Origin of the sequence: Clostridium sp. TW13 (assembly GCF_024345225.1) — a bacterium.
Classification (GTDB): Bacteria; Bacillota; Clostridia; order Clostridiales; family Clostridiaceae; genus Inconstantimicrobium; species Inconstantimicrobium mannanitabidum.
This window is the reverse complement of the sequence record NZ_BROD01000001.1, coordinates 1,557,128-2,018,500: the sequence shown is the minus strand read 5'-3', so window position 1 is coordinate 2,018,500 and position 461,373 is coordinate 1,557,128. Positions and strand designations below refer to the sequence as shown.

General features: G+C 30.0%; 469 protein-coding genes, 5 pseudogenes, 1 riboswitch and 3 other annotated features (2 of these 478 only partly in view). Of the genes and pseudogenes, 321 read left to right on the top strand and 153 right to left on the bottom strand.

Going from position 1 to position 461,373, the window contains the following annotated elements:
• Together OCU47_RS09950 and OCU47_RS09945 are read left to right on the top strand one after the other, a co-directional pair.
• A protein-coding gene (locus OCU47_RS09950; RefSeq protein ID WP_261828448.1) for an ABC transporter permease crosses the window boundary here: on the top strand, positions 1-174 show its 3' portion. 1,065 nt of this gene lie to the left of the window's left edge; 174 of the gene's 1,239 nt are visible here — the last part of the coding sequence; its start codon lies beyond the left edge, outside the window; it ends in the stop codon at positions 172-174.
• A gap of 23 nt (positions 175-197) precedes the next feature.
• Positions 198-1,400, top strand: coding sequence for an ABC transporter permease (locus OCU47_RS09945; RefSeq protein WP_261828447.1), 1,203 nt, complete (start codon positions 198-200; stop codon positions 1,398-1,400).
• Between the two features lie 149 nt (positions 1,401-1,549).
• On the opposite strand, the gene OCU47_RS09940 is transcribed toward OCU47_RS09945, so the two are convergent.
• On the bottom strand, positions 1,550-2,863 hold the full coding sequence (locus OCU47_RS09940) for an alpha-amylase family glycosyl hydrolase (protein WP_261828446.1): 1,314 nt from the start codon (positions 2,861-2,863) through the stop codon (positions 1,550-1,552).
• Between the two features lie 430 nt (positions 2,864-3,293).
• Between OCU47_RS09940 and OCU47_RS09935 the strand changes: the two genes are divergently transcribed.
• The 10 genes from OCU47_RS09935 (at position 3,294) to OCU47_RS09890 (ending at position 15,739) form a co-directional block, all read left to right on the top strand.
• Positions 3,294-7,043: a phosphoribosylformylglycinamidine synthase gene (locus OCU47_RS09935; protein WP_261828445.1), complete on the top strand. Its 3,750-nt coding sequence runs from the start codon at positions 3,294-3,296 to the stop codon at positions 7,041-7,043.
• A 91-nt stretch (positions 7,044-7,134) separates the two neighbouring features.
• Complete coding sequence (purE, locus tag OCU47_RS09930) at positions 7,135-7,614, top strand: 5-(carboxyamino)imidazole ribonucleotide mutase (RefSeq protein WP_261828444.1); 480 nt, start codon at positions 7,135-7,137, stop codon at positions 7,612-7,614.
• Entirely contained in the window at positions 7,614-8,324 is a 711-nt protein-coding gene (gene purC, locus OCU47_RS09925; RefSeq protein WP_261828443.1) for a phosphoribosylaminoimidazolesuccinocarboxamide synthase, read from the top strand. The genes purE and purC overlap by 1 nt, the downstream gene beginning before the upstream one ends.
• Before the next feature lie 16 nt (positions 8,325-8,340).
• Positions 8,341-9,750 carry an amidophosphoribosyltransferase gene (gene purF / locus OCU47_RS09920; protein ID WP_261828442.1) on the top strand — a complete coding sequence of 470 codons (1,410 nt, stop codon included), beginning with the start codon at positions 8,341-8,343 and terminating at the stop codon, positions 9,748-9,750.
• A 9-nt stretch (positions 9,751-9,759) separates the two neighbouring features.
• On the top strand, positions 9,760-10,764 hold the full coding sequence (purM, locus tag OCU47_RS09915; protein ID WP_261828441.1) for a phosphoribosylformylglycinamidine cyclo-ligase: 1,005 nt from the start codon (positions 9,760-9,762) through the stop codon (positions 10,762-10,764).
• Positions 10,752-11,363 carry a phosphoribosylglycinamide formyltransferase gene (gene purN / locus OCU47_RS09910; protein ID WP_261828440.1) on the top strand — a complete coding sequence of 204 codons (612 nt, stop codon included), beginning with the start codon at positions 10,752-10,754 and terminating at the stop codon, positions 11,361-11,363. Before purM ends, purN begins: the two co-directional genes overlap by 13 nt.
• A gap of 144 nt (positions 11,364-11,507) precedes the next feature.
• Positions 11,508-13,016: a bifunctional phosphoribosylaminoimidazolecarboxamide formyltransferase/IMP cyclohydrolase gene (gene purH / locus OCU47_RS09905; RefSeq protein ID WP_261828439.1), complete on the top strand. Its 1,509-nt coding sequence runs from the start codon at positions 11,508-11,510 to the stop codon at positions 13,014-13,016.
• A 15-nt stretch (positions 13,017-13,031) separates the two neighbouring features.
• Positions 13,032-14,282 carry a phosphoribosylamine--glycine ligase gene (gene purD / locus OCU47_RS09900; RefSeq protein ID WP_261828438.1) on the top strand — a complete coding sequence of 417 codons (1,251 nt, stop codon included), beginning with the start codon at positions 13,032-13,034 and terminating at the stop codon, positions 14,280-14,282.
• Between the two features lie 309 nt (positions 14,283-14,591).
• The gene (locus OCU47_RS09895) at positions 14,592-15,245 is read left to right on the top strand and encodes a hypothetical protein (protein ID WP_261828437.1); all 654 of its coding nucleotides are present in this window, start codon (positions 14,592-14,594) and stop codon (positions 15,243-15,245) included.
• Between the two features lie 98 nt (positions 15,246-15,343).
• Positions 15,344-15,739, top strand: a complete 396-nt coding sequence (locus tag OCU47_RS09890; RefSeq protein WP_261828436.1) for a hypothetical protein — start codon at positions 15,344-15,346, stop codon at positions 15,737-15,739.
• Between the two features lie 68 nt (positions 15,740-15,807).
• Here the strand turns inward: OCU47_RS09890 and OCU47_RS09885 are convergent, their stop codons facing one another.
• Positions 15,808-16,818: a polysaccharide deacetylase family protein gene (locus OCU47_RS09885; protein ID WP_261828435.1), complete on the bottom strand. Its 1,011-nt coding sequence runs from the start codon at positions 16,816-16,818 to the stop codon at positions 15,808-15,810.
• A 176-nt stretch (positions 16,819-16,994) separates the two neighbouring features.
• Here OCU47_RS09885 and OCU47_RS09880 point away from each other — a divergent pair, with 176 nt between their 5' ends.
• The 8 genes from OCU47_RS09880 to OCU47_RS09845 all read left to right on the top strand — a co-directional run bounded on the left by OCU47_RS09880 (position 16,995) and on the right by OCU47_RS09845 (position 24,425).
• Positions 16,995-18,266: a replication-associated recombination protein A gene (locus OCU47_RS09880; protein ID WP_261828434.1), complete on the top strand. Its 1,272-nt coding sequence runs from the start codon at positions 16,995-16,997 to the stop codon at positions 18,264-18,266.
• A 147-nt stretch (positions 18,267-18,413) separates the two neighbouring features.
• Positions 18,414-18,854 (top strand): RrF2 family transcriptional regulator, encoded by a 441-nt coding sequence (locus tag OCU47_RS09875; RefSeq protein ID WP_261828433.1) that lies wholly within the window; start codon positions 18,414-18,416, stop codon positions 18,852-18,854.
• Between the two features lie 13 nt (positions 18,855-18,867).
• Entirely contained in the window at positions 18,868-20,058 is a 1,191-nt protein-coding gene (nifS, locus tag OCU47_RS09870) for a cysteine desulfurase NifS (RefSeq protein WP_261828432.1), read from the top strand.
• On the top strand, positions 20,055-20,486 hold the full coding sequence (gene nifU / locus OCU47_RS09865; protein ID WP_261828431.1) for a Fe-S cluster assembly scaffold protein NifU: 432 nt from the start codon (positions 20,055-20,057) through the stop codon (positions 20,484-20,486). Before nifS ends, nifU begins: the two co-directional genes overlap by 4 nt.
• 7 nt (positions 20,487-20,493) lie before the next feature.
• On the top strand, positions 20,494-21,570 hold the full coding sequence (mnmA, locus tag OCU47_RS09860) for a tRNA 2-thiouridine(34) synthase MnmA (protein WP_261830611.1): 1,077 nt from the start codon (positions 20,494-20,496) through the stop codon (positions 21,568-21,570).
• Positions 21,571-21,965: 395 nt separating this feature from the next.
• Positions 21,966-22,877 (top strand): ATP-binding protein, encoded by a 912-nt coding sequence (locus tag OCU47_RS09855; RefSeq protein ID WP_261828430.1) that lies wholly within the window; start codon positions 21,966-21,968, stop codon positions 22,875-22,877.
• Complete coding sequence (locus OCU47_RS09850) at positions 22,865-24,130, top strand: hypothetical protein (RefSeq protein ID WP_261828429.1); 1,266 nt, start codon at positions 22,865-22,867, stop codon at positions 24,128-24,130. Before OCU47_RS09855 ends, OCU47_RS09850 begins: the two co-directional genes overlap by 13 nt.
• A complete protein-coding gene (locus OCU47_RS09845; RefSeq protein WP_261828428.1) occupies positions 24,114-24,425 on the top strand; it encodes an STAS-like domain-containing protein in 312 nt (103 codons plus the stop codon). The genes OCU47_RS09850 and OCU47_RS09845 overlap by 17 nt, the downstream gene beginning before the upstream one ends.
• A 70-nt stretch (positions 24,426-24,495) precedes the next feature.
• Here OCU47_RS09845 and OCU47_RS09840 read toward each other — a convergent pair whose 3' ends face one another.
• Both OCU47_RS09840 and OCU47_RS09835 read right to left on the bottom strand, forming a co-directional pair.
• Positions 24,496-24,999, bottom strand: a complete 504-nt coding sequence (locus tag OCU47_RS09840; protein WP_261828427.1) for an amidase domain-containing protein — start codon at positions 24,997-24,999, stop codon at positions 24,496-24,498.
• 138 nt (positions 25,000-25,137) lie between these two features.
• Positions 25,138-26,052, bottom strand: coding sequence for a phosphatase domain-containing putative toxin (locus OCU47_RS09835; RefSeq protein ID WP_261828426.1), 915 nt, complete (start codon positions 26,050-26,052; stop codon positions 25,138-25,140).
• 181 nt (positions 26,053-26,233) lie between these two features.
• On the opposite strand from OCU47_RS09835, the gene OCU47_RS09830 reads away from it, so the two are divergent.
• From OCU47_RS09830 to OCU47_RS09795, 8 genes are all read left to right on the top strand, one after another.
• Complete coding sequence (locus OCU47_RS09830; RefSeq protein WP_261828425.1) at positions 26,234-26,953, top strand: CBM21 domain-containing protein; 720 nt, start codon at positions 26,234-26,236, stop codon at positions 26,951-26,953.
• 335 nt (positions 26,954-27,288) lie between these two features.
• A complete protein-coding gene (locus OCU47_RS09825; RefSeq protein WP_261828424.1) occupies positions 27,289-28,212 on the top strand; it encodes a polysaccharide deacetylase family protein in 924 nt (307 codons plus the stop codon).
• 118 nt (positions 28,213-28,330) lie between these two features.
• Positions 28,331-29,113 (top strand): N-acetylmuramoyl-L-alanine amidase family protein, encoded by a 783-nt coding sequence (locus OCU47_RS09820; protein ID WP_261828423.1) that lies wholly within the window; start codon positions 28,331-28,333, stop codon positions 29,111-29,113.
• A gap of 219 nt (positions 29,114-29,332) precedes the next feature.
• The gene (locus OCU47_RS09815; RefSeq protein ID WP_261828422.1) at positions 29,333-29,818 is read left to right on the top strand and encodes a QueT transporter family protein; all 486 of its coding nucleotides are present in this window, start codon (positions 29,333-29,335) and stop codon (positions 29,816-29,818) included.
• Between the two features lie 2 nt (positions 29,819-29,820).
• Positions 29,821-30,303 (top strand): preQ(1) synthase, encoded by a 483-nt coding sequence (gene queF / locus OCU47_RS09810; protein ID WP_261828421.1) that lies wholly within the window; start codon positions 29,821-29,823, stop codon positions 30,301-30,303.
• A complete protein-coding gene (gene queC, locus OCU47_RS09805) occupies positions 30,300-30,974 on the top strand; it encodes a 7-cyano-7-deazaguanine synthase QueC (RefSeq protein ID WP_376778058.1) in 675 nt (224 codons plus the stop codon). Before queF ends, queC begins: the two co-directional genes overlap by 4 nt.
• Before the next feature lie 530 nt (positions 30,975-31,504).
• The gene (abc-f, locus tag OCU47_RS09800; protein WP_261828419.1) at positions 31,505-33,154 is read left to right on the top strand and encodes a ribosomal protection-like ABC-F family protein; all 1,650 of its coding nucleotides are present in this window, start codon (positions 31,505-31,507) and stop codon (positions 33,152-33,154) included.
• Positions 33,155-33,278: 124 nt separating this feature from the next.
• Positions 33,279-33,818 (top strand): hypothetical protein, encoded by a 540-nt coding sequence (locus OCU47_RS09795; RefSeq protein WP_261828418.1) that lies wholly within the window; start codon positions 33,279-33,281, stop codon positions 33,816-33,818.
• An 84-nt stretch (positions 33,819-33,902) separates the two neighbouring features.
• Here OCU47_RS09795 and OCU47_RS09790 read toward each other — a convergent pair whose 3' ends face one another.
• Positions 33,903-34,058, bottom strand: a complete 156-nt coding sequence (locus OCU47_RS09790) for a hypothetical protein (protein ID WP_261828417.1) — start codon at positions 34,056-34,058, stop codon at positions 33,903-33,905.
• A 248-nt stretch (positions 34,059-34,306) separates the two neighbouring features.
• Here OCU47_RS09790 and OCU47_RS09785 point away from each other — a divergent pair, with 248 nt between their 5' ends.
• The 5 genes from OCU47_RS09785 (at position 34,307) to OCU47_RS09765 (ending at position 38,609) form a co-directional block, all read left to right on the top strand.
• Entirely contained in the window at positions 34,307-35,200 is an 894-nt protein-coding gene (locus tag OCU47_RS09785) for an AraC family transcriptional regulator (protein WP_261828416.1), read from the top strand.
• Positions 35,201-35,429: 229 nt separating this feature from the next.
• Positions 35,430-35,648 (top strand): hypothetical protein, encoded by a 219-nt coding sequence (locus OCU47_RS09780; RefSeq protein WP_261828415.1) that lies wholly within the window; start codon positions 35,430-35,432, stop codon positions 35,646-35,648.
• A gap of 36 nt (positions 35,649-35,684) precedes the next feature.
• The gene (locus OCU47_RS09775; RefSeq protein WP_261828414.1) at positions 35,685-36,410 is read left to right on the top strand and encodes a hypothetical protein; all 726 of its coding nucleotides are present in this window, start codon (positions 35,685-35,687) and stop codon (positions 36,408-36,410) included.
• 57 nt (positions 36,411-36,467) lie between these two features.
• Positions 36,468-37,298, top strand: coding sequence for an AraC family transcriptional regulator (locus OCU47_RS09770; RefSeq protein ID WP_261828413.1), 831 nt, complete (start codon positions 36,468-36,470; stop codon positions 37,296-37,298).
• Between the two features lie 102 nt (positions 37,299-37,400).
• On the top strand, positions 37,401-38,609 hold the full coding sequence (locus OCU47_RS09765; protein ID WP_261828412.1) for a multidrug efflux MFS transporter: 1,209 nt from the start codon (positions 37,401-37,403) through the stop codon (positions 38,607-38,609).
• 75 nt (positions 38,610-38,684) lie between these two features.
• On the opposite strand, the gene OCU47_RS09760 is transcribed toward OCU47_RS09765, so the two are convergent.
• On the bottom strand, positions 38,685-39,251 hold the full coding sequence (locus OCU47_RS09760; RefSeq protein WP_261828411.1) for a DUF6143 family protein: 567 nt from the start codon (positions 39,249-39,251) through the stop codon (positions 38,685-38,687).
• Between the two features lie 303 nt (positions 39,252-39,554).
• Between OCU47_RS09760 and OCU47_RS09755 the strand changes: the two genes are divergently transcribed.
• The 5 genes from OCU47_RS09755 to OCU47_RS09735 all read left to right on the top strand — a co-directional run bounded on the left by OCU47_RS09755 (position 39,555) and on the right by OCU47_RS09735 (position 44,960).
• Positions 39,555-40,625 (top strand): HD-GYP domain-containing protein, encoded by a 1,071-nt coding sequence (locus tag OCU47_RS09755; protein ID WP_261828410.1) that lies wholly within the window; start codon positions 39,555-39,557, stop codon positions 40,623-40,625.
• A 16-nt stretch (positions 40,626-40,641) separates the two neighbouring features.
• Positions 40,642-43,491, top strand: a complete 2,850-nt coding sequence (locus OCU47_RS09750) for a response regulator (protein ID WP_261828409.1) — start codon at positions 40,642-40,644, stop codon at positions 43,489-43,491.
• Between the two features lie 54 nt (positions 43,492-43,545).
• Positions 43,546-43,908 carry a response regulator gene (locus tag OCU47_RS09745; RefSeq protein ID WP_261828408.1) on the top strand — a complete coding sequence of 121 codons (363 nt, stop codon included), beginning with the start codon at positions 43,546-43,548 and terminating at the stop codon, positions 43,906-43,908.
• 178 nt (positions 43,909-44,086) lie between these two features.
• Complete coding sequence (locus OCU47_RS09740) at positions 44,087-44,509, top strand: GNAT family N-acetyltransferase (protein ID WP_261828407.1); 423 nt, start codon at positions 44,087-44,089, stop codon at positions 44,507-44,509.
• Between the two features lie 19 nt (positions 44,510-44,528).
• A complete protein-coding gene (locus OCU47_RS09735; protein ID WP_261828406.1) occupies positions 44,529-44,960 on the top strand; it encodes a DUF1664 domain-containing protein in 432 nt (143 codons plus the stop codon).
• A gap of 108 nt (positions 44,961-45,068) precedes the next feature.
• On the opposite strand, the gene OCU47_RS09730 is transcribed toward OCU47_RS09735, so the two are convergent.
• The gene (locus OCU47_RS09730) at positions 45,069-45,785 is read right to left on the bottom strand and encodes an MBL fold metallo-hydrolase (protein WP_261828405.1); all 717 of its coding nucleotides are present in this window, start codon (positions 45,783-45,785) and stop codon (positions 45,069-45,071) included.
• 299 nt (positions 45,786-46,084) lie between these two features.
• On the opposite strand from OCU47_RS09730, the gene OCU47_RS09725 reads away from it, so the two are divergent.
• Entirely contained in the window at positions 46,085-47,425 is a 1,341-nt protein-coding gene (locus OCU47_RS09725; protein WP_261828404.1) for an MATE family efflux transporter, read from the top strand.
• Between the two features lie 184 nt (positions 47,426-47,609).
• Here the strand turns inward: OCU47_RS09725 and OCU47_RS09720 are convergent, their stop codons facing one another.
• On the bottom strand, positions 47,610-48,311 hold the full coding sequence (locus OCU47_RS09720) for an HAD family hydrolase (protein ID WP_261828403.1): 702 nt from the start codon (positions 48,309-48,311) through the stop codon (positions 47,610-47,612).
• Positions 48,312-48,587: 276 nt separating this feature from the next.
• Here OCU47_RS09720 and OCU47_RS09715 point away from each other — a divergent pair, with 276 nt between their 5' ends.
• The gene (locus OCU47_RS09715; protein ID WP_261828402.1) at positions 48,588-49,799 is read left to right on the top strand and encodes a hypothetical protein; all 1,212 of its coding nucleotides are present in this window, start codon (positions 48,588-48,590) and stop codon (positions 49,797-49,799) included.
• Positions 49,800-49,960: 161 nt separating this feature from the next.
• On the opposite strand, the gene OCU47_RS09710 is transcribed toward OCU47_RS09715, so the two are convergent.
• From OCU47_RS09710 to OCU47_RS09700, 3 genes are read right to left on the bottom strand one after another with little or no spacing between them, the layout of a single operon-like run.
• Positions 49,961-50,680 (bottom strand): ABC transporter permease, encoded by a 720-nt coding sequence (locus OCU47_RS09710; protein ID WP_261828401.1) that lies wholly within the window; start codon positions 50,678-50,680, stop codon positions 49,961-49,963.
• A complete protein-coding gene (locus OCU47_RS09705; protein WP_261828400.1) occupies positions 50,680-51,543 on the bottom strand; it encodes an ABC transporter ATP-binding protein in 864 nt (287 codons plus the stop codon). Before OCU47_RS09705 ends, OCU47_RS09710 begins: the two co-directional genes overlap by 1 nt.
• A gap of 1 nt (position 51,544) precedes the next feature.
• Entirely contained in the window at positions 51,545-52,339 is a 795-nt protein-coding gene (locus OCU47_RS09700; protein WP_261828399.1) for a MerR family transcriptional regulator, read from the bottom strand.
• A gap of 163 nt (positions 52,340-52,502) precedes the next feature.
• On the opposite strand from OCU47_RS09700, the gene OCU47_RS09695 reads away from it, so the two are divergent.
• The 3 genes from OCU47_RS09695 to OCU47_RS09685 all read left to right on the top strand — a co-directional run bounded on the left by OCU47_RS09695 (position 52,503) and on the right by OCU47_RS09685 (position 54,702).
• Positions 52,503-53,048 carry a GNAT family N-acetyltransferase gene (locus OCU47_RS09695; protein WP_261828398.1) on the top strand — a complete coding sequence of 182 codons (546 nt, stop codon included), beginning with the start codon at positions 52,503-52,505 and terminating at the stop codon, positions 53,046-53,048.
• Positions 53,049-53,165: 117 nt separating this feature from the next.
• Entirely contained in the window at positions 53,166-53,588 is a 423-nt protein-coding gene (locus tag OCU47_RS09690; protein ID WP_261828397.1) for a MarR family winged helix-turn-helix transcriptional regulator, read from the top strand.
• A gap of 280 nt (positions 53,589-53,868) precedes the next feature.
• Positions 53,869-54,702, top strand: a complete 834-nt coding sequence (locus OCU47_RS09685; protein WP_261828396.1) for an alpha/beta fold hydrolase — start codon at positions 53,869-53,871, stop codon at positions 54,700-54,702.
• Positions 54,703-54,731: 29 nt separating this feature from the next.
• Here the strand turns inward: OCU47_RS09685 and OCU47_RS09680 are convergent, their stop codons facing one another.
• Both OCU47_RS09680 and OCU47_RS09675 read right to left on the bottom strand, forming a co-directional pair.
• Entirely contained in the window at positions 54,732-55,991 is a 1,260-nt protein-coding gene (locus OCU47_RS09680) for an MFS transporter (protein WP_261828395.1), read from the bottom strand.
• A gap of 139 nt (positions 55,992-56,130) precedes the next feature.
• A complete protein-coding gene (locus tag OCU47_RS09675) occupies positions 56,131-57,348 on the bottom strand; it encodes a MerR family transcriptional regulator (protein ID WP_261828394.1) in 1,218 nt (405 codons plus the stop codon).
• A 242-nt stretch (positions 57,349-57,590) separates the two neighbouring features.
• Positions 57,591-57,873, top strand: a binding site (T-box leader).
• Positions 57,874-57,919: 46 nt separating this feature from the next.
• Between OCU47_RS09675 and pheS the strand changes: the two genes are divergently transcribed.
• From pheS to OCU47_RS09600, 15 genes are all read left to right on the top strand, one after another.
• Complete coding sequence (gene pheS, locus OCU47_RS09670; RefSeq protein WP_261828393.1) at positions 57,920-58,927, top strand: phenylalanine--tRNA ligase subunit alpha; 1,008 nt, start codon at positions 57,920-57,922, stop codon at positions 58,925-58,927.
• Positions 58,928-58,945: 18 nt separating this feature from the next.
• Positions 58,946-60,970, top strand: coding sequence for a phenylalanine--tRNA ligase subunit beta (gene pheT, locus OCU47_RS09665; RefSeq protein WP_261828392.1), 2,025 nt, complete (start codon positions 58,946-58,948; stop codon positions 60,968-60,970).
• A 140-nt stretch (positions 60,971-61,110) separates the two neighbouring features.
• Positions 61,111-62,289, top strand: a complete 1,179-nt coding sequence (locus OCU47_RS09660) for a nuclear transport factor 2 family protein (protein WP_261828391.1) — start codon at positions 61,111-61,113, stop codon at positions 62,287-62,289.
• Between the two features lie 279 nt (positions 62,290-62,568).
• Complete coding sequence (locus OCU47_RS09655; RefSeq protein WP_261828390.1) at positions 62,569-63,681, top strand: C45 family autoproteolytic acyltransferase/hydrolase; 1,113 nt, start codon at positions 62,569-62,571, stop codon at positions 63,679-63,681.
• Between the two features lie 106 nt (positions 63,682-63,787).
• Positions 63,788-64,651, top strand: coding sequence for an AraC family transcriptional regulator (locus OCU47_RS09650; RefSeq protein WP_261828389.1), 864 nt, complete (start codon positions 63,788-63,790; stop codon positions 64,649-64,651).
• Positions 64,652-64,868: 217 nt separating this feature from the next.
• Positions 64,869-65,498, top strand: a complete 630-nt coding sequence (locus OCU47_RS09645; RefSeq protein WP_376778057.1) for a L,D-transpeptidase family protein — start codon at positions 64,869-64,871, stop codon at positions 65,496-65,498.
• A 174-nt stretch (positions 65,499-65,672) separates the two neighbouring features.
• On the top strand, positions 65,673-66,152 hold the full coding sequence (locus OCU47_RS09640) for a flavodoxin family protein (protein ID WP_261828387.1): 480 nt from the start codon (positions 65,673-65,675) through the stop codon (positions 66,150-66,152).
• A 169-nt stretch (positions 66,153-66,321) separates the two neighbouring features.
• Positions 66,322-66,771, top strand: a complete 450-nt coding sequence (locus OCU47_RS09635) for a PIN domain-containing protein (RefSeq protein ID WP_261828386.1) — start codon at positions 66,322-66,324, stop codon at positions 66,769-66,771.
• 209 nt (positions 66,772-66,980) lie between these two features.
• Positions 66,981-68,378, top strand: a complete 1,398-nt coding sequence (locus tag OCU47_RS09630) for an amino acid permease (protein ID WP_261828385.1) — start codon at positions 66,981-66,983, stop codon at positions 68,376-68,378.
• Between the two features lie 187 nt (positions 68,379-68,565).
• Positions 68,566-69,498, top strand: a complete 933-nt coding sequence (locus OCU47_RS09625) for a phosphotransferase family protein (RefSeq protein WP_261828384.1) — start codon at positions 68,566-68,568, stop codon at positions 69,496-69,498.
• A gap of 181 nt (positions 69,499-69,679) precedes the next feature.
• Positions 69,680-72,544 carry a DEAD/DEAH box helicase gene (locus tag OCU47_RS09620; RefSeq protein WP_261828383.1) on the top strand — a complete coding sequence of 955 codons (2,865 nt, stop codon included), beginning with the start codon at positions 69,680-69,682 and terminating at the stop codon, positions 72,542-72,544.
• 152 nt (positions 72,545-72,696) lie between these two features.
• Complete coding sequence (locus tag OCU47_RS09615; protein ID WP_261828382.1) at positions 72,697-73,542, top strand: flagellin N-terminal helical domain-containing protein; 846 nt, start codon at positions 72,697-72,699, stop codon at positions 73,540-73,542.
• A gap of 37 nt (positions 73,543-73,579) precedes the next feature.
• Positions 73,580-73,924: a phenylpyruvate tautomerase MIF-related protein gene (locus OCU47_RS09610; protein WP_261828381.1), complete on the top strand. Its 345-nt coding sequence runs from the start codon at positions 73,580-73,582 to the stop codon at positions 73,922-73,924.
• A 121-nt stretch (positions 73,925-74,045) separates the two neighbouring features.
• Entirely contained in the window at positions 74,046-74,573 is a 528-nt protein-coding gene (locus OCU47_RS09605) for a DUF5662 family protein (RefSeq protein WP_261828380.1), read from the top strand.
• Between the two features lie 162 nt (positions 74,574-74,735).
• Positions 74,736-75,788, top strand: a complete 1,053-nt coding sequence (locus tag OCU47_RS09600; protein WP_261828379.1) for a galactose ABC transporter substrate-binding protein — start codon at positions 74,736-74,738, stop codon at positions 75,786-75,788.
• Between the two features lie 221 nt (positions 75,789-76,009).
• Here the strand turns inward: OCU47_RS09600 and OCU47_RS09595 are convergent, their stop codons facing one another.
• Both OCU47_RS09595 and OCU47_RS09590 read right to left on the bottom strand, forming a co-directional pair.
• Positions 76,010-77,248, bottom strand: coding sequence for an IS256 family transposase (locus OCU47_RS09595; RefSeq protein WP_261828378.1), 1,239 nt, complete (start codon positions 77,246-77,248; stop codon positions 76,010-76,012).
• A gap of 127 nt (positions 77,249-77,375) precedes the next feature.
• Entirely contained in the window at positions 77,376-77,918 is a 543-nt protein-coding gene (locus OCU47_RS09590) for a GNAT family N-acetyltransferase (protein WP_261828377.1), read from the bottom strand.
• 120 nt (positions 77,919-78,038) lie between these two features.
• On the opposite strand from OCU47_RS09590, the gene OCU47_RS09585 reads away from it, so the two are divergent.
• The 4 genes from OCU47_RS09585 (at position 78,039) to OCU47_RS09570 (ending at position 82,631) form a co-directional block, all read left to right on the top strand.
• Positions 78,039-79,256: an alpha/beta hydrolase gene (locus OCU47_RS09585; protein ID WP_261828376.1), complete on the top strand. Its 1,218-nt coding sequence runs from the start codon at positions 78,039-78,041 to the stop codon at positions 79,254-79,256.
• 81 nt (positions 79,257-79,337) lie between these two features.
• Complete coding sequence (locus OCU47_RS09580) at positions 79,338-79,961, top strand: ATP-binding cassette domain-containing protein (RefSeq protein WP_261828375.1); 624 nt, start codon at positions 79,338-79,340, stop codon at positions 79,959-79,961.
• Between the two features lie 13 nt (positions 79,962-79,974).
• A complete protein-coding gene (locus tag OCU47_RS09575) occupies positions 79,975-82,122 on the top strand; it encodes a hypothetical protein (protein ID WP_261828374.1) in 2,148 nt (715 codons plus the stop codon).
• A gap of 17 nt (positions 82,123-82,139) precedes the next feature.
• Positions 82,140-82,631 carry a hypothetical protein gene (locus tag OCU47_RS09570; protein ID WP_261828373.1) on the top strand — a complete coding sequence of 164 codons (492 nt, stop codon included), beginning with the start codon at positions 82,140-82,142 and terminating at the stop codon, positions 82,629-82,631.
• A gap of 296 nt (positions 82,632-82,927) precedes the next feature.
• Here the strand turns inward: OCU47_RS09570 and gloA2 are convergent, their stop codons facing one another.
• Positions 82,928-83,308: an SMU1112c/YaeR family gloxylase I-like metalloprotein gene (gloA2, locus tag OCU47_RS09565; protein WP_261828372.1), complete on the bottom strand. Its 381-nt coding sequence runs from the start codon at positions 83,306-83,308 to the stop codon at positions 82,928-82,930.
• 396 nt (positions 83,309-83,704) lie between these two features.
• On the opposite strand from gloA2, the pseudogene OCU47_RS09560 reads away from it, so the two are divergent.
• From OCU47_RS09560 to spoIVA, 43 genes and pseudogenes are all read left to right on the top strand, one after another.
• Positions 83,705-83,989: pseudogene (locus OCU47_RS09560) on the top strand (Gfo/Idh/MocA family oxidoreductase); the annotation flags it as partial.
• Between the two features lie 84 nt (positions 83,990-84,073).
• A complete protein-coding gene (locus OCU47_RS09555; RefSeq protein ID WP_261828371.1) occupies positions 84,074-84,595 on the top strand; it encodes a DUF2520 domain-containing protein in 522 nt (173 codons plus the stop codon).
• A complete protein-coding gene (gene panB / locus OCU47_RS09550) occupies positions 84,595-85,422 on the top strand; it encodes a 3-methyl-2-oxobutanoate hydroxymethyltransferase (protein ID WP_261828370.1) in 828 nt (275 codons plus the stop codon). Before OCU47_RS09555 ends, panB begins: the two co-directional genes overlap by 1 nt.
• A 22-nt stretch (positions 85,423-85,444) precedes the next feature.
• Positions 85,445-86,287: a pantoate--beta-alanine ligase gene (gene panC / locus OCU47_RS09545; protein ID WP_261828369.1), complete on the top strand. Its 843-nt coding sequence runs from the start codon at positions 85,445-85,447 to the stop codon at positions 86,285-86,287.
• 46 nt (positions 86,288-86,333) lie between these two features.
• Positions 86,334-86,708, top strand: a complete 375-nt coding sequence (panD, locus tag OCU47_RS09540; protein ID WP_261828368.1) for an aspartate 1-decarboxylase — start codon at positions 86,334-86,336, stop codon at positions 86,706-86,708.
• Between the two features lie 392 nt (positions 86,709-87,100).
• Positions 87,101-88,513, top strand: a complete 1,413-nt coding sequence (cysS, locus tag OCU47_RS09535; RefSeq protein ID WP_261828367.1) for a cysteine--tRNA ligase — start codon at positions 87,101-87,103, stop codon at positions 88,511-88,513.
• Between the two features lie 171 nt (positions 88,514-88,684).
• Entirely contained in the window at positions 88,685-89,266 is a 582-nt protein-coding gene (locus tag OCU47_RS09530) for a hypothetical protein (protein ID WP_261828366.1), read from the top strand.
• Between the two features lie 178 nt (positions 89,267-89,444).
• Positions 89,445-89,939, top strand: a complete 495-nt coding sequence (locus tag OCU47_RS09525; protein ID WP_261828365.1) for a PRC-barrel domain-containing protein — start codon at positions 89,445-89,447, stop codon at positions 89,937-89,939.
• On the top strand, positions 89,929-90,954 hold the full coding sequence (locus OCU47_RS09520; protein ID WP_261828364.1) for an AI-2E family transporter: 1,026 nt from the start codon (positions 89,929-89,931) through the stop codon (positions 90,952-90,954). The genes OCU47_RS09525 and OCU47_RS09520 overlap by 11 nt, the downstream gene beginning before the upstream one ends.
• Positions 90,955-91,011: 57 nt before the next feature.
• Positions 91,012-91,187, top strand: a binding site (T-box leader).
• A gap of 56 nt (positions 91,188-91,243) precedes the next feature.
• Entirely contained in the window at positions 91,244-93,883 is a 2,640-nt protein-coding gene (alaS, locus tag OCU47_RS09515) for an alanine--tRNA ligase (RefSeq protein ID WP_261828363.1), read from the top strand.
• Between the two features lie 128 nt (positions 93,884-94,011).
• A complete protein-coding gene (locus OCU47_RS09510) occupies positions 94,012-94,272 on the top strand; it encodes an IreB family regulatory phosphoprotein (protein ID WP_261828362.1) in 261 nt (86 codons plus the stop codon).
• Positions 94,273-94,315: 43 nt separating this feature from the next.
• A complete protein-coding gene (ruvX, locus tag OCU47_RS09505) occupies positions 94,316-94,732 on the top strand; it encodes a Holliday junction resolvase RuvX (protein ID WP_261828361.1) in 417 nt (138 codons plus the stop codon).
• A 31-nt stretch (positions 94,733-94,763) separates the two neighbouring features.
• A complete protein-coding gene (locus tag OCU47_RS09500) occupies positions 94,764-95,027 on the top strand; it encodes a DUF1292 domain-containing protein (protein WP_261828360.1) in 264 nt (87 codons plus the stop codon).
• Between the two features lie 12 nt (positions 95,028-95,039).
• On the top strand, positions 95,040-95,498 hold the full coding sequence (locus OCU47_RS09495) for a Fur family transcriptional regulator (protein WP_261828359.1): 459 nt from the start codon (positions 95,040-95,042) through the stop codon (positions 95,496-95,498).
• Positions 95,491-97,395: a ribonuclease J gene (locus OCU47_RS09490; protein WP_261828358.1), complete on the top strand. Its 1,905-nt coding sequence runs from the start codon at positions 95,491-95,493 to the stop codon at positions 97,393-97,395. Before OCU47_RS09495 ends, OCU47_RS09490 begins: the two co-directional genes overlap by 8 nt.
• 184 nt (positions 97,396-97,579) lie before the next feature.
• Positions 97,580-99,397 carry a translational GTPase TypA gene (gene typA, locus OCU47_RS09485; RefSeq protein ID WP_261828357.1) on the top strand — a complete coding sequence of 606 codons (1,818 nt, stop codon included), beginning with the start codon at positions 97,580-97,582 and terminating at the stop codon, positions 99,395-99,397.
• An 82-nt stretch (positions 99,398-99,479) separates the two neighbouring features.
• Positions 99,480-100,496 (top strand): endolytic transglycosylase MltG, encoded by a 1,017-nt coding sequence (mltG, locus tag OCU47_RS09480; protein ID WP_261828356.1) that lies wholly within the window; start codon positions 99,480-99,482, stop codon positions 100,494-100,496.
• A gap of 19 nt (positions 100,497-100,515) precedes the next feature.
• A complete protein-coding gene (locus tag OCU47_RS09475; RefSeq protein ID WP_261828355.1) occupies positions 100,516-101,160 on the top strand; it encodes an O-methyltransferase in 645 nt (214 codons plus the stop codon).
• An 8-nt stretch (positions 101,161-101,168) separates the two neighbouring features.
• A complete protein-coding gene (locus tag OCU47_RS09470) occupies positions 101,169-102,392 on the top strand; it encodes a peptidase U32 family protein (RefSeq protein WP_261828354.1) in 1,224 nt (407 codons plus the stop codon).
• On the top strand, positions 102,392-103,012 hold the full coding sequence (gene udk / locus OCU47_RS09465; RefSeq protein WP_261828353.1) for a uridine kinase: 621 nt from the start codon (positions 102,392-102,394) through the stop codon (positions 103,010-103,012). The genes OCU47_RS09470 and udk overlap by 1 nt, the downstream gene beginning before the upstream one ends.
• A gap of 52 nt (positions 103,013-103,064) precedes the next feature.
• Positions 103,065-104,690 (top strand): penicillin-binding transpeptidase domain-containing protein, encoded by a 1,626-nt coding sequence (locus OCU47_RS09460; protein WP_261828352.1) that lies wholly within the window; start codon positions 103,065-103,067, stop codon positions 104,688-104,690.
• Positions 104,691-104,777: 87 nt separating this feature from the next.
• A complete protein-coding gene (gene sigK, locus OCU47_RS09455; RefSeq protein ID WP_261828351.1) occupies positions 104,778-105,476 on the top strand; it encodes an RNA polymerase sporulation sigma factor SigK in 699 nt (232 codons plus the stop codon).
• A 104-nt stretch (positions 105,477-105,580) separates the two neighbouring features.
• On the top strand, positions 105,581-106,633 hold the full coding sequence (locus tag OCU47_RS09450; protein ID WP_261828350.1) for a type IV pilus twitching motility protein PilT: 1,053 nt from the start codon (positions 105,581-105,583) through the stop codon (positions 106,631-106,633).
• A gap of 292 nt (positions 106,634-106,925) precedes the next feature.
• The gene (locus OCU47_RS09445; protein WP_261828349.1) at positions 106,926-108,200 is read left to right on the top strand and encodes a glycosyltransferase family 2 protein; all 1,275 of its coding nucleotides are present in this window, start codon (positions 106,926-106,928) and stop codon (positions 108,198-108,200) included.
• Positions 108,201-108,380: 180 nt separating this feature from the next.
• On the top strand, positions 108,381-109,610 hold the full coding sequence (locus OCU47_RS09440) for a cell division FtsA domain-containing protein (RefSeq protein ID WP_261828348.1): 1,230 nt from the start codon (positions 108,381-108,383) through the stop codon (positions 109,608-109,610).
• Positions 109,611-109,623: 13 nt separating this feature from the next.
• Positions 109,624-110,727, top strand: a complete 1,104-nt coding sequence (ftsZ, locus tag OCU47_RS09435; protein ID WP_261828347.1) for a cell division protein FtsZ — start codon at positions 109,624-109,626, stop codon at positions 110,725-110,727.
• A gap of 297 nt (positions 110,728-111,024) precedes the next feature.
• Positions 111,025-111,825, top strand: coding sequence for a sigma-E processing peptidase SpoIIGA (locus OCU47_RS09430; protein ID WP_261828346.1), 801 nt, complete (start codon positions 111,025-111,027; stop codon positions 111,823-111,825).
• A 16-nt stretch (positions 111,826-111,841) separates the two neighbouring features.
• On the top strand, positions 111,842-112,549 hold the full coding sequence (gene sigE, locus OCU47_RS09425) for an RNA polymerase sporulation sigma factor SigE (RefSeq protein ID WP_261828345.1): 708 nt from the start codon (positions 111,842-111,844) through the stop codon (positions 112,547-112,549).
• A 76-nt stretch (positions 112,550-112,625) separates the two neighbouring features.
• Positions 112,626-113,399 carry an RNA polymerase sporulation sigma factor SigG gene (gene sigG, locus OCU47_RS09420; protein ID WP_261828344.1) on the top strand — a complete coding sequence of 258 codons (774 nt, stop codon included), beginning with the start codon at positions 112,626-112,628 and terminating at the stop codon, positions 113,397-113,399.
• A gap of 163 nt (positions 113,400-113,562) precedes the next feature.
• On the top strand, positions 113,563-113,829 hold the full coding sequence (locus OCU47_RS09415) for a YlmC/YmxH family sporulation protein (protein WP_261828343.1): 267 nt from the start codon (positions 113,563-113,565) through the stop codon (positions 113,827-113,829).
• Positions 113,830-113,889: 60 nt separating this feature from the next.
• Positions 113,890-114,342 (top strand): transcriptional regulator NrdR, encoded by a 453-nt coding sequence (gene nrdR / locus OCU47_RS09410; RefSeq protein ID WP_261828342.1) that lies wholly within the window; start codon positions 113,890-113,892, stop codon positions 114,340-114,342.
• 139 nt (positions 114,343-114,481) lie between these two features.
• Entirely contained in the window at positions 114,482-115,207 is a 726-nt protein-coding gene (pgeF, locus tag OCU47_RS09405) for a peptidoglycan editing factor PgeF (protein WP_261828341.1), read from the top strand.
• A gap of 12 nt (positions 115,208-115,219) precedes the next feature.
• Positions 115,220-115,918 (top strand): response regulator transcription factor, encoded by a 699-nt coding sequence (locus tag OCU47_RS09400; RefSeq protein ID WP_261828340.1) that lies wholly within the window; start codon positions 115,220-115,222, stop codon positions 115,916-115,918.
• A 2-nt stretch (positions 115,919-115,920) separates the two neighbouring features.
• Positions 115,921-117,618 carry an ATP-binding protein gene (locus OCU47_RS09395; protein WP_261828339.1) on the top strand — a complete coding sequence of 566 codons (1,698 nt, stop codon included), beginning with the start codon at positions 115,921-115,923 and terminating at the stop codon, positions 117,616-117,618.
• A 275-nt stretch (positions 117,619-117,893) separates the two neighbouring features.
• A complete protein-coding gene (locus OCU47_RS09390; RefSeq protein WP_261828338.1) occupies positions 117,894-118,790 on the top strand; it encodes a phosphate ABC transporter substrate-binding protein in 897 nt (298 codons plus the stop codon).
• A 59-nt stretch (positions 118,791-118,849) separates the two neighbouring features.
• Positions 118,850-119,740 carry a phosphate ABC transporter permease subunit PstC gene (gene pstC / locus OCU47_RS09385; RefSeq protein WP_261828337.1) on the top strand — a complete coding sequence of 297 codons (891 nt, stop codon included), beginning with the start codon at positions 118,850-118,852 and terminating at the stop codon, positions 119,738-119,740.
• The gene (pstA, locus tag OCU47_RS09380) at positions 119,740-120,612 is read left to right on the top strand and encodes a phosphate ABC transporter permease PstA (protein WP_261828336.1); all 873 of its coding nucleotides are present in this window, start codon (positions 119,740-119,742) and stop codon (positions 120,610-120,612) included. Before pstC ends, pstA begins: the two co-directional genes overlap by 1 nt.
• A 14-nt stretch (positions 120,613-120,626) precedes the next feature.
• Positions 120,627-121,376 (top strand): phosphate ABC transporter ATP-binding protein PstB, encoded by a 750-nt coding sequence (pstB, locus tag OCU47_RS09375; RefSeq protein WP_261828335.1) that lies wholly within the window; start codon positions 120,627-120,629, stop codon positions 121,374-121,376.
• A gap of 17 nt (positions 121,377-121,393) precedes the next feature.
• Positions 121,394-122,047 (top strand): phosphate signaling complex protein PhoU, encoded by a 654-nt coding sequence (gene phoU, locus OCU47_RS09370; RefSeq protein WP_261828334.1) that lies wholly within the window; start codon positions 121,394-121,396, stop codon positions 122,045-122,047.
• Positions 122,048-122,186: 139 nt separating this feature from the next.
• A complete protein-coding gene (locus tag OCU47_RS09365) occupies positions 122,187-123,536 on the top strand; it encodes a DUF512 domain-containing protein (RefSeq protein ID WP_376778056.1) in 1,350 nt (449 codons plus the stop codon).
• A gap of 3 nt (positions 123,537-123,539) precedes the next feature.
• Positions 123,540-124,856: a ribosome biogenesis GTPase Der gene (der, locus tag OCU47_RS09360; protein WP_261828332.1), complete on the top strand. Its 1,317-nt coding sequence runs from the start codon at positions 123,540-123,542 to the stop codon at positions 124,854-124,856.
• A 2-nt stretch (positions 124,857-124,858) separates the two neighbouring features.
• Positions 124,859-125,854, top strand: a complete 996-nt coding sequence (locus OCU47_RS09355; protein ID WP_261828331.1) for an NAD(P)H-dependent glycerol-3-phosphate dehydrogenase — start codon at positions 124,859-124,861, stop codon at positions 125,852-125,854.
• Positions 125,855-126,034: 180 nt separating this feature from the next.
• A complete protein-coding gene (spoIVA, locus tag OCU47_RS09350; RefSeq protein WP_261828330.1) occupies positions 126,035-127,513 on the top strand; it encodes a stage IV sporulation protein A in 1,479 nt (492 codons plus the stop codon).
• Positions 127,514-127,610: 97 nt separating this feature from the next.
• Here spoIVA and OCU47_RS09345 read toward each other — a convergent pair whose 3' ends face one another.
• Positions 127,611-128,738 carry an AI-2E family transporter gene (locus OCU47_RS09345; protein WP_261828329.1) on the bottom strand — a complete coding sequence of 376 codons (1,128 nt, stop codon included), beginning with the start codon at positions 128,736-128,738 and terminating at the stop codon, positions 127,611-127,613.
• Positions 128,739-129,038: 300 nt separating this feature from the next.
• On the opposite strand from OCU47_RS09345, the gene OCU47_RS09340 reads away from it, so the two are divergent.
• Complete coding sequence (locus tag OCU47_RS09340) at positions 129,039-129,302, top strand: ATP cone domain-containing protein (RefSeq protein ID WP_261828328.1); 264 nt, start codon at positions 129,039-129,041, stop codon at positions 129,300-129,302.
• Between the two features lie 86 nt (positions 129,303-129,388).
• Here OCU47_RS09340 and nadC read toward each other — a convergent pair whose 3' ends face one another.
• From nadC to nadA, 3 genes are read right to left on the bottom strand one after another with little or no spacing between them, the layout of a single operon-like run.
• Positions 129,389-130,225 carry a carboxylating nicotinate-nucleotide diphosphorylase gene (nadC, locus tag OCU47_RS09335; RefSeq protein ID WP_261830610.1) on the bottom strand — a complete coding sequence of 279 codons (837 nt, stop codon included), beginning with the start codon at positions 130,223-130,225 and terminating at the stop codon, positions 129,389-129,391.
• Positions 130,206-131,507, bottom strand: a complete 1,302-nt coding sequence (locus tag OCU47_RS09330; protein ID WP_261828327.1) for an L-aspartate oxidase — start codon at positions 131,505-131,507, stop codon at positions 130,206-130,208. Before OCU47_RS09330 ends, nadC begins: the two co-directional genes overlap by 20 nt.
• A 22-nt stretch (positions 131,508-131,529) precedes the next feature.
• Positions 131,530-132,435 (bottom strand): quinolinate synthase NadA, encoded by a 906-nt coding sequence (gene nadA / locus OCU47_RS09325; RefSeq protein ID WP_261828326.1) that lies wholly within the window; start codon positions 132,433-132,435, stop codon positions 131,530-131,532.
• A gap of 245 nt (positions 132,436-132,680) precedes the next feature.
• Between nadA and OCU47_RS09320 the strand changes: the two genes are divergently transcribed.
• The 7 genes from OCU47_RS09320 (at position 132,681) to OCU47_RS09290 (ending at position 138,501) form a co-directional block, all read left to right on the top strand.
• Entirely contained in the window at positions 132,681-132,857 is a 177-nt protein-coding gene (locus OCU47_RS09320; RefSeq protein ID WP_261828325.1) for a hypothetical protein, read from the top strand.
• A gap of 182 nt (positions 132,858-133,039) precedes the next feature.
• Entirely contained in the window at positions 133,040-133,753 is a 714-nt protein-coding gene (locus tag OCU47_RS09315) for a pseudouridine synthase (protein ID WP_261828324.1), read from the top strand.
• A gap of 108 nt (positions 133,754-133,861) precedes the next feature.
• Positions 133,862-134,749: a MurR/RpiR family transcriptional regulator gene (locus OCU47_RS09310; RefSeq protein WP_261828323.1), complete on the top strand. Its 888-nt coding sequence runs from the start codon at positions 133,862-133,864 to the stop codon at positions 134,747-134,749.
• Between the two features lie 87 nt (positions 134,750-134,836).
• Positions 134,837-136,063: a BaiN/RdsA family NAD(P)/FAD-dependent oxidoreductase gene (locus OCU47_RS09305; RefSeq protein ID WP_261828322.1), complete on the top strand. Its 1,227-nt coding sequence runs from the start codon at positions 134,837-134,839 to the stop codon at positions 136,061-136,063.
• Positions 136,064-136,095: 32 nt separating this feature from the next.
• On the top strand, positions 136,096-136,743 hold the full coding sequence (cmk, locus tag OCU47_RS09300; RefSeq protein WP_261828321.1) for a (d)CMP kinase: 648 nt from the start codon (positions 136,096-136,098) through the stop codon (positions 136,741-136,743).
• 9 nt (positions 136,744-136,752) lie between these two features.
• Positions 136,753-137,598, top strand: a complete 846-nt coding sequence (locus tag OCU47_RS09295) for a 4-hydroxy-3-methylbut-2-enyl diphosphate reductase (RefSeq protein WP_261828320.1) — start codon at positions 136,753-136,755, stop codon at positions 137,596-137,598.
• Between the two features lie 45 nt (positions 137,599-137,643).
• A complete protein-coding gene (locus OCU47_RS09290; RefSeq protein WP_261828319.1) occupies positions 137,644-138,501 on the top strand; it encodes a GNAT family N-acetyltransferase in 858 nt (285 codons plus the stop codon).
• A gap of 54 nt (positions 138,502-138,555) precedes the next feature.
• On the opposite strand, the gene OCU47_RS09285 is transcribed toward OCU47_RS09290, so the two are convergent.
• On the bottom strand, positions 138,556-138,717 hold the full coding sequence (locus OCU47_RS09285; protein WP_261828318.1) for a hypothetical protein: 162 nt from the start codon (positions 138,715-138,717) through the stop codon (positions 138,556-138,558).
• A 284-nt stretch (positions 138,718-139,001) separates the two neighbouring features.
• On the opposite strand from OCU47_RS09285, the gene OCU47_RS09280 reads away from it, so the two are divergent.
• The 13 genes from OCU47_RS09280 to OCU47_RS09220 all read left to right on the top strand — a co-directional run bounded on the left by OCU47_RS09280 (position 139,002) and on the right by OCU47_RS09220 (position 151,152).
• On the top strand, positions 139,002-139,406 hold the full coding sequence (locus OCU47_RS09280; RefSeq protein WP_261828317.1) for a VOC family protein: 405 nt from the start codon (positions 139,002-139,004) through the stop codon (positions 139,404-139,406).
• 267 nt (positions 139,407-139,673) lie between these two features.
• Entirely contained in the window at positions 139,674-140,954 is a 1,281-nt protein-coding gene (locus OCU47_RS09275; RefSeq protein ID WP_261828316.1) for an MFS transporter, read from the top strand.
• 113 nt (positions 140,955-141,067) lie between these two features.
• Positions 141,068-141,457: a cytidine deaminase family protein gene (locus tag OCU47_RS09270; protein ID WP_261828315.1), complete on the top strand. Its 390-nt coding sequence runs from the start codon at positions 141,068-141,070 to the stop codon at positions 141,455-141,457.
• 8 nt (positions 141,458-141,465) lie between these two features.
• On the top strand, positions 141,466-141,996 hold the full coding sequence (locus OCU47_RS09265; RefSeq protein WP_261828314.1) for a GNAT family N-acetyltransferase: 531 nt from the start codon (positions 141,466-141,468) through the stop codon (positions 141,994-141,996).
• Positions 141,997-142,027: 31 nt separating this feature from the next.
• Complete coding sequence (locus tag OCU47_RS09260) at positions 142,028-142,654, top strand: histidine phosphatase family protein (protein ID WP_261828313.1); 627 nt, start codon at positions 142,028-142,030, stop codon at positions 142,652-142,654.
• A gap of 220 nt (positions 142,655-142,874) precedes the next feature.
• A complete protein-coding gene (locus OCU47_RS09255) occupies positions 142,875-144,242 on the top strand; it encodes a glycosyltransferase family 39 protein (protein WP_261828312.1) in 1,368 nt (455 codons plus the stop codon).
• A gap of 168 nt (positions 144,243-144,410) precedes the next feature.
• Entirely contained in the window at positions 144,411-145,343 is a 933-nt protein-coding gene (locus OCU47_RS09250) for an aminoglycoside phosphotransferase family protein (RefSeq protein WP_261828311.1), read from the top strand.
• A gap of 111 nt (positions 145,344-145,454) precedes the next feature.
• Positions 145,455-146,168 carry a histidine phosphatase family protein gene (locus tag OCU47_RS09245; RefSeq protein ID WP_261830609.1) on the top strand — a complete coding sequence of 238 codons (714 nt, stop codon included), beginning with the start codon at positions 145,455-145,457 and terminating at the stop codon, positions 146,166-146,168.
• Between the two features lie 35 nt (positions 146,169-146,203).
• Complete coding sequence (locus OCU47_RS09240) at positions 146,204-146,980, top strand: alpha/beta fold hydrolase (protein WP_261828310.1); 777 nt, start codon at positions 146,204-146,206, stop codon at positions 146,978-146,980.
• On the top strand, positions 146,970-147,113 hold the full coding sequence (locus tag OCU47_RS09235) for a hypothetical protein (protein ID WP_261828309.1): 144 nt from the start codon (positions 146,970-146,972) through the stop codon (positions 147,111-147,113). Before OCU47_RS09240 ends, OCU47_RS09235 begins: the two co-directional genes overlap by 11 nt.
• Positions 147,114-147,183: 70 nt before the next feature.
• Positions 147,184-147,678 carry a hypothetical protein gene (locus tag OCU47_RS09230; RefSeq protein WP_261828308.1) on the top strand — a complete coding sequence of 165 codons (495 nt, stop codon included), beginning with the start codon at positions 147,184-147,186 and terminating at the stop codon, positions 147,676-147,678.
• Positions 147,679-147,829: 151 nt separating this feature from the next.
• A complete protein-coding gene (locus OCU47_RS09225) occupies positions 147,830-150,196 on the top strand; it encodes an excinuclease ABC subunit UvrA (RefSeq protein ID WP_261828307.1) in 2,367 nt (788 codons plus the stop codon).
• Positions 150,193-151,152 carry a serine hydrolase domain-containing protein gene (locus OCU47_RS09220; RefSeq protein ID WP_261828306.1) on the top strand — a complete coding sequence of 320 codons (960 nt, stop codon included), beginning with the start codon at positions 150,193-150,195 and terminating at the stop codon, positions 151,150-151,152. The genes OCU47_RS09225 and OCU47_RS09220 overlap by 4 nt, the downstream gene beginning before the upstream one ends.
• An 80-nt stretch (positions 151,153-151,232) precedes the next feature.
• Here OCU47_RS09220 and OCU47_RS09215 read toward each other — a convergent pair whose 3' ends face one another.
• Complete coding sequence (locus OCU47_RS09215) at positions 151,233-152,123, bottom strand: AraC family transcriptional regulator (protein ID WP_261828305.1); 891 nt, start codon at positions 152,121-152,123, stop codon at positions 151,233-151,235.
• Between the two features lie 139 nt (positions 152,124-152,262).
• Between OCU47_RS09215 and OCU47_RS09210 the strand changes: the two genes are divergently transcribed.
• From OCU47_RS09210 to OCU47_RS09200, 3 genes are read left to right on the top strand one after another with little or no spacing between them, the layout of a single operon-like run.
• Positions 152,263-153,195 carry a glycoside hydrolase family 113 gene (locus tag OCU47_RS09210; protein ID WP_261828304.1) on the top strand — a complete coding sequence of 311 codons (933 nt, stop codon included), beginning with the start codon at positions 152,263-152,265 and terminating at the stop codon, positions 153,193-153,195.
• Positions 153,196-153,197: 2 nt separating this feature from the next.
• A complete protein-coding gene (locus OCU47_RS09205) occupies positions 153,198-154,997 on the top strand; it encodes an ABC transporter ATP-binding protein (RefSeq protein ID WP_261828303.1) in 1,800 nt (599 codons plus the stop codon).
• 19 nt (positions 154,998-155,016) lie between these two features.
• Positions 155,017-156,144 carry an SGNH/GDSL hydrolase family protein gene (locus tag OCU47_RS09200; protein ID WP_261828302.1) on the top strand — a complete coding sequence of 376 codons (1,128 nt, stop codon included), beginning with the start codon at positions 155,017-155,019 and terminating at the stop codon, positions 156,142-156,144.
• A gap of 28 nt (positions 156,145-156,172) precedes the next feature.
• Here OCU47_RS09200 and OCU47_RS09195 read toward each other — a convergent pair whose 3' ends face one another.
• Positions 156,173-157,729, bottom strand: coding sequence for an ABC-F family ATP-binding cassette domain-containing protein (locus tag OCU47_RS09195; protein ID WP_261828301.1), 1,557 nt, complete (start codon positions 157,727-157,729; stop codon positions 156,173-156,175).
• 363 nt (positions 157,730-158,092) lie between these two features.
• Between OCU47_RS09195 and OCU47_RS21855 the strand changes: the two are divergent.
• From OCU47_RS21855 to OCU47_RS09125, 13 genes and pseudogenes are all read left to right on the top strand, one after another.
• Positions 158,093-159,298 (top strand): annotated as a pseudogene (locus OCU47_RS21855) (IS701 family transposase).
• A 121-nt stretch (positions 159,299-159,419) separates the two neighbouring features.
• Complete coding sequence (locus OCU47_RS09180; RefSeq protein ID WP_261828298.1) at positions 159,420-159,635, top strand: hypothetical protein; 216 nt, start codon at positions 159,420-159,422, stop codon at positions 159,633-159,635.
• Positions 159,636-159,804: 169 nt separating this feature from the next.
• Positions 159,805-160,260, top strand: a complete 456-nt coding sequence (locus tag OCU47_RS09175) for an NUDIX hydrolase (RefSeq protein ID WP_261828297.1) — start codon at positions 159,805-159,807, stop codon at positions 160,258-160,260.
• Positions 160,261-160,380: 120 nt separating this feature from the next.
• Positions 160,381-160,530 (top strand): annotated as a pseudogene (locus OCU47_RS09170) (IS701 family transposase); the annotation flags it as partial.
• Between the two features lie 83 nt (positions 160,531-160,613).
• Positions 160,614-161,342 carry a response regulator transcription factor gene (locus OCU47_RS09165; protein ID WP_261828295.1) on the top strand — a complete coding sequence of 243 codons (729 nt, stop codon included), beginning with the start codon at positions 160,614-160,616 and terminating at the stop codon, positions 161,340-161,342.
• Between the two features lies 1 nt (position 161,343).
• Entirely contained in the window at positions 161,344-162,741 is a 1,398-nt protein-coding gene (locus OCU47_RS09160) for a sensor histidine kinase (protein ID WP_261828294.1), read from the top strand.
• A gap of 122 nt (positions 162,742-162,863) precedes the next feature.
• The gene (locus tag OCU47_RS09155; RefSeq protein WP_261828293.1) at positions 162,864-163,631 is read left to right on the top strand and encodes an ABC transporter ATP-binding protein; all 768 of its coding nucleotides are present in this window, start codon (positions 162,864-162,866) and stop codon (positions 163,629-163,631) included.
• Entirely contained in the window at positions 163,618-165,588 is a 1,971-nt protein-coding gene (locus OCU47_RS09150) for an FtsX-like permease family protein (protein WP_261828292.1), read from the top strand. The genes OCU47_RS09155 and OCU47_RS09150 overlap by 14 nt, the downstream gene beginning before the upstream one ends.
• Before the next feature lie 310 nt (positions 165,589-165,898).
• Positions 165,899-169,213 carry a starch-binding protein gene (locus tag OCU47_RS09145; RefSeq protein ID WP_261828291.1) on the top strand — a complete coding sequence of 1,105 codons (3,315 nt, stop codon included), beginning with the start codon at positions 165,899-165,901 and terminating at the stop codon, positions 169,211-169,213.
• Positions 169,214-169,507: 294 nt separating this feature from the next.
• Entirely contained in the window at positions 169,508-170,521 is a 1,014-nt protein-coding gene (locus OCU47_RS09140; RefSeq protein ID WP_261828290.1) for a glycosyltransferase family 2 protein, read from the top strand.
• A 344-nt stretch (positions 170,522-170,865) separates the two neighbouring features.
• Positions 170,866-171,537 carry a hydrogenase nickel incorporation protein HypB gene (gene hypB / locus OCU47_RS09135; protein ID WP_261828289.1) on the top strand — a complete coding sequence of 224 codons (672 nt, stop codon included), beginning with the start codon at positions 170,866-170,868 and terminating at the stop codon, positions 171,535-171,537.
• Between the two features lie 35 nt (positions 171,538-171,572).
• Positions 171,573-174,242 (top strand): FAD-dependent oxidoreductase, encoded by a 2,670-nt coding sequence (locus OCU47_RS09130; protein ID WP_261828288.1) that lies wholly within the window; start codon positions 171,573-171,575, stop codon positions 174,240-174,242.
• A gap of 93 nt (positions 174,243-174,335) precedes the next feature.
• Positions 174,336-174,677, top strand: coding sequence for a hydrogenase maturation nickel metallochaperone HypA/HybF (locus OCU47_RS09125; RefSeq protein ID WP_261828287.1), 342 nt, complete (start codon positions 174,336-174,338; stop codon positions 174,675-174,677).
• Between the two features lie 77 nt (positions 174,678-174,754).
• Here the strand turns inward: OCU47_RS09125 and OCU47_RS09120 are convergent.
• Positions 174,755-175,138, bottom strand: a pseudogene (locus OCU47_RS09120) (NUDIX domain-containing protein); the annotation flags it as partial.
• A gap of 367 nt (positions 175,139-175,505) precedes the next feature.
• Between OCU47_RS09120 and OCU47_RS09115 the strand changes: the two are divergent.
• The 5 genes from OCU47_RS09115 to OCU47_RS09095 all read left to right on the top strand — a co-directional run bounded on the left by OCU47_RS09115 (position 175,506) and on the right by OCU47_RS09095 (position 181,072).
• Positions 175,506-176,444 carry a hypothetical protein gene (locus OCU47_RS09115; RefSeq protein WP_261828286.1) on the top strand — a complete coding sequence of 313 codons (939 nt, stop codon included), beginning with the start codon at positions 175,506-175,508 and terminating at the stop codon, positions 176,442-176,444.
• Positions 176,445-176,506: 62 nt separating this feature from the next.
• On the top strand, positions 176,507-177,436 hold the full coding sequence (locus tag OCU47_RS09110; protein WP_261828285.1) for an AraC family transcriptional regulator: 930 nt from the start codon (positions 176,507-176,509) through the stop codon (positions 177,434-177,436).
• A 30-nt stretch (positions 177,437-177,466) separates the two neighbouring features.
• Complete coding sequence (locus OCU47_RS09105) at positions 177,467-179,752, top strand: excinuclease ABC subunit UvrA (RefSeq protein WP_261828284.1); 2,286 nt, start codon at positions 177,467-177,469, stop codon at positions 179,750-179,752.
• A gap of 8 nt (positions 179,753-179,760) precedes the next feature.
• Entirely contained in the window at positions 179,761-180,741 is a 981-nt protein-coding gene (locus OCU47_RS09100; protein WP_261830608.1) for a serine hydrolase domain-containing protein, read from the top strand.
• A gap of 46 nt (positions 180,742-180,787) precedes the next feature.
• Positions 180,788-181,072: a hypothetical protein gene (locus OCU47_RS09095; RefSeq protein WP_261828283.1), complete on the top strand. Its 285-nt coding sequence runs from the start codon at positions 180,788-180,790 to the stop codon at positions 181,070-181,072.
• Here OCU47_RS09095 and OCU47_RS09090 read toward each other — a convergent pair.
• A complete protein-coding gene (locus OCU47_RS09090; RefSeq protein ID WP_261828282.1) occupies positions 181,047-181,565 on the bottom strand; it encodes a GNAT family N-acetyltransferase in 519 nt (172 codons plus the stop codon). The two genes, OCU47_RS09095 and OCU47_RS09090, sit on opposite strands and share 26 nt — an antisense overlap.
• A gap of 304 nt (positions 181,566-181,869) precedes the next feature.
• Positions 181,870-182,091: a binding site (T-box leader), on the top strand.
• Between the two features lie 57 nt (positions 182,092-182,148).
• Here OCU47_RS09090 and proS point away from each other — a divergent pair.
• The 3 genes from proS to OCU47_RS21825 all read left to right on the top strand — a co-directional run bounded on the left by proS (position 182,149) and on the right by OCU47_RS21825 (position 186,938).
• Positions 182,149-183,588, top strand: coding sequence for a proline--tRNA ligase (gene proS, locus OCU47_RS09085; RefSeq protein WP_261828281.1), 1,440 nt, complete (start codon positions 182,149-182,151; stop codon positions 183,586-183,588).
• 894 nt (positions 183,589-184,482) lie between these two features.
• On the top strand, positions 184,483-185,898 hold the full coding sequence (locus OCU47_RS09080) for an alpha/beta hydrolase family protein (protein WP_261828280.1): 1,416 nt from the start codon (positions 184,483-184,485) through the stop codon (positions 185,896-185,898).
• Between the two features lie 779 nt (positions 185,899-186,677).
• Positions 186,678-186,938 carry a hypothetical protein gene (locus OCU47_RS21825; RefSeq protein ID WP_376778033.1) on the top strand — a complete coding sequence of 87 codons (261 nt, stop codon included), beginning with the start codon at positions 186,678-186,680 and terminating at the stop codon, positions 186,936-186,938.
• Between the two features lie 271 nt (positions 186,939-187,209).
• Here OCU47_RS21825 and OCU47_RS09070 read toward each other — a convergent pair whose 3' ends face one another.
• Genes OCU47_RS09070 through OCU47_RS09060 form a run of 3 tightly spaced genes read right to left on the bottom strand, consistent with a single transcriptional unit; the run spans position 187,210 to position 189,282 of the window.
• Entirely contained in the window at positions 187,210-188,163 is a 954-nt protein-coding gene (locus OCU47_RS09070; protein WP_261828279.1) for a poly(ethylene terephthalate) hydrolase family protein, read from the bottom strand.
• Between the two features lie 13 nt (positions 188,164-188,176).
• Positions 188,177-189,151 carry an alpha/beta hydrolase gene (locus OCU47_RS09065; protein ID WP_261828278.1) on the bottom strand — a complete coding sequence of 325 codons (975 nt, stop codon included), beginning with the start codon at positions 189,149-189,151 and terminating at the stop codon, positions 188,177-188,179.
• Positions 189,148-189,282 (bottom strand): hypothetical protein, encoded by a 135-nt coding sequence (locus OCU47_RS09060; protein WP_261828277.1) that lies wholly within the window; start codon positions 189,280-189,282, stop codon positions 189,148-189,150. The genes OCU47_RS09065 and OCU47_RS09060 overlap by 4 nt, the downstream gene beginning before the upstream one ends.
• Positions 189,283-189,439: 157 nt before the next feature.
• On the opposite strand from OCU47_RS09060, the gene OCU47_RS09055 reads away from it, so the two are divergent.
• A complete protein-coding gene (locus OCU47_RS09055; protein ID WP_261828276.1) occupies positions 189,440-189,943 on the top strand; it encodes a TetR/AcrR family transcriptional regulator in 504 nt (167 codons plus the stop codon).
• A 581-nt stretch (positions 189,944-190,524) separates the two neighbouring features.
• On the opposite strand, the gene OCU47_RS09050 is transcribed toward OCU47_RS09055, so the two are convergent.
• On the bottom strand, positions 190,525-191,415 hold the full coding sequence (locus OCU47_RS09050) for a LysR family transcriptional regulator (protein ID WP_261828275.1): 891 nt from the start codon (positions 191,413-191,415) through the stop codon (positions 190,525-190,527).
• A gap of 236 nt (positions 191,416-191,651) precedes the next feature.
• Here OCU47_RS09050 and OCU47_RS09045 point away from each other — a divergent pair, with 236 nt between their 5' ends.
• The 6 genes from OCU47_RS09045 to OCU47_RS09020 all read left to right on the top strand — a co-directional run bounded on the left by OCU47_RS09045 (position 191,652) and on the right by OCU47_RS09020 (position 196,979).
• Entirely contained in the window at positions 191,652-192,830 is a 1,179-nt protein-coding gene (locus tag OCU47_RS09045) for an acetyl-CoA C-acetyltransferase (protein ID WP_261828274.1), read from the top strand.
• A 37-nt stretch (positions 192,831-192,867) separates the two neighbouring features.
• Positions 192,868-193,899 (top strand): epoxyqueuosine reductase, encoded by a 1,032-nt coding sequence (locus OCU47_RS09040; RefSeq protein ID WP_261828273.1) that lies wholly within the window; start codon positions 192,868-192,870, stop codon positions 193,897-193,899.
• 275 nt (positions 193,900-194,174) lie between these two features.
• Positions 194,175-194,495 carry a PadR family transcriptional regulator gene (locus tag OCU47_RS09035; RefSeq protein WP_261828272.1) on the top strand — a complete coding sequence of 107 codons (321 nt, stop codon included), beginning with the start codon at positions 194,175-194,177 and terminating at the stop codon, positions 194,493-194,495.
• Positions 194,496-194,514: 19 nt separating this feature from the next.
• Positions 194,515-195,240 carry a DUF2812 domain-containing protein gene (locus OCU47_RS09030; RefSeq protein ID WP_261828271.1) on the top strand — a complete coding sequence of 242 codons (726 nt, stop codon included), beginning with the start codon at positions 194,515-194,517 and terminating at the stop codon, positions 195,238-195,240.
• 130 nt (positions 195,241-195,370) lie between these two features.
• A complete protein-coding gene (locus tag OCU47_RS09025) occupies positions 195,371-195,781 on the top strand; it encodes a peptide deformylase (protein ID WP_261828270.1) in 411 nt (136 codons plus the stop codon).
• Positions 195,782-196,052: 271 nt separating this feature from the next.
• On the top strand, positions 196,053-196,979 hold the full coding sequence (locus OCU47_RS09020) for a GNAT family N-acetyltransferase (RefSeq protein ID WP_261828269.1): 927 nt from the start codon (positions 196,053-196,055) through the stop codon (positions 196,977-196,979).
• 123 nt (positions 196,980-197,102) lie between these two features.
• On the opposite strand, the gene OCU47_RS09015 is transcribed toward OCU47_RS09020, so the two are convergent.
• Together OCU47_RS09015 and OCU47_RS09010 are read right to left on the bottom strand one after the other, a co-directional pair.
• On the bottom strand, positions 197,103-197,570 hold the full coding sequence (locus tag OCU47_RS09015) for a hypothetical protein (RefSeq protein ID WP_261828268.1): 468 nt from the start codon (positions 197,568-197,570) through the stop codon (positions 197,103-197,105).
• 291 nt (positions 197,571-197,861) lie between these two features.
• Complete coding sequence (locus OCU47_RS09010) at positions 197,862-198,605, bottom strand: DUF975 family protein (RefSeq protein ID WP_261828267.1); 744 nt, start codon at positions 198,603-198,605, stop codon at positions 197,862-197,864.
• Between the two features lie 716 nt (positions 198,606-199,321).
• On the opposite strand from OCU47_RS09010, the gene OCU47_RS09005 reads away from it, so the two are divergent.
• The 8 genes from OCU47_RS09005 (at position 199,322) to OCU47_RS08970 (ending at position 206,254) form a co-directional block, all read left to right on the top strand.
• A complete protein-coding gene (locus OCU47_RS09005; RefSeq protein ID WP_261828266.1) occupies positions 199,322-200,047 on the top strand; it encodes an MBL fold metallo-hydrolase in 726 nt (241 codons plus the stop codon).
• Between the two features lie 32 nt (positions 200,048-200,079).
• Positions 200,080-200,700: an HD domain-containing protein gene (locus OCU47_RS09000; protein ID WP_261828265.1), complete on the top strand. Its 621-nt coding sequence runs from the start codon at positions 200,080-200,082 to the stop codon at positions 200,698-200,700.
• Positions 200,701-200,817: 117 nt separating this feature from the next.
• The gene (locus tag OCU47_RS08995) at positions 200,818-201,675 is read left to right on the top strand and encodes a hypothetical protein (protein ID WP_261828264.1); all 858 of its coding nucleotides are present in this window, start codon (positions 200,818-200,820) and stop codon (positions 201,673-201,675) included.
• 70 nt (positions 201,676-201,745) lie between these two features.
• Positions 201,746-202,336, top strand: coding sequence for a peptidase E (locus OCU47_RS08990; protein WP_261828263.1), 591 nt, complete (start codon positions 201,746-201,748; stop codon positions 202,334-202,336).
• 281 nt (positions 202,337-202,617) lie between these two features.
• A complete protein-coding gene (locus OCU47_RS08985; protein ID WP_376778054.1) occupies positions 202,618-204,192 on the top strand; it encodes a family 20 glycosylhydrolase in 1,575 nt (524 codons plus the stop codon).
• Positions 204,193-204,404: 212 nt separating this feature from the next.
• A complete protein-coding gene (locus OCU47_RS08980; protein WP_261828261.1) occupies positions 204,405-205,259 on the top strand; it encodes a PHP domain-containing protein in 855 nt (284 codons plus the stop codon).
• A gap of 54 nt (positions 205,260-205,313) precedes the next feature.
• A complete protein-coding gene (locus tag OCU47_RS08975; RefSeq protein ID WP_261828260.1) occupies positions 205,314-205,664 on the top strand; it encodes a hypothetical protein in 351 nt (116 codons plus the stop codon).
• A complete protein-coding gene (locus tag OCU47_RS08970) occupies positions 205,661-206,254 on the top strand; it encodes a DedA family protein (RefSeq protein ID WP_261828259.1) in 594 nt (197 codons plus the stop codon). The genes OCU47_RS08975 and OCU47_RS08970 overlap by 4 nt, the downstream gene beginning before the upstream one ends.
• A 422-nt stretch (positions 206,255-206,676) precedes the next feature.
• On the opposite strand, the gene OCU47_RS08965 is transcribed toward OCU47_RS08970, so the two are convergent.
• Both OCU47_RS08965 and OCU47_RS08960 read right to left on the bottom strand, forming a co-directional pair.
• Positions 206,677-207,597: a 4Fe-4S double cluster binding domain-containing protein gene (locus OCU47_RS08965; RefSeq protein ID WP_261828258.1), complete on the bottom strand. Its 921-nt coding sequence runs from the start codon at positions 207,595-207,597 to the stop codon at positions 206,677-206,679.
• Between the two features lie 163 nt (positions 207,598-207,760).
• Positions 207,761-208,579 carry a DUF4111 domain-containing protein gene (locus OCU47_RS08960; RefSeq protein WP_261828257.1) on the bottom strand — a complete coding sequence of 273 codons (819 nt, stop codon included), beginning with the start codon at positions 208,577-208,579 and terminating at the stop codon, positions 207,761-207,763.
• Positions 208,580-209,114: 535 nt separating this feature from the next.
• Here OCU47_RS08960 and OCU47_RS08955 point away from each other — a divergent pair.
• The gene (locus OCU47_RS08955) at positions 209,115-210,167 is read left to right on the top strand and encodes a S8 family peptidase (protein WP_261828256.1); all 1,053 of its coding nucleotides are present in this window, start codon (positions 209,115-209,117) and stop codon (positions 210,165-210,167) included.
• A gap of 117 nt (positions 210,168-210,284) precedes the next feature.
• Here OCU47_RS08955 and OCU47_RS08950 read toward each other — a convergent pair whose 3' ends face one another.
• The 3 genes from OCU47_RS08950 to OCU47_RS08940 are packed head-to-tail and all read right to left on the bottom strand — an operon-like array spanning position 210,285 to position 212,227.
• Entirely contained in the window at positions 210,285-211,064 is a 780-nt protein-coding gene (locus tag OCU47_RS08950) for a hypothetical protein (protein ID WP_261828255.1), read from the bottom strand.
• 52 nt (positions 211,065-211,116) lie between these two features.
• Complete coding sequence (locus tag OCU47_RS08945; protein ID WP_261828254.1) at positions 211,117-211,530, bottom strand: hypothetical protein; 414 nt, start codon at positions 211,528-211,530, stop codon at positions 211,117-211,119.
• Positions 211,531-211,579: 49 nt separating this feature from the next.
• Positions 211,580-212,227 carry a CatA-like O-acetyltransferase gene (locus tag OCU47_RS08940; protein ID WP_261828253.1) on the bottom strand — a complete coding sequence of 216 codons (648 nt, stop codon included), beginning with the start codon at positions 212,225-212,227 and terminating at the stop codon, positions 211,580-211,582.
• A gap of 325 nt (positions 212,228-212,552) precedes the next feature.
• Here OCU47_RS08940 and OCU47_RS08935 point away from each other — a divergent pair.
• The 13 genes and pseudogenes from OCU47_RS08935 (at position 212,553) to fliB (ending at position 225,287) form a co-directional block, all read left to right on the top strand.
• A pseudogene (locus OCU47_RS08935) lies at positions 212,553-213,155 on the top strand (GNAT family N-acetyltransferase).
• Positions 213,156-213,351: 196 nt separating this feature from the next.
• Positions 213,352-214,227 (top strand): AraC family transcriptional regulator, encoded by an 876-nt coding sequence (locus tag OCU47_RS08930; RefSeq protein ID WP_261828252.1) that lies wholly within the window; start codon positions 213,352-213,354, stop codon positions 214,225-214,227.
• A gap of 14 nt (positions 214,228-214,241) precedes the next feature.
• Positions 214,242-215,069, top strand: coding sequence for a GNAT family N-acetyltransferase (locus OCU47_RS08925; protein ID WP_261828251.1), 828 nt, complete (start codon positions 214,242-214,244; stop codon positions 215,067-215,069).
• Positions 215,070-215,398: 329 nt separating this feature from the next.
• Positions 215,399-215,938: a GNAT family N-acetyltransferase gene (locus OCU47_RS08920; protein WP_309297467.1), complete on the top strand. Its 540-nt coding sequence runs from the start codon at positions 215,399-215,401 to the stop codon at positions 215,936-215,938.
• A gap of 129 nt (positions 215,939-216,067) precedes the next feature.
• Positions 216,068-216,991 carry a helix-turn-helix transcriptional regulator gene (locus OCU47_RS08915; protein ID WP_261828249.1) on the top strand — a complete coding sequence of 308 codons (924 nt, stop codon included), beginning with the start codon at positions 216,068-216,070 and terminating at the stop codon, positions 216,989-216,991.
• Positions 216,992-217,057: 66 nt separating this feature from the next.
• The gene (locus OCU47_RS08910; protein ID WP_261828248.1) at positions 217,058-217,624 is read left to right on the top strand and encodes a DJ-1/PfpI family protein; all 567 of its coding nucleotides are present in this window, start codon (positions 217,058-217,060) and stop codon (positions 217,622-217,624) included.
• A 123-nt stretch (positions 217,625-217,747) separates the two neighbouring features.
• Positions 217,748-219,424 carry a M3 family oligoendopeptidase gene (locus tag OCU47_RS08905; RefSeq protein WP_261828247.1) on the top strand — a complete coding sequence of 559 codons (1,677 nt, stop codon included), beginning with the start codon at positions 217,748-217,750 and terminating at the stop codon, positions 219,422-219,424.
• A gap of 103 nt (positions 219,425-219,527) precedes the next feature.
• The gene (locus tag OCU47_RS08900) at positions 219,528-220,346 is read left to right on the top strand and encodes a DUF5700 domain-containing putative Zn-dependent protease (RefSeq protein WP_261828246.1); all 819 of its coding nucleotides are present in this window, start codon (positions 219,528-219,530) and stop codon (positions 220,344-220,346) included.
• Positions 220,347-220,438: 92 nt separating this feature from the next.
• A complete protein-coding gene (locus tag OCU47_RS08895) occupies positions 220,439-221,332 on the top strand; it encodes a GNAT family N-acetyltransferase (protein WP_261828245.1) in 894 nt (297 codons plus the stop codon).
• A gap of 52 nt (positions 221,333-221,384) precedes the next feature.
• Positions 221,385-222,218: a sugar nucleotide-binding protein gene (locus tag OCU47_RS08890; protein ID WP_261828244.1), complete on the top strand. Its 834-nt coding sequence runs from the start codon at positions 221,385-221,387 to the stop codon at positions 222,216-222,218.
• Positions 222,219-222,241: 23 nt separating this feature from the next.
• A complete protein-coding gene (locus OCU47_RS08885) occupies positions 222,242-222,655 on the top strand; it encodes an NUDIX hydrolase (protein ID WP_261828243.1) in 414 nt (137 codons plus the stop codon).
• Positions 222,656-222,931: 276 nt separating this feature from the next.
• Positions 222,932-223,738 carry a class I SAM-dependent methyltransferase gene (locus tag OCU47_RS08880; RefSeq protein ID WP_261828242.1) on the top strand — a complete coding sequence of 269 codons (807 nt, stop codon included), beginning with the start codon at positions 222,932-222,934 and terminating at the stop codon, positions 223,736-223,738.
• Between the two features lie 328 nt (positions 223,739-224,066).
• The gene (fliB, locus tag OCU47_RS08875) at positions 224,067-225,287 is read left to right on the top strand and encodes a flagellin lysine-N-methylase (RefSeq protein ID WP_261828241.1); all 1,221 of its coding nucleotides are present in this window, start codon (positions 224,067-224,069) and stop codon (positions 225,285-225,287) included.
• Positions 225,288-225,345: 58 nt separating this feature from the next.
• On the opposite strand, the gene OCU47_RS08870 is transcribed toward fliB, so the two are convergent.
• From OCU47_RS08870 to OCU47_RS08860, 3 genes are all read right to left on the bottom strand, one after another.
• Complete coding sequence (locus OCU47_RS08870) at positions 225,346-226,185, bottom strand: hypothetical protein (RefSeq protein WP_261828240.1); 840 nt, start codon at positions 226,183-226,185, stop codon at positions 225,346-225,348.
• A gap of 140 nt (positions 226,186-226,325) precedes the next feature.
• Complete coding sequence (locus tag OCU47_RS08865) at positions 226,326-227,153, bottom strand: hypothetical protein (RefSeq protein ID WP_261828239.1); 828 nt, start codon at positions 227,151-227,153, stop codon at positions 226,326-226,328.
• A 22-nt stretch (positions 227,154-227,175) separates the two neighbouring features.
• Complete coding sequence (locus OCU47_RS08860; RefSeq protein ID WP_261828238.1) at positions 227,176-227,688, bottom strand: NUDIX domain-containing protein; 513 nt, start codon at positions 227,686-227,688, stop codon at positions 227,176-227,178.
• A gap of 197 nt (positions 227,689-227,885) precedes the next feature.
• Here OCU47_RS08860 and OCU47_RS08855 point away from each other — a divergent pair, with 197 nt between their 5' ends.
• The 3 genes from OCU47_RS08855 to OCU47_RS08845 all read left to right on the top strand — a co-directional run bounded on the left by OCU47_RS08855 (position 227,886) and on the right by OCU47_RS08845 (position 230,344).
• Complete coding sequence (locus OCU47_RS08855) at positions 227,886-228,614, top strand: TerC family protein (RefSeq protein ID WP_261828237.1); 729 nt, start codon at positions 227,886-227,888, stop codon at positions 228,612-228,614.
• A 90-nt stretch (positions 228,615-228,704) separates the two neighbouring features.
• Entirely contained in the window at positions 228,705-229,259 is a 555-nt protein-coding gene (locus OCU47_RS08850; RefSeq protein ID WP_309297466.1) for a Type 1 glutamine amidotransferase-like domain-containing protein, read from the top strand.
• Positions 229,260-229,294: 35 nt separating this feature from the next.
• The gene (locus tag OCU47_RS08845; protein ID WP_261828236.1) at positions 229,295-230,344 is read left to right on the top strand and encodes an NUDIX hydrolase; all 1,050 of its coding nucleotides are present in this window, start codon (positions 229,295-229,297) and stop codon (positions 230,342-230,344) included.
• A gap of 98 nt (positions 230,345-230,442) precedes the next feature.
• On the opposite strand, the gene OCU47_RS08840 is transcribed toward OCU47_RS08845, so the two are convergent.
• Positions 230,443-231,015, bottom strand: coding sequence for a GNAT family N-acetyltransferase (locus tag OCU47_RS08840; protein ID WP_261828235.1), 573 nt, complete (start codon positions 231,013-231,015; stop codon positions 230,443-230,445).
• A 240-nt stretch (positions 231,016-231,255) separates the two neighbouring features.
• On the bottom strand, positions 231,256-231,426 hold the full coding sequence (locus tag OCU47_RS08835) for a hypothetical protein (RefSeq protein ID WP_261828234.1): 171 nt from the start codon (positions 231,424-231,426) through the stop codon (positions 231,256-231,258).
• A gap of 222 nt (positions 231,427-231,648) precedes the next feature.
• On the opposite strand from OCU47_RS08835, the gene OCU47_RS08830 reads away from it, so the two are divergent.
• From OCU47_RS08830 to OCU47_RS08815, 4 genes are all read left to right on the top strand, one after another.
• The gene (locus tag OCU47_RS08830; RefSeq protein WP_261828233.1) at positions 231,649-232,293 is read left to right on the top strand and encodes a hypothetical protein; all 645 of its coding nucleotides are present in this window, start codon (positions 231,649-231,651) and stop codon (positions 232,291-232,293) included.
• A gap of 73 nt (positions 232,294-232,366) precedes the next feature.
• Positions 232,367-232,936 carry a GNAT family N-acetyltransferase gene (locus tag OCU47_RS08825; protein WP_261828232.1) on the top strand — a complete coding sequence of 190 codons (570 nt, stop codon included), beginning with the start codon at positions 232,367-232,369 and terminating at the stop codon, positions 232,934-232,936.
• Between the two features lie 57 nt (positions 232,937-232,993).
• Positions 232,994-233,611, top strand: coding sequence for a bis(5'-nucleosyl)-tetraphosphatase (symmetrical) YqeK (gene yqeK / locus OCU47_RS08820; RefSeq protein ID WP_261828231.1), 618 nt, complete (start codon positions 232,994-232,996; stop codon positions 233,609-233,611).
• Between the two features lie 295 nt (positions 233,612-233,906).
• Entirely contained in the window at positions 233,907-234,935 is a 1,029-nt protein-coding gene (locus OCU47_RS08815) for a threonine aldolase family protein (protein WP_261828230.1), read from the top strand.
• An 83-nt stretch (positions 234,936-235,018) separates the two neighbouring features.
• On the opposite strand, the gene OCU47_RS08810 is transcribed toward OCU47_RS08815, so the two are convergent.
• Positions 235,019-238,555 carry a leucine-rich repeat domain-containing protein gene (locus OCU47_RS08810; RefSeq protein WP_261828229.1) on the bottom strand — a complete coding sequence of 1,179 codons (3,537 nt, stop codon included), beginning with the start codon at positions 238,553-238,555 and terminating at the stop codon, positions 235,019-235,021.
• A gap of 305 nt (positions 238,556-238,860) precedes the next feature.
• On the opposite strand from OCU47_RS08810, the gene OCU47_RS08805 reads away from it, so the two are divergent.
• The 8 genes from OCU47_RS08805 (at position 238,861) to abc-f (OCU47_RS08770) (ending at position 246,299) form a co-directional block, all read left to right on the top strand.
• Positions 238,861-239,790: a phosphotriesterase family protein gene (locus tag OCU47_RS08805; protein ID WP_261828228.1), complete on the top strand. Its 930-nt coding sequence runs from the start codon at positions 238,861-238,863 to the stop codon at positions 239,788-239,790.
• Positions 239,791-239,842: 52 nt separating this feature from the next.
• The gene (locus tag OCU47_RS08800) at positions 239,843-240,712 is read left to right on the top strand and encodes a serine hydrolase domain-containing protein (protein WP_261828227.1); all 870 of its coding nucleotides are present in this window, start codon (positions 239,843-239,845) and stop codon (positions 240,710-240,712) included.
• A 47-nt stretch (positions 240,713-240,759) separates the two neighbouring features.
• Positions 240,760-241,335 carry a flavin reductase family protein gene (locus tag OCU47_RS08795; RefSeq protein WP_261828226.1) on the top strand — a complete coding sequence of 192 codons (576 nt, stop codon included), beginning with the start codon at positions 240,760-240,762 and terminating at the stop codon, positions 241,333-241,335.
• Positions 241,336-241,487: 152 nt separating this feature from the next.
• A complete protein-coding gene (locus OCU47_RS08790) occupies positions 241,488-242,084 on the top strand; it encodes a GNAT family N-acetyltransferase (RefSeq protein WP_261828225.1) in 597 nt (198 codons plus the stop codon).
• 189 nt (positions 242,085-242,273) lie between these two features.
• A complete protein-coding gene (locus OCU47_RS08785; RefSeq protein WP_261828224.1) occupies positions 242,274-242,801 on the top strand; it encodes a GNAT family N-acetyltransferase in 528 nt (175 codons plus the stop codon).
• A gap of 139 nt (positions 242,802-242,940) precedes the next feature.
• Positions 242,941-243,408 carry a MarR family transcriptional regulator gene (locus tag OCU47_RS08780; protein ID WP_261830606.1) on the top strand — a complete coding sequence of 156 codons (468 nt, stop codon included), beginning with the start codon at positions 242,941-242,943 and terminating at the stop codon, positions 243,406-243,408.
• On the top strand, positions 243,392-244,246 hold the full coding sequence (locus tag OCU47_RS08775) for a DUF6544 family protein (RefSeq protein WP_261828223.1): 855 nt from the start codon (positions 243,392-243,394) through the stop codon (positions 244,244-244,246). Before OCU47_RS08780 ends, OCU47_RS08775 begins: the two co-directional genes overlap by 17 nt.
• A 313-nt stretch (positions 244,247-244,559) precedes the next feature.
• Complete coding sequence (abc-f, locus tag OCU47_RS08770; RefSeq protein WP_261828222.1) at positions 244,560-246,299, top strand: ribosomal protection-like ABC-F family protein; 1,740 nt, start codon at positions 244,560-244,562, stop codon at positions 246,297-246,299.
• Between the two features lie 135 nt (positions 246,300-246,434).
• On the opposite strand, the gene OCU47_RS08765 is transcribed toward abc-f (OCU47_RS08770), so the two are convergent.
• Positions 246,435-247,151: a 4Fe-4S dicluster domain-containing protein gene (locus OCU47_RS08765; RefSeq protein ID WP_261828221.1), complete on the bottom strand. Its 717-nt coding sequence runs from the start codon at positions 247,149-247,151 to the stop codon at positions 246,435-246,437.
• 206 nt (positions 247,152-247,357) lie between these two features.
• Here OCU47_RS08765 and OCU47_RS08760 point away from each other — a divergent pair, with 206 nt between their 5' ends.
• The 12 genes from OCU47_RS08760 to OCU47_RS08705 all read left to right on the top strand — a co-directional run bounded on the left by OCU47_RS08760 (position 247,358) and on the right by OCU47_RS08705 (position 259,873).
• Positions 247,358-247,942 carry a TetR/AcrR family transcriptional regulator gene (locus tag OCU47_RS08760; RefSeq protein WP_261828220.1) on the top strand — a complete coding sequence of 195 codons (585 nt, stop codon included), beginning with the start codon at positions 247,358-247,360 and terminating at the stop codon, positions 247,940-247,942.
• 195 nt (positions 247,943-248,137) lie between these two features.
• On the top strand, positions 248,138-250,942 hold the full coding sequence (locus OCU47_RS08755; protein ID WP_261828219.1) for a glycoside hydrolase family 2 protein: 2,805 nt from the start codon (positions 248,138-248,140) through the stop codon (positions 250,940-250,942).
• Between the two features lie 245 nt (positions 250,943-251,187).
• Positions 251,188-252,717, top strand: coding sequence for a hypothetical protein (locus tag OCU47_RS08750; RefSeq protein ID WP_261828218.1), 1,530 nt, complete (start codon positions 251,188-251,190; stop codon positions 252,715-252,717).
• A 92-nt stretch (positions 252,718-252,809) separates the two neighbouring features.
• Positions 252,810-253,313 carry a GNAT family N-acetyltransferase gene (locus tag OCU47_RS08745; RefSeq protein ID WP_261828217.1) on the top strand — a complete coding sequence of 168 codons (504 nt, stop codon included), beginning with the start codon at positions 252,810-252,812 and terminating at the stop codon, positions 253,311-253,313.
• Positions 253,297-254,070, top strand: a complete 774-nt coding sequence (locus tag OCU47_RS08740; protein WP_261828216.1) for an aminoglycoside adenylyltransferase domain-containing protein — start codon at positions 253,297-253,299, stop codon at positions 254,068-254,070. Before OCU47_RS08745 ends, OCU47_RS08740 begins: the two co-directional genes overlap by 17 nt.
• Before the next feature lie 122 nt (positions 254,071-254,192).
• The gene (locus tag OCU47_RS08735) at positions 254,193-254,984 is read left to right on the top strand and encodes a helix-turn-helix domain-containing protein (protein WP_261828215.1); all 792 of its coding nucleotides are present in this window, start codon (positions 254,193-254,195) and stop codon (positions 254,982-254,984) included.
• Positions 254,985-255,071: 87 nt separating this feature from the next.
• Positions 255,072-255,224, top strand: a complete 153-nt coding sequence (locus tag OCU47_RS08730; RefSeq protein WP_261828214.1) for a hypothetical protein — start codon at positions 255,072-255,074, stop codon at positions 255,222-255,224.
• A 180-nt stretch (positions 255,225-255,404) separates the two neighbouring features.
• On the top strand, positions 255,405-255,848 hold the full coding sequence (locus OCU47_RS08725; RefSeq protein WP_261828213.1) for a MarR family winged helix-turn-helix transcriptional regulator: 444 nt from the start codon (positions 255,405-255,407) through the stop codon (positions 255,846-255,848).
• A 66-nt stretch (positions 255,849-255,914) separates the two neighbouring features.
• The gene (locus OCU47_RS08720; RefSeq protein ID WP_261828212.1) at positions 255,915-257,789 is read left to right on the top strand and encodes a carboxylesterase/lipase family protein; all 1,875 of its coding nucleotides are present in this window, start codon (positions 255,915-255,917) and stop codon (positions 257,787-257,789) included.
• A 335-nt stretch (positions 257,790-258,124) separates the two neighbouring features.
• On the top strand, positions 258,125-258,622 hold the full coding sequence (locus tag OCU47_RS08715) for a prolyl-tRNA synthetase associated domain-containing protein (RefSeq protein WP_261828211.1): 498 nt from the start codon (positions 258,125-258,127) through the stop codon (positions 258,620-258,622).
• 469 nt (positions 258,623-259,091) lie between these two features.
• Complete coding sequence (locus tag OCU47_RS08710; protein ID WP_261828210.1) at positions 259,092-259,358, top strand: hypothetical protein; 267 nt, start codon at positions 259,092-259,094, stop codon at positions 259,356-259,358.
• A gap of 50 nt (positions 259,359-259,408) precedes the next feature.
• Complete coding sequence (locus OCU47_RS08705; protein ID WP_261828209.1) at positions 259,409-259,873, top strand: pyridoxamine 5'-phosphate oxidase family protein; 465 nt, start codon at positions 259,409-259,411, stop codon at positions 259,871-259,873.
• A 9-nt stretch (positions 259,874-259,882) separates the two neighbouring features.
• On the opposite strand, the gene OCU47_RS08700 is transcribed toward OCU47_RS08705, so the two are convergent.
• The 4 genes from OCU47_RS08700 to OCU47_RS08685 form a co-directional block, all read right to left on the bottom strand.
• Positions 259,883-260,263: an SdpI family protein gene (locus OCU47_RS08700; protein WP_261828208.1), complete on the bottom strand. Its 381-nt coding sequence runs from the start codon at positions 260,261-260,263 to the stop codon at positions 259,883-259,885.
• Between the two features lie 236 nt (positions 260,264-260,499).
• Positions 260,500-260,919 (bottom strand): pyridoxamine 5'-phosphate oxidase family protein, encoded by a 420-nt coding sequence (locus OCU47_RS08695; RefSeq protein ID WP_261828207.1) that lies wholly within the window; start codon positions 260,917-260,919, stop codon positions 260,500-260,502.
• 51 nt (positions 260,920-260,970) lie between these two features.
• Positions 260,971-261,660, bottom strand: coding sequence for a DUF2461 domain-containing protein (locus OCU47_RS08690; RefSeq protein ID WP_261828206.1), 690 nt, complete (start codon positions 261,658-261,660; stop codon positions 260,971-260,973).
• 4 nt (positions 261,661-261,664) lie between these two features.
• Positions 261,665-262,120, bottom strand: coding sequence for a MarR family winged helix-turn-helix transcriptional regulator (locus OCU47_RS08685; protein ID WP_261828205.1), 456 nt, complete (start codon positions 262,118-262,120; stop codon positions 261,665-261,667).
• 181 nt (positions 262,121-262,301) lie between these two features.
• Between OCU47_RS08685 and OCU47_RS08680 the strand changes: the two genes are divergently transcribed.
• From OCU47_RS08680 to OCU47_RS08670, 3 genes are all read left to right on the top strand, one after another.
• Positions 262,302-263,099, top strand: coding sequence for a hypothetical protein (locus OCU47_RS08680; RefSeq protein WP_261828204.1), 798 nt, complete (start codon positions 262,302-262,304; stop codon positions 263,097-263,099).
• A 78-nt stretch (positions 263,100-263,177) separates the two neighbouring features.
• Entirely contained in the window at positions 263,178-263,861 is a 684-nt protein-coding gene (locus tag OCU47_RS08675; protein ID WP_261828203.1) for a YjjG family noncanonical pyrimidine nucleotidase, read from the top strand.
• Positions 263,862-264,099: 238 nt separating this feature from the next.
• Positions 264,100-264,546 carry a YhfM domain-containing protein gene (locus OCU47_RS08670; RefSeq protein ID WP_261828202.1) on the top strand — a complete coding sequence of 149 codons (447 nt, stop codon included), beginning with the start codon at positions 264,100-264,102 and terminating at the stop codon, positions 264,544-264,546.
• A 103-nt stretch (positions 264,547-264,649) separates the two neighbouring features.
• On the opposite strand, the gene OCU47_RS08665 is transcribed toward OCU47_RS08670, so the two are convergent.
• The gene (locus OCU47_RS08665; protein ID WP_261830605.1) at positions 264,650-265,546 is read right to left on the bottom strand and encodes a DMT family transporter; all 897 of its coding nucleotides are present in this window, start codon (positions 265,544-265,546) and stop codon (positions 264,650-264,652) included.
• Positions 265,547-265,768: 222 nt separating this feature from the next.
• Here OCU47_RS08665 and OCU47_RS08660 point away from each other — a divergent pair, with 222 nt between their 5' ends.
• From OCU47_RS08660 to OCU47_RS08630, 7 genes are all read left to right on the top strand, one after another.
• Positions 265,769-267,829: a histidine kinase N-terminal 7TM domain-containing protein gene (locus OCU47_RS08660; protein WP_309297446.1), complete on the top strand. Its 2,061-nt coding sequence runs from the start codon at positions 265,769-265,771 to the stop codon at positions 267,827-267,829.
• Positions 267,830-268,417: 588 nt separating this feature from the next.
• The gene (locus OCU47_RS08655; RefSeq protein WP_261828200.1) at positions 268,418-269,812 is read left to right on the top strand and encodes a L,D-transpeptidase family protein; all 1,395 of its coding nucleotides are present in this window, start codon (positions 268,418-268,420) and stop codon (positions 269,810-269,812) included.
• A gap of 322 nt (positions 269,813-270,134) precedes the next feature.
• Positions 270,135-270,788: a class I SAM-dependent methyltransferase gene (locus tag OCU47_RS08650; RefSeq protein WP_261828199.1), complete on the top strand. Its 654-nt coding sequence runs from the start codon at positions 270,135-270,137 to the stop codon at positions 270,786-270,788.
• Between the two features lie 77 nt (positions 270,789-270,865).
• Complete coding sequence (locus OCU47_RS08645) at positions 270,866-271,246, top strand: sigma-70 family RNA polymerase sigma factor (RefSeq protein WP_261828198.1); 381 nt, start codon at positions 270,866-270,868, stop codon at positions 271,244-271,246.
• The gene (locus tag OCU47_RS08640) at positions 271,239-271,886 is read left to right on the top strand and encodes a hypothetical protein (RefSeq protein ID WP_261828197.1); all 648 of its coding nucleotides are present in this window, start codon (positions 271,239-271,241) and stop codon (positions 271,884-271,886) included. The genes OCU47_RS08645 and OCU47_RS08640 overlap by 8 nt, the downstream gene beginning before the upstream one ends.
• A gap of 148 nt (positions 271,887-272,034) precedes the next feature.
• Positions 272,035-272,484, top strand: coding sequence for an NUDIX hydrolase (locus OCU47_RS08635; RefSeq protein WP_261828196.1), 450 nt, complete (start codon positions 272,035-272,037; stop codon positions 272,482-272,484).
• A gap of 125 nt (positions 272,485-272,609) precedes the next feature.
• Complete coding sequence (locus OCU47_RS08630) at positions 272,610-273,422, top strand: acyltransferase domain-containing protein (RefSeq protein WP_261828195.1); 813 nt, start codon at positions 272,610-272,612, stop codon at positions 273,420-273,422.
• Between the two features lie 239 nt (positions 273,423-273,661).
• Here OCU47_RS08630 and OCU47_RS08625 read toward each other — a convergent pair whose 3' ends face one another.
• Both OCU47_RS08625 and OCU47_RS08620 read right to left on the bottom strand, forming a co-directional pair.
• A complete protein-coding gene (locus OCU47_RS08625) occupies positions 273,662-273,952 on the bottom strand; it encodes a hypothetical protein (protein ID WP_261828194.1) in 291 nt (96 codons plus the stop codon).
• A 9-nt stretch (positions 273,953-273,961) separates the two neighbouring features.
• Positions 273,962-274,150 (bottom strand): hypothetical protein, encoded by a 189-nt coding sequence (locus tag OCU47_RS08620; protein WP_261828193.1) that lies wholly within the window; start codon positions 274,148-274,150, stop codon positions 273,962-273,964.
• A 217-nt stretch (positions 274,151-274,367) separates the two neighbouring features.
• Here OCU47_RS08620 and OCU47_RS08615 point away from each other — a divergent pair, with 217 nt between their 5' ends.
• The 18 genes from OCU47_RS08615 (at position 274,368) to OCU47_RS08530 (ending at position 285,264) form a co-directional block, all read left to right on the top strand.
• Positions 274,368-274,625: a TfoX/Sxy family protein gene (locus tag OCU47_RS08615; protein WP_261828192.1), complete on the top strand. Its 258-nt coding sequence runs from the start codon at positions 274,368-274,370 to the stop codon at positions 274,623-274,625.
• A 68-nt stretch (positions 274,626-274,693) separates the two neighbouring features.
• On the top strand, positions 274,694-275,086 hold the full coding sequence (locus tag OCU47_RS08610; protein ID WP_261828191.1) for a cytidine deaminase family protein: 393 nt from the start codon (positions 274,694-274,696) through the stop codon (positions 275,084-275,086).
• Positions 275,087-275,141: 55 nt separating this feature from the next.
• Entirely contained in the window at positions 275,142-275,612 is a 471-nt protein-coding gene (locus tag OCU47_RS08605) for an NUDIX hydrolase (protein ID WP_261828190.1), read from the top strand.
• A gap of 28 nt (positions 275,613-275,640) precedes the next feature.
• Positions 275,641-276,447 carry a GNAT family N-acetyltransferase gene (locus OCU47_RS08600; protein WP_261828189.1) on the top strand — a complete coding sequence of 269 codons (807 nt, stop codon included), beginning with the start codon at positions 275,641-275,643 and terminating at the stop codon, positions 276,445-276,447.
• A 44-nt stretch (positions 276,448-276,491) separates the two neighbouring features.
• Positions 276,492-277,391, top strand: a complete 900-nt coding sequence (locus tag OCU47_RS08595; RefSeq protein WP_261828188.1) for an aminoglycoside phosphotransferase family protein — start codon at positions 276,492-276,494, stop codon at positions 277,389-277,391.
• A 19-nt stretch (positions 277,392-277,410) separates the two neighbouring features.
• Positions 277,411-277,683, top strand: coding sequence for a hypothetical protein (locus tag OCU47_RS08590; RefSeq protein WP_261828187.1), 273 nt, complete (start codon positions 277,411-277,413; stop codon positions 277,681-277,683).
• 103 nt (positions 277,684-277,786) lie between these two features.
• Positions 277,787-278,353, top strand: coding sequence for a P-loop nucleotide/nucleoside kinase family protein (locus OCU47_RS08585; RefSeq protein WP_261828186.1), 567 nt, complete (start codon positions 277,787-277,789; stop codon positions 278,351-278,353).
• 80 nt (positions 278,354-278,433) lie between these two features.
• Positions 278,434-278,733, top strand: coding sequence for a hypothetical protein (locus OCU47_RS08580; protein WP_261828185.1), 300 nt, complete (start codon positions 278,434-278,436; stop codon positions 278,731-278,733).
• Positions 278,734-279,054: 321 nt separating this feature from the next.
• Entirely contained in the window at positions 279,055-279,825 is a 771-nt protein-coding gene (locus OCU47_RS08575) for a GNAT family N-acetyltransferase (RefSeq protein ID WP_261828184.1), read from the top strand.
• An 84-nt stretch (positions 279,826-279,909) separates the two neighbouring features.
• Positions 279,910-280,401 carry a GNAT family N-acetyltransferase gene (locus tag OCU47_RS08570; protein ID WP_261828183.1) on the top strand — a complete coding sequence of 164 codons (492 nt, stop codon included), beginning with the start codon at positions 279,910-279,912 and terminating at the stop codon, positions 280,399-280,401.
• A gap of 256 nt (positions 280,402-280,657) precedes the next feature.
• Positions 280,658-281,173, top strand: a complete 516-nt coding sequence (locus OCU47_RS08565) for a GNAT family N-acetyltransferase (RefSeq protein WP_261830604.1) — start codon at positions 280,658-280,660, stop codon at positions 281,171-281,173.
• A 127-nt stretch (positions 281,174-281,300) separates the two neighbouring features.
• Entirely contained in the window at positions 281,301-281,753 is a 453-nt protein-coding gene (locus OCU47_RS08560) for a GNAT family N-acetyltransferase (protein ID WP_261828182.1), read from the top strand.
• A 42-nt stretch (positions 281,754-281,795) separates the two neighbouring features.
• Positions 281,796-282,374: a GNAT family N-acetyltransferase gene (locus OCU47_RS08555; RefSeq protein WP_261828181.1), complete on the top strand. Its 579-nt coding sequence runs from the start codon at positions 281,796-281,798 to the stop codon at positions 282,372-282,374.
• 74 nt (positions 282,375-282,448) lie between these two features.
• Complete coding sequence (locus tag OCU47_RS08550; protein ID WP_261828180.1) at positions 282,449-283,105, top strand: hypothetical protein; 657 nt, start codon at positions 282,449-282,451, stop codon at positions 283,103-283,105.
• Between the two features lie 28 nt (positions 283,106-283,133).
• A complete protein-coding gene (locus tag OCU47_RS08545) occupies positions 283,134-283,649 on the top strand; it encodes a kinase (protein ID WP_261828179.1) in 516 nt (171 codons plus the stop codon).
• Entirely contained in the window at positions 283,633-283,866 is a 234-nt protein-coding gene (locus tag OCU47_RS08540; RefSeq protein WP_261828178.1) for a hypothetical protein, read from the top strand. The genes OCU47_RS08545 and OCU47_RS08540 overlap by 17 nt, the downstream gene beginning before the upstream one ends.
• Positions 283,867-284,027: 161 nt before the next feature.
• Positions 284,028-284,768, top strand: coding sequence for a class I SAM-dependent methyltransferase (locus OCU47_RS08535; RefSeq protein WP_261828177.1), 741 nt, complete (start codon positions 284,028-284,030; stop codon positions 284,766-284,768).
• Between the two features lie 25 nt (positions 284,769-284,793).
• The gene (locus OCU47_RS08530) at positions 284,794-285,264 is read left to right on the top strand and encodes a DUF1648 domain-containing protein (protein ID WP_261828176.1); all 471 of its coding nucleotides are present in this window, start codon (positions 284,794-284,796) and stop codon (positions 285,262-285,264) included.
• A gap of 151 nt (positions 285,265-285,415) precedes the next feature.
• On the opposite strand, the gene OCU47_RS08525 is transcribed toward OCU47_RS08530, so the two are convergent.
• Complete coding sequence (locus OCU47_RS08525) at positions 285,416-286,288, bottom strand: ABC transporter substrate-binding protein (RefSeq protein ID WP_261828175.1); 873 nt, start codon at positions 286,286-286,288, stop codon at positions 285,416-285,418.
• A 297-nt stretch (positions 286,289-286,585) separates the two neighbouring features.
• Here OCU47_RS08525 and OCU47_RS08520 point away from each other — a divergent pair, with 297 nt between their 5' ends.
• From OCU47_RS08520 to OCU47_RS08435, 18 genes are all read left to right on the top strand, one after another.
• Positions 286,586-287,110 carry a cysteine hydrolase family protein gene (locus OCU47_RS08520; RefSeq protein WP_261828174.1) on the top strand — a complete coding sequence of 175 codons (525 nt, stop codon included), beginning with the start codon at positions 286,586-286,588 and terminating at the stop codon, positions 287,108-287,110.
• A gap of 177 nt (positions 287,111-287,287) precedes the next feature.
• Positions 287,288-288,028: an MBL fold metallo-hydrolase gene (locus tag OCU47_RS08515; protein WP_261828173.1), complete on the top strand. Its 741-nt coding sequence runs from the start codon at positions 287,288-287,290 to the stop codon at positions 288,026-288,028.
• Between the two features lie 128 nt (positions 288,029-288,156).
• Entirely contained in the window at positions 288,157-289,047 is an 891-nt protein-coding gene (locus OCU47_RS08510; protein WP_261828172.1) for a damage-control phosphatase ARMT1 family protein, read from the top strand.
• Between the two features lie 24 nt (positions 289,048-289,071).
• On the top strand, positions 289,072-289,497 hold the full coding sequence (locus OCU47_RS08505) for a hypothetical protein (RefSeq protein ID WP_261828171.1): 426 nt from the start codon (positions 289,072-289,074) through the stop codon (positions 289,495-289,497).
• Between the two features lie 53 nt (positions 289,498-289,550).
• Positions 289,551-290,051 carry a GNAT family N-acetyltransferase gene (locus OCU47_RS08500; protein WP_261828170.1) on the top strand — a complete coding sequence of 167 codons (501 nt, stop codon included), beginning with the start codon at positions 289,551-289,553 and terminating at the stop codon, positions 290,049-290,051.
• Positions 290,052-290,119: 68 nt separating this feature from the next.
• Complete coding sequence (locus tag OCU47_RS08495; RefSeq protein ID WP_261828169.1) at positions 290,120-290,476, top strand: hypothetical protein; 357 nt, start codon at positions 290,120-290,122, stop codon at positions 290,474-290,476.
• Between the two features lie 30 nt (positions 290,477-290,506).
• On the top strand, positions 290,507-291,046 hold the full coding sequence (locus tag OCU47_RS08490; protein ID WP_261828168.1) for a hypothetical protein: 540 nt from the start codon (positions 290,507-290,509) through the stop codon (positions 291,044-291,046).
• Positions 291,047-291,668: 622 nt separating this feature from the next.
• Positions 291,669-292,088, top strand: a complete 420-nt coding sequence (locus OCU47_RS08485; RefSeq protein ID WP_261828167.1) for a GNAT family N-acetyltransferase — start codon at positions 291,669-291,671, stop codon at positions 292,086-292,088.
• A gap of 31 nt (positions 292,089-292,119) precedes the next feature.
• Positions 292,120-292,974: a metallophosphoesterase family protein gene (locus OCU47_RS08480; protein WP_261828166.1), complete on the top strand. Its 855-nt coding sequence runs from the start codon at positions 292,120-292,122 to the stop codon at positions 292,972-292,974.
• 364 nt (positions 292,975-293,338) lie between these two features.
• Positions 293,339-293,839 (top strand): SF0329 family protein, encoded by a 501-nt coding sequence (locus tag OCU47_RS08475; RefSeq protein WP_261828165.1) that lies wholly within the window; start codon positions 293,339-293,341, stop codon positions 293,837-293,839.
• Between the two features lie 259 nt (positions 293,840-294,098).
• Positions 294,099-294,776, top strand: a complete 678-nt coding sequence (locus tag OCU47_RS08470; RefSeq protein WP_261828164.1) for an SGNH/GDSL hydrolase family protein — start codon at positions 294,099-294,101, stop codon at positions 294,774-294,776.
• A 147-nt stretch (positions 294,777-294,923) separates the two neighbouring features.
• Entirely contained in the window at positions 294,924-295,280 is a 357-nt protein-coding gene (locus OCU47_RS08465) for a hypothetical protein (protein ID WP_261828163.1), read from the top strand.
• 54 nt (positions 295,281-295,334) lie between these two features.
• A complete protein-coding gene (locus OCU47_RS08460; protein WP_261828162.1) occupies positions 295,335-295,781 on the top strand; it encodes a hypothetical protein in 447 nt (148 codons plus the stop codon).
• A 25-nt stretch (positions 295,782-295,806) separates the two neighbouring features.
• Positions 295,807-296,079 carry an HAD family hydrolase gene (locus OCU47_RS08455; protein ID WP_261828161.1) on the top strand — a complete coding sequence of 91 codons (273 nt, stop codon included), beginning with the start codon at positions 295,807-295,809 and terminating at the stop codon, positions 296,077-296,079.
• A 91-nt stretch (positions 296,080-296,170) separates the two neighbouring features.
• Positions 296,171-296,665 (top strand): NUDIX hydrolase, encoded by a 495-nt coding sequence (locus OCU47_RS08450; RefSeq protein ID WP_261828160.1) that lies wholly within the window; start codon positions 296,171-296,173, stop codon positions 296,663-296,665.
• Between the two features lie 50 nt (positions 296,666-296,715).
• Positions 296,716-297,177 (top strand): NUDIX hydrolase, encoded by a 462-nt coding sequence (locus OCU47_RS08445; RefSeq protein WP_261828159.1) that lies wholly within the window; start codon positions 296,716-296,718, stop codon positions 297,175-297,177.
• 137 nt (positions 297,178-297,314) lie between these two features.
• Positions 297,315-297,806 (top strand): HAD domain-containing protein, encoded by a 492-nt coding sequence (locus tag OCU47_RS08440; protein WP_261828158.1) that lies wholly within the window; start codon positions 297,315-297,317, stop codon positions 297,804-297,806.
• Positions 297,807-297,861: 55 nt separating this feature from the next.
• On the top strand, positions 297,862-298,209 hold the full coding sequence (locus OCU47_RS08435) for a VOC family protein (protein WP_261828157.1): 348 nt from the start codon (positions 297,862-297,864) through the stop codon (positions 298,207-298,209).
• A 120-nt stretch (positions 298,210-298,329) separates the two neighbouring features.
• Here OCU47_RS08435 and OCU47_RS08430 read toward each other — a convergent pair whose 3' ends face one another.
• The gene (locus OCU47_RS08430; protein ID WP_261828156.1) at positions 298,330-299,142 is read right to left on the bottom strand and encodes a GNAT family N-acetyltransferase; all 813 of its coding nucleotides are present in this window, start codon (positions 299,140-299,142) and stop codon (positions 298,330-298,332) included.
• Positions 299,143-299,657: 515 nt separating this feature from the next.
• Complete coding sequence (locus tag OCU47_RS08425) at positions 299,658-300,833, bottom strand: MerR family transcriptional regulator (protein ID WP_261828155.1); 1,176 nt, start codon at positions 300,831-300,833, stop codon at positions 299,658-299,660.
• A gap of 365 nt (positions 300,834-301,198) precedes the next feature.
• Between OCU47_RS08425 and OCU47_RS08420 the strand changes: the two genes are divergently transcribed.
• The 3 genes from OCU47_RS08420 to OCU47_RS08410 all read left to right on the top strand — a co-directional run bounded on the left by OCU47_RS08420 (position 301,199) and on the right by OCU47_RS08410 (position 303,565).
• Positions 301,199-301,813 carry a class I SAM-dependent methyltransferase gene (locus tag OCU47_RS08420; RefSeq protein WP_261828154.1) on the top strand — a complete coding sequence of 205 codons (615 nt, stop codon included), beginning with the start codon at positions 301,199-301,201 and terminating at the stop codon, positions 301,811-301,813.
• A gap of 206 nt (positions 301,814-302,019) precedes the next feature.
• Complete coding sequence (locus OCU47_RS08415) at positions 302,020-302,523, top strand: cupin domain-containing protein (RefSeq protein WP_261828153.1); 504 nt, start codon at positions 302,020-302,022, stop codon at positions 302,521-302,523.
• Between the two features lie 436 nt (positions 302,524-302,959).
• Complete coding sequence (locus tag OCU47_RS08410) at positions 302,960-303,565, top strand: sugar O-acetyltransferase (RefSeq protein WP_261828152.1); 606 nt, start codon at positions 302,960-302,962, stop codon at positions 303,563-303,565.
• 93 nt (positions 303,566-303,658) lie between these two features.
• On the opposite strand, the gene OCU47_RS08405 is transcribed toward OCU47_RS08410, so the two are convergent.
• Positions 303,659-304,189: a dihydrofolate reductase family protein gene (locus OCU47_RS08405; RefSeq protein ID WP_261828151.1), complete on the bottom strand. Its 531-nt coding sequence runs from the start codon at positions 304,187-304,189 to the stop codon at positions 303,659-303,661.
• Between the two features lie 221 nt (positions 304,190-304,410).
• Between OCU47_RS08405 and OCU47_RS08400 the strand changes: the two genes are divergently transcribed.
• The 22 genes from OCU47_RS08400 to OCU47_RS08295 all read left to right on the top strand — a co-directional run bounded on the left by OCU47_RS08400 (position 304,411) and on the right by OCU47_RS08295 (position 321,896).
• Positions 304,411-304,920: a GNAT family N-acetyltransferase gene (locus tag OCU47_RS08400; RefSeq protein ID WP_261828150.1), complete on the top strand. Its 510-nt coding sequence runs from the start codon at positions 304,411-304,413 to the stop codon at positions 304,918-304,920.
• 37 nt (positions 304,921-304,957) lie between these two features.
• On the top strand, positions 304,958-305,407 hold the full coding sequence (locus OCU47_RS08395; protein ID WP_261828149.1) for a GNAT family N-acetyltransferase: 450 nt from the start codon (positions 304,958-304,960) through the stop codon (positions 305,405-305,407).
• 48 nt (positions 305,408-305,455) lie between these two features.
• Positions 305,456-305,734, top strand: a complete 279-nt coding sequence (locus tag OCU47_RS08390) for a hypothetical protein (RefSeq protein WP_261828148.1) — start codon at positions 305,456-305,458, stop codon at positions 305,732-305,734.
• 36 nt (positions 305,735-305,770) lie between these two features.
• On the top strand, positions 305,771-305,932 hold the full coding sequence (locus OCU47_RS08385) for a hypothetical protein (RefSeq protein WP_261828147.1): 162 nt from the start codon (positions 305,771-305,773) through the stop codon (positions 305,930-305,932).
• Positions 305,933-306,347: 415 nt separating this feature from the next.
• Positions 306,348-307,280 carry an aminoglycoside phosphotransferase family protein gene (locus OCU47_RS08380; RefSeq protein ID WP_261828146.1) on the top strand — a complete coding sequence of 311 codons (933 nt, stop codon included), beginning with the start codon at positions 306,348-306,350 and terminating at the stop codon, positions 307,278-307,280.
• Between the two features lie 55 nt (positions 307,281-307,335).
• Complete coding sequence (locus OCU47_RS08375; RefSeq protein WP_261828145.1) at positions 307,336-307,740, top strand: NUDIX domain-containing protein; 405 nt, start codon at positions 307,336-307,338, stop codon at positions 307,738-307,740.
• A 28-nt stretch (positions 307,741-307,768) separates the two neighbouring features.
• A complete protein-coding gene (locus tag OCU47_RS08370; RefSeq protein ID WP_261828144.1) occupies positions 307,769-308,263 on the top strand; it encodes an NUDIX domain-containing protein in 495 nt (164 codons plus the stop codon).
• A 36-nt stretch (positions 308,264-308,299) separates the two neighbouring features.
• Positions 308,300-308,761 carry an NUDIX hydrolase gene (locus tag OCU47_RS08365; RefSeq protein WP_261828143.1) on the top strand — a complete coding sequence of 154 codons (462 nt, stop codon included), beginning with the start codon at positions 308,300-308,302 and terminating at the stop codon, positions 308,759-308,761.
• Positions 308,762-308,802: 41 nt separating this feature from the next.
• A complete protein-coding gene (locus OCU47_RS08360; protein WP_261828142.1) occupies positions 308,803-309,351 on the top strand; it encodes an AAA family ATPase in 549 nt (182 codons plus the stop codon).
• 36 nt (positions 309,352-309,387) lie between these two features.
• On the top strand, positions 309,388-310,140 hold the full coding sequence (locus tag OCU47_RS08355; protein WP_261828141.1) for a methyltransferase domain-containing protein: 753 nt from the start codon (positions 309,388-309,390) through the stop codon (positions 310,138-310,140).
• Between the two features lie 260 nt (positions 310,141-310,400).
• On the top strand, positions 310,401-311,381 hold the full coding sequence (locus tag OCU47_RS08350; protein WP_261828140.1) for a helix-turn-helix domain-containing protein: 981 nt from the start codon (positions 310,401-310,403) through the stop codon (positions 311,379-311,381).
• A 32-nt stretch (positions 311,382-311,413) separates the two neighbouring features.
• Positions 311,414-312,028, top strand: coding sequence for a DUF6273 domain-containing protein (locus OCU47_RS08345; RefSeq protein ID WP_261828139.1), 615 nt, complete (start codon positions 311,414-311,416; stop codon positions 312,026-312,028).
• Positions 312,029-312,101: 73 nt separating this feature from the next.
• Entirely contained in the window at positions 312,102-312,578 is a 477-nt protein-coding gene (locus OCU47_RS08340; protein WP_261828138.1) for a pyridoxamine 5'-phosphate oxidase family protein, read from the top strand.
• A 481-nt stretch (positions 312,579-313,059) separates the two neighbouring features.
• On the top strand, positions 313,060-314,271 hold the full coding sequence (locus tag OCU47_RS08335) for a DNA glycosylase AlkZ-like family protein (RefSeq protein WP_261828137.1): 1,212 nt from the start codon (positions 313,060-313,062) through the stop codon (positions 314,269-314,271).
• A gap of 53 nt (positions 314,272-314,324) precedes the next feature.
• Positions 314,325-314,600 (top strand): YbhB/YbcL family Raf kinase inhibitor-like protein, encoded by a 276-nt coding sequence (locus tag OCU47_RS08330; RefSeq protein ID WP_376778032.1) that lies wholly within the window; start codon positions 314,325-314,327, stop codon positions 314,598-314,600.
• Positions 314,601-314,717: 117 nt separating this feature from the next.
• Positions 314,718-315,947 (top strand): cytoplasmic protein, encoded by a 1,230-nt coding sequence (locus tag OCU47_RS08325; RefSeq protein ID WP_261828136.1) that lies wholly within the window; start codon positions 314,718-314,720, stop codon positions 315,945-315,947.
• Positions 315,948-316,319: 372 nt separating this feature from the next.
• A complete protein-coding gene (locus OCU47_RS08320; RefSeq protein ID WP_261828135.1) occupies positions 316,320-317,330 on the top strand; it encodes a GNAT family N-acetyltransferase family protein in 1,011 nt (336 codons plus the stop codon).
• A 436-nt stretch (positions 317,331-317,766) separates the two neighbouring features.
• The gene (locus tag OCU47_RS08315; protein ID WP_261828134.1) at positions 317,767-318,654 is read left to right on the top strand and encodes an alpha/beta fold hydrolase; all 888 of its coding nucleotides are present in this window, start codon (positions 317,767-317,769) and stop codon (positions 318,652-318,654) included.
• 113 nt (positions 318,655-318,767) lie between these two features.
• Positions 318,768-319,589: a hypothetical protein gene (locus OCU47_RS08310; RefSeq protein ID WP_261828133.1), complete on the top strand. Its 822-nt coding sequence runs from the start codon at positions 318,768-318,770 to the stop codon at positions 319,587-319,589.
• Between the two features lie 31 nt (positions 319,590-319,620).
• Entirely contained in the window at positions 319,621-320,067 is a 447-nt protein-coding gene (locus OCU47_RS08305) for an HIT family protein (RefSeq protein WP_261828132.1), read from the top strand.
• An 83-nt stretch (positions 320,068-320,150) separates the two neighbouring features.
• Positions 320,151-320,873: a zinc dependent phospholipase C family protein gene (locus OCU47_RS08300; protein ID WP_261828131.1), complete on the top strand. Its 723-nt coding sequence runs from the start codon at positions 320,151-320,153 to the stop codon at positions 320,871-320,873.
• Between the two features lie 162 nt (positions 320,874-321,035).
• The gene (locus tag OCU47_RS08295; protein WP_261828130.1) at positions 321,036-321,896 is read left to right on the top strand and encodes a GNAT family N-acetyltransferase; all 861 of its coding nucleotides are present in this window, start codon (positions 321,036-321,038) and stop codon (positions 321,894-321,896) included.
• A gap of 126 nt (positions 321,897-322,022) precedes the next feature.
• On the opposite strand, the gene OCU47_RS08290 is transcribed toward OCU47_RS08295, so the two are convergent.
• Together OCU47_RS08290 and OCU47_RS08285 are read right to left on the bottom strand one after the other, a co-directional pair.
• Positions 322,023-322,340: a hypothetical protein gene (locus OCU47_RS08290; RefSeq protein ID WP_261828129.1), complete on the bottom strand. Its 318-nt coding sequence runs from the start codon at positions 322,338-322,340 to the stop codon at positions 322,023-322,025.
• Between the two features lie 43 nt (positions 322,341-322,383).
• The gene (locus tag OCU47_RS08285) at positions 322,384-322,695 is read right to left on the bottom strand and encodes a hypothetical protein (RefSeq protein ID WP_261828128.1); all 312 of its coding nucleotides are present in this window, start codon (positions 322,693-322,695) and stop codon (positions 322,384-322,386) included.
• Between the two features lie 389 nt (positions 322,696-323,084).
• Between OCU47_RS08285 and OCU47_RS08280 the strand changes: the two genes are divergently transcribed.
• The 7 genes from OCU47_RS08280 (at position 323,085) to OCU47_RS08250 (ending at position 328,377) form a co-directional block, all read left to right on the top strand.
• Positions 323,085-323,342: a zinc ribbon domain-containing protein gene (locus OCU47_RS08280; RefSeq protein ID WP_261828127.1), complete on the top strand. Its 258-nt coding sequence runs from the start codon at positions 323,085-323,087 to the stop codon at positions 323,340-323,342.
• A 474-nt stretch (positions 323,343-323,816) separates the two neighbouring features.
• Complete coding sequence (locus OCU47_RS08275; RefSeq protein ID WP_376778031.1) at positions 323,817-324,083, top strand: DUF3781 domain-containing protein; 267 nt, start codon at positions 323,817-323,819, stop codon at positions 324,081-324,083.
• Positions 324,084-324,140: 57 nt separating this feature from the next.
• Complete coding sequence (locus OCU47_RS08270) at positions 324,141-324,383, top strand: flavodoxin family protein (protein WP_261828126.1); 243 nt, start codon at positions 324,141-324,143, stop codon at positions 324,381-324,383.
• Positions 324,384-324,501: 118 nt separating this feature from the next.
• On the top strand, positions 324,502-325,170 hold the full coding sequence (locus tag OCU47_RS08265) for a nucleotidyltransferase domain-containing protein (protein ID WP_261828125.1): 669 nt from the start codon (positions 324,502-324,504) through the stop codon (positions 325,168-325,170).
• 291 nt (positions 325,171-325,461) lie between these two features.
• Positions 325,462-326,517, top strand: a complete 1,056-nt coding sequence (locus OCU47_RS08260) for a hypothetical protein (protein ID WP_261828124.1) — start codon at positions 325,462-325,464, stop codon at positions 326,515-326,517.
• 529 nt (positions 326,518-327,046) lie between these two features.
• A complete protein-coding gene (locus OCU47_RS08255) occupies positions 327,047-327,772 on the top strand; it encodes a nucleotidyltransferase domain-containing protein (RefSeq protein WP_261828123.1) in 726 nt (241 codons plus the stop codon).
• A 119-nt stretch (positions 327,773-327,891) separates the two neighbouring features.
• Positions 327,892-328,377: a GNAT family N-acetyltransferase gene (locus OCU47_RS08250; protein ID WP_261828122.1), complete on the top strand. Its 486-nt coding sequence runs from the start codon at positions 327,892-327,894 to the stop codon at positions 328,375-328,377.
• Positions 328,378-328,558: 181 nt separating this feature from the next.
• On the opposite strand, the gene OCU47_RS08245 is transcribed toward OCU47_RS08250, so the two are convergent.
• Positions 328,559-329,479 carry a hypothetical protein gene (locus tag OCU47_RS08245; protein ID WP_261828121.1) on the bottom strand — a complete coding sequence of 307 codons (921 nt, stop codon included), beginning with the start codon at positions 329,477-329,479 and terminating at the stop codon, positions 328,559-328,561.
• A gap of 390 nt (positions 329,480-329,869) precedes the next feature.
• Here OCU47_RS08245 and OCU47_RS08240 point away from each other — a divergent pair, with 390 nt between their 5' ends.
• From OCU47_RS08240 to OCU47_RS08200, 9 genes are all read left to right on the top strand, one after another.
• Positions 329,870-330,766: an EamA family transporter gene (locus OCU47_RS08240; protein ID WP_261828120.1), complete on the top strand. Its 897-nt coding sequence runs from the start codon at positions 329,870-329,872 to the stop codon at positions 330,764-330,766.
• Positions 330,767-331,325: 559 nt separating this feature from the next.
• Positions 331,326-331,799: a GyrI-like domain-containing protein gene (locus OCU47_RS08235; RefSeq protein ID WP_261828119.1), complete on the top strand. Its 474-nt coding sequence runs from the start codon at positions 331,326-331,328 to the stop codon at positions 331,797-331,799.
• Between the two features lie 174 nt (positions 331,800-331,973).
• On the top strand, positions 331,974-332,414 hold the full coding sequence (locus OCU47_RS08230) for a GNAT family N-acetyltransferase (RefSeq protein WP_261828118.1): 441 nt from the start codon (positions 331,974-331,976) through the stop codon (positions 332,412-332,414).
• A gap of 247 nt (positions 332,415-332,661) precedes the next feature.
• Complete coding sequence (locus tag OCU47_RS08225; protein ID WP_261828117.1) at positions 332,662-333,444, top strand: creatininase family protein; 783 nt, start codon at positions 332,662-332,664, stop codon at positions 333,442-333,444.
• Between the two features lie 320 nt (positions 333,445-333,764).
• On the top strand, positions 333,765-334,517 hold the full coding sequence (locus OCU47_RS08220) for a class I SAM-dependent methyltransferase (RefSeq protein ID WP_261828116.1): 753 nt from the start codon (positions 333,765-333,767) through the stop codon (positions 334,515-334,517).
• Between the two features lie 961 nt (positions 334,518-335,478).
• Positions 335,479-336,288, top strand: coding sequence for a GNAT family N-acetyltransferase (locus tag OCU47_RS08215; protein ID WP_261828115.1), 810 nt, complete (start codon positions 335,479-335,481; stop codon positions 336,286-336,288).
• Positions 336,289-336,399: 111 nt separating this feature from the next.
• On the top strand, positions 336,400-336,999 hold the full coding sequence (locus tag OCU47_RS08210) for an NUDIX hydrolase (RefSeq protein WP_261828114.1): 600 nt from the start codon (positions 336,400-336,402) through the stop codon (positions 336,997-336,999).
• Between the two features lie 361 nt (positions 337,000-337,360).
• Positions 337,361-337,666, top strand: coding sequence for an Rpn family recombination-promoting nuclease/putative transposase (locus OCU47_RS08205; RefSeq protein ID WP_261828113.1), 306 nt, complete (start codon positions 337,361-337,363; stop codon positions 337,664-337,666).
• Positions 337,667-337,696: 30 nt separating this feature from the next.
• Positions 337,697-338,026: a hypothetical protein gene (locus OCU47_RS08200; RefSeq protein ID WP_261828112.1), complete on the top strand. Its 330-nt coding sequence runs from the start codon at positions 337,697-337,699 to the stop codon at positions 338,024-338,026.
• A gap of 191 nt (positions 338,027-338,217) precedes the next feature.
• On the opposite strand, the gene OCU47_RS08195 is transcribed toward OCU47_RS08200, so the two are convergent.
• On the bottom strand, positions 338,218-339,042 hold the full coding sequence (locus tag OCU47_RS08195; protein ID WP_261828111.1) for a class I SAM-dependent methyltransferase: 825 nt from the start codon (positions 339,040-339,042) through the stop codon (positions 338,218-338,220).
• A gap of 228 nt (positions 339,043-339,270) precedes the next feature.
• Here OCU47_RS08195 and OCU47_RS08190 point away from each other — a divergent pair, with 228 nt between their 5' ends.
• From OCU47_RS08190 to OCU47_RS08100, 19 genes are all read left to right on the top strand, one after another.
• Positions 339,271-339,930, top strand: coding sequence for an acyltransferase (locus OCU47_RS08190; protein ID WP_261828110.1), 660 nt, complete (start codon positions 339,271-339,273; stop codon positions 339,928-339,930).
• Between the two features lie 55 nt (positions 339,931-339,985).
• Positions 339,986-340,186: a hypothetical protein gene (locus tag OCU47_RS08185; protein ID WP_261828109.1), complete on the top strand. Its 201-nt coding sequence runs from the start codon at positions 339,986-339,988 to the stop codon at positions 340,184-340,186.
• Between the two features lie 190 nt (positions 340,187-340,376).
• Positions 340,377-340,916 (top strand): DUF1697 domain-containing protein, encoded by a 540-nt coding sequence (locus OCU47_RS08180; protein WP_261828108.1) that lies wholly within the window; start codon positions 340,377-340,379, stop codon positions 340,914-340,916.
• A gap of 256 nt (positions 340,917-341,172) precedes the next feature.
• Complete coding sequence (locus tag OCU47_RS08175) at positions 341,173-342,054, top strand: Rpn family recombination-promoting nuclease/putative transposase (protein ID WP_261828107.1); 882 nt, start codon at positions 341,173-341,175, stop codon at positions 342,052-342,054.
• A gap of 45 nt (positions 342,055-342,099) precedes the next feature.
• Positions 342,100-342,369 carry a hypothetical protein gene (locus OCU47_RS08170; protein WP_261828106.1) on the top strand — a complete coding sequence of 90 codons (270 nt, stop codon included), beginning with the start codon at positions 342,100-342,102 and terminating at the stop codon, positions 342,367-342,369.
• A 279-nt stretch (positions 342,370-342,648) separates the two neighbouring features.
• Positions 342,649-342,942, top strand: coding sequence for a DUF7674 family protein (locus OCU47_RS08165; protein ID WP_425179422.1), 294 nt, complete (start codon positions 342,649-342,651; stop codon positions 342,940-342,942).
• A gap of 30 nt (positions 342,943-342,972) precedes the next feature.
• Positions 342,973-343,476 carry an SUKH-3 domain-containing protein gene (locus OCU47_RS08160; protein WP_261828104.1) on the top strand — a complete coding sequence of 168 codons (504 nt, stop codon included), beginning with the start codon at positions 342,973-342,975 and terminating at the stop codon, positions 343,474-343,476.
• A 526-nt stretch (positions 343,477-344,002) separates the two neighbouring features.
• A complete protein-coding gene (locus OCU47_RS08155; protein WP_261828103.1) occupies positions 344,003-345,163 on the top strand; it encodes a DUF262 domain-containing protein in 1,161 nt (386 codons plus the stop codon).
• Positions 345,164-345,805: 642 nt separating this feature from the next.
• Positions 345,806-346,339, top strand: coding sequence for an HD domain-containing protein (locus OCU47_RS08150; protein ID WP_261828102.1), 534 nt, complete (start codon positions 345,806-345,808; stop codon positions 346,337-346,339).
• A 198-nt stretch (positions 346,340-346,537) separates the two neighbouring features.
• On the top strand, positions 346,538-347,239 hold the full coding sequence (locus tag OCU47_RS08145) for an MBL fold metallo-hydrolase (protein ID WP_261828101.1): 702 nt from the start codon (positions 346,538-346,540) through the stop codon (positions 347,237-347,239).
• An 88-nt stretch (positions 347,240-347,327) separates the two neighbouring features.
• Complete coding sequence (locus tag OCU47_RS08140; protein ID WP_261828100.1) at positions 347,328-347,675, top strand: hypothetical protein; 348 nt, start codon at positions 347,328-347,330, stop codon at positions 347,673-347,675.
• Between the two features lie 139 nt (positions 347,676-347,814).
• The gene (miaB, locus tag OCU47_RS08135) at positions 347,815-349,161 is read left to right on the top strand and encodes a tRNA (N6-isopentenyl adenosine(37)-C2)-methylthiotransferase MiaB (RefSeq protein ID WP_376778030.1); all 1,347 of its coding nucleotides are present in this window, start codon (positions 347,815-347,817) and stop codon (positions 349,159-349,161) included.
• 46 nt (positions 349,162-349,207) lie between these two features.
• The gene (mutS, locus tag OCU47_RS08130) at positions 349,208-351,916 is read left to right on the top strand and encodes a DNA mismatch repair protein MutS (RefSeq protein WP_261828099.1); all 2,709 of its coding nucleotides are present in this window, start codon (positions 349,208-349,210) and stop codon (positions 351,914-351,916) included.
• An 18-nt stretch (positions 351,917-351,934) separates the two neighbouring features.
• Positions 351,935-354,109, top strand: coding sequence for a DNA mismatch repair endonuclease MutL (gene mutL / locus OCU47_RS08125; RefSeq protein WP_261828098.1), 2,175 nt, complete (start codon positions 351,935-351,937; stop codon positions 354,107-354,109).
• Positions 354,110-354,123: 14 nt separating this feature from the next.
• The gene (miaA, locus tag OCU47_RS08120; protein WP_261828097.1) at positions 354,124-355,056 is read left to right on the top strand and encodes a tRNA (adenosine(37)-N6)-dimethylallyltransferase MiaA; all 933 of its coding nucleotides are present in this window, start codon (positions 354,124-354,126) and stop codon (positions 355,054-355,056) included.
• Between the two features lie 41 nt (positions 355,057-355,097).
• Complete coding sequence (gene hfq, locus OCU47_RS08115) at positions 355,098-355,340, top strand: RNA chaperone Hfq (RefSeq protein WP_261828096.1); 243 nt, start codon at positions 355,098-355,100, stop codon at positions 355,338-355,340.
• A gap of 140 nt (positions 355,341-355,480) precedes the next feature.
• The gene (locus OCU47_RS08110) at positions 355,481-356,770 is read left to right on the top strand and encodes a methionine gamma-lyase family protein (protein WP_261828095.1); all 1,290 of its coding nucleotides are present in this window, start codon (positions 355,481-355,483) and stop codon (positions 356,768-356,770) included.
• Between the two features lie 289 nt (positions 356,771-357,059).
• Entirely contained in the window at positions 357,060-357,404 is a 345-nt protein-coding gene (locus OCU47_RS08105; RefSeq protein WP_261828094.1) for a VOC family protein, read from the top strand.
• A gap of 54 nt (positions 357,405-357,458) precedes the next feature.
• On the top strand, positions 357,459-358,031 hold the full coding sequence (locus tag OCU47_RS08100; RefSeq protein ID WP_261828093.1) for a GNAT family N-acetyltransferase: 573 nt from the start codon (positions 357,459-357,461) through the stop codon (positions 358,029-358,031).
• An 86-nt stretch (positions 358,032-358,117) separates the two neighbouring features.
• On the opposite strand, the gene lexA is transcribed toward OCU47_RS08100, so the two are convergent.
• Positions 358,118-358,723 carry a transcriptional repressor LexA gene (gene lexA / locus OCU47_RS08095; protein ID WP_261828092.1) on the bottom strand — a complete coding sequence of 202 codons (606 nt, stop codon included), beginning with the start codon at positions 358,721-358,723 and terminating at the stop codon, positions 358,118-358,120.
• 214 nt (positions 358,724-358,937) lie between these two features.
• Here lexA and OCU47_RS08090 point away from each other — a divergent pair, with 214 nt between their 5' ends.
• Complete coding sequence (locus tag OCU47_RS08090) at positions 358,938-359,321, top strand: hypothetical protein (RefSeq protein WP_261828091.1); 384 nt, start codon at positions 358,938-358,940, stop codon at positions 359,319-359,321.
• A 44-nt stretch (positions 359,322-359,365) separates the two neighbouring features.
• On the opposite strand, the gene OCU47_RS08085 is transcribed toward OCU47_RS08090, so the two are convergent.
• The 38 genes from OCU47_RS08085 to OCU47_RS07900 all read right to left on the bottom strand — a co-directional run bounded on the left by OCU47_RS08085 (position 359,366) and on the right by OCU47_RS07900 (position 400,225).
• A complete protein-coding gene (locus tag OCU47_RS08085) occupies positions 359,366-360,358 on the bottom strand; it encodes a tyrosine recombinase XerC (protein ID WP_261828090.1) in 993 nt (330 codons plus the stop codon).
• Between the two features lie 567 nt (positions 360,359-360,925).
• Positions 360,926-362,356 (bottom strand): adenylosuccinate lyase, encoded by a 1,431-nt coding sequence (purB, locus tag OCU47_RS08080; protein WP_261828089.1) that lies wholly within the window; start codon positions 362,354-362,356, stop codon positions 360,926-360,928.
• Between the two features lie 162 nt (positions 362,357-362,518).
• A complete protein-coding gene (locus OCU47_RS08075; RefSeq protein WP_261828088.1) occupies positions 362,519-362,779 on the bottom strand; it encodes an HPr family phosphocarrier protein in 261 nt (86 codons plus the stop codon).
• A 91-nt stretch (positions 362,780-362,870) separates the two neighbouring features.
• Positions 362,871-364,064 carry a pyridoxal phosphate-dependent aminotransferase gene (locus OCU47_RS08070; protein ID WP_261828087.1) on the bottom strand — a complete coding sequence of 398 codons (1,194 nt, stop codon included), beginning with the start codon at positions 364,062-364,064 and terminating at the stop codon, positions 362,871-362,873.
• Between the two features lie 133 nt (positions 364,065-364,197).
• Complete coding sequence (locus OCU47_RS08065; protein ID WP_261828086.1) at positions 364,198-364,458, bottom strand: stage V sporulation protein S; 261 nt, start codon at positions 364,456-364,458, stop codon at positions 364,198-364,200.
• 177 nt (positions 364,459-364,635) lie between these two features.
• Positions 364,636-366,177 carry a ribonuclease Y gene (gene rny / locus OCU47_RS08060; RefSeq protein WP_261828085.1) on the bottom strand — a complete coding sequence of 514 codons (1,542 nt, stop codon included), beginning with the start codon at positions 366,175-366,177 and terminating at the stop codon, positions 364,636-364,638.
• A gap of 233 nt (positions 366,178-366,410) precedes the next feature.
• Complete coding sequence (recA, locus tag OCU47_RS08055; protein WP_261828084.1) at positions 366,411-367,484, bottom strand: recombinase RecA; 1,074 nt, start codon at positions 367,482-367,484, stop codon at positions 366,411-366,413.
• A gap of 151 nt (positions 367,485-367,635) precedes the next feature.
• Entirely contained in the window at positions 367,636-368,226 is a 591-nt protein-coding gene (gene pgsA / locus OCU47_RS08050; RefSeq protein ID WP_261828083.1) for a CDP-diacylglycerol--glycerol-3-phosphate 3-phosphatidyltransferase, read from the bottom strand.
• Positions 368,213-369,547, bottom strand: coding sequence for a 30S ribosomal protein S12 methylthiotransferase RimO (rimO, locus tag OCU47_RS08045; RefSeq protein ID WP_261828082.1), 1,335 nt, complete (start codon positions 369,545-369,547; stop codon positions 368,213-368,215). Before rimO ends, pgsA begins: the two co-directional genes overlap by 14 nt.
• 100 nt (positions 369,548-369,647) lie before the next feature.
• Positions 369,648-371,867 carry a DNA translocase FtsK gene (locus OCU47_RS08040; RefSeq protein WP_261830601.1) on the bottom strand — a complete coding sequence of 740 codons (2,220 nt, stop codon included), beginning with the start codon at positions 371,865-371,867 and terminating at the stop codon, positions 369,648-369,650.
• Positions 371,868-372,043: 176 nt separating this feature from the next.
• Positions 372,044-372,754, bottom strand: a complete 711-nt coding sequence (locus OCU47_RS08035) for a ClpP family protease (RefSeq protein ID WP_261828081.1) — start codon at positions 372,752-372,754, stop codon at positions 372,044-372,046.
• Positions 372,755-372,806: 52 nt separating this feature from the next.
• Positions 372,807-373,997 (bottom strand): aspartate kinase, encoded by a 1,191-nt coding sequence (gene dapG / locus OCU47_RS08030; protein ID WP_261830600.1) that lies wholly within the window; start codon positions 373,995-373,997, stop codon positions 372,807-372,809.
• Positions 373,998-374,013: 16 nt separating this feature from the next.
• Positions 374,014-374,289, bottom strand: coding sequence for a YlmC/YmxH family sporulation protein (locus tag OCU47_RS08025; RefSeq protein ID WP_261828080.1), 276 nt, complete (start codon positions 374,287-374,289; stop codon positions 374,014-374,016).
• Between the two features lie 52 nt (positions 374,290-374,341).
• Complete coding sequence (locus OCU47_RS08020; protein ID WP_261828079.1) at positions 374,342-375,637, bottom strand: M16 family metallopeptidase; 1,296 nt, start codon at positions 375,635-375,637, stop codon at positions 374,342-374,344.
• A gap of 58 nt (positions 375,638-375,695) precedes the next feature.
• Positions 375,696-377,801, bottom strand: a complete 2,106-nt coding sequence (locus tag OCU47_RS08015; RefSeq protein WP_261828078.1) for a polyribonucleotide nucleotidyltransferase — start codon at positions 377,799-377,801, stop codon at positions 375,696-375,698.
• A 77-nt stretch (positions 377,802-377,878) separates the two neighbouring features.
• On the bottom strand, positions 377,879-378,142 hold the full coding sequence (gene rpsO, locus OCU47_RS08010; RefSeq protein WP_261830599.1) for a 30S ribosomal protein S15: 264 nt from the start codon (positions 378,140-378,142) through the stop codon (positions 377,879-377,881).
• Positions 378,143-378,264: 122 nt separating this feature from the next.
• Positions 378,265-379,182 (bottom strand): bifunctional riboflavin kinase/FAD synthetase, encoded by a 918-nt coding sequence (locus OCU47_RS08005; RefSeq protein ID WP_261828077.1) that lies wholly within the window; start codon positions 379,180-379,182, stop codon positions 378,265-378,267.
• Positions 379,183-379,192: 10 nt separating this feature from the next.
• Positions 379,193-380,071 (bottom strand): tRNA pseudouridine(55) synthase TruB, encoded by an 879-nt coding sequence (truB, locus tag OCU47_RS08000; RefSeq protein ID WP_261828076.1) that lies wholly within the window; start codon positions 380,069-380,071, stop codon positions 379,193-379,195.
• The gene (locus tag OCU47_RS07995) at positions 380,068-381,036 is read right to left on the bottom strand and encodes a DHH family phosphoesterase (protein ID WP_261828075.1); all 969 of its coding nucleotides are present in this window, start codon (positions 381,034-381,036) and stop codon (positions 380,068-380,070) included. Before OCU47_RS07995 ends, truB begins: the two co-directional genes overlap by 4 nt.
• Before the next feature lie 4 nt (positions 381,037-381,040).
• The gene (rbfA, locus tag OCU47_RS07990; RefSeq protein WP_261828074.1) at positions 381,041-381,388 is read right to left on the bottom strand and encodes a 30S ribosome-binding factor RbfA; all 348 of its coding nucleotides are present in this window, start codon (positions 381,386-381,388) and stop codon (positions 381,041-381,043) included.
• Between the two features lie 19 nt (positions 381,389-381,407).
• Positions 381,408-383,471, bottom strand: a complete 2,064-nt coding sequence (gene infB, locus OCU47_RS07985; protein WP_261828073.1) for a translation initiation factor IF-2 — start codon at positions 383,469-383,471, stop codon at positions 381,408-381,410.
• Between the two features lies 1 nt (position 383,472).
• A complete protein-coding gene (locus OCU47_RS07980; RefSeq protein ID WP_261828072.1) occupies positions 383,473-383,805 on the bottom strand; it encodes a ribosomal L7Ae/L30e/S12e/Gadd45 family protein in 333 nt (110 codons plus the stop codon).
• Positions 383,795-384,064 carry an RNase P modulator RnpM gene (gene rnpM / locus OCU47_RS07975; RefSeq protein ID WP_261828071.1) on the bottom strand — a complete coding sequence of 90 codons (270 nt, stop codon included), beginning with the start codon at positions 384,062-384,064 and terminating at the stop codon, positions 383,795-383,797. The genes OCU47_RS07980 and rnpM overlap by 11 nt, the downstream gene beginning before the upstream one ends.
• Positions 384,065-384,088: 24 nt before the next feature.
• Positions 384,089-385,135: a transcription termination factor NusA gene (nusA, locus tag OCU47_RS07970; RefSeq protein ID WP_261828070.1), complete on the bottom strand. Its 1,047-nt coding sequence runs from the start codon at positions 385,133-385,135 to the stop codon at positions 384,089-384,091.
• 19 nt (positions 385,136-385,154) lie between these two features.
• On the bottom strand, positions 385,155-385,616 hold the full coding sequence (gene rimP, locus OCU47_RS07965) for a ribosome maturation factor RimP (protein WP_261828069.1): 462 nt from the start codon (positions 385,614-385,616) through the stop codon (positions 385,155-385,157).
• Positions 385,617-386,162: 546 nt separating this feature from the next.
• Entirely contained in the window at positions 386,163-387,212 is a 1,050-nt protein-coding gene (ispG, locus tag OCU47_RS07960) for a flavodoxin-dependent (E)-4-hydroxy-3-methylbut-2-enyl-diphosphate synthase (RefSeq protein ID WP_261828068.1), read from the bottom strand.
• Between the two features lie 11 nt (positions 387,213-387,223).
• The gene (gene rseP, locus OCU47_RS07955; RefSeq protein WP_261828067.1) at positions 387,224-388,240 is read right to left on the bottom strand and encodes an RIP metalloprotease RseP; all 1,017 of its coding nucleotides are present in this window, start codon (positions 388,238-388,240) and stop codon (positions 387,224-387,226) included.
• A gap of 11 nt (positions 388,241-388,251) precedes the next feature.
• Positions 388,252-389,409 (bottom strand): 1-deoxy-D-xylulose-5-phosphate reductoisomerase, encoded by a 1,158-nt coding sequence (dxr, locus tag OCU47_RS07950; protein WP_261828066.1) that lies wholly within the window; start codon positions 389,407-389,409, stop codon positions 388,252-388,254.
• A gap of 174 nt (positions 389,410-389,583) precedes the next feature.
• Positions 389,584-390,396 (bottom strand): phosphatidate cytidylyltransferase, encoded by an 813-nt coding sequence (locus OCU47_RS07945; protein WP_261828065.1) that lies wholly within the window; start codon positions 390,394-390,396, stop codon positions 389,584-389,586.
• 21 nt (positions 390,397-390,417) lie between these two features.
• Positions 390,418-391,185: an isoprenyl transferase gene (locus OCU47_RS07940; protein WP_261828064.1), complete on the bottom strand. Its 768-nt coding sequence runs from the start codon at positions 391,183-391,185 to the stop codon at positions 390,418-390,420.
• Between the two features lie 78 nt (positions 391,186-391,263).
• On the bottom strand, positions 391,264-391,821 hold the full coding sequence (gene frr, locus OCU47_RS07935) for a ribosome recycling factor (protein WP_261828063.1): 558 nt from the start codon (positions 391,819-391,821) through the stop codon (positions 391,264-391,266).
• A gap of 22 nt (positions 391,822-391,843) precedes the next feature.
• A complete protein-coding gene (gene pyrH / locus OCU47_RS07930) occupies positions 391,844-392,557 on the bottom strand; it encodes a UMP kinase (RefSeq protein ID WP_261828062.1) in 714 nt (237 codons plus the stop codon).
• A 76-nt stretch (positions 392,558-392,633) separates the two neighbouring features.
• Positions 392,634-393,548 carry a translation elongation factor Ts gene (tsf, locus tag OCU47_RS07925; RefSeq protein ID WP_261828061.1) on the bottom strand — a complete coding sequence of 305 codons (915 nt, stop codon included), beginning with the start codon at positions 393,546-393,548 and terminating at the stop codon, positions 392,634-392,636.
• Positions 393,549-393,622: 74 nt separating this feature from the next.
• Entirely contained in the window at positions 393,623-394,324 is a 702-nt protein-coding gene (gene rpsB, locus OCU47_RS07920; RefSeq protein WP_261828060.1) for a 30S ribosomal protein S2, read from the bottom strand.
• Between the two features lie 252 nt (positions 394,325-394,576).
• Positions 394,577-395,353 carry a GTP-sensing pleiotropic transcriptional regulator CodY gene (gene codY / locus OCU47_RS07915; protein WP_261828059.1) on the bottom strand — a complete coding sequence of 259 codons (777 nt, stop codon included), beginning with the start codon at positions 395,351-395,353 and terminating at the stop codon, positions 394,577-394,579.
• Positions 395,354-395,471: 118 nt separating this feature from the next.
• Positions 395,472-397,565: a type I DNA topoisomerase gene (gene topA, locus OCU47_RS07910; RefSeq protein ID WP_261828058.1), complete on the bottom strand. Its 2,094-nt coding sequence runs from the start codon at positions 397,563-397,565 to the stop codon at positions 395,472-395,474.
• 54 nt (positions 397,566-397,619) lie between these two features.
• Positions 397,620-398,684: a DNA-processing protein DprA gene (gene dprA, locus OCU47_RS07905; protein WP_261828057.1), complete on the bottom strand. Its 1,065-nt coding sequence runs from the start codon at positions 398,682-398,684 to the stop codon at positions 397,620-397,622.
• 2 nt (positions 398,685-398,686) lie between these two features.
• Complete coding sequence (locus OCU47_RS07900) at positions 398,687-400,225, bottom strand: YifB family Mg chelatase-like AAA ATPase (RefSeq protein ID WP_261828056.1); 1,539 nt, start codon at positions 400,223-400,225, stop codon at positions 398,687-398,689.
• A 94-nt stretch (positions 400,226-400,319) separates the two neighbouring features.
• Between OCU47_RS07900 and OCU47_RS07895 the strand changes: the two genes are divergently transcribed.
• On the top strand, positions 400,320-400,688 hold the full coding sequence (locus OCU47_RS07895; RefSeq protein WP_261828055.1) for a YraN family protein: 369 nt from the start codon (positions 400,320-400,322) through the stop codon (positions 400,686-400,688).
• 95 nt (positions 400,689-400,783) lie between these two features.
• Here OCU47_RS07895 and OCU47_RS07890 read toward each other — a convergent pair whose 3' ends face one another.
• The 19 genes from OCU47_RS07890 to pta form a co-directional block, all read right to left on the bottom strand.
• On the bottom strand, positions 400,784-401,605 hold the full coding sequence (locus OCU47_RS07890) for a ribonuclease HII (RefSeq protein WP_261828054.1): 822 nt from the start codon (positions 401,603-401,605) through the stop codon (positions 400,784-400,786).
• Positions 401,606-401,616: 11 nt separating this feature from the next.
• Positions 401,617-402,459 (bottom strand): ribosome biogenesis GTPase YlqF, encoded by an 843-nt coding sequence (gene ylqF / locus OCU47_RS07885; RefSeq protein WP_261828053.1) that lies wholly within the window; start codon positions 402,457-402,459, stop codon positions 401,617-401,619.
• A gap of 104 nt (positions 402,460-402,563) precedes the next feature.
• Positions 402,564-402,914 carry a 50S ribosomal protein L19 gene (rplS, locus tag OCU47_RS07880; protein ID WP_261828052.1) on the bottom strand — a complete coding sequence of 117 codons (351 nt, stop codon included), beginning with the start codon at positions 402,912-402,914 and terminating at the stop codon, positions 402,564-402,566.
• Between the two features lie 128 nt (positions 402,915-403,042).
• Positions 403,043-403,759: a tRNA (guanosine(37)-N1)-methyltransferase TrmD gene (trmD, locus tag OCU47_RS07875; protein WP_261828051.1), complete on the bottom strand. Its 717-nt coding sequence runs from the start codon at positions 403,757-403,759 to the stop codon at positions 403,043-403,045.
• Positions 403,749-404,249 carry a ribosome maturation factor RimM gene (rimM, locus tag OCU47_RS07870; protein WP_261828050.1) on the bottom strand — a complete coding sequence of 167 codons (501 nt, stop codon included), beginning with the start codon at positions 404,247-404,249 and terminating at the stop codon, positions 403,749-403,751. Before rimM ends, trmD begins: the two co-directional genes overlap by 11 nt.
• A 57-nt stretch (positions 404,250-404,306) precedes the next feature.
• Positions 404,307-404,534: a KH domain-containing protein gene (locus OCU47_RS07865; RefSeq protein WP_261828049.1), complete on the bottom strand. Its 228-nt coding sequence runs from the start codon at positions 404,532-404,534 to the stop codon at positions 404,307-404,309.
• 50 nt (positions 404,535-404,584) lie between these two features.
• Positions 404,585-404,833 (bottom strand): 30S ribosomal protein S16, encoded by a 249-nt coding sequence (rpsP, locus tag OCU47_RS07860; RefSeq protein WP_261828048.1) that lies wholly within the window; start codon positions 404,831-404,833, stop codon positions 404,585-404,587.
• Between the two features lie 46 nt (positions 404,834-404,879).
• On the bottom strand, positions 404,880-406,235 hold the full coding sequence (gene ffh, locus OCU47_RS07855) for a signal recognition particle protein (RefSeq protein WP_261828047.1): 1,356 nt from the start codon (positions 406,233-406,235) through the stop codon (positions 404,880-404,882).
• Positions 406,236-406,245: 10 nt separating this feature from the next.
• The gene (locus tag OCU47_RS07850; RefSeq protein ID WP_261828046.1) at positions 406,246-406,584 is read right to left on the bottom strand and encodes a putative DNA-binding protein; all 339 of its coding nucleotides are present in this window, start codon (positions 406,582-406,584) and stop codon (positions 406,246-406,248) included.
• Between the two features lie 80 nt (positions 406,585-406,664).
• Positions 406,665-407,573, bottom strand: coding sequence for a signal recognition particle-docking protein FtsY (ftsY, locus tag OCU47_RS07845; RefSeq protein WP_261828045.1), 909 nt, complete (start codon positions 407,571-407,573; stop codon positions 406,665-406,667).
• 11 nt (positions 407,574-407,584) lie between these two features.
• Positions 407,585-411,142, bottom strand: a complete 3,558-nt coding sequence (gene smc, locus OCU47_RS07840; protein WP_261828044.1) for a chromosome segregation protein SMC — start codon at positions 411,140-411,142, stop codon at positions 407,585-407,587.
• Positions 411,143-411,403: 261 nt separating this feature from the next.
• Positions 411,404-412,444, bottom strand: coding sequence for an elongator complex protein 3 (locus OCU47_RS07835; RefSeq protein ID WP_261828043.1), 1,041 nt, complete (start codon positions 412,442-412,444; stop codon positions 411,404-411,406).
• Positions 412,437-413,135: a ribonuclease III gene (gene rnc, locus OCU47_RS07830; RefSeq protein ID WP_261828042.1), complete on the bottom strand. Its 699-nt coding sequence runs from the start codon at positions 413,133-413,135 to the stop codon at positions 412,437-412,439. The genes OCU47_RS07835 and rnc overlap by 8 nt, the downstream gene beginning before the upstream one ends.
• A gap of 96 nt (positions 413,136-413,231) precedes the next feature.
• Positions 413,232-413,462 carry an acyl carrier protein gene (acpP, locus tag OCU47_RS07825; RefSeq protein WP_261828041.1) on the bottom strand — a complete coding sequence of 77 codons (231 nt, stop codon included), beginning with the start codon at positions 413,460-413,462 and terminating at the stop codon, positions 413,232-413,234.
• Between the two features lie 98 nt (positions 413,463-413,560).
• The gene (plsX, locus tag OCU47_RS07820; RefSeq protein ID WP_261828040.1) at positions 413,561-414,559 is read right to left on the bottom strand and encodes a phosphate acyltransferase PlsX; all 999 of its coding nucleotides are present in this window, start codon (positions 414,557-414,559) and stop codon (positions 413,561-413,563) included.
• Between the two features lie 54 nt (positions 414,560-414,613).
• Complete coding sequence (gene rpmF, locus OCU47_RS07815; protein WP_261828039.1) at positions 414,614-414,796, bottom strand: 50S ribosomal protein L32; 183 nt, start codon at positions 414,794-414,796, stop codon at positions 414,614-414,616.
• A 2-nt stretch (positions 414,797-414,798) separates the two neighbouring features.
• Complete coding sequence (locus tag OCU47_RS07810; protein WP_261828038.1) at positions 414,799-415,314, bottom strand: YceD family protein; 516 nt, start codon at positions 415,312-415,314, stop codon at positions 414,799-414,801.
• Between the two features lie 109 nt (positions 415,315-415,423).
• Entirely contained in the window at positions 415,424-416,623 is a 1,200-nt protein-coding gene (locus tag OCU47_RS07805; RefSeq protein WP_261828037.1) for an acetate/propionate family kinase, read from the bottom strand.
• A 12-nt stretch (positions 416,624-416,635) separates the two neighbouring features.
• On the bottom strand, positions 416,636-417,646 hold the full coding sequence (pta, locus tag OCU47_RS07800) for a phosphate acetyltransferase (protein WP_261828036.1): 1,011 nt from the start codon (positions 417,644-417,646) through the stop codon (positions 416,636-416,638).
• 338 nt (positions 417,647-417,984) lie between these two features.
• Between pta and OCU47_RS07795 the strand changes: the two genes are divergently transcribed.
• Positions 417,985-419,184 (top strand): nucleotidyltransferase, encoded by a 1,200-nt coding sequence (locus OCU47_RS07795; protein ID WP_261828035.1) that lies wholly within the window; start codon positions 417,985-417,987, stop codon positions 419,182-419,184.
• 59 nt (positions 419,185-419,243) lie between these two features.
• Positions 419,244-420,395, top strand: a complete 1,152-nt coding sequence (gene ylbJ / locus OCU47_RS07790; RefSeq protein WP_261828034.1) for a sporulation integral membrane protein YlbJ — start codon at positions 419,244-419,246, stop codon at positions 420,393-420,395.
• Here ylbJ and OCU47_RS07785 read toward each other — a convergent pair.
• Genes OCU47_RS07785 through OCU47_RS07760 form a run of 6 tightly spaced genes read right to left on the bottom strand, consistent with a single transcriptional unit; the run spans position 420,378 to position 426,155 of the window.
• Positions 420,378-420,920 (bottom strand): ATPase, encoded by a 543-nt coding sequence (locus OCU47_RS07785; protein ID WP_261828033.1) that lies wholly within the window; start codon positions 420,918-420,920, stop codon positions 420,378-420,380. The two genes, ylbJ and OCU47_RS07785, sit on opposite strands and share 18 nt — an antisense overlap.
• 34 nt (positions 420,921-420,954) lie before the next feature.
• Positions 420,955-421,434, bottom strand: a complete 480-nt coding sequence (gene coaD, locus OCU47_RS07780; protein ID WP_261828032.1) for a pantetheine-phosphate adenylyltransferase — start codon at positions 421,432-421,434, stop codon at positions 420,955-420,957.
• A 1-nt stretch (position 421,435) separates the two neighbouring features.
• On the bottom strand, positions 421,436-421,993 hold the full coding sequence (gene rsmD, locus OCU47_RS07775) for a 16S rRNA (guanine(966)-N(2))-methyltransferase RsmD (RefSeq protein ID WP_261828031.1): 558 nt from the start codon (positions 421,991-421,993) through the stop codon (positions 421,436-421,438).
• A gap of 44 nt (positions 421,994-422,037) precedes the next feature.
• Positions 422,038-424,071 (bottom strand): ATP-dependent DNA helicase RecG, encoded by a 2,034-nt coding sequence (gene recG, locus OCU47_RS07770; protein WP_261828030.1) that lies wholly within the window; start codon positions 424,069-424,071, stop codon positions 422,038-422,040.
• Positions 424,072-424,125: 54 nt separating this feature from the next.
• Positions 424,126-425,796 (bottom strand): DAK2 domain-containing protein, encoded by a 1,671-nt coding sequence (locus tag OCU47_RS07765; protein ID WP_261828029.1) that lies wholly within the window; start codon positions 425,794-425,796, stop codon positions 424,126-424,128.
• A gap of 11 nt (positions 425,797-425,807) precedes the next feature.
• Complete coding sequence (locus OCU47_RS07760; protein WP_261828028.1) at positions 425,808-426,155, bottom strand: Asp23/Gls24 family envelope stress response protein; 348 nt, start codon at positions 426,153-426,155, stop codon at positions 425,808-425,810.
• Between the two features lie 340 nt (positions 426,156-426,495).
• On the opposite strand from OCU47_RS07760, the gene rpmB reads away from it, so the two are divergent.
• A complete protein-coding gene (gene rpmB / locus OCU47_RS07755) occupies positions 426,496-426,687 on the top strand; it encodes a 50S ribosomal protein L28 (protein ID WP_261828027.1) in 192 nt (63 codons plus the stop codon).
• A 99-nt stretch (positions 426,688-426,786) separates the two neighbouring features.
• Here rpmB and spoVM read toward each other — a convergent pair whose 3' ends face one another.
• The 23 genes from spoVM to OCU47_RS07645 all read right to left on the bottom strand — a co-directional run bounded on the left by spoVM (position 426,787) and on the right by OCU47_RS07645 (position 449,698).
• Positions 426,787-426,861 carry a stage V sporulation protein SpoVM gene (spoVM, locus tag OCU47_RS21820; RefSeq protein WP_376778053.1) on the bottom strand — a complete coding sequence of 25 codons (75 nt, stop codon included), beginning with the start codon at positions 426,859-426,861 and terminating at the stop codon, positions 426,787-426,789.
• 179 nt (positions 426,862-427,040) lie between these two features.
• Complete coding sequence (locus OCU47_RS07750) at positions 427,041-427,670, bottom strand: thiamine diphosphokinase (RefSeq protein ID WP_261828026.1); 630 nt, start codon at positions 427,668-427,670, stop codon at positions 427,041-427,043.
• Between the two features lie 3 nt (positions 427,671-427,673).
• Complete coding sequence (rpe, locus tag OCU47_RS07745) at positions 427,674-428,324, bottom strand: ribulose-phosphate 3-epimerase (RefSeq protein WP_261828025.1); 651 nt, start codon at positions 428,322-428,324, stop codon at positions 427,674-427,676.
• Positions 428,318-429,190, bottom strand: a complete 873-nt coding sequence (rsgA, locus tag OCU47_RS07740) for a ribosome small subunit-dependent GTPase A (RefSeq protein ID WP_261828024.1) — start codon at positions 429,188-429,190, stop codon at positions 428,318-428,320. The genes rpe and rsgA overlap by 7 nt, the downstream gene beginning before the upstream one ends.
• Before the next feature lie 176 nt (positions 429,191-429,366).
• Positions 429,367-431,187 carry a Stk1 family PASTA domain-containing Ser/Thr kinase gene (gene pknB, locus OCU47_RS07735; protein WP_261828023.1) on the bottom strand — a complete coding sequence of 607 codons (1,821 nt, stop codon included), beginning with the start codon at positions 431,185-431,187 and terminating at the stop codon, positions 429,367-429,369.
• 1 nt (position 431,188) lies between these two features.
• The gene (locus OCU47_RS07730) at positions 431,189-431,908 is read right to left on the bottom strand and encodes a Stp1/IreP family PP2C-type Ser/Thr phosphatase (RefSeq protein ID WP_261828022.1); all 720 of its coding nucleotides are present in this window, start codon (positions 431,906-431,908) and stop codon (positions 431,189-431,191) included.
• A gap of 15 nt (positions 431,909-431,923) precedes the next feature.
• Positions 431,924-432,952 carry a dual-specificity RNA methyltransferase RlmN gene (rlmN, locus tag OCU47_RS07725; RefSeq protein WP_261828021.1) on the bottom strand — a complete coding sequence of 343 codons (1,029 nt, stop codon included), beginning with the start codon at positions 432,950-432,952 and terminating at the stop codon, positions 431,924-431,926.
• 4 nt (positions 432,953-432,956) lie between these two features.
• The gene (gene rsmB, locus OCU47_RS07720) at positions 432,957-434,282 is read right to left on the bottom strand and encodes a 16S rRNA (cytosine(967)-C(5))-methyltransferase RsmB (RefSeq protein ID WP_261828020.1); all 1,326 of its coding nucleotides are present in this window, start codon (positions 434,280-434,282) and stop codon (positions 432,957-432,959) included.
• A gap of 47 nt (positions 434,283-434,329) precedes the next feature.
• On the bottom strand, positions 434,330-435,259 hold the full coding sequence (fmt, locus tag OCU47_RS07715; protein WP_261828019.1) for a methionyl-tRNA formyltransferase: 930 nt from the start codon (positions 435,257-435,259) through the stop codon (positions 434,330-434,332).
• A gap of 77 nt (positions 435,260-435,336) precedes the next feature.
• A complete protein-coding gene (def, locus tag OCU47_RS07710) occupies positions 435,337-435,780 on the bottom strand; it encodes a peptide deformylase (RefSeq protein ID WP_261828018.1) in 444 nt (147 codons plus the stop codon).
• A gap of 12 nt (positions 435,781-435,792) precedes the next feature.
• On the bottom strand, positions 435,793-438,000 hold the full coding sequence (gene priA / locus OCU47_RS07705; protein WP_261828017.1) for a primosomal protein N': 2,208 nt from the start codon (positions 437,998-438,000) through the stop codon (positions 435,793-435,795).
• A 38-nt stretch (positions 438,001-438,038) separates the two neighbouring features.
• A complete protein-coding gene (coaBC, locus tag OCU47_RS07700; protein ID WP_261828016.1) occupies positions 438,039-439,223 on the bottom strand; it encodes a bifunctional phosphopantothenoylcysteine decarboxylase/phosphopantothenate--cysteine ligase CoaBC in 1,185 nt (394 codons plus the stop codon).
• A gap of 2 nt (positions 439,224-439,225) precedes the next feature.
• The gene (rpoZ, locus tag OCU47_RS07695) at positions 439,226-439,444 is read right to left on the bottom strand and encodes a DNA-directed RNA polymerase subunit omega (RefSeq protein WP_261828015.1); all 219 of its coding nucleotides are present in this window, start codon (positions 439,442-439,444) and stop codon (positions 439,226-439,228) included.
• On the bottom strand, positions 439,425-440,063 hold the full coding sequence (gene gmk, locus OCU47_RS07690; RefSeq protein WP_261828014.1) for a guanylate kinase: 639 nt from the start codon (positions 440,061-440,063) through the stop codon (positions 439,425-439,427). The genes rpoZ and gmk overlap by 20 nt, the downstream gene beginning before the upstream one ends.
• Positions 440,063-440,332 (bottom strand): extracellular matrix/biofilm regulator RemA, encoded by a 270-nt coding sequence (remA, locus tag OCU47_RS07685; RefSeq protein WP_261828013.1) that lies wholly within the window; start codon positions 440,330-440,332, stop codon positions 440,063-440,065. The genes gmk and remA overlap by 1 nt, the downstream gene beginning before the upstream one ends.
• A 14-nt stretch (positions 440,333-440,346) precedes the next feature.
• Complete coding sequence (locus tag OCU47_RS07680; RefSeq protein ID WP_261828012.1) at positions 440,347-441,228, bottom strand: YicC/YloC family endoribonuclease; 882 nt, start codon at positions 441,226-441,228, stop codon at positions 440,347-440,349.
• 160 nt (positions 441,229-441,388) lie between these two features.
• Positions 441,389-442,777, bottom strand: coding sequence for an NCS2 family permease (locus OCU47_RS07675; RefSeq protein ID WP_261828011.1), 1,389 nt, complete (start codon positions 442,775-442,777; stop codon positions 441,389-441,391).
• Positions 442,778-442,839: 62 nt separating this feature from the next.
• A riboswitch (purine riboswitch) is annotated at positions 442,840-442,939 on the bottom strand.
• A 78-nt stretch (positions 442,940-443,017) separates the two neighbouring features.
• Positions 443,018-444,442: an MDR family MFS transporter gene (locus OCU47_RS07670; RefSeq protein WP_261828010.1), complete on the bottom strand. Its 1,425-nt coding sequence runs from the start codon at positions 444,440-444,442 to the stop codon at positions 443,018-443,020.
• Positions 444,443-444,525: 83 nt separating this feature from the next.
• Complete coding sequence (locus OCU47_RS07665; RefSeq protein WP_261828009.1) at positions 444,526-445,095, bottom strand: TetR/AcrR family transcriptional regulator; 570 nt, start codon at positions 445,093-445,095, stop codon at positions 444,526-444,528.
• Between the two features lie 78 nt (positions 445,096-445,173).
• Positions 445,174-446,163, bottom strand: a complete 990-nt coding sequence (locus tag OCU47_RS07660) for an asparaginase (protein WP_261828008.1) — start codon at positions 446,161-446,163, stop codon at positions 445,174-445,176.
• Positions 446,164-446,370: 207 nt separating this feature from the next.
• Positions 446,371-448,011, bottom strand: coding sequence for a hydroxylamine reductase (hcp, locus tag OCU47_RS07655; RefSeq protein WP_261828007.1), 1,641 nt, complete (start codon positions 448,009-448,011; stop codon positions 446,371-446,373).
• Between the two features lie 290 nt (positions 448,012-448,301).
• Complete coding sequence (gene trmB / locus OCU47_RS07650; RefSeq protein WP_261828006.1) at positions 448,302-448,961, bottom strand: tRNA (guanosine(46)-N7)-methyltransferase TrmB; 660 nt, start codon at positions 448,959-448,961, stop codon at positions 448,302-448,304.
• Between the two features lie 161 nt (positions 448,962-449,122).
• Positions 449,123-449,698, bottom strand: a complete 576-nt coding sequence (locus OCU47_RS07645; RefSeq protein WP_261828005.1) for a PadR family transcriptional regulator — start codon at positions 449,696-449,698, stop codon at positions 449,123-449,125.
• A gap of 131 nt (positions 449,699-449,829) precedes the next feature.
• On the opposite strand from OCU47_RS07645, the gene OCU47_RS07640 reads away from it, so the two are divergent.
• Positions 449,830-451,281, top strand: a complete 1,452-nt coding sequence (locus tag OCU47_RS07640; RefSeq protein ID WP_261828004.1) for a DHA2 family efflux MFS transporter permease subunit — start codon at positions 449,830-449,832, stop codon at positions 451,279-451,281.
• A gap of 105 nt (positions 451,282-451,386) precedes the next feature.
• Here the strand turns inward: OCU47_RS07640 and OCU47_RS07635 are convergent, their stop codons facing one another.
• Positions 451,387-451,893: a GNAT family N-acetyltransferase gene (locus OCU47_RS07635; protein ID WP_261828003.1), complete on the bottom strand. Its 507-nt coding sequence runs from the start codon at positions 451,891-451,893 to the stop codon at positions 451,387-451,389.
• 255 nt (positions 451,894-452,148) lie between these two features.
• On the opposite strand from OCU47_RS07635, the gene OCU47_RS07630 reads away from it, so the two are divergent.
• Genes OCU47_RS07630 through OCU47_RS07620 form a run of 3 tightly spaced genes read left to right on the top strand, consistent with a single transcriptional unit; the run spans position 452,149 to position 453,861 of the window.
• On the top strand, positions 452,149-452,640 hold the full coding sequence (locus OCU47_RS07630; protein WP_261828002.1) for a MarR family winged helix-turn-helix transcriptional regulator: 492 nt from the start codon (positions 452,149-452,151) through the stop codon (positions 452,638-452,640).
• 38 nt (positions 452,641-452,678) lie between these two features.
• Positions 452,679-453,308: a class I SAM-dependent methyltransferase gene (locus OCU47_RS07625; protein ID WP_261828001.1), complete on the top strand. Its 630-nt coding sequence runs from the start codon at positions 452,679-452,681 to the stop codon at positions 453,306-453,308.
• A gap of 52 nt (positions 453,309-453,360) precedes the next feature.
• Positions 453,361-453,861 carry a GNAT family N-acetyltransferase gene (locus tag OCU47_RS07620; RefSeq protein WP_261828000.1) on the top strand — a complete coding sequence of 167 codons (501 nt, stop codon included), beginning with the start codon at positions 453,361-453,363 and terminating at the stop codon, positions 453,859-453,861.
• Between the two features lie 81 nt (positions 453,862-453,942).
• On the opposite strand, the gene arsB is transcribed toward OCU47_RS07620, so the two are convergent.
• The 7 genes from arsB to OCU47_RS07585 form a co-directional block, all read right to left on the bottom strand.
• Positions 453,943-455,004, bottom strand: coding sequence for an ACR3 family arsenite efflux transporter (gene arsB / locus OCU47_RS07615; RefSeq protein WP_261827999.1), 1,062 nt, complete (start codon positions 455,002-455,004; stop codon positions 453,943-453,945).
• Positions 455,005-455,026: 22 nt separating this feature from the next.
• The gene (locus OCU47_RS07610; protein WP_261827998.1) at positions 455,027-455,443 is read right to left on the bottom strand and encodes an arsenate reductase ArsC; all 417 of its coding nucleotides are present in this window, start codon (positions 455,441-455,443) and stop codon (positions 455,027-455,029) included.
• Positions 455,444-455,833: 390 nt separating this feature from the next.
• A complete protein-coding gene (gene arsA, locus OCU47_RS07605) occupies positions 455,834-457,582 on the bottom strand; it encodes an arsenical pump-driving ATPase (protein WP_261827997.1) in 1,749 nt (582 codons plus the stop codon).
• Positions 457,583-457,605: 23 nt separating this feature from the next.
• Entirely contained in the window at positions 457,606-457,992 is a 387-nt protein-coding gene (gene arsD, locus OCU47_RS07600) for an arsenite efflux transporter metallochaperone ArsD (protein ID WP_261827996.1), read from the bottom strand.
• A 35-nt stretch (positions 457,993-458,027) separates the two neighbouring features.
• Entirely contained in the window at positions 458,028-458,357 is a 330-nt protein-coding gene (locus OCU47_RS07595; protein WP_261827995.1) for an ArsR/SmtB family transcription factor, read from the bottom strand.
• A gap of 300 nt (positions 458,358-458,657) precedes the next feature.
• Entirely contained in the window at positions 458,658-460,859 is a 2,202-nt protein-coding gene (locus tag OCU47_RS07590; protein WP_261827994.1) for a DNA topoisomerase III, read from the bottom strand.
• A 117-nt stretch (positions 460,860-460,976) separates the two neighbouring features.
• Positions 460,977-461,373, bottom strand: the end of a protein-coding gene (locus OCU47_RS07585; protein ID WP_261827993.1) for an MATE family efflux transporter. Its footprint extends 971 nt past the window's final position; 397 of the gene's 1,368 nt are visible here — the last part of the coding sequence; the start codon falls outside the window, past its right edge — the gene reads right to left on this strand; its stop codon occupies positions 460,977-460,979.

Here is a 461,373-nt window from a genome sequence, read left to right as displayed (position 1 = left end):
TATGTTTCAAGACGTATTAAAGACCAAAATCCAACTGATAATATGCATGTTTCAGCTAATTTAATAGCTGTCTTAATTGCTTTAGTTCTTTCTGTTATAGTACCAGTTATAGCTTGCATTTCCTCTAGTATAAGAACTATGAAGATACAGCCCTCTTATGCTATGAAAGAATAAATAAGATTGGATGGATAATTATTATGTTTAGATTATTAATGATTGCAGTAAAAGATATCTATAGGCAAGCTTTTAAAACTATAGTATTTTCAGTGATAATAGCCACATGTATAAGCGCTTTAATAATTGCATTAAGTTTGAACAAATCAATAAGTGATGCTATTGAAAGTAACATAATAAATTCTATAACTAGCAGACAAGTACTTGTGGGTGCAAATAATACAGGGGATAAGTCTTTTGAGGAGTATCTAAAATATTTAAGGAGTGTAAAGCATGTAGAAGATGCCTATAGATATGTAAATCCAATAATGGCAGAAGTCAGTCAAGATAGTGTTTTATCAAAAGGATCATATGTATTGAGCTCTGGTAATGAAAAGTATTTTCCTAAGGTTATAGATGGAAATGATATAGATAAGAATGAAAAAAATGTGGCAATTATACCACAAAGACTGTATATCCAAAATACTAATGGAAAGTTAAACGAAGTTGTAGAGGGAAAATCCTTTATTGGAAAAAATATAAACTTAGCATATAAGAACGAAGGAAAAGCAACTAGATACACTTATAGATGTAGGGTGGTAGGAACTTATAAAAATGAATTAAGTGAGAACAGCAATAAAATATATATTCCGTTAAATGATATGTATGGGATATGTAATGATTCGGGACAATATGAATCAAGGTCAAACTTTTTATTCACCGTTATAGTAGATAAGAAGGACTATGTAAATGATGTAATTAAAGAACTATCTTCAAAAAATAATTTTAAAGCTGAGCTATCTAAGCCAAAAGAGGGTAGCGAAGTTGGGAGTTATAAAGTGGTATCAAAAGTGAGCGGATATATGGTGTCTTCAATATTTATTTTTTTACTAATAATGTTATATATTTGTGTAACTAATATAGCTATAAATAGTAAGCAAAACCTGTGCATATATAAGGCTTTGGGGTATAACAACAGGCATATATTCAAGATAGTTTTTCTCGAAGCTGTGATTATTTCTATTATAGGTTATATAGAGGCTATACTAATATCAATATTAGCCAATAGTTTTCTTATAAATCCAGTTATTAATTCTAGGGCTACTATTCAATTATCGGTTTCAATATCAATTATTTCTGTGATTATGCCATTGGCTATACTCATACCAATAGATTTCATAGTAAGTTTATTTGCTTATGTTAAGTTTAAAAATATATATCCAGCTATACTGATGCGAGAAGATTAATAATAAATTTATATTAATAAGATTATCTTTTCAAAGAAATAACTAATAAGAGGCTAAGCAGAATGATTGATAAAAAATCACTCTGCAATAGCCTCTTTCATATTTTCAACAAAATAAACATTTTGAATTTATATACCTTAAACTAAGGATTACATTTTGAATATATAGATGCTGTAAGGTTCAAGGATAAAGCTACCGTCAAATACATATTCCTTTTTTGTTAACAAATCAATAGCTTTTTCTTTAGGAAATTTATAATTTAGAACATAAGGCTTTTTTTCAATGTTTATTGCAATTATTATTTTTTCATCTTCTAGTTCACGAGAAAAAACATACTGATGATTTGTTAAATGTTCTTTTTTATAGTTTCCAAAAGCCAATGCTTTTGAATCTTTTCTTATTGCAACAAGTGATGATATAAACTTTGTTAAATCATTATCCTCTAATGAATCTAATTCTAGAGCAGGACGAAGAGCTGAATCTCCCTTAGACTTATCACCTTTTAATCCCCATTCACCTCCATAATATATAGAAGGAATTCCTGGCATAGTGAAAAGTAAGCCATAAGCCAACTTCAAATGATTAGGGTCAGTAAGCACACTGGCAAGACGTACGACATCATGATTTTCTACAAAAGAGTATAAAGGTAAATCTTTATATATTCCACCATTTCCGAATTGACGATTTAAAGAATATTCTATCTCAAACATATTTTCTGAGTTGAAACTAGAATAAATTCCTTTATAACATTCATAATTTGTAGCAGAATCAAGTAGGTCTTTCCCTACTATAGAATTATAGTCTCCATGAATAATTTCTCCAATTAAAAAGAAGTTTGGTTTCAATTTTTTACAGAAGGCAGAAAGTTCTCTTATAAAATTTTTGTCTAGGGAGTAGGCAACATCCAATCTTAAACCGTCAATATTAAATTCAGTTACCCAACTAGAAATTGCACTGAAAATATGATTTTTAACATCAGCATTATTTAAATTTAACTTTACTAAGTCATAATGACCTTCCCAGCCTTCATAATAGAATCCATCATTATCGTAACTATTTCTATTAAAATCAATATAAAACCAATCCTTGAATTTAGAATTTTGTTTATTAATCTGTACATCTTTAAATGCCCAAAAATCTCTGCCTACATGATTGAATACGCCGTCTAAAAAAATCTGAATTCCAGCTTCGTGCAATGAATCACAAACTAATTTAAAATCTTCATTTGAACCAAGGCGCCTATCAATTTTTAAATAATCTGCTGTATCATACCCATGTTTTGTAGATTCGAACACAGGGCCTAAATATAGGGCATTTATTCCTAAGGTATTAAGGTGTTCTATCCAATTTAAAATTTTTGTAATTCGTGGTTTTGGTTCTGAGTTGAAATTGTTGATCTCTTCAGCATTACAAAAGCCTAAAGGATATATATGATAAAATACATAATTATTTTGCAAGTCCATATTTCAATTCTCCTATTATTTTATTATTCTTTATTATGTATATTTTAAGTCATAATGAAAATAAATACAACAGGGTTAAATTAGGGGAAAAAAGTTTAAATATGGGGTATAAAAAGGAATGAACGAAAAAATTCATTAGGTGAAATTGTGCTGTCAAAATTATCGTATATAATTTGCAAATTATGAAAAAAAGTAATAATTCTTAATTAATAGGTGAAAAATATTTGGGGGAAAATTTAGAATATATAAAAAAATACGAATCAGTTAAGGAATAAAGAGTTGTATAATTCGCAATAGTACGAATTATATTTAAAAATATATCTGAAATGTTGACATTATTCATAACGTAGTGGTATTATAAATTTAGAAAAAGAAAACAAATATAACCAAGTAATCATAAAATTTATATTATATATTTGTGGAGGGCTACATGATTAGAAGTGTTTTTGTAGAGAAAAGAACTGGGTTTAATGTTGAAGCCAAGAATTTAATGGAGGATTTGCAACATAACTTGCAAATTAATGCTTTAAAGGATGTCAGAATTTTAAATAAATACTTATTCAAATTGGATGATGACAGTCTATACAATCAATCTATCACTTCAATATTTTCTGAACCACCAGTAGACATGGTATATGAGACTATGCCAGAACTTAATGATGGTGAAATTGCTTTTGGGGTAGAATTTTTACCAGGGCAATATGATCAAAGAGCAGATTCTGCTGCAGAATGTTTTCAAATTTTAAATTTAGGTCAAAGAATTGAAGTTAAATCTTCAAAAGTAATTATATTAAAAGGAAAGCTTACTTTAGATGAAATCGAAAAGATAAAGAAATATTACATAAATCCTGTTGAGTCAAGAGAGGTTGAAGTTACATCAACTCTTTTAGAGGAAAGTTATGAAGAACCAGAGGATGTGAAAGTATTAAATGGCTTTATAGCATATGACAGAGAAAAGTTAACAGAATTTCATAAAGAATTACAACTTGCAATGAGCATTGAAGACTTAGAACTTATCAGAGATTTCTTTAAAGAAGAAGGAAGAGAACCAAGTTTCACTGAAATAAAAGTAATAGATACTTATTGGTCAGATCACTGTAGACATACAACATTTTCTACTAATATAAAGGAAATTGAAATTGATGGCAGTAAGTTTACTGAACCTATAAAAGTAAGTTTAGAAAATTACAAGAAATCAAGAGATTTTCTTTATGGAGAAGATACAAATAGACCAATCACATTAATGGATTTAGCAGTTATATCTATGAAAGAACTTAGAAAAAAAGGTCTTTTAGATGATTTAGATGTATCTGAAGAAATAAATGCTTGTTCTATAAAGGTAAAGGTTACTGAGGAAGGAAAACAAACTGATTATTTAGTAATGTTTAAAAATGAAACTCATAACCATCCAACAGAAATTGAACCTTTTGGTGGAGCAGCAACTTGTCTTGGGGGAGCAATAAGAGATCCACTTTCAGGTAGAACATTCGTATATCAAGCTATGAGGGTCACTGGGGCAGCAGATCCAACAGTTAGCATTGCTGATACACTAAAAGGAAAGTTACCACAAAGAAAGATAACTTTAGGTGCAGCACATGGATATAGTTCATACGGAAATCAGATAGGACTTGCAACTGGTCAGGTATCAGAAGTATATCATCCACAATATGTTGCAAAGAGAATGGAAATTGGGGCAGTAGTTGCAGCAGCACCTGCTGAAAATGTTAGAAGAGAAGAGCCTAAAGAAGGAGATGTAATAATTCTTCTTGGAGGTAAAACAGGTAGAGATGGTTGTGGTGGAGCTACAGGCTCATCAAAGGAACACACTACAGATTCTTTAGCTAAATGTGGTGCAGAGGTACAAAAAGGTAATGCACCAACAGAAAGAAAGTTACAAAGATTATTTAGAAATCCTAGCGTAAGTAAATTAATTAAGAGATGTAACGATTTTGGAGCAGGCGGCGTTTCAGTAGCAATAGGTGAATTATGTAGGGGCTTAGATATTAACCTTGATTTAGTACCAAAGAAGTATGAAGGTCTAGATGGTACAGAACTTGCAATTTCAGAATCACAAGAAAGAATGGCAGTGGTTGTTGAAGCAAAGGATGAAAAAGCATTTATAGAATATGCAGAAAAAGAAAATTTACAAGCAGTTACTGTGGCTAAAGTAACTTCAACAGATAGATTAAGAATGTTCTGGAGAGGAAAAACTATTGTTGATTTAAAGAGAGAGTTCTTAGATACAAATGGAGCTACTCAATATGCTAATGTAAGAGTCAATGCTCCTAAAGAAGAAGAAGACTTCTTTAAATCAAAAACAGAAGGTACTATAAGAGCAAATTGGGAAAAGACAATTAAAGACTTAAATGTAGCTTCACAAAAAGGTATGGTTGAAAGATTTGACTCAACTATAGGCGGGAGAACAGTGTTAATGCCATTTGGAGGAAAGACACAGTTAACTCCAGCAGAAGGAATGGCTGCAAAAGTAGCAACTGAAAAGGGAATGGCAGAAGAAGCAACTATCATGACATTTGGATACAATCCATACTTATCAAGTTGGAGTCCATATCATGGAGCTTATTATGCAGTAATAGAAGCAGTAACTAAAATGGTAGCTTGCGGAGGAAAGTCAAAGAACATAAGATTAACTTTCCAAGAGTATTTTGAAAAGCTTGCAAAGGATGAAAATAGATGGGGAAAACCTTTCAGTGCTTTACTAGGTGCTTATGAAGCTCAAGCTCAATTAGATATTGCAGCTATTGGTGGAAAGGACAGTATGTCAGGAAGTTTTGAAAACATTGATGTACCACCAACTTTAGTAGCTTTTGCTATAGCAGTAGAAAAAGCAAAAAATGTTATATCACCAGAATTTAAGAAAGCAAATTCAAAATTAGTGTATGTTAGGACTCCAAGACAGGAAGATGAATTAATTGACATTGCTGAGTTCAGAAAAAACATGAATATAGTTGAACAATTAATTGAAGATAAAAAAGTACTTTCAGCATATTCAATTAAGTTTGGTGGAATAGCAGCAGGAATATCAAAGATGAGTTTTGGTAATCATATAGGAGCCGAACTTAATGAAAGTGTTGTAGAACTAGGACTATTTGATGAAAATTACGGTTCTATGATTTTAGAAGTGGAAGAAAACTTTGATGTGGCTTCACTTAATTCAGCAGAGTTCATTGAAATAGGAAGAACAATTAAAGAAGAGAGTATAAAGGTTGGGGGAGAAACCTTTGTAATCAATGATTTAATAAAATTATGGGAAGAAAAACTTAATTCAGTATTTGAAATAAAGACTAAGGATACTGATTGCAAGATAGATGCTAAAGAGTTTGTAAGAACAGAGGCAGTGGTATCACCAGCTATCAAAGTTGCAAAACCAAGAGTATTAATACCAGTATTCCCAGGCACAAACTGTGAAGATGATTGTACAAGAGCCTTTGAAAAAGAAGGAGCAATTGTTAATCAGATAGTAATAAATAATCTTAACAAGGATAGTTTAAATAATTCTTTAAAGGAATTAGAAACTCTAATTAAGGAATCTCAAATAATAATGTTACCAGGTGGATTCTCTGCAGGAGATGAGCCAGATGGTTCAGGTAAGTTTATTGCTAATATTTTCAGAAATGAAAGAGTAAAGATTGCAGTAATGGATCTATTAAAAAATAGAGATGGTTTGATGTTAGGAATATGTAATGGCTTCCAAGCTCTAATTAAATTAGGACTTGTACCATACGGGGAAATACTTGATATAAATGAAGAAATGCCAACACTTACTTACAATAATATAGGTAGACATATGAGTTCAATAGTAAATACTAAGATATTATCTAATAAATCACCATGGTTTAATGAAGTAAAGGTTAATGATATTCACCAAGTTGCAATATCTCACGGGGAAGGTAGATTTGTAGCTTCAGAGGAATTAATTAAAAAACTTTTAGATAATGGTCAAGTAGCTACTCAATATGTAGATCTTGAAGGTAAGGTAAGAATGGATATGCCATATAATCCTAATGGTTCAATGCTAGGAATTGAAGGTATAACTTCACCTTGCGGAAGAGTTTTAGGTAAGATGGGTCATTCAGAAAGAATAGGGGAAAACTTATACAAGAATGTTGAAGGAAACTTCGATCAAAAATTATTCAAATCTGGGGTAAATTATTTTAAATAATATAAATGAAACAAAATTTAGCTTGCAATAACAAAAGAAATTCTCTTGAGATTTCTTTTGGGGTTGTAAGATTTAGTGGAGGGAAGTTTAAATGAAAGTAGCCATTTTCTTTGGAAGTAAATCAGATACTGACACTATGAAAGGTGCGGCAAAGGCATTAAAGGAATTCGGAGTAGAGTATAAGGCCTTTATATTATCAGCACACAGAGTGCCAGAAAAGTTAGAAGAAACTTTAGAGCAAATAGAAAAAGAAGGCTTTGAAGTTATAATTGCTGGAGCAGGACTTGCAGCTCATTTACCTGGTGTAATAGCTTCAAAAACTATATTGCCTGTAATAGGAATTCCAGTAAATGCAGCCTTAAATGGTTTAGATGCATTGTTTTCAATAGTGCAAATGCCAAAAGGTATTCCTGTAGCAACAGTTGGAATCAACAATAGTTATAATGCAGGAATGTTAGCAGTACAAATGCTATCACTTAAATATCCAGAAATCAAAGAAAAATTGATTAATTATAGAAAAGAAATGAAGGAAAACTTTATCAAAGAAAATGGAGAAGGGGTCGATTTATAATGGAAAAATTAGAAATGTTATATGAAGGAAAAGCAAAGCAAATTTACAGAACAGCAAAGGAAGACGAAGTAATAGTTTATTATAAAGATGATGCAACAGCATTTAACGGAATCAAAAAAGGATCTATTCATGATAAGGGAGTAATGAACAACGAAATTACTTGTGCATTATTTGAATTACTTGAAAGCAAAGGTGTTAAAACTCACTTAATTGAAAAATTAAATGAAAGAGAACAACTATGTAAAAAGGTTGAAATAGTTCCACTTGAAGTTATAGTAAGAAATGTAGCAGCAGGAAGTATGGCTAAGAGATTAGGTCTAGAAGAAGGAACAGAATTAAACACAACTATATTTGAAATATGTTACAAAAATGATGATTTAGGAGATCCGCTAATAAATGATTATCATGCTGTAGCAATCGGACTTACAACTTTTGAAGAATTAAAAACAATATATGAAATGACAGCAAAGATTAATGATGTATTAAAAGAATTCTTCTTAAAAGAGAATGTAAAATTAATAGATTTTAAAATTGAATTTGGTAGATACAATGGTGAAATACTATTAGCAGATGAAATATCACCAGATACTTGCAGATTCTGGGATGCAACAACTAATGAAAAACTAGATAAAGACAGATTTAGAAGAGACCTTGGAAATGTAGAAGATGCTTATATAGAAATCTTAAAAAGAATTAAAAATGAGCAATAAGAGAGGGTAAGATTATATGATTATGGATCCAACTTTAGACAAGTTAAAGGAAGAGTGTGGTGTTTTTGGAGTTTATTCAAATAAACCAACAGATGTGGCCAGATTAAACTATTATGGTTTGTATGCACTGCAACACAGAGGTCAAGAAAGTGCTGGTATTGCAGTGGCAGATGGAGAAACTATAAATCTTCATAAAAATCTAGGATTAGTAACAGAAGCTTTTAGTGAAAGTGATTTAGATAAATTAAAAGGTCATATTTCTATAGGTCATGTTAGATATTCAACTACAGGTGCTACAAATGTAGAAAATGCACAACCATTACTTACATCTTGTAAGTTAGGTCCTATCGCTATAGCGCATAATGGAAACTTAGTAAATGCAGATGTAATAAGAGAGCTACTTGAAGACTCAGGTTGTGTTTTTCACACAAGCATAGATACAGAAGTTTTAATAAGTTTAATTGCAAGATCAGCAAAAAAAGGAATTGAAACAGCAGTATTTGAAGCAGCTCAAGCAGTTAGAGGTTCATTTGCCTTAGTGATTGCAACAAAGGATAAATTAATAGGAGTAAGAGATCCTTATGGGATAAGACCACTTTGCTTAGGAAAGATAGAAGATGGTTATGTTTTAACTTCAGAAAGTTGTGCTTTCGATGCTATAGGAGCAGAGTATGTTAGAGATATTCAGCCAGGTGAAATAGTAACTATAGGACCTGATGGAATAAATAGCTTTAAATATTCAGAAAACACTGGTGGTACTACTTGTGCTTTTGAATATATTTATTTTGCAAGACCAGATTCAATAATTGATGGAATCAATGTCCATCAAAGTAGAGTAAGAGCCGGAAAGCAACTATTTGCAGAATCAGCTGTAGAAGCAGATGTAGTAATTGGAGTACCAGATTCAGGAATACCAGCAGCTATTGGATATGCAATGGCTTCAGGAATACCTTTTGATACAGGTTTTGTTAAAAATAGATATGTAGGCAGAACTTTCATTACACCAAACCAAGAGATGAGAGAACGAGCTGTATCTGTTAAGCTTAATCCATTGAAATGCAATGTTGAGGGAAAAAGAGTTATTATGATAGATGATTCTATAGTTAGAGGAACAACTTCTAGACATCTAGTAGAAGCTCTTAGAAAAGCTGGAGCAACAGAAGTTCATTTTAGAGTGGCTTCACCAGCTGTAAAATATCCTTGCTATTTTGGTATAGATACACCTTATAGAAAGGATTTAATTGGTGCTAATAATACTGTAGAACAAATTGCAGATATTATAGGTTGTGACTCTTTAGCATACTTAAGCATAGATGGACTTAAAAAGGCGCTTGGAGAAGGCAAACAATATTGTTTAGGATGTCTATCTGGAAAATATCCAGTAAGTACACCAATAGAAACTTCAAAAGATCACTTAGAAAGGTAGGAAAAATATATGATAACTTACAAAGATGCCGGAGTTAATATCGAAGAAGGTTATAAGAGCGTAAACCTAATAAAGGAATATGCAAGTAAAACCTTAAGCAGCTATGTTTTAAATGGACTTGGAAGTTTTGCTGGAATGGTAGAATTACCAGAGGGTTATAAAAAACCAGTATTAGTTTCAGGAACTGATGGAGTTGGAACAAAGCTTGAAATAGCTTTTAAGACAAAGAAATATGATACTGTAGGTATTGACTGCGTTGCTATGTGCGTTAATGATATTTTATGTCATGGAGCTAAACCATTATTTTTCCTTGATTATATAGCTTGTGGTAAGCTTGAAGCAGAAGTTGCAGCAGATCTAGTTAAAGGAGTTGCTGAAGGATGTCTTCAAAGTACTTGCTCACTTGTAGGTGGAGAAACTGCAGAAATGCCTGGTTTCTATAAAGAAGGGGAATATGATATCGCTGGGTTTGCAGTTGGGGTAGCAGATAAAGATGATATTATTGATGGTAGTAAGATAGAGGATGGTCACATATTGATAGGAGTAGAATCTTCAGGAGTGCATTCAAATGGATATTCTTTAGTAAGAAAACTTGTTACTGATTTAGATGAAGAACTAAATGGTAAGAAGCTAGGGGAAATCTTACTAACTCCAACTAGAATATATGTAAAGCCAGTTTTAGAATTATTAGAGAAGATAGATGTTAAGGGGATGGCTCATGTTACTGGTGGCGGATTTATTGAAAACATTCCAAGAATGTTTAAAGATAAAAAGCATAGAGCTGTAATTAATAAATCATCTTACGAAATTCCTGAGATATTCAAGTATTTAATGAGCAAAGGAGTTTCAGAAGATCATATGTACAATACATACAATATGGGGATTGGATATGTAATTTGCATTGATAAAAAAGACAAGGAAGAAGTTATAAAGACTATGGCTGCCTATGACTTTAAGTGCCATGAAATAGGTTATGTTGATAGCTGTGAAGGTGAAGACATATGCTTAAAATAGCAGTTTTAGTATCTGGTGGTGGAAGTAATCTTGGGGCTATTATTGATGGGGTAAAAAGTGGGGAACTTAGCAATGTAGAAATTAAATACGTTATAAGTGATACTCCAGAAGTTTATGCATTAGAAAGAGCGAAAGAAAATAATATACAGGGCATATTACTAGATAAAAAACAATATAAAAGTAATTTATCAGATGAAATACTTAAGTTAATAGATGGAGAAGTAGATTTAATTGTTTTAGCTGGATTTTTCTCAATTTTATCAGGAAAACTGCTAGAGAAATTTAAACATAGAATAATAAATATACATCCATCACTTATACCAAGTTTTTGCGGGAAGGGTGCTTATGGAATTCATGTTCATGAGAAGGCTCTTGAGTATGGTGTGAAGGTGTCAGGATGTACTGTACATTTTGTTGATGAAGGGACTGACACAGGAGCAATTATTCTTCAAAAAGTGGTAGAAGTTAATGCTACTGATACACCAAAAGAACTTCAACTTAGAATAATGGAGAAGGAGCACGAAGCTCTTCCAGAAGCTGTTAAGCTAATAAGTGAAGGTAAGGTTAGAGTAGAAGGAAGAAAAGTATTTATTGGATAATAGATTGTGTTGCTTCAGCTGATTATTGGTTGAAGCAATATATGTATCTGAAATAAAAAACAAGGTCAAATAGGCATATCCTATAAATCTATGTACTTTCATCAGATGCTTCAATAAAAAAAGTATAGTTTAAGGAGTGGTTTCATGTTAAAGAGAGCATTAATTAGTGTTTTTTATAAGGACGGAGTCTTAGAAATGGCAAAGTTTCTTCAAGATAGGGGAGTAGAAATAGTATCTACAGGAGGAACATATAAACATTTAAAAGAGAACGGAATCAAAGTAATAGATGTTACAGAAGTTACAAATTTCCCAGAGATGTTAGATGGTAGAGTTAAGACTTTAAATCCATACATTCATGGTGGAATTTTAGCGATAAGAGATAATAAAGAACATATGGAAACAATAAAAGAAAAAGAAATAACTCCAATAGATCTAGTAATTGTTAACTTATATCCATTCTTTGATAAGGTAAAAGAAGATTTAGAATTCCAAGAAAAAGTTGAATTTATAGATATCGGTGGTCCAACTATGCTTAGGGCTGCTGCTAAGAATTTTCAAGATGTAATTGTTATTAGTGATAAAGATGATTATAAAGAAGTAATGGCTCAAATAGAGGAAACAGGGGATGTATCCTTCAACTTTAGAAAGAAGTTAGCTGGTAAGGTGTTTAATCTTATGAGTGCTTATGATGGAGCTATTGCAAACTTCCTTTTGGAAGATGAGTATAATGAATATTATAATATTTCTTATAAGAAGGTTATGTCATTAAGATACGGTGAAAACTCACATCAATCTGCTGCATACTATAGTTCTCTTACTGAAGATGGTGCTATGAATAATATAGAACAATTAAATGGTAAGGAACTATCATATAACAACATAAAGGATATGGACATTGCATGGAAGGTTGTTAATGAGTTTAAGGAAGAAGACACAGTTTGCTGTGGATTAAAGCATAATACTCCTTGCGGTGTTGCGTTGGGTGAAAATGTTTATGATGCCTACATTAAAGCATATGAATGTGATCCAGTATCTATATTTGGTGGTATAGTAGCATTTAATAAAAAGGTTGATAAGGCTACAGCAGAAAAGTTAGCAGAAATCTTTTTAGAAATAGTAATTGCTCCAGAATTTGATTCGGATGCTTTAGAAGTATTAAAAACAAAGAAAAATTTAAGAGTAATTAGATGCAACCATGCACCAAAAGAAAAGCATGAATTTGTTAAAGTAGATGGTGGTCTTTTGGTACAACAAAGTGACAAAGAATTTGTAAATGAAATGAAGACTGTTACTAAGAAAGCTCCATCTGAAAAAGAAATTAGAGATTTAGAATTTGCAATGAAGGTTGTTAAATATGTAAAATCTAATGCTATAGTAGTAGCTAAGGATGGCAAGACACTAGGTATTGGAGGTGGTCAAGTTAATAGAATTTGGGCTGCTGAAGAAGCTTTAGAAAGAGCAAATACAGAAGGTGCTGTAGTAGCTTCTGATGCCTTCTTCCCATTTGGAGATGTTGTTGAAGCTTGTGCAAAACATAAGGTTGCTTCTATAATTCAACCAGGTGGGTCAATTAGAGATAATGAATCCATAGAAAATTGCGATAAGTTTGGTATATCAATGATATTTACAGGCTTAAGACATTTTAAACACTAATTTGGGGGTGTAGGTATGAAGATTTTACTTATTGGTTCTGGTGGAAGAGAACATGCAATGGCAAGAAAGTTTAGCAAAAGTTCAAAAGTATCAAAAATATTTGTGGCTCCAGGAAATGGAGGAACAGCTCTTGAAGATAAATGTGAAAATGTAGCAATTACAGGCATAGATAAACTTTTAGCTTTTGCAAAAGAAAATAATATAGAGCTAACTGTAGTTGGACCTGAAGATCCACTTACTGAAGGAATTTCAGATGCATTTAAGGCTGAAGGCTTAAGAATATTTGGACCATGCAAGAATGGTGCAATGTTAGAAGGAAGCAAAAGTTTCTCAAAAGAGTTTATGAAAAAGTATGGTGTCAAAACAGCAGCATATGAGGTTTTTGAGGATGCTGAAAAAGCAATGGCTTATTTATATACAGTAGATTATCCAATAGTTATTAAGGCTGATGGACTTGCTGCTGGTAAGGGTGTAAGTATTTGTGAAACTGTAGAAGAAGGAAAGAAAGCTATATCAGATTTTATGCTTGATGATATCTTTAATGGAGCAGGTAAGAGAGTTGTTATTGAAGAATTCTTGGTGGGTGTAGAAGCATCAATTTTATCAATAACTGATGGAAAAACTATAATACCTTTTATCTCTGCCAAGGATCATAAGCAAATTTATGATGGAGGCAAAGGTCCTAATACAGGTGGAATGGGAGTAATATCTCCAAACCCTTATGTTACTGATGAAGTTTTACAAGACTTTAAAGATAATATCATGGCAAGAACTTTAGATGGAATACAAAAAGAAGGCTTTGATTTTAAAGGAATAATCTTCTTTGGTGTTATGATAACAAAAAAAGGCAGTTATCTTTTAGAATATAATGTAAGAATGGGAGATCCAGAAACTCAATCTGTTTTAGGTTTAATGGACACAGACTTTGTTGAGTTAATTGAAGCTGCTTTAGATGAAAGATTAAGTGATGTGGAAGTGCAGTGGAAGAATGGAGCATGTTGTAATGTTGTTCTTGCATCAAAAGGATATCCACTAAGTTATAAAAAAGGTTATGAAATTAGTATTGATGAATCTGTAAAGAATGATGTGATAATTGCAGGAGCAACTTTGAAAAATGGCAAATTACTTACTTCAGGTGGAAGAGTTCTTTCTGTAGTAGGTGTTGGAAAAGACTATGAGGAAGCTAGAAAAGTTGCTTACGAAAAGCTTCAAAAAGTAAGCTTTGAAGGCATGGTTTATAGAACTGACATAGGTAAAGTAGAATAATTCAAGGGATGAAAATACCCATCAGATTAAAAAAAATAAAATCTGATGGGTATTTTTGTATTTGACAAATTATTAATAGAAAAATGCAAGTTGCAGAAAAAATAATTCATTTTTGATTAACAATTGTTAAAAAATTTTAATCTAAAATATTAAATCTATAATGCATCCATATTTATGAAAATAAAATTCGTGATAGAATTATATAAATTTAACTTATTCTATATATCAATATTAATAGTTAGTGATAATAAATAGTTAATTTTAAATTCGTTTATAGCAATAAGCAAGAAAATTAATAAGGAGGTTGCCATGAGAGTAGTATTATTTAGCAAACAAGTAGATGATAAATTTAATAAGCTTAATTTAGAATTGAAAGGTTATTTGGAAGAACATAAGGAAAGCATAGTATATCTATCTCTTGAACAAACATACAATAAGTCAGAATATGATAAAAAGTTAAGTTATTACAGAAGTTTAGGTATAGGTTATTTAGATGTACTTAGAATACAAGATATGGATAGGGATAAAATACGAAAAAAAATTTTAGAGTATAAATATATTCATATTCCTGATGTGAAGTTGGAAGAAGCGGTGAAAAGTATAGGAAAATTTGATTTACATGGGGCTTTGAAGGAATTTTTTAATAACGGTGGGACAGTAATAGCAGAAGGAGAGGCTGGGGTTCTTTTATCCTGCAATTCAAAAAGTTATAATCTTTTAGTTTCACAGAATGAAGAAGAAAATTTTAAAGCTTTAGGAATTTTGAACTTTGATTTTATACCTCATTGGAATCAAATAAAAAATAAATTATGTGGATTTATTGACTGTTCAAAATTGAATAAGGGCATTTCCTATGCTGTTAGTGATGGAAGCGGTATTATAGTTAATTATGATAATATAGAATTTTATGGAGACATAATAAAGATTGAAAATGGGGATTTCAAGCTTTTTAAAGGAAAATAGATATTATGTTTAGAATTAAATATAAAAATTGATTATATATCACCATATCAATCTAAGCATAATATAATAATACAAAGTACTTATGATGAGAGGGAAATATGACCTTTTCAAAAAATGATTTTTGTAATTTTAGCGAGCAATATTTTAAACAGGCTGGTTGCTTTGATATTCCTTGTGGATTTCAAGATTTGAATCCAGATTTATTTGTTATCATTGGAGCACTTGTAGGTGATGCTTTATCTGGAAAGTTACCATTTAATGTGCAGAATGCAGTTGGAAATTGGCTTGAACTAGTGGGGCAAATGATATTGACTTATAATGCACAGCAACAGTATCTACAATCTGGTCCTGGATTACCTTATAGTCCTACAAACAAGAATATTTCTAATATGTTTTGTACTCAAAATGAAAAGAAAGAGTTAGTATCTAGTGTTAAAGAATTGCAAAAGCAGCTTGAAAAAATGAAAAAAGAAATGGAAAAAATGAAAAAATAAGGCTAGGTAAATCTGAACATACACTTTTAGTGTTAACAGATTTACCTAGCTTTTTATAGCTATATTTTCTATGAAACTGATTCAAAACTATAGCCTTGTTTTGCTAAAGTTGAGATGACTTCATCTAAAACATCTGCATTAGTTTTGCAGCTTGCATGTAAAAGCATTATAGCTCCATTATGAGTTAGAGAAAGAATTCTGTTTTTAGTATACTCATAAGTTGGTGGCTTTGATGGCGTATAATCATTATAAGCAAAGCTCCAAAAATAAGTATTATAGCCTAAATCTTTTACATATTGTAATGATTTCTCGGAATATTCACCCATAGGAAACCTAAACAAAGGATCTAGATTTCTTCCTGTAAGTTTCTTAAAAGCATCGTTTGTGCTTGTAAGTTCTGCAGTGAACTTTTCTTTATTTCCAGCTAAAGTAGGCATTGATAGATGCTTATTGGTATGATTTCCAACTTTGTGTCCCTCAGCAATTATTCTTTTTACAATAGTAGGATTTGCAAGTATATATGGTTCGGTTAAGAAGAAGGTAGCCTTTGCATTATGTTTCTTAAGAGTATCTAAAATTTGATTAGTATAACACTGAGTATTTCCTTCATCAAAAGTTAAGTAAATAACTTTTCTACTTGTATCTCCTAAATAATGAGCAGAAAATTTGCTTAAATATTCTTGAGTTTCAGCTCCTGCTGGAGCTTTATGAGTAGTAACAGGCATAAAATACCAAGCTTTCTTTTCATTACTTAAAGTAGAATTGGAATCTGAATTTGAGCTGCTTGTACTATTATTTTGTTTTGTGGTTGTATTGTTAGTTTTGGAGGTATTGTCTTCAGTTGGAGCAACAGTAGTTTGATTTGGTGTAGAAGTAGCAGGTATGCTTTCTTCAGTCTTGCTGTCATTTGAAGTATCTTGATTTTCAGAGTTATTGGAATTTGGAGTATCATTATTTTCCTTTTCAGAGGCTGATTCTGCGGAATTAGTTTCATTTGGCTGCTTTACATTGCTTTTATTGCAGGCAACAACAGAGGTAGAAAAAGTTAGTATTAAAAGTAGCACAATTACTTTTTTCATTGGTAACCCTCCCAAAGTATTTATTTTCAGATATCTTACATATATTATACTCAATTTGTTCTAATTTGAGATGACAAATATATTAAGAAAAATAGAAAAAACATAAGAATTTAGTTTGTATAAGTATATTATTTATTGTAAAATCATGTTAGTGTTATAAAGTTTGGAGTGATAATATGAGACAGCCTTTAGCGGATAAAATTAGACCTACAAATTTAGACGAGGTTATAGGCCAAGAACACTTAGTTTCACAAAATAAAATATTAAGAAGAATTATTGATAGTGGATTAGTAAATAATATGATTTTTTATGGACCACCAGGAGTTGGAAAAACTACTGTAGCTAGGATAATAGCAGAAAAATCAAATAAAACTCTATACAAATTGAATGCTACCACAGCCTCATTAAAGGATATAGATGATATCACGAAAAATTTAAATACCTTTATGGCTTCAGATGGAGTTTTATTGTACTTAGATGAAATTCAAAATTTCAATAAGAAACAGCAACAATCTTTACTTCAATACATTGAAGATGGAAGAATTACATTAATAGCTTCTACTACAGAAAATCCATATCATTATATTTATAAGGCTATAATTAGTAGATCCACAGTTTTTGAATTTAAGCCAGTTAGCAATGCTGAAATAAAAAAGGCACTTAAAAGGGCTGTTAAAATATGTGAAGAAGAGTATAAAAACATAAAAATTAACGTTACTGAAGAAGCTTACGACCATTTTTCAGCTTCTTCAAATGGAGATGTGAGAAAGGCTATTAATGGGTTGGAACTTGCTATTAATTCAACTTCTCCAAATAGCAACGCTATAATTGATATAAATCAGGAAGTAGCAGTAGATTCTACACAGAATAAGGTTATTAATTATGATGTGAATGGAGACAGTCATTATGATATTATTAGCGCATTCCAAAAATCTATAAGAGGTAGTGATCCGGATGCAGCCATTCATTATTTAGCGAGACTAATTAAGGCAGATGATTTACAGATAATATGCAGGAGATTGCTTGTAATTGCAGCAGAGGATGTTGGGCTTGCGTATCCAATGGCTATAACAATAGTAAAGAGTTGTGTAGATAGTGCTATGCAGTTAGGTTTTCCAGAGGCTAGAATTCCTTTGGCAGAGGCTACTTTATTATTAGCTACGTCTCCTAAATCTAATTCAGCAGTTAAGGCAATTGATTTAGCTTCACAAGACTTGGAGAGTAAAAACACAGGGGATATACCTCTTCACCTTAAGGATGCACATTATTCTGGGGCATCTGCATTGGGTAGAGGAGTAACTTATAAATATCCTCATAATTATGAAAACTCATATGTGCATCAGCAATATCTGCCAGATGAAATTAAGGATATAAATTATTACTTTCCGGGGAAAAATAAAAATGAAAATATAATTAAGGAATATTGGGAGAAGCTAAAGAATAGCTAGTAATTTATACTATAAATCAAAGAATAGACTATAACGGTAATATAGTAGGAAAATAAGTGAAAATCAGATATACTTGATTGTTGACAATTTAAGTCTGATTTGATAATATAAATCTTAGTAGATTACTCGACATTGAGGGGTGAGAAAATGAAATTATCGACGAAAGGTAAATATGGAGTTAAAGCTATGGTGGAATTAGCAGTAAACTATGGTGGAGACCCAATTTCAATAAAAACTATAGGCCAAAGACAAAATATATCAGAATATTACTTAGAGCAACTTTTTAGTCCTCTTAGAAAGGCAAAACTTATAAAGAGTGTTAGGGGAGCTCAAGGTGGTTATGTGTTAAATAGAGATCCTAAGGATATTACAGTAGCTGAGGTTATGGATGTTTTGGAAGGACCTATTGAAATAGCAGATTGTATAGATGGTACAGCTTGTGATAATGTGGATTGTTGTGCTACTAGACTTTTATGGCAAAGAATAAAGAATAGCATTGATGACGTTATGCAGTCAACTACATTGGAAGATATAGTAAAAGATTATAAAGATATGCAAGCAAAGAACAATGGTTCTTATTTGATATAGAGGAGTGATATTTATGGATAAAGTTGTATATATGGACTATTCAGCTACAACTTATGTTAAACCAGAAGTTTTAGAAGAGATGTTACCATATTTCAGTGAAAACTTTGGAAATCCATCATCTTTTTATGGAATTTCAAGAAAGACTAAAATGGCAATAGATGAAGCCAGAACAAAGATAGCAAAGACTTTAAACTGTGAAGATTCAGAAGTTTATTTCACAGGTGGTGGTTCAGAAGCTGATAACTGGGCAATTAAAGGTGTGGCTTTTGCAAATAGAAAAAAAGGTAATCATATAATTACTACAAAAATAGAACATCATGCTGTTTTACATACTTGCCAATACCTAGAGAAGCAAGGGTTTGAAGTGACTTATCTTGATGTAGATAAGGAAGGGCTTATAAGCATAGAGGATTTAAAAGCAGCTATTAGACCTGAAACTATTTTAGTTTCAGTAATGTTTGCTAACAATGAGATTGGTACTATTGAACCAATAAAAGAAATCGGTGAAATTTGTAAAGAGAAAAAAATATTTTTCCACACAGATGCAGTTCAAGCAGTAGGGAATGTTCCAATAGATGTCAAAGCATTAAATATAGATTTATTATCTTTAGCTGGACATAAAATTTATGGACCTAAGGGTATAGGAGTTCTTTATATTAGAAAAGGTGTAAGAATTGATAACCTAATTCATGGTGGTGGTCAAGAAAGAGCCAGAAGAGCTGGCACAGAAAACATACCAGCTATAGTTGGACTTGGCAAAGCTATGGAGCTTGCAGGTAAAAATGTAGAGGAACATGCTAAGAAGATGACTGCCCTAAGAGATAGATTAATAGATGGATTATTAAAGATACCATATTCTAGACTTAATGGACCTAGAGGTGATAAGAGATTACCTGGAAATGCAAATGTTTGCTTTGAATATATTGAAGGTGAATCAATACTATTAATGTTAGACTTTGAAGGAATATGTGCTTCAAGTGGTAGTGCATGTACATCTGGATCTCTAGATCCTTCACATGTTTTATTAGCAATAGGATTGCCACATGAAATAGCTCATGGATCTTTAAGATTAACTTTAGGTGATGGTTCTACAGAAGAAGATGTGGATCACGTCATAAATGTATTGCCAGGAATAATTGAAAGATTAAGAAGCATGTCACCATTATGGGAAGATGCTATTAAAAAAGGAGAGGTAAGACTATGATATACAGTGATAAGGTAATGGAACATTTTAAAAATCCTAGAAATGTTGGAGAAATTGAAGATGCTAACGGTATAGGAGAAGTTGGTAACGCAAAATGCGGAGATATAATGAGAATATATCTTAAAGTAGAAAACAACATAATTGAAGATGTTAAATTTAAAACTTATGGATGTGGTTCTGCCATAGCTTCATCAAGTATGGCTACAGAATTAATTAAAGGAAAAACTTTAGAGGAAGCATGGACATTGACAAATCAAGCAGTTGCAGAAGCTTTAGATGGTCTTCCACCAGTAAAAATGCATTGTTCAGTGCTTGCAGAAGAAGCAATTCATAAGGCAATTAATGATTATAGAGTAAGACAAGGTTTAGAGCCAATAGCTATGGAAGAACATTCAGAACATATTCATGAGGAAGTTCATGGAGAATAATAAAGATATGAAGAAAAAAGTAGTTATAGGTATGAGCGGCGGAGTAGATAGCTCCGTTGCTGCATACCTTTTAAAGGAACAAGGCTATGATGTAATTGGTGTAACCATGCAGATTTGGCAGGAAGACAAGGAATATGAAGAAAGAGAAGGTGGATGTTGTTCACTTTCAGCTGTAGAAGATGCGAGAAGGGTAGCCAATAAAATTGGTATACCTTTTTATGTTTTGAATTTTAGAGATAGTTTTAAAAATAAAGTAATTGATTATTTTGTAGAAGAATATATAAATGGGAATACTCCAAATCCATGTATACAATGCAATAAGCATTTAAAATTTGATGAATTACTAATGAAGGCAAGGGCTATAGGAGCTGAATATGTAGCTACGGGTCATTATGCTAAGATTTCAGAGGAAAATGGTAGATATCAGTTAATAAGAGCAGAGGATGACAAAAAAGATCAAACCTATGCTTTATATAATTTAACTCAAGAACAACTTAAGCATACACTAATGCCTTGCGGAGATTATACAAAGGATAAAATAAGAGAAATTGCTAAGGAAATTGGATTGGCAGTGCATAACAAGAAAGATAGTGAAGAAATATGCTTTATTCCAGATAATAATCATGGTTTATACATAGCTAATGCAGAACCTAAGAAGGTGAAGTCAGGTAACTTTGTTGATAAAAATGGAAATATTCTTGGAAAGCATAAGGGAATAGTATACTATACTATAGGACAAAGAAAAGGTCTAGGTATAGCTTTAGGAAGACCTGTATTTGTTACAGACATTAATCCAAGAACTAACCAAGTTGTTATAGGAGCAGAGGAAGATATTTTCAAAACTGACCTTTTAGCAAAGGATATTAATTTTATTTCTATAGATAAATTAGAAGGAGACCTTAATGTTCAAGCTAAGATAAGATATTCAGCGAAGCCATCTGATGCAGTGATTTCGCCAGCTGGAGATGGAAAAGTGAAAGTATCTTTTAAGGATAAGCAAAGAGCTATAACAAAAGGTCAATCTGTTGTTTTCTACGATGGCAATAAAGTTGTAGGCGGCGGAATAATAGAGAAAATTTTATAGTTGAAATAAGGAGTTACTCTATTTGATTAAAAAGTAAAGTGATGGGAATCTTAAAGTCTCATCACTTTACTTTTTTTTATATTAGCAATCCTTATTTTTTTGCTAAAATTATTTTCCTAAAATATATGTTTTAGAGCTTATATTGTTATAATTTTTAGAATATATTTTAAAGTATGTTATTACAAAAGAATTTTAATAGAGTTACATATACTTCTTGGGGGAATTCTATAAAAGATATTGTCAGTAATTAAATTACAGTACTTGAAGAATTTAATTAATTATTATAGAATAATTAGAGTGAATAAATTAATGTAGTTATTTTGGTAATTAGCTTAGTATTTATATAGTTCTTATACTACATAAATACTAAATTCTGATATAAAGTAGGGATATAAGTGGAACGGCAAGTTATTATTAATTTCCCAAGAAGGCTTGAAAATAGAAAAAATGATATAATTTTTTTATCTAATTTGTGGCATTCATTAAAGAATAGAAGAAAAACTTTAATTGTATTTGATTTATCAAATACTCAGAATATTTTTCCTAATATGTGTGCTCCTTTAGGTATGATAATAGAAAAAATAAAAAGTAAGGGCAATGAAATTGCTTTTTTTAATGTTCAAGAAAGAATTAATAAAATGCTTATTTCTAATAACTTTATGTACCATATATGTAGAAATGTTAGGAAGGAACCAGAAGATTTGTTATCATATAGAAGGTTTTCTGTAAAACAAAAGGATGTTTTTGAAAAAGATTTGTTGGGAAAATTAAATTTATTCACTAATAATAATAAAGTTTATTGTGAAGAAAAGGAAGTTACAAGAGTACTTAGTGAGATGTTTGTAAATGTAAAAATGCATACAAAATCAAAAGATGTTAGTGTATGTGGGTATTATGACGAAGAAAAAAAAGAGTTGTGCTTAAGCATAAGTAATCATGGTATAACTATTTCTAAAAATATAGAAGAAAAAAATAGATACATATTTGGTAAGGAAATAGAAGCAATATGTTGGGCTGTAAAAAGGTCAAGTTCCACAAGAAGCAATTGTGAATCAGGTGGTTTAGGTTTTTATACTACAAGAAGATTTATACAAAGCAATAAAGGGGCATTATGGATAGTATCCGGCAGAGGATATTGGTTTGAAAATAATAGCAAGGTCGAAAGCTATGAAATGAAGAGTTCATTTCCCGGAACTTTGATTACAATAAAAATACCTTTAGATTATAATGTGTTTAATTACTATAAATTAAAAATTGAAACTATAAGTATAGATGATATTATAGGAGAGGGCTTATGGAATCTTTAACAAATTTTTTACATGATGATTATCAAGAAGATTTAAGAAATATCGCTCAAACTCAAAGTGAAAAATATGAAGAAGCTTTGGAGCGATATAGAGATAATTTTATTTCTGAATTGATATTAATTAAAGAAAGTAAAATGCCAGAAGAAGATAAAGATTATAAATTTTTATATAATCTTATTACTTCTATTAGTATAGAAGAAGTTGCTATGTTCTTTGATAGTCTTATCCAAATATATATTGAATGGATAGATACAAATGGGCAGCAAGCTTTAAATAAATTCGAAAAACTGTTAAAAGATTTTCAATTGCTAAGTTTTAATAAAAATTTAGAAAATGATATATTATTTAGAGGAAGATTTAGTAAGTCAATATTAACACATTGGGATATGTTTCACATACCATATAATAAAAGATATTTGATTTCTAATCAAAGATATAGTTTAACTGGACAACCATTGCTTTATTTAGGTTTTTCTGTTTTTGATGTAGTTTCAGAACTTGATGGGGATTTTAATGATTTTAGTGAAATAAATTTTTCTACATTTAAAGTTATGAAGCCATTTAAAGTATTTGATTTAAGAAATGAGTTTTATAAATATTTTAGATATAATCCATTGCATGATTTAATCGATGATAGTGAATATCTTCAGTTTACAGGATATCACAAGAAGGCTAACTTTGAAAAGTTGAGATTGGAATTTTATAAACTTATTTTATCCAGTGTATGCAGTTTTCAAAAAAGAAAGGAGCATAAAGGTTTTTCATTTTGTGAAGAATATGTTTTACCACAGATGTTAGCTCAGATAATAAAGAAGAATAATTTTGAAGGGATAATATATTGTTCCACTAGATTTAAAGATAAGGCTAATGATAATGAACATAAGACAGTATATAAAGATAATTTGGCCTTATTTACTAATTATTGCAGAGAGCATGTCTACGATAGAAAGCTTTACGATAAATTCAAAATTTCTAATCCTACGAATTATAATCAAATTAGACAGGTTTCATTAGAACAAATTGAAGAAATCTGTGATAAAATAAAAATATTAGATAATGAAAAGGGATTTAAGGATTATTATTTGGTAGGAGCTGAGATTAAAGAAAAGTTTTCAAATATAAAAATTGACGAAAGTGAGTATTTTAATCATAAAATAGGTAAAATGCATGTTTATTTGGTGTATAATATACTCATAGACATAAGGAATGAATGCATGAGAAAAAGGAGGAAGGTTTATGGAGATAATAATTAAGAATGTGATAAAATCAGACTTTGCTTCAGATAATGAGCAAGGTGATTTAATTTATAATGAAGTTGAATCTGCTATCAAAAAAAATGTTGATGAAGTGTATTTAGATTTCAGGGAATTAAAATTGATAACTACAGCCTTCTTAAATAATGCTATTGGAAAATTGTACAAGAAATACACCAGAGATGAGTTGAAGGATTTTTTGAAGGTAAAAAATATTGAAGATTCTTATGATTTGGAATTACTTAGATTAGTAGTTATAAATGCTATTCAGATGTCTAATGCAAACGTATCTTGAGATATTTATAGAGTAATTAGTAAAGGTGTAGAATTTTTATTTCTACACCTTTACTGTATTTATTATTAGTTTACATATAGCCAGTTAGATGAATAAGTCTTAATGAAGAATAATTAAATACATTTAGTGGTTGATTAAACCGATCCAAAGAATGAGCAGTGATGGTAGGAAATTTATTCAGGTATCCAGTAGGATTATAAACTACTGCTGTATGATCAAATTTGCCATCACCAGTAAAGTCTAATTGAATTAAGTCTCCAGTTAATAAATCATTTATAGATGATATTTCTTTACCGTGTGGGCCTGTAGAATTATTGTGAGACAAAAAATTATAAAGCAATTCTGCGCTTGTCCAAGATGGAGATCTATTTTGATAGCTATAGTAGTACCATTCAAGTGTATATCCTTTAATCATTGGTGCTCCACCAGCATAAATAACTTGAGAAGCATAATTAGTGCAATCACCACCTATCTCTGAAAAATCCCCCCAAGGAGACACTCTTCTATTCCAATTTCTATCTTGATACAATTTCATTTTTTCACGATTAAAAGGAATTAGTGTTGAAGTTTTCATAACTACCTCCAATAATTTAAACAATTATAATAATATAATTATTATTTTGAAGACAGCTTTAGGCATCTTCCAAAAAATAAATAAGTCAATATGTGCTAGTATATTGACCTATTCATTTTCAGATGTCCTACACAAAAATTAAGGATTCAATTTTAACCAATTGCTCCAACTAGGATTTAGATCTTTGCCATTTGCTTTACAATAGAAATAAAACTTTGAGAAAAAATCCTTATTATTAGATTTTGAAAAGTTTTCTATTGTAGAAGTATCGAAGCTTGGAAGAGATGTTTGCCTTTGAATTATCTCGTCTAAAGTAGCCAAGTTACAATTCTTCATAATATCATACATAATCATGAAGGTTGTTGTTCTTCCTACACCCTCTTTGCAATGGAAATGTATCCAAGTATTTCGGGGGTGCTTTTTGACAAACTGAGTAAAGTAATCTATAGCTTGATTTGTAGGAAGTTCATAGTCAGTAACAGGCAACCGTAAATATGACAAATTATTTTCTTTTACTAAATCTTGTTCATCAAAAGTAGTTTTAGGAATTACAGTCACTTCAGGTTTGTTAGTAAAGGTTAATGGTTGATTTAAAGGAATATCTTTTAATAATGAACGCTCTCTCATTGTAATTTGGGAAACACTTAATCCAGTGTTAGCATTATCCCTTTTGTTTTCCCAGCTAACAGGAAATTCATTAATAAATCCATGGGATTCTTGTCTTAAATCAATTATAGTAATAGGTAAGTTGGTACCTATATTCTTTAATAAGATAGACAAATTATTTTTTGAGAATTGTTGACTACCGGATATATTTAATTCATTAAGTCCAGCTAAATTAAAATTACTATTTTTAAGTTTAGCTAAATTAGATGTGGTTCGAAAATGATTTGGAAGTTTATCATAGTGTACGTTATCTAAGATTAACTGTATTTCATCAGAATTTGAGGAATTAGCCAACATAACATAATTATTTGCATTGGCACTCAATAAAAAAACAAAAGGTAATACAAGTATATACAAAATAAGTTTAAAATTTGTTAGTTTTCTCAATTTTTCTCACCTCTAATATAAATCATATAAGTATAATTTGCACTAAACATGAAGTTTTATTAAAAAAATGATGATTTATTGTTAAAATTAAATTATTGAATTTTAACAATAAAAAGTAATATGTTTTAAATAATGGATAATATGTTATAATTAATATATAAATTTTGAAAGAGGTGGTAAAATGAGAATAATTAAAAAAATGGGAGTAATGCTATTAGCATTATGTATGTTCGGTACATTATTTGTATTTCAATCTAAAGGTTTAGTAGCAAAAGCTGAAGAATTGTCACCAGTACATTTATACTTTACAAACACTTATACAGGTCATCTAGGTGAAACAAATTTAAGTGTTTATGCTCAGATAAAAAGTTTAGGAGATAATGAAAAAGTATCAATTTGGGCTCTTACAGGGGAAACAAATTACTGGAGAGAAATCCCTGGTGCAAAATTCACAAAACTTCCAGATGGTACAGATTTATGGAAGGTTGATGTTATGTCTTTAGGACCAGTTAAATATGCTATTAAATATGAAGTTAATGGCAAGACATATTGGGACAACAATAACGGACAAAATTACACACAAAACAATGTATTAGGAACTGCTAATATTAAAGTGAATAAGCTTCCATATCTAATAAATGGTGCTTACCCAATAGTAGCTACTGTAAAGAATTTAGGATATGAGAAAGTTGTTAAAGTTCGTTATACGTTAGATAATTGGAAGACATTCAAAGAAGCTAATCTAAGTTATAAATCATCAAATGATGATAATACAGAAGTTTGGCAAACTACAATAGAAAATGTCAATATGGATGGTTTCCAATATGCAGTTTCTTATGAAGTTAACGGACAAGTATACTGGGATAATTGCTTTGGACAAAATTATACTTATACAAGATAAATAAGCATAGTGTATTAATACTTAAATTGTACACCAAGTAAGTTTTTATTTATAATAAACTTTACTTGGTGTTTTGTTTTGATATATTTTGAGAATAAGATTAATAATTGTACATAATATAGAAAATCATCGTAAATACTGCTGAAACCGGAAGAGTGAACAAATAGCATGAATGATTATTAACTACATAATAATAAAAATAAGGCATTAATTGTTAAAAATATTTTAATTATGTTAATTAAATTGCTTATGAAATTAAATTGTAATATTATTAAATTACAAAAAGGATATAATTAAATATAAATATATTTAATATAAAGGTTGGAGGCGTAAAATTGCGAAAAGTAAACCTAATATTATGTTTTGCTTTGGCTTTATTGTTATCAGGATGTGGAGAAACAAATAATAATTCAGTACCTAATGCAAATAATAAGCAACAGCAAGCAAATACACAAAGTGAAAAAAATATTAATAAACCATCAGAACAAAAATCAGATGAAACTGTATCAAAGGATTCAGATACGTCTAAATCCTTTACTCCAGTAGTTGTGAAAAATATATCTTCACTATCAACAAAGGCAATAAACTGGTCTTGGCTGTATTCAGCTAAGGAGGATAGCAAGTTATTAGAGAAATACAAAGGATATGGTTTTGGAGATACTTCAAAAAAAATAATTTATCTTACATTTGATGAAGGGTATGAAAATGGGTATACAGCAAGTATTTTAGATACTCTTAAAGCTAATAATGTGCATGCTGCATTCTTTGTAACAAAGCCTTTTGTTACAGGAAGTTATAAAGGTGTTCCTGATGCTAATCTAATTAAGAGAATGAGCAAAGAAGGACATATTATAGGGAATCATTCTGTTCAACATAAATCTATGCCTAAATTTATCAATGAAAATGCTTTTGATGAAGAAATTACTGGTGTAGAAAAAGTAGTAAATAGTATTGAGGGATGTAAAATGTCTCATTATTTTAGACCTCCAGAAGGAACTTTTAGTGAGTTGTCTTTATATTATACTCAGAAGCTTGGATATAAATCTATATTCTTTACTTTTGCTTATAGGGATTTTGATGCCCAAAATCAGCCAGTACCAGAGGCAGCTAAAGTTACTATTATGAAAAATACTAAAGATGGAATGATTTGTTTACTTCATGCTATGTCTAAAACTAATGCCAGTATATTAGACAGCTTAATTAAAGAATGGAAGAGCAAAGGATATGAATTTAAAACTCTAGATGAACTTCCCAATTAATTGATTTATAGTGTATAATAATTTTATCTTAGGGATGGGGAAAGATAAATAGTTTAAAAATAATTTCTATAAGTTTAATGGTTATTTTTTATATGTGTATAAAGTTAGGGGATTTAAAATGAGAATAAGAGGAAAAAGAATTAAAATTGAACTTAAAAGATTTGGCATTAGTGTTTCCGTAATATGCATTGCATTAATTGGACTTATTATAATGACATTTCACGGTTTTCACAAGCAAGATAATGCAGCAATAGCAACAAACAATAAGGTTACTATTGTAAACAAAGTTAATAGCAGTAATGTTACAGTTAAACCAAAGAAAAGTTATATTGTATGTATTGATCCAGGCCATGGTGCGTACGATAAAGGGACAAGCAGTACGGATGGTATTTTTGAAAAAGATGTAGTTCTTAAAGTTGGATTGAAAGTTGGCGAAATATTAGAGAAAAGTGGTGTGGAAGTAGTTTACACTCGCAAGGATGATAAAACAATTCTAGGTCAAAAGGAAAAGGAAGATTTAGCTAAAAGAGTACAAATTTGTCATGATAGTAAGGCAGACATTTTTGTAGCTATTCATTGTAATGACTATACTGATTCATCAGTTAAAGGGTTGGAAGTATGTTGTAATTTTCCTAAGACAAAGGGTGAAGAATTAGCAAAAGATATAGAAAATAAACTTAGTGATTTACACTATACTTCAGATCGTAAAATAAGATATAAAGCTACTAATCCTATATATGTACTTAGAAAAAATGATTGCCCTGCATCAGCTTTAGTAGAACTTGGTTATCTAAGCAATAAAGGTGATTGTAAATACATATCATCTGATAGTGGACAAACTAAATGTGCTGAGGCTATAGCTTCTGCTATTCTAAATTATGGTGATAGTATAAAAAAATAAATTTATATGTCATTTCAAAACTTTTGAATAAAATCAATTTTAATAATGTACTATACTTGCTTTTCTGAATCAGATACATTATAATCAAGTAGAATTTAATAAGACAGTTCGTAACCATCCTGTCTATAAACAAAACTAGGAAGAGAATAGAAAAGTTGTATTTCTATGTTTTTTAGGGTGGAGTAAAATCTACCCTTTATTTTTTTGGAGGTGATTTATATGGAATTAAGCAACCGCATTTCAAGAACTAAAAAACTTACTGTATCCGGTATAGTTATTGCTTTATATGTTGTAATAATGATAGTAACTCAAAGCTTTGCTTTTGGTGCTATACAAATACGTATTGCTACAACCTTGTATGCTTTAGCTTATCTATGTCCCTTCTTAGTTTTGCCACTTGGTTTATCAAATGTCTTATCGAATTTATTATTAGGTGGCCTTGGTATTTTTGATATTATAGGTGGAGGACTAGTTGGGATAATAACCTCCCTATTAGTTTACGGAATTCGTAAGTATAAGCTAAATGCATATCTTATGACACTTCCTATAATCTTTGTTCCAGGACTTATAGTGCCTATATGGTTATCAATTTTATTAAATATACCTTACATACCACTAGCTTGTAGTCTTTGTTTAGGACAAGTGGTACCAGCTGTTTTAGGTACATTTTTAGTAAAAGCATTAAATACGAGAATAGGAGAATAAAGATGAGGGAAGATTTAGAATTAAACTTATTAGGAAACCAAAATGTTAAATATAATTTTTCTTACACTCCTGAAGTGTTAGAAAGTTTTGATAACAAGCATCCTGAAAATGATTATTTTGTGAAATTTAATTGTCCAGAGTTCACAAGTTTGTGCCCAATAACTTCTCAACCAGATTTTGCAACAATCTATATTTCATATGTACCAAACTTGAAGATGGTGGAGAGTAAATCTTTAAAATTATATTTATTTAGTTTTAGAAATCATGGAGATTTTCATGAGGACTGTATGAATATAATAATGAAGGATTTAATAAAGCTTATGGACCCTAAATATATAGAGGTATGGGGAAAGTTCACTCCAAGAGGAGGAATTTCTATTGATCCATACTGTAACTATGGTAAGCCAGGTACAAGGTGGGAAGAGGTAGCTTTTAATAGACTTGCTAATCATGATATGTATCCAGAGAAGGTGGACAACAGATAATGAGTAGTATAAAGAATGAAGATGTTTTAGTTGTATTAAGTGGAGGTCAAGATAGTACTACCTGCTTATTTTGGGCTAAACAGAATTTTAGAAATGTTACAGCTATAGGCTTCGATTATGGCCAAAGACATAAATTAGAATTAGAATGTGCCAAGAGGATTTGTGAAGAATATGATGTCAATTATGAAATCTTGGATATGACTTTATTAAATAAACTTACTTCAAACTCATTAACTAGAAGTGATATTGAAGTAAAGGCAGCTAAAAAAGGTGACTCTACTCCTAATAGTTTTGTTGAGGGAAGAAATTTAGTTTTTTTAAATTTTGCAGCAATTTTTGCTAAGACTCATAATATAAGACATATAGTCACTGGAGTTTCTCAAAGTGATTTTAGTGGATATCCGGATTGTAGAGATACTTTTATTAAATCCTTAAATGTAACATTAAATCTAGCAATGAACTATGAGTTTGTAATTCATACTCCACTTATGTGGTTAGATAAATGTGACACATGGAAGTTAAGTGATGACTTAGGAGTGTTTGATATAATAAAAAATAAAACATTAACTTGCTATAACGGCATAGTAGGGGATGGTTGTGGCACTTGCCCTTCATGTTTATTGAGAGCAAAAGGTTTAGAGGAATTTTATAAAAAATACAGACAAAGATAAGTAAAATATTATTTGTGTTGACAATAATCTGATAATTGTATAACATAATATTAGAATTCAAATACGGACAAAAAGAAAGGAGAACGAAATGCGAATATTATTAGCTTAATCATTATTTAGTTTTGTTAAACAATTTAAGAGGAATACCTTTATTTGTTGTGCAAAAAAATATGAGAAGTTAATGATATTTGGGCAAAGCTGGACTTTAATTTAAGTTTAGTGAAGTCTACAACTCTAGAAAAATCGTGAGTTGTTCATATATAAGTTCTTCTGGGCTTTTTATTATATTACTATTATGCTAATTTTATATTTAATGGGTTTATAAATCTTTGTTTATATTAAGGAGATTAGTAGTAATAAAAAGTGGATTGTGAAATAGTAGGACTATAGATGAGCAGAAGTTCATTTATGGTCCTTTTGTATTAATTTAAGTTATTGTAGTGTAAAAGAATATAGTAGTAAGGTAAGATCCAATAAAGAAGAATAGCATAAAAAGCAAGGTGTACCTCAAGAAAGAATGAGGTGTTAATTTGACAGTTTTATTGCAATGTAAAAATGTAAATAAGGAATATGGAGATACAACCATATTAAAAGATATAAATATAGAGGTTCAATTAGGTGAAAAGATTGGTATTGTAGGTAATAATGGAGTTGGTAAAACTACTTTAGCTAACATTTTAACTGGAAATTTAGAAGCTACTTCTGGAGAAATAATTTGGTATAAATCCGGTATTCAAATCGGATATATGCAGCAAGCAACAGATTATAAAGATTTAAAAAACACCTTAAGTGGGGGTGAAAAAACAAAAGCTTTACTTACACAGGTATTATACAGTAAATGTAATATGTTGATACTGGATGAACCAACTAATCATTTGGATTATGAAGGTGTAAATTGGTTAATCAAAAGAGTAAAAGCTTTTAGGGGCACAGTTATAATAATTTCCCATGATAGATATTTTTTAGATCAATGCGTAACTAGAATAGTGGAAATAGAAAGCTGCACAGTCGCAAGCTATAAAGGAAACTATTCTAATTATAGAGACAAAAAGAAGAAAGAATATGAAGATAATCTTCATCTATATTTTGAACAAGAAAAGATAAAAGATAAAATAAGAACTCAAATAGAAGAATTAAAGAACTGGTCTGGTAAGGCTCATAGGGAGGCTGCAGTTAAGGCACGTATTTCCGGAAATAAAAAAGGCGGTAAGCAGTTTAATAGAGCTAAGGCTAAAAAAATGGATCAGCAAATTAAATCACGTATAAAAAGGCTGGAAAAGATAAATATAGAAGGAATCGAAAAACCAAAGGAAGAAGCCGGAGTATTTTTTCAAATTGATGAGGCTAAAAGGGTAGGATCAGTAATAGTTGAGGCAAAGGATGTTGCAAAAAAATTTGATGAAAAGATTCTATTTAAGAACACATCTTTCTATATAAAGCCTGGAGAAAAAATTGGATTATATGGCATCAATGGTTGTGGTAAATCAACTTTGATTAAGGCAATTCTAGGAGAAGTATCTCTTGATGGTGAGTTGTATGTAAGCCAAACAAAGAAAATAGGATATATAAGCCAAGAAGTTACTGGAATGCAAGAGGAACTTACTATTTTAGAAATCTTTGATGTAAGAAATAGAGAAGAATTAGGAGAGATAAGAACAGAATTAAATCTAATGGGTTTTGATTCTGAAAGTTTGTCTAAAAAAATAGGATGTTTAAGTCTTGGGGAAAGAATGAAACTTAAGTTGTTGCTTATGATAAAAGAAAAGTGTGAGGTATTGATTTTAGATGAGCCAACTAATCACATTGATCTTCATGTAAGGGAACAATTAGAGGAGGCATTAAATAGATATAAGGGAACAATCATCTTAGTAACTCATGATAGATATATGCTAGAAAAAATATGTGATAAGCTATTGGTATTTGACAAAAGTAAAATAACTCGTTATGAATATGGCATTAATGAGTATTTACAAAACTTAAACAAAAAGAAAGTTCAAAAAAAGGCAAATTTAAGTCGTGAGCAGATGGAACAAAGCATGATTTTAGAAAATAGACTTGCCTATGTAGTGGGAGTTCTTAGTGAAACTACACCGAATACTCCTGAGTACGAAGAACTTGACAAGCAATATAAAAATCTTATGGAGTTAAGAAATTCGGGTAAAATGGCTAAGACTAACTAATTTATAACTTTATTGTGATTTGCACTGATATTTATATTTGTGAGTATAGTATATTAATATGATTTTTATAATGTATTTTATATTTGAAAACAAAAGTATATCTGCCATTAGAGGTGATGAGCAAATGAAAAGTCTTAGGAATTTGTTGTTCTATTTCAATGAATCCCTAAAAAGAGTTAAATTAGTTGATAGGTGTCTTATTATTTTTATGATTATTCTTATGACACAATCAATATATAATTTATTTTTTAATGAATCAACATTACAAAATTCAAATGTTATAGATATTGTAGTGAGAACAACATCAGCATCGATCTTTGGATATTTCTTAAGCAGTAATTTTTTAAACAGGCCTAGTATTAAAAAATCTAAGTATGCTAAAAATAATAGAATTTTAGACGAAACAAGTGTAACTTATGAAAATAAGTTGGAAATTGATAATTTAGATAATAAAGATGAAAATGAACAATCAAGGAATATAAACGAGCAGCAAATAGTAATTGCAACAGTAATAGGCGTAATTTCACTTGTTGTATTATTAATTGCTAGAAATATGAATATTATAAATACAACAACAGCTGCAACAATTTCTCAACTAAGAGATTTTGTTGCTGGCTCTGTAGGATTTTTGCTTGGGTGTCCAATAAAAAGAGGACAATCATAGAGATATTAAATTTTTAGAGTATTGTTTAGAATATTTATGATAGAATCACAAGAGTAGTAATGATAACTATTTATTTGCACATATCTAAAAATATGTGCAAATCTTTTTTTTTACATCATCTAAAATAGGACAATTACTTGGGGGGATTTCTTCAGGTAGATTATCTATAGAAAAGAAGTCTAATTTAACTCCATTTATTATTATCTGTTCTTTTTTGAAGTAGAATTTTTCTGTTTTCATCCATTAGTACAACCCTAGCAGCATTTATAATTATAGGAATTTTTTCAACTACTTTTCTTAAGTTCCAATAAATAATTTGGCATAACTAAACTCCTTTGATACGGATATTTTTAGATTATATAATAAACATAGTGAAATTATACTGTTACTTTATAAACTTGACAATATAGGAAAAGAATAACTTAAAGTTCTGTGATAATATATAGTTAACCTGCAGGAGAAAATTCATTTGGGAGGTGTTAACACCGATGGATTATATAGATTTAATTCAGAAAACTATAGACTATATTGATGATAATATAACAAAAAAGATTAGTGTGGAAGAACTTGCAAATATTTCTGGTTTCTCAACTTATCATTATTACAGAGTATTTAATAGTTTTGTAGGAATGACAGTTATGGAGTATGTAACTAGAAGAAAGTTACAATATAGTATTTTTCATTTAAGTAAAGGGGAAAAAATATTAGATATAGCATTAAATTTAGGTTTTGGAACTCATTCTGGTTTTACAAAAGCATTTAGAAAAGCTTTTGGATATCCTCCAAATTATTATAGAATGCACGCACCAGAAGGGTTTCCTAATAAGATTAATTTAACGAAATTGAAAGAGAATAAGGTTGGAGGGATAGTAATGGAACCTAAAATAATAAATAGAGATGCTTTCAAGATAGTTGGATATAAATTTGATACAACATTAAGAAATAATACTCATTCAAGAGATATTCCAGCTTTTTGGGACAAGTGTGATATTGAAGGCAAAGAAGCAAAATTATACGAAACTCAAAAAACAGTAAAGCATGGAGAGTATGGAATCTGCATAAACACTAATATGAATACAGATGAGTTTTCTTATGTACTGGGAGTAGAGGTTGGGGATTTCAGTAATGCATTAGATGAAATGTATAAGGTTGAAGTTCCAACAGCGACTTATGCAGTTTTTATGACGCCAGAAGTACAAGAGGATGATTTTGTTAATAGTATAAAAGGTACTTGGACATATATTTTAGAAGAATGGTTTCCTAATTCAGGATATGAAATTGATGATAGTAAGCTTGATTTTGAGTTTTATAATGAACGTTGTCATCCATGGGAATACAATAAAGTATGTATGTATATTTATATACCAATAGTTAAGAAGTGATTTCTTATATAAGATAATTAATAATAAAGCCATTACAAAATAGAACTTATTGTATTATTTTGTAGTGGTTTTTCTTATTTGTATAAAAGTTTCATTATTTTTGTGTGAATTATGTATATGGTATTATATAAAGTATAATTTTAATATTGAATTTTTTAAGATATAATAATACATGTAAAGTTTGTGGAAATTATTACACATAAACAAAGGTTTTAGAAGGTGGCATATTGTGAAAAAGTTTAAGATAAGTAAATTAATATTAGATTTTATAATATTTCTAATTGGAATTATAATTGGGGATATAATAAACAATTATTTAGGAATTGCAAATAAACCTTTTTGTTCATGGCAGACTGCCTTAGGTATATTTATAATTGCCTGCTTATGTACTTTGTTAGAGTTTATTTTTGCTAGAATAAAAGAAAAACTTTTAAAAATAAGACAGTAAATAATTTAAATATTAAAGAAAGAAGTGAAATGTTATATGAACTCTACAGCATTAATTTGTGTTACACACGATCCTAATGGTAACAATCGTGCTTTAGCTAAAAGATTTTTACCATTATTTAATGAAATTTATGATGAACTGTTTATAGCGGTAAGTGATAAGACTGATAAGGTACTAATAGATGAGCTAGATGAAGCTGGATTTAAAGTGAAAATTATTCCTAAAAAGGGAACAGCTAATGCTAGAAGAGAAGCTATAAAATTTGCATTAGAAGGGTGTAGTGAGTATTTTCATTATTGTGATTTTGATAGATTGTTAACCTGGGCTGATAGATATTCAGATGAACTAAAAAGCATGATTCTCAAAGTAAAAGATAATGATTATACTATTTTGGGGAGAACTGAGAGAGCATTCAAATCTCATCCTGTTGAATGGATTGAGACTGAGAAAATTGCAAACAAAATATTTTCTTTAGAATTTGGAAAAGAAGTTGATATAACTGCTGGGTCTTGCTGTTTTTCAAGAAAGTGTGCAGAACTGATTTCAGAGAATTCCAAAGATAGGATGACAGATGCAGAGTGGCCTATGATAGCATATAGAATAGGAAATCTAAAAGTAGGATATAAGGCTGTGGAAGGACTTGAATATATAGAAGATATCAATGGAGAGGTAATTGAGAAGCTTGATTCTACAAAATGGTTCAATAGAGTGGAGCTTTGCTATATTATTAGTGAATCAGCTATAAATACAGGCAAGGAATAGGAGTAAAGTTTTATTTTTAATAATGAATTATTTTACTTAATTTGTGGAGGATACTAAATGAACATAAACAACCTATTTGTTCACATAAATTATTGTAATATGAGACAGGCTAATGAGCCTTGGAAGTATAGACCAAAGATAACCAGAACTCTTGACCATCATGAGCTTCTTTTAGTTACGGGAGGAAATGGATATATAACAATTGATAATAAAATATATAATGCTAAAGAAGGTATGTTGTTTTACATATGTTCAAACATAAAACAATCAATCGAGTCTGATTTGAAAAATCCTCTATATTTTATATCTGTTCATTTTAGTTATGTAGATGTAATTTTCAGTGATAATAAGTGGGATATTAGAAATGAAACTAAAGGATTGCCGTTAAACCCAATCCAAGAAGTAAGAGATTGCTATCAAATAAACTACATATTTAGAAAGATGGTTGAGAGCTGGAATGAAAAACTTCCTGACTACGAGTTTGTTTCAAAAACCTTACTTCAACAATTGATTTTTGAAATTTATAGAAATAAAAAAAGAGAAAATCATAATTATTCTGTATCTCTAAAAATAGAAAATATCATTAAATATATGCGTGAAAATATAAATGCTAAAATAACCTTAAATGAATTATCAAATAGTGCACAATTATCGCCAACTTATTTATCAAGAGTATTTAAGGATAATACAGGATATTCTATAATAGAGTTTTTTAATAAAATGAAGATTGATAAAGCTAAGGAACTTATAATTGATGGTAATAAAAAAGTGAAGGAAGTAGCAAATGAAGTTGGATTTAGTGACGAATTTTATTTTAGCAGGATATTTAAAAAGATGGAAGGTATAAGTCCAACAGAATTTTATAGCAAGAATGTCCATGATGTTTAAGATAGTGCATGGTATAAAGCCATTTTGTAATTTAAAATAAAGATGGTATTGTTAATACACTTCGTTAATATTTGAATTACAAAAGAAAGAAGGCTTATATTCATGAAAATGTGGAAAAGAAATTTAATAGTTTGTTGGTTTGGAATGTTTGTAACAAGCATTGGTATGAGTCAAATTGCACCAATATTACCTCTTTATATAAAGCATCTGGGAGTACAAAACACTGCCTTAGTAGAACAATTCTCAGGAATTGCTTTTGGTGCTAATTTTATAATGTTAGCTATTTTCTCTCCAATTTGGGGACATCTCGCTGACAAAGTTGGACGTAAACCTATGCTTTTAAGGTCAAGTTTTGGTATGTCAATAATTATATTTAGCATGGGATTTGTCAATAACGTGTATCAACTTATATCCTTAAGGTTATTGCAGGGAGTTGTAGCAGGTTATAGTACAGCTTGCACTACATTAATTGCTACTCAGGCAGATAAAGAACATGCAGGATGGGCTTTAGGAACACTATCTACAGCATCAATAGGAGGCTCACTGCTTGGCCCTATGATAGGAGGCTATATTGAAGAGAACTTTGGTTTACAAAATGTGTTCTTTATTACAGGAACTCTACTAATAATTGCTTTTATTACAACTGTATTATTTGTAAAAGAATCCTTTGTAAAAGAGGACAGAAAAGTTCTTAGTGCTAAGGAAGTGTGGAATCTTATTCCTGACTCAACATTACTTATAACAATGTTTATTACATCTTTTATATTGACATTAGCTCTATATTCTATAGAACCTATTGTTACAGTGTATGTTACTCAATTATCCAGAAATAGTAGTCATGTCGCATTGGTAGCTGGGATGGCTTTTTCAGCTTCAGGTCTAGCAAGCATAATTGCTGCTCCAAGGCTAGGAAAACTTTCTGATAAAGTAGGGCCACAAAAGATTATGTTGATTGCACTTTTAGTAGCAGGCGTAATTTTTATACCACAAGCATTTGTGAAAAATCCTTGGCAGCTAATGGGACTTCGTTTTCTATTAGGATTAGCAACAGCAGGACTTACTCCATCTGTTAATATACTTATAAAGAAGATTACACCGAGTTCTCTTACAGGGAGAATATTTGGATTTAGTATGTCAGCTCAATATTTAGGAATATTTGGAGGCTCTATTTTAGGTGGACAAGTAGCAGCTTGCTTTGGTATAAGATATGTATTCTTTATTACTAGTTCGTTACTGCTTATAAATGCAGCTTGGGTTTACTTTTCAGTATTTAAAAAACTTCCATCAACCAATAAAAATTTGATACTATAAAATTAGGCTGTATATGGAGATTTATATATCAACATATACAGCCTAATTTATTAGCTCATTCATAGAATGAATTTTTTAACATTTCACTTTTTCCCACCAACCTAAAGCAACTACTGCTTGAGCAGGATTTGAAGTTAATGACTTTATGACTAATGAATAGTTTCCACCAGGAGCTTCAATAAACTTTCCGTCCTCTTCACTAACTAATGTTGTCATAGGTGGTACAATCCTTTGATATATATTAACTCCAGCCTGTGGTGGTGTATTATTATTAATTGAGTCTTTATATAGAATATCTACTCTATTTATCGGAAGTGGCATAATTGATGTATTGCTTGGAGAAACCTTAGTGGCCACACTTGCATTTGCAGGTATATTAGTATTAAGCCATATTTCTGTAACTAAATCTTCATTTGAAAAATTTGAAACAGTAAATACATTTGCATACAAATTCATATGAGAGTGAGGTGGGTTTACTAAACCAGTCCAAGCATAAGTGCCATTTCCTAGAGATAAAGTCTCAGTTTGACCTACAAAATAATTTCCTTGCATGGATATAGACAATGAAGGGGTAACGCTTACTACATATTGAGGTCTATTATTAGGGGGAGTTACAAAATACTTATCATACTCATTTATCATGATCTTATCTCCTATAAATTATTTTTTTATCTTCAGTGCAGTTTATCTGTTTATATATAATATTCTGTAAAACTTGAAATGTTCTCAAAGCATTAACAACTAAAGTATATTAAAGAAACAAAAATAATGTCGTTTTTTGCGTTTTTAGTAGTCAAAAAGGGATGAATATGTTAATATTTTAAATATAATTATTACTAATGATGTTCTCATTTTGGACTCAGTTAGAAAAGTACATTATTTTCACTATTTGGCTATTTATCTAAAGTAGCTAGTACATAATTATTATTTTATTTGGAGGATTATATGAGAATTGTTAGTGTCTCTAACTTAACTGGGGATGAAGTTCTAGGAAAGCAGATATATGATGAATTGGGTAGAGTTTTACTTAATGTTGGAGTAAGGTTAAAACCATTTTACATAGAGAGAATAAAAGAACTTGGGATAAATTCTGTATATATCGATGATGACATATCAAAGAATGTAATCATTGAAGAGAGTATTTCTGATAAGACAAGACAAATGAGTAAAAGAGCTGTTAAGGAAATGACTGAAGCGTATTGCCGTGAAGGAAAAATTCTTAATAATAGTATTGTAAATTCAGTAGATTCAATACTTGAAGATGTACTATCAAATAAAGATGTTTTGATAAATGTAGCTGAAATAAGTGCGAGTGATAATAATATATATTCACATTCTGTTAATGTTAGTGTGTTAGCTACTATAATAGGCACTCATATGGGATATAGTATATCAAGGCTTAAAGATATAGCTACAGGTGCACTATTACACGATATAGGTAAGACAAAAATTTTAAATGATAAAAATCTTATATCAGAATTTGGAACTAAGGAAGAACTAGATGAGTATGTAGAATTGATGCATCCAAAGGTGGGATATGATGTTTTAGGAAAGCAGCATGTTTGGAGTTCGTATGTGAAGGTAGCTGTTTTAATGCATCATGAAAGAAATGATGGTAGTGGATATCCTCTGAAGTTGCATGGAGATGAAATAAACCAAGTTGCAAAGATAGTATCTATATGTGATGTTTTTGATAACTTGATATCAGGGAGAAATGGGGTTGAAAATAAAACCGTATCTGAAGTAATTGAATATCTTATGGGGATGAGTAATGTTCATTTTGATGCAGATATAGTAAGAAAGTTTACTATGAATATAGCTGCTTTTCCAACTGGTAGTGGTGTTGTTTTAAGCACAAATGAAAAGGGATTAGTGGTGAAACAAAATAGTTCAATGCCAACCAGACCAGTGGTGAAAGTCATCTATGATAAATATGGAAACCTACTTTCAGAATCCTATGAAGTAGATTTATTAAAAGAATTAACTTTATTTATCACAAAAACTTGTGAATTTTAATTTTGGGGGCAGTTATATGAATGATAAGTGTGATTGCATAAATGTTAATTACTCCAAAGATTGTATCAGACTAATTAATAGTACTTTTCTTAAATTTTTAGAAGTTGATAGTATTAATTACCAATCTGAGGTGAAAAAGTCGTTGGAGGAGATAGGATTATTTTTTGATATAGATAGAATTTATATGTACTATTTTTCAAAAGATCCTACTTTTATGCAGATAGAATGTCAATGGAATAAAGATAATATAATACCAAAAAGACAATCTCAAGAGGAAGAAGTGGTTTATACTCATCCGTGGCTTATTCGTGAGATTAAGAAGAGGGATTTTATTTTTATAAATAATATAAATGAATTTCCTGCTCAAGCAGTATTTGAAGCTGATGCTTTTAATGAGGAGGGAATTCAATCTTGTCTTATGGTTCCATTAAAAAATGAAAATGAATTAATAGGATTTATTGGATTTGAAAGTTTAACGAAGCCTTTAAAATGGCAAGAAAATCAAATTAGAGTTTTAACAGATATTTCTAAGGCCTTTTCATACACAAAAGTAAGAATTGAAAAAGAAAGAAATTATAAATCAACTCTTGATGGACAGGCAATTTTGCTTAATAATGCTGAGTCGCAGATTTGGGCATTAAGTAATGTTACTTCATATGCCACTGCAAATGAAGCACATGCAAAGTTCTTTGGTAAGAAACAAAGTGAGTTAGAATATCAAGATTTATTTGATATTTTTGATATAGATACAGCAAACAAGCTTTCACAAATCAACTGGGATTTATTTAAAAAAAATGGGCCTGCTGAAAAGGAATTAGAAATTAAAAATTGGAAGGGTGAAACCAGATTACTTCAAATTAAAAGCAAGCCTCAAAGAGATGCTTTTGGTAATATTAAGTATCTTATTTGTACTGCTGAAGATATTACAGAGCAAAGGATTGCAGAAGCTGAGTTATATAAGGCAAAAGAGCAAGCAGAAGCGGCTAATATTGCAAAGAGTGATTTTTTGGCAAATATGTCTCATGAAATTAGAACACCAATGAACGGAATATTGGGATTTCTTCAATTGTTAAAATTAACTGATTTATCTTTGGAACAAAAAGAATTTATACGTGAAGCTCAATCAGCTTCAGAAGTTTTATTATATATTATTAATGATATATTAGATTTTTCTAAAATTGAGGCGAAGAAACTTACGATGGAGAAAATTAAATTTAACTTAAGGAATACCATCGAAGATGCAGTATCGCTTCTTGCTCCAAAGGCAGCTGAAAAAGGACTTGAGGTTTATGTAATGATTAAAGATGGGGTGCCAGAAGAAGTGATTGGTGATCCTTCAAGGCTAAGACAGATATTAAATAACTTAATAAGCAATGCAGTAAAGTTCACAGAAACTGGTGAAATTTCTGTTACAGTTGATTGTATAGAAGAAGAAAATAAAATAGTTAATCTTAGATTTGAAGTAAAGGATACAGGAATAGGAATCCGATATGAGGATATTAATAAGTTGTTTCAGTCTTTTAGTCAAGCAGATGCTTCTACAACTAGAAAGTATGGTGGAACTGGCTTAGGATTAGCTATATCAAATGAATTGGTTAAAATGATGGGCGGAAAAATGAGTGTTGAGAGTGTATTTGGAAAAGGCTCAACCTTTAAATTTGATGCACGTTTAAAAATTGCTAAAAAAGTTTTAAAACAGAAATTTGACTTTGAGAAGTTTAAGGGTACCAATATTTTGATTGTTGACGATAATGACAACAATAGAAAGAGTGTTAGTTCATATTTTCAAGGAACTGGTCTTAATATATTTGAGGCAAAGAGTGCTGGGAATGCTATTACTTCAATACTTACAAATGTAAATACAGAAAACAAAATAAGTATTGCTATTGTAGATTATAAAATGTCAGATATGAGTGGCTATGAACTTGCAACTACATTGAAAACAATTCCTTTTGCAAAGGATGTAAAGTTAATACTTTTAACCTCTGTAATGCAAAAGGATGAGACCAAAGAAGCGAAAGAATATGGCTTTTCATCTTGTTTAACTAAACCTGTGAGAAAAGATGATCTACTTGGTTGCATTGCTAAAGAACTAGGATTAAAAAAGGAAGATGAACAAAAAGGTAAAAATGTAAAGGACAGTACAGTTAAAGAACCTGATGATATATTACAACCTAGGATTTTGATTGTTGAAGACAATGCAATGAATAGAAGAATAATTATTAGCATGCTTAAGTTAAGAGGAATCAATTGTGATATAGCTGTTAATGGTGTTGAAGCACTTAAAGCAATATCAGAGAAATCTTATGATGTTGTTTTTATGGATTGCCAGATGCCTATAATGGATGGTTATGAATGTACGTCTCAAATAAGGCAACTAGAAGGTGAAAAAAAGCACACTACAATTATTGCTATGACTGCCAATGCCATGGAAGGTGATTATGAGAAGTGTATTAAAACAGGAATGGATGATTACATAAGTAAACCAATAAATTTCGATAAAATGTTTAAAAAAATAGAAAATAGTACTAAAGCAAAGCAAAAAGTTGACGATTATAGTAGAATAATAGATAATAATATTGAAAATTTTATTAATATTACAGAGCTTGATAAAGATGAAGCAAGAGAAATACTTGAAGATTATATAAAATGTTTACCAGATTTATTGAATGAAATTAATGAGGCTATTGAGAATAGTGATTTCAATAAGTTGGCAAGAGGAGCTCATGAATTAAAAGGATCTTCTGGTACGTTTGGAATAGCATCAATTTATGAAGTAGCAATAAAGCTTGAAGAAGCAGCTAAACAACAAAATAAAGTTGAATGTTCTAATTTATTTATTCAAATAAAAGACTCATGTCATTAATTTGAATAAAACTATACAGTTATTAAAAAAAGATATATGTAAAGGGGCTTAAGTATGAAAAAAGTTTTAATAGTTGATAACTCATCATACATGAGAATGTTTGTAAGAAAAATAGTAGAAAAAGGAGATTCTTATAATATATTTGAAGCATCTGGGAAAGAAGAAGCAGTTGAGATATTTGAGAGTAAAAATATTGATATTGTTATTTTGGATTTAAACATGTCTGAGTTTAGGATGGATGGTATTCAGGTGTTAACAGAAGTAATGGAAATTAATCCGCAAGCAGTAGTTATTATTATTTCTGCAGTTGGCCATGAAGAAGTAAAGGAACAATGTATGGAATTAGGAGCTAAGGGTTACATTAGGAAGCCATTTACCGCAGAAGCTGTATTAAAAGTGCTAGAGCAATATAATTAGAGTTCAAATTTAATTTGAAATTATTGAGAAAATGATTTATTATATATTAAGATAAAAGTTAATAGTGAAAGTTTATGTCTTTGTCACCGGATAAAGACGATATATAAGCGTTCAAAGTTTACTCCGTAGGTCTTAGAAGGAGTGAATTTTGAACGCTTTTAATTTTTAGGAGGGTAAAATGAAGATTAATTTCAAATTTTATGATTATTTATGTAAGGAAGTTAAACATGTAAGAGAAGAAGTATTTGTAAAAGAACAAGGTTTTCAAAATGAATTTGATAAATGTGATGATAAATCATTTCACCTTTTGTTATTTGTAGATAGAGAACCTATAGGAACTGCAAGGTTATTTCAATTAGAAGCTAATAAAACATTTATTATCGGAAGAGTAGCTGTTCTAGAAAAATATAGAGGACTTCATCTTGGCAATAAAATTATAAAAATATTAGAGGAAAAAGTTGAAAAATTAGGTGGAACATGCGTTGAGTTATCAGCACAATGTAGAGTTCAGGAGTTCTATAAAAAATTAGGCTATATTCCAATTGGTGAACCTTATTTAGATGAATTTTGTCCACATATTTGTATGAGAAAAGAATTGTAGCACGAAAAGGAGAAAGAATATGCCATTTGAATATGTTTTACCAATTTTTATAGTTATCATTTTTAATTTCATTTATCATTTAACGTCTAAAAGTATACCTAAAGGAATCAATACATTTTTATCTTTAACGGTAACCTACTTAGTAGCAACCATAATTACATTAATTATGTATTTTATATCACCTAAATCTAATCATATATCAATAGAAATACATAAAATAAATTGGACGAGCTACGTTCTTGGTGCAGCTATTGTAGGAGTGGAAATCGGATACATTTATATGTATAGGGTTGGTTGGAATGTAAGTAAAGGATCACTTATAGCAAGCATAGGTATAGCTATTTTGCTTATTTTTGCTGGTGTGATATTTTATAAGGAACATATTGGGGTATATCAAATAGCAGGAATAGGATGTTGCATTGTAGGTTTAATCTTAGTGAACTTACATTGATTTTAATAGGGTATGCATATAACTATTGTATATAGTGCTATTTCTATATACAATAGTTATTATTTTTAGGAGTATACTTTAACATCATATTAAAGCAGTGGGATAAATTTATTTAATGATCCCATAATCACTTATATCAGCAATTTTGTCACGATATGATTTTGAACAATCCATTGATTTTAACCTATCTATTACAGAGTTATCTTTCCAAAAGTGCATAGCATATGCTTTATCTGTATCAGTAGTATTCATAAAATAATCAAATCCTAAATGAAAATATTCTTCTAATCGAGGATCTAAAGGCAAGAATGCTAAATCAAAATGTCTGCCTTTGAGTTTATTTATTTCTCTTTCAAAATGTACTGTAATCTTTTTATTATCATCATCACTATCAAAATTAGAAATCCATAAATTAAGGTCTCCAGCATGATAGATTGTCTTATTGTTAACTGTAGCAATAAATGCTACACCAGCATCTGTTGAAATTAATGTTTCAACTTTTAAATCAGAATTTTCAAGAACATCATTGCCGCCTATAAATGTAATTTTCTTATAAATATTTTCACTAATACCATGATTAAAAAAGAATTTTTGATTATATTTTCTTTTAATATCTCTTGATAAAATATAGTGCACATTAGGATAATCTTTCATTAAACTAAATATATCTAAACTAAAGTGATCTTGATGTTTATGACTTGAGAAAATATATATTGTTTTTTGTGCATCAAAGGCAGGAATAATTCCATTGTAATAATCAAAGATTAGAATAACATTATCTAATTCCACAGAAAAGCAACTATGTTCAATGTAAGTAACTTTCATTTATGTTCTCCTTTAAGTTAATATTTGCATTTGTTATAGCATAAAGCATTTGAAAATAAATAACAAGTCCAAATAGGCTAGCAGGAGGACTGATTTATTTCTTGAACTAAATGAGCAGGCGTTAATTTAGAAAGCAGTACATAAGGGCTATGCATATTAAGTAGGTCAAATTAGTATAGATAAAAATATATAATTTTTATGTTGTAAATCATTACAGTATAAAGTAAAATGTAATGCATGAAAATAATTAGTGTGAATATATTAGTTATATTTTAAATATTAAAACAAAGGAGGATTTTATGAAGGATTTAACAAAAGGAAGTCCAATAAAGTTGATTATAGCCTTTGCAATCCCTATATTGATAGGAAACATATTTCAGCAATTATATAATCTTATTGATACAGTAATTGTTGGACAGACTTTATCTGTTAAGGCTTTAGCAGCAGTAGGGGCAACAGCTCCAATTGTTAGTCTTATTATAGGATTTGCAATTGGTATGACCAATGGGTTTGCTGTTATAGTAGCACGTTATTTTGGTGCTAAGGATTATGAAAAAATGAGACAAGCGGTGGCTGGAACAATTGTCTTAGGATTAGCTACCTCAGCAGTTCTAACTGTCTCAAGTCTTTTGGGAATTAAAAGTCTTTTAAACTTATTAGACACACCAAAAGATATTATGGATAATGCACTTCTATTTATAAGGATTATTTTATTAGGAATGACATTTTCAATGTTATATAATATGCTGGCAGGTATTCTTAGAGCTTTAGGAGACACAAAAAATCCATTATATTTTCTAATTATATCCACAGTAGTAAATATAATATTAGATTTTCTGTTTATTTGTACTTTCAGAATGGGCATTGAAGGAGCCGCTTATGCTACAGTATTATCTCAACTATTATCAACGGTTCTATGCTTTAGGTACATATTAAAAAACTATCCGATTTTAAGATTAAAAAGGAGACATTTCAAATTTAAAAGATCACTTATAGTAGAGTTATTTAGTACAGGTATTTCCATGGGACTTATGCTATCAGTTGTAGCAAGTGGTACAGTAATATTACAAAGTTCAATTAATGGTTTTGGTACTGCGACTATTGCAGCTCATACAGCAGCTCGTAAAATTTCAGAAATGTTTATGCTCCCATTTGGAACTCTTAGTGTAACTGCAGCTACATTCTCAAGTCAAAACTATGGAGCAAAGAAACCAGATAGAATCAAAAAAGGACTTAAGCAAACTATCTTAGTATCATGGATATGGGCAACTGTATGTATAATAATATCTTATACTTTTATGCCAATAATAATTTCTGGAATTACTGGTACAAGTCAAATTGAAATTATTCAAACAGCAACAAAGTATCTTCGTATAGATACACCTTTTTATTATGTTTTAGGTATTTTGCTTATTCTTAGAAGCACATTGCAGGGCATAGGACAAAAGGTTATACCTATTATAGCTAGCTTTTTTGAGCTTGGAGGTAAGATAGTAGCAGTTTCTTATTTAGCACCAACAATGGGGTACTTTGGAATATGTATTACTGAACCTATTATATGGGTAGTATGTACTGCATTTTTATTAATTAGTTGTATTGGAATCAGTAAGAAGATTAGTTTAATTAGTGCTCAGAGTTAGAAAGAAACTGAATTATTTATATATAGAGAGATTTTAATAAATAATTTTAATTTATAAAGTGTTTAGTACTGTTTATTATCTGTATAGAACTATTCCATAATAATGTTGTTGGACAAGTTACAAAAATTCGGCATTTTTCTACCAACATTTAAGTGGAATAGTTCTATATACAAAAAAATTTGGATTATAATAGTATACTTCTAAGTTCATTAAAATCTTCAATGTAGTAATCTGCAAATTGGTTAATTGACTTTTGATGTTCCTCATTTCTTTTTAATAAATAGCCAGTGGCTATAGTGCTCATTCCTAATGTTTTTGCACCTTTTAATTCATCAGAGCCACCATCACCAATAAAAACACAACTTTCAGGGATGACATTCATTTTTTCTAAGGCAATTTGATAGATTTGTGGATGAGGTTTTAAATATCCAACTTCACAAGAAAAAATTCTTTCATCAAATATATTGCATAGTGGGGAGTTATCCCAATGCATCATATCAAGCATGTCTGCATTGCTAATAAGGCAGATTCTTTTGCCACCTTTTTTCAAGTCTGAAAGAACATCAAGAATTGTACAATCTATGTTAAGCAAAGCATTTTTTAATCGTTGTTGTCTCAAATTAAGTATTTCAGTTTTATCATTTTCAGCAATATCTAATTTCATTTTTTCAATAATATATTGAATTATTAATTCAGGGGTTATACTTTTATTAGTAGCTCTTTTATTATATAATTCAAGATCCTCTGCATAAGACTCCCATTCTTCAATGGAAATTCCTAATACGTCATTTTCATTCCTTAAACAATTATATTTAGGGGTGATTAAAGTGAAGAATAGATCAAAAAATACAACACTTATATTGTGTTTTAAAAGTTTTTGTTTCATAGATACCTCCAACTCTAAGAAAATTTTTGTAATGTATGTATTAGCTACTGTTTAATGTTTTATTAATAGAAATCTCATATATACAGTATAGCACATCTTTTAAGTTGTGATGTTTTGGCACCATATGTAAGTATTTATGTTATAATTTTCAATATAACAAGCAAATCTAATTCAGGAAAGATGAGCAGAAAAATTATTGTGAATATACAGAAGAAGATACAAAGGAAAAATTAAAAATGAAATGTCTAGATACTTTATTCCTACAAGGAGGCAGAGATGGATTTAATTGATTTAAGAAAGTTTGATTTTGATATGTTTGAAGTTGTTTCAGAAAATGATAGTGAATTAATTTTTCAGGGTATAGAGCTTGAAAATGGTATATATAAAAGTTACGTCTATATTTATTATTTTACAAATAAATGTGTTGAAAGGATAAATAAGGTAGGTATAGAAACTGCTGAATGTGGTTTACATGATAATTGTATACTAAATAATTATTTATATACCTGCTTAACTAAGGCGAATAGTGAAGGCAAAGAAATGTATATATATAGGATAAGTCTTACTGATGGAGGAATAGAAAACCTTTATTGCATAACAAAAAATGCATTTGTTAATATTTTAAGTGATAGATATGTATTGGTTAATGGAAATGATTATAAAATTGATAAAGAACATTCTGATTTAGAAAAAGAATTAAAAGGAGAATATGATTATGCTATATTATGTGACTTGGAGGGGAAAAAGGAATATAAAATAAATGATATAAGGATTGCTTCAGGAATTAGGGATTACTTTATTCCGTATTCAGTTGATGGAAGTAGATACGTTGTTTTTGAAGAAGCATATATGTATGACGTGGAACTTCAAGAAATATTTGAGAAAGGAATAGGAAAAGAAGACTTTTACAGGAATGGTTACAGAGAAAGTATAAATATTATTTCATTAAGTAAGTTTGCTGAATCAGTAAAGAGTGGATGTAATGTAATTCCATTTAAAGAAATTCATAAAACAGAACTTAATGCTTGGACAAGATATTTTGGTATGGATGATGAAAATATTTATTATAGAGTAATGAATTTTGAAACCAAAATTGAACAAATATTTTTAGTTGATAAAAGAAATTTTGAAAAAAGAATATTAAAGAGTGTAAAAAGTGATACGGATAGTTCATCTTATAGTTACTACAATTTATGTCACAATATAAAGAATAAAGAAATATACGAAATAATAGTTGTCAATAAAAATAAATACATTATAAAAGGAATTTATAAGAATAGTTATAATATTGTGCTAGATGATGTAAGAGAAAGTTTTCAAGGGGTAGTTGGTGACTATATTATAACAGAATTTTGGACAGAGGATGACAATGGAGATAATTATAAAGATTTTGTGAAAATAAAAAACACTAAAGATAACTCTGTGAGTATATACGAAGGAACCTGTACAATAATTAAAGATAAATTAGTGTTATTTAAATATTTATAGATTTTATATAATACCATACATTTTCATTATATATTTTAAGATGTATGAAAAGTAACTCCAAATCGGCATTTTTACTATAAATATTTATATATTTTTATATAAACATATATTACAAGAGGCAGATCCTAGTAAAAGGTTCTGCCTCTTCTATTAAACACAATTTATTTAGCAAGCTGTAGTCTTTTAATTACATAGAAGCTGATGCCTGCGCAAATAATAAAAATTATTAAGAGAGGAGTTAGAAACAATAAATCTAAATTAGTTGCTTTCATCAACTCAAAACCCCAGGTTGCAGGAAAAGCTTTGCTTATAATCATAAGGAATTTTGGCAATAGTTTAGCAGGAAACATTATTCCAGAAACCATAATTGAAGGTAAGAAAATAAGTTGAGAGATCATGGTGAGTCTAGATGTATTTTTAATTATAAGCCCTAAAATTACTCCAACACTTAAACTGCAAACTATAAAAATAGCTAGTACTAAAAAATATTTAAAAATGTTTTGAGGGATTGAAGCTTTAAAGAAAATTGGTGCAGTTAAATAAATTATTATACTGACTATAAATAGATGCACAAAGGATGAGATAAAGTTGGTTAGCACAGGAACATACATAGGAATGCTACCAACTTGGAATGATTTTTTTAAGTCACTTCCATAAGTTTGTGATATTGGAACTGGGACACCTAGAATCGCCCCCATAGTAATACTGAATATGGACATTGATTCAATTAATGTTTTCTTAGAATCAGGAGTGATAGTAGTAAATATACCTCCCATGAATCCAAAAAAAACTAATGGTACAACATAATAAGTTAGCAAAATACCTTTATTCCTAAAATCTATTTTCCATTGAAGTAAGACTTCATATAAAAATGCTTGCATTACTTTCCCTCCTTTGCAATAGTTAAAAAGCTTTCTTCTAATGATTGATGTATAATTCTTATATCAAGCACAGAATTTGATATGCTTTTAAGATAAGTTAATATTTCTAATAAAGCATCACTAATATTAATAGTTACAAAGTAATGATAGCTTCCTTCAGTTTTTAAATAACTAGAATGGCTAAAATTAGTGCAAATAAAAGGATCAGTGGTCTTAATTTGCAGTGTTATTTCTGATTGCATCTCTAAAATCAGTTCACTAGGAGAACCCATAAATACAAATTTACCACCTTTTAATATTGCGATTTTATCACATAAATCTTCTACTTCAGCCATATCATGACTTGATAAAATAATTGTTTTTCCATTTGATTTTAATTTTCTTATTTGCTCATGGAGTGCAATTCTACCCTCTACATCAAGCCCAGCAGTTGGTTCATCTAGAAAGATTATATCTGGATTTCCTATCAGTGCTAGTGCCAGATGAAGACGCCTTTTTTGTCCAGTTGACATCTGACAATATTGTTTGTTTTTTATTTCATTTAAACCAAGACTTTCAAAAAGTGAAATATCAACAACTGTTTTATTCCACTTGCTAAATAGGGTAAATGCTTCTATTGCTTTAATATTTGAAGGTAAGGACGCTGACTGCAATTGGACACCGAATTTACCTTGAACGAATATTTTCCCACTGTCGTATTTTTTTAGTCCTTCAATACATTCAAGTGTAGTGGTTTTGCCTGCACCATTTGTACCTAGAAGTGCAAATATTTCACCTTTATTGATTTCAAATGAAATATCATTAAGAACAGAATTTTGTCCATAATTTTTTGTGAGATTTTCAACTTTTATAGCTAAAGTCATTTTAATCCTCCTTTTTTAATGGATTATCAATAGAATTATTTTTAAAATATATTTCTAAAGCTTTGCCAATAAAATTATCAGCTGCTTTCTGTTTTTTCATCATTTCTTCAGTCCAGAATTCTTTGGTTTTATTAAATGCAATTAGTTTTGGTAGCATACTTAAGTCGCCTTCAGTGAAATCCATGACCAAAGTCCACCACTGTTTTGCAAGATCTTGTCCTTCCTCATTTTCTGGACTTATATTTTGTTCAGAAAGTGAGGCTATATCATCACAGAGACTCTGCCATTTGTTAAAAAGGGCTCGTGCAATTTCAGGTTCAATAGAGTATTTATCCCTAGCATGTGTTAGAAGATTATCATCAAAAAATTTAATAACCCAATAACCTTCATTTTCTTGTTGAATCATTGAGATTATATTTGCATATTTGTTGAAATCTACATCATGACTTTGTTTTACTTCATCTCTTAAGGATTGGATTGCATTTACTGCTTTTTGTAACTTGGAAATTTGAGAATTAAGAGATTTTTCTTGAGAATTTAATATATTTATTACATCATTAGGATCATCTAAAGAAATTAGTTTATGTTTTATATCCTCTAAAGAAAATCCTAAGTATTTAAATGATAGAATTTGATGAAGCTTTACTACATCCTTCTTTGTATATAATCGCCTACCACCTTCACTCTTTGAGGATGGAGTTAGTAATCCTTGTTTATCGTAATATTGTAATGTACGAACTGTTATGTTCATTATCTTAGCCAGTTCACCAACTGTTAATAACTCTTTAGTTTTCATTTTTTTACCTCCTAATGATTTTATTATATAATATAACGTAGCGTCACAAGCAACAATATATTTCAAAAAATTTTAAAATATAAGTTTATATACGACAGACTATTGTCGCAATTTTAGTGCTATACTAGTAATGTAAAAAATGGAAAGGGTAGTTTATGTTATTATGAGTAAGAATGTTTATGAACAATGTCCTATATATGAGAAAGAATTAATTACGTTAAGAAAAACAAGTAAGGAAGATGTAGAAGACTTACTTAAATGCTATTCAGATGAAAAGGCAGTGCCGCTATTTAATTCTGATAATTGTAATGGAGATGATTTTCACTATATAACTATGGAAAGGATGCAAAAAGCAGTTGACTTTTGGGAGTTTTCATATGCTAATAAGTACTTTGTAAGATGGACTGTAATTTTAAATAACACAAATGAAAAGATTGGAACAATAGAAATGTTTCATGCAAGTGCAGAAGGTGATTTTAACCATTATGGTATTTTGAGAATAGATCTTCAAAGCAAGTATGAGATCCAGTCAATTATAGAAGATATATTAGATGTTTCAAATGAGTTCTTTTATGAACTCTTTGGTGTTGAAGTAGTTCTTACTAAGGCAATTCCAGAAGCCAGTGAACGAATTTTGGCATTGAAGAGCAGTGGCTTTAAGCATATTAATAGAAAATTTAGGAATTATGATGATTATTACTATAGATAAAATATAATTTAAAGTTGAAGATTTAAAAACATACAAAAGTAACCTCAACGTTGTGAAGAGGTTACTTTTTTTATAGTAATTATTGACAATAATTTGATATAAAACTATAATGAAATTATGAAAACAACAGATATAATTTCATTAATTTCAAAAGTAAGAGAAAGTGCAAATAAATTTATTATAAATGAGATGGATAGTTGGGGGATAAAAGGCTTAGTACCATCCCATGGAGATATTATTTTTGCTCTTTTATATCGAGAAAAACTGACAATGAAAGAATTGGCTGAGAAAATAGGTAAAGATAAGTCAACAGTAACTGCACTTGTAGACAAATTAATAAAGCAAGGCTATGTTGAGAAAGCAAAAGCTATTGATGATAATCGTGTAACATTTGTAGCCCTAACTGAAAAGGGTAAGGAATTGAAACCAATGTTTGAATCAATATCAAGCGACTTAATGTCTACAGTATACAAAGGAGTTTCAGAAAATGAGAAGGAGGAACTATTAAGAATATTAATAAAAATAAAAAGTAATTTTTAAATTTTTTTAGTCAAATAGTTTGATATAAAACTAATGTATATTTCTTGAAAATGATGATTGTTTTTTGATTGATGAATTATATTTAAGTTTTTTATCCGATAGCTAGCATCCGTAACACGCCAACTTCTTTAAGTTGGAGATAACGGCTGCACACTCCTGGATAAGTTCAACTAAGATTCAGATGGGGATACACCCCACCTGAATCAAGTCTCACTTGATAAGATAAACAAACTACGTTTGTGTGAAAGTGTGTGTACCAATTAAATGGAGGAAAAATAAAATGAAAGAAATTAAGATTTATAGAAATATTATAAAGTTAAAGAATATCGAAATGTTCTATCTAGATACTAAAACTGAAGGACCAGTTATACTTTGTTTACATGGGTTGTGGGGAAGAGCAGAGAATTGGGTTGATTTCATGAAAAAGTATGGGAATCAATATAGGGTTATTGCACCAGATCAAAGGGGACATGGACTAAGTAGTAAACCTATATCAAAGTATACTGGTGAGGAAATGGCAGAGGATATATTTGAGTTGTTAGCTGAGTTAAACATAGAGTCAGCAATTTTAGTGGGTCATTCTATGGGAGGTAGAACTGCTGCATATTTAGCAGCAGAACATCCTAAGTTAATAAAAGCATTAGCTATATTAGATATGTCAGCAGCAGGCCCAGAAAAGCAGAGTTCTATGCCTCTAGAGGAACTTAAAGAAAATGATGGAATGACCCAAGATTGGCCACTACCTTTTTCTAGTTTAAGTGAAGCAAGCAACTTTATTAAGCAAGCTTCTAGTTCCAATTTGGAATATGAGTACTTTATGAAGAGTTTAGTTGAAACTGTGGAAGGTTATAAAATGCTCTTTAGTGCAAAGGCTATGACAGCCATACGTGAATATTATGAAGATTGGTTTCATCTACTACCAAGCATAAAGTGTTTAGTACTTTTAATTAAATCAAGCAATCCTGAAGAAGTGCCAGATGATGAATATAATAAAATGAAGTCTATGATTTCTAATTGTATTCCTTGTAAAATGTCACATCCGGATCATAATGTTCACTTAGCAAATAAAGAAGAATTCTATGAATATTTTGATGAATTCTTAATGAAAATATAAATTATCTTATTTACAGAGCAGTCTAACATTTAATAATTAATTTTTATAAAGAATAAGCTGAAGATTGAGAGTAAAATGCCACTCAATATAGGTAGAATAAAGCTTGGAATAGCGTTCATTAGCACTCCAGCGATAATTAATGCAACAGGAAGAATTATTTTTGCAACGCTTATACCAAGACTTAAAACTCTACCTCTAAATTCATCAGAAACTGTTTGCTGTAATATATAGAAGAGTGGTATATCAATGCAGGATACTGCTGTTCCTGCGAGGATCATAACAATAAGGAAGTATATCAAGTAGAAAATTTCATTTGATATTTTATAGTGGAGTATAACAGAAACTCCTATTGATATCATACAAAAGGCTAGCAATAAATTAGTTGATACTATAATTTGTTGATATGAATATTTGCTAATGGCTTTCTTGATTATAATAGCTCCTAAAATCATTCCAATAGGGAAAGCTGCTTCTATTATTCCAAAAAAATTAGTATTGAGTACTAATATATTATTTATTATATAAGGCATTGGCACAGTTATTGAAAGTCCCATAAAGAAGTTTAGAGCCACAAGAACTCCTAAGAGATTAATAATATTTTTTCTGCTCTTTAAATAAGTAAAGCCGTCAAATGTATCTTTTAAAATATTAAATTTTAGAGATTCTTTCTCTTCAGCATTATAGTTAAACTTAAAATTTATAAACAATTCAAGTAAAGCAGATAATAAAAAAGATAGGCCGTTAATTAGGATGAATAATTTAACATCTAAAAAGGCATAAACTATGCCACCAATCATGGGACCTGCTATAGAGGAGGAAGATTCTATTACTTTGCTTATAGAATTTATTGACATAAGATACTTTTTTGATACTAAGTTAGGTTTGGCAGCTTCTGTAGTAATTCCATAGACAGTTGAAAATACATTTAAACAAAAGGTGCTTATATAGATCATTGATATATTTAGTGGATACTTTAAGGTTAGTAGATAAAGACATATCATAATGAGTCCGTTTATAGAATCACCAATTATAGATAGAACTTTTTTATCAATTTTGTCAGCCAGTACCCCTGCAAATGGACTTACAAGTATTGTTGATATAATGCTAAGAGTTTGAGTTGTGGCAAAGCTTAAGCTTGAACCAGTAATTTTTAAAACATATAGACTAATAGCAAGATTGTATATGGATGTTCCAAACAGAGATATGCAGCTTGCAGCTGAAAATAAAGTTAAGTTTGATAATTCTTCATTTTTTAAGAAGTTAATTTTTGATATAACTAGTGCTTTCATTTACAATCACTTTCCTTTAGACATCACTATATTTTGAGGAAGATGCCTTGAGTCCATTGTAAAACCTAGTGCTATCACCATTTCAATATGTAATTTAAGAAAAATTTCATTGAAAAATGAATAAAAGATAGGGTCAACCCTATCTTTTTCCTAGAAATAAATATGAGTAGATTTTTTCTCCATTTTCAAAAAAGTTCTCATATTTTCCACCTTCATCAATATAGTTTGATATATTTTCATCAATTATGTTGTAGTCAAGCTCTGAAAGTTGTTGCTTAACGTGTTTTAACGAAAAATTATTCCTAAAAGCATCTTTAATTTGGCTGTTACTTACAAAATTCTTAAATAAGATATAGCTTCCGATTAAATCTGAATCATTCTTAGTATAATCATTAGTTAGTTTCAATAAAAAATCTTTATTTTCAAAACTGTAATTAGTTGTTCCTGAAATATCTACAATTGTATCCACACAATGATTTTTTATTGGAATACTGAGAAAATCAGAACATATAAAAAGAATATTTTTCTTACAGTTAGAAGCTTCCAAAATGCTTTTTAAAAATATGTGTCTATTTATATCATGATCTACAGCTATATATAAGGAATCGTTAGGTAGACTTTCATAAATGTTTCTCAAAAAGAATCCTATTCCTGAACCTAATTCAAGGATTACTTTGCTATTTAAAGTGGCAAAATCTATCTTTTTATTGAACCAATCCACACTTTTATATAGATTATTAAGAAAATGATTACTAGTAGTATTCATATATTCCATTATATAATCCATATCAAACTTAATGTCATAATCTAAGTCTTTATTTGTAAGTTTTAAAATGCCACTCTCAATTATGTATCTTTCACCGCAAGAACAAACTAAATTACCATTAGCTATTTGATTTTTTACTATATTTCCATCAGCTAACTCTAAATCATGTCCACATTTTAAACATTTTAGTAGATGGAGTGTATTTATATTTACTCCTATGGTAGTTTTATTGCTAGCTTGAATTTTTGAGATTTGGTGTAATTTTAGCCTAAGATTTTGTTGCATAATAGAAAGATCATTTATTTGTGTCTCTAACTCCTTATCTTTGTTAATAAAAAGAGTTTTAATACATTGATTTTCTTCATAATTGATAAGTTTTGCTAATTTTTTATATAATAATATTGACTTAATTTCATTTAATGAAAATCCCATTGTCTTAAGCTCTAGAACAGTATCCAAATCATTTTGACATTTAGAGTCAAAGTCGTACTGACCACCCTTCTTTTCAGGTGTTATTAAACCCTTGTCCATATAATGTCTAATTGTATCAATAGTTAAATTATTTATTTCAACAAATTTACCAATCTTCATTTAATCAACCTCTACTAATGATAATATTTATAATTGTTATTAGGTATCTGAAAGTACATAGGTTTATATGCTAGTCTATTTTCAGAGGCCTTAATTGATACTTGAAACATATTAAATAATTATATCACATTAGCAAACAGGTATTGTTTAGAAATAGTAGTATAAAATTAATATAGATATACACACTAATAAGATATTGACATATGATTTAATTAGGACTAAAATTATCCAAAAGATATATGGATATGACGATGATAGAGAAAAGTAGATTTATATGATACTTACAGAGAGTAGGAGTTTCTGAGAATCCTGCAGTTGAAGATATTTTGAAGTTCCCTCTGGAGTTTTAAGCTGAAATATAATTAGGCAAGACGGAGCTTTCGCCGTTACAAGAAAGAGGATATCGGATTTAGTTTCCTGTATCTATTTGAGATATTAAGTAGATTGTGAAATTTAGAATATAAATTTTATAATTAATTTGATAATTAAGGTGGTAACACGTGAGTTTAACCTCTCGTCCTTTATGGGACGGGAGGTTTTTATTTTTATAGACAAAAAGGAGTGAAGAATAATGGATAATCTAATTGAGCCATTAAAGAAAATTGCAGTTGAAGCTTTAGAGCAGGCAAAAACTAATGAAGAACTTGAGGATTTGAGAATAAAATTTTTGGGGAAGAATGGTGAGTTGACAAATATTCTAAAGTCTTTGAGTAAATTTAGTATTGATGAAAGAAAAACAATTGGTGCAGAAGCAAATAAGTTAAAGGCCTTTATTACAGAAAGAATTTCAGAACTTAAAGATGAATTCTCTAATAATAATTCAAAAGGTAAATTTGATGATACACTTCCGGGAAATGAATTTGAAGAAGGAACCTATCATCCAATTACTATAGTTCAAAGAGAGATTGAAGAAATATTCAAAGGTATGGGGTTTATGATAGCTGATACAAATGAGGTTGAAACAGATTATTATAACTTTGAAGCGTTGAATGTTCCTAAATATCATCCAGCTAGAGATATGCAGGATACTTACTGGTTAGAAAATGGAATGGTGTTAAGAACTCAAACTTCAGCAGGGCAGCAGCATATAATGGAGCAATTTTCTCCTCCAATAAAGGCTATAATCCCAGGAAAATGCTTTAGAAATGAAGATATAGATGCTTCTCATGAAAATACATTTTACCAGTTAGAAGGTATTGTAATTGATGAGGGGATATCAGTATCAAATTTAATTTATACCATGGAAACAATGCTAAGCAAAGTGTTTGAGAGAAAAATCACAGTAAGACTTAGACCAGGATATTTCCCTTTCGTGGAGCCAGGATTTGAGTTGGATATAAAATGCGAAATATGTGGTGGAAAAGGATGTTCCACTTGTAAAAACTCAGGATGGGTAGAGCTATTACCTTGTGGTATGGTTCATCCAAATGTATTAAAGTATGGTGGAATTGATAGTGAAAAATATACTGGTTTTGCATTTGGACTTGGTCTTACAAGACTTGCAATGATGAAATACGGTATACCTGATATTAGAGTTTTCAATTCTGGTAACTTGAATATATTAAAACAATTCAAATAACTGTGGGAGGTAAGGAAAATGAAGATATCATTAGATTGGATAAATGATTATGTAGATATAAAAGATATAGATGTGCAATGGCTTGTAAGTAAATTTACAATTACAACAGCTGAAATAGAGGAGGTACATCATGTAGAAAATGATGTGATAATTGAAATTGACAATAAATCTTTGACTAATAGACCAGATTTATGGTGTCATTATGGAATAGCTAGAGAGATTGCTGCAATCACTGCTAGAAAGTTAAAAAGTGTAGATTATGTAGGAGAACAGGATTTAAATTGTTCTGATGGAGAGAAGTTAGAAGTTGAACTTCAGGATAAAGAAAAATGTTTAAGATATTCTGCTATAAAAATTGATAATGTTAAGGTGAGTAGTTCACCAGAGCTTATAGCTACAAGATTAATAAAATGTGGTATAAGGCCAATTAATATAATAGTTGATTTAGCAAACTATGTTATGCTTGATGTTGGTCAGCCGCTTCATACTTTTGATGAAAAAGGCATTGATTGTATTAAGGTGACTTCAATAGATAAGGAAATTAAGTTTAAATGCCTTGATGATTTAGAAAGAGAAGTGCCAAAAGGTACCTTAATGATATGCAATCAGGATAAGCCTTTGGCTATAGCAGGAATTATAGGTGGTGCTGATTCTGCAGTTTCAGAAAACACAGAAGGAATAATACTTGAGTCAGCTACCTTTGAGGGTGTAAATGTAAGAAAAACAGCTTCAGCCATTGGCGTAAGGACTGATGCAAGTGCAAGGTATGAAAAACTTTTGGATACAGCAATCACAACTGTGGCCATAGGTAGGTTCTTAAAACTTTTAAAACAATATCAACCACAGGTAGAACTTAGAACATTATTGTATGATAATATAATAAAACCTGTAGAATCCATAAATATTAGCATTGAGCATAAATATATTGAAACTTATTTAGGAAATACAATAGATAAAAGTACTATTTTGAAGATATTAAATAGTTTGCAGTTTGAAGTACAGGAAAAAGGCAGTATTTATAATATAAAGGTACCAACCTACAGAGCAACAAAGGATATTAGCTGTAAAGCTGATATTATTGAAGAAATCCTTAGAGTTTATGGATATGATAATATAAAAGGCAGTCCATACAAAGCAGAAACTGTTTGTCCTGTAAGAAATGTTATGAAAGATATGGAATATTCAATAAAGGATTTACTTGTAAAGAAGTTCAATTTTAATGAGGTTCATTCTTATTGCTGGTATGATAATAATTGGGTTGAAAAATTAGGATACAATTATGATAGTGCTTTGAAAATAGCTAATTCAAGTGTTAAGCAGTTTGATAAGTTAAGAAGTGATATGGCTCCAAACTTATTAAAGATGATTTATGATAATAGAAAAAATTATGAAGAAATCAAGATTTTTGAGATTGGGAGAATATTCTCAATGCAGAAAAATGAGTTGGCTCAACCTAAGCATTTTATTGCTGCAATTTATAGCAATAAAGAAGAGGAAGAAGTGTATAGATATTTAAAGGGTATTTGTAGTTACTTATTGAGCAATATAAAAAACATTCAGGTAGAATATAATCCTATTAAAGAATTAAATAAGGCTTGTTGTCTTGAAATCAAATATAAAAATATAGAGTTAGGGTATATTTATTCAATACCAACAACTGCACTGAAGTTATTCGGTAATAAACATGTAATTAGTATTCTAGATATTAATTTGGAAGTATTAAATTCAATTGAAAAACAAGAAATTAGATATGTTCCTGTTTCAAAATATCCAGAGACCTATTTAGATTTTAGTATTTTAAGTTCTACAGATATGCCGTATGAATGCATAGGAAAAATTATTAAGGTTTTTACTCATGAACTACTAATTAAGACTCAATATATAGATACCTATATGGGAGCAAATGTTCCTGAGGGAATGAAGAGTACTACTTTTAGAATGACTATTGGTGATAAAAATACAACTTTACAAATTGAAGAAATAAACAAGGTAAAGGAGCAATTTATAGATTACCTTAGCAAAAATGGGCTAAAGCTTAGATAAAAGATATTTTTGGTGATGTTTTTTTGAATAAAGAATAGTATAGAAATGTTTTATATCTTCTAGTTCTATTATCTGAAACATTATAATTATATATGGGATTGACTACCATATATAATTATAATGAGATGGAGGAAATAATTATGGAAGCATATAAAAATATAAATTCAATTAATGAAGTAAAGGAAGTTCTTCATAATTTTCAAGAATTGTATACACATAAGGATATAAGTCAGATTGAAGGATTTGTAAATGATACATTTTCATTGAATGATGGACTTACTGTACTTGGAAGTGGGATGAATCAGTGGTGTTTTAATGTTGATGATATAAAAGAGCTTATTAAATCTCATTTTGATCCGAAAGACAATTACTGGAGAGAAATAGATTTTAAATTTGAAAAAGCTAAGATTTTTGCAAATGAAGATGTAGCTTGGGTTGTGTCTATCGGAAATATTAGAAATACTTTATTTGAAGAGTCACAAATAGAAAGTACCATTAGTAGAGTAAAAGATATTTTAATGAAAGAAAATAAGTCAAAAGAAAATGCCTTGGATGCAACAAGAAAGATTGCTAGAACGTTAAGAGAAATAGACAAGGGTGAAAATTATGTATGGCCTTTTAGATTTACTTGTGTGCTTATAAAGGAGAATGATACTTGGAAATTTCATCAAATGCAGTTTTCTTTTGATTCTGAATCATGGAGATACAGACTTACTGATAAAAATTATGATAGGAGTATATTTGAAATACCTAAAGGTAATTCAAGTGAAGAAATCAAAGAAATTAGAAAAGTACTTCAAGTATTCCAAGATGGATATACAAAAAGAGATTTAAATTATGTTGATGAATATATGAAGGAAGTTTTTCTAGATGATGAGGATTTAGTAGTAATAGGAACAGATGCTGAGGAACTTTGCTTAGGAATTGATGCTACTAGAGGAATAATTAAATCAGATTGGGAATATTGGGGGGATTTTAAATTCAACGTGGAGGAAGCAATAATAAGTGTTAATGGAGATGTTGCTTATTTTACTACAAAAGCAATTTTAAGCAGAAGTATATCCAATGAAACAATTCTTAAATGGATTAGCAACCAAGCTAAATATACATTTGAATCTCAAGTAGCATCAAAACAGAAGCTAATGGAAGTTCTTTTTGATACTATAGATTTCCTTTATGAAAGTGAGAGAGGAGAGATTTTTATTACGCCAATGAGATTCTCTGGAGTTCTAGTAAAAAATGCTAGAAGATGGCTTATTCAACATGTACAATACTCAGATTATGCAGAGTCAATGCCAGAAGTTAGGATAGAAAGCTAAAGAAAGACAATATTCTGCCAAGGTATTTTATTTAAGCATGTTAAAAGCAGTTAAAAATTGTTATGGAAAAGGTATAAGCGAATTAGAAATATATTGAAATAAACATAAAATAGGAAGAAGAAAAATTGTAACAGAACTAGAGGGGTATCAGAAATTGGTACTCCTTTAATTTTACTTAAATATAAAATTTAGCAATCTGAATCAAAAGTTATAATTAATATAAACTTATAATCTAAACATAATCTTAGATAAATTATGATTTTAGGAGGATTAGTTGATATGAAAGATAATGTAAAGGAAGTAGTGTACAAGCATTTGGTGGTTAGCGGTACCTCTTACGAAATAGGAAAAATGGAGGGGGAATTTTTAAAGAAGTATCATCAAGAGCAGATTAATATGTTTGTGAGTGGAAATGATTGGGCTAAACCTGTTTCTAAAGTAAAAGTAAACAAAGCTATGGAGGCTTTTAATAAATACTGTCCATATATAAATGAAGAGATAGCAGGGTTAGCTGAAAGTTTAGGAGTTACTGCTGAAAGTATAATACATTATGCTTTTTCTTATGTGAGTAAAGGTAATTGCAGTCATTTTGCAGTTCTTCCAAGTAAGACTTTGGACGAACATCTGTATGTTGGGAGAAGTTATGAGTGGAGTACAGATGATGAACTGAGACTTATGACAACAAGAGGAGATGGACTTAATGCACATATTGGTTTTTCGCTTCTTCTTTTAGGAAGGTTAGATGGTATAAATGAACATGGTCTTTGTGTAACTATGTCAAATGCAATACCCTGTGAGCAATCAGAGGAAGAAGGATTAAGATTTTGGATGGTAATTCGTATTCTTTTGGATAAATGTAAAACTGTTGAAGAAGCAATAGCACTTATAATAGAACTTCCAATATCATCGTACTGCAATTTAATAATAAGTGATAAGAGTAATAAAGTAGTACTTGCTGAAATTTGTAATTCAACAAAGGTTTTTAAGAATATTGATGAGAATACAGAAGATGCCTATGTTTGTTCAACAAATCATTATACTTTGGATGGAATGGAAAGTTGTATTAAAAACAGAATGAGACAATCTGTGGATAGGTATAACACGATAGTAAGAAATTTAGATATCAAAAACAATATTAGTAAAGAAGAAATAAAAGGAATACTTTCAAAACATATGCCTGAAGGAGTAGCATGTCATTATTATGATTATGGGTTAGGGACACTTTGGTCTATGATATATGATGTTACAATGAATAAAGTTGAAATGTGCTTTGGTTCTCCAGTAGTGAATAAATGGTATACTCTTGATTTGAATTCAAGTGATGGGATGACGGAATATAATGTTATTTTACCTTTAGAAAAGGCAGAGGAAACTATGTGGGAAAAAATATAAATAGAATTCTTATTTACAATTTAAAAGTATAATTGATTTTAATATAAATTTTAGAAGTGCTATAATTTTGTTGTGCTTCTAAAATTTATAAATGGATGTGATAATTGTGAACTATTATTATGATAATATATTAAATTCTGCTAATTACATAGAGGAGAATCTCACCAATGATATAAATATATCAGACATAGTTGAGCGTGCAGGATTCTCTAAATTTCATTTCTTAAGAATTTTTAGAGCTATATCTGGGTATACAATAAATGATTACATAAAAAGAAGAAGGATGACTGAAGCAGCAAAACTTCTAATTAGTACAAATATGAGAATTATTGATATAGCTATATTATATGTGTATTCTTCTCAAGAAGCATTTACAAGAGCATTCAAAGATGTATATAACGTTACTCCTAATTATTATAGAACTAATAAAATTTCCTATTGCAATCTTAATCAATTAACATTGTCAGAAGAAATATTAAAGTCTAAGGGGGACAATGAATTTATAGAACCAATAATTGTAGAAAAAGATAGTTTTACATTAGTAGGTTTAGAATATGAAGGTAAAAATAGCAAGCATGAAGTGCCTAAGTTATGGAATCAGTTGTATGAAAATATGGGTGATATAGAGAGAAATGTTAGCAATCAAGCATGCTATGGTTTAGAACTCTATGATGAAATATCAGAAGAAAATGGATGTTTTAAATATATAGCTGGATTTGAGATTAATTCATATAGCGCTGATATAAAAGCAGATAAGAAAATTGTAAAAATAGAAAAATCTAAGTATGCAGTGTTTCCTATAAAAGCAATAATAGATAATATTCCTAAGACTATATCAAAAATATATTCTGTATTTCTTCCTCAAACAGGTTTGAAAATCAAATGTAATTATGATTTTGAATATTATGATGATAATTTTATCCCCAATAGCAACGAGTCTTTTTTGTATTTTTATATACCAATTGAATGATAATACAATCTAAAAAAATTATTGAATTAACTAATGAATATGTATATTGACTCATGAAATATATGTAGAATAAGGTGTATAAAAAAAATAAATTAAAATAAAAATAAGTAAGTATACTACTTTTAAATACATCATATGAAGTGAGGTGCAATGGGTGAAGAAAAGAAGGTATTCAATATGGGCTATTTTAGTAATTGCTATTATTTTAATTTTTAATATGAGTACTCAGGCTGTATTTGCAGCTTCAAAACCACAGAAAAATAAAAATCTTGCTATATTAGTAGATCTTACAGAAGAAAGATTGTATTTAATAGATACAAAGAAAAATTTAATTATAAAAAAATATAGTATAGCTAGTGGAAAACCTGAAACTCCTTCTCCTATAGGTACATGGAAAGTTATTGGCAAGGATCAATGGAGCGGTGGATTTGGTACAAGATGGATTGGATTAAATGTACCTTGGGGAAAGTTTGGGATTCATGGCACTAATAAACCAGGATCAATAGGGTCAGAAGCATCACACGGTTGTATTAGAATGTTGAATAATGATGTTGAGGAATTATATCGGTATGTTAGACATGGCATGATAGTAAGCATTTATGGAGGACCATATGGGGCTTTTGAATGGGGATTTAGAAGATTGCAACCAGGTGATAGAGGTTCAGATGTTTTAGAAGTGCAAAGAAAAATGAAAGATAAGGGTTACTATCCTGGAAATTTAGATGGAATATATGGAGATGGAATGAAGGAATTTGTATTAAAGTTTAGGAAAGACAATAAGCTTGAGATGACACATGATATAGATTATAGATTTTATAAAAAATTAGGGATAATACTGATGGATTGAGAAAATAGTAAATATCAAATTAATGTGTACTATTTCTATAAATTATAAGTTATCATTCTTGCTGAAGTTGTTTTAAAATGATAATATATATGTAAAATACATGTGCTAAAATTTGGAGTGTTAAATTATAAGAGAAAAGCATTTTAAGCATAGTTTATAATATGGAGTGATAATGTGAAGAGTTTAGTAGTTTTTTATTCGTTGGAAGAGCATACAAAGTCAATTGCTAATATTGTTGCTAAAGAATTAAATGGTGATTTACTAGAATTAAAACCTGAAAAAGAAATTCCTAAGAATGGATTCAAAAAGTTTCTTTGGGGAGGAAAAAGCGCTGTTTTCAAAGATAGACCTAAATTACAAAATGAAATTCCTGATTTGGATAGCTATGATACTATTATTATAGGAACTCCAATTTGGGCAGGAACATATACACCTGCCATAAATACTTTTATTAGTGATAATAAAATAAAAGGGAAGAAGCTTGGATTTTTTGCCTGCCATGGTGGAGGCGGTGCAAAAAAATGTTTTGAGAAGTTAAGAGGTATATTAAGCGAAAATACAATACTGGGGACAATTGATTTTGCAGATGCAGAAGAAGATGAAGAAAAAATAAAGAAAGTTAACAATTGGATATCAAATTTTATAATAAAATAGATATTTATTTTTAAACCATAATTAAATTTATGGTTTAATTTTTTAGTTAAATACTTGAAAGATAACATTGTATAATACAAAAGAATAAATTTAAGCAAACGCCATAAACTATTAGTTGTTAATATAAAAGGATAGGGAGTAAATAACTCGACTTATTGGAGAATAAATTATGAAAAAGTATTTGTTAGATACTAATATTGTAATTGGTCTGTGGAGAAAATATCAATATGTTATGGATAAGCTTATTCAGGATAAAAAAATAAAAATATTAAAAGAAGTATGTGAAGAACTTGTGGTAAAAGAGAGAAGGCAATTTAGAGGACAACAGGTTTTATCAGAAAGATTTTGTAAGTTGCTACTATTTGATATGGAGGTTGATAGAAAAAATATTTCGGAATTTTATTCTTTATTAGATATTAAATATTCTAAAAGAGGGAATACTTACTTTGATAAAAATAAATTATCAGAGAATGATTTATTGCTTCTGTATTCCTGCTACTTTGATGATGATTTAATACTAGTAACTGAAGATAAATACTTATTAAATGCAGCTAAAGTTGTATTGGGAGAAGATAAAGTTTTAAGTTTAATTATGTTAGTTGATTCAATTAAGTTGTAAATAAGGGTATAACTTCATATTGAATTGCTATAAATAAAAAATCAAATTATATATGTTATTAATATATCAACAACTTGCCTTTTATTATAGAAATATGATAAAATATCACTTGGTTTGTTATATTTTTATAATTTCATAGGAAAAATATATTTAAACAAAAATGTTTTACAAGCTTATTGGGGAATATATAACTAAATAGGAGGACATTTATGAACTTATTTAAGAAAAAATCAGTTGAAAAGATACTGGAGAGTGCACAAAAGACGGATTTAAAGAAGAATCTTAAAGCAAAAGACATTGCTGCCTTTGGTATTGGTGCAGTAGTAGGAGTTGGTATATTTGTTGCCACAGGAACAGGAGCACATTTAGCTGGTCCAGCAGTAATTGTTTCATTTATAATTGCGGGGATAATAGCTTGTCTTTGCGGTCTATGTTATTGCGAGTTGTCAACCATGTTTCCTGTAGCGGGAAGTACATATTCATATTCTTATATAGTATTTGGTGAAATAGTTGCTATGATAATTGGTTGGTGCTTAACTGCAGAATATTTAGTTGCTTGCAGTGCAGTTGCATCAGGATGGTCAGGAACTTTTGTTGGTATATTAAAGTCGTTAGGAATAGAACTACCTAAAGCATTTATTGCTTCGCCAAGCAATGGTGGAATAGTAGACTTACCAGCTATATTAGTCATAGCTTTAATAACAATACTATTATCTTATGGTATGAAAGAAAGTGCTAAGATTAATAATATTATAGTTGGTGTAAAAATAGCTATAATTCTTGTATTTATAATATTAGGAGTAACTCATATTGATCCAGCTAATTATCAACCTTTTGCTCCATATGGATTTAAGGGAATATTTGCAGCTACAGCTACAATATTTTTCTCATTTATAGGGTTTGATGCTATATCAACGGCAGCAGAGGAGGCTGAAAATCCTAAAAGGGATATTCCAGTGGGCCTTATATCTTGCTTAGTGGTAGTTACATTGCTTTATGTTTCTGTTGCAGTTGTGCTTACAGGAATGGTTCCTTTTAAGGAAATTGTTTCAGAAAATGCTGTACCAGGAGCTTTGGCTAGGGTTGGTATTAAATGGGGAGCAGCATTGGTAGGAACAGGAGCTATACTTGGAATGATTTCTACAATAATGGTAGTTCTTTATGGTCAAGTTAGAGTGTTTATGGTTATGTCAAGGGATGGACTTTTACCAAAAGTATTTTCAAAGGTACATCCAACACATAAAACACCATATGTTTCAACAATAGTAACTGGAAGCATAGCAGCTGTAATAGCTGGATTTTTACCATTAGATCTTATAGTACAATTCTTAAGTATAGGAACACTATTAGGATTTATAGTTGTATGCTTAGCAATTATAGTACTTAGAAGAACTATGCCAAATTATAAAAGAATATTTACAACTCCAGGAGTACCGTTTACTCCAGCAATAGCTATAGTATGTTGTGTAGTTTTATTAAGCAGATTACACATAATAACTTGGTTAGGTTTCTTAGTTTGGCTTGCTATAGGAATAGTTGTTTATTTTGTTTATGGTAGAAAGCATAGCCTACTTCAAAGAGATGAAGAAGCTGAAGAGTTAGAGTAAGTTTTATCAAAATTTTAAAATAGGATTCAATCAAAGAGTGTAATAAATTCTTATATAAGTGATTTATTACACTCTTTTAAATTTATTTTGAAAATGTATGCTGTAGTATAATTTGATGTTACAATATAGAATATATGGATAAAAAATAATGTTAGAAAAAAATAATTAATAAAGGTAGTGGTGAGATATGTATGAGGAAATTGAGAAAAAGTTAGGTGGAAAAATACAAGGGGTTAAAGTGCTAAAATCAGGATGGTCAGGAGAAATAATCTCTATAAATGTATCTAATTGCACAAATAAATATATAATTAAAACCTATAAAAGTAGTACAGAGGGCCTTGAAAATATAAAAAGAGAGTGGATGGGATTAAATCTTTTATACAATGCAAATTATCCTGTTCCTAGGCCCATATTAAATAGTTATGAAAATAATAGTGAACCTTATTTAGTTATGGAAGAAATAGATGGAGATAATTTGTGGACATGCTATACTAAATCATCTAATGAAGATAAAGGAATATTAATTGATAAATTTGTAGAAACATTTTATAAACTACATCAATTAGATGTATCTATAGTAGAAAAAAAATATCTTGAAGATTTAACAGATAGTTTTATAAAAAAAGAAATTAATGATATAGGAGAATTGATAGAAAAAAATAATTTCTATAGTTTTCTAGAAGTAATTAGTTGGTTGAATAACAATATGAAAATTATTAATAAAAATACATTATCTATAATTCATAGAGATTATCATCCATGGAATGTAATTGTGGATAGCAGTGAGAAAGTTTATGTAATTGATTTACTTTGGGGAATTGGAGATTATAGGTTTGATTTAGCATGGACATGTACACTTATGGAGAGAAGTGGATATAACGATTTTAGTGATAAATTACTAAAAAAGTATGAAGAATTAAAAGGTAAGAGTATTGAGGATTTTGAGTATTTTAAAGTATTAGCTACATTAAGATGGTTAGTGAATGTTAATATTTCTTTGCACACAGGTGAAAATCTTAATGAAACAAGAAAAGAAGAATTTAAGGCATTTATTTTGCCACTTATACAAAATGGTTTAAAATTGATAGAAAATAGTACTCATATAAGTATTACAATTTGACCGTATATCTTGCAATTATGCTTTTGTTGAACTAAAATAGTTCTATTGTTAATAAAAACATAGGAAGTATTGATAGGGAGCATCTTTATTATAAGATGCTTTTTTCGATTAAGCATCTGAAAGTGAATAGCATATAAACTATGTACTTCCAGATGTCTTAGTGAAATGAGGTGAATGTTAAGTGAAAATAGATGAGTTTGAAAACATAATACTAAAGGAAGCCTATGATTTTATGATCAAAGAAGGTAGAAAGCATTATGAAAACGGGCTAGTTAAAAAGGTTAGAGGAAAGAAGTTTGAAGAGTTCTATTCTCTTTATGGTGAGGTTGAAAATGAGCTGCCTAAGGCAGTTTTTAATACTTATATAAAAATAGATTTGAATAAAAAATGTATTGAAAAAACTCAATGTGATTGTAGTACATTTAAAGGTTTGTCTGCCAATAAGAAAAACTTTTTATGTAGTCATTTAACAGCAACAGTTTATAAATTCTTAAAGGAAGTAAAGAAAAATACCAAACTAGATGCAAGTGCAGAAAAGAAATCTGCGTCTAATATTAAATTGATCAGAAAAAATTTAAGTAATTCTATTCATTATGAGTTGCGTGCAAATCTAGGAAGTGATAAAACTATAGTTCAACCAGAAAAATTAAGAGAAGTTTTAAATAAAATGACCAACCAAAAAATTAAGTTTACCTACGAGCATTTAGAAATAACCTCAATAATAATAAATAAGAATCTCCCATTAAAATTTACTGTAAAAGAAAGAAATGGACAAATAGTGATAACTAGTCATAAGAAATTACCAATACCACTAACAGCTAATAATGATGTGTATTTTTTTGAAAATGAATTGTATCTACCTTCTAGAGAGCAGATAGATAAGTATTTACCAATATATAATAAACTTAAAAATAGCAATGAATTAGTATATCCATTGAATATAGAATACTACAACAAAGTGATTTCACAATTAAATTCAATTTCTTGTAATATTGATATTAGAGAAGAATTAAAGAATTTTGCAGCACAATATAATAAAGTTGATTTTGTCTTATACAAAGAGTTAGATAAAGTTTATTGTAAGGTATATGTGATTTACGGCAATAAGAAAGTTGATATATTAGAAGATAGTAGAGAGCTGGCTATAAGATATAGGAAAAGAGAAGAATTGCTTCTAATTAAAATATGTACTCATAAATTTGTAAGACGAGAAGGCAAATTAGAGTTTATAGGTGATGATGAGGATTTATTTAATATATTAAAAAATAAAAATGAAGAGTTGAGTTCATTAGGAAATCTAGTTCTTAAAGAAAGTGCAAATAAGTTAATATATAATCATAATTCTATTTCAACTAATTTATATGAAGAAGATGGATTTTATAAAATAGCCTATCATATTGAAAATTTTCAATATAAAGAATTGAATAGCGCCTATGAGGCTTTTAAATCTAAAAAAAGTTTTTATAAAAGCAAACATGGTTTTTTAGACTTGGAAGATGATGGAGTAAGAAATCTTTTTAATTTAGTAGATGGGATTAACTTTAAAGAAAGTATAGAAAATGAAGTTATTACTATTGATAAAAACAAAGGAATGTATTTAAGAGAATTAGCCAAAACTCTTCCTAGGTTATCAGGTATTGAAAACTTAGAAGATATAGAAGAGGTTTTAAGGGAAGAAGTAAACATTCCTAAAAATTTTAAAGGGACTCTTAGAAGTTATCAGATAGAAGGTTATAAATGGTTGAAGCATTTAAGTAAATTAGGGTTAGGTGGTATTTTAGCAGATGAAATGGGGCTAGGAAAAACAATTCAAACTATTGCCTTTGTTTTATCTGAAGTAGGGAAGAGGTTTATTATTGTTGCTCCAACTTCTTTAATTTATAATTGGGAAGCTGAATTTATGAAATTTGCTAATTCATTAAAAATAGGAGTTGTTCATGGTAGCGGCAGAGACAAGGTATTGAAAAATATACAGGATTATGATGTAATATTGACCACTTATGGCACTCTTAAAAGTGATAGTGATTGTTATCAAAGCATTAGTTTTGATTATTGTTTTATAGATGAAGCTCAGAACATTAAAAATTATGAAGCAGAGAATTCAAGAACAGTAAAAAGAATTAATAGCAAAGTTAATTTTGCGTTGACAGGAACTCCTATAGAAAATAACTTGATGGAGCTTTGGAGTATTTTTGATTTTGTAAATCCAGGATATTTATATACTAATGAGGAATTTAAAAGAAAATTCGTCATAGAAGATACAAACTTGGATACTCTTAAGTCTCTTATAAATCCTTTCATATTGAGGCGAACCAAAATAGAAGTTGCAAAGGATTTACCAGATAAGATTGAAAAGCAAATTCTCGTTGAAATGACAAGGGAACAAAGTGATATCTACAAGGCATATACAAAATCTATTAAAGAGAAGCTTATTATAAAAGAAAAAAATAAAATAGAAGTCTTTTCGTATTTAACAAAGTTGAGACAAATTTGTTTGGATCCTAGCCTTATTGTTGAGGATTATGTTGGTGAGAGTGGTAAAGTTAAAGTCGCATTAAAGTTAATAGAGGATGCTGAAGGCAAGGTGCTGCTTTTCTCACAATTCACTTCTGTATTAGATAAATTAGCAAAAATGTTAGAAGAAAAAAATATTAACTATTTTCATATAGATGGTAAAACTCCGTCAAAAACTAGAATTGATAGGGTTCATGATTTTAACAATAGTACAGGAAAAAATGTGTTTTTAATCTCTTTAAAGGCAGGTGGTACAGGATTAAACCTTACATCAGCAACCACTGTTATTCATTTTGATCCATGGTGGAATCCTGCGGTAGAAGATCAAGCGACAGATAGAGCACATAGAATTGGACAAAAACATGTAGTGGAAGTAATAAAGCTTATAGCAAAAGGTACTATAGAAGAAAAAATTGTATTATTACAAGAAGATAAAAAAGAATTAATTGATAATATAATTACAGGCCAATTAAAGGAAACTAATTTAATTAATAAATTATCCCAAGAAGACGTATTACGGTTAATAATGTAGGGGAGTTTATCTATATTAAATAGAGATTAAAAAGGTAAAAAATAAATTGATGTGGTATGACATGGAAAATTATGATATAATAATTTATATCTACAATATTTTCTAGAGATGTATTTGCAATGGATGTATTTGCAATTAAGGGGGGACAATCTATGCAAGTAAATTGGCAGGTTGTTGGTATAGGTTTATGTCGTCAGATGGGGATTCATGAATTTAACCAAAATAGAAATATATTAAGACTTTCAACAGGACTTAGAATAAATAGTGCAGCTGATGATCCAGCTGGTTTAGCCATATCAGAAAGAATGAGAGCCCAGATAAGAGGATTAAACATGGCTTCAAGGAATGCACAGGATGCTGTATCTATGGTTCAAACAGCTGATGGAGCATTAAGTGAGGTTCATTCTATGTTACAAAGAATGAATGAATTGGCAACAGAAAGTGCAAATGGTACCATGACAGATAAGGATAGAGAAGCTTTAAATAAAGAGTATAAACAGCTTTTAGATCAAATTGATACCACAGGTGATCAAACAGAGTTTAATGATAAGCACGTATTTAAAGATGATTCTAATGGTGGGAATAACAATTCTTCACATAAAGTTCAGATTCAAGTTGGAGCCAATGAAGGTCAAACTATTGATATAAATATGGAACCTATGAATTCTGCGGTTTTAGGACTAAAGAATACTAATATTTCAACACAAGAAGATGCTCAAAAAGTTCTTACAAAAGTTAAGGACGCTATAAATCATGTGTCTCTTCAAAGGGCAGATTATGGAGCAGCTCAAAATAGGCTAGAACATATAATTGATTATACAGATAATTATGCAGAAAACTTGACAGATGCTGAATCAAGAATTAGAGATGCTGATATGGCTAAGGAATCTATGGAGTTTGCTAAGAATAAGATTTTAATGCAAGCAACTCAAAGTCTTTTTGTGCAAGTTAGAAAACAGCAAGAAAGTATAATTGACTTAATAAAATCTATGATGTAGAATGCATTTAATTAGAATTTGAATTGGAGGAATGATTATGCCATTTATTAATTCAAAAATTACTGGAAAGTTATCTAAGGAAAAAAAGGATTTTATTAAGAAAAAACTTGGAGAGATAATAACAAACATACCAGGGAAAAGTGAAGAATATCTTATGGTTGGATTTCAAGATCAATATTCTTTATATTTCAAAGGAAAAGAACTAGAATATGGTGCATTTGTTGAAGTAAAGATTTTTGGTAAAGCACCTAAGGACTCTTTAGAAAAAGTTACAAAGGAAATATGTAGCCTTTATGAAGAAGAACTTAATATCCCACAAGATTGTATTTACATTACTTATCAAGAGATTGAGAACTGGGGCTATGATGGCTTCAATTTTTAAATAAAGATTTATTATCAAACTATATATGTTAAAAGACTGCTCAATTGAGTGGTTTTTTATTTTTAACTGAAACATGCTATAATGTTAAATAGATTAAATACTTTGGGGGATATATACATCAATGAATGCAATAAGACATTTTAAGACTATAACAAACCATAAAATATTAGTAATGATAGGTTGCTTTAAGGTGGGTTTATATAAGCAAGGCTTACTTCATGACTTATCAAAGTATACATGGGTTGAGTTTTCAGCAGGGATAAAATATTATAAGGGATATGTTAGCCCAAATGGTGTACAAAAGATTAAAGAAGGATATTCAAAAGCATGGCTTCATCATAAAGGAAGGAATAAACATCATTTCGAATATTGGATTGATTATGGCATTAGTGAAGCTGATGGCTTAATGGGAATGAACATGCCTACTAAGTATGTTGTAGAGATGTTTATAGATAGAATGTCAGCCTCAAAAAATTATTTGAAGGAAAAATATACAGACAAGAGTCCACTTGAATATTATGAAGCTAGAAAAGATTATTATGTTTTACATAAAGAAACTAGGAAAACCTTAGAAATGTTATTAAATAGATTAGCCAATGATGGCGAGAAAGTTACATTAAAATATATTAAAAATGAACTTTTAAAATAAATAAAATCAGTTGTTGTTAAAGTATAAAGGCTTTGATAACAGCTGATTTTTTGCATAATATTATTTATTAAAAAGATAATAGATAATATAATTAGTATTCAAGTAAAGGAATTGATTTTGATAGAATTTAAAATATATTAACTAGTAGTTATGGAGGAGTAAATGAGAAGAGTAAAAAGGTTTTTGGCATTTAGCATAGTGATATTCATGGTTAGTAACATGAAAATAAAATACAACAATGTTATAAGTGTTGCATCATTTCGTAGAGGACCTATAAAGGTAGCTGTGTTTCTGTTGGATTTTACTGACGACTTTATTTCAGAAATACGTGCAAGTTTAGAAGATATACAAAAACAAAATCCTGGCAAGATTGAATATACTTTTTATGATGGTAAATCAAATCAAGCTGTACAAGATGCAAGTATTGATAAAGTTCTTAAGGAAGGAACAGATCTAATATTGTTGAATATTGTTAACAGAGAACATGCTCAATCAGTTATAAATGAAATAAAAGAAGTAAATATACCAGTGATCTTGTTTAATAGAGAACCACTTACACCTTTGCCTATTCAATCGTATAGCAGAGCATTATACATAGGGACAGATCAAAAAGGAGCTGGTATTCTGCAAGGAAAAATGTTAACTGATGTATGGAACAGCAGTAAAAAGTATATTGATAAAAATAATGACAATGTAATGCAATATGTTATGTTACAAGGAGAAAATAATAATACAGAAGCGATTGATAGAACAAGGTATTCTGTTTCTTCAATTGAAGGTTCTGACATTAAGACTCAACAAATTGCTTTAAAAATTTGCAATTGGCTTGAAGAACCAGCTTATGAGGCTGTTAAAGCGCTACTTAGTAAATATGGCAACCAAATTGAAGTTATAATATCTAACGATGACACAATGGCTATTGGTGCTATTAAAGCTTTACAAGACTATGGATACAATGAAGGCGATAAATTTAAAACAGTTCCAGTTGTTGGAGTAGATGTAACTATCCAAGCTAAAGAATTAATTAATAAAGGGTATATGTTAGGTTCTGTATATCAAAAGCCTAGAGAATATGCAGATGCTTTGTATGTTTGTGGAATGAATTTGATTGAGAGAAGAATTCCTACTTATGGTACCAAATATGAACTTGATGATACAAAGGTTTCTATTCGAATTGCACTTACAGATTATTATTACAAGAATATGTATTTATAATATCTGAAAAGTCTTTATCCTAAGTTATTAATTTAACTTAAGATAAGGGCTTTTCGAGAGAATAGATAGATTTGTGTAATTAGCATTTAATATTACTGGAAATTTTAATCTTCAGTAATATTTTTTTATATCAAGAGATACTAAAAATGTTTCTTTTGCACTTTTTTAGTATCTTAATGGAATCAAATATTATGCATAGAAGTTATAAGAAGTACAAGCTATTAAGCTAATTCATCTTTTAATTGATCTTCGAAAATTATTGATAGTTCCGCTAGCGTAGCTCCCCAATTATGTATTGGTTGGCTCCATTTCTCCATTACTTCCATAGTCGCTAAATAGACACATTTATTCAAGGATTCATCTGTTGGAAAGATTACTCTAACCTTGGTGAATTTTCGTATTTGACGATTAAATCCTTCTAAAGCATTAGTAGTATAGATCATTTTTCTTATAGTTGGAGAAAATTCGAAGAAGGTTGATAGATTACTCCAATTGTTATACCAAGAATCAATTACTATGCCATATTTATCACCCCATAGCTCTTTTAAGTTATCTAGCCGCGCCAACGCGAGTTGTTCGGTTGAAGCCTTATAAACTTCCTTCAAATCTTTTATAAAAGCTTTCTTATCTTTAGAGGCTATATATTTAATTGAATTTCTTATTTGATGAACAATACATGTTTGTATATTAACAGAAGGAAACACAGTTTTTATAGCTTGTGGTAGTCCTTTTAACCCATCCATGCAAGCAATTAAAATTTCCTTAACACCTCTATTTTTTAAGTCATTACATATTCCTAACCAGAATTTAGCGCCTTCTGCCTCATCAACCCATATACCTAATATATCTTTATATCCATCCATTGAATAACCTAGACAAATATAGACAGCTTTATTTACAATCTTGCCATTGCTTCTTACTTTAAAATACATTGCGTCTAGGTATATTATAGGATAGATTTTATCTAATGCTCTATTTTGCCATTCGGTAGCGCTAGCTAATACTTTATCTGTTATTTTTGACACCATAGATGGTGATATCGTTATTCCATATAGGTCTTCAATTTCAGCTTGAATATCACTGGTACTCATTCCTTTAGCATACAAAGATATGATTTTTTTATCTAGTTCAGTACAAACAGTTTCATATTTTTTTATGATTTGAGGTTCAAATTCAGCATTTCTGTCACGGGGTACGTCTAATTCGACGTCACCGAAGGAACTCCTCAAATTTTTGCTACTATAACCATTTCTATAATTCTTTTTAGTAGTTTCACAATCTTCAGTACGCTCATATTTATTTCTTCCTAAGTGTTCTTCCATCTCACCTTCTAAAATATTTTCAAGGACATCTTTCACTAATCTTTGTATTAGACCATCCTTGCCCATAACATCGTCAATTGTCTTACATTTTTTCACTTCTTCATTGTAATTAAAGTTTGAATCAATTTGTTTTGTCATAATAATTCCTCCTAAATTTATAAGTATATTATTCCAAATCCACCAACTCTTCATACAAAAAAATAGTAGATAGATTTGTTTTTACACAAATCTATCTACTGTCCCGGCTTTTCAGGTTTAATTATATTTATATATATAAATCCATTATTATTTCATCATCAAATTCACCATTTATATTGAAGAAATCTTTATGAATTCCGACTTTTTGGAATCCGCATTTTTCATATAATTTAATTGCATTATGATTACTTGCTTTTACACCAAGGCTGATGTTTTTTATTGTATTATGATTCTTTGCAAAGTTTATCAGTGAATCCATAACAAAGCGACCAATTCCAATATTCCAATATTCTTTTTTTACTGAAATAGCAATCTCACTATTATGAGAAATTCTCTTTCTACCGAAGCTGCTGATTTGGGCTATACTGACAATCTTATTATCAATTAATCCTATAATCATTAATATATTAGGGTTCTTACTGATATTTTCAATGTGTGATATTTCTTGTTCAACAGTAAGATTAAACTCACCTTCTCCAAATAGCAGGTTATTACTTTCTCCACCAACAATATTTAGATATTCAATCATATCTTTTGCATCCTCTGAGGTAGGTTGTCTTAATATTAAATTTTCACCATTTTTTAAGATCGTTTTACTAATTATATTCATTTGCTAACCTCCCATTTGACTGAAGTACTTACTAATATTACGATTATATCATAAAAATGGATGCTATGTTATAATTATTAATATATAAAGCTAAATAAGTATAGAGGAGAGAAAACTGAAATGGAACAACAAGAGCTACAAAGCAAAATACTAATGGATTTACTAACTAAGATTAAGCAAGGGGATAAGGAATCATCAAAACAGTTTCTCGATAGTTTGGAGAAGAATGGAGCTCCGCTGATTGAAAATATTGAAGGAGATACGGAAAATAATTTGGTGACATTTATATATAAAGCTAAGGAAGAGATAGATAATGTGTTATTAATTTCTCCAGTTACATTCAATGATTTGCAACAATGTAAAATGGAGCAGATTTTAGATACTAATTTATGGTATAAAACTTTAAAAATAAAAAATGAACTTCGAATTTTTTATTATTTTTCTATTAATGATTCCTTTGATAATGATTGGGAAAGACGATTCAAAGAATCAAAACATGATGAATTTAATGATAATGCTACCGTCTTTAAAAATGTTCTTGAAAATCAGGATAAATTAATATCATATGTGATAATGCCAAATGCTAAGAAGGATTTTTGGACAAAGAAAAGGGAAAATTCTTTTACAGGGGCTATACATGAATATCAATTTGAAAGTAAAATACTCAATAACCAGCATAGAATTAGAATTTACATCCCTTATAATTATGATCCTGAAAAATCATACTCTTATTTGTTACTAACTGATGGAAATGAATATATTGATATTCTTTCTGCACCTACAACTTTAGATAATCTAATACTGGATGAGAAAATACCACCAATTGTTGCTATATTTATTGATTCATATGAAGAAACAAGAAGACAAGAATTAAGGTGTAGTGATAACTTTGGTGATATGATTGTGAAAGAATTAATTCCATGGGTAAGAAGTAAATATAATATCTCTAATATGTCCAGTGAAGCAGTAATTGGAGGTCTTAGTTTGGGTGGGTTAACGGCATCATATGTAGGCTTAAAACACTCAGAAGTATTTGGAAATGTACTTTCACAGTCAGGATCTTATTGGTATGATCCGGAAGGTAATAAAGAAGGAGAATGCTGGTTAGGTGAACAGTATAATCAAATTGAGAAATTACCACTTAAGTTTTACTTAAATGTAGGGGTGCTTGAAAATGAAAAACAGATGATCGGCACAAATGTAAAACTAAGAGATATGCTGCTTGCAAAGGGTTATGATGTGTATTTTGAGCAGTTTAATAGTGGACATGACTATCTGAGCTGGGGAGAAACTTTGGCTAGTGGATTAATTTCGCTTATAGGGTTTGAAAAACAATAAGAAATAACTTAGGTAAAGGATAATTGGAAAGTTGAAAAATATTTTGTAAGATGTTTTTGATTTTAAGAAAGTGAGAGGTATATGGTAGAAGTAATAAATTTATGTAAATCATTTAAGGATAAAATTATTTTTAAGGATTTCAATTTAGGGGTAGAAGATGGAGAGTTTATTGGGATAGTTGGGAAAAGTGGACAAGGCAAAACCACTCTTTTGAATATAATTGGTACACTAGAAAAAGCTGACTCAGGTATTGTAAAAATAATGGGCAAAGAAATAGCTACAAGGAAAGAAAAAAGAATATTATTAAGAGATCGTTTAGGCTTTGTTTTTCAGAACTATGCTTTAGTTGACAATGCATCAGTAAATGAAAATCTAGAGATTGCTCTCAAGCATAAAAAAATGAATAGGAAGCAAAAATATTATGCTATAGCGTTAGCATTAAAAGATGTAGGGCTCGATAATTATGGAGATAAAATAGTCCATACTCTAAGTGGAGGAGAGCAACAACGTATAGCTATTGCTAGATTATTGCTTAAAGATCCAGCTCTAATTCTAGCAGATGAGCCAACTGGATCATTAGATATTGAAAATCGTGATGTTGTTGTTGCTTTATTTGAAAAATTGCATAAACAAGGAAAGACTATTATTATGGTTACTCATGACAAAAATCTAGCTAAATTCTTTTCAAGAACCATAGAATTATAATGGAGGAATGATTATGAAAAAATTAATCTTTCTTCTATTTACAATTTCGTTTATAGTTATAAATTTTTTATCTATAAAACAATTTGAGTATATACAATTTCAATCTTTCAATAATAATGTGGCGGATGAAAGATGGAATATTACTATTAAAAATGGAAATCCCCAAAAAAGTAAATCGGAAAATTTTCGTTTATTAGAGAATATAGCAACTCAAACAAAAATAAACATTCAACGAGCATCTTACGAAAATGATGGAGTTAATAAAGGGAAAACAGTATACTACGTGGCTTTATTCGAAAATGATAAATACTTTAAAAATTTAAAGTTAAAGACGGGTAGATTTTTAAATGTTAATAGTGACAAAGATGATTTTCTTTCCACAGTAAAAACTAATAATAATCATCAAGTAGGGCAACTAGAAATTTTTCATAGCTTTGATCCAATAGAAATTCGACCAATTGTTGCGGCTGAAAATACAAAGGATATCAAAGGTACCTATACAATAACTGGAGTAGATGATGCAGAAAAGTTTAAAAAAGTAGCTTCAGAATATGGATTTACAGTTGAAACTTCAAAAGATGAAGCGAGGTATGAATTTGCCCAATATCCCTATCAAGATATGATGTATAAAGCAACAATAGTATTATGTTTATTAATAACTCTTGCAATGCTATATGATACAATCAGTAATTATAAAGAAATAGCAGTAAGATATTTGTTTGGATATAATTTTGGGCAGATAGGAGCTTATTTATTTAGGAAATATATAAAAATTTTTATAAGCTCATTAGCAGTTAGTGTATTTGGTTTATTTGGATATTTATATTTTTACAATGGATTTCAACAATTGTTTCCTTTTTTATATTTTTGCTTAGAAAATACTATTCCATTATCTTTAGCTATATTTATAATTTTTATTGTTACATGGCTAGGGACTAAAACTATAAATATTCCTCAAATGATTAAGAACAAAAAGCCTATAAAATTTTTATTTTGTACAAATATTGTCATTAGACTTGTATTAGTTATTTTTCTCGTTTTGGAATTGCAACAAGGAATAAGTACTTTTTTTACTCTACAAAACACTGTTAATAAGCAACAAAAATGGTCTGTATTAAAAGGTTATTCTTATTTGGGCATAATTTCGAATTCTAAACAAGGATTATCAATGATTCAAACTGATGAAGAAAAACAACGGTTTAAACTAATGTATGAGGAATTAGAGTCAAAAGGAGCATTTTTTATTTCTCCATCTAACTACTATACAGATGGGCCTTCTACTTATTTAAATAAAAAGCCTTGGGGAATGGACGGAACAAAGGTTGAGATTAATAAAAATTATTTGACTGTTAATCCTATTGTTGGAATGAATAATAAGCCAATAGATATCCACGAGAACGGCAGTTCTAATGAAATAACTGTAATTGTACCTGCAAAGTTTAAACAGTATGAAAATGATATTAAAGCAACTATTGTAAATGACTATAGGGACATATACGGTAAAAAGCAATCTATTCCTCTAAATGTAAATATAATATTAGTTAAAAATAATCAATCATATTTTACATTCTCGACTAATATGGCAGCTGATAATAATTTTGAGATTATTGATCCAATTGCTATAGTGGTGAATAGCCAATTTGATCCTCAAATTTTAGCAGGAAGTATTTCTATGGGGTATGGATACTATACCAAAAATAGTGGCAATGCGAATCCTTTTAAAGAAACACAAGATACTTTAGAAAAATATAAATTTAATAATGAATGGCAACCTGTTTCAATAGCTTATTCTAATGTAGAATCAAGGATTGCAAATAATAAACAGTTACTAAGATTAATTACTGTTTACTGTGTATTATTCACAATTTTGACTATAATTTTACTATTCTTTTCATCGATGTATTATCTAGAACTAAATAAAAAATCATTAGCAATTCAATGGATTTTTGGGCATACATTTTTGGAAAAACACAGTTTAGTATATCTAGCCTTAGTAGTATTTTGGAATTTTATATTTGCTATTTGTTATTTAAAAATTAGTGATACCTTATTATTAATAAGAATAGTTTTATGTCTTGCATTTTTTGATATCATATTAATTAGTATAATTTTAAGTATAAAAGAGTGCAATATTGCAAAGCAGGTACTTATAGAAAGTTAATAAAGGAGGTTAAGTTTGTGAAAAATAGAAAAATAATAGCTATCTTTTTGAGCGCTACACTTGTTGTATTTTTAGGAATTTATTCATACATTTATTTTCAAAATAATAAAGGAAAAACTGCTGGCAAAGGTATGGGGATAAATCAAGTCCATAGAAGCATTGATAAAGGATTAAATAATCAAAATACAGGGTCAGATAATAAGTATTATGTTGTAGAAATTGTATATAATAATGGGAGCCGTGATTCAACATTTATTCCCCTAAAGCTTAATCCGGATTATAAGTGGGATTCTGATTTGCATGTTAGTACATCGCGTGATGATAATGGGAATCTGATAAACGGTGATAAAATTATTGAAATTAAGGATTTTGTTATTTCAGATAAAAATAAAGAAAAGATAAAAAGTATAGCTGGAGCAAAGAAGTATGAGGAAGCCTTAAAAGAAATAGAAGATACAGTAGAAGATAGAAAAAAAGAGGCTATAAAAAATGGAAAATTTAAAGGATAGCTTAAGTGTTATATATGATGTATAGATAATGTATATATCTATATAAGGTGATAAAGAAATGGAAAGGTAGATAAGGATGGAACATAAAAAAAGAGGCTATCCAGCTTGCAGCTATGTGCAAGAGATTTCATGAAGATTTAATGAATAAATGATGTGAATATAAAATAATTAGAAAAGCGTAGATTATTTAGATACCTTATCCAAGTAATCTACATTTTTTATTAGACTCTTATTCAAACAAGTCATTTATGATAGGAAGAATGTTTATAACTGGTTCATCATAAGGATGAATGTCTTTATTCATGTAATTCTAAAGGCAATCCGTCAGGATCACTAAAGAAAGTAAACTTTTTTTCTGTATAATCGTCTATTCTAATAGGTTCTGTTTCGATTCTATTTTTATTTAATTCAGCGATTACCTCTTCAATATTATCTACCTTAAAAGCAAGGTGCCTAAGACCACAAGCTTCAGGATGAGAAACTCTTTTAGGGGCATCTGGCATAGAGAATAGTTCTATTTCACTGTCACCAATTTTTAAATCTAATTTATATGATTTTCTGTCTTCTCTGTAATTTTCTCTAATGATTTCAAAGCCTAGTATCTTGGTATAAAAATTTTTAGATACTTCATAATTTGAAGCAATAATAGCAATGTGATGTATATGATTTAACTTCATGGTATTCCTCCTTAAAGTGGTTATTGATTTTATTAATTAATATACACTTATGTGACTATTATATAAGTACAGATATCAAAATACAATGAAAGCTGAAATTAAATGCTAATTATTCCTATAATCAATTAGCCAATGAAAATTAATCATGGTGTTAATTTACTTAAAATGAATAAGTATTTTAATTGAAAAGTAAAAAAATAAATGATAGAATACTTTTGGGTAGTATCTTTGAAGAGGAACTATACCGGATATTTTAGCATAAATAAGGCGTCTGAAAATAAGCTAGAGTTTGAACTTATTTATTTTTTCAAGATGTCTAAGTTTAATACAACTCATATCTATAGGAATGAGATTGAAATTAGGTTGTTGTATCACTGATTATGGAGGTGGTACTTTATAAAAGTCGGATTTATTGGTCCTGGGAAGGTAGGCGTAAGTTTAGGTCGCTACTTTACTCATAAAGGGATAGAGTTAACTGGTTTTTACGGAGAGCATAAGAATTCAACTGAAGAAGCAGCTAATATTACTAAATCAAAATTTTATAACAACATAGACGATATTATTAATGAAAGTGATATATTATTTATTACAACGCCTGATGATGTCATTTCAATTATAGATAACCAATTATCGAATTATAATCTTAAGAACAAATCTATTTGCCACACTAGTGGTTCGATTGAGTCAACTGTATTAATTAATGCAAAACAATCTGGTGCATTAACCTATTCTATACACCCAATATTCGCATTTTCTAAAAAAGATATGGATTTAAAAGAATTAGAAACTATATATTTTTCTGTTGAAGGAGATGTCTCTGTAAATAATGAAAATGTACCTATAATTAATCTCATGAATAATCTTAAAAATAAATATTTTATAAGAGAAAAGGATACATCTTCAGTTTATCATTTAGCTAATGTTTTTGTTTCAAACCTAGTTTTATCTTTGCTGGAGATAGGAACAAGTTATTTAAAGGATATGGGCTTAAGTGAAAAAGAAGCGCTTAATGCTATATATCCACTTATCAAAGGGAATATTAAAAATATCTCTGAAAAAGGTTTTATGGATTCATTAACTGGACCTGTGGCCAGAGGCGATGTAAACACAATAAAAAGACATTTAGGTTCAGTAAAGCAAGGTGATAAAGAAATTTATAAAGAATTATCTTTAAATCTATTAAAACTTGTACAAATTAAAAATGCGAAAAATATGAGTACTGAAGCTTTTGCAAGTACTTCAAAAAAATATTCAGAAATAAATCAACTTTTAGGGGGAATAGAGTAGTGAAAAATACTGTATTAACTTTTAAACAATCCAAAATAGACGGCAAAAAATTAACTATGCTAACAGCTTATGATTATTCAATGGCTAAGATAATTGATGAGAGTGGAGTTGATGGCATATTAATTGGAGATTCTCTCGGAATGGTGGTAAAAGGAGAAGAAGACACATTAAGTGTGACTGTAGAGGAAATTATCTATCATACAAAGGCTGTTAAAAGAGGAGCGAAAAATGCTTTAATTGTGGCAGATATGCCTTTTTTATCTTATCATGTATCCAAAGAGCAGGCTATTTTAAATGCTGGGAGATTAGTTAAAGAAGGAGGCGCCAATGCTGTAAAGTTAGAAGGTGGTGCCAATGTTATAGAACAAATTAGAGGTATTGTAAATGCTCAAATTCCTGTAATGGGACACTTAGGGTTAACACCTCAATCTGTTAATGCCTTTGGTGGATTTAAGGTACAAGGAAAAAGCGAGGAAACTGCAAAAAAACTTATTGAAGATGCAAAGCTTATAGAAGAAGCAGGAGCTTTTGCAATTGTTCTTGAGGGGATACCTGCAAAAGTAGCTGAATTAATTACAAAATCAGTATCAATTCCTACTATAGGTATTGGTGCTGGTAAGGAATGTGATGGACAGATATTAGTTTATCAAGATATGCTTGGCATGTTCAATGACTTTATTCCAAAGTTTGTTAAGCAATACGCTAATATAGGAAATGTTATGAGAGAGGCAATAAACTCTTATATTATGGAAGTACAAAATGATACTTTCCCTGAAGAAAAGCATTGTTTTAAAATAGATGAAAATGAATTGAATAAACTTTATTAATAGAGAAGGAAGGTTGCTTAAGGTGCTAGTAAAAGAAATAAAAGAACTTAGAAGTATGATTAAATCATGGAGAAGAGAAGGTCTTTCCATTGGATTTGTACCCACTATGGGAGCTTTACATGAAGGTCATGAAAGTTTGATAAAGAGAGCTGTAGCTGAAAATGACAGAGTGGTGGTTAGTGTTTTTGTTAATCCAACACAATTTGGACCTAATGAAGATTATGATGCTTATCCAAGAAATATTGATAAAGATTTAAAACTTTGTATGAATGCTGGAGCAACAGTAGTGTTTAATCCAGAACCTAAAGAGATGTATTTTCAAGATAAATCTACAAGTGTAAGTGTTTCAGGACTTACAGATGTACTTTGTGGAGCAAAAAGACCAGGACATTTTGATGGGGTATGTCTTGTGGTTTCAAAATTCCTTAATATTGTAACTCCGGATAGAGCTTATTTTGGACAGAAGGATGCTCAACAAGTTGCAGTAATAAAGAGAATGATTAGAGATTTAAATATTGATGTAGAGATAATACCATGTCCAATAGTTAGAGAAGAAGATGGGCTTGCAAAAAGTTCAAGAAATACTTATTTGTCAGCAGAAGAAAGAAAAGCAGCTTTAGTATTAAGCAGAAGTTTAAAGATGGCTAAAAAAGCTTTGGATAATGGTGAAAGGGATGCTTATAAACTTAAGGAACTAATTAGAGTTGAAATAAGTAAGGAACCTTTAGCAAAGATTGATTATGTTGAAATTGTAGATGGCGATTCTTTAAATGATGTAGAAGTAATCGAAAGAAATATACTGGTTCCTATAGCAGTTTATATTGGAAAAACGAGATTGATAGACAATTTTACGTATGAAATTTAATGATTAAAGATAAAGAGTAAAAATTACATTAATAGGGGGAAAAATTATGATATTAACTATGTTAAAAGGAAAAATACACAGAGCAACTGTAACTCAAGCTGAATTGAATTATATGGGAAGCATTACTATAGATAAAACTCTAATGGAGGCTTCTGGTATTATAGAAAATGAAAAAGTTCAAATAGTTGATGTTAATAATGGAGAAAGGTTTGAAACTTATGTAATTCCAGGCAAAAGAGATTCAGGAGTAATCTGCTTAAATGGAGCTGCAGCAAGACTTGTGCAACCTGAGGATAAGGTGATTATTATAGCATATGCACAAATGAGTGAAGAAGAAGCTAAAAAATATAAACCGAAGGTTGTATTTATGAACGATGACAATACAATAAAAGAAATTACGAATTATGAATCTAATGAATAGAAGATAAAGAGAGTTTTAAGAAAGAATATCAACAATTTAAAGTTGGTATTCTTTTTTTATAAAAAATATTTGAAAAAGAATGTATAATATGCTATGTTAAATATAGTAAATTTAAAGGAGGAATATTAAAATGAAATTTTGTTGCTGTTGTTGTTTTGAAAATAATAAAAATTTAAAACGATAGCAGACCTGTATTCATTTTTATATTCTTATACGTTAATTAATAAACTGCAGGTTTAACTTGTAGTTTTTCTTTTTAGGCATCTTCAAAAATAAGTAAGTCCATATGCGATGGATATTTGACTTGTTATTTATTTTCAGATGCCTTATATAAGAAAAACTACAAATTCCTGCAGTTTTTTGTTTACATAAATTTAGATGGAGGTACAATTATGAAACTAAAAATTTATAACAGTGAAAGTAGAAGGAAAGAGGAATTTAATGAAATAGAAAATGGAGAGGTTAAATTATATACTTGTGGACCAACAGTATACAATTACGCTCATATAGGAAATTTGAGAACCTATATTTTTGAAGATGTACTTAAAAAAGTACTAAAGTATCAGGGATATAAAGTTAAACATGTAATGAATATAACTGATGTAGGTCACCTTCAATCTGATGGAGATGAGGGTGAAGATAAGATGGAGCTTGGAGCAAAAAGAGAAAATAAAAATGTATTAGAACTAGCAAGGTTTTATGAAGAGGCTTTCTTTAAAGATTTAGAAAGACTAAATATAGAACCTCCAACAGTAAAAGCCAGAGCTACAGAACACATAGAGGATATGATAAACCTTATAAAGCTTTTAGAGTCTAAAGGATATACCTATGTTGCAAATAGAAATGTTTATTTTTCTATAGATAAATTTCCCAATTATGATAAATTAGCAAACTTAAATGTGACTGAATTAATGGCAGGAAGCAGAATTGAGGTAGATAAATTCAAGAAAAATCCCTTAGATTTTGTTTTGTGGTTTGTGAATTCTAAATATAAGAATCATATTCTACAATGGGATTCTCCTTGGGGAATAGGTTTTCCAGGATGGCATATGGAATGCTCTGCAATAGCAATTAAATACTTGGGAGAAAATATTGATATACATTGTGGTGGAATAGATCATTTGCCTGTACATCATACAAACGAGGTTGCGCAATCAGAAGCAGCCTTGGGGCATAAATGGGTAAATTATTGGGTTCATGGAAATTATCTTATATTAGAGAATGAAAAGATGTCTAAATCAAGTGGAACCTTTTATACATTAGATAAATTAATTGAGGATGGATTTTCACCAATGGATTATAGGTTTTATGTATTACAATCTCAATATAGAAAGACATTGACTTTTAATTATGAAAGTTTGCACGAAGCTAAAAAGTCATTTGAATCAATGAAGAACAGAATTTTTACAGTAATAAACAATATAAATAAAGATGAAAGTATCAATGAAGCAGCAATAGAAGCTTTTAAAGATAAATTTAATGAATCAATCTATGACGATTTAAATCTAGCTAATGCATTTACAGTTTTACATGAGGTGATAAAGAGTAAAGATTTAAATAATATAGAAAAGAAGCTATTAATAGGTGATTTTGATAGAGTTTTTAGCTTGGATTTATTAAATGTAGCAAAGCCTATTACATTAGATAAAGATAAGGCTGAAAAAGTTGAAGATTTAATAAAAGAAAGATCTTTAGCAAGAGCAAATAAGCAATGGAAGAAAGCTGATGAGATACGAGATTTGCTACTAGAACAAAATATAGAAATAAAGGATACTAAAGAAGGTACTACATGGAGGTTAATGTGAATATAAATAATTCTTTTGGAGAAAATATAGAACTCTCTTGTTAATGATGCAATTATAATCAAAAGTTTAATGACGTTTGAAAAAATATTATAAATGGCATATATTCGATTGAATTCCTTGTAAAAATATGTTATCATATTTAAGAATTTACAAGTACAAGGGGGAAGAATTATGTCAACAGCTGGATATGTAGTAATGGGATTGTTTTTTGTTGCATTTATAGCCTTATTAGTTTTTGTTGTTATAAGAGCTAAAAGTGCTGTTAAGGTTGAAGATGCAGATATACCAGGACAAGTGAAATCAATAATAGAAAAGGTGGTTCCTGATAGTTTAGGGTATATGGCAGTGCCTATACGTTCTAAGCAAAGTGCAGGTAGTATGTTAAAAGATACCTTAAAGGATGTAGCGATAGGAGGGTTAACTGGTTATAGAATATATAGATATGAACCTGATGAACAGCTACTTTTAATCTTTGGACATATGCAAATGTTTTTTGTGCCAGTTTATACTGATAATCGTAGCAAAGAGATAAGAATAAATTTAAAGAGAACTTCTCAGGTAACGGTGCAAGATTTAATTAAAGTGAAATGTAATGGTTCTGGCTCATCAGTAAAGTTAAAATTTAATGATAAACAAACTTTTTTGTTTGGTGCAATGAGTGAATTTTTCTTTGCAAGGGCAACTGCAAAAGAGGAGAAAATGAGATTTGCGGAATTTATAAATAATTTTCAAGATACAGTGAACCGTAAGTAAAATAATTGGACGAACTATAGAAAACGTGTTGGGTAGATTTCAGCACGTTTTTTTATTATTTTTAATGAAAATTGTTAGTTTGGATTTTCTTGTTAATAAAGCAAGTAATACAATATGCGTGTATTTTTTTCCACTTATAGGGCAGTATATTAATAGAAAAATATTAGAGGAGTTAGTGATGCTTAGAAAAAGGGATCTTTTGAACAATGAAGTTTTTTTTATAAATGGTAAGAAAGTTGGAGTTGTAAAAGAAATTCTTGTAGATTTTGCAAGAAAAAAAGTTATTGGATTGGAAGTGAGCTATCTTGGAATTTTATCTCATAAGGTAGTTTGTACTGAAGATATAATATCAATAGATAAAAAAATTATAATAAATAAGTTTTCCAATACAGAGGGAATTAATTTATCTAAAATAATGGATTTGGACATAATAGATAAAAAAGGTGAATTAAAAGGCAATGTGGAAGATATTATTGTAAGTAAAGATGATTTTTCTATTGAAGGTCTAATTTGCACTTCAGGATTTTTTCGAAAGATTTTAGAAGGAAAGACTATTTTTACTTTGGACACACTAATTTTGGGAGAAGACAATATCCTATATTTTGGAGATTACAAAGTAACGTTAAAAAGCATGCCTCACAAACTTATAAGGGATGATAATTGTGATAGATAGGTTGAAAAAGCATACTTTTATAATAATTATATTTTTACTAATTATGATTATAGTGCTGACTTTAATATATGTTAAGTTTATTAGAGAAGTTGCATATTTAGTTTTTGTATCGTTTTTATTGGCATATTTTTTAAAGCCAATATATAAAGCAATTTGTAAAAAAATAAAACTTAACAAAAGGTTAATTGCAGCAATAGTTGTATTTTCTACTTTTGGTTTGATAATACTTATTTCTATAATGCTTGTGTCAAGTTTAATCAAAGAATGGAATAACATTGACAAGATATTAGATTCTATAGAAGAGTTATTTAAAAATTTAGAAAATAATCTTAAATTTAAGGATTTTAATTTTGTAGAGGTAATTAATAATCAGATATTTGAAAAGATAAATGTGGTTTTGTATAGATTATCTACTAATGGGATTGATGATATCATCAATGTAGGTGAAAACTTAATGGCTTTTGCAATAGTTCCATTTATAAGTTATTATTTTTTGGCTGATGGAAAAAAGATGATTGAAAAGATTTTTTTATTATTGCCAGTAAGTAAAAAGAGGTTTGCAAGAGATATGACAAATAATATAGATGTGTTGCTTGGAAAATATATTTTTAGTCAGATTATTTTATGTGGAATTATAGGAGTACTGACTTTTATACCATTATTTTTTATGGGAGTACCATTACCACTTTGGTTATCATTTATAAATGCTGTTTTTAATCTTGTGCCTTACTTTGGACCAATAATAGGAGCAATACCAGCTATAATTGTAGCACTTATTAAATCAAAAACTCTTGCGTTATGGACTGCAGGGATTTTGTTTGCAATTCAGCAAGTAGAAGGAAATGTTATATGTCCTCTAATCACAGCATATAGTGTTAAGCTTCACCCATTATCAGTGATAGTTTTAGTTCTAATTGGAGAAAAATTTGGAGGGATTTTTGGTATGATTCTTGCAATTCCAGTAGGAGTAATAATCAAACAGGTTTATGAAGATATAAATTATTATTTATATTAATTTATAAAGATTCTTGACTGAATTTAGTATTTAGAATATAATTTTACCATAAGTTAATATGTAGCGATGAATAGGATGAGTAAATTTGATTTAAACTTTCAGGGAAGAAGTGGGTAGTGTGAACTTCTAAGTTTAGCATTTTGAAGCTACCTAGGAGCAACAGACTATTAAAGTGATGTATGTAAAATACATAATTAGGGTGGTACCACGGATATAGAACTTTCGTCCCTTGCAGAGTGATGAAGGTTTTTTTTTGTATAAAAATATATTTATTATGGAGGAACACAAAATGAAATTTATGAAGACAAGTGAGATTAGAGAAAGCTATTTAGGCTTTTTTGAAAGCAAAGGACATTTAAGAATGGATTCATTCTCTTTAGTTCCTAAAAATGATAAGAGTCTACTTCTTATTAATGCTGGTATGGCACCATTGAAGCCATATTTTACAGGCGTTGAAGAGCCACCTAGAAGGAGAGTAACTACTTGTCAAAAGTGTATAAGAACTGGTGATATTGAGAATGTAGGAAAAACATCAAGACATGGTACATTTTTTGAGATGCTTGGAAACTTTTCTTTTGGAGATTATTTTAAGAATGAAATTATTCCATGGGCATGGGAATATATAACTGGAGTTTTACAAATTCCAAAGGATAAATTGTTTGTTACAATATATCTTGATGATGATGAAGCTTATGAAATTTGGACTACTAAAACAGATATGGATCCAAATAGAATATTTAGATTAGGAAAAGAAGATAATTTCTGGGAACACGGTTCAGGTCCATGTGGTCCATGTACAGAAATACATTATAATAAGGCAGGGGTTACTGTTACTACTGCTGAAGAATTTGTAAAAGCAGGTGATGAAGATAAGATAGTTGAATTTTGGAATCTTGTATTTACACAATTTGATGGAGATGGAAAAGGAAACTATGAAAGACTTGCAAATCCTAACATAGATACTGGTATGGGTCTTGAAAGAATGGCTACAATCATGCAAGGTGTAGATAATATTTTTGAAATTGATATAGTAAAAGATATTTTACAAGGAGTATGTGGTATAGTTGGTAAAGAATATGGCAAAGATAAAAATACAGATATTTCTTTAAGAATTATAACTGATCACGTGAAAAGTGTTTCTATGATGTTATGTGATGGAGTTCAACCATCTAATGAAGGAAGAGGTTATGTTCTTAGAAGATTACTAAGAAGAGCTGCTAGACATGGCAGATTACTTGGTGTTAAAGATGAATTCTTATATAAAGTAGTAGACTTTGTAATTGATAATTATGGGGATGCTTATCCAGCATTACATCAAAAGGCAGACTATATTAAGAAGATTGTGACTTTAGAAGAAAAGAGATTCAATGAAACTATAGATTCTGGAATGGATATTCTAAAAGAATATATTGAAGAAGCAGTGAAGGAAAACAAAACTGTTTTAGAAGGAGAAAAAGCATTTAAGCTTTATGATACTTATGGTTTCCCATTAGAATTAACAGAAGAAATTTTAGAGGAAAAAAGCATAACAGTTGATATAGAAGAATTTAATAAGAATATGAAGGATCAAAGAGAAAGAGCTAGAGCTGCTAGAGGTGAAAGTTCATATATGGGAGCAGATGAAGTGCCACTAAACAAGATAGATGCTTCTATAACAACTAAATTTGATGGATATAATAATACTACATTAAAATCTAACATTCTAGTTATAGTTACAGATGAAGAAGAAAGAACAGCTTTGACAAGTGGAGAAACAGGATATGTATTTACTGAAACTACACCATTCTATGCTGAAATGGGAGGTCAAGTAGGAGATACAGGACTTATTTTAACAGAAACTGCAAAGGTTAAAGTTACAAATTGTAAGAAAAATGTTGGTGGCAAAATAGCTCATTATGTTGAAGTGCTTGAAGGTTCTATAGCTGTAGGTGAAACTGTAGAATTAAAGGTATGTGAAAAGAAAAGAAAGAATGTATGTAAGAATCATACAGCAACACATATGTTACAGGAAGCTTTAAGAGAAGTTTTAGGCGAACATGTACATCAATCAGGTTCTTATGTTGATGAAGAAAGATTAAGATTTGACTTCACACATTTTTCAGCTTTATCAAAAGAAGAAATAGAAAAGGCTGAAATAATAGTAAATGAAAAGATAATGGATGTTTTTGATGTTGTAACGAATGTTATGACCATTGAAGAAGCAAAAAAATCAGGTGCTATGGCTTTATTTGATGACAAATATTCCGAAGAAGTTAGAGTAGTATCAGTAGGAGATTTCTCAAAAGAATTATGTGGTGGAACTCACGTTAGAAATTCAGGAGAAATTGGTTTATTCAAGATAATATCAGAAAGTGGTGTTGCTGCTGGTGTTAGAAGAATAGAAGCACTTACAGGTTTTGGAGCAATACATTATGTAGAGTCTAAAAACAAAGAACTTAAGGAAATATCATCAATATTAAAATGTTCTGAATCAGATGTAATTAAGAAAATAGAGCAACAATCAAATGAATTAAAAATAAAAGAAAAAGAAATAATAGAGTTAAAAAATAAATTAGCTTCAGGTGCAGAAGAAGATATTCTAAACAACATAAAAGAAGTTGAAGGAATTAAAGTATTATCAGCTGCATTAAAGGATATAGATGGAAATGCCTTAAGAGACTTATGTGATAAAATGAGAGATAAAATAGGATCAGGAGTAGTAGTTCTTGGAAGTGAAGTAAGTGGAAAAGTTAATTTTGTTGCTATGGCTTCTAAGGATACTTTACCAAAAGGAATTCATTGTGGTAAAATAATTAAAGAAGTAGCAACTATAGCTGGAGGCAGTGGTGGTGGAAGACCAGATATGGCTCAAGCTGGTGGTAAAGATGCTGAAAAATTAGAATGTGCAATGGAAAATGTTTTTGAAATAGTAAAAAAATTAGTTAAATAGTATACAAAATTAAAAACATAATGTATAATTAACGTAATAAATAAATATTATTGTTGAAGTTTTTGGTACCCAATTAAAATAAATTATAACGGTTATGAAACTAAATGTGATTGCCAGGGGGCGAATTTATGAGCAACGAAAATTTACAAAACACAATGCAATTTGATTTTCCGAAGGACAAAAAGGATTTAACTAAGACTATACTTAACGAAGTATATACTTCCCTTAAGGAGAAAGGTTATAATCCTGTTAATCAACTTGTTGGATATATAATTTCAGGTGACCCTACTTACATCACTAATTATAACGGAGCAAGAGCTTTAGTGAGGAAATTAGAGCGAGATGAAATATTAGAAGAGGTCATAAAGTCTTATTTAGAAATAAAGTAAAGAGTGTCCTTTGACACTCTTTTATTTGTTAAGAGGTGAATTAATGAGAATATTAGGGCTAGATGTGGGCTCAAAGACAATAGGAGTAGCTATGAGTGATCCATTAGGTTGGACTGCTCAAGGAATTACAACTATAAAAAGAAAAAATTTCAAAGAGGACATAGCCGCTGTAAAAAAAATGTATGATGAAAATCATGTAGATAAGATAGTTATTGGGTTGCCTAAAAATATGAATGGAACTCTTGGGCATACTGCTGAAATGGTGGAGGATTTTTGTGAGAGATTAAAAAGAGAGTTCTCACCTGAAATCATTATGTGGGATGAAAGACTTACTACAGTTGCCGCACATAAAGCAATGTTAGAAGCAGATCTTTCAAGAGAAAAAAGAAAAAAAATTGTGGATAAAATAGCAGCTATTTATATATTGCAAGGATATCTTGATAGAATATCAAATAGTTAGTTTTAAATATATATAATAAGGAGAGAGTATAATGCAAAACAATGTAGATACAATAGTATTATATGATGAAAATGGAGAAGAAACTGAATTTAACGTGGTTGTAAAGTTTGACATTGAGGACAGTGAATATGTAGTAGTTACGCCGGTAGAAGCCTCAGAGGAAGATGTAGCAATTCCGTTAAAAATAGTAAAAGATAATGAAGGCAATGAACTATTTGAAACAGTTGAAGATGAACAAGAATTTGATATGGTAGCAGAGGCATATAATACATTGTTTGCTGATGAGGAGAATTAGTGAGGTGTTTTTATGATTGCTGCAATCAGTGAAAATGATATAAAAAAATTAAAAGAAGACTTAAAGCAAAAGGGATACAAACTGACACCTCAAAGAAGAGCAATTGTTGATACAATAATTGCAGGTAAGGGTTCTCATTTGACTGCGGAAGAAATTTATGATGAGGTCAAAAAGTTATGTCCAGAAATAGGTCTTGCTACAGTTTATAGAACAATAATACTGCTTGAAGAAATAGGACTAATTTATAAGCTTGAATTAAATGATGGTTGTAGTAGATATGAATTAGCAAATAAAGATGAAGTTCATAGACATCATCATTTAGTCTGTAACAAGTGTGGCAGTGTAATAGAGGTTCAGGATGATTTACTAGAAAATCTTGAAACAGAAATAGAAAAAAAATATAATTTTAAGATAAAGGATCATAGTGTTAAATTTTTTGGACTATGTAGTGAGTGTAGAAAAGATGGATAATACAATTAGAGAAGTGCAAAATATGGATGATAACAATGTAAAAGAAAAAACTAACTATCCTAGAAGAAGACCGTATAGAACGCCTAAAAAACAGGAAGTTAAGGCTGAAAATAAGGTTGAAAATAAGGAAATAAAAGAAGAAAAAAATGAGCAAATAGTTGAGGACGTAAAGAGTGAAAATGTTCAAGTAAAGCCAAAAGCGAAAACTCAAACAAGAAGAAAACCTACAACTAAAAAAGAAAAGCAGAAGATAAAAATAATACCATTAGGTGGACTTAATGAGATTGGAAAGAATATAACAGTTATAGAATATAAAGATGAAATTGCTATAATTGATTGTGGACTTAAGTTCCCTGAAGAAGATATGTTTGGAATTGATATAGTTATTCCTGATATTTCATATCTTCTTAAGAATAAGGATAAAATAAAGGGTATTTTCTTAACTCATGGACATGAGGATCATATTGGCGCATTACCATATGTTCTTAAGCAAATCAATGTACCAGTATATGGAACAAAACTAACATTGGGTATTGTAGAAACAAAGCTTAAGGAACATAATTTACTAAGCGTAGTGGATTTAAAGAGAATACAACCAAGAGATATTATAAAACTTGATAATATGTCTGTGGAATTTATAAAAACCAACCATAGTATAGCTGATTCAGTAGCTATTGCAGTTCACACACCTTTAGGTGTAGTGCTTCATACTGGAGATTTTAAAATAGACTATACACCAATAGATGGAGAAGTTATGGATTTTGCTAGATTTGCGGAATTAGGCAAAAAAGGTGTTATAGCTATGTTGGCTGATAGTACAAATGTTGAACGTGATGGTTATACTCAATCTGAAAAGAGTGTTGGAGAAAAACTTGAGATGTTGTTTGGCAAGGCAAAAGGCAGAATATTAGTGGCTACTTTTGCATCAAATATTCATAGAATTCAACAAATTGTAAAAGCAGCAGAAAAGTATGGAAGAAGAGTTGCTGTCTCAGGAAGAAGCATGGAAAATATTGTACAGGTAGGTATTGAACTTGGTTACTTAGTTGTGGAAAAAGATACTATGATTGGTATTGATGACATAAATAAATATACTGAGGATAAAATTGTTGTTATTACTACAGGTAGCCAAGGGGAACCAATGTCTGCTTTAGCAAGAATGGCAGCATCAGAGCATAAGAAAATTAATATTGTGCCAGGAGATATGGTTATAATATCAGCAACTCCAATACCAGGAAATGAAAAACTAGTATCTAAGATAATAAATCAATTAGTTAAAAAAGGTGCTAACGTGATTTATGGATCAGCACAAGGTATTCACGTTTCAGGGCATGCATGTAAGGAAGAACTTAAACTTATGCAGACTCTAGTAAGACCAAAGTTCTTTATCCCAGTTCATGGGGAGTATAGACATTTGAAGCAACATGGAGAGTTAGCCACTACTGTAGGATTAAAGCCTGAGAATTTAATTATAGGCGATAATGGTGATATTATAGAAGTGACTAGAGACAGTATAAAGAAAAATGGTACAGTTACTTCAGGACAAATATTTGTAGATGGACTTGGTGTAGGTGATGTAGGAAATATAGTATTAAGAGACAGAAAGCATTTATCTCAAGATGGTATATTAACTGTTGTTGCTACTATAGAAAGAGAATCAGGTATGATAATAGCTGGACCAGATATTATTTCTAGAGGATTTGTATATGTAAGAGAATCTGAAATTCTAATGGATGAAGCTAGAGAAATCGTTAGAAATGTCCTAAGAGAATGTGAAGAAAATAAAATAACTGATTGGGCTACATTGAAATCTAGTATTAGAGATAGTTTAAGAAGCTTTTTATATGAAAAGACTAAGAGAAAACCTATGATTTTACCTATAATTATGGAAATATAAACAAAGAATATTTACTTGGTTTTAGGAAAAATTATAGATTAAGAATAAATGTATTTAATGAATGTCAACGCATATAAATTTAAAATAAATTGACATTTTCATTAACTAATATTAAAATTGACTATGACAAATTGGATACTAAAGTGTATCCAATTTTGTTTGTATAAAAATTGGAGGAAAAGAAATGGAACTTATTAGTAGAAATGATATAAGAAATATTGCAATTATTGCCCACGTTGACCACGGTAAGACAACTTTGGTTGATGCACTTTTAAAACAGAGTAATATATTCAGAGCAAATGAAAAAGTTAACGAAAGAGTTATGGATTCAAACGATCTAGAAAAAGAAAGAGGAATTACTATTCTTTCTAAAAATACAGCAGTTTATCATAATGATATTAAAATAAACATTATTGATACACCAGGTCATGCTGATTTCGGTGGAGAAGTTGAACGTGTTCTTAAAATGGTAGATAGCGTTTTATTGGTAGTAGACTCTTATGAAGGTCCAATGCCTCAAACAAAGTTCGTTTTAAGAAAATCTCTTGAACTAGGATTGAATCCAATAGTTGTTATTAACAAAATTGATAAACCAGATGCAAGACCAGAAGAAGTAATAGATGAAGTATTTGAATTATTTATGGAATTAGGTGCAAATGATGAACAACTAGATTTCCCAATAGTTTATGCTTCTGCTAGAAATGGTATAGCTAAACTTAATGTTGAAGATGAAAGCACAACAATGGAACCTTTATTTAAAACTATAGTTGAGCATGTACAACCACCAAAGGGATACATAGATGAACCATTACAAATGCTTGTTACTACATTAGATAGCAATGAATTCGTTGGAAAGATTGTTATTGGAAAAATTGTAAGAGGTAAAATATCAAAAAATCAAACTGTTGCTTTAGTTAGACAGGATGGTACAAAGAAAAATTATAAAGTATCTAATGTATATACATATAATGGTCTTAAAAGAGAAGATGTAGAAGAAGCATCACTTGGTGATATAGTTGCATTAAGTGGAATTTTAGATGCAAATATAGGTGAAACTATAGCAGATGTTAATTGCCCAGAAGCACTACCATTTGTTGATATAGACGAGCCTACATTAAATATGAATTTTATGGTTAATGATTCTCCATTTGCCGGAAAAGAAGGAGACTTTGTAACTTCAAGACATTTAAGAAATAGATTAATGTCAGAGCTTGAGACTAATGTAAGCTTAAGAGTAGAAGAATTATCTCCAGATTGTTTCAAGGTAAGTGGTAGAGGAGAATTACATTTATCTATATTAATTGAAACTATGAGAAGAGAAGGTTATGAATTCCAAGTTTCAAGACCTAACGTAATATTTAAAGAAGAAAATGGTAAGAAATTAGAACCTTTTGAATATTTAACAATTGATGTTCCAGAAGAATTTATGGGAGCTGTTATGGAGAAACTTGGACCAAGAAAAGCTGAAATGGTTAATATGACTTCAGCTGTAAATGGTTATACAAGATTAGAATTTAGAATACCAGCAAGAGGATTAATTGGTTTTAGAAATGAATTCCTAACAGATACTAAGGGTAATGGTATAATGAATCATGTGTTTGATAGTTACGAGCCATATGCTGGAGAAATCCCAGGTAGAACGAGAGGATCATTAGTTGTATTTGAATCAGGTACTTCAATTGGATATGGATTATTCAATGCTCAAGAAAGAGGAACATTATTTATGGGACCAGGAGTTGATGTATATGCAGGAATGGTTTGTGGTGAATGTTCTAGAGCAGAGGATATTGATGTAAATGTATGTAAAAAGAAACATTTATCTAATACAAGATCTTCAGGATCAGACGATGCTTTAAAATTAATACCAGCTAGAGATATGTCACTTGAACAATGTCTAGAATTTATAAATTCAGATGAATTAGTTGAAGTTACTCCAAAGAGTATAAGAATAAGAAAAGCAATCTTAGATTCAGCAGAAAGAAAGAGAGCTGCAAGAAGATAATAAGGGTATTAGCTATATAATATGCTTCATAAAGTAAATAGCCCTTGTGGCTATTTACTTTTATGTTGTAAGGAGGATTTTTATGAGAAAGAGGATCTCTATAATAGCAGTTTGTGTTGTGGTATGTTTGGCTATTATTTTTAGTGGGGTATATATTTTTTATATTAGAGCTGTAAATCATCCACTAAAAAGTAATGAACAAACCGTTAATATAGAAGTTACTGATGGGGACTCATTATATGCTGTTCTTAGTAGACTATCAAATAAAAATAATTTATCAAATTTATATTTTATTAAATATTATATTAAGAAAAACAATTTGAATGTGGCTATAAAACCAGGCAGTTATAAGGTATTAACTGAAACTTCTTTAGAAAAGTTAATAAAACTTTTACAAACTGGCGGTGGTGAGAAAAAGAAAATTACCATTCCAGAAGGATTTACAATAGACGATATTGCCAAAAAACTTGATAAGCAAGGAATAGTTACAAAGGATAAATTTTTGGAAGCTGTAAAGAAATATTCTTTACCAAGCTATATTAAGTCTAATAAAAATAAGAGATATAATTTAGAAGGATTTCTTTTTCCAGATACTTATTATATTGAGAAAGATGATACTGCTGAAGATATCATTGATAAGATGCTAGGTAGATTTCAAGAAGTAATGTCTCAAATTGCTAATGAGACAGGCATAACAGTAAATGAAGCTGATTATGAAAAGATTATCAATATAGCTTCAATTATTGAAGAAGAGGCTAGAGGAGAAGAAGATAGACCTTTGATATCATCAGTAATTAATAATAGATTAGAGAAAAATATGAAGCTTCAGATTGATGCTACTGTAATCTATGCTATAGGACATCATAAAGATGTATTATTAAATTCAGATTTATTGATAGATTCACCATACAATGTTTATAAGTATGAGGGGTTACCAGTTGGTCCAATAGCAAATCCGGGAAAACAATCTATAATAGCAGCATTGAGGCCGAATAAAACGGACTATATTTACTATGTCTGGAATGATAAACAAAAGAAACATGTATTTAGTAAAGATTATAACAAGTTTCTAAAGGATAAGAAAGAAGCGGGATTATAAAGATTGGAGGCAGGTTACTATGAGTGGCATTACTTTTGATTTTATGGAACAATATATAAAGGGATTAATTCCAGATGAAGAAGGGAAGTTTAAAGAAATAGTAGACTTTGCTAAGGAAAATGGAGTACCAATAGTACAAAAAGAAACAGGCAAGTTTCTTGAAGTTATTACTGGTATAATAAGACCTAAAAAGATATTGGAACTAGGAACAGCTATAGGGTATTCAGCAATGCTTATGTATGAAAGTGCAGGTACTGAACCAGAAATAACCACAATAGAAAGATCAGAAGAAATGATTTCTATTGCAAAAGCTAACTTACAAAAGTATGATCTTAGTGATAAAATTACTATTGTTCAAGGAGATTGTCTTGAAGAACTAGAAAAGTTAGATGATAAATTTGATATGATATTTATGGATGCAGGGAAAGGTCATTACAATCATTTTTTACCAGAATGCTTAAGGCTATTAAGTGATAATGGTGTGATTGTGGCAGATAATGTTCTTTTTAGAGGCATGGTAGCTTCAGATGAGTTAGTTGCTAGAAGAAAAATAACTATAGTAAAAAGAATGAGAAGTTATTTAGATATGGTTTCAAATGATGATAAATTAGTAACTACAGTTATTCCAATGGGCGATGGAATTGCAGTTACAAGAAGGAGGTAATTTCAACGATGAAATATGAAATTTTAGCACCAGCAGGTAATTTAGAAAAATTAAAAACAGCTATAGATTTTGGGGCAGATGCTGTTTATCTTGGCGGTAGTAAATTAAATTTAAGAGCGTTTGCTGATAATTTTACAAATGAGCAGATTCAAGAAGGTGTTGAATATGCTCATTCTAGAGGCAAAAAGGTTTATGTAACAATGAATGTTTTTCCTCATAATGATGATTTAATAGGACTAGAGGATTATCTTAGAGAATTAGGTAGTTTAAAAATAGATGCTTTAATAGTTTCTGATCCATCTATAATAATAACTGCTAGAGAAGTAATTCCTGAAGTTGAAATTCATTTAAGCACTCAAGCTAATAATGTTAACTGGAAGTCAGCTAAGTTTTGGCATGAGCAAGGCGTGAAAAGAATAGTTTTAGCAAGAGAACTATCTATGGATGAAATTAAAAAAATAAGAGCTGAATTGCCAGAGGATTGCGAGTTAGAAGCTTTTGTTCATGGTTCAATGTGTATGGCTTATTCTGGAAGATGCTTGATTTCAAACTATATGACTGGTAGAGATTCAAATAGAGGAGCCTGTGTTCAAGCTTGCAGGTTTAAGTATAACTTAGTTGAAGAAAAGAGACCTAATGAATACTTCCCTGTATTAGAGGATGAAAGAGGAACTTATATATTAAATTCTAAGGATTTATGTATGATAGAACATATTCCTGAACTAGCTGATAGTGGTATATATTCATTTAAAATTGAAGGAAGAATGAAGAGTCCATATTATGTAGCAGCTGTAGTTAAGTCATATAGACAGGCGCTTGATTCATATCTTGCTGATCCAAAAGGATACAAGTTTAATGAAGAATGGATGAACAATTTATTAAAGGTAAGTCATAGACAATACAGCACTGGTTTTTATTTTGGAGAAGATAGTAGACAAATATATGATACTTCTTCATATATTAGAGATTATGATATTGTTGGAAAAGTTATTGCCTTTGATAAGGACACAATGACTGCAACAATAGAGCAAAGAAATAGAGTTTTTGAAAATGATTATGTTGAAGTTTTAAGTCCAAAAGGCGATAGTTTTGGTTTTACTCTTAATGATATGTATGATAATAAAAATCAAAAGATAGATGTAGCTCCAAGAGCTCAAATGATATTTACTGTTAAAACAGAAGTGGAATTAAAAGTAAATGACATGTTAATAAAGGCTAAGGGGGATAACTAATGAAAAGACCAATACTTATAGGCATAACTGGTGGTTCAGGTTCTGGTAAAAGTACAATTGCAAAAGAAATTTGTGATCAATTCAATGAGGGTTGTATTGCAATGATAGAGCAAGATTCATATTATAAAGCACAGTCACATCTATCAATGGAAGATAGACGTAAGACAAATTATGATCATCCGGATGCCTTTGACAATGATTTGTTAGTATACCAACTTGGAGAGCTTCTTAATGGAAATACGGTTCAAAAACCTATTTATGATTTTGCAGCTCATGATAGAAAAGAAGAAACAATAAGTGTTGATCCAAAGGAAATTATAATAGTTGAAGGAATATTAGTGCTTGAGGACCCTAGAATAAGGGAACTTTTGGACATTAAGATATACGTTGATACTGATTCTGATGTTAGAATTATTAGAAGATTGGTAAGAGATATAAATGAAAGAGGAAGAACTGTTGATTCTGTAATACATCAGTATTTGGGGGTCGTTAGACCAATGCATTTACAATTTACTGAACCAACTAAAAGATATGCGGATATAATTTTCCCAGAGGGTGGAGAAAATAAGGTAGCAATAGATTTATTAGTGGCAAAAATCAAACAAATTTTACAACAGTAGAGAATAAAACATCTCTTTAAAGGAAAGAATTTCTTTAAAGGGGTGTTTTATTTTGAAGAAAGAGCTATTATCAAGATATATAAAAATAACTTCTATAATAATATGTATGTTTATTTTATTGATAATTAAAATATTTATAATACAAAAAGATTATGAAAATGAGACGATGCCTACAATTTACAAGGGTGGAAATCAAACCGAAAAAATATCACAAATTGATTATCAAGTCTATGATTATTCAGGTAAAAATATTGTGAGTTTAGCCAAAAAGTACATTTTGGTTATTGAAGTAAATGCTTTTAGAATGAATAATGTTAAGGATAGCCAGGAGGGTTTGTTAGCATTTAACTATATAATGAAATCGCAATATCCAGATTTTTCTTTAGATGATATAGTAAATAAAAATGGAAAACTATATTTTGATAAATTAGATGCTGAAAGTTATGAGAAACTTAAAGATTTAACTAAAGTTATAAAAGGAATTTATGTATATAATTATGATTGTGTTGATAATAAGGACGCTTGGAAAATAGAGAATATATTAACTTTAATAAATAAGGATAAAAGTAAAAATATAAATTCTACATCACAAGTTAATGATAGTTTAGAAAAAAATATTTTAAATACTGTCAGAGGTAATAAAGATAATATAATATCCTTATCATTAAATTCTAAGGGATTTTACAGTAAAGAAACTTATGGAATAGACGATAATAATTTAAACCCTCAACTTACTTTAGATGAAGAGTGGCAACAGAAAATTAGAGATGTTTTAAATAGAAAGTTATTTAGTAAGCTACCAAACATTGGAGTGGCTATTGTAGAAAGTTCAACAGGTAAGGTGCGAGTTTTAGCGCAAAAGGATGAATCAAAACCTAATATATTAATTGGTGCTACTGGTCTAGGCTTTCCACCTGGGTCAATATTTAAAGTTGTTGATGAAATTACTGCAATTTCTGAAAATAAATTAGATTTGTCTAAAAAGTATGTTTGCAATGGTGTTTTATGTAAGAAGAATGGTAAACCGCATCCACATGGGACTTTAAATTTGAATGAAGCTCTAAGGGTATCTTGTAATGAAGCTTTTAGTCAATTGGGGGCATCTTTAGGATATGAAAATATTATGTCAATGTGTGATAAACTTGGGCTGTTCAGTAAAGTACTGAATCTTAATGATGAAGCTGCAGGTGTAAGGGCAGAAAAAATTAGTGGAATGAACAATATTTCAATAGGCCAAAGTCTAAATGTAACTCCCATTCAGATGACAGCTGTAATTAATACTGTGGTAAATAATGGAGTCTATATAAAACCTACAATTTTAGAGGGTTATAAGGATAATAAAAATCAATTTATTTCTCTTGATAAACCTAAATCAATAAATATTTTAGATTCGCAATCTGCATTAATTATAAAGAATCAGTTAAAAGATGTTGTTAATAATGGAAGTGGAGTAAAAGCACAAGTGTCTGGAGTTGAAATAGGTGGTAAAACTGGTACAGCTGAAGGAACTTCAGGCAATGATATTTGGTTTTTGGGATATTTTAAAATGAATAATAAATACTATTCAATGGTTATACTAGTACCTAATCTTATTGGAACTAATGATGATGGGGATAGTTACGGTGGAGGTAATACTGCAGCACCTATTTTTAGTCAGGTAGTTGAAGCTATAAAATAGGTTTATTCTATAAATAAATTAAAATATAAGAAACATTTTTATATGTCTCACATATTATAATAAGGAGCACTGCTGGGAGGCATAATAGTGTTTATTATTCACTATTTTGTAGATGTAATAGGAAATCTGATTTTTTTATCAGGATATGTTTCTGGAAATACTGCATTTCCTAAACCCTTAGATGAGAAAGAAGAAAAGTATTATTTGCAAAAGCTAAAGGAAGGCGATTTGGAATCTAAAAGTATTCTGATAGAAAGAAACTTAAGATTAGTAGCACATATAGTAAAAAAGTATTCAGTACAAAATAAAAATATAGATGATCTAATATCTATAGGAACTGTAGGATTGATTAAGGCTATAGATTCTTTTGATGTTTCTAAGGGCACAAGGCTTGCAACTTATGCTTCAAGATGTATAGAGAATGAGATACTAATGCTTTTTAGGAATAATAAAAAAAACAAAGGAGAAGTTTATCTACAAGAGCCTATAGGTGTAGATAAAGAAGGAAATGAAATTTGCCTCATTGATGTTTTAAGTAGTGAAAATGATTCTGTTTTAGAAACAGTAGAAAATAATATTCAAATAAGAAACTTATATAGTAAGATTGACTCTGTACTTACCAAAAGAGAAAAGAAGATTATACAGATGAGATATGGGTTAGTTGATGGTAAATATAAAACTCAACGAGAGATTGCAAGTATGTTGGGAATATCTAGATCTTATGTTTCAAGAATAGAAAAAAAAGCATTAAGTAAATTGTTTAAAGAATTAAATTATAAAAAATAAAGAAAAAGGCTAAATTTCTTTATATAAATAGAGGAATTTAGCTGTTTTTGTAGAACTAGTTTTAATGTAGGGTTTTACGTGTGTAAGATGATAAGGAGGACAACATGATTGAGTTAAACAAATTGTTAAATATGACAGTAGAAGAAGGGGCTTCTGATTTACACCTAACTGTTGGTATACCACCAACAATAAGAAAAAATGGACGATTGATAAGAATTGCTAAAGAAATTATTACTCCTGAAGATACTGAGACTTATGCAAGAGAGATTTTAAAAGAGAAATATGATGAATATAATGCTATTGGTGAATATGATACTTCATACTCTATAGCTGGGATGGGAAGGTTTAGAATAAATATTTACAAACAAAGAAATTCATCAGCTTTAGCTATAAGAGTAATTACTTTAAATATACCAACATTGTCACAATTAAACCATCCTGACATAGTTAAACAATTGACAGAGAGAAAAAGGGGATTAGTTTTAGTGACAGGGCCAACAGGTAGTGGTAAAAGTACTACATTGGCAGCAATGATAAATCAAATTAATCGTTCAAGAGAAGCACATATTATTACATTAGAGGATCCTATTGAATTTTTACACAAGCATGATAAGTGTATTATTAATCAAAGAGAAATAGGAAAAGATAGTAATTCTTATGAGAATGCATTAAGAGCCATTTTGAGAGAAGATCCTGATGTAATATTAGTAGGAGAGATGAGAGATTTAAAAACAATACAAATAGCAATTACAGCAGCTGAAACAGGCCATTTAGTATTATCTACATTACATACTATTGGAGCAGCAAAGACTATTGATAGAATTGTAGATGTATTCCCACCTCATCAACAGCAACAAATAAAGATGCAATTGTCAGCTGTTCTTCAAGGAATAGTTTCTCAACAACTTGTTGAAACAGTAGATGGAGGCAGAACTACAGCATTAGAAATAATGATAGCTACACCTGCTATACAAAATTTGATTAGAGAAGGAAAAACTCATCAAATTCAATCTTCAGTTCAAACTGGTGGAAGATATGGAATGAAGACTATGGATATGGCATTGAGTGATTTATATAGAACAGGAGTAATTTCTAGTGAAACTGCACTTAGTTTTGCTATGGATAAAGAGACACTTAACAGAATGATGCTATTATAATGCCTGAAATTAAATGTAAAAGGGTTATTAGAAAATAGATTTTCTAGATAGAATTTTGGAGTTGCAAAAGATTTATATAAAGGTTATGGTTTTAGAATAAGATTATTTGAACATATAACATAAATCTTAGCTACATAATTAAAAGATGGATACCTAAAGTGTAAAAAATACGTTTTAGGTATCCACTTTATTGTTTTTCAAATATAGTAAGTTATAAATAAATTTTTAATAAACAATATAGTAATTAGTAAAATTTTGTGCTACAATAACTATGAATTAAGGGGGAATCTTGATGGAAATGTTAAAAAATATTGTTCAGACAGGTTTGAACATGATTACGGATATAGTATTTATTTTATCGATGTACTATGTTTTATTGTCCTTATTTGGGTTAGTGAGAGTACGAAATAAAAAAGAGGTGAGTCCCCAAAAAAGTTTTGCATTGATAGTTGCAGCACATAATGAAGAGAGTGTTATTAAAGATATTATAGGTAGTTTTAATCAATTAAATTATCCTAAGGAATTATTTGATGTTTTTGTAATTGCTGATAACTGTACAGATAAGACTGCAAGTATTGCAAGACAGGCAGGCGCAAATGTATTTGAGAGGGAAAACAAAGAAAAAAGAGGAAAAGGCTATGCATTAGGTTGGATGTTTGAAAAAATGACTCAAATGGAAAAGAAATATGATGCAGTAGCTATATTTGATGCTGATAATATAGTATCAAAGAATTTTTTAATTGAGATGAATAGAGAATTAGTGAAAGGATATAAAGTTGTTCAAGGTTATTTGGATAGTAAGAATCCATTTGATACATGGATTACAGCTAGTTACTCTATAGGGTTCTGGACATCAAATAGAATGATTCAAGTATCAAGAAATAACCTAAGACTTTCTAATCAGTTAGGTGGAACTGGTTTCTGTATAGATACGGACATTTTAAACAAACTTGGTTGGGGAGCAACTTGCTTAACAGAAGATTTAGAGTTTACTTGTAAGCTTGTTTTAAATGGTTATAAAGTAGGTTGGGCACATGATGCAGTAGTGTATGATGAGAAACCTTTAACAATGTCTCAATCTTGGGCTCAAAGAAAGAGATGGATGCAAGGTTTTGCTGATGTTTCTAGTAGATATTTCTTCAAATTAATGAAGAGAGCATTTACGAAAGGTGACTTTGTAGCTTTTGATTGTGCAATTTATAGTATTCAACCTATTATGTTTATTTTATTCGGGCTTTCTACTATTATTAGTGCAGTAAACTATCTTAGAAGAGCACCTGAAATAGTAAATGGTATAGTGAATGTTATGCAAACAGCAAATTTTAGTTTTTTATTAGCAGGAGCTTCGATAATATCAATGGCTTTGGTACTATATACACCATTGATTCTATTATTAGATAAAAAACTTTCAATTAAATCTATATTGTATTTGATACTTTTACCTATATTTACAATAACTTGGTTTCCAATTTCAATACAAGGAATAATTAACAAAAATAATGTGGAATGGTCTCATACAAAACATACTCGAAGTATAAATATTGACGAATTAGAGAATGCAAATTAAATCCTTGAAATTTCAAGGATTTTTTTATTTTAGTAAGAAGTTGAATTTTATTTAAACTTTATTTTATAAAACTATTGTAGATAGCATAAATTTTTTTTATAATAAATAAGAGGAAATGTTAAATTAATGTGGAATATAATATAAAAGTGAATTACATCAAGGAGGGAAGTCTGGACATAAATGCAACAGTATATAGTTGGTATGGATATAGGTTCACAAAATATATGTGTTACTCTCGCTAAAATGAATGGAGAGAATATTGAATTTTTGAATGAAAATATATTTGTATCAGATGGAGTAGCAAAAGGCAAGATAGTAGATGTAAATAAATTATCATTAACAATACAAAATGTAATGCATTCAATGCAGATTCAGTATAATGATAATATTAGATGGTACATCGGGATAGGAAATAGTAATGTAAGAAGTGAACATTTAACTGCTCAAGTATTTATAAAAAATTCTTATGATATTATTACTGAACAAGAGATAATAGAAACTATTCAGAAATCATCCTCTCGTATTTTAAAAGATAATGAGGAATTACTATATTTTAATGTAGATGAATATGTTTTAAATGGAGTTGCTAGATATGAAATGCCTTTAGGGGCTAGTGGTGAATCTCTTGAGATAAAATTCACTTGTTTTATAGCTAGAAAAGACTATATTAATAATTTGAAAAACACATTTAGTTTGTGTGGTATAGACTTTATAACAATATATTTAAATTGTTTTGAATTAAAAAATGTAGTCATTAATGAGAAAACCAGAGATAAAAGTTTAATGATTTTGGATGTAGGAGCTCAGACTACAGATTTTATGTTTTTTAGAAACAACGTTGTGGATTCATTTGGGGTTATTCCCTTAGGGGGAGATGCAATAACAAATGATTTATCTATATGTACAGAAATTGAAAAGTCAAAGGCAGAAGAAATTAAAATTTTACATAGTTCTGCATATGAAAAATATTACAGAAGTTATAAGATAGGAACTGTTAAGGATGATATTTTAGAAATTGATATAAAATTGTTTTATGAAGTTATAAGAGCTAGATTGGAAGAACTAGCAATGATAATTGCAGAAAAAATTAAAAACAGTGGTTATTATAATAATCTTCAAGTTGTATATGTTTTTGGAGAAGGAATTATAAATTTTGAAGGAATTCACATATTGCTTGAGGATATATTAAAGAAAAAGGTGGTAATTGTTAGCAAAGAACAATTAAATTTGCAAAGTGCTTCAGTTATTAATTCCGTATGTATAGCTAAAAGTGCCTGTGATAGGTTTAAGTTAGAATATCGTGCCAAGGATAAGATTACTGTACAACATAAAACAGAAAATACAAAGACTAATGAAAAAAAAGTAGGCTTTATAAATAATTTAAAAAAAATACTAGATGATATTTTCTAAGGGAGGAATTATTTTGTTGGATTTTGATGTGGACATGCAAGAATTTGCTAATATAAAAGTTGTTGGTTGTGGCGGCGGTGGTAATAACGCTGTAAACAGAATGATAGTAGAAGGATTAAAGAATGTTGAATTTATTGCTATAAATACTGATAAACAAGCGTTGATGTTATCTCATGCAACTCAAAAAATACAAATTGGAGATAAATTGACTAAGGGCTTAGGAGCAGGTGCTAATCCAGAAGTTGGACAAAAAGCTGCAGAAGAAAGTAAGGATGAAATTGCTGAAACTATTAAAGGTGCAGATATGGTATTTATAACTGCAGGTATGGGAGGCGGTACTGGTACTGGTGCTGCTCCAGTAGTTGCAGAAATTGCAAAGTCTTTAGGAATATTAACAGTAGGAGTTGTTACTAAACCTTTCCCATTTGAAGGAAGAAGAAGAATGAAACATGCAGAAATGGGGATAGAGAACTTAAAGCAAAGAGTTGATACTTTAGTAACAATACCAAATGAAAGATTATTATCAATGGTAGACAAAAAGACTACTCTTCTTGATTCATTTAAGTTAGCAGATGATGTGCTAAGACAAGGTGTGCAAGGTATATCTGATTTAATTACTATACCAGGTCTTGTTAACTTAGACTTTGCTGACGTTAAGGCTGTAATGCTAGATAAGGGATTAGCTCATATGGGTGTTGGATATGGTAAAGGAGATACAAGAGCTCAAGATGCTGCTAGAGAAGCAATATCATCACCTTTACTTGAAACATCAATTGTAGGAGCTACAGGTGTGTTATTAAATGTTACAGGTGGAGCAGATTTAGGATTGTTAGAAATTAATGAAGCTGCAGAAATTGTGCAAGAAGCAGCAGATCCAGATGCTAATATAATATTTGGTGCTGTAATTGATGAAAATTTAAATGATGAAATTAGAATAACTGTAATTGCAACTGGTTTTGAAAATGAACTTAGTGCACGTGCAATTCAAAATTCCAAAGATACAGTGACTTCAAATAATCCTCAACCTTCAGTGGAGGAAGTAGCATCTACAACTACTAGTAAGTTTGATAGTGATGAGTTAGATATACCAGCTTTTTTGAGAAGACAAAAAAGATAAATAATTAGTTTAAAATAGACATGGAAATAAGAATCCATGTCTATTTTTTTTCGGCATTTTATGCTGAATTAATTCATATTTTTGATAGGTTAATTTAAATGTAATACATTTCTAAGTGTAATTAATATACAGAAGAGCTTTGAATTGTGATACGAAATAATAATAACATTTGAATATATAAAATATTTTAAAAGATAAATGTCAAAATAGTGGACAAAATAATTATTTGCTATTCTATACAAAATGACAAATTTTTGAAAAAATAAAGTTTATAATGTTTTTTAGGGAGTGAGGTTTGTGAAAGTATACGTGGATGTCTTACTTGCAGAGAATTTAATAATAAATTATTTTCTGCTTTTATTAACTATGCAGATATTAAAATTAAAGCTCAATTATAAAAAGATATTTTTTGCTGCTAGCATAGGAGGGATATATACATTATCAATGATTATACCTATACTTAAACCATTGACATTCCTGCCCATTAAATTAACAGTTGCTTTTATTATAATAGTTATAGCAGTAGAGAAACAAACTATAATAACTTATTTTAAAATATGGGGGGTATTCATGATGACATCCATATTTTTTAGTGGAGTATGTTTAACAATATCATTGTATGAAAATAACTTTAATGTAGCTCAAAGTTTTGTGCTTAAAAAACTCTCTTTAAAATATATTATTTTGTTTGCAATACTATTATATATTATTTTGTTAAGGATAATTACCTTTATAAAAGATAAACTTGTTATAAACAAATTAATATATGATGTAGAAGTAGTTAATAAGGGTAAAACTATTAAATTTAGGGCTTTTTTGGACACAGGCAATGAATTAGTTGAACCAGTGACTTTGTTGCCAGTAATTATTTTGGAGGAAAATTATTTTGATGAAATTCTTCCTAATAAGGATGTGTACTATATAAATTATTCTACAGTAAGTGGATGGGAGGGAAGACTAAAAGGATTTAAACCAGATAAATTATTCTTAATTTCTGGAGAAAAAACTATAGAAAAGGAAGCTATTATTTGTAGTTGCGGAGAAAAGTTGAGTAAGGATAGAGAGTATGAGGCTCTTCTATCTCGAGGAATAATTTAGGGTGGTGTGCTTAAGTATGGGGTTTCTAAGAAGACTTTTAAATAGAATTATATCTAAATTTGGATTGTGCAAAAGAAGGGTATATTATGTAGGTGGTAGTGACGCATTACCCCCTCCTTTATCAAAGGAAGAAGAAGATGAGTTAGTACAAAAACTTACTAATGGAGAAGAATCAGTAAGAAGTACATTAATAGAACGTAATATAAGATTAGTAGTATATATTGCGCGTAAGTTTGAAAATACTGGAGTAGCTGTAGAGGATTTAGTATCAGTAGGAAATATAGGCCTTATTAAGGCTGTAAATACATTTGATCCTGAGAAAAAGATTAAACTTGCAACATATGCCTCTAGATGTATAGAAAATGAGATACTAATGTATCTTAGAAGAAATGCGAAAGTTAAAGCAGAAATATCCTTTTATGAACCTTTAAACATAGATTGGGATGGAAATGAATTATTATTGTCAGATATTCTAGGTACAGAAAATGATACTGTTTATCATTTGATTGAGGATGAGGTAGACAAGCAACTACTATTTTTAGCTATGAAAAATTTAAGTGATAGAGAGAAAGAAATTGTTAAGCTAAGGTTTGGCCTTTTTGGTACTAAGGAAAAAACTCAAAAAGAGGTGGCAGATATGCTAGGGATTTCTCAATCATATATATCTAGGTTAGAGAAAAAAATAATAAAAAGATTGAAAAAAGAAATGAATAGAATGATTTAATATATAGAATAAAATAAGCACCTTTCGGAAATAATTTATAATGCAGTAGGTTATTACTTAAAGGGGCTGATTATTAATGATAATCAATAAAGTTGAAATTTGTGGTGTTAATACATCAAAATTGCCTGTATTAAAAGAAAAAGAAATGAAAAAACTTTTGATGGCTATGAAATCTGGTGATAATTCTGCAAGAGAGACTTTCATCAATGGAAATTTAAGATTAGTTCTTAGTGTTATTCAAAGATTTAATAACAGAGGAGAAAATGTAGATGACTTGTTTCAAGTAGGTTGTATAGGACTTATGAAAGCAATTGATAACTTTGATTTAAGTCAAAATGTAAAATTCTCTACTTATGCTGTGCCTATGATAATAGGAGAGATTAGAAGATATTTAAGAGATAATAACACTATTAGAGTAAGCAGATCTTTAAGAGATATTGCATACAAAGCCTTATTAGTTAGAGATAGATTAATTAAGGAAAGTAATAAGGAACCTAATATATCTCAAATTGCTAAGGAACTTAATCTACCAAGAGAAGAAGTTATATTTGCACTAGATGCTATCCAAGATCCAGTATCATTATTTGAACCTATATATCATGATGGTGGTGATGCCATATATGTTATGGATCAGATTTCTGATTCCAAAAACGGAGATGATAGTTGGTTAGAGAATATATTAATAAAAGAAGCAATGAAAAAATTAAATGATAGAGAGAAGTTAATATTAACTTTAAGGTTTTTTAATGGTAGAACACAAATGGAAGTTGCAGATGAAATAGGAATTTCACAAGCTCAAGTATCCAGATTAGAAAAAACCGCTTTAAAACATATGAAGAAATATGTATAAATTCATTCCTGTCTATGGTTCAAAAAGAAAGTTTAATCCTCAACTTTCTTTTTGGACCTTTTCTATTACTCACAATAAACAAATAGCAAAGGTTCAAAATTGTATTTTAAGTTATTGTAATAATTTATAAATAAGTTCATATATATTTTATGGGGTGATTGATTTGGATGTAGAATTGAATATGTTTTCTTTAAATGCATTGAAAGAGATGGAGATTATTGATGTAAACTTAGGTAAAGTATTAGGTACTATCTATGATTTAAAGTTAGATTGTGATAATTTTAATATAGTTTCTTTATTAATAATTAAGGAGAAACCTAAAATATTTGGAACAGTAGATTTTATAGAAATACCATGGGAAAAGATACAAAAAATAGGATATGATGTAATATTAGTAGACTGTGATGATAAAACTTTGTTTGAAGCATAGTAATTTCTTCGTTTGTAGTGTATAATTTACCTATAAATTTCAAGGAAGGACGTGAGTGTTTTGAAATGTCCATTTTGTTCATACGAAGAAAGCAAAGTTGTGGACTCTCGTTCAGCAGAGGAATGTAATGCAATTAGAAGGAGAAGAGAATGTTTAAAGTGTGGTAAGAGATATACCACTTATGAAAAAGTAGAAGATATTCCTATTTTGGTGATAAAGAAAGACTTCACCAGGGAAAATTTTGATAAAGGAAAAATAATCAATGGCTTGATAATTGCTTGCCAAAAAAGACCTATATCTAGAAATCAAATAGAAGAATTAGCTAATGATATTGAAAAAAATATTAGTAATAAGATGATTGCTGAGATTAAATCTGAGGATATCGGTGAAATGGTTATGGAGAGATTAAAACCTATTGATGAAGTATCTTATGTAAGGTTTGCCTCTGTATATAGACAATTTAAAGATATCAACACTTTTATGGAAGAAATATCAAAGTTGATTAAAGAATAAAACAGTAAAATTAATAATGGGGTAGTTTATATTAGTATAAACTACCTTAATTAATATTTAAGTTAAATGCAAGTTAAGAAAAGTAAATACTACTTTAAATATTTTTTTTATAATGATAAAATTAGGGAGGAATATAGATATGCAAATAAAGACCATAGGAGAATCAGAAGTTATATCTTACGAAAATGATGAATACGAGGTAATGTTTTCAACAGCAGCTAAAGGTACAAGTTATAATATTTCTATGCCTGATACAAAGCTAAAGTTAGATGATTTAGCAAGAAAATTAAATTTAAATAAAATCTCTTATTTAAAGCAAATTCACTCCGATAAAATAGTTCTTTTAAAAAAGGATGATAACATTCAAGGACAAGTTGAAGGAGATGCTATAATAACTAATTTGGACAAATTAGCAATTGGAGTTTTTACAGCTGATTGTGTTCCTGTAATAGCAGTAGACACTTGTAATCATGTAATAGCAGCAATACATAGTGGATGGAAAGGAACAATAAACAATATTGTAGGAAAAACTATTTTGAAGATGCAAACAGATTTTCAATGTAAAGTTGAGAATTTAAAGATATTTATAGGACCACATAATAAGGTATGCTGTTATGAAGTTTCTGAAGAACTTATTATGCAGTTTAAGAGCAATGACATGTTTGAAAATCAGCCAATAAATCAAGATAGATACTTAAATTTGGAGCAATGTATTATTGCACAATGTACTAATTGTGGCATTTTACAGCAGCAAATAACAACAAGTGATTATTGTACTTTTTGCTCAACAAATCCTATATTCCATTCATATAGAAAAGATAAAGAAAAGTCAGGAAGGCAAATCTCTTTAATATATTTAAAATAATGGGGGTATAAAATGTCGCAGGAAAAAATATTAATCGTGGATGATGAAGTGAACATAGTTGAATTAATTAAATTTAATCTAGAAAATTCAGGATATAAGGCTTCAGTTGCATATGATGGTGTTGAAGCAGTAAAAATAGCTAAAGAAGAACAACCTCAGCTTATACTTTTAGATTTAATGCTTCCGAAAATGGATGGGTATGAGGTGTGTAAAGAAATACGAAAAGATTCTTTAACCGCTAATATTCCTATAATAATGCTTACCGCAAAAGGTGAAGAATTAGACAAGATTTTGGGCCTTGAACTTGGTGCAGATGATTATTTGACAAAGCCATTTTCTGTACGAGAATTAACTGCTAGAGTGAAAGCTATTTTAAGAAGAACTCAATATGTTTCAAAATCAGAAAGAAACTTTAAGGTAGGAAATTTAAATATTGACTTTTTGAAGCATGAAGTATTAAAGGATCAGAAAATTGTAGATTTAACATTAAAAGAATTTGAATTGTTAGAGAATTTAGTAAAGAATAGAGGAAAAGTACTAACAAGAGATTTACTTTTAGATAAGATATGGGGATATGAATATATTGGTGAAACAAGAACAGTGGATGTTCACATAAGGCATTTAAGAAAAAAAATAGAGGATGATGATAAAAACCCTAAGTTTATTGAAACTATTAGAGGGATAGGGTATAGATTTACCACAGGTGAATAGATATGAAAAATAAAGTAATTGCATATGTAATGGGAACCATACTATTCTCATTAGTTATTTTAACAGCTTGTTTTATTACTATAACTAATCATCAGCATATTAATACAATAAGATTGGAGTTACAAGAATATAATAGACTGCTTTCAGAAATGATTAATAAGACTGATAATCCTGTATCCGTAGTTTCAAATATTACAAAGGATAAATCAGATATAAGAATTACATTGATAAATAAATCAGGAGAGGTTGAATATGATTCAGACACTCTCCTAAAAAATTTAGATAATCACGCTAATAGAGAAGAAATTCTTATGGCTGAGAAGAATAATGAAGGATACAGTATTAGATATAGTAAAACTTTAAAAAAAGATATGTTATACTATGCTACAAAGCTTAATGATAATGGCATTATAAGAACTTCTATACCTTTAGAACACATTAAAATGTTTGAAGATAAGAATGGACAATATTATATAGTAACTTTAATTGCAGTGATTTTTTTGTCCATATTTATGTCTTTAAAACTTTCGGTTGTAATTGTTAATCCTCTTAAAAAGTTAGAATCTGTAGCATATGAAATGTCAGAAGGAGATCTAACAAAAAGAGTCAGTGTAAAATCAAAAGATGAATTGGGAAGATTAGGATGTGCGTTTAATCATATGGCTGATACATTGCAATTAACATTAAATGAGTTGGTAGATAAGCAAAATAGATTGGAAGCAATACTAAAGAGCATGGATAGTGGGGTAATAGCCGTAGATAAAGAACATAATGTTATTATGATAAATCCATATGCTGAAAAAATCTTTGGGATAAAAGGTGATATTATTGGTGAGAAATTAATGAATCACGTCAGAGATTTTGAATTAGACAATGTATTTGATTCAGAGAAGGACAGTGTTGAAATAACAATAATAAATCCTATAGAGAGAGATCTTAGAATAAAAACTGCTGAAATTATAAATGGGAAAGAACATATTGGAAAGGTTGCAGTTGTTCAAGATATAACAGACATTAAGAAGTTAGAAAATATGAGATCACAATTTGTAGCCAATGTATCTCATGAACTTAAGACACCATTAACTTCCATTAGAGGATTTTCAGAAACATTGCTAGAAGTTGATGACGAAGAAACCAGAAAGAAATTTCTTGGGATAATTAATGATGAGGCTGAAAGATTAGCTAGACTTATAAACGATATTTTAACTTTATCAAACTTGGAACAATGTAATAAGTTGCATGAAGAAACTAACGATATGGATTTCAGTCCTGAGCTTATTATTGATAATGTAGTGTCTTTAGTTAAGTTAGAAGCATCTAAAAAGAATATAGAAATTGAAACTTCTTTGAAAAATAATAATCATATTTGGGGTGCACCAGATAAGTTTAAACAGATGATAATAATTTTATTAGATAATGCAATAAAATATTCAGAGAGTGGAGATAAAATATTTATTAATACATATGAGGAAGAAGGAAAGAATGTAATTGAAGTTCAGGATACTGGAATTGGAATCCCTGAAAAAGATTTGCCGAGAATTTTTGAAAGATTTTATAGAGTAGATAAGGCGAGGTCTAGAGCTAAAGGTGGAACTGGCTTGGGACTAGCTATATTAAAGCATATAGTTATAAGTTTTGGTGGAACTGTAGAAGTTCAAAGTAGGCTTGGGGAAGGAACCAAGTTTACAATTAAATTATAAAATCTAGTGTATATATAGTGTGATTTTTAATCTACATGTAATTAGGATAAGCCTAATTATGTGTAGATTATTTTTTTTATTCTTTTAATTACACAGCTAACAAAAAAACTAATCAACAAATTTAGCATAAAAATCAATTCTAATGTAAAAAATAATTTACAAAGGGTAACATTACTTAACATTAAACTAATACTGGGTTAACTTTGCTTGTCTATTATAATACTTGTAAGGTAAATAAATAGAAAATAAATTTTAATTTTTGGAGGAATTTTATAATGAAGAAAAAGGGATTAAAATATGTAATTTCAGCATTGGTTGTAACTATGATGGCAGGGGCATTTGTTGGTTGCTCAAGTGAAAAGCAAGGAAGCAACACTACACCAGATACTAAAAAGCAGTCAGTTTCAGGATCAATAACCATTTCAGGTTCTACTGCAATGCAAGAATTTATAGAAAAATCAGCGAAGAAATTTCAAGAGAAAAATTCCGATGCTACTATTAATGTTCAAGGTGGAGGAAGTGGTCAAGGCTTAACTCAAGTATCCCAAGGAAATGTTGATATAGGCAATTCAGATATATATGCTAATGAAAAGTTCAAAAATGGTGAAGATAAAGATTTAGTTGATCATAAAGTTTTAGGTGAAGGATTTGCTGTTGTAACTAGTAAAGATGTTACTTTAACAAACTTAACTAAGGAACAAATACAAAATGTATTCTCAGGCAAGGTTAAGAATTGGAAAGAAATTGGCGGACCAGATGTGAAAATAACAGTAATTCATAGACCAGCATCTTCAGGAACAAGAGCTACTTTTGTAAAAGTATTATTGGATGGTAATAAAGCTTTAGAAGATGATAAGATTGGAATAGTTCAAGATAGTACAGGATCAGTAATGACTTCAATCCAAAGTACACCAGGTTCAGTAAGTTATGTGGCTTTAGCTAATGCTAATGAATCAAAAGACAAGGTGAATAAGGTTACAATAGATGGAGTTGAAGCTTCTGTAGATAACATAATCGGTGGAAAATATAAGTTCTGGTCTTGGGGACATATGTATACTAAGGGTGAAGCAAAAGATTTATCAAAAGCATTTATAGAATTTGTTTCAAGTGAAGACAATAAAGATTTATTTGATAAATTAGGATTTGTTCAAGGTAGTAAAATAAAAGAGTAATTAAAAACTTTGGACTGGTGAAAACCAGTCCAAAAATTAATCTAAATTGAGGTATAGATATGGAGAAAAAGAGTTTTTATAGAAAACTTAAAACAGAATATATTGGTAAAAGTTTTTCTTACGTATGTGGTATATTTATAGTAGTCATAACACTGGCTATTACATTTTTTTTAGCTAGCAAAGGGATTAATACTTTTGTAAAGGATAAATATCCTATTTATAAATTTCTATTTAGCACAAACTGGAGTCCAGATTTGGATAAACCTCAGTTTGGTGCAGCTGTTTTTATTGTGGGGTCAACTTTGGTTTCTGTTGGGGCTGTGGTTATTAGTGCACCAATAGCTGTTGCCTTAGCAATATTTATGAATGTTATATCTCCTAATGTTGGAAAGAAGATCTTACAACCTGCGTTGGAGTTATTTGTGGGAATTCCATCAGTTGTATATGGTTGGATAGGAGTAAGTGTTTTAATTCCATTAATTAAAAACAGTTTTGGAGGAGTTGGCTTTAGTCTTTTTGCAGGTATTATTGTATTAAGTATAATGATTCTTCCAACAATAGCATCACTTGCATCAGATGCTATTAAAACTGTTCCAAGAGAATATATTGAAGCTTCTTATGGTCTTGGTGCCACAAGATGGCAAACTATATATAAAGTTATAGTACCAGCAGCTAAAAGTGGTATATTTACTGGTATAGTGTTGGGGATAGCCAGAGCTTTTGGAGAAGCCTTAGCAGTTCAAATGGTAATTGGAAATACAGTGAAGATAGCTGGTGGATTAATGACACCTACAGCTACACTTACAAGTATTCTAACTATGGACATGGCTAATACAGCGTTTGGTACTGCATGGAATGATGCTCTTTGGTCAATGGCATTTATTCTACTTATTATTTCATTTATATTTATCCTCATAACAAGAAAAATAGGAAATAGGGGGAAAGTATAATGAAGGCAAAAAAGATTGATAAGATAGCAACAAGTGTTTTATATATAATTTCATTTTTAATTGTGTTTTTATTAGCACTTTTTATTGGATATATAATTTTTAATGGTAGACAATCATTGAATTTTAAATTTATATTTGGCAATAATGATAATGGAGGAATTGGACCTCAACTTTTTAACTCATTTTATATACTTATTATTTCACTTCTAATCACTATACCTATAGGGGTAGGAGCTGGTATATTCTTAGCTGAATATGCTGGAAAAAATAAATTTGTAGATTTTATAAGGCTTTGTATTGAAACTATGGCATCTCTGCCATCAATAGTTGTTGGATTATTTGGCTTATTAGTATTTGTAACTATGTTGCATTGGAAATACTCTGTTCTAGCAGGTGCATTGTCTGTTAGTATATTAAATCTACCATCCATGACAAGAGTGACAGAAAATGCAATTAGAGCTGCTTCAAAGAATGTTAAGGAAGCTAGTTTAGGATTAGGAGCCACACCATGGCAAACTATAGCAAAGGTTACTCTACCTTCATCAATGCCTGAAATATTAACCGGAGTAATACTTGCAGCAGGTAGAATTTTTGGAGAAGCAGCAGCTTTCTTATATACCTCTGGTATGAGTGCACCTATGGTGAAGTTTGGAAAGTTCAGTCTAATAAATAATTCATCTGCATATAGTTTATTTAGGCCAGCAGAGACCTTAGCGGTTCATATTTGGAAGCTAAATGCCGAAGGAATGGCAGCAAATTCAAAGCAAATTGCTAATGGTGCCTCAGCTATACTTATAATTTTAGTTTTAGTTTTTAATATAAGTGCAAGGTTTATTGGAAATAAGATTCATAAGGCTTATAGTGGGAAATAGGAAGGGGATACGTAATGAGTATAATAGAAACTAGAGATTTAAATTTATTTTATGGAGCAAATCATGCTTTAAAGAATATAAATATGGATATAGATAAAAATAAGGTAACAGCATTAATTGGCCCATCAGGCTGTGGAAAATCTACTTTTTTAAGAACATTAAATAGAATGAATGACTTAATAGATATAGTTAGAATCGAAGGTACTGTTCTTTTTGAAGGTAAAGACATTTATAAAGAGTATGATGAAATTGATCTTAGAAAGAGGGTTGGAATGGTTTTTCAAAGGCCAAATCCATTTCCTATGTCAATTTATGATAACATAGCTTATGGTCCTAGAATTCATGGTATAAAGGATAAAGCCACTTTAGATGAAATTGTGGAAAAAAGTTTAAAAGGCGCAGCTCTTTTTGATGAAGTTAAAGACAGACTTAAGAAAAGTGCTTTAGGTCTTTCAGGAGGACAACAACAAAGGTTATGCATAGCTAGAACATTAGCAGTTGAACCAGAAGTGTTGTTAATGGATGAGCCGACATCAGCATTAGATCCTATTTCTACTAATAAAATAGAAGAACTAATGGATGAACTTAAGAAGCAATATACAGTTATAATAGTTACTCATAATATGCAACAAGCAGGAAGAATTGCTGATAAAACAGCTTTCTTCTTAAATGGAGAGGTTATTGAATATGGTAAAACAGATGAGGTATTTTATAAGCCTACGGATAAGAGAACAGAGGACTATATTACTGGAAGATTTGGCTAAAAGGGAGGGTGTTTAGAATGAGTAGAATAGTTTTTGATAAAAAATTGGGATATGTTCATGAAGATTTAGTTAAAATGGGCAGTATGGTTGAAAAGCAACTTCACAGTTGCATTGACGCTCTAAAAAACCACGATGTTGAGCTAGCTAATAAAGTTATTGATAATGATGATATCGTTGATGACTTGCAAAGACAAATTGAGGAGAAATCCATAAGACTTATTGCTCAAAATCAACCTTTAGCTACGGACTTAAGAGATATATTTACTGCTATTAAGATAGTTACAGATTTGGAGAGAATGGCAGACCATGCAGTTGATATAGCAAAGATTGTAACTAAAATGGGTAAAGAGCACTATATTAAAGAACTTATTGACATTCCTAAAATGGCTGAGAAAGTTCAAGAAATGATTAAATTATCTATAGATGCTTATATTGCAGGAGATGTTAAAGCAGCTTATGATATCTGTTTAAAAGATGATGAGATAGATGCTTATTATAAAAAGATTTTTGATGAATTGCTTGAACATATGAAGTCAAATGAAAATCTAAATCAAGTTTCACAATTACTATTTGTATGTAAATATCTTGAGAGAGTTGCAGATCATACAACTAATATTTGTGAATGGACTATTTTCTTAGTTACAGGAAAATATGTGGATTTAAATGAGTAGATTTTATTTAATTATTACTTGAAAAATGTAGAGTTATTTTGTTAGGATAGATAAGAAAGACATTTCATATCTATCCTATTTTGTTGACTCTGAGGGTTAATTAGGGTAATATACTATAATGTAGTATATTACATTACACATAGAGGTGAAAAATATGGGCAGCAGAATAAAGGAAGTTTTTCCGGGAAGTTTAGCAGAAGAACTTGGTATTGAAGTTGGAGATATTCTTATTTCTGTTAACGGTACTGAAATAAAAGATATTATTGATTATAGATTTTTATTATCAGATGAATATATAGAGTTAGAAGTAGAGAAGGCCAATGGAGAAATATGGGACATTGAAGCAGATAAAGATTTACAAGAAGATTTAGGCGTAGAATTTGATATGGCAATTATGGATAAAGCAAAAAGATGTTCAAATAACTGTATGTTTTGTTTTATAGATCAATTGCCAAAAGGCATGAGAGAGACTTTATATTTTAAAGATGATGATTCAAGATTATCATTTCTTCAAGGAAATTTTGTTACTTTAACTAATATGAAAGACGAAGATATTGATAGAATAATCAGATATAGAATTAGTCCGATAAATGTATCAGTTCATACTACTAATCCAGAACTTAGAGTAAAAATGCTAAACAATAGGTTTGCAGGAAATGTATTTGAGAGATTAAAGAAGCTTGCAGAAGCAGAAATTACTATTAATGCTCAAATAGTTACAATTCCTAATGTAAATAATGGAGATGAGCTTATAAGAACGATTAATGATTTGTATAGCTTATATCCAAGTGTACAAAATGTAGCAGCAGTTCCTATAGGAATAACAAAATTTAGAGAAGGTCTAGCTAAAGTAGATATCTATAATAAAGAATTAGCAAAAGCTGAGATTGAAAATGTTGCAAAGTTACAAAGAAAATTTATAGATGAAACCGGAAAGCCATTTGTAAGACTTTCTGACGAGTTTTATTTGACTGCTGAAGCAGAAATTCCGTCCGCAGAATTTTATGATGGATACTATCAAATTGAAGATGGTGTCGGGATGGTTAGGCTACTAAGAGATACAATAAAACAAGATTTACCTAGATTAAATAAAACTAAAAAAGGTAGTTTTTCCATGGTAACTGGTGAACTGGCTTTTGAAGAAATAAATCATGTTGCTAAATTAATAATGCAAGAGAATAGTAATGTAATAATGGATACATATAAAATAATAAATAATTATTTTGGCAATACTATTACAGTAGCAGGATTACTAACTGCTACAGATATTATAGATCAGGTTAAACATAAGATAAAAACTGATTATTTAATCATGTCTAGTAATATGTTTAGAAAAGGTTATGAATTAGCAGATGATAATGAGCAAATCATGCTTGATGATTATACAGTTAAGGATTTAGAGAAAGCATTAGATACTAAAATCTTAATTTGTGATTATTCTGGTGAAGATTTGATTGATATAATAAATGAAAATTGTAAGGAGGAATAAATAATGGCAAAGCCAATAGTTGCTTTTGTTGGAAGACCTAATGTTGGTAAATCAACGTTATTCAATAGATTAGCAGGAAAAAGAATTTCAATAGTACAAGATACTCCAGGAGTTACACGTGATAGAGTGTATGCTCAAGCAGATTGGTTAAAATATGAATTTACTATGATAGATACTGGTGGTATTGAACCTAAAAGTGATGATGTAATACTTAAACAAATGAAAAGACAGGCTCAAATTGCAATTGAAACTGCCGATGTAATAGTTTTTATAGTTGATGGTAAAGAAGGATTAACTGCAGCAGATTCAGAAGTTGCTCAAATGCTAAGAAGGAGCAAAAAGCCTATTGTTTTAGTTGTAAATAAGGTTGACTCTAAAAAAGATGAAGAGAACTTATATGAGTTCTATAATTTGGGAATTGGTGAACCGATGACCATATCAGCATCACAAGGACTTGGTTTAGGGGATATGCTTGATGAAGTGGTTAAACACTTTGATGGTTTATATGATGGTGAAGAAGAGGACGAATATATTAGAATTGCTATGATAGGTAAACCTAATGTAGGTAAATCATCATTAATAAACAAACTATTAGGTGAAGAAAGAGTTATAGTAAGTAATATTCCTGGTACAACTAGAGATGCAGTAGATAGTTATCTTGAGACTGATCTGGGAAAGTTTATTCTAGTTGATACAGCAGGACTTAGAAGAAAGAGCAAAGTTAAAGAGGAAATAGAGCGATATAGCGTTATAAGAACCTATGCAGCTGTTGAAAGAGCTGATGTGTGTATTTTGATGGTAGATGCAGAAGAAGGCGTTACAGACCAAGATGAAAAGATTATAGGGTATGCTCATGAAATGAACAAAGCTATAATGGTAATAGTTAATAAGTGGGATCTTATAGAAAAAGATGATAAAACTATGGTTAACTACCAAAAAGATATGCAAGCTAAATTATCTTTCTTATCTTATGCACCATACTTATTTATTTCAGCTTTAACAGGGCAAAGAGTTCATAAGGTTTTAGAAGTTGCCAAAATGTGTTATGATAATTATAATAAGAGAGTTTCTACAGGAATACTTAACGATGTAATTAATAGAGCTGTTTTGATGAAAGAACCTCCTATAGTGGGACTTAAAAGAATGAAAATTTATTATGCAACTCAAGTGGCTACTAAACCACCAAAGTTTATTTTCTTCGTTAATGATGCAACTGCAATTCATTTCTCTTATGCAAGATATTTAGAAAATCAATTAAGGGAGAGTTTTGATTTTAAGGGAACTGGTCTTGAAATCGAATATAGAGAAAGGAAGGAATAATTATGAATAAGGTGACTTTTATAGGTGGAGGGAGCTTTGGTACTGCTTTAGCAATTCTATTAGCTAATAAGGGATATGAGCCTAATATATGGGATAGAGAAGAGGCAGTAGTTGATGAGATAAACAACAAAAGAACTAACAGCAAATACATTAAGGATGTAATAATTCCTAGTGGTGTAACTGCATCTAACAATATAGAGGATGCAATAAAGGATGCTGATTTTGTAGTTCTTACTGTTCCATCTCATATAATAAGAACTGTTTGTAAGAACTTTAAAGAGTTTATACCAAAGAAGGCTATAATAGTTAATGTTGCTAAAGGTATTGAGGAAGGAACCAATTTAAGGTTATCTGAAATTATAAAAGAAGAACTTCCTAATAATCCAGTAGTAGTTATGTCAGGACCTACTCATGCTGAAGAAGTTGCAGTTGGGTTACCAACTACAATAGTGGTTTCATCTGAACAAATGGATAAGGCGGAATTGGTTCAAGAGCTATTTATGTGTGATTGCTTTAGAGTTTATACTAATGATGATTTAATTGGTGTAGAGATTGGTGGAGCAGTTAAAAATATTATAGCTTTAGTGGCTGGTGTTTCAGATGGTATTGGTTATGGAGATAACAGTAAGGCTGCATTAATGGCAAGAGGATTAATGGAGATTACTAGAATAGGTACTGCTTTAGGTGCTAAACCAGAAACCTTTATAGGGCTTACAGGTATGGGAGATTTAATTGTTACCTGTACCAGTATGCATTCTAGAAATAGAAAAGCAGGGATTCTTATTGGTCAAGGTTATTCAATGGATGAGGCTGTAGAGCATGTAGGTATGGTTGTAGAGGGTATAAAAGCCTGCAAAGCCTTCCATGAATTAAAAGATAAAATGCAAGTATCTATGCCTATTACAGATAACTTATATGATATCTTATTTAATGGAAAAGATCCTAAGGTAGCTGGCAGTGATTTAATGGAAAGAGATAAAAAACACGAAAATCATTAAAGTTTTTTTAGATATCCTATACTAAATTAATAAAATTAGAATATATTTAAGGTAGAAATCAAAATAGATTTCTACCTTTTTTAGTGCAGCTAAATTTTCAAGTATAAAATAAAAATATGTATATTTTATATAAAGGGTCAATATATATATACTGTTAAAAATTAATTAGGAGGCTATACTGTGGAAAGTTTTAACATTTATAAAGACATAGCAGAGCGAACACAAGGTGATATTTATGTAGGCGTTGTAGGTCCGGTAAGAACAGGAAAATCCACATTCATCAAAAGATTCATGGATTTAATGGTAATACCTAAGATTGATAATACCTATAAAAAAGAAAGAGCAAAGGATGAATTGCCACAGAGTGGATCAGGAAAAAGTATTCATACAACAGAGCCTAAATTTGTACCTAATGAGGCAGTTGAAATTAACTTGGAAGAGGGCATTAAATTTAACATAAGACTTGTTGATTGTGTTGGATACATTGTAAAGAGTGCTTTAGGTTACTTAGAAGGGGAAGATACCAAGATGGTAAATACCCCATGGTTTGATTATGCTATACCTTTTGAAGATGCGGCAGAGATAGGTACAAGAAAGGTTATCACAGATCATTCTACAATTGGTTTTGTAGTTACAACTGATGGAAGTATTACAGGGATTTCAAGAGAAGATTATAAAGAACCAGAGGAGAGAGTAGTTAACGAACTTAAGGCTATTAATAAACCTTTTATAATTATTCTAAACTCTTCAAAACCTAATGCACCAGAAACTAAGGCTTTGAAAGCAGAAATGGAAGAAAAGTACGAGGTGCCTGTTCAAATACTGGATGTCTTTAATATGGGTGAAGAAGACATTAACAAGTTATTTGATAAAGTATTAAAAGAGTTCCCAGTAAAAGAAATAAATATAGATTTGCCTCAATGGATTGAAAAATTAGATTCTTCTCATTGGCTAAAGGCAGACTTCATAAACATAATTAAAGATATGTGCAAAAACATATTTAAGGTAAGAGATATAAAGAAATGCTTAAGTGGATATGAGGGAGAAGATTTTCTAGGAAAAACTGAAATTGCAGAAATGGATTTAGGCAGTGGTAATGCTACAGTAAATATGAATCCTAAAGTTGATATATTCTACAAGATATTGAGTGAATTATGTGGAGATAACATAGAGGATGAAAGTGATCTATTGGCATTAATAAAAGATTTACATTATGCTAAAGTAGAATATGATAAGGTTTCTAATGCAATTAAAGAGGTTAAGGAAACTGGATATGGATTGGTTGCACCACAATTATCTGAAATGAAATTTGAGGAACCTGAAATTGTAAGGCAAGGTGCAAAGTTTGGTGTTAAATTGAAAGCAAGCGCTCCTAGTTTACATTTAATTAAGGCAGATATAAAAACTGAGATATCTCCTATTATGGGCACAGAAAAGGAAAGTGAAGAACTTGTAAAATCTCTATTAGAGCAATTCGAAAGTGATCCATCTAAATTATGGCAAAGTAATATGTTTGGAAAGTCTTTAGAAATGCTTGTAAAGGAAGGATTACAAAACAAGCTATATAAAATGCCTGAAAATGTACAAGTTAAAATGCAAAAGACATTACAAAAAATCATTAACGAAGGAGAAGGCGATTTTATTTGCTTAATATTATGATAAATTAAACAAATAATCGAAGTTAATCTAAGAAATAAAAATAAGCGCCTATAGACATAAGTCTATAGGCGTTTATGCTAATTTTAATAAATAGAATTTACTTATTTTCAGGCAACACTTTTTTGTATAAAGAATCAATCTTTTTTACAATTCTTTGCCAATATACTTTTATTACTGCCATAATTGGAACTGCAAGAATCATTCCTATTGGCCCATAGAAGCCGCCACCTATGGTAACTGCTAAAATTACAAAGTAAGGGCTTAACCCTATGTGATTACCAATAAGTTTTGGATCTAAGAACCATGAATCAAATTGTTGAAGCAAGAATAGAAATAAGAATACAAAAATAGCTAATGTAAAGTTGAAGAATACATTAATTATAAATCCAGTGGCCATTCCGATAAAAGGCCCTACATAAGGTATCATATTTGTTATCCCAGCTATAATAGCAATAATTAATGAGTATTTTGAACCCATTAGTGTTAATCCTATAAATGCAAGTATACCGATTATTAATGAATCTATAGCTTTGATAAAAATATATGCTCCAATAAATTTATCTATTGTTTTAAGAAATTCTATGGCTCTAGTACCCCATTTTTTTCTAAAAATAAGCATTATGGATTTTTTACCTAAAGTCTTGAACTTTTCTTTATCATAAAGAACATAAATAGATATAAGAAATCCTAAAACAATTTTTATAAAATAGCTTGTAATACTTATTGTACTAGAAAGAGCAACGTTCAAGGTACCGATAGCTATATCTTTTACTTTAGTAACTATAGTTTGGGCGTCCAAATTCATAAAATTATTGCTATTGATCAAATCAGATAAATTTTTGTTTTCTGCAAGAAGTCCATTGAACCATTGCTGACAATCAGTTGCAAAAATAGGCAACTTACTTGAAATATCTATTAGGTTATTATATATTTTAGGAATTAGGTATGTGGATATTAAAACTAAAGTAATTATAATTAGCAGATAAGTAATTAGTATACTTAATTGCCTTTTAAGTTTGAATTTTCTTTCAATAAAGCTCATTATAGGGTTTAATGCATAAGCAAATATAAAAGCAATTATAAAAGGTGATAATATATTATATAAACTATCAATAGCTCTGAATAGGATTGCAGAGTTATTAATTAGTTTAATTAGAATATAAGATATAACTATACAAGCTATTAACTCTATGCTCTTAGAGTGTTTTTTCAAAAACTCACTCAAAAAATCCCCTCCCTTATTTTCATGCTGCGAATTAAATCAATCAATTAGACAGTATTTTACCATGATTAGTACAAAAATTGAACATATTATTAAGCGAGTTAATAATATGTTCAGATTTCATAAGTAATAAATCCCTAATTAAAGTATTGCCTTTTTTTGTATTTAATTTCAAAAAGCATAAAATATAAATAAATATTTTAATTAGAAAATATAAAATTATCTGTAAATTTAGTTCTAATTATAGTATAATATATAAGTATGACGTATAATATGTCATACTTGAAAGGAGCGAAGATTAAAATGAAGATAACTAAAAAAGATGGAATCCTTAGCGAATTTGATATTGAAAGAGTTGGTAGATCATTAGAAAATAGTGCTAAGAATGTAGGGTTTGAGCTTTCAGAATCAAACTTAAAAATAGTTTTAAAGCAGGTAGAAAAAAAGGTACAAGCACTTAATGGTATTGCTAGAGTAACATCTACATATGAGGTTAGAGGAGTAGTTTTCCAAGTATTGAAGAGTAATGGATTTACTGAGTTATGTAGAGCATATATGGGAGTATAAAATAATTGGCTCATAATATATTTACTAGATAAAATAATCACCTAAAATATAAGAATTCAATTCCTATGTTTTAGGTGATTTTTGACTTATATTAACTTTAGGTTTTTCATAGAGATATCAAAGGAAGTATAAGAATGAGTTAGTGCTCCTGAAGAAATAAAGTCTACTCCAAGCTTAGAAAGTTCTTGTAATCTTTCTAGGGTAACATTACCTGAAACTTCAACTAAGGCTTTTTTATTAATAAGTTTTAAGGCCTCTTCTATAGTTGAATTATCCATATTATCAAGCATTATAATTTCTACATTACATTCAAGTGCTTCCTTTACCATATCTAAGTTTTCACATTCCACTTCAATTTTTCTAACGAAGGATGCATTTCTTCTTACTAGATTAACTGCATTTGTTATTCCACCAGCATAATCTATATGATTATCTTTAAGCATTATACTATCAGAAAGAGAGTATCTGTGGTTCATGCCACCACCCAATCTAACTGCATATTTTTCAAATGGTCTCATATTTGGTGTGGTCTTTCTAGTATCTAAAAGAGTGGTTTTACTTCCTTCTAATACTCTTACACATTTATTTGTCAAAGTAGCAATGCCGCTCATTCTTTGAAGGTAATTTAGTGCAACTCTTTCTCCCATTAAAACTATAGAAGTCTTTCCGGTAATCTTTGCCAAAAGAGTACCTTTACTAATATGAGCACCTTCTTCAACAAAGTAATCTATTTTTATAGAACCTAAATGATAAAATGTTCTCTCGAAAACTGTTAAACCTGCAATTACACCATCTTCTTTAGCAATCAAATCAACGGTACAATTAGAGTCTTCTTTTATTAGGTTTTCAGTAGTTACATCACCAAAAGGCATGTCTTCTTTTAAAGCATTTTTAATGTAATCATCAATCAGAAATAAATTCAACATCTAAGTCAGAGCTCCTTTTTTTAAATTCTTCTAAACTAATTTCTTTGTTTTCTTTCATAATGGCGTTTAATGTATACAAATCTAGTTCTTTATAATGAGGAATTAGTTTTGCAGTATTTAATTTTTCATTTATATCTAAAGCCTCTCTTCTTGAGAAAACTAAAGCTTCTAAAAGAGAATTTGAAGCTAATCTGTTTTTGCCATGTACTCCAGTGCAGGAACATTCTCCTACAGCATAGAGGTTTTTTAAAGAAGTTCTTGAATCTAAATCCACAGTTATTCCCCCCATGAAATAATGATGGCAAGGGGTAACTGGAATAGGCTCTTTTGTTATATCATAACCTTTTTCAAGGCAAGAAGAGTATACAAGAGGAAATCTCTTTTTTAAATAGTCTTCTTGAAGAAAGTGAATATCTAAGTATACATAGGGAGAGTTAGTCTTTTTCATTTCTTTAAAAATTGCTTTTGCAACCACATCTCTTGGTAATAACTCATCTATAAAAGATTCACCACGTATATTATATAGTTTTGCACCTTCACCTCTTAAAGATTCTGAAATCAATACCTTTTTGCCAACACCTTCTTCATAAAGAGAAGTAGGGTGAATTTGTATATAATCTAAATTTTTAAATTCTATATCATGTTTTAGAGCTATTGAAATATAATCTGCCGTAAGAAGAGGGTTGTTTGTAGAAGACTTGAATAGTCCACCTATACCTCCCATAGCAAGAACTGTAAACTTTGAGTTTATTGTTAAAGGAGTATCATTGTAGTTGAAATACCCACCAATAGCAGTACGATTTTCTACGATTAAATCACATAAAGTACAATTCTCTAAAATTTCTACATTTGGTTTTGCTTTAACTAAGTTGAATAGGTGTGTAGAAACTATTTCCCCAGTTTTATCTTTGCAATGAACTATTCTATTGACTGAATGCGCACCTTCACGTGTATATTCAAAGGTATTGTCAGATGTTTTGTCGAAAGGTACTCCAAGGGAATCAAGGTTTAAAATATTATCTTTTGATTCCTCTGCAAGAACAGTTACTGAATTAATATCATTAACCCTTTGCCCTGCTATTAAAGTATCTTCGATAAAAGAAGCAATATCCATAGCATTAAGTGCTGTGGATATTCCCCCTTGAGCTAAATAGGAATTGCAGTCTTTGACTGTTCCTTTTGATACAATTATTATTTTTGTATTTTCACTTAAGTTTAAGCAACTATAAAGAGCAGATACACCTGTTCCAACTATTAAAACATCACATTGCTTATTCATTGTTATCCCTTCTTTATTTTTATTACTTTGATAGAAGATGCATCTGTTGTAAAGAATTTAAAGCTTTTAAACGCATATCTTCATGTATTTTAATTTCATAAGTATCATTTTTTAGTGAGTTGTATACATCTTCTAGGGTAGTTTTTTTCATGTTTAAGCAAGTCATGGTGACCTTTGGAACATAAAAGTTCTTGCTAGGACATCTTTTTTTCATTTCATGAATAACACCTGATTCAGTAACTACTATGTAATCTGTAGAAGAATCTTTTTCAGCATAATCAATTATTTCACCAGTGCTACCTATAAAATCAGCCATGTCTCGTATGTTTTTTTCGCATTCTGGATGAACTAACACTTTAGCACTAGGTTTTGCTTTTAAAGACTCTTCAATTTGTTCTTTTCTAACTTTTGCATGAGTTATGCAGAAACCTTCCCAAAGTATAAATTTTTTATCTGGAACTTGTTCGGCTATATAGCTTCCTAAGTTTTTATCAGGTAAGAATATAATCTCTTCTTCTTTTATATTATTTATAATTTTCATGGCAGAAGAGGATGTAACACATACATCGCTATGAGCTTTAACATCTATATTTGAGTTTATATAAGCAACAACTTTTGCATTTGGATGTTGTTTTTTTAATTCTATTAACTTTTCTTCAGTGGCCATATCTGCCATTGGACAGCCTGCATCTAGGTTTGGGAAAAGTATTTTTTTATCAGGTGAAAGTATTTTAGCACTCTCAGCCATAAATTTTACACCGCAAAATACTATGGTTTTTTGTGTACTATCCATGGCTATTTTGCTTAAATAGTAAGAATCTCCTACATAATCAGCAATGTCTTGAATTTCATCTCTTTGATAATAATGAGCTAAAATTAAGGCATCTTTTTCCTCTTTTAGTCTTTTTATTTCTTGTATTAAATTCATATATATACCTCGCGTTAATTTTAGTTTACAAATGTATATACAGTATAGCACCCTAGTTTAATAAAATCAATAATAGGGTTAATAACTGTATTTATCAATAATATTGCCTTTTTTCAATAAAAATACTCGGAGAAACTGTCATAAATTTGGTTGATAATACTTATGTAGAAAATAAATAAATAATAGTAGAAGTTTTTTATATTTTACATATTATGAAGTATACAAAAGATATAGAGGTGATAAACATGTCAAGAAGATGTTGTAATTGTGGCTGTGGAGGATTTAACTGCAACAATGGCTGGGGCTGCAATAGAGGATGTGGATTTAATAGGGGATGCGGCAATTTTGGATGTAACAATGGTTGTGGCTTCAATAACCCATTACTTCTTTTATTATTTTTAAGTGGCGGATTCTTTTTTTAGAATTTTCTCCATATTTAAAGTATGAATAATACTATATAAAGGATTTTGGGCATTTTTTGCCCATAATCCTTTTGTTTATGAAAAGAGTTCAATCAGGAAACTAATTAAAAACAAATTAATTACTTGAACAATTGTTACCCATGCTTTAAAATAGCAGTAGTGAAAAGATGGAGTGATAATTTATGGAAAGATTACAAAAGTATATGGCACGATGTGGCGTTGCCTCAAGAAGAAAATGTGAAGAGTATATATCACAGGGATTAGTAGCAGTAAATAATGATGTAATTACAGAGTTAGGATTTAAAGTTGACGTAGATAAAGATAGAGTTTCTTTTAATGGAAGTATTATTTCTCCTTGTGAAAATAAAGTTTACATAGCACTAAATAAACCTGAAGGATATATTACTTCAGTTAAGGATGAGTTTGATAGGAAGACAGTTATAGATCTTGTAGATGTAAAAGAAAGGATATTTCCAATTGGTAGATTAGACTATGATACTTCAGGGTTACTTCTATTAACTAATGATGGAGAGGTATATAATAAAGTTATTCATCCAAGGGTATCAATAAATAAAGTATATGAAGCTTTAGTTAAAGGTAATTTTACAGAGGAAGAAATTAAGAAATTTGAAGTAGGTGTAGATATAGGTGGATACATAACTGCCCCTGCTGAGTTAAAAGTGATAAAGAAAGAAAAAAATAAATCCTTGGTACATATAACGATTCATGAAGGTAAGAATAGGCAAGTTAGAAAGATGTGTGCAGCATTTAGTCATGAAGTAATAACACTAAAAAGACTTTCAGTAGGGGATATTAAACTTAAGGATTTACCTAAGGGAAGCTGGAGAAACTTAGATGATAAAGAAATTGAATATTTATTTAAGTTAGGCAAATAATATTGCGAAATTATTAACATAATCATGCAATCATTGTTGAAAATTACTTAATATAATGGTAACATAAAATATATGTTTTCAACTATCAATCAACAGGGGGAATTAGTTATGGATATAAATAACCAACCTGACTTAATGAGATTAATTCAAATAAAGTTTCCAAGATTAAGTAAAGGACAAAAACTGATTGCAGAATACATACTTAAGTATTATGATAAAGCAGCCTTTATGACAGCAGCAAAACTTGGAGTTAGTGTGGGTGTAAGTGAATCAACAGTAGTTAGATTTGCTATAGAACTTGGGTTCAGTGGATATCCAAAGTTGCAGAAGGCTTTACAGGAACTTATTAAAAATAAGCTTACTACAGTTCAAAGATTAGAGCTGTCTAATGATTATATAAGTGAAGAAAATGCTTTAAAAGGCGTTTTAAAAGCAGATATAGAAAATATAAGAGCAACTTTAGAAAAAATAAATCATAAAACTTTTGAAGAAGTAGTGAACAATATATTTTCAGCTAAAAGAATATATATTATTGGTTTAAGAAGTTCATCAGCCTTATCAGAGTTTTTAGGATTTTATTTAAATTTAATTTTAGAAAATGTTAATGTAGTGGGAAATGGTATAAGTGATATTTTTGAGCAGATGATTAACCTAGGAAAAGGTGATTTGGTCATTGGAATTGGTTTTCCAAGATATGCAGTTAAAACAATAAATGCTTTAGCGTTTGCTCAAAGCAGAGGAGCTAAGGTAGTTGCAATAACAGATAGTCTACTTTCTCCACTTGCAGCAAAATCAGATTATACATTAATTGCTCAAAGTAATATGGCTTCCTTCGTGGATTCTTTGGTTGCACCATTAAGCGTTATAAATGCATTAATAATAGCTGTTGGGATGAGAGAAAAAGATAAAATTTCTGCAACATTCAATAATCTTGAAGAGATATGGAAAGAATATAATGTATATTCTTCAAGTAAATCTTTATATGAAGAAAGGTAAGGAAATCACCTTTCTTTTATTTTGCAATAAAGTTAAATCCTGAGGTTAGACTCGAATTTTAATTTACATATACAGGAGCTGATAAAAATGTCAAAAGTTATAGTTGTAGGTGCTGGTCCAGCTGGTATGATGGCTTCAATTACTGCCGCAAAAAAACATGATGTAATTCTAATTGACGGTAATGAAAGGCTTGGTAAGAAACTTTTCATTACAGGAAAAGGTAGGTGCAATGTTACTAATGCAAAGGATATAGGAGAATTCTTTGATAATATCCCAGGAAATCCATATTTTTTGTATAGTTCTTTATATTCATTTACTAACATAGATACTATGAATTTTTTTGAGAAGCAAGGGGTTAAACTAAAAGTTGAGAGAGGGGACAGAGTTTTTCCTGAATCTGATAAATCTTCAGATATAATAAAAGCTTTGGAAAGAGCTCTTATTAATTCTAATGTTAAAATAATGTTGAATTCTAAGGTTAATGATATAATTAAAAAGGATTCACAGATTAAATCAGTTAAATTAGAAAATGGTGATATAATTAGTGGTGATTACTTTGTTATTTGTACAGGAGGAAAATCCTATCCTTTAACTGGCTCTACAGGCGATGGGTTCAGATTTGCTAAGAAGCTTGGTCATACTGTAACTGAGTTAAAGCCATCATTAGTGCCAGTAGAAATAGATGATGCTTGGGTAAGGGAACTACAAGGTCTTTCATTAAAAAATGTTAGATTAACTTTTTATGAGAATAAGAAAAAAGTGTATGATGATTTGGGAGAAATGATTTTTACCCATTTTGGAATTTCGGGGCCATTAGTTTTAAGTGGTAGCCGCTATATTAAGGAATTGAAAACTAAAAATTATGAGGCATCATTAAATTTAAAACCAGCCTTAGATTCAAAGGAATTAGATTTAAGAGTACAAAAAGACTTTAAAAAGTATATAAACAAAGACTTTAAGAATTCTTTAGATGATTTGTTCCCTAAAAATTTAATACCAATTATAATTAAATTATCAGGAATTAATGAAAATAAAAAGGTAAATGAAATTACTAAAGAAGAGAGAAAAAGACTGATAAGTCTTATTCAGGATATGAGAATGACAGTTACAGGACTTAGACCTATAGATCAAGCTATTGTAACTGCTGGAGGAGTAGATGTTTCTGAAATTGATCCATCTACAATGAAATCAAAATTAGTGGATAATTTGTATTTTGCTGGTGAGGTAGTGGATGTGGATGCATTTACAGGTGGGTACAATGTTCAAATAGCTTTTTCTACTGGTTATATAGCTGGTTCAAAATTAGGGGAATAGATTAAATAAATTTTATTATGAGGTGTGTTTAAATGAGAATATCAGTTGCCATTGATGGTCCTGCAGGAGCAGGAAAGAGTACTATAGCAAAAATAGTTGCAAAGAAATTTAATTTAATGTATATAAATACAGGAGCTATGTATAGAGCTGTTACTTTTGTTTCAATGAATAAAGATTTAGCTCCAACTCAAGTAAAAAATATATGTGAAGAAATAGATAAAATGGAGATGCATTTTGAAAATGATGATTTGATACTAAATGGTGAAAATATAAATGAAAGGTTAACTCACCCTGACATAAGTAAAAATGTTTCAGCTTATGCATCTATAAGAGAGGTAAGACAAAAGTTAGTAAAGCTTCAACAAGAAATGTCATTGAAATATGATGTGATTATGGATGGAAGAGATATTGGTACAGTTGTACTTAAAGATGCTCCATATAAGTTTTTCTTAACTGCTACTGCAGAAGAAAGAGCAAAGCGAAGATTTATTGAGTTAACAGAAAAAAATATTGAAGTAGAATATGAAGAAATATTAGAAGATATTATTAGAAGAGATTATCTTGATACTCATAGAGAAGTAGATCCATTAACTATGGCAGAGGATGCTATAGAAATAGATACTACAGGCTTGGATATTGATGGCGTTGTAAATAAAATTTCTGAATGCATTAGAAAGTAAGGTGAAAGTATGGTACAAGTAAAATTAGCAGATAGTGCAGGTTTTTGTTTTGGTGTAAAAAGAGCTGTTGATGAAACTCTTAAAATACAAAAAGATTTAAATAAAAAGATTTATACTTTAGGCCCTCTTATCCATAATAATGATGTAGTTAATTTTTTAGAGCAAAATAATATTTTTGCAATAAGCCTTGAAGATCTTGACCAATTAACTGAAGAGGACACTGTGGTAATAAGATCTCATGGTGTATCAAAAGAAGTAATTGATAAGATAAAAGACAGAGGAATTAAATTGGTTAATGCTACTTGTCCTTATGTTACTAATATACAGAAAAAAGTTAATAAGTATTCTGATGAAGGATATAAAATTGTTATTTTAGGAGATAAAAATCATCCAGAGGTTATAGGCATAAACGGATGGTGTGGAAATAATGCTATTATTACATCTAAAGGTAATATAGAAGAAGAAATTCCAGGTAAAGTATGTGTAGTATCTCAAACTACAGAAAAGCAAGAAAACTGGAAAAGAACAATCAATAATGTGGCAGAGTTAAGTAAGGAGTTTCTAGCTTTTAATACTATTTGTTCTGCTACAGAGGTAAGACAATTAAGTGCTGATAATCTTTCAAAAGAAGTAGATGTGATGCTTGTCATAGGTGGAAAGAATAGTTCTAACACCACTAAATTATTTCAAATATGCAGTGCAAATTGTAAAAATACCTATCATATAGAAAATATTAAAGACATAGATATAGAGGAAATAAAAAAAATGAGTCCTAAAACTGTAGGTGTAACAGCTGGTGCTTCAACACCAGATTGGATAATAACAGAAGTTTTGGATTTATTAAAAACAATTTAACACATAATGTACTGATTGTTGAGTTAGGGTAAAAGGGTTAAGCAGATGATAGAATATAAAAATTTAACACTAAAAAATTATTTTTCATTAAAAAAAATGTATGGTAAAGGTAAAGAATTTAATCAACTAAATGATGAATTAGCAGATAATTTTCAAAAATCAAATTTTTTAAGTTTTCTTATGTCTAATCAAATCATTAAATTGATAAAAGTAAATAAAAAATATATTGGATATGTATGGTATGAAAATATATATGAGGATATATATTTAATCAGAGATTTATACATACCAAATAAGTCTTTTAAATATTTTGATTCACTTGACATTAATAATATGCATTTTTTATATGAAAGTTACACTAGTTCAAAATGTAATGAAATTCTTTCAAAGCTTAATTTTTTTCAAAAGGATATTAGTGATTTAATGGTTCTTTCTATGGATAAGATAAATATTGCAGAATCAAAGGATGCAGAGGAGTATGAAGTGTTTCAAAGAGACTATCATGAGAACATAAGATGTGAATTACAGAACAGTATTTTTGATAGTAATTCAAGAATTCCTTTAACTTTGGATGACGTGTATTTTGATGAAGAACAAGATTATTATATTGAGAATGCATGTATCTTTATTAAAGAAAATGATACATACGTCGGTATGGGGCAGATTATTAACCTAAATAATAAACTCACAGTTGTAAACTTTGGAATAAGAAAAGAATTTAGAAACAAGGGTTATGGAAAAAAGCTAATGAATAGGATTTTATATTCTTGCACTGATATAGGTAAAGCATTTGATAAGAGAGAAGTCTATATTAGAGTTAGTAAAGAAAATCCTATAGCTTATTCTTTATATGAAGATTTAGGGTTTAAGTATGTAGACTCGATAATAAGTTGGGAGTTCTAATAAATTATATAAATAAAATGAGGCTGTCATGATTGATTGATAGCCTCATTTTATTTATAGTAAATCATCACAGGGTACACAAGAGCACTTGGTGGATAATACATTTGCACTTAAATGCTCTTTGAAATAACCTCTATCGGATATATCTACTTTTTGCTTATCATCAGAGCTAGGATTATCTTTTGCAATACTATCTTGGTTTTTTAAATCATACATGATATCCCTCCTAATTAATAATAAAATTGTTTATAAACATAATTAATGTCCCATTGACCTTAGTGTATCCGTGTATATAGATTTTATACTTATTTTATTTAATAAGGATTTGTAACCTTATTATAGAAAAAAGAAGATCACGCAGGTTTATAGAGGAAATATTTGAAAAAAATATTAAAAAAACATATAATAAGATAGTTAAATTATATGTTTTCTTACATTATTCTAAATAAAGTAGTTAATTTTATATTTGAAAATTTTAAAATACATTTAGGAGAAAAAATATGAGTATAAAAACATTACATCACGTATGTGTCCAAACGCAAAAATATAAGGAGTCTCTTGATTTCTATACTAGAATTCTTGGATTTGAAATAGTTATTGAAACACCTGATTTTCATGGTAGAGATTTTAATACCTGGCTTAGGTTGGGGACATTCATGATTGAATTACAAACACCCAAAAAAGGTACTGAATTTAATACATATAGTTCACTTAGTGAAGGAATAGTACATCTATGCTTTTGGGTGGACGATATTAATGAAGAATTAAGTAGAATAAAGAATTTAGGCTATAAAGATTTCAAAATAAAAAATGGTGAAGAAATATATAAAGTTGAAAAAGGGTATTTATTTAAGATTAAGGCTCCAGAGGGAACAGAAATTGAAATGAGAGATACAGATATATAATGGATTATATATCATACAGGAGTAATATAGTTAGTTGTATTTACACGAAAAGGGGTGGAACTGATATGTCATGTCATTTGATGATTAATTTAAATGCTTTTCTCTGTACAAGATTTAATGCTTGGACGAACTTGTGCAGAGTATAAATTTGTAAGGATTAGGCATATGGACTTACTTATTTTTTGAAGACGCCTTATTTATATAAATTGTCCACATTGGATTTTGTACTTTTAAGATTATAAAAAATAACTTAAAAGGAGAAAAACAATGAAAGAAAATAAATTTAAAAGTTTTATATTATTTTGGCTAAGCCAATCAATATCAGAATTAGGAAGTTCTATGACCAGTTTTGCACTTATTATATGGGCATATGGGAAGACGAATTCTGCAATGTCAGTATCTCTAATGACGTTCTTTTCATATTTGCCATATATTATTGTTAGTGTTTTTGCAGGAGCATTTATAGATAGTCATAGCAAAAAAAAGATTATGTTATGGTCTGATACCATAGCAGCTTTATGCTCAAGCACTGTTTTAACATTGCTAGTTATGGGAAAGTTGGAAGTTTGGTATATTTATATTATAAATGGAATTAATGGGTTTATGAATTCTTTTCAGTCTCCAGCCTCTATGGTGGCAGTAGGTATTATAGTTCCAGAAAAAAAATATACAAAGGCTAGTGGAATGAATTCATTTTCTAGTTCATTACTTACCTTTGTTACTCCTATGCTTGCAGCATTTGTGAGTTCATTTTTAGGCTTGCAGGGTGTTATTATTATTGACTTAAGTACATTTATTTTTGCAGTGATTATTTTAACATTTTTTATTTCTATTCCAGAACAGTTAATGAATGAAACTGATAAAAAGGACAATATCTTTAATGGATGTAAAGAGGGAATGGGATTTCTTTTTAAGCATAAAGGAATATGGTATGTGATTATAAGTATGGCATTTTTAAACTTCTTTTCACGATTAACTTATGAAAATATTTTGTCCCCAATGATATTGGCTAGGAGTTCTGGCAATTCTAATATACTTGGTATCGTTAGTGCAGTTCTTGGCATGGGAGGTATTGCGGGAGGATTAATTGTTTCTTTAGTAAAGTTGCCAAATAGTAATGCTAAATTAATCTATTTTTCAGCTGCTTTTTCGTTCGCTTTTGGAGATTTATTTATGGGTATTGGGCAGAATGTATATGTTTGGTGTATTGCAGCAATTGCAGCTAGCGTACCCATACCATTTATAGCTGCAGGTCAAAATGTTATTTTATATAATGAGATTCCTAAAGAAATGCAAGGAAGAGTATTTGCAGTAAGAAATGCAGTACAATATTGTACTATACCTGCTGGTATAGTATTAGGAGGAGTTCTAGCTGATTATGTATTTGAACCTTTTATGCTTTCACATAATAAGCTTGCATTTCTATTACAAAAAGTTGTAGGTAATGGATCAGGAAGTGGAATGGCAGTTATGTTTTTGTGTACAGGAATCTTAGGTTTTATAACAAGTATTCTATGGTATAGGAATAAACATATTAGAGCTTTATAAGATAGTAGGGAAATTTAATGCTAAATAAACATAAGATGAATTAGTAATCATATTAATGAAAATAATAGACTATAGATATTTAGACTATTAGAAGTTGTGAGGGGATGATTATAATGATATTTGATGAATTATATAACATAGCAAAAAAAACTTTAAATCCACGACAAATATCTAAGAATTCTTCTGCGAGTTCTGTGGCAGCAGCTATTTTAACTGATAAAGGAAATGTTTATACAGGAGTATGTATAGATACACCTTGTTCTATGGGATTCTGTGCAGAACATGCTGCAATTGCTTCAATGATAACTGCTGGTGAGAATAGAATAGTAAAATTAGTAGCTGTGTATAAAGATGGATCAATAATTCCTCCTTGTGGTAGATGTAGAGAATTTATTTGTCAGATTCATGATGATAATTACAAGTGTGCAGTAATGGTTAGAAAAGACACAATTGTAACTATAGATGATTTGTTACCATATAGTTGGGAAAGAAATAATTTATGAGGTGAAAAATGGATAATATAATATCAGAGAGATTAATAATTAGAAGATTTAAGAAGGAAGATTGGCAAGATTTATTTGAATACTTATCAGATGAAGAGGTTGTAAAATTTGAACCTTATGATATTTATTCTGAACAGCAAGCTAAAGAAGAGGCAGTCAATAGGTCAAATAATGAATGTTTCTATGCAGTTTGCTTAAAGGAAAGTGGTAAAGTGATAGGAAATTTGTATTTTGGGAAAGGGGATTTTGATACTTGGGAATTAGGCTATGTATTTAATAGAAAATATCAAGGTAATGGATATGCTTCAGAAAGTTCAAAAGCCTTAATTGATCATGCTTTTGAAAATTTAGGAGTTAGACGAATTATAGCTTTATGTAGTGATAAGAATGAACGTTCTTGGAAATTGATGGAGCGTTTAGGAATGAGACGGGAAGGATTATTTCTGCAAAATGTTACCTTCAAAACTGACGATGATGGACAGCCTATTTGGTTTAATTCATATGAATATGCTATTCTAAAGTCGGAATGGAATAAGTAATTTTAATATGTATACAAAAGGGTGATTATAGATGAAAAACATAATTTGTGTTCAACATACACAATCAATACATCATACTAATGGTATGATAGGTTCTTGGACAGATTGGGATTTAAGTGAGTTAGGAATTAGACAAGCGGATAATATAGGTAAAGCTCTAAAAAGTGAAATACAAGATAATCAATATGTAATTTATTCATCAGATTTAAAACGAGCAGCTCAAACAGCAAATAAAATAGCAAGTCATTTAAAAGTTCAGCCTATATTAAAGAAAGAATTAAGAGAACTGAATTTGGGAAGTGCAGTTGGCAAGTCTGTTGAATGGTTTAAGAATAGTATGCTTTCAAGAAACGATAGTGTTTGTGAAGTGGATTATAGATTTTTAGAGGATGCAGAATCTCAGAGAGAGTTATATATTCGTGTAAAAGCATTTTTAGACGATATTTTATGTAAAGAAAACGAAAATATTATAATTGTTTCTCATGGTGATACACTAAGAATGTTATTTTATATTTGGATGTATAATTCATTAGACGATTTTGAAAATAGAAAGTTTGGTGGAGTTGCAGGTGGAGTATCAATGCTTTGTGAGGATCAAAACGGTAAAAGAATAATTAAGAAGCTTAATGATGTATCCTATATAAATTATCAGCAATAAATATTATTAATACTAAGATTAAGCTGTTATAATAAAATACAGAGAAAACTATTTTAGATAAAATAGTAGGTTTGGAGTGATACATATTAATAAAACAAAGATTTTTTTAATGAGATTATTTTATGTTTCATTTTTTCTTATATGGGGGTGGATATTTTTAAATGTAATTTATAAGAGTAGAGAAGACTTTAAATTACCCTTACTAGTTTTGGTAAGTATTTTGTTATTAATTTTTTTAGTGTTTACATCTAAGATAATAGATAATTTTAAAAATAAACTTGGCTCAAGGGCAAAAGAATATATTTTTCTTCCTATAATGCTAATAATGTTTTTTATACAACTTATGGTTGGATATAGATTAAGTGTAAATCCTAGTTGGGATTTTGGAGTAGTATACAGACAAGCGTTAGAACTTTCAAATACATCTGGACCAGTTAAGGCTAATATATATTTTGTTCAATATCCTAATAATATTGGACTATTGATTCTTTTGGCATATTATTTTAAGTTATTAAGTTTTTGGGGGATAACAAACACTCTTTATTTTGCGATAGTACTTAATATATTTTTCATTGATGCTGCCATTATATTTTTATTCTTAATATGTAAAGAAATTTGGAATACAAAAAAAGCATTTTTGGTTCTTATTTTATGTTTTATTTTTATGCCATACTATACTGAAGTTCCGATTTTTTACACTGATACTACTTCAATAACATTTATAACGGCAATCATTTATTTATATGTGATTGCTAATAAATCAGAAAAAGCAAAAAAGAAAACTATTTGTTTTGTGTTTATTGGAGTACTTACAGCATTAGGGTTTAGATTAAAGGCTACAGTAGCTATTATATTGGTTGCGACTATTATTCATATGATATTTAGAAAAGATAAGTTTTTAAACAAAGTAATTTACACATTAGTAATTATTATTGCTTTCATAATTTCAATGTTTTTAAGTGGATTTGCAATTAATTCTAAATTAATTATTAGTGACTATGAAAAAAATAGAGTGCAATTTCCCTATACTCATTGGGTGATGATGGGGCTTCAAGACGTAGGGTTTTATAATGAAAATGATGTACAATTTACAATGGAACGTGGTCCATATGATAAAAAGAAAGCAGCTAATATTGAAGTTATAGAGAAACGAGTTAACGATTATGGTTTTTTAGGAATGGCAAAACATCTAACTAAAAAGGCTGCATATACTTGGGGAGATGGTACTTATTTTGCACCGCATAGTTTGAAACTTAAACCACTTGTAGATACTAGATTGCATAAATTTGTATTGCCAAAAGGTGAGTATTACTATGTTTTTAGTTATTACAGTCAAGTATATCATTTGGTAATTCTATTTTTAATTCTTATTGTTTTATATAAAAAAATTAAAGTTTCAACTTTAGAAGATACATTTTTAATAGATATTTCAGTTTTTGGGTTGTTGATATTTTTATTGATATGGGAAACAATTTCTAGGTATCTATTTAATTTCACACCATTGTTAATGATTATAGCAATTCAAGGATTGGATTATATTAAAAGTATTCCATCTATAAATAAAATATTAATACTGAATAGAAAATAGGAGCTTGTTGTGTAAACAACAAGCTTTTTTATATATAAGTACAAAATATGTTGTTTTATTCTATATATAGTAAAATAACTTCAATGGATTTATAGAAATTTATGGTATACTTATACTAAGTTGTTCCAATATAATAAAAAATAATATAAAGGCATAGAGGAGATTGAGATGGATGATTTATGGGAACGTTCAATATGTTTTTATAATATAGAACTTCAAGAAATAAGAGAAATATTTAAAGAATATGATAGAAATTTTGAAATACTAGATTTTACACCGATAAATATTGGCTGTAGAAATAGTAATTATAAAGTAGATACAAATAAAGGTTCATTTTTATTAAGAATTTGTCCTATAAATGATACAAAATATAAGAAAGAACAGAAAATTAGTGAACTGTTTTCCGAAGTATTAAATGTACCAAAATTATTATTTGTATCTGGGAATAATTCTAAAAAAAGAGTTTGCTTAATATATGATTATATTTACGGTATTTCACTTCAAAGCTTAGTATTGAAGGCAGGAAAATTTGGTGAAAGAATTATAAATCAGGTAGCTAAAAGTGCTGCATTTATACACAGTTATGATTTTGAGAAAAGTGAGGAGTTCAATGATAATTATCCACCATTTTTAACATGGTATGAGTTATTTTTAAATAATGAATGGGCTTCAGCACGTCTTGGTAGTGATATTAAAAACAGAGTGAAACAACTTATATTAGATAAACAAAATGAATTAAAGCTAATAGATGAATATAATAGCTTCATTCATGCAGATTTTAGGCCAGCTAATATGATAATTGACAAAGACAACGATATTTGGGTTGTAGATTGGGAATTTGCAGGATTTGGTCACAGTTTAGCAGATATAGGTCAATTTTTTAGATATTCAAACTGCTTTGAAAAGTCACAAATATTAAAATTTCGAGAGGTATACAATAGTTTTGCAAAAAAATCTTTGCCATCCAATTGGTATGAATTGAGTAAGCTTAGGGATTTGGTGAATCCATTACAAATGTTAGGTGGTGAAGAAGAACTTCCAGAAAAATATAAGGATTTAAAGAAGCTTGTCATTGAGACTTTAAATTATTTTGGGTATTAATTTTATACTGATTGAGAACTAAGTCAGTATATTTTTCTGTGTAAACCATAAAGTAAAGGTTTAATACATAGAGTTATGAACAAAAATAGAAGTAGAAAGTTAGGCGAAAATATGAGTAATAAATGTAATGGAAAAGTAATTTTATATTTAATGAGACATGGACAAACTATTTTAAATAAAGCTAGAAGAACTCAAGGGTGGTGTGATGCAGTTCTTACAAAGGAAGGAATTGAGGTGGCTATAAATGCTGGATTAGGTCTTAGTGATACTAATTTTAAATCAGTTTATAGCAGTGATTTAGGAAGAGCTGCAACAACTGCAGGAATTGTTATAAAAGAGAATAAAGCAAGTGAACATTTAGAGTTAAGAAAACTCGAAGGATTAAGAGAGGTTTACTTTGGAAAATATGAAGGTGAGCATGAAGAAATCATGCTTAGAGATATTCTAAGTTATCTTAACGTAAGCTCTTTTGCTGAAGCAGAAGAAAAATATGATTTCCAAAAAGAATACTGCAATGTATGTGCAACTTTAGATGAAACAAATGAAGCAGAGAATTATGATAGTGCTATATCAAGAGTTATGAGGACCATGAATGCTATATGTTCAGAAAATGCTAAAGATAATGGAGGAAATGTACTTGTTGTTGCGCATGGAGGAATAATTAGATTGATTATAGATCACTTAGACAAAAGTTTTAATATAAGAGAAATGGACAATGCAGGTATCTCTAAGATTATATATGAGGATGGGAAATTTACAGTTGAATCTGTAAATGATAGTAGTTATAGCGAAAAAGGTAAGGCTATTAGAAATATAATGGTTTAATTATTTTATGAAATAAGAATAGAGGAACAGATGAAATGAATGATATAGGGAATATGGTATTTAAGGAATTTGGACAACAAAATAAGCCTATAGTAGTACTTATACATGGCTTTCTTATGCCTTGGAAAATGTGGGAACCACAAATAGAAGAATTTAGTAAAGAATATCATGTGATTGTACCAATTCTAGAAGGACATCAAAAAAATAATCAAAATATATTTACATCTATTGAAAACAATTCAAATCAAATTATAGATTATTTAGAAAAACACAATTTCAAAGAAATTTTTGCTATATGCGGTCTTTCATTAGGAGCATCAATTACTGTGGACATACTTGGTAGAGATAGATTAATTGTTAAGAAGGCAATTATTGATGCTGGAATTACACCTATATGTGTCACTAAAATACAAAAGACATTTATAGTATACAGAAGTCTTTTTGAAACCTGTTTAGTGAGGAAGAGCAAAAAAATGTTGGAAATGGTATTTAAGCCACAGGACTATTCAAGGGTACGAGTTGATGAAATTTATGAGATGCTTCAGCATATATCAAATGATACTGTTAAGAATGTATATTCTTCTATATTTACGTATAAATTGCCTGAAGATTTGTCTAATATTAAAACTGAAATAAGATATTGGTATGGTACGAAAGAAGGAAATCAAAGAAAGAGGGATGCTGAATTTATTATAAAGGTATTTCCAAATGCAAAATATCAGGTATTTGATGGTTATGCTCATGGACAACTTTGTGTGGGAAATCCCAATTTGTATTTAAAATATGCATATAGTTTTTTTTATGAAGTATAACATGCTTGCTATATTCTTTTCTACATTTGGTAAGTGTAATGAAGAGTTTGAGGATGGAAAATTTACAGTTGAGTATGTAAATGATAGTAGTTACAGCGAAAAATGCAAGGATATGAGAGCAGCAATTGGTTAGTGGTAAATAGAATAATATCACGTCATTTTTATCAAAATAAAATATATTAATGATAGGAAGTGACGTATATATGAATATTATTTTAAGCTTAATGGTTGGATTAGGTCTAGCATTTAATAATATTTTAATAAAAACTACAAATACGGAAGTTACTACACCAGCATCAATAGATGCTATTATTTTAGCTTATGACACTATGCATACAGCTGATAAAGATCAATTAAGAGATTACATAATATTGGACATGGAATCTATATATTTTACTGATACAACCTATGAAGAGAGAAAAAAGGTTATAGAATATTTTGAAAAATATAATAAACCAGTTTTAAATGCTTCACTGTTTAAGTTGCAACGAATTGGCTTAGCAAATAAGCGTAGTGAACTTAAGATAAATGGAGAATTGTTGATGTTTACTGACATATATCCAGATGATTCCTCAGGTATGGTATTTGAAGGTTGGAAATACTATGCACCTCTTGGTGCTAAGAAATATAGAATAAAGCTAAAAGTTGTTAATAATAAATGGAGTGTTATAGATGTAGAATTTATAGGAGTTGCTTAGTAAACATATGATTTTTGAATTTATTATAATTGTAAGCAAATGTGAAGAACGCTATATATAATATTTGTACAATTTATAGTATGCTTTATGGAAATAGACTTAGATTAAGAGTTCAATTATATTATACTATATTGCGATGTGAGGGGAAAATATGGATGATTTCATTACTATAAAAGGTGCTAAAATTCATAATTTAAAAAATATAGATGTTAGGATACCTAAAAACAAACTTACTGTTATTACAGGTGTTTCTGGAAGTGGAAAGTCTAGTCTTGCTTTTGATACTTTGTATGAAGAGGGGAAAAGACGATATCTTTTGTTTTCAGGTACACAATTTATGGTGGATACTGCTTCAAGTTTTCAAAGTATTACTGGGTTGTCACCTACAGTTGCTGTTGAACAGAGGATAATTCGTCAGTCAAATCCAAGAAGTACTGTTGGAACTCGTACCAAAATTAGTAACATGCTTGCTATATTCTTTTCTACATTTGGTAAGCGTAATGAAGCGTTTGATGATGGAATTCCACTTTCTATGGAGATGTTTCAGAAGAATTCTCCTAAAGGAATGTGTGTTAAGTGTTTAGGTAAGGGGCAAATATATAAAATAGATGAAGAAAAGCTTTTTGGTAATAGATCAAAGGCTATAGATGAGTTGGTTTTTGAACTTGCTAAACGTGGAACTACAAGAAAAATGATGGATTCATTTTGTAAATATTATGGAGTTTCTATAAATCAAAAGACTAGTACTTTATCTGAAGAACAATTCAATGCTTTGAAGTATGGTGATGGTGGTAAGACTGCTTTTCCGGGGTTTATGCAATGGATAATGCAAGTTATAAATAGTCCAAGCAGTAGGTTGAAGTATTTATTAACTGAAGATGGAAGTTTAACTTATGTTAGTTGTCCTAAATGTGGTGGAACAGGTCTTGGTCAACAGGCAATTCATACGACTGTTGGTGGTAAAACTATTGCTGATTTAGAAAACATGCATATTAAAGATTTGCTAAATTATCTAAAATTACAAAAGGATATCTCACTTGGATCTAATCTATTGAATGATATAATAATAAAACTTGAATGTATGGTGGATGTTGGATTGCATCATTTATCACTTTCCCGTCCTGTTCCAACCCTTTCTGGTGGAGAAATACAGAGATTATTTTTAGCTTCATTTATAATTGCTGAAATGGATTCTATAATATTTATTTTTGATGAGCCTACAATTGGGTTACATGAGGTTGAAAAGGAAAAACTTATAAGCATAATTAAAAATTTAGTATGCAGAGGGAATACTGTTGTAGCAGTTGAGCATGATGAAAATTTTATGAAAGCAGCAGATTATATTATTGATATAGGTCCAAATGCAGGTATATATGGAGGTCAGAGAGTATTTCAAGGAACATTGGATGAGTTTATGACCTGCAACAATTCCAAAACAGCTCCATACTTAGCTGGAAGTAAGAAGTTTACTGTTAAGACAGAATATAAACCTATTAATGTAGATAAAATCCTTACATTAGAAAATGCAAGTCTTCATAACCTGCATAATATAACTGTAGATTTTCCATTGGGTCTTATCATTGGAGTTGCAGGTGTTTCAGGTAGCGGAAAATCAAGTCTTATTGCAGATACTCTGGTTCCAAAATTAAAGGAGCTTTTGAAAACTAAGTTTATAGGTGAGCAAGAGGATGATGAGGATAAAGCTTATGAAAACTATAGTGATGTTGCTATTAAAGGAATAGAGAATATAGGTAAGTGTGTTGTAGTTGATCAAAAAGCTATAGGAAGAAGCAGAACTTCCTGTCCTGCAACTTATGTTGGAATTTTTGATAGAATTAGAAAACTTCTTGCCAATACTGATGAAGCTAAGGAAAATGGATATAAAGAAGGCTTATTCAGTGTTAATTCTCAAGGGGGATGCAGGGTGTGTAAAGGTGATGGAGTAGTTCATTATCATGTTGGATATGGTAATTTCATTGACCTTGAATGTGAAAGTTGTGGTGGAACAGGTTTTGTTGAAGAAGCAATGGAAGTTAAGCTTAAGGGGAAGAATATTAGAGAAATTCTTGCAATGAGTGTTTTGGAAGCAGTAGATTTTTTCAGAGATATTGATAAACCTATATATAATATGCTTTCAATATTATCTCAGGTTGGATTAGGTTATTTAAAGCTGGGTCAACAAACACCTACTATTTCTGGAGGTGAAGCTCAGAGAATAAAACTTGCTAAGGAGCTTGGAAAGAGACAGAGTAAGAACAGTGTATATATTTTAGATGAACCAACAACTGGATTGTCTTTTGATGATACTGAGAAGCTTATTAATTTGCTTCAGAAACTCGGAAATAATGGCAATACTATTATAATCACAGAACATGATCCTATAGTTCTTAGTAATTGTGATTATATAATTGAACTAGGCCCTGGTGGTGGTAGTGATGGGGGATATATAATTGCTACAGGTACTCCAGAAGAATTAAAAGAAAATAATAAATCTATTATAGGCAGGTACTTACAATGAGTTACGGTTGGAAGATTTCAACTCCAAAAGCTGAGGGAATGAATGAGGAAATATTAAATAACATTGATGATTACATAAAGCAAAAACATTATAGACTTATAAACAGTGTTCTGGTAATAAAAAATGAAAAAATAATATTTGAGCATTATTATAATAAGTTTAATGCAAATAGCCGAAATAATATCAAATCTATATGGAAAAGTATTTTATCCATTACATTAGGAATTTGTATTGATAAAGGAATAATAAAGAGTATTGATGAACATATTAGTAAATATCTTAAAGAATTTAATCAAGGGGAGCATCCCTATCATAAAGCAATAACAATAAGAGATTTACTTACTATGTCATCTGGGATATATTGGGATGGAGGAGTTCATTATCATTGCCCAATGATGATGCAGATGATGAGATCAGGCAACTGGATTTCACATATTTCAGATATTGCAATGGAAAATTACCCAGGAAATAAATTCCAGTACAAAGAGTGGGATGTTATTCTTCTTTCAGCAATAATAAGCAATGCAGCTGGGAAAACAGCATATGAAATTTGTAATGAATTTTTATATAAACCTCTAGAAATTACTAGTGGGATCTGGTCCCAAAGTGCTGATAATGTATCATATACAGTTATGAAAGGTGAGGAAAATTCAGATTTATCTGCTAGAGATTTAGCTAAAATAGGTCTACTGTTTTTGAATAATGGGGTTTTTCAAGGAAAGAGAATTGTATCAGAGAATTATGTAAAGCAGGCGATATTTCCTAGTACAGCAAGCTCTGGGTACGGCTATCTTTGGTGGCTTTTTGATGGTGGATATGCTTGCCGTGGTTATGGTGGACAAGAAGTTAATGTGTATCCAGAAGAACAGCTAATTATTGTGATTCAAGCAACACCATCTCCGCAAAGCAAATCTTATGGAGATATTGCAGAGCAAATTTTAATGGCAATAAATTAAGAAAAAAATATATATATGGTGATTTAATATCATAGATGATTAGAAAGGATGATGATAGCACATTTTCTAATTATCTATGATTATTTAAAATTATCCTGATTTATAGTGTGCTGTATACGGAACTGCTTTGGCGTTACGCCTGTCTTTTTTTTGAAAGTACGTATTAAATGGCTGCAATCAGCAAAGCCTGTTTCTTGACTTATGTAGTTAAGGTCAAAGTTTGTAAATAGCAGTAAATCTTTAACCTTACTTAATCTAATAAATTCAATATAATCCTTACAAGATTGTCCATATAATTCGTGAAATTTTTTAGCAAAGTATGAATAGCTCATATGGCATTTTTCTGCTAAGGATTCTACCTTCAAACATTCATGGGAATGTTTATCTATATATTGTAAAATCGTATACAATGAGTCTGAATCATCAGCTATTAAGACGGATTCATTAATATTAAATCCATTCTTTCTCCATATTCTAAGTATTTCGATTAATAAGGATGATATTAAAGCTTGTAAGCGAATATCATACCCATAATCTTTATTTGTTATTTCCTCGATGCAGCTACTAAATAAGTTTTCTAATAAAAAGTTTTTAAAAACTTCTGAAGGGAGAAAAACAGGAGCACAGCTATCATCTATTGCATATCTAAAAATTGAACTCAGTTTTGGAGTATGGCTGCTAGTTATATTCAAATTATCTATATCAAATTTTAGCACATCATATCTTAGTGGTTCTTGTGAAGCAGTAAAAATTGAATGTACTGCTCTTGGGTGAAATAAGATTAAATCACCAGGTTCTAATATATATTCTTCATTATTACAATTGATTATGGCAGTTCCTTTAAGCATGAATATAATTTCCATGAAATAATGCCAATGGGCTTTTATTGGGAAATTATTGTGCTTGGTATCAAATAAAAATGCTTCATATGGTGAAGTTAAAATATTACTTTCTTCAAATAAATAATTCATAGAATCCTCCTAAAATAGATTTGTTCTATTTTTAAACAATTGTATTATATCAGATACAATTGTTAATTGGTATAGTATATACAAACAAGGAATAATCGAAAATATTAGATTATATTACTAGTTAAAGGGGATGAGTTTATTGCAATTTATTAAAGGCTTTACTTTTGCGCCTTTTGCAATACGAGGAAGCTATAAGAAGAAAGAAACTTATAAGAGCTTAGATAACTTAAAGGAAAGAGTAGGAATTAATTTTATAATTCTTGTACCTAATGGTTTGCAAGATACACCTCAATCAGAAGAGATTTGTTATACTTCTAATTTAACTGTATCAGATGAAGAATTAGAAGATATAATAGCTTACGCTAAGAAAATAGGTCTTAGAGTGGCTCTTAAACCAACAGCAAATTGTAAAAATGGAACATGGAGAGCTCATATTAATTTTTTTGATGAAGATGTTCATTGTGAACCGAAATGGACCAATTGGTTTAAATCCTATACGGATTTTCAGCTTCACTATGCTAGGATTGCTGAAAAGACTGGTTGTGAAATGTTCATTGCTGGTTGCGAAATGGTTATGTCAGAACGTAGAGAAAAAGAATGGCGCAAGCTTATAAGTGATATTAGAGAAATTTATAAGGGACTAGTATCTTATAATACTGACAAATATCAAGAGCATAATGTTAAATGGTGGGATTGTGTGGATATAATATCTTCAAGTGGTTATTATCCACTTAAAGATTGGGAAAAGGAGCTAGACCGTATTGAAAAGGTAGTTAATAAATTCAATAAGCCATTTTTCTTTGCAGAGGCTGGCTGCATGTCTACAAAAGGATCTTCAGCAGTTCCTAATGATTGGGGACTTGAAGGATCTGTAGATTTAGAAGAACAGGCAAATTGGTATGAAACTATGTTTGAATCTGCACTTAAGCGAGAGTGGATATCTGGATTTGCAATGTGGGATTGGGCAGGAAATCAGTATTCCTTAAATAAAGCTGAAAGTAACAAAGGCTATGATGTATACGGAAAACCTGCAGAGATTGTTATAAAGAAGTATTATGATATGGAGATGTAATAGTGATAGAAGAGATTAAAGAAAATGATAGATTAGAACCAGAAGAAGAAGCACTTTTAGAAATCTTCAGACGTAATAAGAATCACACGTTAAAAACTCTTATTGGTTTGTATAAAGGACATTATCTGCAGTTGTTTTTTTCATTAGTGTTTTTTGTAATAAAACATTGTCCTGTATGGATTTTACCGATTGTAACTTCAAATATAATAAATACAGCAACAAATGGAGATAAAGATGCAGTTAAAGTAATATTAATCAATGTAATTATTATGATAATTGTAGTTGTACAAAATGTGCCCACAAACTATGTACATACAGTTCTATATGCAAAGGCAATAAGAAATATAGAAAGAGATCTTAGAAGTTCAATTGTGAAGAAATTACAACAACTTTCAATTGCATATCACAATGAGATGCAGTCTGGAAGATTACAGTCTAAGATTATGCGCGATGTGGAACAGATTGAAAATTTGTCAGCACAGATTTTTATAACTATATTGAGCATTATATTAAATATAGCTGTTGCATTAGGTATTGTTATTTTTAAGAGTTTGACTGTATTCCTATTTTTTATTGCAACAATACCTGTAGCAGTGATTATTATGGTTGTTTTTAGAGGTAAGATTAAGAAATATAATAAAGAGTATAGGAGAGAGATGGAAGAGACCTCTGTTCGTGTAATAGAAATGGTTGAATTAATCCCTGTTACAAGAGCCCATGCGTTAGAAAAGCAAGAAACTGAAAAGATGAATAACCAATTAAGTAACGTAGCTAAAAAGGGCTTGAAGCTAGATATAATACAATCCTATTTTTCATCTATAAGTTGGGTTGCATTTCAAGTATTTCAAGTTATTTGTCTTGGGTTTACTGGATATTTAGCAGCTAAAAAATATATAACAATAGGTGAAGTAGTGATGTATCAGACTTATTTCAGTTCTGTAGTTATGCAGGTTTCTAATGTTATTACTTTGTTGCCTATTATTGCTAAGGGGTTAGAGTCTGTGAATTCTGTAGGAGATATATTACTATGTAATGATATAGAAAACAATAATAAGAAAAAGAAAATTAAGAATGTTACTGGGGAGATTATATTTAAAAATGTAGACTTTAGATACAAAGACAGCGAAGTTCCTGTTTTAGAAAATTTAAGTTTTTCTATAAAGCCAGGAGAGACAATAGCTTTTGTTGGTGCTTCAGGAGCAGGAAAATCAACAATCTTAAATCTCGTTATTGGATTTTTTCAAACTACTAATGGACAGGTTTTAATTGATGGTGAAGATATTAAAAATCTTAATTTACAAAGCTATCGTTCACATATTGCAGTTGTTCCTCAAAATGCTATTTTATTTTCAGACACTATTAGAGAAAATATTATTTATGGAACAAATGATATTTCAGATGAGGAATTAAATGAAATAATCAAGGCTGCAAATTTAGAGGAACTAGTAGAATCTTTACCAGATGGTTTAAATACAAAACTAACTGAACATGGGAGAAATCTTTCTGGGGGACAACGACAGAGAGTTAGTATAGCAAGAGCTTTTGTAAGAAAACCTAAAATACTTATTCTTGATGAGGCTACATCTGCCTTAGACAGTGTTTCAGAAAAGAATATACAACAATCTATTGAAAGTCTTGTAAAAGGTAGAACTACCTTAGTTGTTGCACATAGATTATCAACTATTAGAAATGCAGATAAAATTGCAGTCATTGGCAATGGTGGTCTTCAGGAATTTGGTACCTATGATGAGCTAATGGAGCAAAAAGGTGAATTTTACAAATTAAAAAAATTACAGATGTAAAATTAGGAGGAAAAATATAATGAAAGAAAATGAAAAACTAAAGTTATACGAATTATCTGATATTAACTATTTAAAGGTTCATGGTAGAACAACAGGTGAATTATCACCACTTACGTTGTTTTGGACAGGAAGTGCTATTGAATTAAATGCAAAGGGTTCAGAACTGTGGCTTGAGGTTGAAGTAGATTATGATATTTATGAACCTTGGATCAGCATACTTGTCAATTCTGCAGTTGTAAGCAGGCAGATGTTAACTGCGGGTAGATATTGGGTATGTGTATTTAGAGGTATGAACGAAAATGAAACCAAAAATATTCGTATTGTAAGAGATGTTCAAGCTATGAACGGAGATGAGAGCTGTTCGCTAAAGATACATGCAGTAAAATTTGATGGTGAATTTTTACCTATTGAAGAAAAGCCATATAAAATTGAATTTATAGGTGATAGTATTACTTCAGGAGAAGGAACTGTAGGGGCTAAGCCTGAAGAAGACTGGATTTCTATGTGGTTTAGTGCTATAAGAAATTATACTTTCATCACAGCAGAAGCTTTAAATGCAGAATATAGAGTTATATCCCAGAGTGGATGGGGAGTGTTAACAAGTTGGGACAACAATCCTCATTATAACATTCCAGAATACTATGATAAGGTTTGTGGGCTTCTTACTGGAGAAAAAAATGAATCTTTAGGAGCATTTAAACAAAATGATTTTGCTTCTTGGCAGCCCAATGTTGTAGTAGTTAATTTGGGGACTAATGATGCAGGAGCTTTCAACTCACCAGAATGGAAGGATGAAGAAACAGGAGAGATTCATAAACAAAGATTAAATGAAGATGGAACTCCAAATGAAGAAGATTTAAAAGCTTTTGAAGGTGCAGTAGTTATTTTTCTTGCTAAACTTAGAAAATATAATAAAAATGCACATATAGTATGGGTATATGGAATGTTAGGCACACCAATTATGCCAGCAATTTATAGAGCAGTTGATACTTATATCAAAGAGACAAGTGATAAAAGGGTATCAGTTTTTCAGCTTCCCAATACAACAGATGAAACTGTAGGTTCAAGATGTCATCCAGGAGTATTATCACATAAAAAAGCTGCAAAAGAGTTAACTGAATATATAAAAGAAATTATAACCAAATAGTATAGATTTATTTATAGTGTTGGCTACACTAATTGCTTAGTGTAGCCACCCAATCTTCACAATTCCATAAATCTGTTGCGATATCATTATAAAAATCTGGTTCATGACATACTAGAATTATACTGCCTTCATATTCTAGTAAAGCACGCTTAAGTTCATCTTTAGCATAAATATCTAAGTGATTTGTTGGTTCATCTAAAACTAATATATTAGAGGGTTTATTTATAATCTTACATAATCTGGCTTTAGCTTGTTCGCCTCCACTTAATATATTAATTGGACTATCTATATGTTGTCTTGTTAATCCGCATTTAGCAAGACAACTTCTTACTTCAGTTTGAGTTAGTTCAGGGAAGGTGTTCCAAACATCAGATAATACTGTGCTAGTATTATCCTCTAGAACTTCTTGTTCAAAATAGCCGATTTCTTTATATTCACTTAAATTCACTTCTCCATTTATTGGTTTTAAGAATCCAAGTAGGCTTTTTAAAAGGGTAGTTTTCCCTAAACCGTTAGCACCAGTTATTACAATTTTTTGTCCTCTTTTCATTTTTAAATTTAGAGGTTTACTTAAGGGCGTATCATAACCAATAACCAAATTTTCAGCCTGCAAAATAATACTTTCTGGCATTTTCACATTTTTAAAATTGAAATAAGGCTTAATAATATCTTTTTTTATTTCTATTCTTTCAATTTTATTTAGCCTTTTTTCTCTTGCCTTAGCTTGTTTTGCAGTTGCAGTTCGTACTTTATTTTTTCTTATATAATCCTCAAGTTTTGCAATTTCATTTTGTTGTTCCTTGTACTCGATTAGTAATTGCTGCTTTCGAGTTTCGTAAAGTTTAACAAAATAATCATAATTTCCTTGATATCTCGTTAAGCTTTTGTGTTCAAGATGATAAACTACATTTACTACACTATTTAAGAAACTATTATCATGGGATATTAATATAAATGCATTTTCATAGCTAATCAAATAATTCTTGAGCCATGCTATATGCTCCTCATCTAGATGGTTTGTTGGCTCATCCAATAATAGAATATCAGGTTTTTCTAAAAGTAGTTTTGCAAGTAAAACTTTAGTTCTTTGTCCTCCACTTAAAGTTGCAACATCATTATCGAGAAGTTCTTTAATGCCAAGTCCAGCTGCAGTTGCTTGTATTTTTGAATTGATACTATAAAAATCACTTTTATCTAATGTTTCTTGTAGGATAGCAATTTTATTTAAAGACTTATCCATTTTTCCTTCAGGCATGTTACCAATTTCATTATATAAACTATTGATTTTTCTTTCTATATCAAATAAGTTTGTAAATGCGTGCTGTAAAAAATTTAATGCAGTAATTCCTTCTTTTAAATCAACCAGTTGATCCATATAGCCTATACTAAATTTACTGTTCCATTCAATAGTGCCTCCATCAGGTAAAATTTGATTTGTGATAAGTTTCATGAACGTTGACTTACCTTCACCATTAGCACCAATAAGACCTATATGTTCTCCTTTTAGTAGCTTAAAAGATACTTTGTTAAATAATATTCTATCGCCAAATGAATGGCTCATATTTTCAACTGTTAAAATACTCATAATTTATTCACTTCCTTTTGTCCTCATAATGAATCATAACATTAAGATAAGAGGATACCAAGGTCATAAATAAATCTGTAATGTTTATTACAATTTTGTTTAAAGCAAATAAGCACATAATAAAGTCTAACAATTATGTAAAGAACCAATAGAATTGTTTTTTATAGTGTTAAATTTATGAATTTGTTGAACTATATTTTGTGAATTAATAGAAATTTTACCATCAATTAAATAAATTACTAGACTTACTATAAACGAGCGTTTTTACATCCAATAATTTACCAAAACAAAAAATAGAACATTTATGAAATCATTTGTTATAATTAAGTTCTGACGCAAAAACATAACAAGGAGATATCATAAATGTTCATTGGCTCAATTATAAAAAATTCATCATCTATAATCAAATTCTTAAAAGAATCAAGATTTGCAATTTATTTTACTAAGCCGCAGCTTCATATTATAGCTCTTATTATGAGTGCTATGATAAAAAAAGGATTTGTAGGTAAAGTTACTGATATATCCGACCTTATGCATTTCAGGCATAGGACGAATGTAGGGAAATTTTTATCTAAAAGTCCTTGGAATGAAGACTTTATTGAAAGAGCACTCCGTAATTTGGTTATAAAAAAGATTTGGGAACTTTCTAAAGCAACTGGAAAACCAATTTATGTTGCTATAGATGATACTATCTCAGAAAGGACTGTGCCCTCGTAAAAGGCACTCAAACATATTGAAAAGTGTAGTTTTAACAATTCTCATTTAAAACGTAAAACTGTTTACGGACATCAATTAGTAACTGTTATGCTTATTTGTGATGATGTTGTTATGCCATACTCAATATCTATTTACGATAAAAACATTAAGAGTAAAATTCAAATGGCTGTTGAGTTTATAAAATTATTACCATCTTCAATAAATGAAGGATATGTTTTGTGTGATAGCTGGTATAGCTGTAAAAAGATTTTCAATGCTTCTAAAAAAGCCGGGTTCAAATATGTAGGTGGCTTACGTACTAATAGAGTTATTTATCCTACTAATCATGAAAGAATCGGCATTAAGCTTAACGCGTTCGGGAAAACACTAACTAAAGAGGATGTTGACCTAGTCAAAGTCGGCAACTCAGAGTATTATGTGTATTCCTATAAAGGAAAGCTAAATGATTTAAAAAAAGCTGTGATAGTTCTAAGTTGGCCTAAAGAAGCTCTTTTCAAAGATGGATGTTTAAGAGCTTTTATAAGCCCCGACTCCAGCATGTCATTATTGGAACTGCTAAACCATTATAAACATAGATGGCCGATTGAAATTTTCTTTAGAGAATCTAAGAAAAAACTAGGTTTAGACGATTATCAAATTCGCAGTGAAAAAAGTATAAAAAGATATCTGCTTATTATGCTGATTACATATGTTTATTGTGGATTAGAAGTATCCGAAGATACTTTAAAATTTAGTAATGGATTAAAAACTGCTAGAGCTCAATTAGAGGCTGAAAAAATCACTTTCGTTTATGAAAAAACTCAATCTGGAGAGCCTCTTGATGTCATTTTAGAGCTTTTTAAGGCCGCATAAGTATCTTTTTAGTTATTTAACTGGAGATATTTATTTGTGATTTCGCTCATTTATAGTATAATTATAAAAATAGCATATTTTGTAATTAAGAAAAGTTTATTGGAATCAAGGATTTCAGGACTTGAAAAATATCTGTATGATTCAAGAAGACAATAAGTTTAGAGTAGATTTAAATAAAATTAATAATTCAAGAAAATTTGAATTATTATTTTCTAAATTACTATTTGAACAATTATCAACAGATGGAGATATTTCTTTTAATTACCTAGACCAAAACGAATATGAAAAAATAAATCAAAAAAATTATTTATTTATAAACAAAGGGCAAAATGATTAAAGAGCTATGGAAATAGAAGTATTGTTGTTGTGACAAGGAATTGTGGCAGAACAAAAGCCATAACTATTTTGATAATTATAGGCTTGTAAAAATAGTGGTTACTATATATAACATTTTTAAAGTTACTTGGAATAAGTAGCTAATTGTGAATAAATAGGAGGCGTGAAAAATGGTGCCTGAATACGTAAGCAACCTTAGAAACTATATAGGGCATGACCCTTTATTATTAGTGGCAGCAGGAACTATAATCTACAAGGATAGGAAGATATTATTACAAAAACGTGGAGATAATGGAACCTGGTCTATACATGGCGGATGTCTTGAATTAGGAGAAACCATTGAAGAAACCGTTAGGCGTGAGTTGAAGGAAGAAATAGGTATAACACCGATAAATTTAAAATTTTATAAAATTTTTTCTGGTGAGGACATGCATTGCATATGTGCAAGTGGAGATGAAGTTTATTATGTTAATGTTATTTTTCTATGTGATGAATATGAGGGTGAGTTAAAACAGGATGATGACGAAGTAGTTGAACTTAAATGGTTTGATGTGGATAATCTCCCTGATAATATTAATACGCCTGTAGATAAAGCCATATTGGAAGGTATTGATAAGGTCATATAGAAGCTATAAACGAGCGTTTTTACATCCAATAATTTACCAATAACAAAAAAATAGAACATTTATGAAATCATTTGTTATAATTAAGTTCTGACACAAAAACATAACAAGGAGATATCATAAATGTTCATTGGCTCAATTATAACAAATTCATCATCTATAATCAAATTCTTAAAAGAATCAAGATTTGCAATTTATTTTACTAAGCCGCAGCTTCATATTATAGCGCTTATTATGAGTGCTATGATAAAAAAAGGATTTGTAGATAATGTAGTTGTTCAACAAAATAATTTATCAGAATAAAGCAATTAGGTGAACAAAATTAATCAAATGTATAGAGGATAAGAGGTTTGGAAATGGATTTAGTAAACATATTAAATAAAAAAGTATTACTTATAGATGATGAAAAAGATATAACTGATTTATTAGAGGATATTCTATTAAAAGAAGGCTTTAAAGATATACTAAAAGCATATTGTGGAATAGAGGGTATAACGACATGTAGGGATGAAAAACCTGATGTAGTAGTTCTTGATATAATGCTTCCAGATGTTGATGGTATCGAGGTATGCAAAAAAATAAGAGAATTTTCTTATTGTCCAATTTTATTTTTGTCATCAAAAAATAGTGATATTGATAAAATTCTAGGATTAAGTATGGGTGGTGATGATTATATTACTAAACCTTTTAGTCCAAGAGAGATTGCTTTTCGTATTAAGGCACAACTGCGAAGACAACAGTATGATGGTATAAAAGAAGTTTGTGATAGCAAAAATGGTATTATAAAGTTTGGTGACATTACGGTGGATAAGTTGCATAGTCAGGTATACAACCGAGGAGAAGAAATAAAACTTACTGCAAAGGAATATCAGCTACTTTTATATTTAGCAGAAAATCCTAATATGATAATTAATAAGGAAAGACTGTGTGAGGTTGTATGGGGAGAAGATTACATTGGATATGATAATACAATTTCTGTTCATGTGAGGCATTTAAGAGAAAAGTTAGAGGAAAATCCTTCTAAACCTAAATTTATTGTGACAGTGATAGGACTTGGATACAAGCTTGTAAAAAGGGATGAGTAAAATGAAAAAATCTAGCTACAAAATAGCATTTAATTTATATTCTAAATTTTTTATTATTTTTCTAATCTTTATTTTTATTTGTATGGGGATGGTAGTTTACTTATTAAAAATTAGTATTGGTAATGAAAATAGTTGGAGTAGTGCGCCCATATCTATTACAGCAAATTTTTCTAAAGAAATTTATTTCAAAGATGGAAAGCCGCAATTGAGGGATTCGGGAATAGATGAATTAAAAAAGCATAAGCTTTGTTTGCAAATAGTTAATAAAAATGGTGATGTTGCTACAGGATATAATATGCCTAAAGATGCTTTACGTCATTATGCGCCTATAGAAATGGTTCAATTATATAAAAATCAAGGGAATCTAGGAAATTATACTATGTTTGTTGGAAGTATTAATAATAATGGAGACCAATGGACATACATTATAGGGTTTCCTGCAAAAATATCTAAAATGACTATGTACTTCAATTCTGATAAAGCATCTTATCTTAAATTCGTTATAGCAGGTATATTTTCTTTAGTTATGCTTCTTGTTGGTATATATGCTGTGAGAATGAATCGTACTTTATCAAATATAATAGGAGGGATAGAAAGACTTGCATCAAATTCTTATACTCAAATGAGAGGAAAAGGGGTGTATAGCGATGTTTATACAAGTCTTAACCTTTTGGATAGTAAGCTCAAATCTGCTGAAGTTGAAAGAAAAGCAAATGAAACTTTAAGAGAAGAGTGGATAGCTAATATTTCTCATGATTTAAAAACTCCATTATCTCCTATAAAAGGTTATGCTGAGATATTAATAGATTCTGAATACACAGTTACTTCAGAGGAGATAAAAAAATATGGAACAATAATACTTAAAAATGTAAATAATGTTGAAACAATAGTTGAAAATTTGAATTTTACATATCAATTGAAAAATGGCATGATACCTATAAATAGGAAAGAGGATAATATATCTAGATTAGTAAAGGAAGTAGTAATTGGAATATTAAATGATCCCAAATATGTGGAAAGAGGGATTCTTTTTTACTGTGCTGTTGATAGGGTGAATTTTAAATTTGATAGTACACTTCTAAAGCGGGCTTTTACTAATTTGTTGTTTAATGCAGTGGTTCATAACGATCAAAATACTATAATAAAAGTTTCTATAGAAGAAACAGATAAAATATATATAAAGATTGAGGATAACGGAAAAGGAATGGAAAAAGAAGCTTTGAAAAGACTTTTTGATAGATATTATAGGGGCACCAATAGTGCTGTTAATGTTAAAGGATCAGGACTTGGTATGGCAATTGCAAAACAAATAATAGAGGCACATGAAGGTCAGATTAATGTAGAGAGTGAGCTGAATGTTGGGACAAGTATAAATATAGAATTCCCTAAGGATAATTAAGATGAAATTAAGATGATTTAAAATTGAAATTAAGACCATACATATATAATTCTAACTGTAGTTAAATTTAAGACCATGAGGCTAATAATCTTATAGGGATAGAAATACAGGAGGAAATGATTATGTATGTAATGGAAGTTAAAAATGTTAAAAAGACTTATAACTCAAAAGTGAATGGAAATCAGTCTCAGGCATTAAAAGATGTGAGTTTTTCAGTAGAGAAGGGAGAATTTCTTGGTATTATGGGACCGTCTGGTTCGGGAAAGTCCACATTACTTAATGTAATATCTACCATAGACACTCCAACTAGTGGGACTGTAAGGATTGGTGGTAAAAGTATAATTAACCTTGATGAAGATGAATTATCAGATTTCAGACGTAGCAGGCTTGGATTCATCTTTCAGGATTATAATTTATTAGATACACTTACGCTTAAAGAAAATATAATGTTACCATTATCTTTAGCAAAGGTAGATCCTCATACAATAGATAAGAAAGTAAAGAAAATAAGTTCAATACTTGGAATTGATAAAATAATTAATAAATCTCCCTATGAAGTTTCAGGAGGACAAAGGCAAAGAGCTGCAGCTGCAAGGGCAATAATAACAGACCCAGAAATCATTTTGGCAGATGAACCTACTGGAGCACTTGATTCAAAGTCCTCAACTGAACTATTAGAGAAGCTATCACAGCTTAATATAAATAATAATGCAACCATAGTTATGGTTACACATGATGCTTTTTCTGCTAGTTATTGTAATAGGATCATATTTATCAAAGATGGTCTTTTATACTGTGAACTTGAAAGAAGTGGAAGTAGAAAGGAATTTTACAATGAAATACTTGAAACACTGTCTACTTTAGGAGGTGCTTCAAGTGACGTTGTTTAAGCTTGGCGTTTATAATATTAAGCATAACTTTAGTAAATATTTTTCATATTTTATAAGCACTTTATTTTCTGTTTTCATGCTTTTCACTTTTTTTTCGATTTATTTTAATAAACAGATTCAAACTTTTAGTAGTGGAAAAGTAAAAGTTGATACTTTATTTAAAGCAGCCTCAATTGTAGTTATAATTTTTTCTGCTCTTTTTATTTGGTATGCAAATAGTTTTTTTATAAAAAGTAGAAAAAAAGAAATGGCATTATACTCAATTTTAGGTATGAAAAAGAAAGAGATAGCAACTCTATTATTTTGTGAAAATATGTTCCTTGGAATGCTGTCAATTATTATAGGAATACCTTTAGGTGCTATAACATCTAAATTCCTTTTACAACTTCTTGTGAAAATAATGAAAGGTAGCGTGGTTGTATATTTTACACTTGATGTAAAGGCTGTAATTGTTACTACTGTAATATTTATAGCTTTGTTTGTTTTCAATTCAATTAAATCCTCTGAGGTAATATACAAATTTAAGTTAATTGAACTTTTAAGTGCAGAAAAGGAGTCAGAAAAAGCTCCTGAAAGCTCAAAAACCATGTCACTAATTGCTATTTTAATGATTTTCACTGGATATTGTATTGCGTACAATAAGTTACTTCAGGGTGGAAGTAAAATGATCTATTTTGGATTTCTTGTATTGATATTAGTTGTGGCAGGAACATATATTTTATTCAATAATTCCATTGTAATACTACTTAATAAATTCAAAAAAAATAGAAAGCTATATTATAAAGGAGAGAATCTTATAAGTATTTCTCAAATATTATATAGAATAAAAGCTAATTCAAATATGCTTGCAACTATAGCAGTAATATCAGCTGTTGCAATTACTGCATTGTCATTTTCATTTGGTTTTTATATGTCACTGGAAACACAGATTCCATCTGGTGCACCATTCTCTTTAATGTACAAAAGTGGTGATGAAGGTTTAAATAATGAAGTAGATAAGATAATAAATAAGCATAGTGAAGTAAAAGTTACACATAAGTCAGATATTGTTCTTATAGATGGGATAGCAAGTACAGCCAAATATAAAGGGAGTTACGGTAAAGAGTTAAGTGGATCTTTTGACGTTAAGATAATGCCTATAAGTGAGTATAATGATATTGTCAATAATACAGAGCTTACAAAAGTAACTGATGATTTAGGTATAGTTAAAGATTTGAAATTTACGGATGATAACCAATGTTTTTTTATTGAAATGAGTAATGACACTAAAAGGGGAAGACTTAAAGGTGAAAAGGTTAGCTGTGATATTTTAGGAACCACTTTTAATCTAAATATTATGGATTCCAACGATAAAGGTGTATTAGGAAATAGCTTTGGAAAAACAACCATTGTGATTACAGATACTGCTTTTAAAAAGTTAGTTGCTGTAAACAAAGGTAGCAGTACAGTAATAAGGGGATATAGTTTGGACAATTCACTCAATAGTGAAAAACTTGTAGCTGAATTGAATAAAATAATTCCTAAAGATAATTACTTTAGTTCATTTTATACTGATAATGCTACTGCATATAAACTATTAGGATGTTATGTATTCATAGGAGTTTTACTTGGAGTTATGTTTGTACTTTCCACAGGCAGTATTCTTTACTATAAACAATTAGTTGAGGCTTATTCAGATAAAGAAAGATATAATGTATTAAGAAAAATAGGGGCAAACAAAAGAGAAATGAAGCATATGGTATCAAAACAACTTGCCTTAATATTTGGTCTACCTCTTATAGTTAGTTTATTTCACAGTTTTGCAGCTTTATCTGTTTATATTGTTAAACTAATGGGGGCAAGCAAAGTAGTAATAGAGTATACTCTTATAATGGTAGCAGTATATATAGTAATTTATTTATTATATTATATGCTTTCTGTTAAATCATATTTGAAAATAATTCGTTCATGTAACTAAAAATAGGAGCATCCATAATTTATGGATGCTTTTTTGTAGAGTTATTTTACAGATGATTAGCTGGTATTAGATTATGGAATTCTTTATGAATCGTATTTTTAATACTGTTTTAAAATATGCATTGATTAGATTTTATAAGAATATACATATTTTTAGAGGATGTTTTATTTATAGTTATCTGTTTTTTTATTATTAGAAAATTAATTAGGAATATAATTCATATACTGTAAATAAATATTGAATCGCTTAAATATTTGTAATATACTTAATATGCAATCGATTGCATAAATGGTAAGGAGGGAAATTAATAATGAGAAAAAGCAGGTTAGGTAGATTAGTTGCAAGTCTAATTGTAATTATGTTTATCTTCTCTATGGCTACATTTAATTTTAGTATGGCAGCAACAACAAATGTAGCTAACACCAATTTAACTGTTCACTTTAAAAATATAAGTGGATGGGGAATACCAAATATATATTACTATGCAAGTGGTAAAACAGGACCTTCATGGCCTGGAATAAAAATGAATAGTGAAGCTAATGGATGGTATTCGTATACAATTTCTGGTTGGAGTAGTGCGAGTGTACTATTTAATGACGGTAAAAACCAAATGCCAGGACCAGGGCAACCTGGAGTGAATGTGACTCAAGAATCTTGGTATAAGGATGGAAAGCTTTACACATCAAATCCAGAACAAACAATAATTCCAACTTCAATTTCCATAACATCAGCAAGTAGTGTTAATGTTGGAAGTACTATACCTTTAAGTTCTATAGTAACTTATAGTGATGGTTCACAGAAAAATGACAGTGCTACATGGACAATAAGTGATTCTACAGTAGGTACACTAGATAGTACAACAGGAAGTCAAGTTAATTTAAAAGGTGTTACTAAGGGAACAGTTACAGTAACTGCATCAGTAGGCAGTATTTCAGTAAGTAAGAGTATAACAATAGTAGATAATCAAGTCTCTAGTGGAATAAAGGTTCATTTCTATACAACATGGACATCCCCTAAGATTTATTATTGGGCCGTTCAACCAACAAGCGCAATGGCTTCTGCATCTTGGCCAGGGGTTGCTATGACAGCAGAAGGAAATGGATGGTATAACTATCAATTCAATAATGTAACTAGTACCAATATAATATTTAATGGAAGTAATCAACAAACTGCTGATCTATCCAGAACTTCAGGAGAATGGTGGTATAAAGACAACGCATGGTATAGCAGCAATCCAGATAAGGATGTAACAGCGCCGACTGTAACAACAACTCCTAGTGAAGGAAATCAAGAAGCTACTTCTTTAGATGTAACATTGAATGTAAAAGATGATAAAGATTCAAATCCAAAAGCTTATTATACTATAGATGGTACTGACCCAGTAATAGGACAGAACTTGTATAGTGGAAAAATAAATATAGCTAAGGATACAATAATAAAAGTTATAGCTGTAGATGCTAGTGGGAATAAGTCATCTATTTATACCTTTAGCTTTAAATTGGGTAGAGATGTAACACCACCAGTTGTTACAACATCAGTTGCACCTGATACGTATAAAGATGGGCAGATAGTAAGTTTAACGGTTAAAGATAATATGGATCCAAATCCAAAGGTTTATTACACAACAGATGGTAGTGAGCCAACAACTAATAGTGCTTTATATAATGGGACAGGTATAGCTATTAATAAAACAACAACTATAAGTACTTTAGGCATTGATAGTTCAGGAAATAAAGTAGTCCAATACTTTAGATTTGTAATAGGAAATGATGTTACAAGAACTGATTTTAGAGATGAAAGTATATATTTTGTTATAACTACAAGATTTTATGATGGTGATACCACAAATAATGTTCACTGTTGGGATGATACAAAGGCAGGAAATCCAGATAGTGATCCAGCTTGGAGAGGGGATTTTGAAGGACTTATTCAAAAGCTTGATTATATAAAAGCTTTGGGCTTTAGTGCAGTATGGATTACACCTATTGTAAAAAATGCAAGCGGTTATGATTATCATGGATATCATGCTATAAACTTTTCAGAAATAGATCCAAGATATGCAACTAAATCAAAAGGAGAAACAGCTGAACAATCTTATCAAAGACTTATAAATGAAGCTCATAAGCGAGGAATGAAGATAATTCAAGACATAGTTTTAAATCATACTAGCAACTTTGGAGAAGAAAATTTATTCCCTATGTTCAAGAGAAATTCACCTACAGGATTAAATGAAACTGCGAATAATGCAATAACACAAGTTATTAATCCATGGTTACCTAAGAATTATGATTCATTAACACCAAGTCAACAATTTGATGCAAGAATAAGTGCTATGAAGAATGACAGTACAGATACTAATAATATTTATCATCATGAGAAGAGTTTATCATGGGAAAGCTATACTGTTCAAACAGGTCAGATTGCTGGAGATTGTGTTGATTTAAATACAGAGAATCCAGCAGTACAGAATTATTTAACAAAAGCTTATGATAAATACATTGATATGGGAGTTGACTCATTTAGAGTTGATACGGTTAAACACATATCAAGACTAGATTTTAACAATTCATTTATCCCTGAATTTAAAAAGCGTGGTGGAGATAATTTCTATATGTTTGGTGAGGTATGTTCAAGATATAGAGATGTATGGAATAGTGGGATACCTGCGATTTCTGCACCATTCTACACATGGAAAGAGTCAAAAACTTATCCATGGGGAGATTTAGCAGCAAATACACAGTCAGTAGCACAAAATTGGCAGGATAATAGTACAACTGCAAATCAACCAACTTCAAATAATGCATTTTTAAACGGAAACAGTTATCATACTCCTGATTGGTCTAAACGTTCTGGTTTAGATGTTATAGATTTTCCAATGCATTGGGCATTCAATAATGCTCGAGATGCATTTAGTACAGCTCTTGGTGGAGACAAGTACTATAGCGATCCAACTTGGAATGTAACTTATGTAGATTCACATGATTACGCTCCAGATGGAGCACCTGAAAATCAAAGATTTGCTGGTTCTCAGGATACTTGGGCAGAAAATCTTGATTTAATGTTTACCTTTAGAGGGATACCATGTATATTATATGGAAGTGAAGTAGAATTCCAAAAGGGTATGCCGATAGATGTTGGACCAAATGCACCACTTAGCAAGACAGGAAGAGCTTATTTTGGAGATAAAATAGAGGGAAATGTTTCAGTAACTGATTTTGGTAAATATACAAATGCTACTGGAACTATGGCACAAACTCTAAATTATCCTCTTGCTCAGCATATAAGGAGATTAAATCAAATAAGAAGAGCAGTACCAGCTCTAAGAAGAGGGGAATACTCTACTGAAGGAGTGTCAGGAGATGGAATGGCATTCAAGAGAAGATATACTGATTCTTCTAAAGGAATTGATAGTTACTGCTTAGTAAGTGTTTCTGGAAATGCAACATTTACAGGAGTTTTAAATGGAACTTATGTAGATGTAATTACTGGAGATACAAAAACAGTAACCAATGGTACACTTACAGCAAATTGTTCTGGAAAAGGAAACATGAGAGTATATGTTCTTAATTTATCAGGCAATGCTGCACCAGGTAAAGTAGGAGATGCAGGCACCTATTTGAAATAGAATAGACAAATAATAAAAAACTTAAATTAGGAATAACTTTTATTTTATTAACATTTTATTATATTAAGCAGAAGTTAATTAAAATAGAAAGTAGATAATAGTTATAAGGGATGCGCCATAAGCAAAATGCTGAATGGCGCATTTTTTATACTAATTATAGTAATGAATCTTTTAGTTTTGAAATAGTCGGTATATTCTTTGATTTGATAGAAAATTAGGAAAATTAGACTTGGGTATACATATATATGAAAAAGATGTAAAATGTACTTGATAAAAGTAGTATAGAGGTGAAATATGGAATATAAAATTAGTATCATAGTTCCTTGCTATAATGTTGAAAAATATATAGTAAGATGTATAGAGAGTCTTATAAATCAAACTATTGGAATTGAATCTTTGCAGATTATTTTTGTAAATGATGCTTCAACAGATTCTACGTTGAGTATACTCAGTGAATATGAAGCAAAGTATCCTAATAATATTTGTATTATCAATTTAGAAACAAACTCTGGCTTATCATGTGCTAGAAATGCAGCATTAGATTATGCTTACGCACCATTTATTGGTTATGTTGATGCAGATGATTGGATAGAATTAGATATGTTTGAAAAAATGTTTTGCAAGATTACAGAATATAATTGTGATGTAGTCATGTGCAGGAATGATAGACCTAAAAGTGAGAGTGAAGCTAAAAGTGGGGTTACAGGAAAAGATCTTTACTTTGTGTTAGATAGGATTGAAAATAAAAAGATATTTTTATCGTATTTTAGACTTGATGTAACTTGTTGGAATAAGCTGGTTAGGAAGCAGTTACTTATCGATAAAAATATTTCATTTCCAGAAAAATTAAAATACGAAGATAATTATTGGTCTATATTATTATTCTTATATGCAAAGTCAATGTATCTTTTAGAGGAATGCTTATATCATTGGTTTTTAAATCCTAGAAGCATAGTTACAAGTGGAACCTCTAATATAGATCGTACTAGTGTTCAGTTGATGTTAATAGAAGAATGTAAAAAAAGATTATTCTTAGATGATTATGCGGAAGAACTAGAATATAATTTTTATGAAAAATTTTTTGTAGAGACTATATTTTTCTTGTTTAGGGATAATGTTGTTACAGTAGATTTCTTAAATAAGTTAAAAAGTATTCTTTTAAAATATTCTAATTTAGAACAAAATGTATACTATAAATGTGAGCGCCCAATTGTTAAACTAAAATGTGAAACAGAAATAAGAAAACTTTTAGAAAATGATATAACAGAGGAACTAGCAGAACAAGTAATGAAAAAATGTTTTGCATAGTAAACATTTTACATATTAAAGCTGTCTTCGTGTTAGGCAGCTTTAATATATATTATAAATATTTTTAGATTTGTATGAAATGAGAATTTATATTAATAATTAGACAAACTGGTTACAGTGTCTATTGTTATGTTAAAAAAAACCTTTTATAATCAAATTATCAAACCAGACTTTTATTTGGATGAGTTTTGATAAAAATGAAGTATAAGTTTTTTTAGGTGGCTTCTGAAAACGTATTAAAAGCATATTAATAAAAGAGTGCTTATATTATACGTAATATAATTTTTTATCATGTATAAATTATATTTTGGTACAGAGATAGTATAACTGAAGGAGGAAATGATATGGAAACATATAAAGTAATTGAGATTAAGAAAAGTGTTTTTGAGGATAATGATAGACAAGCAGATTTACTTAGAGAAGAATTAAAGAAAAATAAGACTTTTTTATTAAATTTGATGTCATCACCAGGTTCAGGCAAAACAACAACTGTTTTAAGAACCATTGAAGCATTAAAAGATGAAATGAAAATTGGAGTTATGGAGGCAGATATTGATTCAGATGTAGATGCTTATACCGTTTCTAAGACTGGTGCCAAAGTAATTCAATTACATACTGGTGGAATGTGTCATCTTGATGCAGATATGACAAAGCAAGGTCTTTTGGAGTTAGGAACAGAGGATGTAGATTTTGCAATATTGGAGAATGTAGGGAATTTGGTATGTCCAGCAGAATTTGATACAGGCTCATCTAAAAATGCTATGATTCTAAGTGTACCAGAAGGGGATGACAAACCTTTAAAATACCCTTTAATGTTTTCTATTGTTGATGTTTTATTAATTAATAAGATAGATGCAGCGGAATATTTCAATTTTAGTTTAGATGCAGTTAAAGAGCGTGTAAAAAAATTGAATCCTAATATAAAGGTTATACCTATATCTGCTAAAACTGGTGAGGGAATTGAAGAATGGGCAGAATGGATACGAACAGAAGTAAAACATTGGAATGAAAAATAGTTTGATAATGGGATTGAAATGGGGAGGTAATTAATATGGTAAAGAAGAACGTACTTAAGCTTGCTAATAAGATTGCTGCTGGGATTACTGGTGGTATAGTAAAGGTAAAACCAACAGATCCAGAATATAAGCTTTTAGACTCAATTACTTCTGATGAAGAAGCAGAAATAGCACTTCATCTAGAAATTCGTAAATTTAAGACAGTAAAGGAAGTTGCCAAGCTTTGTGGCAAACCTGAAGCAGAAGTAGAAAAAGTTTTATATAAGATGGCAGTTGATGGCTCAATTAAAGTAGAAACAGAAGACGGTGTTGATAAATACTGCCTTGAACTTTATGTACCAGGAATAATGGAATACATGGTTGATAAAAAGTCAAACATAGAGGAACATCCAGAGATTGGTGCGTCTTTTGAAGAATATACAAGAAAGTTAGGAGCATTAATGGCAGGTAATATTCCAGTTGGATTGGGAGTAATGAGAGTTATTCCAGTTGAAACTGCTATTGATGGAGATACAAGAAGAGCTTCTTATGAGGAAATTACTTATCTTCTTAATAAATATGATGTTTTTGCTGTTACAGATTGTGCATGCCGTGCATCCATGAGAATAATAGGTGAAGGTTGTGGACATACTGTTGAAGATATATGTCTTAGACTAGGACCAGCAGCTGAATACTACATTCGTACAGGTAAAGGTAGAAGTGTTACAAGAGAAGAAGCCTTTGCTATTTGTGAGAGGGCAGAAAAAGAAGGGTTAATGCATCAGATTCCTAATTTATCAGGACCAGGAAATGCTCTTGCTATCTGTAATTGTTGTGGATGCTCTTGTTTTGGACTTAGAAATGCAAATCTTTATAGAAATCCAGATTGGTCTAGATCAAACTATGTTTCACAAGTAGATACAGATAAATGCGTTGCTTGTGGCCAATGTGTTGAAAATTGTCCATCAAACGCATTAACATTAGGACAAAATTTATGTACAAAGAAACCTATTCCTGCAGCTAAGGAACCAGATAGACCATACGATACTAAGTGGGGAGAAAATAAATGGAATCCTGATTATCGTCATAGAAAAATGGTTGCTGAGACTGGAACAAGTCCTTGTAAAACAGAGTGTCCAGCGCATATAGCTATCCAAGGTTATATCAAAATGGCAGCTCAAGGAAGATATAAAGATGCATTAGAGCTTATAAAAAAAGAAAATCCATTCCCAGCAGTCTGTGGACGTATTTGCCCAAGAAAGTGTGAATCTGCTTGTACAAGAGGTAGTTTAGATGAACCACTTGCTGTTGATGAAATTAAAAAGTTTATTGCCGAGCAAGATTTAAATTCTGAACATCGTTTTGTACCAGAAAAGCTAGTTGAAAGATCAGAAAAAATTGCTATAGTAGGAGCAGGTCCTTCAGGATTATCTTGTGCTTATTTCCTAGCTGCTGAGGGATATAAGGTAACAGTATTTGAAAAGCAGAAAAAGCTTGGAGGTATGTTAGCTCTAGGAATTCCATCATTTAGACTTGGAAAAGATGTAGTTGATGCTGAAATAGAAGTTTTAAAAGAATTAGGAGTGGAATTCAAGACTGGTGTTGAGGTTGGTAAGGACGTTACTATTAATGGACTTAGAAAACTTGGATATAAAGCATTCTATTTAGCAATAGGTGCTCAAGCAGGTAGAAGCCTAAACATAGAAGGTGAAGATTCTGAAGGAGTAATAACAGGAGTAGAATTCTTAAGAAGAGTAAATTTAGGTGAAGATTTAAAATTAGAAGGACCAGTTGTTGTAATTGGTGGTGGAAATGTTGCAATTGATGTTGCAAGAACTGCTGAGAGAGTTGGAGCTTCACAAATAGATATGTATTGCTTAGAAAGTAGACAACAAATGCCTGCTCTTGATGAAGAAATTGAAGAAGCAATGTCAGAAGGCATTAATATCAACAATTCTTGGGGACCAAAGAGAATCATCAAAGAAAATGGACATGTTGTTGGTGTAGAATTTAAAAAATGTATTTCTATATTTGATGAGAATAAGAGATTTAATCCTAAATTCGATGAAAATGAAACTAAGATTGTTAAAGCAAGCTACGTTTTAACATCAATAGGTCAAGGAATTGATTGGGGAGAATTATTAAAAGACTCTAAGATAGAATTAAATCCAAATAAAACAGTAAAAGTTCAGGCATTAAGCTATCAAACAGGTGAAGCAGATGTATTTGCTGGCGGAGATGCAGTAACAGGACCTAAGTTTGCTATTGATGCAATTGCTTTAGGAAAGCAAGGAGCAATTTCTATTCATCATTATATTCATGGAGATAATTTAACATTAGGTCGTGAAAGAGACTATCATGCTTTAGATAAAGAAAACTTAGATATGAAAGGGTATGATCATATACCTAGACAAAAAGCACTTCATGTAGATGGCGAAAAATCAAAGGAAACCTTTAAAGATTTAAGAGTTACATTCACTGAAGAACAAATTAAGAAGGAAACCCAACGTTGCCTTGGTTGTGGTGCTGTGGTAGTTGATCAATATCAATGTGTAGGTTGTGGTCTTTGTACTACAAAATGTAAATTTGATGCAATTACACTTACAAGAAAATATGATAGTGCTGGTGTAGACATTAGTGAGATGAAACCTATAGTAATAAAATATGTAATCAAGCGTCAAGGAAGAATTGCAGTTAAAAAAGTGAAGAGACTATTTTCAAAATAGAGAGTAATTGATAATATTAATGTATTATTTTTAATGAAATGCGGGGGAATTGAGTTCCCCCGTTCTTGTATACTTACGAAAGAGGTGATTTATTTGCACGAAATTGGAGTTATGTTTGAAGTTGTAAAAACTGTTGAAAAGGTTGCAAAACAAAATGGGGTAACAAAGATTGACACAGTGGTTCTTCAAATTGGCGAACTCTCATCTATGATTCCCAGATATATTGAAGCTTGTTATCCTGCAGCAGTAGATGGAACCTTATTGCAAGAAACAAAACTGAAAATTGAGATATTGCCAGGCAATGGTCTTTGTAGAGAGTGTAATAAAGTTTTTAATCTAATTGAGAATAAAAATAAATGCCCACATTGCGGAAGTAATCATTGGGAGTTATTATGCGGGAGAGAGTTTAAGATTAAAGAGATTATTGCCTGCTAAAATAGAATATATAGTTTTTTAAAGAGCAAATGTGAAAGATTATTCTTTGCATTTGCTCTTACTAATTATTGTAAGTATTAAAATTCATTTAATTCAGTAAAAATAACTCCATTATTAGTTGAAACTCCAGCATACAAATTATCATTATCTTTTCCTATAGCTAAATAATGTTTCAAACATTCTTTAGCAGTGAATGGCATTTTTCTGTCTAACATTTCATCAATGTTAACCCATTCTAATTTTCCTTCATCGCATTTACTAATATCTATTTTTGTATTATGTAATTCGGTAAAATAATAATAATTTTGGCGAACCTCATTATTCTTTAAACGGAGTGTAATATATTTCAATGTAACATTTCCAATATCATTTTCTGTAATACTTGTTTCCTCAAATAGTTCTCTTAAAACACATGCTTTTGGATTATTAAGTTCATCCTTTTCAAAATGACCACCTACACCACACCACGAAGGCTCAACTACTCTTTAACCAACTCTGTACAACAGTAACATTTTATCATTATGCATTATATAAATTGTAGTTAAATTCCTTAACATATATGTAACCTCCCATAAATTATTAAATTTGATTTTGCTATTTTTCGCAATTGGATATTAATATTATATTTCAACTATATTCCAGATACAAACAATATTAGAAGATATGAAAATAGAAAACAATAATGATTTCTTCTTTTGCATTAACAAATGTTGGTCTAATATATTGAATTTAGGAGTTTTTATACAATATACAATTTATAATGTGCTAAAATATAGGTGTAAAAGGAAAAAAATGAATGCAATTAGTTAAAATATTAAGGAGAGTGTTATGTTATCTTATTTAGAAAAATATAAAAAAGCTAGATTAAAATATAGTATAGTTATTCCAAGTATACTTTTTAGTTCAATGTTCTTATTTTTAATAATATCTTTTATTTTGCTTCAAGCAGATACTTCAAATATTAATGATTATACAGGCTTTGCAATATTCTCTTTGTGCATGGTAGTTTTCATTGTAGGAAAAGTTATATATAACAGCAAGGCTATTAAAATAGATCCTTATGAACTTTTAGAAAAAGGAGATACAAAAGGAATAAAATTTTATATAAGTTTAAGTTGTGTGACTTTAATTAGTGTGGGTGAATGTTTACGAAATATATCTTTATATAAAATTAAATCATATCCTGCAGAAATGAAAAGAATTATAATTGCATTTATGTCATTGGGTATAGTTTTTATAGGACTTATGATTATAATTAATTCATTACTACTAAAGCGAGACATTACTAAGTTTAAAAATATAATTAAGTCTTTATCAGAAACAGAAGAAAAAGCATTGAAGGAAGAAGTTATAACTTTAAAGGATTATGAAGGATTTAAGTTTACAACAAACTTTTTGATTAGATTTATTCCTAATCAATGTACAGCTATTGATTATAATGATATTTTCAAGACGTCAGTTAAGTATTATAGCGGTGGTAGGAATTATAGTAGCTATTATACTATCAAAATATATGATAAAAATTCTAAATTTCTAGGAAACTTTGGTATTCCTTGTGGTAGAAGGAAAAATGTTGAAAGTAATCTTGTTACTTTTTTAGCAAATTTAAAATTGAAATGTAGTAATGTTTTATTTGAATTTGATAGTGATAGTTCTTATTATAAGATAAATGAATCTCAAATAGATAGTGAATACAAAAAGCTAAAAGGTGGCGATAGGGAAGATTGTATTTCAGTGAATAGAGGTAAAAAAAAAGTGAAGAAGTAAATTAATAATTTAGTCAGTTAAGATTGATTCTATACTATGTTTTCGAGAAACAGGGGGATTATATGCAAGATATAAAGTATCAGGAAGAATACATACGAAGAATACATAAAGTGCAGGACTACATTGAGCATCATTTAGGACAAGCCATGTCCATTGAGGAACTTTCCAATGTTGCTGGGTTTTCAAAATATCATTTTAGCCGCATCTTTCAAGGTATGTTACGAGAGCCATTAGCCCATTATGTAAACCGAATTCGTATGGAAAATGCACTTTTTTTACTGGCACACCGGGCAGATAAAAATATGACGGACATTACCTATGAACTGGGCTATACGGATTCAGCTGTATTTTCACGGGCATTTAAGAATTACTATGGCATAACTCCAAGAGAATATCGGAAGGAATATAGCAAGAATTGCAAAGATTCTTTTTTATTGTCAGAGTACAATAAGAACACAGCAAAGAAAGAATGGGCAGGCCAATTGTTTCCTGTGACTGGGCAGATTACCATAGTAAACATGGAGGAAAAGCAGGTGGCTTATGTGAGACATATAGGTACTTATGAGACATTAGCAAAGGAGTATTCCAATTTGATGCAGACATTAATTACTTATGCAGAGAAGCAGAAGCTTTTTGTAGATAGTGAGAACTGGGTGCTTGCCATGTATCATGACAATCCGGAATTTGGAGAGGAGAATAAGTTTCGTACTAGTCTATGTCTAACGGTGCCAGAGTGCATTGAGATTCATGAAGATGGGATCATTGGAAGGATGCAATTGGAAGGTGGTTTGTATGCAGTGGGACATTTTCAGATTCAGCAAGACCAGTACAGTGATGCCTGGAATTACATGTACCAGGAGTGGATAGCTGGCAGTGGTTATGTTCCAAGAAACTCATATCCATTTGAAGTATATCGCAACAATCCACATGCTAATGAGCATCATATCCATGAGGTGGACATATACGTTCCAATTGAGCCCATTCATTTCTAATATGCTGCAAATCGATTCAGAGGTGAGCATATGGAAGAAATTAAGATTCAAGGAGCACGAATCCATAATCTGAAAAATATTAATCTATCAATTCCTAAGCATAAATTAGTGGTCATTACTGGTATCAGTGGTTCAGGTAAATCCAGTCTTGCATTTGATATTCTGTTTGAAGAAGGCAAGAATCAGTATCTAAGGTCCATTGGCATTCTGGCTGGACTTGATAACCAGGATAGGTTTGATACCATTGAAGGCATTGGTCCAACGGTGGCAGTGCGTCAGAATATAATTAGGCAGAGTAATCCTCGTTCCACAGTTGGTACAAAGACTGGAATTCTTAATCAGCTGGCTCTTGTTTATGCCAGTGATGGAAAAGCTTTAATTGAGAGTGGACATCTTTCCCCAGGTAGCTTTCTCTATACAACGGCGGATGGTATGTGTATTAGCTGCCAGGGCAGAGGTTCTTATTATGATATCAATCTGAAGAAGTTGATTCCAGATAAAACAATAACACTTTTGGAGGTATATGAGAGTCTGCAAGTAACATCTGGTTTTATGAGGATTCTAAAGAATAAATACGGAATGTATTTTGAAACTCCATTCTGGGAACTTCCAGAAGATATTCAAGGCGAAGTGATCTATGGAGTCTATGACAATGGCAAGCAAAGCTATTGTCTAGAGCGGATACTAAGAAACTCTTATGAAAAGGGGGAGGATGTAGAAGAAGTCTATGCAAAGACTACTTGTCCAGATTGTCATGGAGAGCGAATAGGTCAAGAAGCGAGAGAAGTATTCCTTGGTGGAAAGCAGATTGGACAGCTAGGACAGATGACACTGTCTAGTCTTATTGATTTCCTAAATGGAATAACTAGGGAAGAACTATCTCAGTTTGGCAAGAACATGATAAAGAATGTAATGGAAAAATTAAATCATCTCATCCAGTTTCGCTTAGGACATCTGACACTTTATCGGGAGATGACTTCCTTAAGTGGTGGTGAGATACAGCGGATTTTTCTTCATCTCCATTTAGAGTCCAGGCTGGATTCTCTAATCTATGTCTTTGATGAACCCATGGCGGGATTACATCCATCGGAGAAGCAAAGCATGATCCAAGCGGTAAAGGAATTAAGAGAACTGGGGAATACAGTGATTGTAGTGGAGCATGATAAAGAGATGATTCGCCATGCTGACCATATTATTGAGATTGGTCCTAAGGCAGGCATAGAAGGTGGAACAGTGGTCTATCAGGGGAGTTATGAAGGATACAAAAAGGCTGATACTTTGCTTAGCCAGTATCTTTCTGATAAATGTTTGATGCCGGAACGGACAATCAGGAAGCATACCTTTGCTAAAATAGATTATCTTACCTTGGAACATGCAAATATCCATTATTTAAAGGACTTAACAGTAGTCTTCCCACTCCATGCCATGGTTGGTATTGCTGGATTATCAGGAAGCGGGAAGAGTTCCTTGATTGAGGATACTCTTTTGAAACGTCTTGCTAGTGCTAGGAAATATGGTTATGTAACCGGGATATCAGGAGTAGAGCATATTAGTGGGATTGCAAAGATATCACAGGAGCCCATTGGAAGAAGTGCTACTTCTACACCTGCCTCTTATATTGGGATATGGGATAAGATTCGAGAACTTTTTGCCAAACAGCCGGAAGCAAAAATAAGAAACATGAGTGCTGGACATTTTTCCTTTCATTCTAAAGGGGCATGCCCAGATTGCGGGGGTAGTGGTTATGAAAGAATCTTTCTAACTTCTGATTTTTCTGTAGATAAGCTTTGTCAGACCTGTAATGGCAAGCGGTTTAATGAAGGAAGTCTTTCTGTAGACTATAACGGAAAGAACATTGCCAATGTGTTAGATATGAGCATTGCCCAAGCTATTGTATTCTTTGCAGATCAGAATAGCATTGTGAAACCGCTCCGTATCTTAGAACAGATGGGCATGGGGTACTTAACACTTGGTCAGCCATCTTCTTCTTTAAGTGGTGGTGAGGCACAAAGAGTGAAGCTTGCCAAAGAGCTGGGACGGCAGTTAAAGGACAATATGCTTTATGTGTTAGATGAACCAACCACCGGACTTAGCTTGTATGATACGGCATTGTTACTAAAGCTGTTAGATCAGCTGGTTGCCAGTGGCAATTCTGTTATTGTCATCGAACACAATGTAGATGTCTTAAGATGCTGTGATTATATCATTGAACTTGGTCCAGAAGGTGGAGACAAGGGCGGTGAGATTATAGCCAAAGGAACACCAGAGAGGCTGATAGACAATCCGAATTCCAAGACAGGGAGGTATCTTGCATGAACTTAGATATGAATCAAAGAAAAAAGATAATGTTGGAAAAGATAATAAACAGTAGCTATAACAATACTGCAGGCATAATTGTACTAAAAAACGGTAAACCAGTATATGAGAAATACTATAATGGATATACTGCGACTAACAACCTTCATGTTTTTTCAGTAACAAAAAGTATTATTTCCATATTGATTGGTATAGCCCTAGACAAAGGTTATATAAAAAGTATCAACCAGAAGGTATTGGATTTTTTTCCTGATTATGCAGTAAAAGGAGGAGAAAGAACCATACAGGATGTTACACTTAAGGATATGATGACTATGACAGCCCCGTATAAATATAAGTCAGAATCCTATGAAGAATATTTTACAAGCGATAATTGGGTAAATAGTGCGCTTGATTTATTAGGGGGCAAGGGAAAGATTGGAGAATTTAGATACACTCCTCTCATAGGCCCAGATATTTTATCTGGTGTTCTTGTAAAAACAACAGGACAATCCGTGCTTGATTTTGCAACAGAAAACTTATTTTCACTATTAGGGATTAATGTTGAGGGAAATATAGTTTTTCGTAATAAGGAGGAACAACTTGCCTGGTATAAAGAGAAAAATGTAAGAGGATGGGTTGCTGATCCGCAAGGTGTAAATACAGCAGGATGGGGTCTTAACTTGACAACTATGGATATGGCAAAAATAGGTCAATTGTACTTGGATGAAGGAAGATGGAAGGATAAACAAATTATATCCACAGAGTGGATATATGAGAGCACAAAGGAACATAGTCGATGTGGCAAGCTGTCCTATGGCTATCTGTGGTGGGTTATTGATAATAAAGAACATATCTACGCAGCTATGGGGGATGGTGGAAATATAATTTACGTCAATGCAAAGAAAAAAATGGTGATTTCGATTGCTTGTCTTTTTATGCCACATGCTAAGGATAGAATAAAACTTATTAAAGAGTATATTGAACCAATGTTTGAGAATTGTGACTAGTAAGTTTCAATTTAGGTGAGATTAGAATTATTTATATAAGAATAAAGTGAAAAACTATAAGAGTGTTTATCAAGATATAATAAATGATTTAGATAAAGCAATTAGTATTTATAAAAGAATAGGATTTGTAAAGAAATTTGGATTTAAAGAAATTGAATCATATAATAATAGCCCAATGGACACTTCAATCTATATGAAATTTAAAGTTCAATTTAATGTCCAATTTTTCTTAGAAGCAAAAAAGCAGAACTTGCCATGTCATGATAAGTTCTGCTTTCTTGTGATTATAATATTAAGCAGTAAAACTAGTCTATTCTTTTTTCATATATAGGCATATTGTTATCAGGATCTATTTTTCCACTGTTTTTAAATCCAATTGTAGTCCAAAATGGTATTCCTAATATGCTATCAGGAGTTAAATACATTTGAGTAACTCCATGCTTTTTGAAAAGAGATGTAACATGCTGAAATAATTCAGTTGCATATCCTTTTCTCCTCATTTCTGGAATTATATAATATTCCATTATATAGCCATATCCAGGATTAATAATACCTTTTATTCCACCTAAATCAACTGCATAAAAGGCAAAACCAACTAATATATTTTCACAATTATATATTAGTTCAAAATGCATATCATCTCGTTTCCCTTGAATATCTACTCTTTGTTTTGCATATTTTTCTAAAGTAATATCTGATTCGTTCATTAGTTTAATATCATCTTTAGAAATTTCATGCATGTAAGGTATCCACATTGAAATTAGTTCATTATATTGTTGTGTATTTTCAGACACTATTTGCTTATAATACAATCTTTTTAACATTTAGCACTCCTTCTTACAATATAAAAAAGTATTCCTGCAAAATACAGAAATACTTTATATTTATCATCATTTTACTAAATGTATTGTAATCATATAGATAAAAGTGAATGACAGATATTTCTGTTTTTGCTTGTAAATAATATTATGTTTCTCATATCTATCACCTTCCTTTCAATATATTGTAAGTTTAGCATGTACGCAAGACTATGTCAATAAATATTTTACAAATAAAGGATAATGGATAACTTTAAGGAAACATAGTTCTTGACGTAAATAGGTTGTTGAGTTATTATTGGGAATAAATATTATTGCTGTGAAGAGGAATAGTAAGTATAGTGATTTCTTATTAGAGAGGGGATGTTTGGTGAAAATTCCTAGAAATATATATTGAACCAGCCTTGGAGTTCTGTACCGAAATAATAGTAGGCTACAGCGGGTATTCCCGTTATAGATATAGAGAGATTATAAGATTATTGCGCGCAATTTTATAATAATTAGGGTGGTAACGCCAAGAAGGGTCCCTTGTGGATTTTTCTTGGCGTTTTTTTGTATTTAATAATTAACAGAAGGAAGGTAGAAGAGTATGGGTAAAAATAATAAAAAGTTTGTTGAAGCTATAACAGCTATAGATGAGGATTTTGCACAATGGTATACAGATATTGTAAAGAAAGCAGAGCTTATTGATTATTCAACTGTTAAAGGTTGCATGATTATAAGACCTTATGGATATGCAATTTGGGAAAACATTCAAAAATACTTAGATAATAAGATTAAGGAAACAGGACATGAAAATGTATATATGCCAATGTTCATACCAGAATCATTATTGCAAAAAGAAAAGGATCATGTAGAAGGATTTTCACCAGAGGTTGCTTATGTTACTAGAGCAGGAGGAGAAGATCTTGCTGAAAGATTAATAGTAAGACCAACTTCAGAAACTCTATTTTGTGAACATTATGCTAAGATTATTCAAAGTCATAATGATTTGCCTAAGAAATATAATCAATGGTGTTCTGTTGTGAGATGGGAAAAAACTACTAGACCATTTTTAAGAACTTCCGAATTTTTATGGCAAGAGGGACATACTGCTCATGCAACAGCAGAAGAAGCAGAAAAAGAAACTATAGATATGCTAAATGTTTATGCTAATATGCTGGAAGAATATTTGGCAATTCCAGTTCTAAAAGGACAAAAGACAGAAAAAGAAAAGTTTGCAGGAGCTAAGGCGACATATACAATAGAAAGCTTAATGCATGATGGAAAGGCACTGCAAAGTGGAACGTCTCATGACTTTGGAGATGGATTTGCTAGAGCATTTAATATAAAATATTCAGATAAAAATTCTAAGTTACAATATGTGCATCAAACTTCATGGGGAGTTACAACTAGATTAATTGGAGCTATTATAATGGTTCATGGAGATGACAGTGGGTTAGTATTACCACCAAAGGTAGCACCAATTCAAGCAGTAATTGTTCCAATTGCTCAACACAAAGATGGAGTTCTTGACAAGGCTAATGAACTAAAAAATATGCTTTCTAGTGCTGTAAGAATTAAGTTAGATGATTCAGATAAGATGCCAGGATGGAAGTTCAATGAATATGAAATGAAGGGGATACCAGTTAGAATTGAAATTGGACCAAAGGATATAGAAAACAATCAAGCACTTTTAGTTAGAAGAGATACTAGAGCGAAAGAAGTAGTTAATTTAAATGATTTGAAGGATAGAGTTTTAGCTGTACTAGATGAAATTCACAAGAGCTTATATGAAAAGGCTTTAAAGAATAGGGAAGAACGAACTTTTGTTGCTAAAACACTAGAAGAACTTAAAGATACTGCTGAAAATAAATCAGGTTTTATTAAAGCTATGTGGTGCGGTGAAAGAGAATGTGAAGAAAAAATTAAGGAAGTCGCAGGATTAACTTCTAGATGTATTCCATTCGAACAAGAAGAGATTGATACCAAGTGTGTATGCTGTGGCAAAAAGGCAGAAAAAATGGTTTATTGGGGTAAAGCATATTAAGATTTATTATTGTTGATATATCACTTATTTATGATACGATGAACCATATCATAAATAAGTGAGTTTTTTTGAAAAAGTTATCGAGAATGTCAAGAATGCTAAAAACATCGTTGACTTGTTATAAAGTCTATCTGAAACTAAAAAAATATCTCATCCACCACTTATTAATAGAAGAAATAAGATATTAGAAAAATTAAAAGAATTGATGATAGAAATAAAAGGGATGGGCAGAGTAAAATTTGCCTGTTCCTTTTTGCAGGTCTGCAATAAAATTCTTATTTTATTTTTTTAGAATTCATGTGTTTTCCTTTTTGGTAGCCAGATAGAATTGAATAGATAGAAAATGATGCAGGCACTTAACTAAATTTTTGTGAGGTGCCTGCTTTCCAATTGGAGATTATTTGCTCTATATAGGATTTAGCAATGGATTCTTCATATGGAAAGTTTCGATAAATGGAAACCCTACTCACCATGGCATGTTTAGAAATCTAACTAATAGCTATTTTGTTGAGTTCTGTTTTTTCTAATAGCTTTATAGTCGCAGAAATAATTTGATTTTTGGTATATGTGTTTTTTCAATGTTATTTTTACTCATAATGTTACAAATTGCTCCTAATGTTTCATTTTATCTCTCAGTAAAGTATTTACTTGATAATATTATCAAGCAATGTTACACTTGTAACGTCGAAATACAAAACATGATTTGCATAATTTGAGATTATTAAATGCACATGAAGTCAAAAAATCGGTATATTTACTGATGAAGTTCTGGAGGTGAAAAATGAGAAAGAAATTATTTATATTAGCAATTATTATTCTAATTGCATGCGTATTGGGACAAATAGCAGTACCAGCCATTATGAAAGCAATTTTTTTATAAGGAGAAAAACAAAAATGAAAATTATTAAAAAAATAGGATGGATTATGCTTTGTTTAGCAATTTTTATTGGTGTATTTGGTATTTCTGCTTATAGTAAAGCAAAAAATATTTTTGGCGGAGAATTTTTTGCAGCGTTTGCTCTGCAAGGTGCTTCCACCAAAGAGACTTTATCTAAAAATGAATATAATAAAAGAATAATCGACGTGAAATATATAAAAGCGGATAGTACGATAGATACTAGACAAGTAATTATTTACAAGCCAAGTGGTGCGACAGGTGACTTACCTTTAATATATATTCCACATTATTCCGCTGAAGAGAATACAGCAGATTTTGTATCTTATATACGACATGGTTGGGCAGTGGCAGCACCATATCAATTTAAAAATGATTTTAATGGTGTGCTAGAAACAGATGACCTTGTTTTTAATAATGCTACACTATATACATTAAGACATATGGACAGTATCGATAAAAAACGTATCTCTATCATAGGCGGAAGTGCCGGAGGATATACAGCGCTTATGCTTAATGGCCTTCAGATGGGAACAGTCGCATCCATAGCAAGTGCACCTATTGCAAATGTTTATTTTAACTTCCATGAATATTTTCCTATGGCTGATGAAGTTAATCGTAACTCAGGACTTTTTGATTTCAAAATGCCTATTCAAGGTATGATTTCTAAAGCTTTCCAACCAATCAATGACAAAATCAAAAAAGATGATGTTAGAACTTGGGAAGCTATATCGCCAGTTAGTATGGCTAATGCAATTAGCAATCCTTTGGTCATGGTCCATAATACATCAGATATTCTTGTACCAGTTGATCAAATTACCCATAAATACACTTATGCAAAGAATGATGGAACATTACCTAAAGAATTTGTTCCTAAGTTGCCGTCTACCTATCCAGGTATTCTAAGTTCTACATTTGAGGAAATGGCTAATCCAGACGAATTAACGATAAAACATAGTAAATTTAATAATAACCATATTGAAGGCGTGATGCCATATGCCAACACACTTATTACAATTAATATAAACGATGATGGACCAGCAACTGCAAAAGGTAGTCATAGTGCACCTAATTTAACAGGTAGTTATGATATTTTTCCATATTTAGAAGATATGATGAAACGTACACTTGATAATACAGAAAAATTAGTTCCACAGAAATTATTACTTCTACTTGAAAGATATCAAGGTGAAAGCTTAGCTCTTCCAGCTCACGAAGGAGTGGATGATACGGTTTATGGCTCTCTAGCAATATATCAAAGAGAAATAGTAGATGAATTAAAAATGTGGATGGATAGTCATACAAAAGAAGAGATGGACTCAGCGATGAAGTCAGCAGTATCAAAAATTTCAGATTCCAATAAACAACAGAAGTATAATAAAACATGGCAAGTTATATTTGGACAAATAAAATAAAGTTCTTATCTATTTAGCTGGTGGAGGTGGTTTTGGTGCTTCTCTACTTGCAGATGATGTGTTCACAAATTATTTTCTAAAAGCCAAAAGCAAAACAGTGTTAGTTGACTCATCATTTATTATTTATGATGAGTCGCATAATGTTGCCACAAATGTGTGGAAAATACCAGCTGAAATATCTGAATAGATTAAAACAAGTAATATATCTCTAGACATGCTAAAAGCACTAAGTGAATATTGGGGAGAAGGAGTTAATATTCTTTGGAAATAAGGAAACTAAGACGGTAGCAATACCGTCTTTTTCTATTAAAAAAAAGGAATAGTTTTATAGTTAAGGGAAAACGTTTCAGAGTACGGGGGAAAAATCTCAGAGTTCAAAGTTATCGTTTTATTGTATCAAAGCCAGTAAGAAACTAGAGGGATTATATAGTATAGTTGAATGTAAACATGTTGAAGGATTATCTAAGAAATAAGAATAATTCTATAAGTATTATTATATTTGTAAAAAGATAGTTAAGAAGTTTTCCTGAAAACAAATATTAGTATTTAGCTATAATCAAAAGGAAACCTTGTATAATTTTTCTTAAAAATTAGGTTACTATGAGGGATAAATTTTCACTATTAAAGTGTAGGGGGATTTTATCCTTTTGCTATTTAAAGATAGAAGAAAAATATATTCAGTTTAGATGCAAATGCGCCTATCAATATCGTAAAATTTAAATAAAAGACAAACTATTATAGTTAAAGATAGAAAAATGAAACAGAAAGGAGAACAGCCTATGGGAGATGACTGGAATGGAGAATTTGATCCATATGGCTATCAACTTGTTGATGAGAAATTACTAATCAATGAGGAAGAAGCTATCACTATAAGAACTATTTTTTATCAGTATGTAAATACAAGTGTTGGAGCAAATGGACTTTCAAAATATTTAGAAAGTCATGGTATAAGAAAAATACCAATCCAGAATGGAGAGAACCCATTATTAGATGATGTAGTAGCTGAAGTAATTGTGAAATTAGTAAGCAATCAAAGTTAGCTTCTTTGATGCATCAGCTATTGAAAGCGAGATAGATAACTATCAAAAGCAATTACGAAAGAATTATTCTATGAAATTTAAGTTTATGGAGTGAATTGACAATTCACATGTAGAGGATAAACATTATAAGCGAAGAAAAGAAGACTTGTGCGATAGACTCTATCGTATGCATGATAAGATTGAGGAATTAGAAGCACATATAATTTTATTAAAGATATAAAAACTCCATCTGCGTTAAATCTCAGATGGAGTTTTTGTATAGTGCTATATATCACTTATTTATTTTAACATCTTGCCAGTTAGCGTTTGTAAGTATCTCCGCATTGTCACCAAAGAATGCATTTCCTGCTTGCTTATCGCCTTTCAGCCAGTACATAAACCATGCTGTCATATATCCGTCTGCTTTTTGATATGTTTTTCCGTGATCTTTATTTACTAATCTTCCCATAACCTTATATTTAGTAGTTAATTTACTATAGATGTCTTGCATTGCATATAATGGACATATTCCTTGACCTGATGTTTCTTTTATGCTTGTTGCTTCTCCTGAATCAAAATGTCCTGTTCCTGCAATAAAGAAATAAGGTATAGTTATTTTTGTTATATCATAAGCCCATTCAGTACCAAATTGACCTACTTGGCCCCAAAATGGTGATGTTGCACTTGCTGTGTACATTGATTTATAAAGTTTTCCGTTATCCCAATTATTCACAGCGTTAATTGTTGCAACTCCACCTTGCGAGTGGCCACCAATACCAATATTATTAGTATCTATTTTATTATAGAAAATACTAGATTTATCTTCATTTTGTTTTAAAATATAGTCTAACGATTTAGAAGAAGATTCACCACTTCTTGAATTTTCATCTTCATTTCCAATTACTACAAATCCCCAAGATGCTAAATGTTTAAAGAAACTTTTATACTTAGAAGCAGTAATTCCTGTTCCGTTTGCTATTACTACTACTGGATATTTATTAGAGCTTTTTTCTAATCCTGCTGGATACCATATTTCATATTCTTTAAATACATCACTATCAGCATTAAACGATTTAAATGATACTTCATATTCTCCAAGTTTTGAATACTTCTTTTCTAAATCTTTTTTAGTTTCTAAATAATTGTAGTAATGATTTCCTCTGTATTCTATTACTTTCCATAAAGTAAATACCCCTACAATTATTATTAATAATACAATTCCAATTATTTTCAACAATTTCTTCATTTTTACCTCGCTTTTATTTTTTAACTGGTATATACTTATCAAGATAATTAACTACAGTATCCATATATTCTTCAAATACTTTGTCGTCATTTTGTATTCCATGTCCTGAATGTGGTGCTTCAAAATATTTATAATCCACATTATTTTCTTTTAAAGCATTAACTAAATGTGCTGATGTTTTAAAAGGGCATACCTTATCTTTTGCACCATAAGCAATTACACTTGGCACTGAGTTTTTGTTTACCCATGCATAACCTGATACAGGTTTCATAGCTTGCACATATTCTCCTGATTCAATCATATCTTTTGTAATTTTACTACCAGACATAACACTAAATAAACCAGCCGCTGCCTCACTACTTTTATCTAATCCATAAATATCCCAATCTTTTGTAAAGAAACTTGATGGTCCCACCATTTCAAACATCATTTTTACTGGTATTGGTGATGTTTTAGCATCACGATAAGCATATAGCATAGCAAGTGTTCCTCCTGCTGATCCACCACTTATAGCCATCTTATCTAAATTGTATCCATGCTTTTTAGCTTCTTCTACTATTACAGGGATGCTTTCTTTTATTTCCATTGATTGAGAATAAATACTTGTACTTGGATCATCATTTCTTTGAAGTGTATAATTAATTCCTACTGCCACATATCCTTTAGAACATAACCATTTAAGCATTTCTGCATCATCTGCTTTATCCCCAGTTCTAAAACCTCCTGCGTGAATATAAACAACTAATCCATGACTTTTTTTAGAATTATCTTTTGGAGCATACATATCAAATTTATTTGATTCCTTACCACCATAAGAAATATCCTTATAAATAGTTCCCATGTTATTATTCCATTTTACTGAAAATTTCTTTGTCCATTCTCCTTTATGTGTCATTTTAAATATAGCAGAACCAGCAAATGAAATGATAAATACTAATATACATATTAAAATAAACATGACCTTTCCTTTTTTTTCTTCCTTTTTCATAGTAAATTACCTCCAAACATTGTGCCACCTAACATAAAGTTAAGAACAGCCCTCACAGCCAAACGACCTAATACAGCAGCAACTATGATAACGATAATAAGAATAATAACTTGTTTTCTTGAAATAGCCATAACGCTTACCTCCAAAATTTATTTGACATTTTTATGCAACAAGTGTAATATCGAAATGTAACAAGTGTAGCATCAAGATGTGACAAGTGTAACATTTCGGTTTTCTTTAGTCAATGGATTTAAGAAAATGGTACAAAGGGGGGAGGAATGTAACATCGTGGATAATGCTGAAAAAAACAGTTATGTAAAAAAGCAGATTACCAATGCTTTACTTACATTATTAAAAGATAAAGAATTGAAGGATATTTCTATAAGTGAAATCACTACTGCTGCTCAGGTTAGCCGCATTTCTTTTTATCGCAATTATGATGATAAAGAGACTATAATCAAAGAGTATATGTCTTTTACATTAAATGAATGGAATAAAAACCACCCAAAAATGAGCGAACATACCGAGGACGATATTCTTGGGGATATATTTGCCTATATTACGGAATATAAAGATTTTTATTTGGTGTTAAGAAATAGGGGAATTTTCTATTTTCTTAAAGATATTATTATGGTTGCTTTAGGACCAAAGGCAGAGTATCCAAACTTTGGTGCGTACACTGCTGCTTTTATTGCCAATGGCATTTATGGGTGGATTGAAGAATGGTTTTTAAGGGGAATGCAGGAATCAGGTGAAGAAATGACAAAGCTATTGAAAAGTAGAAATCTGTAAAAAAATTTTGGTGTTGTATTCCAAGAATACACCTACAAAGAATGTTATTCAGAATCATTTCATATAGAGGATGCTGGTTATGAGTTATATATAATTATTTTGCAGAAGTGAATTGAATGATTTAAAAACTAAATGGGAGATTACTGTATCTACGCATTTAAAAAGATTAGCATTAATGTATGATTTAAAAGTTAATTATAAAGATATAGTGACTGAATAATATTGGAAAAAGATCACATGTCACTGATACGGTAAACCATATCGTAAGTGAGTGATATATTTACTGAAATTGAATGTTAGAGTGTGAGCAGAGATTCAACTAAAATGCACTATGAACCCACGAAAATCTAATTTGGATTCTTGTGGGTTCTTTCTTTAAAATATATTAAAGAAAGAAAAGTATAAAATCTACACTTGCTTTTCAGATAATTGTTTATATGTATTAAGTTTAAATTGTACATTTTTGTCGTAGTCAATTTAAAATAGCAAGTATATATACAATTTAAAACATAAAGTAAATATAATATATCTGATAATCTTGACGATCTAGTTTTGACCAGAAAGTAAATTTTCCCTATTTTTTAACCAATTTTAAAATCTTTTCTCACCAATTCAATAAACAATGACATTGCAGGGCTAATCCACTTATTTTTGTGATAAGCATAAATTGCTGTGATTTTAGCATCTAAACAGCCTATCTTTATTTCTTTTAACTTTCCATTATTAAGTTCTTCTTCTACTGTAAAACGTGGTAAAAATGAAATTCCAAGATTACTTGCAACGCATTTTTTTATCGCTTCTATGCTTCCAAGTTCGATTGTATTATTTAAAAATATATTTTTATCAAAAAAATAGCTTTCAAGGATTTTTCGGTAAATGGATTCAACTTCATTAATGATAAGGCTTGTATTTATTTTCTGATTAGGCTTACAAAGATCTAAATTTTCTTGTTCAAATTGAGGCGAACATACTAAAGTTACACCAAAATCAGAAAGTTTAACAGCATTCAAGCTTTTATTTTCACTTCCAACATTATACATTAAACCAAGGTCTGCTTCACCACTGGCTAACATATTTTTTATGTCATAGCAATTGAGCGAAACCATAGAAAGTTTTACATTAGGAGCTTTTTCTTTAAACATATATAATACATTTTGCAATTTATAAGACATTAAAGATTCTGCAACGGCAATTTTTAATTCTCCTGTAATGTTATCTCCACATTTACCAATGCTTTCGATTTTTTTTACTGTATTAAGCAATTCATCAGCGTATGGTATTAATTCTTTTCCTAAAGGAGTTAGTACCATATTACGTCCGATTTTTTCGAACAATTTGATTGAGAGTTCCTGCTCTAGCTGTTGAATTTGTGACGTAACAGTAGATTGAGTATACCCCAACTTCATTGCTGCATTTGAAAAATTACCTTCTTCTATAATACTTTTAAATGTTTTGAAATGTCTAATATCCATTAATTTCACTCCAATCTTCATGTTATCTTAATAATATATTTAAAAAATCGAATTGTCAATTCGATTATATCAATTTTACAAATACATAATCCTCTGATAATATAAAGTCATAGAGCAGCTGCATATGATTTAAGTAAGTTTTATAAATACTATTAAATCATTGATATGAATAAAATCTTATATCAAAATTTGTTAAAAAATAACAAATAAAGTTTTCATTATGGGAGGAATAAGTTATGAAAGATGTAGTAATAGTTAGTGCAGTAAGAACTGCAATAGGAGCTTATGGCAAGACTTTGAAAGATGTACCAGCAGTTGAATTAGGTGCAATAGTAATAAAAGAGGCTGTTAAGAGAGCAAATATTAAGCCAGGAGAAATTGACGAAGTTATCTTTGGAAATGTTCTTCAAGCAGGCCTAGGACAAAATCCAGCAAGACAAGCTGCTGTGAAAGCTGGATTACCTGTAGAAATACCTGCATTTACAATTAATAAGGTTTGCGGTTCAGGCTTAAGATCTATAAGTTTAGCAGCTCAAATTATAAAAGCTGGTGATGCGGATGCTATTATAGTAGGTGGTATGGAAAACATGTCTAGTGCACCATTTTTACTTGAGAATGCAAGATGGGGACAAAGAATGGGACATGGCGAATTTGTTGATGAAATGATAAAAGATGGTCTATGGGATGCATTTAATGACTATCATATGGGGGTAACTGCAGAAAACGTAGCTGAGAAATGGAATATATCAAGACAAGAACAAGATGAATTTTCACTTTTATCACAACAAAAAGCTGAGAGAGCCATCAAGAATGGACAATTTAAAGATGAAATAGTTCCTGTAATAATTAAAACAAAAAAAGGTGACATAATATTTGACCAAGATGAATTTCCTAGGTTTGGTAATACCATAGAAGCATTAAAAAAACTTAAGCCTATTTTTAAAGAAAATGGTACAGTGACAGCAGGAAATGCATCTGGATTGAATGATGGAGCTGCAGCATTAGTAATTATGAGTGCAGACAAAGCTAAAGCTTTAGGAATAAAACCACTTGCTAAAATAACTTCTTATGGATCAGCAGGATTAGATCCAGCAATAATGGGATATGGTGCATTTTATGCAACAAAAGCTGCTTTGGATAAAATCAATTTAAAAGCTGAGGATTTAGATTTAATCGAAGCAAATGAAGCTTATGCATCACAAAGTATAGCAATAACTAGAGATTTAAATTTAGATATGAACAAAGTTAATGTTAATGGTGGAGCTATAGCCCTTGGACATCCTATTGGTGCATCAGGAGCACGTATTTTAGTAACCTTGCTACATGCTATGGAAAAAAGAGACGCAAAGAAAGGTCTTGCAACATTATGTATTGGTGGAGGTCAAGGTACTGCCTTAATAGTTGAAAGAGAATAATTAATTATATGATTGAACCTAAGAAAGGAGGGAGAAAATGACTTTATTAGCAGATAAAATAAAAAATCAAGCATTAAATTTTGGATATGAAAAATGTGGAATCATTAAAATATCTGATATAGATGGATATAAAGAAAAGCTTGACGAACGAATTGAGCATATTCCAGAAGCTAAAGGTTTTTATCAAAGTCAATATCGTTTTACGAATTTGCAAGATGCTTATCCTTGGGCAAAATCAATTGTAATATGTGTGAGAGAATATGGCAAATATTATATTCCAGAACATTTAAAAGGTATGATTGCTAAATATTATTTGGTTGATGGAAGAAAAGATGAGAATTCTAAAGATTTTCAAGATAGTTTAAAATTCGAAAAATATATGCAAGACTTGGGGTTTAGAGCGGAAACAGAAAGAGGCTTTGGTCTTGTACCATTACGTTTTGCTGCTATGAAAGCTGGTCTTGGAATAGTTAGGAAGAATAATTTTTTTTATACTGAAAGTGGATCATCAGTGTATTTGGAGGCATGGCTTATTGATAAGGAATTAGAATCTATAGAAATACCAAATGTAAGACCTTGTTCTGATAAGTGTAATCTATGCATGAAAGCATGCCCTTCAGCTTCTTTATCAAAACCATATACAATGAATCCTATAGCATGTGTATCTTGTGTAACTACATTTATGGGAAGAGATATGGCTAACGAAAAATATAGAGAACAAATAGGAAACTGGGTTTATGGCTGTGATGTCTGCCAAGACGTTTGCCCGATGAATAAAAACAGTTGGAAGGCAACAGAAGAGTTTCCTAATTTACAAGAATTAAGTGAATATATATCCTTAGAAAAAATTCTCAAAATGGATTATTCCTTTTTAGAAGAAGTGATGCAGCCTAAGTTTTGGTATATAGATAAATCAAGTGTTTGGAAATGGAAAGTTAATGCTATTAATGTAATGGTAAATAACTATAAGGAGCAATATAGAGAACATATACTGTATGCTTGTAACGATAGTAATTCAAAGGTACGAGAAATGGCTGAGTGGGCTATTAAAAAATTGAATCTACAATAAGTGAGGTTTTTACTAAAATTGCATTATAAAAGTATAGCTAAGTAAGGTTATTTTCACCTTGCATATATACGACCATCTGTAATTAGCTTAAATAACTATTTACGGGTGGTTATGTTTTTTATAGAATTAAATTTTCAAAAGCATTACTAGTGAGTATTTTTTATAAATTTATCAAAGTAGTATGTGTGAATCTTTGACAACTATATCATTTGTTGATATATTATATTTAATGATATATCAATAAATGATATATAAAAAGTATGAAGGAGAATTTTATGCCAAGAAAAGATTCTATTGATATTGGTGAATTAACAGATTCTGCTTTTTATATTTTATCTAGTGTTATTAAGGAGAAGCATGGATATCTAATTATGAAAACTATTGAGAAGTTTACTAATAATGAAGTTACTATTGGTCCCGCATCGCTTTATACAACACTGAAAAAGCTTTTAGCAGCAGATTTAGTAGAGTTAAATTGTGACACAGATGAAAATAAAAAAGTATATAAAATAACAGATAAAGGGCGAGAGATGCTCAAAAAAGAGATTGAACGTAAAAAGCAGATGGTTAAATTTGCTGAAAATTTCTTAGATTAGTAAATGGGAGAGGGTATTGATGAAAAGTAAATATGTAATGATTGGTGGACTTGCCTTTGATGAAGAAAGTGATATGGAGAAACTAAAAAATTATGCAAGCCAAGGTTGGATATTAGAAAGAATAGTAGGAGGATTTTTCTATAAGTTAAGAAAAGATAAGCCTCAAAATATAGTGTATAGCTTAGATTATCAAACGGAGGCTGAAGAGGAATACTTTACCATATTTAAAGAAGCAGGATGGGAACTAGTTCTTTCACTCGGGGACCAAATTCACATTTTTTCAGCTCAAGCAGGCACTAAACCTATTTATAGTGATTGTGAATCAGAAATAGACAAATATACATGTGTGAGGAATAAAACAAGAAGGGGAACAATCTATTCTTTAATAATAGCTATAGTATTAATAGGTTTGTTATTGGTTTCTACAATTATTATAAAGCCTATATTTCTGATTATCTTAATATTAATAGTAATTGACACTTTTATATTTGCCTTCAATTTTATGCCTTATTTAGCATATAATTCTAGAATTAAGATAATAAAAAGAACTGGTAGATGTAAAAGCGGAGCAGTAGATGACAAAATTATATGGAAACTATATGCCTTTGTAGGTGTTGTGTGTTTTGTAGCAGGAATTTTAGATTTAATTGACAAGAAATATTTTGGAGTACTTTTTATAATTTTAGGTACTTTTTATATTGCCATGAGTTCGGTTTACTATAAGCAACAAAAAAAGCCTTTATAAATCAGAAGATAATCTTAGAGATATAGTTTAGTTTGTAGTTAAAGAGTTAAAAATGTTAGAATAAAAATTAAAGCTAAGATGTATTTCCTAGTTTTAATAAAAAATAAAGTTGAAAAAGAGGTATAAATTAATGATAAAACCAATTGTAAAAGATATATTGTTTCTAGGACAAAAATCAGAACAGGCAACTAAAAATGATATAGCAGTAATTGATGATTTAATAGATACATTAAGAGCAAACTTAGATAATTGTGTTGGATTGGCTGGGAATATGATTGGAGTAAAAAAGCGTATATTGGTGTTTGCTGTAGGCACCCTTATTGTTCCTATGGTAAATCCAGTTATATTAAAGAAAGAAAAACTTTATGAAACAGAAGAGAGTTGTTTATCCTTAAGTGGGTTTAGAAAAACAAATAGATATGAAATGATAGAGGTGGAGTATCTTGATAGAAGCTTTAAGAAGCAAAAACAAGTGTTCACTGGATTTACAGCACAAATAATTCAACATGAGATGGATCATTTTGATGGGATAATAATTTAATTGAATATTTAAAACAGTGCCTACAATAAGAAATATTTTCAAAGACAAAATACTTGACTTTGTTAAAGTAGTTCAAGGATAAAGTTCTCATGTAGAGAACATTAAAGTTAGTAAAAAACTATATAGAAATGATTTTTACCTTTCATGTAAATGTGTAGGAGTATTAAAATACTATTGGAGATAGGATTTAATTATTATATGAAATACAGTTTATGTATACATTATTTATGAATAAAGACTAAATCAACTCATTTTGAAAGGGGGAAATATTATGAGTATTTCTTTTAGATATTATGTAGATGATGATTTTTTAAAGTTAGAAGAACTTGTTTTGAAAAGTTATGAATGGGGGAAGCCAGCATGGGGATTTAGTCGCCATGAGTTTTGCCGTGGAGTTCATAGTGCGTGGGCAAATGTAAAAGATAATTGGAGGCATATTGTTGGAGTATGGGAAGAAGATAACAAGGTTGTTTCAGCAGTTATATGTGAAGGGGTGTGGCATGGTGATGCATTTTTCCTTTTTGATTCTTTAGAACGACAAAGAGACAGTGAACTACTTAAAAGTATGTTTCATCATGCAGAAACACATCTATCTTGTTTTACAAAAGACTATAAAGATAAAACTAGATATTTACACTTAGTGATTCCACCAGAGTATGATATGGTGAAAAAGATGGCAAAAGAAAGAGGATATCAGGTAACACAAAATGCAGAACGATCACTGATACTTCCATTTTCAGAAAAGAAATTTGCTGTAGTTCTTCCTGAAGGATATACTATAGCTGATGGAAATCAAACAGAAGACTTTTGGCTTTCTAATACCCATATGTTTTCATTTAATTATACACTTCCAACCTCAGAAACTGGTGAAAAGGGATTTCATGATTTAAGAAAAATGCCAGGATATAAACCTGAACTTGACTTGTGTATGTTAGATGAGGAAGGAAAACCAGTAGGAATAGCTATCATCTGGTACAATGAAAGAATGCCTTATTGTGAATTAGAGCCACTTGGAGTTACATGGTGGAGCAGAAGAAAAGGAATCGCTACAGCATTAATATATGAAGCAGCTAATCGTATTATGGACAAGGCACCACAATGTAAAGGAATGCTTGGAGGAGATCAGCAATTTTATTGGGACTTAGGTTTCAAAGTTGAAGCCATTCATGAAATTTGGGATTGGAGCAAAGAGTTTTAAATAAGCATTTATAGAAAAATATCAGTAGCCAATTATATTGAAAAAATATATTATAGTAAACAAAATAAAGAGATTTTATATTTACTATAAAATAAGGCAGGAGAAATATCTCCTGCTTTATACTTAAATGGATTGATAAAATCCATTTTTTACTTCTCTTGTAAAACCATAATCTATAATTACAGGTCGTCCATTAATCAATCCCCAACTGCTTGTTCTATCTAAATCACCAAACAATAAATTATATTTTTTAATAGCATTCTTTATTCCAGCCAAGTTAAGCAATTCTAATTTATTTTTAACATTGTAATAATTCCATACATAAGAAATACTATATAGTTTATCTGCTTTTTGCATTATTATTAGCTTAAAATCATTTGAAACTTGTATGACTTTTGCAAATAAGTTAGAATGATCATTTAATGAAATTTCACATTCTGAAAGGTTTTGTGCAATTCCTGCTGTATTCCTTGCCACTTTAATTACATATCCATTCCCTAAATCAAAAACACTTCTACCAGTACCTGATCCAATGTATCTATAATATCCTCGTTGTATATTAAACATAATTTGATTAAATGAAAAGGCCATTTAAAAACACCTGCTTTATAATAATCTCTTTATAATCATTAGTAAAAACTCTTTATATATTATTCTATTCACAACAGATTGGTTCATAACTAGGTCATTATTACACAGTTATGTTTTTTATGTTGGAGCTTAAGGCTTCATTATTAAATATATTTTAAACATTCACGTTACGTAACTGTCAACACAAAATTTTTAACTAAATCTAAAACTATTTCAACTAATATGTGTAGTGATGATAAATCTACGTAAAAAAAGACTTACACATTAGCTAAAGTGTAAGTCTTTTCTATTTTACCACTCATTAAATTCATCTGTATTTTGTTGTTGTAATAATAAATCTTCAGAACTACATAGGTTATCTGTTAATGCATTGTTTCTTAATACTAAATATAGTTCAGCATTTGTAGCATTCTCATAAGGCATTACAAATAATACACCTACGCCTAAAGCCAATGCTCCTAATAGATACCAGCCTATAAATGATAAATCTAACACAAAGATTTCAAATTTATGACCTCTTGTCATCTCATTGCTTAGTTTAATGGCGTCCATAACTCCTATATTAGGATTATCTGCAAGTATATATGGGACCATTCTGTATGCATAAGATTTGATTATACCAGGTATTATTAATAACAAAGTCCAAAGGAAAATAAAGACTTTTGTTACAAACATTGTTTTTACTATTCCAATATAGTTTCCTTCTTTAAAAGCAAAACTAAAACACTTTTTATTATTTTTACGTTGAGCTGATTGAATAAAATAACGTCTTCCACCTACTTCTAAATTATATCCGATAAAAATACGTAGAAAAATTAGTACTACAATACCAATTGATATAGTGAGCAAGATTAATGCCAGTCTCCAATCATCAAAATGATTATAAACATTTGAATCATTATGGTGATAAGCACTTCCGCCTCCGCTACTACCTCCACCTGCTAATGCAATGACGATGCTAACACCAAATGCACACCAATAAATTTCCCTTAAAATAGACTTAGCTCTGTCCTTTAATTCTTTTCTAGACCACATAATATATATCCCCCGTTAATTAATTTATTTAAATCACTTTTGAAGATCTCTAAGTGAAGATGAACTTAGATAGGTATTACCTGAAATTTAGTTTAACTTGTCCAATCAACTTAAGTGATTAATATAAAAAGATTATATGGTATATAATAACTTATAACAAGTTATAAAAATACATGTATTAATCTATGTTAGATAATTATGGGCTATGGTTACATAGAATCTGTAGATTGCATTCATTTTCTTCAGTTTCCTCCTAATTTCATAGAGGTATTAATTTGCAGGAAAAATACAATTTTGTTTTGCAAATTGCAAATTATACTCTGTGTTTTTGCTTAAGAAGACAATTCTAAATATAGAATTGTAGTATAAATTAGGTAAATATGGTATCATTAATAATTATATGACACAGTCTGTTAAAAACTATTTTAAATTGAAGTATGAATAATGATGGAGATAGTATTATGGATAGAAAAAGAGTTTATGGAACATTTTATAATTTTTAACGATCAAATTATTAAATAAGGCATCTTTAAAAAATAAGTAAGTCCATAAGCTAGTCTATTTTCCGTTATACTGCGTCAACAGAACCCTTAGATAGCTCTGCTATCTGCGGAACCTGTTTCCTTGTCTAACTAAAAGTATCAGTCGCATATTTGGACTTGTTATTTATTTTCAGATGCCTAAATACAAGAAGCTTATACAAAAGGAGAAGTAAAATGGAATTAGTAAAATTATCTGATAGAATTTTTTATTTGCCACCAGAAGAGGTAAATGATAGACCTGTTTTGGGGTATGTTAATGGTGATAGATATTCACTAGCCATTGATGGGGGTAATTCAGACAAGCATGTAGAGAAGTTTTATGAAGAACTAAAAAAAGCTAATTTAAGATTGCCGGATTATACTGTAATTACTCATTGGCATTGGGATCATACCTTTGGAATGCACGCAGTATTAGGAAAAACAATTGCAGGTAAACCAACAAATAATAAATTGAAGGAAGTTATGACTTGGAAGTGGTCTGATGAAGATATGCAAAACAGACTTAATACAGGTGAAGACATTGAAATGTGTGATAGATGTATTAAAGTTGAGTATCCAGATAGAGAGGAAATCAAGGTTACTACTGCTGATATAGAGCTTAATGGAAGTTTGAAAATTGATTTAGGTGGAGTCAGTTGTGTAATAACTGAATTTGTAGCTCCTCATTCTGAAGATTCAGTGCTAGTTTATGTACCAGAAGAAAAAACAGTATTTGTTGGGGATGCTGGTTGTGAAGATTTCTATTATAACAATGGTAAATATGATAAAGATAAGCTAGAAGCTTTTATAGAGTCTTTAAAAGAAATAGATTTTGATACTTACGTTTGGGGACATGATGTACCTGAAGCTAAAGAAAGTGTAATATCATATTTTGTTGAAGCATTAGAAGAACTTAAATAGATTAAAATTACTTAGATTTTGAGGTTATTGATATGTATGATGAAGAACAATATATAGAATATGTAAAGGAATATTTAACTACTCACAATGGAGCCGTACCTCCTCACCCATTAATGGCATTTAGATCTAAAATTCAGCACACTCTTCGTGTGCTAGGTTGGGCTAAAAGACTGACTGAGGGAAGGGAAGATGTAGACAAGAAGGTTTTATATACAGCAGCAATTTTTCATGATATAGGATATTCTGAAAAGAAGGAGTTCCATGCTGAACAAGGAGCAAAAATATTTTACGAATATGGCATGAAAATGAACATGAATTTATCTTTTATTGAACGGGTAAGAAACTTAATTTATCTTCATTCTTCAAAAGAATTATTAAAGGAAAAGAATATACCTATAGAACTTATACTTCTTATGGAAGCTGATTTATTAGATGAAGAAGGGGTATTAAGAATGGTTTGGTATACTTTAGATAAGGGTATTAACGGAGCAGATAGTTATGAGGATGTCTATAATCATATTGTCATGGGTAATAATAAGCGTTTAGTCAATCCAATGGTAACTGAAAAAGCAAGGTATTACTGGGATGAAAAACAAAAACTTGTTGAGTTATTTACCAAACAACTTGAGGATGATATAAATGTTAGAACATAGAACTTATGATTAATTGAAATGTTAACAACTATGATTTAATAAATAATTAGTTATTAACATTAAGAAGTATTCTAAGCAGAAATTTAAAGCATTAATGATAAATTGGGGGAAAGGTTAATGATAAAAACAGTATGTAGAGTTGAGGAAGTAATAGATTTTGTATGGGAATTAAGTCAGAATAATTTGTATGCAAGTTATCCAAGAATACAGTCAAGGGAAAAAACTAAGGAAACCGTGAAAAAAGCTATTAACGCAGATAATGATAATGTAGTAGCCTGTTATCATGAAAATGTTTTATGTGGAGTTTGTATTTATTTTTGGAAATGTGATGAAAAATATGCACAAACAACACTATTTTTAATAAAAGAGGACTATGACAAAACTGCAGAAGAATTGATTGTATATATAAGTGAACATTTGCCTGGATATGAATTATATATAGGTGTACCTTTTGATAATGAAAATGCTAATAAATATTTCAAGAAAAAGAATATTGAATGTATTGAATCTAGTATTGTTACTAAGTTACATGATTTTAAGCTGCAATATATAGAGCCAAGACATGAATTTATAGAAAAAATTACTGAAAATAATTTTAAAGAATATGCTATATTTCATGATAAACATGCTATTGCTTTGGGAATGTATTATAACAGTAAAAATCTAAAAAAGGATATTGAGCAATTTCGAGTATTTGCCTTTAAGAAGGATGGAGCAATTTATGCAAGTATTTTCGTCAAAGCAGCAAAGGATATGTCTGAAGTTGTTGGTTTATTTATTGATGGAGAATATAAAAATAAGGGTATAGAAAGTATCATAATTGATGAAATGCTGATGCAGCTATACAATGAATTTGGTACAATAAATGAAATTATATATTTTGTTGATGAAGACTGTACTGATGAATTAAATTCAGTTTTGACTGCAGGTTTTGAAATCGAAGATAAATATAGATGTTATAAGTGTAAACTTTAGTTAGTTAAGTTCATAAAAGTATATCAAGGATGCTTGATATACTTTTTATGCTTGAAGAGGAGAGTTAAATATGAAGTTACTGTTATCATCAAAGGCATTTGGCAATTCAGTTATAACCGGAAAAATATTAGAGGAACTAAAGATGGATGTGCAAAAGATAAGGGTTCTTTTTATACCTACAGCCTTAAGTGGAACTTACCCACCTGATAAATATGTGAATGAACTGCTTATTTCTGGCTTGAATAAAGACAATATTATTATTTTTGATGAAAAAAATCCTAAAGAATATTGCAATTTAAATATTGATATTATTTATGTGTGTGGTGGTAATACTTTTACATTAGTGAAATTGATAAAAGAATGTGGTTTTGCAGTAGAAATATTAGAATATTTAAGAAAAGATGTGGTATATATTGGAAGAAGTGCTGGAACACATCTTGCTACAAAAAATATAGAACATGTATTATCGTTTGATGAGAATGAAATAGGGTTAGAAAACTATGATGCTATAGGTTTGTTCGATGGTATTATATTTTGTCACTATAATGAATCCAGAGAAAAGTATTATTATGAAGCAATAAAAAATCCAAAGTTCAATGTCTATAAAATTACTGATGAAGAAATGATTGTTTATGATAATGGACATATTTCTATTTTGTAAGTATTGGGAGTTACTTTACAATAATGTTGAGAATATATTAATTTTAAATTAGAGTTAAAATAACTTGGATTTTTTGAAAATAGAATGAGAACAAAATACTTTTGGGTACAACTTTACAAGGAATTTACAGCATATATTATAGGATTTTTGGTTATAAAATAATAATGAGGTTTTTAGAGTCATTGTTTATACCAGAGAAACAATATATTTAAGTAAATGAGGATGGTGAAGGAATGAAGAAGGTATTTGATAAGAATTTGAAGTTTGTATCTATAGCTATAATGTCTATAGTAACTACTTCTTTAGTATTAACTTTTAAACAGAAGAGTATTGAAGCTAAAACAACCCTTGCAGCTGAAAATAATAGTATAATGCAAAGTGGCAATAATGACATTATCCCAAAGCCAAGAAGTTTTCAAAAGGGTAATGGAAAGTTTGTGCTTAAGAAGGATGCATCAATTTATGTGAAAGGAAATACTGATGAAGAAACAGAGGAAATTAGTAAGATTGCAGAATTTATAAAAGAAAAATTTAAGGGGTCAACAGGTTTTGAATTAAATATTATTAAATCAGATAATCCACCTGCTGGTAGCATTTATCTAACTACTGTAGGTTCAGATCAAAGCTTAGGTAATGAGGGCTATAAAATAGAGACTACTGGGGATATTGTTAAGGTTATTGCATATAAACCAGAGGGAATTTCAAGAGCACTTCAATCATTAAGGCAGTTACTACCAGCAGCTATAGAAAGCAAAAATGTAGTTACAAATGTTGAATGGAGTATTCCGGTTTCAACAATAAATGATAAGCCTGAATATGCTTATAGAGGACTCATGCTTGATGTTGCAAGACACTTTTTTACTGTTGATGAGGTTAAACGTCAGATAGACCATGCAGCTTTGTATAAAATAAATAGTGTTCATTTGCACCTTAGCGATGATCAAGGGTGGCGTTTAGAAATAAAGAAATGGCCTGATTTAACTACCATAGGTGGAAGTACAGAAGTAGGTGGTGGCCCTGGAGGATATTATACACAGGAACAATTTAAAGATTTGGTTAAATATGCAGCAGAACGATATGTAGAGATAATTCCTGAGTTTGATATGCCAGGACATAGCAATGCCGCTTTAGCTTCTTATGGATTTTTGAATCCTGATGGCAAGAAAAAGCCTCTATATACAGATATAAAAGTAGGTTTTAGTTCTTTTATGACTCATGATGAAAAGACCTATCAATTTATTGAGGATGTAATTAAAGAAGTTGCAGAGATATCTCCATCAAAATATATTCACATAGGAGGAGATGAGGCAGAAAATACAAAAAAAGAGGATTATGATTATTTTGTAGGCAGAGTATCTGAAATAGTTAAAAAGCATGGAAAAACTCCAATAGGTTGGGATCCTATTGATACATCTCCTAAAATAGATTTAACTACAGTACTACAAAATTGGAAGGATTCAAATCAAGCAGCAAGAGAAAAAGGTATGAACATTATTGTATCTATAGCAAAAAAGGCCTATTTGGACATGAAATATAATGAGAAAACACCTTATGGGTTGGATTGGGCTGGATATATTCCTGTGGAAACAGCATACAAGTGGGATCTTACAGATTATGCTCCCCAAAAGTTAGTTTTAGGAATAGAAGCACCACTATGGACAGAGACAATCTCTGATACAAAAGCTATGGATTATATGATATATCCAAGATTATTAGGATATGCTGAAATAGGATGGACTCCTAAAGAACAACGAGATTGGAATGAATATAGAGCACGATTAGAAAAGCAAGGGTTAAGATTTAAAACATTAGGAATAAATTACTATGATGACAGCAGTGTATGGCTAAGAAGATAGGGAGTAAAATATATGAACAGCTATTATAGATAGATTATAATAGCTGTTATCTTTTTATCAAGATACTGTAATTTGCATTATTATATGGTAAGATAAAAATATAAATAGTTACATAAGGCATCTTCAAAAAATAAATAAGTGCATATGCGACGGATATTTGGACTTGTTATTTATTTTCAGATGCATAAGCAATATTATTAGGAGAATTAAATATGAATTATAAAATAGATTTACATACCCATACTATGTTTTCAGACGGAGGATCTACTCCAGAAGAATTAATAAATACAGCTGTTAAGCAAAATGTTAAAGCTATAGCTCTTACAGATCATGATAATATAGAAGGAATAGAAGAGACTGCTATGCTAGCTAAGGCTAATAATATAGATTTTTTGCCTGGTATTGAAATAAGTGCTAGATATAAGGATGATAGAGTAGTACATATTCTAGGACTTGGAATTAATCATAATAATGAAGAGTTTTTATATGTATACAATAAGATGAAGCAAGCAAGACACCAGCGTGTAAATCTTATTTTATCAAGCATAAAGGAAAAAGGAATAAGTATTGATATAGAGGAATTAAGAGAAAAAGAATTAGGATCATATTTAGGAAGACATGATATATTTAGATATTTTATGAGAAAAAAATTATGCAAAACACCTCAAGAGGTTTGGGATAAATACTTGGATATAGTTCCTTATAGTGAAGATGAACTAATTGATGTGAAAGATGCCATTAGAATCATAAACAGTGCTGGAGGAGTATCTTTCTTAGCTCATTATAATAAACCAATAGGATTGGGTGGATTAAGTGCTGAAGGTATGGAAGAAGAGATAGAGTATCTTATTAGCCTAGGATTGGATGGAGTTGAAAGATATTATCCTTCATTCAGCGAATCTGATTACAAATTTCTAGATTATCTAATTGAGAAATATAATTTGATGATTTCTGGTGGAACAGACTATCATGGTAAAAATAGACCAGACATAGAGCTTGGAAGTGGAAAAGATAATAATTTGTTTATTCCATATGAGGTCTATACAAAAATTTTAGAAAAACGATAATAAGGATTGTAGATCAAAAGTTTATTATTAAATATTTTAAGTTAGGTGGTACCAATGAAGAAAAAAACATTGTTAGGCATATTATCAATATTAATTGTTGTAATATCTCTATTTATAGTAAAGCAATCTGTAGGATTGCATAAAGAAGTTAAAAATTTTAAAATCCCTACTAAGGAAACCAGACATTTAGGTGAAATGAGTACTTATAAATGGATTACAGTAAAAAAAATATCTAAAAAGCATAATGTAAGCACAGAAGAGATATTTAAGGCACTTGAAATTAAGCCTCATCCAGGTGATGAAAATATGGATATTAGAGACTTGGGGAGAAAATATAACAAATCTTTGGATGAAATGAAAAAGAATTTATCTAAGATTATTGGAACAGAAGGTAAAAGAAAATGACCCAAGTATTGATGGAATATTTTAAAGAGTATAATATTTGGTTTCTAGGTATATTACTTTTGGTGCAGAGTACAGGAATTCCAACAGGAGGAACTCTGCTAGTTATTGCTTCAGGTGCTTTTTCATATGCAGGCGAGTTTAATATATTTATTTTGTTCATTGAAGTTTGGATTTTGATATCTTTTGGAGATTGGGGATCTTATATGATATGGAAGTTTATTGGTCATAGAGTATTAAATAAATTTCCTAAGGTAAAAAGATATATGGAGCCTAAAATCTTAAAATCTCATAAGTATTTAGAACAACATGGTAGAGGTGCAGTTTTCTTGACTCGATTTTTGATTTCACCTATGGGACCATTTGTAAATGCTGCAGCTGGTATTGCGGATTATAAAATGTCTTACTTTATTTTATTTGCAATTTTAGGTGAGTTTTTATGGAGTTTCATATATTTAGGACTTGGGTATTGGTTTGGAGACTCATGGGAGAGTATTGTTCCTATAATAACGCAGGTGAGTGAAATATTAGCAGGTTTGATTATCTTGGGAATCATTATACATCTATTTATTAAAACACTTAAGAAAAAGTAAAAACACTTGGAAGTGTGATTTTCACTATAAATATTTAACTATTTATATATATTTAAGTTTATATATTTAAATAGTTTTTAGGGTTAATATCATAGAAACGGTATTTCACATGAAGAATGTGTAGTGGGATATTTAGAAAAAGGGTATAGTGGTAAAGTAAAGGTGAATATAAATAAGGTAAATAATGATGGTAAGTTAGATTTAGTAGTTAATTAAATACAAAAACAAAAAAGCAGCTTTTTAGCTGTTTTTTGTTTGAAAACTTTTTGTGCCAACAACAAAATAAATTATAATAATAAAAAACTGCCCACAAAAAGGAAAAAAGAAATAGAATGAGGGGGATAGAATGAATTAAAAGTATAAGCAGACAAGATTAAGCTTGTCTGCTTATATAGGAAATCTTTATTCCTGTAATTTTAACTTTATAAATTCTGTTCAAAAAGAACCTTTAAATTTCTAGGTATTGCAGAAAGGTAGTTTTTCATGTTTAATTCCATTATTTTTTCCTTTAGATCTTCACTAAATTCATCAAAAGGTACTGAATTTAATAAACTTAAAGTTTCTTCTTCTGTAAATTCTACTGTGTCTTTTGAATTGATAACATTATTTCTATTGTGTGGGCATACAATTTGGCATTTTACGCAACCATATATAGCATTATGAGCTGATTTATCTATCCATTCTGGAAAATCATCAGTGCCACATTCGTTGATACCTGTGAGACAGCGCTCATTATTTATTAAATATCTATCTTTTAAAATTGCTTTAGTCGGGCAATTTTGAAGACACAAAGTGCAAGTTTTACAAGTGTTCATTTCAGTAATCTCAAATAAGTCCTTTTTATCACAAGGGATATCTGAATAAAGAGTTACTAGTTGATAAAAGCTTCCTATCCCATCAACATAAGTTATATTGTTTCTGCCATATTTACTTAAACCACTTTTACAAGCTAAGATTTTACGGGGAAGTCTAGGGGCAAAGCTTATATGATATCCATGAGGAGTTAATAAATCACCTAAGTATTTTTCAACACGTTCATGAGCAGAATCATAATCATAATAGGTAGGAGGAAGGTATGTAGAAACTTTTTTCCCGTTATTAATAAAAGTTAAGTTAAATAATTTACTAGGAGCAGCCACTATAATTATAGAATTAATTTTAAAGTCTGTTTCAGGTAGAGTGAAATCGTATATATTTTCTACTATAAAGTTTTGAAAACCATTCAGCCACCCAGTATCTTTAATATTTTTAACTTCAGTTATAATCTCAGGCAATTGTTCTACAGAAATGATTTCAGCTCTATCACTCATATTAAGTACTTTTTCTTTAATTAAGTTAATCATCTAAAACACCCATCCTTTTAAATTATAAATATATTTCTATATAAAGTGCATTTATTTACCACTATATATTTATAATACCATAAAATTACGGATGAAAGCATAATTTTGTATAAATATGTAAACAACTAACATACAATAGCATAAGCCAATGATATTCAAGGTATCATTGGCTTATGCTATATAGTTTATTACTTTCTTGAATTATAAATGTCATATAATTAATGGCATCTTTTCGCCTACTGATAAATGACTTATAGCAAGAATTATTATCATCTTTACGCAATCGCATAGCTTCATTAATAATTTTATGCCATCTTTCAGGAAGGGTTCTTAGAGCATATTCTCCAGCACCAATTTTGGAAACTATATCTTTTTCATTAATAGTATAATAAATACGGGAAACACTTAAAACTCCCCATTCAATTTCCTCCAAACTAAAAATAGAATTTAAGTATGGCCTTGATAGAAACTTTTTGTAGCTATTAACACGATTGAACCAATAACTATTGATGTTGTCTATCATATTTTTTAATAAGATGTACCAATCTATTGTAATGTTATAAGTAGATATTTCTTTGCCTTTAACTGTTATACCATAACTTTGTAATTGATATGCATCGATTGAATTTCTATCAAACTCAATGAAACCTTTGAATTCACCTTCAATAAAGCAAGCACAAGTTTTTTCGTTATTAATATTGGACATAAGATTATCTTGGGTTATATAGAATCCCATTAAATCTATTTTTGGGAACACCTTCTTTATATTTGTATGAATTTCTTTCAATCCATTTAAATCATCTTCATTAATTTTTCTTTTTAGAATAGCTACAAAATCAATATCACTTGCTCCATATTTAAATGCTCCCAATGAAACAGAGCCATAAATATGATAGGATTCAAGTAGGTTAGGAAATTTATCATCGAAAAGATTAAAATATTGTTTTAATACTTCATCAACTTCTTTTGGAATAGTATTCATAATATTTTCTCCTTTTATATTGGTTTAATTTTTTATCCGATAGCTAGCATCCGTAACACTCCAACTTCTTTAAGTTGGAGATAAAGGCTGCACGCTCCTGGATAAGTTCAACTAAGATTCAGATGGGAATCAAACCCCACCTGAATCAAGTTTCACTTGATATCATAATAATATTAAAAATATCTTTAAACAATAACTATATATAAATATCAAAGTTACTTGAATATAATAAAATATTAACTTGAATTATATTCAAGTTAATATTTTATTACATAGAACTGGATTTTCAATAAATTCACCATATTTACGATAAGTTTACATACAAAAAATGATTCAACTAATACAGTGTGAATTCCATAATTTTCTTGAAGGATAAAATAGAAAAATGTCGAATTAAACTGAAATATAATATGCACAAAGGAGGAAAGAAGATTATCTAAAAACAAAAATATTTTTTGAGCAACATAAATATAGGGGAAAGTGTGTTACTTGAATCAATAATGCAGAATTTCAAAAGAGTACAAGGGGGATTTTTATGTTTGGTTACAAAAAGAAAATTTTAACATTTTTTTTAGCAGTAATATTATTTGTTGGGATATTAAGCCCAAAGGTATATGCTTCTAATACAAACTACTTATATTACAAAGATAAATTAAGAACAGTTGCAGCAGCAAATTTATTAAAAAACAAAAAGTTATCTACATCATATGTTGTAGTTTTAGATAATGGTATTCAGTTTGATTATTATAGTAGGAACTTACATAAATATGTAGCAGATGCTAAATACTTAAAAAAGTGGGATCCAAACCTTAAAAGATGGGATCCATATTTTTTAAATCCATGGACAAGCTACTCAAATAGCATTAATCATGGTACTGAAGTAGAGTGGGTAGTTGATGAGATATCAGATGAGACACGAGTAAATAGTTCAAAACCTAATGTTATGAGTATTCAATATAAAATTAACGATGCATCTGGACATGGTGATGTAAATTCATTAGTATATGCAATCAATGATGTTGTAAACTATTATGTTAAACAAAAACATTTAAACATAGCAGCTATTAATTATAGTTCAGGTATATCTTGGCGTAAAGGAACACCTATATCAATAATAAATAATGATAAGAAAAGGATTCAAGCTGCTATTAATAATGCAGTGAAGAATGGAATAACTGTTATCTGTTCAGTAGGTAATGATAATAAGCCAATATATTCTTATCCTGCACTTTCAGATAATGTAATAGCTGTAGGAGCTACCAATAGTAAAAATGGAAGGTTTTTAAAAAAGGTTAATAATGAAATATTGGGTTCTTGTTATGGAAAGCAAGTTGATATTGTAGCACCAGGACAAGATGTGCAAGTAAATGATACTAGAGAGGGAAGTGGAACATCATACTCTGCTCCTATGGTAGCTGCAACAGTTGGCATACTTAAGTCAATTAACCCTAAATTAAAACCAGCTCAAATTGAGAATATATTAAAATCAACAGCTACAGACCTTGGTGCAAAAGGAAAAGATAATTATTTTGGATATGGACTTCTTAACGTAGAAAAAGCAGTAAAATATGCTTTGACACATAAATAACAGTTTGTATTATTTTTTAAAGGAATTTAAAGCAGTGTAATGTAGATAATATTGAAATATTAGAATAGCAACGTTATTTTTAACAATAACGTTGCTATTTTATACTTAATAATAATATTAACCACACTTTTCAGTGATTTCTTTTATATTATTTTTGATAAACTCATAGGTATTATCTAAGAATCCCTCTATACTTTCTTTAGTGTTATATAAATACTTAATCTTATCAATGATAGTAATATCAGCAACAGTTTCATGATAGAATTGCTCATAAGCTCTATGTTTGTATGGAATCAAATCTGTTATAGTTGATTCATTTAATGTTGGATCTACTATAATTTCTTCTAAAAACCATAGTGGGTTTGGATAGTTATGATCAGCATCTTTAGAGTCTGTATGCATTGATTTCCATTTCTCGTAAACCATAAAGTGATCAATTTCATGTACAGCGCCTTTAAGAATTCTTTCATCAATTGTATTATAGTTAATCCAAAATTCTTTATTTACAATATCTCTTGGAAACACAGGATAGCATCCTAAATAGCATATTATCTCACTTTGGGAATCATCCCATTGAAGATTGAAAATATCAAGAAGGCTTGATAAAAGGGGAATACTTAGCTTGTCAAAAACTTTTTGTAGATATTTAACTCTGTCATCAATTTCTTTAGTATTAGCAAGAAGCCTTTCTTTTACTATATTCTCAACCTCGCTATATATCTGTTCTTTTGTCATACTATCGGTTATTCTACCCTTTAATTCAGGGAGTAGACCATAAACTCTGTCCTTAAAAGGTAAACTAGTGTTGTTTTCATTATCTGGTGCAAGAAGTTCGGTAATAAAATTAACATTATGAGATATATCAGATTTTTTTACGATTATTTTAGGGATAAACATAATTTTCACCTACCTTAAAAAAGTAAATAGTTTAGTATTATATTGGTTAAATTCATCTTCTATAACGATAAAAAACTTGACTTTTATCAAGTACTATTGAAAATAGTACTGAAATTGCATTAATAGCAGCTAATAGGATTCCAGAAGTAGTAAGCACATAATTATTTGTATACTTTATAAAAATAAATGCTATTGTAAATAAAATTATTTCTGGCAAGTAAGATATTATTAATCTTGAAATTCTATTTTTGCATAGAAATGATTCATTAAATTTTATAGATGAACCATAAGGAATTGTTTTTAGTTTGAATTCAAAAGTAGATAAAGGAAGTTCAATCAATGAAGGTCCCATAAAAATTGAGAATTCCTCTATAGCAAAATTGAAAAGTTTAGCTAAAAATAATCTAAAAATGTCTACGACAAGGCCTAGTGCTACAACCGTAAGATATATTAATAAATAGTTCATATTTCATTCCTCCAATTACAAATATTTAGACACGTAAATGCTTTTAAGTTTACTTTAAATATTGTTCTGGATTTAATGACATTTCTGTTATATCTGAAAAGAACAAGGAACAGTGATATCCATCAGCAACTGCATGATGAACCTGAATAGTTAATGGCATAATAATTTTATCGCCATCTTGAAAAAACTTTCCCCATGTTACCATTGGAAATAGAAAAGGGCTGCTTCCTTCATTGTTCACATTAAATGATGTGTAGTTAAACCAAGGCAAACATGAAACAATAAAAAAGTTATTTTCAAACTTTGTAGTAAAATTAGTATCCTTCTTATAACTATTTAGAGCATTGTCCATATCTTTATAAAAACTCAAAAATGCAGGATTAAACGAGGTATATATATCACTCATAACTTTAGTTTTATCATTCAACACAGAATAGCTTGGACCAATTTCATCAAAGAAACCTAATCTACCTTCTTCATCAAATGCCATCTTAAATTCCTGATAATTATTTATAGCCTTTGAAACAACCCATGTAAAAGTTGGGTAAAATCTCAATTTGTTAGTTTTTATATGATTATAAAGATTTGTAATATCAATGTTGACAGTTACGCTGTATGTACATTTTGCATTATTAAAGAAATGATTAAAGCATTCCTTTCTATCCCAAGTATTCATATTAATTATATTAAATCCCATAATTTTAATTCTCCAATCTCAATAAATTCAGTATTTTTTCAGATAATTTATATTTTGTTTCAATTTGATACGCAATATTTCGCACAATGGTGTGTCTATATTATACCATAAATGTATATGTAAATATGATTATACACAAGTAAACTTTTAAACCAAAACTTAGTTATAATATAAAAGTTATTGTGTTATTTACAGCGTTAACATTATGTTTTAGATCGATGTTTAAAACATATATAAAATAAAAAAAGAGATGGTTGTGGTATGCATATTGAATGTTATATTTTTCAAACTATGTTATAATGAGTGATATTAAAATTATAATCTAATGAATAGTAGTGTTAAATTAATAAAGGAGATTGGCATATTGAAAAATAATGGAACCATATTAATAGAGACAGATAGATTGAATTTACGAAGATTTGTTAAAGAAGATATAGAGCAAAGCTTTACTAATTGGGCATCTGATACTAATTCTTCAAAATACCTTGCTTATTATCCACATAAAAAGAAAAGTGATACAGAAAATATGATAACCCATTGGATACAATTATATGAAGATAAATGCACTTATATATGGGCTATAGAAGTCAAAAATACTGGAGATATAATTGGTATCATAACTGTAGATGCTTCGTTTGCGTCTGTGGAAATGTGTGAAATTGCTTATATGCTTGGCTCTTAATGGTGGAATAAAGGTTATGCTTCAGAAGCATTGAAAAAAGTATTAGATTATTTATTCTGTCATGAGGATTTTTATTTGGTTGAGGCTAAATATAACATTACTAATAAGGCATCAGCAAAACTATTACAAAAATTGGGGATGAAACACGATGGAATTTTAAGGAATAGAAGAATAGATAAAGAGTCTGGAGCAAGAAATGATTTGGTTATTTGTTCGATATTAAAAAGTGAATATGTAAATATATAAAATTCTATAATTCAAATAATTAATAGTCTAAATTTAGTTTGGTGAAAAATTGAAAATGGCATATGTAGCATTTGTATATAACAACCCTATATCATAAAAGGTGTAATTGGTTTATGTATATAGTAAGACAAGTTAAAGCACAAGTGGACGGGTAGAAGTCTTTGTAGATATGTATACTTTAATGGAGGTAAGAATTTTGGAAATATTTAATTTGGTGAATAATGCAATTGAATATATAGAGATTAATTTAAGTGAAGAACTGAGTATAGATGAAATAGCTAAGGTTGCTTTTACATCCCGTTACCACTTTCAACGAATGTTTCATGCATTAACAGGTTTTACGGTGACAGAGTATATCAGAAATCGCAGATTAACTATGGCGGCAGAGGAACTGATTTCGAAGGATTGCAAAGTAATAGATGTTGCTTATAAATATGGATATGAAAGTTCAGACGCTTTTACTAAGGCATTTCAAAGATTGCATGGTACAACTCCTTCAGCACTTCGAAAAGGTGAAGTGAAAATTAAGTCATTTCCAAAACTCTCATTTCAAATATCCGTTAAAGGGGGATCTGAGATGATCTATAGAATCGTAGAAAGAGGACAATTTAAGGTTTTTGGAGTTGATTTTTTGACAAATACAGTCAACGATGCCTGTTATAAAGAGATACCAGAATTTTGTGATGGGATCTGGGAAGATGGTACTCATTATAGAATTAATGAATTTTTAGGGTATCCTAAAATGCATATGTTAGATGGAATTCACTATGATTTTCATGAGGATGGAAGTAGGAGATTCTTGATGGGCTGGGAGGTTCCTGATAACAAGAGTATACCTAAAGAATATACAATGCTAGATATAGAAGAACACACTTGGGTTGTATTTGAAGATAAAGGCAAACTACCTGATAAACTTTTGGTAGAAGATGTATGGAGACGTATATATTCTGAGTGGTTTCCATCATCAGCATTTGAACAAGTGGAAGGACCTTGTTTGGAAAAGCATTACTGGAATGATAATAAATATGAATCCTATACTTGCGAAGTGTGGATTCCTGTAAAAAGAAAATAGAATAGGGGAAGTATATGCAAGTTAAAATAATTAATCCTAATGAGGATCAATATGGGAATAGTAAAGAAAATATATTTATAGCTTTTGATGATAAAGAAAATTATCTAGGCAGTGCTTATGCATATCCAAATGTAAATTATCATCAAACACAGGATACACCATATCTCATTTTTATAGACGTAAACATTTTAGAAAATATGGACAACTCCTTAGGTGATGAAGTGAAAAAAAAGTTATTTGATAATGTATTTTCAAGAGCCAAAGAACTTCGTTTAGAAAAACCAGAATTAAAAGCTAGAATATATGCCGGATTTGAGAATAATTCTGTTAAGAATGAATTCTATATAAAAAATGGCTTTGAAGAAGATTATACTATAATTATGGAGACAGAAATTCCAAAAGATTTTAGCTATACAGTTCCTGAAAATATAACAATAGAGGAAATGAATTTTAGTATCAATGAAGAGTTTGAAAAGTATAAATCTATGTACGATGAAATCTTTGTAAGTCCCTTAGATAAAGAACAATACGAAGAACAGCGAAAACATAATTACTTTAGAAATATTGCTTTTTATATTGATGGCAAACTGCAAGGTGGATGTACAGTTTTTGAAAAGGATGGCTTTGGGTATATAGAAACTGTATTTGTATTATCAGAACAACGAGGAAAAGGATTATCTAAAGAAATAATGAAGTATATTTTTAATTATTTTCTCTCAAATGGTCTTAATAAATCAAGACTTGAAGTATGGTTATTAAATAAAAGAGCAGTAAGACTTTACGAATCATTTGGATATATTGAAGTAGAAAAAAAACTGATGTTTCCTGGTATAACTCTTTAAGTAAAGCAAAACAGGTAGTGAAAATTGAATTTAAATTTTCACTACCTGTTTTACATATAATAGATTTTGTTTCTGACGGATCTATAAAAACTAGTATTTTATAATATAAGTAAATGCAATACTATCCGTAGTTAACATTAGTTGTATGAGTATAATTAAGATGTTATAATCGAGATAGTTAACTACTTAAATATAGTTTAACTGTAAATTTATGAATGGAGTGATGTAGATGAATATAGATACTAAAATTTTATCAATTAAAATGGAGGAAAAGGTATATTAGAATTTTATTCCTCCATAAAAATAGGGAGGAAACAAATGTGTTAGAAATGGAAACAGAAAGACTTATTATTAGAAGATTTAAAGCGGAGGATTGGCAGGATTTATTTGAATATCTTTCTCAAGAATCTGTAGTCAAATATGAACCATACTGTGTTTTTACTGAAGATGCATGCAAAAAAGAGACTATAAATCGTTCACAAAATCCAGCTTTTTGGGCTGTTTGCTTAAAAGAAAGCAATAAATTAATAGGCAATATTTATTTTCAACAACAAGAGCCTAGAGATTTTCTTACATGGGAAATCGGATATGTTTTTAATCCTAAATATTATGGTAATGGCTATGCCACAGAAGGTTGTAAGCAGATTTTAATATATGGCTTTGAACAGCAAGGTGCTCATAGGATTATAGGTAAGTGTAATCCACTAAATACTGCTTCATCAAATCTATTGGAGAGATTAAAAATGAGAAGAGAAGCACATTTTACAAAGCCAGCCTTTTTTAAAAGGGATTCTGACGGAAATCCTATTTGGCATGATGCTTATCTGTATGCTATGGTGGAAGAAGAATGGTTAGGTTTTACTAAATAATTTAGAATGAGGTAGCTAACTTTAAAAATAAAGTAAAGAAATACCTGGGCCCAGCGCATTCTGCTTTCAGCCAGCTAAGGATTATAATGTGTATACAAATGCAAGAGGAGTTAAAAACGAATTTTTATTATGAGATCAAACAGATTATTATCAATTTTAATAATAATTTCTCAAAAAGGTTTAGTGACAGGACACGAGCTGGCTGAGCATTTTGAGGTATCACTGAGAACAATATATCGTGATATAGAAAAAATAAGTGAAGCAGGAGTTCCTATAGCCGCTACAGGTGGTAAGGGTGGAGGCTATTACATTATGGGGGATTACAACCTAAATAATATATTCTTTAATAAGAAAGAAATTGAACCATTAATAGCAGTAATGGAGAATCTAAAGTTTCTATTTGGTAAGAATCCTAAATTTAATGATATAGTTATTAAGTTTCAATCATTACATGGTAGTGAGAACCAACAAGATGATAATCTCAACATAAACATGTCTCATTTTAGTATGGAACCAGAACTTAGAGAGTATTTATTTCTAATAAACAAAGCAATAGAAGAAAGTAAGTTATTAGAATTTCAATATATAAATAGACGATTGAATTATGAAAAAAGAATAATAGAACCAATTCAGATACAATTTGCTGGTGGTGATTGGTATATTATTGGTTTCTGTAAAATAAGAAATGATTATAGAAAATTCAAGCTTGTTAGAGTAAGAAATTTAAGCTTAGGGGATAGTTTTGAAAAGAGATTAATTTCAAAAGAGAAATTAGAAAAAATATTTAGTGATAGCTATGATAAAAATAGTATTTTAGTAACATTAAAGTTTTCAAATAAAATAGGGGCTCAATTAAGTGAATATTTTCTTAAGGATGCAATTACTGCTTTGGAGAATGGAGAATATCTAGTTAAAGATTTATATCCAGATGATGAAGGACTAAAAAAATTCATTTTAAGCTTTGGAGACTATTGTGAGGTAGTATCTCCAATGAAATTAAGAAAAGAAATGAGTGAATATATAAAAAATATATATTTGAAATACAATGACTGACACATAGTTGTCAGTCATTGTGCTTTATAATGAAAAAGTAAAATGATAAATGGGGGAATTAATAGAATGAATGTATGTGTACTTTATTATGATGGATTTTGTGAATTTGAGGTTGTGTTTGCATTTAACACATTTAAAAAAAATGCTATTTCAGTTGCATTAGAGGATCGTGTTTATATAAGTGAGGAGAATCAAAAATATCTACCAGATAAAACATTAGAAGAAATAAATCCAAATGATGTTGATCTCTTTATTATTCCAGGAGGTGATTCATCTATATTATATGAAAAGACAGAATTAAAAGATTTTATGTTAAAATTAAATGAAAAAAATAAAATTATTGCAGGTATTTGTGGGGGAACTGAGCTTATGGCTTATTATGGGTTACTAAATAATAAGAGAGCTAATGGAGATAGTGAAGGATTTGTAGTAAATGAAAGCAATAAGCATATTTTTGAGAAAATAAATATTGTAAATGAAGATGTTGTTATAGATGGTAATATTATCACGTCAATAGGAAAAGCATATGTAGAGTTTGCTATTGAATTAGGAAAAATCATGAATCTTTATAAAAATGAAGAAGAAATAAAAGAAGATTATAACTGGTTAAAAAACATAAAAGGTAGTAAATAGTCATAATTGCTAAAGGAGAACTAGGATAAGCATAGCAGAAGTTATATATGGAAATGTTGTAAAAAACATTATATAATAGGAAGTATATAAATAATAAATTAATTAGTGTTAGGGGGCAAAATAATGGAAGAAAATTTTAAATTAGCAGAACTTCCTTATGAAAGAATAACAATTGAATCTTTTCAAAAAGAAGCTGAAAAAATTATTGAAGGGTTCAAAGCTGCTAAAAGTGGGGAAGAGCAATTTTTAGTTCATAAAAAATACTATGGATTAATGGAAAAGATGAGAACTGCTATAGTTTTAACTGAAATGAGACATAGTGGGGATGTATCAGATAAATTTTACGAAGCTGAACAGGACTATTATGATGAGATATCTCCTAAAATTGAAAGTTTCGAAGTAAAATATAAGAAAATGCTTTTTGAATCTGAATATAGAGAGTATTTAGAAAGTAAAATTGGCAAAGTTCCTTTTAAAAATATTGAAATACAAATAAAATCATTTAATGATGTACTTATTCCACTTAAGCAGGAAGAAAATAATCTTACATCAAAATATAACAAGCTAGTAGCACAAACAAAAGTAGAATTTAGAGGGGAAACTCTTAACCTTTCTTTGCTAGGAAAATATGTAAGATCTAAAGATAGAGCAACAAGAATTGAAGCTTCAAGGGCTAGAAGTGAAAAGTTACTTACCATAGCAAATGAATTAGATGAGATTTACGATAAACTTGTGAAAAATCGTAATGAACAGGCTAAAGCAATGGGCTATGAGAATTATGTTGAATTAGGTTATTACAATATGAAACGTAATTCATATGACAAAAATGATGTAGCTAACTTTAGAAATCAAGTAAAGAAATATCTAGTTCCACTTGCATCTAAAATGCATGAAGAAAGAAGAAAACGTCTTGGCTTAGAAAAACTTGAATATGTTGACGAAGGAGTTTACTTCCTTGATGGAAATCCTGCTCCTACAGGAACTGCTGATGATATTTTTGTATCAGGACAAAAAATGTACAGTGAATTGTCACCTGAGACAAAAGAATTCTTTGACTTTATGTTAAAGCATGAATTATTTGATGTATTAGGAAGAGCAAATAAAATACCAGGTGGTTTTATGGATATGCTTTTACTTTATAAGGCACCAATTGTTTTTGCTAACTTCAATGGTACTAGTGGTGATATAGATGTTATAACCCATGAATGTGGTCATGCTTTTCAAGGCTTTATAACAAGAAATGATGAGATAATGGAGAATAATGATATAACTAGTGAAACAGCAGAAGTTCACTCAATGTCAATGGAATTTTTCGCAGAGAAGTGGATGGAGTTATTCTTTGGACATAGAGCAGATGACTATAGAAAAATGCACCTTGAAGATGCTATAGCCTTCATACCATATGGATCTATGGTTGATGAATTCCAAGAAATAATATATACAAAGCCAGAACTTACTCCTGCTGAAAGAAGAGAAGTTTGGAAGCAATTAGAGAAGGAATATAAACCACATCTTGATTTTAATGATGATAAATTCTATGGAGATGGACGTACTTGGCAATTACAACAACATATATATAACTGGCCATTCTACTACATTGATTATTGTCTTGCTCAAACTTGTGCACTTCAATTCAAAACAAGAATGGATGAAGATTACAAGGTTGCTTGGGATAAGTATCTTGCATTCTGTTTGCAGTCAGCTAAGGATTATTTCCCTAACATGCTTCATAATGTTGGACTTAAGAGTCCATTTGAAGATGGTTTTATGAAGGAAATTGTTGAGAAGATTAAATTATAATATTAATATTTATGAATGAAGGAAAGAGTATCTGAAAAGATACTCTTACATTTTAAGAATAAACTATTCGATTATATTTTTATGTGTCATGGAGGAGATTTATATGAAAATTAACTCAGATATTGTTTGCGATTATATAGATGGTAAATCTATAGACTATTATAAAGAACAATGGTTTTTTCAACAACAAGGGCACATGTTCGTGGAACCATCATATAAGCGTGAGCATATAAAATCAGTGCAACGGATTTTTGAGAAAATTAAAGAAATTATAGAGGATTTTGTACCATGTAATTCAAAAATATGGGATATGTTATTTCCAGATTGGGAGAAAATTATACATGAAGTTACAGTAAACCTTATTGTGGGCTTTCCAGAACCTAATGATGCTACGGTTTTAAAGGCACCTGATGGATATAATAATGTCATTTTAGATTTAGGTATATGGACAAAGTATGAAGGAACATGTGATATTTCAAGTTTAGTCCATAACTTGTTGACTCATGAGTTATGTCATATATGTATAGGAGCCACAATTAAAGGTATTGATGATGATACACAAAGCAATGATTATTTAACTAATCTTGACGCAAATACTTTTCATGAAGGGTTTGCACATCTAATATCTTTTGAGAATAAAGAAATTGATGAAATTGACTGGAACAACGAAAAGTGGAAGAAAGTAAAGGATAAAAATATGCAGATAATGAAATCAGCGCTAAGAGCTACAGATGCTATTGAACAAAAGAGGTTTCTATATGATGCTATATTTGGTAACTATGAAGAAAAATATGCTTGTATGTGCGGAATGTTCTATCTTGTGAATTGCTGGAAAACAAAAGGTGTATTAGGATTAGAAGAAGAATTTAAACTTGGATACCATGGCTTTTCAAAGAGAACTATAGAACAAAAAATACTATAAATCCATCAGTTTCTTATATTTCATTTTATAGTTTTGTAATGTATCATATAGTTTTTTATATAACAACTTTGATAATAGAAGGGGAATTTATTGTGCAAGTAAAAATTAATGGAAAAGAATATTTTTATACAAACAAAGTAAGGCTTGATACTTCTATAAGACATAGTTTTAATGAACTTGCGAAAAAGGTACATTGGATTGATTTTGAAGCTTGGTATCTGCTTGGTTACTGGCAAGATGATTACATTCCATATGTACTTATGGATGGAAATAAAGTTGTAGCAAATGTTTCTGTAAATACTATGTGGGTAAATTATATAAATCAAAAAAGATTGTTTGTTCAGTTAGGTACAGTAATGACTGATGAACATTACCGCAAACAAGGATTAAGTAGATGGCTTATAGAAAAGATATTAGAAGAATGGAAAGATAAGTGTGATGGGTTATATCTTTATGCCAATAATACAGTTTTAGACTTTTATCCTAAGTTTGGTTTTGTTAATGAGCAAGAGTATGAGGCTAAAGCAAAGATAAACTTTGTACAAGCAGAAATTAAAAAATTGAATATGGATTCTGAATCAGATAGAGAATTATTATATGGAAAGTACGCTTTGACAAATCAATTTTCAGAACTAACATTAACTAATAATACAGGCATACTAATGTTTTATTGTGGACAATTTATGAAGGACAATGTATATTATCTTCCTATATATGATGTAGCAGTTGTTGTAGAGTATGATGGTGAAAAAATGATATGCTACGACATTTTTGGAAGTACCCAAGCTACTTTACAAGAAATACTGTCAGCAATGGCTAAGCAAGAAACTAAGGTTTGTGAACTTGGCTTTGCACCAAAAGATAAAAATAATTTTCAGTTCGAAAAATTAAATGTAGGAGATAACACTTTATTTTGCTGGAGTAAGGATGAAAATATATTTTGCAATGAAACAACGTTGAGATTTCCTGAACTATCACATGCATAATATATTTAAATGAATTTAAAGTTGCGATTAAGCTAGAAGCTGGAGGATAACAATGAATATTTTGATTTTAGGGGCAAGTGGTTTTCTAGGTGGTAAATTATATATGGCACTAGATAAAGAAGTCAAGTTTAATATATTAGGGACTTGTTTTCAATCAGATTCTACAAACGAATTATTACGTATTGATGTAACTAATAGGGATGAAGTTAAATGTATGATGGCGGAATTTAATCCTGATGTAGTCATATGGAGTTTGATGAGCAAAACTAATGAAAAATATCTAATAGAAAATGGTATGAAAAATATATTAGAGTTTTTTCCAAGTGAAAAAAAGATGATTTTTATATCTTCTAATGCTGTTTTTCATGGAAGGAAAGGTAACTATACTGAAGATAATATACCAACATATAAGAATAGTACTAGTCCAATAGCCATATATTCAAATGCTAAAATATATGGCGAAAAGATGGTACAAAAGAGAGAAAATTATATGATTATTCGCCCAGGAGCTATTTATGGAAAAGATGCAAAAGGCAAATGGGATAAAAGAATATCTCAGCTAATTGATAAGTTAGATAATAAAGAAGAAATAATCAGAACAGATAATCTATTCAATACATTTGTAGAAGTAGATGAACTAGCCTGTGCAATAGTTAAATTAATTAACATGGATTATAAAGGAGTAGTACATTTAGGGCCCCAAAGAAAAGAAAGTTATTATAATTACTATAAAAGAATGGCTAAAAATCTTAGCTTAGATGATTCGCTAATTAAAAGTAATTCAATAAGTGCAGAATATGCTGAGGAAAATGGAATATCAATGGATCAATCAATAGATACAAGCAAATGTAGAACTTTATTTGGGGATATATTTAGTAACGTTTGAAAGTAAGGGGGGGGGGAATTTAAATGCAAGGATATAATGTAATAGCTGTTTATGATGATAAATGTGAAAAGTTATTGATGTGTAAGAGGAGTAAAAATCCATATAAAGGTTTATTGAATCTAGTTGGTGGAAAAATAGAACCTAATGAGCAGGGGATAGATGCTGCGTATAGAGAGCTTCAAGAGGAGACTAGTATTACTAGTGAAGATATTAATTTAACCCACTTAATTGATTTTACATACTATATTCATAATTGCTATGTAGAAGTTTATGTAGGAAGGCTAAACAAAGAGGTTAATGTTTATGGAGATGAAAATGAATTATTATGGGTTGATTTAAATCATAACTTCTTTGATATGACAAAGTATGCAGGTGAAGGAAACATAGGGCATATAATTGAACATATAAAAATGTCAAAAGACTTGCTTTTAAAATAGTAAAAAATAAGGTTGAAGATTGATAATACATTTCTTCAGCTTTTTTATTATGATCACATATTTGATTAAGAAAATTGAGTTAGATGGAAATCTATAAGCACAATTTGCTAAATATGTTATAATTGTAAATATTGAATTTTATTATAAAGCTTCGGCATTATAATAAAAATAATGAATTGAAAGGATGATGCTATATGAAAAATACAGTAATAGTTTTAGTGTGCAGTAAAAGGAGGGTGACAATACTTTAACCCTCTTAAATATGGAGGATAGTTTATGAATTATAATTGGATTAACCCAGAAGAAATTTCATTTAATTGTTTTTTATTAATGGATAGATGGCTTATTAGAATGATTTTAAACAACTATTTAGGAGAGCAAGATTTTGATGATAAACTTAGTATAACTCTAGCATATAATCCTGCAGTTGCATGGTACTTTGCTCATAAAAGCCCAGAAAGTAAGGCATCTATTGATAAATTGATTGCAATGGCACCAAAAAATCTTTCACCAAATGATGTTCGAAAAGCAGAGATTTTTGTAATTAGTAAATTGGAAACATCGGTTGTATATGCTTATCCGAACATTATGGATAAAAATTGTGATTATATTTATAATTGGAATAAAAATTCTTTGTTCGAACTTGCAGATTTTACAGATAAGTTAGTTCTTGATGTAGGAAGTGGTACAGGTCGTCTTGCATTTGCAGCTGCAGAAAAGGCCAAACGTGTTTATGCTAGTGAACCTACGGATATGCTGAGAGAATATATGCGTGACAAAATTAAACGTGAAAATATTAAAAATATTATAGTTGTAGATGGTACTATAGAACAAATTCCCTACGAGGATAATACCTTTGATATTGTAATGTCAGGACATGTAGTAGGGGATGATTATGAACATGAAATTGCAGAATTGACAAGAGTTGTTAAGAATGGTGGTTATATTATCGATTGCATTGGAGAAGATAACAGGAAAAGAAAGGTTGATGAAGAGTTATTGAAGCGAGGTTTCGAATCTTTTTATCATGTTAGTAAGTCTGGTGGAGATATTTATAGATATCGTAAAAAGATTATTAAATAGACATCATTGTTTGTTTATAGAGGTTGTGTATTATCATTGTAGCTAAAGTAAATGGCATTTTAGCAAATGAATAACTTAAAATGAAGTATGTAAAATGGCTTACATTAAATGGTGTAAGCCATTTTTTATATTAAATTCAAACTATAAATATTTATTAGAAAAATGCTAGTTTCAATAAAGTTAGAGCTGAAAATGCAGACAAACTAAAACACAAGTATATCTAATGCTATAATTAAATTATAGATTATATGGTATAATTTATGAATAGATAAGGTTTATAAATTTAATTAGAAAATTTGAAATAAATCATTTGTAAAGGAAGCAGACAATGGGAAGCAATATAAAAATGAGATATCCTTCATATTTTAAAGAATTTAAATGTATAGGAGGAAAGTGTAAAGATAGCTGTTGTATTGGATGGGATGTAGATATTGATAAGATTACCTTCAAACAGTATTATAAAGTTCAAGACAAAGAAATGAAGACAATGTTTCAAAAAAGTGTTCATAATAATGATGATTATTTGAGTGATGATGTGGATTATGGAAAAGTAAAACTAAAAAGTGGGAAAAGGTGTCCTTTTTTAGATGAAGAAAAATATTGTATGATCTATTCTAAGTTGGGAGAAGAGTATCTTTCAAATGTTTGTACATCCTTTCCTAGGGTTACCAACAAAGTAGATGGATGTTACGAAATGTCACTTGATGTAGCCTGTCCAGAAGCTGCAAGAATTCTTTTACTAAAAGAAGAAGGAATTGAATTTGAAGAAAGTGAAGAAACTTTAGGAAAACACATAGTATCAAGTGATATTGATACTAAATCTGAGAAATATAATAATACCCCTGTAAAATATTTTAAAGAAATTAGAGATTTTAGTATTAAAATAATAAAAAATAGAAAATTTAATCTAAGCCAAAGGCTTTATATATTAGGTGATTTTATAAATATATTAGAAGAGGAACTTGAAGATAATTATAGCGATGTACCTAAATTTATTGAAAAATATGATATGAATTCAGTTAGCGATTCTTATGAAAAAAATCAATTGAATTGCATTCTTCAAATAGATTTTTTCAAAAAGATGGTGGGCCTTTTAAATGTATTTAAAGAAGTGGACAGCCTTTCTTTTAAGGAATATACTAAACAAACTATAACTGGATTTAAATTTGATGAAGAAGAGTACATACGGAAAAATTCAGCATTGTACATAAAAGCATTTGAAGATTATACTGAAAATTTCATAAATAGTAATAGCTATATTTTTGAAAACTATTTAGTGAATTTTATGTATAATAACACTTTTCCATTTAATGAAACAAAATCAATATTTGATGGATATATTATGCTTTTAACAAGATATTCATTTATTAGATTTTATTTAGTTGGGAAATATCTGAATAATAAATATGATTGCAAAGAAAGTATGGTTGAATTTATCCAAGCTTTCGCAAAGACCATAGAGCATCACAAAACTTACTTAATTGATTCACTAAATTATATAAAACTAAAAGAATTTGATAATATAGAATTTGCTAAAATACTTTTATAAAAATATAAGGTTGGAGAATGATAATACATTTCTTCAGCCTTATATTTTTCCCTAAAAATTAATTATTTATTGTAGTAATCATTAATTTGGCAGTACCATTTTTAGCAATGATAGCGTTAATCCAAAGATTATGTGTATAAGCTCCAAACATTACACCCTTATAGTTAGCAAACATGTTTTTAGCATAAGAATTTATAAGCTCTTTCTTAAAGTTTTGGTAGAAAATCTTATCATAATTATTTATAAAGGCATCTTTGTTTTGAATTTTTATAAGCTTATTATTAATTTTTACATTAATAGGATATTCTATTGATTCTGCTAATAGCTTTTTATTATCAGTTGAAATATAGTTCTGAATATTATTAGCAAAAGCTTCTACAGATTGATCACTTACTTTATCCACTGCTACAGCATATCTTTTACCATATTCAGATCCAGGAAGAAAGCTTGTAAGTGACAATGTAAATGGATAACTTTTCTTTTTGTCTACACTTATCCATGTTCCTGCAATTTGGTCAGCAGTATTCATTGTACCTTTAAATATCCCTGTATTCTTGCCGTCTGAAGTATACTCATATAGAACAAGATTATTATTTGTAAGAGTGCCTTTAAGTTTAATAACTTTTCTTTGACTGTCATAATAATAAGTTCCAACTATATCATTGTCAAGTTTATAAATACTCATCTTAATAGGCATAGTTTTGCCTATTACACCTGCATAATCATGATACCCTTTTTCAAAAGTGCTTTTAGAAGTACTTGTATTAGCCAATAAACTAACATTTGTTTTATTAGAAGTAGTAAGGTTGTTAGCATTATTTTTATTTATATTTGAATAAGCTGCTAACCCAATTAATAAGCTGGCTAAAGTGATTGTTGATATTAATTTCTTTTTCATTAATTGTCCTCCAATACCATGTTAATAAGAATATAAACAATAAAAAGTAAGCAATTATTACTTTTTATTGTAATGCAGAACTTCCAAAGGTGGTTACAAATGTTTTACAGAATATAAGTTTAATTTAACATGCTTATTTTTTAATGTGGTTTAGTAACACTAACAATACCCCCTCCTAATGTGGGGTCTATTTCATAATTAGCCAAAATTGTTTTTGTGGAAGCATCTCTAATTTGTATATAGTAACTGCCATCAATAGTAGTATCTCCACCAAATTGATCATAAAAGCTTATATCCTTTTGAGTAAGATTAGGATGTTTGTTTAAAAAATCTTCTACTGATATATATACAGCTTTCTCCCAAGGAATATAATCTTTATTTATAGGAGGATGATGTGGAATATTTAAGTTTAACCTAGGTTTTGATTGAGTAACTGTAGCTTGTTGAGTATTTGGTTTAGTTTTCTTTTGCTCTTCTTGTTTTGCTAATTCTAACTTTTTTTTATTTTCTTCCTCTTGCTTTTGCTTTTTTAATTGCTCTTCTTGTTCTTTCTTTACCTGTTCTTCATAATCTGATTTTAATTTGGTGATTTCTTGCTTTTTAATAGTAACTTTGTCAATTACATATTTTGAATTATCAACTATTGAATCTAAGAAGTTTAATGCATCATTATATTTTTTATCACTAATCAATGAATCTAAATTCTTTAATCCTATAAGATTTTTTTCACTTGTATTTATATTATTTAATTTTGAAATTACATTTTCACTATTTTTCATTTTTAAACTATCGTTATATAACTGTTTAGCTTTTTCGAATTCACCTGTATCTTCCATGCGTTGAGCATCAGATAACAAAAGGTTATATTTTTTTTCATTTTTATAGTGAAAGTAGTAGGAGGTAACTCCTATAACAAGAATAATTGAAAATACTGAAATTGATAAAATAATCGATCTTTTTTTTCTCATAAATATCACTCCTGAATATATATCATTGATTTATTGAATTAATAAATTTTATTACATAGTCTTTCATAGTGATTCTATAATCTTCAGGTCTATAGTCCATATTTTTTATTAATTCAATCATTTCTGTGGAAGAAATGTATTTAGCATCATCTACTTCTGAGTCTTGTAATGTAAGTTCTGATAAATCAATATCTTTGCATATTACATAAATATCAATAAAATGGTTATACTTCTCCCATAATATTCTCTTTAAAAATGTTATATCATTTAATTTTATTCCTAGCTCTTCGTTTATTTCTCTGATAATAGCCTCTTTGCTTGTTTCTCCTGCGATAACATGTCCCATATGTATATCCCAACCACCAGGTAAAAAGGTTTTTGTCATTTTTCTCTTTTGAATTAGAAAATTTCCTTTTGAATCATGTATATAAGCATGCACTCCTAAATCATATTGATCATCTAAGAGAGGTGAGTCTTTAATTGCTATTTCTCCAGTTTGGCTTCCATCTCTATTTAAGATATCAAAGTATTCCATAAGTATTCTCCTCTATATTCCATAATAAATTTAATTTATATAAAAAGTATTATACCATATAAAATCAATATTTGTAATTTTTGTATGAAAAAAGTAAGAGCCTATTGTAAAATGAAGCGTAATAGCTGTTTATTTCTCTGTAGCATAAAAAATATGATATAATAGCATGGACAAAAGCGAATAGGGGAGGATTTAATATGATGTCAGGAATACTAGATAATTTTAGTAAGTTTTTTGATTTGCATGTACTTATTGCAACATTATCAAATCCATCTAATTGGATGATTATTCTTAGTTTAATAATATTAGAAGGTTTATTGTCATCAGACAATGCATTAGTTTTAGCTATAATGGTAAAACATTTACCTAAGAATCAACAAAGAAAAGCATTAACTTATGGTATATGGGGAGCATACATATTTAGATTTATAGCAATCGGTATTGGTACATATTTAATGAAAATATGGTGGGTTAAACTCATCGCTGCTGGATATTTAATATATATGGTATGGGATTACTTTAGAGGCACTAATAAAGAAGATGATGATGTAAATGTAGCAATAAAGAAAGGATTTTGGGCTACAGTAGCTTCAGTAGAGTTGATGGATATTAGCTTTAGTATAGATTCTGTTGCGGCAGCTTTTGGAGTATCATCTCAAGTATGGGTGCTATTTTTAGGAGCGGTTTTTGGTATACTTGCTATGAGAGGAGTAGCTAAGATATTTGTAACCTTAATAGAAAAGATACCAGAATTAGAAACTGCCTCTTATATATTAATAGCAATTATAGGGATAAAAATGTTATTAGGATTAATAAATATTGAAATATCCAATGTTATTTTCTTCTTAATATTAATAGCAGTATTTGGTGTTACAATTTTTATTCATAAAACTAAAAAAAATTCATCAGAGCATGAATACGAGTAAGCGTACACAGTTACAAATATTATAAATTTGAAGTTTCAAAGAATATCCAGTATAATTTATACAATAAATTATACTGGATATTAATTTTATATAATTGGTTGTCAAATTGATACCTTATTATTAATAGACAGCGATATTTCTGAAAATGAAATAAGAGATAAAATTTTATCATCTAATATACTTTATGTAGGTGGTGGCGATACTATTAAGATGATGGAAATTTGGAAACAGAAAAATGTAGACCAATATCTTATAGAGGCATATAAAAATAACATTGTTCTTTCAGGGGTAAGTGCTGGCTCTATATGCTGGTTTGAAAGAGGTCATAGCGATAGTAATTCATTTGAAAATGCTGATGGTTGCTGGGAGTATACAAAAGCAAAAGGAATTGGTCTAATTTCAGCAATTCATTGCCCACACTATAATGAAAGTGGACGAGAAACATTTGATGATATGATGAAAAGTGAAAATATTCATGGAATAGCCCTTGAAAATAATTGTGCATTTGTAATAAAAGATAACATGTACAGAATTATTAAATCTGATTGCAATAGCAAGGCATATCTATTAAAGAACAATGCTGGAAAAGTATCTAAAAATGAATTGATAGCAAATGAATTCAGCTCAATAGCTACAATTCTATAACTAATTTAATACTTTAAAGTGGGCAGGTGGATTATATGAATTATAAACATATTATATTTAAAGTAGACGGAACAATAATAGATGAATCTAATATATTATTCGATGGCATAAAATCGACTTTAATAGAGCTGAAGAGAAAGTCTGTAAAGATTGTAGCTATTATATCAGAATATAAAACTTCTAAAGAGATTAGTGAGTACTTTGATCATGTAATATGTTTAGATATTAGTACTTCACATAACCTAAGTTCAAGTAAATTCAGTAAATATTTAAATCAAGCAGGCATTTCAAAAAAAGAAGCATTATATGTAGGAAATACAGCTAATGATATGAAATATGCTATGGAAGCCCAGGTAGATTGTGCTCTTGCTATATGGGGATACAATGTTGCAAAAAATGTTAAAGCAACTTATTATTTAAATAATCCTTATGAAATAATTAATTTACTGGATCAGAATTATATATCACTGAAAGAAAAACCTTGGCTTAGTTTAGCTATGGAATTGCAATTTATGGCACAAGCTGGATTGACCTATTCGAAGGATAAGTTTGATTTAGAAAGGTTTGAAAGAATACGAGAAATTTCAGCAGAAATGTTATGTCTTAAAACAGGGGAAGCATTAGAACATGTAAAGGAGCTTTTTTGTAATGAAACTGGATTTCAAACTCCGAAATTGGATACCAGAGCTGCAATTTTTCAAGATGATAAAATATTACTTGTAAAAGAGAATAATGGTTTGTGGTCATTACCTGGTGGATGGGTAGATGTGAATCAGTCTATAAAATCAAACACCATTAAAGAGGTAAAAGAAGAAGCAGGTGTAGATGTAATTCCGATTAAATTAATTGCATTACAAGATAGAAATTTACATAATGCTCCGGTATATGCATATGGTATATGTAAGGCTTTTGTTTTATGTGAACTTATCAGTGGAGAATTTGGAAAGAATAACGAAACAATTGCTAGTGGATACTTCTCGTTGGAAGAACTTCCAAAGTTAGCAGAGGCAAAAAATACAGAAGCTCAAATTAGAATGTGTTTTGAAGCATATAAAGCTGAAAATTGGCAAGTATTATTTGATTAAATATTATGTAGTATAATCTTTACAACATTTTAATTTTGAAAAAGGCTACCATAGAATGCTGTACTGAGTTAAGTATTCTATGGCAGCCTAATAAAATTTTATAAGTCTAAGTACAATATAAGTTGCACTTCATCTTTTTCTTCTTCATCATGATAATATGCATATTCATCAATTTTTCCTAATGTGGCGCCATGCTTAGTATAAAATTTGAAGGCTGGAACATTATTGTTTTGACATTCAATTTTCATTTGTTTGAATCCATTTAACTTGGACCAATCAACAGCCATATTAAATAAGCGAGTACCTACACCAAGTTGCTTGTAGGCATCATCAACTCTAATGTCCCACAAAACACTCATATCATCACGATTGTCAAGCATATGAATATCTACTGTTCTTGAAACAACAGTAGCAGCTCCTATAGGCTTATTATTATTAAAAGCCATAAAAAATGCCCAATTAGTTATATCAAAATTTTTAGCATAGTCTGTAGCTTTTTCATCTTTGCCCATATCTTTTAAATACTCTTTGCAAGGAGTTTCTTTTAATAAAATTCCTCCGAAGCCATTTTGGATTTTTTCTAACTTAAGAATGCTTTTTACATGAACTAACATTGGAATTTTATCATATTGTTCAAAATAAGATTGATTAATTTCTCTATAAGTAATCATTCTAGTCTCTCCAATCTTTGAATATTGTCTTAAAAATCATATTTTTATTTTTTACGTGCATTAACATAATAATGTTTACATTCCAGCCTTTGAGAATTCAAATAACAATAATCTACATGGGTGATTTTTTCTATATCAAAATTCTTAAATAAGTCTATGATATCCTCACGGTTAGCATAAAAATGTGGTACATCTTTATCAGGACCATGCTCTTTGTTAAGTAAAGTATTCTCATCAATCTTAGGGAAAACAGACTTTTGAAGAATGTCGTCCTAATCCTGCACCTAAATCAAGAAGCTTTTTTAAACCTAATTTTGACCATTTATGTGCAAAATAATAGCATTGATCTGTTGGTTCTAACCAAGGTGCTTGATTAGCAATTTCCCATTTCCATCCCTTTGAATCTACCATACTCTATTATCTCCTTATTAAATTTATAGTTAGATTATAACATAATTTCATTTTATATCAAATTGCAAAATGTCGCAAAATGTATAAAATTAAAGCGTCATATACGCGTGCAATTTGTTGTAATTAGAACTATAATATGTATATATTGCACAATTTGTACCAATTCATAAATTATAGAAGTAAGTGTATCTAAATAAAATATATAAATGAGGAATGAGGATTATGGATATTAAAGGGATGGGAGTTAATTATACAGAAGAAGATATACTTGAAAAATACATTGAATGGCGTGATAATGAAACAAGATTATTGGAAAGAAAAAAGTTAAAGATGTTGAGTAAATACCCCAAAATAGTCCAAGATGAAAAATTTTCAGATGAACAATATGAGGAACATATACTTGCACAAAACAGATGTTTCTGGGGGAAAGAAAAGAAAGATATATTAGAACATCATAAAGTAGGGCAGTATGCACACCTTCATATAATAAAAAATAAACTTATCATGAAGATGAATTATAATTTAAACATAGAGCTTAATGGTAAATCCAAATGGAAACTATATGATGAAATATTAAGTGAAACTTTAGAAGCATTATATGAAGATAAATTGCTCAAAAAGCTTAAAATAAAGAAAATAGTTGTTAAATCACATGGCTTTACGGCAAGGTGTGTTAAAAAATATTGTAGAGATAATAATAAACGCAGTGCTAAATTTAAGAGGCTATCAGAAAATCATAGATTTATTGAAAAAGCATTTATCTATCCAACTATTAATGAATTGAAGGAAGCATTACATACAAATGAAAATCTTTTTAAAGATATAAATAGCCCTAAAGAAACATATGAAATAACTTTATATCTTTAAATCAATATATTTGTTGGACAAGTGAACTTTATTTTATATACAAATTCTAAATTACAAAAGGTGGAGGAGTGCTATGTTAACACACAAAGGAACTAAAACAATATATACAGATAGACTCATATTAAGGAAATTCAGATATGATGATGCAGATAATATGTATAAAAATTGGGGGCGTGATAATAATGTTACAAAGTTTTTATCATGGAAACCACATACTAGTGTAGAAGATACTAAAGGCATAATTGCTAAGTGGATTGAGGAGTACAAAGAAGATAATGTATACGATTGGGTTATAGAGTTAAAGGAAATTGGTGAGGTTATAGGTGGTATTTCTATAGTGCATTTAGATCAAAAAAACTCTTCTTGTGAGATAGGATATTGTATGTCAAGTAAATATTGGGGCAAGGGAATAATGACTGAATCCTTAAAAGCAGTAATATATTTTTTATTTTCTGAGGTTGGATTTAATCGAATAGAGGCTAAGCATGATACTAAAAATATTGGTTCAGGGAAAGTAATGGCTAAAAGTGGTATGAAATATGAGGGGACTTTAAGACAAGTTAAATTGCGTAACAACACAGAATTTTATGATTTAGCTATATATTCAATATTAAAAAGTGAGTGGTTAACTAAACTCATATAACTATTTAAACACTTAAGTTACACAATATATTTGACAATATAAGGTAGGAAGATACAAATGAAAGATGTTTTTAGTCCATTATTTATTGGGTTTAAGTTTACGAATTACATAAATGATGATGTTGATAATTTCCTTAAGTTATACAATCGCAAAATTGTAGCAGAGCATACAAAGGCAGTAGCTAATGAATGTAAGATAATAGCTGAAAAGTTTGGAGTAGATGTACAAAAAGCAGAGTTAGCAGGCTTATTGCATGATATAAGTGCAGTTTTCTCTTTTGATGAAAGGTTAAATATTAGCAACAACTTGGGTTTAGAAGTACTTAATGAAGAAAAAGAATTTCCTCTAATACTTCATCAGAAAATATCAGCTGTTATGGCACAAGACATTTGGAATATTAATGATGAACATGTGCTAAGTGCAATTGGTTGTCATACTACATTACAAAGAAACTACTCAGAATTAGATTTAGTGTTATTTATTGCAGACAAAATTAAGTGGGATCAAAAAGGAATTCCACCCTATATAGAACAAGTAGAAGAAGGACTGAAAATTTCACTAGAACATGCAGCGTATGCATATATAAAGTACATTATGGAAAATAAAGAGAATCTTAAAGTTATACATCCATGGTTAACAGAGGCTTATGAGGATTTAAATTTCAAAATTAATTGATTTAGTTCTAGGTTTTGAAGTAAAATTAGATAATAGTTATAATCCAAAGATAAGCAGAATGGGTTAGGCTATAGTTAAATTGCAAAACAAAATTAAACTATAATAAGCACATATAATGCTGAGGTAATAAACAAAATTTATCCGATAGCTAGTATCCGTAACACTCCAACTTCTTTAAGTTGGAGATAACGGCTGCACGCTCCTGGATAAGTTCAACTAAGATTCAGATGGGGATAAAACCCCGCCTGAATCAAGTTTCACTTGATATACAGTAGAAAAAGAGGAGGACAAGCAAATGTACAGTTTTAAAAATGATTATAGTGAGGGAGCTCATCCTAGAATACTAAATGCATTAATAGAATCAAATCTAGAGCAAACGGCAGGATATGGAGAAGACTGTTATACAACTAAGGCTGTTGAAATATTAAAAGAGAAAATTAAATGTGAGAATGTTGATATCCATTTTATCTCAGGAGGGACTCAAACAAATCTTATTGCAATTTCAGCTTTTTTAAGACCTCATGAAGCAGCAATAGCAGCTAATACTGGTCATATTTTTGTTCATGAAACAGGAGCTATTGAAGCAACAGGTCATAAGGTTATTTCCACTAAGGTGAATGACGGAAAGCTGACTGTAGAGAATATAAAAGCTGTTCTTGAGGAACATACAGATGAACATATGGTGAAACCTAAGTTAGTTTACATATCAGACTCTACAGAAATAGGTACTATATATAAAAAAGTAGAACTTGAGGCAATTAGTGCATTTTGTAGAGAAAACAATCTTATTTTATTTGTAGATGGAGCAAGATTAGGCTCTGCTTTAAGCTGTGAGGAAAATGACCTTGAACTTTCTGATTTAGCTAGGTTAACTGATGCATTCTATATTGGTGGAACAAAAAATGGAGCTTTACTTGGAGAAGCCTTAGTTATTTGCAAAGATTCACTTAAAGAGGATTTTAGATTTCATATAAAGCAGAAGGGTGCTTTATTGGCTAAAGGTAAAGTACTTGGAATACAATTTCTAGAATTATTTAAAGATAACTTGTATTTTGATCTTGCATCACATGCTAATAATATGGCAAAGTTACTTAATAAAGAAATTAAAAAGATGGGCTACAGTTTTTTAACTGAGTCACCATCAAATCAAATTTTTCCGATTTTGCCTAATACAATTATTAAAAAACTTGAGGAAAAGTATTCATTTACAATATGGTCAAAAGTTGATAATAACAATACTGTAATTCGTTTAGTTACATCATGGGCTACAAAGCAAGACGCAGTTAAAGATTTTATTGAAGATTTAAAGATTCTTACAAAATAATTATTGAAGAAATAAAATAAAAGTCCCATCAAAGCCTTAAATTTATAGCTTTGATGGGACTTCTCAATTTTTGCTATCTATAATTAATAGAAAATAACTGAACATTTAGGTAAAGATTTTCTTAGTTGTTCTATAAGTGAATTATCTATTTTATTGCCAGACAGAAATAACACACTTAAATTAGTGAATTTCTTTAGTGAATCAATATCAGTAATTTTAGCATTATTTAAACTTAGATTTCTTAAATTAGATAGATTAGACAAGGGAGCTACATTGGTAATTGGGTTATTGTCTAATCTTATTTCTTCTAAATTTATAAGCTTGCTTAAAGGTGTTACATTTGTAATTTGATTTCCTGTTAAATTAACTAAAGATTTTAATTTGGTCAATGTACTTAATGGATTTGTATCACTAATTTGATTATAAGATAAGTTAATACTTGTTAGGTTTAATCCTTTTAATCCACTTAAATCTTTTATTTTATTATAACTTAAATCAAGATCCTTTAAATTAGCTAATCCATTTAAAGCGTTTATAGTAGTTAATTGGTTACCTGATAGAGTAAGATTTTCTAGTTTTGATAATTTGCTCAATGCCATTAAATTATTAATATTATTATTATTTAGTGTAACAATATTTAAATTACATAATTGACTTAATGGAGTGATATCATTAATTTGATTATTTGATAAATCAAGAATGCTTAATCCGGTTAGGTTTTTTAATGCAGTTATATTTGTAAGTTTATTACCACATATATCAAGGTCATCTAGCTTAGTTAACTTACTTAAAGTGCTTATGTCTGTAAATTGATTGCGAGATAATCTAAGAGTAGTTAAACTGATTAAAGATTGAATAGGTGTTAAATCCTTGATTTTATTGTCACTTAGATTAAGTTGAAATAAGTTTTTTAATCCACTTAACGGTTTCAAATCTTCAATTGCATTTCCTTGTAGTGAAAGAGTTTCTAACTTAATTAGATTTTTTAATGGATTTAAATCTGTAATCTGCTCCTCAAATGCACAGAAGCTTTGTAAATTAATAAGGTTTTCTATTCCGCTAAGATTTTTAATCAGAGATTTTCCGCAAGACCCAGAAGGAGTTTCTATATCTGTTATGTTTATAACATCACTTCTATATAATGTTCCATTAGGTTTATTTAGTTGATTTCTTACTACTTTTTCTAGGGTTATATCTTTAAAAGTTACTACTGAATTTTGTACTGTTATAGTTATAGTAACTTTTTTATTATATCCGTTTACAGTACCTGTGTAGATATACTTTCCAACCTTATTTGTATCAAGAGTATCAGCCTTCCATGTCTCCCATATGATTGATACTTGTTTAGTTGATTTGTCGCTCATGTTTGCTGTTACAGTAGCTGGTAGATCATAAATATCTGCTAATTTTACAGTTTTGTTAATATCAGGTATGCTACTTATTGATATTTTAGGGGTAGTGTTACATAAAATTTTACATTTAGGTAACGCTCTTTTTAATTCATCCAAGCTTGAATTATTTAATTGGTTATCAGATAAATTAAGTTGTTGTAATTGAGATAATCTTTCTAATGGACGTATATCTGTAATTTTATTATTAGACAATTGTAAGTATTGCAATTTAGTTAAGTTTCTTAATGGATTTAAATCAGTAATTTGATTGTGATCTGCAGTTAATTTTTGTAGATTAACAAGGTTTTCTATTCCACTAAGGTTTTTAATTTGTCCATTGGTATAATGAGCTGAATAAACTGATAATTCTTTTACATTTAAAACATCACTTCTATATAATGTTCCCGTAGGCTTATTTATCTTATTTCTAACTAGAGTTTCTAAAGCTTTATCCTTGAATGCTAATGTAGTATTTTGGATTGTTATATTAGCAGTTGTGGTAATTTTATTACTGTATCCTTGAACAGTTCCTATAAATGTGTATCTGCCAGCTTTACTTGTATCAACAGACTTAGTATTCCATGTTATTGAAACTAGCTTAGTAGACTTGTCATTCATAGTTGCTATTGCAGTAGCTGGTAGAGTGTAAGAATCACCTAAGCTAATAGTTTCATCAATATTATCTACACTGCTAGGAGATAGTATTGTGTAGTAGAATGAACAGTTTGGCAAAGCTTTTCTTAATTCTTGTAGCTTTGCGTTACTTATTTGAGTTCCAGATAAATCCATTGAATATAGATGGCTAAATTTCTTTAATGGATTTATATCGGTAATTTTAGTATTACGTAAATATAACAAACTTAAATGGTTTAAATTTGTTAGTGCACTTACGTTGCTAATAGGATTGTTATCCAAATTAATATACTCTAAATCAGATAATTTACTTAATGGTGTTATATCTGAAATTTTATTTCCTGATAAGTTAAGGTTAAATGCTAAGCCAGTCAATGTACTCAATATTCTTATATCATTAAGTTGGTTCCAAGATAAATCAAGAGTTTTTATATTTTTTAGTCCTCTTAAGGCATCTATATTGCTTATTTTATTTCTTCCTAAAACAAGAAGACCTAGTTTAGATAATTTACTTAGAGGAGTTAAATCTTCAATCGCATTATTTACTAAAGAAAGCTCTTTTAAATTACTTAAATATCTAAGAGCATTTAAGTCACTTATCTTGTTATTACATAAAGAAATACGTTCCAAATTAATTAATTTGCTTAATGGAGTTAAATCTTGAAATTTATTTCTATCTAAATTAAGAAATGCCAAATGGATAAGCTTATTTAATGGAGCCAAGTCATTAATTTTATTATATGATAAATCAATGCTTTCTAAATTAGTTAAATTGCTTAAAGAATTTATGCAGGCTATCTGATTTTCACGCAAAATAATACTTTGTAAATTAGTTAATTTGCTTAATATACTTATATCTGCAATTTGGTTATATTGTAGATAGAGTGTATTTAATTTATTTAATCCGCTTAATGCTTGTATATCTTTAATTTGATTATTAGATAAATCAAGATATTGCAACTTGGTTAAGTTTTTCAATGGAGTTATATCTTTGAGTTTATCATCACCTAAGCAAAGTTCAGATATATTGGTTAATTTGCTTATTGGACTTATATCTGTAATTTGATTGCTAGTTATAGAGCAACTTTTCAAATTAATGAAATTATCTATTCCGCTAAGATCTTTAATTTGAGTTGTATTATAACTAGAAATAACTAATTCTGTCACATTTATAACATCACTTCTGTATAATGTTCCTTTAGGCTTGTTTATTTGCTTTCTTATTGCTGTTTCCAAAGCTTTGTCTTTGAAGGTTACTACGGTGTTTTGTACTGTTATATTAGCATTTACATTTTTATTATATCCCTTTACAATCCCCTTAAATAAATACTTTCCAGTTTTGCTTGAATCAACAACATTAGAAGTCCAAGTTATTGGTACTAGCTGAGTAGTTTTATTACTCATAGTTGCTGATACAGTGATTGGTAAAGTATACTTGTCTCCTAAGCTTATAGTTTTACTAATATCAGCTATGTTACTTATAGATAGGTTAGCTGTAGTAATAGCAAAAGTATTGCTAGGTAAAACTACAAAAATTGATAAAAAAACAAGTAAAGTAGTTTTCAGCACGGTTAAAATTTTTGATTTCTTTTTCAATATTAAATCCCCCTTGGTGTTTATATATCAAGCAATACGGTATTAGTTTCTAAATATACCAATTGCTCGATATATCTATTATAAGGGCGATTATTGTATAAAACAATATATTGTTGTTTTATACAATAATATTAATCATGCTACTTAATTAATTGAATTTACTTACAAGAAGTATGTATTTACTATTTTTCTGTAAAGTATTAAAATAAAATTCATAATCTGTAAAATTTAAATTCAAAAATAATTGGTTTACGAAATGGTACAAGTAATATAGTTAAAAAAGTAATTAGCATAAGGAGAAAATAATGATAAATTCAGTTCTCGGAAAGATACATGAAAAAGATTTAGGGATAACGCTTATGCATGAACATATAGCATGGGACAGCGATGGTGCGAAAAGTATTAATGAATACAGTTTAGAGGATGTTATAGATACAATACTTCCATATTTATTAGATTTAAAGAAATCAGGATGCAATACTTTTGTTGATGCAACAACTCTAGGTTCTGGGAGAGACTTAAAAATATTAGTAGAATGTTCAAAAAAGTCAGGATTAAACATATTAACTAACGTTGGTGCATGGGATGGCAGTGATCATGAATGCAAATTTATTCCTAACTCAATTAAAGGAAAAAGTATAGATGAAATATCAGAAATATGGACACAACAATATATAAATGGAATTGAAGGTACTGATATAAAACCTGCCTATATTAAAATAGCTTTAGGGGATACTGGAGAAATAACCGAATTTCAAGAGAAAATCCTTAGAGCTGCTGCAAGAACAAGCATTAAAACTAGCTTACCAATACAATGTCATACTATACCAGCAAAATCAGCAGTTGAAGCAGTTTCTATAATTGAAGAAGAAAAATTGCAATTAAACAAGTTTATTTGGGTACATGCAGATGTAGAAAAAAATACTGAAATTATATTAAAGTTAGCTGAAAAGGGCATATGGATGGAATTTGACTTTATAGGAAGAGAAAAAGAATTTAGTTGGCAGATAGAAGCACTAAAGTATGCAACTAAAAATAATTTACTTGATAGATTATTACTTTCTCAAGATGCAGGTACTTTTTATTTTGGAAAGAAAAATGATAAGTCTACGATTATACCCTATAATAGAATATTCAAAGAATTTATTCCCCAATGTATTGCTAACGGTATTTCAAAGGAGATTTTTCAAAAGTTGTTAGTTGAAAACCCGTTAAAAGTATTAAAAAATACTTAATGTCAAAAATTATAGTTAAATATCTATAATTTTATATTTGAAGGTGAAGATAATGTTAACAGAATTTAAATCAGAAATAATTAAAAATAATTTTAATGTATATGGTATTGTGGTTATTAAAGATGGTATAAAAGTTGCTGAACATCATTTTATGCCAGAAGAAAGAAGACAACTGTATTCAGTGACTAAAAGCTTCACTTCTACAGCAGTAGGACTTGCAATATCAGAGGGATATTTCTCTATTAATGATAATGTTTTAAAATTCTTTCAAGATGAAATCCCTAAAAATATATCACCAGAGCATTTAAAAAATCTTGAGAAAGTTACTGTTGAGCGTTTACTTACTATGTCAATTCAAGATTACCCTTTTGTTAGGTTAACTTGTGACAACTGGTTAAAACATATTTTATCAGTACCAGTTCCTAATATAGATGAAAAGGTTTTTCAATATTCTAACTGGTCTTCTTACTTAGCAGGAGCCATTGTAGAAAAAACAACTAAAATGAACCTAATCCAATATCTTCAACTTAGATTATTTGAACCTCTTGGAATAGAAAATGTTGAGTGTGAGTATAGTCCTGAAGGGCATTTCTATGGAGCAACAGGTATGAAGTTAACAATTAATGAGCTTAGTAGATTTGGACAAGTTTATTTGCAAGAAGGATATTACAATGGAAAACAGCTATTGCCAAAAGAATGGGTTGCTAGTGCTACCAAAAAACAGATTGAAACTAGAGAAGGCGGATATGGATATTATTTTTGGAGATACAAAGAAAATTGCTATAGAGCTAGTGGAATGAGAGGACAAATGTGTATTGTGATTCCGGATAAAAATGCAGTTATAGCTGTTATGTCTGACTTAGAAAATGATTCTGAAGAAGTACGACAATGTATTTGGGATACAATTTATACTAAGTTATAAAATTAAATAAATATATTACCATTTATGGAAAATAGGGAGAGTATGTTATGAAAAAAATTGATATTGAACCTGAACGAATTTTTTGTCCTCAGCCAATGTATGCAATTGGCACATATAATGAAGATAATCAACCTAACTTTGGTGTGATTACTTGGATTGGATTTAATTGGAATGGGAGTCCTCATATAATGCTTGGTGTTGGAGGCTCGAAAAAAACAAAGGATAATATCCAAAGAACAGGCACTTTTTCTGCAAATCTTGTAAGTTCAGATATGTTGTGGTTAGCAGATTATTTTGGCAGTACACACGGAAATGATGGAATAAAAAACAAAGTTAATTATGATTATAAAAACGGCAGTGTGTTAAATGTACCAGTTCTGGACAAAAGTAAATGGGTGTTTGAATGTGAAGTTGATAAAACTATTGAGCTAGATGGCAGCCATATATTTATTAGCAAGATTAAAAACATTCAAATTGATGAACAATTTAAAAATATGAATATAGAAATGATTGATTTAACGAAATTAGATCCTGTACTTTATGCGCCATATAATTACTTTAAAATAGGTGAAAAACTTGGAGATTGTGGTGATTGGGAGAAGAACATTTCTGAATTTAAATGAAATAATATGCGCTATGAGATTTTAACTCATGGCGCATATTTATTTCAGAAAAATGTTATAGGTTGAGAAGAGAATATAAACAATGTTACCATTTTATTAGAAGATGTTCTTGCTTAAGGTGAACAATAAAAAAGTATTAGGAGAAATTAAAGATGATAAAAGATATGAGATTAGAAACAGATAGACTTAAAAAATCAACTTTAAGTAATCTTTTTACCATAGGGTGTGAAGATATTGTCTTAAGGGAATTTAGATTAGAAGATTTAGATGAACTCTATGCACTTACTCTTCAACCTGAAATAACAGATATTTTGCCTGATTGGAAAGCTACAAAAGAACAGCGCAAAGAGTTTCTAACAAATATGCATATGCCAAGTAATAAAATATTTCTAAAGTCAGTTCCTAATGTTGGAGATACTTGGTTTACTGTAGGAATAATATTAAAGAAAACAAGCGAATTTATAGGTTGGTGCTGTACAGGACCTTGTGATGAATTGCCTAAACCAAATAGAGAAATAGGTTATGCAATTTCTAAATATCACAGAAATAAAGGCTATACCACTCAAGCAGTTATGGCTATGATTAAATATTTATTTGAAAACACAGAGGTAAAATTCTTAAATGCCATAGCATTAACAACTAATAAGCCTTCCAATAGAGTAATAGAAAAGTGTGGATTTAATTATACAGATAATGTTACTATAGGCGATCGTGAATTCTATCATTATATATTAAGTAAAAATGAATAATATTTTATACACATAACCTGATGATTATTTGATGTCATTGGGTTATGTTTTTATTTTGCTTGCCTGAAGTTATGGTATATCTAATAAACTTGAGAAGTAAATTCATATGATTGTTTTCTGTTAAAGTATGGTAATATGTGGGGCATAGTGATATAATCAGCTTTAATTAATATAATGGGGGGATAAATAATGGATGAAATAATTTTAGTAGTTCCAACAGAAGAATTAGAAACTAAAGCAACTGAATTTAAAAACGAGTTTTTTCAGTTAGGTGAAAGAGTTATTAACGGAAGTTTTTTGCTCGATTATAAGGATAATTATAATGAATGGCTTCAAATACTTAGGGATAGTTTAAGTATTGAGACAGTAAATCCTAAATGGGTAGTTTCAGATACTTTTTTTGCAATTAGAAAAAGTGATAATAGAATTGTAGGTGTAGTTAACTTCAGACATTCTTTAAATGACTTTTATAAAGATTTAGGTCATATTGGGTATAGTGTTCGTCCTTCAGAACGCAAAAATGGCTATGCTACTGAAATACTTAAGCAAACATTAAAACATGCTAAAAAGTTAGGTCTTAACGAAGTTTTCTTAACTTGCAAAAAAGAGAATGAGGCCTCCAGAAAAACTATTATAAATAATGGTGGTATTCAAAGTAGAAGCTTTGCTAAAGACGATAAAGAGTATGAAGTTTTTAAAATAGATTTACAAAATTAAGTTTGTCATTATTAGAAGTTAAGTGATTATATAAAAGATTAGTGTATATTGACAAAAGGTAACCTGTTACATATAATATATGTAACAGGTTACCTTTTTATTGCATTTAAATAAAGTTATTATGGGGGAGTGCTAAGTGATGGATAAAACAGAGTACATAAACATGCAAGCATATATCTATGGTGGCTTATTTGCACTATCAAATAAGTTGCAATTAGTAGGAGATAAATTTGATACTAATATATCTACTAAACAATGGTTTTTAATTGCTATTATAGAAAGTTTTCAACATGAAGCACCAACAATTTCAATGGCTGCTGAAAGGCTAGGAAGCTCAAGACAAAACGTAAAAAAGATGGCTACTATATTAGAAGATAAAGGTTTCTTAAAAGTAGAAAAAGATAAAGTTGATGCTAGAATTCAAAGATTAAGACTAACCCAATATTGTACAGAGTATTTTGCTCAAAGGCAGGAACGTGAAGAAAAATATATGCAAGATTTATTTGAAGATTTTGAGGAGGAGACACTATTAGGATTATTAAAAGGAATGAAGCAATTAGAAAAAAATGTAGTGAAAATGGAGAAAAAGCATGAAAAGGAGGAGTAAGAAAAGAATGGGATTAGCTTTAGGTATAATTGGGCTTATTATATGTATTATAGTGATTTATTTTAATATACCTTACTCACCATTAAGAGGAGATTTTAAAGAATATCTAGCAAAAAGTGAGGAAAATACTAGTGCAAATATTAAAACAAACAAATATACATTTGAGGGTCTACCACAAAGCATGCAAAAATTTTATAACTATACAGGGTTAAAAAATAGAATAAATAGCAAGCATGTAAACTTTGATTTTAAAAATGCTAATTTTGTAAATGTTGAAATGAAAAAGACTTTAAAGATTGATTATTCTGAGCATATTTTTGCTTATATACCAGCTAGATTTGCCTTCATAGATTCATCTGTTATGGGAATACCATTCCAAGGGTTAGATTCTTTTATAGATGGAAATGGTGGAATGAAGGGAGTAATAGCTAAAAACATAACTTTATTTAATCAACGTGGAAAGGATATGGACAAATCCACTTTGGTAACATGGCTTGCAGAAATTATTTTTATGCCAGCAGAAATGCTAAGTGCAGATATTGAAATAAAAGAATTAGATAAAGATTCAGTTAGTGTATCAATAAATTATAAGAACTTAACTGTTAGTGGAACTTACAAATTTAAAGATAATGGACAACTTGTAGAATTTGTTACAGATGATAGAGCAATGATTTATAATGATGGAAGATGTGAATACAAAAGGTGGTCTGCATTGTTTGAAAATTATCAAAATAAAGATGGTTTATTGTTACCAGATACATTAAAGTCAAAATGGCATATGGAAAATGGTGATTTAACCTATTTTGATGGAAAGAACTTAAAGTATAATTTCTACTAATTCACAAATATTTATATATAAACATATTCCCAAAATGCGCTGTAAGCCTAATGCTTATTGGCGCATTTTTAATTCATAAAAGTGTTTGAGGTTGAGAAAACAAGGGATCTACTGGTATTATCAAAATATCAAGTGAATCTTAGTTGAACTTACACCCTCAAGGGGTACCTCGTCCAGGAGCGTGCAGCCGTTATCTCCAACTTAAAGAAGTTGGAGTGTTACGGATGCTAGCTATCGTATAAATACATGAAAGTGGTGAATCCAATGACAAAAACAGCTTAAATTGAAAAAATAAATTAAGAAAGGAATTATTATGTTTGAATTATCATTAATTGGTGTAAAAAAATATATGGAAGCCACTCTTGTGCTTAAAGATATAACATTTCAAGTTTATTCAGGAGAAAAGGTTGGTATTGTAGGTGTAAATGGGAGTGGAAAGAGCACTATTCTTAAATTAATAGCTGGAATAGAGCCTATGAATTATTGCATTGGTTATCCAGATGCTTATAGTCCAGGATATGATGAAGGCTTTGTAAATGTACCACGAGGAGCTAGCATTGCATATCTTGAGCAGTTACCTCAATATTCAGATGAATTAAAGGTTATTGATGTATTAAACTTAGCATTTGAAGAAATCCATTCTATAGAAAATAGAATGCATGAATTAGAAGATAAAATGAAAGTTTTAAAACATGCTGAATTAGAAAAGGCATTAAAGCAATATAGTGAATTATTAGAACTATATGAAGTAAAAGGTGGATATGACATAGATGAAAAGTTAAGTAAGATATGCAAAGGTCTTAAACTAGATGATGACTTTTTAAATAAGAAATTTGATTTACTAAGTGGTGGTGAAAAAACTACGGTAATGCTTGGTAAACTTCTAATAGATAATCCAGACATCTTGCTACTAGATGAGCCTACAAATCATTTGGATATGGAGTCAATTGAATGGCTTGAAAGTTATCTTAAGGATTATAAAGGAATTGTTATTGTAGTGTCTCATGATAGATATTTTCTTGATAATGTAGTAACGAAGATTGTGGAAGTAGAAGATAAGGTAAGTATAAGCTACAAGGGTAATTATACTTCTTATATTAATCAAAAAGAAGAAAATATGCGTATTCAGTATGAAAATTATAGAGAACAGCAAAAGAAAATAAATAATCTTGAAAAGAATATTAAAGAATTAAGAGATTGGGCCATGAGAGCAGATAACAATAAGTTCTTTAGAAGGGCTACCAGTATGCAAATTAAGCTCAATAAAATGGACAGAATAGATAAGCCATTATTTGAAAAGCAAAACATGAAATTAAATTTGAAATCTGCAGGAAGATCAGGAAATGAAACTATAAAAGCAGTAGGGCTTTGTAAAAGCTATGAAGATAAAATTATTTTTAATGATGCAAATTTATTAGTTAACTTTGGAGAAAGAGTTGCATTAATAGGACCAAATGGTAGTGGAAAAACTACTTTTTTAAAGCTTTTATTTGGTGAAGAAAGTCCAGATGATGGAGTAATAAATTTAGGTGCAAGTGTTATGAGTGCATATTTACCACAGAAAATTACCTTTGATAATGAGGAACTCACTGTACTTGAATATTTTAGAGAAGATATTTCAATTTTAGAGGGAAAAGCAAGAGAGTATTTATCTAAATTCATGTTTTACGGTAGCAATGTATTTAAAAAGATAAGACATTTATCAGGAGGAGAGAGAATTAGATTAAAACTGAGCAAGCTTTTATATGAAGACATAAATTTATTAATATTAGACGAACCAACTAATCATCTTGATATTGACTCAATAGAAACTTTTGAGGAAGCTTTAGGTGAATTCAAAGGGACTATATTCTTCATATCTCATGATAGATATTTTATAAATAAGATGGGCGAAAGGGTAATTGCAGTTGAAGATACTAAATTAAAAAGTTACCCTGGTGATTATGATTATTACAAAAGTATAAAAGAAAAAGAGAGTATGCACCAACTTGTAACCAAGGAACCTACTTTAAAGAATAAAAAGACTAAACCTCAAAGAAATAAGTATTACTAATGTTATTTATTTCTAAATTCCTAATTAAGAAATCCTATGCAAGATATATACTGAGCATAGGATTTTTTGTTAGAAGGCTATAGGGTAAATGTAGGGTGAAATTCTAGAATGTGCGTCTTTATAGTCAGGTTAAATTTATAGAGAGGTTCTGTTTACATGCCTTTTTGCAATGGTGATTGCTTCTTTCCAAGTATGTTGTATGGAAATGGCTTGAGAAGGACAGTTGTCTTTACAAAGACTACAATGTATGCAATTCAGTTCATTTTTTATAATTGGCTTTTTATCTTGCATTTCAAATACTTTCATTGGACAGATTGCTTGGCATCTTCCGCAGCCCACACAACTCTCATAGTGTAGTTCAATGTTGTTACCATTATGAGTAACATTAGTATTTTTAGAATATTGGGGTAAAACACGACTTACAAAATTAGCTGCTTTATTTGCATCTTTTTCATTTGGTTTTCCTTTGTTGCCACCACCCATAATTATATAGGGACCTGTGCAATCATATCCTCTGCAAGAAAATTCACCTATAACTGATACTCCTTGAGTTGATAAAAAAAGTTTAAGAGTATCATGATACTTTCCTAAATATGGTCTGCCATGAGTTGAAAATATAAACACTTTTTGAGTGCTTTTTATTTTCTTTGCAAACTCTATGAGTTTTGGATGATGTGATGTGAAATAAATCCCAGATCCAAGCCCAATTATTTTATACTTTTCTATATTTTCTTTACTTGCTTCGTCACATGTTAGAACACGACAATTTAATTTTATCCCCATAGCTGTTGCTAATTTTTTGGTATTTCCATGATACATTGATTCACATACAATTAAAACTTCTTGATTCATTTTTTCTCCCCTATACACATAATTAATATATTTAAATAGATTTAAGATTAAATAATAGAATGGAATCCATCAATTTTTCAAAGTTTACACTGTCAACTTTATTTCAATATAACACTATAAGTTTACACTGTCAACATAGAGTGATATAATTTATTTAAGATAATATGGAGTAGATTTATAATATGAAATATAAAGGGGAATGAAAGATGGATACAAATAAATATCATCATGGCGATTTAAAACAACAACTTATAGATAATGGATTATTGCTTCTCAATCAAGCAGGAGTTGAAGGATTTTCTTTGAGAAAAGTTGCAAGCATGTGTGGTGTGAGTCATTCTGCACCGTATAAGCATTTTAAAGATAAAGAATCTCTTATTAATGAAATTGCAAAAGAAGTATGGAAAAGGTTTTATTTAGCAATTCAAGAAATAGCAACCACCTATGCTGAAAATCCTAAAGTACAATTAGTTGAAATGGGAAAAGCATATGTAAAGTTCATGGTAGAAAATCCTGACTATCTAAAATTTATGTTTCTATCAGAAAATGTATTCAGTATAAATATTAAGGAAAAAGAATTTTTTGTAGATGATAATGCATTTGATATTTTTAAGAGTAGTGCAGAAAATTATTTTAAATCCATTAATCTAGATAAAGAACAGTATTTAGAAAAAACTTTAGCAATGTGGAGTTTGGTTCATGGCATAACCATATTAATTATTCAGAAAAGTATTCTGTATGATGGGGATTATCTGCAATTAGTTGAAAATATAATAAAAAATAATATATAAATGTCCATATTTTAATAGCACTCTTATTAATAAGTTAAAGTTTCTATTGTTTATATCAGCATTATCAAATAAAAACTATATATGCTGATATAAATATATAGACAAAACACCTATAATATTTACGCTATTCTAACATGTTATGAAAGCATTATAATTAAGCTATCGGATAAAAACATCAAATTAAGAGGTGGCTAAATGTATAAAACAATTGATTTAAGCGGTATTTGGAATTTTCAATTAGATGGAGATAAGAAGGGTGCAGAAATGCCATTCAATGATACAATCACATTACCCGGCACAACTTCTTACTATAAAAAAGGTGTCAAAAATGTAAACGTTGAAATTGGATGTTTAACAGATGAATATAAATTTGAAGGATATGCTTGGTTTTCTAAGACTATTGAGCTTTCTGATGAAGTATCAGGCAAGAACTGTTTTCTTTATCTAGAAAGAACTCGTGTTACTACAATTTGGATAGACGGAAAGAAAGTTGGCACACAAAATAGTCTTTGTACTCCACATGTTTATGATGTTACAAACTATCTATCAAGTGGAAAACACATAATTACCATACTTGTAGATAATACATGCTATCCTACTAAAGGGGGACATTTAACTTCTCCAGATACTCAAACTAACTGGAATGGTATTACAGGCAGAATTGAATTACAGATGTTTGAGCAAGCTTATTTAAAAGACACTGAAATTTATACTAATATTAAAGATAAGTCTGTTATTATAAGATCTAAAATTGTTGGTGCAGAAAGTGGAGTTATTGCAGTTTCAGCTACAAGTTTTAATAGTAAGATCGAACATAAGGCAGAAGAACAACTATTTACTTTTAATTCTAAAGAAATTTCAATTACTTATTCTTTAGGAGAAAATGCGTTACTTTGGAGTGAATATAGTCCAAGTTTGTATAAATTGAACTTAAAGCTAATGAATAATGATGTTGTTATTGATACAAGCGAAGTGACTTTTGGACTTCGTGAATTCAAAGCAGCGGGAGATAAATTTACTATAAATGGAGTGAAAACCTTCCTTAGAGGGAAACATGATGGATTAATATTCCCACGTACAGGTTTTGCACCTACAACTGTTGAAGAATGGTTAAAAGTATTGAGAACGTCAAAATCTTATGGAATCAATCATTATCGTTTCCATACTTGCTGTCCTCCAGAAGCAGCCTTTATTGCAGCTGATATGCTTGGTATATATATGCAGCCTGAATTACCATTCTGGGGTACAATAACTGATGAAAGTTACGAAAATCATAATCAAGTAGAACAGGATTTCTTAGTTAGTGAAGGTTTCTCTATGTTAAAATCTTTTGGAAACCATCCTTCATTTACAATGATGTCTCTTGGTAATGAGTTATGGGGAAGCAAAGAAAGATTAGATGAAATTTTAAAGGGATATAAACAATTTGATAATCGTCATCTATATACTGAAGGTTCAAATAATTTTCAATTTTGTCCTGTAATCTTAGAAAATGATGATTTCTTATCTGGAGTTAGGCTTGCAAAAAATCGTCTTTACAGAGGTTCTTACGCAATGTGTGATGCTCCTTTAGGACATGTACAAACTGCAGAGCCAAACACTATGAAGGATTACGATGAAGATATTTGTCCAACTTCTTTGGATAATGAGAACAATTCAGCGTCTAAAGAAGATAATACAATAGAAATACAATTTGGTACAACTGCTAAAAAGGTTGAAGCTACTGAATATGATGAAAATATGATTCCTAATGTTCCTGTAGTTTCTCATGAAATTGGTCAATACGAAACATATCCAGACTTTAATGAAATAGAGAAATATACCGGGCCTTTAAAAACTAAAAACTTTGAGGTTTTTAAGCAAAGACTTGAAGATAAGGGCTTAGGAGATTTAGCTGATAAATACTTTAAATGTTCAGGAAAACTTGCTGTTGCTTGTTACAAGGAAGAACTTGAAACTGCTTTCAGAACAAAGAAATTAGCAGGATTTCAACTTTTAGATTTACAAGATTTTAGTGGACAAGGTACAGCTTTAGTTGGAATGTTAGATGCATTCATGGAGTCAAAGGGATTAATCTCACCTGAAGAATGGAGAAGCTTCTGTTCAGATTCTGTACTTATGGCTAGATTTGATAAATTCAATTATGTAGCGGAAGAAAACTTCAATGCTCATGTTGAACTTACTTATTATAAGAATATTCCACTAAACAGCTTTAAGCTATTATGGGAGTTAAAATCTCAAACTTCAATATACGTTAATGGAGAAATTGCAGCTTATAGCTTGAATGAAAACTATATAAGTATTGGCGATATAAGTGTAAAAATGCCAAAAGTTAATGAAACTGAAAAATTAACTCTAGCATTAAGAGTAGAAAACACAGATATAGAAAAAACTTATGAGCTATGGGTATATCCAAATGGAGTTACTATTGATAAGACAGGGTTAAATATATTTCATAGTTTATCCCAAACTGCGCTTACATTACTTGAAAAGGGTGAAAATGTAGTAATCATTCCTCAATTAGATAAGTTAAAACAATCTATTGAAGGATTCTATTGTGCAGATTTTTGGTGCTATCCAATGTTTAGAACAATTTCTGAAAGCATGAATAGAGAGATCCCAGTTGGAACAATGGGATTATTGATCAATAATACTCATCCAATTTTTAAATATTTTCCTTGTGAAGAATATTCAACTTATCAATGGTGGAACGTAGTTTCAAATTCACGTTCTATAATAATGGATGATACCTCAAAAGAATTAAGACCAATTGTGCAAACAATTGATAATTTCGAAAGAAATCATAAATTAGGATTGATATTCGAAGGAAAGGTTTCAAACGGAAACTTACTTGTGTGCGCTTGTGATTTTGAGAAAATTATTGAAAAACCAGAAGCAAAACAACTATTATTCAGTATTCTAAATTATGTTAGATCTGATAAGTTTAAACCACAAACTGAGATAAGTATTACTGAACTTAAAGCTATTTTACCTAACTAATATCAATAAATAATTAAGCATCTAAAAATAAACTAGAAGAGCGATACTTCTAATTTATTTTGGATGCCTTAACTTTAAAGACTAAAAGCTGCGAAAAGTAAATTACCAGCTTTTAGTCTATTTTTATTATCAACTATTGAGTATAAATAAAATATTGAACCCAAAGAATTATAATCCATAGATTGAAATAAGTGTTATAATATGAGATAATTTAGATATTATTCTTATAATTAGGGGGCTAAAAAATGAATTTTATTGATGAAAAGATAGTATTAGATTTTTATTTAATGCAAATTGAAAAAGGGAACATTGAATTTTTGAAAGAGGCTGGGGAAGTAAAGGAAAGAATAAAAGCCAATGTTGAAAAATTAAAAGATGCTGGAGATATGCATGACAAAATACAAATAGCTAAAGATTTATGGAAAGCTTTGTTTGAAGCATCTATGAGCTATATAGATCCTGACAGAAGGGGATATGATGAATTATTCAAATACTTTGATGAATATGTTAATTTTGAAGAATTGATTTTTGCTTCAGATTCATTTTATAGAGATCACACCTTACATTGTTTATGGGTATATTTCTTGGGAGAGTATTTAACTAAAACGGATTGTTATAAAGAATTATTTTCTCAGGTAAATGCTCAAATGCACACTGTTGTTAATTTAGGAAAGGTACTAAAGGATTCAGTTCTTGCACCTTCTTTTCAGAAAGTTATTTCTTTTGCATCTAAGTTTGATGTTTTTAATTATGATGATTCCATATGGTGTATATCAGCCTTAACTCATGATTTAGGCTACCCAATTAAGAAAATAAATAAAATAAATCGTTGTATTAGCAAAGTGTTACCTTACTTTGCATTAGAGAATTATAGTGAGTTTAACTTTGATTATAGTTCATCACAGCAACAATATATTGAATCTTTCATAAAGCTTATGACAATGAGTATAGCTGTAAGTTCCATTGACACAAATACCATAGAACCATTACTTGAAAAAATATTTAATGTTGATGAAAATCATAATTTAATTGGACTAGATGAAAAGGTATTGTCAAGTCTATCCAAAGAAGAAGTGAATCTTTTAACTAACCAATTGCAATTTAAACCACTTATCCAAGAAAGTATAAGCCAAAAATTACAGTATCTAAATGACTTTGAGCAATATCAACATGGAGTAATGAGTGCTTTTTTACTTATGAAGACTATTAAGTCATTTAGTAATACTACATTCATATATGTTGATAATTCTAATGTTGATTTAAATTCTATTGATTATAAGTCTTTTTTTACAAAGAAAGCCATATTAAATGCCATCTCTGATCATACAAATGAATCTAGGCAGATAAGAGGGTTGTATGATGTATCAGATGTATTAATATTGATAGATGAATTAGAAGAATTCTCAAGAATATCTCGTGCAAATATGAACCGTCAATTTGTTGAGGAATTCTGTAAATCTAATATTTATTATGAGGATGGAGTTCTTAACATAGACTTTATTTTTGATAATGAAAACATCAAAAATCTTGATCCTGAAAAAGCATTTAAAGGAAGATGCAATAGATTTTTAAGCTTATTTAATATAACAAATTTGGACGAGCAATTGAAAATCAAATTAAGTTGCATTGGCAAGTTACCTTATGATAACAACACATACACTTTAGAAATTGCAAGAAAATATGCTAATATTACAATCAATGGCGAGGAGCAAGATATCCCTAAGTACTTAAAAACTAGTCAATTTTACACTAAAGAGATGTATATGAAATTGTAGCTTATTACCCAAAGAAAAGTCTCCTGAAGATTTTCTTTGGGTTTTATAATTAAACTAGCTCAAAAATATAATTTAATTCAAGGAGGAGTTGTATGTATATAACATTGCAAAAAAGAGAGAAAGAACATGTAACTGTATTCTGGGAAAAAACTAGAGATGAAGAAATACAAAAGTTATTTCCTTTTACTACAAACTCCTTAGAAAAATCACTGAGATTATTTGATGAATCTGTAAAGGAAGATGCTTTGAGCTACGGTAAAGTAATTTATTATGATAACAAATATATAGGAGATATTTGGTGTTATTGCATTGATGAAAGTAATAAAAAAATGGCTATGTTGAGCATAGTAATTTTTGAAAAAGAGTTATGGGGAAAAGGTATTGCAACAATAGCAGCAAAAAAATTTATAGAAGAAGTCTTCAATAAGTACCACATAATTAAAATTGGAGCTTTCACGTATTCAAATAACTATGGTTCAATTGGCCTGCTACAAAATAATAACTTTGTTGAGGTTGATACATTTATTGAAGATGGAATTGCATCTAAATATTATGAGTTAAAAAGGGAGGGACTTATCAATGTTGCCTGTAACTGAAATTTTAAATAAAATCGTTAATTCGTATAAAGATATATTAAAGGATAATCTTGTTGGAATATATCTTCATGGTTCACTAGCAATGAATTGCTTTAATCCAACCTCAAGTGATATAGACTTTTTAGTAGTTATAAAAGAAAAACTAGATTTTAAAGAAATGAGACAGCTAGTTGATGTGCTATTAAATCTATCAGAAGTTGGACCTAAGAAGGGTTTTGAAATGAGTGTGCTTTTAGAGAAAGATACTAAAAATTTCAAATATCCTACACATTTTGTCTTACATTTTTCGGATTTTCATAAGGATAGATATATAAATCAACCAAATTACATTTGTGGTGGTTTTGAAGATCATGATTTGGCTGCACATATAGTTATACTACGTGAAAGAGGCATTTGCTTGTATGGAAGTCCAATAAAGGATATATTCCAGGAGGTACCTAAAAAATATTACATTGAAGCTATAAAAAGTGATATTGAGGATTCGAAAACTGAGATTCAAAATAATCCAATATATTATATATTAAATTTATGCAGAGTTTTATGTTTTTTACAAGATGGAAAGATATGCTCAAAGAAAGAGGGAGGAGAATGGGCTATAATTAATCTTCCTGAGAAATTTAAGGATGTAATTCAAGGAGCACTTAACAATTATAGTGATGCAAATAATGTATTTAGTGTAAATTCAAAGAATTTAGTTGGATTTGCAGATCACATGCTAAGTGAAATTGAAAACTTACATAATAAAGAAGGTTTATAGATATGAAGGAAATAGTTTTTGTAACTACCAATAAAGGCAATTTATCTAACAAACTTAAGCAGAAATTATCAAGAATCTAAAAACTGATTTTGATATGATAGATTTTGTAAGGCGGTGAAGATGTGGATTGGATAGAAAGCATTCAAAAATCAATTGATTATATTGAAGACAACCTTGAATCAGAACTCGATGCAGATATATTAGCTGCAGAAATATACGCATCTAGTTTCAATTTTCAACGAATGTTTACAATATTGTGTGATTGTACGGTTGGAGAGTATATTAGAAATCGTAGATTAACCTTAGCAGGTTATGAAATTATAAGTTATGATACTAGTATTTTAGATATAGCCATAAAATATGGTTATGAAACTAATGAGAGTTTTACAAGAGCTTTTACTAGATTTCACGGTATTACTCCATCCAAAGCCAGAAAAAATAAAACTGGTTTAAATACATTTTCACATATATCCGTAAAAACTAATTTATCAGGAGGAAAGATAATGATGAGTGATTTTAGTGAAAGAGGTTATGTTGTAAAGGAAACAGGAGCAGTATATTATACTCAAGACATGGACAAAACAATAAAATGGTTTAAAGAAGTACTTGGATGGTATGGACAAATTGATTCAAGAGATGAAAATGGAATAGGCATATACGGTTGCGTAAACAATATACCAATAGAAATAGAGATGATGCATATTGCACCATTTACAGGAATTCACATGTTTAAAGGTGATACACTTGAAAAAATGGTTGCATTTATGCTTGTGCAGGGCATAGAACAACTATATAAATTTGTTAAGAAAAGTGGCTGGAATCAGATAACTGAAATAGTTACAGAACCTTGGGGCGGAAAAACTTGCGAAGTCACTACTATTGATGGTTGTATATTAAAGTTCTTTGAGCCATAATAGAAAATATCTTATGAATAAAATATCAAAGGATACAATTATATTTTCAAAAAGACTTAAATAATTAATTTCAAAGGAAGTTATATTGTGAAAGTTAATTTTGAAAAGGCTACATTAGAAGATGTAGATGAATTGATTAGTGTAAGAAATAAAATTTACAAAAAAGCAGGCTATACTATTGTGAATGAATTTATGAATGGTACTGTAAAGTTATTAGTATTTGAAAAGAAAATTTCTTAGAAGCATAAAGTTTTCTAGCATTAAAAAGGATGAGTTTATGAAAAATTAAATTCATCTTTTTTAATTTTTGTACTTCTTAAGTTCTACATACAAAATTGGAAACAATTGATATAAAAATAATTGACATATCAATTATTTTTATATATAGTAATAAATATATAGTAGGAAAGGGTGGTTTTTTTGGAATTTGATTTGGATGAATCTTTAGGTCGTGCGTTGTTTAAGTCTAATTTACTAGTTAGGAACAATATTCAAAAGCAACTTAAGACCTTTGGAATTACAATTGATCAGTGGACTATATTAAAAACTTTATATAGGCATCATTGTTTTGATTCTACAGAAGCTTATAATCAAAAAGAATTAGCTAAAGAATGCTCTAAGGATCAAGCATCCCTAACAAGAATTTTAGATATTCTTGAAAAAAAAGATTTACTAAAGAGAGATAAATCTTCAAAGGATAGACGAGAATTTTTAATTCTTCTTACATCAGAAGGTAAGGAGCTAATCGAAAAAATGTTGCCAACAGCTCAGAATATAGTTAAAAATTTAAATCATATTTATACAGAAGAAGAAATGTCTATACTAATAAATCTTTTAAATAAATTAATTGTAAACCTAGAATAAATTTTTTTGATTATATAATTGATATATCAATTATATATATATCAAGTAAAGAGGAGATGCTATTTTATGAAAGAAGATAAGCAAAAAGAATTTAGAATGAATTCTAAAAAGTTTATTCAGTTAAAATTTTGGATTCCATTTTTACTAATTGCAGTATTATCATTTACTATCCTAGCAATTGATAAAAATACATCTATAGGTTGGGCAGTATCTATTATTCTTTTAATTGTAATGTTGTTTATGAGAAATAAAATTTTAAATTTCAAATGGATTTTTAGATTTGGTATCTGGCTATTAATAGTAATAGGTTTGGGTTTTCTGACTATATACACCTATCCATGTCCTATAAATAGATCTGCTGAACCATTTGGACAAAGTACAGTCACAGAAACAATTAGAACTGAGAATGGTTTAATTTCAGGAGTATATAATTCAGATAAATCTGTTAAGATATTTGCTGGTTTACCTTATGCAGCTCCACCTGTAGGTAATCTACGTTGGAAAGCTCCTCAGCCTGCCAAATCATGGAGTGGAGTAAAAGCAGCGGATCATTTTTCTAACTGTGCTATGCAAAATGAAGTGCCAACTATAATAAAAGAATTGTATTATTCTCGTCTAGGTACTGATGCACTTTCAGATGCAGCGATTAAAAACAATGAACCTGTAAGTGAAGATTGCCTATATTTAAATGTTTGGACAAGTGCCAAATCCAATGTTAAAAAGCAACCAGTAATTGTATATATACATGGAGGTTCTTTTACAAGTGGCTCTGGTTCAATTGATATATATAATGGGGAATCTATGGCAAAGAAAGGTGTTGTATTTGTTACTATGAACTATAGAATTGGAATTTTTGGTTTTATGTCACATCCAGACTTGACCAAAGAATCTGGTTATAATGCTTCAGGTAACTATGGAATTTTAGATCAGATTGCTGCACTTAAATGGGTGAAGCGAAATATTGAAGCGTTTGGTGGCAATCCCAATAATGTCACAGTCGCTGGCGAATCTGCTGGTTCGATGAGTGTAAGTGTTTTAGTGGCATCACCACTTGCAAAAGGTTTGTTTCAACATGCCATTGGAGAAAGTGGAGCCATATTCGGAAGTAGAGGAGTGAAAGGAGGTCCTTCATTGACATTAAAAGAGGCTGAAAATGTTGGAGTCAATTTTGCTTCTTCACAAAACACAAATTCAATTGAAGAATTAAGAAAAATGTCTGCAAAGGACTTACTTAAGGCTTCAAAAAATGTATCAACAAGACCAATTATTGATGGATATGTTCTTCCTGATACAATCTATAATATTTTTGCAAAAGGAAAGCAAAATGATGTGCCAATTCTAATCGGAAGTAATGCCAATGAAGGAGCATTATTCATAACTTTACCTTGGCCAGAAAATGGGGCAGTAAGTGCAGAAAAATTTAAAGAGCAAGTAAGAGCTGCTTATAAAGATAAGGCAGATGAATTCTTGAAATTATTTCCTTGTAACACTGATGATGAAGCAATAAAGTCACAAGTAGAGAGTGGAACAGATCAATGGTTCAGTTGGCATATGCATACTTGGGCAAAATTACAAACAGAAACAGGTAAATCTAAGGTCTATTTGTATTATTTCAGTCATGCACAACCTGGTCCTGCAAATTGGAAGGAATTAGGTGCAACTCATGGATTTGAAATTCCATACGCATATGATAACCTAAGGCTTTTTGATTTACAATTTACTGAAGCAGATAAAAAAATTGCTAATATAATGAGTTCATATTGGTTTAACTTTGCGAAAACTGGTAATCCAAATGGCGATTCACTTCCACTGTGGACATGCTACGATGAAGAGAGTGATAGAGTTATGAATATTGGAGATTATGTTGGAACTATTCCCACACCACATAAGGAAAATTTAAAATTCTTTGATGAATATGAGGCTGGATTAAGAAACAATTAATATAAAAATAGTAGTTATTATTATAGTATGGATAAAAGGAAGCTAAGAATAAACTAGCTTCCTTTAAAATTAGTGCAAATATTTAAAAGTACCAAACTTTTAGCTATTTTCAAGGAGTTTAGCCAAATAAACAGATTTGATTTGTTTGCTTGCCATAGCTTTATGAACAGGTGAAAGTTTAAGTATGCTTGATAATATAGCAGCCATAGCTCTATGAGAACAATAGTTTTTCCTGATAGCAAGTAGTTTCATATATTTACAGTTAATACTAATATCCTGTATACTAATTATAGAAAGTGAAAATAGTATTTTCATTAATTGGAGCTGAAGTAAGAATGATTGAAAAAAATGAACAACAGGTATATGAAGTTTTAAATTCATTGGGAATTAATTATGTTAGATACGAGCATAAACCTATATATACTGTTAATGAAGCAAAAGAAATAGAAACATTTATTGAAGGAATAAAATGCAAAAATCTTTTTCTTAGAAATGTTAAAGGTGATACTCATTATATTATAATTTTAGATGAAGATAAGAGAATTGATTTAAAACTTCTAGCTAAACAAATAGGAAGTTCACGGTTATCCTTTGCCTCAGAAGAGCGGTTATCCAGATATTTAAAACTTAAACCTGGCTCAGTTACGCCCTTTGGGATAATAAATGATGTTGCCAGTGAAGTAATAATTTTAATAGATAGAAGTTTAGTAAATGAGAGATTAATGAATTTTCATCCTAATGTTAATACAGCAACTATTGGCATATCCTATGCTGATTTAGAGAAATTTATTAAATGGCATAAAAATAGGTTCATTCATATAGAGATAAACTAAGCATTAATGTGGAAAATATTATTAAAGTTTAAATATAAAATATTAATTTTAGTTGAAAGCGGGTGAATGATATATGTTTTATAGTGCAACAACTGGTGAATATGAACTAGACATTACTGATAGGATGAAAAAGTATGTAGGAGTAGAAGTTAAAACACAGGATTGATAATAAACTAAATTTAATTACTACTGTTTCTAAGCTTACAAAGTGTAATGATTGGTTTGCCCCTAATGTTTATAAAAAAGAAAATGAATACACTCTTTTGATTGATACTTTTTACGGAATAAAGTTTAAAATAGATATGAATAATTTAGAAGTGATTGAAAAAACAATATCAAAATAAGAGAATATAGCTTAAATATTAGAGCTATACCTGCTACTGGGTATGGTAATGGATTATTTAGTGTTATAATTGAAAGGTAAAATTTATTATTAAAAGTGATAAACGAATTATAGAGGTGATTAAAGATGAATAAAGAAAAACTGATTTTTGTATACGTGATTTTATTATTAATTTTTTCTTTTATAAATATTTTAGTGACTATTGATGTTTTACCATATGAAATGTGGAGAATTTGCCTCCTAGCTGCAACTGTAGTTAATCTTATAATTACATTGATTTCATATAAGATACAAAATCTTAGTGCAAAAAGTAAAAAAGCTATCATTATTGTGGCAACAACTATAGTTGTATGGACAATTACTTTATTCGTTGCATTTTTTACTCACATATAATAATTAAACTAACTTTAGTATAATAGAGAGAGTTTTTAGGAGTGATTATTTTGTTCAGAGAAATGAGAAAAAAAGAAAGAGAAATTAAAACTGATGAAACCATTGAGATATTAAAAAACAATAGTTATGGTGTTTTATCAACAATATGTGAAAATGGATATCCTTATGGAGTTCCAATAAGCTACGTTTATATCAATGATTCTGTGTATTTTCATTGTGCAACAGAAGGACAAAAATTAGATAATATAAATAACAATAATAAAGTTTCTTTTTGTATAGTTGGAGAAACCTGTGTGCTACCAGATAAATTTAGTACCCAATATGAAAGTGTAATAATCTTTGGTAGAGCTAATGAAGTTTTTGATGATGAAAAAAATACAGTTCTTTTAGAAATATTAAATAAATATTCACCAGAATATATTGAAAAGGGTAGAGTATATATTGAAAAAGCTAGTGAAAGAACTAAGGTATATAAAATAAATATAGATAACATTACTGGAAAGGCAAGACGATAGAGTTTAACTCTATCGTCTTCTATTACCATTCTCATCAAAATTTCTTTTTAATGCCTTTTCTGTAGGAACTATTGACGCAATTAAAGCAATAACCTGTATTACACAAAGGATTAATCCCAAAGTACCTACAATATTGATATCATTTCCTATTACAAATAACATTGCTATGCTAGAAACGATAAGCATAATCCAGCCAACTTTTAGCCATATCCGTCCAGAATGATGATGTGCAAATTCCCAAGTCTCTTTATTCTTCATTGACATAGAAGTTCTATAGCCAAAAATATGATTTATATCTTTGGGTGCATTTTTGCTAGAATAGCTGCCAAATCCAATCATTATTATAGGAATCAATAAGTTCATGATCGTCATAAAAATCCAAAATCCCATTTTAATACCTCTCCATTTTATAATTACCTTTTTACATTCAATATCATTTTTATAACAACTTAAAATGTGGAGCACATAAATATAATTTTAACATTGTAATATATATAAGTACCAAATCAAATTCTACATTACCAATAAGTATAGTAGATAAAAATATGTAGTTTTTTATTGGAACATATAAATAATAATATTTAAGTATTCTCAAATTTATACTTTACATAATTATATGTTAAATACTAAATTTCAAAAGTTGTATTAGATAAAGATTCATAATAATTCCCTGATTTTGCAGTAAAACAAAGAATACAATAATCTGGATCAGTAACACCTAGAGGGTAGTATATTTCACATCCATCAGACCAGAATCTTTCTTTTATTTTTGGTTCTTCAATCACTTCAACATTGCCAATCAACATTAATCCAGTCCATTTTTCTTGATCAGTAAAATACACGCAAGCCTTTGGATTTTCTCTAAATTGTGAAACTCTTTTACTTGAAGTGTTGGTACTGAACCATACTTTTTTAAGCCCTTCAGTTTCTATTTTAATCATTGATTTGATATTAGGAAAGCCATTCGCTCCATTTGAGCCTACCATTGCAAATTTGCAACTATTTACTAGTTCTAATGATTTTTTAATAATGTTTTGGTTATCCAATTTTATTTCCCCCAATCTTAATTATATTTATTGTTTAAGTTATAAAATAACTTATTTTTTTATTTTACATAGATAATGATAGAAGTCTGACAACAAATTAAAGTTAGATTTCAATTCATCAACTAATTGTTGACTGAATAGCACCTCATCGATTTCTTTATTGCAAACTAAATATAAATTTTTTCTTTGATACCAATCTAATATTTCTTCTGGCTTGTTATTATCTAAAATTCTTTTATATTTGTCGCCTTCAACAACGAATACATTTTGTTTAGAATAGAAAGATATTGATTTTTTAAACTCCTTAGGAGAAGTATCAATATTTTTTCTAAATAACTCCATTGTGTTGGGAGTTGCAGAAAAAAAGCCCATACCATATCTATAGGAATTCTGAGATATCTCAAAAAAGAAAGCTGGATTAGAAGCCCAGTCCTTTGATGGCCTTTTAAATGTAATCCACATTGTATCCTTATATGGAGATTTATCTTTTGAAAATCTTGTGTCACGATATATTCTTGATATAGTTTTACTTACTGAAGGAGTAGTATCAATAAGCGGATCTATAGTTAGCATATAGTTACTCATATCCATAACTAAAGATTCCATAGGTTTTAACAGTAATTTTTTATAATTTTCTTTATTTTCCTCAAACCAGACCTTGTTGTTATTTTCATTTAAATTCTTTAGAAAACTTACTGTTTCAGTAGAAAATCCTTTAAATGTGTATTCTTCATTAATCATTTATTTATTCTCCCTTCTTAGAATTCTTTTCAAATTGAAAAAGGTTTTCATGAATCTTTTTGAGGTAACTTTCAAATTCATCAATCTCATCTTCAGTAAATCCCTTATAAAAAAGATCCAACATATCATTAGAAACTTCTTCATAGGCATCCTTAAGTTCTTCATTTTTAGGTGTTAGCTTTACGAGTGTTTTACGACGGTCATCAGCAGAGGCAATTCTTTGTATGTATCCTGAATTTTCAAGTCTTTCTAACATGCGAGAAAGAGTGGACTTTTCTAAAGATGTTCTCTTGGATAGTTCTTGAATTGAAATCTCATCATTTTGCCATAAAACAAATATTATTCTCCCTTGGGCTGAATTTAGATCATAAAGATCATAATCCTTAAGCTTTTTAGTAAAGATACGGCCTGCTAATTGATGTATTTTAGAAACTAAAAAGCCTCCTTGTCTTTTTTGCATAATTATATCTCCTTGATTAAATTGCAATTATCAAAAATAAAAAATTGTATATACAACTAAATTATATTAAGTATAGTTGTATATACAATCAATGTCAACTAAATTATGTAAAAATATTCTATAATTAGCCATTAAGTGATATAATATTTAAAAGATTAAATAAACATTGGGGGCTTATACAATGAATCAAGAGGAAAAGGAACAATTCATAGCAAAGCAATTAATCTCATTAAGAAAAATTAATAAACTACATGAACAATTAAAAGATATAGATATATCACTAGAAAAAAAGTATCCAGTAGTAATTGTAGAGGAAAATACATACTTTATTTTTGATTTAGATTCAGCTGGGGAAAATTATGAATTCAAATTTGATAATCCAACACATAGAGAATTTCCAAAAGGGCTTTTAGCAGCATTTCCAGTAGAATGCTATGGTGAACAAACCTGTGCAGTAATAACAAAGGAAGCATTTGATGGTTTAGATGGCTATATATCAATTTTTCATGAATTTGTACACTGTTACCAAAATAGAAACTGTTCTGAAGAACTTAGCAAAACTTTAGAAATAAAAGCAAAAGCAATAAAGGAAAATAATTATATGTGGGAACTTAATCATCCATTTCCTTATGAAAATAGTACTTTTATTAAGAAAACTAAAGCTCTTTATAATTACTTTAATGCAAAAGATTATAATGATGCACTTAATTATTATAAAGAGATGAAAATATATTTGAGAAAAATAGATTTTGAATATATGATATGGCAACAGTGGGTAGAAGGATTTGCAAGATACATTGAAAATTTAATAAGAGATAGAGTTGGTATCAATAGAAATATCAATAAGTTAGAGCCTCCATATGATAGGGTTATTTTTTATGAGCTTGGAAGTAGATATATTGATCTATTACTTACTGAACATATAAATTTAAAAGGGAACATACGTGACTTATATTATAAGATGTATACTGCTGAATAGAGATAGAACTAGTAGTAAAGTAACTCTACTTTAGATACATTTATATAGTTTAATTAGCTATTTTATGGAGGAAAGATAATGGATTACGAAGTGATTTTATTTGATGCTGATGGCACATTGTTTGATTATGATAAAGCAGAAGCTCAAGCTCTAGAAAAAACATTTAAGTACTTTAATTTTGAATATAATGAAGAAAAACAATTAAAAAAATATAGAGAAATAAATAAACAAATTTGGATAGAGTATGAAAGTGGTAGGATTAGTTCTCAATATATGAGAATTGAAAGATTTAAACAACTTTTTGAAAATTATGATGTAATATTGGATTTACATGAGTTCAGCAAAAAATATTTATCCTTACTTGCAGCTGGGATATATTTAATTGATGGAGCAGAAGAAGTGTGCAGCTATCTTTCTGAAAAATATAAAGTTGTAATTTTAACTAACGGAATCAAGGATGTTCAAAACTCAAGAATCAATAATTCAGTTTTGAAAAAATATATTAAGCATATAATTACTTCAGAAGAAACAGGCTATAAAAAACCAGATGCAGGTATTTTTAATTATACTTTTAATAAAATTGGACATGTTGATAAAGATAAAATTTTAATTGTTGGGGATTCGTTAAGTACAGATATTAAGGGTGGAGTTAATTATGGTATTTCTACCTGCTGGTATAATGCATATGAAAATAAAAATTTAACTGAATTAAAACCTAATTATGAGATTAAAGATTTAAGAGAGTTACTATATTTACTTTAATACTAACTATGATGATTGGAAATTTTTGTTTATATAGAAGGTGAAAACGTGATTAAGCATATTGTAATATCAGAATTTATTACCAAAGTTAGAGAGATAAGAGTAGTTACAGATTATGAAACTTAAGAATGATACTTATATAGAAATTTGATAATGAATTTTTTATTATATTTATCTGAACTATACTAAAGATCATCTCGTATATGTAGAAAGGATGTTTAGAATAGGAGAGATAAACTTGAAAAATAATAAAATCATCATAATCTTTATTATAATATTTTCAACTTTAATAGTAGGTTGTACAAAAGAAATGAAAAATTCAGAAAATAAAATCATAAACTCAGGAAATAAAATCATAGTTGAAAAACGAACTGGAACAAAAAATAACTATGAATATTATAGTGAAATCAAAGATAGTAAAAAAGTACAAGATATAAAAGATATTCTTGAGAGTGTTAGTTGGAAAAATGCACAAGTAAATATGGCATACCCACCACTATACAAATTTCATTTCGCAAAGGATAATAATGAAGCAAGTGATATAAACTATGAAGTATGGGTGAGTCCCAATAAAGATAAGGTTGAACTTGTAATTGATAACAAAGCTAAATACATTCAATTGGACGAAAAGAAATCAGCAAAATTATTTGAAACACTTACTGGAAAGAAGTTAGGAGAACTCTAATGAATTAATTTTATACTGAAACTTTCAATATTTAAGAATAAAAACAGGTATTCTAATACTATATCACAGTATTAGAATACCTGTTTTAACTTTATATGAATTATTATTTTGAAGAAGGTGTAATCTGCGATAACAATATTCCTGCTAGTATAAGAATACAACCAATATAGCCTTTAGTACTCATAGTTTCTCCAAGTATTATGGCACCACCTATAGCACCAAATACAGATTCCATGCTTAAAATAATAGCTGCATGAGATGGCTTTGCATTCTTTTGAGCTACAACTTGAAGAGTATAGGCTACACCAACAGATAAGAGACCACCATAAAGAATTGGAACTATAGCATTTGATATACCAATTATAGTAATTTGCTCAAAGATTAAAGCAGTTATTAAGCTTAGCACAGAACAGGTTGCAAATTGAATACATGATAATTTCAAAGGCTCTATCTTATCAGAAAAATAATCTATTGATAGTATATGTATAGCCCAAAATACAGCTCCTATAACTTCAAGCAAGTCTCCATAACCTATGCTAAAATCTCCATTTACACTTAAGAGGTAAAGTCCAATAACAGCTAGTCCAACTCCAATCCATGAACTTTTACCAATTTTATGTCCTAGAAATAGTCCTATTATCGGCACAAGAACCATATAAAGTCCTGTTATAAAACTTGCCTTACCAGCAGTTGTGTATATGATTCCTACCTGCTGCAATGCTGAACCAGCATACAAAATAGTTCCAATCAATATACCAGGTAAAATTCTTTTCTTATAATTGACTTCATTAGTCTGCTTGTCATTACAAGTCGATTTCTTCTTTTTCTCAAAATAAATTATCAATGGGATAAGAGAAAGACTGCCGAGACCAAATCTTATTCCGTTAAAAGTAAAAGCTCCTATAGCTCCTGTAACAACTCTTTGGGCAACAAATGCAAAACCCCATATAGCGGCAGTAAGTAGTAAGAGCATATTAGCTCCTAATCTTTTATTATTCAGTTCAATCATCTCCTTACTTGGTAGTTTATATTTATACACTATTATAGCGTAAGCGTATCATAATGGATAGATGAAATATTACTTGAAGAGCAGCATTAGTATTTAAATGAAGATTTTACTGTTTTAGCAATTAGTTGCAGATTTCCAATTAAGATTATAATATACAAATTAAACTGGTTTTATATATATTTTAACAAATGTTTAGTATAATAGGTATGCGAGGTGATATTTTTGAACGTAAACAATTTCTTTAGCTTGCTCCTATTGGTATCAGCATTTACACTACTTTATTTAGGTTATTTTTCATGGAAAAGAAATAAGAGATATGTTTCTATATCTTTGCTTCCTGTATTAATTTATGCATTTGGATATTCATTTGAAATATTATGTACAAGCCTTGCAAAGGTAAAGTTCTGGATTAAGGTAGAATATCTAGGAATATCATTTTTACCTGTAGTATGGTTAATATTTGCACTTAATTTTACTGGGTATAAAGAGAAATTAAAAAAGAGTACTTTGATTCTACTATATATTATACCTGCTACTACATTAATCCTAAATTATACAAATGATTTTCATCATCTGTTTTATAAAAAGTTAACTATGAATAATACTGGTATTTTCCCAATTGTTGAAATAGTAAAAGGGCCTTGGTATTGGGTAAATATTGGCTATACGTATTCAATAATGCTTATTGGATTAATAGTTTTAATGCTAGCTTATTCTAAAGCGGTATCAATTATAAAGAAGCAGTTATTATTTATAATAGTAGCTTGGATAATTCCTTGGATTTCAGATATTGTTTATATGCTTGGATTTATAAACTTTCATATAGATTTATGTCCACTTACATTTTCTATTTCAGGAATAATTTCTAGCTTTGCTATATTGAGATTTAGGTTATTAAAACTTACCCCCATAGCATTAGAAAAAGTCTTTTCTAATATGTTAGATGGGGTTATAATCTTAGATTCTGAAAATAACATAGTTGATTTCAACAATTCATCAAAAGGTATTATCTCAGAATTGAATCATCTCGAATCTTGTGGAAAAAAAATTGATGAGGTTTTGATGGAAAATAAAGAAGTACTAAATGCTATAAATAGTCCTTCCTGTAATGAAAGTCTAATAAGTATAAGGAATAAAGATGAATTAAAATATTATAAGATGAATATTAACAATATATATGAAAAAAATGATGCTGCTATCGGAAAAATACTGATTTTAAATGATGTTTCAGAAGAAAAAAAGAATGAAGAGAAAATAAGTAAGTTATTAAAGCTGAAAGAAGCAATGCTAAAGATAAGTTATTCATTTAATGAAATTTCTAATATTAATGATTTTCTACAATTTATTTTAGATGAAGTTATTAATTGTATTGATGAACGAATTTGTGGTTCCATATTATTTTTAGGGCAAGATAAAAATTTGAAAATAGTTGCATCTAAAGGTTATGATTTAGAAAAGATTAAAGCATTTACGCTAAAACTTGAGAATCACTTTGCATGGGAAAGTAGTGGAGAAAATATAACTAAAACAGTTATTATTAATGACCTTGATAAAATGGAAAGTATAAGTATATTAGATACTGTAGAAGGGGAAAAAATAAAATCTTGTACTAGTTCACCAATTATTATAGATGGTGAGTTATATGGTTTCTTAAACATTGATAGTATATATAATAATTACTTTAGCGAAGGGGATTTGGAGTTAATGGAATACATGAGCAATCAGGTTTCTATTGCTATTGCTAAGCATAAACTTTATGAAGAAATCATCTATTTATCTAGATATGATAAATTAACTAACGTATATAATAGAAGTTCTTTTCAAAATATAGTTGATAATATCTATAATGATGATTCAAGTAAAAAAGATTTTGTTTTAGCTGTTATGGATGTAAATGATCTGAAAATTATTAATGACAATTACGGTCATTTAGCTGGAGATGAATTGATTAAGAGATTTGCAAAGGGATTAAAGGGATTAGCTAAAGATGCTGATATTATAGGAAGATTTGGTGGAGATGAATTTGTTGGGGTTTTCTTTAATATAGATGTACAAAATTTAACCAATAGATTTGAAGAACTTATTAAACTCTTCAAGAAAAATCCAATAATTTTTGAAGATTACAAATTTGTCTGTAGCTATAGTTATGGACTTGCTAACTCTGCAACAGATGGAATTAAATTTGATCAATTAATAAAAATTGCTGATAAACGTATGTATAAATATAAGAATATAGTGAAAAGTAAAAAAGTTTTAACTAATTCTAATGTATAATCTATATATTAGAATTAGTTTAGATATTCAGTAAATTCTTATTATACATAAAGAAATTTATCCGATAGCTAGCATCCGTAACACTCCAACTTCTTTAAGTTGGAGTGTTACGGATGCTAGCTCCTGGATAAGTTCAACTAGATTCAGATGGGAATCAAACCTCACCTGAATCTAGTTGAACTTGATAACATAATATTATCTAAGCATATGAATATAGCAGCTACAAGATAGATTAAATTTACTATCTTGTAGCTGCTTCTTTTTTCAACCTAAGATTACTATTTTCCTTTCCAAGTATAGATGAATCCATTATAAACGCACGACAAACGCAGGCCTGATTATCTAAAGAAATACTTCTTATGACTATATTTCTTGCACCAGTGAACTAAATCTTAAAGTATTGTTTATTTACTAAAAATTCTATATATTAATGGGGGATTATCAATAGTATAAATTTGTAATGAATATCCTTGAGAAATTTTCGATTAGTATCTATACGTTAAGTTTTAAAATCATAAATATAAACATATTATTAATTAGATACTATATTTTAGTAAAATATATTTTTGGTGAAAGGTACAAATTAATATGAGGGGTATAAACATAAAAAAGTTTTTTAACAATCAAGTTGTAGTAAATATTATTATTTCAATAGCATCAATTATTCTAATATATTTACTTACTTCTATATATTTTGCTAATCATTTCTTTTTTAATACGGTAATAAATGGAGTGAATGTTTCATTAAAATCACATAAGGAAGCAGATGAAATAATTGAAAATTATGTTAAAGGATACGAATTACAGTTAGTTGAAAGAAATGGAGAAACAGAAAAAATAATAGGACAAGATATAGAAATGCAATACAATAAAAAAAATAGCATTTCTAAGATTTATAAAAGGCAAAATTCCTTTAAATGGATAGACTTTTTAGTAGAGCAGCAAAGATATTATATAGACGATTTATATGTTTATAATAAAGATATTCTAGAAAATAAGATAGCTGAGTTGAATTGTTTAAATAGAGCTATTGTAGAATCTCAAAACGTAAGCTTTAAGTATTCAAATGGTTCCTATGAAGTGATTAAAGAAGTGTATGGAAATAAAATATATAAAGATAAATTAAATACCGCCATAGAGATGAGCATATTAAAAGGGCAAACAAAACTAGATTTAAATGAAAATCTTTGTTACGAAAATCCAAAGTACACTTTAAATTCTGATAAAACTTCTGAAACTAAGAACTTACTAAATAAGTATGTGAAAGCAAAAATCACTTATATATTTGGAAGCAAAAATGAAATATTAGATGGAAATATAATAAATCAGTGGATTAGTGTTGATAAAAATTTACAAGCAATAATAAATGAGAAAGCAGTTTTTCAATATGTGGTAGGACTTAGTAAAAAATACGATACAGTTGGGATTTCAAGAAAGATAAAAGCATCTACAGGTAAAACAATAGAAGTTCAGGGTGGTTTTTATGGTTGGAAAATTAATTGTGCTAGTGAATCAAAAGCATTATTAAAAAATATAAAACTTGGTGAAATACTTAAAAAAGAACCTATATATACTCAAAAAGCTTCATCTAGGGATGAAGATGATATAGGAAATACTTATGTAGAAATTAATATAACAGAGCAGCACTTATGGTTTTATAAAGATGGAAAACTTATAACTCAAGGTGATGTAGTAACAGGGAATCCTAGCAGAGGCAATTCTACCAAGATTGGAGTTTACATGCTCAATTATAAACAAAAAGGATCAACGTTAAGAGGAGCCAATTATGAAACTGGAGTAACTTATTGGATGCCTTTTAACGGAAATATTGGAATACATGATGCAAGCTGGAGATATTCTTTTGGTGGAGAGATTTATAAGAGTAATGGAAGTCATGGATGTGTAAATGCTCCATTATATTTAGCTAAAAAAATTTTTGATAATATAGAAGATGGAACACCCATTATTTGTTATGAAGAGTAGAAATATAGTTTATTATTGTATGATTGACCTAATATAGTATTTTTATTTTGATATATCAGTAAAGGCGATAAACATTTAAAATATTAATGTTTATCGTCTTTATTTATATGCAATAAAAGCATAATTATTTTGTAGTTGATTCTTTTATAGGGATTTCTTAGAGAATATATTGAAAGTTTGACTATTATATGTAAGTTTTGTTATTATAAAGCTATATAAATTTATGAATATCTTATTATTCTAATTCTAGAATCAGTTAGAAAAGCATCTATACATGAATTTTATTTAAGCTATAGAATAATTATAAAAAGGTGGTAATATAATGGGGTTTGAAGTTGAAAATATGAATGTTCATTTCGATAAATGTGCTTCAGATTATGACAGGAATTTTTATGAAGATCTTGGTATGTGTGAGTTCTATGACGAGATAGAAAAACAAATTAATATCTGTGGAGAACCAAAAAGCATTTTAGTTCTTGGATGTGGGACAGGACTTGAAATAGAAAGAATTAAGCATTCAGCAACAGTTACTGCAATTGATATTTCATCTGGAATGTTGGAAGAGTTAAAGAAAAAGGAACTATCTTCTAAGGTAACATTAAATACTATCTGTAACTCATATTTTGATGTTTCCTTTGCTGATAATAATTTTGATCTTGTGCTTTCCACTTACTCTCTACATCACTTTACAGTACAGCAAAAAACTGAACTTTATAAAAAAATATATAAGTGTTTAAAACCAAATGCCTGCTTTATAAATGGTGATACTGTTTGTAATGACAAAGATACTGAAATTAACTTATTAAATAATGCGATGGACATATATGAAAAAAAGCAACTTCCTTTTGGAAGCATTCATATTGATGTTCCACTTGCATTAGATACTGAACTTGCTTTACTTTCCGATGCAGGTTTTAGCAATGTTTCAGTGGAAAGAAGATGGAATAAGGCTACTCTAATTAAAGTAGTGAAATAACAAGTGCAAAGTGATATTTTATGATAAGGCTTTATAGATATATTTTATAATAAAGATTTTTGAAGGGAACTTTTAGAATGAAGTTCCCTTATGTCTTTGTTAAAGTTTTCAAACAGAATAATACTTTTACTAATTCTGAACACGAAAAAGCATGGATTATAAGAGTGACCATTAATGAGTGTAAAGATTTTATGCGAAGTTTTTGGAAAAAAAGGTTCTGTTGCACGAGTGCAGTTACTCTGGCAATAGAGAATACTGAAAATAGAGAGGTTGTATCTTTAGTCTTAGAGCTTCCTGAAAAATATCGTAGTGTTGTATATCTATATTACTTTGAAAATTATAGTACAGCTGAAATTGCTAAATTGTTAGACAGAAAAGAAACAACAGTACGTACGCAAATGAAGAGAGCAAGAGAACTCCTTAAAAGAAAAATGATTGGAGGTTTTGATAATGAATAATAAATATATCGACGGAATGAATGAAATAAAAGTTGATGAAGAGTTTAAAAGAAAAATTATTAACAATATTGATCAGGACAATTCCCACAATAATTTGCGAGCTTTTACTTTTAAACCAATAGTTATAACTATGCTGGCTGTTTGTGCTTTCACTCTAGTTACATTCATTGGTATCCCTTTCTTTCAGAGTAATAATACTGCAAAGCAAGGGATAAAACAAAATGCTGCACTTTCACTATTTAATGGCTTTGAAATTACTACCTTTGCGAATACTGAAACTTCTGTAGAAATAAAACCCAATGTAGAGTTTGTTATTGGAAGATACAATCCAATAATGAGCAATGTGCCAGGGTTTCCATTAAGAATAACTTGCGATAAAGCAGAAATCATTAAACTAACAGTTACAGATGGAGAATTTTTGCTATGGGCTAATCCAATAGTCACTAATAAAGGAAGTACTTTAGAAATTAAATCAGGGGAGACTATTTACTGGACACCTATAAGTGAGAAGAGCAATAGTAGCATTCCTAATTGTACTCTTACTATTGAGGCATATAAAAATGATAGTAAGCTTGGCAGTAATACAATAAATATTAAGTCAGATAGCAATGGTAATTATTCAGGTATAGTATCAAAATAAAATCACATTAATATCCAAAGGCTAGATAATAAAACAAGAAAAAAGTATATTTTTTTATATGTAAAATTATTTAGTAGATATATACTATAATAAGATAAACTCTGCCAATTCGGAGAAAAGCAGTTTATAAAGGAGGATCTAACTACAAATGAACTATGTAAAATACTTACGTGATAAAATTGGTCATGATGTAATAAATCTTACAGGAGTAAATGTATTAATAATAAATGAAAATAATCAAGTTTTGCTTCAAAGAAGGGGAACATATCCATTTAAGTGGGGATTAATTGGAGGCATTACAGAGTTAGGTGAAGCTCTTGAAGAGACTGCAATCCGAGAAACAAAAGAAGAAACTGGATTGGATATTAAAGATTTAATCTTATTTGGAACGACATCAGGAGAAAATTGTTATATACATTTTCCCAATGAGGATAAAGCCTACTTTATAACTATAGGATATGTAACTAAAAATTTTAGTGGAGAGTTAAGTATTGATAATTTTGAAACTAAAGAATTAAAATTTTTTGGCTACAAAGATTTACCTAACAATATACCTAATAGTCATAGAATACTTTTAGATAAATATTTTAATGTTTAAACAAGCATTTTTACTATAAATATTTATATATTTTTATATAAACATATATTTAAGTATTAAAAGAGTTATATGCTAGTTAAACAATCTGTAAAAATAATAATTTATAAAATAAGGCAGGAATATTAATGATGAATGTAAACGAAGTATGTAAAATTATTAATCTTCAGGAGCATATCACAAAGGAAGTAATTAAATTTGATAAGAATTTTAATTATTCTATTATTCAGAAGAGTATCACTAAATTTCAAGATAGAAATACAAGAGAAGAGGGTAGACTAGAAATAAAAAATATTCTGGGAGAAGATGAAGATGGCGTCAAGATATTGTCATGTATGCTTTATTGTGCAGCTGAATGTTATGCAAAATATGAACAGCTTGGAATAAGTGATAAAATATTTACAGATACCATGAAATGTTTTACTAGGTTCATAAATGAGCATTATGAAAGTTATGGATACTATGCATTTGATCGTGATTGGTGGACTACAAGACAGATTTCGTTGCAGTTGCTTAGAATAGGGCAACTAGAATATGAGCTTGGGATTATGGATGGGGAAAAGACAGTAAAATTGCATATTCCATCTGATGCAGATATTACTCAAGAAAAATGTGATGAATCATTAAGTGAGGCAAAAAAGCTAATTGAAGCAAAATTTCCTGCTTACGCTAAATGTGAATGGACATGTTTTTCATGGTTGCTAAGTCCTGCATTAAAAAAACTTTTGACAGCAAATTCAAACATACTGAGATTCCAGAAAAGGTTTAGGATTCTATCATGTAATGAAGATGAAGATGAATTTTTAGAATGGGTATATAAAAGAAAAGATTATCCACTGAATGAACTTCCAGAGAATACTACACTACAAATAAATATGAAAAAATATTTATTATCTGGTGGCAAGGTTGGAGAAGCTTTTGGCATTATGAAGTTAAAATAATAGACTATATCTAGAACTTTCCTCATTGCTTGGAGTTATCTTTATTAAACAATTGGGAATGATTTTTACTTCTCAGCATAGTTGAAGTAAAAATCAACGAATATTGATAAATTATTTATAGCAATTACAAGATAGATTTAAATAAATATCTTGTGGTTGCTTTTTTCTTAAGCTATGTTAAAGAGCTGTGCTGATAGTATGCTTTTAGAGTATTGCAAATTAAATTTAAAAAGATATTGTTAATTTTTCACTTCATTGTTTGGAGATAACCTTAACATACAAGCAGGGACACCTGCCTCAAAAATAGAGTTGTCATATTCTATAAATCCAAAAGTTTCATAAAGAAGTTTTTCTTTTTGTAGAGGTTCTATATCTCCTTTCAATACATTTACTGTAATATGTTTTGAGCAATCCAATTGCTTTAATGAAAAATCAACTAACTTTGATCCTACTCTTACAAAATCAAATGCTTCAAATACTCCCAAGAAGGTTATTCTATTATAAGTTCGTGAAAAAGCAACTATTCCCATACATTGTTTTCAATTATCATTAATTGCCATGTATGCTTCATTTTTTTGTATTTTTGAATTCATGTATAAATCAAAACCTTCATAGAAAATGTTTAAATCTTCAATTAGATTTTGAACTATTTTATCTGCTTCATGAGCAAGATTAAGCCAAATTTCACAATCATCAAAAGATAATTTTTGAATTATTATATTATCCATGTTCGCTACTCCTAATAGTTTATTTGAACTACTATAGTCTACAGTTCATATAGTGGTCTAATTAATTATATATCATACGATTGTAAATTTTCAAATATTTAACACTCGTTATACATAAATCAATTTACTACAAAGCAAACTTCCTTGTTAAATATTTGTATTTATAAAGTTGTTTGGTATATAATTGAATAAATAGTAATTTGAAAGGAGGCTTATTATGGGGGAATTATCAAAGTTACCTAACATAGGAAAAGAAGTTGAAAGACAGTTGAATGAAGTAGGTATATTTACTTATGATGAGTTAAAAGATACTGGTGCAAAACAAGCTTGGCTCAGAATACAAGAAATTGATGCTTCTGCATGCATTCATAGGCTTCTAGCTTTAGAAGGTGCAATTCAAGGTGTTAAGAAAACAGAATTGCCGCAAGAATTTAAAGCAGACTTAAAAGATTTTTATAATTGTCATAAGATTTAATTTGTGTTAAAGGTTTAAAATTTAGAAATATATATAATTATTTATCAATAGATAATATGGAGGAAATTATGGAATTAATATGGGAAAAACTTTATAAAGAGGCTATGAAGGTAATAAACCCTCATGAAGTATCAAATGCTATGTGGGTTGGAAGTGTTGCTTCAGCTGTGCTAACAAAAAAAGGCAACATCTATACAGGTATTTGTATTGATACAAATGGTTCATTGGGAATGTGCGCTGAGAAAAATGCTTTATCAACAATGCTTACTCAAGGAGAAAATGAAGTAGTTAAAGTAGTTTCTGTCTATAAGGATGGAAAAGTGATTCCTTCTTGTGGAGCATGCAGAGAATTTATGATGCACCTTGGAAAAGATGCAGAAAATATTGAAATGTTACTTGATAATGAAGGAAGGACAAGCAGACTAATTGACTTACTTCCAGAATACCCAAGATATAAATAACCTTATTAATAAGATAGCAGTAGTTAAATTCTAATATATAAATGGAGGATTCATCATGGATTGTGGCTTTCAAAGAGAAAATGGATGGTTTAGATATAGAGCAGCAGCAATTATTATTGAAAATGGATGTGTGCTTTTTGCTAAAAACGAAATAGATGATTATTATTATTCTATTGGTGGAGGAGTGCATTTAGGAGAAAAGGCAGAAGATGCGGTAAAACGAGAAGTACTTGAAGAAACAGGTATAGAATACGAAGTTGAAAGATTAGTATTTATTCATGAAAATTTCTTTGATGGAACCGGATCATTGGATGGATTAAAGTGCCATGAGGTCGCATTTTATTTCTTGATGAAACCTAAAGGAACTCAAGAACTTAACAGTAATAGCTACTCACAAGGTGTTCGTGAATATATGCATTGGCTACCGATTGAAAAACTTAAAGATTATATAGCTTATCCAAGCTTTTTTGCCGAAAAATTGTTATGCATTGGTGATACTATTGAGCATATTGTTACCTGTGAGTAATTAAATTTGATTTATGGGGGAACTTTCAATGAGAAATATTGTGTTCCAAGAAAATATTTTTGAGCAACTGATGAATGAAGATGAGTTAATTCGTTTTAGTATGTTTTATGCAATACGTTCAACTAAGGAGTCTTTTATTGTAACAAATGATACTAATATAATTATAGGACAAGAACGTCCAACAGCTCCATTGTGGATATATATTAAAAATGATTTATCATCTGATGAGAGAGAAGACATTATTAAAATTATATGTGAAACACTTACACTTAATCCTTGTCTTAATATAGATGGAGAAGAAAAATATCTTAAACCAATACTTAGAGAAGTTTCAAACATTTCTGGAATTCCACTTAAGATAAACATAATCAAAAATTCATATGTTTGCCATAAACCTATTCACCCAAAAATGATTTATGGTGGTTTATCAGAGGCAACTGAAAATGACTTAGAAATCCTTACTATCTTCTCTAAGGATAATTGGGAAGATATTGGCTTTGGAATGCTTACGTCAGATCAAGCTAAGAAATTCGCTCAACGAAAATTAGATAATCCTGGTTTTCATGTATGGAGAAATGAAGATGCCAGAATTGTAGCAATGGCCACTGTACATAAATATATGAATGTTGCTATAACTGATGGTGTTTTTGCTGATAGAAATGAACGGAATAAAGGATATGCTAAATTTTTAATGTACAAAATCACAAAAGATTTGCTTAATGAAGGTTTTATACCTATGCTATATGCTGATCGTGAAAAACCAATTCCAAATCATATATATAAAAGCATCGGTTATGAATATTATGGTGAGATTGCTGAATATAGATTTTTCTAAATTATATCTAATATTTTCAACTAATAATAGAAGGTGTTTAGATTATGAGAGAAATACCGCTTTATAATTCTTTTGTTAAAATTGAATCAATTACAAAAGGTATGTCAAGTGATAAAAAATATTACATTGAAACAGTTGATGGACAACATATGCTGCTTCGTATTGCAGATGCATCTGAGTATGCTCAAAAAAGAACTGAGTTTGAAAACATGAAACATTTGGCTTCGCTTGGTGTGCCAATGCCATCACCCATTGATTTTGGTACTTGTGATAATGGTAAAAGTGTATATACATTAATAAGTTGGATTGATGGCGTTGAAGTTGAAACACTTTTGCCAAGCTTAACCCTAAAAGAACAATATATTTTTGGGGTAGAGTCAGGGCAAATTCTTCAAAAAATTCATTCAGTTCCTTTAACAACTATATGTGACAATTGGGCTGAACGATACTTTTCCATAATTGATCCCAGATTAGAAGCATTTCGCTCTGAGGGCATTCATTTTGAAGGAGATACTATTATTTTATATTACCTTGAAAGTAATAGAGATTTATTATGCAATCGACCACAGTGTCATCATCACGGTGATTATCATATGGGGAATATGATACAATCAGACACTAACCGTTTATCAATTATTGATTGGCATACTGTTGACTTTGAGGGTTACGGAGATCCTTGGTATGAGTTCAATCGTATTGGTATTAAATTTGGCAGATTTGCATCTGGACAGATTGACGGTTACTTTAATCATGATGTGCCAGAGAAGTTTTGGAAGTTGTTTGCTTATTATCTTGCAGCAAGTGCAATAACATCCATTGTCTGGGCTAAATATTTTGCTCCAGAAAGAATACAAGATATTTTAAAGATGAATACGGATATCTTGCATTGGTTTGATGATATGAAAAATCCTATTCCAACATGGTATCTACGAGATTTTTCTTAATTGAATAATGTGAGTTTAAATGTATCAGCTCGATTGCTTAAATGGAGAGATAGTTGAATATAAAGAACAACCTCAATACCAATACTTAACAGTAGCACCATCAGGAGATTTTATTGTAGCAGATTATTATGGTATTGAACTTATTAAAACAACAATAAAAGATATGAAGCTACTGGATAGCCCACTTAAAATGGATATGATTAAATTTTACAAATGGATTGATAACAAATTATTAATTGTTTGCGAAGAATTCTTAAACTGGAGTAATTCTGTAGAGCTTGAACTTGACTGAGATACTTTGGAAATAAGGAAAAAATAATTACAATTAGGAAGTGGTTCGCACTCTTCTTACAAAGCTATGTAAAGATTATTTTTATTTTGTGAGGTGGATTTAAATGGGAAATGTATATATTTTTAGAGGTAAAGCAGCAACAGGCAAGACAACATTATCAAATTTGCTTGGTCAAAAATTATCAATCCCTGTTTTCCGTAAAGACGATATTGTTGATGCTTTAAAAAGTAGTAAAAATATCGACAAAGGGATCATTAACAACGAAGTGTACTATAACATTTTATATAGAATAATTCAGACAAACCTCGATTTAAGCTCTAGTTTCATTTTGGATATTGCTCTTGGTGACAGGAACAATGCAAAGGCTTTTTTTGAAAGATTAGATTTTAAGGACAATGTTGTTTTTAAATTTTTTATTGATTGTAGTGATGAAAATGAATGGAAGAGAAGACATTTAAAAAGACTTGAAAATCCTTTGCTTCACCAATCATTTAAATCCTTAGAACACGTAATTGAGCATTATAAAAATGCAGATGTAAATCCATTTGAGGATGAATATATAATAGATAGTGCCGATTCATTGGAAAAAAATTTTGAACAAATCAGTAAAATCATCAGTTCATTCAAATATAAAAATGAAAAGATAGAAGATTACGAGCATAATATATAATTCACATTCTTCTTAAAATATGAAATAATGGACTTAAAAATATGTAAAAGAAAAATAGTAATTTGATGAAAGGATAAATTATGTATAAAGATATAAATTTAAACATTCATTATTCTGCACCTGAAGAAATATGGAATAAATTAAATGATGTTTATCAATCTATGCCATACTGGGCAGGAAATGATAATGAAGTAAAATGGATTGGGAAAGATGTTGATTTATGGGCTTCTGTTGAACCTAGTGGAATTCAAATCTCAGGTATAATGCCAGATTGTATTTGGAATGAATGGTATAGTAGTCTTAAACATAAATTGACAGAATCACTCGGATACGAAATTGGAGAACCAGAAGAAGGTTATGCTTTTAAATATTGGGAATAGATAAATTCAAATTAATAGAGGTATACCAAAATAAAATACATAAATATATAATTATGCGAGTGTTACAATGAAAAAAGTCATTATAGTAATAGTGGGTTTTTATTAAGTGAAACTTGATTTAGGTGGGATGTATTCCAATCTAAATCTTAGTTGAACTTATCCAGGCGCGTGAATCGGTTAGCAGATATCTCGAATCTATGATTAGATGATGATTGCTTACTCTGTGAGTACTCATCTGACTTTAGGGAGAGGAGTTTCATATAAAATTGGAGTGTTATGGATGCTAGATATCGGATAAATTATGAAATGGAGAGAATCAATATGGATGTTTATGAAATTAATGATACAAAATGTTTGGAAAAATTATTTGAAGGTTGGCAGGAAACATTAATTTGGTCATGTCTACAAGGCTGTATGGGAAGAGCATATGCGGACAGTGTTTCTAATCCTAAATCAGCTCAAATAGTTATAGGTGATTTTTGTTTTTTTGCAGGCGAGGTTAATAATGAACTTATACTAAATAAGCCGGATTATTATAAATCAAATTTTGTAATTATGATTCCACAACATAATGAGTGGAGCAAGCAGATTGAGCAGACATATAGAGAAGGTGCAAAAAAAATATCCCGTTATGCAATTAAAAAGGAACCTAATGTATTTGATATTGTAAAGTTAAAAGAAATAGTTGATAATATAAAGAAACCATTTAATATTCAGATGATAGATAGAGATATTTTTAATCAGATTATTAAAAATCCATGGTCAAAAGACTTATGCTCACAGTTTAAAGATTATGAAGAATATAAAAAACGAGGACTTGGCGCTGTAATAATAGAAGATGGAATTGTTGTTTCAGGAGCCTCCTCATATACTGTATATAACGAAGGAATAGAGATAGAAATTGATACTAGGGAGGATTATAGAAGAAAAGGGTTAGCATTGGTTTGTGGGGCAAAACTAATTCTAGAGTGTTTGAATAGAGGTTTATATCCAAGTTGGGATGCACACAACAAAGGTTCTGTGGCTTTAGCCGAAAAACTTGGATATCATTTTGATAAAGAGTATGTAGCGTATGAACTAATTAACTATTAATTTATATGAGAATTTTACGTAGTTTGTATATGTTAATAAATTATAATTTATTTTAGATAACTAGAGAAGACGAAGGAGTACTATATGATAATAAGAAAAGCTGAAATGAAGGATTTAAAGGAACTTTTAGAAATATATAATTATGAAGTAAAATATGGAGTAGCAACATTAGATTTGAAGCCAAAAACTATAGAAGAGTGGGAAGAATGGTTTTATATGCATAATGTTGATAACCATCCATTATTTGTTGCAGAACTGAATAACTGTGTTGCAGGATATGCTAGCCTATCTTCCTATAGGGAAAAAGAAGCCTTTAAGACTACAGTAGAATTATCTATATATATTAATGTGGACTATAGAAAAAAAGGGGTTGCTTCTGCTCTAATGAAGTTTATTTTGGATGAAGCTAAAAAGGATGACAAGATACATACAGTAGTTTCTGTCATTACAGCAGGGAATGAAGGCAGTCGTAAGTTGCATGAAAAATTTGGGTTTGAATTTTGTGGGACAATTAAAGAAGTTGGAATGAAGTTCGGAGAATATAGAGATATCGAAAATTATAGGTTAGGTGTGTAGTTTTCTTCATCTACTTAAGAGTGAGCCAGTTATGATAAAAAATAAAAGTTTACCTTATAGAATAACTTAATATAATTATGTATATAACAGCTGCAAGATAGAATAAATAACTATTTGGCAGCTGTTTGTTTTTATTCCTAAACCCATATGTTTTGAATTCTAATTACTATAGATCAACACTTTTCTAAGTATTTGCATTTATAAAGTTTCTTGGTATATAATTAAACAAATAGTAATTATAGGTGGTAATAGCATGATAATATTAGAAACTCAAAGGTTAGTTTTAAGAGAAATGACACAAGCAGATTTATCAGACCTTTGTAACATTTTACAAGATGAAGATGTAATGTATGCTTACGAGGGTGCATTTAGCGCTGGTGAAGTTCAAGAGTGGCTTGACAGGCAAATTAGACGTTATAAAGAATATGGCTTTGGCCTATGGTCGGTTGTTCTGAGGGAAACTGGTGTAATGATAGGACAATGTGGAGTCACAATGCAAGATTACAAGAACACCAAGATAATGGAAGTTGGTTATCTTTTTCAAAAACAATACTGGCATCATGGATATGCAAGTGAAGCCGCAATTGCCTGTAAAGAATACGCCTTTGATAAGCTGAATGCTAAAGAAGTATATTCTATTATTCGCGATACAAATATACCATCACAAAACGTAGCAATACGAAATGGAATGACTCGTATAGATGAATTTATCAAGCATTACCGTGGAGTTGATGTTCCTCATTTTCTATTCTCTACTAAGAAGATATTATGAGAATACCAAGTGCAACAAATTCTAAGTAAAATAGAATTAACCGCTAAAATTACTTTATAGATGATTACTTAAAGCATATCTTAAATGAGAAACCAATTACAGCAAGGCATAAAAAGGGGAGATATAGATGTTTGAATTCAAGGATTTTAATTATTTAACTGATGGGGAAATTGATTTAAAGATTGAAGAGAAAGCACCATCCAACGAAGAAAAGGATTATGTACCTGCATATAAATATAAAATCACTCTACATAATTCAGAGGATAACATAGGTACTATTGATATTCGAATCGGCTACAATGAGAATCTGTATTACGGTGGTCATATTGGTTATAGGATTGAAGAAAATTATAGAGGACATAGTTATGCTTCAAAGGCTTGTAAAATTATCAAAGACGTAGCAATTGCACATGGAATGAATACTCTTATAATAACTTGCAATCCAGATAACTTTCAATCTCGTAAAACTTGTGAAAAAGTAGGTCTCAAACTTAAAGAGATAGTAGATTTACCACCATATAATGAGATGTATGAAAATGGTGAACGACAAAAATGTATATATGAATGGATTTTAGAATAATTTAAGTAAATACACGACATATTATAAGGAGAAATAATAGTTATGAGAAAAGATCTAACAATAAGACCAGAAGAAGAGAACGATTTTGAAGAAATAGATAAGCTAGTTATTCGTTCATTCTCAGAAGGAACAGATTATTCAGATGGGCTAGATGTTGTAGCTTTAATTAAAGAAATACGTGCTAGTCAATACTATATTCCAGAATTATCATTAGTAGCTGAAATTAGCGGGAAAATAGTTGGACATTTTATGTTTTCACATTTTCCACTATCTACAAATGCAAAAATTGCAGACTATGATAGAAGTATCAAAAAAACAGAGACAGTAATGCTTGGGCCAGTTTCTGTTCATGCAGATTATTTCAGACAAGGTGTGGGTTCTACCATGATTAAATTAGGAATTGAAAAAGTAAAAAAGAAGGATTATAAAGGAATTCAAGTTGAAGGTAATCCTGCATTTTATAATACACTTGGTTTTATAACATCATCAAAGTACAATATTTATCCAACATGTGGATTTCCTATGCACGATCCTAACTGTATGATGTATCAAGAAACATATTCAGGTTCTCTTAAGGAAATTTCAGGATATATAATTTATGATATGTACAAAAATGCATAATTCCTAAGATAGTTATTGATATGTTAAAAGTACTCTACAATAGGAGGAAGTGTAATAAGGAGATTTAAGAACTTATGAACATAGATGTAGAAATTAAAAATAAATTAAAAAATGTTTATTTTATCAATGGTACTGCCTATGCTGGGAAATCAACTATTGTAAAAATGATAGCAGATAGATTAGGGCTTTGTTTTTGTGGTGAAAATTATAATCTTGATAAAGTTCTATCCAAAGTAACACCTAAAGAATGTCCTAACTTATGTTATTTAAAGACAATGAAAAACTGGACTGAGTTCGTATCTCGATCTCCAGAAGAGTATGGTGCTTGGATTACAGGTGGACAAGTTGAAATTACTCCTTTTGAAATTGAAGATTTAATAGAATTATCGCAGAATCAAAAGGTTATTGTTGATACTAATATCCCTGTGGAAGTTTTGCATAAAATATCAGATTATAATCATGTGGCTATCTTATTATCACCACAGTGTATGTCTGTAGATGAATTTTTTAATAGAAAAGATCCAGAAAAATTATTTATCCTTGAGCAAATAATGAAAACAGACAATCCTGAAATCACCTTGGAAAATTTCAAAAAATGTATTGAAAAAGTGAATAGTTTAGAACATTATAATGAATTTTTCAATAGTGGATTTAAATGTTTTATTAGAACAGAAAATAGCAATTTAGAGGATAGGTATAATCAAATTATTAAGCACTTTAATTTGATATAAAAATATTTTTACACTGGAGGGTTACTATATGAACAATAAAACAATGTTAATAATACTAAGAGGAAATTCAGGAAGTGGGAAAACCTCAACAGCCAAGGCATTACAAAGAAAATTTGGACATGGTACAATGCTAATTTCGCAAGATGTAGTTAGGCGAGAAATGCTATATGTAAAAGATGGAGTTAATACTGAAGCAATGCCCCTACTGCTTGAACTTGCACTATACGGAAAAAATCATTGTAATGTAGTAATTTTAGAAGGTATTCTAAATTCTAAATGGTATAAAGAGTTATTTGAAAGTTTAAAGAATGAATTCAAGGATCACATTTTTGCATATTACTTCGATCTCCCTTTTGAAGAAACTTTAAATCGTCATCAACATAAATCTAATGCACACGAATTTGGAGAAAAAGAGATGAGGGAGTGGTGGAATGAAAAAGATTTGTTAGATATTATTCCAGAAATATGCCTACATAAAGATTTAAGTTTAAATGAGACTATTGATATGATCTATAATGATGTTATTAATGAAAGAAGGAATTAACGTAATATCTGTTTATTCTACTCCAGAAAAGGATGATCTAGTGTTACTATTTAAGGCGAAAATTAAAGGACAAGTTGATTGGCAACCTGATGATGAAATACAACAGATAAGCTTCTTTGAAAAGAATAATCTACCTACTCAAATTCATCCGAGGAATATAAAAAGAATTAATGATGCCTATGAAAACAAAACAAGTAATTTATGTATTTTTGAATAAAAGAAAATATTATTACAAATGTATCCTATATTAACTACTTGACTAGCATTCTATACCAATCTCTAGATAATTGCTCTTGAATTTATACACTTATTGGGAATATAATCAAATTAATAGGATTATGATTGCTATAAAATAAGCAATAATTTGTGGAGGGAAAAATGTTAAAAGATAGTTCAACTGAATGTTGGGGTCAGGTAAATGTACTTGAATTTATTGAAAAATCACAAACAAATGATTTTAGGATACATTATATAATGCCGTATACATTAGAAAAGTTAGGAGATGTCAGCGGAAAATATATTCTTGATTTAGGATGTGGAGAAGGTGGATATTCCAGAGCATTAGCAAATGAAGGAGCAATTGTCACGTCTGCAGACTGTTCAGAAGCTTTTATAGAATATGCAAAAAATAAGGCAAATGAAGATGGTTTAAAGATTGAGCATTGTGTCCTTAATGCAAATACTCTAAATGGAATTAAGGATAATTATTATGATATAGTTCTTTGTGCCATGATGTTAATGGATGTTGAAGATTTAGATGGAACCTTAAGAGAAATTTATCGTGCTTTAAAACCAAATGGAAGGGTCTTCATTTCTATATTGCATCCTTGTTTCAAGGGAAAAGAAACTAAATGGATAAAGAATAACAACAACATAGAAGTACTTGTTTCTGATTATCATAATTCAAAGGAATGGATTGGAGAGATTAAAGGTCTGAATGCTCCAATTTTATATAGGCATAGGACTATGTCAGACTATATAAAAGCATTTGTAAAAAATGGATTTAGAATAACTGACATGAATGAACCAATTCCAACAGAAGAGCAAGCGCAGATGTCACCAAGAGTTGCTTGGTTAAAAAAAATACCAATGTATTTGTTCATAGAGTTAGAAAAGTAAATTCAATTTCAATAGGAGGAAAAGTATGCAAATAAAAATTAAAAGAAGTAGATATGATATCGTCATTAATTTTTTAAGTTTATTATCCTTAGTTGGAACAATTATTTTTTTGATTATTTCATGGAATACAATTCCTGATCAAATACCTCAACATTATAATGCTGTTGGTGAGATTGATAAAATAACAACTAAAAGTTCTTTGATTGTGCTTTTAGCTGTTGGATGGATTTTGTTTATTGGATTATGCATTATAGAAAAGTTTCCTCAAATATGTAATACAGGAATAGAAGTAACTGAACAAAACAAAGAAAAAGTATATAGAATTTTAAAGAACATGCTAGGAACTATAAAACTATTAATAGCCTTAGTATTTTCGTATTTGACTTTATACTCAACCAATGTAAAAAATCTATCCCATCTATTTCTACCAACCTTTTTAGTTTTAGTATTTGGCTCTATTACATTTTTTATAATTCAACTAGTGAAAGTAAAGTAAACAAATTTGAACTTATAGAAAATTTGAATTAGAAGTTATTACAATCAGCTTTGTAATCGCCTCTAATTCATTTTTTTACTCATAGTATATAAAATTCAACTGGTATCTATAGAAAAAATACATAGATTTAATCAATATAGAACACCAAACATCATTTATTTGATGGAGGAATAATAAAACTATCATTCACGCCATATTTTTTTAAGATTTCAGAAAAGGTTTTATCTCTCTTCAATTCATCAACTTTTTCATTTACTGCATTTAATAAGTTTGTATCCTCATGTCTAATTCCTGCTGCAGTTTCACCTGGAATGTCTGGCTTAGCTGGATCTTCATATAATTCTCTTAGCAGTAGTGTTTTATTTTGTTGTAGTAGATATGGAAAATTGATAGCATCACTTATACCTGCAGGTATTTTTCCTGAATTTATTGCTGATAATAATTCTTGTTGACTTGGAAAGAGTACAAAATCTTTTATTCTACCTTCTTGTTTTAAATTTTCAGCAAAGGCTACATCAACAGTACCTGACTGCACTCCTATAACCTCATTTTTCAACTCCTCCTTAAACTGTAGTTTTGAAAACTTAGGTACAACAAAAACATCGTAATCTTTATACCATGGATTTGTAAAGGATACAATTTTTTTACGTTCATCAGTAATATAGGTTGCATCAACTATCATGTCAATTTCATCATCTTGTTGTATTTCAGTAAATAATTTATCAAACGGAACATATTTCATTTGTACTTTATTAATACCAAGACGTTTTGCAACTTCAGTTATAATGTCTCCATCTATACCTGTAAGCTCTCCTGTATTTGAATCTATAAAACTATATGGTGGATTATTAGATGAGGATATTGTTAATACTCCCTTCTTTTTAATTCTCTCTAATCTATCAGTTTTAGGTGCATTAATAAACCATGGATTATTACTAACTTTTGCATTACATATATAAGTGATACCAATACAATCAACAAGAAGAATGCTCAAAATCAATAAAAATACATAAAATTTTTTCATAATATATTTCCTCCCCAGTGAGGCTATTTGCTTAATAATTTCAAATTTTAACCTTTTTAGATTATATATGAAAATTTTGTAATATGAATTCGGTGTTTTTAACTAAAATCCATATACGTTAGTGCAGTTCAAAATTATATATAGTTATTATTTATAATTTTATTCTAAACTATTCAATTTCTAATTATTGGTAGATTTGCAATTAGACTATAACAAAAGCCTGTTTTGTCAAACATTTGTATTTATATGACTATTTAGTATATAATTAAACAAATAGCACTTGAAGGGGAGATTATAATGGTTTTATTAGTAGTTGATGCACAAAAATTAATAACAAATGAAAAATTATTTAAGTTTGATGGCTTTGTATCTAATGTTAAAAAGGTAATAGCTACTGCCAGGGAAAACAATATTGAAGTAATATATGTACGCCATGATGATGGAGTTGGAAGTGAATTAACAAAAGGAAATGATGGCTTTGAAATATATGAAGAGTTTCAGCCAATGAAGAACGAAAAAATATTTGATAAACAAGTTAATAGTGCTTTTAGAGGGACAGGCTTGTTAGAGCACTTAACAGACAAAGGTGAGAAAAATCTAATAATTGTTGGACTTCAAACAGATTATTGCATTGATGCAACAATAAAATGCGGATTTGAACATGGGTTTAACATAATAGTCCCTGCATATACAAATTCAACAGATGATAATGAATTTATGACAGCAGAGCAAAGCTATAAATACTATAATGAATTTATGTGGAATGGCAGATATGCAGAATGCATTTCTATAGAGGAGACAATAAAAAGAATAAAAGGCTAGCAAATGTGAACATTTTGTAAAATGCTTATCTTGACTACATATAGTATACCACAAAATGAGAAAAATATCAATAGTTGTAATACAGCTGATAAATTGATATTAATTATATAGAGACAATAATTTTATTGAACAAAAATTAATATGTCATTTTCTTGATTTTGTGGGAGGAGATAAAAAATGAAAATTGAAAATGGAATTTATATGTTAGAAATATCTGCTAATATAATGGGGACAACAAAGAATATTAACCCAACGCTAATTTGTGATAAGGATTCACTAATTTTGATTGATACTGGATTTCCTGGTCAATTACATGATATTCATAAAGCAGTAGAGAAGGAAGGGATCCCCTTTAGTAAATTGAACACAGTGATTTTAACTCATCAGGATATTGATCACATTGGAAGTATTGCAGATATCTTAAAAGAGATGCCAGGGAAAATTAAGGTTCTTGCTCATGAAGAAGAAAAAGCATATATAAATGGTGAAAAAAAACCTGTTAAACTTGCTAAACTTGAAGAAGAATTAGCTAATCTTCCGGATAATGTAAAGATGATATACGAAAAGTTAAAAGTAGGTTTTGAAATTAGTAGAGTGAATGTAGATAAAACATTGATTGATGGTCAAGAACTGCCATATTCCGGAGGGATAACTGTTATTTATACGCCAGGTCATACCCCTGGGCATATTGCCTTATACTTAAAGAAATTCAAAGTGCTAATAGCAGGAGATATTCTTAGTGTTAAAGACGGCTTACTTGTTAAAGCAGATGAGAATATTAATTTAGATAATGAATTAAATATGAAATCCTTAAAGAAGTTAACAAAGTACGATATTGAAACAGTAATCTGTTATCACGGAGGTATCTATAAGGATGATGTTAATAAACGTATAGTAGAGTTAGCAAACGACTTATAACAAATCATAGATAAAAGTTTTTAATTGTTTATGCCTAATTAACTAAATTTTACCCCACATAGTTTATATGTGGGGTTAGGTTCATAAAAAATAAATCATTGCATAGAAATATTTAAAGGAGATAGATTATGAAAATACATGATAAATGCCTACCATGCGTGGTGAATCAGGCTATCAAAGTTGCTAACATTACAGGTGTTGATGAAAAGGAACGATTATTCAGGGAGGTTTTTACTTATCTTAGTAAAATGGATTTTGAGATAACCACACCAGAAATTATTGGAGAAGTTTTTAGCATGATAAAAGAGCATACTAATAATCCAGATCCATATAAAGAAACTAGACAGTATTATAATACATTGTTTCTGGATTTATTACCTCAATTTGAAAAGAAGATTGAACAAGCTGCTGATTCATTTCATCTAGCAGTAAAATATGGTATTGTTGGCAATATTATAGATTTTAATCCTATTCACAATACATTGTTAGATGATATCTTTGATTATTTCGAAAAAATGGAACACATCGAATTAGCAATAGATGATTCTGAAATATTAAAGAAAGATATTTTGAATGGAAGAACATTACTATATTTAGGTGATAATTGTGGAGAAATCTGTTTGGACAAAATCCTTTTGAAGAAGATAAAAGAATTAAATCCTAATCTTAAAATATTATTTGGAGTGCGAGGTAAACCTGTTGTAAATGATTCTATAGCTGAAGATGCATACGCTGTAGGAATTAATGAATATGCGGAAATTATAGATAATGGAGATGGTTCCCTTGGAACTGTTCTTAATAGGACAAGCCAAGAATTTAAAGAAGTCTATAAAAAAGCTGATATAGTAATTGCTAAAGGACAAGCAAACTATGAATGCTTAAGTGAAGAAAATAAAAATATCTATTTCTTGTTAATGAGCAAATGTGATGTAATTGCAAATAATATTGGTGTTGAAGAAAAGAAGATGATTTGCATGAAGAATAAATTATACATAGACAACTTAGTGAAAGGCAAATAGTAAATTGAGAGGAGGATTCAATGTATGAATGTAAATAGAAAATGGCACTTATGGGTTATTTCAATATTTATGATATTCATTTATTTTATGGGTATTTATGATTTTTTCATGATGTTATCACATAATAAAGCATATTATGCATCTCATGGCTATGGGTTAGAGGTAATTAAGTATTTTACAAATTATCCATTCTATTTTATGATCTTTTGGATAACTAATTTGTTAGCAGGATTTATCTCTCCAATATTATTAATATTAAGAAATGAATTTTCTAAAAAGTTAGCATTGATATCTGGGATTGCAGATACTATATTGATGATATTGACATTTACATTTAGGAATAGGTGGAATGTACTAGGTAGTAAAGTAGCAGCATTTGACCTTCTTATACTGATAATTACTTTTATATTATATTTGTATTGTAGATATACTTTTAAGAAAACTAGATGAGTCATAATTTAAATGGAATTAATAGATAAATAGAACTTTATAAGAGGTGCTTTATGTTTAAAATAAGAAAAGCAACAATATTCGATGCACTAGGCATAACAATTGTTAATGTATACACTTGGAAAACTACATATTCAGGAATCATACCAGAATATGTTTTGGATTCTCGTATAGCTAAATTAATTGAAAGAACAGAGAAATGTAAAGAAAACCTTAGAGAAGGTAAAGATTATTATGTTGCAGTTTACGAAAATACTATTGTTGGATTCTGCTGGTATGGTAAATCAAGAAATAAAAACTTTAAGGATTCGGGTGAAATATATGCATTATATGTACTTAAAGGATTTCAAGGAATGAGTATAGGTAAAGAGCTTTTATTAAAAGTCAAGGAAGAATTCAAAGAAATTGGTTATAAAAGTTTTATAGTTAATTGTGCTAAAGAAAACTCTTCATTAGGTTTTTATATTTCTATGGGTGGACGTAGTGTAGGTGAATTTCAAGATGGGGATGCTGAAAATTCTATCATTGATGAGATTCTAGAATTTAATATATAATATAGTTGCAAATTTGAAATCCAATAAAATTAAAAAATAAATAGAAACCTATATAAGGAGATGAAGAAATGGGATTATTCAATTTTTTTAAAAAAGGTACAAATAAATTAGATTTTTCCGAAATTGATTCTAATGAAAAAGCTCAAAAATTATATAAAAAAAATATTCTTGCACCACTTTATTTAATGCCACTACGTTTTAATGGAGAGGCTATTCCTCAGAATACATTATATGTACCACCAGTAGTAGTTATGTTAAAGGACAGATATGATGATATGGTGGAAAACTTATTAGTGCAAGAAAAGGTTAATGGATATGAGTGCAAACCACAGTATAGAGGTAATAGTTTTATTCCTTGTTCTTTAACTGTTATAGCTAAGAAAGATGGACAAGAAGTCTTTACGGAAACAATAGAAGTATGGTAAGTAAGTTCCATTTTAGGAGGAATAAGTAGTATGAGTGATAAAAAAATAGTTGTAATATTTCCTGGTGGAAATTATAGTGCAGATTGTCCATTACTATATTATGCAGGCTTTAAATTTGAAGTTCGTGGATATGAAAAAGTAGCGATTAGTTATGGGAATTTGATTAATAAAGGTAACTCAGTTGTTGAGTGTATCGAAGAAATTAAGATGACTGTGTTATTGAAATTACAAAGCATTGATTTCTCTCAATATGATGATATAGTATTTGTTTCTAAAAGTGTAGGTACAGTAATTGCTGGATGGATAGAGGAGAATTTATGTATTAAAGCAAGGCACATATATTTAACACCTATAAAAGAAACACTACCTTATATTAAGAATGGTAAAAATATTATAGCTGTAGTTGCTGGGACAAAAGATAAACTATTAGACACAAATATTCTTAAAGAACACTGTATAAAAGAAAATATTTATTTAAAGTTGATAGAAGGAGCTGGCCATAGGTTAGAAGTTCGAGGCGATATAAATAAAAATATTGAATTATTAAAAGAAATAGTATCAACTTATTAGTATGCCTAATTTAATCAAAATTTGATTACAAATAAAATGGAAAATTAATTAGATTTAGAGTGGAACAGACTGATTCTGGAGGATCAATATATGATTATATCGGTAATTGGTTTGCCAAAAGACCAACTGAAAGTAGTATTTACTATGAACTTTATCAAAATGAAAACTTTATAGTATCAATGTTCTCATATAGAAATTAAAAAACAATAGACTGTAGATAGATTTATATAAAAACTAATCTATCTACAGTCTATTATTATATGCCACATTACTTAATAAACCTTTATTCTTAGACATATACTTTCTCAAAGTCAGTCTATTAATATATTAAAAAATTGCAGCAACTACCTCCGCCCAATATGAATAATGATCACTCCTCAATAATCCATAATTGTAAAATAATTATTTACCATAATATGAATATTGCGTATAATAAATAGTATAAAAATACAATAGGATAAATTATATTCCAATTAATTTAGACTCATTTAACGGTGAAGCGACAAAATAAGTAAAAAAGTAGGTCTTAACTTAGAAAGTCTACCATCATTTTAATCCTACAAATGAAAAATTTATTAGTAGGATTAAAAGAGTAACCTTATATTATGGGAGGGTGATAAAAATGTTTGGTATTAGATTTGTAGAAAGCAATGATAAGGAATTCTGGTATTCTTTAGATAAACATTTACCAAATAAAGAATTTGAAAAGAAAGTTCGAGACAAAATGGGATATATTATTTTAGAAGATGAAAAACCAATTGGTATATTGAGATATAATCTATTTTGGGACAACACACCATTTTTAACACTAATCTTCATTGATTGGTCTTATCACAAGAAAGGCTTTGGGCGTAAAGCAATGGATTTTTGGGAACAGGAAATGAAAAACTCTGGTTATGGAATGATTATGGTTTCTACACAAGTTGATGAAAATGCGCAACATTTTTATAGAAAATTAGGATATAAGGATTGTGGTTGCTTGGTTATGGACATTCCACAGTATGAACAACCTCTGGAAATGTTCATGGTAAAAGCATTGTAATGTGAATTAACGTTTGAATAGGAGAAAAAATATGAAGTTAGCAGTTTTAGCAGATATTCATGGAAATTACGCTGCATTGAAACGTTGTCTTGAGTATGCCTTTTCACAAAATATTGATACATTTATTTTTTTAGGTGATTATATTGGTGAATTAGCATATCCTGAAAGAACTATGAAAATATTATATGATCTTAATGAAAGATATAGATGTTATTTTATTAAAGGAAATAAAGAAGATTACTGGCTAAAATATCGTGATGGTGATCAAAAAGATTGGAAAGACCAAAATTCTGCCAGTGGTGCGCTACTATATGCATACAATTCACTTACCTCTAAAGATTTAGACTTTTTTGCAAAGTTGAAGTCAGTTAAAGAGGTACTGTTGGAAGATATGCAAGCACTCACCATTTGTCATGGTTCCCCAAATAAAATAAATGAAAAAATGCTACCAAATGATGATCGGACTATGGAAATAATGAAAACTATTAAAACATCAATGATCTTATGTGGTCATTCTCATGTACAAAGAAAGATTGTACATAACAATAAATGTTGTCTAAATCCTGGTTCTGTTGGAGTTCCTCTTTTTAGTGAAGGAAAAACACAGTTCATGATATTACATGAAGATGGTGGTCTATGGTCCGAAGAATTTATCAGCCTTGAATATGATGTTGATAGCGTAATCAAAGATATGCATGAGGTGAAGCTTTATGAACATGCACCATACTGGAGTTTGATAACTGAAAATATATTGCATGGAAGTAATATATCTCATACAAAAGTTTTATCAAGAGCAATGAATTTATGTGAAGACGAAACTGGTGATTGTGTATGGCCTAATATACCTGAAAAGTATTGGGCACAGGCTATAAATGAGTTAAATTAAAATATGTAATCTCCTAATAGATATTTATAAAGTCTATTTTAAATACAATTAGGATATAACTCGTAATTTATGGAGAAGAATGAAATTCTTTAATGAAATAAGAGAAGCTATTAATGATAATGGTGGCATTATTACTATATACGATACAATAGATTTACAACTTGCAAGAAAGCCTTAACTTCAGTGAGTTATTAAATTCTATCTATAAAGGAGAGTTGCTACATAGCTATATGAGGAGATTAAGAAACTAAAAAAGATGAAAACAAAAGACTAAGAGAACAATTGGATAGATTAAAAGTATAAAGTAAGTTGTAACCGTAAAATTATGCGATACAGTATGGCTTATGGTTAAGGAGTTGTTGCTATGTGGAGTAGAACAAGAAAGCAATTAGAGAATTTAATTTGTGATGCCCTAAAAAACAGAGTGAAGTTTTTTGTTACCCAGTACAGAAAATCGCATGACCAACATGGTAGAGCATGTATAGTAGTTGATGGCAAAGAAGTATTTGATATGTGTGATTTAAAATATAATATAAAGGCATGGGATAAAGAAACGGAATTAAAAGAAAATCCAGAACTCCGTAGATACAAAGAAAGTTATCCTGCCTTTTGGGAAGCAGATGAAATTATAAGGGAACAAGGTAGTTTTAATGAAGACCATTTTTTCGATGCTCTAATACAGTATTTAAATAATCCTATTGATAATAGTTTAAAGTCTGAAAATATGATAGTGGTAATATTAGCATTGCTTGATAGAAGGGTAGGGAAGCGAACTCTTAATAGTCTAAACAAGGAAATGGAAAAACAACATACTATGGTGCGATATTTTTATAAATTAAGATGTGAGGCAGAAGGACTTTTGTGACACATATCTATTTTATCCGATAGCTAGTATCCGTAACACTCCAACTTCTTTAAGTTGGAGATAACGGCTGCAAGCTCCTGGATAAGTTCAACTAAGATTCAGATGGGGATTAAACCCCACCTGAATCAAGTTTCACTTGATGATTAACTACAAATAAAGTTAATAACGTGTTATACGCAGAAAAAAGTTTAAAAAGAAAAGGGGGGAGTTTTAGTGGGAGTTTGGTACTTGTTGTATACTCTCTCACTAAAGATAAATTATGTTTAAAGATATATTAGAAAAAGGTGCAAAAATTAAAATCATAGGATGTAGTGATGCTGCTGGTGCTGGTAGCTCAATGAGTTATAAGACCGAAGAACTTATCTTTGAAGAAGATGGAAAGAAGTTTTTTAGGAGAGTAGCACCAAACAGTTGGTGGGGACTATTGGAACGATATTTACAAGATAACTATAGTGCTTGCTCTCTTGAGAATAGAGGATGTGGTGGTGCATATTCATATCAGATAAATAAAAACCTCAATACTCTAATATCAGGTGATGATAATTTAGTATTTCTTTTAATAGGATTGAATGACCGTAAACGCACTAATGGTATGGAAGAATTAAAGACTAATTGTGAATGTATTGTTGATCAACTGATTAGTAAGGGAAAAATAGTTGTTCTATTAACACCAACTCCATCAGTTCATAGTAATGAGTATTATCCAAATAGGATTTATCATACTGATGAAGTTGTTAAGATTTTACGTGATATTGCAGACAGTAAAAAGATTTTATTAGTAGATAACTTTAAGTATGTAATGGAGTATCTTGAAAAAAATCAATTGGTGATTGATGACATCATTTATGGTGATGGATGCAAGAATGACGGGCTACATCCATCAGATTATGTGCAGAAATTGATATTTGAAAATTTAATCAAAACATTACAAATATAGAAATTCAACTAATAAATCAGTATACTTCAAGCTTCAGTTGTAAAACAGACTAATTCACCTAAATTCCTCATGTATGGGGTTATTTGGTACAAGATTAGATAATTAGTGATTAGCACCATTTATATTATTTGAGTAGGGGATGAATTTATGGAATTGGTCATGCAACCAACATTCAGTACATGTGGCCAAGCATGTATTGCTATGATAACAGGAAAAGATATTCAGGATGTAATCAGAGATATGAAAACAGATGGACCAACAAGTATAGGACAATTAATAGAGATACTGGATTTTTATGGTATAAAGCATGCAGAGAAAAATAAACGGATATCGAAAAAAAATCCTGTTCAGTCCCAGTACTCAATATTGACTTTGCATATGGATGCAGGCTATACACACTGGGTTCTGTATTACTGTGGTAAATATTATGATCCAGAGTTTGGTTTGTTAGACGATTATCACCACAAAGGAAGAGTTACTTCATTTTTTGAAATTTATGAATAAATAGAATTATGTTAGGCTGCTTTTGTGAGGAAAATGAAAGGAGATTTTACAGAAATGAAAAAATCATTTGTGCCAGATAAATTCATAGTTCCAGTTATATACAAAACAGAGGACTTTACCATACGAAAACTTACTGTTTTAGATTTAGAGAAGGATTATAATGCTGTTATGGAAGCAAAAGATCATATTCATGAGCTTTATCCAAAAGAATATACAAATGGATGGCCATCTGATACTTTAACTCTTGAGCAAGATGAGGAAGATTTAAAGTGGCACGAGAAAGAATTTGATGAAAGAGTTGCGTTTGCTTATACTGTATTTGATTTTCAAAACGAAAACTGCTTAGGCTGCATTTATATCGATCCATCAAATTTTTATGATGCTAAGATTACTATGTGGACAAGAAATAAGGTTACAGACTCACTTTTATATTTAACCGTGAAAAAATGGATAAAAAATGATTGGCCATTTAAAAATGTTCATTATCCAGTTTTTGAATAACTAAATAATAGATAAATACTAACTTATGGAGGAATTCATTATATCAAGCGCTGACTATGTATTTCCTAAACCCAAACAACATATATTTAACATTGCTTTAAAGAAGGCGGGAATCTCCGGAAGAGAAGCATGGCATATTGGAGATGATGTTATCTGTGATTTGCAAGGAGCTATCACAACAGGCATATATCCTGTGTGGTACAAGCCTTACTATAGTGAGCGTGATCTACCAACAGAAGATATGATTTATTTCAAAGCAGAAAACTGGCAGGATATAAAAGATATATTGAGTAAGTAGCGAAACGCTCTTAAGAGTTCTAAAAATTCTAATGCTCATTGTTAAATTTTTTAAGAGTCCAATTGTAAATAGTAATTTGTAGGAGTGATAGATGATGGAGAGATGGGATGGATATAAGCAAGACGGAACGCTTGCAGGATGTGATTTGATTCGAGGTGAAGAAATTCCTAAAGGATTATTTCATTTGGTAAGTGAAATAATCGTTAAACATAAAGATGGAATGTATCTGCTTATGCAGAGAGATTGGAAAAAGCCTAATTTTCCTGGATTATACGAAGCCACTGCTGGCGGCAGTGCACTAAAAGGGGAAGAATCATATGATGCAGCAGCCAGAGAACTTAAAGAAGAGACGGGTATCGATGCTAAAGAATTGATTCAGATATATAGGTGTGCAAGCAATGATACCATTTATTATGGTTACATTTGTGAAACTGATTGTGATAAAGAGTCTATTACACTCCAAAAAGGCGAAACAATAGCATACTTGTGGCTTACTAAGGAAGAGTTCCTCAATTTTGTTGAATCTGATAAGTACGTACAACCGTATAAAGAGAGAATGAGTGAATATTTGGTTTCAATTAGATAAATTTTAATTTAAATATAGTTATAGTCAAATACTAATTCATGGAGGTAATTATGGGAAGATTAAGATCACAAGCCATAGTAGTAGAAGGAGATAAAATACTTCTATTAAAAACACATTCTGGAAGTAGGGATAATTACGAACTACCTGGAGGTGGAATTAATGAAGGTGAGACTCCAGAAGAAGCAGCCATTAGAGAATTATTTGAAGAAACAGGAATAAAGGGAGAAATTATAAGGCTAGCATCAAAATATTATAATGGATTTGCCCAAGAATATAACTATTCCTTTTTAGTAAAGAAAATAGATGGTGAGATTACTCAACAATATAATGAAGTAAATGAGAAGGACTATATTGGTGCAATTGAATTGAAAAAGTTAAATGAAATTAGTGAAAAAAATAGAGCAGAGCTGTTTAGCGCAGGAGTTATGTTCAGCGGTTTTTCTGATGAAGTAGTATCTTGGGGATCAAAAATCAGCTATCCTTCTGAGAATGATGAAACAGTGAAATATTAGAACAAAATATATATGAGATTTACAATTTTTACTTAGCTAAATTTAACAAGGTAAAAATTATAAAATAAATAACTATAGAGGTTTATAGTAGTAATGAAGGATTATATCGTAAGTAATAATATATTGGGGAGATATTCATGAAAGTAATTTTTTTAGATATTGATGGAGTAATTAACTCAAATTTTTGGTTAGAAAGTCATCAACAAGAAATAAGTGATGGGACATTAATTGATAAAGAAAAGATCGAGTTAGTGGCGAAAATAGTAAATAAGACAGAGGCAACACTAGTTATGCATTCTGGCTGGAGATTCTGGTTTGATAATACTATGAAACCAATCAGAAAAGAGGCACAAAATTTAATTAATTTGTTATTAGATTCTGGCTTAAGCATTTATGCAATGACTCCAGACCTCACTACTGAAGAAATCAGAAAAACTAAAATGTTCAGTAAGGTGAAAGCATCAGAGATATTTTTATGGTTAGAGCAAAATCCAAATGTTGATAAATGGATAGTTTTAGATGATATAGATTTGCATAATGATGATCTAGCGATTAGGCAAGTACGAACTAATGCAGAGGTAGGAATCACAGAAAAAGATGTTGATAGAGCAATTGAAATGTTATTGTAAGTATACAAATAATCATACTGAATACTTGCCAAAATAGTGATTTGCGGGAGTGTATATGAGAATAGGAGAAATTACATTGTTAACTAATGATGTTGTAAGGTTAGCAAACTTTTATAAATTAGTACTTGAAATTGAAAACGGTAGTAATGATAATGTTCATCAAACAATTTTATCAGAAGAAACCATGTTAACAATATACAATGATGGGTCTCAAAAAAATAATAAAAATCAAAATATATGTCTTGCATTTACTGTAAATGATATTGATGCTGAATATGAAAAACTTGTTAAGCTAGGTGTTGAAATTATCAAAAAACCTAAACTACGTCCATGGGGAGCAAAAAATATGAGCTTCTATGATCCAGATAGAAATGTCATCTATTTTAGAAGTTTTAACAATTGATTTTAAAACAAAAGAAGTATGCTAAAAACTAAATTTAGCATACTTCTTAACATTTATCTCAAAACATTATTGGGCTAAATGAATATAATGACAATTGAGTAACTTTCTCCCGCTAGATTACTAATACTTAAAAACAATATTATCTATTCTACCACTTTCTTTAAATCCAATGCCTTTATATACGCTGTTTGAGTATGGATTTTTAATATCAGCATATAACATAGGTATTAATCCCTCATTACATAATGAAGAACTTAGTTCAGCCACTGCTGCACTTGCATATCCTTTTTTTCTCTCTTCTGGTGGTGTATATACGTTATTAATACGTACATATCTTTTAGATTTATGTGCTATGTTTACCATTGAACATATTTTTTCGTTAACTTCCCATAAAAATAAGTTACCAGACTTTATCATTTCCTCCGCACTGGGGATTTGACTTTCTTTTGTAACAGTTACTCCAAAGCACCAGAAACCAAACCCTGCCCAAAAATCTGATACTATATCAAGGTGCTTTAAATCAGCCCTTATCAGTTTTCCTTGAACATTTTGAGGTTTTATAACTTTGAGACATCTATAAGATTCCATCCCGAGAGAGACTTTATAGGATATTCCAAGCATTCTTGAATATTGTTCAGCAAAATACCTTGCAAATTCAGGCTTTCCTGAAATAGAATTTAATTTATTATCCTTCATTTGGTTGCATAAAGATTTGATAATATCATCAATTATTGATTTTTCTAATGTTTCATTTATCCATAACCACATAGGATGCCCTGGGTTTTGAATAGCAATTGCATTTCTATCTTCTGTTTTTAAGGCTATTACTTCTTCACCTTCAATTATGCGATGAAACAAATTGAATTGTACTTCGTAATTTATAAATGGCTTTTGGTTTAATAGGTCTTCTTCTTTAAAAAATGGTGTAAACATGATAATCCTCCCTTATTAATGTTAATTTGTATGTCACTTATATCGCTTATGTCACTTATCACATCACCACCACCTTTATACCAATTAGTATTATAATTTTTCAAAATATAAATCACTATGTTTTATTATAAATAAGTTTTAGATATTAGAATACAATCTAAAAATAGTGATTAAATTCATTATATCATAATTATACAATAGATGTTTAATATTGTAATGACTAGAAACAAAGACTATCTTTCGTCTTTATGTATGTTCCTTATATGGTTTTAAGTTATAAAAAGTGTTAATAGAGAAGTTAATTAATAAGTTTTCTAAACTCAATCTTAAATTTATCTGATGAAAATGCTATTAAAGAGGTTGATTTTGAAGAGAAAATACTTTGATAAAAAGAATTTCTCGGCAGCATCAAAATACATTTAATATTAAAGATAATGCCTCAAATTTAATCAAGAAACCAATGCTAAAAAAGCAGCTATAATTTTCAGTTGAAATTATAGCTGCTTTTGTATTATCTATTCATTTTCAGAGTAAAATTTTAAAGCCTCTCCAATAAATTTGGCTGCTCCCTTACCGTATTTTTCATCTATAGCATTCTTATCTTTATCTGCACTTGATAAATAAATATTAGCCATATTAGATAAAAAAGCTTTACATCCTAGTCCCATATCTATTCTATAATATTCATAATTTTTCTTAGTTGTAGCTGCTATTTCATCTACAATTTGTTGAATCTCTTTTGAAGAAGGATTTTTACTTAGGTCAGCTGCAAGCTTGTCGTAGAGTACTTCTAACTTAGGCTTGTTTTCTTTCAAGCAGATTTTGAAGGCTTCGCCAATAAACTTAGATGAACCTTCACCATATTTCTTATCAACTGGTTCTATCCACTCTGGATTTACAGAATAATTTTTGGACATATAATACCAGCGATCCTCTCCCTTCTCATCCATTCTGAAAATTTCATAATCCTTTTTAACAGTATCAGTTATTTCCTTAGCAAGCTGTTGAATTTCTTTTGAAGAAGGATTTTTACCTAAATCAGATACAAGCTTTTTATATAGCTCTTTTAATTTAGGATGTTTATCCTGAAGACAATCAGTTTTAAACTCATCAATTTGTTGTGCTATATCTATTAATGTACTATTATTGAGATCTTTCTTCATAGCTTGGGCATATTTCTTTATACTACCATAGGATTTTATAGCACTTATAGCAATTTTTTCTTCATTAGCTTTAATGCTTTCAATCATTTCATCAAATTTATCTACGCTTCCCCAAGTCTTAATGACTCTTTCTTTATTTTCTTTCTTAAATTCCTCTAATACACTGTAATATTCACTCATATCAAATTCTTTAAAACTCATAGTATTTTCTCCTTTTAATGTCTTATTAATAAGCTCTATTAAATCATTCAGCCTATCACGTCTCATAATAATCAGTTTTTTTTGATCTTCCAGAGCCTTCATTTTATCAAAGTAGGGGCTAACCATGATTTCTTTGACTTCTTTTAGAGGTATGTCCAGTTCCTTGAAAAATAAAATCTGCTGTAAGGTTACAAGAGCTTCATCATCATAAAGCCTGTAGCCAGCCTCTGTAACTGTACTTGGCTTTAACAATCCTATTTCATCATAGTAATGCAACATACGCACACTTATTCCTGTCAAATCTGAAACTTGTTTTACTGTTCTCATGATTATTCCTCCAATTTTGATTCTAGAGCTATCAATACTTTCTAATACTCCAGCCGGCTATGAGTTTTTGCTAATATATTGAAGCTTTATTTATATATTACACTATGACATCATGTTAGGGTCAACACTTTTTGGAAAAATTAATTATATAAAAGATAGAGAGTTTTTTTAAATTTTGATATAATATTTTTAAATTTATATGTAAAATATTTATACTTTTGTAAATTTAAATAAACGCCATCAAAAAATTTTCTAAGAACAATAAAAACTCTAATATATTTTAAAAGAAGTAATAATAAAATATTTAGAATTAATTTTTTTGGAACAACAGGTTAATTTAATTTTTGAGTTAGGGGGAAATGAACATGAATACAATTTTTAGACAAAATCAACTTTATACCTTTTTATTATATTGTAATGATACATATTTAAATAAAGAGGTTTTAGATTGTGGTGCTGGCGGAAATATTCCACCACTAGCAATATTTTCTGAGCAAGGATATAAAACCTATGGCATCGATATAAGTTCAGATCAAATAAGTAGGGCAAAGAAATTTGAAGAAAAGAATAATTTAAATTTAGCAATTAAGCAAGGTGATATGAGATCACTACCATTTAAGGATGGATCTATAAGCTTTATATATTCATACAATTCCATATTTCATATGAGAAAAGAAGAAATCAGAAAGGTTATTAAAGAAATTCATAGAGTACTACCTTTAGGAGGACTAGCATTTATTAATTTTGCATCAACTAATGATTGGAGATCCACAATTGGTGAGTGTGTAGGACAAGGAGAGTATTTGCAAGAAGAAAATGGACAAAAAATATTGCATAGTTATTTTGCAGAAAATGAAGCTGAAAAATATTTTGAAGGTTTTAAAATTATTTATAAAGAAAATAGAATTAGAGAGGGATATGCAAATGCAGAAACAAAAATAACTTTGGGATTCATAGATTATATAGTTGAAAAAATATAATATCAATTTTTTAGGAAAGTCATTTGGCTTTCCTAAATTTATGTTTTAACTGAATTCGTAACTATTTTAATATAGTCTATATAGTAATTCGCCATTTGTAATTTTATATCTATATAGTTTATACTTAAACAAATGAGAAGTTTTATATTGAACTATTTATGAGTAACAATAATCAATTAGGGCAATTTGAAAGGAGCAGTATAGATATGTATACAGCAGATTATTTTGTAAAAAATTTAAATATGATAGCACATCCAGAAGGTGGATTTTATAAAGAAATTTATATGTCAGAAGAAAACATAACCTCAAAGGATTTGAAAGTGGACTTTGAAGGTTCAAGAATACTTTGGACTAGTATATATTTCTTACTTAGGGATGGTGAAGTTTCTAATTTTCATAGATTAAAATCTGATGAAATGTGGTACTATCATTCAGGTTCACCATTAACTATTTATATGATTACTCCAGAAGGAGAACTTATAACTGAGCAACTTGGTCTCAATATTGAAAAGGGTGAAAAACCTCAAGTATTAGTGCCAAAAGATTATATATTTGGCTCTGCCATGAATAACGAAGGTTACGCACTAGTTGGTTGCATGGTTTCTCCAGGATTTGAGTTCAGGGATTTTGAATTATTTGAAAGAAGATTTCTATTAGAAAAATATCCTCAATACGAAGATGTAATTCTTAAACTTACTAACATAGAGTAATATTTTTATTTAACTTGAATTCATGAAATTGAATAGATTGGGTGTATTCAATTCACCTGATGAGTTCTTTGAGAAACATCAACAACAGTTAGCACTAATAAAAAAATGGATTTATATAAATATAGATCCTAAACTTATGAAGCACAATGTAAAAAGAATTCGTGCTTAGATGATTTATGTTGTTTACCCATCCATAATATCAGTATTATTCAGGAATTAATAGATTAACATACTTATATACTGCATTATTCAGAAATGAATTTGCAGTATTTTTTTATGTAATATGTAGCTTTGATCAAGTAATTTCTATAAATTAAATTATTTAAAAACCTTATAATGAAATATTTATAATTGGTGTTATAATTTACTAAGGGCAGTAAATGCATATGACATAATAATTATTTAAACCTGATTTGTTGTTTTTAGGAGGTAGACTATGATTGAAGAAGAAAAGATATTTGCTGGTAGGTTGTTTGATGCGCGTACAAAAGAACTTAGAGATATTAAACACAAGGCACATACTCTGTGTAAAAAATTTAATGAACTTGATGAATATGATGAAAATCGTTTATCAATAATTAAAGATTTTATTGGCGATATAGGAGAAAAATTTTATTTTCAAGGTCCAGTACAGTTTAATTATGGGTGCCATACTTTTATTGGTGAAAATTTCTTTGCTAATTTTAATCTTATGGTTATGGATGATGCAAGAATTTATATAGGAAATAATGTGATGATTGGTCCCAATGTATCTTTAATGGCAACCAATCATCCATTGATAGCTGAGGAAAGGGTATCTATGAAATATCCTGATGGTCATATTTCGATGTCCGAATATGCTGAAGAGATTCATATAGGAAATAATGTTTGGATCGCTGCCAACGTTGTAATTATTGGTGGTGTCACCATTGGAGATAATGCTGTTATTGGAGCTGGTAGTGTAGTAACAAAAGATATTCCTGCTAATTATCTTGCATATGGTGTTCCTTGCAAACCTGTACGAATAATTAATGAAAAAGATTCAAAATTAAACTTATTATAATTGTTAAATTAGGATTAAATGGCATTAATAAATTAAGATGCTTATACACCCTATTATTCAGAGAATAATTCTTATCATAGAGGATTATTCTTATTATCGTACAACTTCATAATGAAGCTCAACGAATTGATTAAAACGGTTTATACTTTTTAAAGATAATGATGTTTGAAAACTATTGTCTCTGAACAGAGGAATACCTTTACCAAGTAAAACTGGAGCAATAGTAATAATAATTTCGTCAACCAAGTTTTCTTCAATGAAAGTGTTAAGCAAATTTCCTCCACCAACAAGCCAGATGTTCTTACCATTTTTATTTTTTAAATCTTTTGAGAATTGAACCACATCTTCGCAGATAAAGTTTACATATTCGTTATCATCCTTTTTAGTTCTGGTAAAAACATAGCATTCCTTGCCTTTGTATGGAAAAGCACCTTTTTCATGCTCAATAATCCAATCATAAGTTATTCTTCCGATTAGAATGGTATCTACTGATTCATAAAACCTTGAATAACCATTATCTCCCTCACCTTCCACTGCAAATAGCCAATCCAGGTTGTGTTCATCTGTAGCAATATATCCATCCAAGCTTGAAGCAATATACAACACTAATTTGCGCTGACTCATCTCTTTGTCCTCCCATTTTTTTATACTAGAATTACGTAAATGTAAAAAGATCATTTAATTTATTTTAAGCACTATGTTAGATTAAATTGTTAATTATATTATAACATTATTATCTAACAGAACCTTAATAAAAAATGCTTTAACAAACTAAATAATGTTGCTATTTACAAAATATGATATAATCAACTAAAAAGTAATTAGTAACTTGGAGATGAATTGATATGAATTTGAGATTGGCTAATCTAAGCGACTTATCGAAACTCAAAACTGTGTATAGAAGTATAATTAAAAATATGAATAGAAACAACATACCAATTTGGGACGAAATATATCCGTGTGAGTTTTTCAGCAAGGATATTGAAAATAATAACCTTTATTTATTAGTTGAGGATAATGATGATATAGTTGCTGCCTTTGCATTATGTGAATCAAATGCTGGAGCAAATTGTGTGAAATGGGAAAATTCAAATGACAAGGCATTATATATTGATCGCTTTGGAGTTAATGTTGATTATTCAAGACGAGGGATTGGCAGTATAATGCTTAAGCATGCTATTACACTCACTAAGCAGAAGAATGCTAAATATTTAAGGCTTTTTGTTGTGGATATAAATAAGCCAGCTATAAATTTATATCTAAAAAACGGATTTAAGCAAGTAGATGGAATCTATGAAGAAAGAATCGATGCTGACCTTACATTGCGTGAGTATGGATTTGAAATAGAGGTTTAAGATAACTTAAATTTAAATTTGAAGGGTGAAATAATTTATGGAAATAGTTAAGTTTAATTTAAAATATAAAAATGAATTATTGGAGTTAGATAAAGAATGTTTTGGGGTAAATTGCTGGGATAATGAATTATGGCAAGAAATTTTAGGGGATTTAGAACATAATATTATTTATCTAGTGAAACAAAATACTGAATTAATTGCATACTTAATGATATACAATTGGGGAAAAGAAAAAAATTACGTTAAAATCACCAATATAGGAACTAAAGGTTGTTTTAGAGGACAAAAATTAGCTCATAAACTATTGGAAACAATGATAAATGAGATGAAAAAAGAAGGAATGAAAGATTTTAGAGGAGAGACAAGGGTTACAAACTATCCAATGCAAAAGGTATTTAGTGATTTTGATTTCAGAAATGTAGAAAATCTTAAAGGGTATTATGATAATCCTACTGAAGATGCATTTAGATATCATTTAAATATATAAATATGTTGATAAGTAGTAATTTGTTTAGCATAGAGGGGATGAAGTATAATGATGCAAACATTAGATTTTCTACCAACTGTTTGGAAATCAAATAGTATAAAAGAAGAATTATTAAATAACCTTCAATGTGAGAAAAAGGAATTTATTGATATTGGAGTACATCGCTTAAAGTTTGATTTTAAATACCAGACCATATATATAACCTGTAGTGCTAAGGAGTACATTTTTATGTCCAAAATGATTCCTTTGGAAATGTCATTTGAGATACTGATAAATTTAATTAATAAGGATTTTGATAATAAGAATAATAAGTGGGATTTATTGTGACAAAAAGATAAATTCCAATTTTGTGTGAGCAATATTATGCCTAGTGGTGTCTGGGCAGAAGTGAGAGTTTTTGTACTTGATAAAGAGCATAGAGTATTAATGGTTAAGCATAGACAAGAATATCATGGTAGGAAGGAAGTATACAATGCAGTATTTATTAATTCATGGACTTGGACAAGATTCGTCAAGTTGGAATAAAGTAATTTCTTATATGGGAGAACAAGAGAAAATTATTTACACAAATGATAAAATCTTTTTATTATAAACAATAACTATAATAATAGGAGTTATTAAATAAATATAAGAAACATCAAATTCAATTCAAATTGATTAGTCTTTTTAAATGAGATAATGCAACATTGAAACTATTATAAAATAGGTAAAATTACTATTTTATAATAGTTTTTTTGTATGAATAAAGATGTTGAACTATAAAACATATGGAAAAATATATAGTATATGTATTTATTTGTGACGAATTGTGATACAATTTAATATACAGTAATTTATATAATAGGAATTTAGTATTAGCAGATAAATGTATACGAATACAGATTAATTTATATAAAAACGTTTAAACTTCATATAGTTTATCTCAAGGAGGATATATAGAATGTACAGTGAATTAAAAGATATTCCAAGTTTCGAAAGTTGGAGAATTATAAAAAAAGTAAATGAAGGTTGGTCAACTGATTCAAAATTTTATATAGAAGATTATGATGGAAATAGGTTACTATTACGTATTTCAGATGCAGCTAGCTATGATAATAAACTAAAAGAATTTGAATTTATCAAGAAATGTAATTCATTAGCCATTTCAATGTCACAAGCAATACAATTTGGTTTTTGTAATAACAAGAACAATGTATATATTCTTTTAACATGGGTAGAGGGGGATTGTCTCAAGACTGTACTTAGTGGTTATACTGAAAGTGAACAATATAAACTTGGATTACAAGCAGGTAGAATATTGAAATCAATCCATTCATTAAAAGTTCATCCTACAGAGAATATAATTGCATATGATAAGAAAGATAAAATGTTAGACAAACTTCGTCGATATGAAAATAGTATTAATCGGGTAAGTGAAGACCAGTTTGCAATAGACTTTGTTAAGAATAACATTGGAAAAATAAATTCATTAGCTCCAGTATATAAACATGGAGATTACCATATTGGTAATTTAATATTAACTCCTTGTGGGATGGTTGGTGTTATTGATTTTAATAGATGGGAATATGGCGATAGATATGAAGAATTCTATAAAATACAAAGTTTTGATGTTGAAGTTAGTATTCCTTTTTCAATTGGGCAAATTCATGGATATTTCGATGGTGAACCTTCTTTAGAATTTTGGAATATTCTTGCTGTATATGTAGCATACACATCGTTAAATTCAATAGTGTGGGCTGAAAAGTTTGGAGAAGATGAAATAGATGGAATGAAGAAACGTTGTATTACTGCTTTTAATGATTATTATAACTTTAAAACAGTAATACCGAATTGGTATAAAGTTAATAGTGATAAATATATTAGTATAAAATAAAAGTAAGGTCTTAACTAGCTATGTTAGAGAAATTCCAATTTGACGGAGGTACGTTATGAAATATGAAGTATCAAGTGGAGCGGTAGTATTCACACGCAAAGACGATGCTGTTTATTTCGTTATTGTGAAATCATTAGAAGGATTTTATGGCTTTCCAAAAGGTCATGTTGAAGGAAATGAAACTGAAGTGGAGACTGCATTAAGGGAGATATATGAAGAAATAGGTATAAGGCCACAAATTCTTGCAGGGTTTAGGACAATTGATGAACATCAAATTCCTAATAAGAAAGATGTGATTAAAAAAATCATATATTTCGTTGCAGAGTATGATAACCAACAGTTATCTTATCAAGAAGATGAATTAGAAGGCGCTTATTTAATGACATACGAAGAAGCAATGAATGCTTTTCAATTTGAGAGTTCAAAAAGAATACTAAATGAAGTAAAGGAATTCATTTAGTAAATTCCAATTTTATAGGGGGAATATTATGCATAGTGGTGTATGGGCAGGAGTGAGAGTTTTTGTGATTGATAAAGAAAATAGAGTTTTAATGGTCAAGCATAGACAAGAAGAACAAGGGAAAGTAGATGAATTTTGGGTTATACCAGGTGGTGGAGTTGAATATGGAGAATATACTATGGATGGTGGTATTAGAGAAGTTAAAGAGGAAACTGGTTTGGACATAAAAATTAACAGATTATTATGGACAGTTGAAGAAAAATCTCAATATGGAGTAAAACATACCAATTATTTTCTTGGAGAAATAGTTGGAGGTAATTTAGCTTTGGGATATGACCCTGAATTTGATGTTAATAGCCAAATATTAAATGATGTTAGTTTTTTTACTAAAGAGGAAATTAAGAGAATTCCAAAAGCATATCCAGAAGTTCTACATAATGAATTTTGGGAAGTAATTGAACAAGGACTTTTTAATCATGATATTTGGAGAAAGTGGAATTCAAGTGGTTTTGGAATAGAATGATCTTATTTATTATAATTCATGTAAGAGGGAATATAGATGGTGTTAGCGAAAAACAAAAGTGGTTGGAAATTGCTAGAATATATTGACATAAAAGAAATAGACATAAATAAATATACCAATGTTACAGGTGCATTTGCTATTTTAAAAATTAAAGACAAATATGTTCTTGGCTACAATAATTGGAGAAAACAATGGGAGTTTCCAGCAGGCCATATTGAGGAAGGAGAAACTCCTAGATGTGCGGCTGAAAGAGAACTACTGGAAGAAACACATCAGAGAAATTCGAACTTGATATTCAAAGGCTTGGCTAAGGTAAGTGATGCTAAAGGCTACATAAGATATCAAGCTATTTTTTGCTGTGAGCAAGAGGAATTATATGAATTCATAAAAAATGATGATGACGAAATGGATAAAATATTACTTTGGGATATGGTAGAAAATATAGGTTACATAGATGAAGTAGATTTAAAAATTGTGCAAATTAGTTGCAATGATTAATAGTAAGTAAATTCCACTTTATGTTAAGGAGATTAAAAGAAATGGCAAGAGGAATTATTATTTTTGGTTCAGCTGGGTCTGGAAAAACAACCTTGGGAAAATTGGTTGCAGAAAAGCTTAATTTTCCGTATTTTGATATAGACGATTATATTTGGAGAAAAGATACAGATAAACCTTTTACAGTTATGTATACCCATGAGGAAAAAATTAGTAGATTAATGGAAGATATATCAAAAGGAACTCATTTTGTGATGGCTGGTTCAATGGATAGCTTTAATGCACCATTTGTTCCGTTATTTGATTTGGCAATACATATTACTGCATCTATTGATACTAGAATTGCCAGGATTAATAAGCGAGAATATGAAATATACGGGGAGAGAATTATGGAAGGCGGAGATATGTATGAAGATCATTGCCATTTTCTTGATACTGCAGCAAGATATGATACCGATGCTTCTCCATGTATGAGTACCCATGCTCAATGGGCTAATTCATTACCTTGTAAAGTTCTTCGCCTAAATGGAAATGAGGACTTAAAAAACAATGTTGAGATAATAGTCCATGAATATTGCAAACTGAATTCTTAAGGACAAGTTTATTAGTTTATTTTAGGAGGGATATCAATGGAGTTTAGAAAAATTTTTGACAGTATACCAGAACAATTTGATAAATGGAGGCCACGTTATTGTGAGGAAGCTTTTTCTGATATTATTGAATATGCAAAGCTTGATACAGACAATACAGTTCTTGAAATCGGTCCAGGAACAGGTCAAGCTACAGAACCAATTTTAAAAACAGGTTGCTCATATTTGGCAATTGAACTTGGAGAACATCTTGCTGAATATACAAAGAATAAGTTTAGTTCATACAAGAATTTTCATATTGTAAATGCTGATTTTGAAACACATGACTTTGAGCAGCAAAAATTTGATTTGGTGTATTCTGCTGCAACAATTCAATGGATACCAGAAGAAATCGGATTCCCAAAAGTTTATAATCTATTAAAAAATGGTGGGACATTTGCAATGATGATGACTCGAACAGATTATAAAACACCTAACGAAGATTTATATACAAAAATACAAGAGGTATATCATAAGTATTTTTATCCTGAAAATAAGTATACTTGTAGCTTAGCTTACAACAACGTTGAGAAATATGGCTTAGTTGATTTTGAATGTCGAAATTATCACAAAACCAGAGAACTTAATGCAGATGAATTTGTATTGTATATAAGTACAAACTGCGACCATATTACATTAAAAGAACCATATAGAACAAACTTTTTTGAGGGCGTAAGAACTGCTATTTTAGATGCAGGTAATAAAATAACACTTAATGATACTATAGTTTTATATTTAGCTAAGAAACTTTAACATACAAAGATGAGTGTATTTCTTTCTATGAAATTCTTACTTTCGAAGTAGTATTGCATACTACTGGTCTTATGGTAAATGTCAGTTTATGCTTGAACAAATTCATTTTTCCTCCACCTAATGGATACTTTAGATTATCCATTAGGTGGAGGAAAATTTATACTTTTTACAGAAAAATAGTATTATTCTCTTGACTCTTCCTTTAGGGAAGCCTTTATACTAAGTTTATCCTTGATAATTAAGAAAAGAGGGGGAAACAAATGAACAACTTAATCAAAATCAAAGATGTATCAAGCAAATATGACATTACAGCCCGTACACTGCGTTATTATGAGGACATGGGATTGCTGTCCAGCACCCGAAGTGATGACTATAAATATAGAATGTACGACGAAAATGCTGTTAGGAGGCTTGAACAAATACTAATTTTACGAAAGCTTAATATCAGCATAAAAGACATTCAACGTGTTTTCAATACTTCTGGTTCTGATGTAGTTTTAGAAGTACTAGGGAAAAAAGTAGAGAGCATAGACGACGAGGTTGCGCTTTTGCATGAGTTGAAAGAAATCGTGCTTGATTTTATACATGAAATCGAACAAGTGAACTTTGCAGACAACTCAGACATAAAATTGCTGTATAACAAGGCTAAAGAGATTGAAACACAGTTGATAAGCGTTGACTATATCGGCAAGCCTTCCAATATAAACCGATTGCTTGAAATAACGGAAAAATTAGATAAAAAAATTCCAGATATAATGGTTGTCAGGATACCGAACTTCAAAGCGATAACATGCGGCGATCAACCGTGGGGAGATATGTTTAAAGAGGGAGGGTATATGTACCAGTTATGGCAGTATTGTCATTTATATAAGAGTGTGATTTTCGATTGTTTTGATTTCTTACTTTCTAAAAATGATAAAGCTGAATGGATATGTGCTGTTAAAGATGGTGTTACCAATGCAGATGTAAGTCCTTTTAAATTGTTCGATTTTCCGGGAGGCTTATACGCTATGGCAGTCAGTATTGACGATGACAACGAGAGCATACGCAAAGTGGAAGATAAAGTTCGCGTATGGATTGAAAGCACAAATTTTGAGCTTGACAAAGATCGCAATGTTATGTTTAATATGCCTTATTTATTTGAAGATGGACGAGATATTGCCTATAAAGACATAGAAAAAGGACTTGGTTATAAGCAAATGCAAAGATATTTTCCCATCAAGCTAAAAGAAGGGATATAAAAATATACTATTACAAAGAGAGAAGGGGTTATATGGAAAATATTAAAATCGATTCATCACTATCATTTGGAGGTTATAATTGGCGTGTGCTTGACATACAAAACAATACGGCTTTGATTATAACCGAAGAAATTATAGAACAACGTCCATACCATGATGCTTATAAAGATATAACATGGTCTGATTGTGCGTTAAGAAAATATCTAAATGATGAATTTTATGACAAGTTCAATGCAAAAGATAAATCAAGAATAATTCCAGTAATAAATAAAAATCTTGATAATCAGTGGTATCATTCAAAAGGCGGACCAGATACCCAAGATAGTATATTTTTGTTAAGCCTTGAGGAAGTGTGCAAGTATTTCGGTGATAGTCTTTCGAAGCTGAATAATCCAGGAAAAAATCAAAGATATTGGTTTGAAAGAAAAGATAAAAATAATAGTAAGCGATTAGCGAAACTTCATGGTGGAGGGTATTGTTGGTGGTGGCTTCGCTCCCCAGGCCGCGTTAATGTAAAAGCCGTATACATCTTCGGGACTGACGGTAATATAGGTATCCAAGGCAACAATATATTGAAGGGTAACATCGGTGATGGAAAATGTATAGGCGGTGTCCGTCCTGCTTTGTGGCTAAACCTCGAATTGTAAATCTCGAGTCGCTTTTAAAGTGATTTTATTATAGTTATAGCATGAAAAAATAAATTAAAAGGAGAAATTTGAAATGAGCAAATATGAAAATGCAATGAAACTTATGGAGGAACGTTGTGGAAATGGCAAAGAAGAAGTTATTGCCCTTGCGACAATATCACTATCTTCGAATGCTGCTGGTAATCCACGCCCTGCAGTCCGTATGGTTTGTGCTTATTATGAAGATGGCGTATTTTATGTTTCTACAGATGCCAAAAAAAATAAAATGCTGCAAATTGAAAAGAACAACGAGGTTTCCGTTGCTGGGATGGATTGGTATGCTTTCCATGGCATAGCTAAAAATCTAGGTTGGGTCAAGGATGAAAAGAATGCGGAAATCAGAGCGAAATTTAAAAAGATTTTCAACTGGTTTGATGAAGTTGGTGATGAGGACAATCCGAACTCAATAGTTTTGCGTATATCTCTCACAGAGGGGACGCTTACTGATAACGAAAAAAAATACGGTGAGTATCAGTATGAAATTGATTTTATCAATAAAACGGCGAAATAAATCCGTAAGAATAAGCAGTTTCTAATTTGAGAGCAAAAGAATACCACTACGTAATTATTAATATTTTCTAACTTAATTTTCTGAAGCCCAACATTAAACAGTTTATTGTTAGGGTTTTGGCTTATTTGTAAGGTGTTAAAGGAATATATATTTTCTTACCATCAATGAAATAAAAGAGCTATAGTAAAGACTTGAAGTTGCTAAGTGTACAATTTTTCGTGACTTAGATACATTAAATAAGTCAGGAATTCCTATAGTTACATATTCGGGTATTGGTGGGGGCGTATCAGTTGTTGAATGATGCAAAGAAGGTGTATCTATGAAGGATACTCCTTCTTTTATGGAGAAATCTTTTTCAATAAAGCATGAAAAGCAAAGAAATTATTAATATTTGTAAATAATATACGTCATACAGTTGTCGCATATCTTTATATATAATAAAATTAGAATTAATTATGAAGATTTATTTGGAGAGTATTTTATGGAAAAAATATATTTATCAAAAGAGCAATTAAGAAAATTCTTAATTGTTTATCAGGGATTACATTATCCAAAACAATTTAAAAGTTATACCGGTATTAAAGAATTTGTTAAAAGAGTTGGATGTCTACAATATGACCCATTAAATGTAGTAGGGAGAAATATAGATCTTATACTACAATCTAGAATAGAAAATTATAAACCTAATATGTTAGAAAAATTGATGTATGGGGATAGAGAATTAATAGATGGATGGGATAAAATGATGTCTATCTATTGCACTGAAGATTGGGCATACTTTGAAAGAATAAGAAATAGAAGGAAGTCAGAGCTAGAAGAATTACTTAAAAGACGAAATTCAAGTGAAGCAATTACCTATGTTGATATAGTAAAAAAATATATTTCTGAAAATGGTGCATGTTTACCTTCTAAGATAGACTTAGGGGAAACTAAACTATGTGGATGGGGACATGGAAAGTTTTCTAGTGCTACTATGGATTATATGTTTAATATAGGAATCTTAGGAGTTAAAGAAAAGAAAAATGTTCAAAGAGTTTATGACCTTATAGAGAATGTACTTCCAAAAGAAGTTTTCCAAATGAAAGATCCTTTTGATAATGATAGGAGTTTTTATAAATGGTACTTCAAAAGAAGAATAGGTAGTATAGGAATATACTGGGATAGAAATGGTGGTGGATGGCTTGGACATTTCGTTTCAGAAAAGAAATTAAGGAATGAAATATTACAAGAGTTATGTGATGAAGGAGAGTTGCTAAGGGTTTATGTAGAAGGAGTTCATGAGAATTTTTATATAAGAACAGAGGATTCACATATTTTAGCAGAAGCAGAACAGAATTTTCATAAAAAAGTAACCTTCTTAGCTCCGCTTGATAATCTTCTTTGGGATAGAAAGTTAGTAAAGGATATTTTTAATTTTGAATATAGTTGGGAAGTTTATGTACCTGTTTCTAAAAGAAAGTATGGATATTATGTGCTGCCAGTATTATACGGAGATAAAATAATAGCAAGGTTTGAACCTGAAATACATAGGGGAGATGCACCTCTAGTAATAAAAAATTGGTGGTGGGAAGATAGAAATGCTGTCACTGATGAAGTTATAAATGAAGTTTATGATTGTTTCGCAAGATTTTGTACATTCTTAAAATCAAGTGGTCTATCAGATGAATCTTATAAGGTAATATTGGGTAAATAGTAATAATTATAAAATTCAAATGTATTTTTAATATATATTAGAGAGTATTAAATATGTTTCTAAAAGATGATGAGAGTCAGATAGCAGATGACTTTATACAAGGCACCAATAGTTGGACTAGCTTGCAAGGAAATCAGCAAATAAAGGAGCTTTCTTGCTATTATGGTGGTATGACACCACCAGATAAAGCACATGTTTATGAGTTTCATGTTTTTGCATTAGATAAATTGCTAAATTTACAAAAAGGTTTTCTGTTAAATGAGCTATATCATGAAATGGATGAACATATTTTAGACCAGTATACATTAAAAGGGCTTTACGAGAATTAAACCAGAGGTAAGAGGATTCAGATTTAAGCTTTTTTCTGTTTTTGTGGTTACATAATTATTTTGATTATTAAGAGTATAAAGTTTAGAATCAGGTGAAGAAATTATAGGGGGAATAGTATGATAATAAAACCTACAGTAGAAAAGATAGACATTCTATGTAAATCAGATATATTATTTAAAATCACTAATGGACAAAGCAAGCTTAAAATGAAGTATGTAAAAGACATAAATAACAATATAAAAATAGCATATTACTTAAATGACATTCCACTTATACTATACACTTCGGAATATTGTCCAACTTGTGCAACAATGATTGCATTGGCAGAGGGTAGAGAAGAAGTTGATGTGGAGATTATAAAAATTCTTGATAACATAAATAGTATTCATGGACTAGAAGATGGATTTGAGAAAATTAAATCTATACTAAGCTTATTAGATGATGGGTACTATGTATTAAAGGAAATGGAGTTTTATCCTACAGATGGAGATGATAACTTCTTTTGGAGATTAGATAATAGCGCCAATCATATTGCAGCAAGTGCTTATTTTTATCATTGGGAATATGGGACTATTGTTACAGAACCAAAGTTTTTATTACCTTCACAAGGGACTAATATTTATAATAATGACAGAGTAGAATATTATAGAAGAAAAATAAGGAACAACGAGGTTTTATACGGACTTGCAATAGATTTTAGAGGAGCATTGGGATTATTGATTGATGGACATCATAAAGCAACTGCCTCTTATTTAGAAGGAAAATCTATTAAATGTTTAACAATAATGAATGTATTTCCATATGAAAATTATAATACAAAAGAAAGCGGAATAAATTATGGTGTAAATAATGTGAAGTATTCTGATATTAAAGCTTCTGAAGAAATTATAAAATTTTATGATAAAAAAAGAGATATAAAAGAAGATTTAGTATATGAAGAGGTTTATTTAGAAGATAAATGTTATAAACCTATAAATATTGGTAAGCCTAAAGTTAAGTTTCCAAATTATGAGTATTATGCTTTATCTAATATTGCAGAGGATATTTCTGAGGAGAAAATTAAAGCTTTATTAAGGTATAGAAGTATAGATAATTGTGATGAGTTAAAAGAAATATTTTATAATTTAAGAGTTCATAATGAAGAAAGAGCTAGAACTTTGAGCTTTTCTATTTTAAATTCTGATATGTTTAATGGACTTTGGGAAGAGTGTATATTATTTTTATCTCGTTATAAGGATGATGAAGTTCAAGATTTATTTGTAAAGTTATTAGTTGAATATGATAGCTTTACCTTTGGATATGATGCAATTAGAGATATTATAGATAATTATTTCAGAGAAATATAGAACTTTAAAATGTTGATTTAAAATTAAAATTGACCCGAATAGGGAATAGCTTTTAGCCTAGTTTTTGAACGAAAATCTAATCTTTTTTACTTACAGTACGGTGAACCGTGCCACAAGTAAATGAGATTTATAGTCTTAGGTGTTTATATAACTTGCCTAAGGCTATTTTTATTAATAAGAATAATGAAATCTAAAAGTGCTTTTGGAGCATATATTCTATACTTTCCTCTACAAACCAATATCTACTTTGGTGTATGTTTGCATTCCAATCTTATGTGATAAAAAACAATAAGGAATTGTTTTTTGCATAGTTAATAGTAATTTGTTGTGCTAAAATATGTAATAAAATACAAATTCGATTTGGAGGTAAAAATGAGCGAATATGAATTCAGATTAATTACTATTGATGATATATCTGAAATGGTTGATTTGCTAATAGATAGGCAAACCCTTGAGAGTGAAGAGCTTGCCTTACTAAGGAACAGTTGCCTTAATACAACATATATCACAGATTCACTTGAAAAATTGTTTACTAGTAGTAAAGTTATTGGTATAGGAGCATTTGATAATGGTAAACTAGCAGGATATATAATTGGAGAGATAAAGATTGATAATAGACGAGGCAGGCATGTATGGATCCCATATGAAGGAATTGCAATCAGATCAGATCAATCCTCTGAGCTTATAAGAAATCTCTATGCGAAGGTTGCTATTTTATGGCTTGAACAAGGATGCTTTATGCATTATACTATAGTACCTCTTGGAAACCAGGTATACTATGATGCCTTCATAAAATTAAGCTTTTTTATTGAGCAAGTACATGGGGTAATGAACATAGAGGAATACAAGCCTTTTGAAAATGTATCTGATGCAAAGATTAGGGTTGCTAATAGAATGGATAGTGAAACAATGGGGAATATGTACACTATAATCCAATCATATCAAAATTCATCACCTTGCTTTGCGCCTGCTTTACCTGAAGTATTAACAGATATAAAAAACGGATATAAGTGTGCGGTAGAGGATGATGACGCAATGATCTTTATTGCAGAAAAAGAATTGAGGGGGTTAGGATTTCAAGCATATTGGCCTATTGCTCCTGATTTAATGGTACCTGATAATGGGGTAGAGTTGAGTGTTGCTGGCACTTACTATTCCCAAATGGGAAATGGGGTTGGCAAAAAATTGATGAACGAAGGCTATAGGATTATGAAAGAAAAAGGGTATAACAGTATAGTAGCAGATTGGAGAATAGCCAACCTTGCTTCCTCAACATTTTGGCCCAAGTGCGGATTTAAACCAATAGCTTACAGAATGGCTAGATGCATTGACAGTAACTTAGCATGGGCAAACTTTAACAACCCTAGTGTTAACCAGTTGTAGCCAATCCATTTAACTGATTTTTATCTTATTTAGTTTAATTATAGTACTTTATATATATAAAGTACTATAATTAAGCAGATTATTTTAGTGTGCGAAATAATTAGAATTTTAGACTGTAATAAGGCTAGTGCTTTCTTACAGTCTTTTTGCTATATAAAAATAGATTAGCTGATATTGAAATGAAAATGCTTTTAATAAAAGACTGTATAGTTGTAAGTTGGTGCTTATCAATATCTTCTTCAAAATTTTAGAATTTAATAATACAAAAATCACAAAATAATATCAACTATATGAGTTATTGCTTTTACAAAATATGTTATAATAGAAGAAATAATTAATTTTCCAAAGTGAAATAAATAGTAATTTATGTAGATTTTAGTGATGTGTTCATGATTAAGAAGGTATAAATATAAAAATACTAAGGGGGATATATGTTATGGCACACATAAAGGCAAATGGCATACAAATTGAATATGAAGTTTTTGGGGAAAAGACGAATCCTACAATAGTACTTATTGCAGGAAATGGTGCTCAGTTAAACTTTTGGGAACCAGATTTTTGTGAAATGCTTGCAAAGGATAATATACAAGTTATACGCTTTGATAACCGCGATGCGGGATTGTCTACAAAATTCGATTCAGCTGGTATTCCTGATATGAAAAGCATATACCAAGCAGCACAAGATGGAAAACCAATTAAGACAGCATATACATTGGAAGATATGGCTGATGATGTGGCTGGTTTGCTAGATGCATTGGAAATAAAGAAAGCTCATATCTGTGGTGCTTCTATGGGAGGGATGATTGCTCAGGTTTTTGCCTATAGGCATCCTTCCCGTATATGTAGTTTAATTTCTATTATGTCATCCACAGGTAATCCGAATAATCCTCAAATATCACCAGAAACATTGGCGATTGTTACAGCAACACCTCCAGCTGAGCGGGATGCATATATTGAATATACTTTACGTATGTGGAAAAATATTTGGAGTAAGGGATTTCCTTTTGAAGAAGAACGCGGAAGGTGGTATTGTGAAGAAAGCTATGATCGTTCTTATTATCCACTAGGATCTATACGCCAAAATGCAGCGATAGTTGCTAATGGGGATAGGAGACAATACCTTTCATTATTAACAATTCCAACTCTAGTAATCCACGGAACTGAAGATCCATTATTTCCAGTTGAAGCAGGAAAAGATACTGCACGCACAATACCTAATTCTAAATTACTTTTAATCGAAGGAATGGGGCATGACATGCCTAAGGGTACATGGCAATGCATAGTGGAAGCTATTGCTAGTCAGATAAAAGATACGTGTCATTAATGTTAAGGACGAAAGATATTTACTATGCTCACAGAAAATAGATTGTTTATTATCGCAAATTCAAATTTAAGATTGAGTAATATAAATAGTGATTTAACGAGGTAATATTGTGAATGAAAATAAATATATGTAATCACGATTGTACTGAATTATGGGATGGCGTCCTATATAAGAGGTTATCTAATTATCCTAATATAACCGACTGGGAAATGAAAAATATAATTGATTTTATAAATTATGAGAAATTTAATGGGAGAAAAACTGAAATAATATCCGATAGTGATGATATTATAGAAAAAATAAATAAAGCATTATTAGAACCAGAAAAATATTCAAATCCCAATAAACCAAAAAAGATTACAGAATGTACTGCGTGTAGGTATAGAAAAGGATGTATGACACAATTTATATGCCACACATCACCATTAGAAAATGCAATAAAAATATTTGAGTGTGGAAAATTATTATCAGCTGTAAATGCAAGAAGATTGCCTGCTGAAATACTGGCTAAAGAACCTAGGAATGCTGCAAATGACCCAGCGGATTTTTTCCATTATGTGATGTTTACATGGGGAAATTGTCAGGCAGGTGATAGGTTGGTTATGGAAAGAAAAATGGACAGACCTCCAACTGATGAAGATATGGGAATTAATTTAACGCCTGGGATAAGATTTTATTTTGAATATGAAAAATTAGAAAAACATCCTAATGCAATTCATGATGGTTTTTTACCTATAAAGGTAAAAGATGAAGTAGTCATTGCTGATTATGTAAATGCTATTATAATTCCAGAAGAATATCAAAAAATAGTTGAAGAAATTATTCCATATGATTTAACAGATAGAACATATTATATAAATAATAATTGTAAGGATGTTTGGGATTGGTCAGAAAAAGTATATTCATTTATTGAAGAAATAAATACTGTGTCATAAGAACAAATTTTAATTTGAAGGGGAGATATGTATGTGTGGAGTATGTGATAGAATTCAAGAAACGCTTGAAGGGAAAAACAGATATTTTGTTAAGGAATTAGCAACTGGTTATGTCGTATTAGGGGATTATCAACGTTTTAAAGGATATACTTTATTTTTATGTAAGGTACACGCTACTGAAATACATTTTTTAGAGAAGGATTTTAGAGAGAAGTTCTTAAATGAAATGTCATTAGTGGCTGAGGCTACATACAATGCATTTAAGCCTGATAAATTAAATTATGAGCTATTAGGCCAAGGAGACGGAGTGCATATGCATTGGCACTTGTTCCCAAGACGTGCAGGAGATACACCAAATCCTGGACCTGTTTGGAAATTATCAAAAGAGGAAATGTACAGTGAGAAGTATATACCGTCTGATGAAGAACTGGAAGAAATGAAAAAGAGTTTAAGAACAGAGTTAGAGAAATTGCTTTAAACAGAACGATAAATTCTAATTTGTAGATCAGATTATATATAAACAATAAAATAAATAATTAAAATTTAAAGGAGAAATAAATTATGGCAACTTGGATTACTCATATGATGATAGTAGACAATCTATTTAAAAAAGGCATTAACTTGGATGAAAGAGGTTTTGCTGTAGGAAATATTGCACCAGATTGCAATGTTGAAAATGAAGATTGGAGTGAATTTACGCCACCAAGAGAAGTTACACATTGGATGAATGGGAAAAGTAAACTGACAGCAGATTACGAAAGTTTTTTTGATGAATATATCAAAGATAAGGAATTTGATTCTAATGAACATATTTCATTCCTATTAGGATATTATTCTCACCTAATTACTGATGTTGAGTTTCAAAAATTTGTAAGAGATGATGAGCGTGTTAAAAATATATTTAATAGAGTGAAAAGCAAGGAGAACTTATATAGAGAAATTAGAGGTTATTCTGAGGATTCTGATACTTTAAAAAAAGTGTTTGGAAAGCAGAATATCTTTAATGATATCTATGTACAGGAATTTAATTATTTAAAGGCTAATCCTAATTCAAAATATAATACTATTTTAAATAGAATAACTGATTTTCCTGATTATTTAGATTATCTGCCCAAAGGTGCTATAGCTAGAAAAATTATCATTGCCAAAGATAATCTTGATGTAAAGCAACAAAGAGATGAATATATATTTTTTTCAGAACATGAATTTAAAGAATTCGTGGAAAAAACAAGTAGTTTAATATATAAATTGATTAGTGATAAGGTGCCAGTAAATTATAGATAATTATTAGTTGCATAGATATTTTTATATCATTGCTATTACCACGGGTTCAAAATGAGTTGTTAAACTCTTATCCTAAAAAGGATAGCTAATTTTTAAAATTAAAATCATTTATAATTCGAATTATATATAATACTAAGATAAATGATTGGGAGAGAAAAAAAAATGAAACTTATATATAAACAAATAAGTGAAAATGAGTATGCTGTGGTACGAGAAATGTTACTTAAAGATATGAAAACAAATGAAAACTTTTTATGGGCATTACATAATCAACCAGAAACACTGGCTGTTGTGTATATAGAAAGGGAAATTGTTGCAGTAGCACTAATAATACCAGGAAAAAAAGTATCTTGCTTAATCGTATTTGCGGCAACACAATATAGACGAAAAGGAATAGGGAAATCTGTGGTTCAGTATTATGAAAATAAACTGTGTAAAGAAACAAGCAAAATCATCACAAATTTTCATGCTGATAATGAGATGTCCAAAAAGTTCGCAAGGAAGTTGGGCTATGAAAGGAATTTTTCAAGTGCTTATATGAAACACACACAAGGAAAATTTGCAATTGGTGAGTTACCTGTAAGGTTATATATTGATGAAGACTACCCAAAAAGTCATGCTTTGTATGCACAGGCTTTTCATGAAATGCGCATCAAAGTAGGTGATTTCCCAGATTCTATAGTTGAGCAGCCAAGTGAAAGAAATCGTGAAGCGTGGAGTGCAGATACAGCCAATCGTTTTACATACGAAGAAAATGATGAAATTGCTGCACATGGACATTTAGAAGGAAATGAAATGGGTAGCGTATCAGTGAGAACAGATTTACAAGAACAAGGTATAGGAAAAAAATTTGTGATGTATTTATGCAATGAAATATATAATCGAGGTTATAAAGAAGTGGTATTATGGTGTGTTATTGGAAATAATGCTAGGGAATTATATGATAGTCTAGGTTTTAGAGAGCTGTACATAGCGGAATTCGCTTACAAATGTATTCAGCCCCCAAAAACCATGAATATCTAATATCAAAACTAGTATGGAGATTATGAGTATATCATTTATGCTTGCAGAGCTCTAGATTGTAGAGGTGGTTATTTATACTTGAAAATTTAATGCCTTTTACCAAGCTGTTCAATTGTATAATTCTCTTTAAGCAATAATCACTTCACCTTTTCCAACAATCACAATTCTATAGGTAGGTTCAAGAGGAATCAAGCTATAATTCTCTGATTTAGGGGATAAATGAATAGATTGTATTTGTCGTTGCTCTTCATCAAAAATTGCCACATAAACACCACTATCAGGTGATATATTTTGAATAGTATAACGATTTTTTGGTGTAACATTGAGGTTAGATAATTGATAAACACCTTCTTTAAATGAAGTTGTTGCAAATGCAGGAATTAATGCAATAGAATTAAAGAATAAACATACTAAAATTAATGTTAGTGCAATATTTTTTTTCATGATATAAAATCATCCTCCAAATTATTAATATAAATTTCTCTATCTAATCAATAAATACATCTCCATTACCAACTATCGCAATTCTGTAATCAGACTTAAGTGGTAACAAATTATATTTTCCTGATTTTGGTCCTAAGCGTATAGCCTGCATTTGCAGTTGGTTTTCATCAAAAAGAAGTACATAAACACTATCTTTCGGAGATACATTTTGAACACTATATGTATTTTCAGATGAAAAGTTAAAATCAGCAGCTTTGTAAATGCCTTCTTTAAAAACATTAGCAGCAAATGTACAAGTTGTTAAATTAAATAAAAAAAATATTAAAATTAAGAATGTTAGTAAAAACTTTTTCATAATACGACCACCTTAAGATTTTAGTTTAAGCAATAAGTATGAACGATTTTATTATGTGAAACTTTAAATTAAATATTCAAATTTTATTATGGTGCTTCAATGAAAAGAATTTACTTTAGTTCAGTTGAAAGTATTGTAAAATTAAAATGAATAGATTGTATTTAATGTTGCTATTCATAAAAAAGAAGTATATAAACGTTAATTTTCCAGGATACATTTTGAACGTTATATGTATTTTCAAGTGAAAAGTTAAAAGCAGTCAGATTGTACTTTTGAAAATTAAATAGTATAGTATTTTTTGAATATGTTATAATTAAAGTAGAGTAGTAATCACAAGATGAACTGTTGATTAAGTAACCATATGTCATTATACGAAAGGAATGATAAGAATGACAGAAATAAAAATGTGTCAAAGTTGTGGGTTGCCGTTTAACAAAGAGCATGCACATTTCATAGCAATAGAACAAGACGGAAGTAAAAGTATTTACTGTACAAATTGTTATAAGGACGGAAAATTTATTGATCCCAACATATCTATGGAAGAAATGGTTGAAACAATTGTACCTATTTTAGGAAGAACCATAGGAGAAGATGAGGCAAGAAAAGAAATGACAGCCTTATTACCAACTCTTAAGCGTTGGATATAAGTATAATTCAAGTGAAATTTAATAAATAATATTTTTCTATATTAAGAATTAATAAAAATAAATAACAAATTATAAAATCGTATTTTTCAAGAGATTGAATTTACGATTTTTTTATTACTCAATTCTAAACTACTAGCTTAATTTTAAAAAGTAACCAAAGAAAAATGCTTTAACATAGAATGAGCTACCTAATCTGTTTTTAGGTGACTCATTTTTTTATGAGTTAAATATGAGATTGTTTTAATAAAAACACTAATGCTATTATGTAAATAATTATATAAGATATAAAAAACTTGGTTTTGAATATGTTAATACTAAATTAATACCATATGTGTAGATTTGACGCAGTAATTAATGGATAAGGTCTTTGAAAATTGAATAGTGTGACATTTACAAAATATGCTATAATTAACCAAAAGGTAAATTATCATTAAAGGTTGAGTAATATAAATAGTAATTTTGTGAGGGGAATACATGGTAACAAAAATGAATGATGATAAATGCGGATTTATACAGAACTTAGATAAGTTGCATACAACTGAGTTGGGAATTGGACGAATTAAAAAGAATCTTTTTTTAGATGTGGACGATGTAGTAAAATGGTGCATGGACAAAATACTAAAATCCAATGCCATAATAGTTAGAAGAGGAAAGAATTGGTATGTACACATAGATAATTGTGAAATAACAGTTAATGCATATAGTTATACTATTATTACCGCTCATAAGATAAAAGAATAGATTGAAATTCTAATGAAATATTATACCAATAAATAGTAATCTGTAGTGGTGAATAGTGTGAAAGTATTAGTAATGAATTGTAGTCCAGTGAGAAATGGAGCAACTGGTGAAATAGTAAATATAGTCATTGATTGTTTGAAAGTAAGATATGATGTAAGAAGTATATGTATTGATGATTTTGATATTAGTTTTTGTAAAGGATGTAGAACCTATCATAATACTTCAAAATGTATTCAGCATGATGATATTAATAGGATAATTAGAAGTTGTTATACTTCGCAATGTGTATATTTGACGTAGTAAGTTATAAAAATGCTCTTTGAAATTTGAACAATATGGTTTTTACAAAATATGCTATGATAAATGTAGAATAGTAAATTATGATGAAACATTTACTAATTTTAGAAAGGAATTTATTATGTTTGACTTTGATATAAATTATCCTTCACCAAATTATAAAACTTATATTGAATACGTCTATGAATTTTGTAAAGATAATGGATTTTCAATGATTTTGAAAGGTTCTTTAGCAAAAGGTACAGCAACAAAATTCTCAGATATTGATTTAATAATTTTAGGTGATTTAGATTGCACTAAAGTTGATGAAATAATTACACTTTATGGTACTCCAGTAATGACGAACTTTACCGAAAATCCCAAAGGTATTATAATCTTGGTTTATCAAGATACGACTGCTGTAGATTTAGATATAAGAAAGACAATTTCACAAGAAGATTTGATAAACAGTAGAGTTCTTTTGAAATATGATACAAACTTTATCATTGATAATAAAGAAATTATAAGAAAACAAGTAGAATCTAGTTACATACCTACTAGACCAGAATGGTATAAGGCATTAAGGTTATTGCATAGAGGAACTATAAAGTATCTATCTAATAAAACTGACAGTGCATATGATTTACTAGAAGAAATTAAAGAGAATATTATTTCATTGAATATTACTAATTTAAGTTTTAACAATAACTTTGAAGATGATATTAAAAGTATTTTTAATAAATTTTGCAAAGAATATAAAGTGGATTCCCAAATAGAAGTTCTTTTTAATAATCTTTTCAAAGAATTTTAAGACGGAATATTCTTTAATGATTAATTAATAAAATTAAAGACTAAATTGTAAAATCGTTTATTCAAGAGATTGGATTTGCGATTTTTTTAATACTCAATTCTAAGAGATTATTAAGCATTACTTTAACAGTAAAAGTAATGAGAAAGATGTTCTTTGAAAATTGAATAATTAGATGTTTATAAAATATATTATAATTGAACTATAATGGTAAATTATTGTGTCATAACAATAAATATAAATAAAATGTTAAAGGTTGCAGTTGGAACAAACTTTGATGGAGAGGATTAGAGAATGGAAGATACAATTGTATATTTACTTGAGAATGCTTGCAACTCGATAAAATATCGGTTAAAATCAGAAGTTTTAAACAATATTACTCATGATGAGAAAATTGAATTGCAAAAGCAAATCTTAAGTGAAAAGAATGTAAAAGAAATTATATCAGTACAAAAGGCTGATGGTTGGATTGGGAATGGATTTCATGGCTCAAATGCACATGCCCCTGGTATGCTTAATCAAGAAGGCGGACTGAAGTACTTAATAGAAAAAGGTATCCAAAAAGATAATCCAATTATTGAACGTGCCATTTCTTCATTCTCAAATAGAGACATAACGGACTTATGTTATCGGACAAAAGGAAAACTTGTAGATGAATATGTATACCCATGTATTGGGCATAGACTATATATTACCACTATAATTGCTCATGCAGGTTATGAGGATAAGGTTGATATATCAAATAATATTAAGCTGGCATTTGATTCTTTTATATCAGTATTAAATATTGACAGTATTGATGATTTGTTAACTGTATATAAAGGTAAGTTATGTTTTAGAGATGGAATAAAGTGGCCATGCATATACCATTTGAGAACACTTGCATATACGAAGTCTTGGAGGACCCATAGAAATATTCAAAAACTAGCTGATTCAATAAATAAACTTATCGAAATACTTCCCTTAGTGGATAATGATATATATACAAAATATAAATCTCAATTAGTGGCACCTTCAGAGGCGTTTATAAATCAACCATTTATTCCTTCATTTAATAATAATGATGTATCACAAAAATGGTTTGAAAGGATGGAACTCCTTGCAAAATGCGGTGTATTTCCATATGTGGATAAGCTTCAAAGTGAACTTACTTTAATGAAGGCGGAAGCTTTAATGAGTAATGGTATTTTAAAACTTTCAGTGAACCCCAAAAACTTAAGCAGCTTTAAGGTTTGGGGACCATATGGTGGTTTAGCACTAGAGGAGAATTGGCGAATAAAAAATAGACAATGGAATGATTTAACCTTCAGGATGGTTTTAATATCTCATTATTCAGAAATAATGAAGTAACCTATTGGGGTTAACAAATTCTAAATGGACGCTACGTGAAGGACAGTATAATGCTCAGGTAGCAATAGTTGTTTATGGGTTTACTTACAACTTATTTATTTTTAAAGACTTTCGTATGGCAATTACTATAAATATATCAGTAAATTCTGACTAGCATTCCCATTGTGCCTAGTGAATAAGCTTGGATCGTAAACAACTATGCAGTAAACTCTTTTATGGAACAAATCCACCGAAAATTATCAATATTGTAGAGTGCATTAACTACTACAATAGGAGAAGGTAAAAGTTACTTTTATACTAGTTTTAATCCTCACTATGCACAATATTAGTGATATATTATATTCTTTGTACTAATTGCAATATAATGTTATTAAAAAGTTGTTTCACTTCCAACATGTATAAGTTATGTTATAATTTACTTATAGATTGTATATACTCTAAAAAGATGATACATACAGCCTTGTAGGATATTATGAACTTAAGATTAAAAATGTGAAACAATAAAACTTACATAATGGAGGGGGATATAATGATAAATCATCAGGAATTAGTAAAAGAAATAGCTCAAGATTTGTATAAAGATAATAATGTTTCAGCGTTAATATTATATGGCTCGGTTTCAAGGCACGAGGAAAGTGCTAATAGCGATATAGACCTGTTGGCAATAGTCAATGAAAATCACCTTCAAAAAAGACATGTGGTACGGAACGGCATTACTGTGGAATTCGTTGAAGAGTCTTTGGAATTTTTACAAAAAAAATGTATTGAAGCAAAGGAAATACCTATACTTTTTGCGTTAGTGGAAGGAATTGTCTTGTTCGATAAGATTTCAATAACTGAACAATTAATTGTGGATGCAAAAAAGATTCTTGAAGAAGGACCACCAGTAAACGTAAGGTGGGAAGAAGAAGGATACCGAACAAAAAAACGGTCGGATTTAACTGAAATATATTTAGATTTATTGGATACTGACGATCAGATCGTGTTTAATTATCTCGTTTCGATATTAATTACAAGCGCAATTCCAATGTTAACCGAAATCAATCATCTATGGTTTCAAACAAGAAAGAAAACCATTAGTTATTTGAAGTCCCAATATTTTGACGGTTATAAACATATCGAAACTCTTTTAAATCCTGTATGTTCATTGCAAATAAAACGCAAAGCGGCAAAAAACTTAATTGACTATATATTTAAGCAATATGGAGGAATTCTAGAGGGCGATGCTATAATATTTAGAATAAATAAGATATAACAAAGTGTTATATCTTACTTATTCTATTGTTAAAGCTAACTTATTTCATTTTTGGGGAACATTAATATGGTAAAGAAATCAATTTTAACGATAAGTAGTAATTTGTGGAGGAAGTAGTTATGCATATTGAATTTAGAAAATTTAGTGAATTCCCAAGAGGAACTATGTTTGAACTGCTCAAAGATAGTTATTCTTGGGAGAGCAGATATGAAAGAGATTGGATAACAAACTGGAAAGAAGCAGATGATTTTTTTTATGATAATTTACAAATAGCAGATGAATGTGGTTTTATAACAACATTGGATGATGCTCTAATAGGTTTTATATGTTGGGATCCAAGAAAAATGCCTGAATATATAGAAATTGGTCATAATTGTATTGCAACGAAATATAAAGGCAATAAGTATGGAAAAATGCAGTTGCAAGAAGCAGTTAATCGAATAACTAAAAAGAATGTTAAAAAGATTATAGTTACAACTGATGAACAGTTATTGCCTGCACAAAAAAATTATGAGAGTGTTGGTTTTAAATTTGTAAAAAAGTGTGAAAATAAATGGAATCCAGAATATGCTGGAAAATTAATGGATTATGAAATGATATTGTAAAGATAAGAATTCCAATTTATAGAGTTAAGTATATGAACAACTTATGATTTTAAGAGGTAAACTATATGATTCCATATAGTTTACCTCTGCATATAAAATGAATAAGCGGATTGATTATAGATAATAAAGAAGTTCACATTATAAGAAAATTATGCATTAATTAGGCTACTGATTATGCTTATTAGCTATGAATAGGTAATTGAAAATCCAATCTGTGAAACTTTCTCAATATGTCCAAATTGGATGTGATACATTGTGCACTTCCATAATAATTTCCGATTGCTTGTTCAGCGCTACACCACCGTTTGCCATCTGGATGTGGGTTATTCTTTTCAAATGCATTGGCTTCCTCCTCAGGCATCATATGAAATTCATTCGTATTGTGCAGTGTGTCAACTATCGTATCCAGATTTATATCCACAATGTTTTTAAGTGACGGATAATGCTCGCTTTTAGGCGAGCCGATAAAGTGTACTGGCAATGGTTGCCATAAGGCCCATGTTTCCGATTCAAATGATGCCAGGTCAAATGATGTCGGGTCATAATCAGGGAAGCCATTAAGGAGTGTTTGTCCGCACAGCTTATACTTGGCTTTCAGAGCTGCCGCCTTTTGGTAAATATCAGAGCTTTTGTCTGTATATTTGAGTATAAAGTCTGAAAGGCGTTTGGTTACCCCTATGTCGGCTTCCGTGGCTTTCTTGGGGTCATAATGAAACCATGGCAAATGGGCAAAATCATTGTTGGTGGGGATTCCTTGCATGCCCACCCAGCCGTTTTCCGACAAATACGTGCCCGAAGCAAGGTATTTAATTATACCCATTACTATCTTATTTTTTATGTTGCTAACATAAGTGCCTGTCGTATCCAGGTAATCCAACGCAATGCATACCGTATAGGGGGAAGAATTAGGGTTCCAGTTATTGCACTCGATGTTGTATCCAAAACCGCCATCCTCATTCTGGTAACTGGACAGAACTGAAAGGAAATCCTCACAGCTCCCATTTTCAAAAAGATATTTCCACTTAGTAAAATCAAGCGGTCTTGCGCTGCGGTAGACCAGCTTTCTCAATTTAATAAAATCATCAAGCGATAGTTTTTTCAACACATTTACCTCCTGGGTATTATATAAATTAGCAGTACTTCATAATTGTTTACAGTTATGAAATAACCTTACAATATAATAATATCATTTAATTACATACCTTGGAATAAACATTTTCAAGCCTTTCTGCTACTCATTAGTGTGTAAATTTGAAGAAAAGCTAAAATAGATTGTTACAAAAATAATTTCAGAGTAAAATTTTATTGTTTTAGATAGTTTCATATCTTTTACTTGACAATTTGAATTAATAATCTTATACTTTAAAAGAAAATTTAATAATAAAACCGTTTTAGGATGTGGATTTTTCTAGAGAAATTCTATTTTCGCCACACAATTATTTCATGTAATAATTGTGTGGCTTTTTTGCGTTCTAAAGAAAGGAGAGTAATTTTGAAAAAATGGTATTATGCACTAATTGTTTTCTTAGGCGGATGTTGTTATGGGATATTATCAACATTTGTAAAGCTTGCTTATTCAGCAGGTTTTTCATCAACAGAGGTAACAGGGGGGCAATATTTTTTTGGAACAGTACTTATTTGGATTGTTGCTCTATTTACAAAAAAGAAAAAATTATCATTAAGGCAAACTTTAAAGCTTCTTTTATCTGGAGTTCCATTTGGGTTAACAGGTTTGTTTTATTATCAATCATTAAAAACACTAAATGCTTCATTAGCAATAATCTTTTTATTTCAATTTGTTTGGATTGGCGCAATATTTGATTGGATATTTAATAAGAAAAAACCTAACAAACAAAAGCTTATATCCATAGGTATTGTATTGATTGGCTCTCTTTTAGCTGCAAATGTTATTTCACAGAAAAGAGAAGTTTTTTCATGGCATGGAGCAATTTGGGGATTGCTTGCTTCGTTTACTTATACAGGATTTATTTTTCTTAGCGGTTCTGTTGAGAAAGATGCACCCCCAGTATTAAAAAGTGCACTTCTTTCAACAGGAGCCTTAACAGTTGTATTTTTATTATTTCCACCAAAGTTTTTATTTGACTTTTATGCACTCAAAGGACTAACTCAATATGGATTGATACTTGGGTTATTTGGAGTTTGTCTTCCGCCACTTCTATTTTCAATTGGAATGCCCAAGGTTGGTCCAGGGCTTGGAACTATACTATCTGCTTCTGAACTTCCAGTAGCTGTGACTTTGTCATCAGTAGTTCTACTAGAGCATGTTAACTCGATGCAATGGACAGGGGTAATACTTATATTTACAGCAATTATAGGTAGTAATATATCAAGTGATAAAGATGATAGAAAATTATCTAATGACGTATAAGAAAATTATGGCTTAAATAGCTGTTTATAGATGGTCGTATTTTATATAACTATTCTTTGAAGTTTGTATATGGTAGCCTTTAATAGATGATGTCTTCTCGAAACAATTGATTTATTCCTTATTCCTAACTCATTGGTTTTTAAAAATACTAAGCTAAAAACCTTAACAGCAATTGTGAAGCCCCAGAATATTCCGTCCAAAGCTATAGTTAGAAAACTTGGTTTTGAATATGTTGATACTAAATTAATACCATATGATGGCCATAAGTGTAAATTCGACTATTATAAATTACATAATTGCAATTCGTAATATGTGGATTTGATGCAGTAATTAATGGAGAAGGTTCTTTGAAAATTGAATAGTGTATTTTTACAAAATATGTTATAATTAATACAGAATAATAGAATATTGTATATTACATTTCAAAACAGAATGCTATAACTTCTTGGTTCACTGGGAGGAAGAGAAGGGAGGATTATAAACATAATTAGAAGTTATTTTACTTCACATTCTTAAATTATTAATTAAATAAAAATAAATATTAAAAGGAGTAGTTGAAATGAACTACAGAATTGAGCAAAAAGATTCGTTTACTATTGTAGGTGTAAAGAAAAGGTTTTCCAATATTGAAGGTTTAGGTGATAACATTGGAAGAATGTGGAGTGAAACCTCAGCAGAGACATTTGAGCAAATCGCTGGAATGGGAGACACTGAACCATATGGTTTATTAGGCGTATACAGTGGAATGTATGATGACAATACAACTGACTACTATATTGCCACCATAACGAAAAAAAGCTGTCCCGAAACATTGTGTGAACTTGAAATACCATCTCTTACATGGGCAATATTTGAAATAACCGGTCCTATGCCTACAGCTATGGCAGAAATTTGGGGAAAGATTTTTTCAGAATGGTTTCCTACATCTGGTTATGAGCATGCAGAAGCTCCAGAAGTGGAATGGTACTCAAGAGGTGATTTGAGTGCAGCTGACTACAAAAGTGAAATTTGGATACCAGTTATTAAAAAATGAAGTTCTATACCTAACAAACATTTTCGGTACCAAGATTGATGCATAATATTCTTAAATTATGAATGAATAAAATTAAAGACTAAATTGTAAAATCATATTATTCAAGAAATTAGAAAATATAAGGTTGATGATATTGAGTCTGTTTTTCATTTGTTAATTGGATTGAAAAAACATATGGCAAGTTCACCAATTTACTTACCTTTAATCAAAGTTAAAAGTTATAGAGATATTTGTGAATGGTTGAAGAATCCTGATAATTCGATATGGCTTGGAATTTATAAAGGACAAGTCGTATCAATAATGGAGATAAGCAATAAGAAATCAAATGATGCTCAAATTCTTTCTGATGAAGCTACAATTAGCATTGGAGAAACATATACGCTAGAGGAGTTTATGGGATATGGAATTACAAAGGCTATACTTCATAAGGTTATTGAAGAATATTCAAATAAGGGCTACAAAAGGTGTGCAGTGGTTTTTGAGTCACAAAATATTAGTGGAAGTGATTTTTGGTTAAAGTATTTCACACCTGTCTGCTACTCATTAGTTCGTAAAGTTGATGATAGAATTACTTGGGCAAATAAAAACAGAAACATAGAGACAATGTTATATTAAAATGAACTACCTAATCTGTTTTTAGGTAGCTCATTTTTGTTTATGAATTAAGTACGAGGTTGTTATAATAAAAACTCCAATGCTATTATGTAAATAATCATATAGTAATTCACAATATTCTTAAAGTACGTAGTAAGTGAAAGAAAAAATAAATTTTTAAAATTTGAGCAATGCATTTTTGCAAGATATTCAATAATTGATTCATGATAGTAAATTATGATGCAATACGAGGAGGAAAATTAAAGAAATGAATGATACAGAATTAAAATTTGGTATTCAATCTGATTTATCAATATTTGCTGATACGTTAGTTGAAATGACATGGGAAGAGGTAAAAACAGCAGGTGAAAGAGGAGATAGTGTTATATTTCCAATTGCAGTTGTTGAGGCTCATGGACCTCATATGGATTTAAGTCCAGATATTTATTTTGCATATCTATTTAGTAGATATCTTAAAAAGAATCTATGGACAAAAGGTATTAATACTGTTATTGCACCACCATATTATTGGGGAATTAATAGTGCAACTGCGAAATATCCAGGTTCTTTTACAGTACGTCCAGAAACATTTAAAGCGATTATGTTTGATATTTTTAGTTCCCTTAAAGAGTGGGGATTTTCTAAGGTGTTTATAGTAAATGCTCATGGAGATAATAAACATACTGATGCAATTGAAGAATCTATGAATGAGATTAAGCAAAAGTTAAATATGCAAGTTTATCGTATGGACAACTTAGATATACAAATAGAAAATGGACCCGAATTTCCTAGACAAAGAGAAGATCGCTTTGAGCCGGATATACACGCTGGATCGATTGAAACAGCATCAATGTATGCATTTTATCCTCAAAAAGTTAGGAAGGAAATTGCTTTAAAATTGAAACCACAAAAAGGATTTGATCCTTTTGCATATTGTGGAGATCCTGCTAGTTTTATTTTGGAAAAAGATATTATTGAATACTTTCAAGCAGATGTTGAGTTGGATTCTTTAAAAATAGAAACTATACTTAATAATGATAAAGTAATTTGATTTTTATAAAGGAAGATTATCTTAAATAATTTAATAAAGGATGGCATAATAGAAGAGTTAAATAAAAAAGGAATAAATCAAAGGACAAAAGAACAGAAGGTTACTTAATAGAAATGTTAAGAGCTAATAGATTGTGTGAGATAGATTTTGAAAGAATGAAAATTAAAATAATAAGTTATGATCTAAAATAAAGGTGAAAGATTATGTAATACCAATTTTTTAATTATAATGTTGGTATTATATTTATAACTAAGATATAATAATAATTGTAAATTATTGTGAAACAAAGATTGTTTATATAATGAACGGGAGATGGTATTTTGAAAGAAAATAAAATATTAGTTCAAAATAAGGTGAGTTGGGATTTTATTGCCGATGAATGGTTTGGGTCAACTTCACTACCTACATATGGTCCAACTTTACCAAAGGAAGATACTTTGAATTTGTTTAATTTATTAGATAATAAAAAAGTTTTAGATATTGGTTGCGGTAGTGGACATTCTTTGCTATATACAGCTAAACGGGGTGCTAAAGAGTTATGGGGGTTGGATTTATCTTCAAAACAGATAGAGAATGCAAGAAAATTTCTATCGGAAAATAACATAAATGCAAATTTATTTGAGTCACCTATGGAAGAAAATCCGGGAATACCAGAAAATTATTTTGATTTTGTTTACTCGATATATGCATTCGGGTGGACTACCGACTTAAAGCAATCCATAGATTTAGTTCATAAATACTTAAAGAAATCTGGTGTTTTTATATTCTCTTGGGATAACCCATTGATGCAGTGTATAGAAGCAGAAGGCAATAAATATACGATTTCCAAGTCGTACTTGGATGAAGCAACTATTGATTTAACAAAAGGCAACCAAGCAATGAAACTAAAGAACTGGAAATTATCTTCATATATCAATGAACTGGCATCAGCAGGATTTAAAATTGATAAGTTGATTGAAGAAACTGATAAGGATATTCTTACCCAGGAACATGATTTTACACTAAAATACTATTCAAAGCACAAAGCTAAATTAATTAATACTTCGTTTATTATTAAAGCAATTAAATTATAAAACTTGCATAGCATGAGAATAGCCGTTAAGCGAAATCTTACTATTTGTTTTTTATGAAGTAATTTTATAACAATTTTAAAATATAACTAAATATTTAAAGGATATGTTCTTAATCAAGATAATTAAAAATATATCTTATAAAATTATATTTCTATATATATTTTGCGAGTGGAATATTGACGATGAACCGTATCATAAATAAGTGCAGTTTTTCTAAACTTGGATGAATGTATGGTAGTAATGTAAAACTAGCCTACACCATAAAACCCTGGATTAATTAGATTAGTCTGGGTTTTTTCCTTATGCATGAGCTTAGAATTATTTATAGTGAACTATAAGTAATGGTGTAACTTTTATAATAACTATAGTTAAAGTATACAGGATTAATATGTAAAATATCTCTTGATTTCTAAGCATATGTAATATACAATGAAAACGTAACATATACAAAATTTGTATCAAAAATAAAGAAGTTAAAGGAAGTTCTGTAAGATGTAGATTGCTACTTGCTAATTAATTTTCAAAATTGAAGATTAGAATAAGAGAAGTTTTTAAGTGCCTAATCTGTTAGGTTTTTTGTGTACTTCTTTTGAGTTAGTAAGTAGAAAGTATCATTTTATAGAACTAGAATATAATTTAATTTTCGGATATTAAGAGATAAACAGACTCCATTGGTGTTTTAAGCTTGCTTATCTTAAATAATGATATGATTTTTTATCATACTTAGTTTAGTTAATACTTCATATATATGAAGTATTATAATTAACAGGTTATTTTAGTGTGCGAAATAATTAGAATTTTAGACTGTAATAAGGCTAATGCTTTCTTACAGTCTTTTTGTTATATAAAAACAGATTAACTGATATTGAAAGTGCTTTTATAGTTATAAAAAATGAATTTTATTCAAGACAGTACAAGAAAATAAATATGATTAGGCATAACGTAAAGGATGGGGTTATATATGTATAAATTAAATCAGTACGAATACAAAAAAGTGGAGGATATTTTTAAAGAATTAGCCTTTAATATTGTTATAAAATCTGTAATTGATGGTAATACACCAGGAGAGATATACGTTGATAATAAGGATAATCCTAAAACCGCTTTAGTATGGGATATGATGAGTGAATTACTAGTTGAAGGTGAGTCTAATAATGATGAATTTAATAAAGAGATAAATAGGTTACTAATAGAAGAGCTTAAACCACGAGCAGCAAAGAGGTATATACCATGTTTTGATTTCTATTATTCAAAAGAATTGGAAAATAAACTTCATGTCTTACTTCCACAAGAAAATTGCATAAGGATAGATAGAAGTGTTTATAAATTTGAAAAACTAAAAATAGATTGGAGAGACCTTATCCCAGAAGATTGTAATATGGCCATTATTGACAAAAAGCTTTTGGAGAGAACGGATTTAAAACATATAGATGGTGTAAAAGGTTGGATAAATTCCTTCTGGCACTCAGAAGATGACTTAATATCTAAAGGAATAGGATACTGTTTAATAAAAGACGGTATAGTTGTAAGTTGGTGCTTATCAGTATTTGTTAGTGATAAGAATTTTGAATTTGGTTTGGAAACTGTAGAGCAATATAGAGGCAATAGTTACGGAAAACTTACTGCAGCAGCTTGTATGGAATATTGTACTCATAATAATATTATACCATTTTGGCAGTGTAATAAAGATAATATACCGTCAAATAAAGTTGCAGAGAGTATAGGTTTTGAAAAAGACTTTCAATATTATCTTGAAAATTTTAGATTTTAAAAAGATAAAAAATTACCTGAAAATTGAATAATGGCATATTTACAATTTATGTTATAATCGATTCATTATAGTAAATAATTATAAACAACTTATATTGGGAGATGGATAAAAATGTTTGAGTTAAATATTTTAAATGGGTTTAAAACTGTAGGTTCATTTATTCTATATAAAGATACACTTGCGTTTATGATAGGACCAGATAATACAGGAGAAAAACTGGGGGTAATGCGTCTTGGTGGACACATAGAGGAAAATGAAAGTTATCTCCAAACGTTAGAAAGAGAAATAAAAGAAGAAGGGTCAATTGAAGTAAACTTCTTAAATTCTCCAAATACATTTTATAAAAGAAATTGGAATGATAATAATTATGATGAAATTATAGATGAGATACCCTTGGATATTAAGCCGTTAATTATAGTAGGTGATAAAGTGCGTTCCACTGCTGTATTTTTATCTTATACAGAAAAAGAACCAAAACCTTCATCAGAAGCCTGTGGCATAATTTTTCTAAAAGAAAATGAAGTAAAACGTATTTGCTCAGAAAAGTTGAGATTAAGAGATTTTTTAGATAGTGGTGGTAAGTTGATTCAACAGAAAGAAATTGATTATAATATGGAAATGTATGCAGGTGTTCATTTAACATTTTTAAATAGACTAATAGCAGATAATAATAACTTAGTGAATAGATTCATTAATGGAAAATTAATTTAAAAGATATTAATGCATTCCTTAAAGGATATCTTAATAAAAAGAAATTGCATAATTTTATTAAATATTATTCTTATATAGTTCAGCCAAACTAAATAAATGTAAAAACCTATGCTAAAACTGATGTTAAGCATAGGTTTTTTGTTTCAAAAGTTCCTGTAAAAATGTCTGTTATTTTTGAGTTTACACCTCCAAAAGAAAATGGTCTGAAAAGCAATAAATCTTCCAAAGGCGCATTTTACCTATAAATATTTATATATATTTCTTTTTTTATATGTTTATATTTAAATTAATTGCAAGTGAAATATAAACCTGCTGATGGAAGATAGGTTGAATATTTTACTCTGTATGAATTTTTTATAATATGATTAAAAGGACATTATTCTATATGTCTAAAATGCTATTAACACAGTTAGATAAAGGTGAAGATTACTCTTGTTTAAACAGGACTGTAACTATAAACATATTAAACTTCAACTATTTAGATGAAGAAAGATTCATAAAAAATTATGCTCTATTTGAAAAGACTACTAAACAGTCATTAACTGATCTATTAGAATTAATCTTTATTGAATTACCTAAATTTAATCATTACAAAGAAAAGCATAAATGGAATATCCAAGATAAAGAATTTAATGAAAAATTATATAAATGGCTGATGTTTTTATAAAATCCTGCTGGAAAGGAGATTGAAGAATTCATGAAAACAGATGGTGAAATAAAAGAAGCTATGGATGCTTTATATAAAATAAGCGGAGATAAACAAGCTATATGGCTTGCTGAAATGCGTGAGAAAGCATTAATGGATGAGCAAAGTAGACTTAAGGGAGCGACAAAAGAAGGAATAGACATAGGTAAAAAGGAAGGATTAAAAGAAACTATAATAGATAATCTATGTGATCATGGAAAAGTACCAATAAACATTATTGAGACTATTAATAAACAAGATAGCATGGAAATATTGAAGCAGTGGAATAAGATATCTGTTGTTGCTGAAAGTATAGAAGAATTCGAAGAAAAGATAAAATAGGCAAAGTGACTATTTTGTTAACGGGTTTACTTTAGGGGTTCAAAACAAATAATTGTAGTCATTTTCACAAGAAAATTTACAACTCAAAAACCTATGCTTAAATTTGATTTTAGTATAGGTTTTTGTATTTAATTCGTTATTGCTGAACAAAAAAGAAAAATGTGAACCAATTTAACTCTGTATTATGCTTATTATTGGCACTTACGCCCTATATAAAGTGCATGTCCACATGTTTCAATTATTGCAGGGTTTGTAGAAGTTTTATTTATTAGTTCAATCATCTTGTTGAATAGAGAGATATCTTTCTCAAATAACTCATATAATTTTTCTTCTTTATTATGTCCAAAGCTTCTTATTGACCGTAAAAGAATTTGAGAGAAATTATGTTCTCTAAACAGCTTTTCTATTTCCTTTGACTCTGGATAATACCCCTCTTGAAACATCACATTAGCATTATTGTTAAATCTTCCAGTTTCAAATACTTCAGATAAGTTATGCTCGTTGACTTGCTCAGGAAAATAGAAGGCACGGCTAACAACACCAATAGCACCAGTTAAATATGGGATAAAGCTCGCAAATATAATCCCATTTGGCTTTAACACTCGGTAGACTTCTGATACGCATTTGTTTCGTTCATCACTATCTAACAAATGGTACAATGGTCCAAATAATATGATAACATCAAAGCTGTTGTCATCATAACAACTTAAATCAACAGCGTTAACTACATCATAACTTTGGAGTGAGGGAATGTTATTTTCCTCCACATATGTTTTTGCTTGTTTAAGTAATCGTTCCGATAAATCAGCGAGTGTAACATTATAACCTTGCTTCGCAAGTTCAATAGAATACTTACCAGCTCCTCCTCCTAAATCTAAGATACAATCTGATTTTTTTAGATATGGAAGAATAATATTTATGCAAATATCATATTCAAGGCGACCTTCTGCATTTTCTAATCGATGCTGTTCGTCAAAAACAGAATAGTATGCTTTTATTTTTTCAAAATCAGTCATATAAGTATCCTCCTGTTTTATAAATAATGGTTTGTTTGCATTCGTTTACCATTATATATCTATATTATAAACTAACTTTGCAATATTTTCCAATATAATGAAATGAATAAGTATTAAGTCTACTGTCTGTAGTATATTAAGTTCATAAAATAATATAACATTTACAATTTGTGCTATAATTGATTCATGATAGTAAAACATGACGAAATGAATCAGAGGAGGATTATAATGAAAGTTTCTGTAAACGAATTATTAAACATTGAGGAATTAGATGCAAGAGCCATATTTGAAGGAGTTAATTATCCTTGGGAAGCTCTTACAGAAATTAAGGCTTTTATTTTTGAATACGCAAAAAATCTACCAAGCGATTTTGAAAGAATAAAGGAATTTGTATGGGTTGGCAAAGGTACTACTATAGAAAAAAGTGTTATTATAAGCGGTCCAGCGATTATAGGTTACAATTGCGAAATCAGGCATTCTGCTTACATTAGAGACAATGTTATCATTGGTAATAATGTTGTAATTGGAAACTCAACTGAAATTAAAAATTCAATCCTCTTTAATAGAGCGCAGGTTCCCCATTACAATTATGTTGGTGATTCAATATTAGGGTATAAAGCCCATCTAGGGGCAGGTGCAATAACCTCCAATTTAAAATCTGATGGAACATTAGTAAAAGTAAAAAATGGTGCAGATATTGTTGAAACTGGTTTAAGGAAATTTGGTGCAATTGTAGGCGATTCAGCTGAAGTAGGATGTAACTCCGTTTTAAACCCAGGGACAATAATAGGAAAAGATAGTATTGTTTATCCATTAAGTTCTGTAAGAGGTTATATTCCAGAGAAGAGTATTTTGAAGAGTAATGGTGAAATTGTAGCGAAAAAATAAAGTCAAGGAACCAGGATATCCTATTAATAGTTTTTCTGGGCATGATAAAGAATTTTTGGAAGCAAATTATTCTCAATATCTTGATGGTAAGAAGTTCTTTGCCTATGCGGATACAGATTGTTATTGGGAAGCCTTTACCACTAATGAAATGATAAATTTGGCTCAAAAGACAGGATTTTTAGTTGTAGAGTGTAAAAGAGGTATGGTTTATAAAGAAGAAGATGGTCCGATACTTCATTGTATTTGCAGAAAATGAGCATAATAAAGTGTTAAGTTAGTTCACTTTATGTAGATATTGCGAACTAATTAAGAAATATTGATCTTTGAAATTCAAAAAATATGGTGTTATAAAAATATGTTATAATAAACTAATATTTATATTATTATATGAGTTTATAGTTTATTACTAAGCGATAAATTAGAATTTGAGGAGGTGGCTTTGTTATATGAAAAGATATATTGCATTTTTAAGGGGCATCAATATAAGTGGCAAAAATAAGATTCCAATGGCTGGATTAAAAGCAGGTTTTGAAGAACTTGGTTTTTTAGAAGTTAAGACATATCTGAACAGCGGCAATGTCATCTTTTCAAGTGATGAGGATTACAAAGAGGATTTTTCTGATCAGATTGAAACTATGATAAAAGACAGGTTTGATTTAAAAATACCGGTTTTTATCATATTAAAAGAAGAACTGGAAGATATACTACATAATGCCCCTGACTGGTGGGGAAATGAAAACAAGGAAATCTACGATAATCTGATTTTTATAATGTTACCGACAACATTTACTGATGTATTTAGTGAAATAGGAGAGCCTAAAGAAGAATTTGAAAAGATAAAGAACTACAAAAAAGCAGTATTCTGGTCTTTTAGTCGAAAGGATTATCAAAAGACAAATTGGTGGTCGAAGACAGCTAACGCAAACATTAGTAGCAAGCTGACAATCAGAACAGCAAACACAGTTAGAAAGATAGTTGGGATGTAATAAAGTTGCAAATACCGGTTTATCGAGTAAGTTAAAGAACTAATTTAAAAAATATTACGAAGATAAAATTAAATAAATATAATAACCTATGCTAAAACTGATGTTAAGCATAGGTTTTTTGATGTAAAAGTTCCTTTCTTTATAACGGCTTTATAAAGACTTCTCATTAATTTTTTATAGAATATTTGTTTGCATAAACTACAAATAGTAAGGCGATAATATTTAGTGAAGTAACAAATAAAGGAAGGTATTACTTATGACAAAAATATTAGATCCTAAAAACGATGTAGTTTTCCAAAAACTATTTGGAATGAAAGCTCATAAGCACATATTAATAAGTTTTCTAAATTCAATCTTAAATTTATCTGGTGAGAATGCCATCAAAGAAGTTGATTTTGAAGAGAAAATACTTGATGCCTCACTAATTGCAAGTGAAAAACTTAGTATATTAGATTTACATGTTACTACTGAAAGAGATATGCACGTAAATGTAGAAATTCAGCTAATAAATCAGTATAATATGATTAAAAGGACTTTATTCTATATATCTAAAATGTTATTAACACAATTAGATAAAGGTGAAGATTACTCTTGTTTAAACAGGACTGTAACTATAAACATATTAAACTTCAAATATTTAGATGGTGAGAATTTTATTAAAAATTATGGACTATTTGAAAAGGAAACTAAACAATCATTAACAGACTTATTAGAATTAGTATTTATAGAATTACCTAAATTTAATGATTACAAAGAAGATCATATATCAAATAAGCAAACTAAAGAATTTAATGAAAAATTATATAAATGGCTGACGTTTTTATCAAATCCTGCAGGGAAGGAGATTGAAGAATTCATGAAAACAGATGGAGAAATAAAAGAAGCTATGGATGCTTTATATAAAATAAGTGGAGATAAACAAGCAATTTGGCTTGCTGAAATGCGTGAAAAAGCATTGATGGATGAGCAAAGTAGACTTAAGGGAGCGACAAAAGAAGGAATAGATAAGGGTATAAATATAGGTAAAAAGGAAAAAGCATTAGAAATAGCCAAAAATCTACTGGATGTTTTAGATGATGAAACAATTGCTTTAAAGACTGGATTAAATATAGAAGATATTAAAATATTAAGAAAATAGCTAATCTTCTTATCAAATCCTACGTGAAAGGAGATTGAAGAATTCATGAAAACAGATGGAGAAATAGAAGAGGCTATGGATGCTTTATATAAAATAAGTGGAGATAAACAAGCAATTTGGCTTGCTGAAATGCGTGAAAAAGCATTAATGGATGAGCAAAGTAGACTTAAGGGAGCGACAAAAGAAGGAATAGAAATAGGTAAAAAACAAAAGGCATTAGAGATCACCAAAAATCTATTGGATGTTTTAGATGATAAAATAATTGCTTTAAAGACTGGATTAAATATAGAAGACATTAAAAAATTAAGAAAATAAAAATAACATTTTTGTGAGTGAAGCTATTATAAAATAGACAAATGTACTATTTTGTAATAGCTTTTTTGTATTTTATACTGCCTGTAGTATATTAAGTTCCTAAAATAATGTGATACTTACAACTTGTGCTATAATTGATTCATGATAGTAAGTAATTGCGAGATAAAGAGTATTTATATTTTGTGAGGTAAACAAATATGAATTTAGAAGAATGTGTAGGTGCTTTTATTGAAAATTTTCCTGAACACGAACAAACATATCGTGAACACATTGATTTTTGTGAGGAACTGTTTAGGTCATGTTTTCTTTGGAGATGCTATAAATCTGCCTTTAACTCAATTGTTAAAGGAAAATGAAGATATTGAAACTATACGGAGATATATTGATTTTATTGAGTATATGTATAAGACAGGTGATGAAGCTGTACAGAATATAGTCGTTGTAACCATACTGGAATACTTAGGTGATGATAAAGATGTGTTAGCAAATGCGTTTAATTTTTTCAGTGATGATATAAGAAAAAAGTCTATTGAAGTTGAAAGGTTTTTAGGAAGATATTGGCGTAATCTTTAGCACGTTAATAGATGTAATTGGAGTGAGGTTATGGAGAATATTGAAGAAGTAACAAAAAGAGAACAAATGACTTTATTGCTTAAAAAAGCAGGTTGGTATCCGAACAGAAAAATTAATATTTCTAATTTTGAACGACAATGTATAGAAAATGGAATAGAACTATTTGATAGTGCTCAAAAATTTCTTGAACAATTTACTGGATTAGATAAAACGGTTTACTTTAAATCTTATCATCCAGTTAAAGAAATCGGATTGTCTTTGCACGACTATTCTTTTTATTTCATATCAAGCCCTACAGAGGAAATAGATTTTGTAGATGATTATAAAGCCATTTTAGATTTTGCAAATGAAGATTGTTTTTATTTAGGTGAAAGTGGGTATCATTATCCTGCTGTTGTAGCAATAGGACGTTCTGGCAAACTGTATTTTAAACATGACTATTCGGAAGATGTTTGGGTATTTAATGATTTAATTGAAAGTATGGAGAGGGAATTAGGTCATCATAATATTGAAACTTCATCGTTATATAAATAGTGATTCAATGTTGAAGATTTATACACACGCCAGTAGGTAAATGTAAGGACTAAAATATCAACGTTTCTTATATAGTTCAGAAAAATTAAATAAATGTAAAAACCTATGCTAAAACTGATATTAAGCATAGGTTTTTTGTTGCAAAAGTTCCTGTGAAAATGTCTGTTATTTCTGAGTTTACACCTCTAAAGAGAATGATTTGAAAAGCAATAAACCTTATAAAGGCGCATTTTACCTATAAATATTTATATATATTTCTTTTTTTATATGTTTATATTTAAAAAGCCAAGTTAAATAGAAACCTGTTTATGCAAGATAGGTTAAATATTTTACGCTGCATCAATTTTTTATTAATGAAACTCAAATCTATAAAGAATATTACCCTCTTCTATAGAATAGTATATTTTATGGAAAGCAGGTAAGTTAATTAATTGATATAGAATTAAATTTATTACCTAAAGAAAAACAAAAAGAAATAATAGAGAAATATTTAGAAACAATTAAATTTTAGAAGGGGATGCGTTTTATGTCATCAGTGCCTAATATGGACTTAACGGATTTTAATGAATGGAAATGTGAAGTCAGAAAAAATGTTTATCAGTTTGGACAATTGTGCAATTTAATTCAAGATGGTTACGAAAGAAAGCATGGAGGAATAGTTTTAAATCCAGATTATCAACGTGAATATAAATTTGGTAAGGAAAAAGAATCAAGCATAATAGAATCTTTACTACTCAATATTCCTATACCTGTTATATATCTTTCAAAGGATACAGAGAAGGAAAAGGTACTACTAAATGTTATTGATGGAGCTCATAGGTTAATGGCAATGTATAGGTATAAAAATAATAAATTTGCATTAACAAAATTAAGTAAACTTACAAAACTTAATGGAATGACATTTGATCAGCTTCCTGCAAATGTTAGGAATCGCTTAGAAATGGATAGCCAAATTAATGTTGAATCTATAGATGTTTCTAATAATGAAGAGCTAGAATATGAAGTATTTATGAGATTTAACCAAGCCACAAATCCATTAACAAAACAGGAATTAAACGAAGTAGTATATCGTTCTTCTTTTTCATTTTGGGCAAAAGATGTATTAATGAAAAACTTAATCAACAAACCTAAGTTCAATAAAATGTTTAAGTGTAATGATAAAAAGATAAAAGATAAGACTACAAATTATGAGTTATATGCATGTCTTGGTTATTCATATTGTGGTTTAGTTGAAGGTAAGAATGATACTCCTTACTATGTAGAAAGATTTATGAGGGAAATGAAAAAGCTATCTACTGATAAATTGAAACTGAAGAAAATAGAAATTGAAGATTACTTAAATAATTTTTTAAAGTTCTATGATAAGATCTCAATTATTGAGGGCATAGATAGTATATTCAGCAAAGAATTCATCACAAAAATAACACCAAAAGGAAATCATAACTTTCTTATAAGCTTTCTTATTCCTTTAACATTATCATATGATTATCTTGCACTGAAAGGATTCTTTTCCAATGGTGAATTAGCAGAAGCAGATTACCATGTAGCATATAAAGCCATTGTAAGAGGAATGAATGCAGCAGAATTCTCTGACTTTGGAGGAGTATCCTCTACAAGCTACCGTTTTCAAAAGAAATGCATCGATTATATTAAAGAATCTATTGATCAAATGATGGCAAAACGTTAGTATTGCAGAGCAATAAACACTGTGAAGCAGAAAAATAATATATTTGATATGATTGAAGCTATTATAAGATAGGTTAATGTACTATTTTGTAATAGCTTTTTTTGTATGAAGAAAGGTGTTGAAAGAGGAAACTATATGGAAAAATATATGGTATATGTATTTATTTGTGATGAATTGTGGTAGAATTTAAGTTAAGATAATGTCTATAATAGGAATTTAGCATCAACAGATTAATTGTACAAAAATATTGATTGATGTTTAGTCTAATGAATGATGAACCGTATCATAAGTAATGATAATTTAATAAAATATGTTATGTTAAAAGAAAAAAATAATTTTTAAGCGATAGAGAAATGGGGATTTGTGGAGGATAATTTATAGTAAAGTAAGCAGAAGAATATGATATTTTAGTAATTACTGATTTAGACAAAAAGTATTGGTCTGAAATTCCAAAGGGAAAGTCACTTTATGGCTGTTAAGAGATTGATTGCATGGAAAGGTGTTTCAAAAGAACTTATCAATTTTGCTTAACTATAAATTCTAATTTAAAGTTAAGTAATATAAATAGTAGATTTGTCAGTGATTTTCAGTTCGTTTCACAAATGTGAACTGAAAATTATTATATAATGGGTGGGTGAAGACATGGAAAACCATATTGAAAAAATTCAAAAGTATTTACATAATGGGCGTACTGAAGATATGGATAATCGCATTGAAGGACTTCGAAAGTATATTGATGAAATTCTAATAAATATGAACGACACTCAAGAAAGAAGGTGTGGTTACCTCCATCTTTATGGAGTTTCGCAGGCATGTGCAATGATTGCTCTAAAAAGAAATCAAGATGTTGAATTGGCGACCATTGCTGGTATGTTACATGATTTATACTCTTATAAAGCTATGAATACTGAAAATCATACTGAGCACAGTGCAGTTTTGGCACGTCAAATTCTTGAGGAGTTGTCATTGACAACTGATAATGAAACAGATTTAATATGTTCAGCTATTCGCAACCACAGTTCAAAAGCGACTACTCATTCTGCATTTGATGAAGTATTAAAAGATGCAGATGTTTTACAACATTGTTTATATAATCCGCTTTTTCCTGTGATGGAACATGAAAAATGTAGGTTTCAGAATTTACTAACTGAATTTGGTATTTCACCAACATTATAAGTATAACACGAAGCTCAACAAAATCCAATTTGTAGTGGAGTTTAATATTAAATAATAGTTGCATGAATTCCAGACAAAAACTTTATAGAATATATGGGTTCTATTGAAAGAGAAGTAATTAAATATAATAAAGATACTTTTGATATTAATGTTTGTTTATAAACGTATTAATTTATAATTTAAATAAGGAGTATTTATATGAAAAGGTTGAGGTTTTTAGGCATAGGTTCAGGATATCATTCTATAGAAGCGAATACATCAGCATACATTAAAGAAAATAAAACGTTATTATTAATTGATTGTGGAGAAACTGTATTTAAGAAAATTTTAGAGAAAAACTTAATGGATGGAGTTAAAGAAGTTCATATATTAATAACGCATATGCATTCAGACCATGTAGGTTCCTTGGGTGGGTTTATTGGATTTTGCTATTGGAAGTATAAAATAACAACAAATGTGTATTTTAAAGAAAGAGAAAAGATAAAAGTATTTTTAGGATTACTTGGATTAAATGAAAACGAGAGCTTTTTAGTGTTGAATCCAGATGCTAAGAGAATTGAATCATTGGATTTAGAAGTAAACTCAAAATTAACTAAGCATGTAGAATCAATTAATACTTATTCGTATATTTTAAGCTTTGATAAGGCAAATAGTATTTTTTATAGCGGAGATACTTATGAAACTAATATTGATATAATAACTTTTTTAAATAATGGTAATTTAGTGTATCACGATACATGTCTTGATGATGCAGAAGAGAATGTGCACACATCTTTAAGAAAGTTATGTAAATTAGTACCTAAAGAATATAGAAGCCAGGTTTATTGTATTCATATTGATGGAGATAACTTCATTGAAGAAGCAAATCGACAAGGTTTCAAGGTAGCTACTATAGATTAAATAATATCTATAAAATGATGGCATATAACCTTACCACATTGTTATAATAAACTATTCTTCAGGTTGGAATGAAAGGCAGAGATAACAAATGTCATATTCAATACATATAATTAAAACTCAATATCCATGGGAATCTAACGAAAACCCTATCACATTAGAAGAGTGGACAAAACTAATTGAGACGGATTCTGAAATGAAAATTAAAAATCAATTTTCAAGCGTTAACCTGCAAACACTTGAAAAAATTACAATAAAGCTAAAAAACACAGCTATTTGGACATTTAAATATGATGGGATAGCTTATGAAGTCGCATTCACATATAATAGAGGAAAAATATCTGTATCCGGCGCAAATGATTATGTGAAAGAAAAGATGAAGAAAATTGCAGTCAAGTTATCATGTAGAGTCGTTGGTGATGAAGGAGAAGAATACTAAAATAGTAACTTAAGTATTTTAAAGAAAAAACTCACTAAAAATCTTTAGTGAGTTTTTTCTTTCTTTTAATACAGTCTTTATTTCCCATACACCGTTATGGTATAATACTGTAGAAATTAATTTAAATTTGGAGGAAATAATGCAAGATAATAATTTAAAAATTGATGATAAAAAAACTTTCCATATCAGTACTTATGGCTGTCAAATGAATGAAGAAGATTCTGAAAAGCTATCTGGTATGCTTAAGAGAATTGGTTATACAGAAACAGAAGATAAAGAAAAGGCTTCTATTATTATATTTAATACTTGCTGCGTAAGAGAAAATGCTGAAAACAAGGTATACGGTAACTTAGGTGAATTAAAAAGACTTAAGAAAGAAAACAAAGATCTTGTTATAGCTATCTGTGGTTGCATGATGCAACAAAAGGGTATGGCTGATACTATACTTGAAAAGTTCCCTTATGTAGATATAATCTTCGGAACACACAACTCATATAAGTTCCCTGAATACTTAAACAGAGTTAAACAAGATGGTGTTCAAGTTAAGGAAATAGTAAATAAGGAAGATCAAATTGTTGAGGGAATTCCTATAGACAGAAAGAGTGATACAAAAGCCTTTGTTACTGTAATGTATGGCTGCAACAATTTCTGTACATATTGTGTTGTACCTTATGTTAGAGGTAGAGAGAGAAGCAGAAAGCCTGAAGATATTGAAAATGAAATTAAGGAATTAGTTGCTCAAGGATATAAGGAAATCACTTTACTTGGTCAAAATGTTAACTCTTATGGTAAGGGCTTAGAGCCAGAGATTTCTTTTGCTGATCTTCTAAGAAGAGTTAATGAAATCCCTGGTCTTGATAGAGTAAGATTCATGACTTCACATCCAAAGGATTTAACTGATGATGTTATTTACGCAATAAGAGATTGTAATAAGTTATGTGAGCAAATTCACCTTCCAGTACAAAGTGGTTCTACAAGAGTACTAGAGGAAATGAACAGACACTACACAAGAGATTACTACTTAGATCTAGTTAAGAAGATCAAAAAGGAAATACCAAATGTATCTTTAACTACAGATATTATCATTGGTTTCCCTGGAGAAACAGAGGAAGATTTCCAAGATACTTTATCCTTAGTTAAGGAAGTAGAATATGATTCTGCATTTACTTTTATATATTCAAGAAGAAAGTATACTCCTGCTGACAGGATGGAGAATCAAATTGCTGAAGACGTTAAGCATGATAGATTCAACAGATTACTTGAAGCTGTTAACGAAATTGTTGCTAAAAAGAACAAGACTTTTGAAGGCAAAACAGTGGAAGTTTTAGTTGAAGGAACTAGCAAGAATGATGAAACTAAACTTTCAGGAAGAACAAGAGAAGGAAAACTTGTTAATTTTGAAGGCAAGGCTGATAGTATAGGTAAACTTGTTAATGTTAAAATTACAAAAGCACATTCTTTTTCATTAAATGGAGAGGAAGTTTAAAAAGCTCTTTAATTAGAGCTTTTTAATTTAAGGAGGAATAACAGTTATGGCACTATCACCTATGATGCAACAATATGTTGATACGAAAGAAAAGTATAAAGATTGCTTACTGTTTTTTAGAGTGGGTGATTTTTATGAAATGTTCTTTGAAGATGCAGAGATAACCTCTAAAGCCTTAGAGCTTGTTTTAACAGGAAAGGATTGTGGTCTGCCTAGTAGAGCTCCTATGTGTGGAATTCCTTATCATGCAGTGAACACCTATCTTGGAAGACTTATTGCTAAGGGTTTTAAGGTTGCAATCTGTGAGCAGGTTGAAGATCCAGCAACAGCTAAGGGCTTAGTTAAAAGAGATGTTATAAAGGTAGTAACTCCAGGAACCTATAATGATACAAACTTTATAGATGAACAGAGAAATAACTTTGTTATGAGCATCTATTCTGATTCAAATAGTACAGCAATAGCAGTTACAGATATATCTACAGGGGACTTTCTATGTACTTCCTTTGTAACAAAGAATAATCTTATTTCTGATGAAATATCAAAGTTTTCACCAAAGGAAATAATCCTAAAGGAAGGTATAGATGAGAAGCTTTATAAGGATATCTTATACCTTGGTATTATGGTTACAAAGAAGGAAGACGCTTATTTTTCTTCTGATCTTAATGACTTACAAGAACAATTTTCCGAGGAAGAATTATCAAAGCTTAATGATATAGAAAAGGCTGCCTGTGTATCTCTTATTAAATATATTAAGGATACTCAAAAGTGCACGCTTTCAAACATTAATAAGATTGATAAGTATGAAATCCTTGATTATATGACTATAGACAGTAATACAAGAAGAAACCTTGAACTTACTGAAAATATTCATGAGAAGAATAAAAAAGGCTCTCTTTTATGGGTGCTTGATAAGACTAAGACTTCCATGGGAAGCAGACAGCTTAGAAAGTGGATAGAGCAACCCCTAATTAATAAAAATGAGATTGAAAATAGATTATCTGCTGTAGAGGAACTGTATAATAATCTTTCCTTAAATGAAGATTTAAGAACAGCCCTACATGATATTTATGATATAGAGAGAATAGTAGGTAAGGTAGCTACTAATAATGTAAATGCTAAGGATTTAATTTCTCTTAAGAATTCTTTAAAGAGGATTCCAGATTTAAAAGCCTTACTTAAAGATACCTCTTCAAATAAGTTAAGCTATTATTATAACAATATAGATGAACTTACTGATATATGTAACTTATTAGAATCAGCTATTATAGATGAACCTCCAATGTCAATTAAAGAAGGAGGAATCATAAAGGAAGGTTACAACAGCGAGGTTGATGAACTTAGAACTGCAAAGTTCCACGGTAAAGAATGGATTGCTGCTCTAGAAAATCAAGAAAGAGAGTTTACAGGAATCAAATCTCTAAAGGTGGGTTATAATAAAGTATTTGGTTATTATATAGAAATTACTAGATCAAACTATGATTCAATCCCAGAGGGAAGATATATAAGAAAGCAAACTCTTGCAAATGCTGAAAGATTTATTACAGAGGAATTAAAACAAGTAGAAGAAAAGATACTTGGAGCAGAAGAGAAGTTATCTGCCCTTGAATATTCTCTATTCTCTGATATTAGAAATGCCATAGAAAAAGAAATTCAAAGAATGCAAAAGACTTCAAAGATAATCTCAGAGCTTGACTGCTTAACAAACTTTGCATATATAGCGTTAGAGAATTCTTATGTAAAACCAAACTTAAACACAGAGGGAATTATAGATATCCAAGATGGAAGACATCCTGTAGTTGAGAAGGTTATAGATAAGGGAGAGTTTGTTTCTAATGATACCTTATTAGATAGAAAGAATAACAACCTGCTTATAATCACAGGACCAAACATGGCGGGTAAATCTACTTATATGAGACAGGTAGCTTTAATTACCCTTATGGCACATATAGGTTCTTTCATTCCAGCTAGAGAAGGAAACATCTCAATTTGTGATAAGATATTCACAAGAATAGGTGCTTCTGACGATTTAGCAGGGGGGAAGAGTACCTTCATGGTGGAGATGTGGGAAGTATCAAACATCTTAAATAACGCTACTTCTAACAGTCTTGTTTTATTAGATGAGGTTGGAAGAGGTACTTCAACCTATGATGGACTTAGTATTGCTTGGTCAGTAGTTGAGTACATCTGCAATTCAAACAACTTAAGATGTAAAACTCTATTTGCAACTCACTATCATGAGCTTACAAAGCTTGAAAAAGAGCTTGAGGGAGTAAAGAATTATTCTGTATCTGTAAAGGAAGTAGATGATACTGTTATCTTCCTTAGAAAGATTGTAGAAGGTGGAGCAGACCAATCCTATGGTATAGAGGTTGCAAAGCTTGCTGGACTTCCTGAAAAGGTAATTGAGAGAGCAAAGGAAATACTACAAGGACTTGAAGAGAAAAATAGTAATAAAGAAATTTCTATAAATCCAGAAGTTCCTAAAGAGGTTTCTTCTGATAATGAAGTTACAGCTAAAGATACTGATATTGCAGTTAAAGAAGTTGCAGTGGATGAAGAAGTCCAAAAGCCAAAGCATGGTAAGTCTCATAAGAAATCTGTAGTTAATGAAGATGGAGCTATGCAGCTAGACTTTGGTATGATATCTAAAGAGAACTTTATAAGCAAGGTTAAGGATTTAGATATTTTAACTTTAACACCAATGGATGCAATGAATAAGCTTTATGAACTTGTAAAAGAAGCAAAGGAATTTTAATTTTAGGAGGTGATAGCTATGAAAAGAATTAATATCTTAGATGAAAATACAGCTAATAAAATAGCAGCAGGAGAGGTAGTTGAAAGACCCTCTTCTGTGGTAAAAGAATTAGTTGAAAACAGTATTGATGCTGAAGCTAAGGATATAACCATTGAAGTAGAGGAAGGTGGCATAAGCCTTATAAAAATTATTGATGATGGTATAGGTATCTATGAAGATGATTTAGAAAAAGCTTTTATGGCCCATGCTACCAGCAAAATTAAAAGCGCAGAAGATATCTTTGCAATAAACACTCTAGGTTTTAGAGGTGAGGCCTTGCCAAGTATAGCTTCTATAGCAAAGGTTTATTTAAAGAGCAAATTCATAGACTCTGATAGTGGAAATGAAATAAAGATTGAAGCAGGAGAAGTAGTAGAGAAATCTAAAACCTCCTGTGCCAAAGGAACTGTGATTGAAGTTAGAGATATATTCTTTAATGTACCTGCTAGAAAGAAGTTTTTAAAGAGTACTTCAAGGGAAACATCCTTAATCAGTGATATAGTTACAAGAATAGCTATCTCTCATCCTGAGATTAGTTTTAAATTATTTAGTAACGGTAAAAAACTTCTACATACCTACGGTACAGGTAAGCTTGAAGATGCACTTAGAAGCATATATGGAAAGAATACTTGTGATGAGTTATTGTACTTTGAAGAGCATCATGATATCTATTCTATCTATGGTTATATAGGTAGGGAAGCTATCAGTAGAGGTTCAAGAAACAATGAAACCATCTTTGTAAACAAGAGATATGTAAAGGACAGAAAGCTCGCTATAGCAGTAGAGAATGCCTTTAGAGCCTTTTCAACTGTAAATAAATATCCCTTCTTTGTGCTTTTTGTAGATACTTATCCAGAGCTTATTGATGTAAACATTCATCCAACCAAGGCTGAAGTTAAGTTTAAGGATGATAGAACTGCTTTTAAGCTTATATTTGACACAGTGCATGGTGCATTAAAAGAAGATGTAATGGGAGAGTTTACCCTTCCTGAAGAAAAGACTAAGGATGAAGAGCAGGTAGAGGAGCTTAACTTCCTTGTTCAAGAAGAAACCTTAGATAAAGATGCACTTAGAAATGAGTTTAATCAAAGAATGTCACAGCTTAATTCTGAAAAGCCTGCATATGCTCAAGATAACAATGAGCATATTATGGTTAATGAAGGAAGAGGTAAGGATTATACTCCTGCTAAACCAATTTCAGAAGATAATTATATAATTCCACCTAAACCAATAGATGATCATTATGCTAGTGAAGTTTCTGCTAATATACAAAACTCAAATGCAACAAATGCTATGGGTAAAGATTCAAACCTAGCACAAACTAATCTGCAATCAGAAGGTTCTAAGGATAATAGTTTTGAAGTTAAAGATTCTCCATATAGAACTGAAGCAAATAAACAGACTCTTCAAAATACTAATGAAGAAACTCTTCAAAAAACTGAAGTGGATGCACAGTACACTGAAAACAAACAAACTGATACTATTAACACCACCGGAGAATGTGCACAAAATACTGGCTTAGATAATGCTAAAGAGGAACTTTTAAAGCAAAATCCTATAAAACCTCAAGCTAAGCTACCAGATTTTAAGGTGATCGGCCAATATAATAAAACTTACATTCTGGCAGAGTGGGATAACAATTTATTTTTAATAGATCAGCATGCAGCTCACGAAAAGGTTATGTTTGAGAAGTATTATAATAACATTCTAAATGGAGAAATAATTGTTCAAACTCTTCTTATTCCTGAAGTTATTGAACTTACCTTAGATGATTTTGCAATTTATGAAGAAAACAAAGAAGTATTTACTAACGCAGGTTTCACTGTAGAGGAATTTGGAGATAATACTGTTACAATTAAAGAAGTGCCATATTTTCTAGGACGCTTATCTTCAAAGAGACTTCTTTTAGATATAATAGATAACCTTAGACAGTTAGGTTCAGGAAAAACTGTAGAGGTAAAATATAATAGGATTGCAACAATGGCTTGTAAGTCTGCAGTTAAGGCAAATGATGAGCTTAATAAATCAGAAATGGAAGCTTTACTTGAAAAATTAAAATATTTAGATGATCCTTTCCATTGTCCACATGGAAGACCTACCATTATAAAGTTTACATTAACTGATATAGAAAGAAGATTTAAGAGAATAGTATAAGTAAGGTGATTAAGATGAAGAAAAAATTATTAATAATAGCAGGGCCAACAGCTGTTGGGAAAACAGATATATCTATTGAACTTGCAAAAAGGCTTAATGGAGAGATAATTTCCTGTGACTCAATGCAAATATATAAATATATGGACATTGGTTCTGCTAAGGTTTCTAAAGAGGAGATGCAAGGTGTTCCTCATTACATGATAGATATAGTATCACCTGAAAATGAATTTTCAGTGGCTGAATATAAAAGCCAAGTTACAGAAATAATAGATGATATCTGTAAGAGAGGAAAGCTTCCTATTATTGCAGGTGGAACTGGACTTTATATAAATTCAATTATCTGCAATATGAATTTTACTGAAAGTGAAAAGGATGAAGAATACAGAAGCTACCTAGAGAATTTAGCTGAAGAAAAGGGTGGCGAGTACCTTCATGAAATGCTTAAGGAAGTTGATCCTATAAGTTATGCAAACATCCACTATAACAATAAAAAGAGAGTAATCAGAGCCTTAGAAGTGTATAAGATAACCGGAAAGCCATTTTCATCCTTTGCTTCTGGTGACCAATATTATTCCACAGAGTATGATGTACATTATTATGTTTTAAACATGGATAGAGAAAAATTATACAATAGAATTAATATGCGTGTAGATATAATGATGAATAAAGGTCTTATAGATGAAGTTAAAGAATTGCAATCTATGGGTTGTAATGCAGAAATGCAATCTATGAAGGGAATAGGCTATAAGGAAATCTTATATTACCTTGATGGTAAAATCTCTTTAGAAACAGCTATAGATATGATAAAACAAGGTAGCAGAAACTATGCAAAGAGACAATTAACTTGGTTTAGAAAAGATCCAAGAGCTGAATTCATTGACAAAGATAAATATTCTTCAGAAGAAGAAATAATAGTGAAAATAATGGATGACATTAAAAACTCTTAGATGTATAATAGAACCATATATAAAAGTAGGAGGGTATTGAAGTGAATAAATCAACAAATAATTTACAAGATATATTTTTAAATGGTGCTAGAAAAAACAAAATTCCTGTCATAATATATTTAGTTAATGGGGTTCAAATTAGAGGTAATGTTAAAGGCTTTGATAGCTTTACAGTTGTTTTAGACTCAGAGGGAAAACAAATGCTTATTTACAAGCACGCAATTACCACTGTATCTCCTGCTAAACCAATATTATTCACTGGAAATACAAATGAAGAGATCTAATAGATAGGCAAGCTTAAGTTTGCCTATTTTTTTTGATTATGTTAAGATATTCTTTGGTGTTAATTACATATAAACAGTATAAAAAACACTAGCTTTTTAACTAGTATTTTTTATGATGTTCAAGCAATGGAGGGAAATAAATGTTAGATATAACTAAAGAGCTTTTATTAACAAAGTATAATATAAATAAAGAAGTTTTTGACTTAAGTGAGAAAGCTTTAAATGATGTAGAAGCTCAGTTTAAAATTTATGATAGTATAAGAGAATATAATCAATACAAGGTTCTAGATGCTTTTCAAAAGGAAAGAATCAGCGACAGTCATTTCACTAATTCAAGTGGATATGGTTACGGAGATATAGGAAGAGATTCTTTAGATTTAGTATATGCTAGAGTTTTAGGCGCAGAAGCAGCCTTGGTTAGACCTCATTTTGTAAATGGTACTCATGCTATAGGTACAGCTTTATTCGGAAACTTAAGACCAAACGATACCTTACTTGCCATTTCAGGAAAGCCTTATGATACTTTGCATAACATCATAGGTATTGATACCGATGAAAAGATAGGATCATTAAAAGAATATGGAGTTAAATATAAGCAAATTGATCTTACACCAGAATTCAAATTCGATTTAGAAAAAATCAAAGCTGAATTGCTTGGAGACTCAACAATAAGAGTTGTTCACATTCAAAGATCTACAGGCTACGGTTGGAGAAATTCTTTTACAGTAGATCAATTAGGAGAAATTATCTCTTATGTTAAATCAATCAGAAATGATGTATTAGTATTTGTTGATAACTGTTATGGTGAATTTATAGATACAAAGGAACCAACAGAAGTAGGAGCAGATTTAATCGCTGGTTCACTTATAAAGAACATAGGTGGAGGTATCGCTCCAACAGGTGGATACATAGCTGGTAAGAAGGAATATGTTGAACAAGCTGCCTATAGATTAACTGTACCTGGAATAGGAGGAGAGTGTGGCTCAACTTTCGGAGTTATGAGACAATTATTCCAAGGACTATTCCTTGCACCTCACGTAGCTATGGAAGCTGTTAAAGGAGCAGTTTACTGCGCTAGACTTATGGAACTTGCAGGCTTTGAAGTATTACCAAAGTACACTGACAAGAGAAGTGATATAATTCAAGCAATCAAATTCAACGATCCAGATAAGTTAATTCAATTCTGCAAGGGAATTCAAAAGGGATCTCCAATAGACTCATTTGTAGAATGCGAACCTTGGGATATGCCAGGATATAAGGATCAAGTTATAATGGCTGCAGGAGCCTTTATTCAAGGATCTTCAATTGAATTATCTGCAGATGCACCAATAAGAGCACCATACATCGCATACTTGCAAGGTGGATTAACCTTTGATCATGCTAAGATAGGCGTATTAATCGCTTTATCTAACGTTTTAAAGACTAAATAGATTATATATATATTTAATTAAAAATAAAGGCTTCTAATCATAGCAATGGATTTTCTTTAGAAGTACAAAATCAAAAACAATTAATAATAACACATGTGAAGTTGCAGGCAGTTTCACATGTGTTTTTTTATTGAAATAATAGAGTATATAGATAATCATCACAACATCAATTTATGTTTAATTATGTAAAATGTTTGAATAATCACATTACTCTATTGTATAATTAAATGCATACAAAATAGTAAAATATAACTAATTAAAAGTTTTTTTATTAAAGGAGGTGAGATATATGAAAACAAGACTTAATCATATAAGAGTAAATGTTTCTGATATTAATAAATCTTTAAAATGGTATGAAGAAATATTAGGCTTTGAATGTGATAGTGCTTGGCCTCCTGAAAATCCTACTTATTATGATTTTAAATCAGAAGAAGGTGCAACTTTTGCCATAATGGAAGTTAAGGATGAGAAATCACATGGCAGACTTAATTTTAATGTTGATGAAGTGGATGAACTTTGGGAAAAACTAAAAGATAAGGTTGAAATTGTTGAGCCTTTATTTGATACACCATGGGGAACTAAAAAATTTACAATTAGAGACTTGGACGGAAATGAATTAGGGTTTGGGAGGTAAAAGGAAACGTATTTTAAGACGACATAAAACGTAGAATATAGGGGGGAATTTTTTGTGAGTGAACATATATATGATAACTACTTTTGGCAAAATGATTTAGTGAGATTGAGACCTTGGAGCGAAGATGATTGGGAGTGGATTTATCATACTGGTTTTGATACATCATTAAGCAGATTAGCAAGTTATAAAGTTAATTTTCCGCCAACAATTTCAGAAGCCAAAGAATACAGTAAGGAAGTAGAGAATTGTGCTACAAAAAGTGGAAATACAGTTTTTGCTATAGAAACATTAGATGGCATACATGTTGGAAGAATAATTTTTGCATTAGATAGCGAAAGACACGGTACTTTTGGCATTGGTATTAGAATTGCAAAAGAATATCAAGGGAATGGATACGGAACAAGTGCCATGGAAATACTTTTAAAATATGCATTTATGGAAAGAAGGTTAAACAAATGTTCTTCAACTGTTTTAGAAGGAAATGAAGCAACCATCAAAATGCATAAAAAACTTGGATATGAGCAGGAAGGTGTCCTTAAACAAAACATTTATACAAATGGAAGGTATTACAATGAAATATGTCTTGGACTAACAAAGGACATGTATTTAAAAAACACGGTAGAATAAAAAATTTATATTAGCAAGTAAGTTATTCTACTTTTAAATAGCAAAATTAAAAAAGCTGAACTTAAAATACTAAGTTCAGCTTTTTATTAGTAAGCTCTGTATATACCAACTAACTTTCCTAAAATAGTGCAGTCGTCTACATAAATCGGTTGCAGAGTTTTATTTTCAGGTTGCAATCTTATACGATTTTCTTCTTTGTAGAAAGTTTTTATTGTAGCTTCATTCTCAATTAGAGCCACAACAATTTCTCCATTTCTAGCACTAGAAGTCTTTTCAAGAATAGCTAAATCGCCATCATTTATGCCAGCTTCAATCATACTAGTACCTGAAATCTTAAGCATAAATAATTCTCCATTATGCTTTACATAATCCATTGGTATAGGAAAGTAGTCTTCTATATTTTCTACAGCTAGAATAGGGCTACCTGCTGTAACCTTACCAACTATAGGAATTTCAAGCATTTCTCTTTTTGGATAGGATAATTCTAAAATCTCTATAGCACGTGGCTTAGTAGGATCTCTTCTTATAAGTCCTTTTTCTTCAAGTCTTTTCAAGTGACCATGTACTGTTGAAGTAGAACTCAATTCAACCGCATCACCAATTTCTCTTACTGATGGTGGATATCCTTTGTTTTCAGTATAACTTTTTAAGTATTTATAGATTTCATCTTGTTTTGTACTGTGTCTTGGCATTTTTTTCACCTTCCTATCTTATAAAATTATAACATATATATTGTAACTAATCAAACTAATGTTCTATATTATGATTATGAACCTATTTTTTTGATTTATACAGCAAAATTAAATTTTGTTTGCATTTTATGTAATTTCTCTGCAACTTGATATTTTATATTATTTTGATATAATAGTAAAGATAGACTAGTAAAAGGTGAGTAGGTGTATTTAAATGAATAAAGATAATTTTGAAAATTTAAATTTATGTGATGATGATTTCTGTGATTTAGATAAAAATAAAATATGTGATAATTGCTGCAAATGCCTTCAAAAAGACGGAATTGATATGGAAGCTGTTAAGATTGAAGGTATAGCAAAAAGCTTAGAAGAAAACGAAATGCTTCTTACCGAATTGAAAGAAGAAGATTTGTTAGGGGAGGAGAGTAACGATTCTCACATTCTAGATGAATACGAAAAACTTGATAATGGCGAATATGAAGATGCCTTTGAGCATATAGAGTATTTAGAAGAGTTAGATTCTGTGGTTGACGAAGATCTAGATGATTTAACTGAAGAAATCTTCCCTGGAGTTAGAAGGGTAAAAAGAGAAAAATAATAGCAGAGTATAAAGAAAATAAGATGGATTTTCCATCTTATTTTTTACTTTATTTTAGAAAGCGGATTTGATTTTACAGCTTCTCTTAATTGATCATTATCAACGTGAGTGTATATCTGAGTTGTAGATACATTTTCGTGGCCCAAAATCTGTTGTAAACTTCTTATATCTACATTTCCGTGTTTATACATCAAAGTTGCAGCAGTGTGTCTTAATTTATGAGGCGTATATTTATTATCAGTTAAACCTGCCATGTTGGCATATTTCTTCACTAACAATTCTACAGTTCTTTTATTTATTCTTCTGTTTTTGCTGCTTATAAATAGAGCATCCTTTTCTTCTTCAACAGTAACCTTTGAAGCATCTCGCACTTGAAGATAGTTATTTATAGTTCTAATACAAGATTCGTTTAAATAAACAGTTCTTTCTTTATTACCTTTACCTATAATATATAGAGTATCTTCACGAATTTTTGATACATCAATGCTACACAATTCAGATAAACGCATGCCACAATTAAGGAATAGAGTAAGTATACAATAATCTCTTGCGTAGTTTTTAGAGCTCTTATCTAAGGAATTCAAAAGGTTAATGCTTTGATCTAAGGTCAAATAAATCGGCTGCCTTTTATTTGTTTTAGGCGTTTCTAGATCTATTGTAGGGTTTTCGTTTATAACTCTAGCTTTACCATGCAAAAACTTAAAGAATGATTTTAATGTAGCAATTTTTCTTGATCTTGCTTGAGAGCCATTGTTCCTGTATTTTTCTGTAAAAGACATAAAAGCGTACAAATCAGATAAAGTTATTTTTTTGATGACATCATCGTCAATATCATTGATTTTAATCTCATCAAAATCTGTTTTGTTTGGTACCATGCCTTTATATAACTTTATAAATCTAAAAAACAATCCCAAATCCACTTTATAAGCTTCTATGGTATTTTTAGATTTTCCTTTGATCGTATCTAGATAATTCACGAATTCATTTACTCGCTGAGGTAATTTTTCGTTTGTTATGGATTTGATATCATAAAACATTTCAAAACTCCTTAAAATCTGTATTTTTTATTAGCTTAATTCAAATTGAAGCTTAAAAAAGCTTTTTGATGGTAATTTTTACTATTTAATTCTGTTTTCATTACGTTTATTTCGCTAAATATACATTTAGCGAAGTTATTATAATAAAATTATATCACAATTAGGTTATTTATTTCAATAAAAACTTGTTTTTTAACATCATAATTCTTATAACACACTTTCTTATTCTTATTTTGCAAATTTAATTTTAAGTTCTAACGCATCTTTATATTCGTATTTATAATTGCTAAAATTCAAATTATATTTTCGTCTCACATCAAATTTCAAATTTAAAGTACAAATCGATTCTAACAAAAAATTAATTTTCAAAATCATGAAGCATTAGTATTTATACATTTTAAATAAATTGAAATTATTTTTAACAGCAAAAACATTTTGCTATAAAATAAGTATTTTAATTGGCTTTTTGAAATACTTACACAAAATAAAAACTCACCAAACAAAATATTATTTTATCTGGTGAGTCAATATTCTTATTCATGTTTAATTAATCAATATCATTTAAGACTATACATTAATTTCAGCTTTTTCTCCAAGCATATCTTTGTTTTCTTCTAATATTGGTTTAACATATTCATCAACAAATTCTACAACTTGACTTGGAGCTCTACCAACAAATTTAGTTGGATCTATTATTTCATCTATTTCAGTTTCAGAAAGATTGAAGAATGAATCATTTTTAATTCTTTCAATTAAGTCATTATTTAATCCTTCCATTTTAACTCTAGCTGCAGCATCCATAGAATGTTCTCTTATTCTCTCGTGAAGTTCTTGTCTGTCTCCACCCTTCTTTACACATTCCATTATTATATTTTCTGTAGCCATGAATGGTAATTCATTTTTAACATGAGCTGCAATAACCTTTTCGTAAGTTACCATGCTTTCTGAAATATTTAAGTATAAATTCAACACTCCATCCAAAGCTAAAAATGCTTCTGATACAGAAAGTCTCTTATTAGCTGAATCATCTAGAGTTCTTTCAAACCATTGAGTTGATGCAGTAATTGCTGGATTCATTGCATTTACAATAACAAATCTTGCCAAAGCACTAATTCTTTCAGATCTCATAGGGTTTCTCTTATACGCCATAGCTGATGATCCTATTTGATGCTTTTCAAATGGTTCTTCTACTTCTTTCATATTTTGTAGCAATCTCAAGTCATTACTAAATTTATAAGCACTTTGTGCAATTTCTGAAAGAGTATTTAAAACTATTGAATCTAACTTTCTTGGGTAAGTTTGACCTGTAACTCCATAACTCTTTTCAAAGCCCATTTTTTTAGCTACCATTGTATCTAAAGCTTTAACCTTTTCTTCGTCTCCTTCAAAAAGATTCATGAAGCTTGCTTGAGTTCCTGTAGTACCTTTAACTCCCCTAAGCTTTAATGTACTAATTAAGAAATCTAAATTTTCCATATCCATTACTAGATCTTGAATCCATAATGTAGCTCTCTTTCCTACTGTAGTTAATTGAGCTGGTTGTAAATGGGTAAAACCAAGTGTTGGCATATCCTTATATTTTAAAGCAAAATCACTTAATAACTTTATTACATTCACTAACTTTTTCTTTATTAAAAGTAATGCATCTCTCATTATTATTATGTCAGTATTATCACCAACATAACAGCTTGTAGCTCCTAAATGAATTATTCCTTTAGCAGTTGGACATTGCAATCCATAAGCATATACATGACTCATAACATCATGGCGAACTTCTTTTTCTCTTTTTGCAGCCTCATCATAATTTACATCATAAATATGTGCTTTTAATTCTTGAATTTGTTCATCAGTTATATGTAATCCTAATTCTTGCTCGCATTCAGCTAAAGCAACCCAAAGTTTTCTCCAAGTTGTAAATTTCATATCATCAGAAAAGATAAATGACATCTCCTTAGATGCATAACGTGAATTAAGTGGTGTGCTGTATTGATCTCTCATACTTTAATTTACCTCCAAACGAATATAATTTTTTATTCTTTCGTTATATTTCGTATTATAACATATTTTATCATGAAATTCACTCTTTTTTAATATTTTATTCGTAAACTAACAAATTTGAGAAAAATGCAAAACAAAAGAGCCCCGAAGGGCCCTCTCATACTATTCTTCTAAGTTTTCTATTAATTTAGCTATTTCTTCAACAGCTAATGTTTCATCATCACCTGATGCTACAACTTTAATTACAGCATCCTTAGTTACTCCTAATGATAAAACACCAATTAAACTTTTAACGTTTGCTTTCTTTCCATTACATTCGATTGAAACGTCAGATTTGAAACCTGAAGCCTTTTTAACTAATAATGTAGCTGGTCTAGCGTGTAAACCAGTAGAATTTTTAACAACAACTTCCTTAGTTACCATTATATCCACCTCTTTAAATTTATAATACTTAACTCCTTAATTATAATAATTTTTCAACAAAAATTCAACTATAACTTTCGTTGTTAATCTACTATTTAAGACCTTTAATAAAGTTTTCTAGCCTATTCAAGCCTTTTTCTAAGTTATTCATAGATGTGGCATATGAAATTCTAATATAATCATCAAATCCAAACGCAACTCCAGGAACTGCAGCTACTTTTTCGCTTTCTAGCAGCATTTTTGCAAACTCTAATGAATCATTAACAGAGATATCACCAATCTTTTTGCCATATAAAGCAGAAACATTAATCATTACATAGAACGCGCCCTCAGGTCTTATATAACTAATATTATCAATTTGACTTAATCTCTCTACAGCAAAATCTCTACGCTTTTCAAATTCAACTTTCATTAGTTCAACTGTATGCTGTGGCCCTGTTAAAGCTTCTACACTTGCATATTGAGCAATTGAATTAGGATTAGATGTAAAGTGGCTTTGTATACTATTCATCAATGATACTAATTCCTTTGATGCAGCACAGTATCCAATTCTCCACCCTGTCATAGCATATGCTTTTGAAACACCATTTATGACAACTGTTCTTCTATATGCATCCTCGCTTAATGAAGCAATGCTTATATGTTCTGTTTCCCCATAAATTAACTTTTCATAAATTTCATCTGAAATTATAAATATATCTTGTTGTTTTGCAAATTCAGCAATCTCAGTTAATTCTTCTTTAGTATATACTGTTCCTGTAGGATTATTCGGACTATTGATAATAATAGCTTTTGTCTTACTGCTTATATATTTTTTCAAATCTTCAACTTTAAATTTATATTTATTTTTTTTATCTGTATCTACAAAAACTGGTTTTCCTCCAGCTAATTTCACTAGTTCAGGATATGTTACCCAATAAGGTTTTGGAATAAGAACTTCTTCGCCTTCATTTAGCAAAGCAAGAAAAATATTTGCAAGACATTGTTTGGCCCCATTGCAAACAATAATTTGATCTGTATTATAAGATAAATTATTATCTCTATACAACTTTTCTGTTATAGCTTTTTTTAGCGGTAAAATTCCTGTAGTTGGTGTATATTTAGTCTTACCTGCTTTCATCGCTTCATAAGCACTAGCAATTATGTTTTCAGGAGTATTAAAATCTGGTTCACCTGCTGAAAAACTTATTACATCTACTCCATCCTCTTTCATCTTATTGGCCATGGCTGTTATTTCAAGGGTTAATGAAGGTTCTATATTTTTAGCTTTTTGTGAAAAATTCATACTATTGCCCCCTATTTATTATGTATTGTGTATTATTTTTCCCTAACATTTATTATTATATCACCAATATATATAAATTGTAAAAAGAAAAAAACTGTTGTTTTCAACAGTTTTTTATTACAGATTCAATATTCTATCTAGGTTGTATTATTAACTTTATTGCTGTTCTTTCTTCCCCGTCAATTTCTATATCTGTAAAAGCTGGTATGCAAACTATATCTTTTCCACTCGGTGCCACAAAGCCTCTAGCAATTGCTATTGCTTTAACCGCTTGATTAATAGCTCCTGCGCCCACAGCTTGGATTTCCACGATATTCTTTTCTTTTATGATAGCCGCTAGTGCTCCTGCTACTGAATTTGGATTTGATTTTGTTGAAACTTTTAATACTTCCATTATTTAAAGACCCCCTAGTATAATCGATTACAGATATCGTTTACACGCAACTAATAAAAAAAAGCATGCAATCTCATATCTCTCTATATATATTCTATAAATTTTGTAAAATTCCTTCTTTAATTTTACTTTTATATAAAAAAATACATTTTGTTTTCACAAAATGTATTTTTAAAATTATTTAGCATAGTCAACTGCACGGGTTTCTCTAATTATATTTACTTTTATTTGACCAGGATATTCTAATTGCTCCTCAATGTTTTTAACCATATTTCTAGCCATTTCAACAGCCCCAGCATCGTCAACACATTCTGGTTTAACTATAATTCTAATTTCTCTACCAGCTTGAATAGCATATGACTTTTCCACACCTTCGTATGAGTTTGCAATTTCCTCTAATTTCTCTAGACGCTTGATATAAGCTTCTAAAGTTTCTCTTCTTGCACCAGGTCTTGCAGCTGATATTGCATCTGCTGCTTGAACTAACACTGCTTCCATTGAAATCATCTCCACATCACCATGATGTGCTGCAATTGCATTAACAATTACAGGTGATTCACGATATTTCTTCGCTAGGTCACCACCTATAATAGCATGAGGGCCTTCATATTCTTGATCTACGCCCTTACCAATATCATGCAGTAAACCCGCTCTCTTAGCAATATTAACATCTAAACCTAATTCAGATGCCATTAAGCCTGCTAAATATGAAACTTCTATGGAATGCTTTAAAACATTTTGACCGTAACTTGTTCTATATTTTAATCTACCAAGAAGTTTAATCACTTCTGGATGTAATCCATGAACACCAGTTTCAAAGGTTGCTTGTTCTCCTTCTTCCTTAATGTCATTTTCTACATCTTTAGTTGCCCTATCAACCATTTCTTCTATTCTAGCAGGATGTATTCTGCCATCAACGATTAGTTTTTCTAAGGCAATTCTAGCAACTTCTCTTCTTATAGGATCAAAGCTAGACAGGATAACTGCTTCTGGAGTATCATCAATTATTAAATCAACTCCTGTTAATGTTTCTAATGTTCTTATGTTTCTTCCTTCTCTACCGATAATTCTTCCTTTCATTTCATCGTTAGGAAGGGCTACAACATGAACAGTAGTTTCAGATACATGATCAGCAGCACATCTTTGAATTGCGGTTGTAATAATTTCTCTTGCTCTCTTATCTGCTTCTTCCTTAGCTCTTGTCTCAACTTCCTTAATCATAATTGCTACATCATGATTAATTTCTCTATTGACTTGATCTAATAGTATTTGTTTAGCATCTTCGCTTGATAAATTTGATATTCTTTCAAGTTCTTCTCTTTGCTTTGCATAAAGCTTATGAGCTTGATTTTCTACCTCTTTTATTTCTTGCATTTTATTACTAAGTTCGTTGTCTTTTTTCTCTAGAAGGTCACCCTTCTTATCAAGTGATTCTTCTCTTTGAATATTTCTTCTTTCTAATCTTTGAATTTCATTTCTTCTTTCTCTTAATTCTTTGTCACAATCACTTCTAAGTTTGTGCACTTCTTCTTTTGCTTCTAAAACTGATTCTTTTTTCAAAGCTTCAGCTTCTTTTTGCGCTGCTTCAAGAGTAGTTCTAGATTCAGCTTCTAAATCTAAAATTCTCTTCTTAGACGCATTTTTTATTAATATAATCTCCACAATTGCTAATAACACTAGTACAACTATGTCTATTATAAAATAAATAATAGGATCCATAATTAACACCTCCTCGCATCAATTTAGGCCATCTATAATCCAGTAATAGAAAGCGTGTAAGGTGTCAAGGTATTCTTACTGTTTTTTTGAATATGATAAACCAGTATTTGTTATAATCTTATAATAAAATTAATAAATTGTCAAGATGAGATAATTATTTCATATATAAATCTATTAAATTTTAATTTTAAAAGTCCATTTGACAAATCAAATGGACTTTTATTAATAAATTATTATGCTTCTGAAGAAACAGACTTAGATTCTTTTTTAGATTCCTTCTTATTAACTGTCTCAGTTTCTTTAACAGCTACTGTAGGTAAGTCGTATTTAGTTCTTATCATATTTTCTATTTCTAAAGCTATATCAGGATTCTCTTTTAAGAATTGCTTAGCATTTTCTCTTCCTTGACCTAATCTTATATCTCCGTATGAGAACCAAGCACCACTTTTTTGAATTATTTCATCCTTAACTCCTACATCAACAATATTACCAAATCTTGATATTCCTTCATTATACATAATATCAAATTCTGCTTGTTTAAATGGTGGAGCTACTTTATTTTTAGTAACCTTAACTCTAGTTCTGTTACCTAAGATAGCATCCCCTTGCTTAATTGAATCTATCCTTCTAACATCTAATCTAACAGATGCATAGAATTTTAATGCTCTACCACCTGGAGTTGTTTCAGGGTTTCCGAACATTACACCAACTTTTTCTCTTAATTGATTAATAAATACAACTATACAATTAGATTTATTAATTGTTCCAGTCAATTTTCTTAATGCTTGTGACATTAATCTTGCTTGAAGTCCAACGTGAGAATCTCCCATTTCTCCTTCAATTTCAGCTCTTGGTACAAGTGCTGCTACAGAGTCTACTACAACTACATCTATAGCTCCTGAACGCACTAAAGCTTCAGCTATTTCTAACGCTTGTTCTCCTGTATCTGGTTGAGAAACAATAAGGTTTTCGATATCTACACCTAAATTTTTAGCATAACCAGGATCTAGTGCATGCTCAGCATCTATAAATGCAACTGCTCCACCTATCTTTTGTGCTTCAGCAGATATATGTAAAGCTACAGTAGTCTTACCTGAAGATTCTGGCCCATAAATTTCTATAATTCTTCCTCTTGGAACGCCACCTATACCTAGTGCGATATCCAAATCTAAACAACCTGTAGAAATAGCTGCTAAATTTAAAGTGCTATGTTCTCCTAATTTCATTACTGAGCCTTTACCGAATTGCTTTTCTATTTTTCCCATAGCAGCTTCAATAGCTTTTAACTTTTCTTCATCTATACTCATAAAAACACCAACCTTTCATTCATCAAGAACATCTGTTCTGTATTTATATTATAAAACGCTTTTATTGTATTGTCAACTAATTTAAAAGCTCCATTTGGTATATAATGGAGCTTTCATTTCATAGTATTACCTTTTTTAGTTTTTTTAAACATTACTCATTAACATTAATTGCATTTTTATTTTTTATAAAGTAATCAACACCAGAAATTATTGTGATTATAACAGCTAAATATAATAAAATTGTTGTTCCTGTACTGAAAAAAGTACTTAAATAAACATTATTTGCTACTTTAGCTGCCCATTCAGGAGACAAGCTTATGTTCAATTGTACCAGTAAACTTACTATAGCTACTATTTGAATAAACGTCTTAGCCTTTCCCCACTTGCTAGCTGCTATTACTATTCCATCTGATGCAGCCAAGGTTCTTAATCCTGATACTGCAAATTCTCTTGCAATTATAATTGTAGCAGCCCAGTTTGGAATAACTCTAAATTCTACCAAGACTATTAAAGCAGACGTCACTAATAATTTATCTGCTAATGGGTCCATAAACTTTCCAAACTTTGTAATTTGATTTCTACTTCTTGCTATATATCCATCTAGCTTATCTGTTATTGATGCTAATACGAATATTATTGTTGCAATTGTAGTTCCATATGGTATATCTTTAAATGCAATAACAATAAGAAAAATTGGAACTAAAAAAATTCTAAGTATAGTTAATTTATTAGCTAAGTTCATCAAAAACAACTCCTATTAAATCATACTCCATTTTGCCTGTGATTTTAACTTTAACGAATTCGCCTTTTTTAAGTTCACTGGATGATGTAATCAAAATAGATCCATCCACTTCTGGAGCCATTTCAAAATTTCTTCCTATATACTCCTTACCATTATAACCTTCTATTAAAACGTTGTAAATCTTTCCAAGCTTTAAACTATTATTTTTTTCAAATATTTCTTTTTGTATAAGCATTAATTCTCTTTCTCTCTTTTTCTTAGTGCTTTCTTCAACTTGATTTGGCATAATAGCTGCTGGAGTTCCCTCTTCCTGAGAATATGTGAACACTCCTACATTATTTAATTTTGTATCTATTAAAAATTGTTTTAATTCTTCAAAATCTTCCTCTGTTTCTCCTGGGAATCCAACAATTAATGAAGTTCTTAAAGTTATATCTGGTACATTACGACGAAGTTCTGTAATCTTATCAATTATATCTTGTTTTGAAGTTCGTCTACCCATTCTCTTAAGAATGTTATCACTAATATGCTGTATAGGTAAATCAAGATACTTGCATATCTTATTGTTGTTTTTAATTTCTTGTATCATTTCATCATAAATTTCTTCTGGATAGCAATATAAAACTCTTATCCATTCAATGCCTTCAACTTCTGAAATTTCATGCATAAGTTCATGTAATTTCTTTTCTCCATAAAGATCAACACCATATTTTGTTGTATCTTGGGCTATTAAAATAACTTCTTTAACTCCACTACTAGCTAAAGCTCTAGCTTCCTTAAGTATGTTCTCCTTTGTTCTGCTTCTGTACTTACCTCTTATCTTAGGAATTATACAATAGGTACAGAATCCATCACAACCTTCAGAAATTCTTAAATAAGCTGTTTGCTTATCTGTACTTATAATTCTTTCTCCTTCATTTATGTTAACATCGCTATAATCTAATTTAGCTATTTTGTTATTATCATTGATAAACTTTTCTATATATAAATTTATCTTAAAATAATCATTTACCCCTAAAATTATATCAATCTCAGGCATTAACTCCATAATCTCTGCACCATATCTTTGAGTAAGACATCCAGTAGCTATTAATAGCTTACAATTATGTTTCTTTTTATATTCTGCCATTTCCAATATTGTATTGATTGATTCTTCTTTAGCCTTTTCTATAAAGCCACAGGTATTAACAATTATTATATCAGCCTCTACAGGGTCATTAGTTAATTCATAATCTTTAGTTACAGCACCAAGCATTATTTCCGAATCAACTCTGTTCTTATCACAGCCTAAGCTTACTAATCCTATCTTGTATTTTTTCAAGTTATTTTCCTCCTGATGTTATAATTCATTCTTTATTTTAAAACTGTTTATTCTTTAACACAAGCATTTTTTAATTAACAAATAGTAAAGTTTGCAAAAATTAATTTTCAAGTTCATCTTTGTCAATTAAAATTTGTCTAGGTTTGCTTCCTTCTTTAGGTCCTATTATAGACATTTCTTCAAGTTGTTCTACAATTCTAGCAGCCCTATTAAATCCTATTTTAAGTTTTCTTTGTAAAAATGAAGTAGATACTTGGTTATATTCCACAACAATTCTTATAGCTTCATCTATAAGCTCATCTCTATCTTCATTATTTGCTTCTGAATTACTCTCAACAGTCTCACTATTTATATGCTCTATAATTTCATTTTCATATTCAACAGGTTCTTCACTACTCTTTATATAGTTAACTACATTTTCTACCTCTTCTTCTGAAATAAAGCATCCTTGAATTCTCACTGGCTTTGCTTCTCCTAATGGATAATAAAGCATATCCCCTTTACCTAAAAGTTTTTCGGCACCACTACAATCAAGTATAGTTCTAGAATCTATTTGTGAAGACACTGCAAAAGAAATTCTTGAAGGTATATTGGCCTTTATTACCCCTGTAATTACATCTACAGAAGGTCTTTGCGTAGCTATAACTAAATGCATTCCAGCTGCTCTAGCCATTTGAGCTAATCTACAAATATAATCTTCTACGTCCTTAGGACATGCCATCATTAAATCTGCAAGCTCATCTACTATTATTACAATTGAAGGCAGCTTCTCTTCTACAGTACCCTTTTCAAAAAGTCCATTATAAGATTCTATATTTCTAACACCATTGTCCGCAAAAAGCTTATACCTTCTTGTCATTTCATTTACAGCCCAATTCAAAGCAGCAGCTGCTTTTTTAGGATCAGTAACTACAGGAATTAAAAGTTGAGGAATACCATTATACACATTTAATTCAACGACTTTTGGGTCAATCATCAATAGCTTTACTTCCTGTGGTGAATATTTATAAAGTAGACTAATAATCATTGTGTTTATACATACACTTTTACCAGAACCTGTAGCCCCTGCTATAAGCATGTGAGGCATTCTACTTAAATCTCCAACTACACATTTACCTGCAATATCTTTTCCTAAGGCAAACGCTAACTTCTTATTTGAATTAATAAACTCCTCTGAGTCTATAAGTTCTTTAATAGACACTGGAGATAGTTCTCTGTTAGGAACTTCGATACCTACAGCAGATTTACCTGGTATAGGAGCTTCAATTCTTACTCCATTAGCTGCTAAACTTAAAGCTATATCATCTGCTAAATTAACTATCTTACTTACTTTAACTCCAGCCTTAGGTTGTAATTCATATCTAGTAACAGAAGGACCTTTTGTTACTTGTAGTATATTTGCCTCTACACCAAAAGAATTAAGAGTTTCCTCAAGCTTATCTACATTTGATAAAAGTTCTTGCTTATCTTCTTTATTCATTTTACTCTTTGAGTTGTTATTAAGTAGATTTGAATCTGGATAATCATACTTAGATATATCAGTATTATTTTGTGATATTTTTTCATTTAGTTCTTTATTAATTGATTCTTTTACTTTATTATCAAGCTCATTTTTCTTAGACTTAGTATTAGTAGAATTATCAAGTTCTACAGTTTCTGCCGCAACTTGATCTTCTGGACTTAGACCCTCATCTTCATCCAAAGCAGCATTCTTCATAAAATCCAAAATCTTTATTTTATTGTTAATACCACTTATAAATTCATTTTTTTCTTGTACATCGTTAGATTCAGACTTAGGTGCTAATTCTATAAATTTTTCTTTTGATTCCTTTATAGGTTTCACATCTCTATTTTTAGATGATTTACGCTTTGCTTTATTTTTCATTTCTATCCCTATATCTTCAAGTGTAATATTAAATATTAATATTAAGCAAATAAGATATATAAAAAAGTTCATTATATAAGTTCCAACAGTTCCAATTAATAATATTATAGGAAGAGATATAAGAAATCCTAATATTCCTGAATGAAAACAGCTGTTTGAATAAATAATAGCCTTAATACTACCCATAATATTTGACTTTATATAATAAGAATCAAAATTAAGAGCCTGTACTAATATTAATGTATTTACAATTATTACAGTAATCAGTACAAGGCTTCTATTTATTATGATAGAGCCTTTATTTTTTATATAAATGAATGAAAGATATAGAAGATATATCGGTAACATAAATGCTCCTAAACCAAGTAAGGATACAAATATAGTTTTTGATATATATGAAAAATATCCTACAGCATTGGTATATAGTCCAAGCATTAAAAGCAAGGATAATGCTATACCAATAATGCCATGTATATCAGTATTTCTAGTAGTCTGTTTGACTTTTTTTTTTGCAACTTTTTTTGCCACTTTTGTTTCACCTCTTTATTTTCTCTTATATAATTATAAGATAATTCCAAAATAAAATAAAGAAAAAAGAACTATGGATAATCCTATAGTTCTTCACCAATTAACTCTTTTAATTTACCCAAGGCCTCCTTTACCCCTCCAACCTCATCTATAAGTCCGCAATCAACAGCTTCTTTTCCAATAAGAATAGTCCCCATATCATTTAAAAGTTCGTCTGTTTTTAGCATCATCTTTTTTAATGTGTCTTCATCTATTTTAGAAGTTCTAAGAATAAATTCATTTATCCTTTCCTGCATTTTATTAAAATAATTAAATGTTTGTGCTACACCAATAATCAAGCCATTCATTCTTATAGGGTGTATTATCATTGTAGCAGATGGTGATATAAAAGAATAATTAGATGCAGTGGCAAGAGGAACTCCAATAGAATGACCGCCACCTATAACTAAAGATACAGTTGGTTTGCTTAAGCTCCTTATTAATTCCGCTATAGCCAAACCTGCCTCTACATCTCCTCCTACAGTGTTTAATACAAATAGAACTCCTTTTACCTTTGGATTTTGTTCCATGTCTATTAGCTGTGGTATCATATGTTCATATTTAGTTGTCTTAGTTTGAGGTGATAAAATAGCATGCCCCTCTATCTGACCTATTATATTTAAAACTTGAATACTTTTATCTGGTTGATCATTATTAGTATTACCTAATTCTTTTATCCCCTCTATTTTCTTATCCTCTTCCTTGTCATTATCCTTATCTTTTTCTTTTTCATCTTCATTACTATTTTCACTCATAAATAAATACCTCCTATCCATGTTATTTTAAACATAAATATGAGGCATTATACTATAATAAAATATTATGAAGAGTTTGAATTGCTTTTTTAGTGTGCTTGTCCTCTATTAGACACCATATTGTAGTATGTGAGTCAGCAGTTTGTAATACAGGGATATTAACTTCATCTAACGTATCTACAATCTTGGCTACAACTCCAGGAATTCCTGCAATTCTTGAACCTATAATTGATATCTTGCTACAATTTTCAATCAAAGTAAACTTAATTCCTATAGATGCTAATGTCTCTTCTAAGTTTTGCTTATCTTTAGAATCTATAGTGAAGATTTTTTCATTAGGGAAGATATTAATTAAATCTAAACTTATATTATTATCAGCCAAAACTCTTAATACATGTTTGTAATTTTCCTTATTGTTAAGAGATAATTTTATATTCACCTGTATTCTATTGCTTACTGAAGTTATACCAGTATACAATTTTTCAGATGTTATATCACCAACACTATTTATTATAGTTCCTTCACAATCAGACATTGTATTTTTAACTACAATAGGAATATTCCCTTTCATAGCCGTCTCAACAGCTCTTGGATGTATTACCTTTGCACCTTGTTCTGCAAATTGGAAAACTTCATTATAACTTATCTTAGATATAAGTTCTGCATCTCCAACAATTCTTGGGTCTGCTGTCATAATACCATCTACATCTGTATAGATTTCAATTTCTTTTGCATTAAGTGCTACCCCTAAAATGGCTGCAGAAGTATCACTACCGCCTCTACCTAATGTAGTAAAGATTCCTTCCTTAGTTATTCCTTGAAAGCCTGATACTACTGGAACTATATTTTTTTCTAAAAGCGAATTTAGAAAAGTCATATCAGTCTCAACAGGTTCAGCAAAATTAAAATCATCATTTGTTATTATGCCCGCTTGTCCACCAGTCACAGGCATAGCATCTATACCATGTTTATAAAACTCATTACACATTACCACTGTACTTATAAATTCGCCACAACACATCAGCATGTCTGTAGCCTGATGATTATCATTTTTAAAAGATTCATCAATTAATGATAATAAAGTATCTGTAGCATAAGGCTCTCCTTTTCTTCCCATAGCACTAACAACTACTACAGGTCTATATCCGTCCTTTAATGCCTTTTTAACTTTCTTAACCACTTGCGTTCTTTTTTCTTCATTTGACACTGATGTCCCACCAAATTTTTGAATAAGTATATCCAACATATTCACATCCTTCTTAAAGCTTAGATCTAGTAATAACGTCCTCATCAGCATCTATCAATATGGTTTTTGCTCCTATTTTTTTTACTGTATCCCATGGGATCTCTAAAAAATCATTTTTATTAAAGAAGCTAATTTTACCCGCTCCTAAATTTACAATAAGAAACTTCAAATAACCATTCTCATCAATTATAATATCATTGTTAATGATCGCGTTATATTTTTCACCATCACTTACATTTATTATTTCACATCTTGAGATTTCACTTAATAATCTAATGTTTTCACTCATTTTATCCCCTCCATAAAATAAAATATGTTTCATGGAGAGGATTTATTACAATTTATATTTCTATATATTTTTGATTATATGCAAAAGTATCATCACCTAATTGTAATATACATTTGTCTAAATCAACATTTCTTCCTACAAATGCGCCATTAATTACGCCATCCTTAAAGCAATTTTCTAAAACATAAGCTAAGCCATCTCTATTTATTGAATCTACCTTATTTATTATATGCTCAGGTGTATTAACCTTGCCTAAAAATAACATAGATTTTCCGTTATTGAACATTCTGCTACTAGTACTTTCTGAACTTAACATGTAGTTAGCTTTAATTTTCTCTTTATTTATTTGTAATTGCTCTTCAGATATATTAAATTTCTTAAATTTATCAATTTCCCTTTTGATTATATCTAATGACTTCTCTACATTGCTAGGTGCTACACCTACATACAAATTCAATATACCTATATTCTTGAATGAAAGAGGATATGATGCTACATTATAACATAGTCCTTGTTCCTCTCTCAATTTTTGAAATAAAATAGAAGAGGCTCCTCCACCTAAAATTGTATTTAACAAAACTAGAGAATAGCCATACTTATGACCAATTGGAAGACCTTTAAGTCCCAAGTTAATATGTACTTGTTCTATATTTTTTTCCTTACTATGAAAATCACATAAAATTTTCGGAGTACTATATTGTGTTATTATTTCGCTCTTTGATTCCCAACATGAAAAATATTTTTCAATTAATTCTTTTAACACCTTAACATCAAAGTTTCCACATATGGATAAAACTGAATTATGAGGAGTATATCTTTCTTCTTTATATTTTATAAGTTTTTCATGAGTAAAACTGCTCACTATATCCTTTGTGCCTAATATAGGCAATCCTAAAGAATCTTTACCAAAACATGTTTCTGCATAAACATCAGCTAATAAATCCTCAGGGGTATCCTCACCCATGTTTATTTCTTCAATAACTACAGCTTTTTCTTTTTCAATATCTTCTTCAGAAAATTTGCTATTAAAAAGCATATCAGATAATATATCAAAGCAAAGATCCATGTGAGTATTTAGAGTTTTTACATAATAGCAAGTTGATTCCTTACTAGTATATGCATTAAGTTGACCCCCTACATTTTCAATTGCTTCTACTATCTCTTTAGAACTTCTAGAGTTAGTACCTTTAAAAAGCATATGTTCTATAAAATGAGATATGCCATTTAATTCTGGACATTCATTTCTAGATCCGTTTAATACAAATATTCCTACACTCACGGAATTAACATAAGGGATGTTTTCAGCTACAACGCGTAATCCATTATTTAAAGTGAAAATTTCATACATAATACGTCCTCCTTAGCTTTAAAAAAAGAAAAAGGCAATATTACTTGCCCTTTTGTTACTATTCCTCATTCTTTTTTTCTGACTCTGCAAGAGCATCTTTTCTTGAAAGATTTATTCTGCCTTGGTTATCTATTTCAGTAACCTTTACTAAAATTTCATCACCAACAGAAACAACATCTTCAACTTTTTCAACTCTATTGACGTCAAGTTTTGATATATGAACAAGGCCTTCCCTATTAGGAAGTACTTCTACAAAAGCACCGAATTGAACTATTTTAGTTACTTTTCCTAAATAAACTTCGCCAACTTTTACTTCCTTTGTTATACCTTCAATGATCTTTATTGCTTCATCAACTCCAGCATGATCAGGTGAAGAAACAAATACTTTTCCATCTTCTTTTATATCAATTTTAACTCCAGTATCAGCTATAATCTTATTTATAACCTTTCCACCAGCACCAATAACATCTCTAATCTTTTCTGGATCAATTTGTATTGTTAAAGTTTTAGGAGCATAAGTAGAAACTTCTTTTCTTGGTTCAGAGATACATTCATTTATTTTTTCAAGAATTGTATGTCTTGCCTTTTTAGCTCCATAGATTGCATCATGAATACACTTTTGTGACATTCCTGCAATTTTTGTATCAACTTGAATTGATGTAATACCAACTTCTGTTCCAGCAACCTTAAAGTCCATATCTCCAAAGAAATCTTCTATACCTTGAATATCAGTTAAAACTTCTTCTTCTGATAAATCTTCTGATGTAATTAATCCCATTGCTATACCTGCTGCAGGTCTCTTTATAGGAACACCAGCATCTAATAAAGCTAAAGTAGATCCACATACTGAAGCTTGAGATGTTGAACCATTAGAGCTCAATACTTCAGAAACTAATCTAATTGTATATGGGAATTCTTCTTCTGAAGGGATAAGTGGTTCTAGTGCTCTTTCTGCTAAAGCTCCATGACCAATTTCTCTTCTACCTGGTCCTCTTAATGGTCTTACTTCACCTACGCTATATGCTGGGAAGTTATAGTGATGCATATATCTCTTTGTTTCTTCTTCACCAATACCATCTAAAATCTGTACATCACCAATAGCTCCTAAAGTTGCTACTGTCATTACTTGAGTCATACCTCTTGTAAATAGTCCTGTACCATGAGTTCTAGGTAATATTGAAACTTTACAATCTAATGGTCTTATTTCATCAAAAGCTCTTCCATCAGGTCTTCTGTGATGATGTAAAAGCATATCTCTAACAATTTCTTTTTGTAACTTATAGATTACTTCATTAATATCAGCTATATTATCTGGATAAACTTCTGCAAATTCAGTCATGATTTTTTCTTTAACTTCATCCATAGCTGCATTTCTTTCATCTTTATTTGTAATATACATAGCATCTTTAACCATATCAAAAGCAAAATCTTTAACTGATTTAACTATGTTTTCATCTATTTCATGTAAAACAGGTATTTTCTTTTCCTTACCAAACATTTTCATTGCTTCTTCTTGGAATGCAACTATTCTTTTACATTCTTCAAATCCAAAGTCTATTGCATTTATCATTGTTTCTTCAGGAATTTCATCTCCACCAGCTTCTATCATCATAACTCTTTCTTTTGTTGCACAAACAGTTAAGAATAATGAACTTTCTTTTCTTTGAGCTGTAGTTGGATTTATAATAAGTGAATCATTAACTAGACCAACTTGCACTGCGGCAACTGGAGTTGTAAAAGGAATTGATGATAGACATGCAGCCATTGAAGCAGCATTTATAGCTAGAATTTCTGGTAAATTATCATTTTCAACAGATACTACTGTACAAACTAATTGTACATCATTTCTATATCCTTTAGGGAATAATGGTCTTAAAGGTCTGTCTATAGCCCTACCATTAAGAATTGCCTTATCTGTAGGTTTACCTTCTCTCTTAAGAAATCCTCCTGGGATTTTTCCTACTGAATATAATCTTTCTTCATATTCAACACTTAGTGGAAAGAAATCTATTCCTTCTCTAGGTTGCTCTGAAGCATTAGCATTAGTTAACACTACTGTATCTCCGTAGCTCATTAAAATAGCTGCATCTGAAAGCATACCGAAATGACCAGATTGAACCTTCATAATTCTACCAGCTACTTCTATTTCATGTGTATTTTTCATTAAATTTCTCCTCCTTTCAGAGATCCTTATTCAATATTTTTAAAAGAATAGAGCGGTTTAACCCGCTCTAAATAAAATTAGCCTCTAATGCCTAATTCTTTGATTATTGTTCTATATCTTTCGATATCTTGTTTGTTTAAGTAATTTAATAATCCTTTTCTTTGTCCAACCATCATTAAAAGACCTCTTCTTGAGTGGTGGTCTTTCTTGTGAACCTTTAAGTGTTCAGTTAATGATTTGATTCTTTCTGATAATAATGCGATTTGAACTTCTGGAGAACCAGTATCTCCTTCGTGTCTACCGTATTTTTCGATTAATTCTTGTTTTAATGCCTTATCCATTTTGTATAACACCTCCGTAATTATCCCCTACGCCCAAGAAATAAGTTGGCAACTCTAAAATCGTAGATGTAGGTTCTCAACTGGTATTATAGCATAAGCAATATTTGTTGTAAATGAAGATTTTAGAATTTCCTAAAAATTTTCCTTATTTCGGCATATTGCTTATCCTTATTCAGTTGATCTTTTAATTCCTCAATAGAATTGAATTTCTGATTGTCTCTAATCTTCTCTAGAAAAAATACTTTAATTTCTTTTCCATAGATATCATCATTAAAGTTTAAAATATATGTTTCTATAGTCAAATTATTGCCATTTACCGTAGGATTATACCCAATAGAAGTGATACCTTTGTATAACTTTTTATCTAATTCTACATTGGTATAGTAAACCCCCTCGGAAGGCTTAAGATATTTTTCATCATAACTAAGATTAGCAGTTGGAAAACCAATAGTTCTACCTATTTGTCTTCCATTTACCACATTACCTTGCAAACTATATGGTTCTGGTAATAATTTATTAGCCTCTAATAGATTCCCATTTGATATTAAGCTTCTTATATTAGTACTACTAACAATCTCATTATCACACACACAAGGAGGCATAACTTTTAATTCAAAATTAAGTTCACTGCTTAGTTGTTCAAGCAACTCAGTATCTCCTTGATTCTTAAAACCAAATCTATAATTAAATCCTACAACTATAGCTTTAACATTATATAACACCACAAGATTTTCAATAAATTCTCTAGGAGAATTTTTCATTAACTTTTCATTGAAATCTACTAATTCAACAAAATCCACATCAAGTTTTTTCAAAATTTCAATTTTTGTCTCATTATTCATTAAAAGTTTTGGCACTTTATCTTTTGAAATTAGTGAAAGAGGATGATTTTTAAAGGAATATACCATACTTTTTCCTTTATTCTCTCTTGCAAGTTTAACAATCTCATTAATTAATGTTAAATGTCCTATATGAAGTCCATCGAAACTACCAAGTGCCAAATAGGTACCTGATTGAAAATTTACATTATTCTCTTCCATAAGTATACCTCTATTCTAATAGCAACTTATCAATTTTGAAGCTTTTATCCTTATACAGGCCCACTCCAATAAAAATACTGTCTTTATTATAAACTCTATAATAAGTTCCCTCTATAAGTTCTTCTGAAGTAAGTCTTTTGTCCATAATTCTTACTCCATTAATAAGCAACTTTTCAAAATAAGAATCCACTACTAACTTCTTAAAACAGTTTAAAGCTTCATCCATAGGAATTATATAATCTCCTATATTTTCACTGCTTAGATGATTTAGCTCTACGGAATTTACAATATTAAAAATTCCGTTAGCAGTTCTCTTTAGAGATATCATTGTCGCCCCTACACCTAAATCTTCACCTATATCATAGCATAGGCTTCTAATATAGGTTCCTTTAGAACACAACACCTTCATTCTCACTACAGGAAAATCAATAGATATATCAGAAATAGAATATATGGTTATTTTTCTTTCTTTTCTTTCTACCTCTATCCCTTGTCTAGCAAGTTCATATAATCTTACCCCATTATGTTTTAAAGCTGAATACATAGGAGGTACTTGGGCTATCTCTCCAACAAATTTATTTATAGACCCTAAAATCATCTGTTCAGACACATGACTTGGATCTACAGTTCTGAGGATTGTACCTTCCATATCATAAGTGTCAGTTACAATTCCTAGCTTAAATTCAACCTCATACTCTTTAGTATTAGTCATTATAAAATCTATAATTTTAGTAGCTCTTCCTATACAGATAGGTAACACACCACTTGCTTCAGGATCCAAGGTTCCTGTATGTCCTACTTTTTTAATATGAGTTAATTTTTTAATAACATCTACACACTTAAAGGATGATATTCCTGTTGGCTTATTTATATTTATTACACCATTCATAGGGAAATCAACTCTTTCTCAAATTCATTTATAAGTTTATCTTTTGCACTATAAAATGTTTCATTCTTAAAAGTTATGCCAGCAGCTTTAACATGACCACCGCCACCAAACTTATCAGCAATTTTTTGAACATTTACATCATTTTTAGATCTTAAGCTCGCTTTAACGCCACCATTTTCTGCTTCCTTTAGTAATATTGATACTTCTACATCTTTTACCTGTAATCCATAAGAAACTAAGTCTCCAGTATCTATCGTATCTATATTCAATTCCCTAACCATCTCATTAGTTACAGCTAAAAATATAAGTTTTCCATCCATTAATAGTTCACTTCTATCAAGCACTTTACCAATTAATCTTAACTTTATAAATGGTTTGCTATCGAATAGTTCACTATGTATTTTAGTATGTTCAATATTATATTTCAGTAATTCTGAAACTATTTTATGAGTAACACTAGTAGCATTTGAATGTCTAAACGAACCTGTATCAGTTACAATACCTGTGTAAATACAAGTAGCAATATCTTTGTTCATAGATACCTTAAGTTCTTTTAATAATCTATACACTATCTCACATGTAGCTGACGCTGTACAGTCTACATAGTTATAATCTCCAAATATATCATTAGAAACATGATGATCTACATTTATTATCAGTCCCTTGTGGTCTTCTATATCACAAGACATTCTTTCAATGTTTCCACAATCTAATGATATAATTACATCTGCTCTATTTCTAACCTTGATATTTTCTCCATCTATCTCCATAGAAAGTGGAAGGAAGCTTAAGTTACTAGGAATTTCATCCTTGCTAATTATATAAGCTTCCTTACCTAATGATCTTAATCCTTGAACAAGTGCTAATGCACTACCACAAGCATCTCCATCTGGAGAAACATGATATGTAACTCCAAAGATAGTATATGCATTTAAGATGCTTGCTATTTCAGACAAGGTATTCAATTTTTTATTCCTTAATTCTTTCTAATAAAGAATCAATGTGCATTCCGTGTTCGATGGAGTTATCAAGTTCAAAAATAATTTCTGGAGCATATCTAAGATTCATTCTGTGCCCCACTTCTCTTCTAATGAAACCAGTGGAACTTTTTAGAGCTTCAAAAGACTCTTCTTTATCTTTATCTTTAGTTGAAAATAAACTTACATAAACTTTTGCATATCGTAAATCTTTAGTGACATTAACATCTACTATACTAACCATAGCAGTTAATCTTGGATCCTTAATGTCATTTCTAATTATTTCACTAATCTCTTTTTTTACTTCTTCATTTATTCGTCCGCCTCTATATTTAGCCATAGAGTATCACCTCTTTGTATTAAAGTTCTTTTCTAATTATTGCTTCCATAGTGTAGGCTTCTATAACATCACCTGTTTTTATGTCATTGAACTTTTCAATTGTAAGTCCACATTCATATCCAGCGTTAACTTCTTTTGCATCATCCTTAAATCTCTTTAAAGATGATAATTTAGATTGTAATATTACAATACCATCTCTGATTAATCTTATATCATTATTTCTATTAATCTTTCCAGTAAGAATATAACATCCAGCAATAGTACCTACGCTAGAAATTTTATAAGTTTCTCTAACTTCAGCTTTCCCTACAATAACTTCTTTATACTCAGGTTCTAGCATTCCAATCATAGCTGATTTAATATCTTCAATAGCTTCATAGATAATACTATAAGTTTTTATATCAACTTTATCTTTTTCAGCTACACTTACAGCATTATTGTCTGGTCTAACATTAAATCCTATAACTACAGCATTTGAAGCTGCTGCAAGAGTAACATCTGTTTCAGTAATAGCACCAACAGCAGCATGGATAACTCTAACTTTAACATCATCAGTTGATAATTTTTCAAGAGATGATTTAATTGCTTCAACAGAACCTTGAACATCAGCCTTAACAATTATAGCTAATTCTTTTACTTTTCCTTCACGAATTTGATTATAGAAATCTTCTAATGAAACTCTGTGAGCAGAATTTAAATGTTCTTCTCTTAATTTAGATTTTCTAGACTCAGCCATTTGTCTTGCTGTTTTTTCATCTTTAACTACATTAAATCTGTCTCCAGCTTCTGGTACTTCAGAAAGTCCTAAGATTTCAACTGGAATAGATGGACCAGCCTTCTTTATTTTTTTACCTGAATCGTCAAACATAGCTCTTATTCTACCATATGTTGAACCAACTATAATTGAATCTCCTAAGTTTAATGTACCATTTTGAACTAAAAGTGTTGCAACTGCTCCTCTGCCCTTATCAAGCTGAGCTTCAACAACAGTTCCTTGACCTCTTCTATTAGGGTTAGCTTTAAGTTCTTGCATTTCAGCTGTTAATATAAGCATTTCTAATAAAGAATCTATACCTTCATGAGTTTTGGCTGAAACTGGTACACATACAGTATCTCCACCCCAGTCTTCTGCTACAAGACCATATTCAGTTAACTCTTGTTTAACTCTGTCTATGTTAGCTCCTGGTCTATCCATTTTATTAATTGCTACTACTAATGGAACATTAGCAGCTTTACAGTGATTGATTGCTTCTACAGTTTGTGGCATAATTCCATCATCTGCAGCAACTACAAGTACAACAACATCTGTTATTTGTGCCCCACGAGCTCTCATGGCAGTGAAAGCCTCATGTCCAGGTGTGTCTAAGAAAGTAAGCCTTTCACCATTCACATTTACAGTATAAGCACCTATGTGCTGAGTTATACCACCTGCTTCAGAAGCTGTAACCTTTGCTTTTCTAATGGCATCAAGTAAAGAAGTCTTACCATGGTCTACGTGACCCATTACTGTAATAATTGCAGGTCTCTTTGATAGATTGGCATCTTCTTCAATTATTTCTTCAACTTCTTCTAATTTAGTTTCTTCTTCTTTTTTGTTTAAAAGAATATCATATTTTTCAGCAACTTTTTCTGCAATTTCAAAGGTAATTTCTTGGTTTATTGCAGCCATAACTCCGCTAAGCATAAGGTTTTTTATTACATCTGCAATTGGTTGCTTTAATTTTACAGCCAACTCGTTTACAGAAATTGTTTCTCCAATTTCTACGATATCAGATAATGAAGATTCATCCCCCTGTGCTTTTTCGTCTCCAGTTTCTTTTTTTCTTTTCTTCTTCTTGCTTAAATCTTTAACTTCTTCTTCTGCTATTTTTTCATACTCATCCACAATAGATTCAGACTTGTTCTCTTCAGACTTAGTTTCAGATCCAGCTAATAATTCCTTTATTAATTCGGCATCCTCATCTTCAATAACACTCATATGGTTTTTAACTTCAACGCCAAATTCCTCCATTAATAGTGATATTAATTCCTTGCTTGATATGCCTAATTCTTTTGCTAATTCGTAAACTCTTATTTTAGACAATCTATTCACCCCCGATTGTTTTTTGTGACATCATTGTCTCATAATGGCTTAATAATTTTTTTGCCATGTTGATGTCGGTTACGCTAAGAATATTTACTTCTGCTCTTCCTATTGCTTCTCCAAGTTCAGTTTTTGTAAAACACTGAATATATGGAATACTAAGCTTTTCACAGTAATAAACAAATTTTTCCTTAGTCTTTATTGATATATCATTAGAAAAAATAATCAAGTCTATCTTTTCTTTCTTAATTACTTCTTCACACTTATTATATCCTTCTATAAGTTTTCCTGTTCTTTTAGTTAATCCCAAAAATTGAAGAAACTTATTGTTCATCAGATACCTCTTCTCTTAATTTAATAAAAATTTCCTCACTTATCTGTGTTTCCAAACTTCTATTTAACTTTTTAGTTTTAAAAGCTTTTTCTAAACACTCTTTGTTTTTACAGATGTATGCGCCTCTTCCACTTTTCTTTCCAGTAAGATCCACAGATACTTCACCTTCAGGACTCTTTACTATTCTTATAAGCTCTTTTTTAGGTTTCATTTCCATACATCCAGTGCACATTCTCATAGGTATTTTTTTAACCTTCAAACTCAGCACCTCATTTCCTAAAAATTATTCAACTTGAGATTGGCTTTTTATGTCTATCTTCCAACCAGTTAACTTAGCTGCTAATCTTACATTTTGACCTTCTTTTCCTATAGCTAAAGAAAGTTGGTTGTCTTCTACTACAACTTTAGCTGATTTTTCTTCTTCATGTACTTCAACACTTATAACTTTAGCTGGACTTAATGAATTTGCTATAAATTCTTCTGGAATCTTGCTCCATTTAATTATATCAATTTTTTCATTTTTAAGTTCATTTACTACATTTTGAACTCTTACACCCTTTGGTCCAACACAAGCTCCCATTGGATCTATATTCTCTTCATTTGAATAAACTGAAATTTTAGTTCTAGATCCAGCTTCTCTTGCTATACTCTTAATTTCAACTACACCATCAAATATCTCAGGAACTTCTAATTCAAATAATCTCTTAACTAGACCTGGATGAGTTCTTGAAACAACAACTTGCGCTCCCTTAGATCCATTTTTAACTTCAACAATATATAATTTGTATTTTTCATTGAAATTGTATTCATCAGTGCTCATTTGCTCAGAAGGAGTAATTATACCTTCTATTTTACCCAAATCAACAAATACATTTCCTTTATCTTTTCTAGCTACTGTTCCTGTAATAATATCGTATTCTTTTTCTACATACTCATTATATATTATCGTTCTTTCTGCTTCCTTTATTCTTTGCACAACTACTTGTTTTGCAAGCTGTGCAGCAACTCTTCCAAAATTCTTTGGAGTAACTTCTATTTCAGCTACGTCTCCTATTTGATATTTAGGATTCAAACCCTTAGCTTCATCTATACCTATTTCATTAATATGATCATAAGCAGTTTCAACTACATCTTTTTGCGCAAAAACATGAAATTCTCCTGTCTCTCTATTCATAGTAACTCGAACATTTTGAGCTGGTGAACCAGGATTTGAATAATTCTTTTTATAAGCAACTACTAGGGCATCATCAATAGTTGTAAAAATCAAATCTTCACTAATACCCTTATCCCTAACTAATTCTTTTAATGCGCCTATAAATTCCTCATTCATTTTATAACCCTCCTTAAGTCTAAATTTCCCCTTCTAAATTAACAGCTTTAATTTTATCTCGTGGTATATCTAAAGTATTACCATCCACCTCTACTGTTAATATTTCATCTGTTAATGATTTTAAAATACACTTATAACTTTTTTTGTTTTCTACTGGCTTTGATAATTTAACCAAAACCTCATGTCCCATATATCTATTTATATGTTCATCAGTAAACAACTGTCTGAAGATTCCTGGAGAAGATACTTCTAAATAATATGGATCTGTTATTGGATCCTTATTATCTAATAAGTCACTAATAAGTCTACTAACCTTTTCGCAATCATTCAATGATATACCTGCTTCATTATCAATATAGACTCTAAGGTAATATTCATTGCTTTCTTTAACATATTCTATATGATAGAACTCATAACCAAGATTTTCAACTAAAGGTTTTACCATTGTCTTTACTTCTTCGACTAAAAGATCTTTTTGCATGGATTTTCCTCCTTTATTTTTTATTATAAAGTTATTAACTGTATATCCAGTATATTAATTTATGCAAAAACGCAACCTTATAAGTTGCGTCTAACAAAATAGAAAGAGCGGGTTTATTATCCCCACTCCTAACTTTAACTATCGGTAATACTTTCTAATTTATATATTACCATAATAAAGCCACTAATACAAGAAAAATTTAATTAGCTAGATAAAGCCAATTACATTTGAGTCTTCTACATTCTAAAATTCAAATTATTTTTTTATGCTCTTAGGGGGATTTGATGAATATTCAGCGCAATTTATTCTTTTGAGTTTTATTATTTCCATAATAATATAATTCATTCATTTTTCTTTTACTAACTTTAAGTATATGAAATTATAAAATCTTCATTAATATAACTTTATAATTTCATATACTTAAACCAAACACTACTATGACAAAAGTTTTATCACAGCCAATTTTTTTGATAAAATTTCTTTAATTCTTTCCCGAATGAAAACACTAAGCGTTCAAAAAAAAATGTAAAAGTGATTAAATCACTTTTACATTTTTTCAACTTCTTTAATTAACTCTTCAACCAATTCCTCTTCCTTAACTTTTTTTATAATTTCACCTTTTTTAAATATTAGACCTACGCCGTTTCCTCCAGCTATACCAATATCAGCTTCCTTTGCTTCTCCAGGTCCGTTAACTACACATCCCATTATAGCTACAGTTATATTCTTTGAACAATTTGAAAGTCTTTCTTCTATTTGCTTAGCTATATTGATTAGGTTAATTTGAGTTCTACCGCAAGTTGGACATGAAATAAATTGAATACTATTACTCTTATATCCAAAAGTCTTCAGTATTTCATTGCCTACTTTTACTTCTTCAACTGGATCATCTGTAAGAGACACCCTAATTGTATCTCCTATTCCTTCTGCCAATAAAGTTCCTATGCCTATACTTGATTTTATAGTTCCTCTAAAAATAGTTCCTGCTTCAGTAACGCCTAAATGAAGAGGATAATTAATTTTTTCTGAAGCTAATCTATATGCTTCTATCATCTTAATTACATCTGCAGATTTAATCGAAACTACTATATCATAAAACTCTAAATCTTCAAGAATCTTCACGTGTCTTAATGCACTTTCCACTAAAGCTTCAGCTGTAGGTTTATGATATTTTTCTAAAATATCCTTTTCTAACGAGCCAGAGTTAACCCCTATTCTAATAGGAATATTTCTGGTTTTTGCCTCTTCTACAACTTTTTTAATTCTATCTTCACTGCCTATATTACCAGGATTAATCCTTATAGCTGCTACGCCATTTTTCATAGCTTCTAAAGCTAATTTATAATCAAAATGTATATCTGCGACTACAGGTATATTAGATTTAGCAGTTATTTCTTTTAAAGCTATAGCTGCTTCCATATCAGGAACTGCACATCTTACTATATCACAACCTGCTTCTTCTAATTTTTTTATTTGTTCTAAAGTTTTTAATGCATCTCTAGTATCTGTGTTAGTCATAGATTGAACAGATACCTTAGCATCTCCACCTACATATACATTACCTACTTTAACTTTGCGAGTTAACTTTCTAGTCATAATTTCATCTCCTAAAACTTAATTGGATAAAGAATATCCTTTATAGTAACTAAAACCATCAAAGCCATCAATGCTATGAATCCTATACTATTAATTCCTTGAACAACTTTATCTGGAACCTTCTTTCTTGTTATTGCCTCTATAAGTAATATAATTAACCATCCTCCATCAAGAGCTGGGAAAGGCAACAAATTCATTATAGCAAGTTGAATGCTTATATATCCAGTAAAATATAACAAGTTCCATACACCTGCTTGTGCTGCCTGATTTGACATTTTAACAATGGTTACAGGTCCCCCTACTTCTTTTGTAACATCAGCTTTACCTGTAAATAAATTTTTCAATACTCTATAAGTTTGTGTAATTAAGGTAGCTGATTCCTTAAAACTATGCTTTGTTGCATCTAAAAATGTAGGATTGGTATTATTAGCAAATATTATGCCTATCATATAAGCATTATCTTTCTTCTTAGGAGTAACATCTACAGAATATTCCACTCCATTTCTTAAGTAATCCAATTTAACAGGTTTATTTACACTATTATTTATTTCTACAGATATATCCATAGATGTAAATACTTTATGACCATTAGCTCTTACTATTTCGTCACCTTTTTGAAGACCAGCTTCTTTCGCAGGCATATTATCTTGAATATCACCTAATTTATTTTCAGAAAAACCAAAATTCATACTAACTGTTACAAAAATAATTATTGCTAGTAAGAAATTCATTATAACACCAGCAGAAACTATAGTTATTCTTCTCCATGGAGATTTACTTGAAAACGAATCAGGGTCATCAACTGGGGCATCTTGCCCATACATATTTACATATCCCCCTATAGGGAAAGCTTTCAAATTATATTCTGTTTCTTTAATTTTAAATCCCCATATCTTAGGTCCCATTCCTAAAGAAAATTCTAGAACTTTTACTCCATTTATTTTAGCTAAAACAAAATGTCCTAACTCATGTACTATGATTAATAAACTGAAAGCTAAAACAACTAGAATTATATTAACTACGCTCATTAAATTCCCTCCTAATTATTATATTTTGAGTAAATATACTCTCTTATTTCTTTATCTATTTCAATTATGTTCGATAAGGTTACCTCTTTATTATAGTCAAATTTATCCAAACATTCTTTAATTATTTCAGGTATTTGCTTATATAAAATTCTACTTTTTAAGAATAAATCTACAGAAGCTTCATTACTGGAATTAAGTATTGCTGGCATCAGCTTTCCTTTCTTTCCTGCTTCATAAGCAAATTTTAAACATTGAAAAGTTTCTAAATCAGGTTTCTCGAATGTTAAAGTTGAAATTTTGCATAAATCTAATTCTTCAATTACTGCATCAAGTCTCTCACCATAATTTAATGCATACTGTATAGGTAATCTCATATCCGGTGTGCTAAGCTGCGCAATTATACTGTTATCGTTATATTGAACCATTGAATGAATAATTGATTGAGGATGAACAACAACTTCAATATTATTATAATCACAATCAAAAAGCCAATGAGCTTCTATTACTTCAAGTCCTTTATTCATTAGTGTAGATGAATCCACTGTGATTTTAGGGCCCATATTCCAATTTGGGTGATTCAACGCATCTTTTAAAGTCACCTTTTCTAGATCCTCTTTAGTTTTTCCTCTAAAAGGCCCTCCTGAAGCAGTCAGAATTAATTTGTTTACAGCTTTATGCTTATTCCCCTGTAGACACTGAAAAACTGCACCATGTTCTGAATCAACTGGTAGTATTTTAATCCCTTTTTCTTTCGCTTTTCTCATGACAAGTTCTCCTGCTACAACCAAAGTTTCTTTGTTAGCAAGAGCTATATCCTTATTAGCATCGATAGCTGCTAAAGTTGGTTCTAAACCTATCATCCCTACCAATGCTGTAATTACCAATTCAACTTCTCTTAATGTTGATATGGTTATTAATCCTTCCATTCCTTTTAATACCGTAACATTAATATTTTTATTTTTTACATATTTAAGTATCTCTTCATAAGCTTCTTCATTCCACATAGCCACATAATTAGGTTTAAATTCATCTATAATATTAATTATTTTATCAACACTTCTATTTGCGGCAACTGCTACTAAGTTATATTTATCTGAATTTTTTCTTACTATATCTATTGTTTGTTCTCCTATTGAGCCTGTTGCTCCTAATAAGCATAAGTTTTTCATGTCAGTTCCTCCTAATGATATAAATTACTATTCAATTATACCATTTTATATGAATAATTTAAAATTTGCAATAAAGTGATGGAAATATTATTCTATATAACAATATATTAATAATATATTCAAATAAAATTAAAAAAATCCTACTTAATAAAAACTTTATTAAGTAGGATTTCCCTAAAGCATCATAAGAAATTTTATATAAATAAATACTACCACTGCTGAATACAAACTACTATCAAATCTATCTAGTATTCCGCCATGACCTGGTATCAAATTGCTATAATCTTTTATATTAGAATGTCTTTTTACCGATGATGCAACTAAATCACCAAATTGAGAGAACACTCCGCAAAGAGCTCCTATAATAAAATAATGATATGTAGCTATATCCGTAAAATTAAATTTATTAATAATAATGATTCCAAAAATTCCACATAGCAAACTACATATGATTAATCCGCCAAGAGATCCCTCAATAGTTTTCTTAGGACTTACCTTTTCATTTAACTTATGGGTAGTTCCTAGCTTGCTAAATAGTCTGCCTATATAATAGGCTCCAGTGTCACATCCCCATGATCCTAAGAAGATAAGCCAAACTAAGTATTGACCACCCTTAAAAGTATTAACCAAATATATACAACTAAAAAATACCCCAACATAAATGAACCCTAACATAGTTACTGCCACATCAATGTAATTAAGTTCAGGCTTTAATACTGGCAGACACAACATTAAAAATGTAGATACAATTATCATATAAGATAATGCTTCAAAATTATTGTTGGTTATATAGAAAATAATTAATAGAGCATATCCTACAACATCAAATGTTCTTATCTTAGATATTTTAGCTGTTTTATAGAATTCATACAGGCCTGCTATAGAAATTGCTATAGTAAAATATTTTAAATACACTCCCCCTAAAAATATGAAAAGAATAAAAGGGGCTATTATGGCAGCACCTATATATCTTTTATTTATACTCATCTGTATCATCCTTTAACTATTTTATTTTTTTATTCCACCAAATCTTCTATCTCTTTGTTGATAATCACAAATAGCTTTTTCTAAATCTTTTTCATTAAAATCTGGCCAGTTAATATCAGAATACCAGAACTCTGAATAAGCACATTGCCATAACATAAAGTTACTCAATCTTTGTTCACCGCTTGGTCTAATAATTATATCTGGATCTGGCATATTAGCAGTATATAAATAATTTGAGAAGGTTGAGCCATTTATAGAATCTATATTTATCTCACCCTTTTGAACTTTTTTATAGATATTTTTTATACCACGAATAATCTCATCTCTACCTCCGTAGTTTAGTGCCAAATTTAAGACTACTCCTGTATTATTTTTTGTATTTTCATAAGCTTTATTCAATTCATCTTGACAATTTTGAGGTAATCTAGTTATATCTCCAATATGATTTATTACCACTCCATTTTCATTCAGTTCCTTAAACTCATTTTTTAAATACTCAACTAGCAATTTCATAAGAGCAGATACTTCTTCTTGAGGCCTTTTCCAATTTTCTGTAGAAAAAGCATATAGAGTTAAATATTTCACACCTAATCTATCACATTCTTTAACTATTTTTCTTATAGTCTCTACTCCAGCTTTATGTCCCAAAGCTCTTGGTAAATTTCTTTCCTCAGCCCATCTTCCATTTCCATCCATAATTATTGCTATATGTTTCGGAATATTATTTTTATCTAAATGTATATGTTCATAGTGCCTTCTACTTTTCTTGGAACCAAATAAATTAAACACTAAAAGCTCACCTCTTTTCAAATTTAAGTTTATTATAATATCATAAAGAATAAAAAAAACCTGCTAAAGAAGCAGGTCCTATATTGACATAATTTCTTTTTCTTTAGAAGTTAATATATTATCTATTTCTTTAATGAATCCATCAGTAACCTTTTGAATACTATCTTCACCTTTTTTGATTTCATCTTCTGATAAATCTAATTCTTTCTTAAGAGATTTAATCTTATCATTAGCATCTCTTCTTATTGATCTAATTGCAACCTTAGCATCCTCTCCAGTTTTCTTTACTGTTTTAACAAGATTTTTTCTTGTTTCTTCAGTTAATTCTGGAACTACTAGTCTGATTACAGAACCATCACTATTAGGATTAATTCCCAAATCAGATTTTAATATTGCTTTTTCGATTTCTTTTAGTAATGGCTTCTCCCAAGGAGTGATTACTAGCATTCTTGGCTCTGGAGCAGCAACATTAGCTACTTGATTAATAGAACACATGCTTCCATAGTAATCAACTTGTATTCTATCTAACATAGTTGGATTAGCTCTTCCAGCTTTCATAGTAGAAAGATCTGATTGTAAAACAGAAACTGTTTTAGTCATTTTTTCTTCAGCTAATTTTATAATATCTTTAATCATAAATTATCTCCTTTTTAACTCCTTACTTAGATGAAACTAATGTTCCAATCTTTTCTCCTTTTATTGCTTTTTGAATATTACCAGGTTCATCTAACCCGAAAACTAATATAGGAATATTATTATCCATACATAATGAGGTAGCTGTAGAATCCATTACTTGCAGGCCTTTTTCTAGAACTTCCATATGAGTTAATGTATCAAATTTCTTTGCATCATCATACTTGTGTGGATCCTTATCATATACGCCATCAACTTTCTTTGCAAGAAGAATCACATCTGCTTCAATTTCAGCTGCTCTTAATGCTGCAGTAGTATCAGTTGAAAAATATGGATTTCCTGTTCCAGCAGCAAATATTACAACTCTACCCTTTTCTAAATGTCTCATAGCTCTTCTTCTAATAAAAGGTTCAGCCACTTGTTTCATGTCTATAGCAGTTTGAACTCTTGTTTTTACTCCAGCTGATTCTAGTGAATCTTGAAGTGCTAGAGCGTTAATACAAGTTGCAAGCATTCCCATGTAGTCAGCTGTGGTTCTATCCATACCTTCACCACTTCTGCCTCTCCAAATGTTTCCGCCACCAACTACAGTGCCAACTTCCACACCTAAATCAACTAATTGTTTTATTTCTCCAGCAATTCTTTGTGCTACATTAAAGTCAATACCAAAACCGTTAGTTCCAGCCAAAGCTTCCCCTGATAGTTTTAATATAACTCTCTTATACTTACAAGATTCCATACGTCAACCTCCATTTTAGATAAATTTATTTTAATGAGTCTATTTTAAAAAAAGAGAACACTTAGTGTCCTCTTTTCTAGTTACCTTTTACTTGTCTAGCAACTTCAGCAGCGAAATCTTCTTCTTCCTTTTCGATGCCTTCTCCTCTTTCGAATCTTACAAACTTATTAACTGTAATTTGAGAACCAACTTCTTTAGACTTTTCTTCTACATATTTAGTAATAGTCTTAGTTGAATCTTTAACCCAAAGTTGTTCTACTAAACAAACTTCTTTGTAGTATTTTTGAACTCTTCCAACTACCATTTTTTCAACGATATTTTCTGGCTTTCCTTCATTCAAAGCTTGAACTCTAAAGATTTCTTTTTCTTTTTCTACTGATTCAGTATCAACAGATTCTTTGTTTAAGAATAATGGGTTAGCAGCAGCAACTTGCATAGCTAAATCCTTTGCAACTTCTTCTACAACTGGATTTACTACAGCAGATCCTAATTCTACAAGAACTCCTATTCTTCCACCACCATGAATATAGCTTTGGATTAAACCATTTTCAACTGTAAGTGTTTCAAATCTTCTTACATTCATGTTTTCTCCAAGTTTAGCTATTAAAGCTGTTAAAGCTTCTTGAACTGTTTGTTCTGCATTGAATTTTTCAGCAACAAATTCTTCTATCTTTGTAGCCTTAGTTTTTGCAGCCATTTCAGCTAATTTAGCAGCGAAAGCAACAAACTCTTCATTAGCAGCAACGAAATCTGTTTCGCAGTTTAATTCAACTATACCTGCTGATTTCTTATCTTCTGAAACATAAGTCTTAACGATACCTTCAGCAGCAACTCTACCTGCTTTTTTAGCAGCAGCTGCAAGACCTTTTTCTCTTAATATTTCTATAGCTTTTTCCATATCGCCGTTTGATTCTGTTAATGCTTTTTTACAGTCCATCATTCCAGCGCTAGTTCTTTCTCTTAATTCCTTAACTAATTGTGCAGTTATCATTTAATAATTCCTCCTTCAAATTGTTGGTGAAAAGGTAAATGAAGATTTCTTCATCTACCTTAGAGTGAAAAAAATTACTCAGCTAATTGCTCACCTTGTCTTCCTTCAATAATAGCGTCTGCCATTTTTCCAGCTATTAATTTAACAGCTCTTATAGCATCATCATTTCCTGGAATTACATAGTCAACATCATCTGGATCACAGTTAGTATCTACTATAGCTACTACTGGTATTCCTAATATTTTTGCTTCTAAAATAGTATTTCTTTCTTTTCTTGGATCTACTATAAATATAGCTCCTATATTAGTTGAATCTAAGTTTTTGATACCACCTAAATTCTTTTCTAATTTTTCCATTTCACCCTTTAATTTGATAACTTCTTTCTTAGGAAGAACTTCGAATGTTCCATCCTCTTCCATTTGGTGTAATTCAGCAAGTCTGTTAATTCTACCTTTTATTGTCTTAAAGTTAGTTAACATTCCACCTAACCATCTGTTGTTAACAAAGTGCATATTACATCTAACTGCTTCTTCTTGAATTGCTTCTTGAGCTTGCTTTTTAGTTCCAACGAAAAGAATATCTTTTCCTTCTACTGAAACTTCTTTTATGAAGTCATAAGCTTCTTCTACTTTTTTAACTGTCTTTTGAAGATCTATTATATATATTCCGTTTCTTTCTGTGAATATATATGGAGCCATCTTAGGGTTCCATCTTCTTGTTTGATGTCCAAAGTGAACACCAGCTTCTAATAATTGTTTCATTGATATTACTGACATGTTGTACCCTCCTAAATTTGGTTAATCCTCCACTATCTCCATTCTTATAGAAATTCCAAGACCGTTGTACTTATCTTGGCACCAATCTATAAACGAGATAATGTGTGTATTTTCTTACCTAAAATAGTATATCATATGCTTTTTCTACAAGCAATATATTTTTTAAACTATTATAATATATTAAAAAATATAAAAATAGATAGAAAGTTACCTATCTACCTATTTTTATCAACTCTTATGCTAATTATTCTACTAATGTATATTTTTAAGTTCTTCTAATAATTTATCATTAAGGATCTTTATGTGAGTTCCCTTCATTCCTAAACTTCTTGACTCTATTACTCCTGCACTTTCAAACTTTCTAAGTGCATTTACAATAACTGATCTTGTTATTCCAACTTTATCTGCTATTTTAGATGCTACTAGCAATCCTTCATCACCGTTAAGCTCATTAAATATATGCTCCACAGCTTCTAATTCAGAATAAGATAATGTTCCTATAGCAAGTTGAACCACAGCTTTCTTTCTAGCATCTTCTTCTATTTCATCTTTTTTAGATCTTAATATTTCTAATCCAACAATTGTAGCTGAATATTCTGATAACACTAAGTCTTCATCGGTAAATGGACAGTTAAACCTTGCTAAAATTAATGTTCCAAGTCTCTCACCATTTCCGATTATCGGAACTATGGTTGATATCTTTCCTTGCATTTCACATTTACCTTCATCTGCAAATACACAATCTCCTTGGCTATTAAGATTAGCTAAAGTTTCATTGATTTCCAATAGTTTATGATTATAATCTTCTGGAAATCTTTTATCTTCAGTTACTTTTTCTCTCATGACTTTACATTGAAACCCTTCTAAAAAAGTAAAGCCAATAACTTTTCCCTTTCTACTAGCAATATATACGTTACATTGTAGCACTTCACTAAGTAATTTACAGATATCACTAAAGGCTAACTGTTCTGTCCCCGTTTTTTGCAAGATTTTATTTAATCTTCTTGTCTTATCTAATAGCGTTGACATGTAATTCCTCCCCCGAATCTCTTATATTGTTTGAATTTTCAAAATTTATTTAATATTCAAAATCAACTCGACAATTCCATCATACCACATAGAATTAACATATTCAACCTATTATTATTTATTTCGACATTCCATTTTCTGTTTCAATAACAATTTTATGCTTGCATTCTTTATTTACGCATTCAATATGATTCCCTAAAGTTTTAGAATACTTTTTCACCATAACAGATCCACATTCAGGACATTTTTCTTTTGCAGGTTCATACCAGCTTACAAAATCACAGTTAGGGTAATTAGAACATCCAAAGAATTTTCTACCCTTTTTACTTCTTTTAGCTACAACTTTCCCTCCGCATTTTGGACAAGGTGCTTCTACCTCTTCTACTATAGCTTTAGTATTTTGACATTCAGGATATCCAGGACAAGCTAAGAAATCGCCAAATCGCCCGTGTTTTATTACCATCATTCTGCCACATTTATCGCAAGGTACATCGCTAACCTTATCTTCTATAACAACTTTTGAAATTTCTTTTTCAGCAATTTCAATAGCTTCACTTAATGGTGTGAAGAAATCTTCAACAATTTTAGTCCAAGCCTCTGTGCCCTCTTCAACTGCATCAAGTTTTGATTCCATTGAAGCTGTAAAATCTATATCAACAATTTGCTTAAAGAACTTACTAACAATATCATTTACAATCACACCTAGTTCTGTTGCCTCTAAATTCTTTTTTTCTCTTTGTACATATTTTCTATCTAGTAGTGTAGAAATAGTTGGTACATAAGTACTTGGTCTTCCTATTCCCTTTTCTTCTAGTAACTTAACGAAAGAAGCTTCAGTATATCTTGCTGGTGGTTGAGTAAAATGTTGTTTACTATCTAATTTATGGACATTTAATACTTCACTTTCTTTGAGTTCTGGTAATAAGCCTGACTCTTCATCATCTTCCCCTATATATTCATACACCTTCATAAAACCATCAAATTTTATTGTTGCTCCAGAAGCCCTAAATTTATAATCCCCATTTTTTATTTCAATTGAATTAGTATTTAACACGCAAGCAGTCATCTGACAAGCTATAAACCTTTTCCAAATTAAAGTATATAATTTATATTGATCCTTTGTAAGGCTTTCTTGTGCTACCTCTGGTGTAATATCTATATAAGTTGGTCTTATAGCTTCATGTGCATCTTGTATATTTTTCTTTCCCTTAAAGGCTCTTGGTGTTTCTAATGCATATTTATCACCAAAGTTATCCTTAATATAATTTTTTGCATTTTCTGAAGCCTCAGCTGAAATTCTAACAGAGTCTGTTCTCATATAAGTAATAAGACCAATTGTACCATGACCCTTTACTTCAACACCTTCATATAGCTGCTGAGCTAATGACATTGTCTTCTTAGTTGTAAAATTCAATTTTCTACTTGCATCCTGTTGCAAAGTTGAAGTAGTAAATGGTGGCAATGGATTTTTCTGTTTTTCACCTTTTTTCATCTTATCAACTATAAAATCATTGCTTTTCAAATCTGATATTACTTTAGTTGCCTCTGCTTCATTATTTAATTCTATTTTTTTACTTTTATATGATACTAACTTTGAATTGATTATATTTTTATCCTTACTAAAACTGCAGTCTATAGTCCAAAATTCTTTTGGTTCAAATTTACTTATTTCTTCTTCTCTATCACAAATCAACTTTAATGCTGCAGATTGAACTCTTCCTGCACTAAGACCCCATTTAACATTTCTCCATAGAAGAGGACTTATTTGATATCCCACTAATCTATCTAAAACTCTTCGAGCCTGTTGAGCATCTACAAGATTTTTATCTATTTCTCTAGGACTCTTTATTGAATTTTTAATTGCATTTTTAGTTACTTCATTAAATTCAATTCTACATTTTTCTGAACCATCTATTTTTAATACATTAGCTAAATGCCATGATATAGCTTCCCCTTCTCTATCGGGGTCAGTTGCCAAATAAACTTTATCACATTTTTTTGCTAATTTTTTTAATTTATCTAATAAGTCACCTTTTCCTCTTATAGTGATGTATTTAGGATTGAAATTATTTTCTACATCCACTCCTAGTTGACTTTTAGGCAAATCTCTTACATGCCCCATAGAAGCTTCTACTACGAAATTTTTACCCAGATACTTTCCAATGGTTTTTGCCTTTGCTGGTGATTCAACTATTACTAACTTTTGTCCCATATCATTAATCCCGAAATATATAATATTATCGGGTATTCACCCCCTTAAATCTATCTAATTAATTCGTGCATAATAATTTCCTGGTAGTAAAACAATTTCTTTTTTAAATTGCAATTCAAATAATACCTCATAAATTAATGCTGTGTCAATATTTACATTCCTAATTATGTCATTAATATGCATTGGTTCTTGAGTTAATACCTTGAAAATAATCTGTTTTAGCCTATTATTACTATCTTTTAAAATATTATTATATTCTTTTTGCGAAGTAATACAAGTAAGATTTAATCTTTCAATCATCACATCTACATCATATAATGTATGAGCTCCATCACCCATTAATTTATTAGGTCCTTTACTCTTAGGTGCAAATATAGATCCTGGTACTGCAAATATTTCTTTATTTTGATTTAAAGCAAAAGTAGTTGTAATGGATGTACCACTTCTTTCTCCACCTTCTACTACTATTAATGTATCACACAACCCAGCTATTATTCTATTTCTCCTTGGAAAATTACATGCCTTTGATGGTTCATCAGGCAGGAATTCACTTATTAAGCATCCATTATTACTAATTTGTTTGAACAACTCCCTATTGTTTCTAGGATAACATACAGATAGCCCATTACCTAATACACTTATAGTTTTGCCTCCATATTCAAGACAGCATCTATGGGCAATAGAATCTATCCCTCTAGCTCCTCCACTAATAATATTAACTTTATAGTCACTTAATTTCTTACAAATAAATTCAGTAACCCTAATTCCATACTCTGTACAATCTCTTGATCCAATTATAGATATATTATGGCCTCCATTTCTGATAATATCTATATCTCCTTTATAAAACAATACACAGGGTGGAGAATAGGTATAAACTAGGTTTTCTGGATAATCTTCATCTTCACGCGTAATATATTTTATACCTCGTTTTAAAATGAAATCATATAACTTTACTACCTGCTCATCAGATATTTTATCCCATTCTTTTTTTATTTCGTAATCTTCAGCGAAAAATAAAATTTCTTCATTATATATTCTCTTGAGTATTTTCAATTTTTCATCATTTGTAATGTCCGTTAGAAATAATTTATGCTTATAAAAATTAACTTTATCCATACCTATATAACCTCACCATCAATGAATCTTCTATAATTTAACGCCTCTATTATATGCTTCTTCTCTACATACTCACATTGATCTAAATCCGAAATAGTTCTAGCTAATCTTAGTATTTTATCTACCCCTCTAGTACTTAGATTAAATCTCCCATAGATAGTTTCTAGAAACTTCTCTAATTCATTTTTATTATTCTTTATTATACTATTTAAGATATCCTTATGAGAAAGTTCAGAGTTGAATTTTATATCTTTTCTTGTAGAAAATCGCTTATTTTGAATTTCTACAGCCTTTGCTACTTTTCGCTTCATTTCTTCAGATCCCAAATTCTGAGTTCCTTTAACCAAGGAGTTAAATTTTATTGATGGAACATAAATAAACATATCAATTCTATCTAGTACAGCCTTTGATACTCTATTTATATACCTTTTTCTTTCCGAATCTGTACATGTACAGCCACTATTTGTATCCTCATTAAGATATCTTCCACATGGACACATATTCATCGCTGCTAAAAATATAAAATTTGCTGGATACATTACGTTACCACTTATTCTAGAAATACTTATTGATTTATCCTCTAATGGCTCTCTTAATGATTCCAGCGATACTTTCTCAAACTCTGGAAGTTCATCTAGGAATAGAACGCCATTGTGTGCAAGAGTAACTTCACCTGGTTTCAGCTCCCTTCCCCCACCTACTAATTTTATGCGTGTAGTTGTATGATGAGGATTTCTGAATGGTCTCTTATTTATTATTGGAGTTTTAGAATCTAGCAATCCAGAAACACTATATATTTTTGTGATTTCAATGTAATCCTCATCTTTAAGTTCTGGTAATATGGATGGCAATCTCTTAGCTAACATAGTTTTTCCGCAACCTGGTGGACCATATAAAATAATATTGTGATTACCCGCAGCTGCAATTTGTAAAGCTCTCTTTGCTTCTTCTTGCCCAAATACATCATTGAAATCTACAAATTCTTCTTCACTATCAGCAAAGTTATTATTATTTTCTGCAGGCAGTAAATCTTCATTAATTAAAAATTCAGCCACTTGTTTTAAACTATTCATCGGAAAAATATTAGCCTGCTTTACCAATGTAGCTTCTTGACAATTTTCTTGAGGTATAATAAACGAATCTACTAAATTTGACACTCCATTAAGAACCACCGGTAATACTCCATTTACTTTTCTTAAACTACCATCTAGAGCTAGTTCACCTACTAAAATAAACTTTTTTAAATTGTTTGCACAAATTTGCCCACTTTGAATCAAAATCCCTATAGCAATTGGCAAATCTAAAAGAGAACCTATCTTTTTAAGATCTGCCGGGGCTAAATTTACCACTATTCTTCCTAGCGGAAAATCATAACCCGAATTTAATATTGCAGCTCTAACTCGTTCTCTAGACTCCTTAACAGTTGTATCTGGCAACCCTACTATATAAAAGGAAGGTAAGCCTCTACTAATGTCTATTTCAACACTTATCTCCACTCCCTGAAGTCCATTAAAAGTGGAACTTTTTATAATTACTGACATTTTAATCACCTCTATGCACATTATTGACCAAATATAGTTTCGTTTAATCATTTTAGGTACATAATAATAAAAAATAGTGTGTATAGGAGATAACATGAAAAAATACAATAAAGATATTGGAAACGAAGGAGAATTTCTTGCAAAAGAATTTCTTTGTAAGAAAGGATATAATATAAAAGAATCAAATTACAGATGCCCTTTAGGAGAAATTGATATAATTTTATCGAAAGACAATATTTTATGCTTTGTCGAGGTAAAATCCAGATACAACCTAAATTACGGTTACCCTATGGAAGCGGTGACACACAAAAAATTAAATAGAATTTATAAGATATGTAATTGGTACTTGCTTGAAAACAAAATTAATAATCTAAATATTAGATTTGATGTTGTGGAAATTATCTTTTCTATTAATGATAATTCATATAAGATTAATCATTTAGAAAATGTATATAGTATTTAATTCTATTGCAATTAGTTAATTTCTCTTTAACTACATAAAAAAATAAAAGAATTTATGATATCTTAAACTCATAAATTCTTTTATTAAACTTGTTTTTACAGTATATTCTTTAAAAATGACAGCCTATGAATTTCTGTAACACCTACATTTTTTATAGCGTTAACATGCTTACCTGTACCATAGCCAACATTATTTTCAAAATCATATTCAGGATATTTTTTAGCATATTCCTTCATTATATTATCTCTATAAACTTTAGCGATAATTGAAGCACAAGCTATGGAAGCACTTTTTGTATCTCCCTTTATTACAAACTTATTCAAAATGCTTATATTTCTAACTGGATACCCATCAGATAGAACCAGTTCTGGAGTAACTTTCGTTAGTCCATTTATAGCTTTAATAAAAATTTCATTATTACATACAGCTATACCTCGTTCATCTATCTCTCTATTGTCACAAAGAGAAAGAGAATAATCTACAGCCTTTTCTTTAATTATTTTAGCTAATTCTTCTCTTTTCATTTCAGATAATTTTTTTGAATCATTGATTTCAAGAATAATATCATTAAGAGAATTTAAATCCAAAACCACTGCTGCAGCTACAATAGGGCCAGCCAAAGGACCTCTGCCCACCTCATCTACTCCTGCAACATATGAAAAATCTCCGAAAGACTTATCAAATAGGTACATACTTGTAACCCTATCCTTCTCACTTAAAAACTTTTGTAATTGCCTATTCAATTTTTCTGATAAACTAATAACATTTTTTCTAGGATCACTTCCTAGAACTTCAACTAACTCTTGAAATAAAGGAACATTTTCATTTTCGATTTTAAAACCTGCTAGTTTATCTTTTAATGTAGCAAAATTGTATTTTTCCAAGTTAATTCTTAAATCTTTTATTAAATTATCCATAAGCTTCACCTCTATGGTCTCTCTAAGGTAATATTACCGATCTTTCCACCTCTGAATTCATCTAAAAGTATAGCTGATATTCTATTATAATCTATATTGCCTCCAGATATTATACAGCCACGCTTTCTAGCTATATTATCTAAATTAACCAAAGGATCTTCATCTAAGGAATCTAGCTTATATCTTGTAGCCAATGCATCAGGTTTTATATTCATAAGTCTTTCTACTAACTTAAATGCTAATTCCTCTGTGTCCATGATTTCGTCTTTTATAGCACCTGTAAAAGCTAAATTTAATGCCACATCTTCATCCTCAAACTTAGGCCATAGTATACCTGGTGTATCCATAAGTTCTATCCCTATAGAAGTTTTTATCCATTGTTTTGTTTTTGTTACCCCTGGTCTATCTCCAGTTTTAGCAATATTATTCTTTGCCATTTTGTTTATAAAAGTTGATTTACCAACATTAGGTATACCAACAACCATAACTCTAGTAACAATATTAACCAAGCCTTTTGCCTTTAATCTTTCGTGCTTTTCTTTTAATAAATCTAAAAGTATAGGCTTTATTTGTTTTATACCTTCACCTTTAAGACTATTGATTTCTATAACTCTAACATTTTCTTTAGTTAATGAATTCATCCACGCTCTAGTTATGTTCTTATCACTTAAATCAGATTTATTTAATAATATAATTCTAGGTTTGTTGCCACATAGAGAATCTATTTCAGGGTTAGCACTAGCTCTAGGTATTCTAGCATCTCTTATCTCTATTACAGCGTCTACAAGGGTTAAATTCTCCTTTATTGCTCTTTTAGTTTTCACCATATGTCCAGGAAACCAATTTATAGCCATAGAATCACTCCTTTATATATAATTATTTTCATAATTTTAATATCAATACTAAAAAACTCTATAAAATAAAAAACGGGGCTTAAAAAGCCCCTGAATTTTAAAACCTATCTTGTCATTAATTCTTTAACTTTAGCAGCTTTACCTACTCTGTCTCTTAAGTAGAATAACTTAGCTCTTCTAACTTTACCTTTTCTTACTACTTCTAATTTATCTATAAGTGGTGAGTTAACTGGTAATGTTCTTTCAACTCCTGTACCGTAAGCTAATCTTCTTACAGTAAATGTTTCTCTTATTCCACCGTTTTGTCTCTTAATAACAGTTCCTTCGAACATTTGAACTCTTTCTTTTTCACCTTCTTTTATTTTTAGATATACTTTAACAGTATCTCCAATAGCAAATTCAGGTAAATCTTTTCTTAATTGTTCTTGCTCAATAGCTCTTAATATTTCGTTCATGTGTATTCCCTCCTAATATATATTGTGCGCTCATAACATAAACATGAAAGCGGAACGCATGTAATAACACAAAGCATATTTTAACATAAAACTGTATTCTTTGCAATAAGTTTTTAAATTATTCCAACTTACTTTTTAAAATTATATAATATTTTTTTATCTTCCTTAGATAGTTCATATTTCTCAAACAAATCTGGTCTTTTTGCTTTAGTGATGAGAAGTGATTGTTTCTTTCTCCACAATCTTATTTTCTCATGATGCCCTGAAATTAAAACTTCAGGTACCTCATCACCTTCAAAAACGGGTGGTCTAGTATATTGAGGATATTCTAATAGTCCGTTATAGAATGATTCATCTTGAAAGCTCTCATCTTTTGCCAAAACACCAGGAATCAGCCTACATATACTATCTATAAAAGGTATAGCTGCCATTTCCCCTCCTGTAAGTACAAAGTCTCCCATAGAATATTCTAAATCTATATATTTATAAACTCTTTCATCTATCCCTTCGTAATGACCACAAAGAATAATAAGTTCCTCTTCTTTGCTCAATTCATTAGCTATTTCTTGATTGAAAGTTTTTCCTCTAGGTCCTAGAAAAATAACTTTTCCTTTGTTATCTTCCCTAGCCTTTTGTATAGAAGAAACTATAGGTTGAGGAGCCATTAACATTCCAGCTCCTCCTCCATAAGGGTAATCGTCTACTTTTTTATGTTTATTTAAAGTATAATCTCTTATATTTAATGTGTTTATATCTAAAATCTTATTTTCTTTAGCTCTTCCAATTATACTATGATCAAATATTGTGAACATCTCTGGAAATAATGTGAGAATATCAATCTTCATCTTGCCATTCTCCAGAAGGTTTAATAACTATTAACTCTGAATCTATGTTAATATCTAATACAATTTCTTTAAGTACAGGTACTAAAATTTCCTTGTTTCCTTTTACCCAATACACGTCATTACTACCTGTTTGAATAACATCATATACCTTTCCGTATTGGAAACCATCAGTATCTTCTACTTTACATCCAATTAAATCAGAAATAAAATAAGTATCTTCTGGTAATACAATTGCTTGATCACGTGGAATTGTTATATATTTATTTCTAATCTTGGCAGTGTCATCAATAGAATCAATCCCTCTAATCTTTAATATTACTCTATCCTTTTGATACTTACATCCATCAATTGCATAAGTTTCATCACCAATTAAAACTTCCTCAAGTTCATCAAATCTTCTCATATCTTCAGTTAATGGAATAACTTTTACTTCTCCCTTAACGCCATGAGTATTTACTACTTTACCTATATTTAAAAATTGCTTTTTCACATCAATCACCTCGAAATAAGTATGTACAAAAAGAGCTAGGAATAACCTAACTCTTTTTTAAATGATTTCTACTACAACTCTTTTGTTTTCCTTTAAGGCCGCAGCTTTGACAACTGTTCTAATAGCCTTAGCTATTCTCCCTTGTTTGCCTATCACCTTACCCATATCTTCAGGCGCAACTTTTAATTCAAGAATTAGAGATTGCTCTCCTTGAACTTCAGCCACGCTAACTGCAGATGGGTTATCAACTAGTGATTTAGCTATAATCTCAACTAATTCCTTCATAGCTCTCTGCACCTAGAAATACTAGAGCAGAAATCACCTCCCAAGTATTATTACTTGTTAATTCCTGCTTTAACGAATAATCTCTTAACAACATCTGTTGGTTGAGCTCCGTTATTTAACCATTTTTCAGCCTTTTCAGCATCTATTTTAACTTCAACTTCTGGCTTAGCTATTGGATTGTAATATCCTATTTCTTCGATGAATCTACCATCTCTTGGGCTTCTTGAATCAGCTACAACTACTCTGTAGAAAGGAGCTTTCTTTGCACCCATTCTTCTTAATCTTATCTTTACTGCCATTTATTTCACCTCCTTTAACAGAATAAAATATTCTATAAATAATTATCTATTTAAAAAATGGCATTTTTCCAAATAGACCTTTTTTAGCATTTTTCTGTAGACCTTTAATTTGTTTCATACTCTTTCTCATCATCTCGAAGCCTTTAATTAATTTATTGACTTCTTGAATAGAAGAACCTGATCCATTTGCAATCCTCTTTTTCCTTTGAGCAGAACTTGCAACTAGTGAAGGATTTCTTCTTTCCTTAAGTGTCATTGATTGAATTATGGCTTTAGTTTTATCAAGTTGCTTTTCACTAGCTTCTAAATCAAGTCCTTCAAGCTCCTTGCCACCTGCACCAGGCATCATCTCCATAACTTTTTTCAATGGCCCAAGCTTTTTCATTTGGTCCATAGCAGTTAAATAATCTTCAAAATTGAAATCATTATTCATCATCCTATCAGTTAACTGCTTTGCTTCTTTCTCATCTATGGACTGTTGTGCCTTTTCAATTAAAGAAAGCACATCACCCATTCCAAGAATTCTAGAAGCCATTCTATCAGGATGGAAAACTTCTAAATCATTCATCTTTTCACCCATACCAGCAAACTTTATAGGCTTGTTAGTAATGTGTCTAATTGATAAAGCTGCTCCACCTCTAGTATCACCATCTAGCTTTGTCAAAACAACTCCTGTAACATCAATTTCATTATTGAAAGTTTCAGCTACATTTACAGCATCTTGACCTGTCATAGAATCTACTACTAAAAGTATTTCTGAAGGCTTAACTTCTGCTTTAATATCCTTAAGCTCTCCCATTAAGTCATCATCAATATGAAGTCTACCAGCAGTATCTATAATTACAAAGTTATATCCTTGATCTTTTGCATGAGCTACACCAGCTTTTGCAATATCAACTGCTTTAACCTTATCTCCCATTGAGAATACTGGTATATCTATTTGACTTCCAACTACTTGCAACTGCTTAATAGCTGCAGGTCTATATATATCACAAGCTACCAAAAGAGGTTTCTTGTTTTTCTTTCTCATATTCAATGCTAATTTACCACACATTGTAGTTTTACCAGCACCTTGTAAACCAACCATCATAACAACGGTTATGCCTGTATCAGAAAAATTAAGTTTACTTTCTGAGGTTCCCATAAGTGTAGTCAACTCATCATTAACTATCTTAATAACCTGTTGACCTGGTGTTAAGCTTTCAAGAACATTAGCACCTAGACACTTGTCCTTTACGCTACTGATAAATTCTTTTACCACTTTGTAGTTAACATCAGCTTCAAGTAAGGCTAGCTTAACTTCTCTCATGGCTTCTTTTAAATCTTTTTCGGAAATTTTACCTTTACCTTTTAACTTTTTGAAAGTTTCTTGCAATTTTGATGATAAATTTTCAAAAGCCATGTTCGCCCTCCTATATATTAATGATTAATTCTAATTTCTTATCAATATATTCAAGTAAATCATTATCTATGCTTTCAACTTTAGATAATTCTTTCATTAAATTTTCTTTTTCTGTTTTTTTATTAAGATATTTTTCTTTAAGTTTCAATTTATCTTCATGATTTTTTAGTTGCTTATAGCATCTTTTTATAGAATCATGAATGGCCTGACGACTTGTTTCATTGATTTCAGCTATCTCCCCAAGAGATAAGTCTTCATTAAAATACATATTCATAATATCTATTTGTTTATCAGTTAATAGTGTTCCATAAAAATCAAGTAATATGGACACTTCAAATCTATCTTCCATATAAATCACCAACTCACAAAAATTATAATATCAAATTATAAATAAAGTGTCAAGTATTTTTACTTAACACTTTATTTTTTTTAGAATAAAGCTTCACTAAAGCTTTCAGCATCAAATTCTTGCAGATCCTCAACACCTTCTCCAACACCAATATATCTCACAGGTATATCTAAAGAGTTTTTAATAGCAATTACTACTCCACCCTTAGCAGTACCATCAAGTTTTGTTAAGATTATACCGTCTATAGGACAAGATTCCATAAATTGCTGAGCTTGTATAACAGCGTTTTGACCTGTAGTTGCATCTAATACCAATAAAGTTTCTTTTGTAGCGTCAGAATATTCTCTATCCAAAATTCTATTTATTTTTTCTAATTCATTCATTAGATTTTTTTTGTTATGAAGTCTACCTGCAGTATCACAAATAAGAAGATCAACATTTCTTGATTTAGCTGCTTGTATCGCATCAAATACTACTGCTGCAGGGTCCGAACCTTCTTGATGTTTAACTATATCCACATCAGCACGCTTGCTCCAAATTTCTAATTGATCAATAGCAGCAGCTCTAAAAGTATCCGCTGCTGCAAGAAGCACTTTCTTTCCTTCTGCCTTATTTTTAGCTGCAAGTTTTCCTATAGATGTAGTTTTACCAACTCCATTAACCCCTATAATAAGTAATACATGCTTATCTCCTTCAGGTTTTCTGTCATCACCTTGCAATAACATTTCTGTAATTACTCTTTTTAAACAAGGTCTTACCTCTGCTGGATCATTAATCTTTTCTTCTCGTATCTTTTCTTTAAGTCTCTTTATTATCTCAATTGTAGTATCCATTCCAATATCAGAAGTAATTAAAATTTCCTCTAATTCCTCATATAAGTCTTCATCAATGGTTACAGCTAAATTTAATACCTCATTAATTTTGTCTGTGAATGAGTCTCTTGTTTTGGTTAATCCTTGCTTAAGCTTATCAAATATTCCTCCGAACATATTCTTTCCTCCTATTTTGTAAGATCTACAGAAACTACTTTAGAAATACCTTTTTCTTGCATAGTTACACCATACATTACATCACTTGCCTCCATAGTTCCCTTTCTATGTGTTATAACAATAAACTGTATGTTGTTTGAAAACTTCTTCAAGAATTCAGCATATCTATCTACATTAGCATCATCCAGAGCAGCTTCTATTTCATCTAGAATACAGAAAGGTGTAGGTTTCATTTTTAGAATTGCAAAAACCAAAGCTATTGCAGATAACACCTTTTCTCCTCCAGACATAAGATTTATATTTTGTAGCTTTTTACCTGGTGGTTGAACATTTATTTCTATATTAGAAGTCAGTTCATCTCCCTCACCTAAAATAAGTTGTGCGCTTCCTCCCTTGAAAAGTTCCATAAATGTTTCATTGAAGTTTTTATTCAAAATCACAAAGTTTTCACTAAATAAGCTCCTCATTTTTTGAGTCATTTCTTCTATTACAGTTAAAAGTTCTTCTCTTGAATTTACTAAGTCATCTCTTTGTTCTGTCATAAATTTGTACTTCTCTGTAACTTCTTTATATTCCTCTATAGCCGCTACATTAACGTTACCAAGACTGCTTATATTTATTTTTAATTTTTGTATTTCTTTAGTAACTGAATTAATATCTTCTAATATTGCAACTTTATCTGAAATTTCAGCATAAGTCAATTCAAATTCTTCATTTAATTGTGATAGATAAGACTCATTTTCTTGCTCTTTTCTTGCTTTGGTTACTTCAATTTTATGAATGTTCTCCTCCATCTTACCAATCTGCAGGCTTAATGATTCAACTTTAGAATTTTCAATTTTATATTGTTCTTTTGTGGTTCTTCTCTCAATTTCACGTTGCTCAATCTTTTTATCAATTTCATAAATCAATATTGAAATACTTTCAATATTTTGTTTATTGCTTTCAATAGAAAGATTCCACTGTTCTTTATTAATCTTGCTTTCATCAATTTCTTTACTTATAGCACAAATTTTTTCATCACTTTGAGAAACCTCTCTTTGAATTCTTTCAATTTCATTTTTTTTGTTATTGACTAATTCTTCTAAGGTCGCTCTTTTAATTTTTTCTTCTGTAAACTGCTCTTTAAGCCTATTCACTTCTGTTTCCACAAGCTTAATTTGTTTCTCTGTAGCTTCTAATCTTTCTTGATTTAATTGTTCACCATTTCTAATCTCTTGGATTTTAGAATCCATACTAACTTTTTCAGAATTTATAGCTTCAATCTTCATCTTGTAATTGTTAACTTGAGTTTCATTAAGTTTTGCAGCATTAGTAAGTTTAGCTGACTCTTTATCTAAACTTGATATTTCACTATCCAATTTAGCTATGTCTATATTCATATTATGGATATCTTCTTTGCAATTTATAATATCTTCATCCATAACTTTAATTTTTTCTCTATTTTCTTTAATAGCTTTCTGTAAATTTTCTAATTTAGCCTTAAGCTGTGTTTCTTCTAATGCTAATTCATCAATTTCTCTTTTTCTACTAATAATGCTAGTACTTTTGTGATAAACGTATCCTCCTGTAAGAGCACCACCTGGATTCACTATTTCGCCATCTAAAGTAACTATTCTTACTGAATACTTTAATAGCTTGGCCAAATTTAAAGCATTATCCATATTATCGCAAACAATAGTTCTACCCAAGGTATGTTCCACTGCTAATCTATATTTTTCATCAAAATCAATAAGTTCACTAGCAATACCTAAGTATCCTTTAGAATTCAATGCTGATTTATCAAGTACTAACTTTTTGCCATTAACAGTATTTAACGGTAGAAAAGTTGCTCTTCCAAGTTTTCTATCTTTTAGTTCACCTATAAGCTTCTTAGCTATATTTTCATTATCAGTAATTACATTTGATATTGCATTTCCTAAGGCTATTTCTACAGCAGTTTCATATTCCTTCTTTACATTGATTATTTCTCCAAGAATAGCATAACTCATATTTGCAACTGCAATTTTTCCACTGTCTATTAGTTCAAATAATCTCTTAACAGATTTGTTATATCCCTCATATTGCTCTTCTAAGTTTGATAGGATATTCTTGTTAGCTTGAACTTTGTTAATCTTATCCTTTAAAGAAGCATATTCATTTTCTTTTCTTGTAGTATCACTAAATAAATTGGTCATATTCTTTTTCTTTGTTGAAATACTATCTGACTTTATTGTTATTTCATTTTTTAATGAGTCTATTTTCTCTTCCAATTTACATCTAGTAGAATAATTTATTTTAATCAAATCCTGAGAACTAACATAACTTGAATTTATTTGATTAATATTATCCTCTAAATTTTTTATCTGTTCTTCTACAAGCATATTTTTATTATTATGCTCTGAAATTAATCTAATATATTTTAATTTATTCTCATTACATTGAATTTCTGTATTTTTTAGATAATTGTATTCTCTAGAAACTTTACTTATGCTTTCTTCCATACAACTTAGATTCTTATCTAAATCAGATTTTTCTAGAACCTTCTTTTCCAATTCAATATTAAAATTTGCTTCTTGTCTAATAAGTTCTTGCTTTCTAAATTCTAATAATTCTCTTTCTTTTAGATTAGAACTTACTAAACTATCTATATTTTTAAGTCTTTCTATTAGAATATCTATCTCAGACTCAAGTTCTTGCTTTTTCTCTTTATTTTTATAGAATGTACCGCGTTCCTCAAGATCTAAACTTTCCATTTCCTCTAACTGTTTATCTAACTTTTCTAAGGACAATTTGGTTTCAATGTATTCATTTTTTAATTGTTCATGACTTCCGTACAATTGCTTTAATTCTTCTTCAATCTTGGTCATCTCATTTTGAAAAATAGCAATATTGTGAAATAACAAAGATAATTCTCTTTGTTTTAATTCACCAGAATATTCAATAAACTGTTGAGCCTTTATATTTTGTTCCCTTAAAGGCTCTAACCTTTCCTCATAGGTAGATATTATATCATCTATTCTTACTAAATTTTGATTAGTATTTGAAAGCTTTTTCTCCGCTTCTTCTTTTCTTGTCTTATATTTTACAATACCTGCTGCCTCTTCTAATAAAGATCTTCTTTCTTCTGGTCTTCCATTTAATATTGCATCAATCTTTCCTTGCCCAATTAATGAATAACCTTCTTTTCCTATACCTGTATCCATAAATAGATTAGTTATATCTTTTAATCTACATTGTCTATTATTAATTAAATATTCACTTTCACCAGATCTAAAAATTCTTCTGCTTACAGTAACCTCAGAGTATTCTATTGGCAAAGCACCGTCTGTATTATCTAAAGTCAAAGAAACCTGTGCTAATCCTACAGGTTTTCTAAATTGAGTTCCTGCAAAGATAACATCTTCCATCTTACCGCCTCTTAAGGTTTTTACACTTTGCTCTCCTAGAACCCACCTTACAGCATCTGAAACGTTACTTTTACCACTACCATTAGGTCCAACCACTGCTGTAATGCCTTGCTTAAAGTCTAATTCAGTTTTATCTAAAAATGATTTGAACCCTCGTATTTCTAATGATTTTAAGAACATGTATAACTCCCTACCTTGTAAATAAAATAGCTGGCACCAATGTGAATAAAAACATTAGTGAAATCAAAACAATTACAACCTTTATAAATATATCCTTATTTTTACGTTTCATAACTATCACTCCTATCATACATTAGTTTATATCATGATAAAAAAAATATCAACAATCTAAGTGTACATAAAAATTAAAAGGCGCAGTATTGGTTATTTACCAAAACCACGCCAAGATTAAACAATGCCTTTTTACCTATGAACTAATAGTTAAATTGATAAAAAATTATACTCTTCATCAACCTTTAACATAACATTATTAAATAAAATATTATTATCAAGCTCTATAGTAATCTTTTTAGGAAATACTTTATCTTTTAACTCATTAAAATATTTCTTTTTGTTTGAATATAATTTAGAAATTGTTCTATTACTTAATGTAATTTCAACATCTCCATCAAATTTTGAAACAGCCTCATAAATCTTATCATTTAATATTGAAGATTCTACTAACTCTCTAAATGAAGGGTGGAAAGGACCTGCTACCACATCTCCATTAACATTTATATTATCTGTAGGTTGAAGACCTATTCTAATTATATTTACTCTTGCATCTTTATACATAGTATAGAGAACTTTAGATATTTCTATAGCTTCATCTAAGGAATATGGTTTATAATCTCCTCTTAAAAACATCTTTTCCATAGGAGTATCCTTAATAACTAAAGAAGGATATATTCTACATATGTTAGGTTTCATTTCAATAGACATCTTAGTTGTCTCTATGTCTTTTTCAAATGTATCCCCCGGTAAGCCCAACATAATTTGATGCCCTAATGTAAAACCATATTCTCTTATTAATCTTGATGCTCGTATTACATCTTCTACACTGTGCCCTCTACCTGACCTTCTAAGTACTTCATCGTCAAGAGATTGAACTCCTAATTCTATAATGTCTACACCATAAAATTTTAAATGAGATAAAATTTCATCATCTATATAATCTGGTCTTGTGGATAATCTAATTTTATCAATATATCCATTTGTTTTATATTCTTTAGCTACTTCTAATAATTCTCTTTGCTTACTAAGTGGAATAGCGGTAAATGTTCCACCAAAAAATGATATTTCTACAGTAGCTGAATCTTTATTTATAGTCTTCTTATATTCTTCAACTGTATTTCTTACAAAACTTGCATCAACTTTATCTGATTCGCTAGCAGTAATTTTGTTTTGATTACAAAACACACAATCATGAGGGCATCCCTCATGAGGAACAAATATAGGAATTATATAATAATTTCTACTCATGATATTTCCCTAAGTGGATTAGCGCAAGTTTAGCAGCATTTTGCTCCGCACCTTTTTTGCTATATCCTTCTCCTTCTCCCATACTTTCATTGTTAACTTTAACTTCTGTATAAAACTTTCTTCTATGTGGAGGCCCTTCAAACTTAACTAACTCATATTCTATGCTAACTTCACCTTTTTCCTGAAGAACTTCTTGCAGTCTAGTTTTAAAATCAAGAACAATTTCGTTATTTAAAGTTCTTGTTATTATACTTTTAAAATTATTTAAAATAAATTTATCTGCAACTTCCATTCCTTGATCTAAATATATTGCAGCTATTAAAGCTTCAACACAATCCGCTTGAATTGAAGTTCTTTCTCTTCCACCAGTCATTTCTTCGCCTTTACTAAGTCTTATAAACGAACCAAGACCTAATACTTTTGATACTTCCAAAAGAGAGTTTTCACATACAATTAAAGCTCTTTTTCTTGTAAGCTCCCCTTCACTCTTATCAGTATGTTCACTATACAAAAATTTGGTTACACATAATTGAAGTACAGCATCACCTAAGAATTCTAATCTTTCATTATATTCTACACCAACATATTGTTTTGCAAAGGAACTATGAGTTAACGCAGCTTCTAAAATATCTTTGTTATTAAACTCAAACCCAAGTCTTTCTTCTACCTTTTTTATTTCTACTTTATTCAAAACCTCAACTCCTCAAGGTTTATTCTTCAGCTTACTTTTCAATAAACTCAAGAATAAATCTAACTAAAATAAAATCCCGCCCTAAGCGGGATATTTTTATTCGCCTTTGTGTCCTTTAATGTAATTAACAACATCTCCAACAGTTACAAAGTTTTCTGCATCTTCATCTGCAATTTCCATATCTAATTCATCTTCTAAAGCCATGATAAGTTCAACGATGTCTAATGAATCTGCTCCTAAATCATCTATGAATGAAGTCTGCATTGTTATATCATCTTCACTTACGCTTAACTTTTCAGCTATAATTGCTTTAACTTGTTCAAACATTTCAATTCACCTCCTATAGTCAGCTTACTTAGATAATAGTATATATAAATAAACTAGTCAATATTAGTTGGCATATTAAATAAAAAAAATTTAATAAATTATCCTTGAAATTCTTCTATTTCTTTTTTTATCTTCTCTATCGTGTCATTTTGTTTAATGATGTATGTTTGTCTTATAGCACTTTTAAAAGCCTTTGCATCAGAGCTACCATGAGCCTTAACACAAATTCCATCTACGCCTAAAAATGGTGCTCCACCATATTCTTTATAATTAAACTTCTTCTTTATGTTTCCAAAAGATGGTTTAAGAAGCAAACCTCCCAAAAGACCACGCTTAGTTGATTTTATTTCATTGCCTATAACACTGAATAAAGTTGAAGCTACCCCTTCATACATCTTAAGTACTGTATTGCCTACAAATCCATCACAAACAAGCACTGGCACATCACCTAAAGTTACATCTCTCGGTTCTACATTCCCTGAAAAATTGGGTTCTGATTCCTTTAAAAGCTTATATGCTGCCTTTGTTAATTCATCACCTTTTTCTTCTTCTGCTCCAATATTAATTAGTCCAACCTTTGGATTTGGTTGCTTTAATATAGTTTCACAATAAACTTTTCCCATCTTCCCAAATTGAACTAAATACTCAGGTTTACAGTCTACATTGGCACCAGAATCAATTACCATAAAAGGTCCATTCTTACCTGGCATTATAGGACCTAGCGCTGGTCTATCTATGCCTTTTATTCTCCCTACAATAAGGGTGCAGCCTGCTAAAAAAGCACCTGTACTTCCAGCGGATATGATAGCATCACACTCTTTGTTTTTTACCAAATTAAGTGCAACAGCTAATGAAGAATCTTTTTTTCTTCTTAACGCCATAACAGGATGCTCATTAGTTCCTATAACTTCAGTTGTATTTATTACCTTAATCCTATCCTTGTCATAATCATATTTCGACAATTCTTCTGTGATTTTATCTTCAGCTCCAGTTATATATAGAATTATATCTTTAAATTCCTTTAAAGCTTCCACTGCACCAGATATAACCGCTTGTGGTGCGTTATCTCCACCCATTCCATCAAGTACTATCTTCATAAATTACAGCTCCTTTTTTTGAATATAAAAGAAAAGAAAGTCTTAAGACTTTCTTTATTCTGCTGAAGCAACTACTTCCTTACCGTTGTAGTATCCACAGTTCTTACATACTCTATGTGCAAGCTTTAATTCATGGCATTGTGGACATTCAACAATACCTGGTAAGCTAGCTTTAAAAGTTTGTGCTCTTCTTGAATCTCTACTAGCTCTATATTTCTTTCTAGCTGGATTTCCCATCGTTACACCTCCTTATTTCCAAACAAATCTTTAAGTGCTGCAAATCTGATGTCAACATCTTCATTGTCACAGTTACAAACAGATTTATTTAGATTTATTCCACAGTGTTGACAAAGTCCCTTACAATTTTCATTACAAAGTTTCTTTATCGGTAATGTTGATAATATATAATCAATTACCATTTCAGTGATATCTAATCTATCACCTTCAAGAAGAATCAAATCTTTCTCTTCATCTTCTTTACTTATATTATTTGTAAACTTTTCATGCATCTCTAAATTAATAGGATACTTGAAAGTTTCAAGGCATCTTGAACATGTTAACTTTAACTCTGAAGTAAGGTTAACATCTAATAAAATTATTTCATCTAAAAGTGATAATTTACCTTGTACTGTTATTGGACATAAGAACTCAATATGTTCTCCATCAAACTCAGTTTTTCCTGGTACATCAATTGAAAAATCTAAAGATTTATTCATTTCCATTTTAGATCTAATTTCTGCAAAATCTAATATCATAAATATCTAATTCAAGGCTAGGCTTGATTAGTTCACACTCCTTGAATAACATTATTTAGTTGCAACACAATTAATTATATAAAGTCGCATTTTAAAAGTCAAGGAAATTTTATTTGTTATTTATTATTTCCATAGTTTCTTTTGCAATCATCAACTCTTCGTTTGTTGGTATTGCAAATATCTTAACCTTAGAAGAATCCTTGCTAACTTCTGCAAGTTCTCCTCTTACCTTATCTTTTTCAAGATCAATTTCTATTCCTAAACACTCAAGACCTTCGCAGATACCTTCTCTAGTTTCATAGGCATTTTCTCCAATTCCTGCAGTAAATACTAGACAATCAGCACCACCCATAGCTACAAAATATGCACCTATATATTTTCTGATTGAATAATAATATACATTTAATGCAAGCTGAGCTCTATGATCTCCTTCAGAAGCAGCTGCTCTAACATCTCTAAAATCACTGCTAGTTCCACTTAATCCAAGAATTCCTGATTTTTTATTAAGTAAATCATTTACTTCCTTAGTTGAATAACCAAGCTCGTCAACTAAATAAGTTACAATTGCTGGATCAATATCTCCTGATCTTGTTCCCATAACAATACCTTGTAATGGAGTAAAGCCCATTGAAGTATCTATAGACTTTCCGTTCTTAATTGCTGTAACACTTCCACCATTTCCTAAGTGACAAGTGATTATATTTAAATCCTTTATATCTTTATGCATACACTCTGCTGCAATTTGTGAAACATATTTATGTGATGTACCGTGGAATCCATATCTTCTTATATGATGCTTTTCATATAATTCATATGGAAGTCCATATAAATATGCTTCTTCAGGCATAGTTTGATGGAAAGCTGTATCGAATACTGCAACCATAGGTGTATCCTTCATCATTTTCTTACATGCTTCAATACCAATAATGTTTGGTGGATTGTGAAGAGGTGCTAGCTTTATGCACTCATCTAAATACTTCATAACTTCATCATCCACTACTACAGATGATGAATATTTTTCTCCTCCATGAACAACTCTATGTCCTACAGCATTAATTTCGTCCATAGACTTAATAACACCATGAACATTATCAACCAATGCATCTAAAACTAATTTTATAGCATCATTGTGATCCTTCATTGGAGTTTCTATTATATATTTATCTCTACCTTCTACCTTTTGAGTTAAAATAGAGCCTTGTATTCCTATTCTTTCTACTAAACCTACTGCTAACGGTTTTTCAGTAAGCATGTTAATTAATTGATATTTTAAAGATGAACTACCACAATTTACAACTAATATATTCATATACTCTACCCCCTATGCATTTTCTTTTTTGATTATAGCTTGAACTGAAGTTAAAGCTACTACATTAACTATATCTTCTTCACTGCATCCTCTTGATAAGTCATTGATTGGTTTCGCAAAACCTTGACATATAGGTCCAATTGCTTCTGCCTTTGCAAATCTTTGAACTAATTTATAGCCTATATTTCCTGATTGAAGATCTGGGAATATAAGTACATTAGCCTTACCTGCAACATTGCTATCAGGTGCTTTTAAATCTGCAACCTTCTTAACAATAGCTGCATCTAATTGTAATTCTCCATCTATAGCTAAATCAGGTCTCATTTGTTTTGCTAATTCAGTACCTGTTCTAACTTTAGTAACAAGTTCACTTTCTGCACTTCCCATTGTTGAGAATGAAAGCATAGCAACTTTAGGATCTATCTTGCACAATAGTTTAGCAGTATCTGCTGTAGCAATAGCTATAGACGCTAATTGCTCTGCTGTAGGATTTGGATTAACAGCACAATCTGAGAATAAAAGCATTCCTTCTTCTCCGTAAGTAGAACCTGGAACCATCATTATAAAGAAACTAGATACTACTGAAACTCCTGGCGCAGTCTTTATTATTTGAAGACCTGGTCTTAATAAATCTCCTGTTGTATGTATTGCACCTGAAACCATACCCTCTGCATCGTCTAATTTAACCATCATCGTTCCAAAATAAAGTGGATCTTTTACAATTATTTCAGCCTTTTCTTTAGTCATACCCTTATTCTTTCTAAGTTCATAGAAAGCTGTTGTATATTTTTGAAGGTTTTCTGAAGTTTCAGGATCAATGATTTCAATTCCTGTTAAATCTGCATCAAGTTCTCTGGCTTTTGCAGCTATTCTTTCCTTATTTCCTATTAAAATAACAGTTGCAAGACCTTGCTCATATATTTTTTGAGCTGCAACAATAGTTCTCTCCTCTTCACCTTCTGGCAATACTATTCTTTGCTTATTGGCCTTTGCCATTTCATATATCTTTTCCATTAATCTCATATTTCAAATTCTCCTTCCAGTACATATCAAATATGCATTTACTATTATACTATACTCCTTTAAAGTGATTAATTTCAAGGCTTATACCCAAAAAAACTATTGTTCTTATTTTCACTTTTTTTATAATAATCTGAATTTTTATTCATCAGTACAAATTTCGTATATATTAATTACAAAAAGTACTATAATTATATATTTTTTTCTTTAATTCAGTTGTAAAATAATATATTGATTATAATTACATGAAATTTTTATAAAAAAAATGTTATAATCATAATATTCAAATTAATTATAGGCTTTAAATTTATATAAGCTAATTTTATTCTAAAGGAGAACACATGAATATAACAGGAATAATTACAGAATATAATCCATTTCATAATGGACATAAATTTCATATAGATGAAAGCAAAAAACTCACAAACTGTGATGGCATTATTTGTGTAATGAGTGGTAACTTTACGCAACGTGGATTGCCAGCCATATTAGATAAGTGGAATCGCACAAAAATGGCTTTGGAAAACGGAGTTGATTTAGTTATAGAACTACCTACTATTTTTGCTACCTCATCTGCAGAATTTTTTAGTTTCGGGGCTGTAAGTATACTTAACTCTACTAATGTAGTAAATAGTCTTTGTTTTGGAAGCGAAATTGGAGATTCAGAGATTTTAAAATCTATTGCAACAATTTTATTAAATAACATAGAAAATTTTAATCTTCAAGTAAAAAATGAAATGAAGAAAGGAATATCCTTTCCTAAGGCAAGAGAAATAGTAATAGGTAATATTATGAATGATGAAACCTTAAGCAATTTAATTAATTCTCCCAATAACATTTTAGGAATCGAATATTGTAAAAGCATATTAAAATTGAAAAGCAGCATAACACCTGTATCAATAAAACGGGTTGGTTCAAACTATAATGACACAGTTGCATTTACCAAGCTTGCTAGTGCTACTGCTGTACGTGAATTAATTCAAAATAACAATTTAGATGAGTGCAAAAGGTTAATGCCAGAAAGTTCTTTTGCTATATTGGAAAAATTAACAGATAATAAATATACTTTTCCTATTGAAGACCATATGTTTAATTTTATTAAATATAAACTAATTACAACTCCAGATTTATTATCAGCTATACCAGATGTTTCTGAAGGATTAGATAATAAAATACTTAAAGAATTAATAAATTGTAATAGTTATGAAGATTTATTGTTTAGAACAAAGAGCAAAAGATACACTCTTACAAGAATATCACGGATTCTATGTCATATTTTTTTAGGCTTTGAAAACTATCCTATTCATCAACTCAGAAAAACGGCGCCCAAATATCTAAGGGTACTAGGACTAAATAGAAGAGGAAGAGAAATCCTGAAAGAGATAAAGCTTAGAGGAGATATAGAAATTATAACTAAACTGCCACGTGAAATAAATGACCCCATGCTTAAATTAGATATAGCTTCAACTAATTGTTACTCACTACTAAATAAACACATAAACTATAATGCAGATTATTTAACTAGCCCAATAATTAAATAATACTAATAATTTTATAATTAATCTAATATAAATACTATGTATGGGATTGGAGGTATCACATGTATAGTATTATTTTTTTATCACTATGTATAATTATTTTAATTATCTTCTTATTAAAACAACTCAATTTATCAAGAAATTTGTTGGCTACTATTTTACTATCATTAGTCTTTCTATACTTTGTAGTGAAACCTGAAGTATGTATTCAATATTCTTTAGCTGGAGCAAAACTTTTCATTACAGCAATATTCCCAACAATTTTTCCTTTTATGGTTATTTGCAATATTCTAATTGCCTATGATGGTATAAACATATATTCAAAAATAGTTGGTCCAATTCTTTGCAAACCTCTGGGTCTTTCTCAAAGCTCTAGCTTTGCTTTGGTTGCTAGTATATTTTGTGGATACCCCATTGGTGCAAAATATAGTTCTGAGCTTTATGAAAAGGGGTATATTAACAAAGATGAGTTTCAAAGACTTATAAATATCGCAACAAATTCTGGACCTATATTCACTATAGGTGCTGTTGGACTTAGTATGTTAGGAAATAAACTTTGGGGATTCATAATATTAGGATGCAATTTTTTATCCGCTTTTATCATAGGACTTCTTACAAAAAAGAAAAATTCCTGTAGTGTTAACTCACCTAAAAATATCGAAGAATCCAAGAATATTGGATTAATATTAAAAGAATCCATAATGGATGGAATTAATGGAGTGCTAATGGTTGGAGGTTATGTAATAATATTTTCAATATTAATTAATATCATAAAAAATAACGTTATTACAAATTATATTTTATTAAAATTACAAAATCCAATTCCTGCAATTCATAATATTTATGGTGTTACTATAGGAATGCTAGACCTTACAAACGGTTGTAACCTTATATCATTATTCAGCATGAATATTAAATATAAGTTATGTATACTAAGCTTTTTATGTGCTTTTGGAAGTATATCAGTAATAGCTCAAGTCAACGCATTTTTATATAAGTACAATTTAAACATAAAAAAATATGTTATTTTAAAACTATTACAGGGAGCCATAGCTTCCGTACTTAGTCTAATAACATATTCTTTCATTCCAACTACAGTAACTACTTTCGCTAATTCTTCGCCAACACTACCGCTGTATTTAGGGCTAGAACTTTTGATATCATTACTATTAGTATTATGTGTTTTAGTATATAAACTATTTCATATCTCTTAATTCTTTTATATTTTTTCTTATTGATCCAGAGGTTTTGCTCATATCATCAGAAAATTGTGTAGCAAAACCTTCTACATCAATTTTAATCTTATTTAAAATTGCACCTGTAGTTTGATTTATTTCATTTTCCAGTTGAGATAACACTTCATCAGCATAATCTCTAGCCCCTAATCTCATTTCCTTAGCTTCTCTTTGAGCTTGAGTTATTATATCCTGTGCTTTTAGTTGTGCTTCCTTAACAATATCGTGATTTTCCACCTGCTTCTTCATCAAAGACAAAGTTTCTGCTTTTATAGTCTCATGCTCTTTTTTGGCTTCTGATAATATTCTATCCTTTTCACCCATAACCCATTGAGCTTTCTTAAATTCATCTGGTAGATAATTTATTATTTGCTCAATTACTTCTAAAATCTCTTTTTTATCTAAAATAACTTTACCTGTTATGGGAACCTTTGAAGAATTTTCTATTAAATCTTGAAGATACTCTAACAATTCTACAATGTCCATTCTATCAGATTTATTCATGCTATCTCCTCCCCCTGTAAAAATATAACTTAATTTAATCTTTCATTTTTTTCACTAATGCTGGAATTACTATATCAGGAACTAATCCTTTTATGCAGCCCCCAAATTTAACAACCTGTTTAACGGCTGATGAACTTAAATATGAATATTGTGCATTAGTCATCATAAATAAAGTTTCTATCTCATTATCTAACTTTTTATTCATAAGAGCCATTTGGAACTCATACTCAAAGTCAGACATAGCTCTAAGTCCTTTTAAGATAACTGTCGCATCTTTTTGTTCCATGAAATCCACTAAAAGACCATCAAAACATTCAACTTCTACATTAGGTAAATGCTTTGTAACCTTTCTTATTAGTTCAACTCGTTCTTCATAATCGAAAAGACCTTTTTTTGCATCGTTAATAAGAACTGCAACTATTAACTTATCAAAAATCTTAGTTCCTCTCTCTATAACATCTAAATGACCATTAGTAATTGGGTCAAAACTTCCTGGGTAAACAGCTATTTTCATTTTAGTCCTCCTCTATCTTGTAAAAACAAACAGTTGTTTGACCATACTTTTTGCTCCTAGTTAGTTTAATCCTGTCTGTACCTTCATAAATTTCTTCTCTGGTATCTATTTTGGTAACTATGATACCATCTTTAACTAACAATTCTTTTTCGTCTATAATTTCAATAGCTTTAGGGATTAAATTCTTCATATAAGGTGGATCTACAAAAATTATATCAAATTTCTTACCTTTTTTCCATACATACTCTAAGGCTGCATATGCATCCATATTTAATGGAAAACAAAAGTCACCAAATTTAAGATTTTCTACATTTTGCTTTAGAATAGGAAATGTAACTGGACTTTTATCCACTAAGTAGCATTCTTTTGCGCCTCTGCTAGCAGCTTCTAAGGCTAAACTTCCAGTGCCAGAAAAAACGTCAATAACTGTAGCTCCTGGGACATAAGTTTGTATTATGTTAAACATAGCTTCCTTCACTCTATCTAATGTAGGTCTTGTTTCATATGTTGCTGGAGATAATATTTTCTTTCCCCTAGCTTTTCCTGAAATAATTCTCATTTATTCGTCCTCCTAAGTAAAACTCAAATCGAGTATATGATATTTTAATTAAAGCAAATAAACTTGCTGCTTTTTACTAAACTTTTCTCTATAGAAACACATAATTCTTTAATCTTTCCATCTTCACTATTGATTAATAGTTTAGCTTCATTATAGGCACATTTTAGCATATTAATATCCTCAACAAAATCTGCTAATAATAGTCCGCTATCACCGCTTTGTCTAAAACCAAACATCTCACCAGTTCCTCTTAGCTTAAAATCTTGTTCAGAAATATAAAATCCATCTGTGCTTTCAGTCATAATATTCATACGTTTTTCTGTTACTTTTGATTTTATATTAGCAATTAGAATACAGTAGGATTGATATTGTCCTCTTCCAACTCTTCCTCTTAATTGGTGAAGTTGAGCCAAACCAAATCTTTCTGCATTCTCAATAACCATGCATGACGCATTAGGAACATTGACACCAACCTCTATAACTGTAGTTGAAATAAGAACCTGTGTTTCATTATTTTTAAATCTATCAATAATATCATTTTTTTCTTTTGCCTTCAATTTTCCATGCATCATCTCAACTTTATAGCCTTTAAATATGCTAGTTGATAACTCTTCATATAAACTTTCAACTGAGTTAAGTTTATTTTCCTCTAAATCTTCAATTAACGGACAAACAATATAAGCCTGCCTGCCTTTTTCTATCTCTTCTAGTACAAAATCATAAGCTGCATTTCTGTTGGATTCTCTAAACAATTCAGTTTTAATAGCCTTTCTTCCTGGTGGCAATTGATCAATAATTGATACATCTAAATCAGAATAAAGATATAAAGCAAGAGTTCTTGGTATTGGAGTTGCCGTCATTACTAGCACATCCGCTTTATCTGTACTATTAGTAAGTTTACTTCTTTGCTCAACTCCAAACCTATGTTGCTCATCTGTAATTGCTAAGCCTAACCTACTAAACTCTACATCTTTTTGTATAAGAGCATGAGTTCCTACAGCAATTAAAGGATTTCCTGTTGCTATTTTTTCTTTAATTCTAACTTTTTCCTTAGCCGAAGTACTTCCTGTTAGTAATTCTACATCAATATCAAAATCCTTTAATACATTTTTTATCTCTACATAATGCTGCTTTGCCAAAATTTCTGTAGGAGCCATCATTGCAACTTGATAACCATTTTTGTAGGCATTAAACATTGCAATTATAGCTACAATAGTTTTTCCACTACCAACATCTCCTTGAACCAATCTATTCATAGGAGTTTTTTTCTTGGCATCCAATAGAATTTCTCTCACAACTTTATTTTGTGCTTCAGTAAGCTCAAAGGGTAATTTTTCCTTTAATATAGAAAGTTCGCTAGAAATACTGTATTGAATCCCATTTCCATTTGTCTTTAACCTTTTCTTTAACAATAGCAGTTTCATAGAATAATTAAATAATTCCTGAAACTTCAACCGAGTAATAGCTGCTTGTAGTAAATCATTGCTACTAGGAAAATGTATTTCTCTCACTGCTTGCTCTAGACTGCACAAATTATATTTTTTAATAATATTATCTGGCATGTTATCAATAATTTTAACATTTTCTATTGCATAACTTAAAATCTTATACAAAGACTTATTAGTAAGATCACCCTTAAGCGGATAAATCGGTATTATCTCCTTTTCCACTGATTCATTACAAGTTACTTGAGGACTTATTACCTCAAATTTACTCCCCTTTAATTTAAACTTTCCCATAAGGTTATAAACATTACCCAAAACAAAGTTTTTAATAATATAGGGGGTATTAAACCAAATGGCAGTAATATTATGATTTGCATATGTAAAATCAACTTCAGTCATAATCTTGCCCGTTCTAGTTCTGAAAGACTTATTTATTCTAACTACTTTACAGCTTAAAATTATTTTTTCTTCTTCATTAATTTCTGATACATCTATATTTCCACTAATATATTGATAATCCCTAGGAAAATATAGCAACATATCTAGAACATTATATATGCCACACTTATTCAACTTTTCTTCAAACTTTGGGCCAACACCTTTTATAAATTTAATATCATCATATAGATTCATTGATTTTGCTCCATTTTTGTTTAATAGAATAAAAAAGCGACTAGGTCGCTTTTCTTACTCAACTGATAATATGAAATAATACAACGGTTGCTTACCTGAATAACATTGAACATCTAAATCTTCATATTTATCTTCAAGTTCAGATACAAAGTCATTTACTTCATCTTCATTACAATCTTCTCCATAGAAGATTGTAATAAGTTCACTATCTTCAGTCACCATATTTTCTACAAGCTTTCTTGTAACTTCAAACTTATCGTTTCCAACTTCTTTTATCTTGCTTTCTTCCAACCCCAGTATGTTTCCTTCTTTGATTTCAATTCCATCCATTTCAGTATCTCTAACTGCATAAGTAACTGAGGCACTCTTCACAGATTCTATTGCATTATTTAATATTTCAATATTTTCTTCAACTTCTGCTTTAGGATCAAACATTGTAACACATGTAATACCTTGTGGAATTGTTTTAGTAGGAATCACATGCACATTCCTTTCAGATACATCAGCTGCCAAATTAGCTGCCATAATAATATTTTTATTATTTGGAAGTACAAATACATGTTCAGCATTTAATTTATCAATACAGTTAACTATATCTTCTGTACTTGGATTCATAGTTTGGCCGCCTTCTATAACATAGTCCACACCTAAATCAGAGAATATATCTCTTATACCTTCACCCATAGCTACTGATATAAAAGCATACTTTTTCTTTTCAGTCTCTACTGTATCAACTGAAATAGAAGCTTCTTGTTGTCCCTGTTCTTGTTCAGTTAACATATTTCTATGTTCTTCTCTCATATTATCAATCTTAAGCTTTGATAATTCTCCTAGCTTTATCGCCTTAGATAGAACTGCTCCTGGATCATTTGTATGAATATGAACCTTTATTACATCTTCATATCCAACTACCACCATAGAATCCCCTAAATGTTCTATGCTGTTTTTAAAATTATTTGCCTTGTTTGCATCTCCCAAAATAATAAATTCAGTACAATATCCAAATTTAATTTCATGACTAGCTAAATTATTGGCTGCAGAGCTGTTTACTGCAGAAGCACCTTCTCCTTTAGGCGCAAAGTTTTGAATTGATGCTTCAATTCCATCTCTTAAAACTTCATACATTCCTTGAAGAATAATAAGAAGCCCTGTTCCACCTGAATCCACTACTTTTGCTTGTTTCAAAGCAGGTAACATGTCTGGTGTTTTGTCCAACATGATTTTACTTTCTCTAGCTACAACTTGCATTAATTCTGTTATATCTATTCTTGAATTACTTTCAACAGCCTTTTCTGCTGCTTCAGCTGCTGCTCTTATAATCGTTAAAATAGTTCCTTCTGTAGGTCTCATTACTGCCTTGTATGCGGAATTACAACCCTCTCTTAAAGCTAAAGCTAACTCTTTAGCATCTACTTCAACTTTTCCTTCAAATCCTTTGGAAATTCCTCTAAAAATTTGAGAAAGAATGACTCCTGAGTTACCTCTCGCTCCCATTAAAGCACCTTTAGCTAATTTTTTAGATACTTCTCCAATTGATTCACTATTCATTTTTTCTATTTCTTTTACAGCAGCTTTAAAAGTCATTGACATATTTGTGCCTGTGTCTCCATCTGGTACTGGAAAGACATTTAATGCATTAACAAAATCACTTTGCTCCTCAAGTTTATTGCTTCCATGGATAACCATATTGTAGAAATTTATGCCATTAATTTTAGTACACTTCATTTTTTTACCTCCTAAACCCTTACAGCTTGCACGTTAACAGTAATAGAAGATACCTTTAACCCTGTATAGTTCTCAACATTATATCTTACTTTTTGAATAATATTACTTGCAATTACAGAAACCTTTGTTCCATATTCAATCATAACAAATAAATCTATTATTAACTTATTTTCTTTAATTGATATCTTAACACCTTTGCTTAAGTTTTCAACTTTAATTAGTTCCCATAGACCCTCTGTTGCATTTTTTGAAACCATTCCTACTACACCATAGCACTCCATTGTTGAAAGTCCAACAATCTTGCCTAATACTTCTTCTGAGTAAGTAATTTGACCATGTTCATTTTCAAATCCAACCATTTCGGATTCCTCCTTGATTTATCTATATAGTATATTCTATATTATTAATCCTTTTTATTCAAGCTATATAGCAGAAGATGTTCTCTTTTAAAGAACAAATTACTATGCTAAACATCTATAGCCAGATATTATTTTAACTCACAGTAACGAAAATGTAAATAATTATAATCTAATTTTGTCAATACTTGTATCACAATCTTAGCAAATTAATACTTTGATGCTATTTATTAATATATTACTATTTAATCTTCATATTTTACTTGCAAATCCATTAGACTTTGTGATAAAATGTTATTTGTCCTATTGAAGAGTATAGCACTCAGACAAGGAGGTGTTTTTAATGTCAAGAAAGTGTGAAGTATGCGGTAAAGGCGTTGTTTCAGGTGTTCAATTCAGCCACTCTCATCGTCAATCAAAGAGAAAGTGGGCACCAAACATAAAGAGAATTAAGGCAGTAGTTAACGGTACACCAAAAACTGTTCATGTTTGTACAAGATGCTTACGTTCAGGTAAGGTACAAAGAGCTGTATAATTAAAAATGCAGGATTTACACCTGCATTTTTTTATTTTTACATACTTTCCACCAATACATCTATTCCTATTTTCCTCATCTTACAAGAGTATGTAGTGTTTATTTACTCTTCCTTATAAATAGTCTTAATATATTGGATAAAAATTTAGGCAATTTTATAGCCACTATTCTCAAAGTTATTCCCCCTTCTTACTATATATTATACTAATAATATATTCTTAAAGGTCACTATAAAATTACTATAAAATCATTATTTAAATGCTATTTTAACTACATAAATAAAAAATAAAGTCATTATTATAGCAACCTTCACATTATTTTATGCGAGCTTTACTATAATAATGACCTTTAAATTAATCTTTTGAATAAAAAACCAGCATTGTACCTGAATCAAAGGTAAGTTCTACAGGCTCATCTAAAAACTCATTAGAGATTGTCCTACCATCACCCATCTTTAAATCATAATTAAACAACTCATACTTAGCTCTCTTAATACAAAGATTTCTTACATCATCACTAAAAGCTAATAATGAAAAATATGTACCGCATTCACCAAATATCGTAGTACTCTTATTAATTGCAAAAATTTCATTATTATTATCTATTATTTTGCAATCAATCTTATTCTCTAAAGCCAACTTTAATAATCCTATATTTCCAAAACAATGGTCTAGTCTTGTACCAGTAAATCCAAGTAATGCTATCTCAGATGCTCCTAACTCAATAGCCTTATTTAGAGCTAAACAGCTATCAGTATAATCTTTTTCTGGCATAAATCTAATTGTGTCTATTTTTTTAAACGTATTTAGAACATCTAAATCTATAGAATCAAAATCTCCCATCATTAAATTAGGATTTATATTATATTTGTAAAAAACCTCAGCACCTCTATCTGCAGCGATTAATAGCTCAGCATCATTAATCTGATTTTTAAACTGTTCTTCCTTTGGCTCAGTTCCTCCTGCAACAATTACACATTTCATAAATCATAATGCCTTTCTTAAGTTATCTATATTTTCCTCTATTTTATCATCTTTGAATACAGCAGATCCTGCTACAAGAACATTGGCACCGCATTCTACTAAACTCTTAATATTAGTTGGATCAACTCCTCCATCTACTTCGATTAGTAAATCCTTGCCTATATTTTTAGCCATTAAAGATACTTCTTTAATTTTATCTTTGCTATACTCTATGAATTTTTGTCCTCCAAATCCAGGATTTACAGACATTATAAGTACCATGTCTAACTGAGGAATCAAATCCTTTATAACGCAAGTAGGTGTGCCAGGATTTAAAGCTATTCCAACTTTACAACCTTTGCTCTTAATGTAGTTTATGGTTCTATCTATATGTTTATCTGCTTCATAATGTATTGTAATCATATCTGCACCACATGCTATAAACTCATCAATATATTTTGAAGGTTGTTCAATCATTAAATGTACATCAAAAACCTTCTTAGTTATTTCTCTTATTGACTTTATTACAGGAAACCCTAAAGAAATATTTGGCACAAAATTTCCATCCATTACATCAATGTGAATAAATTCTGCTCCAGACTTATCCAATCTTGAAACCTGTTCTCCTAATCTTTTAAAATCAGCTGCTAAAATTGACGGTGATAATATTACCATTTTGCATTCCTCCCATTCAGTAATTCTTCAAATGTTCTTATATAAAAATCATATCTACTTTTATTTATTTTTCCCTCTTCAACTGCTTTTTTCACAGCACAATTTGGTTCCTTATAATGATTACATCCTCTAAATTTGCATTTATCATAATACTCTTCAAACTCTGGAAAAGCAAATTTAAGTTGATCTTTATCAATAAAGTCCATGGTTAAAGTAGAGAAGCCTGGTGTATCTACTAAAAAACCTTCATTGATTTCAATAAGTTCACTATGCCTAGTTGTATGCTTACCTCTCCCAATCTTTTCACTAATTTCACCAGTTTCCATGTGTATACTTTCTGATAATGCATTTATTAATGTTGATTTTCCTGCTCCTGAAGGACCACATAACACAGTAACATTTCCTGCTAACCCTTCCTTAAGACTTTCTAGCATAATATGTTTTTTTGCATTAATAAAGCATACATCATAACCAATAGAATTTATTTTTTCCTTTATTTCTGTCTTTTCTTCTTCAGAACATAAATCAACTTTGTTTAAACACACCTTTGCATGAATATGATTGTATTCACATAAAACTAGAAACCTATTAAGTAAATCAAAATTAATATCAGGATTTTTTATAGCAAAAACCACATAAGCCTGAGTTACATTAGCAACAGTAGGTCGAATTAATTCTGAACTTCTTTCATGAATCTTCACGATATATCCTTTATTAGATTTATCTATTTCTATAGTAACTTTGTCACCTACCATTGGTTTTAAAGAATCATATCTAAATTTACCTCTTGCCTTGCATTCAATTATGCCTTGCTCTGTCTTTACATAATAGAATCCACCTATACCTTTTAATATAATACCTTCCATAGAACCTCCAATTTATTTAATCTCTACATTTATATTAACCAAACCTAGTATGAAAATTCAAGTTTTTTCGTAAAAATAATGTTCTTATTTTTCTACTTATTAATATTTTCGAAAAATAAGAACATATTATCTTTAAAAATTAAATTTATTCATTGACCAATCCCTAATCTAATATATCATGGCTTTGGAGGTGTTGTTGCTGGCTTTGGATCAGGTGTTGGAGGTGTTGTTGCTGGCTTTGGATCAGGTGTTGGTTCTACGTACTTATAATAATGTATCTCAACAGTTTCACCTTGTTTTACTTGACTACCAGCTGGTTGACTTTGAGAGTATACAATACCATCTTTACTCTTATCAGAAGTTGTATCACCTTGAAGCAAATTAACTTGGAATTTAGCATCATTCAATGCTTTAACTGCATCATCTTTCTTCATACCAGATACATTTGGTACCTTTGATACAAGAATTTCTTCACCTTTGCTAACAACTATGTTAATTTTTTCACCTTTTTTTACATCTTCGCCTTCATTCTTTGATTGTCTTATAACCTTATCCTTGTCATCAGCACTAGAAAATTCTCTTGATATTTGACCTACATCAAGACCTGCATCCCTTAAAGCTTGAATTGCACTGCTTTCATATTTTCCAACTAATGAAGGTACCTTTACTGTTTCTACTCCTGAACTTACAAATACTCTAATACTGTCGCCCTTCTTTACATCAGTACCCTCTGCTGGATAAACCTTGGTTACAGAACCTTGTGGAACTGTTTCACTAGATTCATTACCAGCCTCCATATACACTAGACCAGCATCTTCTATAGCTTTTTTAACATCATCTTTATTTTTTCCAACAAGACCTGTTGGGACTTTAATCTGTTGAGTTGTTGCTTGCTGCTGATTCATAACATTTGCAAACACTAGAGCCCCCCCTGCTGCTAATCCAATAAGTGCAATGATAATAATTCCGTAAATTATAAAATTCTTCTTTTTTCTTTTTTTCTTTTTTGCTGGATCTTCATCTTCCTCTTCATCATAGTCATCATCATAATCTTCATCTTCATCATCTTCTTCCACTTTCTTTTTCGGAGTAGTAGCAGAAGTATTTAATGGTACATTTACTGGTTGCATTATTCTAGTAAAGTCATTTTCATTTTCTACAACATTTAAAACCACGTTAGGATCATTAAGAATTTTTTCAAGATCTACAATCATTTCTTTTGCTGATTGATATCTTTTTACAGGTTCCTTACCCATTGCCTTTAATATAAACTCATTTAAACCTAAAGGAATTGCTGGATTTATATTCTTAGGTGGTACCACCTCTTCTTGAAGATGCTTTACCGCAATGCTCACTGGACTATCACCATCAAATGGAACTCTACCTGTAACCATCTCATACATAACAACCCCTAGTGAATATAGGTCAGTTCTACAATCAACATAAGATCCCTTAGCTTGTTCTGGTGAAAAATAATGAGCTGATCCCATAACGCTAGTTGTAAAGGAAATTGTTGCTGCATCTACAGATTTCGCTATACCAAAATCAGTAACTTTAACTATACCTTCTGGTGTTACCATTATGTTTTGAGGCTTTATATCACGATGAATTACATTGTTTCTATGAGCACAATCTAACGCATTAGCTACTTTAATACCAATATTAATAGCTGCTTGATATGACATTTTGCCATTTTCATTTATAATTTGCTTTAAAGTTTTCCCGTTTATATACTCCATAACAATATAATTCACATCATCTTGGGTTCCTACATCTAAAATATTCACTATGTTGGCATTAATCAAGTTAGCAATAGCTGTTGCTTCACGTTTGAACTTTTCAACTATCTCTTGGTTGCTATTGAATGCTTCCTTCAATATTTTGATTGCAACAAACCTGTTAAGCTTATGACATTTTGCCTTATATACATAAGACATGCCACCTTCTCCTATTTTCTCAATTATCTCATATCTGTCTCCAAGGATTTTACCTATCATACTATATCTCTCCTCCGAAAATCAATACTGTTATGTTATCTCTACCGCCTCTTTGCTTAGCAGAAAAAATAAGATTTTCTGCTGCTTCTTGGTAAGATGAAGAAGTTTTAGTTGTTTCTAAAATTTCTTCAATGCTAAGTTCATTTGTAAGTCCATCACTGCATAAAACTAAACTCTCAAACTCCATCCTATTTATTGTAAATATATCAACATTAACTGTACTACTAGTTCCAATAGCCCTAGTTATTACATTTTTATGAGGATGATTTTTAGCTTCTTTTTCAGTAATTGAACCACAATCTACAAGTTCTTGTACTAAAGAGTGATCTTTTGTAATTTTCTTAATTGTATTGTCTTTGATTCCCAAACAACAACTATCTCCTACATTGGCTACTTGAATTAAGTTTCCTGAAACAAAGCAAGCTGTAATTGTAGTTCCCATGCCATTTAAAGCCTCTTGTTTGAGAGAATCAACGTATATATTATAATTTGCATCTTCTATAGCAGATTTTAATAGTTCTTCTGCCTTCATATGTGTGTAATTCTTTTTAATATAATCTATTACATCATCTACTACTGATCTACTTGCTATCTCTCCAGCGTTATGTCCGCCCATTCCATCTGCTACAATAAATATTTCAAATTTATCATCAATAAAATAATTTGCATAGTCTTCATTTAATTTTCTAACATTTCCAACATCAGTACAAATTCCGACCATATTGCACCCCTCTCACTACTGTTTTTCTATATAATTCCTTCTTAATTGTCCACAAGCAGCATTTATATCTGAGCCCATTTCACGTCTAACAGTAACCTCTACACCATAATTTTGCAATGTTTTTTCAAAATTATCAATACTTTTTTTCAATGATTTTTTAAATTCATTTTCTTTTATTTCATTTACTGGTATCAAGTTAACATGACAAAGCATGCCTTTTAGTAATTCTCCTAATTCTTTTGCATCCTCTAAGCTATCATTAACATCTTTTACAAGAGAGTACTCAAACGTAATTCGTCTATTTGTTTTTCTAATATAATCATGACACGCCTCTAAAATTTCTTTTATAGAGTATTGGTTCGCAATTGGCATTATTCCCCTTCTCTTTTCATCTGTGGTTGCATGTAATGAAATAGCTAAAGTTATCTGCATATTTTTTTCTGCCAATTCATATATCTTAGGCACAATACCACAGGTAGATAAGGTTATATGTCTTTGCCCAATGTTCAAGCCTTCATTGCTATTTACTATAGATAAAAACTTCATGACATTTTCATAATTGTCTAAAGGTTCTCCACTTCCCATTAGAACTATGTTAGATATCCTCTCCCCTATAATCTTTTGAGCCATCATAACTTCTGATAATATTTCTCCGGCAGTTAAATCTCTTATTCTTCCTCCAATGGTTGAAGCACAAAACTTACATCCCATTCTGCATCCAACCTGAGTAGAAACACAAATAGAATTGCCATAGTTATATCTCATGATAACACTCTCTATAATATTTCCATCTTCATATCTGAACAGAACTTTTGACGTATTATCTTTTTCAGATTTGTATACCTCTAATACTTCTGGCATCTGTATTATAAAATTATTCTTAAGTTTATCTTTCAAAACACTTGGGATGTTTCTCATTTCATCAAAGTTCCAAACTTCTTTATAAATCCAATCCCAAATTTGTTTTGATCTAAAGGCCCCTTCATTATTTTGTTGCATCCATGCCTTTAATTCATCTAATGTATAATCTAAAATATTATTCATCCTTTCACCTACTTACTTTTTTTATCTTAGCTAAGAAAAATCCATCCATGGCCTCAGTAGGCAATATAGTAACAGTGCCATTTTCATTATAAACTATATTATCAGCTTTACCGAAATACATTTTTTCAATGATTGCATCCTTATGCTGAGATATAAACCAGTTTATATTATCTTCATTTTCATGCTTATTCAATGTACAAGTTGAATAAAACATTATTCCTTCATCCTTTAGGTATTCCCATGAATTCACCATAATTTCTCTTTGTATTTTCGTAAGACTGTGTAAATCCTCTTTCTTTTTTGTCCATTTAATTTCAGGTTTTTTCCTTATGATTCCCAGTCCAGAACAAGGTACATCGATCAATACCCTATCAGCAAATTTAATAAACTCTTTATTTTCTTGCGTTGCATCTTGAATTTTATACTCAACATTTGTAATTCCAAGTCTATCACAATTTTCTTTTATTAAATTTATCTTATGATCATATATATCACAAGCAATTACAGTACCTGTATTATTAAGCAGTTCACTAATATGAGTTGTTTTTCCTCCTGGTGCTGAACATAAATCTAGTACCTTCATTCCTTCTTCTATATCCATGTTAGGTGCAATTAACATAGCACTTTCATCTTGAACTGTAATATAACCGTCCTTAAATAGTGAATTATTTTCTACATTACTACCTTTATTAATTTGAATAGCCTCTGGACATATCACACCTTCAGCTATGTCATACCCATTTTCCTCTAAAGAAGTAAAGACTTCATCATAATCTCCTTTTAGCTCATTTACCCTTACAGTTACATTAGGAGTATTATTAAGGTTATGCATAATTTTTTTAGCTACATCCATTCCATACTGATTAATAAATAAATCCACCATCCAATTAGGGAAAGAATAATTTACAGCCATTGCCTTTCTAGGTTCTAAGCCCTTATAAAAATCTTTATCTTGATTTCTTAGAATATTACGTAATACTCCATTTACAAACTTAGATGAATTGAAGGATACTTCTTTAGCTAATTGAACTGCTTCATTAACAGCTGCATAGCTTGGAACTCTGTCTAAAAACATTATCTGATATACTGTAGCTCTTAATATATTAAGAATTCTTGGCTCTACAAGTTTTACATCTTTAATAAAATTCTTGATAATAAAATCTATCTTGTCTTTATATCTTACAGTTCCATAAACTATTTCAGTTATTAATCCTTTGTCTTTATCATTAACATTGTCTCTGTTAAGTCTTTTTGTCAGCTCAATATTTGAATAGGCTGCATTATAAAATACATTATCCAAAATTTCTACTATTATTTTTCTTGCATTCATGTTTTTTTCTCCATTTGCATCTTACTCTCCAAATTTTTATAGAGAGTTTATTTTAAAATTATTCCTTGTTCTATAGTATGACCATTTAAATATTGTTTAACTTCTAGAGGCTTTCCATTTGGAAATTGTATTTTTTCAACTAACAATAAGTTATCTCCTGTAGCCACATAAAGACCAGTATTATCGACATTTTCTATAGTTCCAGGATTCTTTGTACTTTTGCTACTTAATACCTTAGTCTTATATATTTTCATAACATCCTCTTCAAAGTGAGTATATGCTATTGGCCAAGGGTTTAGACCTCTTACTAAGTTATGAATATCTTTAGCACTCTTATTCCAATCAATTAGTGCCATTTCTTTATTTAATTGAGATGCATACTCACCAACAGCATTCCCCTGCTTTTGTGGGACAATTTCATTTCTATACACCTTTTCTATAGTTTCTACTAAAAGATCTGCTCCTGAATACCTAAGTTCTTCATATAATTCTCCAGAAGTTAATTCTTCACTTACTCCAACCGTATTTTTAAGAAGTATATCACCAGTGTCTATCCCCTCATCTAGCAACATGGTTGTATTACCTGATACATTTTCTCCATTTATAACTGCCCATTGAATTGGTGCTGATCCTCTATATTTAGGCAATAATGATCCATGTAAATTTATGCATCCAAACTTAGGTATATCTAAAACTTCTTTAGTCAATATTTGTCCAAAAGCTACTACTATAATAAAGTCCAAATCTAAACTTTTTAACTTTTCAATAGCTTCTCTATCATTTCTAAGTTTCACTGGCTGCATAATTTCTATTCCATGATTTAATGCAACTTCTTTTACTGCAGAAAAAGCTAACTTCTTCCCTCTTCCCTTTGGTCTGTCAGGTTGAGTAAAAACTAGTTTCACACCATATTTATCTATTATTTTCTCCAATGAAGGAACAGCAAAATCTGGTGTTCCCATAAATGCTATATTCATAAATCTCCTCCTATGTTCCTTTTTATTTTATATAATTCTTAAAAGGACAAAATATTTGCTTCACGTAAACTTATCGTTTAATGTGCTTTATCCACAAACAAAATACCATCTAAATGGTCATTTTCGTGGCATATAGCTCTTGCAAGAAGACCTTCTGCTTCTAATTCGAATTCTTCACCTTTTTCATTCATTGCTCTAACTTTAATCTTTTCCGGTCTTTCTACCACTGCATTTCTTTCTGGTACACTTAAACATCCTTCCACATCTTCTTGTTTACCAGAAGCTTCTATAATTTCTGGATTGATAAAAACCTTAAGTCCAGTTTCATCATTTATATCAATAACAAATATTCTCTTTAATACGCCCACTTGAGGAGCTGCTATACCAATACCTTCAGCTTCATACATAGTATCAGCCATATCTTTAATTAATATCTTTATTCTATCGGTAACTTCATCTACCTTTCTGCTATTCTTTCTAAGTAGTTCATCTCCGATTGTTCTTATTGTTCTTATTGCCATAGTAAATTCCTCCTACAATAAACTATTAGGATTTACATCCAAACTTACCCTTATTTCATTATATACATCCTTAATTATATCATAAACCCATATCCGTATATTATTTTTGATAAATTCATTAAGTTTACCTTTTATTAATATTTGCCATCGAAATTGATCCTTAATTTTTTGCACCGTACATGCACATGGTCCTAAAATTTGTATATCATCTGTGCCTAAAATATTTTTCTGAATGTAATTTCCTATTTCTAAAGAATATTTTTTCACTAAACCTTCCTTACTTCCACTAATATTTATCAGAAGTAAATCTCCGAATGGCGGATAATTCATTATATTTCTTAAAGAAATTTCTTCCTTAAAAAAATCATTGTAATTATATTGAGATGCAAATTTTATACTGCTGTGCTCTGGATTATAGGTCTGAAGTATAACTCTACCTTCCTTTTCACCTCTACCTGCTCTACCTGCCACTTGGGTAATAATCTGAAAACCTCTTTCAGAAGCTCTGAAATCTGGTAGATTCAATGTTATATCTGCAGCTACAATACCAACCAAAGTAACATTAGGAAAATCTAACCCCTTGGATATCATCTGTGTTCCTACAAGTATATCTGCTTCTCCATTCTTAAACTTGTTATAAATCTCCTCATGAGAATTCTTTTTTCTTGTAGTATCAACATCCATACGCAAAACTCTTGCATCTTGAAAAGTATTCCTAATATAATTCTCAATCTGCTCAGTACCTGCTCCAAAATATTTCACATACTTACTTCCACACTTTGGACAAGTTTTAGGCTGAGGTTTAGTTTTACCACAATAATGGCATATTAAATATCCATTTTTATGATAAGTCATAGAAATATCACAAGAATCACAGGTAAATACATACCCACAGCTCCTACAAGAAACAAATGTTGAAAATCCTCTACGATTTAAAAATATTATAGATTGCTCTTTTCTTTGTAAGTTTTCCTTTAAAGCATTGTATAATTCCCTACTAAATATATTTCTATTTCCAGACTTTAATTCTTCTCTCATATCAACTACAGAAATATTAGGCATTGGCGAACTATCAACTCTTTGTTCTAAAGTAACTAATCCAATTTCATTGTTAAGAGCTCTATAATAAGTTTCAACTGCTGGAGTTGCAGTGCCATAGACAACCTTACATCCACATTGTCTACTTTTAAACTCAGCAATATCTCTTATAGAATATTTAGGATTTTGCTCAGATTTATAAGTTCCTTCATGCTCTTCATCTACTATTATAAGGCCTAAATCTTTAAAGGGTAAGAATATGGCTGACCTTGCTCCAACTATTAGCTTCACCGAATTATTTTTAACTCTATTCCATTCATCAAACCTTTCTCCATCTGAAAGTTTTGAGTGAAATACAGCTACATCCTTCCCAAATCTACCTTTAAATCTCTCTATCATTTGAGGTGTTAAGGATATTTCAGGAACTAAAACTAAAGATGTTTTATTTTTATTTAACATATTCTCAACTAAGTTCATGTACACTTCAGTTTTACCGCTACCTGTAACCCCTTTAAGTAAAAATATCTTTTCTTCACTGTGAATAATGTCACTAACAACTTTTCTTTGTTGTAAGGTTAGATCTTTTCTTTCATAGGTCATATACTCTCTTTGATTTGCTCTATCCATGATAAGTTCATCTGCAATCAATAAATTTTCACTAAATAGTTTATTGATTTTATATGTAGATATGCCTAAAATCTTATTTAATTCAGTTTTCGTATACATACCATCATTAGCTTTTATTTGCTCCAAAACATCCTTATATTTTTCAAAATAGATACTATATTCAATCATACTAGAATTAATTTTAACTACACTTTTTTTCTTTAATGAATTACCTCTTATTATTCCTGTAGGTAAAAAAACTCTTATAGCATCTATGTACTTACATAGATATTCCTTGCGCATAAAATTGATAAGTTCAAGTTCAGAAGAACCAAAAAGAGGGTCATCATCACAGATCTCAGATATCTCCTTTGCAAACTTAGGATTAAAATCTATTTCATCACAAAATCCTACTACAAAACCTTGCACTTTTTTATTTCCTGCTCCAAAAGGGACTTTAACTCTATATCCTATAGCTATAACATCAAAAAATTTCTCCGGAATTATATAGGTAAACTCTCTATCTAAAGAGATGGATTCACTATTTATTATTATTTTTGCATACTTCTTCCCCATAGATATCTCCTATATCTCTATAAGATAAAAAAGCGCCATTAGCGCCTTTTTATCTCATCAAATAAATTTTTTGCAACTTTTCTCTTACTCATCTTATCCAAAGAAATTTGTTTTCCTGTTTTGTCTATTATAATAACCTTATTATAATTTGATTCGAATCCAGTGTCTTTTGCAGTTATATCATTGGCAACTATATAATCAAGATTTTTTCTTTCTATCTTACCTATAGCATTCTCAATTATATCATTGCTTTCTGCTGCAAAACCAACTAATATTTGATGTTGTTTCTTATCTCCTAAGGTTTTCAATATATCATTATCTCTTACAAATTTTAATTGTAAATCTGAAGAAGATTTTTTGATCTTTCTTGTAGAATATTCTTCAACTTTATAATCAGCCACTGCTGCAGCCTTAATTACAATATCTTGACTATCATATCTACTTAAAACCTCATTATACATTTCACCGTTAGTTTTAACACTGATCACCTCAACACCAACAGGTGGCTTAAGCGATGTTGGTCCTGAAATCAAAACCACATTTGCACCTCTGTCTCTTGCTTCCTCTGCTATAGCATATCCCATCTTACCTGAAGAATTATTTGAAATAAATCTTACTGGATCAATAGGCGATACTGTAGGTCCAGCTGTAACAAGTACATTTTGCCCAACCATATCTTTTATTGGATAAAGTTTTGACAATATTATTTCAGAAATTAAAGCTGTATCTGGCAACTTTCCTTTGCCTATGTCACCACAAGCAAGCCTTCCTTCAGCTGGTTCAATAAACTCATAGCCATAATCCTGAAGTTTCTTGATATTATCTTGGACAATTTTATTTTCATACATATGAGTATTCATAGCTGGAACAAATAAAACTGGAGCTGTAGAAGCCATAATAGTAGTTGATAACATATCATCTGCAATCCCATTAGCCACTTTACCTATAATATTAGCTGTAGCTGGAACAATAATCATTAAATCTGACCACTGTGCTAAAGAAATATGTTGAATTTCAAAAGCCTTAGGTTCAGCAAACATATCTACAGCTACTAAGTTTTGACTTAAAGATTGAAAGGTAAGAGGAGAAACAAATTCTGTAGCTGATTCAGTCATAATGACCTTAACTTCTACATTATTTTTTCTTAAAGTGCTTATTACATCTAAAGCTTTATAAACAGCAATTCCTCCTGATACCCCGATTACAACCTTTTTATTTTCCATTTTTATTTGTAACCATCCTTAATTCTTTCGTACTCAACAGCACCTTCATTTACTTCGTTTATAGCTAATGTTAATGGTTTATGAGAATCTACAGATGTATAAACTTCATCTCCGTCTATTAATTGTCTAGCTCTCTTGGATGTTACAATTACCAATGTATACCTGTTTTCTACCTTTTCTAGTAAATCTATTACTGATGGATTAATCATAGAGTTGTTCATGAATTAAGCCCTCCTTTGAATCTAAAATATGTTCTTTTATTCTATCAACTCTGCAAGTTTCTGCTAAAAGTATTCCTTCTATTTTTCTAACTGCTTCTTCTACAGTGTCGTTTACCACTGCATAGTTATATTTTGATACATAATTAATTTCTTGATAAGCGGATTTGAATCTAGTCATAAGAGAAGCTTCTGTTTCGCTACCCCTGTTTATAATCCTTGCTTTCAATTCTTCCATTGATGGAGGTAAAATAAAAATAAATACACCATCATCAACTTTTTCCTTAACTTTTAAAGCTCCTTGTATATCAATTTCTAATATTACATTGTACCCTTTATCAAGTAATTCTTGAACACCTGATTTAGGGGTTCCATAAAAGTTGCCATAGACTTCAGCGAATTCAAGGAAATCATCCTTTTCTATTCTATCCTTGAATTCTTCCTTTGTCATAAAGTGATAGTTTACACCATCAACTTCACCGGCTCTAGGACTTCTTGTTGTGGCTGATACTGAAATGTGTAAATTTTTATCTTTCTCTAAAAGTGCTTTACAAATAGTACCCTTACCAGCACCAGACGGTCCTGATATGACTATTAATACTCCTTTTGTATTAATATCCATTATTCTTCAACCTCTTCTATTATATCATCTTTTGTAGATAATCTATGAGCTACAGTTTCTGGTTGAACTGCTGATAAAATAACATGATCACTATCTGTAATTATAACAGCTCTAGTTCTTCTGCCGTATGTGGCATCAATTAGCATACCTCTATCTCTTGCTTCTTGTATTATTCTTTTAATCGGTGCTGATTCTGGACTTACTATTGCAACTAATCTATTAGCTGAAACAATGTTTCCAAAACCAATGTTAATTAACTTAATACCCATTATATTCCTCCTAATTATTCAATGTTTTGAATTTGCTCTCTTATTTTTTCTATGGTATTTTTTATATTAATAACTATATTAGTTATATCAATATCAGTAGACTTTGAAGCTATAGTATTAGCTTCCCTGTTCATTTCTTGAACTATGAAATCCATTTTTCTTCCTACAGGTTCATCTAATTTTAGGGTATTTAGCATTTGAGATAAATGACTATAAAATCTTGTGATTTCTTCATCAACAGCTGCTTTATCTGCAAATATTGCAACTTCCGTAGCAATTCTTCCTTCATCAACTTCAATGTTACCTAATAAATCTTTAATTCTAGTTTGAAGTTTATTCTTATAAACTTCTACAATAGATTCGCTTCTTTCTTCAATTACTTTTATTGCCTCTTCCATATTAGCACATTTAACAGTAATATCTGCTTCTAGTTTTTCACCCTCAGCTATCCTCATTTCTATGTTTTTTTCTATAGCTTTATTAATAATAGGTTCTATTTCACTCCATATGTCATCTAAGTTTTCCTCTTTTTCTTCAAGCTTAATGACATCTGGAAATTTTGCCACTAGTGAAAGCGATAAGTCATTATTCAAATGGTATCTATCTTCTAACTGCTTTAGTGTTTCCACATAGTTGTCAGCTAAATTCAAATCTAATTTGATAGAATTTTCACTTTCTCCATAATTTTTATAATTTATAAAAATATCTACCTTTCCTCTGTTTAACTTCTCAGTAACAACTTTTCTTACCTTTTCTTCTAACGATATTAACGTTCTTGGCATTCTAATATTAATATCAAGATATCTATTATTAACACTTTTTACCTCAATAGAAAAGTTACGTTTAGCTCCTTCTTCACTTGTGGCTCTACCAAAACCAGTCATGCTTTTAACCATTAGTTTACCACCCCTTTCCTAACACAATAATTATATAATAAAGACTTAACCCTTCTATGTCAACAGTTTGTTTACAAAATGTTAACATTTATTTTTATAAAATAAAAAGGCTCAAAAGTTTGAACCTTTTTACTCTATACAAATATTAATTAAATATAATTTAAAACAACTTCATTATCGCTGGTAAGAATAATTTCAAAATAAATATCACTGCTAATACAAGCATTACAATTGATATCTTTTTCTTCTTAGCTTTATCCTTTACAGTGAAGTTTACAATAAGATTTATTATAACATAACTTAATATACCTACTGTTAATCCATCTCCTATAGAATAAGTCAATGGCATTAACGCAATTATTAAGAATGCTGGTAAAGCTTCTGTAATATCAGAAAAATCAATATTTTTAACCGATTCAAGCATTAAATATCCAACATAAATAAGCGCTGGAGCTGTAGCACAAGTTGGGATTGCTACGAATAATGGTGAGAAAAACATAGCTAACAAGAATAATACTCCTGTAACTATCGCTGTAAATCCAGTTCTTCCACCCTCTTCAACTCCTGCTGCACTTTCAACATAAGTTGCAATTGCAGAAACACCAACTAATCCTGCTGCTGTTGTTGCAATAGCATCTGTCATCAATGCCTTTCCAACATTAGGCACACTTCCATCTTCTTTTAGCATGTTTGCTCTTGAAGCAACTCCTACTAAAGTTCCTACTGTATCAAAAAAGTCAACAAATAAGAAAGTAAATACTATCCCTATAAAAGTCAAAAGATTTTTAGAGTTCATCATATATCCTAAATCTAACTTTCCAGCTATAGGAGAAAGCGGTGCAAATGCAACAACCCCTTTAGGCATACTAATTCCAAAAAATTCAGCTGAAGCAGGATTTATAAAAGCATATCCCCAAGCTACAATTGTTGCACCAATAATTCCCCAAAGAATAGATCCTTTAACTTTCTTTTTTTCAAGTACAACGATTAAAAATAATCCTACAGCAGCCACTGCTACCTTTGGCGTAGTAAAAGCTCCCATTCCTACAAATGTAGCTTCATTTTTAATTACAACTCCTGAATCTACAAAACCTATAAAAGCAATAAACATTCCTATACCTGCTGTAACAGCATACTTTAAATTAAGTGGTATTGCTTGAACCACTGCTTCACGTACTTTGAATAACGATAATAAAATAAAAACTATGCCTTCTACAAAAACTGCTGCTAAAGCTACCTGCCATGATATTCCCATTGTTCCACAGACAGTGTATGCAAAATAAGCATTCAGTCCCATACCTGGTGCTAAACCAAAAGGCAAATTAGCATATAACCCCATTAAAATTGTAGCTAGCCCTGATACCAAGCAAGTAGCTGTTACCAAAGCATTCTGATTCATTCCAGTTGCCCCTAGTGTTGCTGGATTTACTGCAATGATATAAGCCATTGCCAAGAAAGTGGTAATACCAGCCCTAATTTCTCTCCTGAAATCCACATCTTTGTCCCCAAAACGGCTTAAGAAGTTTTCTTTGTAACCTGCGTTTTTCATTTTTTTCCTCCCTTAACGTAATAAAAGGTCTTATTATGTTTTACCATAACAGACCTTTTCATACCTAGTATAATTTAACTTATAGTCAGATATTTGAGGCATCTGGTAGATACTCTTAACCCATATTGTTAAGATTATATAAGTAACAAAATACTATTATATTATTTTTTAACTTTTTCGTCAATATTCGCGTTATTATTTCAAGGCATTAGATCATTCACTTTTTATATTATATTCCTGTTATTGCTTACTTTTTATCTGATTCTTATTAAATCTCAATGTAAAAGATAAACAAAGTCCAACTAAAACTATAGCTGCAGAAACTGATGTAGCTGAACTGAATCCAGTAGCCACTGCAACTTTTTCTGATGCTAAATTGTTCATAGCTTTTAATTGTGATGCTGACATTATTCCTATAAATAAAGATGAGCCTAGAGCAGCTGATATTTGCTGAAAAGTATTTACTATAGCCACACCATGAGGGTAATCCTTCTTTGGCAATTGCGTAAGAGAATTAGTTTGACAAGGTGACATAGTAAGACCAACACCAATACACACTACTATATATGATATTATCACAGTGATTAATGATGTATTACAAGTTGATCTTGATAGCATAGCCAACGGAATTAAAATTATAATAAATCCAACTGGAATAAGTACCTTCACCCCAAATTTATCGTATATTTTACCTCCTATTGGAGTTATAAACCCGTTAGCAAGTGATGCTGGTAATAATGCTATTGCTGCAACAAAAGTAGAAACTTTTAGTGATCCTTGAAGATACATTGGTAACATTACATTCATAGTGAACATTGTCATCATAGAAATCATTACAAGTATTACCCCTATAGAGAATATAGGGTACTTAAAAATTCTTATTTCAAGCATTGGTTGTTTTAATGATAATTGCCTTTTACTAAATATAATTAAAGCCAATAGTCCTATAATAAATATTATTCCAATAGTCATTTTGTTTCCATCGCCACTTAAACTACTAATACCATATATAACTGCTCCAATTCCCAAAGTTGATAATATTATTGATAAAATATCAATTTTAGGTTTTGTAAGCGTTGATACATTTATTAAAAATATGTATCCCAAAATCATTGCAAAGCATATTATAGGAGCTAACATTATAAATAATGCATGCCAGCTAAAACTTTGCAAAATAATTCCTGAAACTGTTGGTCCAAGGGCTGGTCCTAGAGAAATTGCACAAACACATACTGCCATTGCTGAGCCACGATTTTGTGGTGATGTTACCATTAAAACAGTATTCATCATAAGTGGAATCATCATACCAGTACCCGAAGCTTGTAGCATTCTCGAAATAAGTAACATTGGAAATGATCCTGAACATGCTGCACATATAGTTCCAATTAACAATAAAGTCATAGCTCCTAAATATAGTTGTTTTGTTTCAAAAGATTGTATTAAAAAAGCTGTAACTGGAACCATTACAGATGTTACTATCATATATCCTGTTATCAACCATTGAATGGTAACTGCTGTAACATTCATTTCTTTCATTAGTGAAGATAACGCAACATTAAGAATAGTTTCATTAAATGTTGCTATAAATGCACTTAGTACTAATACTCCAATTATTGCTTTAGTATTAATTTTAGGTATTGGTCTTGTTGTTTTCATTGCTTCCATTAAACTTTTCCTCCTTTTTAGACCAGTCTACATAATTAAATTCATAAAAAATACCCATTACATTATGGGTATTTTACAAGTATTTATATCTTAATTAGCAAAGGTATTTGCCTTGCAATTGATCTAAGGGAATCACCATTCTTCTTTGTAAGTGACAAAGTAATTCCACCTTCAACCATTGCAAAAATTACAATACCTAGTTCCTCTGCTCTTTCTCTATTAATGCCAAATTCAATTAATTTTTTAACATACACTTCTTCAATAGAATAAAAAATATCTTCGCAAGCTTTTCTTAAAACTTCACTGCTCATATATGTTTCTAGCGCAATTAAACTTATAGAAAGATCCCTAGTTCTCTGCTCTTTATCAATTATGACTGCCATTTCTTCTATATTATTCATAATTGCTTCAACAGGATTCTTAATAGTACTTAAGTTATTAATTATATTATTTCTTATTTTTTGTCCTGCCAAATTTACAGATTCTAAAGCCAGCTCCTCTTTACCTTTAGGAAAATGATAATATAATGATCCTTTTGGTGCACCACTTTCATTTAATATTTCATTTAATCCTGTAGCATTATATCCCTTAGCTTCAAAAAGTCTAGATGCTGTTTCTATAAATTTCTCTTTTGTATTTGCTTTATTACTCATATGAATTTACCTTTCATAAAATTATAGTGACTGGTCTACACATTTATTATATTATTTTATATTCCTACTGTCAAACTGCTAAATATTATATAAGCCTTTCTCGAAAAATTGTCTTACCTTTTCTTTATCTTTATTTTTACTTAAGGCTACAATTAATTTTATTCTAGCCTTTTGTCCTGGTAAGTTATCACCAAATATTACTCCTAAATTTCTTAATTCTTTTCCACCACCATGGTAACCGTAAGAATCACAAACTCTTCCTTCAAAACAACGAGAAACCACTACTACACAAACTCCTTTTTCAATAGCCCTCTGAACACTGTCCACCATATATGGAGGAATATTTCCTCTACCAAAGGCTTCTAATACCACTCCATTTTGACCTTTATCTACACAATAATCTAATAAGTCACTATCCATTCCTGCAGTACATTTTATAAGAGTAACCTTTGAGTCAATTTTATCAATGTCTAGAAACTGCTTTTGTACACATTCTCTATAGAAAATAACCATATTATTATCAACTATACCTATTGGACCAAAGTTTGGAGTTCTAAATGCATTTAAAGCCATTGAGTTAGCTTTCGTAATTTCCCTTGCACTATTTAATTCTCCGTTGATGCAGACTAAAACCCCTCTGTTTTTTGCCTCTTCTGAAATAGCTGTACATATTGCTGCTGAGAGATTTGAAGGTCCATCATACCCAAGTTCAGATCCATTTCTCATTGCGCCTGTAAATACTACTGGCTTTTCAGAATCTAAAGTTAAATCTACAAGGTAAGCTGTTTCTTCTAATGTATCAGTTCCATGAGTTACAACTACTCCTGCTATATCTTCTCTATCTACTAACTTCTTAAGATACTTTGATAAATCAAGCATTAATTCTGGAGTCATATGTGGTCCTGGCAGCGTTGAGAAAGTGAAGGTTTCAACTTTAGCAAAGCCTTCTATACCTGTTACCATTGACATGATTTCTTCACTGCTTAAACTAGGCACAGCTGCTTGGATCCTTTCATCTATTTTCATTGTTATCGTTCCACCATTAAATACTACTGCAACTTTTTTCATTTTCATTCCTCCATTAATCGCTTTAAACTTATTCTACCTACTACAAAAATAATTATGTCAAAATATTATTTGATATACTTAGGATTATACAACAAAAAGAACAGACAACAAAGTGTGTCCATTCTTTTCTTTAAATTATTAATTATATTTACAATAATCTTAGCAAAAATAAACTTTCAAAGATAAATAATTTACTTAATCTACTTATTATGCTAAAAACATCTTCATATCATCTTCAACATTAGTGATGCCACCAATTCCGAATGTTTCAACTAATATACTAGCTACATTTGGTGATAAAAATGCTGGTAAAGTTGGTCCTAAGTGAATGTTCTTAACGCCTAAATGTAATAATGCTAATAATACAATAACTGCTTTTTGTTCATACCATGCTATATTGTAGCTTATTGGTAATTCATTAATATCTTCTAACTCAAATACTTCTTTTAACTTTAAGGCAATCATAACTAAAGAGAATGAATCGTTACATTGTCCTGCATCTAATACTCTTGGAATTCCTCCAATGTCACCTAAGTTTAACTTGTTGTATTTATATTTTGCACAACCTGCAGTTAATATAACTGTATCTTGTGGTAGAGCCTTAGCAAATTCAGTATAATAATCTCTTGACTTAGCTCTTCCATCACAACCAGCCATTACAAAGAATCTCTTTATAGCTCCAGTCTTAACAGCATCTACAACCTTATCAGCAAGCGCAATAACTTGATTATGTGCAAATCCTCCTATGATTTCTCCTTTTTCTATTTCTGTTGGAGAAGCACATTTCTTTGCATGTTCAATAATTTCAGAAAAATCTTTAGTTCCATCTTCTTTAGTTGCTATGTGCTTTAATCCCTTGAAACCTACAACCCCTGTAGTGTAAACTCTATCTTTATATGAATCCTTTGGTGGTACTAAACAATTTGTAGTCATTAATATAGGTCCATTGAAACTTTCAAATTCTGAAGTTTGCTTCCACCATGCATTTCCGTAGTTTCCTACAAAGTGTGAATACTTTTTAAATGCTGGATAGTAGTTAGCTGGTAACATTTCTGAGTGAGTATATACATCTACTCCTGTTCCTTCAGTTTGTTTTAATAATTGTTCCATATCCTTTAAGTCATGTCCACTTATTAAGATAGCTGGATTGTTTCTAACTCCTATGTTAACTTTAGTTATTTCAGGATTTCCATAAGATTCAGTATTAGCTTTGTCAAGTAATGCCATTGCATCTACACCAAACTTACCTGTTTCTAAAGTTAATGCAACTAATTCATCAGCTGATACATTATCATTTAATGTTGCTGCAAGTGCTTTATGCATAAATTTGTGTATATTATCATCATCATATCCTAGATGAGTTGAATGTTTAATATATGCACATAAACCTTTTACTCCGTATATAATAAGTTCTCTTAGACTTCTTATATCTTCATTTTCAGTAGCAAGAACTCCAACCTTGGTGCTTTTTTCAAGCATCTCTTCATCATTGCTTGGTGTCCATAATGCTGCTTCTGAAAGATTACTGAAATCAACATTCTTTTCTTTCCCTTCGTTTATAAACGCTTCTCTTAATGTAAGTCCTTCTTTTACTCTTGTAACAAAAACTGAATTATCAAAGTTAGCATTTGTAATTGTTGCAAATAAACTTTCAACTACAAATTTATTTACCTTTGCATTTATTATTCCAGCTTCCTCTGTTCTAACAGCTACATCACTTAAGCCCTTTACCACATATACTAATAAATCTTGAAGATTAGCTAAATCTTCAGTCTTTCCACATACCCCTTTAACTGTGCAGCCTTTACATCCTGCTGTTTCTTGACATTGAAAACAAAACATTCCCATGAACTATTCCTCCTAAAAGTTTATTTATAATTTATTTAATAGCTTCTTTATGAGGATAGTATATCAATTCACTCAGGATTAATCGGTAACATTTGTTACGAAAAGATTTTTCTAAAAGATTTTATTCCCTTGGAAATATTTTCTATTTAGTGTTAATTATTTTTCTTTTTACTAAATACGTATCATCTTGAGCATCACAAATTTTATATTGGCAACGTGCTATAAACATAAAAATGGAGTAAAAATAAATTTATCTTATATTTTTACTCCATATACTCTATAACTATTTTTTATTCAAAGTATTCAGCAATTAAGAATTTTGTCTTAATGCCCATTTCAGTGAACATTCTTTCATGTTCAGTTTCTACATTGTACTCAAAGCCACTTTCATGTAGATCATAAGTTATGTATTTTATATGAAATCCATTTTGAGTAAAATACTCTTGAGATTCTCTAAATAATTCGTCATCATCTGTTTTAAACCAAATCTCACTATTTTTCTTTAAGAACCCTTTGTATTTTTTTAATAGATTTCCATGAGTAAGTCTTCTCTTCTTGTGTTTCTTCTTTGGCCAAGGATTGCAAAAATTAATATATATCTTTGAAATCTCATCCTTATCGAACACTTCTTCAATTAAAGAAATTTCTTGTGCCATAAGTCTAACATTTTCTTCTGGTTTTCTACCAACCTTGTTAAATTCTCTTTCTATATTTCTCTTGCCTAAAACAAGAACTTCATCCTTAATGTCTATAGCCACATAATTTATATCTTTGTGATTAGCACCATGTACTGCAACAAAATGTCCTTTCCCACAACCAAGTTCAAGATAAATTGGATTATCATTATTAAAAGCCTTTTGCCACTTTCCTTTATAATCCTTTGGACTTGTTATAAAAAATGGAACTGATTCAAGTTCTGGTCTTGCCCAAGGTTTCTTTCTTAATCTCATAGTCTTCCTCCGTTCATTTAGAGCGTCTTTAAAAATACGTAAGTCCATTTTAGGACTTGTTATTTATTTTTCTGATGCCTTATATCAGTATACATTATACTTAATTTTTGTTCTAATTAAAAGAATTTCCTTTGATTATTTCAGCAAATGCAAATTCTTTTCTAGAAAAAAGAACTCTTTTCAAAAATGCTACCTGATTTATCACCTTCAAAAAAGCTATATACCCACTTACACCATTCCATTCCCAATTTAGCATCTGCTAATACTTTATTTAATATAACAAATCTTCCGAAGTAAGGAGAAGCAGTTTTCTTAAGTTCCTCCCCATGTTGCTCCTTAAAATCTGCTATCTTTTTCTCATAGGCAAGAAATTTATTATAATACATTTCTTCTCTACTCTTAATTAACTTTTTGGCACTATCCTCATCTAATACATGTATGCAATATGCCTTCAACAACATTTCATCTTTATTTATTGGTGCGTCTGTATTCTGTAGTAACCATTCTTTAACAACTTCAGTTCCCTTTTGTGTCAACGTATAAACCTTCTTATCAGGTTTTCCTGATTGCTCAACTAATGTAAATTCAACACATCCTTCTTTCTCCAACTTTGCAAGAAGTGGATATATGTGACTATGCCTAGTGTGCCAAAATAAATTCATTTTTAACATTAAATCATAACCAGAAAGTGGCTCATTTGCTAAAATTCCAAGAAGTCCATAAGCTAACGTATTCATATCATTTCTCCTTATATGTACAAATTGACATATTACTCTTTAGGTAGTAACATATAGATTATTATATGTCCATTTTGTCATATAATCAATTACATATAACTTAAGACTTAAAAATGGAGGTTTATATATTTATGAAAACAAAAGAAAAACAAGAGCTATACTTTTGGTCGGTTATGATTTCATTATTTTTTGGTGTATTCTTAGGGACATTTAATATCAGTGCTGTAAATGTTGCTCTGCCAACATTTATCAAAGAATTTAACACAAGTTTAGATTCTGTAAAATGGATTCTTACCGGATTTATGCTTGCAACTGGCACAGCCTGCCCCCTAACTGGTTATTTGGGTGGAAAGTTTAGTTATAAAAAATTATACTTGTTTGCTATTATTGGTTTTACTGTATCATCAATTTTGTGTGCGTTTTCCTTTAGTATCTCTTTACTTATTACTTTTAGAATTATCCAAGGAATGTTCAGTGGACTAATAATTCCATCAACCATGACTATTTTATATCAAGTGATTCCGAGAGAAAGACAAGCCTTTGCTGCAAGTCTATGGAGTATGGCATCAATGCTTGCCCCTGCCATTGCCCCAACATTAAGTGGATGGTTAATTCAAAATTTTAATTGGAGAGCTATTTTTATTATCAATGTTCCTGTTGGAATCATAGCTATATTAATGATTTTTCACTATGTACCTCAAGACCATCCTTCAACCTCACACTCTTTTGATTTTATTGGCCTTACAACAGTTGTAACATTAAGCATATCATTATTAATAGCTTTTAGTGAAGGTTCAAAGTGGGGTTGGACTTCAATAATGACACTTGGATTATTTGTTTTAGGAATTATTTCGTTAATTCTATTTATAATGACAGAACTAAAAAAGAAATCACCTGCATTAGATATACGAGTTTTTAAATATAACAAATATACCTTCAGCGTTATTGCATTAAGCATCGTCACAATAAGTTTATATGCTGGAACCCTATTAACTCCTCTTTTTCTACAAAACATTCAACATCTTTCTGCACTAGATTCAGGACTGATTTTATTATTACCATCCTTAGCCATGGCTCTTATGATGCCTATAGTTGGGACTTTATACAATAAAATTGATTCCCGAATAATAATTGCAATTGGAATCTCCCTTTTAGCTTTAGGTTCATTTAAAGTTGCAAATTTAAATTTAAATACTCCACATTCATACATTATCTTATGGATGACAGTTAGATACATAGGCATATCTTTTTCAACTATGCCAATAACAAATACAGGCATGTCAATTATACCTAAAAATATATCTGGACATGCATCTTCAGTTAATAACTGGATTCGTCAGGTTTCAAGTGCATTAGCAATAGGTATTTTTAGTTCGTTACTTATAACACGTACAAAATATCACGAATCAGCTTTAGCACAGATTAATTTACCTAATAATTTAATTCATGCAAAAGCGTATACTTCTGGAATAAATGATTTATTTTTTATTTCTACAATTATAGCTTTAATTGCCTTACCTCTTTGCTTAGCACTAAAGAAAACATCTAAAATAGAAGAACTCAATTCGAAACAAGCCGCTTAAATAGCACTACTTAAAAACTAAAATTACATTAAAAATGAATATTAAGAATCAAAGTAAAAAAGCTCTAAATTTATATTGTATTTAGAGCTTTTTAGTTTATAGTTTTTAATCTAGTTTTTTCTCAAAGGCTATTCTTTTACTTCCATCTTCTAAATAAATTATTCCACAATACTCAAATTCATTTTTCTTAAGCATCTTTTGCATAGATAAGTTTTCTTCATGGGTATCCACCTTTATGCTATGTATACCTCTATTTAAGCAAAGCATTTCTACATTTTTAATAATTTCAGATGATAATCCAGAGCCTTTATAGTTACTATCTACTGCAATTCTATGTATAACTGCATAATCCTCATTAGTAATCCATTGCCCATCATAGATATTATTGTATGTTTTTTCTCCGTCAAAAGAAATCGCTGCAGTAGCAACAATATTGTGTTCTTTTATTAACACATAACTATAATTATTTTCAATATCTTTTCTTATTGTTTCAGTATTTGGATAGTTATTCTGCCATTGATCAATGCCTTGATTCTTAAAGTAAGTTTGTGCTTGTTTAATTATATTCATTACCTGATTAATATCCATTATATCTGTTTTTCTAAATTCCATTTTGATTCTCCTTTGTTTCAATACACAAAAATATTTGTAATAGTTATTATATACTTTTTTACTCTCTTGAGATGACTTTAATGGCCTATCTAAGAGTTCTTATATTAAGTTAATTTCCTGCATACATCTCCCCTACTATTATACCTCGCTTATATATCAGATTAATATTTTTATTAGCTTAAATATTTAATTGCAATACACAACTATTGTGTTTTGCAATTAAATATGTTATTATTTTCCCAAGGAGTGATATTTTTGAACGAGCTTAACAGTAAAAATTTTAGAGAATTAATAAGAATGCTAGAAAGAAAACTTGGACTATTAAACAAACAGGACAGCTGCTGTTTAGAGGTTAGCCTAGCTCAATGCCATGCATTAGTTGAAATTGGGCGTGCTAAAAATATTTCATTAAAGGATTTGGCAAACTTAATAAACCTAGATATTAGCACCATGAGCAGAACTGTAGACAGTCTTGTAAAAAAAGATTTTGTATTTAGAATGACCTCTGAAACAGATAGGCGAAGTGTAGATATAAAGTTAACAGAAAAAGGATTGATTCTTTTCAATGATATTGAGAGTAAAATGAATGATAAATTCAAAAGTATTTTCAATCAAATAGCCTTAGAAGATCAGATAACTGTTTTCAAAGGATTAAATATCATTATTGATGCTCTTGAAAAAAATGAAAATTCATCTGAGTTTTGTAATGGAAATTCAAGCACAAAATGCAATAATACAAAGAAATAAAAAAGATTTTTCTTTTAAAAAATATTGGGGGTAATAAAATGGAACAAAGTAAGGATTATTTTGATAAGGTAGCATCCAATTGGGATTCTATGAGAAATGACTTTTTTTCAAATGATGTAAGACTAGCTGCCTATAAAAGAGCTAATATTGAAGAAGGGAAAATAGCTGCCGATATTGGTGCTGGAACTGGATTTATAACAGGAGGATTGATTGAAAAGAATGTTAAAGTGATAGCTATTGATCAATCAGAAGAAATGCTTAATTTATTAAATAACAAGTTTTCTTACTGCAACGATCTTAAATGCATTCAAGGTGTAGGGGAAAATATTCCTATTGGAGATAATTCAGTAGATTATGTATTTGCGAATATGTTTTTACATCACATTGAAAATCCAAATGTAGTATTAAAAGAAATGTACAGAATTCTAAAAACAAATGGAAAGCTTATAATTACAGACTTAGATAAGCATAACTTTGAATTTTTAAAAACTGAACAATATGATGTCTGGATGGGCTTTAACAGAAAAGATATGAAAAACTGGTTTGAAGAAGCAGGTTTTAAAAATGTAACTGTAGATTGCGTAGGAAGTAACTGCTGTGCTGATTCTAAATGTGGATGTTCTAAGGCTAGTATTAGCATATTTGTAGCATACGGTGAGAAAATTTAAACGTCATATAATTATAAATATTTATAAACTATTATTAAAGGGGTAATATATTATGAATTACACAATTGAAGAAATGAAATATTCTGATTGGAATGAGGTATCAAAAATATATCTTGAAGGCATTAATACAGGCATTGCTACCTTCCAAAATTCTATACCAACATTTGAAGAATGGGATAATGGACATGTTAAAACTTGCAGACTAGTTGCTAAATCAAATGACAAAGTGCTTGGATTCGCTGTATTAAGTCCAACTTCTAGCAGATGTGTTTATCGTGGTGTAGCTGAAGTAAGCATTTATATAGGAGAAAATTATAGAGGATTAGGAATTGGAAAAGCTCTTATGGCGAATTTAATTAAGCTCTCTGAAGAAAATAATTTCTGGACATTGCAGTCTGGAATTATAAGAGAAAATACTGCCAGCATAGAATTGCATAAAAAATGTGGTTTTAGAGAAATTGGCGTAAGAGAGAAGGTTGCTAAGATGGATAATGGTGTATGGCACGATACAGTGTTAATGGAGCGTAGAAGCAAAATAGTTGAATTTGACTAAGAACCTAAAGAAAAGATCTAATGATGCAAACTTGCATCATTAGATCTTTTTGAACTTCACTAAATCTCATTTAAAATGAAGTTATTTATCCAATTCTTTAGAATAAGAAAAATACTTTCTTCCCCAGTGCAAGGCCACATTTACTAAGGCAATCATTACAGGCACTTCAATTAGTGGTCCTATTACTGCTGCAAAGGCAACTTTTGATTGAATTCCAAATACAGCTACTGCAACTGCTATGGCTAATTCAAAGTTGTTACTTGCTGCTGTAAATGATAAAGTAGCAGTTTGATGATAATTTATACCTGATTTATAACTAATATAGAAAGATACAGAAAACATTACTATAAAGTAAATCACAAGTGGTATAGCTACTTTTATAACATCTAAAGGTAACTCTACAATGTATTTTCCTTTAAACATAAACATTACTACAATAGTAAATAATAACGCTATTAACGCTAATGGACTAATTTTAGGGACAAATTTCTTAACATACCATTCAGTTCCCTTCATAGGTTCCAATATAAGTCTAGTAAGCATTCCCAATAAAAAAGGAATACCAAGATAAACTGCAACAGATATGGCCACCTCTGCCATAGATATATGAACTTCATATCCTTTAAGACCAAAAACAGGTGGCAATACTGTAATAAAAAAGTAAGCAAATACAGAATAAAATACTACTTGAAAGATAGAATTAAATGCTACCAATGCTGCGGCATATTCACTATCTCCATCTGCTAAACTGTTCCAAAGAATTACCATTGCTATACATCTAGCTAGTCCTATAAGTATAAGTCCAGTCATTAAGGCTGAATCTGATCTTAAAAACACAAATGCTAGAATAAACATTAAAACCGGTCCAATAATCCAATTCTGCACCAATGATAATGCAAGAACTTTTGGATTTTTAAATACCTTACCAAGTTCCTTGTAGTTTACTTTTGCAAGTGGTGGATACATCATAACTATTAGTCCTATAGCTATAGGTATTGATGTGGTACCAACAAACAATTTCGAAAGACTTTCAGATATTGATGGCACTCCCCATCCTAACAATATGCCTAAGGCCATTGCTGCAAATATCCACAATGTTAAATATCTATCTAAAAATGATAGTCTTGAAGATTTATTACTCAAAACAACTCCTCCTTATATAAAATTATTCATCTAATTTAATTTCATTGTTATTAATTCTTCTAGCCAGGTCTTTTACCTTTGCTTCTATTTCTTTTGCAGTTTTCATAAATTCATCGTAGTTTTTACCGGTTGGGTCTTCTAACCCCCAGTCTTCTATATGCTTAGCTGGAAGATATGGACAAACAACGTTACATCCCATCTTTATCACTATATCTACCTTAGGAATATCTGATAAAAGCTTTGATTTTTGAGTCTCATTCATATCTATATTATATAAATCCTTTATAATTTTTACTGCATCTTGATTTATTTCAGGCTTTGTTTCAGTGCCTGCAGAATAACTTTCAAATATAGAAGCTCCATAAAGCGTTCCTAAGGCTTCAGCCATTTGTGATCTACATGAATTGTGAACACATACAAATGCTACTTTAGGTTTCATAACTTTTCCTCCAAATGTATATTTCTTCATTTATCCGATAGCTAGCATCCGTAACACTCCAATATTATATGAAACTCCTCTTCCTAAAGTCAGATGAGTACTCACAGAGTAAGCGACCATCATCAAATCATAGATTTGAGATGTCTGCTTAACCGATTCACACTAAATTGATTTTAATGAAGTTAACTAAGTTCAAGTAACCAAATCATAGATTTTGACTTTCACTTATTTGCTTAAGTTGGAGATAACGGCTGCACGCTCCTGGACGAGGTACCCCTTGAGGGTGTAAGTTCAACTAAGATTCAGATGGGGATCACCCCCCACCTGAATCAAGTTTCACTTGATATCTCACTAACAAACTTATAATTAGTGATGATGTTAAATTTTCTACTAGTCTATCAACTCATTAAGTTTTTCACCCTTAACTTCATCAGCCTTCCATTCAATAATAGCGAAATTTCCATTTGAAATTTCATCAACTTTATTAATCCATTGAATTTCATTGCTTGATTTTGCTTTTAAGACTTCATTGGTTGTATTGGTTGCATAAAGACTTGAATTGATTACCCACCATTTACTGTGAATTTCTGCTCTTTCCAAATCTTCTTGAAGTCTTACAGCCTCATAAACAGGTGTTGTTTCAGCCAAAGTTACTATAATAACTTCTGTTTCTTTCTCATTTTTTAATTTAGGAAGTAACTTTATAACTGATTGTGGTATATCTCCTTCTGATCTGGTAATTTCTTTGTTGTAACTTTCTGTTGATTCTAAAAGCAGCAATGTATGACCAGTTGGTGCTGTATCTATTACTACTACTTCATTTTCTGACCTTTCAACAATTTCAGCAAAAGCTCTAAATACTGCTATTTCCTGAGTACAAGGTGATCTTAAATCTTCTTCAATATATTCAATATCTTCATCACTCATATTATTCTCTCTTGCTTTTGCTAATACTTCATCTCTATACTTTTCAAGCTCTTCCTTTTCATCTATATTACTTAAAGAGATACCATAGCTTTCATCTAAAACAAATTTTAAATGAGCTGCTGGATCAGTAGTTGTCAGATGCACCTTCTTACCTTTTCTTGCTAAGCCTAAAGCTATAGCTGAAGCAATAGTAGTCTTTCCAACTCCGCCTTTACCCATAGTGAAAATAACCTTTTTATTCGTATTATAAAGATCTTCAATAACATTTTTTAGCTTTGGTATATCAATAGTATTTAAAGTTTCTTCGTTAGCTTTAATATAATCCTTTGTCAATAAAGCTCTTACATTCTCAAGACCAGTTATATTATAAGGTCTTAAAGGAATCTGAAAAGTCTCTACATCCTTAAATTTAACTGGCATATTACTTAAAGCTTTTTGCTGCTTCTCATAGATAGCAGTAGAAAGCTCATCATCATGATTTTGAAGTATACCGTTAATAACTAATATTTGATTTTTTATTCCTATATCTTGAAGTTCACTAGATGCTCTTTCTGCTTCTTTTAGTGGAGAATTTTCAGGACGAGATACAAGTATAAGGGTTGTTTTATACTTATCAGCTAAAGTATCCACTGCATTCTTATAAACTTCTTTTTTTTCTTCAAGACCTGCAAGCTGACCTAAGCATGAAGCTCCATGAGTGCTTTCATTAATAAAGTTACTCCAAGCTGAAGGTAATTGTAACATTCTTAATGTATGACCTGTTGGAGCTGTATCAAAAATTATATGATCATATTCATTAAATACCTTTTGATTAGTAATCATACCAGAAAATTCATTAAAGGCTGCAATCTCAACCGTACATGAACCTGATAATTGTTCTTCCATGTTATCTATAACTGCTTGTGGTAACTTACCCCTATATGGAGCAATCACACTTTCTCTATATTCAGCTGCCGCAGCTTCTGGCTCAAAATTTGCTACTGTTAAGTTTGGAACTTCCTTAATTTGAATTCCTTTATTATTTAACTCTGTATTAAATACATCTTGAAGGTTTGAAGCTGGATCTGTACTTACAAGCATTATCTTCTTCCCTTCATCAGCTAAATTTAAAGCTACAGCACAAGCTGTTGAAGTTTTTCCTACTCCACCCTTTCCAGTAAAAAATAAATACTTCGTCAAAACTATTTTGCTTATATCAAATGGTTTAATCATTACGTTCTCTTCCTTTCTACCTACTAGCAACATCCATCTTTGCAGCCACAGCTTTTAGTAGTTTTTTGTACATTAAGTTTTTTTATAGTAAGCTTTAAAGTATCTAATGGTATATCTAGTAACTTGCAAAATTCCTCATTAGTCGGATAACTGCCTTCTTTAACAATTACTCCGTCAACCATAGTTACAGGCAATGCATCTATACCCTTAGTGTTTAAAATTTCATTTATCACCTTGTTATCTACAAATATTTGTGGGTTGTTGGTTAGGTTATGTCTATCAACTAATATGCCGTTATTTTTCAATGTATTTAATGCAGTAGCAACTCTTAATAATTCTTTATCTACTGATGGTCCACAAACTCCTGTTGAACAGCACATTGCTGGATCAAATATTATCATCTTTTTCATTTTAAATTAACTCCTTTTTAATTAAAATTTTTATATTATATTGATTTACAAGTACATTTAGATTTATCCTTGCAAATACAATCCTTTGTTTCTGTAATAAGATTCATCATGAACAATGTAAGCTTGTTACAATTATTAATATTTAAACTATAATGATTCCAAAGTCCCTCTTTTCTTACTTCTACAAGTCCACAATCACTTAATACCTTCATATGATGTGAAAGTGTTGGCTGGGTAAAATCAAAGAATTCTAAAATATCACATGCACACTTCTCACCACAAGATAGTATATCTATTATTTTTAATCTGCTTGAATCAGATAGTGCTTTAAAGATTTTTGCATTATCATCATAATTTAGTTCCATAAAACCGCCTCCTATATAGATGGTTATCTATATATAATATAGAACATTGTCTATGTAGTGTCAAGCATATATACTTATATTACGATTTTTATCCAATATAAATATATAACAATCTATATACTTATTCTATACAATAGTATTCTTATTGCTACAAAGTAGTATTATGAATTTCTTTAAATAACTATACATTATTTTTGCTCTATACTATAAGAACTAAAACAGAAATAAACTATAATTTCTATAAAAAAAAGAGAACCTATTATAACTGCTACAGTTATTAATAGATTCTCTAATTCTTAATTATTTATCATCAAACTTAAGTCCACTAAGCAATTCTGCAAATGGATTATCATTCATTTCTTCTGCTTCTTTTTTCATCTTCTTCATATAATTTTGTACATCTCTCTTGGTATTTTTAGAATCATTGTTCTTAAACCTCTTGTTGAAAGATGAAGCTTTTTCCTTGAAACTACAGTTTACATTTGGACAAACGTAAATTTGTCCTTCTCCCTGTCCTCTTAGCTCAAGCTTTTTATGGCACTCAGGACATCTAGCATTAGTATTTCTACTTACGCTTTCTCTATGTCCACAAGCTCTATCTTGACATACATTCATGATACCATTCTTGCCCTTAACTTCAAGCATATATTTACCGCAAACTGGGCACTTCTTTCCAGTCATGTTATCATGTCTAAATTTATCGTTACTCATTTTAACAGCTGCAACTAAGGCTGTAGCATAATTTCTCATATCTCTTACAAAATTATGAGCATCTTGTTTTCCTTTACTGATATCCTCTAAGGCGCTTTCCCACTTAGCTGTTAAAAGAGGTGATTTTAATTCATTTGGTACAAGTTCTATAAGTTGTTTTCCCTTTGAAGTTGGCACAATATCCTTACCACTCTTCTCAATAACAAAAGAATTAAATAACTTCTCAATTATATCTGCTCTTGTAGCAACAGTTCCAAGTCCACCTGTCTCACCTAAGGTTTTAGCTGCATCCTTGTCAACCTTCACATACTTTTGAGGATTTTCCATTGCAGATAAAAGAGTTCCTTCATTAAATCTTGCAGGTGCCTTTGTCTGCAATTTATTTAACTGAACAGAAGTAACGCTTATTTTATCACCTTTATTTAAAGCCGGTAGTTCTTGATCACGAAGACCATCTTCACTTGCTGCATCTTCCTCTACATCCTTGTCATATACCTTCTTCCAACCCTTTGACTTTGTAACCTTTCCTTTAGCCACAAAAGTTTCTCCATTTATATTAGCCACAATGTTTGTTTGTATATACTCAAATGGAGGAAGCAATATGCTTAGGAATCTCTTAACTACTAAATCATAAATATGCTTTTCCTCTTGGCTTAGATTTAATATATTCGGTCTTTGCTCTGTAGGAATAATAGCGTGGTGGTCACTTACCTTACTATCATCAACAAAACTCTTGTTTGCAATAATCTTACCCTTTAATATTTCACTGGCTGCACTTCTATAAACTCCTGTAGCTATAGCATTAAGTCTTTCAGGAATAGTTGCAACTATATCTTGAGAAATATATCTTGAGTCAGTTCTTGGATAAGTTAATATCTTATGATTTTCATAAAGTCTTTGCATTATAGACAAAGTTTGTTTTGCAGAATATCCAAAGATTCTATTAGCATCCCTTTGAAGTTCAGTTAAATCATAAAGTGCTGGAGAGTATTTCTTTTTGTTGCTTTCAGTTACACTGACAATCTCCCCTTCTCTTCCCTTAACCTTTTCAACTATGCTATTAGCAAGCTTTTCATCAAAGGTACTATGATTATTATCTTTGTTCATCCATTGAAGTGAGAACCCCTTAGTTTTTGCTGTTATAGTATAATAATCCTTTGGTTTAAAGTTCTTAATATCTTCTTCTCTTTGCACAATCATAGCTAGGGTTGGAGACTGAACTCTTCCTGCTGATAATTGAGCATTGTATTTACAAGTTAAGGCTCTAGTAACATTAAGACCAACTATCCAATCTGCCTCTGCTCTGCATACTGCTGCCTTATATAAATTTTCATAGGCTTTTCCTGGCTTAAGATTTTTAAATCCATCATTAATAGCCTTGTCAGTTTGAGAAGAAATCCACAAACGTCTTATTGGTTTTTTTGAGCCTACTTTTTCTATTATCCATCTTGCTACAAGCTCTCCCTCACGTCCAGCATCTGTAGCTATAATAATGTCTGTAACATCTTCTCTATTAAGCAATTTCTTAATTTCATAAAATTGCTTTGAAGTCTTTGGAAGCACCATAAGCTTCATATTGCCTGGAAGCATAGGTAAAGTTTCCAGACTCCAATTCTTATATTTATCACTATAAACTTCTGGATCTGCTAATCCAACTAAATGTCCTAAAGCCCAAGTAACAATATATTTATTTCCTTCTATATAACTATTTTTATTTACATTGCATTTCAAAACCTTAGCTAAATCTCTTCCAACACTAGGTTTTTCTGCTATAACTAATGAACGACCCATTAAGTCACGTCCTTTCAACGATGATTTGTTTTTCCCGCTTATAAATACCTGTGGGAATTCATGTGTAAACTTCTTTCTATAAAATTGTATAGAACTATTACCAAATAGTAAAGTATTTTATTCAGAAGTTTTTATAAGTTTATGCTGCCACTTCCCTCTTTTATATACTGCAAAACCATAAAAACAGATTATCAGATTACTAAAACTCATAGAAAACCATATTCCTGTAGGTCCTAAACTTGTAAAGTTCTTAAGTATTAATATTAATGGTAATCTTACTGCCCATAACCTTCCAACTTCCATAAACATTGAGTATTTCGTATGACCAGACCCCTGGAATACTCCTTGGAATATGCTGAACAATCCCATTAATGGCATCATTAAAGATGTAAAGAATAGATAACTTAAGCTTTGAGCTATCATATTTTGATCATCACTAGATTGCATAAAGAAACTGATAACTGCTGTATCCTTCCATATTAAAAATATGGCCCCAACTATAGATAATACAAGA

What these genes read in the sequence shown, in the direction of transcription:
- OCU47_RS09945 (WP_261828447.1), top strand. Translation starts at nt 198, where the DNA reads ATGTTTAGATTATTAATGATTGCAGTAAAAGATATCTATAGGCAAGCT.
- OCU47_RS09940 (WP_261828446.1), bottom strand. Translation starts at nt 2,863, where the DNA reads ATGGACTTGCAAAATAATTATGTATTTTATCATATATATCCTTTAGGC.
- OCU47_RS09935 (WP_261828445.1), top strand. Translation starts at nt 3,294, where the DNA reads ATGATTAGAAGTGTTTTTGTAGAGAAAAGAACTGGGTTTAATGTTGAA.
- purE (WP_261828444.1), top strand. Translation starts at nt 7,135, where the DNA reads ATGAAAGTAGCCATTTTCTTTGGAAGTAAATCAGATACTGACACTATG.
- purC (WP_261828443.1), top strand. Translation starts at nt 7,614, where the DNA reads ATGGAAAAATTAGAAATGTTATATGAAGGAAAAGCAAAGCAAATTTAC.
- purF (WP_261828442.1), top strand. Translation starts at nt 8,341, where the DNA reads ATGATTATGGATCCAACTTTAGACAAGTTAAAGGAAGAGTGTGGTGTT.
- purM (WP_261828441.1), top strand. Translation starts at nt 9,760, where the DNA reads ATGATAACTTACAAAGATGCCGGAGTTAATATCGAAGAAGGTTATAAG.
- purN (WP_261828440.1), top strand. Translation starts at nt 10,752, where the DNA reads ATGCTTAAAATAGCAGTTTTAGTATCTGGTGGTGGAAGTAATCTTGGG.
- purH (WP_261828439.1), top strand. Translation starts at nt 11,508, where the DNA reads ATGTTAAAGAGAGCATTAATTAGTGTTTTTTATAAGGACGGAGTCTTA.
- purD (WP_261828438.1), top strand. Translation starts at nt 13,032, where the DNA reads ATGAAGATTTTACTTATTGGTTCTGGTGGAAGAGAACATGCAATGGCA.
- OCU47_RS09895 (WP_261828437.1), top strand. Translation starts at nt 14,592, where the DNA reads ATGAGAGTAGTATTATTTAGCAAACAAGTAGATGATAAATTTAATAAG.
- OCU47_RS09890 (WP_261828436.1), top strand. Translation starts at nt 15,344, where the DNA reads ATGACCTTTTCAAAAAATGATTTTTGTAATTTTAGCGAGCAATATTTT.
- OCU47_RS09885 (WP_261828435.1), bottom strand. Translation starts at nt 16,818, where the DNA reads ATGAAAAAAGTAATTGTGCTACTTTTAATACTAACTTTTTCTACCTCT.
- OCU47_RS09880 (WP_261828434.1), top strand. Translation starts at nt 16,995, where the DNA reads ATGAGACAGCCTTTAGCGGATAAAATTAGACCTACAAATTTAGACGAG.
- OCU47_RS09875 (WP_261828433.1), top strand. Translation starts at nt 18,414, where the DNA reads ATGAAATTATCGACGAAAGGTAAATATGGAGTTAAAGCTATGGTGGAA.
- nifS (WP_261828432.1), top strand. Translation starts at nt 18,868, where the DNA reads ATGGATAAAGTTGTATATATGGACTATTCAGCTACAACTTATGTTAAA.
- nifU (WP_261828431.1), top strand. Translation starts at nt 20,055, where the DNA reads ATGATATACAGTGATAAGGTAATGGAACATTTTAAAAATCCTAGAAAT.
- mnmA (WP_261830611.1), top strand. Translation starts at nt 20,494, where the DNA reads ATGAAGAAAAAAGTAGTTATAGGTATGAGCGGCGGAGTAGATAGCTCC.
- OCU47_RS09850 (WP_261828429.1), top strand. Translation starts at nt 22,865, where the DNA reads ATGGAATCTTTAACAAATTTTTTACATGATGATTATCAAGAAGATTTA.
- OCU47_RS09845 (WP_261828428.1), top strand. Translation starts at nt 24,114, where the DNA reads ATGGAGATAATAATTAAGAATGTGATAAAATCAGACTTTGCTTCAGAT.
- OCU47_RS09840 (WP_261828427.1), bottom strand. Translation starts at nt 24,999, where the DNA reads ATGAAAACTTCAACACTAATTCCTTTTAATCGTGAAAAAATGAAATTG.
- OCU47_RS09830 (WP_261828425.1), top strand. Translation starts at nt 26,234, where the DNA reads ATGAGAATAATTAAAAAAATGGGAGTAATGCTATTAGCATTATGTATG.
- OCU47_RS09820 (WP_261828423.1), top strand. Translation starts at nt 28,331, where the DNA reads ATGAGAATAAGAGGAAAAAGAATTAAAATTGAACTTAAAAGATTTGGC.
- OCU47_RS09815 (WP_261828422.1), top strand. Translation starts at nt 29,333, where the DNA reads ATGGAATTAAGCAACCGCATTTCAAGAACTAAAAAACTTACTGTATCC.
- queF (WP_261828421.1), top strand. Translation starts at nt 29,821, where the DNA reads ATGAGGGAAGATTTAGAATTAAACTTATTAGGAAACCAAAATGTTAAA.
- OCU47_RS09795 (WP_261828418.1), top strand. Translation starts at nt 33,279, where the DNA reads ATGAAAAGTCTTAGGAATTTGTTGTTCTATTTCAATGAATCCCTAAAA.
- OCU47_RS09790 (WP_261828417.1), bottom strand. Translation starts at nt 34,058, where the DNA reads ATGAAAACAGAAAAATTCTACTTCAAAAAAGAACAGATAATAATAAAT.
- OCU47_RS09785 (WP_261828416.1), top strand. Translation starts at nt 34,307, where the DNA reads ATGGATTATATAGATTTAATTCAGAAAACTATAGACTATATTGATGAT.
- OCU47_RS09775 (WP_261828414.1), top strand. Translation starts at nt 35,685, where the DNA reads ATGAACTCTACAGCATTAATTTGTGTTACACACGATCCTAATGGTAAC.
- OCU47_RS09770 (WP_261828413.1), top strand. Translation starts at nt 36,468, where the DNA reads ATGAACATAAACAACCTATTTGTTCACATAAATTATTGTAATATGAGA.
- OCU47_RS09765 (WP_261828412.1), top strand. Translation starts at nt 37,401, where the DNA reads ATGAAAATGTGGAAAAGAAATTTAATAGTTTGTTGGTTTGGAATGTTT.
- OCU47_RS09760 (WP_261828411.1), bottom strand. Translation starts at nt 39,251, where the DNA reads ATGATAAATGAGTATGATAAGTATTTTGTAACTCCCCCTAATAATAGA.
- OCU47_RS09755 (WP_261828410.1), top strand. Translation starts at nt 39,555, where the DNA reads ATGAGAATTGTTAGTGTCTCTAACTTAACTGGGGATGAAGTTCTAGGA.
- OCU47_RS09750 (WP_261828409.1), top strand. Translation starts at nt 40,642, where the DNA reads ATGAATGATAAGTGTGATTGCATAAATGTTAATTACTCCAAAGATTGT.
- OCU47_RS09745 (WP_261828408.1), top strand. Translation starts at nt 43,546, where the DNA reads ATGAAAAAAGTTTTAATAGTTGATAACTCATCATACATGAGAATGTTT.
- OCU47_RS09740 (WP_261828407.1), top strand. Translation starts at nt 44,087, where the DNA reads ATGAAGATTAATTTCAAATTTTATGATTATTTATGTAAGGAAGTTAAA.
- OCU47_RS09735 (WP_261828406.1), top strand. Translation starts at nt 44,529, where the DNA reads ATGCCATTTGAATATGTTTTACCAATTTTTATAGTTATCATTTTTAAT.
- OCU47_RS09730 (WP_261828405.1), bottom strand. Translation starts at nt 45,785, where the DNA reads ATGAAAGTTACTTACATTGAACATAGTTGCTTTTCTGTGGAATTAGAT.
- OCU47_RS09725 (WP_261828404.1), top strand. Translation starts at nt 46,085, where the DNA reads ATGAAGGATTTAACAAAAGGAAGTCCAATAAAGTTGATTATAGCCTTT.
- OCU47_RS09720 (WP_261828403.1), bottom strand. Translation starts at nt 48,311, where the DNA reads ATGAAACAAAAACTTTTAAAACACAATATAAGTGTTGTATTTTTTGAT.
- OCU47_RS09715 (WP_261828402.1), top strand. Translation starts at nt 48,588, where the DNA reads ATGGATTTAATTGATTTAAGAAAGTTTGATTTTGATATGTTTGAAGTT.
- OCU47_RS09710 (WP_261828401.1), bottom strand. Translation starts at nt 50,680, where the DNA reads ATGCAAGCATTTTTATATGAAGTCTTACTTCAATGGAAAATAGATTTT.
- OCU47_RS09705 (WP_261828400.1), bottom strand. Translation starts at nt 51,543, where the DNA reads ATGACTTTAGCTATAAAAGTTGAAAATCTCACAAAAAATTATGGACAA.
- OCU47_RS09700 (WP_261828399.1), bottom strand. Translation starts at nt 52,339, where the DNA reads ATGAAAACTAAAGAGTTATTAACAGTTGGTGAACTGGCTAAGATAATG.
- OCU47_RS09695 (WP_261828398.1), top strand. Translation starts at nt 52,503, where the DNA reads ATGAGTAAGAATGTTTATGAACAATGTCCTATATATGAGAAAGAATTA.
- OCU47_RS09690 (WP_261828397.1), top strand. Translation starts at nt 53,166, where the DNA reads ATGAAAACAACAGATATAATTTCATTAATTTCAAAAGTAAGAGAAAGT.
- OCU47_RS09685 (WP_261828396.1), top strand. Translation starts at nt 53,869, where the DNA reads ATGAAAGAAATTAAGATTTATAGAAATATTATAAAGTTAAAGAATATC.
- OCU47_RS09680 (WP_261828395.1), bottom strand. Translation starts at nt 55,991, where the DNA reads ATGAAAGCACTAGTTATATCAAAAATTAACTTCTTAAAAAATGAAGAA.
- OCU47_RS09675 (WP_261828394.1), bottom strand. Translation starts at nt 57,348, where the DNA reads ATGAAGATTGGTAAATTTGTTGAAATAAATAATTTAACTATTGATACA.
- pheS (WP_261828393.1), top strand. Translation starts at nt 57,920, where the DNA reads ATGGATAATCTAATTGAGCCATTAAAGAAAATTGCAGTTGAAGCTTTA.
- pheT (WP_261828392.1), top strand. Translation starts at nt 58,946, where the DNA reads ATGAAGATATCATTAGATTGGATAAATGATTATGTAGATATAAAAGAT.
- OCU47_RS09660 (WP_261828391.1), top strand. Translation starts at nt 61,111, where the DNA reads ATGGAAGCATATAAAAATATAAATTCAATTAATGAAGTAAAGGAAGTT.
- OCU47_RS09655 (WP_261828390.1), top strand. Translation starts at nt 62,569, where the DNA reads ATGAAAGATAATGTAAAGGAAGTAGTGTACAAGCATTTGGTGGTTAGC.
- OCU47_RS09645 (WP_376778057.1), top strand. Translation starts at nt 64,869, where the DNA reads ATGAGTACTCAGGCTGTATTTGCAGCTTCAAAACCACAGAAAAATAAA.
- OCU47_RS09635 (WP_261828386.1), top strand. Translation starts at nt 66,322, where the DNA reads ATGAAAAAGTATTTGTTAGATACTAATATTGTAATTGGTCTGTGGAGA.
- OCU47_RS09630 (WP_261828385.1), top strand. Translation starts at nt 66,981, where the DNA reads ATGAACTTATTTAAGAAAAAATCAGTTGAAAAGATACTGGAGAGTGCA.
- OCU47_RS09625 (WP_261828384.1), top strand. Translation starts at nt 68,566, where the DNA reads ATGTATGAGGAAATTGAGAAAAAGTTAGGTGGAAAAATACAAGGGGTT.
- OCU47_RS09615 (WP_261828382.1), top strand. Translation starts at nt 72,697, where the DNA reads ATGCAAGTAAATTGGCAGGTTGTTGGTATAGGTTTATGTCGTCAGATG.
- OCU47_RS09610 (WP_261828381.1), top strand. Translation starts at nt 73,580, where the DNA reads ATGCCATTTATTAATTCAAAAATTACTGGAAAGTTATCTAAGGAAAAA.
- OCU47_RS09605 (WP_261828380.1), top strand. Translation starts at nt 74,046, where the DNA reads ATGAATGCAATAAGACATTTTAAGACTATAACAAACCATAAAATATTA.
- OCU47_RS09600 (WP_261828379.1), top strand. Translation starts at nt 74,736, where the DNA reads ATGAGAAGAGTAAAAAGGTTTTTGGCATTTAGCATAGTGATATTCATG.
- OCU47_RS09595 (WP_261828378.1), bottom strand. Translation starts at nt 77,248, where the DNA reads ATGACAAAACAAATTGATTCAAACTTTAATTACAATGAAGAAGTGAAA.
- OCU47_RS09590 (WP_261828377.1), bottom strand. Translation starts at nt 77,918, where the DNA reads ATGAATATAATTAGTAAAACGATCTTAAAAAATGGTGAAAATTTAATA.
- OCU47_RS09585 (WP_261828376.1), top strand. Translation starts at nt 78,039, where the DNA reads ATGGAACAACAAGAGCTACAAAGCAAAATACTAATGGATTTACTAACT.
- OCU47_RS09580 (WP_261828375.1), top strand. Translation starts at nt 79,338, where the DNA reads ATGGTAGAAGTAATAAATTTATGTAAATCATTTAAGGATAAAATTATT.
- OCU47_RS09575 (WP_261828374.1), top strand. Translation starts at nt 79,975, where the DNA reads ATGAAAAAATTAATCTTTCTTCTATTTACAATTTCGTTTATAGTTATA.
- gloA2 (WP_261828372.1), bottom strand. Translation starts at nt 83,308, where the DNA reads ATGAAGTTAAATCATATACATCACATTGCTATTATTGCTTCAAATTAT.
- OCU47_RS09555 (WP_261828371.1), top strand. Translation starts at nt 84,074, where the DNA reads ATGGATTTAAAAGAATTAGAAACTATATATTTTTCTGTTGAAGGAGAT.
- panD (WP_261828368.1), top strand. Translation starts at nt 86,334, where the DNA reads ATGATATTAACTATGTTAAAAGGAAAAATACACAGAGCAACTGTAACT.
- cysS (WP_261828367.1), top strand. Translation starts at nt 87,101, where the DNA reads ATGAAACTAAAAATTTATAACAGTGAAAGTAGAAGGAAAGAGGAATTT.
- OCU47_RS09530 (WP_261828366.1), top strand. Translation starts at nt 88,685, where the DNA reads ATGTCAACAGCTGGATATGTAGTAATGGGATTGTTTTTTGTTGCATTT.
- OCU47_RS09525 (WP_261828365.1), top strand. Translation starts at nt 89,445, where the DNA reads ATGCTTAGAAAAAGGGATCTTTTGAACAATGAAGTTTTTTTTATAAAT.
- alaS (WP_261828363.1), top strand. Translation starts at nt 91,244, where the DNA reads ATGAAATTTATGAAGACAAGTGAGATTAGAGAAAGCTATTTAGGCTTT.
- OCU47_RS09510 (WP_261828362.1), top strand. Translation starts at nt 94,012, where the DNA reads ATGAGCAACGAAAATTTACAAAACACAATGCAATTTGATTTTCCGAAG.
- ruvX (WP_261828361.1), top strand. Translation starts at nt 94,316, where the DNA reads ATGAGAATATTAGGGCTAGATGTGGGCTCAAAGACAATAGGAGTAGCT.
- OCU47_RS09500 (WP_261828360.1), top strand. Translation starts at nt 94,764, where the DNA reads ATGCAAAACAATGTAGATACAATAGTATTATATGATGAAAATGGAGAA.
- OCU47_RS09495 (WP_261828359.1), top strand. Translation starts at nt 95,040, where the DNA reads ATGATTGCTGCAATCAGTGAAAATGATATAAAAAAATTAAAAGAAGAC.
- OCU47_RS09490 (WP_261828358.1), top strand. Translation starts at nt 95,491, where the DNA reads ATGGATAATACAATTAGAGAAGTGCAAAATATGGATGATAACAATGTA.
- typA (WP_261828357.1), top strand. Translation starts at nt 97,580, where the DNA reads ATGGAACTTATTAGTAGAAATGATATAAGAAATATTGCAATTATTGCC.
- mltG (WP_261828356.1), top strand. Translation starts at nt 99,480, where the DNA reads ATGAGAAAGAGGATCTCTATAATAGCAGTTTGTGTTGTGGTATGTTTG.
- OCU47_RS09475 (WP_261828355.1), top strand. Translation starts at nt 100,516, where the DNA reads ATGAGTGGCATTACTTTTGATTTTATGGAACAATATATAAAGGGATTA.
- OCU47_RS09470 (WP_261828354.1), top strand. Translation starts at nt 101,169, where the DNA reads ATGAAATATGAAATTTTAGCACCAGCAGGTAATTTAGAAAAATTAAAA.
- udk (WP_261828353.1), top strand. Translation starts at nt 102,392, where the DNA reads ATGAAAAGACCAATACTTATAGGCATAACTGGTGGTTCAGGTTCTGGT.
- OCU47_RS09450 (WP_261828350.1), top strand. Translation starts at nt 105,581, where the DNA reads ATGATTGAGTTAAACAAATTGTTAAATATGACAGTAGAAGAAGGGGCT.
- OCU47_RS09445 (WP_261828349.1), top strand. Translation starts at nt 106,926, where the DNA reads ATGGAAATGTTAAAAAATATTGTTCAGACAGGTTTGAACATGATTACG.
- OCU47_RS09440 (WP_261828348.1), top strand. Translation starts at nt 108,381, where the DNA reads ATGCAACAGTATATAGTTGGTATGGATATAGGTTCACAAAATATATGT.
- sigE (WP_261828345.1), top strand. Translation starts at nt 111,842, where the DNA reads ATGGGGTTTCTAAGAAGACTTTTAAATAGAATTATATCTAAATTTGGA.
- sigG (WP_261828344.1), top strand. Translation starts at nt 112,626, where the DNA reads ATGATAATCAATAAAGTTGAAATTTGTGGTGTTAATACATCAAAATTG.
- pgeF (WP_261828341.1), top strand. Translation starts at nt 114,482, where the DNA reads ATGCAAATAAAGACCATAGGAGAATCAGAAGTTATATCTTACGAAAAT.
- OCU47_RS09400 (WP_261828340.1), top strand. Translation starts at nt 115,220, where the DNA reads ATGTCGCAGGAAAAAATATTAATCGTGGATGATGAAGTGAACATAGTT.
- OCU47_RS09395 (WP_261828339.1), top strand. Translation starts at nt 115,921, where the DNA reads ATGAAAAATAAAGTAATTGCATATGTAATGGGAACCATACTATTCTCA.
- OCU47_RS09390 (WP_261828338.1), top strand. Translation starts at nt 117,894, where the DNA reads ATGAAGAAAAAGGGATTAAAATATGTAATTTCAGCATTGGTTGTAACT.
- pstC (WP_261828337.1), top strand. Translation starts at nt 118,850, where the DNA reads ATGGAGAAAAAGAGTTTTTATAGAAAACTTAAAACAGAATATATTGGT.
- pstA (WP_261828336.1), top strand. Translation starts at nt 119,740, where the DNA reads ATGAAGGCAAAAAAGATTGATAAGATAGCAACAAGTGTTTTATATATA.
- pstB (WP_261828335.1), top strand. Translation starts at nt 120,627, where the DNA reads ATGAGTATAATAGAAACTAGAGATTTAAATTTATTTTATGGAGCAAAT.
- phoU (WP_261828334.1), top strand. Translation starts at nt 121,394, where the DNA reads ATGAGTAGAATAGTTTTTGATAAAAAATTGGGATATGTTCATGAAGAT.
- der (WP_261828332.1), top strand. Translation starts at nt 123,540, where the DNA reads ATGGCAAAGCCAATAGTTGCTTTTGTTGGAAGACCTAATGTTGGTAAA.
- OCU47_RS09355 (WP_261828331.1), top strand. Translation starts at nt 124,859, where the DNA reads ATGAATAAGGTGACTTTTATAGGTGGAGGGAGCTTTGGTACTGCTTTA.
- OCU47_RS09340 (WP_261828328.1), top strand. Translation starts at nt 129,039, where the DNA reads ATGAAGATAACTAAAAAAGATGGAATCCTTAGCGAATTTGATATTGAA.
- OCU47_RS09330 (WP_261828327.1), bottom strand. Translation starts at nt 131,507, where the DNA reads ATGAATAAGCAATGTGATGTTTTAATAGTTGGAACAGGTGTATCTGCT.
- nadA (WP_261828326.1), bottom strand. Translation starts at nt 132,435, where the DNA reads ATGAATTTAATACAAGAAATAAAAAGACTAAAAGAGGAAAAAGATGCC.
- OCU47_RS09320 (WP_261828325.1), top strand. Translation starts at nt 132,681, where the DNA reads ATGTCAAGAAGATGTTGTAATTGTGGCTGTGGAGGATTTAACTGCAAC.
- OCU47_RS09315 (WP_261828324.1), top strand. Translation starts at nt 133,040, where the DNA reads ATGGAAAGATTACAAAAGTATATGGCACGATGTGGCGTTGCCTCAAGA.
- OCU47_RS09310 (WP_261828323.1), top strand. Translation starts at nt 133,862, where the DNA reads ATGGATATAAATAACCAACCTGACTTAATGAGATTAATTCAAATAAAG.
- OCU47_RS09305 (WP_261828322.1), top strand. Translation starts at nt 134,837, where the DNA reads ATGTCAAAAGTTATAGTTGTAGGTGCTGGTCCAGCTGGTATGATGGCT.
- cmk (WP_261828321.1), top strand. Translation starts at nt 136,096, where the DNA reads ATGAGAATATCAGTTGCCATTGATGGTCCTGCAGGAGCAGGAAAGAGT.
- OCU47_RS09295 (WP_261828320.1), top strand. Translation starts at nt 136,753, where the DNA reads ATGGTACAAGTAAAATTAGCAGATAGTGCAGGTTTTTGTTTTGGTGTA.
- OCU47_RS09290 (WP_261828319.1), top strand. Translation starts at nt 137,644, where the DNA reads ATGATAGAATATAAAAATTTAACACTAAAAAATTATTTTTCATTAAAA.
- OCU47_RS09285 (WP_261828318.1), bottom strand. Translation starts at nt 138,717, where the DNA reads ATGTATGATTTAAAAAACCAAGATAGTATTGCAAAAGATAATCCTAGC.
- OCU47_RS09280 (WP_261828317.1), top strand. Translation starts at nt 139,002, where the DNA reads ATGAGTATAAAAACATTACATCACGTATGTGTCCAAACGCAAAAATAT.
- OCU47_RS09275 (WP_261828316.1), top strand. Translation starts at nt 139,674, where the DNA reads ATGAAAGAAAATAAATTTAAAAGTTTTATATTATTTTGGCTAAGCCAA.
- OCU47_RS09270 (WP_261828315.1), top strand. Translation starts at nt 141,068, where the DNA reads ATGATATTTGATGAATTATATAACATAGCAAAAAAAACTTTAAATCCA.
- OCU47_RS09265 (WP_261828314.1), top strand. Translation starts at nt 141,466, where the DNA reads ATGGATAATATAATATCAGAGAGATTAATAATTAGAAGATTTAAGAAG.
- OCU47_RS09260 (WP_261828313.1), top strand. Translation starts at nt 142,028, where the DNA reads ATGAAAAACATAATTTGTGTTCAACATACACAATCAATACATCATACT.
- OCU47_RS09250 (WP_261828311.1), top strand. Translation starts at nt 144,411, where the DNA reads ATGGATGATTTATGGGAACGTTCAATATGTTTTTATAATATAGAACTT.
- OCU47_RS09245 (WP_261830609.1), top strand. Translation starts at nt 145,455, where the DNA reads ATGAGTAATAAATGTAATGGAAAAGTAATTTTATATTTAATGAGACAT.
- OCU47_RS09240 (WP_261828310.1), top strand. Translation starts at nt 146,204, where the DNA reads ATGAATGATATAGGGAATATGGTATTTAAGGAATTTGGACAACAAAAT.
- OCU47_RS09235 (WP_261828309.1), top strand. Translation starts at nt 146,970, where the DNA reads ATGAAGTATAACATGCTTGCTATATTCTTTTCTACATTTGGTAAGTGT.
- OCU47_RS09230 (WP_261828308.1), top strand. Translation starts at nt 147,184, where the DNA reads ATGAATATTATTTTAAGCTTAATGGTTGGATTAGGTCTAGCATTTAAT.
- OCU47_RS09225 (WP_261828307.1), top strand. Translation starts at nt 147,830, where the DNA reads ATGGATGATTTCATTACTATAAAAGGTGCTAAAATTCATAATTTAAAA.
- OCU47_RS09220 (WP_261828306.1), top strand. Translation starts at nt 150,193, where the DNA reads ATGAGTTACGGTTGGAAGATTTCAACTCCAAAAGCTGAGGGAATGAAT.
- OCU47_RS09215 (WP_261828305.1), bottom strand. Translation starts at nt 152,123, where the DNA reads ATGAATTATTTATTTGAAGAAAGTAATATTTTAACTTCACCATATGAA.
- OCU47_RS09200 (WP_261828302.1), top strand. Translation starts at nt 155,017, where the DNA reads ATGAAAGAAAATGAAAAACTAAAGTTATACGAATTATCTGATATTAAC.
- OCU47_RS09195 (WP_261828301.1), bottom strand. Translation starts at nt 157,729, where the DNA reads ATGAGTATTTTAACAGTTGAAAATATGAGCCATTCATTTGGCGATAGA.
- OCU47_RS09175 (WP_261828297.1), top strand. Translation starts at nt 159,805, where the DNA reads ATGGTGCCTGAATACGTAAGCAACCTTAGAAACTATATAGGGCATGAC.
- OCU47_RS09165 (WP_261828295.1), top strand. Translation starts at nt 160,614, where the DNA reads ATGGATTTAGTAAACATATTAAATAAAAAAGTATTACTTATAGATGAT.
- OCU47_RS09160 (WP_261828294.1), top strand. Translation starts at nt 161,344, where the DNA reads ATGAAAAAATCTAGCTACAAAATAGCATTTAATTTATATTCTAAATTT.
- OCU47_RS09155 (WP_261828293.1), top strand. Translation starts at nt 162,864, where the DNA reads ATGTATGTAATGGAAGTTAAAAATGTTAAAAAGACTTATAACTCAAAA.
- OCU47_RS09145 (WP_261828291.1), top strand. Translation starts at nt 165,899, where the DNA reads ATGAGAAAAAGCAGGTTAGGTAGATTAGTTGCAAGTCTAATTGTAATT.
- OCU47_RS09140 (WP_261828290.1), top strand. Translation starts at nt 169,508, where the DNA reads ATGGAATATAAAATTAGTATCATAGTTCCTTGCTATAATGTTGAAAAA.
- hypB (WP_261828289.1), top strand. Translation starts at nt 170,866, where the DNA reads ATGGAAACATATAAAGTAATTGAGATTAAGAAAAGTGTTTTTGAGGAT.
- OCU47_RS09130 (WP_261828288.1), top strand. Translation starts at nt 171,573, where the DNA reads ATGGTAAAGAAGAACGTACTTAAGCTTGCTAATAAGATTGCTGCTGGG.
- OCU47_RS09115 (WP_261828286.1), top strand. Translation starts at nt 175,506, where the DNA reads ATGTTATCTTATTTAGAAAAATATAAAAAAGCTAGATTAAAATATAGT.
- OCU47_RS09110 (WP_261828285.1), top strand. Translation starts at nt 176,507, where the DNA reads ATGCAAGATATAAAGTATCAGGAAGAATACATACGAAGAATACATAAA.
- OCU47_RS09105 (WP_261828284.1), top strand. Translation starts at nt 177,467, where the DNA reads ATGGAAGAAATTAAGATTCAAGGAGCACGAATCCATAATCTGAAAAAT.
- OCU47_RS09100 (WP_261830608.1), top strand. Translation starts at nt 179,761, where the DNA reads ATGAATCAAAGAAAAAAGATAATGTTGGAAAAGATAATAAACAGTAGC.
- OCU47_RS09090 (WP_261828282.1), bottom strand. Translation starts at nt 181,565, where the DNA reads ATGTTAAAAAGATTGTATTATAAGCAAATAGTGTCTGAAAATACACAA.
- proS (WP_261828281.1), top strand. Translation starts at nt 182,149, where the DNA reads ATGGGTAAAAATAATAAAAAGTTTGTTGAAGCTATAACAGCTATAGAT.
- OCU47_RS09080 (WP_261828280.1), top strand. Translation starts at nt 184,483, where the DNA reads ATGAAAATTATTAAAAAAATAGGATGGATTATGCTTTGTTTAGCAATT.
- OCU47_RS21825 (WP_376778033.1), top strand. Translation starts at nt 186,678, where the DNA reads ATGGGAGATGACTGGAATGGAGAATTTGATCCATATGGCTATCAACTT.
- OCU47_RS09070 (WP_261828279.1), bottom strand. Translation starts at nt 188,163, where the DNA reads ATGAAGAAATTGTTGAAAATAATTGGAATTGTATTATTAATAATAATT.
- OCU47_RS09065 (WP_261828278.1), bottom strand. Translation starts at nt 189,151, where the DNA reads ATGAAAAAGGAAGAAAAAAAAGGAAAGGTCATGTTTATTTTAATATGT.
- OCU47_RS09060 (WP_261828277.1), bottom strand. Translation starts at nt 189,282, where the DNA reads ATGGCTATTTCAAGAAAACAAGTTATTATTCTTATTATCGTTATCATA.
- OCU47_RS09050 (WP_261828275.1), bottom strand. Translation starts at nt 191,415, where the DNA reads ATGGATATTAGACATTTCAAAACATTTAAAAGTATTATAGAAGAAGGT.
- OCU47_RS09045 (WP_261828274.1), top strand. Translation starts at nt 191,652, where the DNA reads ATGAAAGATGTAGTAATAGTTAGTGCAGTAAGAACTGCAATAGGAGCT.
- OCU47_RS09040 (WP_261828273.1), top strand. Translation starts at nt 192,868, where the DNA reads ATGACTTTATTAGCAGATAAAATAAAAAATCAAGCATTAAATTTTGGA.
- OCU47_RS09035 (WP_261828272.1), top strand. Translation starts at nt 194,175, where the DNA reads ATGCCAAGAAAAGATTCTATTGATATTGGTGAATTAACAGATTCTGCT.
- OCU47_RS09030 (WP_261828271.1), top strand. Translation starts at nt 194,515, where the DNA reads ATGAAAAGTAAATATGTAATGATTGGTGGACTTGCCTTTGATGAAGAA.
- OCU47_RS09025 (WP_261828270.1), top strand. Translation starts at nt 195,371, where the DNA reads ATGATAAAACCAATTGTAAAAGATATATTGTTTCTAGGACAAAAATCA.
- OCU47_RS09020 (WP_261828269.1), top strand. Translation starts at nt 196,053, where the DNA reads ATGAGTATTTCTTTTAGATATTATGTAGATGATGATTTTTTAAAGTTA.
- OCU47_RS09015 (WP_261828268.1), bottom strand. Translation starts at nt 197,570, where the DNA reads ATGGCCTTTTCATTTAATCAAATTATGTTTAATATACAACGAGGATAT.
- OCU47_RS09010 (WP_261828267.1), bottom strand. Translation starts at nt 198,605, where the DNA reads ATGTGGTCTAGAAAAGAATTAAAGGACAGAGCTAAGTCTATTTTAAGG.
- OCU47_RS09005 (WP_261828266.1), top strand. Translation starts at nt 199,322, where the DNA reads ATGGAATTAGTAAAATTATCTGATAGAATTTTTTATTTGCCACCAGAA.
- OCU47_RS09000 (WP_261828265.1), top strand. Translation starts at nt 200,080, where the DNA reads ATGTATGATGAAGAACAATATATAGAATATGTAAAGGAATATTTAACT.
- OCU47_RS08995 (WP_261828264.1), top strand. Translation starts at nt 200,818, where the DNA reads ATGATAAAAACAGTATGTAGAGTTGAGGAAGTAATAGATTTTGTATGG.
- OCU47_RS08990 (WP_261828263.1), top strand. Translation starts at nt 201,746, where the DNA reads ATGAAGTTACTGTTATCATCAAAGGCATTTGGCAATTCAGTTATAACC.
- OCU47_RS08985 (WP_376778054.1), top strand. Translation starts at nt 202,618, where the DNA reads ATGTCTATAGTAACTACTTCTTTAGTATTAACTTTTAAACAGAAGAGT.
- OCU47_RS08980 (WP_261828261.1), top strand. Translation starts at nt 204,405, where the DNA reads ATGAATTATAAAATAGATTTACATACCCATACTATGTTTTCAGACGGA.
- OCU47_RS08975 (WP_261828260.1), top strand. Translation starts at nt 205,314, where the DNA reads ATGAAGAAAAAAACATTGTTAGGCATATTATCAATATTAATTGTTGTA.
- OCU47_RS08970 (WP_261828259.1), top strand. Translation starts at nt 205,661, where the DNA reads ATGACCCAAGTATTGATGGAATATTTTAAAGAGTATAATATTTGGTTT.
- OCU47_RS08965 (WP_261828258.1), bottom strand. Translation starts at nt 207,597, where the DNA reads ATGATTAACTTAATTAAAGAAAAAGTACTTAATATGAGTGATAGAGCT.
- OCU47_RS08960 (WP_261828257.1), bottom strand. Translation starts at nt 208,579, where the DNA reads ATGAATACTATTCCAAAAGAAGTTGATGAAGTATTAAAACAATATTTT.
- OCU47_RS08955 (WP_261828256.1), top strand. Translation starts at nt 209,115, where the DNA reads ATGTTTGGTTACAAAAAGAAAATTTTAACATTTTTTTTAGCAGTAATA.
- OCU47_RS08950 (WP_261828255.1), bottom strand. Translation starts at nt 211,064, where the DNA reads ATGTTTATCCCTAAAATAATCGTAAAAAAATCTGATATATCTCATAAT.
- OCU47_RS08945 (WP_261828254.1), bottom strand. Translation starts at nt 211,530, where the DNA reads ATGAACTATTTATTAATATATCTTACGGTTGTAGCACTAGGCCTTGTC.
- OCU47_RS08940 (WP_261828253.1), bottom strand. Translation starts at nt 212,227, where the DNA reads ATGGGATTTAATATAATTAATATGAATACTTGGGATAGAAAGGAATGC.
- OCU47_RS08925 (WP_261828251.1), top strand. Translation starts at nt 214,242, where the DNA reads ATGCAAGTTAAAATAATTAATCCTAATGAGGATCAATATGGGAATAGT.
- OCU47_RS08920 (WP_309297467.1), top strand. Translation starts at nt 215,399, where the DNA reads ATGGAAACAGAAAGACTTATTATTAGAAGATTTAAAGCGGAGGATTGG.
- OCU47_RS08915 (WP_261828249.1), top strand. Translation starts at nt 216,068, where the DNA reads ATGAGATCAAACAGATTATTATCAATTTTAATAATAATTTCTCAAAAA.
- OCU47_RS08910 (WP_261828248.1), top strand. Translation starts at nt 217,058, where the DNA reads ATGAATGTATGTGTACTTTATTATGATGGATTTTGTGAATTTGAGGTT.
- OCU47_RS08905 (WP_261828247.1), top strand. Translation starts at nt 217,748, where the DNA reads ATGGAAGAAAATTTTAAATTAGCAGAACTTCCTTATGAAAGAATAACA.
- OCU47_RS08900 (WP_261828246.1), top strand. Translation starts at nt 219,528, where the DNA reads ATGAAAATTAACTCAGATATTGTTTGCGATTATATAGATGGTAAATCT.
- OCU47_RS08890 (WP_261828244.1), top strand. Translation starts at nt 221,385, where the DNA reads ATGAATATTTTGATTTTAGGGGCAAGTGGTTTTCTAGGTGGTAAATTA.
- OCU47_RS08885 (WP_261828243.1), top strand. Translation starts at nt 222,242, where the DNA reads ATGCAAGGATATAATGTAATAGCTGTTTATGATGATAAATGTGAAAAG.
- OCU47_RS08880 (WP_261828242.1), top strand. Translation starts at nt 222,932, where the DNA reads ATGAATTATAATTGGATTAACCCAGAAGAAATTTCATTTAATTGTTTT.
- fliB (WP_261828241.1), top strand. Translation starts at nt 224,067, where the DNA reads ATGGGAAGCAATATAAAAATGAGATATCCTTCATATTTTAAAGAATTT.
- OCU47_RS08870 (WP_261828240.1), bottom strand. Translation starts at nt 226,185, where the DNA reads ATGAAAAAGAAATTAATATCAACAATCACTTTAGCCAGCTTATTAATT.
- OCU47_RS08865 (WP_261828239.1), bottom strand. Translation starts at nt 227,153, where the DNA reads ATGAGAAAAAAAAGATCGATTATTTTATCAATTTCAGTATTTTCAATT.
- OCU47_RS08860 (WP_261828238.1), bottom strand. Translation starts at nt 227,688, where the DNA reads ATGGAATACTTTGATATCTTAAATAGAGATGGAAGCCAAACTGGAGAA.
- OCU47_RS08855 (WP_261828237.1), top strand. Translation starts at nt 227,886, where the DNA reads ATGATGTCAGGAATACTAGATAATTTTAGTAAGTTTTTTGATTTGCAT.
- OCU47_RS08845 (WP_261828236.1), top strand. Translation starts at nt 229,295, where the DNA reads ATGAATTATAAACATATTATATTTAAAGTAGACGGAACAATAATAGAT.
- OCU47_RS08840 (WP_261828235.1), bottom strand. Translation starts at nt 231,015, where the DNA reads ATGATTACTTATAGAGAAATTAATCAATCTTATTTTGAACAATATGAT.
- OCU47_RS08835 (WP_261828234.1), bottom strand. Translation starts at nt 231,426, where the DNA reads ATGGTAGATTCAAAGGGATGGAAATGGGAAATTGCTAATCAAGCACCT.
- OCU47_RS08830 (WP_261828233.1), top strand. Translation starts at nt 231,649, where the DNA reads ATGGATATTAAAGGGATGGGAGTTAATTATACAGAAGAAGATATACTT.
- OCU47_RS08825 (WP_261828232.1), top strand. Translation starts at nt 232,367, where the DNA reads ATGTTAACACACAAAGGAACTAAAACAATATATACAGATAGACTCATA.
- yqeK (WP_261828231.1), top strand. Translation starts at nt 232,994, where the DNA reads ATGAAAGATGTTTTTAGTCCATTATTTATTGGGTTTAAGTTTACGAAT.
- OCU47_RS08815 (WP_261828230.1), top strand. Translation starts at nt 233,907, where the DNA reads ATGTACAGTTTTAAAAATGATTATAGTGAGGGAGCTCATCCTAGAATA.
- OCU47_RS08805 (WP_261828228.1), top strand. Translation starts at nt 238,861, where the DNA reads ATGATAAATTCAGTTCTCGGAAAGATACATGAAAAAGATTTAGGGATA.
- OCU47_RS08800 (WP_261828227.1), top strand. Translation starts at nt 239,843, where the DNA reads ATGTTAACAGAATTTAAATCAGAAATAATTAAAAATAATTTTAATGTA.
- OCU47_RS08795 (WP_261828226.1), top strand. Translation starts at nt 240,760, where the DNA reads ATGAAAAAAATTGATATTGAACCTGAACGAATTTTTTGTCCTCAGCCA.
- OCU47_RS08790 (WP_261828225.1), top strand. Translation starts at nt 241,488, where the DNA reads ATGATAAAAGATATGAGATTAGAAACAGATAGACTTAAAAAATCAACT.
- OCU47_RS08785 (WP_261828224.1), top strand. Translation starts at nt 242,274, where the DNA reads ATGGATGAAATAATTTTAGTAGTTCCAACAGAAGAATTAGAAACTAAA.
- OCU47_RS08780 (WP_261830606.1), top strand. Translation starts at nt 242,941, where the DNA reads ATGGATAAAACAGAGTACATAAACATGCAAGCATATATCTATGGTGGC.
- OCU47_RS08775 (WP_261828223.1), top strand. Translation starts at nt 243,392, where the DNA reads ATGAAAAGGAGGAGTAAGAAAAGAATGGGATTAGCTTTAGGTATAATT.
- abc-f (WP_261828222.1), top strand. Translation starts at nt 244,560, where the DNA reads ATGTTTGAATTATCATTAATTGGTGTAAAAAAATATATGGAAGCCACT.
- OCU47_RS08765 (WP_261828221.1), bottom strand. Translation starts at nt 247,151, where the DNA reads ATGAATCAAGAAGTTTTAATTGTATGTGAATCAATGTATCATGGAAAT.
- OCU47_RS08760 (WP_261828220.1), top strand. Translation starts at nt 247,358, where the DNA reads ATGGATACAAATAAATATCATCATGGCGATTTAAAACAACAACTTATA.
- OCU47_RS08755 (WP_261828219.1), top strand. Translation starts at nt 248,138, where the DNA reads ATGTATAAAACAATTGATTTAAGCGGTATTTGGAATTTTCAATTAGAT.
- OCU47_RS08750 (WP_261828218.1), top strand. Translation starts at nt 251,188, where the DNA reads ATGAATTTTATTGATGAAAAGATAGTATTAGATTTTTATTTAATGCAA.
- OCU47_RS08745 (WP_261828217.1), top strand. Translation starts at nt 252,810, where the DNA reads ATGTATATAACATTGCAAAAAAGAGAGAAAGAACATGTAACTGTATTC.
- OCU47_RS08740 (WP_261828216.1), top strand. Translation starts at nt 253,297, where the DNA reads ATGTTGCCTGTAACTGAAATTTTAAATAAAATCGTTAATTCGTATAAA.
- OCU47_RS08720 (WP_261828212.1), top strand. Translation starts at nt 255,915, where the DNA reads ATGAAAGAAGATAAGCAAAAAGAATTTAGAATGAATTCTAAAAAGTTT.
- OCU47_RS08715 (WP_261828211.1), top strand. Translation starts at nt 258,125, where the DNA reads ATGATTGAAAAAAATGAACAACAGGTATATGAAGTTTTAAATTCATTG.
- OCU47_RS08710 (WP_261828210.1), top strand. Translation starts at nt 259,092, where the DNA reads ATGAATAAAGAAAAACTGATTTTTGTATACGTGATTTTATTATTAATT.
- OCU47_RS08700 (WP_261828208.1), bottom strand. Translation starts at nt 260,263, where the DNA reads ATGGGATTTTGGATTTTTATGACGATCATGAACTTATTGATTCCTATA.
- OCU47_RS08690 (WP_261828206.1), bottom strand. Translation starts at nt 261,660, where the DNA reads ATGATTAATGAAGAATACACATTTAAAGGATTTTCTACTGAAACAGTA.
- OCU47_RS08685 (WP_261828205.1), bottom strand. Translation starts at nt 262,120, where the DNA reads ATGCAAAAAAGACAAGGAGGCTTTTTAGTTTCTAAAATACATCAATTA.
- OCU47_RS08680 (WP_261828204.1), top strand. Translation starts at nt 262,302, where the DNA reads ATGAATCAAGAGGAAAAGGAACAATTCATAGCAAAGCAATTAATCTCA.
- OCU47_RS08675 (WP_261828203.1), top strand. Translation starts at nt 263,178, where the DNA reads ATGGATTACGAAGTGATTTTATTTGATGCTGATGGCACATTGTTTGAT.
- OCU47_RS08655 (WP_261828200.1), top strand. Translation starts at nt 268,418, where the DNA reads ATGAGGGGTATAAACATAAAAAAGTTTTTTAACAATCAAGTTGTAGTA.
- OCU47_RS08650 (WP_261828199.1), top strand. Translation starts at nt 270,135, where the DNA reads ATGGGGTTTGAAGTTGAAAATATGAATGTTCATTTCGATAAATGTGCT.
- OCU47_RS08645 (WP_261828198.1), top strand. Translation starts at nt 270,866, where the DNA reads ATGAAGTTCCCTTATGTCTTTGTTAAAGTTTTCAAACAGAATAATACT.
- OCU47_RS08640 (WP_261828197.1), top strand. Translation starts at nt 271,239, where the DNA reads ATGAATAATAAATATATCGACGGAATGAATGAAATAAAAGTTGATGAA.
- OCU47_RS08635 (WP_261828196.1), top strand. Translation starts at nt 272,035, where the DNA reads ATGAACTATGTAAAATACTTACGTGATAAAATTGGTCATGATGTAATA.
- OCU47_RS08630 (WP_261828195.1), top strand. Translation starts at nt 272,610, where the DNA reads ATGATGAATGTAAACGAAGTATGTAAAATTATTAATCTTCAGGAGCAT.
- OCU47_RS08625 (WP_261828194.1), bottom strand. Translation starts at nt 273,952, where the DNA reads ATGGGAATAGTTGCTTTTTCACGAACTTATAATAGAATAACCTTCTTG.
- OCU47_RS08620 (WP_261828193.1), bottom strand. Translation starts at nt 274,150, where the DNA reads ATGGATAATATAATAATTCAAAAATTATCTTTTGATGATTGTGAAATT.
- OCU47_RS08615 (WP_261828192.1), top strand. Translation starts at nt 274,368, where the DNA reads ATGGGGGAATTATCAAAGTTACCTAACATAGGAAAAGAAGTTGAAAGA.
- OCU47_RS08610 (WP_261828191.1), top strand. Translation starts at nt 274,694, where the DNA reads ATGGAATTAATATGGGAAAAACTTTATAAAGAGGCTATGAAGGTAATA.
- OCU47_RS08605 (WP_261828190.1), top strand. Translation starts at nt 275,142, where the DNA reads ATGGATTGTGGCTTTCAAAGAGAAAATGGATGGTTTAGATATAGAGCA.
- OCU47_RS08600 (WP_261828189.1), top strand. Translation starts at nt 275,641, where the DNA reads ATGAGAAATATTGTGTTCCAAGAAAATATTTTTGAGCAACTGATGAAT.
- OCU47_RS08595 (WP_261828188.1), top strand. Translation starts at nt 276,492, where the DNA reads ATGAGAGAAATACCGCTTTATAATTCTTTTGTTAAAATTGAATCAATT.
- OCU47_RS08590 (WP_261828187.1), top strand. Translation starts at nt 277,411, where the DNA reads ATGTATCAGCTCGATTGCTTAAATGGAGAGATAGTTGAATATAAAGAA.
- OCU47_RS08585 (WP_261828186.1), top strand. Translation starts at nt 277,787, where the DNA reads ATGGGAAATGTATATATTTTTAGAGGTAAAGCAGCAACAGGCAAGACA.
- OCU47_RS08580 (WP_261828185.1), top strand. Translation starts at nt 278,434, where the DNA reads ATGTATAAAGATATAAATTTAAACATTCATTATTCTGCACCTGAAGAA.
- OCU47_RS08575 (WP_261828184.1), top strand. Translation starts at nt 279,055, where the DNA reads ATGGATGTTTATGAAATTAATGATACAAAATGTTTGGAAAAATTATTT.
- OCU47_RS08570 (WP_261828183.1), top strand. Translation starts at nt 279,910, where the DNA reads ATGATAATAAGAAAAGCTGAAATGAAGGATTTAAAGGAACTTTTAGAA.
- OCU47_RS08560 (WP_261828182.1), top strand. Translation starts at nt 281,301, where the DNA reads ATGTTTGAATTCAAGGATTTTAATTATTTAACTGATGGGGAAATTGAT.
- OCU47_RS08555 (WP_261828181.1), top strand. Translation starts at nt 281,796, where the DNA reads ATGAGAAAAGATCTAACAATAAGACCAGAAGAAGAGAACGATTTTGAA.
- OCU47_RS08550 (WP_261828180.1), top strand. Translation starts at nt 282,449, where the DNA reads ATGAACATAGATGTAGAAATTAAAAATAAATTAAAAAATGTTTATTTT.
- OCU47_RS08545 (WP_261828179.1), top strand. Translation starts at nt 283,134, where the DNA reads ATGAACAATAAAACAATGTTAATAATACTAAGAGGAAATTCAGGAAGT.
- OCU47_RS08540 (WP_261828178.1), top strand. Translation starts at nt 283,633, where the DNA reads ATGAAAGAAGGAATTAACGTAATATCTGTTTATTCTACTCCAGAAAAG.
- OCU47_RS08535 (WP_261828177.1), top strand. Translation starts at nt 284,028, where the DNA reads ATGTTAAAAGATAGTTCAACTGAATGTTGGGGTCAGGTAAATGTACTT.
- OCU47_RS08530 (WP_261828176.1), top strand. Translation starts at nt 284,794, where the DNA reads ATGCAAATAAAAATTAAAAGAAGTAGATATGATATCGTCATTAATTTT.
- OCU47_RS08525 (WP_261828175.1), bottom strand. Translation starts at nt 286,288, where the DNA reads ATGAAAAAATTTTATGTATTTTTATTGATTTTGAGCATTCTTCTTGTT.
- OCU47_RS08520 (WP_261828174.1), top strand. Translation starts at nt 286,586, where the DNA reads ATGGTTTTATTAGTAGTTGATGCACAAAAATTAATAACAAATGAAAAA.
- OCU47_RS08515 (WP_261828173.1), top strand. Translation starts at nt 287,288, where the DNA reads ATGAAAATTGAAAATGGAATTTATATGTTAGAAATATCTGCTAATATA.
- OCU47_RS08510 (WP_261828172.1), top strand. Translation starts at nt 288,157, where the DNA reads ATGAAAATACATGATAAATGCCTACCATGCGTGGTGAATCAGGCTATC.
- OCU47_RS08505 (WP_261828171.1), top strand. Translation starts at nt 289,072, where the DNA reads ATGAATGTAAATAGAAAATGGCACTTATGGGTTATTTCAATATTTATG.
- OCU47_RS08500 (WP_261828170.1), top strand. Translation starts at nt 289,551, where the DNA reads ATGTTTAAAATAAGAAAAGCAACAATATTCGATGCACTAGGCATAACA.
- OCU47_RS08495 (WP_261828169.1), top strand. Translation starts at nt 290,120, where the DNA reads ATGGGATTATTCAATTTTTTTAAAAAAGGTACAAATAAATTAGATTTT.
- OCU47_RS08490 (WP_261828168.1), top strand. Translation starts at nt 290,507, where the DNA reads ATGAGTGATAAAAAAATAGTTGTAATATTTCCTGGTGGAAATTATAGT.
- OCU47_RS08485 (WP_261828167.1), top strand. Translation starts at nt 291,669, where the DNA reads ATGTTTGGTATTAGATTTGTAGAAAGCAATGATAAGGAATTCTGGTAT.
- OCU47_RS08480 (WP_261828166.1), top strand. Translation starts at nt 292,120, where the DNA reads ATGAAGTTAGCAGTTTTAGCAGATATTCATGGAAATTACGCTGCATTG.
- OCU47_RS08475 (WP_261828165.1), top strand. Translation starts at nt 293,339, where the DNA reads ATGTGGAGTAGAACAAGAAAGCAATTAGAGAATTTAATTTGTGATGCC.
- OCU47_RS08470 (WP_261828164.1), top strand. Translation starts at nt 294,099, where the DNA reads ATGTTTAAAGATATATTAGAAAAAGGTGCAAAAATTAAAATCATAGGA.
- OCU47_RS08465 (WP_261828163.1), top strand. Translation starts at nt 294,924, where the DNA reads ATGGAATTGGTCATGCAACCAACATTCAGTACATGTGGCCAAGCATGT.
- OCU47_RS08460 (WP_261828162.1), top strand. Translation starts at nt 295,335, where the DNA reads ATGAAAAAATCATTTGTGCCAGATAAATTCATAGTTCCAGTTATATAC.
- OCU47_RS08455 (WP_261828161.1), top strand. Translation starts at nt 295,807, where the DNA reads ATGGAGGAATTCATTATATCAAGCGCTGACTATGTATTTCCTAAACCC.
- OCU47_RS08450 (WP_261828160.1), top strand. Translation starts at nt 296,171, where the DNA reads ATGATGGAGAGATGGGATGGATATAAGCAAGACGGAACGCTTGCAGGA.
- OCU47_RS08445 (WP_261828159.1), top strand. Translation starts at nt 296,716, where the DNA reads ATGGGAAGATTAAGATCACAAGCCATAGTAGTAGAAGGAGATAAAATA.
- OCU47_RS08440 (WP_261828158.1), top strand. Translation starts at nt 297,315, where the DNA reads ATGAAAGTAATTTTTTTAGATATTGATGGAGTAATTAACTCAAATTTT.
- OCU47_RS08435 (WP_261828157.1), top strand. Translation starts at nt 297,862, where the DNA reads ATGAGAATAGGAGAAATTACATTGTTAACTAATGATGTTGTAAGGTTA.
- OCU47_RS08430 (WP_261828156.1), bottom strand. Translation starts at nt 299,142, where the DNA reads ATGTTTACACCATTTTTTAAAGAAGAAGACCTATTAAACCAAAAGCCA.
- OCU47_RS08425 (WP_261828155.1), bottom strand. Translation starts at nt 300,833, where the DNA reads ATGAGAACAGTAAAACAAGTTTCAGATTTGACAGGAATAAGTGTGCGT.
- OCU47_RS08420 (WP_261828154.1), top strand. Translation starts at nt 301,199, where the DNA reads ATGAATACAATTTTTAGACAAAATCAACTTTATACCTTTTTATTATAT.
- OCU47_RS08415 (WP_261828153.1), top strand. Translation starts at nt 302,020, where the DNA reads ATGTATACAGCAGATTATTTTGTAAAAAATTTAAATATGATAGCACAT.
- OCU47_RS08410 (WP_261828152.1), top strand. Translation starts at nt 302,960, where the DNA reads ATGATTGAAGAAGAAAAGATATTTGCTGGTAGGTTGTTTGATGCGCGT.
- OCU47_RS08405 (WP_261828151.1), bottom strand. Translation starts at nt 304,189, where the DNA reads ATGAGTCAGCGCAAATTAGTGTTGTATATTGCTTCAAGCTTGGATGGA.
- OCU47_RS08400 (WP_261828150.1), top strand. Translation starts at nt 304,411, where the DNA reads ATGAATTTGAGATTGGCTAATCTAAGCGACTTATCGAAACTCAAAACT.
- OCU47_RS08395 (WP_261828149.1), top strand. Translation starts at nt 304,958, where the DNA reads ATGGAAATAGTTAAGTTTAATTTAAAATATAAAAATGAATTATTGGAG.
- OCU47_RS08390 (WP_261828148.1), top strand. Translation starts at nt 305,456, where the DNA reads ATGATGCAAACATTAGATTTTCTACCAACTGTTTGGAAATCAAATAGT.
- OCU47_RS08385 (WP_261828147.1), top strand. Translation starts at nt 305,771, where the DNA reads ATGCCTAGTGGTGTCTGGGCAGAAGTGAGAGTTTTTGTACTTGATAAA.
- OCU47_RS08380 (WP_261828146.1), top strand. Translation starts at nt 306,348, where the DNA reads ATGTACAGTGAATTAAAAGATATTCCAAGTTTCGAAAGTTGGAGAATT.
- OCU47_RS08375 (WP_261828145.1), top strand. Translation starts at nt 307,336, where the DNA reads ATGAAATATGAAGTATCAAGTGGAGCGGTAGTATTCACACGCAAAGAC.
- OCU47_RS08370 (WP_261828144.1), top strand. Translation starts at nt 307,769, where the DNA reads ATGCATAGTGGTGTATGGGCAGGAGTGAGAGTTTTTGTGATTGATAAA.
- OCU47_RS08365 (WP_261828143.1), top strand. Translation starts at nt 308,300, where the DNA reads ATGGTGTTAGCGAAAAACAAAAGTGGTTGGAAATTGCTAGAATATATT.
- OCU47_RS08360 (WP_261828142.1), top strand. Translation starts at nt 308,803, where the DNA reads ATGGCAAGAGGAATTATTATTTTTGGTTCAGCTGGGTCTGGAAAAACA.
- OCU47_RS08355 (WP_261828141.1), top strand. Translation starts at nt 309,388, where the DNA reads ATGGAGTTTAGAAAAATTTTTGACAGTATACCAGAACAATTTGATAAA.
- OCU47_RS08350 (WP_261828140.1), top strand. Translation starts at nt 310,401, where the DNA reads ATGAACAACTTAATCAAAATCAAAGATGTATCAAGCAAATATGACATT.
- OCU47_RS08345 (WP_261828139.1), top strand. Translation starts at nt 311,414, where the DNA reads ATGGAAAATATTAAAATCGATTCATCACTATCATTTGGAGGTTATAAT.
- OCU47_RS08340 (WP_261828138.1), top strand. Translation starts at nt 312,102, where the DNA reads ATGAGCAAATATGAAAATGCAATGAAACTTATGGAGGAACGTTGTGGA.
- OCU47_RS08335 (WP_261828137.1), top strand. Translation starts at nt 313,060, where the DNA reads ATGGAAAAAATATATTTATCAAAAGAGCAATTAAGAAAATTCTTAATT.
- OCU47_RS08330 (WP_376778032.1), top strand. Translation starts at nt 314,325, where the DNA reads ATGTTTCTAAAAGATGATGAGAGTCAGATAGCAGATGACTTTATACAA.
- OCU47_RS08325 (WP_261828136.1), top strand. Translation starts at nt 314,718, where the DNA reads ATGATAATAAAACCTACAGTAGAAAAGATAGACATTCTATGTAAATCA.
- OCU47_RS08320 (WP_261828135.1), top strand. Translation starts at nt 316,320, where the DNA reads ATGAGCGAATATGAATTCAGATTAATTACTATTGATGATATATCTGAA.
- OCU47_RS08315 (WP_261828134.1), top strand. Translation starts at nt 317,767, where the DNA reads ATGGCACACATAAAGGCAAATGGCATACAAATTGAATATGAAGTTTTT.
- OCU47_RS08310 (WP_261828133.1), top strand. Translation starts at nt 318,768, where the DNA reads ATGAAAATAAATATATGTAATCACGATTGTACTGAATTATGGGATGGC.
- OCU47_RS08305 (WP_261828132.1), top strand. Translation starts at nt 319,621, where the DNA reads ATGTGTGGAGTATGTGATAGAATTCAAGAAACGCTTGAAGGGAAAAAC.
- OCU47_RS08300 (WP_261828131.1), top strand. Translation starts at nt 320,151, where the DNA reads ATGGCAACTTGGATTACTCATATGATGATAGTAGACAATCTATTTAAA.
- OCU47_RS08295 (WP_261828130.1), top strand. Translation starts at nt 321,036, where the DNA reads ATGAAACTTATATATAAACAAATAAGTGAAAATGAGTATGCTGTGGTA.
- OCU47_RS08290 (WP_261828129.1), bottom strand. Translation starts at nt 322,340, where the DNA reads ATGAAAAAAAATATTGCACTAACATTAATTTTAGTATGTTTATTCTTT.
- OCU47_RS08285 (WP_261828128.1), bottom strand. Translation starts at nt 322,695, where the DNA reads ATGAAAAAGTTTTTACTAACATTCTTAATTTTAATATTTTTTTTATTT.
- OCU47_RS08280 (WP_261828127.1), top strand. Translation starts at nt 323,085, where the DNA reads ATGACAGAAATAAAAATGTGTCAAAGTTGTGGGTTGCCGTTTAACAAA.
- OCU47_RS08275 (WP_376778031.1), top strand. Translation starts at nt 323,817, where the DNA reads ATGGTAACAAAAATGAATGATGATAAATGCGGATTTATACAGAACTTA.
- OCU47_RS08265 (WP_261828125.1), top strand. Translation starts at nt 324,502, where the DNA reads ATGTTTGACTTTGATATAAATTATCCTTCACCAAATTATAAAACTTAT.
- OCU47_RS08260 (WP_261828124.1), top strand. Translation starts at nt 325,462, where the DNA reads ATGGAAGATACAATTGTATATTTACTTGAGAATGCTTGCAACTCGATA.
- OCU47_RS08255 (WP_261828123.1), top strand. Translation starts at nt 327,047, where the DNA reads ATGATAAATCATCAGGAATTAGTAAAAGAAATAGCTCAAGATTTGTAT.
- OCU47_RS08250 (WP_261828122.1), top strand. Translation starts at nt 327,892, where the DNA reads ATGCATATTGAATTTAGAAAATTTAGTGAATTCCCAAGAGGAACTATG.
- OCU47_RS08235 (WP_261828119.1), top strand. Translation starts at nt 331,326, where the DNA reads ATGAACTACAGAATTGAGCAAAAAGATTCGTTTACTATTGTAGGTGTA.
- OCU47_RS08230 (WP_261828118.1), top strand. Translation starts at nt 331,974, where the DNA reads ATGGCAAGTTCACCAATTTACTTACCTTTAATCAAAGTTAAAAGTTAT.
- OCU47_RS08225 (WP_261828117.1), top strand. Translation starts at nt 332,662, where the DNA reads ATGAATGATACAGAATTAAAATTTGGTATTCAATCTGATTTATCAATA.
- OCU47_RS08215 (WP_261828115.1), top strand. Translation starts at nt 335,479, where the DNA reads ATGTATAAATTAAATCAGTACGAATACAAAAAAGTGGAGGATATTTTT.
- OCU47_RS08210 (WP_261828114.1), top strand. Translation starts at nt 336,400, where the DNA reads ATGTTTGAGTTAAATATTTTAAATGGGTTTAAAACTGTAGGTTCATTT.
- OCU47_RS08205 (WP_261828113.1), top strand. Translation starts at nt 337,361, where the DNA reads ATGATTAAAAGGACATTATTCTATATGTCTAAAATGCTATTAACACAG.
- OCU47_RS08200 (WP_261828112.1), top strand. Translation starts at nt 337,697, where the DNA reads ATGAAAACAGATGGTGAAATAAAAGAAGCTATGGATGCTTTATATAAA.
- OCU47_RS08195 (WP_261828111.1), bottom strand. Translation starts at nt 339,042, where the DNA reads ATGACTGATTTTGAAAAAATAAAAGCATACTATTCTGTTTTTGACGAA.
- OCU47_RS08190 (WP_261828110.1), top strand. Translation starts at nt 339,271, where the DNA reads ATGAAAGTTTCTGTAAACGAATTATTAAACATTGAGGAATTAGATGCA.
- OCU47_RS08180 (WP_261828108.1), top strand. Translation starts at nt 340,377, where the DNA reads ATGAAAAGATATATTGCATTTTTAAGGGGCATCAATATAAGTGGCAAA.
- OCU47_RS08175 (WP_261828107.1), top strand. Translation starts at nt 341,173, where the DNA reads ATGACAAAAATATTAGATCCTAAAAACGATGTAGTTTTCCAAAAACTA.
- OCU47_RS08170 (WP_261828106.1), top strand. Translation starts at nt 342,100, where the DNA reads ATGAAAACAGATGGAGAAATAGAAGAGGCTATGGATGCTTTATATAAA.
- OCU47_RS08160 (WP_261828104.1), top strand. Translation starts at nt 342,973, where the DNA reads ATGGAGAATATTGAAGAAGTAACAAAAAGAGAACAAATGACTTTATTG.
- OCU47_RS08155 (WP_261828103.1), top strand. Translation starts at nt 344,003, where the DNA reads ATGTCATCAGTGCCTAATATGGACTTAACGGATTTTAATGAATGGAAA.
- OCU47_RS08150 (WP_261828102.1), top strand. Translation starts at nt 345,806, where the DNA reads ATGGAAAACCATATTGAAAAAATTCAAAAGTATTTACATAATGGGCGT.
- OCU47_RS08145 (WP_261828101.1), top strand. Translation starts at nt 346,538, where the DNA reads ATGAAAAGGTTGAGGTTTTTAGGCATAGGTTCAGGATATCATTCTATA.
- OCU47_RS08140 (WP_261828100.1), top strand. Translation starts at nt 347,328, where the DNA reads ATGTCATATTCAATACATATAATTAAAACTCAATATCCATGGGAATCT.
- miaB (WP_376778030.1), top strand. Translation starts at nt 347,815, where the DNA reads ATGCAAGATAATAATTTAAAAATTGATGATAAAAAAACTTTCCATATC.
- mutS (WP_261828099.1), top strand. Translation starts at nt 349,208, where the DNA reads ATGGCACTATCACCTATGATGCAACAATATGTTGATACGAAAGAAAAG.
- mutL (WP_261828098.1), top strand. Translation starts at nt 351,935, where the DNA reads ATGAAAAGAATTAATATCTTAGATGAAAATACAGCTAATAAAATAGCA.
- miaA (WP_261828097.1), top strand. Translation starts at nt 354,124, where the DNA reads ATGAAGAAAAAATTATTAATAATAGCAGGGCCAACAGCTGTTGGGAAA.
- OCU47_RS08110 (WP_261828095.1), top strand. Translation starts at nt 355,481, where the DNA reads ATGTTAGATATAACTAAAGAGCTTTTATTAACAAAGTATAATATAAAT.
- OCU47_RS08105 (WP_261828094.1), top strand. Translation starts at nt 357,060, where the DNA reads ATGAAAACAAGACTTAATCATATAAGAGTAAATGTTTCTGATATTAAT.
- lexA (WP_261828092.1), bottom strand. Translation starts at nt 358,723, where the DNA reads ATGCCAAGACACAGTACAAAACAAGATGAAATCTATAAATACTTAAAA.
- OCU47_RS08090 (WP_261828091.1), top strand. Translation starts at nt 358,938, where the DNA reads ATGAATAAAGATAATTTTGAAAATTTAAATTTATGTGATGATGATTTC.
- OCU47_RS08085 (WP_261828090.1), bottom strand. Translation starts at nt 360,358, where the DNA reads ATGTTTTATGATATCAAATCCATAACAAACGAAAAATTACCTCAGCGA.
- purB (WP_261828089.1), bottom strand. Translation starts at nt 362,356, where the DNA reads ATGAGAGATCAATACAGCACACCACTTAATTCACGTTATGCATCTAAG.
- OCU47_RS08075 (WP_261828088.1), bottom strand. Translation starts at nt 362,779, where the DNA reads ATGGTAACTAAGGAAGTTGTTGTTAAAAATTCTACTGGTTTACACGCT.
- OCU47_RS08070 (WP_261828087.1), bottom strand. Translation starts at nt 364,064, where the DNA reads ATGAATTTTTCACAAAAAGCTAAAAATATAGAACCTTCATTAACCCTT.
- OCU47_RS08065 (WP_261828086.1), bottom strand. Translation starts at nt 364,458, where the DNA reads ATGGAAGTATTAAAAGTTTCAACAAAATCAAATCCAAATTCAGTAGCA.
- rny (WP_261828085.1), bottom strand. Translation starts at nt 366,177, where the DNA reads ATGGATCCTATTATTTATTTTATAATAGACATAGTTGTACTAGTGTTA.
- recA (WP_261828084.1), bottom strand. Translation starts at nt 367,484, where the DNA reads ATGAGTATAGATGAAGAAAAGTTAAAAGCTATTGAAGCTGCTATGGGA.
- pgsA (WP_261828083.1), bottom strand. Translation starts at nt 368,226, where the DNA reads ATGAACTTAGCTAATAAATTAACTATACTTAGAATTTTTTTAGTTCCA.
- OCU47_RS08040 (WP_261830601.1), bottom strand. Translation starts at nt 371,867, where the DNA reads ATGCTTGGACTATATACCAATGCTGTAGGATATTTTTCATATATATCA.
- OCU47_RS08035 (WP_261828081.1), bottom strand. Translation starts at nt 372,754, where the DNA reads ATGAGTGAAAATAGTAATGAAGATGAAAAAGAAAAAGATAAGGATAAT.
- OCU47_RS08025 (WP_261828080.1), bottom strand. Translation starts at nt 374,289, where the DNA reads ATGAGTGAAAACATTAGATTATTAAGTGAAATCTCAAGATGTGAAATA.
- OCU47_RS08020 (WP_261828079.1), bottom strand. Translation starts at nt 375,637, where the DNA reads ATGTATGAAATTTTCACTTTAAATAATGGATTACGCGTTGTAGCTGAA.
- OCU47_RS08015 (WP_261828078.1), bottom strand. Translation starts at nt 377,801, where the DNA reads ATGAAAAATACACATGAAATAGAAGTAGCTGGTAGAATTATGAAGGTT.
- rpsO (WP_261830599.1), bottom strand. Translation starts at nt 378,142, where the DNA reads ATGGATAAGGCATTAAAACAAGAATTAATCGAAAAATACGGTAGACAC.
- OCU47_RS08005 (WP_261828077.1), bottom strand. Translation starts at nt 379,182, where the DNA reads ATGGAAGAGAATAATGTAAATTTTCAATCAGGTACCTATTTGGCACTT.
- truB (WP_261828076.1), bottom strand. Translation starts at nt 380,071, where the DNA reads ATGAATGGTGTAATAAATATAAATAAGCCAACAGGAATATCATCCTTT.
- rbfA (WP_261828074.1), bottom strand. Translation starts at nt 381,388, where the DNA reads ATGGCTAAATATAGAGGCGGACGAATAAATGAAGAAGTAAAAAAAGAG.
- OCU47_RS07980 (WP_261828072.1), bottom strand. Translation starts at nt 383,805, where the DNA reads ATGAACAATAAGTTTCTTCAATTTTTGGGATTAACTAAAAGAACAGGA.
- nusA (WP_261828070.1), bottom strand. Translation starts at nt 385,135, where the DNA reads ATGAATGAGGAATTTATAGGCGCATTAAAAGAATTAGTTAGGGATAAG.
- rimP (WP_261828069.1), bottom strand. Translation starts at nt 385,616, where the DNA reads ATGCAAAAAGATCTTTTAGTCGAAGAAGTAAAGACAATGGTAAAACCT.
- ispG (WP_261828068.1), bottom strand. Translation starts at nt 387,212, where the DNA reads ATGACTAGAAAGTTAACTCGCAAAGTTAAAGTAGGTAATGTATATGTA.
- rseP (WP_261828067.1), bottom strand. Translation starts at nt 388,240, where the DNA reads ATGAGCGTAGTTAATATAATTCTAGTTGTTTTAGCTTTCAGTTTATTA.
- dxr (WP_261828066.1), bottom strand. Translation starts at nt 389,409, where the DNA reads ATGAAAAACTTATGCTTATTAGGAGCAACAGGCTCAATAGGAGAACAA.
- OCU47_RS07945 (WP_261828065.1), bottom strand. Translation starts at nt 390,396, where the DNA reads ATGAGTATAAATAAAAGATATATAGGTGCTGCCATAATAGCCCCTTTT.
- frr (WP_261828063.1), bottom strand. Translation starts at nt 391,821, where the DNA reads ATGATTAAAGATATTATAAAATTAGCTGAAGAAAAAATGACTAAAACA.
- pyrH (WP_261828062.1), bottom strand. Translation starts at nt 392,557, where the DNA reads ATGGAATCTTGTAAGTATAAGAGAGTTATATTAAAACTATCAGGGGAA.
- tsf (WP_261828061.1), bottom strand. Translation starts at nt 393,548, where the DNA reads ATGATAACTGCACAATTAGTTAAGGAATTAAGAGAAAGAACTAGCGCT.
- rpsB (WP_261828060.1), bottom strand. Translation starts at nt 394,324, where the DNA reads ATGTCAGTAATATCAATGAAACAATTATTAGAAGCTGGTGTTCACTTT.
- codY (WP_261828059.1), bottom strand. Translation starts at nt 395,353, where the DNA reads ATGTCAACGCTATTAGATAAGACAAGAAGATTAAATAAAATCTTGCAA.
- topA (WP_261828058.1), bottom strand. Translation starts at nt 397,565, where the DNA reads ATGGGACAAAAGTTAGTAATAGTTGAATCACCAGCAAAGGCAAAAACC.
- dprA (WP_261828057.1), bottom strand. Translation starts at nt 398,684, where the DNA reads ATGGATAAAGTTAATTTTTATAAGCATAAATTATTTCTAACGGACATT.
- OCU47_RS07900 (WP_261828056.1), bottom strand. Translation starts at nt 400,225, where the DNA reads ATGTCAGTAATTATAAAAAGTTCCACTTTTAATGGACTTCAGGGAGTG.
- OCU47_RS07895 (WP_261828055.1), top strand. Translation starts at nt 400,320, where the DNA reads ATGAAAAAATACAATAAAGATATTGGAAACGAAGGAGAATTTCTTGCA.
- OCU47_RS07890 (WP_261828054.1), bottom strand. Translation starts at nt 401,605, where the DNA reads ATGGATAATTTAATAAAAGATTTAAGAATTAACTTGGAAAAATACAAT.
- ylqF (WP_261828053.1), bottom strand. Translation starts at nt 402,459, where the DNA reads ATGGCTATAAATTGGTTTCCTGGACATATGGTGAAAACTAAAAGAGCA.
- rplS (WP_261828052.1), bottom strand. Translation starts at nt 402,914, where the DNA reads ATGAACGAAATATTAAGAGCTATTGAGCAAGAACAATTAAGAAAAGAT.
- trmD (WP_261828051.1), bottom strand. Translation starts at nt 403,759, where the DNA reads ATGAAGATTGATATTCTCACATTATTTCCAGAGATGTTCACAATATTT.
- OCU47_RS07865 (WP_261828049.1), bottom strand. Translation starts at nt 404,534, where the DNA reads ATGAAGGAATTAGTTGAGATTATAGCTAAATCACTAGTTGATAACCCA.
- rpsP (WP_261828048.1), bottom strand. Translation starts at nt 404,833, where the DNA reads ATGGCAGTAAAGATAAGATTAAGAAGAATGGGTGCAAAGAAAGCTCCT.
- ffh (WP_261828047.1), bottom strand. Translation starts at nt 406,235, where the DNA reads ATGGCTTTTGAAAATTTATCATCAAAATTGCAAGAAACTTTCAAAAAG.
- OCU47_RS07850 (WP_261828046.1), bottom strand. Translation starts at nt 406,584, where the DNA reads ATGGAAGATAGATTTGAAGTGTCCATATTACTTGATTTTTATGGAACA.
- ftsY (WP_261828045.1), bottom strand. Translation starts at nt 407,573, where the DNA reads ATGTTCGGAGGAATATTTGATAAGCTTAAGCAAGGATTAACCAAAACA.
- smc (WP_261828044.1), bottom strand. Translation starts at nt 411,142, where the DNA reads ATGTTCTTAAAATCATTAGAAATACGAGGGTTCAAATCATTTTTAGAT.
- OCU47_RS07835 (WP_261828043.1), bottom strand. Translation starts at nt 412,444, where the DNA reads ATGAGTAGAAATTATTATATAATTCCTATATTTGTTCCTCATGAGGGA.
- acpP (WP_261828041.1), bottom strand. Translation starts at nt 413,462, where the DNA reads ATGTTTGAACAAGTTAAAGCAATTATAGCTGAAAAGTTAAGCGTAAGT.
- plsX (WP_261828040.1), bottom strand. Translation starts at nt 414,559, where the DNA reads ATGAAGATAGTACTTGATGGAATGGGTGGAGATAACGCACCACAAGCG.
- rpmF (WP_261828039.1), bottom strand. Translation starts at nt 414,796, where the DNA reads ATGGGAAATCCAGCTAGAAAGAAATATAGAGCTAGTAGAGATTCAAGA.
- OCU47_RS07810 (WP_261828038.1), bottom strand. Translation starts at nt 415,314, where the DNA reads ATGATATTAGATTTTGCAGAAATTAGATCTAAAATGGAAATGAATAAA.
- OCU47_RS07805 (WP_261828037.1), bottom strand. Translation starts at nt 416,623, where the DNA reads ATGAATATATTAGTTGTAAATTGTGGTAGTTCATCTTTAAAATATCAA.
- pta (WP_261828036.1), bottom strand. Translation starts at nt 417,646, where the DNA reads ATGAGATTAATGGAAAAGATATATGAAATGGCAAAGGCCAATAAGCAA.
- OCU47_RS07795 (WP_261828035.1), top strand. Translation starts at nt 417,985, where the DNA reads ATGAATATAACAGGAATAATTACAGAATATAATCCATTTCATAATGGA.
- ylbJ (WP_261828034.1), top strand. Translation starts at nt 419,244, where the DNA reads ATGTATAGTATTATTTTTTTATCACTATGTATAATTATTTTAATTATC.
- OCU47_RS07785 (WP_261828033.1), bottom strand. Translation starts at nt 420,920, where the DNA reads ATGAATAAATCTGATAGAATGGACATTGTAGAATTGTTAGAGTATCTT.
- coaD (WP_261828032.1), bottom strand. Translation starts at nt 421,434, where the DNA reads ATGAAAATAGCTGTTTACCCAGGAAGTTTTGACCCAATTACTAATGGT.
- rsmD (WP_261828031.1), bottom strand. Translation starts at nt 421,993, where the DNA reads ATGAGAATTATTTCAGGAAAAGCTAGGGGAAAGAAAATATTATCTCCA.
- recG (WP_261828030.1), bottom strand. Translation starts at nt 424,071, where the DNA reads ATGAATCTATATGATGATATTAAATTTATAAAAGGTGTTGGCCCAAAG.
- OCU47_RS07765 (WP_261828029.1), bottom strand. Translation starts at nt 425,796, where the DNA reads ATGAAGTGTACTAAAATTAATGGCATAAATTTCTACAATATGGTTATC.
- OCU47_RS07760 (WP_261828028.1), bottom strand. Translation starts at nt 426,155, where the DNA reads ATGGTTGGATTTGAAAATGAACATGGTCAAATTACTTACTCAGAAGAA.
- rpmB (WP_261828027.1), top strand. Translation starts at nt 426,496, where the DNA reads ATGTCAAGAAAGTGTGAAGTATGCGGTAAAGGCGTTGTTTCAGGTGTT.
- OCU47_RS07750 (WP_261828026.1), bottom strand. Translation starts at nt 427,670, where the DNA reads ATGAAATGTGTAATTGTTGCAGGAGGAACTGAGCCAAAGGAAGAACAG.
- rpe (WP_261828025.1), bottom strand. Translation starts at nt 428,324, where the DNA reads ATGGTAATATTATCACCGTCAATTTTAGCAGCTGATTTTAAAAGATTA.
- rsgA (WP_261828024.1), bottom strand. Translation starts at nt 429,190, where the DNA reads ATGGAAGGTATTATATTAAAAGGTATAGGTGGATTCTATTATGTAAAG.
- pknB (WP_261828023.1), bottom strand. Translation starts at nt 431,187, where the DNA reads ATGATAGGTAAAATCCTTGGAGACAGATATGAGATAATTGAGAAAATA.
- OCU47_RS07730 (WP_261828022.1), bottom strand. Translation starts at nt 431,908, where the DNA reads ATGGTCGGAATTTGTACTGATGTTGGAAATGTTAGAAAATTAAATGAA.
- rlmN (WP_261828021.1), bottom strand. Translation starts at nt 432,952, where the DNA reads ATGAATAATATTTTAGATTATACATTAGATGAATTAAAGGCATGGATG.
- rsmB (WP_261828020.1), bottom strand. Translation starts at nt 434,282, where the DNA reads ATGAATGCAAGAAAAATAATAGTAGAAATTTTGGATAATGTATTTTAT.
- fmt (WP_261828019.1), bottom strand. Translation starts at nt 435,259, where the DNA reads ATGAATATAGCATTTATGGGAACACCAGATTTTGCTGTTCCTTCATTG.
- def (WP_261828018.1), bottom strand. Translation starts at nt 435,780, where the DNA reads ATGGCAATAAGAACAATAAGAACAATCGGAGATGAACTACTTAGAAAG.
- priA (WP_261828017.1), bottom strand. Translation starts at nt 438,000, where the DNA reads ATGGGGAAGAAGTATGCAAAAATAATAATAAATAGTGAATCCATCTCT.
- coaBC (WP_261828016.1), bottom strand. Translation starts at nt 439,223, where the DNA reads ATGGAAAATAAAAAGGTTGTAATCGGGGTATCAGGAGGAATTGCTGTT.
- rpoZ (WP_261828015.1), bottom strand. Translation starts at nt 439,444, where the DNA reads ATGAACAACTCTATGATTAATCCATCAGTAATAGATTTACTAGAAAAG.
- gmk (WP_261828014.1), bottom strand. Translation starts at nt 440,063, where the DNA reads ATGGATATTAATACAAAAGGAGTATTAATAGTCATATCAGGACCGTCT.
- remA (WP_261828013.1), bottom strand. Translation starts at nt 440,332, where the DNA reads ATGGGTATTAAGTTAATTAACATTGGTTTTGGAAACATTGTTTCAGCT.
- OCU47_RS07680 (WP_261828012.1), bottom strand. Translation starts at nt 441,228, where the DNA reads ATGGTTAAAAGCATGACTGGTTTTGGTAGAGCCACAAGTGAAGAAGGA.
- OCU47_RS07675 (WP_261828011.1), bottom strand. Translation starts at nt 442,777, where the DNA reads ATGAAAAACGCAGGTTACAAAGAAAACTTCTTAAGCCGTTTTGGGGAC.
- OCU47_RS07670 (WP_261828010.1), bottom strand. Translation starts at nt 444,442, where the DNA reads ATGGAAGCAATGAAAACAACAAGACCAATACCTAAAATTAATACTAAA.
- OCU47_RS07665 (WP_261828009.1), bottom strand. Translation starts at nt 445,095, where the DNA reads ATGAGTAATAAAGCAAATACAAAAGAGAAATTTATAGAAACAGCATCT.
- OCU47_RS07660 (WP_261828008.1), bottom strand. Translation starts at nt 446,163, where the DNA reads ATGAAAAAAGTTGCAGTAGTATTTAATGGTGGAACGATAACAATGAAA.
- hcp (WP_261828007.1), bottom strand. Translation starts at nt 448,011, where the DNA reads ATGGGAATGTTTTGTTTTCAATGTCAAGAAACAGCAGGATGTAAAGGC.
- trmB (WP_261828006.1), bottom strand. Translation starts at nt 448,961, where the DNA reads ATGAGATTAAGAAAGAAACCTTGGGCAAGACCAGAACTTGAATCAGTT.
- OCU47_RS07645 (WP_261828005.1), bottom strand. Translation starts at nt 449,698, where the DNA reads ATGAATACGTTAGCTTATGGACTTCTTGGAATTTTAGCAAATGAGCCA.
- OCU47_RS07640 (WP_261828004.1), top strand. Translation starts at nt 449,830, where the DNA reads ATGAAAACAAAAGAAAAACAAGAGCTATACTTTTGGTCGGTTATGATT.
- OCU47_RS07635 (WP_261828003.1), bottom strand. Translation starts at nt 451,893, where the DNA reads ATGGAATTTAGAAAAACAGATATAATGGATATTAATCAGGTAATGAAT.
- OCU47_RS07625 (WP_261828001.1), top strand. Translation starts at nt 452,679, where the DNA reads ATGGAACAAAGTAAGGATTATTTTGATAAGGTAGCATCCAATTGGGAT.
- OCU47_RS07620 (WP_261828000.1), top strand. Translation starts at nt 453,361, where the DNA reads ATGAATTACACAATTGAAGAAATGAAATATTCTGATTGGAATGAGGTA.
- OCU47_RS07610 (WP_261827998.1), bottom strand. Translation starts at nt 455,443, where the DNA reads ATGAAACCTAAAGTAGCATTTGTATGTGTTCACAATTCATGTAGATCA.
- arsA (WP_261827997.1), bottom strand. Translation starts at nt 457,582, where the DNA reads ATGATTAAACCATTTGATATAAGCAAAATAGTTTTGACGAAGTATTTA.
- arsD (WP_261827996.1), bottom strand. Translation starts at nt 457,992, where the DNA reads ATGAAAAAGATGATAATATTTGATCCAGCAATGTGCTGTTCAACAGGA.
- OCU47_RS07595 (WP_261827995.1), bottom strand. Translation starts at nt 458,357, where the DNA reads ATGGAACTAAATTATGATGATAATGCAAAAATCTTTAAAGCACTATCT.
- OCU47_RS07590 (WP_261827994.1), bottom strand. Translation starts at nt 460,859, where the DNA reads ATGGGTCGTTCATTAGTTATAGCAGAAAAACCTAGTGTTGGAAGAGAT.